Origin of the sequence: Shewanella decolorationis S12 (assembly GCF_000485795.1) — a bacterium.
Lineage (GTDB): Bacteria > Pseudomonadota > Gammaproteobacteria > Enterobacterales > Shewanellaceae > Shewanella > Shewanella decolorationis.
The window spans coordinates 519045-980417 of the sequence record NZ_AXZL01000076.1; the positions used below are offsets into that span (position 1 = coordinate 519045).

The following is a 461373-nucleotide window of genomic DNA, read 5'->3' on the forward strand; positions in this document are numbered from 1 at the left end:
GGCCACCAGCCGTTGATAACCGTATTCCCCTAAGGTCACCCCAACTTGGCGATAAGCGAGTTCATCGGCGAGCTGAATTTGCGCCGCACCCGCGCCGGAAAAGTCCGCCACTTCAGGATAATAAGCTCCTTTGGCATAACGGATTTCCCCCAACAGCTCGGGGATTAAAAAGTTAAGATCCGTATAACCTTGGCCATGGCCGTGGGTCCGCATATTGACCGGCATACCTTCGACACGGGTATTAAAATCTGTGCCATGGTCTAAGTTAAAGCCACGCAGAAAATACTGATTCGCCTTACCCGAACCACTGTGCTGAGTGACGATCATCCCGGGGACAAACTCGAGGATCTCCCCTGTGCGCAGCAGCGGGCGACTCTCGATTTCAGCCGCCCCCACTATCCCTTCCGACGCCGAAGTGCTATGGCCTAAGGTATTAATTTGCCTGCCACGCACTTCTAAACGCTCGATTTTATCCAGATCATCGGCCAGTGCTGTGGCCGATAAGCCGCAAAGTGGCAATAAACATACGCTGGTTAAATAGGCTTTAGCTGACCGTGTTTTTAAAATGTGTTGTTTTAGTTTCATTGAGTGTTTCCCGAGTCAACGAGTTGATGACGCGGATTTAACACTGTCTTCACAGCATAAAAGCAGATCTAGCTCAAACTCTAGTGAGGAAAAATTCGCCAACGACATTTATCTATCGAATTTATGTGCTGAGTCGCACATTTTTACTGGCAAAAGGACAATTTGTCCGCCACCAGATCACATTTTATTGCCGATATTGAGTATTTTCACAGATGAAATAACAAGGGAGAATAAAGCTAAGCCAATAAATTAGGATGGCTATACTCTATATAACCTGAACTCACTATGCGTACGACAGAGCGCCTTGATTGCGCAAAACTCTGCGCATCAGTCAGAAAATTTTTCATTTCCAAAAAATTATCTATAGCATTGATTTAGATTGTTAAATTTAGATTTTTCGACACTAGGGCGTGTTATATATTCCATATTAAAGGGAGTGAGTATGCCGCTTAGGAACCTTGCCAGTATATCCAATATGTTAATTGGAATTATCTTTTGCTTAAGCGCCCAAGCGAGTGAAACCACACCGTCACCAACAGGGACAACTGTAACGGATAAGCCCATATTTACTATGGCGTTTTATGAGGATCCTGAACATAGCTTTTACTTTAAATGGGCCGAACTCATTTATAGCCATGCGTTAGAGCAACTGGGTTATCAATTTAGTTATGAACTCGTACCCGCAATTCGAGCCAGCAAAATGCTGGAGTCGGGTAAAGTCGATGGCGAACCCGGTAGAGTGTTCAACTATGGCGATAAAGTACAACATGTGATTAGGGTTGAAGAACCCATTATCGAAACACATTTAATCGCCTTTAGTAATAATCCCAATATCAAGCTTACTGATTGGCAATCACTAACCGCAGCAGACTATAAGGTTGAATATTACCGAGGCATATTTCGAGTAGAACAAATCCTTACAGCGCTTATCCCAGAAGCGCGACTTAGTGAATCATCTTCACCCATTAACTCATTTCGAAAATTACTTCACGGCCGGATTGATATCTACATCGATTCAGAAATAAGTTCGCAACTCCTTCAGCAAACTCCTGAGTTTAAAGATGGCCTGATAAAACCGATAGCGACCTTGGAGGCAGTCACAAGCTATGGTTATTTAAACGAGCGCCATAGCCAACTGGCTATAAACCTTGCTGCACAACTCAAAAAAATGAAGCAGCAGGGTTTATTTGAACTTTACAAGCAACAAGCGCAAGCCAGTATTAGCAGTAAGCAAAACAAATAATCACACACCACGAATCACGCCACGATTTAAGCCTCTAGCTTGCGATTAACTTACGCCACCTCAACAGATCACGAATACATTCGTAGCTAGGGAATAATGCGGTAACCAACAGGGCATGACTTAACCATTTATCTAACTGTTGCACTGTAAAAAGACCATTTAAGTCAGATCCTTGAACCTGTAACAATGGCGAGTTAAAGGCCAGAAAAACAAGAAATAACGCATAGGCTAGATTAATCCCCATATTCGTTAGCAATAATGTTTCCGTCCACACCTGACGGCGCAGTTGCCAAAAACTATTCAAAATAGACAGCAAAATAATGGGGCTAAACCATTGCAGCAATTGCTGCACATTAACACTGAAGATAACTGAACGTGCCGCTAGTTGCTCGGCACTCATCCAGACACTACTCCAAATTACCATGAGTAAAAAAAGATAAGTCGCTAGATCAGAAAATACGTCACTAAAGCGGATATGCTGCCAAGAAGGCGCCACTTTGGGCAGTTGTTGCGGTTGCCAGTCTTTACTACAGCCAGCGGAAATTGATTTTCCCTGAATTGAAAAACTCCAAAATGACAACACAATTACCGTAAATGCAAAGCAAGCATCACCGATAAAACCATGGACAATATGCAGCAAAAATCCCAATAAACTCCCTTCACTCGCCCCAAGCCATTGGGTCGCACCGCCAATCACCTGCAATACAAATAAGACGCCCAGTACCATATACAAGGTGTACTTAAACAAAGAGATATCTTCATTAGCCACTATGGGGCTTGGTGGCACAAATTGCCAAGCGACCTGTGCCGGATGTCCCATTTGCTTTAACACTGCGGCGATTTGTGATTCCGACAGCTCACCCTGTTCAGCAAGGGCATCCAATTGATCACAGATATTGGCTTTGAGTTCACGACTAATTTCCTGACGTTTATCTTCGGGCAATTCCCGTTGCACAGCGGCAATATAACGGTCAACTAATTCCATATCAGTTTTCCTCTGTATTCTCATCGGTAACCTGCCCTAGCAAAAATGCCAAGGCACCATTAAGTTGCTGCCATTCTTCGGTCAGTTGGCTAAGTAACTCAGCCCCCGATGATGACAATTGATAGTAACGGCGTTCGCGCCCTTCAGCCTGTCGCCACTCACTGTCTAACAATCCCTGTTCGGCTAAACGGCGCACTAAGGGATAAAGCGTCCCCTCATCAATATCGATACCGCCGTCCTGCAACTGTTTGCGGAGCGAATAGCCGTAATGGGGTTGTTTTAATAATCCCAGTACCGCCAACACTAATACGCCACGGCGTAACTCGAGCCGCATTTTGACTAGCTGTGAACTTGTCATGATCAATTCCTATGATTAACACTGTGCCACACATACTATGCGGCACACAGTAAATGCTATGCGACACACAGTAATATGGCAAGTCTTTAGCGCAAAATTTAGTCAAAACGGTTTGGAGACTTATTTTTCAAATCAAATAAACCACAAGGTACTAAAGCCATCGCCCGCATAAAGCAAAGTGCATCAATCACGGGACAGCTAAGATACAAATTGCCAAAAAGCTTTAACTTGAGTAACTTAGCTGGCAGCCTTTTATGCAAGTAAATCCAATTAGGCGCAGAATCAACTTATAAGGGAATAATCAATGCTCATGGAGAGAGGGATATTAGTTCGCTGGAACGATGAAAAGGGCTTTGGCTTTATTCAGCCAGATCAAAGCGGTGCTCGTGATGTGTTTATCCATATCTCAGTGCTTAAGAAGATGGCGCGAAAACCGAAAGTCGGCGATAGCATTTTATACCAAACTGAAGTCCAAAATGACGGCAAAATTAAAGCTGTAATCGCTTCAATAGAGGGCGTTGCGGTACAGGCAGCCCCCCCCACATCAGCAGCCGCAAGCCAAACGCCGCAGGTCAATCGAGGCAATAAAAGCACCAACAACACTCAGTCATCATTCAACCGTTTGATTTCACTTTTATTACTTGTTGCACTCGCAGGATTTGGCTATAAGGAATTTCAACAACGGCAAGAAACTATTGTTGAGGAAAAACCAGCCGCTTATTCCGAAGTACAATCTCCAAGAACAGTCGAACCTCAATTTCACTGTGAAGCAGGTAAAACCCATTGCAGCCATATGCGCTCCTGTGCCGAAGCGACCTTTTACATTCAAAATTGTCCCAACACGCAAATGGATGGTGATGGCGATGGTATCCCCTGCGAGCGCCAATGGTGTAGCTAATCCATTTTGTAACGAGGTAAAGCAAAAATGATAAATAAGCTTGCGCACTGGGTAGGTCATCTTCGCGGAAGACAGATAACAGGGTTAATCGTATTAGGCGTAATCATACTGACGGTGAGCCTATTTTTTATAGGAACATTTCTCGGCAGCAGTGCCGTAAAATGGGGATTAATTCCGTGATATTCTGTCTGTAAAAGCCCCAATAGATAGGATTACCCATGCCTAATGCCATTATCCACAGCATTGAAACGCCCGAGCAACTGGATGCCATACTAAAGCAATATCCAGCGGTATTACTCTTATTCGGTGCGCCAAGTTGTGGCGTGTGTCAGGCGCTTAAACCGCAAATCGCCACTTTGCTAGCCAAGGATTTCCCGAGGATGCAGCTCGCCTATATCGATTGTGAGGCGCAAGTCGAGCTTGCCGCGAGATACCAGGTTTTTAGTCTGCCCGTTGTAGAAACAATATTTTATGGCAAAAGCTTTGCGCGCTTTTCGAAGGTGTTTTCCCTTGGCGATCTCAAAGGAGCGATTGCCCGCCCCTATGAATTACTGAATGCAGAATAACTGTCACCAAGTAATAAAGAATCCTACTGAAAAGCCAGCGATCACATCTGTGTACAGCCTTTTCTAAAAGGTCAAAACATTGGATAAAACATGGACACCCTGGATAAAACATGGACACCCAACCTTAAACCCAAAACATGGACACCCAACCTTAATAGCGAGGTAGCTAACCTCCGACTATGCTTTGGTTAAGCATTAAACATGGAGGTTTGTATGCCGCGCCCTCGCAGAACCCAGATAAGCCTTGAAGACACGCCCTATTACCATTGCTGTAGCCGCGTGGTTCGGCGGGCATTTTTATGTGGTGATGACAGTTACTCGGGTAAAAACTATGACCATCGCCGTGGTTGGGTAGAGTCATTATTGTTTGAACTTGCAGCTGTTTTTGCTATTGATGTGGCCGCGTTTGCGGTGATGTCGAATCATCTGCATCTGGTGCTGCGAGTCGATATCGAGACGGCAAATCGTTGGACTGACCGCGAAGTGCTTGAGCAATGGCATAAGTTGTTTAAAGGCGATGAATTAACGCATAAATTCGTGAAAGGTGAGTTGGTTGAAGCTCATCAGGTCAACAGATTAAAGCATTCAATTGCCCTTTATCGTAGTCGTTTGTGTGATATTTCATGGTTTATGCGCTGTCTGAATGAACCGATTGCAAGGCAAGCAAATCAAGAGGATAACTGTACAGGTCATTTCTGGGAGGGGCGATTCAAATCGCAAGCCCTACTCGATGAAGCTGCGGTATTAGCCTGTATGACTTACGTCGATTTAAATCCGATTAGAGCGCAACTTGCTGATACACCAGAACAATCCGACCATACCAGTATTCAACTGCGTATTCGGGCCGCATTAAAAGGTGAGCAGCCAAGCAATCTCCTGCCTTTTATTGGTAGCGAGTGCGACAACCAACCCAATGGCATTGCGTTTTCATTAAAAGATTACCTTCAGTTGGTGGATGATACGGGCCGAATTATTCGCAATGATAAACGTGGATACATCAGTGAAAATAGCGCCAAGATACTGACAAGATTAAATATTCCCCATGACAATTGGCTCAAGCTGACTACCGAATTTGGTAAGTTATTTCATGGCCCTGTAGGCACTCTGCAAGAACTGACCGATTATTGCGAACATCTCGAAAAGCGACGACGGCACTTTGCATCAAGCTGCCAGCACTTGCGCTGCAACTGACAACGACTTATATCACTTCAAATGCCCCATCCAGAACCACTATGGGCCAATTTACCTCGTCTGAAATACCCCATTTTTAAAGGAATTAGCGCAATTTATTGTCTTACATGCAGTCCCTACGACGTTGATGACTCCCACTCAAATCATTTTAGCTCGTACAAGTTGTAGACAAACCTAAAGTGCATTATGTTGTTGATTTAAAATGGGTGGCCAGATTTAAGTAAAATCAAGGTTAGCGGAGCACTTAGTCAAAAATGGTGTATAACACATCGCCCTGCGGGCTGGACGCGCTAACGCGCCGCTGCTTGACGTTAGCCCATAGAAATTTTCATCCGAAAATGACGAGTTAGAGTTAATAACCTAACTCATTTATGTCCATTTCCTTTTCACCTAAACAAATTACGCGCAATAAAAAACCAGCACTTGGCTGGTTTTTTATTAGGAGCTAGTTCTAAGCAAATGTTATTGCACACGCTCTACATGCGCGCCCAACCCTTGGAACTTCTGCTCGATATGCTCATAGCCGCGATCTAAGTGATAGATGCGATCGACAATGGTTTTACCATCGGCGACTAAGCCTGCAATCACCAAGCTTGCCGACGCACGTAAATCGGTCGCCATTACCTGTGCACCACTCAAAGACTCAATGCCTTGAATAATACAGGTATTGCCTTCAAGCTCCATGTTCGCGCCCATACGGATAAGTTCTGGCACGTGCATAAAGCGGTTTTCGAAGATGGTTTCGGTAATGGTCGCCGTGCCCTGGGCTAATACGTTGAGCACGCAGAACTGCGCCTGCATATCGGTTGGAAAACCTGGGTATGGTGCCGTCTTGATATTTACCGCTTTTGGACGCTTACCTTCCATATCGAGCTCAATCCAATCTTCACCTGTAGTGATCTTGGCGCCCGCATCTTCAAGTTTCGCGATAACAGACTCTAACGAAGCAGGATCGGCCTTTAAGCAACGGATACGACCACGGGTCACAGCGGCAGCAACAAGGAAGGAACCGGTTTCGATACGGTCAGGCATCACGCGGTACTCACAGCCCTGTAGACGCTCAACGCCTTGAATACGCAGAGTAGCACTGCCAACACCTGTGATCTTTGCGCCCATGGCAATCAAACAGTTCGCCAAGTCAATCACTTCTGGTTCACGGGCCGCGTTTTCAATCACGGTTTCGCCATCGGCAAGTGCCGCGGCCATCAATAGGTTTTCGGTCGCGCCTACGCTCACCATGTCCATAAAAATATGGGCACCCTTTAAGCGACCATCGACACGGGCCTTGATATAACCTTCTTTCACTTCAATCTTGGCACCCATCATTTCGAGGCCATGTAAGTGAAGATTTACTGGACGGGCACCAATGGCACAGCCTCCGGGCAATGACACATCTGCGGTGCCATAACGGGCTAATAACGGCCCAAGGATCAGAATCGAGGCACGCATGGTCTTAACTAAATCGTAAGGTGCACAGAACTCGTTAAGGTTCTTGGTCGAAATACGGATTTGACCATTGCCTAATTCATCCACATCGGCGCCTAGGCAGCGCAGCAATTTGCAGCTGGTGCTCACATCGCGCAAATTGGGGACATTCGACACAATAAAATCAGTCTCGGCTAACACGCCTGCCATTAGAATCGGCAGCGCAGCGTTTTTAGCGCCGGAAATAATCACATCACCAGCAAGCGGAGGGCTTGCTTGAATCGCTAATTTATCCACTTTTCCTCACTACTAGCTGTTGAAAATTTTCTCGCGTTTCCATTGGGTAGGCGTGAAAGTTTTAATCGTTAATGCATGTAACTCACCGCTGGCGATATAGCTCATCAGGGGTGCATAAATGGCTTGTTGTTGTTTTACGCGGCTCATACCGTCAAAACATTCACCCACGGCAATCACTTTGTAGTGGCTGCCATCGGAGCTGGCGTGCACTTCATCAAGTGCTAACGCGTCACGTAAAATCTGTTCTATTAAACTGCATTCCATGAAATTCGTTACCTTTTCAATTCGCTTCTTCGGTGAAGAAGGACTGTAAATCATATAAGTCGATTAATTTTTTTAGCTGATCCGATGCTGAGCACAACTGCAGTGGCGTACCGTGCTGACGCACTAACGCCAGCAAAAATGCCACGCCAGCACTGTCACTGTACTCCAGCTCAGTGAGCGACAACATTTGGGTATCTTGGCTTAACAAGCTTTGCCTTTGCGGCCAAAGTGCGACCACTTGCTCCTGTGATAAACGCCCTTTGAGGTGGCAAATTTTACCCTGTTGCACAAATTCAACCACGGCGCTTATTTCCCTGCTTTAGGCTTTTTAGTCACTTTGTCTTTGGTGCGCTCTTCCAGCATCTTAATCACGGCATCAATCCCCTGCTGGCGGATAAGATTCGAGATCTCAGATTGCTTAGAGGACAGCAAGCTCACGCCTTCGGCAACTAAGTCAAACGCCTTCCAAGAGTCATCCTTAAGGCGACGCACTTTAAACAACAGCTTAATCGGCGGACGACCCGCTTCGATAATCTGTACGTTGACATCGACAATCTTCTCATTGCTGAAATCACTACCGGGAGAAAACTCCACTTTTTGGTTAGTGTATTCGGTAAACGCTTGGGCGTAGGTTGAGATCAAGTAACCTTCGAAGGCATCGACAAAACGATTGCGCTGATCTTCAGTCGACTCTTTTAAATACTGGCCTAACACTTTGTAAGAGGCGTATTTATAGTCGATATAAGGCATCAACTCTTCGCGCACGATCACTTTTAAATGATCCGCATCGGCGTCGATCAAGGCTTTATCTTGATGAAAGCGGTCGAAGGTTTTGTTGGCAACGGATTTCACCATGGCGTACGGGTCCATAGTGTTAATCGGTGCATCATCCGCCAGTGCGGTCGTTGCGGTAAATATCCATACTAACGGCAGTAAAAAGCGCGATAAGCGTTTAAACATAGCGGTAACCCCTATTTATCCTTTGAACCCATACTATATAAGAACTGACCAATCAGATCTTCTAACACTAATGCGGAGCGAGTATCGTCAATCTTGTCACCATCTTTGAGCATACTCACGTCATCATCGACAAAGCCCGGTGTTAATCCGAGGAACTGCTCACCGAGTAAACCTGAAGTTAAAATAGCTAAGCTACTGGTTTCAGGGAATTTATCGAAACGCTTGTCCATCACAATCGTCACCACAGCCACCAGTTTGACTGGGTCTAAATCTATCTTACTCACGCGACCAACCACTACGCCGCCGACCTTGACCGGAGAGCGTACCTTTAAGCCACCGATATTGGTGAAGTTGGCGGTGAGGGTATAGCTGCTGTCGCTGGTCTGCACTTCGATATTAGCGACTTTAAACACCAACACCAAAAAGGCCGCTAAGCCCGTTAAGAGAAACATACCCACTAATAATTCAATTTTTCGTGTCAACATGCTCAGTTACCACTCTGTTAATCCGTCTATCTGTATCCTTGGCGCTGCAATCCGTTAGCGGCCAAACATCAGGGCTGTTAGTAAAAAGTCCAATGCCAGTACGGCGAGGCTCGATTGCACCACGGTTGAAGTGGTTGCACGGCTGATCCCTTCCGGATTCGGCACCACTTGATAGCCGCGGTATAAGGCAATCCAAGTCACCACCACGGCAAAAACGCCGCTCTTAATCAGGCAGTTCACTATGTCTTGGCGCCATTCGACCGAGGCTTGCAGAATCGACCAGAAGGCCCCGCCATCGATGCCTTTCCATTCCACACCCACTAAATGACCACCATAAATGCCTACCGCAGTAAACATCAGCGCCAATAACGGCATGCTGATCACCCCCGCCCAAAAGCGTGGCGCAATGATTTGCCTGAGCGGGTCAATCGCCATCATCTCTAAGCTGGATAACTGCTCGGTACTCTTCATCAGACCGATTTCGGCGGTCAGCGCCGAGCCTGCGCGACCAGCAAATAATAATGCTGTGACCACAGGACCGAGTTCACGCAATAAGCTTAAGGCCACCATGGGACCTAAGCTCTCCTCGGTACCGAAACCGACTAAGATGTTGTAGCCCTGCAGCGCCAACACCATGCCGATAAACAGGCCCGAGACCACAATAATGACCATAGATTGTACGCCGACCACATAGATTTGGCGCACTAATAATGGAAAACCTTTACGCACCCGAGGCCAGCGAAAAATCGCGCCCCAGAGCATCAGGCCCGCACGGCCAAAACCGAGCACTAACTCGATAGCGCTGCGGCCGAGGTCGGCAATACTGTCAAATAACTTCACTTGCCAACTCCTTTTGCCAACAATTCTTGCTGATAATCCTTTGCCGGATAGTGGAACGGCACAGGGCCGTCGGGCGCCCCTTGAATAAACTGTTTGAGCTGCGGATTATCCGCATGCTTTAACTCCTCAGGCGTGCCATGGGCAATAACTTTTTTATCTGCAACCACATACACATAATCTGCAATCCCGAGCACTTCATCCACATCGTGGGACACCACAACCGAGGTTAAATTAAGAGCATCGGAAAGTTCGCGGATAAGCTTAACCAGCACGCCCATAGAAATAGGGTCTTGTCCGGCAAAGGGTTCATCGTACATGACCATTTCTGGTTCAAGGGCTATAGCCCGAGCTAAGGCAGCGCGGCGCTGCATCCCACCGGATAACTCGCTGGGCATCATTTGCGCGGCGCCCCGTAGACCAACGGCCTCAAGTTTCATCAGCACGATAGTCCGAATAATCTCTTCGGGCAGGCCTGAATGTTCACGCAGCGCAAAGGCAACGTTATCGAAGACGTTAATATCGGTGAATAATGCGCCACTTTGAAACAACATACTCATGCGCTTGCGCAGTTCGAATAATTCGCTACGGCTCGCGGCATGCACATCCTGTCCATCGAACAACACTTGGCCGCTATCGGGCGTCAATTGGCCACCGATAAGCTTAAGCAAAGTGGTTTTACCTATACCACTGGGGCCCATAATGGCGGTGACTTTGCCCCGGGGGATAGACAGGCTAATATCTTCATATATGACACGCTGGCCACGGCTGAAGCCCAAATGACGGATCTCAACCAACGGCGTTTGTTCTTGAGTCATGCTTGATTCCGATATTTGAAAAGAGGTGGCCTACGCTTCCTGCCCAGACCAATCGAAGAGCCGCAAATTGTACGTAATTGCGCTTTAACCTACAACAGAATCGACACTATCGTCCTGCGATACTTTCAATTTGCCTCATTTCCAGCGAGAATGCGCCCTAAGTTTTCGCTCTGTGAAGATAAAGTGTTACTTAATGTTTTCATCCTTGTTGATAAATCAGCAAGATTGTTTAGCTAAGGCTAATAAGTTAAGCGAAATCACACTGAACTAGGCAAGATAACTTAGTTCAAAAGACGTATTGAATGTCAAACTGGTTATCATGGCGACCATAACCATAAAAGTGGCAGCGCTAAAACAACCAAGACGATGATTTTGCTCAAGACATTCAATCGCTAAACAGGTTATTCTGCCCTATTGCCTCAAACCTGATTGGCAAGGGCAAACAATAAGACGCTACTCCGGTAAGAAGCCGTTAATTTTATCATCTTTATCGCGTACCAAATTGTGCTATTCCAATCCCAGACGGGGCGACAAAGACAATGCAAGAAGAGAGATAGACATGGTAGACCAATCACAATTGCGCCAGTGGGGCTGTAAAGTTATCGATATAGAAAAATCGGCCCTCGACAATCTATATCAATATGTCGATTCCGTTGAATTCGCCCAAGCCTGCGAGTTAATTCTCAACTGCACCGGCAAAGTGATAGTGATGGGGATGGGAAAATCCGGCCACATTGGCAATAAAATCTCAGCCACCCTCGCCAGCACAGGTACACCTGCATTTTTTGTGCATCCTGGCGAAGCCAGTCATGGTGACCTAGGTGTGCTCTCGGATAATGATATTATTCTTGCCATTTCAAACTCGGGTGAGTCGAGCGAAATCCTCGCGCTGATGCCGGTTATCCAACGTAAAGCCATCCCAGTAATTGCCATGACGGGCAAACCTGAGTCCACCATGGCACGTTTGGCCAAAATTCATTTATGCATTGAAGTACCAGAAGAAGCCTGTCCGCTCGGACTTGCGCCAACTTCCAGCACCACGGCAACCTTAGTGATGGGAGATGCGATGGCGATTGCGTTGCTGCAAGCTAAAGGCTTTACTCGAGACGATTTCGCTATGTCCCATCCGGGCGGCGCCTTAGGCCGTAAGCTACTGCTAAAAGTCAGCAACGTGATGCACAGCGGCGATGATTTACCTTTGGTAAAACACGATATCTGCATCACCGATGCCCTGTACGAGATCTCCAAAAAGGGCCTTGGCATGACCGCGGTGATCGATGAACAAAACAAACTTGTGGGTATCTTTACCGACGGCGACCTGCGCCGCGTTATCGACGCCCAAGTCAACCTGCGCACCACGCCAATTGCCGATGTGATGACGCGAAACTGTGTCACAATTACTGAAAACGTCCTAGCGGCGCAGGCGTTGCAAGTGATGGATTCCAAAAATATCAACGGCCTGATAGTGATAGATAAAGACAATCATCCTGTCGGCGCGCTCAATATGCTCGATATGGTTAAAGCGGGAGTCATTTAATGCCACAGCAAGGATTTTACGGCCCTATCAGCGACGATGTTTGGCAAAGAGCGCAAAAAATTAAACTGCTAATCTGCGACGTGGACGGAGTGTTTTCCGACGGCCGCATTTATTTGAGCAACTCAGGGGAAGAGCTCAAAGCCTTCCACACCCGCGATGGCTATGGCGTTCGTTCATTATTGACCAGTGGGTTTAATCTGGCGGTCATCACTGGCCGTCAGTCTAAAATTGTTGAAAACCGCATGACGGCTCTGGGTGTGACCCATATTTATCAGGGCGTGGATAATAAATTCGTCCCCTATGAAGAGCTGCTGTCGCTCTACAATGTTACCCCAGAAGAAGTCGCCTATATCGGTGATGATATTGTCGACCTACCGGTAATGAATGTGGTCGGCCTTGCCGTCTGTGTTGCCGATGGTCATCCCTATGTCCGTCAACACGCCCATTTTGTGACTCACTTAAATGGTGGACATGGCGCACTCAGGGAACTCACGGATCTGCTGTTGCTGAGCCAAAATAAGTTCACTTCCGCCCATGGGATGAGCATATGAGTCGTGTGACCCTCGCCATTATCGCCTTTTTTGGTACTGCGCTGGTGCTATATTGGCAAGTGCAGCAAAAACGTGGTGGCGATACGGATGAAAGCTTGAACGTCAGTGATAGACCCGATTACATTATCGAAGATCTGCGTAGTATTGAGTTTAATGAGCAAGGGCAAGTTAACAGTCGCGTCACGGCAAAGCACATGGAGCACTATGAGCTGAAAAACCAGACCGACTTTACTCAGCCTGTCTATCTTGTCTATCCCGACCAAGGTAAAGCAAAATGGCAGATCCGAGCCGACCAAGGTCGACTCAACAAAGATACCGGCAAGGTTGTATTAGAAAATAATGTTATTATCGATGCCATCAGCCCTGGTGAACCCATACAGACATTGTCCACCAGTTTTTTAGAACTCGATCTCAACACTATGATAATGACCTCTGACCGCATCATTTACGTCACAGGGAAAGATTTTAATATTCAAGGGCAAGGCCTTTATGCCGACCTTAACGCGCAGGAAGTGCAATTGACCAGTCAGGTAGTAGGAACCTATGAAGCAAAATAACATATTACTTGTCGGCCTAATGCTAATCACTAGCATGAGCGCCTTCGCCAAGGTCGGTGACTTACAGCAAGAAGTAAAAATCAAAGCCGTCAGCCAAACTGCGGACATTAAAAATAACCAGATCATTTTCTTCGGTCCGGTAGAAGTAACCCAGGGCTCGATAAAAATTAATGCAAATCAACTACGTGCGTTTTCTGCCGAAGGGGAAAACAGCAAGATTTTAGTCGCAACGGGGAATCCTGCGACTTACAGCCAAATTCTGGATGATGGACGCCCTGCTTCAGCGAGTGCCAAAGAAATTCGCTATGAAATGGCGACTCGTACCTTAACCTTAACGGGTTCAGCGACCCTAGACCAAGCGGGTAGCCAAGTCACGGGTAACCTCATCCGTTACGATATTATTCAGCAAAAACTGATCGCGGAGAGCACGGGTAGCGGTGATGATCGCGTGATTACCATTATTAAACCTGACAACTATCAGGAAGAACTCAAGAATCAGCCCGCAGACAAACCTGTGAAAAAACAGGATCCTAAATGACCCAAATTACCTTAAAAGCACAGAATCTCGCTAAGAGTTATAAGAGTCGTCAGGTTGTGAAAGATGTCAGCCTGACGGTCAAAACGGGTCAAGTCGTCGGCTTACTCGGCCCAAACGGCGCGGGTAAAACCACCACCTTTTATATGGTCGTGGGCTTAGTCAAAAGCGATAAAGGCCATATCTTTATCGATAACGATGATTTAACTGCCGATCCCATGCATCTGCGCGCTCGCAAAGGCATTGGTTACCTACCACAGGAAGCCAGTATCTTTCGTAAGCTGACCGTGCACGACAATATCATGGCGGTACTGCAAACCCGCAAAGAGCTCAATCGCGACCAGCGCGAAGAAGAGCTGGAACATCTGCTCGAAGAGTTCCATATCACCCATATTCGCGATAGCCAAGGCATGTCGTTATCGGGCGGTGAACGTCGCCGCGTCGAAATTGCCCGCGCCTTAGCGGCCAATCCTAAGTTTATTCTGCTCGATGAACCCTTCGCCGGTGTCGACCCGATTTCGGTTATCGATATCAAGAAAATCATCGAACAACTCAAGAGCCGAGGCCTTGGGGTACTGATCACAGACCACAATGTGCGTGAGACCTTAGACGTCTGTGAACATGCTTACATTGTCAGTCACGGAAACCTGATAGCCGAAGGAACTCCCGCAGAGATCTTAGACAATCAGCAAGTTAGGGCTGTGTACTTAGGTGAACAATTCAGGCTATAGTTACTAAAACAGAGCCAATTAGCCTTGAATTTTGGCTTATAAGCACCATCAATATGATAACAAGCGGCCTAAATTCAAAATAATAACGTAGGGATCAGCGGTAACATGAAAGCGTCACTCCAGCTCAAACTGGGTCAACAGTTAACCATGACGCCACAACTCCAACAGGCCATTCGTCTGTTGCAACTGTCGTCATTGGAACTGCAGCAAGAGATCCAGCAAGCCTTAGACTCTAATCCTCTTCTCGAGCTGGAAGAGGAGCAATTCGACGCGCCTAGCGAACGTAATCAAGATATCGCCGATACCGACTTTAGCGAAACGACGGCTCAGCCACAGGAACAAGACAATTCCACCGTGGACATTGCCGAGTCGCTGACCAAAGAATCCTTGCCCGAAGAACTGCCCATGGACACCACTTGGGATGAAGTCTTTACCGCATCGCCAAACTCAGGTTCAGGCGCCAGCCGTGAAGATGACATGCCCTTCCAAGGGGAAACCAGTGAAGGCCTGTACGAACATTTAGAATGGCAGAAAAACCTCACGCCCTTCTCTGAAACCGATTTAGCCATCGCCACCGCGATTATTGATGCCATCGACGATCAAGGTTATCTCACTCAAAGTACTGAAGATATCCTCGAAGCCATGGGCAATCCTGAGATAGAACTGGATGAAGTCGAAGCCGTACTCAAGCGTATTCAACACTTCGATCCCGTCGGTGTCGCCGCAAGGGATTTAAGCGAATGTCTGCTTATCCAACTCTCCCACTTTTCACCGGATACTCCACACCTCGAAAACGCCCGCATGCTGATCAAAGATCATTTAGATCTGATCGCTGCCCGCGATTTTAGGTTGTTGATGCGTAAGACCAAACTCAAAGAGGACGAGTTAAGGGACAGCATAGCGCTGATCCAAACCTTAAACCCTCGCCCAGGCTTACTCATCACTCCTGTTGATGAAGAATATGTCATCCCCGATGTGTCGGTGTCGAAGAAAAATGGCCGCTGGGTGGTCGAGTTAAATCCTGACTGCATGCCAAAAATCAATGTTAATCAGCAATATGCAGCCATGGCGCGTAGCTCAAAAAATCAAGCAGATAGCCAATTTATTCGTGGTCATTTGCAAGAAGCCAAGTGGTTTATCAAAAGCCTTGAAAGCCGTAACGAAACGCTGCTCAAGGTGGCAAACTGCATAGTGCAATATCAACAGGGTTTCTTCGAATACGGTGAAGAAGCCATGAAACCTATGGTCCTAAACGATATCGCTGAAGCGGTAGAGATGCATGAGTCCACCATTTCACGGGTGACCACACAAAAATACATGCATACCCCAAAAGGACTTTTTGAACTAAAATATTTCTTCTCAAGCCACGTCGGGACTGATGATGGCGGTGAGTGCTCATCCACGGCAATCAGAGCCTTCATTAAGAAACTGGTTGCAGCGGAAAACCAGAAAAAACCATTAAGCGACAGCAAGATGGCACAACTTCTGGCAGAACAGGGAATTAACGTTGCGCGCAGAACCATTGCGAAGTACAGAGAAGCGATGCTTATTCCCCCTTCCAATCAGCGTAAAAGTTTATAGCCTAAAGTGGAAATCGGAGGACGTTTATATGCAAATAAACCTGAGTGGACACCATATCGAGATTACTGAATCGTTACGGGCTTATGTTGAGGAAAAGTTTTCAAAACTTGAACGTCATTTCGAACAGATCAATAATGTGCACGTTGTGCTCAATGTTGAGAAAATGCAACAAATTGCCGAAGCGAGAATCAACCTCACCGGTGGTGAAGTCTTCGCGACTTCAGAGCATGCAGATATGTATGCTGCCATAGACGTCCTGATCGACAAGCTTGATCGTCAGGTTATTAAACACAAAGAGAAGTTAACAAAACACTAGCAATGGAACTTCGTACCATACTGCGGCCGGAATGCACGACCTGCGCCACTCCGGGCAGTAAGAAAAAGGTACTGGAACTTATCAGCGACTTAGCCGCTGCCCAGTACCCCACCCTCTCATCTCAAGAGATCTTCGAAAGCCTTGTGGCGCGCGAAAAGATGGGGAGCACAGGTATAGGTAACGGCATCGCCATTCCACATGGTCGATTAACCGATATAACACAACCCATAGCCATATTGGTGAAATGTGAGGAGCCGATAGCCTTTGATGCTATCGATAAACAACCTGTCGACATTTTATTTGCGCTGCTAGTGCCTGCTGACCAATGTCAACAGCACTTAAGCACTTTGTCCTGCATGGCTGAAAAGCTCAGTGACAAACAAATATTGAAGCAATTGCGCAAGACGCATGATGAAACGGAACTCTATCAGGTAATCACTGGATGAAACTGGTCATAGTGTCAGGGCGCTCAGGCTCGGGCAAATCGGTCGCACTAAGAGTGCTTGAAGATCTCGGCTACTATTGTGTCGATAATCTTCCTTTGCCGCTGATTGGCAGCTTACTCGAACAGCTAAAGGGCAGTAACGATCTCGTCGCCATCAGCGTTGACGTGCGTAACCTGCCGGAGCAAGACAAGGTACTCGTCAAACAGCTTGCCAGCCTGCCTGCGGGCACTGAACTTACTAGCTTCTTCTTAAACTCCAGCGATAAAGTGCTACTCAAACGCTACAGCGAGACTCGGCGCTTACATCCCTTATCTAAGAGCCGTGTTTCTCTGCAAGAAGCCATTAAGCTTGAAGGCAAATTGCTCGAGCCCCTGTCTCAGCAGATGGATCACTACATAGATACCTCGAATCTGAATATCTATGAACTCAGCGACCAAGTACGGCAAATCCTGCTTGGCAGTGTCGATAAGGAACTGGTGATTAACTTTGAGTCCTTCGGTTTTAAACATGGTATGCCAACCGAAGCCGACTTTATGTTTGATGTGCGCTTTTTACCCAATCCCCATTGGGAACTCGAACTGCGTCCACTAACCGGCCTAGATGAACCCGTGGCGGAATTTTTAAATCGCCAGCCACTGGTCAATAAGTTCATCTGGCAAATCGAGAATTTACTCGAGACTTGGTTGCCCCACTTAGAGCGTAATAACCGCAGCTATCTGACCATCGCCATCGGCTGTACTGGCGGTCAACACAGATCGGTTTATGTGGCCGAACAACTGGCTAAACGCTTTAGCAACGGTAAACACAAAGTGAATGCCCGCCACCGAGAGTTAAGCCATGCCAAAGCTTGAGCGCCAAGTCACCATCTGCAATAAGCTTGGTTTACATGCCCGCGCCGCGACAAAACTCGTGGTGTTGGCCTCAGAGTTTGATGCCAGCATTACGCTGATCCAAGGTGAAAAACAGGCCTCTGCCGCCAGTGTGTTAGGACTCCTTATGCTTGAAACTGGCATGGGTAAAACCATTACCCTGATTGCCGAAGGTCCGGATGCGGAGCCCGCACTCAATGCCATTTGCGCGCTTATCGACGCTAAGTTCGACGAAGCCTGTTAATCGTATCCACATCTCATCTCGATGCTCCCTGCCGTTATTCAGTACCCTGTTTGGTTTTGGTTTCAGCACCTTATACCAGTTAAACACATTTGTGACTCGACGCCCTCCCGTGCGCTCAATTACAATATACCGCTGCGCTTTGGCTTAAGTCCTCAATAGCTAAACGCCCGCCTATCCACCGTCGCCACCTTGGAGGAAACATGCCTGTAGAAGCCTCAGACAGCTTACAAGTCGAACAACGTCTCGACCAACTGAGCCATGCCCTCAATAGCGGTATGTTTGTGCATGTCAGGCAAATGCTGCAAAACATGGCGGCGTCGGATATCGCATTGATTTTAGAGTCCTCGCCCCCTAAGGCGCGGCAAGTGCTATGGCAACTTGTCGATCAAGATCAGCTCGGGGATATTCTCGATGAGCTCAGTGAAGAGCTAAAAGATCCGCTGATCAGTGCCATGAGCCCTGAGCGGGTCGCCAAGGCCACCGCCAGTATGGATACGGACGATCTCGCTTATATCCTGCGAAGCCTACCTGATGCAGTGTATAAGCAAGTATTGCAGTCCATGAGCCTGCAAAACCGCCAGCGGGTCGAGCAAGCGCTCTCCTACCCCGATGAAACCGCGGGCAGCCTAATGAACACAGATACTGTGACCTTAAGGCCCGATGTGAATATCGATGTGGTACTGCGTTATTTGCGCCAACGGGGCAACCTGCCCGACACCACGGACACCTTATACGTGGTGGATAAGCACGATCGCGTGCTCGGCGGGGTCAAACTTACGGATCTGCTCACCTGCGATCCCAATACTCATATCAGCAGCATTATCGATACCGATATCGAGAGTATTCCCGTGGGCATGTCCGACAGTGAAGTGGCGCAGCTGTTCGAGCGCCATGACTGGGTATCCGCGCCCGTGGTCGATAGCGAGGGCAAATTACTCGGGCGTATCACCATCGATGACGTGGTGGATGTTATCCGTGAGGACGCCGAGCACTCCATGATGGGGATGGCGGGGATGGACGATGATGAAGACACCTTCGCCCCTGTAGTGAAGAGTACTTTCCGCCGCTCACTCTGGCTGACGATTAACCTGTTTGCCGCCCTGCTGGCAGCCTCTGTCAGCAATATGTTTGAAGGCACAATCGAGCAATTTGCTACGATTGCGATTTTAATGACGATTGTCCCGAGCATGGGCGGGGTCGCGGGCAATCAAACCTTAGCTCTTGTTATCCGCGGGATTGCCTTGGGTCATATTGGCCAGAGCAATGCTCGCTGGCTGATAGGCAAAGAACTCGCCATTGGCTTTTTAAATGGCCTGATGTGGTCGATTTTGGTGTTTATCGCGGTATTAGTTTGGAAAGACGATATGGCGCTTGCCAGCCTGATTGGCGGCGCAATGCTCATCAATATGACAGTTGCAGGGCTAGCTGGCGCCAGTATTCCGCTGATCTTAAAGCGCTTAAAAGTGGATCCTGCGTTAGCGGGCGGCATGGTGCTCACCACAGTCACCGATGTGATTGGTCTGTTTGCCTTCCTAGGATTAGCGACCCTGTATTTAATGCACTAGGGCGTATTGACGTTTCAGGGTTATTTTTGCAGCAATGTGGCTGGCTTTTATGCAAGGCAACGTCCGTGCAGTGTAGTTATTCTACATAAACGGACGATAACGCAGCAGAAACGCCAGCCAAATGCTGCCCGAAGGGTTCGTCTGGCAAGCTCTTGCTCTGACTTTCTGTCATAAGAACCGCTCGTCATTTGAGTAGAATAACGACACATCATTCCTCGTTTCGCGAGCATGTACTTGCCAGAACGAACAAATCTAATCTCGAAACGTCAACACGCCCTAGCACTCAACCTGCTAAAACGAACAACAAAAATGGCGCCATAGGGCACCATTTTAATGAGTCAATTAGCACTATTTTTTAGGCGGCTGAAAACCATAACCCGTTAAAATCGCTTGTCCCTCAGGGGATAAAATAAACTCGGCCAGAGGTGCAGCTGCACTATTGGCATCCTTTAACACCAATAGGCCATAGTCGGCACCGACCGCTAACTCTGGCGGTAAATCGACAATCTTAAGACTTGGCACTTCTTTTTGTGCCAGCACCGCATTGGTGCAATAGGTTAAGAATACGTCTGCCTGCTTATTTTCCATCACCCAAGCATAGGGATTACGATCCTTGGGCGGTTTAGCACTATCAGGCCCACCCGTTAGCTGCAAGGCTTTGGTTTCTAATGTGGTTTTTGCATTAGCTTTTAAGGCCTCGGCTTTCGCAAACACTGCCCAAGCATAATCCCCCGCGGGATCGGCTTTTGGTGTTGACGTTCCGAGCTTTGTTTGCGGCGCGAGCAGGGTATCTAATAAATTCGCGCTAGTGAGTGGTACATCCGCTTGAGCAATGGCACAGAGCTGGTTACGGGCAAACATTTGCACCTCTTGACCCGCTCCCGCATCGACTAACGCCTGCGGGTGTTTCATATTCGCCGAAGCGAAGATATCAACCTGCTCACCCTCTTGGATCCGCTTGAGTAATAAGCCCGAAGGCGCATATTGCGCCGCGACTTTGGCGTCGGATTTCGCTTGGTAAGCGGCAATAATATCGTTCATCGCCGCCTTTAAACTGCCAGCGGCCCTGAGTTCAATTGGTGCAGTCGCCTCAGTGCTCATTGGTGCGCCTTGTGCTATTCCCCCCATCAATGTCGACCCTAAACTGATTGCTAACACTAAACCTTGTTTTGCCATGCTGTACTCTCCATTCACACAGAAATCTCCTAGTGCATACAAGACGGCAAAACCTTTAGCGGATCAAGTATTAACGCAGTCCGATAAATGCAAATCGGGGCGATTGTGGCCAAGATCACTTAAGTCTTTTAGATGAATGGACAAATTGTCCCCTAAATGTAAATTGTTCCCTAATGCAAAGAATCACCAAATGCAGAATGTAAAAAGTCGCCCGTAGGCGACTCTATATTCTCTGACGCATTATTAACCCGTAGGAGTTAACACAATTTCCACTCGGCGGTTTTGCGCGCGACCTGCGGCATTTGCATTCGATGCGATAGGACTCGCCTCACCCATGCCCTTAGATTTAACCCGAGCAGAAGCGACACCTTTACTCATCAAATAGTTACTCACTTCACTGGCACGCACTTGTGATAAACGTAGGTTGTAAGCATCTGAGCCGCTGCTGTCGGTATAACCTAATACATTCAGTTGGGTCTTGCTGTATTCCTTGGCCACCAGCGCCACTGAGTTCAATACGCGCTTAGCGCCATCGCTCAGCTCAGTTTGGTCGACACCAAAGGTCACTTCGTTTGGCATATTGAGAATAATATTGTCACCGTTGCGGGTTACACTCACGCCTGTTGAAGCTAGTTGTTGACGCAGTTTGGTTTCTTGCACATCCATGTAATAGCCAATCCCACCACCTACGGCGGCACCAGAGGCTGCACCAATTAAAGCACCTTTACCGCGGTCACTCTTACTTGATGACGCAACCCCAACAGCCGCTCCGGCAACCGCACCAATTAAGGCGCCAGTCGTCGCTTTCGCCGTTTGTTGTTCGTTGGTATAGGGATTGACAGTCGTACAGCCCGAAGCAATCAGGGCACTGGTAACCACGACAATCGCCAGCTTTGACGCCGGCAGAGATTTAATCAGAGAAGGCTTCATCATTTATGACCTCATAACATGATTGATGATGGTATTTGCCCGCCAAAAGGCAAAGGGCGTGGCAAGTCGCCAAAAGACACCATAAAAACCGCAGTATATAAACATTCTCTGTTGAGACAATCTTTAATCGCTTTATCGCTCAGTTTATGACTGATTCAATCGAAAGCAACACTAAACAGAAACATCTCAAGCTCATCTGCATAACATTTAGAGTAAAAGCACTGAAATAGTGCAAGCTGCACCGTTTCTGACATGGCTTTGAAAAAACACCGTTTGAAACATTTAAATAAGATTATGATTTTAAATGAAAATGTAAATTTCAAAAAATTGGCACAGTTCTTACATACTAATAAATAGGTAGAAGAGCAAAGGCGCTCAAGCGCAATTCACTCCACACCTTAAGTAAGCTGTTCAACATCAATGGACGTTAATCTAAATGCCCCTAATGAGGCATATTAATCGAAGCACAATCCCAAACGGATTGAGGAGGAAGAGATGAAACATCTGATGAAACTCATTAGTCATTGTCACCATGAATGGTTGTCCCTGCGCCACCTAGGACATAGCCAGTGGGATATAGAGCAGCGCCACTAATCAACAAGGAAAACACCAAAAGAACTAGCAAATAGACTGAACATTGAGTAAGAGGGACAGCCCATGGGAATCGCCAATCATAGTCTTAAACCTGACGTTATTTTTGAAGTGAAAGTTAAAGGCAGATTACTCTCTGACGTTGCTCGCCAGTATGGACTTTCTGCTAAGTCGGTTTACCAATGGGTAAGGGAAAGTGAGCAGCAGCCACAGCAGCGTGAATGCGCGTTAATGAGTGAAATCGCTCAGCTCCAAAAACGCATTAAGCAGCTTAATAATGAATTACGCACTATAGGTTGAGCTAACAACTTCTAGTGCAGTTATCGACAAGGCCGGACTCCAATTCATACAGGCTTGAGGTCTGCAAGCGGTATGATAGATGTGCTAAAAATAAAAATAACAGCGCCCTTTTATGTCCGGCCTTGTCATCCAATTAATTGAATTAGCGTAAAAGTTTAGACAGAGTCGGATGGGTATCTATTATCGCTCCCCAACGACCTAAGATATAAATCGTACACATAACAATAATAACTGTGCTGTTTACTATCCGACTCTGTCAACTCTCTCCCCGTAGGCGAAATCAAGGGAGAAAACGATAGGTTTTGGCAAGGCTTAAGAGGGAGTTGTCTCCCCCAAAGATCAAATATGTGAATTGTGCTCCCCCAAGTCACGAACATATTACCCTCTTGGGTCTTGTCCTTTTATTCATGGATCAATGAGGATCCAGCGCTAAGATAGCGCGCCACGGATGGCTTAAACACTTAAGGTTTCGGCAAGGCTCAAGGGAGTAATCTCCCCCAAAGATTTAATATGTTGATGATGTTCTGTGCTCCATCAACATATTTATCCCTTTGGTCTTGTCCTTTTATTCAGAGGTTCAATGCAAGGAGGGGGAAGGATCCCCATGCCAAGGATGGTAATACCAGATACTAAAATCTGTGTATTAATAAGTTGAACAATAAAACAGGCGCTTAAAAAGCGCCTGTTTTATTAAATAGATAAACTAATAGCCTTCATTAGCTTCTTGAAGTCGCAGCTTACGTTCCTGGGCCTCATCGTATGCGGCTTGGATTTCATCTAATACAGCATTCACATCGGCATCGACTAATACTTCGGTGAATTTGCCCGTTAATTGCGTATCAGGCTTTAATTGACCCGCCTCAAACAACGCCCACATTTCTTTGGCATATTGGGTCTTAAGTAGCTCAGGGGCATACTGGCCATAGTATTGCGTCATGTTATTTACATCACGCTCAAGCATCCATTTCGCATGATTGTTAGCTGCGGCATCAACGGCTTGGGGCAAATCGATAATCACCGGGCCATTCGCATCTACTAGGACATTAAACTCGGATAAGTCTCCATGGACTAAACCAGCGCAAAGCATGCGTTTAACATAGGTCATCACTAACCCATGGTCGTGTATGGCTTGCTCAGCACTAAAGCTCACATCATTCAGACGGGGCGCGACATGACCTTCGCTGTCAGTCACTAGTTCCATTAGCAATACGCCATCGAAACAACCAAATGGCGTAGGCACTCTGACACCTGCATGGGCTAAACGAAACAGCGCATCGACCTCGGCACTCTGCCAAGCTTCTTCCATCTGTTCACGGCCGAATTTGGAGCCTTTCTCCATCGCCCTAGCACGACGGCTATTACGGACTTTACGTCCCTCTTGGTAAACTACAGCTTGCTTAAAACTGCGTTTTTCCGCTTCCTTATATACCTTGGCGCAGCGAATATCCTCACCACAGCGTACCACGTACACTGTAGCCTCTTTACCGCTCATTAATTGACTGATGACTTCGTCAACCAGTCCTTCATCAACCAGTGGTTGGATTCGTTTAGGAGTTTTCATACCGACCTTATACCTTAGTTAGGCGTAAGATGGAATGCGCCGGGCAAATCTTCATATAAAAGCAGCCTTATAAAGAGGATAGATAAAAATATACCGTTAAAGATACCTGACTTCAGTAAAAACTAAAGCACCACAACTAGGAACACAATAGCAAAACTTAGCAGGATTTAAAGTCAGTAAAGCTGCTGAAAAATATCCCCAATTGCCTGTACCTTACCTTAATGAGCGTTTCAAATAACTTATTAGGCAAGAGACTGAAATCCAATGTGATTTATACGAAGAGTGCAATCACGCTGCCAACGGTTGCAGCGGCTTTCAACAATTGTCCCGCCTTAAAGTAACCTTGACTACTATCCTGGTGTGAACTTTTGGATTCACAAAAAGTGTCATGGGCGTTTGGCTCAGCCAAACCTAGTGCACCATGGGCGAAAGATTGCAGGGCACCGACCTTAGTTGAGGCATTGGTATCGCTGGACGCTGGGGAGTCTGTCGCCATTTTCAGTTCTGCTTTCACCTCTTTAGATGACAAAAAAGTGGCCGCAGAGTGTGGCACAGGTGTTTTTGTCGCTAAGAGCGATCTATCTGATGGAGGGAGCGAAGCCAACATATGGATTTCCGACACAGGAGATTTATGAGTAAAACTAACATTAACTCAATGCGTTAGCATCATGATATCAAGCAAGTTGTGACTCAGATAGAAAAGCCAGCCCGCGTATTGTGCAAGATAACCGTATTGCTGGCGAAATATAGCACTAGCTCTCCTATGCCCTAAGCTTTATGCTGAGGCCACTTTGACGACAGTTTTAGAAAATCACATGCGTTATCTTAATTTTGCTTTGGCACTTACCGCGCTCTCTCTTACCCAATGTACTAGCCTCTCACTCGAAGAATGTCGTGATAACGACTGGTATGCCACGGGTTTAGCCGACGGTAATAGAGGCGTAACGGCAACTCAACTCAATCAATATCAGCAGGACTGCCGGGAGTTTAACCTAAGAGTCGATGCGGCACAGTGGCAGCAGGGATATCAGCAAGGGCTCATCAGCTACTGTTTGCCCGAAAATGGCTACCGTGTAGGCTTAGCAGGCGAAAGTTACTATGGCGTTTGTAGCAACAATCAGTTTGTTGAGCGTTATAACCAAGGACATGAGCAATATCTGGTGAATAAGCGTCTGGCTGAAATTGCCGATCGCTTAAATGCCATCGATAGCGAGATTAGTAGCATCAACAACAAGCTAAACAATCTCACCGATAAAGCAGAGCTACTGAAGCAAAAGAACATCTTATTGAACGAGAAAAACCATCTCCTCGACGAGAGACGCAGACTACGTCAAGAGGATATTCGCTTTGAATTTAGGTTTTAATCGTTAAAAACATAGGTCAAAGAATAATAAGCCATCCACTATTTAGGGATGGCTTTATTGCACACTTTAGCATTGATAAAGTTGATTTTATTGGTGACTTTAACCTTTTTTACCTTAGGTACGCGAAGAAAAAAAACATAGTAAAGTAAGCTTGCTGACGTCCAAGCAATCGCCAAACTCCATAGATCATGGCTCAAGAAGTGAGCGCCGCGAAGCTCCTGCGCAAAACCAAATACCGCGCCCAAGGTTATACCAAAGATAAGCCCTGCGTAGGCATATTTTGGGCGATACTCTTTCAACCAATAATAACTAGCAATCCAAGCAAAGCCGCCGCTAGAATGCCCGCCAGGGAAACACTGACCAAACTCGGCGCCCTCTGGCAAACGAGCAAATAGGGATGAGTGCATCATACGACCACCAAACTCAATCACATCCCATGGACAGGTCATATGAGTCAAGCTTTTGCCAATTCGAACTAACACAACACTCGCTAGTACACTGCAAAACAGATAAATAAAGCCTTTACGATATGGACGCAGTTTATCGAGACGAAAACTTAAGCCAATACAGCTTACAACAACCACCGCGAGCAAAATAACCAGATTTCGCCCAGTGACATGCAGCAGATCCTCTGTCAACCAATGGCCACGCAAAGGCCAAGAATCGACACCACCCTGCCAGTGAAATAAAAAGTTAGCGAAACGCATGTCGGCATGGGTTAGTTCGAGCCAAAAAATAATCACCGCAAACACTAACCAAGGTACCAGCAAATGTCCCTTTGCAAAGCTTAAAAATGTCGTCCTAACATTGCTTTTCATATTGTGATGCACTTAGTTGTCCACTACTCAGCTATACCCGCCCTCAGAGTACTGGCTAATTCTTATCAAAAACTTAAGAAATCCATGGGAATATACAACATATATTTTACATATCAAAACACTTCAGGCTGTGATTAACACCCCACATAGAGATAAAAAGACTATAGTCAATAAATAGTATCGAGCTTTATGGATGAACCGCTATGCCCTACCACTTCGCACTCCAACAGGATCAAAAAGAGCGGTTGTACGCCGACTTAGGTATTGATGCAAACAAGATAATGGTGCCGCCAAACATGCTTGAAAATTGGCAACAAACCTTAGATTTAATATCGGAGATCGTTGATACCCCAGCCGTACTCATTATGCGGGTTCATCCTACGGAAATTGAAGTTTTTGCCTCAAGCCATAGCCAAGGAAACCCCTACAAACCTCAAGATAGAGAACATTTGGGGCATGGGCTTTACTGCGAAACCGTGATGAAAGAGTGCCGGGAGCTCCATATTCCTAACGCATTAAAGGATGCAAATTGGGATAAAAATCCCGATATAAAACTGGGGATGATAGCCTACTGTGGCCTGCCACTGCATTGGCCCGATAACACGACTTTCGGCACTATTTGTATGCTAGACAATAAAGAACGCAACTACAGCCAACAGTTCCGCAGTCTGCTGGCAAGGTTTCAGAATGCTATCGAAACTAATCTAATTACTTTATACCAACAGGCAAAATTACAGCTACATAACCAGCAACTCGAAGTAAAAGTGCAACAACGAACCCACGAATTAGCTGAATTGAGTGCCAAATTAATTCGCGAAATCGAAACCCGCACCAACACTGAAAGCTCACTTGAGTATCATAAGAGCTACGATCCGCTGACGGGATTACCTAACAGACCCAATTTGATTAATACTCTGGCGAACATGCTAGAAGACATTAATCGCAAGCAAAAAATATCTGTCTTTTATGTTGGCTTACGGAATTTTAAATCGATCAACGACAGCTACGGCTATTTAATTGGTGACAAAATTCTCGCAACCTTAGGTCAGCGCTTACAACATAGCACCTCAAATGACACCTTTATTGCCCGTATTGCTGGAGCAGAATTTGTTTTAGTGCAAGCCAATAATTCCTCTCATACAGAGACGCATAAGTTTATCGAGCAAATCATAAATTGCTGCCACTCCCCATTTGGGATTGCAAATCTTATCATAAGCTTACATTGCTCAATTGGTATTGCCCAAGCGCCTAACGATGGAATTGATGCCGCCCAACTTCTACAAAAAGCGGGAGCGGCCATGACAATCAGCAAAGCAGAAGGACTCAGTTACAGTTTTTTTGATCAACAAACACAAAGCATACTTAATGAGCGCTACCAAATTGAATCCTACTTAGTCGATGCGCTTAAAAAGCATGAACTCAGCCTCCACTACCAACCGATTATCGAACTCAACACCCGCCAAGTTATAGGTGCAGAAGCCCTATTACGCTGGTATAACCCAGTGCTAGGTCAAGTGGCACCAGATCAATTTATTGCATTAGCCGAACGTAATGGCCAAATCATTGAAATTGGCAACTATGTTCTGCACTCAGCCCTAAAGCAAACTGCTTATTGGTGCCAGATATTGCAACAAGACTTTAAAATCGCCATTAATATCTCTCCAGTGCAAATGCGTAATCCTCGCTTTGGTGAACATATCGCCGAGCTTTTGACCCTATATCAATTACCCGCAACCGCTCTTGAGCTAGAGATTACAGAGGGAATGCTGCTACAGGATGAGCACATAGCCCATCATGCGATTTCGCAACTACAGGAACTGGGGGTTCATATTTCACTCGATGACTTCGGTACCGGTTACTCTTCACTGAGTTATCTGCAAAAGTATTCCTTCGATACTTTGAAAATCGATCGCTGTTTTATCAGCAAACTCGAACATAGCGAGCAAGCACGAGAGCTCACTAAAGCTATGATTGCGATAGGGAAAAAACTTAAACTAAAAGTCATTGCAGAAGGCGTTGAAAATACCTTTCAGGACACATTTATTTGCAATGATGACTGTAATTACGGACAAGGCTATCTCTATGGCAAACCCGTTACGCCAGAACAGTTTGAACATGACTTTATTCGACGTCAGTCAACGCCATTTTATAAAACTGAGCCAAATTAATAGCCGTTATACGCACGAGTACAGTAATAATACCAATCACATTAAACATCCAATTAATTCAAAGCATTAGCCTTGCATAAAGCCCGTTAACTCCCGCTGAATGAACAAATATTTAATACGATTGGTATAAAAAGCCCCCGTAACCTGAGTTACGGGGGCTTTGCTATGAGGGGTTAGCTCATATTCAAGAATATTTACTTATAAGTTGCTTCGCGTTTTTTCGCTTCAGCATCCCACTTAGGTAATGTGTCTTTCTTGAATGCTTCTTTCTCTGCATTCATCTTGTCCATATCCATACCTAGTGCAGCTTGAGCTTTCGCTTTGGTAGAGATATCTGGGATAGCAACTGGATCTGTTAAACCTTTTTTCGCTAACAATTGTGCCAACTTAACTCGAGCATCGGCCGCTTTATTAACTGACGTACCCAACACTCGTAGCGCTTCTTCAGGAGCGTGAGCCGCAACACCGTGCGAAGCAATGGCGAAGTCCCAGCGCCATTGAGCGTGGCGGATATCCGTTAGGATTGGCTTCATCTCGGCTTCAGTAGCCCCTAATTCCCATGCTTTAGCGGCTTCGAAGTGCGCCTTCACTAATTGTTCTTCCGCTTTAAGTTTCATTTCTTTAACTTTAGCTTTGCGCTCATTAGTGACACCCACTAAGAATTCTTTCGTTTGGCTATGGCAAGTTGCACAGGTTTCTTCGAAACGATCGAATGGGTTACCGACTTTATGGTCAGTGAACTTCTTACCTTCTGGGCTAGTCACTTTAGGCATATGACAGTCAACACAACTGACATTATTTTTACCATGAATACCCATCTTCCAAGTTTCATAACCTGGGTGTTGTGCTTTTAACATTGGCGTTTTAGACAGTGCATGAGTCCAATCAGAGAACTCAATACCATCATAGTAAACTTCCATTTGCTCAACGGTTACGCCCATATCCCAAGGGAATTTTACGAAGTTCTTTCTGTCTTCTTTCTTCTCGAAATAGTATTCAACGTGACACTGAGCGCAAACCATTGATTGCTTGTCTTTCTTGGATGCTTTATCAAATGGAGTGCCAATAGCCTCCATAGCACGATCAACATAAGGACGAGAAATACGTAATTTTGGGGTGCCTTTTTCATGGCAATCGCCACAGCCAATAGTATTGGTCACTTCTGGACCACCTTTGGCCCATTTACCTTTGAAGTACCCGTCTTCACCTTGCTCTTCGATTAAGCGAGGTACGTCTGGGCTCTTACAGCTCCAACAGGCCATTGGCATTGGGCCGTCTTCAGCATTGGCTGGAGCGCCTGTACGCAGAGTATTACGCACATCAGTCACGGCATACATATGGCCGCGAGGTGCGTTGTAATCTTTAGCAAAACCATAACCCGCCCACAGAATAACCATATTAGGATCCTGTGCTAACGCATCAACTAGCTCTTCACTCTTTGCAGTGTCATGCCAGCTATTATATTGATTTTTAAATTTATCTTTATAAACTTCATTGCGAGGCTCAGTTTTATCACTCGCCATCGCACTCGCCGCCATGAAGCTCGCGGCAACCAATGCACTCAGTGCAAAGGACTTACCTGTCATCTTCTTCATCATCTCATCTCCGTGTTGCATTATTTTAATAAATCACGACATCTCCAGCGCCAAAGTTAGTGGCTTAACCCCTCCAAAGACATACCCCTTAGGAGGTATCTGGAGCGAAGTTTGCGCTAGATCAAAATGTAATAGTGTTGTTGTTCACACTTTTATGTTTTTGTTAATGTAGTACATTATTTTCTAATGTAAAACACGACTAAAGTGCTATTAAATCAACGGCCATATATTAGGTAATGGACATATGAAACGAGGCAGCCTTACCTCAAAAATTTTGGGTTTAATGTTAGTACTGATTTTACTTTCCAGCAGCCTAGCCATCTTCGCAATCATCAATTTGTCTTACAGTTTAGGCGATGCAAAGGCCATCAACGCCTCGGGTTCACTGCGGATGCAAAGTTACCGGCTGATGTTTTATGCCAATTCCGGCAGTGACGCCGCCCAAGAGAAAATTACCGAGTTTGAAAATACCTTGCATTCCGAGGCATTGCAACCCTCCACGGGTTGGCTTAGCCCGAAAAAGATCGCCGAACAGTATCAACTCGTTATCGATAAATGGCTGGTGATGAAGTACTACATTGAGCAGGAAAACTCCCGCGATTACGCCGCCTCGCTTAAAGACTTTGTCGATACCATTGATTTGTTGGTGTTAGAAATGGAGCACCACGCTGCCTTTAAGCTGCGCCTACTCGCCGCGAGTCAGATTTTTGGACTCGGACTGATGCTCGCCATCGCCTTTTTAGCGGTACGTTTTACCAAGCGAAAAGTCGTAGTGCCCTTGCAGCAGTTAATGGAATCGGCCAACACCATTTCAAAGGGTAACTTCGAGATAGAAATGCCCGAGACCGAATATATTGAACTCACCGCCCTAACCCATGCGCTGCAAAAAACCGCCCGCGAGCTCGCGACCCTGTATGGCAACTTAGAATCTCAAGTCGCCGAGAAGACTCTTGCGCTCACCAGAGCAAACAATGAACTCGCCTTTTTATACGATAACCTTTTGACTCTTAATGCGAAAAAATTGGACTACAAGGCGCTCAAGGCCGCGTTGAATAAGTTAAAGGATTATGAGTCTATCGACTATTTAAGGCTGATTATTCAGTACCCAGAGCAGGAACTCGAAGTCGTCGAAGCCGATGGTGGCTGGCCGGAAGATGCCCAGCACAGCACCCGTTTCCCACTGCAATTTGAACAGGCTGACTTAGGTTACTTAGAACTGATTTCGGCGCAGGATACCAATACGCCGCTGTTTAAAAACTTCGCCATCATGCTCACTCGCTCCATCGTTATCCATAACGCCACCGAGCAGCGACAACAACTGGCCTTGATGGAGGAGCGCGGAGTAATTGCTAGGGAATTGCACGACTCCCTCGGCCAAGTACTGTCATTCCTCAAAATCCAAATTAGTTTGCTACGCAAAAACTTAGACCATAGTTGCCGCAGCCCCGCGGTAGAGAGTCAACTGACGGAAATCAATGAAGGCGTCAGTACAGCCTACGTACAGCTCAGGGAGTTATTATCCACTTTCAGATTAACCATTAAGGAACCGAATCTGAAGAACGCGATGGAAGCCATGCTCGAGCAACTCAGGGCCAATACCGATATCAAGATCCATCTCGATTACAAACTTTCGCCCCAATGGCTCGAGGCGAAGCAGCATATTCACATTCTGCAGATCACCCGTGAGGCCACACTCAACGCCATCAAGCATGCCAATGCCAGCCTGATCAATATTCGCTGTTATAAAGATGACAATGGCATGGTCAATATCAGTGTGAGCGATAACGGCATAGGAATTGGTTATCTTAAGGAGCGAGATCAACACTTTGGCATAGGGATCATGCACGAGCGCGCCAGTAAATTAGCGGGCACTGTTGTATTTAGCAGTAATGATACGCACACTAATAGCAAGGGAATTGCAGAACAAGATCAACAAATCCCTGGCACTCCCTCAGAGTCCAATAACGCATCACATTTGTCACAGGGAACCAAAGTCACTTTAGTTTTCCCTTCCCAACAGGAGCCTACACATGGGTAAGCCTTATTCTGTCCTCGTGGTCGATGACCATCCTCTCCTTCGCAAAGGGATCTGCCAACTGATCGCCTCCGATCCGGATTTTAGTCTCTTCGGTGAAGTCGGCGGTGGCTTGGATGCCTTAAGCGCCGTCGCCACCGATGAGCCCGATATTGTACTGCTCGATCTGAATATGAAGGGAATGACAGGACTCGATACCCTCAACGCTATGCGACAAGAAGGCGTTACCTCACGGATAGTGATCCTCACCGTGTCGGATGCCAAACAAGATGTGATCCGACTACTGCGTGCGGGCGCCGACGGATACTTGCTGAAAGATACCGAGCCGGATCTGCTGCTCGATAAGCTCAAAAATGCCATGTTGGGCCACAGAGTGATCAGCGATGAGGTTGAAGAATATCTGTACGAGCTTAAAAATGCCGCCGATGAGCAGGAATGGATTTCAAGCCTCACGCCAAGGGAGCTACAGATCCTGCAACAGCTGGCAGAAGGGTTAAGCAACCGGATGATTTCAGAGCACTTACATATCAGTGAAGGCACGGTAAAAGTGCATGTTAAAAACCTGCTGCGTAAGGCCAATGCCAAGTCGAGAACCGAAATGGCGGTAAGGTATTTGAACAACTGATACAGAAACCTCCTGATACCAAGCGAAGATAAAAATAAAGGCAATCAATCGATTGCCTTTATTAACTACCGAAATTGAAAGCAGAGCTACCGCCCCGTTTGCACAAATTGATACCAACTTAACAGGGCTTCCTCTAAATCCTCTAAGCCACAATAGGCTTCCGATTCCGCATCGTAGAGGGACATCGATTCCTCGAGTTCAAACTCTTGCTCAAATCCTAAAGCATTGGCATAAATGCGCGCCTGTTCTTCATCCAGATCCAGGGTGAGATCGCCGCCGATTAACCGCCAAGAATCACGCTTACCTGCCTGAATTTCTTTGATAATATCGAGCACCTGTTGAATTTTGGCTAACTCTGGCCCCAACTCCTCAGTAAACCATTGGCCCAGCACTTCATGGTCCATACTAAAGCTGGCTAAATAAGTGCCCGTCAAACTGTTACGCCGAAATTCGTATTCCATTTTATCTTCTCAATGCATTACCACTTAAGGCTAATTTTAATCTATTTCATCGTAACTTGCTTGGCCAGCAATTTAGCCTCACCAAGGGCTGCGATTGTCAGCACAAAGCTCGCCTAGGCTTCATTTTCACAACGAAATCAGTTAGCTTGAAGCCATGATTTAGCAAGAGATGGAATGCGTAATGCACGATGGATTTATCTACAGCTTAGTGCTTAGCGGCGCGCGCGCGGGGTCAACCTTAACCCCAGAAGAACTTGAAACCTGGGATCCTACAGATGGACTGATCTGGATACACCTTCGTTATCGCCACAAAAAAGCCCGCCACTGGGTGCTAAACAGCGGCTTGAATAAAGTCGAAAGCGACGCCCTGCTCGCCCAGGATACTCGCCCGCGGGCCGTACTGGCTGGCGAAGGCGTCTTGCTGGCCCTGCGCGGGGTAAACTTAAACCCCAATTCAGCGCCAGAAGACATGGTCGCAGTGCGTATTTACGCGGATAAACAACGAATTATCTCAACCTGCGATCGCGAGCTGCTCTCAGTCAAAGATGTTGCCGAACTCATTATGGAAGGCGCAGGCCCCACCACCACGGGAGACTTTATCGTCGCCGTATGTGAAAGGCTCACCACCCGCAAAGTGGATTTTATCGACACACTCGAAGAACAACTGTCTGACTTAGAAGAACAAGTTGTTTCAGGTAATGTGAAAGATTTACGCACAGATATCGCCGAGCTACGTAGGCAAACCGTGGCGCTGCGCCGCTATTTAGGGCCACAAAAAGAAGCATTCGCTAAGATGCTGTCCGATCAGTTTGTGCTATTTAACGAGCCCGAAAGACTCAAAATGCGCGAAACCACGGACAAACTTATTCGCACTATTGAAGACTTAGACGCCCTGCGTGATAGGGCCAATGTGACCCAAGAAGAGTTACTCAGTCAGCAATCTGAGCAATTAAACAAGCGCTTGTATTTCTTATCCTTAGTCTCGGCCATTTTCTTGCCGCTGGGCTTTTTAACCGGCTTGCTTGGGGTGAATATTGGTGGCATTCCCGGTGCGGATAATACCTGGGCCTTTGCGACCTTCTGCGGCATTCTTATCTCGCTGGTCGCCCTGCAAATGGCGCTCTTCTATCGCTTTAAGTGGTTGTAGACTGTAATAAAAAACGCCAATATCATGATTGGCGTTTAGTTTTACCCATTGCCGTTACTGTGGCAATTCAAACAGATTCGTCATGACTTTATAAAGCTCAGTGCCTTGATGCACTGACGCCGAGGCAAAATGGAGTATGGGCACACAATCCTGCGGCAAGCTCAGCGCCGTCAGCTCCCGCTCGCTGCCATATAAGTCAAGGCGCAGCAGATTGACTAAGGTCTCACCCGTCGCAAGCGGCTCTCCCACGGGCGCCACATATTCCACCAACCCCGCCATAGGCGCATGGTACTTTTTGTAATCCTTAAGATAACAGCCAAAACGCGGCATCTTTGCGGGCGCCACTCGCTCGGCGATCACCCCACGATGGCTCAAATAGGCCAAAATGCCCTTGGCATCGACTAAAGCATCCTCAAGGCAAATGCGTTCTTGGCTCGCCAGTTCCAAGGTAAAGGCCGAAACGGCAATCTCGAGATCCCTCCCCTGCGCTTTCGCCACTTCACTCAATTGCCACCAAGGGCAAAATGCCGCTTCATCCATAGCCCCGCCAAAACTATTGGGGATCACTAAGGTATAAGGAATCGAGAAAAACTGCGCCGCAGCAATATCATATTCTGGGCAATACAAATGTTTACAGGATTTAGGCCCGGTATGCAGATCCAATACTATATCCGCCTCGTGTGCCATGGCCTGCAGATTAACCGCTAATCTGTGACCCGTCGTCACGCCCCACTCGTTGCGTAAACGCTGCTGACACGCCTCGACTAAGGTGCTGCGGTAAGCTTGGATAAGTGCGCTATCGCTAAGCTCGGCATGCTCACGGTACCAAGCGGGTAAATCAATCGAGTGATTTAAGTACTCACGGTTCCAGTTTGCCCCTGTGATAGGGTCAAAACGCCCCAGCGTAAACTCGCCACTCTTTTGATTGATCCCCAGCGGATTTGCCAAGGGCACTAAGGTGATTTCCCCTAAGATATCGCAGCGTTCGAGCTGCTTCATCAACTGGAAAATCACCGCATTGCCCTGCACCTCGGCGCCGTGAACATTGGCCTGAATATACACTTTAGGGCCTGCGACTTGGCCACTTGGCTTAAAGTGGTAAATAGGCAGGGTGAGTGCTTGCCCTGCGGCAAGCTCCCCAATGGTTAAAGACGATGCAGTCGGTTGCATATTACACGCCTTCGAACAGGTTTTCGTGCAGCGCCTTAACCACTTTCGCCGCTTCAGATTCGGCTACCAATACGCACAAGTTATGCGGGCTGGCGCCTTGGCAGATCATGCGCACATTGTGGGGCTCAAGTACTTCAAACACTCGGCGGCAAATGCCCGCGGTGGTGGCAATGCGGTTACCGATAATCGCCACCAGTGCTAAACCATCTTCAACACGCACGCGGCAATGCTGTGATAATTCCTGCAACAGCGCTTCGCTCAACAGCCCTTGGCCGCTCGAATCAGAGCCGGTTTTATCTAGGGTGAGCGATACGTTAACTTCGGAAGTGGTGATCAAGTCCACACTGATCTTATGTCTTGCCAGTGTGGCAAAGGTTTCCGCCAAGAAGCCCTGTGCATGCAACATTTGCAGGCTGTGTAAATTGAGTAGCGTTTGGTCGCGGCGCAGCGCAACCGCGCGAAACACGGGCGCATCTTCAACCTGATGACGGATCCACGTGCCGCCCTTTTCAGGCTCCTTACTTGAGCCGACAAACACTTGAATTTGTTGGCGCACCGCAGGCAGAATCGTCGCAGGATGCAGCACTTTAGCACCAAAAGTCGCCATTTCGGCGGCTTCGTTAAAACTGATTTCGGCTATAGGATGGGCGTTTGGCGCAAGGCGCGGATCGGTCGTGTAAATCCCAGCCACATCGGTCCAAATCTCAACCGCAGAGGCTTTTAAGGCTTCGGCTAACAGTGCCGCAGAATAGTCACTACCGCCACGGCCAAGCGTAGTGGTTTGTCCGGCTTCATCTGAACCAATAAAACCTTGAGTCACAATCACTTGTTCAGATAACAGCGGCAGTAAATGCTCACGAGAGAGAGAGGCAATTTGCTCAACCTGTGGCTCGGCGCGGCCAAAATGGCTGTCGGTTCGCAGCACACGGCGCACATCAAAGGCACTCGAGTTAGCGCCTTTTTCCCGCAATACCGCCGCAAATAATGCCGACGAACACTGCTCGCCAAGGGACAATAACTCATCCATGGTGGCCTTGCTGCGCTGGGATGCTAGCGCTTCGCTCAATACCGCCATACGGCTTAATAGCTTATCCAATGCCGCGGCTACATCGTTGGGGCGACCGAGTTTATCTAAAATTGCGTATTGAATTTGCGCGATTTGCTTTAAGCGCTGTAAACGACCATCGTCGTTCATCGACTCTTGGGTGAGCTCAACCAAAAGGTTAGTCACGCCACTGGAGGCACTAACCACCACTAAACGGCAATCGGGATTGCCCAGTACGATATCGGCGCAGCGATTCATTGCACCGTAATCGGCGACTGAGGTACCACCAAATTTTGCGACAACAAGAGACATTATCGTACCTCCGCAGAAGCAGAAGACACGGCACAAACAAGGATAAGATATTGATTAACTAACATGATTACGCTCCGAACTAACTTCGTTCGAAGAGCCTGGTGCTCAATGATACGCACCCCAATAGAAGGGAAACAGCAATCGTCACCAGAAGCTCTCCACCAATTACAGGTGACAATCGTTAGGATTCAGCCTAAGCGACCGACATAAACATGCAGCAACCACATCTATGCCTCGGCGTTAATCTCCCTCATCAATCATCGCTGGAGTTTGTGCTCCTCTGACTGACTACCTAGTTAACGCTCCTCTTCTGTTCCTTTCCGCCGGAAAGGGACGAAAAAAGTAGCAATAAACCCCTAATGAAGTCAATGCTAATTTCACACACTATATACAAATTCAATAAACGCTTTTAAAAACAATGGGAATTTAAGATGAGTAGCTAAAGCAGACAAGTCAGAAGCTGTAGCACTGAGATGGCGTAAATAACAAAATAACCAACTGAGCCTTACCCTGAGGCAAAGCTTAGTTGGAGAGTCGAAACCGCGCTGACGAGATTAAGTCGTTAAATCGGGCAGTTCGTAAACTAAGCGAACATAGTCGTTAAATCTGCCTAAACACACCTCGGTATGTCCGGTTAAGGTGCAAGGCACTAAACTCACCTCGCCCTTTTCAACCATGTAGATGGCATATTGATTAAACTTTTTCCCTAGCTGCAGCGCCATATTTCTATCCACAAACACCGCCCAGCTCTTTTCCATATGGGATAAATCTGGCGATGCGCCCACCATTGCACGATAGGGGCTACCGATTAATTCAATATCACGGAGGAGTTGGCGGTCGAGTAAACGGTTTTGGCTGGGACTAAGGAGGGTTGAAGCGGGATTATGGGCGGTTATTACGGCAAAGGAGAAATCACAGGATAATGCTTGAGTAAGCAAAAACAACGGCGATTGATAATGCTGCCACAAATCTTGAGTCATGTTGTCCATTGGTAGTCTAGTCGAAAAATGAACCCGCGCTAGTGTAGCAGAGCGCCTCAAAAATCCAAAGAGGCGTGAACTGGCTCACAAGAATTAGAAATACATTAGTTATACTAATCAATGACTAAAGTAAATATCATGGTAAATCAGGCCCTCAACCAGAAATTTGTTAACATTTCATTTGTTAACAAATGCCTAAAACGAGTACAATGTCGCCATTGGCTAGTTAAGCAGATAACATTAAGTTTGCTTAATCTTGACAAGGGTTTGTTAGATTCATCTGCGAAATCACCTTAAGCTAGCCAGACATCTTTTAAAATGTGTTCTACATTTGAGTTAGCATTTAAACATTTTAAAAAAAACAATAGTTAAGGAACTATTTATAACTATTGCTTATCGAAGTTGATACTAGTTACGTTTTAACGTATTACACTTTAAACGTGCACTTTATATACATCCTGACGTGTCGCCGTAAAGATCTTTCCTTTGAAGCACAGAGCAGTTAGAGGAAGTATCAACATTTTATGAATATAAGGATCCGATGTAAGTGGTTCTTATGGTTAGAATAAAATTGGTTAAAATTTAGGTAATTAATATGCAAAATCCGCACATTCTGATCGTTGAAGATGAAGCCGTTACCCGTAACACGCTGAGAAGTATTTTCGAGGCAGAAGGGTATGTGGTCACTGAGGCCAATGATGGCGCAGAAATGCATAAGGCTATGCAGGAAAACAAAATTAACCTAGTGGTTATGGACATTAACCTACCAGGTAAAAACGGTCTGTTGTTGGCACGTGAATTACGTGAAATCAACAACATCGGTCTGATCTTCCTGACAGGCCGTGACAACGAAGTCGACAAAATCCTTGGACTTGAAATTGGCGCGGACGATTATATTACCAAGCCGTTCAACCCACGTGAATTGACGATTCGTGCTCGCAACCTTCTGACTCGTGTGAATAGCGCTGGTAACGAAGTCGAAGAAAAGAGCTCTGTCGAGTACTACCGTTTCAACGATTGGAGCCTAGAGATCAATAGCCGTTCTCTGGTGAGCCCACAGGGTGAATCTTACAAACTGCCACGTAGCGAATTCCGCGCTATGCTGCACTTTGTTGAAAACCCAGGCAAAATCTTAACTCGTGCCGATCTACTGATGAAGATGACTGGCCGTGAGTTAAAGCCACACGACCGTACTGTTGACGTGACTATCCGTCGTATCCGTAAGCACTTCGAAAGCTTGCCAGATACGCCAGAAATCATCGCGACTATCCACGGTGAAGGCTACCGTTTCTGCGGTAACTTAGAAGACTAATCTTCTAAGTCCGTTTGAATAATAAAAAACCAGATCCTCGGATCTGGTTTTTTTATCTCTGCAATATGGCAAACCCTCTGCCCCGCTTTATCACCCCGCCAAACTTGACTAGCTAAAATTGAATAGCCAAGCGTAAATAGCCATCGCAGACTTTAAGCGCAGCGATTGGAATGGAGCACTTACTCACGACCAAGCGCTATCCACAGCCTTAACTCAGGTGCTCGCTAAGGTGGTAGCTAAGGTATTAGCCAAATACCGAGTATAAAAAAAGAGTGAGGTGTTAGCCTCACTCTTGGATAACTGCATGCGCTAGATTAACGGCATACGCTTGGTTAAACAGCGCTCTACTGTGAGTTATTTGCCGCTTTTAAGCTGTCTATCGAGGAAATCCGCCAGCGAGCGATATAAGTGATTACGCACTTTCTCACCGCGCATCGAATGCTTAGAGCCGGGATAATCAATCATCTGGAACAGTTTGCCTTCGTCCTGCAGCGCCTTATACACGCGAGTGCTGTTTTCAAACAACACGTTATCGTCGGCCATGCCGTGGTACATCAATAGCCCCGACTGATAGTTTTTCACATAGGGGAACACGCTACTGGCTTCGTAACCTTGTTCATTATTCGCGGGATGGGCGAGATAACGCTCGGTGTAGTGAGTATCATACAAGCGCCAATCGGTAACTGGCGCGCCCGAAATCGCCGCCTTAAAGTAATCCGGCGCCTTAAATAGACTCATCAAGGCCATATAACCGCCGTAACTGTGGCCATAAATCGCCACATTATTGCTATCGACAAAGGGCAAGCTGCGCAGATAATCGACGCCAACCTTTTGGTCGTTCACTTCCGCTTCGCCCAAGTGACGGTAAATCACCTGTTCGAACTGAGTGCCTCTGTGGGCACTGCCGCGGTTATCCAGTTGAAATACCACATAACCTTGCTGCACTAAGTATTGGGTAAAGTAATCCTGCTCACTCCAACTATTAGTCACCAATTGCGCATGTGGGCCGCCATAAACGCGCACCACCACGGGGTACTTTTTGCTCGCATCGAAGGGCACAGGTTTAAAGAGGCGCGTTTGCAGGACTTGTCCATCTTCCGCCTTGAGTTCTTTAAACTCAGGCAATTGCCACAGACCAGCATAGTCATACAGAGGATGACCAACTTTGACTTGGTTCTGCTCCACCCACGCCAGATGTTGGCCCTTATCACCGTGCAAACTGATCTGAGGCGGCTGGGATAAACTATTGAAATAATCCAGATACACGCTTTGACTATCGGCAAATACCGGATTGTGCATCCCCGCCTCGCTGCTCACGCGCTCAACCTTGCCACCCGCTAAAGGTACACGGTAGAGGTGTTTTTCGATTGGGGTATCTTTACGGCCAGTGAAATACACCCAACCTGCGGTTTCATCGATATATTCCAGCTCATCGACCGCCCAATTGCCCTTGGTCAATTGGGTCTTCAGCTTACCTTTTAGGTCAAACAAATACAGATGATTAAAGCCGTCGCGCTCCGAGGCCCAAATAAAGGCCGATTGTTGCTTTAAGAAGTGCAGGTCATTGTTAAGATTCACCCAAGCATCGCTACGCTCTTTAACTAAGGTTTTCGGCTTGGTCAGCGCATCGAGCGCCACCAGTTGCAGGTCTAATTTTTGTTGATCGCGGCTCTGCCACTGGAAGGATAAATGCTTGCTATCGGGCAACCAATCGACGCGAGGCAGGTAAATATCCTTATTTTTATCATCGCTTAAGGTCACCCAATTGATGGCTTTATTACTTAACGTCACCACGCCCAGTTGGATCTCGACATTGTTTTTACCCGCCGCCGGATAACGCTGCTCGGTAAGCTTAATGCCATCGGCGTAGATTTCATTGCGGGTGACTAACTCAACGCCAGACTCATCGATACGGGTAAAGGCGATGGCCGACTCATCGGGAGCCCACCAGTAACCCGTCATGCGATCCATTTCTTCCTGGGCGACAAATTCTGCCATGGCATTTTTAATCGCGCCGCCACCATCTGTGGTCATGGCCTCAAGCTTTTTAGTTGCTAAATTGAGCACATACAGATTTTGGTCCCGCACGAAAGATACAAAGTTGCCCTTGGGCGATAGGCGAGCATCGGTGGCAAAGCCCTCGCCAATCGGCAGTAAGCTAACGCTGTTATCCGCCAAGGAGAAGTAATACAAATTACCCGAGGCAGGGATCAACAGCGCCTTGCTATCGTCGGCCCAGAAATATTCCATAATGCCTTCGCCATAAATACGTTGGCGCTCGCGGCGGGCCTTTTCTTCATCGGACAGTTCATTGCTCGCCAGCTTATCGGCATTTAGCAATAGGCTAGATTCGCCCGTTTTCACGTCCATCTGCCAGAGATCGTAAAAGTTCTGGTTGTCTTTACGCCCCGCAAGGTAGGTCACCCTCTGGCCATCGGGGGATAACTTTAATCCACGGGGACTGGTGCCCGCCAAGGCAGGCGACGCATTCATGCGCTCGATAGTCAGCGGCGTTGTGCCGCCCTCAAGCGCATAGGCGGGGGTCAATATCGCGCTAGAAACCATGGCCAGTTGACTCGCTATCAGTAGGGATGAGGCGCCCAATGTCACCGAGCGCAGGGAAGAAGCTAACCCATTTTTAGTCATTATTATTCCTTGGAAGCATATTCGCCTTTAGGTGGCGATTAAATAACTGCCGCCATTGTGCCAGAGGCAAAGCCTAAATAAAAAGCGCAGGCAATATACAGATACAAATTAGCAGGCAAACTCCTTAAATTAGCTCAATTTTCAAGATAACCAACATCGCCTTGCGATAACAGATAACGGTAACAACCTAAATTGCGTAAAACCCACAGCAACATCGCTGAAATTGTCGACTAACTGAGTTATTATTCGCGGCAAATAATGAAATTGACCTCAATGTTGAACCCCTAAAGGACCTAACATGCAGACTCTTGCCCAGCACTTAACCTCAAAGGCAGTGAACGAATCCCTCGCGCAACTGATTTTGACCTTAGCCGACACCTCCAAAGCCATCAGCCATGCCGTGCGCCACGGTGCCTTAGCTGGCGTGTTAGGCGCGACCGAACAGGAAAACGTGCAAGGTGAAACCCAGAAAAAACTGGATATCATCACCAACGATATGCTCAAAGATGCATTAAAAGCCGACGGTACAGTGCGCGGCTTAGCCTCAGAGGAAGAAGATCATGTGGTTGAAGTCAGCGCCAATGGTCAATATCTGGTGTGTTTCGACCCTTTAGATGGTTCATCGAATATCGATATCAACTCGCTGGTCGGCACCATTTTCTCTGTCCTGCCCGCCCCTGCTGGCGAGCTGACTGAAACGAGCTTTTTACAATCTGGCCGCAATCAGTTAGCCGCAGGTTATGTGCTCTACGGCCCATCAACCATGCTCGCGCTCACCACAGGCCAAGGCGTGCAACTCTTTACCTTGCACCCAGAAACCAACGAATTTTTACTGACCAACGCGGCCATGAGCATCAGCCCAGACACCCAAGAGTTCGCCATTAACATGTCGAACCAACGTTTTTGGGAAGCGCCAATGCAGACCTATATCGCCGATTTACTGCTAGGCAAAATTGGCCCGCGCGAAAAATCCTTCAACATGCGCTGGATTGCCGCCATGGTGGGTGACGTGCACCGCGTACTTTCTCGCGGCGGTATCTTTACTTACCCAACCGACAATAAAGATCCGAAAAAGCCATACAAGCTGCGTTTAATGTACGAAGCCAACCCAATGGCCCTTTTAGTCGAGCAAGCTGGCGGTAAAGCCTCTACCGGTTATGAAACCATTCTGGATATTCAACCAACGCAAATTCACCAACGCGTTGCTGTTATCCTCGGTAGCGCCAATGAAGTGGACGCTTGCCTAAGCTACCATGGTTTGGACTATAGCGAAGAACCCAATCTGGACTAAGCCGAATCGCTTACATCTTGATTTCTATGATAAAAGCCACTGACCACAGTGGCTTTTTTGTTGTCGCGGAATGCGACAATTTGAGTTTTGATGCGGCTTTACCGCCGGAGTCATTGCGGCCTAACGGCCGAGGTGAATCAAGATCGTGGGGCTTCACCCTCAATCAATTGTGATGATTTGTTTGGTGTATCACTAACAAAGTTATCGCTGTGAATCGCGATTAGAAATTGCGGCCTTACGGCCGAGATGAATCAAAGTCGTGGGTCTTCAACCCACACCCGACCAAGAGGGGATCAACAGCAATTCCCTCTTGGATCTCCCTTGCCGCCCCTAGCGAAGTTACATGCATTAGAGACTGGCCTTGGTCTTATGGATAAATTGCTATCGCTTCCGAAGGATGCGTCCCTGCACCTGCGAAAGCTAGCCGGTCATCCATGACCGGACTCACGCAATTTATTCCAACGCCCCGCGGCAACTTCGCAGGGGAAGGTGAACTGCTGGTGTATTGGTGTTGGCTGCGGTTAACTGAAAAAGATATACATGTTTCATCTTTGAAGAACATTAACACAAAAGTTTAATAGATGGATGTAATTGATTATGCGATACTTTAGGTAACGTAGAAAACTCTAACTGGATTAATGAATGTCTTCAGCAGCAACTGTACCTTCAACAGCTACGCCTACTAAACAACAGGTATTGTTGAAAGGATTAGAAAGCACAGGTGAGCAATCTTTTGCTCGTGTAGTCGGAGCGAATTACGGCTTCCGCATTTCTAATCGCTGGGAGAAAACTGCTGTTAATATTGACGAAGATATAAAGTCAACGAATAGCAAGTACCAAAATTGTACAGTTGATAATTTAGAGAACCTGGTTGATAGAGTCATTATATCGGCTAATCATCATTACACTATTTACAAAGTTTCACAGAAAGATGCAATCCAAATCAGGCAGGAATTGTCAGCCTTAGTTGGACAACCTGTTAACAATATCTTTGCTCAAACTTACCCCGCTTTAGTCGATTTTAACTCCGTTAATCCTGCCGCAGGGGAGTACCTTTGTAAAGTAGCTGATATGGGAGATGGAATTGCTTGTATCTTTGCGTCTATAGTAAAAGAATCGCTACCAGGGTATCGAACTATGACTGCTGGAGTGATTACCTCACAGTACTTTCATACTGTCTTTGTACCTTACGCTGCCGATAGAATCGAGGTTCGGATAACAGATAATGCTCCAACAAGGTACCATGAGAAACACGCTACAGCGATCAAAATTGAATTCCAAAATATTATTGGTCAAAAAGGAGTTCACTACCCAACCACACAAGTGAATTTCTTTAAATGTATTGAATCTTATTTTAATGATCCAACTTCAGGTCGAATAGCGCATGCAATTTTGACTACAGGTCAAGATAGTAAAGATGCGGAATTGAAAAGCTTACGAAGTAAAGATTACTGTGCCAGAACGCAGCAAGTTGTTGATAAAAAGAACAACTTCAACTACGTTTGCCGGGCTATTTTACTTAGAAAGCCCTACACAGGAATCAGTACTGGTGAGATGGATATCAGCTTTTTTCCTCACAAAAACACATGGGAAGCAAATTTTTGCTGGTGCGTACAAGTAAAAAAACCGCAAACAAGTGCAGCTTTGAATTTAATCATTACTGATGCTATAGCGAGAAGCTAATAATGAGTATTGAAAGTAGGATTAAGGAATATTCGGCTAGACTCGATCGGTTGGCCGAGAGGCTAAAAGATGAGGATTCATCTAATGTCAATATATACAGAAATTTCTTAACTTTTGTTTCTGATAATCCAGATCATACTTACTATCCAATAACTAAGTTACTTACTGCAGCCAAGTGTAAAGATGCCAATCAAGCTCTAGATGTGGCAAATTATTTCTCAGTGGGTAGAAATGCACTACTAAACGTTACATTTTGCTATTTTGATTTCGATGGCACTGATATCAGAATTGATAGAGAGTGCTTTATTGATAGCCTCAATAACAATACTCCACCTGTTGAAGATGAGACTGGTTATCCAATAGATAACTTCGAGCCATCGCGACTAGGTTTTTATTGTAACTTGATTAGCGAGTAAGTTGTGACGTGAATAAAACCGATCAAGAGTTGTTTGAAGTTTTAATATCAACGCCAGAAGGTAAAAAGAAGCTTCAACAAATAGCGAAATCTTGTGAAAATCATTATAACGCTTTCATAGATGTCCTATATGCTAGACTGGATACTATCTTTAAAAAGCTAGAAGATTCAAGGGATAAGCATTTTTCACATGATGAAGATTCAATAACCGGAGTTATTGCTGGGCGGCTTGAAGAAGCCGGATATATTGCTACAGAACAAACAAAGAAAAATGGTGCTGTAGATTTAACTGTTCAGCTAGGTGATCATAAGTGGATTGCTGAAGCTAAGATAGCTTACTCAAACAGTAAAATATTAGAGGGATTGTTACAACTACTAACTCGTTATGTCACAAGAGACGAGCACGCTGGATTACTGGTTTATATCAAAAAAAACAATAGTAAAATGGTGTTAGAAGATTGGAAACGTTATTTAGAAGGTTGTGATGGTCTGAAATCGTACATAGCAAATAAAAATCCTGAAGTTAAAGATGATCTAGAGTGCATTCTTAACAATGTGGAAACTACCGATATTAATAATTTCTCTTTTAATTCTAAACATAATCTTGTCTGTGGTTCTTCAATTAAAGTCCAACATTTTTGTGCTGATCTTTATTTTAACCCTGCAGACATTAGTGGTAACAGCAGTAAAAAACAAAGAAAAGACAATGCTATTAATAATTTAGCGAATTTATATTTTGAGCATTTAGATTCAAATAATAGTTTCGATAGTAATAAGTGTATTGAGTTTTTAGAGAGATTGTTTAGAGATTTAGACCCCGACGATATAAGTCTAGACGAATAGGCTCCACGAAATATGGGACAGGCACAACTCTTTTGGGATTTAGAGCCAACACCGATATAACAGAAGTTCACCATCCCCTGCGAAGTTGCCGCGGGGCGTTGGAATAAATTGCGTGAGTCCGGACATGGATGTCCGGCTAGCTTTCGTAGGTACAGGGACGTTGCCTTCGGAAGCGATAGCAATTTATCCATAAGACCAAGGCCAGTCTCTAATGCATGTAACTTCGCTAGGGACGCCGGGGGATTTCCAAAAGGGGAACAGGCGTTTTTCCCCTTTTGGTCGGGTGTGGGTTGAAGACCCACGACTTTGATTCACCTCGGCCGTTAGGCCGCAATCATTCACATACCCACAGCGATAATCTTGCCAATTCAAACGCTAAACAAACCAGCATTATTATCGGGTGTGGGGTGAAGCCCCACGACTTTGATTTACCTCGGCCGTAAGGCCGCAATCACTAAACTTCTACATAAGGTATGGGTTAAAGCCCCACGACTTTGACTTACCTCGGCCGTAAGGCCGCAAGACTAACTTGCAACACAAAGATTTTGCTGAATCTTCCAACGACGTTCCATGAGTGGAATCGAAAAACCATAACACACCACTACAATCAAAGGTTGAAGCTGAAAGCTCAACTCAGGCCATAACATAAAGGCTGCCACGCAAGCCACAGTGCGCACAATCGCATGCACAATGGCCACCTTTTGCGCCGCTAACACGCCGAAAACCAACCACATTAATCCTGTTTGTACAGCAAGGGCGAAGGGCAAGGCTAAATAGTTTTCCATAAAAAAGGGAATACTGATGCTAAAGGTTAAAAAACTCATCCCCATCGCAGCCAAAAACACAGTCTCAAACCAATTACGATCAGCGCTTTTCTTGAAGGAGATATTCTCACCGGTGAGACGTGAGACTCCCATAGCAAGATAGACAATAGAACCCGTGCCGATAAATGTTGCCATCACCATTTGCGATGCTGGCAAAATAAAACTCAAGATAAACAATAGCGTCCATACAATCATGCCTGATACAGGCATAGCTAAAGCACGTTTTTGGCGGTATTCGATAAGTTGTTGATCCAGTGATTGATGTTGCATGATTAAGCCTCCTTGTTGGTATGGCTTAAGTATCCCTGCATCCGCTAAATCACGGCAGTGTGAGTTGTCAGCAATTACGGATGACAAATGTCATCGGTGGGAATTAACAATGGAACAATCGCTGATAAGCCCAGATTGGAACATTGCAATATGCCAGTGGTATTACCCCTCAATATCACCAAGGCGAAGCGCAATACGAATCGCCTCTGCTGTGGTCGCTACGCCCAGTTTTATCCGAATATTGCGTAGATGGTTTTCAATTGTTCTTGTCGAAAGGCCGAGTGCAAGGGCGATATCGCCTTGTCGTTTACCTAATGCAGTCCATGACAGCACTTGCTTTTCACGTTTTGAGAGCGTTTGAGTTTGCGGTTCTTGAGCCTCTAATAGACGACGAGCGGCGGCAAAAGCAGCGCTAGACAACAGAGTTAGCTCGAGGCGAGCCTTGGCGGAGCTGTCGATGGATTTGCCGCCAAGGCTCATTGCGCCCTCTAGGCCAAGGGGACCAAAGAAGGGAATTTGTAAGCCGTGTATACCCGCCCCTTTTGGTGTTTTAACGATATGATATTCTTCGTCTTTACCATCAATGGCCTTGGTCCAAAAAAAGGGTTGGGCAGTTTCCAAGATATGGTGAGTCACGGGGCACTGACGGATATAACTGGTAGCATCGACGGTTTTGCCATTGTCAAACCAATCGCCTTCAATCCAATAAATACGCTCTATGATGCCATCGAGACTCGAATAGGCTGAGAACAGGACAATTCTATCGTAACCATAAAGGTGAGCCCGCTGTCTAAGCCCTTGTTGAATAGCTGAAAAATGGCGACAAGTTTCAAATTCTAATAACAAGCGGGTTATATCATCAGCGGGCATCTTGTTTTACCCTTTTTCAACAGAATTGAGTAAGACCTTGGCCGCGAGTTGGCCTAGGGAGTTACCAGCCAAAGGACTATCTCCTGTCAGTAACTTACGATCCTGATGAGCTTGCCCTGAAATCCCTTCATTAAGGATTTCAAACCCAATGGCTTTAAGCTTTTCGCCAAACTTCCAAGTGAGGTGTCCTGGCATATAACCAATATCTGGTGTTTGGGCATCCATAGCATCAGGGAAAGCAACAATTTGGTAGCCCGCAAACAAAGGGTCATCGCCAACAGCAAGAAATGCAGCAGGCCCATGGCACAATGAAATGATAAATTTATCTTGCTCCATTGCCCATTTGATTACCGCTTTCATATCTTCACTCTCAGGCAAACCGATAAGCGCTCCATGGCCACCAGGTATAAATACCCCTATATAATCAGAGTCTTCACTAAGGGCATTTTGTACAACGTCGGCTAATTTAAGCGGCTGCCTAAAAGATGAGTGATATTTTTGGTATAAACCTTTGACCTCTTCATCCTCCGATGGCATAGCCCACCATTCAAATTTAACGGGATTACCTGACAGGGTGGCTATATCAAATGAAAAGCCTGCTTTATCAAGATGGTACATAGGAAGTAATGTTTCAACAGGATGATTACCAGTTGAGAAAAACGTCCCATTATCCGTCAATAAATAGCGCTCATCGGCGCCAACAAGCAGAATTTTCCAGCGCCCGCCTTTGTACGGGTTGGGGTAATCTGCACCACTGAGATCAGATTTCGCTGCCGTAAATTGACTTAATGAATAAGGTGAAGGGAAAAAAGCATTATCTTCTGCGGGGTCAAGGGTGGGACGCTTATCGTCATGCACTGCCGTCATAGTCATTTCCTCAGCTATGTTAAATTAGGTTTCCATTATAGAGACTGATGTTAAATGCAAAATAAGGGATTTCCCCTAAAAATACAGAATATTTATAACAGTTCATCCACTTCTATAGCATGTCAGACTAAATCAATAGATTTATTTCCTTATTTTCAACATATCTCTATGTTCATCCTACAATGATTCACTTGAAAAATATTTTACTAGCCATATCTTTTAGCTACATTTTTCAGCATCGAATTGTCTGGCATTCGACTAAAAGCTGGAAAATTATTGCGTCCAACTCACGCTATATACTGTGGCGCATAGCACAGCGTTAACTCAGTATGTTATTGTTTTGGCTTCATTGATTTGATTTTTACGCTTTAACCACTAAGGGTTTACTCCATATGGAACAAATATTTGAAAAGCTCATGTATGCATCACGCTGGATTATGGCGCCCATCTACTTGGGGCTCAGCCTAGTGCTATTGGGCTTAGGCATTAAATTCTTCCAAGAAATCTTCCATATTCTGCCGATCATTTTTGAAATGAGTGAAGTGGATTTAGTGCTGGTCACCCTGTCCTTGATTGATATCACCCTTGTCGGTGGCTTGATTGTGATGGTGATGTTTTCTGGCTATGAGAATTTTGTCTCACAGCTAGATGTGGGCGAAGACAGTGAGAAGCTCAGCTGGCTGGGTAAATTAGATTCAGGCTCACTCAAAAACAAAGTGGCTGCCTCGATTGTGGCGATTTCGTCTATCCACCTGCTAAAAATCTTTATGGATGTGAAGAATATCGATAACGACAAAATCATGTGGTACTTGCTGATCCATATCACCTTTGTGTTATCGGCCTTTGCTATGGGCTACTTGGATAAGCTGACACGCAAATAATCAATAAAAAAGCCACTGTAATCAGTGGCTTTTTTATTCTGTTGCTTAAGACTCGCTATCAACCAACTCGACTTGATGGGCCTTTTCGGTTTGATCGACTATGGTCAATACCGCGGTATCGCCAACTACGTTGCAGGAGGTCAGCACCATGTCGATGATGCGATCCAGCGCGGCCACAATCGCAAAGGCTTCAATCGGCAGACCCATTTGATGGATTAACACCCCAATCATCACCATGCCGCCACCAGGCACACCACCCGCGCCAACAGATAACAAAAAGATACTAAACAGTAGCGATGGCAGTTGCTCGCTGGTGATTGGCATTCCGAAGGCATTGGCAACAAAGAAAATTGCAATCGTGATATAAATCGCCACACCGCCCATATTCATGGTCGCCCCAAGCGGCACACCAAAGCCTGCGACGGCGCGATTCACCCCGAGCTTTTCCGTTAGGGTGCGCATGGTTACAGGAATGGTGGCATTAGAGCTAGCGGTAGACAGGGAAAACAGTACTTGCTCTTGGGTTTTCTCGCGAAAGCGCTTGGCCGAAATCGGTGTGAAGAACCCCACCGCCAGCGGATAGACCACAAAAATCCACAGTAATAACAGCGCCAGAATGATCACGACATATTCGAGCACACTCATAAATACCGCCGCATCTAAGGTGGCGCCTAACTTAAACATCAGCGCAAACACCCCATAAGGCGCAAGGCTCATCACCACAGAAATCAGTTTCATCATGATTTTATTGGCGGTTTGAAAACCTTGTACCGCGCCAGCTACATGCTCGCCGAGGGATTTAATCACCCCGCCCAGCATCAGTGCCATAAAGATCACTTGCAGCATATTGCCCGACATAAAAGCCGCCACCGGGTTACGAGGCACTATATCAATTAGCAGCGCCATTAAGCTGGGGAGTTCGGTCGCGGTAATGGCCACACCATCTGTGCTGCTCATATCGACGCCTTTACCTGGGTCGAGCAGTAATACGACTAATAGGGCGGTAGAGATAGCGACCAGGGTATTAACGATGTAAAAGCCGAAGGTTTTGCCGCCAAGGCGGCCAAAGCTTTTTAAGTCCTGCAGCTCACATACGCCGCAAACGATACTGACAAATACCAGAGGCACGACCAACATCATGATCATATTGACGAACATAGTGCCGACGCCGCCAGCCAGTTCGACTAAATTGCCAGAAAAGAAGCCAATATCGTTTAGAAAATATTGCACTAAGGTGCCAAGAATAAGTCCCGCAAACAGACCGATAAAGATCCGTGTCGAAAGTGATTTAATCATGCTTATGGTTTCCCCAAGTAGCTCATCTTTTATTCTTCATCTTCCTTGATGAGCAAAATCGCCATTCCCTTTTCGCTTCAGGCGGGGATAGTGAAACATGCTGGCAGTAAATTCAATGAATAAATTTACTTATTTCATTTTCAATTAAGCCAAACCCATCACAAAAATTTTGTATTTAACTGATTTTTATTAAAAATAAAATTATCGATTAATAATCACCCAGTTAAATCACAAGTTGAAAAATCAAAATTTAAACAGTATTTAAACCAAATAAACACAATTAATCGATTAAGCCTGAATAAAGCTAGATTTAAAATCCAAATAAACATTTTAATTAGAATTAAAAACTACAAATCGTGATATTTACAGAGAGATGGGGAAGGATAACGACTAACAATATGCCAGTAGCACTAGCTCGAGCCGATGCGCCAGCAGGTGCTGCTGTTTAATGCTAATACGTTGCTGAGTTAACCAAAGGCTTAATGGCCGCCAATTTTTTAAATCGGCTGACTGTAAATATTTAGCCTGAGGCGCTTGCTTGGCAAAGTCATCAGCGGAATTAATTTGTGGGATAGCGAGTAACTCGTTGGGCGCAAAAAGCGCTAACTGCGGCACAATACAATGGGTCATGCCCGTTAAGGTATGGGCAATTTGCAACCCTGCGGGGTCAAGATCGGTAAAGGCAATAATCGGCATTTTACCTACCATCGCCTGTAAAAACTGTCGCACACCAATGGGTGAATGGTGGCCGCTACCACGGTAAATCACCATAACGCGGCTAAGTTCGGCAGGTAGGCGCGCTTGAGTGATGGCATCGAATATATCTAGGTTTTCAACCACTAAGATGGCGTTAACATTAAGATCATGGCAAAGCTGCTCTGCTTCATCTAAGGGGATACGTAACGAAGAACGCGCAGACATCCCCACGGGAGATGACTCAAACCCGAGATACTTCAACAAAACATACTCGGCTTCGGGGCGAATACTCGCCAGCTTTTCATTCTGGCTTTGGGCGGACATGGCAATACGGTCTAGATTAAAATCCAGCGCCTGTAAATCGACGCCCTCTTTTGCCAACACGCCCTGGCGCAGCAACTCAAAATCCCGCGGCGCAAAACACAAATATTTTTCTGCACCATCCAGCTCGCCCACTTCTAACTCGCGGTAAATCGTTCGCCAATTCGGGGTGAGTTTCACCCTTGGAGAGCGGTTAAGATAAACGCCCTCCAAGAGTTGCAACTGCTGCCGACCTAGGCGAGCCATAATTCCACATCACGGATAATAAAGTTACCGCTGTAGATCGGATGGGGTTCGCCTAAGGGTTCTAACTCGAAATAGGCTTTATGCTCATCGGGTAAGCCGTCGTAGCCGCCAATCACTTGATAAATCCAGCTTTCAGCATCCCATGGCAGGGCTTTTTCGGCTAAGTAGTCGAGCGCCGACTGACGTAAGCCAGACTCAATCACATCAACAAAATAGGCATCTACGGCTTGCTTGAGTGGATTATCAGGAATATCAAAGTCTTCACTCTGAGTAAGCGACACGCTCACATCCTGCTCACGCACTGTTTCTATCACGCCCTGACGGCTAATCGCCTTGATATGGGCGACGATGTTCATCAGCTCAAACTCTTGGCTGGCGTTATGCACATCCACAGACGCTGGGGCCAACAGCACTTCGGCGCGATTGAAAAGGCTTGGGATTTCCTTGTGCGACACATGGTCTGCAGGGCGATAATCAGGATGCAAATCTGTGTACAGTAACCAGCCCTTAAGCAAGCGAGTACGACCACGAATTTGCCTAAAGCGCCCGAGAAGTTCCAGCAACCTACCCTGCACCACACTGAGTTCCTGGGCGCAGTCGCTCATGGTCTCCTGCAAGGTCGTGACCAGCAACTTACGCAACTCACGGATATCACCGGCGATTTCACCTAATTCGCTAAACTGGAACATCTCCAAACCATTGAGCAATTCAGACACTTGGCTCTGGGCGAGTTCGTTTTCACGGATCTTAGCGTTAATGGTGCCGACATAACCGAACTCGTTGTTGATCCGCCCCCACAACACGCGGATGGAGTAGCGCAAACTGTCGGCAAAGCTATACACATGCTCACTTAAATCAGACAGATACGCCTCGGCGGCGCTGTAGTCTGAGCTGTGGCGCGCCTCTTTATAGTGGTCGGCCAAGGTCTTAATGGTGGCGAGCGCCGAGCCGACGTTGGAGTCGATTTGGCGATTGCGCTCATCACTTAAGCCCTCTTCGAGCAAGGCACGCACCGAGCGTTTAAGGCGCAGCTCTTGGTCTGGCTCTGGGCGCCATAAAATCCCCGCCTGCTTGAGTTTTTCAACCACGGCGGGATCATGGCTCTCTTCCTTGAGCGAACCGGCCAGATAGGCATCCATAATGATGTCAGCATGGCGACCTAACTGTTTGAGCAGCTTCACCCCAGCCTGATGTAAGTTACTGCTCATCACGGCCTCCTTGGTTGATGCTATGCGTTATTGTCCAAGGCATCATAGTAAATCCCGCTGCGTCGCCGTTTCCGCCTGCGCTTCAAGGCTTAGGCCTTCGGTCTCGTCGATAAAGCGGATCACTTCGTACAGGTAATCCAGCTTGCCGGTGGCGATATAAATTTGTTTTTCAACGTTAGGGCGCACCAGATAACCAAGCTCCACTAAGCGTTTGAACACTAACTTAATTTGCGCATCACTATTGGTACTGGTTGAGCCGAATAAGCGGTATTGGCTGAGTTTGGCCAACTGCTCACGAAACGCGGGCGTATCTTCAATTCGGCTTTGCAGCTCTGTTAATCGCACTGGCGCGCCTTCGCTTAAGGGAGCATCTTGGCCGCTGGCTTCCTGCACTAATACCAGCCACTCCACCATGGGGATAAGTGCCTGACAAATATCCTTAAACTGCGATGAAATCACCTTGCGCTCGCTCTCGCCTAACTGCAAATAACCGCAGAAAAACACATCCCCCTCGGCGGCCGAAGCCACGGTGCGATTGATTTGATTAAGATAAGCCTCGACCCGCTCGCGGGTACTGTGATTTTTTAATGCGCGCCAGCCATCTTCATTGGTGGTGCGGCAAATAAACTCACCTTTTAGCAAGAGTTCGATAATGGCGCCCGTGCCGACTAATACGGTTTGGTTTGACTCATTCATGGCACTCATTAGATGGCCTCCTTGCTCAGGCGTTTACTCAACAAATCGGCAATCGGATTGGCTTTGGGCTTCACCACCTGCAACTTCTTGGTTTGTTTATTAATAATGTAACGGTTCTCGAACAGGTTCAGCACTTCTGACTCTGGGTTCGGGAAGGCGCCTAACACGCTGATATTGTTGTTACCACAGGCATCGAAAATCTTCTTCACGTTGGTATGGTGCAGCGTACCCAGCTCGTCGATCGGCCAGTGAATGGTCACATCGGCACGGCCACGTAGCAAGCGCGTGAATGCCAACAGGAACTTACATAAAATCAGGTAAGCCATACCGTGGCTCGAGGATTCGTTCAGCTGTCTGTCGGTGCGGATAATCAGGTCGCTATTGCCCTCTTTGAGGCGCAACTCGATTTCCAGCAACTTAGCAATACCGCCGGTTAAGGCCGCGCGGCCAATAATGTCTAAGGCGCGGCGCATACTGTTGGTGTATTCCTCATCGGGCAGACCATTAAAGCCGTCGGCCTTCCATTGTTTGAAGGCTTTAACGAATTGCTCAAGCTCAGGCCAAAACTCTAATTCGCTGATCTTAGAGCGAATGCGGACCGCAGATTCCGATACGCCATCGAGGAATAACTCTTCGCCCACTTCGCGGGTAATACGCGCACTCTGGGAGGCGATTCGACGATCGATATCGGCAAGTACATCGTAGAAGGCGGTTAAATCGACCCCGAAGATCCGTCCCTGTTCACGCAGCGCCATAATCGATTGCGGCACCATCACATTGAGTAACTGTTCTAGCTGCGGCACAAGCTTGCGGTAATCCAACAGGCGAATACCTTTGTCGTTGATAAAGCTCGACTCTTCACGGGCGCGCTCCCAAGTCTCGGCTAAACCTGAGCCTGACTTGCTGGCAATCACAGAGTCGAAATGCTCCACATATTGCTTAACCGAGCCCATCAAATAATCGCGTTTTAGCAGTAAATCTTCGCCCTGACGCAGGCGCTCACCAAGGCTACCCTGGGCCTCTTCATTGTTGGCGGGCAATTTCAGCTCGGCCAACTTACGCATCACGGCGCGCAGTTTAGTTAAGTTTTCAGAGGCTTCAATCTGCGCCGCATCCGAGGCCTTACGCTCGGTCTCGAGTTGTTGGCGGCGGGTCTTCACTTCTTGAGTCTTGGCTTTAAGCTGCTGATCGATTTCCGAGGCGGCGCGTTTCACGTCGCTTAACTGGGTTTGCAGCTTGGGCTTACGGATAAGCCAAGTGTGTTGATACCAATCGTCGAAGCGCAATACTTCGCTGCGACGCTGCTCGGCGCGGCTGATTTTGGTTTCAAGCTCACGGATTTGTTGCTTGAGTTTAAGGATATTGTCCTCATCCACACCACGGGATTTAAGCTCGTTTTTGTACCAGGTTTCACAGGCTTTTTGCTCGGCCTTAGCGCTTTCGCGGCGGGCGTCGATAGTCGCCTTGATTTGCCCGAGTTGATTGTCGAGCGCGCCAATGACTTCCTGCCAGTAGGCTTGTTTTTCCATCCGCGCTTCGAGCGCCTGCTCCTTTTGCTCTTCGAGCCAGAGCTGATGCTGATGCTTAAGCTGCTTTAGCTCGCCATCGAGCTGAGTTAAGCGCTGCTGGGCAAAGGCTTTACGCTCGGCCAGCGCCTTGTTGATCTTGTCCTGCTCACTGCGTTTTTCATCGAACAGACGACGTAAATCATCGCGGCTATTTTTGTAAGCCGTGCGGGCAAAGGTGAGTTCACGACTGAGTTTATCCAGCTCAACGTTAATCGCCACCAGCAGAGATTCGGCCTCGGCCTGTAATTCCTGCGCGCTTTGCAGAGCCTCTTCGGCCTTGCTTAAACGAATACGCAGTTCCTGCTCTGAGGCGGCATATTCAGGCACATCGATGGCTTTAAGATCTAAATGCACCCCAAACACAGTGTCGCTCTCGCCCGTGACCGTTGGGTGTAAATCGGTGCGGTGCAACAACTCGGGGGCAATCACTTTACCCAGACTCTGCTCCCAACCTTGGGCTTCCTTACGCAGGAATTCGAGCAAGGTATGGGACTGCGGGAACAGCATATGGTGCAGTTCATCGAGCGCGGTTTGGCGCTCGTTAACCCGCAGGCTGGCGATACGCAGCGCTTCGTTAGCTTGGTCGCGTTTGGCGCGCAGCTTACGCTCATCGCTAGTTAAGCGTTCCACCTTAGCGTTACAGCTTTCTTGCTCTTCGTCGGCGCGGTGAATCCGCTCGTCGAAAATCGCAAGGCTTAACTTTTCTTCCTCGGTGTAGGTCACACCATCGACACGTAATTTAAGCTCGGCGGCATTGAGTTTGAATTGATATTCCTGCTCGCTAAAGCTTGCCTTGCCCGCATCCATTTGGCTGCGCCATTGGGCTTCGAGGGCATCGAGATCGGCTCTTGCCACTTCACGCTGTTTGTCGCGCGCTTCGCGTTGCTTGTCTTGGTCCGCGTGTAAGCCTTCGAGCTCGCGGTTTAACTGCTCGCCAATTTTGCTGCGGCGGGCATTGTAAGCCGCTTCAATATCTTGGTGTTTTTCGGTTTGTAACTTATGGCGCTCGCTTAAGTTTTCCATGTCCGCGCGCCAGTTTGGCAGCATGTCCAAGTCAGCCTTAGCTTGCTCAATATTGGCATCTAAAAAGGCGCCGTGCTGATCTTCAATGGCATCTAACTCATACTCGCACTTAGCCACATCGCCCTTGGCGGCGGATAGGTCGAGGTTTAACTCATCACGCACTTCTTTCCATTCGTCATCCAACATTCGAAGCTTTAAATTCAGCTCCTTAGACAAGGTTTGTTGGATCTCTAACCGATCGGCCTCTAAGGTTTCGTCATTGCGATAGCCACGGGACAGGCTCGAGAGACGCATCTCGGCGCTGAGCAGTTGGTTAAATTCCTGCTCGAGCTTTTCAAACTCGGGACGAATGACTTCAAAGCCTTGGATTAACTGGCTCTCGCGGATCCACGCCTCGACGCGTTGCGGATTGAGGCGTGAGCTAGGTGGATTTACCCCGTCTTCTTCCAAAATGGCGGCGATCATCGATTTGACCGTTTCCATTTTGCCTTCTTTGGAGTGCACCGCCTTGGCGAGTTTTTCGATATGGCGCAGTGAATGCTCACCTTCACACAGGGCAAATTGGCGCGCATAGGCTCGCAGTTCGCTACGGTTGCTGCCCGTGCTTAACAAAGTGCGATCGTTTTGAATAATCGCGCGATATTCGCGGGTGTTGAGCAAGTTGGTGGTGGCTACGCCCTGGCGTTTTAAATCCCGGCCGAGTTCTGCCATGGTGTGGCAGAGAATAGTGTCACCATTTTGCGATTTAATATAATCGCTTAACTCAAAACCTTTGGCGATAAAGCGGTAGTTCACCCCTTTACCATCACCCGCCGATGCCAGCACGGCTTGATAGAGCAAGCCATCGGCCTTTTGGTATTCGTAAATGATGTAGCTTGAATCGTGTGGCAAGTACCAACGCTCGAAACTATCGCGGGTTGAAGGCACCACGCGGCTAGGATATTCGCCATAAAATACCGGCACTAAACGTTGCAGAGTGGTTTTACCCGAGGCGTTAGTACCACAAATATTGGTATGGCCATTGAGGGCGAGTTCCACAACGCCCGGAAGGTGCGTATCAATCAGCACAATACGAATCAAGCTTGGCATTTCATTCCTTATCCAAACGGGAGCACCTTATGCACAAAGCGAACGATAAGGTCATCCAAAAGCGGCCTAAGACTTCATAAATCAGCGTTAAAAGTCTTGGCCTTAAAAGTTAGCCCCTAAAATAAGGCAATCGTCGAGCCTTGGCAATTAAGCACCTAGGGCTGAATGCGTTAGCTCACATCAAACGGCCAAGGATACGCCAATTCGCGCGAACAAGGGCGGTTTTATGTGGGGGCAAGGCGATCGGCAATCCGGCCGTAGATTAATATCATCTCGGCGAGCGAGCCGACCTGCATGCCTTTCATTAAGTTCGCACGGTGAATTTCGACCGTACGCATAGCGATGCACAGCGTATCGGCAATCTCCTGATTCTTATAGCCTTTGGCGATAAGGGTAAGGATTTCCCGCTCCCGCGGTGTGAGAGTCTGATAAGTCTGAAGATATTGATTATCTTGATAATGCGCCTTGGCATGCTCTAGCGCTTTAACGACTGCGTCGGCCAACTTGGCACCATCGGCGGGCTTTTGGAAAAAATCCACCGCCCCGAGTTTTAGCGCCTCCACCGCCATGGGCACATCGCCATGGCCAGTCAAATAAATCACAGCCAACGGACTATTGTGCTGCACTAATTGCGCATGTAATTGCGGCCCACTTAAGCCCGGCATACGCACATCGACTAAGGCGCAGCCAGGCTGGCTTAAGTCGATGGCGGCAAAAAACGCCTCGGCGCTATCAAAGTCGCGGATATTCAGGCCATAGCTTTCGAGCATAAACCGCAGCGAGCGGCGCACCGACTCATCATCATCGATTAAATACACGGGCAATGCGTGGCTCATGCTGGTGCTCCATCAAACTTACGGGGTAAGGATACCTGCGCTTGGCAGCCGCCACTTAAAGCGGTTTCTAGGCTAAAGCGGCCGCCATGACTCTCGGCGATATCACGGCAAATCACCAGCCCTAGCCCTAAGCCCTCAGACTTAGTCGAATAAAAGGCCTGCATCAGCAGATTGGCATCCTCAGTTAAACCTGTGCCATTGTCTGTGACCGTGAGCAGTAGCTTGTGTTCTTGGTAACGCAGGTCGATATCAATCGTGGGCTGATAGGGTTTCGACGCATCGACCTCGCTCTGCTGGCGTTGCACACAGGCATCGGCGGCGTTTTTCAAAAGGTTGAGCAATAGTTGCTGCATGCCCACTTCATCTAAAGGCAATTGATAGGCTTCGCCGCTCACATTGGTCGAAAGCTGGATATGGTGCTGCTCCAGTTCATAGGCGAGCAGCGGCGCAGTATCGTTCACTAACTGATGTAAATACAGAAGCTGCTTAGACACAGGCCGCTTTTTCAATAAATTACGTAAACGGCTGATAATACTGTCGGCGCGGCTGACTTCTTGCTGGATTAAAGTCAGCACGGATTGTAATTCTTCAGGACTCGTCCCTCGTTGTAAACGTACCTCGGCGCCATGGCAATAATGGCCAATCGCCGCCAAAGGTTGATTGAGTTCATGGGAGAGGCTCGCCCCTAACTCCCCCGCAATCGCAATCCGCTGGGCATGCTCCAACAGGGCGCGGTTTTCACTGAGTTGTCTCTGGGTGTTTATCAACTCACGGCCGCGGCGACTAAAACGATATTCTAGCCAGAAATGGTACACATTGAGCAATACCAATATGGTTAACACAAACCATGCCCAATGTTGATGCAGTTTTACCCATTGCCACGCCCGCTGCCACCAAGGCGTTTGCAGGGGATGCATATCGAGATCTTTAAGGAGTTGATCTATCGCCAGTTGGCTAACGGCCGTGGTCCAACCCGCAGATTCAGCGGCTTTAGCGGCGGGACTGTCCTCGGGTAGGGCAAACAGGGCTTGAGTCACCTGTTTTGCGAGCGATTGAGTCGCACGGTTGGTTTTAGCCATAGACCAGTTGGGGTATAACCGACTCGACACTTGGCAATGAAACCCCGCTGGCGCCTGATTATCGAGCACCCGATAATTTTGCAGCTTGATCAAACCTTCAGCCTGCATTTGCTCAAGCTGACATACAGGCACGACCGCTGCATCTAAACTTGGGGATTTATCGCTTGGCTTATCTGCCGCACCGAGCTGATAAATAAGGTTATCGAGTGGAAAGCCTAAGGGAATAATCTCCCCCACAAAATCAGGTAAATCTATGCCCTTAAGCTGTGCCTCATAAACTAAAGTAAGATAACCACCAAAGGCATTTTTGGAGACAATTCCAAGGCGCTTGCCCTTAAGATCCTGTAAGGTCTGATAGGGTGAATCGGCTCTGACCACCAGCGCAGACCCCACTTGCATCGCGGCGCCATTATTGATTGGGCTTCGTAGGGTGGCGAGCCAAGACAGGGAAAATTGCCGCGCCAACATCACCGACTGCCCAGGGTTAGTGATAACAAAGTCCAACGCTTCGGTTTCAACGCCTTTGGCTAATTCTTCAATGCTTAAAGGATGCAATCTAAAGTAACTATTAGGTATTTGCGACTCAAGCCAGCCCATCAAAGGCTGCCAACGATTGACTGTGCTCTTATAGCCCCGAATGGCCAATACGCCTACATCGACCACTTGATAACCCGCCTCGGAAGACAAAGTCGCAAGACTGTCGCTAACCAAAGCGTTATTTGCATCGAGGGCGGCTAAGGTAAGGGATGTTGATGATTCTGTGGTGGACTCTTGCCTCCCAAGCACGTTAACTGCGGCAGGATTCACGCCCGTGCTTGACATGGCAGCAGGGCTACACACTAATAATATCAATAAGATGATAAGCGTATTACTAGGCCATCGCGCAGCACAAAAGCCAACGCTCATCGCTGTTTGGAGTATGTAAAATAACGTCCTGTACAATACTTCGTCCCCATAACTTACAAAAAACAATCACAGCAGAATGCGCTATTGTAGCGAATATTTGTTGCGCTAGATCAAACCCTCTGCCGCTATGTGGAAAACCACTATAGTTATCCCCCCTTCACTTTACCAGAATGCCCTTAAACCCAGCCCTTAGTCTCAGCCGCTGATATCTACGGGCATGAAGTGAGCTTTCTGTAAGAGTGAAGGAAATCCCTATGGACAAGAGTAAACGTCAGTTTCTCGGCAAAATGGCCAGTGTGAGTGTCGGCGCCGCGCTCATTCCCGTCGTGCAAGTGCAAGCCCAACAGGCACAAACTGCAGCTACGGGCAAACGCTACGGCATGGTGATTGACCTGCGCCGCTGTGTTGGCTGTCAGGCCTGTACCGTGGCGTGTACCTTCGAAAACCTGCCGCCCTTGGGGCAATTTCGTACCACAGTGCAGCAATACGAAGTGTCGCAACAGGATGCAGCCACGCCGCCCGCATTCTTGATGTTGCCAAGACTATGTAATCACTGTGAAAACCCGCCTTGCATCCCGATTTGCCCCACGGGTGCTACCTTCCAACGCCCAGATGGCATTGTGGTCGTCAACAACGAATGGTGCGTCGGCTGCGGATATTGTGTGCAGGCTTGCCCCTATGATGCGCGCTTTATCAACCATGAGACCAACACCGCCGATAAATGCACCTTCTGCGCTCACAGGCTCGAAGCTGGACTCTTACCCGCCTGTGTCGAAACCTGCGTCGGCGAAGCGAGGGTGATTGGCGATCTAAACGATCCTCACAGCCACATCAGCCAACTACTCAAAGCGAATCAAGCGGATATCAAGGTGCTCAAGCCCGATGCCAATACGGGACCTAGAGTGTTTTACATCGGCATGAACAGCGCCTTTGAAGATCGCATCAACGGCCAAGCCCCCGTTCGCACCCTACTGACAGACACTGGCGAGGAGATCCACCATGGTCATTAAAGAAATCTTTACTCCAGATATCGCCATCACTTGGCTGCCATGGGCGGTGCAATACTTCTTTTTAATGGGTTTGGCCTACGCCAGTGTGTGGGTGGCGACCATTCATTTATGTAGTGCAAAACAAACCGATGCCAGACTGCTCAAGCTCTGCGCCTGCTTGATGCTCACAGCAGGTATAGTCGCGCCGATTGCGCTGCTTGCTGACCTACATCAACCGCTACGGGCATGGCATTTCTATGCCCAAATCAGGCCGTATTCGTGGATGTGGTACGGCGCCTTTTTACTGCCGATATTTTCGGGCACGAGTCTAGTGTTTGCTTGGTTGTTACTGCGGCCTTACCTACCTCAGGCGCACTCTTCTCTTACAAGTTCGGCTGAAGAAGCGGATTGGTTGAGCCGCATCGGTCAATGGCTCAGATTCGGTAATTGGAGCAGCGATAAATGGCTAAAACCCATTGCGCTCATCGCCACTTTGAGTGCGTGCTCGATTGCGCTTTACACCGGAATGGAGACCATGGCGATCAAAGCGCGGCCACTTTGGCATACCTATTGGTTGCCGCCATTGATGGCAACCAGTGCCCTGCTTGCCGCCTGCGGCACCCTAGCCGTGCTTAATCGCATTTTGCACGGTTATCAAGCCAGCACCCAAGACAGGTTACTGCAATGGGTCAGGGCAAGCTTTGGCCTCTTCGCCCTGTGTCTTATCGGCTGGGCCTTATTCGATAACGGCTCGGCGCACGAAGCCGCGTTGTTATTAGACACCAGCCCAAGCTGGCAACTGGCCGCCATTTGGGTCTTAGTCACCCTCGCTTTGCTGGCATTGGTATTAGCAGTGCGCCGCCTCCCCTCGGTATTGATGTTAGTCGTCAGTTTAACGGCGGTACATCTGGCATGGGGATTTCGCTGGATTGTACTTATCCAAGCGCAAACCGACCCTAAATACGGTGCGGGCACTTACTTCTATCAACTGCCATGGGGGCCAGAGGGCCTATTAGGCATCGCTGGCACCTTCGGCCTCTGGCTCGCACTGATGGTGTTAGTGTCTGAATTTATTCGCCATCAACCACGCTCAGCCCAACAGACCTTGTGAGCCTCATCGCTTTAATTAAGAGCATTGGCATTAAGAAAAGTTACCGCATTAAGGAGTCCGTAATGGATAAGAGTAAACGTCGTTTTATCAAAGGCGCAGCTGTGACGGGTGGCGTGGGATTATTTGCCGCAGGTTACAGCCATACCTTAGCGCAAATGGGCAAAGGTGTGGTAAATGGCAGTTCGGGCAAGACCACCCAAGATCCCATCCATGGCAATTCGCTAGCCCCTGAATATAAAGTAGATTTAACCTCAGGCCAGTTGATTGGCAACGATGAGCAACGCATCGCCAATACCATGTGTCTCGGCTGCTGGACCAAATGCGGCGTGCGCGCCCGTATCGATAATAAGACAGATAAGATCCTCCGCATCAGCGGCAATCCCTATCATCCACTCTCGGCGCGGGAACATATCGACTTCGATACCCGGATCAAAACCGCCTTAGTCGGCTTAAGTGCCTATCAGGAGCAGGGCTTACAGGGGCGCTCAACCGCCTGCGCCCGTGGCAATGCCATGTTGGAACAATTAGATAGCCCCTATCGCGTCACCCAATGTCTTAAACGGGTCGGGCCGCGCGGCAGTGGTCAATGGCAAAGCATCAGTTTCGAGCAACTGCTGACTGAGGTCGTCGATGGCGGTGACTTATTTGGTGAGGGACATGTCGAAGGCTTAAGGGCAATTCGCGATATCAGTACGCCACTCGATGCCAATAATCCTGAATATGGCCCCAAGGCAAACCAGCTCTTAGTGTCAAACGCCTCGGATGAAGGCCGAGATGTCATTATTAAACGCTTTACCTTCAATAGTTTCGGTACACGAAATTTTGCCAACCACGGCGCCTATTGCGGCTTTACCTATCGCGCTGGGGCGGGTGCCCTGCTCGACGATTTAAAGAAATACGCTCACCTTAAACCCGATTGGGACAATAGCGAGTTTTTGCTGTTTATCGGTACCTCGCCGCAGCAGTCGGGCAACCCTTTTAAACGCCAAGCGCGGCAATTGGCCAACGCTCGGGTCGATGGGCGAGAATTCAGCTATGTGGTGGTGTCGCCCATGCTGCCTAACACCTCGAACCAGCCCTGCGCGGGTAACAATACTTGGCTGCCCATTCGCCCCGCAACCGACTCAGCCCTCGCCATGGGCATGCTGCGCTGGATTATCGATAACCAGCGCTACGCCAGTGCGTTTTTAACCGCGCCCAATGCCGAGGCGGCGAAAGCAGCTGGCTACCGAGGCTTTAGTAATGCCAGCTTCTTAATCATCAGCACGCCAAATCACCCCAGATACGGCCAATATTTGTATGCCAGCGATCTCGGCCTGCCCTTCGAAGGCAAAGCCTATGGCGAGCAGGATTCTCCACTGGTTGTCGATGCCGCTACTGGGCAGATCCTACCAGCCAGACAATGCGCCAAGGCACAACTTGAGGTTGAGCAAAGCGTGAATACGCCAAAGGGCGAGCTGAGCGTGAAATCCAGTTTTCAGCTGCTCAGTGAAGCCGCGCGCAGCGTCGAGATGGCCGACTACGCCAAGGAGTGCGATATTAGCGAGGCGCAAATTGCGGCCCTCGCCCACAAGTTTACTAGCCATGGCACTAAGGCGGCGGTGATTTCCCACGGCGGCACCATGAGTGCTAACGGTTTTTACAGCGCATGGGCGATCATGATGCTTAACGCCATGATAGGTAACCTAAATCTTAAGGGCGGCGCGATAGCTAAGGGCGGTACTTTCCCCGCCTTTGGTGCGGGTCCAAGGTACAATTTGCAGGACTTTGACGGCATGGTCGAACCTAAGGGCGTATTCCTTTCCCGCTCTAAGTTCCCCTACGAAAAAACCTCTGAGTACCGCCGTAAAATCGAGGCAGGAGAGTCGCCCTATCCGTCGAAGGAGCCTTGGTTCCCCATCTCATCGCCCCTGCTGGGCGAACATTTAACCGCGGCGGTGCATGGTTATCCCTATCGACTCAAGGCGTGGATCAACCATATGGGTAACCCGATTTATGGTCAGGCAGGACTCGGCGAAGCCATTGGTGAACAATTAAAAGATCCCAAAGTATTGCCGCTATTTATCAGCATCGACAGCTTTATCAATGAGACCTCGGCGCTGTCGGACTACATAGTCCCCGACACCTTAACCTATGAATCTTGGGGCTGGAGCGCCGCATGGCATGGCACGCTCACCAAAGAGGCTACCGGGCGCTGGCCGATTGTCGAGCCGAGGGTAGCCAAAACCGCTGACGGCGATGTGATTTGTATGGAATCTTTCCTTAGCCAAGTGGCGATAAAACTCAATCTGCCCGGCTTTGGTGACAATGCGGTCAAGGCCGCCGATGGCAGTCTGCATCCTCTTAGCCGCGCGGCTGACTTTTCGCTCTATGGCGCGGCAAACGTGGCCTACCTAGGTAAACCCGTTGCCGATATCAATGCCGAGGATATCTACTTCAGTGGGGTTGGGCGCATTCAAGCGGAACTGAATGCCAGACTCAAACCCGAAGAAGTCAAAAAAGTCAGTTACTTATTTGCCCGTGGCGGCCGCTTTGAAAATATCAGTGCAGGCCGTGACGAAGCGGGTAACCCCAGCAAGGTTTGGCCAAAACCCTTAATGCTGTGGAACCCAGAGGTGGGCAGTCGGCGCAACAGTTTAAGTGGTGAATATATGAGTGGCTGTCCACGGCGTTATCACCCTGCACTCGCCAACGGCACGCCCTTAGAGCAAGCATTCGATAAGTCACAATGGCCGCTGCTGATCAGCAGTTATAAGTCGCACACCATGAGTTCGATGAGCATAGGTTCGGACCGTTTACGCCAAGTGCACCCCAATAATCCGGTGCGCATCAATGAGCAAACTGCCACCCGTTTTGGCATTAAAACCGGAGATACGGTTAAGATCAGCACGCCTAATGGCAGTGTGGTGGCTTTAGTGGAATGTGTGGCGGGCGTGCATCCCGACTGCATTGCCATCGAGCACGGCTATGGCCATAAGGAACTCGGTGCACGGGATATAGTTATCGATGATAAGAAGATCGCTGCCAATCCGCTGATCCTCGTCGGAGTCAATATGAACGACTTAAATCTGTTCGACCCAAGCCGCCATGGTCGCTACCCTTTGGTGGACTGGGCCAGCGGCGCATCGGCGCGGCAAGGACTGCCCGCCAAAATCGAAAAAATAGGTTAACTCACACCCCGTAACTCAGGGACCAAGGAGTAAGGTAACAAGGAGGTTACCTTAGTATCCCACTTCATTTGCTTACTTTTTGCAGGATAAGTGATCTTACTGAACGGTTTTTTAGTATTGAGCTTGCTCAAGAAATGATGCACAAATCCAGCAGCAACTTAAATCACAGCTATATTTAACACTATAATGTGACACATATTCTTGCGCCTTAAAAAACATCGCCGTTTCTGAGTTTGCCAAACTCATTAGGAGTACTTTAGTGTTTAATTCTTCATTACGTAAAAGCCTCGAGCTAAGTGAAACTAAACGCAGGGAAGCGCAAGCCACAATTGACTCGATAAAAGACTGTATTGCCACCATCGAATTCTCGCCAGAAGGGCTTATAATCGATGCTAACTCAATATTTTTAAAAGAAATTGGTTATTCTTTGCAAGAGATTGTTGGCAAACACCATAGATTATTCTGTTCCCCCGAATTAGCCAATTCACCCAGCTACCAACAGTTTTGGACAAGCCTAAAATCAGGCCAACCCAAAGAAGGTAATTTTCAACGGTTCCGGAAAGATGGCGAAGAAGTCTGGTTAAGGGCAACTTATTTTCCGATCAAGATGGACGGCAAAGTCATCAAAATTATGAAAATTGCCTCAGACATTACCCAAGATAAACACAAACTCGATGATCAAGCAGCGATTTTTACAGCCTTAGATCGCGCTCAAGCCGTCATTGAATTTAAACCCGATGGCACTATTTTGCAGGCTAATCCAAAGTTCTTAAAAACCATGGGTTATCAAGCATCACAAATTGTCGGCAAGCACCATCGGATGTTTTGTTTCGATACCTTTTATCAGCAAAATCCGCGCTTTTGGGACGAACTCAAACAAGGTAATATCAAAAAGGCCTATTCGAGCGTAAAAATGCCTATGGGGATTCTGTATGGCTAGAGGCCGTATATAACCCTGTGGTGAATGAAAATGGCAAAGTGATAAAAGTCATTAAATTTGCAAGCAATATCACCAAAAGGATCGAACAAAATAAAGCGGTGCGTGAAGCTGCGGATATTGCATTAGAAACCTCGCAACTCACGGTAGAGCAAGCTATTGAAGGCGTGAAGTTACTCGATGCAACCGTAAATACTTCAAATGCAATCGCCGAGCAAACGGTAAAGACCACAAAATCCATCAATCAACTTAATGAGCAATCCCAAAGTATTCAAGCAATTGTAGCGACGATTAGCGCTATTGCAGACCAAACCAATCTATTAGCGCTCAATGCTGCAATTGAAGCTGCCCGCGCAGGAGAACAAGGTCGAGGTTTTGCCGTGGTGGCCGATGAGGTACGTCAGCTTGCCGCAAGAACCAGTAAATCCACCAGTGAAATTGCAGCGGTCGTCGACAAAAACAGCCAACTTACTGCAAGTGCCACCAGCATGATGAACGAGGTAGAGCGAATTGCCGAGCAAGGTAAACAACAACTCGTTGAAGTGACCGCTGTGATGGGGAATATTCGTACTGGCGCAGAAAATGTGGCAAATACCGTGTCCCAACTGTCGATTGATGAGCAGCATAGTTAGCATTAAAACGCCTTGGTTTGGGATCAAGTTCAAGCCTTATCCCAAACCACTCTTTATCCCAAATTATCTCGCCCTAGAGACCTGAGCGATAAAGCGGGCCTCAGACTCAATTAAAACTCGGTTTTGCGCCCTTCGTAAGCGGCACACATCTGCTGCATTTGCGCCTCTTCGTAGGGGCGCAGGCCGCTCATGACCAAGGTTTTAATTCCGGTACCGACTAAGGTATCGCCGCTATGCAGTTCAAAGTGCAGCGTCACATCACCGCGCTTGCCATCAATCTTAAGCTCCTGTTGTACAAGCGATAACTTCACTTCCACAAAGTCGAGACTGGTTAAATCGAATGACATGCTCTCGTAGATCACTAAGGGACGCTCGGGGTTAATCATCACTTGATGCTGCTTCATCAAAGGCATCAAAATATCGATAAAATTATGCCCAGAAAATGCCACATAGTTGCGAATAAAGGATTCGGTTTGTGCGTCGCAGCGGCTAATGTCACCTTGACGGCTCACCTGTAAATAAGTTTTTTCACGGTTATCACAAATAGCAAAACTGTCGCTGACTTGCTCCGGAAATTGTAACTCCACGCCATCACCAACCATGCCAGCAAAGGTAAACTTCATATTCTGGCTTAAACCGTATTGGGTTAAGACGAGGGCAAACAGCAAGTCACCGGGCACACAAAAACGCTTTGCACCGACATCGTGAATAGGATTGAAATCTTGGGCGATTTTCTTGGCGAAGTCACTGGCTTGTTGTGCAGAAACAGAAATGGATTGATTTTGCTTTGAAAAATACGGCGATAGAAACATATTAACTCGATCTTTAATGGCTCAATATTGGGCTAATAACATAATTGTCACGAGTCTACCTCAGTTTTGGTATTTCACTCACCCGATGACTTATACCAATCGTATTAAATATCTGTTCATTCAGCGGGAGTTAAACAGGCTTTAGACAAGGCGAAGGCTTGAAGGCATAGTGGCGCTCTGTCGAAAGCCTTAAACGCAGTATTAAGCAACTAGATACAAGCTATAGTCATGGCACTCAGCCGCACCATGACCATTATTTAGGACTAGACTCGCTTAAATTCGCGCTTTAATTGAAAACTCTCGTCGGTCACCAGTTGTTCTAACACTTCAACCCGCTCGCGTAATTTATCAAGCTCAATGCGTAACAGTTGGTTTTCGGCCTGAAGCTTATTACTGACGGAATTGCCGCGCTCGCGGATCTTCATAATCGCGACTGTATATCCGCCCACAATGGCAAAAATAGGGATAAGTAATGCAAGCGTTGCTGTGTTCATAATGCGTCCTTTTGCAATCGTTCTATTGGGTTCCAGTATGTGCAACATAACCTAAATGCACCAGTGACAAAAGTCATGATATCCACCCACATTTATTCCTTGTCGAAGCTATCCACCACAATCGCCCCCATAGAAGCGGGCATACTAATCACGATAATCCGTTTGATTGAAGTCATAGTGTCGTCAATTAAGGGCAATTTATCGATACACAAGAGCACTAAACTGACGACACAAGCACTTATCAAATAGGCAACGATAATCCGAAAAATAAATACCGGTAGGCGGTGACGAATATCCTGTTGAAACACACTCTGATAAGTAAACACCCCAAGGAACAGCAACGACAAACCCAATAACATCAGTAAATTCAGCAGTGGCAAGGTTTCTCCGAGTTGCCATGCCTCTTCAGAAAATCCAATGGGCACCGCGAGCGCAAAGGCTCCAACACATACTTGGATCGCATCTTCGGTATTAAAACGATAGGTCTCAAATTGAAAAGCCATAGATTAATCTCCCTGTCTTGCCTATGGCTTGAATAAGCCTGTTATCGAGTTATCCCTGTTAACTTAGCTACAGGCGGCGCTCTTCAAGGGATTTGAGTCTTTCCTTCGCTTGAGCGGCATAATCATTTGAAAAACGTTCAGCCAATACGAGACTTTGCTGGTACAGGATTTGTGCACGCTTAGGGTCGGCCTCGCCGCCCTCTCCAGCATCGAGTAAACTGGCTAATTGAAAATAAGCCTTACCAAGCACATCCTGTTGAATACCTTGTTTTTCACCTTGAGAGGCAACCTTATCAAGCCAATAACGAGCTCTTAGGGGGTTGCGCTGCGCCGGTTTCAATAAGATATCGGCATATTCTGCGGCAGCATACAAATCCCGCTTGGCGGCAATCTCCCAAAACTCTTGGCTTTGTTCAAAATCCTCGAGCAAATAATAGTAATCACTGGCAGCGCTAAGGGCCAAAGCGGGATCAGCCTGCACACTCAAACGATAATTGGCTAATGCCGCCGTTGCATTATAGTAGGGCGACCAAGGCAATACTTGATAGAGAGCCATCATCCCCATGGCCTCGGGGACACCTTGATTAACTAATACATTTAATTGTTCCCACGCCTTAACTTCCGCGCTTTTTGCTTCGGCTGTATTCAATTTACCACGCAGGATAACCTCAAGTGGTTGACGAATAAGCTCCAGTTTAGCTTCCATATTTCCAAGCCTTGCCGCGCGTTGTAGCCAATAGCGGCTCTGCTCCACCTCGCCCGCATAGGCTGCCTGTGATTGCATCCACTGAATAGCAATCAAGTCATCGCCCTCGGCCGCCTCTCGGTAGAATTTACGCGCTTTTTCTTCATCCTTCGCCAGTGCATAACCTGCCCAATAGATTTGTGCTAACAATCGCTTATCTTCGGCCTTGGTGCTCGCACTTAAGGTATTGAGCATAGATTCAGGCTTACCATAGGCATAGAGTCGCGCATCCCCGCGTGGATAACGATATTCAGTGCCGTCGGGGTAATGCACCGAGATATGGTCAGGCTGACGCCACACATTCACTTGATAGTCGGGCAAAATTTCGGGATTAAACTCCACCCTCAATACAGCATCTTTATCGAAACGCACCATTTGCGTTGCCGTGCTCGACCATAAACTGCTGGTCGACTGTAAATTACTCTTAAGTTGCACCTCAAAGGCGCTATCTGTTTTGGGGCTGTAGATGACCACAGGGTAATAAACGGGATTAAGGCTAAGCGGTAACGCCGAAACCAGATTAGTATCTTCTTCGCTGCCAGCAAGCACAGGCTCGATGGTCAGTTCCTGGCTCAAATAAAATCCATCGTGGGGCGAGGCTTTGGCCGCCGGTTTACTGGGTGTTAATGGCGGTGACGTCTGTAAATAGTCATCTTTTAATGACTTAACCTTTTGCCATATTGGATGACTAGGCACCAAGGTAAGGTCGAGGACTAAATCCTCCAATTGCCAATCGCAATCTCCGCCCCCTTGCAGGGCTAACACAAGGGAGAATGGTTTAACGACAGCGCCACTTTCAAGTGATTGGCGTAATACCGAACTTTTATTCAGCGTGGCGCGATAGGGATTGGCAATATCGCCATTCGGGAAACGTATTTCTTTACGGGTACATACAGAGGAAGTGTAGTAACCCACAAGTTCTAGTTGGGTATAAGCGGGTAAAGTCCCACTAATCTCGAAACGCTGCGCATTTTTAGGTGGTGTGGTTTGGTCAACAGGTTGTTCAGGCTGCCAAAGGTTATCCCAAAATCCCGCCCAAACGGGTGCAGAGAAAAACGAGCTTACGCAGAGGCTAAGCCAAACCAGTTTTGAAATCGAACTCATAATGCCAGCTCTCCATTGCTGATGAGATTGAGTCGCTCTTGATTAAATATCTCTACATCGGTTTTCACCAATGGAACCACCCCTCGAGTTTACTCATACCATATGCGCTAACTTAACACAGCGCAGTTAATGTTTTCGCGATATCACTAAACCGTGGACGGCAGGATAATTCCGGCTGCATGCAGAGTGCTTTTAACTGTCGCAGTTGAGCGCGCAGCGCTTCATCATTGGCACCAGCAAAGGGTAATAAGTCATCAATCAAACAGCCTAGGGCCCGCACCTCTATGGCCTGCATGGCATTACGCTCCGATGTAGATAATTTTGCTAAGTTTGAAGCGGCGCCAAAGTCACCGAATAATAGTGACATTTGCTGATTAATCATCATATTGTGCGCATAAACATCCCCATGACTGATATGTTGGGCGTGCATATGCGCTAGGGTGTCAGCCAATTGCAAAGCTATTTTAGTAATATCTTTCAGGCTGAACTTGGTCCCCGCCTTAAAGGTGTCGCGGGTACAGGTTTCAAGGGAAGGCGGTAAACCTAAGTTATAAAATCCTTGGGGAATTAGCGACATCACTAGCCCTAGCTGATCCTGTTGGCTGATATGCGCTAATACCTTGATAAGATTGGGATGCTCGCCCGTGGTTAAACAACAATCCAATTCATCGGCAGGGTAACCGTCACTGGTCACCTCCCCTTTAAATAGCTTCACTGCAATATGTTCGCTCCCCGTGGCAGCCACCATTGCGGAATTTAACCAACGCCCTTGGTAAATAATACCGGAGGCACCTTCACCTAATTTGTCTCCGAGTTCGATGTCCGCTAGTGTCACATTGGGCACACTGGCCACATCGGCATGGGGATCGACCAGCGTATGACTAAAGGGATTGCCCGCAAACGCCAGCCAAGTAAGTTTGGGTAGCTTAAACAACCAACTCGGCAACGCGGCTAAGGCATTTGCCGATAAACGCACTAACTCTAAGTTATGGCATTGGGCCATGGATGCTGGCAGCGAAGTTAAGCGATTGCCCGCTAAGGCTAATTTTTGCAAACGCTGCAACTGCCCCATACACTCCGGCAAGGCGGTGATTTGGTTATCCGTTAAGATCAACCAGCGAGTGTGCAAGGGCAATGACGCCTCAGGTACCGAATGAATTTGATTCGCCTTAAAGCCTATCATCTCCAGTTTCGGACACTGGCCTAACACCTCTGGCAGCACTTCAAAGCGGTTATTCGAAGCAAACAAAATCTTCAAATGGGCTAAGCGAGGTAAATCGTCGGGCAGTGAACTGAGCTGGTTATTGGATAAGTCGAGGATCTCGAGCGTATCGGCTAAATCGAAGATCTCCCGCGGAAACTCGGTTAAGTTTTCAACCAATTGTAAACGAGTAATCCCTTTTAATTGTCCCGCTTTTAACTGCGCTAACGTCTGCACTCTGTAACCCACTACGATGAAAAATCGCCGCTATGTTAGCCTATTTAGGCGTAAATCTAAATGTGACCTAGGCGGTCAAATTTCCAGCAAAGCTATTCAGAAATACGAAAACAGATTAGCATGTGCCAAATCATGGAACATCAAGTCATCAAAGATTACAGGATAATCATGCGGAAAACCTTTCGCCAACCCAGTGCATTAGCTGCGCTCGTGGTCGCCATCTTGACAGCTCAGCTAAGCGGCTGCGCAACCACTTCGGCGCAAACTTCACCAACGGAATACGCTGCAGCCTTGCCTGAAGCCGAAGGCAATAGTGAAGATACAGCACAACCTCAGCATGTTGAAACGAACATTATCGACGAGCGCTACACCGATGTGTGGGAGAAAATCCAACACGCGCGCACTATTGATGTACATGACGATGCCGAAGTACGCAAACAACGTAACTTTTTCGATGATAAGCAAAAGTTTATGACTCAGGTGACCCAGCGCGCCGAGCCTTTTTTATACTATATAGTCAGCCAGCTCGAAGCCCGTAATATGCCGCTTGAACTGGCACTCCTGCCAATTGTAGAGAGTGGTTATAACCCGCTTGCCCAGGCAAATGGCCCCGCTGGACTATGGCAAATGATCCCTGCCACGGGACGAAACTTTGGCCTAACTATCAACTCAGCCTACGATGGCCGTAAAGATGCACTCGCCTCAACCGATGCCGTACTCGACTACCTACAACACTTGCACGACACCTTAGGTAACGACTGGATCAACGCGGTTGCAGGCTATAACAGTGGCGAGCTAGTGATCAAAGCCGCTATCGATAGAAACAAAGCTAAGGGCAAACCCACGGATTTTTGGTCGCTGAATATTCCAGCTCGCCAAGTACAAACCGTGCCTAAGTGGCTCGCCTTTATTCAAATTATCCGCGCGCCTAGCCATTACAATCTCAAGGTGATGCCGATTGCCAACCGTCCATTTTTGGAGCGTTTACCCGCACCCAATGGCGTTGAAATAAGCCAAATCGCCAATGCAGCAGGGCTTACTAAAGCGGAGTTTAAAACCTATAACCCAGGTTATCGCCAAAGCGTGATCCCCAGTAAAGGCAAATACCAAATCGCCCTGCCGATTGAAAACATTGGTCAGTATCAAGAGAATCAGCATAAGCTGTACGCGCAAAAACGTTACGACAGCCAGAGCTATATTGTGAAATCCGGCGATAGCCTAGGCACAATTGCCGCGAAATTTGACATTTCAGTCAAAGAGTTAAAGCAGGTAAACAACCTCAGCTCCGATAGAATTAAAATCGGCCAAGAGTTAACCCTGTTAACGCCAATGAACAGCGAAGATAACGCCTTGACCGAAACGCCAAAACAGAGCAAAGCTCAAACAACGTCTCAATCGGCAAAGACTAAAGCCAGCAGTAAAACCGCAGATAAGCCAGCGGCGAAAGCCAGCACTTACAAGGTGAAGTCCGGTGACTCGTTAGATAAAATCGCGCGTAAAAACAAAGTGAAACTCGCGGATTTAATGAAGTGGAACCAGCTGAATGCCAAGAGCATTATTAAGCCTGGCCAAGAGCTAAAACTGTCGGAATAACGCCGCATAATACGAAAAAGCACTACCAAGGTAGTGCTTTTTTATTGCCCAATCTATTGACTGCTTATTGCCCAGTCTAAGCGATTAGAGCTTAACGAGGTTATAGCCAAAGCTGGTTGAAGCGTCCTTATTCAGCACCATAGTGACATTATCTTCGTTATTAAAATCCATCATCTCTGAAGCATAAACCACGGTTTTTGTGCCATTTTCTACCGCGATCACCTTGATGGAATACTCACCTTTGGGCACCACTAACGACTGCGGCGCCGTTGGATTAACCGCACTGATCTTATAGCTTGCAGTTTCAATAGTGTCGTTCGCTTTTAAGAAGTACAACGTCAGGTTACTCTTGTCGGCAAAACTGACGATATCAAACTTAAAGCTGTATGGGCTTGGTGTTTGCGTTTGCTTCATCTCCATCGCCTTAACTTGGCTACCCTGATCAGTAGTTTGCTCGTAGATAAAGATGGTTTTGATATCGTCCTGATTAAGGGTGATCAACACATTGTCGAGCAATTTGGCTTGGCTCGTATGGTCAAATACGCTCACGCCAAAATCATTAAACTCCGCGCCTTGATAAGCAGTCACGCCAAAGGGAGCCACATTGCTAAATAGAGCTTCTTGCTTGTTGCTCACGACTTTAACATCGACATTGTGCGTTGCTAAACCATTGAATACTCTAAAATCAACACTGCTTTCTAGGGCGACATGGTTTCGCACATTGGTGGTCGAATCGACGCTGTCTAAACTGATTTTAGCCGCTGATGCGCCAAAGCTTTCCCTTAAAATCAACTTATAGGGTACCTTGGTCTTAAAGTTAATGCTTGCCGTGGTGTAGCTCACATTAGTCGTTCCCGCAGGGGCGAGGTAAACCTTGTAATCCCCAGTATCCAAAATCTGCGGTGTTGAGACTTCACCATAGGAAACACTGCCTAGCATCACAGCATCGGCAAAGCCTTTATCCGCCTTGGCAATATACGCATCGTACGCTGGCGCATTGGTTGCGGTGTGAGCAATCAATAACTGCATTTTACTCTTGTCCGCTTCGGCGTTTTGCTTATCTAACTCAGTGCGGGAGTAATTGATATTCAGCAGCGAGGGTGAGGCAAAATCACCATGCAAGACAAAGAAATGGTCGGTTGCTGTTTTTAAATCGATATTCTCTTTGTAGATCGAAATATCCTTATTCGACGCATCTTTCCCCATCACCTCGACGGCACTGACACCAGTTGTTGAAGTGAACCTTGGCATCGCATCGGCGTAACTCACACTCTCATAGGTTTTATCGCCAATCTTCAGTGCAGTAGCCGTACTCCCTACAGAAGCATTGTAAAATTGTACATAGGTATCGGTCTTCGAGGTGTCTTCATCCTTGTTGTTATCAGAGCCACCACAAGCGGTCACGCCCAAACAGGCGAAAGTCAAAACCGCGAATCCTTTTAGTTTGTTATTAAGCATCGTATCCCTCATTAGCAGACAAAAAATTCAGTTCAATCTGCGCAGTTATACAATGACAACAATGGCAATTTCCACCGAAAAACAAACAAAAAAACCCTCAAAACCAAACATCTAACAAACATTTCAGTAACAAAGTAAATTCTGATACAAATCACATTTTTTAGGCACTTAATTGATACAAATGCAGTTAAGGATACTTTTATTTACAGCTCAAAATACTGCCGTTGAAAAATGTAGGGGCTTCTCCTCAGTTTTTGATCGTGCTTACAAATGGTGTCAACCTTGTCCGACCTATGCGATTAGGTTACTCTCGCATCGCCAATTAAGTCTTGGGGATGGATAGGGTTTGCAAGGGATTCTTAACTACTACAAACAGTGTTTTCAACACGATAGTGCTGAAATTAACCTCTGGGCTAGCCATAAGCTGGCGGAGCAAGATCAACTCTTACTTCAACATGAAGATGAATTTAGTAGTGGCTTTCTACCGCGCCTACCAGTGCCATTTACTCCCGCGAGTACATTACTAGCACGTAGTGCTTTATACCTGCGTGAAAAAGTGCTCTTGCACTGTTGTCTGTTTTTCTGCGGCAGTATCGAGCTTAATGGCGAAAAACGTAAAGTCGTCACCCCACTCCTTTATCGCGAATGCCAATTGCAGGCCGATGGCGATAACATTTACCTCGAATCCAATAAAAGCTTTTCTGGCGGCGGGCCATTTACCATTAATGAAGCCCTGTTAGAAAAATTAGTCGTTGAAGGACACAGTCTAAGCCAAGAGTTACGCGACAATCCTACGGATGTCAGTGGTTGGATAGCTTGGCTACGAGCAGGCCAAGCCGAGGTTGATACCAGCCATTTATTGCATTTCCCCAAACTTATCGATGAGACGGAATTTATTCAGCTTAGTCGTAAACGCGGACAGTTTTTGGTCAGCCGTAGCCAAATCATTTTGGCAGAACGTTCCCTCGCCAGCCGCGGCATTTTGCATGAGTTAGACAAGCTTATCACAGCCCCCTCACTCTCAGCGCCACTACACGCGCTGTTTGGGCAGGCACCCACGCAAGATTCTGTTAGTCACAATGTTGATACCCAAGAGGATTACCTTCCTGGGTTATTAAGCCGCGCGCAAATTCAAGTCTTAAAGGTGGCGGCTAATCATACTTTGGGGCAAATCTCAGGCCCTCCGGGAACAGGCAAGAGTTACACCATAGCCACAGTGGCGGCGGAGCAGGTATTAAGGGGCAAATCTGTCCTCATCGTCGCTCACACAGATGTTGCCGTTGATGTGATTGCCGATAAGTTGCAGCAACAGTTCCAACTTGGTAGCAGCCTTATCCGAGCAGGCTCGCCGCAGTTTATTAAAATCCTTAAAAACCAAATCGATGAGATCCTCCACGGCCAACACCCCGCGGTTGACCAAGAGGTGACGGATATTGTGCTACGCCTTGCAAAACAACAGCTAGCTAATGTCACCCGTGAGCAGGCCAATATGGAAACGGATTTTATACGCCACTGCCAGCACGCAATACGTCGCGGCCAAAAACTCGCGACACTAGAGCAAAAGCAATCCCGCTGGCGACTTGGGTTTTATCAATGGTTTAACCGCTCGGGTATCAAACAATTTGCCCAGCAATGGACTGTGCTCGATAAATTAACAGCCCTCATCGAGCAAAAAGAAAACTTAAGCCTCAAATACCTTCAACTGGCAACGTCCTATCGTTTGAATCAATTACTCAAACATAAACGCAGTACTTTGGTGAGCTTTGCCGGAGCGCTACGGGCAAGGCAGTCTGCCAAACAGCTCGACGGTTTCTACAAGACGGATTTTGATGCCTTAAAACAAACCTTTCCCATTTGGTTATCTAGCCTTGCCAGCTTACATAAAGTGCTGCCCATGGAGCAGCAAATGTTTGATTTAGTGATTATTGATGAAGCCACCCAAGCCAATATTGCTGCATGTTTACCGGCCTTACAGCGGGCAAAAGCGGCACTGGTGGTGGGCGACAGCAAACAGCTGCGCCATTTCTCGTTTTTATCCCGCGCAAAGCAAACCCAAATCCAAACGCAACTCGGACTTGCTGCTGATTGCCGCGGCCTAATGAGCTACCGTGATGCCAGTATGCTCGACTTAGTATCGCAATCCCTTGCGAGCCAATCCCAAGTGGTATTTTTAAATGAGCATTTTAGGAGTAAACCTGAGCTTATCCAATTTAGTAATCAGCAGTTTTATCAAGGCATGCTGAAGATTATGCAGCACAGACCCTGCACAAGCTCTGGGCACTTACACCAAGTCCATGTGACTGGCAGCCGTGATAGCAAGGGCATTAACGCCATAGAAGCGGAGGCATTAATTCAAAAGTTAGCTCAACTGATTGATGAACAAGAGGATGCATTAGTGCCCGCCAGTATTGGGGTACTCTCCTGCTTTCGCAATCAGACGGCGTATTTATCCCAACAAATTCTCGCACGCTTTAACGCACAACAACTCGAGCGTCACCAATTACGGGTTGCAACACCCTTTGGATTTCAAGGTGAGGAACGCGATATTATGCTGCTGTCGTTTAGCATTACGGCCAACGACAGCCGCGCCGCCGTGTATTTAAATCGCGAAGATATGTTCAATGTCGCCATCACCCGTGCTAAACAAATGCAGTGGCTATTTTTATCGGTACAAGCGCACGAGCTTCCGAAAAATAATTTACTGGCAACTTACTTAGCATCGGCGGGCCAATTTCAAGCGGCACACAATTATGTCGACTCCCTCGATAGCTTCGGCCAGTCGGTGGCACAGGCGATTGAAGCAAAAGGCATAACAGTCTGGCGCGCCTATCATATGGCGGGGCTAGAACTGGATATTCTGTGCCGCTATGGTAACCAATATTTAGCAATAGATTTAATCGGTTACCCAGGACCTTGGGCGGACTTTTTCGATATTGAACTGTATAAACTGTTACAGCGCGCGGGGATTAAACTTATCCCCGTCAGCTACGGGCTATGGTGCCAACAGCAAGAATTGTGCATCCAATATATTTGCCAGCAATTGGGTACTCCCCAGCTACGCTATACAAACAAACCTTGAATGCATAAGCAGTTTCCAATCCTGTTTTACACTACACGCCCTGGTAACAAGCTTTCCTTATAAAGCACTCAAGTGAATTACCCCCTATAAAATGAATATCATAAGGGGTAGGTCTTCAGATAAATGGCGACTTAATCCTTCACTGCGCGGAAACGGGTGCAGGTATGGTTTCGATGGTTAAACGCTTATCATCTTTGAGGTATTTCTGCGCCAATTGGCTTAACTCGGTGGGGGTGATCTGCTGTACCAGCGCCAATCGTTGGTTAAAGCCCGCAAAACGCTCCGGCTGGCTTTGGGCGGTTGAGGCCAAATCTAACCAAAAGTTATTACTTTGCGGCGCCATCTGCATCCACTCCAGCACCGGCTGGCGGGCGCGATTGAGTAAATCCTCACTGATCCCAGAAGGCGTTTTGACTTGCTTAACTGCGACGGCGTAATACTTAGCCACTTCAGGCAACATAGCCTTAGTTGTCACGCTAAATAAGCCAAGATAACCATAACCCGTTGGGTTTAAGTCACTGTATGAAAATGCTGAGGGTGAATAACTCGCACCGGCTTTTTCGCGCACATTTTCAGTGAGTAGGATGTTTAGTACCTGCTCGAGCAAACCTAAACCCACCAGCTCACGGGGATTGCTCATATCCGTCGTCGGCCATACCTGCGCGAGCGCCGCCATATCGACTTGACCATAATGGGTCAGGCTCATTTGTGCCGGCACTTTGGGAAACACAGGTACGATAGTCTGCCCCTTAGGGATCGGCTGTCGCGCAATGGCCCCTAAGGTTTGTGCAACCTCGGCAATCGCTTTGTCTTCATCAAAATCACCAACAATCGCCAGCTCAATCACCCCCTGCTGAACGGCAGAATGGAAGCTAGGCGCAAGTTCAGCAAACTGCCGCTTGAGGATTTCATCAGGATTACCGTAGCCATAACGTTTGTCGCCATTATGGGCAATACGGGCAAACTGATTCGAAAACTCCAGTTGCGGATTGCTATGAATGCTCTGCTGCTCGGCAATCACTTGCTCACGGAATAACTGCTCGGCTTGCTTATCCATCCCTGGGTCAACAAGATAAGCCGTTAGCACGCCTAATTGGGTGCGTAGTTCGGCAGCATTGGTGCTGATCTCGCCGCCAAAACTCTGTTCACGCAAACTCAAGCCCACCGAGATATCTTGCCCAGCAAAAATATCCTGCAAACTGTCCCAATCGTGCAGCCCTAAACCGCCCTGCACAAAGGCGCTATTAAACAGGTAAGACAAACCATCTAGCTCAGGGAATGGCACCTCGCCAAAACCGATATTGAGACTTACCAGTGTCATCCCCTGATTAAAGGGGGTGGGTTTTACATTGAGGCGCACACCGTTAGCAAACTCTAGCTTACGGATCCCAGTTGCGGCATCGCGCTGATCGGCAACAATCTGCCCCGGCTCACCAAATTGACTATAGGCAAACTCGGCAATGCTCTTGGTTTCGGGCACTGTCACTACTTGCTTTTGGCTTGCGTTGTAGGCGGCTAAGAGTTGTTTTTCAATATTTTCAATGGGTTTGTTATTGGTTAGATACAGATAAGGCGTACCTTCCCAAGCCTGTTTAAACAGCTGTTGCAGTTTTTGCGGCGTGATACTCGGCATTAATTTTTCAAACAGCGCCAATTGCCATGCGGGTTCCACAGGCACACGTCGGCTCGCCACCGTATTCACTAGGCTTTCGGCAATATTGACGCTGTGGATGGTATTACTGCCAGCGGCACTGAGCTGATAGCCCTTGTGCATCCGCTTAAGTTGTTGGTCAATTTCCTGTTGGCTAAAACCAAATTCCAGCGCCTGACGCAGGGTTTGCTCTAATAGTCCAAGTCCTTGCTGCCAGTTGTTTTCCTGCGTCCCCAAGGTCATTTGCGTGCCATAGGCAATATCGTATTGTGGGCCGATTTGTAAGCTTACGCCGTATAAGCCTTGGCTGTGCAGCAACTGTGATTCTAGGCGGCGATACAAAATACCATGGGCAACCTCTAATAAAATCTCCTGCTCACGCAGCGCAATCGTATCTGGTTTAGGGGTTTGCGGTTTTAACAGCCCGAGGGAAACTGAGGTTTGCAGGCTTGGGTCAAAAAATGCCGCCGCCTCAACAGCGGTTTTAGCCTGCACCGTACCTATGGATTGGGCCTTCACCCCAGCAGCCTGAGGCGCGGCTTGCCAGTCGGTAAATTGCTGTTTGATCTTGTGCTCGATACGACCGACATCAATATCCCCCACCACTATTAAGGTGGTCCGGGATGGCGTATAAAAACGCTGATAGAGGGACAATAACTTGTCACGATTAGCATTTTGAATGCTCGTCGCCTCTCCCACGGGAAAGCGCTGCGACAGCAAGGTTTGCGGCATTAAAAAGGCTAACTGATGGCGATAGTTTTCTAAATCAGCGCTACTGCGCTCACGCAGTTCAGACAAGACCACCGCCTTTTCACGCTCGATAAGGGCGGGATCAAGTAACAGATTACTGGCGATTTCACGCATTAAAAACAAAGCGGTATCGACTTTATCCTGGCTATTGCTCGGTAAATTAAACTGATAAACCGTTTGCTGAAATTCAGTCACCGCATTGGTATCAGCCCCAAAACTTAAACCTAAGCGCTGTAAGGTCGGGATCATCTCCCCCGCTGCAAGTCCGGTAGAGCCATTAAATGCCATATGCTCTAAAAAATGCACCAGTCCTTGTTCGGCATCCGTTTCCATCACAGATCCCACATCCACCCGCATACGGACGATAACCGCCTGTTCAGGAGTTTTGTTGTTCACCAAGAGGTAGTGCAGCCCATTAGCTAGGGTGCCTGTGTGTACTCGCGGACTTAAGGGTAAATCGGCCGACTCAGGCCACAGTGGCGCTTCAACCGCCCTTAAGGGGAAGGCCACGCTGATAAATAGCAGCCATAGCCACAGGTGTTTAAACTGGATTCGCTTGAAATTATTCATAAAAATTCATTTTCTCCCTGAAATTTGCTTGATACACCAGAGAAAATGCTTACCTCAATACTGATAAATTGACTTTTACTATAGCCGCTAAAAAGCTTTAAGTCACAAAATCAATACCTTACACCGTACCAAAAGCAATTATCACTTTGATATTTAGCAAAATATCTTTAGAAATAATTTCATCAAAATCTCGACCCAAATGCCTAGTCCAACGGCAAACACTCCACGCCCCGCAGCGACTGACACAAGTGATAGCGAGCTTGGTTCACTAGGATATAGCCCAACTTTTCCTGTAAAGAAAATATCGATGGTTCAATCACTTTACTGGCGTCAATCACTAAGGAATGGATCGCCAAAAAGCGGTGTTGCCCATAGGTGCGATGGCTTATCTGCGATCGAGTAAAATCCACACAGGCATAACGATTAAGCACTTGCATCCCATAAAACTGCCGATTGATATTCCCCTGTGCATCACAAATTTCGGCGGGAATAAATTGAACCGCTTGACCTATAACATCTCGAAATTGCTCAACAAATGCTGCGCTCACCAGCTCAGGTCCAAGGGTGGGTAAAATGTCGTATTGCGTTATCTCATCATCAAGAAAATCTACTTCATAGTAAAAGGTGCCAACGCCATTCGAGGGTTGAGTCAAGGCATCAGCATAAGACTGTACATTTCGCTCGCCATACACAAAATATACATCTCGATGGTAAAAACTCTGCAACTTATAAAATCGTTCCATCTTTACATCCTGTAAATCCAGCTAAATCAAGTATATTGCCCTTAAAAAGTGAGGCAAAAACAAAGCCCCGTAAACGGGGCTGTGTTTTTGAATCTCAAATTGATTCTAAAGTAAATTAGAACGGGATATCGTCGTCCCAACCATCATCCAAATCTGGGGTGAAGTTTTGTTGTGGTTGTGGCGCTGGACGTTGTGCAGGTGCCGCTGGCGCTTGATACGCTGGTGCAGCAGGCTTAGGCGCATAACCACCTTGCTGTGGCTGAGCATGTTGCTGCGCATGGGATTGCTGCTGGCCATAGCTTTGCTGAGCAGGCTGCTGATTGTAGCCAGATTGTGGCTGCGGTGCAGGTGCTTGGTAACTTTGCTGTGCGGGCGCGTATTGATTTTGCGCTGGCGCAGTTTGAGCCGGAGCCGCTTGGTAACCCGCGTTTTGTTGCATGCCACCCATAGGAGCACCTTGGCCTTGACCTTGGTTGCGGCCACCTAACATTTGCATGCTACCGCTTTGGTCGATAACCACTTCAGTGCTGTAACGATCTTGACCGCTTTGGTCTTTCCACTTACGGGTTTGCAGTTTACCTTCGAGGTAAACCTGTGAACCTTTACGCAGATACTCACCCGTAATTTCAGCCAACTTGCCAAACAGAACCACACGGTGCCATTCAGTACGCTCTTGCTGTTGACCTTGTTGGTCTTTCCACGATTCGCTGGTCGCTACTGTGATGTTAGCGACTGCGTTACCGTTTGGCATGTAACGTACTTCTGGATCTTGTCCCAAATTGCCAACCAAAATTACCTTGTTAACACCACGACTGGCCATTGAAATCTCCTGCGATTCTTTAAATAATCTATTAATTCAGTATGTTGTTTATAATTGTTGCCGCAAGGGAAAATCCGCTTCCCTAAAACTCGCTGCAATAACACATATTATTGAGCAGAGCCTAACACAGCTCGGGCTTCTCTTAAATCGAAATGCTCGTCAACTTTGAGATAAGCAACTTTCTCGTCTAACACCACAATCGCTTCGACCACACCCATCAATTGTGACAGCTGCGACGCCATATCCCGCGCTTGGGCCTTATCTTTTACGGCAGCCTCTAAGGTATAACTCTTAAGCAGCACAGGATTTTTCATCCCTAGGGTCAATAATAACCAAACGCCCATCAATACCAGCGCGACGATAAACACGCCCACGGCGCCGACTAATTGGAACGCACCGCCACCGAGCATACCGCCACAGAAGGCGCCTAAGAATTGGCTGGTCGAATAGACGCCCATGGCCGAGCCTTTTTCACCCACGGGGCAGAATTTCGCAATCAAACTCGGCAACGACGCCTCAAGGTAGTTAAAGCCGGTAAAAAACAGCAGCACGGCCACGCTCAATACCCAGAGGTTGTTGGCAAAAATCGCCATGGCCGCAAGGGCAAACATCATGATCACTAAGGCAATTTGGAACATCGCCTTAGTATTCTTACGCTTCACCCCGATGATGATTAACGGTACCATCAAGAAGAATGCCCCCACAAACGCGGGGAAATACAACATCCAATGTTTTTCTTTTACCAGACCCGCATCGACTAAATCGAGCGGCAAGGCGACAAACACCGCGGTTAACACTAAGTGCAGAATAAAGATCCCCGCATCGAGTCGAAACAGCTGTGGATCGGTCAACATACGCTTGAGCTTGGCGGGCGCCGCTAAGGTATCGCCCTTAGGTGCATGGGAAATCGGATTCGGCACTAATAGCTGCACAATCAACATGCCAAGTACTGCAAGGCCTGCGGTTAGCAGGAATAAACCCGATAAGCCTAAATGTTGCGCAACAATCGGGCCGACGAGTAACGACAGGGCAAAGGAGCCGCCGATACACATGCCGATAATGGCCATCACCTTAGTGCGCTGTTCATCTCGGGTTAAATCCGCCGCTAAGGCCAACACGGCGGCAGCAATCGCCCCCATCCCTTGCACGGCGCGGCCAAATACCACGCCGTAAATGGTATCGGCATTGGCGGCAATTAAGCTGCCGATGGCGAACAATACCAATCCAGCGAGGATGACAGGTTTACGACCATACTTGTCGGATAAAATCCCCATAGGGATCTGCAAAACGGCCTGAGTCAAGCCATAGGCACCAATGGCAATCCCCACCCAAAGGGGAGAAAAACCTTCTAAATGCTGACCATAGAGTGCAAAGACGGGCATGATCATAAACAAGCCCATCATACGTAAACCAAATACGCTGGCTAAAGAAAACGCGACTTTTTTCTCGGTTCCTGAAAGTCCGTTGTTACCCATGATTTTGCCCTGGATTGAAGTCTTTTAGGGGGCGCATGTTAACACACCCAAAAGCGTTTGCTCAAAAGGAAAAACCGCCCACACCGAGAGTGTAAAACAGTGAATTTTGCCCCGCGCCAATGCGGATGCTCGCACCTTAGCGTACGCTTAGGCCTTTATTTTTAAGGCTTATCTAAAAGACCATTGGCTACAAATAGTTAACTCGATGCTTACAGAACTTGGCTAAGTTCAAAGTCGTTATACGGATTAATCTTAGTTAATCCGCTAACTGCATCACCTTTTATCAGCAATGCCAGCCCCACAACCGCGCCCAATCGGCATGTCAGCAAGATCACAGAATCGACTAAACTCGGCCGCCGAACTGTGCGATACTTAGGCTCATTTTTTTAAGCATAAGACTTGAGCGATAGATGGATAAGATTGAAATACGCGGCGCACGGACCCACAATCTCAAAAATATCAACCTGACTATCCCAAGGGATAAGTTAATCGTTATCACAGGGTTATCGGGTTCAGGCAAATCTTCCCTAGCATTTGATACCTTATATGCCGAAGGCCAACGACGTTACGTTGAGTCTCTTTCTGCCTATGCCCGCCAATTCTTAAGCTTGATGGAAAAGCCCGATGTAGACCATATCGAAGGCTTAAGCCCGGCGATTTCCATCGAACAAAAATCGACGTCCCATAACCCGCGCTCCACCGTCGGGACGATTACCGAAATTTACGACTATCTGCGTCTGTTGTTTGCCCGTGTGGGCGAACCACGCTGCCCAACTCACGGCCAACCGCTTGCGGCGCAAACCGTGAGTCAGATGGTCGATAAAGTGTTAGAAATGCCCGAAGACAGCCGCTTAATGCTGCTGGCACCCGTGGTCAACGGTCGTAAGGGTGAGCACGTAAAATTGCTCGAAGGCTTATCCGCGCAGGGCTATATCCGCGCCCGTATCGACGGCGAAGTCTGCGACTTAACCGATCCCCCCGCACTCGATTTACACGTTAAGCACACCATCGAAGTGGTGGTCGACCGCTTTAAAGTCCGCAGCGATATTCAGCAGCGTCTCGCAGAATCCTTTGAAACCGCGCTCGAACTCTCCGGCGGGATTGCCGTGGTCGCCAGCATGGATGAAGGCGCTACTGAAGAATTAATCTTCTCGGCAAATTTTGCCTGTCCGCACTGCGGTTATTCGATGGCCGAACTTGAGCCACGGATTTTCTCCTTTAACAACCCGGCGGGCGCTTGCCCAACCTGTGATGGTTTAGGGGTGCAACAATTTTTCGACCCCGACAGAGTGATCACTAATCCTGAGTTATCACTTGCGGGCGGCGCGATTCGTGGCTGGGATAGACGTAACTTCTATTACTTCCAGATGCTGAGTTCGCTCGCCGACCACTATAAGTTCGATGTCGAAGTTCCCTTCGAACAGCTGTCGGATAAGGTGAGAAAAATCGTCCTCTACGGCTCAGGCAAAGACAGTATCGCCTTTAAATACATCAACGACCGTGGCGATGTGGTGGTGCGTAATCACCCCTTCGAAGGCATCTTAAATAATATGGACCGGCGCTACCGCGAGACCGAAAGCAACGCGGTGCGCGAAGAATTAGCCAAGTTTATCAACACTCAAGCCTGCCAAAGCTGTGGCGGCTCGCGCCTGCGTGAAGAAGCCCGTAACGTGTTTATTGGCGATCTTAACCTGCCCAAACTCACCGTTTGGTCGATAGGTGAAGCCCTCGAATACTTTGACAAACTCGAGTTCAGCGGCCAAAAGGCACAGATAGCCGAGAAGGTATTGAAGGAAGTACGCGATCGCTTAGGCTTCCTCGTTAATGTCGGCCTCAACTATTTAAGTCTGTCGCGTTCGGCCGAAACCCTCTCAGGCGGTGAAGCGCAGCGTATTCGCCTCGCCAGCCAAATCGGCGCAGGGCTCGTCGGTGTGATGTATGTGCTCGATGAGCCTTCTATCGGCTTGCATCAACGGGATAACGAGCGGTTATTGCAGACCTTAATCCACCTGCGGGATTTAGGTAACACAGTGATTGTGGTGGAGCATGATGAAGATGCGATTCGTATCGCCGATCATATTATCGATATCGGCCCCGGCGCTGGTGTACACGGCGGCGAAGTGATTTGCGACGGCCCGATTGAGAAAATTGTCGCCTGCGACGAGTCTGTCACTGGCCAATATATTTCGGGCAAACGCAACATCCATATCAGCACCCCACGTACGCCTTACGATCCAAAACAAGTGATTGAACTTTATGGCGCCCGTGGCAATAACCTGCGCAATGTGGATTTAACTATCCCTGTGGGATTATTCACCTGCGTGACCGGAGTATCGGGCTCAGGCAAATCGACCCTGATTAACGACACCTTCTTTAGAATTGCCCATAAGCAACTCAACGGTGCCACAGTCGATGAGCCCGCGCCCTACGATCGCATCGTCGGCATGGAGCAATGCGACAAAGTGGTCGATATCGACCAAAGCCCGATTGGCCGTACTCCGCGCTCTAACCCCGCCACTTATACTGGCATCTTTACGCCTATCAGGGAGATTTTTGCCTCAACGCAGGAATCCCGTACCCGTGGTTATCAGGTGGGCCGTTTCTCCTTTAACGTGAAAGGCGGTCGCTGTGAGGCCTGTCAGGGCGATGGCTTAATTAAGGTCGAAATGCACTTCCTGCCCGATGTGTATGTGCCCTGCGACGCCTGTAAGGGTAAACGCTATAACCGCGAAACCTTAGAGGTGCGCTACAAGGGTAAGAACATCCACGAAGTGCTGCAAATGACAGTGGAAGATGCGCGAGAGTTTTTCGATGCCGTGCCAGCCATTGCCCGTAAACTGCAAACCCTGATGGATGTAGGTTTGTCCTACGTGCGTTTAGGTCAGAGCGCGACCACGCTGTCGGGCGGTGAAGCCCAGCGGGTGAAACTCGCGAAGGAACTCTCTAAGCGCGATACGGGTAAAACCTTGTATATTCTGGATGAACCGACAACGGGCTTGCACTTTGCCGATATCCAATTGCTGCTCGATGTACTGCATCGCCTCAAATCCCACGGTAATACTATCGTGGTGATTGAGCATAACTTGGATGTGATTAAAACCGCAGACTGGATTATCGACTTAGGCCCAGAAGGCGGCGGTGGTGGCGGTACTATCCTAGCAACTGGTACGCCAGAAGACGTGGCGCAGCATCCAACCTCCCATACCGCGCGCTTCTTAAAGCCGCTGCTGGAACGGGATGCTAAGCTAGCCAAGCAGTCATAGCGATAAGATTAACAGCGCCTTGAGCATCACCAAGGCGCTGTGATTACACCCTATTGCTGTATAGAACCATTCCAGTCAGGCCATTCGCCGTTATCAATCAAGGAGAACATTTTGCCAACGCATCGCCCGAGTTTGACGAGCTTAAGTCGCGCTAATGTATTGCTGATTGCCTGCTTGGGGTTAACGCTTGTGGCGCTGGTTATCGCCGCTGTCGATCCGCTTATCGGTCAACCCACACGTTTACAAGTGACAGTGTTAGATAGCTCAGCCAATAGTAGCCTGCTCGCCTTGCCCGATGGCCGGATCACCACCTTAGATCAAGGCGGCCTCACCAAAAACGCTCAAGTCACTATTTGCTCACGAACCCATTTGGTCTCTGGCTTGGAGCACTTTAATTTGAGCCGTCATCAGGAGGCGACACTCTCCCCCGAGATCAGCGTCTTAGACTGATTCAGCATTACGGCCAATGCAGCCAAGCTAATTCCCTGTTAAGCTTAGGATTGATCATCCTATTGCCGACCTTAAGGATAGCCATGGGCAATTTGGCGCACCCATCCACAGCAATCACTCGCCCCCAGTCTCAGCGCATAGGCTTGAGCTTATTGCGCTTGTCTATCCTTAGCCTATGTTTAGGCATTACAGCCTGCGCCAATCAACCCGCCGAATACACTTGTTCACCTGAGGCGATTCGATTGAATTGGACCGAACCAGAAGCTCTTAAGCAAACAGTAGCAATACTCAGCGCCGCAGAATTAATGGGGCGTAAAACCCAAACGCTAGGTGCCGCCAAGACACGCGATTATCTGCACAGCCAGTATCAACAACTTGGGCTTACCCCTTGGGGAGAGACTTTCGAGGTGCCCTTCGAATATGCCACGCTTTTTAGCCAAGAGACGGGAAGCAATATGGTGGCGTTAATCCCCGCACGCCAACCCACTCATCGATGGCGCATTGTGGTGGCTCACTACGATCATCTCGGCATGAGTGGCAGCAAGATTTACCACGGCGCCGATGATAACGCCTCAGGTGTTGCCGCCCTGTTGGCTCTGGCCGCCCACTGGCAAGCGCAGCTAAGCGCCGCCCCCGATTCGCTGCCCAACATTAACTTAATGTTTGTCGCCACCGATGCCGAAGAGCCGGGGCTGTTTGGCAGTACGGCCCTCGTCGAGCAAATCAAACAACGCATGCCCGAGGCGCAATTTGAACTGATGCTCAATCTCGATATGATTGGCCACCCGAGTCGTCCCTACACTATTTACCTCGAAGGCAGCCGCAACTTTTATCAGTTTCCACAATTTAGGCCCATGCTAAACGCGAATAACCACCTCTGCATTAAGTTGAGTCATCCCAAACCCGTGGGACGAAGTATCCAAAGTACCGACTGGCTGAGAGCCTCGGATCATTATCCTTTCCATAAAGCTAAGATCCCTTGGCTCTACTTTGGCGTCCCCACTCATCCGCAATACCATACCCCCGAAGATACTCCCGACACTTTGGACTATGTGTTTCTCGCGGCGGTGACGGAATCCGCCTTCGAAATCCTACGACTCAATGGCGACTTTTTGAAAAATTAATCGAAGTGGCGCGTTTCTTGCTCAGTTTTGGCAAAAAAATCCACGCAAAACCCTGTATTTATCCGAGAGTCACTTGGTAAAGCGGCTAAAATGCTGCTATAATCTGGCGTTTTCGGTGCGGGAAATCGACACGGGGTTGATTTTCTGTCTGTGAAACTTAAGCGCCAATCCGGGCGCATCCACAAGGCTACAACCCAATGTCATCCAGTGAAAGAACTTTCCGTGAACTCGGCTTGTCCGAGAATTTGTTGCGTGCTCTTGACGAGCTAGGTTACGAAAACCCAACGCCAATCCAATCAGCCAGTATCGACCCATTAATGGCTGGCAAAGATATTTTAGGTCAGGCACAAACAGGTACAGGTAAAACTGGCGCCTTCGCCCTGCCTCTGCTCAACAAAGTGACCAGCCAAGCTGTTCCACAAATTTTAGTATTAGCGCCAACCCGCGAATTAGCGGTGCAAGTAGCAGAAGCTTTCAGCAGCTACGCGAAATTTATGAAAGGGTTCCATGTACTGCCAATCTATGGCGGTCAGAGCATGCATCAGCAATTAAACGCCCTGAAGCGTGGCCCACAGGTTATCGTGGGTACCCCGGGCCGTGTTATGGACCATATGCGCCGTGGCACCTTAAAGCTGGAAACACTGCAAGCGCTGGTACTCGACGAAGCCGACGAAATGTTAAAAATGGGCTTTATCGACGATATCGAATGGATTCTGGAACACACACCAGAGCAGCGCCAACTGGCACTGTTCTCGGCCACTATGCCAGAACAAATCAAGCGTGTTGCTAACAAGCACTTAAAAGATGCGACTAACATCAGCATCGCTGCGAGCCACACTACTGTTGACTCTATCGAGCAACGTTTCGTGCAAGTGTCTCAGCACAACAAGTTAGAAGCCTTAGTACGCGTATTAGAAGTTGAAAATACCGAAGGTATCATCATCTTCGTTCGTACCCGTAACTCATGCGTTGAATTAGCAGAAAAACTCGAAGCCCGCGGCTACGCTTCATCACCACTGCACGGTGATATGAACCAGCAAGCCCGTGAGCGTGCGGTTGAACAGCTGAAAAGCGGCAAGCTAGACATTCTGATCGCAACCGACGTTGCGGCCCGTGGTCTGGACGTTGAGCGTATCGGCCACGTAGTAAACTACGATATCCCTTACGATACTGAAGCTTACGTACACCGTATCGGTCGTACTGGCCGTGCTGGCCGTACGGGTATGGCGATTCTGTTCGTGACCAGCCGTGAAATGCGTATGCTGCGCACCATCGAGCGCGCAACGAACAGCCGTATTTCACCAATGAAAGTGCCTAGCCCAGAGACAGTTGCAGAACGTCGTCTGTCTCGCTTAGGTGAGCAGTTAGCGCAAACCATGACACAAGATCTGGACTTTATGCGCGAAGCCGTTGCCCAGTTATGTCAACAACTGGAAGTGGATACCGATCTGCTGGCCGCTGCCCTGCTGCACCAAGTACAGCAGGAGCGTCCACTGCAATTACCCGCGATTCAAGAACGTACTCGCGATGAGCGCAGTGAACGTGGTGCTGAACGTGGCGAGCGCGGTGAACGTCGTAGCCGTGAATCGCGTCCAATGCCAGCAAGCTTAGGCTCAGCAGAAGCCTTAAAAGATAACCCAGATCTGAAGATGTGCCGTTATGTTATCGACGTGGGTCGTGACAATGGTGTGGGTGTGGGCAACATCGTTGGCGCTATTGCAAACGAAGCGAACATCGACAGCCGTTACATTGGTGCCATCCAGTTATACGATGCAGTGACTACCGTTGACCTGCCAGACGGCATGCCAAAAGAAGTGCTGCAGCACCTGAAGAAAGTGCGCGTATGTGGCAAGCCACTGAACATCCGTGAAGCTGGTGATCAGGTATTCGTAGATTCAGGCCGTGGCGCACGTAGCGACCGTCGTCCACGTGGTGATCGTCCAATGGGCGAGCGTAAACCACGTTCAGCCTCTGGTGACAAGCCGTTTGCTGATCGCAAACCACGCTCTGACAAGCCAGCAGGCGAGCGTAGACCACGTAAACCACGCGAAGAGTAATCGCCAAACCTAAGTCGTTAGGTTAAGCAGATTTAAACAAACGCATTAAAAAAGGAGCCTAGGCTCCTTTTTTGTTATCTTAAAATAGCTCCCGCTCAAACTTCACTGGCCAGTTGATATTTCGAGCAGGTATAGTCAATAGCAGGATGCCTAACTCAAGGACTCTAAATGGATTTTTTAGCGCTGATCATTTACCCATTTATCTCATCACTGCCCGAGCTAGCTAAGTCATGCAGTGAAGATAAAACCTTATTAATCATGGTACTTGTCGGTTGTACTCTGTTTGCAGGCTTTATTGGATTGTTAGTCGCCATGGCAAATTAACTTGCACTTAGGCTGACATGTCTATTAGTGTCGCCTTAGTCTTTGGCAACACAATTAGTGTATTTCGATGAAAAAAGCCCTTACCGCAGGCCTGTTATCCGCTTTTATCGCCCCCGGCAGCGGCCATTTTTACCTTAAACATAAACGTTCGGCGCTGGTGTTTTTCAGCTTAGCTGTCATCAGCCTGATGCTGCTCCTCATGCAAATCTATCAAGTGGCACAAGTGATCGCCTTAGAGATCCAAAATGGCACCTTACCCTTAGATGTCGGCGTGATATCCGCCGAAATCACCCAACAAACCCAAACCACCATGGCCAATGCCAATGAACTGCTCTATGGCTTTTTGCTCTGCTGGTTAGTGGCATTGCTCGACAGTATTCGGCTTGGGCTTAAGCAAGATAAGCAAGGTAAGCTGGACACACAAAGCAACCGCTAAATATCTTCTGACTCTTAGCAAGGCCGTAGCGATAAAAGCAACGTTGATATTGACCGAACATTTTTAATCAATTGAAATATTGGATATTAACCTTTAACGGCTGCGGTAATAACACCATAAACAGTCAAGATGGATGACGATATGTTAGACAATGAAGAACACAATTTTATCCTGAGTGAAGTATCGCAACCCGTGATTGCCATTGCCCGCGAGGTTAATTTTGCCGAGCGCTATGCCTCCATGTTGGCACGCTTCCCTAAGCTCCCTGGCGATTTTAATCCTAAGGTACCGACGGAGCGTCAACAAGAACTGGTTGCCCAGTTCCCTTACCCGATCCGCTTTTTCAAAAGTGAGGGGGGATATTACAAGCTAAATGCGAAAAAGTTCGCCTACCCGCATATGAGGCTTATGATGGAGATGCAGCAGTGGGTAGTGTTTAACTTTGACCTATGGCGTGAAGATAAGCGCATCGGTGGTGGCTCCTATCAACAGATTGCCGTGGCGGAGCGGTTAGCACGAGGTGAAGAGATTGACTGGGATAACGACTGGCGTACACAAAACCAGCCATGGTGCTATAGCGAAGATCAATTACAGACGGTGCTAACAGAAAGTTTTGCACTATTTGATGACCTTTGTAAGCAATTACCTAAATAGTCACTTGAATTAATTGAGATATAGGCGGCTAAACAGGTTAACCGCCAAGGTATAAATTATTTGGGCCATGCCTTAATCAAGCTGTGGTAGCAAGAGACCAGTAAATCCGCCGCTTGGGCATAGTCGGGCACCTCTTCTGGGCAGTAGAGGGCGCAGCGACTACCGGCATTTTGCGCGGTTTGCAGATCGAATAGATAATCCCCCACATACAAGATATCCGCCGGATTCAACTGCCATTGCTCGCAAATCAAGTGGATCCCCTGCGGGTGAGGTTTAGGCTCGGCATCGTAACGGGTCAGCACTAAAGGGATATCGATACCGAGTTTTTCGATGGTGATTTTGGCCGCCTCGGGCATATTGCGGGTCAAAATCGCTAGCGGCAGTTGCCGCATCTTTAAAAACGCAATCAGCGCCTGCGCGCCTTCAATCCAGCTCGCCTGACGCGAACTTTCCAGTTCGTAGTCATGGACAATTTCCAGCGCCTGCATCTTGGCCATTGTTGTCTCAAGGCTATGGATATGCTCGAGAATATCGGTACCCGATCCAATACCTAATGCCGCCCTTAAGCCTTTAAAATCGGGGTTTGAATGGGCAAGCGTACCGTCGAGGTCGAAAATCACCCCGCGGATCTGTTCAAGTTGCATATCGGTCAGGCGTGTAATCACTCGGGTACCTATTCAGTGGTCTGTGAAGCGGGTTGCAAACGTCGTGCACGGCGCTGGCGATACATGGGCAGTAACTGCACCACCATCACTGACACAATAATCACACCTATGCCGAATAGCGATAGCGCATCTAATTTATCGGCCTTAAATACTTCTGGCCACCAACCGATACTGACCACTAATGCCGTGGCGCTAAAGCTAAATACCGGCGTTAACGCCAGCATGGCGCTGACCTGTGCCGTCGGCCAGTACTTCATAGATTGCCCGAAGCAACCGTAGGCAATCAAGGTATTGGCGGCGCAAAACAGCGCCACTTGCCAGTCGAAGCTATCCATTTGTGCAAACTGACTAAAATCGCTAAAGGGCGCCATCGCAAAGATCCCTAAGGCGTAGATGACTAAGAGTACGTTGGCGGGGGACAAACGGTTCAAGAGTGACTTTTGCAGCAACGCATAGGTAGTCCATGACAATGCGGAAAACTGCACTATCATCACTCCAAGCCAGATCTCATGGTTATCGGTGGCGGAAAAATCTAAATAGGGATGGAAAAACATCAACATCCCTAAAGCTAAGCTGGCAAAACAACTGAGCTGCACCGCATTCAAGCGTTCTTTAAAAAACAATACGCCGCCAAAGGCGAGGAAAAATGGCGAGGTTTGAAAATTAAGCTGCGCGGCCCCCGGTGCCAGATAGTCGAGGGAATACACGAATGACACATAGTTAAGCATTAAAAACAGTCCGGCGAGGATAAGCCTGAGCCAAACCTTGGCATCGAGCGCCACAAACTGCTTTAAACTGCCCGCGCTCCACTGCACCAAAATACTGACGATGAGCGCCACTAAAAAACGGAACCAAGTCAACGTCACAGGATCGATAAAACTCCCCGACAGCTTAAGCGCTATGGGCAACATACCCCAAAACAGCACGGCGACAGAAATAAACAACAATCCTAATTGAGCATGATTAGTTGCCAAGGATCCAGAGTGGCTTTGATTCACGGAAAAGTCCCAGTAGTACCGCAGAAAGGAACGCCATTCTGGCACCGCGGGGCGCTAAGATCTAGCCTAAAAAGCGATTAACTTTTCAGCCGGATTGGGTAGTTAAGCTGACACTAAATCAATCTTGACTGGCGATAAATGCAGAGCATTTCAAGATAAGTTTTATCAAGCCTTTAGCAGCACAAAAAGGTATATTGAGCGCAATTTCTCTTTTAGCTCAGATTGGATTTGCAGAGTCGAGTTATGCCTTATGCGCTCAGCGATTGCGGCATAAATGACTCTGCACAAGTCCTTTAAAATAAGTTAGTTAGGATTAAAAATGTCACAGACAGACGCTAAAGCACAGCTTGAGTGCATTAACGCAGCAGCACAAGAACTCGCCCAGCGACGCGCCAAAGGTGAAGCGGGTGCGCTGTTGCAAGAAGCGCTAAGACCGAAAGATTTCCCCCACGCATTTGCCATCCAGCAAACCATTGCGCAGCAGTTTAGCGTCCAAGGCAACCCGATTTCTGGGTGGAAGTGCCTACTCCCAACCGCCGAAAAAACCGTGGTAGCGCCTATCTATCAACATGATGTGTATATCGAAACCACCGAGTGTCCACTTTATCCTTCGAGCAAAGGGCTTGCCCGTGTCGAACCCGAGCTCGCCTTTGAAATTGGCAGCGATTTACCACCACGAGCCACGCCTTATTCAGAAGCCGAGATCGACGCCGCCCTAGGTAAAACGCGCCTCGCCTTAGAACTGATCAAAAGTCGTTATCAAAACCCAGGCGAAGCTAACCACTTCGATGCCCTCGCCGATGGCTTAGTCAATCAAGGCTTGTGGTTAGGGCCAGAAATCTCAACCTCGGCTGAAACAGGCCATTTCGCCCTGAGTGTTGAAATCGCCACTGGCGGACAGCAAGCAAGTGAGACGCTGCAAAAAGCCGCCGTTCATCCCAACGGTTTCCCTAAAGCAGGGCTTTATTGGTTGGTCAACTTCTTATCAGCCCAAGGGATTGGCTTAACCCGAGGACAATATGTGATCACAGGCTCCTATGCGGGGGTATTAGATCTGCCGCTCAATCAGCACTGCCAATTCCACTACGGCGAGTTAGGCCAGTTTGGTTTACAGTTCGTAGCTAAATAAGTCACGCACTAAAGAGTACCAAGCCAATCGGCAAAGTCAGAAGGTAGGCAAATGCTTACCTTCCTAATCCCCTACTGACCAACTGCGCGAAAACAAGCTTGTATCAAGAGTGAAACATTTGTACTATCCGATAGAACTAAATATAAGGATATACAAGATGTTAGACGGAAAAATATTGCCTTTAGCCAGTCTATTTGCTTTAGCCTTAAGTACTTCGTTACCCATAAATGCCTCGGAAAACACATTTTCCCAAGCCTACAGTGACTACCAAACCGCACTCAAACAAGGTGATAACGCCCAAATAGAAGCCAGCGCCAAAAGAGCCTTCGAACTGGGAGAAGCTCAATATGCGAAGGACAGTGTCGACTTAGCTAACCTCGCCATGAACTGGGCTGGTGCAATAGAGAAGCAAGTCGCCCCTTACCCATTTGCAGAAAAGAATTTGCCACAAACAGCGAAGGCGAATGAGTTATATCAACTCGCTCTCACAAATTATAAAGTTCATTATGGTAAAGAAGCGCTTGAGCTTATCGATCCCTTACTTGGTGCAGCACAAACCGCCGTCGAAGCCAAAGATGCGAAAAATGATTTGCTTGATGCAATCACAATTGCTGAAAAATCCGATAACAAGAAACTGATCGCCGATGTAAAAATGGCCGCTTTTAACCGCTTATCCAATACTGAGCTATACACAAGAAGCGTAAGAAGCTATGCCTTCGAGGCCTACGAAACTTACAAAGAAATCCTGCCCGAAAATGCCCTCGACAGAGTCAAAGCTACCTATGTAGTTGGTGCAGTTGAATATGCAGAAAAGCATGATGACAAGGCGATTCCATTACTATTAGAGGTGGTTAAGCAGTTTGAAGCCCTTAACTATACTCACCCTTATGCGTTAAGTTCTCATGCTTATCTAGTCGAACTTTATGAGCGCCAAGGAAAACGCGAAGAATCTACTGCTCACTGTATTGCTATCGGTAAAATGCGCCCTTGGGCCGATGCACAGGAACAGCAACCGCTGTTTCGCACTACGCCTAAATACCCTGCATCCTATGTCCAAAAACGTAAAAGCGGCTGGGTTCAACTTAAATTTACCGTGGATGAACATGGCTTTGTGAAAAATCCTGAAATCTTAGCCTCTAAGGGTGGCGCTTTATTTGAAAAAGAAAGCATCGAAGCCTTAAATAAATGGCGTTACGCACCCAAGTTTGAAAATGGTAAAGCCGTAGAAGCACAAAGTAGCGTGCAACTGGATTACACCATCAATTAATAACCCGCTATTTCACCTCATATCCCAGCCCATCGCCTAATCCCGATGGGCTGTTTTTATCTTCTGAAGCAGAAACTGTTAGCTCGCGCTTTATCCGGCTTAAACAAGTCTCACAAATACAAGCCGTCGCAGGCTGCGATAATAGTTGTGCTAACTTATCAGCACTCTGCCCCGCTGCATCGCCTGTCGATAATTCTGCGGCCAAATCGCCAGATAGCAATTGAGTCAACTTCGGAAACGCCTGCTTAGTACACCAACAGTCACTGATATCTGCGCCAAGAGTCATTACACACTGATTCGCCCCTTGGCATAAAGGGCACAGCTGCGCGGTATCGAACTGAGGTTCGGGTAAATGCATGGGCACGGTAATCCTTATGGCATCGGAGTGATAACGCGGAGATAATAATGTTTTTTTGCAACTCAAGCTGGGGTGATTTACACCAAGGTTAGACTTTATAGCTTTTCAAACTACGTTTGAATGCTTTAGTTGAAAAGTCGTAGGGCTTTACCCACACCCGATAATAATGCTGGTTTATTTAGCGTTTGAATTGGCAAGGTTATCGCTGTAAGTATGTGAATCATTGCGGCCTTACGGCCGAGATAAGTCAAAGTCGTGGGTCTTCAACCCCTGATTTTTAATAAAGAGTCGACCAAAAGGGGATCAACTGCAATCCCCTCTTGCCTCTTTGTAAACAAGAGTCCTTGCCGAACAACGTCCATGTCTAACTGCCAGTTCGCCATCCTAGGCTCTCATTCGTACCACTGCTTCGCAATACTCACCCTAGCGAAGTTACATGCATTGGTTAGTGGTCTCATACTCCAATAAAAATTGCCTAACGGCTCAGATGGGACACCCATATCCCCCCGAGCCTGCGCCATCATCCATGATGTCGCCACGGCCCCACACAACAACTAAGAGCAAACAGCGTATTTCGACAACTTCGCAGGGGGATAGCGAACTCCTGTCGCATTGGTGTTGTTTGCGAGTCATTTAAAGCAACCTGAATAATGCCTACGATCCCCCTTTAGAAAATTAACAATGGGGCTCGTTTAAAATCCAAGAGATAACTTTTCCTTGGCAACGCAGCACTATTGCCGCTGTTCATCATATGCTGTACGCTAAGTTAAATTTTGATTAATAAACAATAGTTAAGATGTTACTTAATCAATGCCTATTTAGTGTTAACGATAAATTAGTTAATTAAAATGGCGATAAAATGAGTCAGGGAAGATCCGCTCGACAAAGCGAACAAGGCAAGGACAAGCATTCTACACCTCTCCTTAAAGATGCTCCCCTCAGTACCAATTGTGATTCAGTTTAAGGTTTCACCAACCACAAGCTGATAGCTTTATTATTGTTTTTCTTAAAATTTATTGTCTGTATTTGCTGTCTGGTAGCAAGTGCCATGGGCGGTAGCGTGCTTAAATCCTAAGATAAAGCCACCATAACAAGGCTTACGCCCAATCCCCAAAAAAATTTGTGAAGGAACATAAATGCAAGATGTCATGGTCAATCTTTATGATTGCAAACATTGTTCAGGAACAGGAACTTGTTCCAATGGAAAGAATAACAGTTCGTGTGAACGCTGTGCAAAACTCAATGAATTACCAATTTGGCGAAGACGGAATCAATTTGGATTGATATGTGGTTCTTGCGGTGGAATAGGAAAAGCCGAACCTCTAACTGAACGAATGAATAAGAGGACTGCACCCATTTTAGCAATCATGCTAGTGATGATCTTACTCACAATCATCAGCCTAGCCGCCCTTTTTGAAAACAAGTACTTCACCGAACTTCTTGCTTTTTCAAGTGCAATAATTGGCTCCATCTGCGGGTACTACTTCTCATCCTTAAAAACGGGTAAAGCATAAGCATATTCGTTAAAAAATGCATAATAAAGAAAAATAAAGATGTTTATTGATGCCGATAATGCGCCAACCAAGAGGTTTAATGCGAAAAATAAACAATAATAGGCTCGTTAAATCTTCTACAAAAGATAAAAAATCAATTGATAATAAAATATTATTTTACTTATAAAAATCACCTAATAAAGAACATATATTACATATGAAAAAATAACCATTAAACAAAGGTTAATAGATAAATTAAGAACATTAAACTTAAGAACAAAACCTAAAAAAAACAAAATAAACAAACCTAATAAAAATAACTTTGATGGCTGGCTAAATGTAAACCAGTGGATTGATAAAGAAAAAATAAATGGATTAAATGTTTACGAATATAAACACAGAAATAAAAGAAGAAAAGGAGTAATCGCAGTAAAACTTCCATCTGAAATGGATTTTTCTAAAAATTATGAAACCACAGTACAAACACTTACAGCAATAAGAAAACTAACTGATTTATTAGATAAAGCTAAGTCACAAAAATCTATATTGCCATCAAGGGCATACAAGATTGGCAGTGTCAACTTTGATTCGCTAACCAAAATATCCACATCTGCCGCACTAGTTTTAACATCTGAAATATCAAAATGGAACAATCTATCAGGAGACAAATTAAGACCTTCCGTTAGCAAATGGTCTGAAAACATTTATTTACAATTCCAGCAACTAGGTTTTTTTGATCTTTTTAAAATAAAACCAACCGCAGACTATCTACCTCAGAAAAGCCTACAAAACAATATAGACTTCGTAAGGTATATCAAAGGTTGCTGCGACAACTCAGAAGAGTCAAAAAGAAAGAAAAAACAATTAAAAGAAGAAATAAAAAACATCGTTGGAAAATCTGTTCCAAAATGGACATTTCTCCATAGTGGTTTAACTGAAGCAGTTACAAACGTAATACATCACGCTTATCCAGAAAATAATGAATATACAGATAAATCATGGTATCTTACTGGTTCATTCAATCGAAAAACAAAAGAAATGAAAATAGCATTTTTCGATCAAGGGATAGGAATACCAAATTCTTTACCTGCATCTGGTTTATGGGAAAATATTATCAGTTACTTTTCTAAATTTAAAATAGGCATAGCAGAGCAGAAAAGAGATGAGGTATTATTAAAAGCCGCCGTATCAATCGACAGAACCAGCACAAATAAAAATGACCGGGGAAAAGGGTTACAAGACCTAATTGAATTCATCAAAGTATTTGGCTCCGGTTATATATCAATTCTAAGTTACTCTGGACTATATAAATATGAGATTAAAGATGGTTTAGAAAAGATAAAAACTGAGAGGCTAGAACGACCGATCTATGGTACACTAATCATCTGGAGTGTAGTTCTTAACGAGGATTTAGAATGAAAACACCAATATTGTTCATCGGAGACAGCTTTTCAGACGACCCTGCTGGCCGATACTATACTGACGGTGATGGTTCTGGAGAAGAGTTTAGAGAGGAAGTGTTAAGACCATTACTTTCAGAACTTAATAATTTAGAAATTAATATAGATAAAAATGTTGAAGGGTACGGTTCTTCATTTTTAGTAGAGGCTTTTGGCGGCCTAATTAAGCATGGATACTTTCAAAATGATGAACTAAGTAAAAAAATAAAAATATCATATAGCAATATAGATTATAAATTTTACAAAAACAAAATACAAAGCTATATTAACGAAGCTAAGTATAACTCAGAAAAATATATTTCAACAAAAAGTGAAGCTCAAAAAAAAGGCGTATTCAAAGGAATAATTGACAAAAGTTTTATACAGGAAACTCTAAATGAGGCAAACGGAAAATATAAGCAACCCCATGATAGATAAACACCAAGTTTATGTGGAAAACAATATTTACAAATGCAATTTAGAATCATTAACCACTCTAATTAGAAATAATGAATCTCTGATAAGTGAGCATAATAACAATCTTTCCAATACCAACAGTATCCTTCTAGAAATTGATAATACTTTATCATCAATACCAAATGGCTCTTACCCTCTAACAATTACATCCGGTATTTTAAGCGCGATTGTTGCTGCTGGCGTAGCATTCTTTTTAAACTATTTATTCTGGAGAAAAATTAGAAATCATAATAGAATTAGTCATTTTGCACAACTATCTATAGAATTACTAGACTTATTCGAATTTAACTCCACAAATTATTGGTTACTCAACTGTAACAAAAACAATCAATTAAAAGTTAAAAATTTAGAAACACAAATAAAATCTAACTTTACTGTATTAAGAGTAAGTTTAACTGAATTTTAAAAAAGAGTCCCTAGTAAGTTTAAAAATGATAAGGATTTAGTTATTCAGTTTATAAATGAAATCTATGATAAAGCAACTGGTGATAGTTTCGAATCAGCAAATAGAAAGTCAGAACCCAGGCGTTCACAAAACATTTCAAGTTCCTGTTCAAAAATGAAAGCACTACTTATTAGATATTCACAAGTATCGAATGTTTAAGTACTCTCAATACGAAAAAACTAACAGTTAGCACCTAATAAATTTAACTTCGTTAGTAAACTTAGTAATACAAAGATGGGACATATATGGTCACCTCGAGTTTAGCAAGGTCAATGTCCTACTTTGTTCAAGCTACACTGAGAAAAAAGGACAGGCATAACTCTTTTGAGTTTAACGAAAGATGGGACCGTCAAACCACCTGCAAAAGTATACGATGTTACACTTTTGGCAACTATTTCAGTGCTTAAATCCAAAAAGTGTAGGTAAGTACACCTAACTTGAAAAACGTCGCTTCCCCAAATTACCAATCCAAAAACAAAACCCCGACTCAGTTACCCGAGTCGGGGTTTTTATTTTTCTCTTACAACTATTTGGGTTTTAAGCGATTAAGCTAAAGACCACAGATGCTTTTGCTAATCTAGCGCAGGAAAAATCGTTTTAGAGCAAGGCTTTTTGTTGCGACGTGTAGTGTTTTTCTACACGAGTAACAAAGTAACGCAGCTATAAACGATTTTAACCAGCTAGGATCACATCATGCCGCCCATTCCACCCATACCACCCATTCCGCCCATATCTGGCGCATCAGCTTTTGGCAGCTCAGCTACCATAGCTTCGGTGGTGATCATCAGACCTGCGATAGACGCTGCGAATTGCAGTGCGCTACGGGTCACTTTAGTTGGGTCAAGGATACCCATTTCTAACATGTCACCGTAGGTGTCGTTGCCCGCGTTGTAACCGTAGTTACCGCTGCCGTTTTTAACGTTATTCGCTACAACAGAGGCTTCTTCGCCTGCGTTGGTCGCGATTTGACGCAGTGGTGCTTCCATTGCGCGTAGCGCGATAACCACACCGTGTTTTTGGTCTTCGTTAGCCACTTCAACGTCAGCAATCTTAGAAGCAACACGTACCAGAGCAACACCACCGCCAGGTACCACGCCTTCTTCAACAGCAGCACGGGTTGCGTGCAGTGCGTCTTCTACGCGGGCCTTTTTCTCTTTCATTTCAACTTCGGTCGCAGCACCAACTTTGATTACCGCAACACCGCCAGCGAGTTTAGCCATACGCTCTTGCAGTTTTTCTTTGTCGTAGTCTGAAGTTGATTCTTCGATTTGTTGCTTGATTTGGCTTACGCGCGCTTCGATTTGCGCTTGCTCACCGTTACCATCGATGATGGTGGTGTTGTCTTTAGTGATCACAACACGCTTAGCAGTACCTAAGTCTTCTAAGGTTGCTTTTTCAAGCTCTAAACCGATTTCTTCAGCGATTACAGTACCGCCAGTTAAAATCGCCACGTCTTGCAGCATTGCCTTGCGGCGGTCACCAAAGCCTGGTGCTTTAACCGCAGCCACTTTCACGATACCGCGCATGTTGTTCACAACTAAGGTTGCTAAGGCTTCGCCTTCAACGTCTTCGGCAACGATCAGTAATGGCTTACCGGTTTTTGCCAGACCTTCAAGGATTGGTAACAGTTCGCGGATGTTAGAGATTTTCTTGTCTACTAACAGTACGAATGGATGATCTAATTCAACGCTGCCAGTTTCTGGCTTGTTGATGAAGTATGGAGACAGGTAGCCACGGTCGAACTGCATACCTTCTACTACGTCCAGTTCGTTTTCCAGTGCTTGACCTTCTTCAACGGTGATCACGCCTTCTTTACCGACTTTTTCCATTGCAGTGGCAATGATTTGGCCGATTGACTCGTCAGAGTTAGCAGAAATAGTACCTACTTGAGCGATAGCTTTTGAGTCGGCGCAATCTTGAGAAAGGTTTTTCAACTCGATAACGGCTGCAGCAACGGCTTTATCGATACCGCGCTTTAAGTCCATTGGGTTCATACCCGCCGCAACGGCTTTTAAGCCTTCAGTCACAATGGCTTGTGCTAGAACGGTTGCAGTTGTGGTACCGTCACCTGCGGCGTCGTTGGCTTTAGAAGCAACTTCTTTCACCATTTGCGCGCCCATGTTTTCGAACTTGTCTTCTAATTCGATTTCTTTTGCAACAGACACACCGTCTTTAGTGATCAGTGGCGAGCCAAAGCTCTTGTCTAATACCACGTTACGGCCTTTAGGGCCTAGGGTCACTTTTACTGCGTTAGCCAGAATGTTTACACCAGCCAGCATTTTTACGCGTGCGTCATTACCAAATACAACTTCTTTAGCTGCCATAATTGAGTATCCTTTAAATTTTGATGATTAATTGGAATGTCGAATTGATGTCGTGGATTAACCTACGATAGCCATCAGGTCAGCTTCCGACAGGATCAAGACTTCTTGACCGTCGATTTTTTCTTTCTTAACACCGTAACCTTCATTGAAGATCACTACATCACCCACTTTCACATCCAGAGGTCTTACAGTGCCGTTTTCTAAAATACGGCCATTACCTACTGCAAGGACTTCCCCGCGAGTCGATTTTTCGGCGGCGCTGCCAGTTAACACAATGCCACCCGCTGAAGTTGATTCAACTTCTAAACGCTTAACGATTACGCGGTCATGTAATGGACGAATATTCATCTATGAACTCTCCTAATGATTTAATGCCCAACAATCGAGGCGATTTTGTGATGAAAAAGAGGAGGCATTTCCAGCTTCCCCTTTGATGTCTGTGATATGGGGTTACCCCTTGCCAGATCCAAGTGCCTTTACAAAAAAAAATTCAAATTTTTGATGTCGGTTTTTTCAAGCGGGCACAATCCTGCTAGAATTCGGCCTCCGCTCGCAAACAAGGCACTATTTTCCCCATGAAAGACAGACACGGGCTGCTTAGCGCGCCAATTGGTCGTGTACTGCTCAACATGAGCCTCCCCAACTTGATTGGCATTATGACCATTCTAGGTTTTAGCCTCGCTGACACTTTTTTTATCAGCCAGTTAGGGACAGAAGCCTTAGCGGCGATCAGTTTTACCTTTCCGGTGACTTTGATTATTTCCAGCATTGCCATTGGCGTGGGTGCAGGGGTATCGACCAATCTTGGACGACTGATTGGTTCAGGTAACGCACCACAGGCAAAGGTGTTTTTACACGATGCGTTGCTGCTGACCTTTATCCTTATCGCCAGCTTATCTGCCCTTGGTAGTATTTTTATTGAACCACTGTTTAGCTTGCTTGGCGCCAATGACTCCAGTTTGCCGCTCATTCATGACTATATGATGTATTGGTATGTGGGCGCGCCGCTGTTGGTGCTACTGATGGTGGGCAACCAAGGCTTACGTTCGACGGGGGATACTCGCTCCCCGGCGATGATTATGTCGTTGGCGGCGATCATTAACTTAATCCTCGACCCTTTATTAATCTTCGGTATTGGGCCTTTTCCGCGTTTAGAGATCCAAGGCGCAGCGATTGCCACCCTGTTCTCTTGGCTGGTTGCGTTGTCACTCTCGGGTTATTTGCTGATTATTAAGCGGCGGATGCTTGAGCGGGCGGTATTTGATATCGATAGAATGCGCGCCAACTGGAGTAAACTCGCCCATATCGCCCAACCCGCAGCCCTGATGAATTTAATTAATCCACTCGCCAATGCGGTGATTATGGCGATGCTGGCGCATATCGACCACAGTGCCGTCGCAGCCTTTGGTGCGGGCACGCGTTTAGAGTCGGTGCTGTTAATTGTGGTAATGGCGCTCTCGTCGAGCCTGATGCCGTTTATCGCGCAAAACCTCGGTGCAGGCCAACCCCAAAGGGCGAAACAGGCGCTGCTGTTATCGCTTAAATTTATCTTTGTATTCCAAACCTTACTCTATATTCCACTGGCATTTCTCGCCCAGCCACTCGCGAGTTTATTCAGTACCGATCCGCAGGTGCTAGAGTGGTTAAGTTTTTATATTCTGGTGCTGCCCTGCGCCTATGGCCCGCTCGGCATAGTGATTATCTTTGCCACGGCGCTTAATGCGTACCACAGACCCATGAGCTCGTTAGTGATTAACCTGTGCCGCTTAGTGCTATTGATGTTGCCGCTGGCGGCGCTGGGGTCTTATATTGATGGGGTGAAAGGCTTGCTGCTCGCGCTCCCCATCACTAACCTCTTGATGGGGATTGCCTGTTATTACTTAGCGCAGCGGATTTGCGAGCCGACCAAGGTCACGACCGCCGACGCTATTTAGGTTGTGCTTTTTAAGCTAAAACGCACATCATTAGGCGGGAATGGCTCTTCCGATGCTTTACAAACTCGGCGCACATTTTGAGTGCTAAGATTGGTTGGAATACCATTCGGAGCCAGCTCTTGCATAATAAAGTCGATAAAGCGTCTACAGGCCAAACTTACATAACGTCTTGATGGATAAGCCAAATAGCATTCTCCTGGGTGGGACTCTATCTCGGGTAGTAGGGTAATTAACTGCCCAGAAGCAAGGTAATCCGCCACCACTTCTGCGGGCGCATAGACGATCCCGCGTCCTTGCAAGGCAAATTCTACCGCGACCTCGACACTGTTAGAGCAAAAATTGCCTCTCACTCTCACTTCCTGTTCGGCACCAATCCACAACTCATTAAAGATCTTGCCATTTGAGAGTCGAAATAAGGACACATTATGGGATTCAATTTCTTTTGGTGTTGTTGGAGTACCGTATTGCGCTAAGTAGTCGGGGCTGGCATAAAAACGCAAATCCGTGGTGAAGATAGGCCGCACGACTAGATCTAAGGTATCTAGTGCAGGTTCCACCACGAAGGCTACGTCGAGATTATTCTTAACCATATCAACGGATTCTGCACTACTGATCACTTCTACCGTCAGTTTTGGATGTAAATCCATAAAGCGGAAAATGGCGTGCATCAGTACATTCATGCTGTGGATAGGAAACATTTGAATGCGGAGATGGCCACTGATCTCAGCATCTTCGTTAGTCATCTCAAACAGGGTTTCGTCGAGCTGCGCCAAAATGTTTTGCGATCTATGGTAAAAATGGCTTCCCGCTGAGGTCAGCGTCATCGAGCGACTCTGGCGGTGGAATAGCTTGATATTCAGTTCATCTTCCAACGCCTGTAAACGGCGGCTCACGGTCGATTTAGGTAAGTTAAGCAAATCAGCAGCTTCGATCAAACTACCAGTTTCGGCTATGCGGTGAAATAACGCTAAGTCCTCTGTCTTCATTTTTAACTTAATTTCAATCTCATTATGTGGGACTCATAATCCCAAAGTATCCCGTTTATTGCAACAAATTTAGCTGTTATCTTCGCGTCCCTAAAATGCTGATAAATTGTTATCGAGGACTCCCTGACCATGAAATCATATCGACTGCTTCCCCTAGCGGCTTTATTGCCAGCCGTTCTCACAGCTTGCACTCCAGCGGAAAGCTCGGTACAGGCGAGTGCCATTCGTCCAGTAAAACTCTTTGAAGTTGAGCAACTCGAAGGGGGAAATTTAAGGACGTTTCCGGCGCGCGTCAGTGCTAATAGCCGCGCTGAATTATCCTTTAGAATTTCCGGCGAACTGACGGATCTCGCATTAGTGGAAGGACAACAGATCCGTCAAGGTAGCCTGTTGGCTAAACTCGATGACAGGGATGCCTATAACAATTTAATGACCCGCGAAGCGGATCATGAACTCTTAGAGGCGGATTTTCAGCGTAAAACCGAACTCCTCAAACGCAAATTAATCTCTCAAGCTGAGTTTGATAGCGCCCAAGCGCAACTTAAATCGGCCAAAGCCGCCTTAGCCGCCGCCCGTGACCAGCTAAGTTATACCAAGCTTATCGCTCCCTTTAGTGGCACTGTGGCCAAACGTTTAGTGGATAATCACCAAATCGTACAGGCCAACCAAGGGATTTTAACGCTGCAAAACAACAGTTTGCTTGATGTCAGCATTCAAGTCCCCGAAGCGATGGCGGCGAGCCTAAACAACTATATTCAGCAGCAAAACTTTACCGCTAAGGTACGTTTTAGCGCATTAGCAGGCATGGAGTTTGATGCGAAATTCAAAGAATATTCGACCCAAGTGACCCCAGGCACTCAGGCCTATGAAGTGGTATTTTCATTACCGCAACCTAGAGATATTCAATTACTTCCTGGCATGAGCGCTGAGTTAACCCTCGCCTTGGTAAAAACACCAGATCAAACCGCGTCGGCCATAGTGCCAGTCACAGCTATCGACAAACGCGATCAGGATGGACGAGTTCAAGTCTGGGTCTATCAAGCGCAATCGGGCGAAGTGAAACCCACAGCTGTGACTTTAGGCCGAGTCACCACCGAAGGTATCGAAGTCTTAGGCGGCATCAACAAGGGCGACTTAATTGTCAGCGCAGGAGTATCCCAATTATCCGACGGGATGAAAGTGAAGCCACTACGCTGGCAGCGCGGAGTGTAATTCATGAATATTGCTGAGTATTCCATCCGCCACAAAGTGATTAGCTGGATGTTTGTGTTACTGCTGCTCGTGGGCGGTGGTGTGAGTTTTACTGGTCTTGGGCAATTAGAATTTCCCGAATTTACCATTAAAGAAGCGCTTGTAATCACCGCCTATCCAGGCGCATCGCCAGAGCAAGTGGAAGAAGAAGTCACCCTTCCCCTCGAAGATTCACTGCAGCAGCTCGATGCGGTTAAGCACGTGACCTCAATCAACAGTGCGGGCCTGTCGCAGATCCAAATAGAGATTAAAGAAACCTACGATAAAACCAGCCTGCCACAGGTGTGGGATGAGGTGCGTCGTAAGGTTAACGACACCGCAGGACAACTGCCTCCCGGCACTAGCACGCCCAAGGTCTATGACGACTTTGGCGATGTGTACGGCATTTTGTTTAATCTCTCAGGGCCTGACTATAGCAACCGCGAATTAAGCAACTATGCCGACTATTTGCGCCGCGAACTGGTACTGGTGCCAGGGGTCAAAAAAGTCTCTGTAGCGGGCAGCGTAACCGAGCAGGTTGTGATTGAAATATCACAACAAAAACTCTCGGCACTAGGGTTAGATCAAAGCTATATCTACGGTCTGATTAACAATCAGAACGTGGTTTCTAATGCGGGCAGTTTAGTGGTTGGCGATAATCGGATCCGCATTCATCCCACGGGCGAATTTAGCAGCGTGCAGGATCTTGCGCGTCTAATCGTCAGTCCACCAGGCAGCACCGAGCTTATCTATCTTGGCGACATTGCTCATATAGAAAAAGATTACGATGAAACCCCAGATGTGCTCTATCACAACCGTGGCGAAGCCGCCCTCTCCCTGGGGATTTCGTTTTCGAGTGGCGTCAACGTGGTCGAAGTAGGTAAAAGTGTTAGCGAGCGCCTTGCCGAGCTGGAGTCACAACGCCCAATTGGGATGAACTTAGATACGGTTTATAACCAAAGTCTGGCGGTCGATGACACTGTAAATGGTTTTTTGATCAATCTATTAGAATCAATCGCCATCGTTATTGCCGTGCTATTGCTGTTTATGGGCTTGCGCTCAGGCTTTTTAATGGGGTTAATCCTGCTGCTTACCATTCTCGGTACTTTTATTGTGATGAAAGTGCTAGGTATTGAGCTGCAACTAATCTCTCTTGGCGCTCTGATTATTGCACTTGGTATGTTGGTCGATAACGCCATTGTGGTAACGGAAGGCATTTTGATTGGCCTGCGCCGGGGTAAGACTCGCCTCGAAGCCGCTAAACAAATTGTGTCGCAAACCCAGTGGCCACTGCTTGGCGCCACAGTAATTGCGATTATCGCCTTCGCGCCGATTGGTTTGTCGCAAAATGCCGCAGGGGAGTTTTGTCGCTCGCTGTTCCAAGTGTTGATGATTTCCTTATTTATCAGTTGGATTACTGCGATAACCCTAACGCCTTTCTTCTGCCATTTGCTGTTTAAAGATGCCCCCGCAGATGAGGAGGAGCAGGATCCTTACAAAGGCTGGTTCTTCAGCGTATACCGCGCGAGCTTAACCTTTGCCCTGCGTTTTAGAATAGCCAGTATTCTCCTGGTCGGCGCCATGCTTGTTAGTGCAGTGATTGGTTTTGGCCATATCAAAAATGTGTTCTTCCCTGCGTCAAACACGCCCATCTTCTTTGTCGATATTTGGATGCCAGAAGGCACGGATATCAAAGGCACAGAACGCTTCGCCGCCGATATTGAGCAGCTGCTACTCAAGCAAGCCGAAGAGCAACACAGCGGCCTTAAACACTTAACCACAGTCATTGGCCAAGGTGCGCAGCGTTTCGTCCTGCCCTATCAACCGGAAAAAGGCTACCCCGCCTTTGCACAGCTAATTGTTGAAATGGAGGATTTAGCATCCTTAAAAGTCTATATGCCAGAGTTAGAAGCACTATTAAATCAGCGATTCCCACAGGCGCAATATCGATTAAAAAACATGGAAAACGGCCCGTCTCCGGCCGCGAAGATCGAGGCGCGCTTCTACGGCGATGATCCTGAAGTGCTGCGTGCATTAGGCGCGCAGGCCGAAGCTATCTTCCATGCTGAGCCGAGTATGGATGGCGTTCGCCATGATTGGCGCAACCAAGTGCCGTTAATTCGTCCACAGCTGCAAAATGCGCAGGCGAGGGAAACCGGGATCAGCAAGCAGGATCTGGATAATGCGCTGTTAATTAACTTTAGCGGCAAACAGATTGGCCTTTACCGCGAAACCAGCCATTTACTGCCCATCGTTGCCCGTGCCCCCGCCGAAGAGCGATTGCAGGCGGACAGCCTGTGGAAACTGCAAATCTGGAGTAGCGAGCACAGCACCTTTGTGCCAGCCACCCAAGTGGTCAGTAGCTTCGATACTCAATGGGAAAATCCCTTGGTAAAACGTCGTGACCGGATGCGGATGTTAGCGGTACTGGCCGATCCAAAACTAGGCAGCGATGAAACGGCCGATTCTGTACTACGCAAAGTCAAAGCTAAGGTCGAGGCTATTAGCCTACCCGCAGGTTACCACCTCGAATGGGGCGGTGAGTATGAGACCGCTGGCGAAGCACAAACCGCGGTATTTAGCTCGATTCCACTGGGCTACTTGGCGATGTTTTTAATCACAGTGTTCCTGTTTAACTCGGTACGCCAACCCTTAGTGATTTGGTTTACCGTGCCACTGGCCTTGATTGGAGTCTCGGCGGGATTACTGATTTTCGACGCGCCCTTTAGCTTTATGGCACTGCTGGGGCTGCTGAGTCTATCGGGCATGGTGATTAAAAACGGCATTGTGTTAGTCGATCAAATCAACCTAGAACTCGACGAAGGCAAGCCGGCCTATATCGCCTTAGTCGATTCGAGCGTCAGCCGTGTCCGCCCAGTGATGATGGCGGCGATCACCACCATGCTCGGAATGATCCCGTTGATCCCCGACGCCTTTTTCGGCTCGATGGCGATCACTATCATCTTTGGTTTAGGTTTTGCGTCGCTGTTAACCCTTATCGTACTGCCAGTGATGTACAGCTTGGCCTTCAATATCAAACCGAATGCAGTGGCGAGCGAGCAGCACTAGCCCGCCACTCCCCCTAAACGCTTCCCGGCGTGGCCGATCGATGCTGTTTATTATCATCGATTGGCCTTTTCATTTTGGGGCGTTCAAGAATAGCGGCTACCCCCGATAACTTGAGGCTTTACACTGAGGAAAGAGGGTGAAGCAGAAAAGCGGATTACGCCTTTGGATCTTTGGGTTGTTCGTCTTTATCCGCTAATTGATGGCTCTCGGGACGTTTATCGCTAGGATCGACTTTATGTTCAAAGTCGCCTTCGTACACATTGCCATCGGCATGTTTATCTTGCTCGAAGGGATGCTGTCCAAATGGATTCGATTGTGAGCCAGAATGCGGTCCAAATGGGCCCGCACCAAAACCGCCGTGCATACCACCCCGCAAACCCGATACCACCCTCAGCTGCATACGTTTAAACACTAAGGCTGCAATCGGGCGACGCGTTAAGGGAGTGAGTAACAGTAGGCCAATAAAATCAGTCACAAAGCCTGGGATAACCAGCAATACCCCCGCCATGGCCAACATCATGCCTTCGACAATTTCCTGCCCCGGCGCCTCGCCTCGCGTGAGTTTTTGCTGTACTTGCATAAGCGTGCTCAGCCCTTGGCTGCGCACTAAAGAAACGCCGACGATGGCGGTAAATAGTACTAGGCCTATGGTTGTCCAAGTGCCGAGCACTTCGCCCACGCGGATCAACACCGACAGTTCGACAACTGGGATCAGCACAAATAATAAAAACAGGATAAAAAACATACCGACCTCAGATTTATCTCACTTCTTTGAAAACTAAATGGGGGCTATCCGGTCATAATTCAAGTCATTTGGCAGGAGCAGTCTGTAAAGGAGTGAAACTTCTGATATTTAGCTCACCCTTTTGTGACCAGCTTAATGTATGAGACCATAAAAGCACGTAAAGTAGCTTAGCCTAATAGGCTTAAGCGAAGTTTAAGATTGTTAAGGGACGATACCTCACGCCATGCAAGCCCAGTATTTAGTCGTCAGCACTAGTTGCCCTGATGAAGCTCAAGCAAAGCGCATTGCCCACGCCTTAGTGGAAGCACGCATTGCCGCTTGCGTGCATATCTCGGCGCCGATTATCTCAGTGTATGCATGGGAAGGGAAAATCTGTGAGGAGCAAGAAATTAGCTTACACATTAAATGTTTACAAAGCCGCTATGCCGAGTTAGAACAGCTTGTGCTTCAACTCCACCCTTATCAAGTGCCTGAAATTATTGCCGTACCCGTCACTCACGGGCTACCAGCCTATTTAGATTGGATAAAAGATAACACTCAGCCATGAAAAAACTACTTAGCTTTATCTTCACCGCCTTACTGCTGCTTACGCCCTTAACTCAAAGTAGCAATGTTTTCGCTAATAGCTTCGGTTTTCTAAAAAGTGAGCCAGAGTTAATGCCCGTTGATCAAGCCTTTGCCTTTGATTTTAAGCAGGAAGGCAATAAGGTTACCCTCAATTGGGTGATTGCCGACGGCTACTACATGTATCGGGATAAGCTTAAGTTTAGTGTCAATGGCGCCGAACTTGGCACCATAGATCTGCCAAAGGGCAAGCCTCATAACGACGAATATTTCGGTGAGCAAGAGGTTTACTACACCTATATCGATATTCCGGTAGGCCTGAAACAAGCCAATGACAACGGCACCTTAACCGTAACCTTTATGGGCTGCGCCGAGGGTAAGCTCTGTTATCCACCGACCAAGCGCGATGTCGCCCTAAAAGCCGTCGCGGCCAATGATGGACAAATCACCTCTAGCACAGACAACGCTAATACAGAGTCTGCAGCCACTGCTGACGCTAATCAAGCCGACATCGCCCCCGCTAAGCCTATCACTCAGCAAGATAGCCTAAGCCAGATGCTGTCTAACGACAGTTTACTCTGGACCTTAGTGATCTTCTTCGGCCTTGGTATTGGTCTGGCGCTCACGCCCTGCGTCTTCCCTATGTATCCGATTTTATCGGGCATTATTGTCGGACAAGGGCAAAAACTGTCGACCGCCAAAGCCTTTACCCTGTCGATGGCCTATGTGCAGGGTATGGCGATCACATACTCGATTTTAGGTCTAGTGGTTGCCTCCGCGGGGATGAAATATCAAGCGGCACTGCAACATCCCGCTGTGCTCGTCTTTTTAGCTATCCTGTTCTTTGTACTCAGTTTATCTATGTTTGGCTTGTACGATCTCAAACTGCCTTCAAGCTGGCAGGAGAAGATGAACTCAATTTCAAACAATCAAAAGGGCGGCAATTTAGTTGGCGTGTTTTTGATGGGGGTGATCTCGGGATTAGTGGCCTCGCCTTGTACTACGGCACCACTGTCTGGCGCCTTAGTCTATGTGGCGCAAACCGGTGATTTGGTTCAAGGCTTCCTTGCGCTTTATGTACTGAGCATGGGCATGGGTGTGCCGCTACTTATTATTGGCACCTCGGGTGGTAAGTTACTGCCACGCGCTGGCGCTTGGATGAACATCATTAAAACCGTGTTTGGCTTCCTGCTGATTGCGGTATCGATTGTGATGCTTGGCCGTATTTGGACGGGTGTGGTTTCCGATGTACTTTGGTCACTGTGGGGCATCAGCTTCACTGGTTATCTGATGCACCAAAACAAACTCAGCGCCTTTAACTGGAAACAAACCGTGCGCTCAGTGCTGCTCACACTCACGCTGCTGGCAAGCTTTTCCTATGGCTTCCAAGCTGTCATGGGTCACTTTGGTTTTACTCATAGTCCGGTTGCGACTACGACAACAGCTGAGCAAGCCCATGGCTTTAAACGGATTAAATCCATTGAAGATTTAGACCGTGAAATTGCCGCGGCGACCGCTGCAGGTAAACCTGTAATGCTGGATCTCTACGCCGATTGGTGTGTTGCCTGTAAAGAGTTTGAGGCCATCACCTTTAAGGACGCCGACGTGTTAACGCGAATGAACAAGATAGTGTTACTACAGGCCGACGTGACTAAGAGTGATGCCGTGGATGTGGCACTGCTTGAGAAATACAACGTGCTGGGCCTGCCGACGCTGCTGATGTTTAACGAGCAAGGCGAGCAAAGGGAAGATTTAAGGGTAACGGGCTTTATGGGGCCGAAGGAATTTGCCGCCCACTTAGATCACTTAGTGAAATAATCTCAGCCACAACGCTAATTTATCACTACGCCGTTTTAGCGTAAAACCAACAAAAAGCGGACTTTTTTCATTAAAAGTCCGCTTTTTTATCGCGCTGTCATCGATTTCTTATACAATCCTTGTTTAACGTGGACTTTTAAGATTGGAGCATCATGGAACCAGCCATCCTCATTATCACCCTTGTTTGCGGCATGCTTGTTAGCCGTATAGGACTTCCTCCTCTCATCGGCTACTTAGTGGCAGGCTTTGTACTCTTTGTTTTAGGTATCGAAAAAGAAAGTCTGCCATTGTTGCAAGAGCTTGCAAATCTGGGGGTTACTCTCTTACTGTTTGCTATTGGCCTAAAACTCGATATTCGTAGCCTATTTAAGGCCGAAGTATGGGCGGGATCGAGTGTGCATTTAATGCTATCGATTTTAGTCTTTGTGCCAATTCTTAAAATATTAGGTTTAATTGGCTTAACCCAACTCACCAGTCTTGGGATTGAGCAATTAACCTTATTGGCGTTTGCATTAAGTTTCTCCAGTACCGTTTTTGCGGTAAAAGTATTGGAAGATAAAGGGGATATGCAATCCCTTTACGGCCGAGTAGCTATTGGTATCCTGATTATGCAGGATATTTTTGCCGTACTCTTTTTAACTATTTCTAAGGGCGATGTGCCTTCGGTATGGGCATTTGCACTATTGTTATTGCCACTGGCAAAACCGCTGATTTATAAAGCCTTTGACCGTGTTGGTCACGGTGAATTATTAGTGCTATTCGGATTAGTTATGGCACTGGTTGTCGGTGCTTGGTTATTTGAATCCGTTGGTCTTAAACCGGATCTCGGCGCGCTTATCATAGGGATTTTACTCGCGGGGCATAAAAAGGCCTCTGAGCTGGCTAAATCCTTGTTCTATTTTAAAGAACTCTTTCTTGTCGCCTTCTTCTTAACCATTGGTCTTAATGGCCTACCTACTGTATCGGATATTGTATTGGCCGCGCTCTTGGTTCTGTTAGTGCCATTAAAAATCCTGTTATTCGTCTATATTCTGACACGATTTAAGCTGCGCTCCCGTACCTCGATGTTGGGTTCGTTTAACCTTGGTAACTTTTCTGAATTTGGTCTTATTGTGGCTGCCGTTGCCACTAGCAAGGGTTGGTTGCCTTCACAATGGCTGGTGATTATCGCCGTAGCCCTAAGTTTTAGCTTTTTATTAGCCGCACCTCTCAATGCGGCAGTGGGCAATATCTATCAAAGATACCAACAACGTCTGATAAAGCTTGAAAAACGACCACTGCATCCGGAGGACAGACCGATTGCCATTGGTAATCCGCGCTTCTTGATTTTAGGTATGGGCCGCATTGGTAGTGGAGCCTACGATGAGCTGCGCGCACGCTTCGATGGTGAAATCCTTGGCATTGAACACAAGCAGGATTTGGTCGATTTACATCGGGCAAATGGCCGTAACGTGGTACAAGGTGACGCCTCGGATACTGACTTTTGGGAAAAGCTAGATAAAGCGCCAAACCTTGAGTTAGTGCTGCTAGCCATGCCACACCATGCGGGGAATTTATTCGCCGTCGAACAACTTAAAAAACTGAATTATCAAGGAAAACTGAGCGCCATCGTGCAATACGGCGATGATGCAGCTTCTCTGAGAAGCTCTGGCGTACACAGTGTATATAACTTGTACGAAGCCGCAGGTGCGGGTTTTGTTGACCATGTTGTCCATGAACTGTTGCCCGACTCTGAAACTAAGGCCGATACCGAAGCGCAAGAAGGGGCTCAAAAACAGGCATAGAGTCTCTCGTACAAAATGACCAAGTTGGATGGGTTTAATTAAGCAAATACGCATTTTTTGCCATGAATTAAACTCATCCTATTTTGTTATAAATTGGCTCAGGAAATAGTCAATCTATAGCCAAAATCACCTCTTATTTAAATCATAAAAATCAAACAATTAATTCAACTTATTATCGCCCGACTTAGGCTTTAATAATCACTATCGTTTTTCCCTAACAAGACTATCGTCTTTGCCATAGAAAATCTCAGTTACATCGCCGACTTAGTCGTGATATAAATCGAAGACAAGAACGAAATTAGCTCAGCTTTTTTGGAAGTCTTTTAAGCATGTCGAACCCTGCGCAGCGCGCCACTAAGTTATTTGTCCAAACCTTTGGCACTAAAGCCGATGATTTATATCAAGCCCCAGGTCGAGTAAATCTGATCGGTGAATACACGGATTACAATGACGGTTTTGTTTTACCCGCGGCCATTAATTTTCATACCGTTATCGCCGTTAAACGCCGTGAAGATAATAAGTTTCGCGCCGTTGCCGATGCCTTTCCGGGCCAAATAAAGGAATGGAGCTTCGGCAAAGATACCGAAATTCATCCTGAAGATGGTTGGGTGAATTACTTAAAAGGCCTAACCGTCGCCATGGCCAACACTGGGCTTATCGCCAAAGGGTTAGACTTAGCAGTCGTGGGCGATGTACCGCTAGCAGCGGGTCTATCCTCCTCCGGCGCCTTAGTTGTGGCATTTGGCACCGCCATTAGCGACAGTAGCCAACTGCACCTCTCACCTATGGCGGTGGCACAGCTCGCTCAACGTGGTGAATATCGATATGTTTCATCGGCTTGCAGCATTATGGATCATATGGTTTGTGCCATGGGCGAGCCGGATCATGCCCTGCTTATCGACTGTCTGGATCTTGATAGCGAACAGATTGCGATCCCTGAAAACCTCAGCCTGATCATTATTGATGCCCATATTGAGAAACAACGTTTAGCAGCAATCAATGAGTTGCGACGTGAAGAATGCGCTCAAGCTGCCGAGTATTTTGGCCTCGACGCCCTGCGCCACCTCGATCTGCGTCAACTTGAAAGTGCCAAGGATAAATTGGATGAAACTCTGTATCGCCGCGCTAAACATGTCGTCACCGAGAACAAACGTACTCAGAGTGCAGCACGGGCACTAGAGCAAAATAATCTATCTAAATTCAGCCAATTAATGGCACAGTCCCATCAATCGTTACGGGATGATTTTGAGGTAACGCTTCCTGAGTTCGACACTCTGGTGGATATAGTAAGCCAAGTGATTGGAGAGCGTGGTGGCATTCGCATGACCGATGGCTGCGTGGTTGCCTTAGTGGATCATGAGCTAACCGATGCGGTAGTTTCTGCGGTCGAACAGGCCTTTTTTGAGCAAACAGGGATAGATGCAACTGTTTATCTCTGTTCAGCGAGTGCTGGCGCGGGGCGAATCGATAGCTAGTCAGTCAATTACGCTCAATCCATTTATCCAGACCAATACCATACGAATTCAGCCATGAATCAGTGGTATTTGTTATTTTTAAGAGGCAAAATCAAAAGGTTAAATCACATAGAGGGAAGCTAAATGGTGCGTTTTAGTGTATTAGATCCTTGGACAGATCCCCGCGGCGGCGAAATTGAACGAGTGCGGATAGACAATGGCATCATCGCCTTAGAAGTGCTCAGTTTAGGTGGCATTATTCGCTCACTTTGGACGCCGGATAGACAGGGAGAGCGCGCCAATATCGTGCTTGGCTGCGACAGTGCCGAAGATTATTTAACCCAAAACGCTCACCTAGGTGCTATCGCTGGACGTTTTGCCAATCGTATTGCCATGGGCAAGCTGCAATATCAAGGACAAGAGTATCAACTGGATATCAATCAGGCCAGTAACTGTTTGCACGGTGGCCGAGAGGGTTTTAATCGAAAAAACTGGCACTTAGGTCAGCTTCCCGACGGTGTGCGTTTGTCTCTAGTCAGCCCAAATGGCGACATGGGGTTCCCTGGCAACTGCACAGTTCAACTTGACTATCGCCTTGCCGCTAATAACCTCTATGTGGAAATTCTCGCCTCTGTAGATAAACCTTGCCCTGTTAGTCTCACGCAACATTCCTATTTCAATCTTGATGGTCAGCCCAACAACCACCAGCATCGTATGCAAATTGATGCTACACGCTATCTCACCATGAATGAGGTCGGTATCCCTACGGGCATTGCTGAGGTTAAAGACAGTATTTTTGATTTAACTCAAGGTGTTACCCTAGGAGACAAACTCAAAGACCCGGCGCTGGCCAGTACCCAAGGCTACGATCATTGCTATCTGATGGACAACCCCGATAATTCGCTGCGTCGTTTTGGTTGTTTAAGTAGCCCAGTGAGTGGTCGCGCCATGACGGTTTTTACCAATCAGCCTGGTGTACAACTTTACTGTGCTAACTTTTTAGCAGGAACCGTGGGGCGAAACCATCAAAGTTTGAACCAATATCAAGGTGTATGTATTGAACCACAAATGCTACCCGACTCGCCGAATCAAGCTCTACTTGGAGAGGATGCGTGGTTAGTACCAGGTATAATTTATCATCACATTAGCCGCTATCAATTTGATATTGAAGGCTAAAAATAAACGTATTAGGGAAAAAATTGTAGAGAAAAGGAAGGAAAAGCTGGTAAGGAATAAAGTGGATTATTCCTTACCCTGACCGAATTTGCCCTAGGCAAACTCAGTGTTAATCGTCGAAATCATCGCCCCAATCTTCATCAAAATCGGCGCCAATGGCATCGGTTTCGATTTCAGGCTCAACATCGGCCTTAGCCTTACGTACGGGGCCAGAATCCTTCACATTGTTCAGGTCAATACGGGCTTGATGCTTGCTCATAAATTGAGCACGAGCTGCTTTCCATGCGCCGCTAAACTTAGCCTCTGCAGCTTTTAACGCAGCATCATCTAAATCATGTAGGTTTACTTTAACTATGTCTTCTACATACTCAACAATGGCATCACGGTCGGTATTATAGAGGTAGATTCGTCCAGGGGAAGCCTCTGGCAGCTGGTTGTCATGGACGACAATCGCGTTGCCCTTCGATGTTCTCAGCTCACCATACCAAACCTGTTTCTTTGCTGTGTTATACATATATGCCAATACCCTTAAATCAACACATACACTATGAGTTTTTTAGTCTGAATAAGCGAAGCGTCGCTTGCTTTGATCCACGAATAGCGCCGGAAAGTCTCTGACGTTTTCAACTGGGTATTTTTACAGAATATTTCCGATAATCAATGCCTCATACCATGAAATTTTCACTTATTACGCATTAATTTCGGCCAAAGTCTCTAAAATATTTTGTCATTAACGACTTTAGTCTAAAAAAACATCACAGCAAGTTTTAATTCGGCGACTCGCCTCCATCAAAGGATTGAGGCGAGCGCATTTATGCATATGTTACTCAGTGAGATCACAAGGTTAATACCACTTTGCCTCTATGTTCACCCGACTGCATAAGCGCATGGGCCTTAGGTGCATCGTTCAATGGGTACGTTGCAAAAATATGCGGCACAATTTGCTGGCTATCGAGCAAAGGCCAAACACGTTCATGTAATTGCCTTGCGATTTCAGCTTTAGCTTCAACCGTTTGAGGTCTGAGAGTTGAGCCTGTCCAAACAATTCGCTTCGCCATCAACTGAAGAATATTGACCTCTGCCTTGCCGCTACGTTGGGTCGACACAGACACCATACGGCCATCAAGCGCTAATGCTTGAAGATTCAAGTTGATAAAGTCACCACCTGCAATATCAAACACCACATTAACGCCTTTACCTTGGGTAAAGGCCATGACTTCTTCGACAAAATTCTGGGTGTTGTAATTGACTACAAGGTGGGCACCTAATCCAGCGCAATAGTCGCGCTTTGCGTCCTGCCCCGTGGTTGTAATCACTGTTGCACCTAAATGCTTAGCAAGGGAAATCGCCGTACTGCCAATACCGCCTGAGCCGCCGTGGATCAATACCGTTTCGCCCGCTTTTAGTCCCGCGCGCATAAAGAGGTTGCCCCAAACGGTAAAAAAGGTTTCAGGCAGCGCTGCTGCTTGCACCATCGAAAATCCCTTGGGAATGGGCAAACAATGAGCTGCATAGGTCAAGGTGTATTCCCCATAGCCCCCTCCGGGAACTAAAGCACAGACTTTATCCCCCAATTGCCATTGGGTTACTCCCTCACCTAAGGCGCAAATCTCACCAGCCACTTCCAGCCCTAAAATTAACGATGCTCCGGGGGGTGGCGGATAGACTCCCGCCCTTTGCTTAAGATCCGGCCCATTCACCCCAGCCGCACTTACACGGATAAGAACTTGTCCAGCACCAACAACCGGTATGGGTGAACGGGAAAGTTGCATTACCTCAGGTGCACCGGGCTGTTCAATATGAATATGGGCATAATCTTTTGGTAAATCTGACATAGCTAACTCCTTGTACAACTTTTGGATTTCAGGCTCATATCGGCACTACGCAGGTTCAAACCTATTAACAGGTAAATGCTCTTGCTGACAGTTAACGAGTCAACAAAGGGAAGCCTGCAACCAAGTTCAAGCGAAGCAACATTAAAACAATTGCGCTCTAGATTACCAATCTTTATTGGTCACATGACCATTCAACTTGAAAAACACAATAAAAACAGATTGATGCACTCAATGTAAAATATTTGTAAATTTTTAACGATTTATATTGGATATTTTATGCAATTTACACCATGATATTTCGGCGCTAACTGAATTAGATAAGCGTTAAATTCAGTTAGACCAATGAGGTCCGAGGTTAATTGCTGTAATACATCGGATAACGCCCAAGGAAGATCTGCTTTGCAGATAAAATAATGATGGAAACACCATGAAACAGACGCTACTTTTCGCGGCTATTAGCTTAGCCATTGCAACACCTTCGTTCGCCCATAACCATTTAGTATCAGACCAACACGCTGCAATCCCCAGTACTTTAGCACCAATAGCTTCGCCGTCAGCGCCACTCAATTTTGATGCCAGCCATCGGCCGTTATTACCCAGTAACAGCTTGATAGCCTCCCCTAACGAGCCGACACACTCTGAGTACCTCGATGCACATTCTGCACAACAGCAGGCGTTGCTCGAGAACTCTCCGAGATCAAAAGTCAGCCGCTTTGCCGCCAATGCCGACTGTAGTAACTTTGTTGGTAAATCGGGCCAAGCCCTGTTAGATGAGCTAACGCAGTCCACGCCACAGTGTGTCGGTAAGCTATTTAATCTCAAGGGAAGTGACGCAAGCAGCGTATTTAGTGAAGCGAATGTATCCACAGTTGCTAATGCGATTGCGGCCAAGGCGCCCCAATACACTGGCGTGGATAACCAAGGCATTGAGTCACATATTTACTTTGTGCGCGCCGCGCTTTATGTGCAGTTTTATAATCCTAGCGACGTACCCGCCTACAGCAGCGCGGTAAAAAACAATTTAAAATCAGCGCTTAATGCTCTCTTTGCCAATAACGCCATTTGGACACTCTCCGATGCCAATGCCAGCGTGCTCAAAGAAGCACTGATCCTGATTGATTCCGCTGAACTGGGGGCTGATTTTAACTTTGTCACCCTCAAAGTGCTTAATGACTACAACAGCACATGGCAAGCCAGCTTTGCGCTGAATGCGGCCGCCAATACCGTGTTTACCACCTTATTCCGCGCCCAGTGGAATACTGACATGCAGGCACTGTTTGCCCGAGATCATGCCATTTTAGATGCGCTCAACCAGTTCCAACTTAACCATAGGGACTTACTCGGCACCAATGCTGAATATGTTTTAGTCAATGCTGTCAGAGAGTTATCTAGACTGTACTACATTGATGCCATGCGCCCCAAAGTGACCCAATTGGTCAAAAATATCTTAAATAGCACCAGCAAAAATGATCCCAGTAAAGTGCTGTGGTTTGCAGCTGCCGAGATGGCAGATTACTACGATCGCAGCAACTGCAATGCTTATCAGATCTGCGGTTTCAAGGCGCAATTGGCCGCCGATAGCTTACCGTTTAATTGGAAATGCTCCGACAGTCTCAAGATCCGCGCCCAAGATCTTTACCAAGATCAAGCAAAATGGGCATGCGGAGTATTAAATCAGCAAGAAAGCCATTTCCACACGATACTCGAAACGGGAATGCAGGCGGTCGCACAGGATAACAATGATGATTTAGAGCTGGTGATTTTTGGCAGCTCGTCAGAATATCAATCCCTTGCCAACAGCATTTTTGGGATCAATACCAACAATGGCGGCATGTATTTAGAAGGCTCTCCCGCAGGACTTAAAGACCAAGCGCGCTTTATTGCCTATGAGGCCGAATGGCGTCGCCCAGATTTTCATGTGTGGAACTTACAGCATGAATACGTGCATTACCTTGATGGTCGCTACAACCTGTTTGGCGACTTCAGCCGCAGCGTATCCGCCAACACAATTTGGTGGATTGAAGGATTAGCGGAATATATTTCATACCGAGATGCCAACCCCGCTGCCATCGCCATGGGTGAAACGGGCGAGTATATGCTCTCAACCATCTTTAAAAACACCTATGACTCTGGCCAAGACCGCATCTACCGTTGGGGTTACCTCGCCGTACGCTTCATGTTTGAAAATCACCGCGATGATGTTCGCCAGATCTTAACCTTCCTGCGTAATAACCAATATGCTGAATATCAAGCATTTATGGATTCCATTGGCACCCGCTATGACAACGAATGGCGCGGCTGGCTCACCAGTGGTTTAAGCACCGCCAACAACGGTATTGTCGATAAAGGCCCAAGTGATGAACAGGCTAATGCCAGTGGTCGCGAAGGCAACTGGGAAGGCCCGACTGGTACCATCAGCAAGGATTACTCACCCTGTCAAGTCAGTAACGAAGCATACCGCTACAGCGAGTCTGCCAGCCTCAGTCTTGAGGTTCCCATGGAGTGTATTGACGCCAAACAGGGCCGAGCCAGCTTTAGCTTTGCCAATACTGACCGCTCGGCTCAGGATATTTGGATCAAAATTGGCGGTGGTTGGGGTGATGCCGACATTTATTACGATTCAAGGGGATGGGCAAGTGCTGAAAAAAATCAGGGCTATGGCATCGGCAATGGTAATTACCAAGTGATCAAAGTGAGCCTAAACCCGAATGAGTATTGGCACTATATCACCCTAGAAGGGGATTTTGGTGGTGTTGATATGCTGGTGAGTACCACTGAGTTAGTTGCCGATACCGATCCCGACTTAGGTGATGGCGGCGATACTGGTGGTGAAGTACCCAGCAATTGCGGTGCCGCAACCATCAATTACGGCAAGCTAACCCTCGGAAAAGATGAATGTATTAGCGGCGGCCGTAATAGCTTTTATTTCTGGGTCGATGCTGACAACAGCCAATTTAGTGTCAGCACAAGCGGGGGAACAGGCGATGCCAATATTTACTTTAATGCCAATACTTGGGCAAGCGCGAGCAATGCCCAAGCCAGCAGTGTAAATCCAGGCAACAAAGAGTCCTTTAGCTTTACGGCAAACCGTGGCTGGCGATATATCACTGTTGATACCACGAGTGAATTTAGTGGCGTGACCTTCAACCTTAAAGCCGGTGGTGGCAGTAGCGTTCCTAATCAAATTGCCAATGCCTGTGCGACTAAATCACCCGTGAGCTATACCCAACTCACGCCGGGTGATGCCGTCTGTAGTGCCAATGGCCGTAATGACTATTACCTGTGGGTTCCCGAAGGAACAAGCCAATTAGAAGTACGCTCGGCCCACGGAACTGGAGATGTCAGCCTTTACTCGGGTCGCAGCTGGGCCAATGCCCAGCAATATGAAGCCGCCTCAACAAACGCTGGCAGCACTACGGAGTAAATCAAGGTCAATAATCCCAGTGCTGGCTGGTATTACATTACGCTCCAAAGTGAAGGCCAGAGTGCAGGTGTAGCCCTTCAGGTAGATTTACGTTAATCAGCCGCGCTATTGCGGTATAAGCTAAAGCAAAAATCCCTGCTAAGCAGGGATTTTTATTATTTCAATCGGTTAGCACACTAAAACAGCTTTAGCATTGCCTCAAACTCACGCGCTTGTAGTGGTCAATTGTTTGATAAACCAGCCATTGTTAACCGCGATTAAAAGTAGAGGGTAATCTGACACAGAATGATGAATGGTCTCAGCAGCACGATTAAGGATGGGTGTCCAGATTTGCTCTCCGAAGGCGCGCATTGCAACGCCTTGTTAGGCTTTGGCTTATTCAATATAACTTAAAAATTCGTCAAATGTACTAGCTATACGAATAACTTCTTCAGTATTTGAATTACATGAATCAATACATACTACCGCGCTAGTTTGCTGTTCAATTGCAAGCAACTCACCGCCGCCGTTGCCACCGAAAATGAAATACCCAGAAAAAGCCTTAGATGCATCAGATTCAAAATAGCTTAGAGCGTCTTGAATAGAGTCCAGTACAAAGTATAAAGGCTGAACCCTTAGCGATGCCTCGCCACCGTTGGAGAAACGAAGCAAATTTATGTACGCCTCTGGGAGTTCAAAGTTTATTGCGCTCTGCAATTGGTTAATTTCAGAGTCGTCAGCGCCTTTGCTTTTATACCATTCTATATTTTCATGAAACATTATATTTATGCACCAGCCTAACGCCCGCAGCATGCGCGGCTTTGTAGTGAAGGCGAAGCCACAACGGAAAAGCCGTCGCCGCGCCAGCCTTTGTTAACTGTGACTGGCAACCAGCTTGGTGCATTCATCGATAATTTCCGTAACGCAGTTTTCTGCTTTGATGCCTATGTTCTCATGGTCGTATTGTTCGTGTGCAAGAAGACCAAATGCTGCCAGCTCAGTTGGCCAATCAAGATCACGGTTGATTTCTCCGAGCTTGGCACAACCAAGGTTAGAATCAATATCACCCGCCAATATTTTCTTAGCGATGCTCACCGCATCAGCTAGCATTTTGATTTTCTCGGTTTCTTCCATAGTTTGCTTTTACAGTTAAACGTTTGAGCTCAGGCCGCGGCCCGTAAGGGCCGTCGCGCCTGCTGTGAATTGTTAGCTGACATACCCACCATTCTTAAGCCACAACTTTGCAGTATAAATCTAGCCACCCATTTTAAATCAACAACATAATGTACTTTAGGTTTATCTACAACTTGTCCGAGTTAAATGACCCCGCTTAGGGATAAGAATATGAGCCATAATCGCCAAGCAGCCCTATATTTTATCCCTGCGTTCGAAGGGAGAGACTAGATAAGATTGTTAGCTTTCGCAGGTTCCAAATAATCAAACAAGCTGTTCCTTTGCTCTTTATTTAAAGCGTAGTAACTAAACTCTATATGTTCGCCGTTAGCCTCTAATAGTTGTATTTGCTTTGGATACTGCGAGGTAACTTTATAGCCACAATATGAAGCTTTATTTATCTTTTGGACTTCATCATAGGTCGAAACAAGAATGTTCTGGTCGTCTATTGTGATTGAAAATGAATCAATTTTTGATTTGCCAGTGTTGAAGAGGAGTAACCATAGGGGAATTAAAATATTCACCGCTAGAAAAACAATAAACATCAGTAAAAAAGTATATTGATCACTTTTTGAACCAACTATGGTGAGTAATCCTAATTGTGGGAGGAGTAATGTCAACGCAGTCTTATAGAGCCTGTCGAGAATGCTCTGCAAATTTGTTTGTTTTAAATCCATTTACACATACCAGAAGCTAACGTCTTATTCTTGCATTTGCGCGTTTATCCCGTGGAAACACAGGAAACGCGCACAGTTAACTATTTTTTGAAAATAAGCGTTTAGATTGGTGTTGAAATGCAGTTTAATGCGTCGATAGGTCAGCTTATTGACTCAATCAACGCAACCTGCTTAAGTGCGATACAACACCTTCACCACATGCCAACCAAACTTGGTTTTAACGAGATGTGGCACCAGTAGCTCACCGGAAAAAGCGACTTTATCGAACTGCGGCACCATTTGCCCACGTTTGAATTCACCGAGATCGCCGCCCTTTTTCGCCGACGGGCATGAGGAATAGCGCTTGGCTAACGCGCCAAAATTCGCGCCTTTATTTAATTGCTTAATAATATCTTCCGCCTGCTCTTTGTGTTTAACAAGGATATGCACTGCGGCTGCGGTTTTAAACATCTTGTACTCTCTTTATCAAAAACAGCGGTGCAATTAAGTAACACCGCCGTTATCGCTTTACCTATTAAGAATAAGTGTTACTGACCTAAAATCTTCTGCCACCACTGCAACGGCTCGCCGCAGTTTTTAGCTGGATTATAAGTGCCTCTCAGGGCGGGTAATGCCTCAGTATTACTGCATCCCGCTTCCTTGGCTTCGCCCGTATCTCGGTCAAAATAGCCTTGGATCACACCCGATGGCGGAATAGAACGCAGCCCAATGGGTGGTCGCTCCTTCAAGAAGGCTTGGTATACCGCCATCGCCCCGCTGCTGCCATAAAGACTGGTTTTACCGTTATCGTCGCGACCGACCCAAATCGCCGCCACGTTACGCTCATCAAAACCGGCGAACCAAGAATCGCGGCTATCGTTACTGGTACCAGTTTTACCCGCCAGCGCCACACCAGGGAAGGCATTTCCTAAGCGCGTTGCTGTACCCGAGCGCACCACTTGCTGCATGGCATATTGCACCAAAAAGTCAGTATCAGGCGTAATCGCTTGCTCCTTGGCTGAACGCGTTACGGGCAAAGGCTGATTATCACTATCGAGCACAGCGGTGACTGTGGTGAGTTTACGATAAGCGCCGCTATCGGCGAGGGTTTGATAAACCTGCGCCACCATTAAGGGTGAGCCATTCACCGCGCCCAGTAGCATAGACGGGTACTCGTTAAGTGGTTCTTCCCAACCCGATTTGGCCAGCGTGGTTGCCACCGCATCGACTCCAACGGCAATCCCGAGGTTGACCGTCGGCACGTTCATCGATTTTTTCAGCGCCGTTAATAACGAGACCTGGCCGCTAAACTTCTTATCAAAGTTCTGCGGTGACCAGGTTTTGCCCTGTTCATTCTTTAGGGTAATCGGCTGATCTTTGAGTGGCGATGCCAAGGTAAATTTACTATTCGGCGCCAAGGCGGTCGCATACACAAATGGCTTGATAAGCGAGCCTATGGGCCTGCGGATCTCTACCGCGCGGTTATAGCCGTCAAAGCCCGGCGTCTTATCACCCACCATGGCCGCGATACCGCCAGTGTATTTGTCGGTGACCACCATACCTATCTGCAACGACTTATTGCCCTTATCTAAGCTCTTAAAGGTTTGAGTCACGGCGATTTCGGCGGCCTCCTGCGCCATAGGATCAAGAGTGGTGTAAATCTTCACCCCAGATTGCTTTAATAATGCATCGCCGTAGCGCTCGTTAAGCTCTTGTTTAACCAAGGCATAAAACGCAGGTAATTTTTGATGCACAGGCTTATTGGCATTACGCAAACCTAAGGGCGATTCCACTGCAACCTTATATTGCGCGGTAGTCAGCTCACCCGACTCCATCAATAACCGCAGCACTAAATCGCGGCGCTCTAAGCTGCGCTCAGGGTAACGCCATGGGTTGTAGTAAGATGGCCCCTTAATCGCCGCTACTAAAAAGGCTTGTTGCGCCGTGGTTAACTCACCGATGGGACGACCAAAATAGAATTGCGAAGCCAGCCCCATCCCATGCACGGCGCGGGATTTATCTTGCCCCATATACACTTCGTTAAGGTAAGCTTCGAGAATTTCTTCCTTGCTGTAGCGAAAATCGATAATCACCGCCATTAAGGCTTCGCGAACTTTACGCAGCAATGAGCGCTCGCTCGAAAGGAAAAAGTTTTTCGCCAACTGCTGGGTCAGTGTCGAGCCGCCCTGTACGGTACGACCCGCGCTGATGTTCACAAAGGCGGCACGCAGAATAGCAAACGGATTCACCCCGTGGTGCTCGTAAAAACTGCGGTCTTCCACCAGCAATAGCGCCTGCACAATATGTTTGGGCATATCTTCGGTAGAGACAAAGAGCCTATCTTCGCCGTCACCGGTGATCATGCGGTCGAGCAATACAGGTTCTAAATGGAAAACCGCCAACTGGCGCTTATCTTCCATGCGCGCAATAGAGCTGACGCCTTCACTATCGAAGGTGATCATCACTCGCTGCTCAGGCTGATCACCTTCAGGATGCAAAAAGGGACGACGCCATAATTCGATTTTGGTGCTCGATGCAGAGAACTCACCTACCTCGCGGGGATTGGCGACTTTGCGATAACCAAGTAGCTTTAACTCGGCCATCAACTGCGGATGACTCACGGCAGCGCCTGGGTATAACGCCATGGAGCGGCTAAATACTTGTGCGGGTAAGTGCCATTTTTGCCCCTCAAACTTACGGGCGATAATTTGGTCGAGGTAAATACCGTAGAAGGTCACAACGGCGAGGCCGATTAAGGCGAGCTTCCAAGTGAGCGACCAAATGTGCCCAAACAGGCCACGGCTGCGCTGCGCTTTCGCTTTTTTTGTCGTCTTAGTTGTCATATCTACTTCATCATTTATGCGTTAACGGCATCAGTCACAGGCACAACACAAGGTTGTAAATCAAAGCAGTCTAAAGGCTATGACTGAGATAAACCTAAGGTTTTCTTCTTGGTAAATTTTGTGGGCTGGGTATTGGCAGGGTCGTCCGGCCACAGGTGTTTAGGATAACGCCCACGCATTTCTTTTTTCACGTCCATATAGGGCCCTTGCCAAAAACTGGCGAGATCTGCCGTCAGAGCCAAGGGGCGCTGCGCCGGTGACAGCAGCTCCATCGTCACCTTCAGCTTACCTTGGGCTAATAGCGGGCTGTCAGCCATACCAAAGGTTTCCTGCAAGCGAACCCGCAGTAAGGCGCGACCCGAGGTCTCATACACTATGGGCGCAAAGGTGCCCGTGGCTAAAGGCCATGAGGTCGGCAACAGTGCATCGAGCGCCTGCTGCTGCGACCAACTCAATTGATTCATCACTAAACTAAAGCAATCGAGTTTTTGTAATTGCGGCAGATTATTCACATTTTCGAGGTAAGGCGCCAGCCATGTTTCAAGGTTTGCCAGCAGCGTGGTGTCGCTCATATCCGGCCAATCGCCATTCGGATCTAACTCACGCGCTAACTTTAACCTCGCTTGAAACTGCGCTAAGTTATCGTGCCAATTGAGGATTTGTAACCCCTGCTGGCGAATGTAACTCAGCAATGCCGCCACAATTTGCGCTCGATTGGGGTTAGCAATCGTCTCGGATTTCAGCAATATCTGCCCGACTTTCATTTGACGTTCAGCCACCGCGCGGCCTTTAGTTTCATCCCAGCCACATTGGTCATGGCGCTCCACCAGCTCGGCCAATTCCTTATCGAACAGACTTGGCGATAATGGACTGGCGAGATAAATCCGCCCGGCATTCTTACCTTCGGTTTCTTGAAAATCCGCCACCACCAGCCAAGGCGTTTGCGCTAAAGCATCTTCGCCGCTAAGCACCACACCCGTTCCATTGGCCAATTGATAACCCTCAACGCCACGGGATTTGGCAATCCGGTCGGGATAAGCCAGCGCCAACAGCAAACCAACATCCTGATGATGGGCATGGGAGGCGATGGCCACTAAATCGGCCTGAGAGAATTGCTTATCTAGCGCCAGCTTTTTAAGCCATTGTTTGGCCTGCTGCCCCGCACTGCCTTGGGTGGCAAAGTGCAGATAATTCATAATATCGGCGCCTTTGCGCGGTAATCCCCGCGCCTCTAAAATCCCCGCCAGTAAACAGGCTAAGGCAGCCAGTTGATGTTCATCGCGAAATTTGGCCACCAATAACATATGGGCAAGGCGCGGATGACACCCCAACTCATAGGCCACTTTGCCATGCAAAGTCAGCTTGTTTTGTGCATCGACCATACCTAAACGCTGAAGCAGTTGCCAAGCTAATGCCTCATTTACCGTCGGCGGCGCAGTCAATAACAGTAAGTCGCTGAAGGATTTCGCGCCCCAGTAGGCACAGTCATGGGCCATGGCGACTAAATCAGCTTGGCTGATTTCGGGCTCATCGGCCTTGAGCAGACGTTGATGCTCTTCTTGGCCCCATAATCGGATACACTCGCCCGCCGCCAAACGCCCCGCACGGCCAGCACGCTGGGTAGCCGAGGCTTGGCTGATACGCTTAAGGCTTAAGCGCGTGACCCCAGTTTTAGGGTTAAAACTCGCTTGGCGTTTATAACCGCTGTCGATAACTAGGCCAATACCCTCGATAGTCAGGCTCGACTCGGCCACGTTGGTGGAGAGCACAATTTTGCGCCTGCTGCTGTCGGCCTTTATCGCCCTATCCTGTTCCTGTGCCGATAGCTCGCCATAGAGTGGGCACACCGCCACTCGGCTGCTATCGAGGCGCTCTTCCAGATACTGCGCCACTCTAAGAATTTCAGCCTTACCCGGTAAAAACACCAGAATATCCTGCGGACCGTTATGACTTAGTGATGTTGCGGCATCGAGCACAACGCGGCTAAGATGGTCGAGCCAATGCTGCTGTCCGGCAACCGGGCGATAGCGAATGTCGACAGGGAAACTGCGCCCTTCACTCTGTAGCAGTGCGGCATCGGGCATCAACTCGGCTAATGTTAGGCCAGATAAGGTTGCCGACATGGCGAGGATTTTTAAGTCATCCCGCAGTGAGCTTTGCACTTCGAGAGCGAGGGCTAAACCAAGATCTGTGGTCAAATGCCGCTCGTGGTTCTCATCAAAAATGATCATCTCAATGCCTTTTAATTCAGGATCTTGCTGGATCATGCGAGTTAAAATCCCTTCGGTAACGATCTCAAGCCGAGTCTCACCACTCACCTTTGACTCGCCACGCACGCGATAACCTACCTCTTGCCCCACCGTCTGTTGCCGACAACTGGCGATAAATTGCGCCACACTGCGGGCGGCTACACGCCTAGGTTCCAGCATTAAAATCCGCCCAGAAATCTCAGGCCAATCCAGCATGGCTAAGGGCAATGCGGTCGATTTACCCGCGCCTGTGGGTGCCTCGAGGATAACTTGCGCATGTTTCGCAAAGGCATCGCGCAGGGATGGCAATAAGGAATGAATGGGTAGATTGTTCAATGCAACAGTATCAACAGGGGAAAAATGATGGGGCAGTTTAACATAGGCCTTAGGCAGTGTCCCTCCCGCGGCCTTAGCTTTGATACGTGGCTGTTTTGTTTGGCATTGCCTTGCTAAAAATAGCATCGCCCCGACAGCAAGGCTCTCGGGGCGCCAATAGTACAAATAAGCCGAGTTAGAACTGATAGGTCAGCTTAGCCCAGAGATTACGCCCCGGCTCGTTGACCCTAAACATGGTCTCACTACCCGGCAGATCGTTACCCGTGCCCGCCTTACTCACATGTTCAGCGTAGGTTGCATCAAACAGGTTTTCGACACCAAAGATAAAGGATAAATCCTTGCTGTATGACCAAGATGCATTCAGTGCCAGCGTACCAAAGCCGCTACTTGGGCCTAAATCTTGGCCCACGATGTTGCCATGGCCTAAGGTGTAACGGTCTTGCGCGGCCACCACACGCCACTGCGCCGCCATTGTCCAAGCTTGCCATTGATAGTTAACGGTTAATCTGGCCTCTAACGGTGATATTTGCCCAAGCGCGACCTTGTCCGTATCGTTTTCACCATGGGTATAACTCACCGTGAGTTGGCTCGACCACTGCTCATTAAGCGCATAGTCTAGGCTTGCTTCGCCACCGAATAAGCTGGCATCGATATTACGCGCTACTGTGGTATTGCTGGTCGAATCAATCAGAATATAGTCATTAATCTCACCATAGAAGAGTGAAACTGAAGCCTCCACAGGCCCCTGATAAATCCAGCCTATATCAAATTGATTGGTCGTTTCAGCTTTAAGATCAAAGGCTTTTTGTGCGGGATTATCGGCACTGGCCTTCATGATCTCCCAATAATCCGGCATGCGCTGCGCCGAGCCAAAGCCTGCATAATATTGGTGAGCATCGAGTTGATATTCATAACGCACATAACCGCTGTAGAGGGTATCCTCCCGCTCACCCTGCTGGGCGATTAACAATTCGCCATCCCAGCGATCGACCCTCAATCCAGCGTGCAAGCTACTATTGCCTAAACCTTGGTTATCAAAGCCATAGCGGGATTCGGCAAACAGCGCGTAGTTTTTATAGCGCATATCTTCCTTAAACGGCTTATTGAGTAAGTCGTCTAAACCAACATCGCCGGGCGCCATACTGCGGCCATCATGCGCGCTAGACATATAATCCAGCCCCAGTGTTAATTCGAGGGCATCGAGCGGGGTCAAATCAAACCAAAGATGACCACCGTCGGTCATCCGGCGCACATTCGAGCCAGAATTCACCCCTTCATCAAATCGGTCCATTATATGGTCGTTTTTGTTACTAAAGGCCTGTAACTCGACTGCGGTCAGCCAGCTCGACTCAAACTCATGTTGGATCAGTAACGCCGCATCACGGTTATCAATTTGGCGAGCCTTATTTAATCTGTCGGCATACTCTGCCTCACCGCTCGACTCTCCGTAGGTTAACTCCACCACAGTGCGCTCTGTTGGCGTCCAACCCAGGGCAAGATTGGCGTTTTGACGGTCATAACTGGATTGCACCTTATTGCCATTGCCATCCTGATAATGATCACTACTCGATTGATTAATATCAAAATCTAGGTAGTAATTCTTATCGCCTGCATTCAACTCCACCATGGCATCTCGTCTATCGAAACTGCCAGCCGTCGCACTGGCACGCCCTTCAAGATCCGCTTGATTAAAACGATGGCGGTTTTTCTCAAACAGAATTGTGCCCGCGGTGCCGACGGGGCCATATTTCACCGTCTGCGGGCCTTTAATTACCGTTATCTGATCGTAGGTTTCGGGATAAATATAATTGGTGGGCGGATCCATACGTCCACCGCAGGCGCCATACACATGCTGACCATCATCGACTATGTTTAGACGCGAACCGCCCAGCCCCCTAAACATAGGATCGCCACCTGAGCCGCCTTTGCGCGTGATGTTAAATCCGGGGATCGAACGTAAAAATCCCGAACCATCATAGGCAGGCAATGGCAAACGGTTCTGTTTAGGATCGCTCACTAAGTGTACGGGTTGACGCATTACATCGGCGGTAACTAGCAGATAATCTTTACATTTTTGGTTTTCACCACAATCGGCCGCCTCAGCAGACCAAGCCAGTTGAGGCGCAGCAGTGCCCAAAACACCCGCTAAAATAACGGCTAATTTGATAGGTTGATACAGCATGACATTCCCCTACATATTGTTTTTAATGATTTTTGTGGGGGTATTGTTGTTACTGGCGAAGGAAGCGCAATCAAAACTCGGCTGGGCGCGACAATCTGTCGCAGCCCAAATTGCGGCGGGTCACAATCGGATTAATATTGATAAATTAATCACTTACATTTTAAGAATTGCAAATAATGAAAAACATCCACACTTAAACAAGCCAAGGATCCGCTAATCCCGAGGTTAATGATAGGAGTGGTGCAGGTTTGTTGATGGCATAACCTTGGGCATAGTCCACGCCTAAGCTTTTTAATTTCAAACCAATTTCTGCCGATTCGACAAACTCCGCCACGACATCGAACCCCATATCTTGTCCGAGCTGACAAATGGCTTTAATAATGGCTTGGTCGGCCTCATCCTCACACAGGTTAATCACAAACTGGCCGTCGATTTTGACATAGTCCACGTTTAAGCGTTTAAGATAGGCAAAGCTTGAGAATCCCGCCCCAAAGTCATCCAGCGCGAGTTGGCAGTTTAATGGCCTCAGCACTTCAATCAATTTAGTAGCTTGATCTAATTGGCTAACCGCGGCGGTTTCGGTAATTTCGATGCAAAGTTTATCCACCAGCTCAGGTTCGGTCATCAGCCGCATTTCAAGCCAATTCATAAACTCGCTGTCCCCCAATGAGGTCGCCGATAGATTAACCGACACAAGCCCCAGTTGCTGCCATGTTGCTAAATGGCTACTTCCCCATTTAAGTAGATTATCAATTACCCACAGGTCCACCTTTGCCGCTAAGTTATAACGCTCGGCAGCTGGCAAAAAAATCGCAGGTGAAACAATAGTGCCATTGGGTTGCACCATGCGCAGTAACACCTCTAGATGTAACCCAGACTGCTGTTTATTTAATGGTGCAATACTTTGAAAATAAAGCTCAAATTGATTGAGTGCAAGCGCACTAACAATATCGACTGATGCCATCATCTCGGTATAGAGACGAGTCATTTTAGGATCTTTAGCACTATATAAATGCCAACCATTACGCCCTTTATCCTTCGCGAGGCGACAAGCGGCATCGGCATGACTCATCACTGTATAAATATCTGAGGCTGACTTATCGAGTTTAGCGATTCCCATACTCACGCTGACATTATGACAACGGTTTTCCCAAATAAACTCATGGGTCGCTAACTGAGTGCAGATCCGTTTAGCGATATGCTGCGCCGAATCCACATTGCAATAATGCATTAAAATCCCAAACTCATCACCGCCGAGACGGGCAACAATATCGCCCTTACGTACCAGTTGTTTAAGACGTAATGCCAACTGGCACAATAGCTTATCACCCGCTTGATGGCCGCTTATATTGTTAATCACCTGGAATTGATCGACATCGATAAAGGCAACACAGGTGGGCATATCGTCCTTGGCGTGCAACAGATTTTCGAGCAATGCCTCAAAATGCAGCCGATTGGGTAACCCCGTAAGGGCGTCATAATTAGCATGGAAAGACAGTTCATCGGCCAGGCGATATTTTTCGCTGACATCCTCCGCGATCATCACTAAGGTGTCTTTATCGCCGTGAATTTGGCTAAAACTGAGCCTCAACCAAACTAATTGATGGAGCGATTTCAATGGTAACTCGCACCAGGCTTGCCCTAATACGCCCTCACGCACCATATGCAGTGTATCGGTTAACATGGCATGTTCTTCTTCACGCACCATATCGAATAAATCATAACCATGTTGTGCTGGAAGGGTTTGCAACGCCACTTTATTGAGCATGGTCAGTTGATTCTGTTTATCGAGTAAGGCGCAGGCTAAGGGCAGTTGATTAAAGACTTCACGGTATTTATTTTCACTCGCTAACATATCGTGGGCGATGCGCGTTAACTCCATAGCAGAGCCAATCATCACAGCTGCATGTTGAAACTCTTGAATAAACGCCTCACTCCATTCACAACACTCAGAGCAATTGACGGCACCAAGGGCAATACGGGTTTCGCCAAACACCACTGGAGGTAACACGAGTAAACTTTTAACATCCCAATCCCTTAATAACGCTCGCTCCGCCTGAGCCTCCGGCGGCAATGTATTCACATCGGAAAGATTCAACAGCTTTGGATTTCTAACCAGAGATCGAAAAAATGGCATACGCGCAAGCGGCCAAACACGCGTTTGCTGGCCTTGACTAAATTGCGGTTTTAAGTAGAGATTACGGGTACGCAGATGATCCAGGGATAAGCTCCCCGTCAGAACAAACACACCGTCGCAGTGAAGTTGAAGCGTAATCGCCTCTAATGCTCGGTCAACATTTTGCTCTAGGGTTTCTAGTGGCGTTTCACTAAAAATCGTCACTAATGCCTGTTGAAGGGGATTTGCTAAACCATCTGACATGAAAAAAGATTTCCTTACCTACAATTCCATTTAAGGTAGTATTTCTCCACTTCCAGCGGAGAAACTCACGTAATCGAAAGCCTATAGCCAACCACCCCAGTAGTACTTTCTGCATTACCAAACAAAAGCATAGCTTATGTTTGGCATTTGAGCAGGCGAAGGAGATAAAGAGTGTTACAACGTCTGTTTCTTGGATTTGCTCCCACCAGCATACAAAGGCAACAACTGCTACTGTTGCAACAAAGCTTGGCATTACAGATAGCGCCGAATGCCAAACCTGTGACTCGCACTAATTTGCACTTAACCCTCGCCTTTTTAGGGCTAGCCAATCCGACTCAAGTTGCACTGTTGCTCGACGGCGTCGATAAGCTAGCTAAACCCCAATTTAGCGTCACCTTGGATAGTATCGCCATATGGCCTAAAGCGCAGGTTTGTTGTTTAAAGGGCGATAACATCAGTCCTGAGTTAGCCCTCTTGGCATCTCAAGCACAGGATTTAGCCCAGCAATTACAGTTGCATCGGAGTGAGCATCCATTTCGGCCCCATATCAGCTTATTTAGAAAGGCAAAGCCGTCAGGCATCTTGGTCAGTGAGCTAACGCTTAAGGAGCTGGTACAGCAGAAAGTCATCCAAGCTTCGATGCTTGAACTCACGCTCGTCCCCGAGCAGCTGCATTTGTATCTTTCCGCCAGTGGTAATCACGGGGTGGAGTATCAAATCTTACATTCTTGGCCGCTCGCATAAGCCTAATCCGCTCACGCGAATAAACATTGCACCAGAAGCAATCCGTAAAAATAATCTGTAAAAACAATCAGCCCGAGCATGGCTCGGGCTGATAGGAAGGTGAGAACGCCGACGGAGTTAATCGAGTAAACGCAAAGTCTCACGGTAGGCGCGCTTTTGTTCATAGCTGTGCAGGCGCTGCTGAAACTCGTCGGTCTTAGTAGCTTCAGCCGTCATCTTTAAAGCGGCTATCGCTTTTTGCTGGGTCGATACCGCGGCACCAAAATCACCGACTTCGGCATAGGCAGCCGCTAAGTTATCGAGGTTGGTGGGGTCGTTCTCATTCACTTTAAGCAGCTTAAGAGATAACTCGAGCGCTTTATTACCATCGCGATATTCGGCCTCAGGGCAAGTTGCGAGAATCCACGCCACATTGCCAAGGGCAATATCATCCCCAACACGAGTAAATTGCTCTACGGCTTTACCGCAGTTACGCGCAATGCCATCGCCACCCGAGGCATAAATAAAGCCTAAACGAAATTGCGCCCAGCGATTACCGCGCTCACCCATGTCCTTATACCAACGTTCGGCCACGGCTAAGTCACGCTTCACTAACTGCCCTTCAAAGGAGAGATCCGCTAAGGTTTGCTGCGCCTTTTCGTGTTGCTGCTCAGCGGCAAGGGTCATCCAATGTAATCCGGTTGGCACTTCTTGCTGTACATAACGTCCAGAGAGAAACATGAGTCCTAGTAAAAATTGTGCGTCGGCATCGCCCTGCTCCGCCTGAACTTGAATATGCACAAATTTACTCGCCGCAACTTCACTAGCTGGCTGTGGAATAGAAAATGCGTGCGCGGCAGCACTCATCCCTAGGGATAGAGTGAATCCTGCGCCTAAAACCCATTGCCTGTATTTCACCTTGTACCTCTTTCAAAAAACAACCGCGTCTTCAAGTTAGCCTGAATTATTCCCATAAGTCGAGCCTAAATCGGCATAATCGAACCCATATTAAATAGAAATAGCCATAAAGCCCCTCAATAATTCCACTTCCCCTATTTATTCGTCGATATTGAGGTTATTTTCTTCACAAAAACCCTTAAATGCGTTTATAAGATGTGATTAACTCTACAGAGTTAAGTGAATCCAGTGAGTTTGGCACCGATTTAGTTGACTAATATCACTAAAGTAGCAAAATAAGCTCTAATTTTAGGTGGTTAATTGCATTTATTCACTCATTCTAAACTAAGAGGTGTATCAAGTTTTTATGAGTGTAATTGACGTAAAATGCTTATTTAGAATATTCTTACTTTCGTTTTAATCAATCGAGGAACATCGACATGGCTCTGATTGGTAAGCCAAAACCGGACCCAACTTTGGAATGGTTTTTATCACACTGTCACATTCATAAGTATCCCGCTAAAAGCACCTTGATCCATGCTGGTGAAGACTCAGATACCCTTTATTACATCGTAAAAGGTTCTGTAGCGGTATTGATTAAAGATGAAGAAGGTAAGGAGATGATCCTTTCTTATCTTAATCAAGGCGACTTTATCGGTGAGTTAGGATTGTTCGAAGAACAAGCTGAACGTACTGCTTGGGTTCGCGCAAAACAAGCATGTGAAATTGCTGAAATCTCTTATAAGAAGTTCAAGCAATTAATCCAAGTTAACCCCGAAATTCTGATGAAGCTATCGGCTCAAATGGCGTATCGCCTACAAAGCACTAGCCAGAAAGTGGGTAATTTAGCGTTCCTCGATGTGGCGGGCCGTATTGCCCAAACATTGTTGCACTTAGCTAAGCAACCCGATGCCATGACTCACCCTGACGGCATGCAAATTAAGATCACTCGCCAAGAAATTGGTCAGATCGTCGGTTGCTCCCGCGAAACTGTGGGTCGTATCTTAAAGATGCTTGAAGAGCAGAATTTGATCCAAGCACACGGTAAAACCATTGTGGTATATGGTACCCGTTAAGATAGACTTCAGCTTGATTTAAGCCTGTTTCATTAAAGTGGCCTAGCATAAAATCTAGGCCATTTTTTATTGGGGAGCATAAATGAAACGGCTGTTATTTATCGGTTTTTTCAGTCTGTTTACGCTGGTGCATCCAACAATAATTCACGCCGAACCGATTGAATTAGAACATTATCAAGCCAAGGCTTTAGTCAACTCTGGACAAATTTTATCACTCAATGGCACCCTTGCTGTGGTGAATCAATTCTGCCAAGGCGAACTAATTGACGCGCATCTCTATCAAGAAGATCATAAATGGCGCTATGATTTACAAATCAAAGTGCAACGCGGCCAAATAGTGAATCTGAGTATTGATGCCACCAATGGTCAACTTGAACACTCCACCGCACTACCGAGCGAATGTCGAAAACATGAAACTGCTACTCGTTGAAGATAACCCTATGTTGGTCTCCGAACTGGAGAAGCAACTCAAACAGGCTGGCTACGTTACCGATATTACTGACAAAGCGCTTGAAGCCGATTACCTAGTAAAAGAAACCCAATACGATTGCGTGATTTTAGATATTGGCCTTCCCGACGGTAATGGACTGGAATTACTCGAAGGCTGGCGTAATCAAGGTATTAGCACACCGGTTATTATGCTTACCGCTCGCAGCCAATGGCATGAAAAGGTCGAAGGCTTTAATGCCGGCGCCGATGATTATTTAGGTAAACCCTTCCATGCACAGGAACTACTCGCGCGTATCCAAGCGCTTATTCACCGTGCACACGGTCGGTTAAATAATCCAAGTAAACAGTTGAGCTATGGTGGCGTCACCTTAGATGAGGCGGAGCAGACAGTCAGCGTTGGCGAGCACTTGTATGAATTGACCGCAATGGAGTTCAGGCTGTTAAAGATCTTCCTCATGTCGCCTAAGAAGCTGTTATCCAAGGCACAACTGACGGACAAGCTCTATCAGTTTGACGATGAGAAAGAGAGTAACGTAGTTGAAGTTTACGTGACTCACCTACGTAAGAAACTCGGTAAAACCGCGATTGAAACCCGCCGCGGCCAAGGTTATATCTTCCACGGCCTGACTGCATGATCTCCATTCGCACTAAGCTCAGTTTATGGTTAACGGGCTTATTGGTGTTAGGCACAGTGATTGGACTCATATTGTTTGAGTCCATGCTGCGCCAAGCGTTTCACGACTCCATTATCAACCGCTTAGAAGAAGATCTTGAGCACATCATGTTGGCGACCCATATCAATAATGGGGAGATCCATATCGATCAGAGCCAACTGTCAAGCTTCTATCGCCCTGCCTATTCGGGCCGTTATTTCCAGCTCAACCTGCCCAATGAAGTGATCCGCTCCCGCTCCCTGTGGGACATGCAGCTCGATATCGAACCTTTAGCGCCAAACCAGACCCGCGTATGGCAGGCAAAAGGTCCGAAAAACAATGATATGCAGCTATTATCCCTAGGACTTAACTCCAGCAGCGCCAATGTCACCGCGACACTTACAGTAGCGCAGGATTTGAGTATCGGCCGACGCGTGTTTAGTGAGGTCTATGGCACTAAGCTTGGGATTAACCTCGCCATGTTGGTGGCCATGATCGCGGGGATCTTCTTGATCCTGCGTCAATCCTTTAAACCGGTAAAACAGATCCAACATGCACTCTCCCGCCTACAAGAAGGCGAGATTAACGCCTTAGAGCTGAATAACATTCCGCCTGAAGTGCAACCGCTGGCGAAGACCTACAACGAATTATTGGAATACACCGCCAAGCAAATTGAGCGTAGTCGCAACAACTTAGGCAACTTAAGCCATGGGCTGAAAACCCCGCTGGCGGTGATGCAACAACAAGTTGAAGCCTTAGGGCTGAAAGATCCCGATACCGCCATGGCGCTGCAACAGCAGCTCGACGCTATCCATAAAATGGTCGAGCGTAAACTTGCAGCGGCGCGGATCACCGGCGATATGTTACCTGCCGCACAGTTAGTGGTACCGAGGGATCTTCACAGCCTCGCCAATACCCTCAACAAAGTGCATAGAAGTAAAAACATCAACTGCGACTTTGAGCTTGATCCTAGTATCCAGCGCCTGCCCATCCATAGGGAAGATGGTATGGAGCTCTTAGGAAATCTGCTCGATAACGCCTTTAAATGGGCGGGCAGCCAAGTCACAGTAAAACTATGGAAGGAACAAAACAAACTCTGCCTCAGCATAGATGATGATGGCCCTGGCGTTGCCGACGACGAACTCGATAAACTCACCCAAAGGGGCACGCGCCTCGATGAATCTGTGATGGGTCATGGCCTAGGGTTATCGATAGTAAAAGAAATTGCCGAGCAATATGGCATTGAGCTTAAATTTAAGCACAGCAGCCACTTATCTGGCCTCAGCATTGAGCTGGTATTTAGTTAAGCGTGCTTAGCGAACAAGTGTTAAGCTATGTGCTCTAAGTGCTACCAATAAAAACGCCATCGAACGATGGCGTTTTTGTTTGAGATGAGTCAGCAAATCGCCTTAATTCATTAGGCCTTTTTCGCGTTGGTGCTCTCAAAAATCTTATCGGCTGATGCAGCCACAAACCCAGTGTACAGCTCGCCATTCGCCTTGGGATAACGCAGGGCAAATTCATAGAAGCAGCTTGGGATCTCAACCGTTGCATCGCTAAATGCCACTGCGATTTTATCGGCCATGGTCGATGATTGTTCCAGTAACACCTCTGGCGAACCTTTGATCTCGCCACCTGAACTATTGAGCACAAAGCCCGCTTGCTTAAGCGCATTGTTCACAGACTCTAATGTCTCGAAGCCCTCGAGGTGATTGATAGAGACTGTAAAATGGTTGGCACGGTAGCCAAAGGCCGCAACCCAAGCCGCATATTCGCTCTCTTCGAGCAGCGTCTCATAGGTCTTAGCATCCAGCGTCCAATGGCGACCCGAATAGATAAAGTTATCCGCTTTAGTCGCCTCTTCATCCACTTGGGCAATCAAACCTTGGATAGTGCTTTGCAGCGATGGGCTAAATTCTTCCACCAATAACTCAGAAATAAACACCTTTGGCTGAGTCGCATCTGGGTGCTCAAAATGCTTAGCCACCAGTTTTTTCTGTTCAAACTTATAGTCACCACAAGCCACATAACCTAAAGAGGTAAAGTGCTCGGCCAATACGGCTAAATTCACCTTAGCGATGTTAAAAGTACGCAGGGCGATATGGTCGTTGATAATCGGCTTACCGTGTCCGAGTAGCTCGTGCACCTTGGCCGCAGATGGGGTCATTTGAATATAGTCTTGCCAGAGAGCGGCAAATAACGCATTGATATCTGTGTGCATAAAAAACTCCTTTTATTGTGCTGCGACTATAGTGCGTATTGTTTTGCCGCTCGCACTCAATGTAACGACCCTAGCCACTTGCTGCACAACGGCGCTCAGTAGCAGCCCAAGTAACGTTACTGCTTGCTATGAAAAAGGAAGAACCTAGGTTCTTCCTCAATGATGTCACTCTAAACTTAACCCTGGGCTTAAGCTTGCGGGTAAACTCACCGCATCCGCCTCAACGGAGGCAACAGGGTAAGCACAATAGTCGGCGGCATAAAATGCACTCGCCCTGTGGTTACCCGAAGCGCCTACGCCGCCAAAGGGGGCTGCGCCAGAAGCACCAGTGATCTGCTTGTTCCAATTCACAATACCCGCACGAATGCGGGCGAGGAAATACTCATAATCATCACGGCTATCGGCCAAGATCCCCGCGGATAAGCCATAACGGGTTTGGTTAGCCAGCTTAATCGCTTGGTCAAAATCGCTGTAGCGTACTAATTGCAGCAGTGGTCCGAAGTATTCTTCATCGGGTAACTCGCTCACCGCAGTCACATCGATAAGCCCGGGTGAGACTAAGCCTGTTCCCGCTTGCAGGTGAGTGAGTTCAACCAGTGAGACACCGCCTAAGTTCTGTAGGTTAGCCTGCGCCGCAACCATACCTTTCGCCGCAGCTTCGGAAATCATTGAGCCCATAAATGGCTGTGGCTGCGCGTTCCAAGGACCGACTTTAATCTGCTTCACCGCTTCAACCAACTTGGCCACTAAAGCATCGCCCTGCTCGCCTTGCTCAACATAGAGCCTGCGGGCGCAGGTACAACGCTGGCCAGATGAAATATAGGCCGATTGCAGAATATCGTGCACAGCCGCTTTAATATCGGCGACACCTTTAATAATCAGCGGGTTATTACCGCCCATTTCTAAGGCGAGGATCTTACCCGGATGACCCGCATATTGTTGATGCAACAGGTGACCAGTGCGAGAGCTGCCGGTAAAGAACAGGCCGTCGAGTTGTGGGTGCGACGCCAGCGCCTTACCCGTATCGACTTCGCCTTGCACTAAGTTGATAACACCCGCGGGCAGACCCGCCTTTTCCCAAAGAGAGACCATCAACTCGGCCACTTTTGGGGTTAACTCTGAGGGCTTAAACACCACGGTATTGCCCGCGAGCAGCGCTGGCACTATATGACCATTGGGTAAATGCCCAGGGAAGTTATAAGGCCCAAACACAGCAACCACACCGTGTGGCTTATGGCGCAATACCGCGCGCCCTGCTGGCGTATCATTGGCCTCAGTGCCGGTGCGCTTATTATAAGCCGTTGCCGACAGGCCAATCTTACCAATCATGGCAGCGACTTCTGTCGCCGTTTCCCATTGAGGTTTACCAGTTTCCTGAGCAATCGTTTCGGCTAATTCGGCTTTATTCGCTTCGAGTTGGCTGCGATAGGCTTCGACAATCTTTAGACGCGCATCAAAACCTAACATAAACCAATCGAACTGAGCTTCACGGGCAGCATCGACGGCGGCATTGACTTGATCAGCAGTCGCCGTTTGGCCACGCCAAATGATTTCGCCATTTGCTGGGTTGCTAGAGGTCACATCATGACCCTTGCCAGTTTGCCACTGGCCTTTAATAAAATGTGTCATTTGCTATTCCTACATTGCCAAAATACGGATTTGATCGCCTTTTGCGAGTAACAAACCCTCGGCGAGTTCTGGGCTTATTACCACCTGCTCGGTTTTGTCATCGACAGCAAGACAAGCGGAGGTCGCACGGTAATTGGCTAATTGAGTGTTAGAGACAATAAATTGCTTATCGGATTCAGGCATTTCACCAATATCCACGGTCAGCAGACGGCTCTCACGCACGGCGCGGATATCTGTGAGACGGCATTCCACCGTTGGACCACCATCGAAAATATCCACATAACCACGGCATCTAAAGCCTTCGGCCTGAAGCAGACTCAAGGCTGGACGGGTATTGGTGTGCACTTCGCCTATCACTTTTTGTGCTTCTTCTGGCAGCAGGCAAACGTACACGGGGTTGCGGGGCATCATCTCCGCCATAAAGGCTTTTTTGCCTAGACCCGACAGGTAATCGGCCTGAACAAAATCAATACCTAAAAAGTTTTTTTGCAGCCAACCATAGAAGGGGGAATGACCATCGGCATCGCTCACACCACGCATTTCGGCAATCACAGTCTCGCCAAAACGCTTTGCATGTTGAGCTAAAAACAGAAAACGGCTGCGGGATAACATGCGGCCATTATTCCCCTTACGATAAGGCTCCCGTAAAAACAGGGTACAAAGCTCGGCGGCGCCAGTGTAATCGTGGCACAGAGTTAAGGTTTCGACCTCGTTGCGAACTTCGATTTGCTCAGAATGATAAACCTCTGTCCCGAGGCGATAGTGGTAGAAGGCATCCTCCATACCCACTGCGGCTTCAATGGCACAAGTACCAACCACTTCGCGGGTCGCGGTATCCTCGAGTACCATCAAATAGCCTTCATCGAAGGGCTTATCAACCACCTTAACGAATGAGGCTTCTGCACGGGCAATTTTATGCCTAAGCAAATCGGCATTGACTGGCAATGAGGTAAAGCCATGGCCAGACTCTTCGGCGATTTGATATAGAGATTCAAAATCGCCTGCCTTAATAGGACGTATGATTAACATCTTAGTGTCTCCTCACTTAAGCTTGCTGTGCATCAAGGCGCCTATCTTAAAAAAGACAGGATAGATACACGCAAGTATTCCCTGACAAAAAAGGAGTGCGAATAAAATTCAGCACTCCTTTGGTCGCTTAGGCAGCAGCGATGCTCGCCACAGCACGCTCAAAACGTGCTAGGCCCTCTGCAATATCTGCCTCAGGGATCACCAGTGAAGGAGCAAAACGTACCACATTAGCACCCGCCATCAGGCTCATTAAGCCTTCAGCAACAGACGCTACTAAAAAGTCACGTGAACGACCTTGGTACTGTTCATTAAGGACCGCCCCTAACAGCAAGCCTTTACCGCGAATTTCAGAGAAAACATGATATTTTTCATTAATTTTGTTCAGACCATCGCGTAATAACTGCTCGCGATGTTTCACACCGTTCAATACTTCCGGTGTGTTAACCACATCTAATACCGCGTTGCCGATAGCGCAAGCTAATGGGTTACCACCGTAGGTTGAACCGTGAGTACCGACTTTCAAGTGCTCCGCAATTTCTGCGGTCGTCAGCATAGCTGCGATCGGGAAACCACCGCCCAGCGCTTTAGCCGTGGTCAGAATATCCGGCACTATGTCGGTGCCCATGTAAGCATATAGTTCACCCGTACGGCCAACACCGGTTTGTACTTCGTCGAAAATCACCAGTGCATTGTGTTTATTAGCCAGTTCACGCACCGCTTTGAGGAACGCAGGATCAGCGTTAATAATACCGCCCTCGCCTTGCAGCGGCTCTAGCATGATGGCGCAGGTTTTATCCGATACGGCCGCTTCTAATGCAGCAACATCGTTATAAGGTAAGTGGGTGATGCTTTGTGGTTTTGGACCAAAACCATCTGAATAGGCTGCTTGACCGCCAACGCTTACGGTGAAGAAAGTACGGCCGTGGAAGGCTTTATCGAAGGCGATAATTTCATCTTTCTCTGCGCCGAATTTTTCTAAGGCATAACGACGGGCCAATTTCAGTGCCGCTTCGTTCGCTTCGGCGCCTGAGTTGGCAAAATACACACGCTCAGCAAACGTACTGTTAACCAACTTAGTTGCAAGCTCAAGCGCTGGCTCGTTGGTCATCACGTTAGACAGGTGCCATAATTTTTCGCCTTGCGTTTTTAAGGCATTCACTAAGGCGGGATGACAGTGACCTAAGCAATTTACCGCGATACCGCCGGCAAAATCGATAAACTCGTTACCCTCTTGATCCCATACTCGGCTTCCTTCGCCACGTACAGGGATCACGGCAGCAGGCGCATAGTTAGGCACCATAACCGCATCAAACTGGGCACGATTCAACTTCATATCAACGCTCATTCTTCTTCATCCTTTGTTTAAATGTAACGACCTCGGGAGCCGTCTGAGTCCCCAACGTATCTTTATCTTGAGTTAGTGATACAGGGTATGCTTGTGTCTATTAATAGCCATTATTAGCGAAATTGTGATCAAAATACCAGTTTTTCACAAACAACATTCGCCGTGCTTTGGGTCAAAGTGCATAAAGATTGTAGTTTAAGAACTATACAAGCGTTTACGCCAGAGGCCTTTAGCATATTTAGTCAGAAAAAAAGTTATTTACCCCTATTTTTGCTAGCTATTCACTGAATATGAATAACTACACAATTTTAACGAATCAGCTGTGAAAGCACAAAATCTGCAATTTGCTCCCTCGCCTCAAGCGCTTCTGGCAACAGATGGAACAGAGGAAAAACATGGGGCATGTTGTGATAAAAACGCGATTCGATCGCGCCACCACAGGCCTTAATTTGCATAACCAGTCGTTCTGAGTCCTGTAAAAGTAACTCGCGCGTACCAGCAATCACTAAGAGTGGCGGCAAGTCAGCCAAGTTCCCCTGTAAAGGTGAAACCCGTTCAGACATAGGATTCGCCCCTGCAAGATACGCTCCACGCAGCCGCAATAGCGACTCAATGGTAAAGAACGGATCATCGGCGCCTAAAATCAGCTCAGTATCGCCCGTAATGGCTAAATCAAGCGCGGGTGACAACAACACACAGGCTTTAGGCATGGGCAGATGGCGCTTTTTAAGTTCGAGCAACAGACTTAAGGCTAAATTGCCGCCGGCAGAATCGCCCATTAGCACCAGATTATCGTTGCCTTTCAACTCAATTAAATGCAGGTAAGCCTCGACCACATCGTCACAGGGCGCGGGATACGGATGTTCCGGTGCTAAACGATAATCCGGGATAAACGTGTCTAGGCGACAACGTTCGCTGATATCGGCCACCAGTCTTGCATGGGCATGGGGAGTCTTAAAACAGAATCCGCCGCCGCGAATGTAAAATAGATTGCCCAAACGCGGCGTGTCATTGAGCAGCAAATAATGCAGTAGTGTGGAATGTTGTAAGGGAATTGAGGCAGTAACGAGTTTTTCAGGCCATGGCAACCAGCGCTTATCTAGCTCTAATAAACGTTGCCGAACTTGGCTTAGAGGGAGTTTGGCTTTACCTCGGCTGATCGATGGCCGTGCCACATAGGATAAAATAGTATTTAATACAGAAGCTTGCCAGCTTGGCATTTTCCGTCCTCCACATCAGTGCCGCAATTAGACACCGATGGGAACGGCGTGCAGATTACAGCAGATCCAACTTCCGATAATTCTGTGCTTTTAGGCGCAGTACTTCCTGCTCGCTGAGCTCGTAATAATCGAACATTAAGCGTTTTTCCTGCGGCTCGATTTGGCGCATCTCTTCAAGCAACAGCACCTTAGCATAACAATTCGCCCGTGCCACTAATGCGGCCGGCATAGAGAGTTCGCGGTAAGTTAAAGTTTGGTCCAACTCTTTAAGCAATTGAGTTAATGGACTCTGCTCAAACTTAAGTAACTCTAATAGTTGCCAATTAAGCTTATGTCCATGGGCTAACACTTGCTCAAAAACCACTTTAGCAGGGAATTCGGTGGCAATAACAGCATCATACACTTCTTTATCGCGACTCGAGCTTGCCTCACGGATCCAATTGCCCCACGTTTTATCAAATAAACGCGCGCTGAGACTCAGCACGACCGAGGTGCCTAACTGATTCAATAATGCACCACTATAAACTAAGGCCGAGTCAGTATTATGAAGCTGCGCTAACGCATTCGCGGCTATTCCGCTCACAATGCTATAGCGCCATAGCTTACGGGTGGTCCAGAGTAACTTAGCATTGCCACTGGGCAGCCAATTACGCAGGCAAAAATAAGGAATAATGGTGCGCAGGTTTTCTATACCAATATAATTCATCACTAATTTGATATCGGTGACGCGTACGTCGGAACTTTGCGGGCGGCGCGCCCGAAATGCAGGACTATTAACCATATTGGTTAAATCGCGACACAACCAGCTTAAATTACTGATTAAAGGTCTTAACCGCGTCGCATCTAGGTTTTTTGCCAGCAACAGCTCGAGCAACAGGAGCTGTGACTCGTTAATATCCGACTTTGCCAGCACTAACTCTGGGGATGCCAGTTGATGCTCAATGGCATTATTGACCGTTTCGGTGAGTTGCTTTGAGATGGCCTCAAAAACTTCACGGGCCTGAATTTGTTTGAGAAGTCGCGACAGAATCGCCTCTCGCTCGACATCGAGTTTATTGGCATCGGCCTCAAGCTCTCGGTCTAAATCATCCAATAGAGTAGGACTGGCTTTTTGTTTACCGAGAATAAGTTGCTGATAGAGTCTATGTTCTATCTCTAAAACCTTGCCAGGTCTAACACCACCCGCTACCGATATCGCCACAGTTTATCTTTCCTATTTCGCCCGTGCTAAGTGGCGCGCATACGCTAAAATCGTTAAAAACATGACAATTTCAGCATATAGGTTACCTCTTGGCAATAAGCAACAGGTCACAATCTCACAACATTAATGCAGGGCTTGCGCCCGTAAATTATGCTCAAGAAAAAGGCCTCGATATGAGGCCTTAATAGTTTCGCGAAATTTACTTAAGCTCTTGTTCAAACAGCTTATAAATACGGCGATATTCGTCCAACCAACTCGATGGCTGACGGAAACCATGGGGCTCAACTGGATAAATTGCGGTTTCGAACATAGGTTTTTCCAGCTCGATAAGGTGCTGCACCATACGCACGCTATCTTGGAAGAACACGTTGTCATCCATCACGCCACTCATGATAAGTAGCGGCTTAGTCAAACCTTGGGCATGCTCGATAGGCGAGCTACGCTCGTAGGCGATAGGATCAACATCCGGTGTATTTAAAATGTTGGAGGTGTATGGCGCGTTGTAATGTGCCCAATCCGCCACAGGGCGCAATGCTGCGCCTGCTTGGAATAACTCAGGCTCAGTAAATAAGGACATAAAGGTTAAGAAGCCGCCGTAAGAACCACCATAAGTACCGACACGCTTAATATCCACGTTGGCATTTTGGCCCATCCAAGTCACGCCGTCTTTTAAGTCTTCGACTTCTGGGTGACCCATGTTGCGATAAATCGCCGTGCGCCAGTCGCGGCCATAACCTTTAGAGCCACGGTAATCCATGTCCATCACCACATAACCCTGCTGGGTCAGTAGGTTGTGGAACATAAACTCACGGAAGTAACCACTGAAACCATAATCGGCATTCTGTAAGTAGCCCGCACCATGGTTAAAGATAACCGCGGGATATTTTTCGGCGCGCGATTTATCAAAGCCCTGGGGCAAATAAACCCGCGCATACACTTGGCCTGCTCCATGGTTAGAAGGGACGGCAACCACTTCGGGCGCTTGCCATGGATATTGCTTAAAGGCATCGCTGGTGTATGACGTGAGCTGTTTTAACTCACCGCCAATCGGCTGAACATACAGCTCATTCGGCGCTGTACGGCGAGAGGCATTGAGCAGCAACTTAGTGCCATCGGGGCTTAAGCTGTAATCTAAGTTACCGTCCCACTGGGTTAATTGCTCATTTTTGCCCGAGGCAATATTCACACGGTGAACGTTGTAAATGCCAGGGTGGCTTTGGTTAGCCTTGTAGTAGATGTAGTTTGCATCGGGCGACAGGGTGATGTCACTTACCACAAACTTACCTTGAGTCAAGGCGCGGGGCTTTTCGCCACGGGGTTTGATATAAAGCTGGGAATAACCTGTCTCTTCAGAGAGATAATACAGAGTGTCTGTTCCTGGTAACCAGCCAAATTGGTTATAGTCGTAGTTCACCCAAGCATCATCATGGAGGCGATGCTCGGTGATAAACTTGCCCTTTGCCAGATCGACACTGGCAATCCAGCGGTCTTTGTTATCGGTCGCTTCGACCATCACCGCCAGTTTGTCCTCAGACTCATGCCATTGAATCGCGCTTTGAGTCCAGCCCCAATCCTGCATCAGCTGGATTTTACGAGGTGCCTTAGTACTTTGATACGACTCACCTTTTGCCTTGGCGTTTTCACTCTTCACCTTAGCTAAAACGTCCTCATCGAAGCCTGTTAGGCCTTCGATAGTCACATCAATCTGTTTATGCTCATTTAGATCGAGCACCACAAAGCGTTGCCCCGGAGGCGTATCTTCTGCAACACGGGCACGTACTGGCACAGGATCGATATAGCCTTCGCTACCGAGGTAGTTTGGCATGATGTCGTGTTCACTGCTGCCGGTGTAATTTTTATCGGTTAAGGCCACAAACAGATAGCGACCGTCTGGTGACAAACTCAGCTCAGACACCACCTCAGCATCACCGAGATACCAAGTGTTAGCGGCGAGGGTCGGATCGCTCTTTTGCAGTTCGTTCTTAAACTGTTCTTTGGCTTTAGCATTTTCTTGCTGCAACGCCACATACTGAATGAGTCTGTGCTGCTGTTTGGCTAGGTAGCTGCTCGGCTCTTTCACGCCCTCAGGCGCTTTAGCCATTTTGATTTCAGCCAACTGCTCGACTAATCCACTGTCTTGATGGATTTGGAAAACATTATCCCCTTGCCAATAGGCAATATCGCCATTGTTAAGGTAACGCAGACCACTGATCGCCGTTCGCTGGCGGGTAAGCTGAGTGATTTTGCCAGAGCTTAAATGCTTAACAAAAATATTGCCTTGATAGAGATACGCCTTGTTGGCCTTAGCACTGTTTAACACACCAAACTGTTGGTCCGCCGCGTGTAGCTTATCGATAGCCAGTTCAACGGCGCGGCTGTCATTAATGCCCTGCTGATAGTAATTCCGTAGCGGCGATGCGCTAGGTTGGCGGGCAAAGAAAACGCTCTGGCTGTCATCGCTCCAGTAGGCTTCCTTAGCGAAAATCCCCATCCAATCGGGGTTCGCCATAATTTGATTCAGCGTAAGCGGTTGTGAAACTTGGGGAGGCTGAGCTAAAGGGACTTGATAAGCCTGTGGTGTGGTCGCGGGAGTCGCCGTTTCAGTTGAGGTGGCGGCGCAACTCGTCAATACCGCAACGGCTAACGCACTTAAACCCAAATTTCGCATTACGCTGTTCATTCGTCCTTCCTTTTATTGTTATCGCAGCCCTAGCAACACTCTGGAGTAGACTCCAAGGCGAGTGGGCAAGCGTCGTTTTGCGGCAGTTATATCACACTTGGGCGACATATTTGCTTAAAAGGAGGAGAAATCTTGTAACAAAGCTTAGGGCGTGTTGACGTTTCGAGATTGAATTTTGTTCGTTCTGGCAAGCTCATGCTCGGGAAACGAGGAATGAAGTGTCGTTATTCGACTCAAATGACGAGCTGCTCTTATGACCGGAAGTAAGCTCAAGGGCTTGCCAGACGAACCCTTCGGGCAGCATTTGGCGGACGTTTCTGCCGCGTTATCGTCCGTTTATGTAGAATAACTACACTACACGGACTTTGCCTTGCATAAACGCCCACCAAATTGCTGCAAAAACACCCCTGAAACGTCAACACGCCCTAGAGCTGAATAGATCTTTTGGATTTAATCTAAGCCTATTGCGACAAGAAATTTGCCAGCAATTCATGACCTTGCTCGGTCAAAATTGACTCGGGGTGAAATTGCACGCCAAAAAGTGGCAGCTGCTTATGGCTCATGGCCATGATTTCGCGCCCGTGGGTTGGGTCGTCAAACCAAGCGTCCAGCACAAATTCCTCAGGGACAGCATCGACCAGCAGTGAATGGTAGCGGGTTACGGTTAATGGCTGATTTAAGCCTTTAAACAGGCGCTCGCCAGTATGAGTAATCGCACTGACTTTGCCATGCATGACTCGCTGCGCTCGCACAACCCTAGCACCAAACACCTGCGCCATGGCTTGATGCCCTAAACACACACCGAGGATAGGTAAACGATCGGCAAAATGCTCAATCGCCGCGAGGGAAATCCCCGCCTCATTGGGCGAACAGGGGCCTGGAGATATGACTAAATGGCTCGGTGCCAGAGCCTCGATTTCCGCTAAGCTGATTTCATCATTGCGTTTAACCACGATCTCTTGCCCTAACTGCTGAAAATACTGCACTAAGTTAAAGGTGAAAGAGTCGTAATTGTCGATCATTAGCAACATACAAAATCCATTGGCTCAAATGGTAAGTCGATGCATTCCACGGCTGAAATGCGGCGCAAATGCTACCACAGGCCTTTGCGCGGATTAAACCTTTATCCAATAAAAAAGCCAGTCAACAGACTGGCTTTCAAGAGTATAGAACAGGGCGCAATTAACCTATTTAACTAAGGTTAAATGGCTGCGACGCTTAGGAGGCTCATCCGTTGGTTCGGTTGGCTTCTCGTTTGTCTCGATAACTGACAAGGTCGATTCAGCTTCCTCTTCGACCAAGTATGCATCTTCAATATCGAAGACAGTCCCTGCGCCATTTTCACGGGCGTAAATGGCCACAATCGAGGCCATTGGCAATAATACCTGTTGAGGTACACCACCGAAACGCGCATTGAACTCCACAAATTCATTACCAATTTGCAAATTGCCCACCGCGCTGGCCGCGATATTTAATACGATCTGGCCATCCTTCACGTACTGCTGTGGTACTTGGGTGCCTTTCACAAAGGCATCCACGACAACGTGAGGCGTTAATTGGTTGTCCATCAACCAATCGTAGTAAGCCCTGAGTAAATAAGGACGATTTGGAGTCAACGCTTTCATTACATTCCCATGCGCATTTCGCGTTCAGCTTCAGTCAACGAAGCTTTAAATGATTCACGCTCGAAAATACGTGTCATGTAGGCTTTGATGTCTTTCGCTACGCGGCTGTCTAACTCGATACCTAATACAGGTAAACGCCATAATAATGGGCCGAGGTAGCAATCCGCTAAACCGAATTCTTCGCTCATAAAGTAAGGCATTTCACCAAATACAGGTGCGATTGAAAGTAAACTTTCAGTCAGTTCTTTACGGGCCGCTTCAGCGCGATCGCCTTTGCGAATACGGTCAACGAGTGAGTACCAGTCAGTATCGATACGGTGCATCATCAAACGGCTTTGGCCGCGAGATACTGGGTAAACAGGCATCAAAGGTGGATGAGGGAAACGCTCATCCAAGTATTCCATGATGATACGTGATTCATACAGAACGAGTTCACGATCTAACAAGGTTGGCACTGAGTTATAAGGATTTACTTCAAGTAAATCTTCAGGCATTTCATTAGGGTCGACCTGTAAAACATCAACAGTAACCCCTTTCTCAGCTAACACGATACGCACTTGATGGCTATACAGATCATCAGCACCTGAAAACAGTGTCATGACAGAGCGTTTGTTGGCAGCAACAGCCATTGATACCCTCCAGAGTCGAAATAAAACAAAAGTAAACGAGGGGCAAAGCCCCCCGTTTACACTATGCGGATACTATATTTTACCCGTTATTGGTGCCTAGTGTACATCTTTCCAGTACTCTTTCTTCAAGAGGTAGGCCACAATAAAGAAGATAAACAGGAATCCAAGTACCCACCAACCTAAAGCTTGACGCTCTAACTTAACAGGTTCAGCCGAATAGACTAAGAAGCCAGTGATATCACGTACTGCTTGGTCGTACTCTTCTGCATTTAACTTACCACCAGAGACCACAATAGTGCCATCTTCTTGCTTAACAGGTGTGCCTTGCAGTTCTTCAAGAACGTGTGGCATACCCACTGATGGGAAGACAGTGTTGTTCACGCCGAATGGACGGCTTGGGTCTTTGTAGAAGCCCTTGAGGTATGAATACACCCAATCTTCGCCACGAACACGTGCGACTAAGGTTAAGTCTGGTGGTGTTGCACCGAACCACTTAGCTGCATCTTTGTGTGGAATCGCGTTTTGCATCAGCTCACCGATTTTGGCGTCGGTAAACATGTACTTGCTACGCATATCATCGGCTGAAATACCGATATCGTTCGCCACACGCTCATAGCGTTGATACTGAGTGCTGTGACAACCAGAGCAATAGTGTTGGAACATGTCCAGACCACGCTCTAAAGAAGCCTTATCATGCAGATCAACATTGGCTTTTTCTAAATGTACATTGTGTCCACTCGCGGCCATCGCCAGCGTCGGTATCAATGTAACTAATGCAATCAGTAATTTTTTCATTAGTGTGTCAACCTCGCTGGAACAGGCTTAGTTTTCTCATTTTTGCTGTATAACCACAGTAATAAGAAGTAGCCGAAATACGTCACAGTGAAGATACGTGCAACAATAGTCAGCTCTGGTGTTGCAGGTACAGCGCCTAAGTAACCTAAGACGATGAACGATACAGCGAACTGAGCGATGTTCAACTTGTGCAGCGTGCTGCGGTAACGAATTGACTTCACTTTACAACGGTCTAACCAAGGCAATACGAACAGCACTGCAATCGACAGACCCATCATTACCACACCGCCCAATTTATCGGGAACAGCACGTAAGATGGCGTAGAACGGAGTGAAGTACCATACAGGCGCAATGTGCTCTGGTGTCTTCATTGGGTTAGCCGCTTCAAAGTTTGGCTTCTCAAGGAAGTAACCGCCGCCTTCAGGGATGAAGAACAGTACGTAACAGAACACGATCAGGAAGCCCGCAACACCCATAATGTCTTTAACTGTGTAGTATGGGTGGAATGGAATACCATCGACTGGCCAGCCATTCTCGTCTTTGTTCTTCTTGATTTCGATACCGTCTGGGTTGTTTGAACCCACTTCGTGCAGAGCGATTAAGTGCAAGAACACTAAAACCACTAACACTAATGGCAGTGCGATAACGTGCAGAGCGAAGAAACGGTTCAGTGTCGCACCAGAGATCACGTAGTCACCACGGATCCACAGGGTTAAGTCATCACCGATAACAGGGATAGCACCGAACAGAGAAATAATTACCTGCGCGCCCCAGTAAGACATTTGTCCCCATGGCAGCAAGTAACCCATAAATGCTTCAGCCATCAGCACGAGGAAAATCAACATACCGAATAGCCACAGCAGTTCTCTAGGCTTTTGATATGAACCGTAAATCAGACCACGGAACATATGTAAGTAAATCACCACGAAGAATGCAGACGCACCAGTTGAGTGCATATAACGCAATAACCAGCCGTACTCTACGTCACGCATGATGTATTCAACAGAGGCGAACGCACCTTCTGCTGTTGGTACATAGTTCATGGTCAACCAGATACCCGTCAGTAATTGGTTAACCAATACCAACATGGCTAATGAACCGAAGAAGTACCAGAAGTTAAAGTTAGTTGGCGTCGCATACTGACCCACGTGACGGTTATAAGTCGCCGTCATTGGGATACGCGCATCGATCCAATTAATTAAATTCTTAACCATTACGCCACTCCTTTATCTACACCGATGATAACGGTGCCATCATCAACGTATTGATGTGGAGGGATAACTAGGTTCAATGGAGCTGGAACGCCTTGGAATACGCGGCCCGCCATATCGAACTTAGAACCATGACATGGACAGAAGAAACCAGAAGTCACGCCTTGAACTTGCTCACCAAATGAATCTGGTAAATAAGTTGGTGAACATCCTAGGTGGGTACAAATACCGACGGCAATAAAATACTCTGGCTTAATAGAACGCAGAGGATTTGTTGCATATTCAGGTTGTTGCATTTCTGCAGACGCTGGATCTCTTAGCTTATCGTCGTGTGTTGGCAGTTCATTAATCACTGCTTCTGTGCGACGGACAACCCATACAGGTTTTCCACGCCATTCAACACGGATCAGCTGACCTGGCTCAATTTTACTGATATTTACTTCTACCGGCGCACCTGCAGCTTTCGCCTTGGCACTCGGATTCCATGACTTGATGAAAGGAACCGCTACAGCGACGGCACCAGCACCACCTACTACGGCGGTTGCGGCTGTCAGGAATCTGCGACGTCCGGTATCGACTGGCGCATTGCTCATCCACTTATCTCCCAGAGGGTGTTGGAATTTTTGTTTTTCAAAGACTTTCTGCCCCCTAGTTATCACCATGGGCAAAAATCGAAGTTTGAAGCGGGGCTCATTATAGCTAAAAATTAGAAGCAGATCATAGTGAAAACACTCAACTAAGTTAGGGAGATTGCGTGTTTTTTAAAAAATGGACAAAAAAAGCACAACAATTAAGCGATTTTAATCGTTTTGATATACTTTTTGAGCAAACGGACTGTGAGGTCGGCATAATCCATGCATCGCTAATATAACTCCAGCTCCCATTTTGTCACTTTACATTTTCCAGCAGATAAAAAAAATGGGCCCTGTTGTCAGGACCCATTTCAACACACTATTGATTGCTTACTTCTTAGGTGAAGTGCTCTTCATATATTTGAAAAACTCGCTATCTGGTTCTAATACCATGACGTCAGAGTTACCAGAGAAACTCGCACGGTAAGCATCTAAGCTACGTAAGAAGCTGAAAAACTCAGGATCTTTACTGTAAGCATCAGAATAAATCTTCGCGGCTTGCGCATCACCTTCACCGCGGATGGTTAAGGCTTTACGCTCGGCTTCGGCAATCTTCACAGTCACGTTGGCATCAATGGTTGCACGGATAATTTCAGACTGCTCTTTACCCTGTGCTCTATGCTCTTTAGCAACCGCTTGACGCTCGGCACGCATACGTTGGTAAATACTGTTACTTACGTTTGCGGGTAGGTTGATTTGCTTCACACGCACGTCAACCACTTCAATACCTAAGTCTTTTGCACTTTCAGAGGCGTTTTCTAACGCATCATTTTGCAGCTCATCGCGTTTACCAGAAACAATTTCCTTGATAGTGCGGCGACCAAACTCGGTACGTAAATCGTTGTTGATCTTACGTTGTAGTAAGGTCTCAGCATTCGACTTAATACCACCGTTAGTGGAGAGGTAGTATTTTTCGAAGTCGAAAATACGCCACTTCACATAGGAATCGACCATCAAATCTTTTTTCTCAGAGGTGACGAAACGATCCGCTGCACCATCTAAGGTTTGGATACGCGCATCGAGTAACTTCACCTTATCGATAACAGGCACTTTAAAGTGTATGCCTGGGCCGAAAACGCGTGTCACTGGTTTGCCGTCAACTTTATCTTTTACGATTTCACCGAAACGCGCCACAATCGCACGCTCGCCTTCATTAACGACCATCACAGATGACAAACCTATGCCTAATACGATGGCAATCAGAACAATACTTAATCTACCCATGGATTACTCCCTCCCTTGGCGAGCACGGTCCTCGCGAGAAGGGCGTCCACTCAAAGGCTCACCAATGCGAGTCGTTGACATAGATGAAGAATTGACGTTCTGCTGAGCCTTATGCTCAACCTCTGGCGTAGTCACAGGCTTCTCTTTCATTAACTTGTCTAAAGGCAAATACATTAAATTGCCATTGTTCTTCGCGTCGATCAGTACCTTGTTGGTATCTGTCATCACCTGCTGCATTGCATCGAGATACAAACGCTTACGGGTCACTTCAGGTGCCGCTTGGTACTCAGGCAACAGTAACTCGAAACGAGCCACTTTACCGCGAGCTTCAAGAATTTCACGCTCTTTATAGGCATTCGCTTGTTGCGCCATACGCTCAACTTCACCGCGCGCTTTAGGCTCAACTTCACGGGCATAAGCTTCGGCTTCACGGATAAAGCGTTGTTCGTCTTCTTGCGCCGCAATCGCATCGTCGAAAGCATCTTTCACTTCTTCAGGAGGACGCGCTGGCAAAAAGTTAACGTCAACAATGGCTAAGCCTAATTTGTACGGCTCAATGATGCGCTCGAGTTCTTTCCAAGTATCGCGACGAATCGCATCACGACCCGTAGTCAGAATATCGTCCATCTTGTTGTGGCCGATAACATAACGCAGCGCACTGTCTGTGGCTTCACGTAAGCTGGCATTCGCATCAACGGCACTGAACAGATAAGAGTACGCATCTAAAATGCGATACTGTACGTCCAACTCGACCTTCACGACGTTTTCATCTGAGGTCAACATGCTGCCAGAAGCAGGAATGGAGCGAACAGACTGCACATCAACGGGATAAATCTGGTCGATAAACGTAGCCTTCCAATGCAGACCAGGTCCTACCTCACCAATATGCTGACCAAAACGCAGCGCAACCCCACGCTCAGCTTCTTTAATGGTGTAAAAACCCGAGAGTCCCCAAACAACAAAAGCGATGGCAAGAATGATGATTAAGCTGAACGAACTAAAGCTCTGGCCTGATGAGCCATTGCCTTTGCCGCCAAAGCGTTTTGAAAGATTACGAAAAACCTCATCAAGGTCTGGTGGTCCTTTGTCGTTACCACCTTTATTTCCCCAAGGATCATTACCCTTGTTACCGGGCTCGTTCCAAGCCATTTAGCACTCCATAAGTGGATGAAATAAATTAGATTATTAACAAACAGCCTTTTCTGTCGACGGATCGAAGATAAAGGTTTCTAACTCACCCTGACTCTGTTTAGCTAATCGGCGCCAATCGGCATCCGATAAACGAACAGACAAAATACAGTTCCCCAGATCGTCGTACTCTTTCTGCTGTATCGCATCCAGTCGATAAAACTGGCCAAGATAATGTCCAGCAGTTGCCGGAATCTTAAGTGTAAACTCATGAATAACTTCACCAATCAACTCGGTGATCGCCTTCAGGAGCAGATCAAATCCCAAACGTTTTTGTGCCGAAAGCCAGACGCGCACAGGCTTACCGTGTTCATCGTATTCGATGCGCGGCGTGACATCCTCAAGCAGGTCGATTTTATTACAGACGACCAACTGCATCACCTCGGCAGCATCGATATCTTCAAGCACGTTTTGTACCTGCTCGAAGTTATCCGCCATATTTTCATCAGCACAATCAACAATATGCAGCAATAAATCCGCTTGACGCGTTTCCTGCAATGTTGCCTTGAACGCGGCAACCAGATCGTGTGGTAAATGGCGAATAAAACCTACAGTGTCAGCTAAAATCACGGCACCGTCGGGCAGATCTAACTTTCTCAATGTGGGGTCGAGTGTGGCAAATAGCTGGTCGGCTGCATAAACATCAGATGAGGTTAAGGCATTAAACAGCGTTGACTTGCCCGCGTTGGTATAACCCACTAATGAGACTGTTGGCATGTCACTACGCTTACGGGCGCGGCGACTCTGCTCACGTTGTTTATCAACACGCTCTAAGCGTTTATTGATATTTTTAATACGGCCCCTGAGCAAACGTCTATCGGTTTCGAGCTGGGTTTCACCCGGGCCACGTAAACCGATACCGCCTTTTTGGCGCTCAAGGTGAGTCCAACCACGCACAAGACGCGTCGACATGTGGCGCAATTGCGCTAGCTCCACCTGTAACTTACCTTCATGGGTCCGAGCACGTTGAGCGAAAATATCCAAGATCAGCGTGGTTCGGTCCAATACACGACACTGACACACCTGTTCAAGGTTTCGCTCTTGAGCAGGACTCAAGGCGTGATTGAAAATAACCACATTCGCCTCGGTCGCAGCCACTAATGCAGCTAACTCCTCGGCTTTACCAGAACCAATAAAAAACTTACGGTCTGGTGAGCGTCGACTTCCAGTAATGACCCCGACTGAGCGTGCTCCAGCTGACTCGACTAATAGCTGTAACTCGACTAAGTCTTCCCGGCGTTCCTCATCGGAAAAGTCGATATGGACAAGAACCGCTGTTTCTCCCGCCTCATAACGATCAAACAAGAAGCAAACTCCTCAATTAAAACTTATTCGCCACTTGGCATATCGTCTTGCGCGCCATAACCGCCCTGGGCATTTTGATGGCCAGCAACGTTAAATGGACGAGCAGGTACTACGGTAGAAATAGCGTGTTTGTAAACCATTTGGCTCACTGTGTTTTTCAACAGAATGACAAACTGATCAAACGACTCTACCTGTCCTTGGAGTTTAATGCCGTTTACCAAGTAAATTGATACAGGAACGCGCTCGCGGCGTAGTGCGTTCAAAAATGGGTCTTGTAAAGATTGCCCCTTAGCCATTTTATTATTTCCTTTTTAATTTATATAAAAATAAATCGTTATCAGTGAAGTTTTTTGTTTAGTTTTAGTATTATACAGCAAGGGCTAATAAGCTAGCGGCATTGACGCATAAGTGTAACTAAATTCCCCTCAGCACCACTTTCAAGCCAATTCAACTCTGGCCAACTACGTAACCATGTTAATTGACGCTTAGCTAATTGCCTAGTAGCGGCAACGGCTTTTTCGACCATAGTATCATAGTCAAATTCACCATCGAGATACTGCCAACATTGTCGATATCCCACGCAACGCATTGAGGGCAAATCTAAATGTAGGTCACCTCTCGCTTTCAGCTGGGCGACTTCATCAATAAAACCTTGCTCTAACATTATCCGAAAACGCTGCCCGATTAACTCATGCAGCACTTTGCGCTCACGGGGCGCAATGGCAAATTGCACCACATCGTAGGGTAAAGGAGCCGACTTGGTTTGAGTTAACTCGGTCAGACTCTTACCGCTTATTCTATATACTTCTATCGCTCTTGAAAGCCTTTGTGGATCATTAGGATGAATTCTTTCTGCCGATACGGGATCTATCTCCCTTAATTGCTCGTGCAATGCTTCCCATCCGTTTGCGTCCGCTTCGGCTTGAATATCGGCCCGAATCGCTTCATCGGCACTCGGTAACGGCGATAATCCTTCTAAAAGCGCCTTAAAGTACATCATGGTCCCACCCACTAATACCGGGGTCTTGCCCATGCTAATAATCTGTTCAATCTCGCGCAGCGCATCGGTCCTAAAATCGGCGGCGGAGTAGCTCTCTACCGGATCGCGGATGTCGATCAGTCGATGCGGACCTCGCGCTAATTCCTCGGCAGAGGGCTTAGCACTGCCAATGTCCATGCCACGATAGATCAATGCTGAATCAACCGAGATAATCTCGCAATTATGCTTTTCGGCTAATTCGAGTGCTAAAGCGGTTTTTCCGGAGGCCGTTGGTCCCATCAAAAAAACCACTTTTGGCTGTAATTCTTTATTCAATTGCTTGCTCTTCTAGCCACGATTGCCAAGGTAAGGATACTGCTTTATTGGCAATTTGCTGTCTTTTCTCTTCAGTTAACTGGCAATAGGCCGCCCAAATATCCGGTGCCGAGGTAAATCCAGTCAAACTCTGCTCTGCCAGCCACACAGCCAATGCATTAGGTGCTGGCGCTTCAAAACGTAGCGATTGCAACCACTCGGGGATCACCTTCGCTAACTGGCTATCCCTGAGATATGGGGGCACTTTTTTAATTATCAACTGCTGATAGCGAATTGTTAGCTCTAATCCTAATTGCCGGATAAGTGTTTCATGTTCTTCGAGTAATGCCGGCCAATCGGTATCGGCGGCAATCGATACTGGCATCAATAAGGGCTGACCTATCAAGCCGGTTGCCAGCTTTGTTTCTATCTCATGGCTACGGGTCGCTAACGCCACAGATTGAATCGGCAATAGACTCAAGTTTTGCCCTTGCGCCAACACCCAATATTGACCATTGAGTATGGCGGGCATTGCAAGCACGGGTTGATACGGCTTGTCCTGCACGCTGTAGGATGGCGTCTGCAATAATTCGCCGTAACTGGCGATAGCCGCCTTAGAAGGAAGCTCGGCTCGTGCTCGACTTTCCCCTGCCGAACCACTGCGTGACTCCCGCGGAACGGCCATACTGCCGTAGGCATTGCTTTGCACGCCAGAATACGGACGCGCGCTGGCATTATCCCGAGTACGCTCACCTAGCGGCGAATCGACCCGGCTTTCCCATGACATCTCGGCACGAGAAGTATCCGCACGTGAAGCTTCATCCCAAGTTGAATAAGTTTTAGATTCAGGCGATTGCAGCTCGAAGGCAAGATACTCAGTTTGTGTCTGCGTCCCAGATTCAGAGAGAGAAATCTCATCCTTAACCTGTGGCGAACTCGACTCAAAAGGACGCTCAAGACCCAGCTCACCCGCTTCTTCAAGCGCCGATTGCAGTGCTTGCAGAATATAATCATGCACATAGCGGCTCTGATGAAAGCGCACTTCGTGTTTCGCCGGATGCACGTTCACATCCACCTGATGGGGATCGATATCCAGCATCAACACATAACCAGGCTGTTCGACCTCGGCTTTTTGGGCAAATGCTTGGCGCACCGCATGATTGACTAAACGGTCGCGCACTAAGCGGCCATTCACATAAAAATAATGGGTGTCGGTTAACACCGTTGACCAAGGCGACTGTAAATAACCACTTAAACGCAGGTCATCATGTTGGCATTCGACCCGCAACGCCTCATCGGCAAATTGGCGTCCAGCAACCTGAGTCAATCGCTGCAAATACTGCGGCTCATTCATCGCCGGACGATAGTTACGTACGGTTTTACCATTGTGAGTCAAGGTAAAGTGGATATCCCCGCGCACTAATGCAATCCGTTTTAGCCATTCATCGATATGGGTAAATTCGGTTTTATCGCTTTTAAGAAAACGTCTGCGGGCGGGCGTATTAAAAAACAGATCGACAACTTCGATAGTTGAACCAACAGGATGCGCGGCCGGCATGACTTTAACCGCCATATCGACGCCTTCGGCATAAGCCTGCCACGCTTCCGTTTGCTCGGCCGTTCGCGAGGTCAAGGTTAAGCGGGATACCGAACTGATACTCGCCAATGCCTCACCACGAAAACCAAAACTAAGAATCGCTTCAAGGTCGTCAAGGGAATGCAATTTCGAGGTAGCATGGCGCGATAAAGCCAAGGCCAGCTCATCCTTTGGGATCCCCGAACCATTGTCGCGGATCTTAATCAGCTTGCTGCCGCCCTTATCGATTTCGATATCGATACGCGTCGCCCCAGCATCTAGGCTGTTCTCGACAAGTTCCTTCACCACGGAAGCTGGCCGTTCGACCACTTCACCAGCGGCGATTTGGTTGGCTAATTGCGGCGGAAGGATCTGGATCCCCATAGACTTCATCCTATTAACTCTCAGGAATAATGAGTGTTTGCCCGAGTTGAACCACATCCGTCTTCATACCATTGGCGCGCTTAATGCTTGCCATAGGCACTTGATAACGCTGAGCAATCGCCGAAAGTGACTCACCGCGGCTCACCTTGTGTTTAATATTTCCCGAGGAATATTTCGGGCTCGAGCTAGCCGTTGTACCACCGCTATTACGCTTCGCGAGCAAGGTATCTGCCGGCGGGTTATTGTGGAAATAACGGCTAACGCCCTTATGGATGGCGGTTGCGATACTTTCCTGATGGCGGCTGCTATTAAGTAATCTTTCTTCCTTCGGATTCGAGATAAATCCTGTCTCCACCAAAATGGAAGGAATATCGGGGGATTTTAATACCGCAAGGCTCGCAGACTCAGGGCGACTCTTATGCAACTCAGTGACCGCTCCTAAATCCTTAAGAATATCCCCAGCAACAGAGTGGCCTATGGCCATGGAACTGTTCATGGACATGTCGAGCAGAGTCATTGCAAGGTACTGTTCATTATCAGTATTTTGGATAATTTCCCCGGCACCACCCAAAAGTTCTGAGTGTTTCTCCTTTTGCTCTAACCAACGACCAATTTCACTGTTAGCCCGACGCATCGACAGAACCCACACTGATGCGCCTCTGGGGTTGGGCGAGGTAAAGGCATCGGCATGGATAGAAATCAGTAAATCAGCCTTACTGTTACGGGCGAGCTCAGAGCGCTTGTTCAAATTCACAAAGTAATCGCCGGTACGGATCATCACAGCGCGCATACCCGGCGTATCGTTGATCTTACTGGCCACTCTTTTGGCTATCTCCAGCGCTACTTTTTTCTCGTAAACACCTGAAGGGCCAATAGAACCAGGATCATCACCACCGTGGCCCGCATCAATGGCCACCACAATATCACGGGAGGATTGCGCCGATTGAGTAACCGTTTTAACGGGAGTCGAACTCACCACCGCTGTCGCTGTCGTTAAGGTTTTATCCTCGAGATCCACCACCAGACGATTGCCATAGGGCGCCGTCACCGGTAGGGAAAATAGGTTGGCATTTAATGGCTTAACCAAATCGATCACCAAACGTAAATCACCTTTAGTAGGTGATTTGCTGACGCGAACCCCCTTAACCAATTTGCTGTTGTTATCGATATTTTTCAGGCTCAGTTTTGTCGACGCCTTTTTAAGGTCGACCACTAAACGATTGGGTCCATCGAGGGAAAAATAAGTGTAATTAGGCGCTTCGCTCAAATCGAACACCACACGGGTCGACTCGGGAGCAGCCCAAATACGCACGCCCTCAAGCTGGTTAGCCGCGTGGGCTGCTACAGCAAAAAAAGCGCACAGAAAAAGAGTAATAGTCTGAAAGTAATGCTTATTTTTAGTCATCTTTGTTTTTATTTTATTGCGGCTAATAGCTTTTTACCTGATTCTGTTAAGGCTCGAATTTGGATTTCACGTCCTTGGTTAACATAATTTAAATGCAAGTGAATATCGGCATCGGGCAAGAGTCCATGACCTTTGTCGGGCCATTCCACAATGCACAGACTGCTATCGGTAAAGTAATCACGGATCCCCATGAACTCGAGTTCTTCAGGATCGTTTAAACGATACAAATCAAAATGATAAACTTCGACACCGTCTAGCTCATAAGGTTCAACTAAAGTGTAGGTTGGGCTCTTTACCGCTCCTTTATGCCCTAATCCTTGGATTAACCCGCGGCTCAGAGTGGTTTTACCCGCCCCTAAATCCCCCGTCAAATACAGAGTCAAAGGCGCTTGAATATGGCGGGCCAATTTTTGCCCAACCGCAATAGTCTCGTCTTCGTTATTTAATTGAAAGGTTAACTCTGTCATTTCCGCTTTTATCACTGCTGTTATGGATGGAGGAGGCAACTTAAGCGCGGGAATGTCCTGCGCTTAAGTTTTACAGCGCCTAGAGTAAATCACTATTTACTAATTGGCGAATAAAAGGCATCAAATCGCTGGCTAACATGCCCCGCTCACCCTGCACTGCAGCCAAATCGGCCGCGCAGCCATGAACGACAACCCCAACAACGGTCGCCTGCATGTTATCCATTCCTTGAGCCATCAGTGCGCCTATAATACCAGATAACACATCGCCGCACCCACCACTCGCAAGCCCCGGATTTCCAACAGGTGCAACGACCATCTGTTTTCCATCAAAAATGACTGTGCCCGCGCCTTTGAGCAGCACCACGCCACCATATTTTTGCTGCAGAGCACGCACGGCAGCGAATCTATCCTGCTCAATGTCGGCGACACTGCACCCCAAAAGCCGCGCAGCTTCCCCAGGATGGGGCGTGAGCACCCAGTTAGTTTGCCTGCGCGGTTCTTGACTCAATAGATTTAGAGCATCGGCATCGAGCACACAGGGTTTATCGCTTAAGCCCGCGGCTTTAAACAAGTTATAACCCCAATCGTGTTTTCCTAACCCCGGACCAAGCACCACCACCTGCGCCCAACCTAGGCGCAGATAGACTTCCATATCAACCAGTTCACAACCCCAAAACATCAATTCGGGGCGTGAGACGTTTACTGTCAGTTGATGTTCAGGCCTGCTGATCACAGTCACCAATCCGGCACCCGCACGTAAGCAGGCTTCACTGGCGAGGCGAATGGCTCCAGCCATACCAAAATCACCACCGATCAGCGTTACCTTGCCCGATTGCCCCTTGTGGCTGTCCCGTGCTCTTGCGGCAAAATGGCTTTTTAACATTTCACCGCCGACTCGCATTGCACTCTCAGCATCGAAGAAAGGCGTTAATCCCAGATCGGCAAAAGCCAAATGGCCGCAGTGGTGCCTCGCCTTGCTGGTCAAAAGTCCCTGTTTTAATCCACCAAAGCATAGAGTGACATCCGCCATCACGGCGATATGAGCAGCAACGCCAGTGTCGGCAACAATTCCCGAGGGCAGATCTAAACTCAGTACCCAAGCTTCACTCTGATTGATCGCACGAATTAGTGCGGCTAATTCCTCACGCACAGCGCCCTGTACGCCTGTGCCCAGCAGACCATCGATAATGATTGGTGCCTGCAGTATTGCTTCGATATTGGGGGAATCAATAACACCGCCTAGGTTTAGATAGGCAGAAAGTGCTTGCTCGAACTCTGCAGAGCCTTGGGTTTTGAGCAAATAAACCTTGACCTGATGCCCTGCTTCTAAGGCTAGGCGCGCGCAAACGAGCGCATCGGCGCCATTATTGCCGCTACCCGCCAATACCAGTAAAGGCATTCCTTCAAGCTGAGGATGCCGTTCACTATGTTGAGTAAAGCACTCGAATGCCGCCCGACCTGCACGTTCAACTAATTGATATAAAGTGGTTTCACCTTCTGAAACAGCAAGCAATTCAGCGGCTCTCACCTGCTGCTGCGTATAAAGCGCCATGGGTAAACTCGATAAATCTTGTGCCATAGAGGATCTCCTGCGCGACAACTAATCAAAAGGACTGCTCACCGGATACGCCACATTATCGGTGAGAACTAAGTATTGAATGGTTAAATCAACCAATGAGATCAAGAAAATAACAAAAACCGCGCCGTAAAATTATGACGTAAATCAGTTGCCATGCAAAAAGCGTCCAAAGTGAATAATACTCATCCGGCAAAAACAACAAAGCCAGCATTGCGCTGGCTTTGAGAGGTCATTCGGCATCGAATTAGATATCGTCCATCCGAATCGTGCTATGTACCAGACGTTGCTGCTGGGTTTTCTCTACCCGAATCAGGCCCTCAAGTGCGGTACGGGCATCTTCGGCTGTGGTTGAGTTAACGGTTTTCTCTAATAAGCCAATCAGTCGATTTTCTAAATCGAGGTGCAAATTCAGCACATCATCTTCAGTCATATTGGCAGGCAACATAGTGTCTTGGCAGCGCTTAGTAAAGTCTTCAAATACAAAGTCTTTATACCAAGTATCTAATACTCTAACGGGCGCCTCATCCATATAATCACGCAATTTTTCAGCCACATGTTTTTGATGAGACTCAAAATACTCCAGCATCATCTTCACGCGGGCAGAATCGGCCTGATTGTTCAGTCGGCCATAGAGTTGCGCCATATCTAAGCGGCAGTTCGCCACATACTCAAGTAAATCACGTAATTGTTGAATACGCATACAATGCACTCCAGTGTTAAGCCAACTACTTGGCGCTATTAACTTTGTCTGGATTCATTATGTAAGTAAAAGCGTTACGAATATTTGAACAAGGTCATAATTTAACTTTCGCAACGCCATCTAATTTAGGAAATCTTGAAGAAACAAGGCGCAGATCACGCATTAACCTTGCTGTTTTATTTTTTACAAAATAGTAAACATCATCAACTACAGCCGCAGAGCAGGCAAATCCTGCCTGCTCTTAACCGCATTAGCATTAAAAATAACCGCGAAAACAAAGATTAATAAATTAAAGTGATGAAAGTGCTAAGAAAGTGCTTGGAACAATCAAGAACGGAACAAACATGCCAAGCATACAAAAGAGCAAAGTAGCACTACGTAAGTTGTGATATATAAGTTTGAAATGGAGAAGATTTAATGGAGAGGCTTACGAGAAAAATTGGAGCGACATATCGGGTTCGAACCGATGACCTATACCTTGGCAAGGTATCGCTCTACCAACTGAGCTAATGTCGCATAATTTTGTATTTAATGACTTGGTGAATCACTAAATTTGTATTTGGAGCGACATATCGGGTTCGAACCGATGACCTATACCTTGGCAAGGTATCGCTCTACCAACTGAGCTAATGTCGCATTTACGTTTTAAGACTGTAACCGTCTGAAATTGGAGCGACATATCGGGTTCGAACCGATGACCTATACCTTGGCAAGGTATCGCTCTACCAACTGAGCTAATGTCGCATAATTATCGCTGTCACATCCGCTTTCAACATTCACAAAGGTATCGTCTATTAACCTTTATCAACTGAGCTAATGTCACATAATTTTGTATTTAATGACTTGGTGAATCACTAAATTTGTATTTGGAGCGACATATCGGGTTCGAACCGATGACCTATACCTTGGCAAGGTATCGCTCTACCAACTGAGCTAATGTCGCCTTTTGTATCGCTGCCACATTTGCCTTCAACATTCACAAAGGTATCGTCTCCTAACCTTTATCAACTGTGCTAATGTCGCCTTTACTTATTTGACTAGACAACCATGCCCGCATCAAAAAGTTGAGGCCGCATTATATGAAAAATTTATGCGGCTGCAACCCCTTCTTGCAGATTTATCTGCTGATCGGTCAAATTTTAAATACTTTGCTGCGGTAATACTGTAATTCCGCGATCGACTCTTGGATATCTTGCAGCGCTTGGTGGGTATTTTGCTTTTTGAAACCCGCCATGGTTTCTGGGCTCCAACGCTTCACTAACTCTTTTACCGTGCTCACGTCGAGATTGCGGTAATGGAAGTAGTCCTCCAGTTCACGCATATAACGATTTAAGAAGCGACGGTCCTGACCCACGCTGTTACCACACATGGGCGAGGCGCCCTTAGGCACATATTGCTCTAAAAATGCGATGGTTTGTGCAACCGCTTGTGCTTCATTCACTTGGCTGGCACGCACTCTATCGATTAGACCCGATTCACCGTGGTGTTTTTGGTTCCAATCATCCATGGCCGCCAGTACTTCATCCGATTGATGAATCGCAATCACAGGTCCCTGACCGATAATATTGAGTTCCTGGTCTGTTACTAAGGTAGCAATTTCAATGACTCTATCAACATCGGGTTCTAACCCTGTCATTTCGAGATCGATCCAAATGAGATTATTCGCGTCCGCCGCCATAATTGCGCCTTATCATGTCAGTTAGCCTAAATTCAGGCTTTTTTATTCAAGAGCGTGTATCATACTGCTTTTTTCAGACACAAAAAATCATCTAATTGACGAAGACAAATCAGTGAGTAAAAAGAAACCCCTAAGCCAAGGCCAATTACGCCGTATGCGCGCCAATCACGAGAAACGCCTCAATCGTGACAATGGTGATAAAAATGCGCCTGAGTTACAGGATAGCTCACTCGGCCCAGAACAGAGCGGAACCGTGATCTCCCGCTTTGGCCAACATGCCGATATTGAAACCGAAGATGGCCAAATCGTGCGCTGCAACATTCGCCGCACCATTAAAAGCTTAGTCACCGGCGATAAAGTGATTGTACGCCTCGCCATTGAAACCCAAGCCAACAGTGGCATTGCCGGCATTGTAGAAGCAGTACACCCAAGACGTTCTTCCCTCTCGCGCCCCGACCTATACGATGGCGTGAAAATTATCGCTTCGAATATCGACCAAATTTTGATTGTGTCTTCGGTATTGCCTAGCTTTACCACCCAGATTATCGACCGCTATTTAGTGGCAGCCGAAGACACGGATATTCCGCCGATCATCATTTTGAATAAAATCGATCTGCTAACACCAGAAGAAGCCCCCGCCATTGAAGCCGCCTTAAAGCGCTACGAAGCCATAGGTTATCCCGTATACAAGGTCAGCAGTAAGTTAGGCGAAGGCTTAGATACCATTAAAGCCCTGCTGAAAGATAAAGTGAGCGTATTTGCTGGCCAGTCCGGTGTCGGTAAATCTTCACTGGTCAATGCCTTACTGCCCGAAGCCGAGTTACTGGTGGGCGATGTCTCCGACAACTCAGGGCTGGGGCAACACACTACCACGACCGCTAAGTTGCTGCATTTACACAGCGGTGGTGATTTAATTGATTCCCCCGGTGTGCGCGAATTTGCCCTCTGGCACTTACCCGCCCAACGTGTCGGTTGGTGTTTTATCGAATTTAGAGACTTTTTAGGTGGCTGCAAATTCCGCGATTGTAAGCATGGAGATGACCCGGGCTGCGCCTTAAAAGCCGCCGTCGATGCGGGTAAAATTAGCGAAGATCGCTTTAATAACTACCATCGTATTATCGCAAGCCTTGATGAGCAGCGTCACGCACGGCATTTTCGTGCCCAAAGCGATGAATAACTAACGCCATCGTTTCGCATAAAATTAACGTAAAACAAGTCTTAACCTAAGTTGAGCAACATAAAGGAAAGGAACATAAATTGGATAAAGTTAAAATTGCGCTGCAGTACATGCTGCCAAAGCACCTGTTATCTCGCTTAGTCGGTAAACTTGCCGCTTCCGAAGCTGGCGCATTAACGACTGCCGCGATTAAATGGTTTATCAAGCAATATAAAATCGATATGAGCGAAGCGGCTCAGAGCGAACCCGAAGCCTATAAAAGCTTCAACGACTTTTTTACCCGTGCACTTAAGCCCGGTATTCGCCCAATTAATACTGCGGCCAACATCATGGTGCATCCGGTTGATGGTGCCGTTAGCCAACTCGGTCCCATCAAGGATGGTCGTATTTTCCAAGCTAAAGGCCATCACTATTCTTCACTCACCCTACTGGGCGACCAAGCCGAAGATGCCAAACGCTTCGAAGGTGGGGATTTTGCGACCATTTATCTGGCTCCAAAGGATTATCACCGCATCCATATGCCGATTAAGGGCACACTGTCGAAAATGACCTATGTGCCGGGCGAGTTATTTTCCGTTAACCCCTTAACGGCACGCCATGTGCCAGGCCTGTTTGCTCGCAACGAGCGTGTCGTAGCGATTTTTGAAACCGAGCTTGGCCCACTAGCCATGGTGTTAGTGGGTGCGACCATTGTGGCCAGTATCGAAACCGTGTGGGCTGGTACTATTACGCCGCCAACAGGCAAACAAGTCTTCACATGGGAATACCCAACGGTAGGTCCAGACGCCATTACCTTAGATAAAGGCGAAGAAATGGGTCGCTTCAAGCTTGGCAGTACCGTCGTCATGCTGTTTGCTAAAGATGCTATCGACACCTTCGCCGAAGGTGTTGAGCCTGAAGCAGTAACGCGTATGGGTCAAGCCTTTGCTAATCTGAAAAATCAGGCGTCAGCCGACTAACTACGGCTACCCAATTGAGCCAGACCGCTAAACCTTCGGGATTAATCGAATTACACTTAGCTGTGCTGATGTTTGGCGGCACAGCTTTGTTTTCCAAGTTAATCCCCTTAAGCGCTCTCGATATCACCTTCCTACGATGTGTTGTCGCGGCCTTGGTGTTGGCGTTACTCATCAAATTCCGCGGTAAATATTTAAGCCTTGCCAGCAAACAGGATTATCTGGTTGCTATCGGCTTAGGTGTGATAGTCAGCTTGCACTGGGTTACCTACTTCGCCGCGATGCAACTCTCATCGGTTGCCATCGGCATGATTGCCTTCTTCACTTATCCTGTGATGACAGTCATTGCCGAGCCGTTATTAACAGGCAATAAAATCAAGCTGATGGATATTATCAGTGGTGTTTTAGTGCTGATAGGCGTGGTGCTATTGATCCCCGAAGCCAATCTTGGCAACGATACAACCCTAGGGATTGCGGTCGGGATTGTCTCGGCGATGTTATTTACCGCCCGCAACCTGCTGCAAAAACGATATTTTTCCCAATATAGCGGCCCCCACACCATGTTTTACCAGACCTTAGTGGCGGCAGTGTTTCTTATGCCTTGGCATCAAACCGAGTTACAGACTATCTCCCTCGAGACTTGGGGCTTGATAGTGCTGCTAGGAGTGGTGTTTACCGCCGCGCCCCATGCCTTATTCACCTCGGCATTACGCCATTTAAGCGCTAAAACCGTGGGGTTAGTCTCCTGCCTACAACCCTTCTACGGAGCCATGTTGGCATTAGTGATCTTAGGCGAAGCGCTGAATCTCAACACCCTGATAGGCGGAACCATCATAGTCGCCACCGCCATCTTCGAAACCCATCAATCCCACCAGTCACAACGGCGAAAAAAGAACGCTTGAAACATACCAATCTTGGCCCAATTTGGCTAAGATGAGTGCGTCTTTCGCCCCTAATTGCTTTTGCTTATATGCCACGTATTTTATTGTTCGTTATTGCTTTTTTGTCTTTTTCTCTCCATGCCAATTCGCCCTTGCAATTGGACAAGCGCCTTGGCCTAAACAACCAAAATCAGCAACAAAATATTAGCATTGACGATCAAATTGCAGAGCTTAAAAACAACATCGACAGACTGGCGGCGAATGCGAGCAGTTTTCAGCAGGCTCAGCTCGATTTTGAAAAAAACAAAAAAATCATCGACCAAGGCTTAAAGGAAGCAGCTAAGCCCTTAAAGCTAGATAAAGCGACAGATCTCAACCAGCAAGCCTCGATGGCTTATTTACGGCTGTCGGAATTAAAAGAGAGCGAAACCGCCCTCGGTAATCAAGTCAGCGAACTGTTACAGCGCCACAATCTGCTGCCCTCTGTCATCGCCAACGCTAGGCAGAATGTGCTGCAAAATAAAAAAACGGAATTGGCGCCTATCGATACGCCAGCGGGTGAATTACAGCAAACGCAACGGGTTTTCTTCGAGCAAAGCCTCGCTACCAATGAGGCCGAGCTTGCCAGTAGCCAAAAGCGCATCGAACTCACCCAGCTGCAGTTACAGTTGGTGCGCCAACAATTAAGTCAACAGGAAGCCTTTATTGAAACTATCAATAAGGCGATGAATAAACAGCGTCAGCAACAAACCGATGCAACCTTGGCGAAAAATTTAGTCGATACCGCCAAGGTTGTGGATCCAGTGACCCGTAATATCGCCGATACCAATCAGATCTACGGCCAAAAACTGCAAACCTTAACTTTGCAAATCAATAACGTGGTTGAGCAGCAAGAACAGGCCGAGCTGCAATATCAATCCCAAGCCAAGCAACTCGCAAATATCCAAGAGCAAATCACTTGGGTCAAAATGAACTCCGCCTTTGGCGAGCGTTTTTTGCAGATGCTGCAATCTCTGCCTAAGCCGCCAAACCACGAGAAACTGCAAACGCTGATCGCCGATGCTCGCCTCGATAGATATCACCTCGAGCAACAACAGGCACTTAACGAGCAAGAGTTAGAGCAAACCAACCTCTACAACGAGGGGCAGATTAAACTGCTGCGCTCACAACAAGCGCTACTAACACAGTTGATGCAGAGTTACGATCAATATTTAAGTGAACTCGGCAAACTTAAAGTAAATTATCAGCAACTTAGCCAGCAACATCTTATATTAAAGAATACCCTCAACGAGCATCTGTTTTGGGTCCCGAATGCTGCGAGCATTAACAAGCTTTGGCTCACTGACGTTCAACGCAGCGCTTTGTGGTTAGTACAAGAGGCGCAGTGGGGACAATTGAGTAAAGCCTGGCAGGAGCAAAATGACTATTGGTCATGGTGGATCATTCTGTTAGTGCTCTGTTTAGTGATCCAAGATTTAATAAAACCTAAATTCAATCGGTTACTGGGTCACTATGCCACTTATGTTGGCAACGTGACTCAGGATAAATTTATCTACACCTTCAAATCCTTAGTCCTGAGCCTTGGTTATGCCCTGATCAAACCGCTCCCCATAGTGGCGGCGGGATGGATTTTCTATCAATCCGAACGCAACTTTGTGCAGGCCGTCGGCATGGGGATTTTAGCGATAGGATTAGTTTACCTATTGTATCGATTGATATTTATCCTCGCCCTCGACAAAGGGGTCTTGGTTGGCCACTTTAAGCGGCCCTCAAAACTGATTCAGGCAGGCCAGCTCAGGCTCAAACACTTTGTGTTTATCGCCAGCCCCCTGCTCGGCATTATGGGTTTTACCGAAATACTCGATGCCTCGCTTATCCGCAATAGCATTGGCCGTGGCGCATTTATCTGTTTTTGTTTGGTGTTATTCTTGTTATACAAGGATATCTTGGTGCTAAGCCGCCAGAATAGCGACACCCAGAAAGACGGCAAAAACAAACGCCTTATCCAAAAAATGCTCTGGGCATTGTTGATAGCTGTTCCGCTGCTCAGTGCTGGGCTCGCCTTTAAAGGCTACTATTTCACCGCCTTCCAAATGCTGTTGCAGTTGCAACTCTCCATCATATTGGGATTAAGCTTCCTGCTGCTTTATCAATTGATTAAACGCTGGATGTTGATTGAGCGCCGTCGCATTGCCTTCGACCGCGCGAAAGCGAAACGGGCTGAGCGTTTAGCACAGCGGGAAAAGGGCGAGACTCACCACAGCTCCAATGATGGCCTCGATACCTACGAAGAACCCGTAGTCGATCTTGAAACCATTTCGAGTCAATCCCTCGGGTTAGTGCGCTCCCTATTGCTATTGGCGTTTTTAGCCAGCTTGATTGGCCTGTGGACGCAAACCCATACGGCGCTATTTTCCTTTTTGGATGGCATTACCCTCTGGACGACAAATACCAGCATCAATGGTGTCGAGCAACAGCTACCCATTACCATGAAATCGCTGTTATTGGGCTTAATTATTGTTGGCTTCTCGCTGATGATCGCCACCAATTTACCCGGTCTGCTCGAACTAATGATCCTACAACGGCTCGATTTAACACCCGGCACCGGCTTTGCCATCACCACAGTAAGCCGTTATTTAGTGGTGTTTTTAGGCCTGTTGATTGGTTTTTCAAATCTCGGGATGGAATGGTCAAAACTACAATGGTTGATTGCAGCGCTGTCACTGGGTCTAGGTTTTGGTTTGCAGGAGATTTTTGCCAACTTTATCTCGGGCCTGATTATTCTGTTCGAAAAACCAGTGCGTATTGGCGATACAGTGACAATCCGCGACTTAACAGGAACCGTGAGTAAAATCCAGATCCGCGCCACCACTATTATCGACTGGGACAGAAAGGAAATTATCATTCCGAACAAGGCCTTTATTACCGAACAATTGATTAACTGGTCGCTGTCAGATCCTATTACCCGTGTGATTGTTTATGTGTCGGTTGCCCGCGACTCGGATCCTGCCAAAGTGGAAGCAACGCTTTATCAAGCTGTTCAAGAATGTGAAAATGCGCTGCCTAATCCAGAGCCAGAAGTGTGGTTTGCGGGCTTTGGTAAACATACCCAAGACTATGAAGTACGGGCCTACGCCAAAGATATGTCGGCACGCTGGCCGCTACGCCACGATCTGCATAAACGCATTACCCGTAAGCTTAAAGAAAACAATTTAGAACTCGCCTATCCGCAAATGGAAATCCATCTTAAAAATGGCCAAACTCGCGATCAGGTCGGCATTATCCGCAGTTAATAGGACGAAAATTAGATGCTTATTTTTGCTCACCGTGGTGCCAGCGGTTATGTGGCAGAAAATACCTTAGCCGCGATGGCCAAAGCGATTGAATTAGGTGCCAAAGCCATTGAGTTGGATGTGCATAATGTCGACGGTGAGCTAGTGGTATTTCACGACCGCAGACTCGACAGTAAAAGCTCGGGCCAGGGCATCATCCATCTGGTCAACAAAGGATATCTGGACACAGTCACAGTCAAAGGCAAGCCCATTCCCACGCTCTGGCAAGTGCTCGAACTGGTTGCTGGCCGCGCGACAATCAATATCGAACTGAAAGGGGTGAATACGGTAGCCCCGCTACTCGCGCTTTATCCTAAGGCGATTGCCGAACTGGGGTTCAGCACGGAGCAATTGCTGATTTCATCCTTCAATCACCCTTATTTACAGCAAGTCAAACAGGCGTTGCCACAGGCATTAGTGGCGCCCTTACTTGCCAGTATTCCCCTCGATGGTGCTGCGGTCGTGAGCGAGCTAAACGCCTATTCCCTGCATTTAGATGTGAGTTTTATCAGCAAGGCCTTAGTGGATGATGCCCACCATAGAGGCGCTAAAGTGTATGTTTACACCGTCGATCATAGCGATGATATCCATGCCCTTCAGCAGTTGGGTGTCGATGGGATCTTTAGCAATTTCCCCGACCGCGCCATGCAGGCGCTGTTGCAACCCACCAACACGGATTACTGCGACTACTTCGAATAATCCCTTGGCGCGGATTTAGCAGTTTAGGCTTGGCTATTTCGCTGCGCCCAATAGCCGATAAAGATGAACATGGCGACGATTAGCAAGAACATCCAATGGGATGGCATGGCAACGATTTGCCTTGCCACCCAAGGCGTAGCTTTGACGATCAGCAGTCCGTAGCCAAAGGCATTCACAATAATAAAAACAAAGGTTCGCAGAATAAACGAATGGCCAAGTAAATGCCGTCTGAGGATACGATTCACATCGGCTGAAAATACTAAAATCAAACACACGACCATGGCCGTGGCGATATCGAAGGACCAAGGACGAAGCATATTTCCTAAATGGCCAATAATGGCGACTAACTGATCAAACATAATCACTCAACCTAAAATGGCGCTGCAAAATCAAAACAACTACAGCAGCATATTGAAAAATAAAGACAACCAAGCATAAAGGGAGACGACATGGGGCACAAGTTACTCTTACTGACCAAGGCGAATGAGCAGTATCGCCAGCTTATTGAGGCGCAGCAGTTGCCAGGGCTTGAGTTGCTAGATGATAATCCCGCGAATATTGCAGAGGCTAACATTTGGCTTGCCGAACCTAAGCTTGCCGCGCCGCTGCTGCCCCATGCCAAACAGCTAAAATGGTTACAATCCAGTTTTGCAGGCATTGATGCCCTGATGAGCTCAAGAGCAAGAAAAGATTATCAACTCACTAACATTAAAGGTATTTTCGGCCCCTTGATGAGTGAGTATCTGTTTGGTTATCTGCTCGCCCAGATGCGAGGACACCAGTACTACCAAGCGCAGCAGCGGCAAAAATCTTGGCAAGTGCAAAGTGCGGCGCGCAGCAGCTTACAAGGGATGCGATTATTACTCCTAGGCACAGGCTCCATCGCCAAACATGTGGCCAAAACCGCCAAGCACTTTGGCATGCATGTTACAGGGATAAACCGTAGCGGCCGAGAGGTCGACGGCTTTGATCTGATCCAGCCGCTCTCGCAGCTCGCGCCATGCTTAAGCCAAAGCGATGTAGTGACCAATTTACTGCCCAGCACCCCAGACACACGTTTGCTGCTAAATGCAGACATGCTCGCCACCCTCAAAGCCGATGCAATTTTAGTGAATGTGGGCCGTGGTGATGTGCTCGACCTCGATGCCCTCAATACCCAGCTGATTGCGCGTCCTGTGCAGCAGGCCATTCTCGATGTGTTCACGCAGGAGCCTCTCCCTGCGAGTCATCCAATTTGGGAAAGACCCAACGCCATCATCACGCCCCATATCTCGGCGCCGAGTCATCCAGAGCAAATCGTGCGTATTTTTAGCGACAACTATCGCCGCTATATTGTAGCTGAGCCGCTGCAAAATCAGGTGGATTTTACTCAGGGTTACTAGTTGGGATGAATAGTTAAAGATAACGAATCACTACAGTCACTCAGGCAAAAACAAAAGGCAATCAGAGTGCTGATTGCCTTTCGATTAAGCCACTCTCTAATTGAGCCGCTAACTAATTAAGCCACTATCTAATTAAGTCACTCACGATTGCGACAAAGGTTAGACTTTAAAACTGCGCTTTAAAAACTGTCCGACTAGTACAGTATGGGAGTCCATTTCGCTAATCACTTCGTCATTGAGACCGACCATTTCACAGCCGAGTTGGTGGCTGGAATGGGTAAACTGCGACACATTTACCACACTACGATTCATCTCATTCGCGACACTCGACTGCTCTTCTACGGCACTGGCGATATGGTGGTTCATATCAGTGATCGTTGTAATCGCCTCACGGATAGTACGCAGTGCCGCTCCAGCTAAATCCGCTGTAGTAATACATTCGCCAGCAGCATCCACGCCCTCTTGCATACTGCGCACCGCCTTATGAGTACCTTGTTGTAACAGGTTAATCATTGTGTGGATTTCCTTTGTTGCATCATGGGTACGTTTCGCAAGCGCCCGCACCTCATCGGCAACCACAGCAAAACCGCGTCCTTGCTCACCCGCCCGCGCCGCTTCAATCGCAGCATTGAGTGCTAATAAATTCGTCTGCTCAGCAATCCCTTGAATAACATCCAGTACAGTGCCTATATCTCGGCTATGACCTTCTAGCTCAGTGATCACCTGCGAGGTTTCCTGTAATTGCTGCGCCATGGCTTGAATCGATTGAATAGTGCTGACAACGGTTTTATCGCCGTTGATTGTCTGCTCGGACGCCATTTGAGATGCACTCGCCGCATCGGCGCAATTTGAGGACATATCCCCAAGGGTTGCTGTCATCTGTTGCATGGCCGTGGCGACCTGTTCAATCTCAGCAAGTTGGGACTGACTGGTACTTTGAATTTCCTCACCTTTAGCCGCAGACACTTTAGCTTCTTTTGTCACCTTATCACAGGAATCTCGAGCACGACCTAACACGGATTTAAGCTCTGAATTTTGCATTTGCAGTGCCAGATCAATCGCCCCCAAATCATCGGATTGACCCGTATAGATATGTGCCATCAAAGGGTTATCGTAGATTTTCTTCGCCTTAGCAACCAGCGCCCGATAGCGGCCTAAAATCAGATTGCCGCCGATAAAAAGCGCGAGAGCACTGATGGCTAGCGCCACAAATCCCACCGCCCCTATCTGCAACGCCAAATACAACATGGGCAGCAACGCTATTAAGGCCAGTAGGGCCAACTTAGTTGGCATATCAAAATTGCGTTTTAATGCTTTTACTTGGCCACTTTTATTTAACTCGGCGTAGGCCGCTTCAGCCCTGTTAACCTGATCTCTGCTCGGTTTGGTTCGCACCGATTGAAACTCAGCCACTTGACCATTAATGACAATAGGTGAGACATAGGCGTCAACCCAGTAATGGTCACCATTGGCGCAGCGATTTTTGACTATGCCTTTCCAAGGCTCACCTTTGCGAATAGTTTTCCAAAGATCTTCAAACGCTTGGGGAGGCATATCGGGGTGACGCACCATATTGTGGGGCTGACCTAACATGGCATTAAGGTCATACCCGGCAACGGTACAAAAGGATTGATTAGCGTAGGTTATATGACTTTTAGTATCAGTTGTTGAAAGCAAAATCCAATCAGCTGGATAGTCATTTTCGCGTTGTGTAACAGGTAAATTTGTTCTCATGATAACCCTTGGACCTAATGTGAATATTCTATTCAATCATCCATGAGTTATCCCTCCTTGATACCAATCCAATCATCCGTGTTAACACACTTTTCCAACCCCTGAGCAGAGATCATAGTTTAAAAAATGTGCAATGAGTAACAAATCGGATTATTGGTAAAACAAAACCATCAACAATATTGTATTTGATAAGCGTTTTCATTTAGAATTAGATTAATTCGTTTTGGAGTCGAAAAAATGTACGTTTGTCTCTGCCATGCCATCACAGATACGCAAATCAAAAACGCTGTAAGTCAGGGCGACTCTAGCCTTGCTGACGTTAAAAAGCGTTTAGGCGTTGCCGATCAATGCGGTAAGTGCGCCAGAATGGCCGTACAAATTATCCAAAACCAACTCGAAATCGAGCCTAATTACTACGAAGTGGCTTAACTTAGAGCAACCGCGCTTTTCCTTTAAAGCCTTACTTTTGTGCCAATACTCTCCTACTTTCAGACATACACATCATTAAGGTCTACTACCTAATACCAAGCTTAAAAACTGATTTTGCCCTAATCTAATGATCTCTTAATGACACATCCCACTCAGCCCAAAAGCATAAATGCTTTGAGCTCAATGGGATGCAATCTGATTATCTGCGCCTTAATAGATAAGCCGCTTCATTCAGCCAAGGAACTTCTTTCTTAACAAACCTTGGGTTGTCCGCAAGCACGTCCTGACAATCCAATAGTTGGATGTCAAAATCGTCACTTAAATGCGTCTCCACCCAAGTTGGTGACACCGCAAAAGGCGGCCCACTTAAGGCTTCCTGCGGATAATCGAGTGTCACTAATAAACCTACGCTGCCTTGGGGCAATAACTGCGCTAATTGCTTGGCGTATTGCGCCCGCATGCTCTCAGGCCAAGCAATCAAGGCGGCGCGATCATAAAAACCACTCACCTTGGCCGTAATAGACGGAGGCAAAGTGAAGATATCCCCTTGATATAAACTGACTTGCTCTGTCTGATAATGCTGATGCTCACCCATCGCGCTTTGCTGCATAGGTAATTGGTTCTCTTCGAAAAACTGCTGCACAGCGAGCTCATTTAACTCACAACCAATCACTTGATGCCCCTGCTCGGCTAAAAAGCACATATCTAAAGATTTGCCACACAGGGGAACAAAGACTTGGGCCTCAGGGGGCAATGCCAAGGTATGCCAATACTTTACGAGAAAGGGATTGATGTCTTGCTGGTGAAAACCAATCAGCTGTTGCTGCCACTTCTCATGCCAAAAACCGGGTTCCATAGGTATATCTCAAATGACTAAAGTTATCCTTACTCTAATGGCATTCATGGGTGGATGTAAAATCTCAGATACTGCATATTAATTTCGCTCTACAGACTCGCAAGAGCCTCTTGTACTTTGCGTAACCAAACGCAATTGTCACACTGGCATTGGCGGCGCGACAAATGGTGTGGGCTTAAGGAAGAGTCAATAAAGTCGACGGCAATCAGCAACTGCTGCTTAAGCTCGGCGACGGATTTTTGCTCGACAGCCACCAGCTCATCGTTCTGGTTCATCCAAATACATTCCATGCCCTGGTGGCAAGTGAGACACTGCTCATCGCGATCATTAAAAAATACCGCATGTGGACAATGGGTCACCTCCATTGACTGCAAAATTCGCTTACGCGGAAACTCTAACAACTCGATCAATAAAGCCTTATCTGGGGCGGGCATATGCCCTCCTTTCATCCACTTCGTCCACGGGAAATTTAACAAACATGTATCCCATCCAATGGGCTTAAGATTACCTAGACTCCATACGATTTAACTTGATATAAATCAAAGTCAGCGACGAAATGATGGGATAGGTAAGCTCTAAAATCACAAGGTTATCGCAGGCAACATCACTCAAGCATCCAACGCCAATTTGCTTATCTGCCTCGCTTACTGTTTAAATAACCAAAACAAGGAGTCGCGCATTGCAAACACCCCAACTACAACACTTTTACATTTCCGAAGAGCAATCCATTTACTTGCTCAAAGCCAACGATGCCCGTAAGCACAAGGCGTGGATCCGTTTATGTAAACAACAGTTAAGTAAGTTGGGTTATCGCGACATTGAGTTTATCGGTAAGGGGGCATACGGCTTTGTGTTTGCGGGAATTAATCAGGCCGACGAAGCCCATGTATTTAAATTCTCAAGAATTAATCTGCCGCAGCATATTCAAGACCGCTTAGAAGAAGAAGCCTTTATGCTGTCTTTGCTCAAACACCCCAACATTCCGGGGGCGATCAAATTTGAGCGGGTTGGTAAACAAGGGATCTTAGTGATGGAGCGCGCAAAGGGCGAAGATCTCGAGCAGCTTTGCCGCCGCTTAGGCGCCCTGCCCCCCGCCATGGTAATGAGCATCGCCCGCCAACTGGCCGATATTCTCTACTATTTGCGCACGGGCAAACCCTTAGTGCATGGCGATATTAAGCCTTCAAACCTTGTCTATGATATTGAAAGTCAGCACTTATCCCTTATCGACTGGGGTTCTGCCGTATTTGCGCAACGGGATGAACATAACAAGGCAGTTGAAGACAATGTGATGACGCTGATGTCGAGCGATCAGCAACACACCAATGCCCGCATGGGAGATGTGTATTTTATCGGTGAAGAGCAGCTAAATGGCGCGCTCTCCAGCCCGCGTTTCGACGAACAAGGCGTGGCAGCGACCTTGTATGCCTTGGCCTCTGGACAGGCGAGTCGCTTCGGCGCACAGGTCATCCCGCCCACCAGCATAGGCTTACCCATGGAGTTGGCGCGCACCTTGGAAGGCATGCTTAGTAGCGATGCCGTGCAGCGCAATCTGGCGGGGGATTATTTTCTCAAAAGTATGCGCCACAGCCATAGATTGCATTTACCTGAATTGCCAAAAGCTGAACTGATGGGCGAAATCCCCGTCTGGGTGCAATCCCGCGAAAAAGATGTCGAAACTGTCAGTTACAGCTCGCGCAAATCCTTTTTAAAGGAACATAACGCCCAGGATCCCATCGCTAAGATGGATGACATCCAGCTCGAAAAATACTATCGCAACTTCTTAGCCGGTATGGGGGATACCGAAAAGGGCTTTATCGCCGCCGTGGGTCGCCTAGGTCAATATCCCATAGTGGGCGGCCTTGCCATCCATTGGCAAGAAACCGGCGTGTTTATCGACTCCAACCTCGCCATTTACGATGCTAAACAAAAGAGTGCGCTCATCATCGCCGTCAATAATATGGTGACGCTCGCGCGGGGAATTAAGCGTATCGGGGTGTTTAAGGCCTGCTTCTTTAACGCTAGGGATACGCTGCATATCGAGCGCGAAAACACCAGCGAACCCTTTGTCGCCAGCGCTGATTTGCAACTGCCCTTCGAGGTAGGTGATGTGCCGACCCTCGAAGATAAATCACGGCTGCACTCTTACTTTGAAGACGGTAAGGATCCGGATGAAAACCTCGAATTACCAAGTGAAATCATGGAGGAATTGGCGCGTATCAACCAGATCCACCACACGGGCTGCATCATTTTTGAGGCCCTGCCGAATCACTTAAAGATCCACAGCTACTTAAAACTACTCAACCCGCGTAAACAGGCGGCGTTTCGCGCCAGCCTCGACCGCATTCTGCATTATGTGGGTAAAATTCAAGGTCATGGGGTGTCTGGCTTTATGAAACTGCCCTATAAAAATACTCGCCGCTTTACCCATATTGAGCGTAAAACCGAACATTTTTATCCTAGAAACCCAAAAGAAATAGGCGCATAACGAATCCCCTCGTTAGCGCCTATGATGCTGAAAACCAACACTTAGATTGGTGAACCCGGCGGCAATCTCAAGGGTTTAGGAATGAGTTTGCTGTTGGCGTCAGTCAGCCCTGCACTCAGTCCCTGTTGCAACCAAGCATAGTGGGAGGCTACCTTGGCATTCGCGCGATTAGCTTTGGCTTTAAGCTGTTTCATCAGGAATTGGGCGCGTTCGTTAATAGTCGCCTTCACCTCTGCCGAGGTTTGCGGATCATGATAGGCAGACAAGAGTTCATCAATCACCACCGCATTCACCCGCATCCACACACCTTCAATCAGAGCGAGCTTATCTTCTTGATAAAGAGTCGCGGCAAATAGCTTATTGAGTAAGGTTTCGACCGAGAGCTGCTCATTATCCGCCATCACCCCTTGGCTGACGCGATTTAAGCGCAGTGGCATCAACATCTGGCCCACGGTATGGCGCGCTAACACTTCCGCCATGCCGAGGGGATCGCTCACCACTCCAAGCCCTGATTCGAATGACTCCCGCGTCGCTTGATAATTACCCGCTTTAGGCACCAGCGTATCGAGCAAGGTTTGCGGAACCGTTAAGCTGGCGGCATCTAAGGTGCTGAGCAGTGCATCGAGGGCCGATAATTGTAACTGCGGCGCGATATAGCTCCAGCGAGCGCCCTCGCCGACGGAGAGATAGTTGTAGTCTGTGCCGCCAATAAACTTACTGACCGCATCGATTTGGTAACGGCTAAGTAAATAGATAGGCACAAAGGCATCGGCTAATTCACCCAGTGGCTCGCCCGGTAACAGGGCTGTGCTGCTAAAACCTTCAATCGCCTTAGCGCGAATACGATTCAAATCCAGTAGCTGCGCGATAGGATCGTCACCGCTATCCCACAGGCTGGCATAGGCTTGACTGGCATCCTTCTGGCGCGAATCTGCTTCGCCAATATAGCGCAGCCCTTTGCGGGCCACTTCGGCCAGCAACTGATTTTGCAGCGCCTGCTGAGCGGTGGCATCGCCTTCATCGCTATAGCCGTACGCGATAGCAAAGTTATCCCATGGCCCGACACCTACGCCATAGGGTGCTGATATATCGATGTCATTACCTTTCAGCAGGATCTTAGGATGGGGATAATCCATCACAGAGGCATCCTGATTAGTCGAGGCGGCAAAGTTATGGTCTAAGCCTAAGGTATGGCCGACCTCATGGGCGGCGAGTTGCCGAATACGCGCTAAGGCTAAGTCGTTGGCGGCTTGCTCGGCGGCGCTTCTATCACGCCAACCTGCGGTTAACCCTTTGGCAATCAAGTAATCTTGGCGCACCCGCAAGCTACCTAAGGTCACTTGGCCTTTGATGATTTCACCGGTGCGCGGATCGGTTAGCGCCGCGCCGTAGGACCAGCCCCGCGTGGCGCGGTGTACCCACTGGATCATGTTGTAGCGAATATCCTGCGGATCGGCATCGGGCGGCAAGAGTTCAACCTTAAAGCCGTTGATAAATCCCGCTTGGGTGAAGGCCGTTTCCCACCAGCGAGCACCATCGAGCAGCGCCGAGCGGATAGGCTCAGGCACGCCAGGGTCGAGGTAATAGGTGATAGGCTTTACTACTTCGCTGGGCGCTGGGCCAGGATTCACCTTTTGCAGGCGGTGGCGCAAAATAAACCGCTGCACCAGTGGCGCCGAAAACGGCGTGGCATAGTCGCGATACTCATCGGATAAATAGCCGCTCATGGGATGATAGGCGCGAGCTTGATAGCCCTCCTCGGGCAATTCGACAAAGGAATAGCGCATCCGCACCGACATTAAAGTGCCATCGGGCGTGACCCTCGCCACTTGCTCACCCGCAGCATCGGCTTTAAAGGTAAGCTGCACATCCACATCGCTATTCTTTTCAAAGGATTTCACCCCGGCGGGTAAAATCGCCGAGCGGGTTAAATCGAGGCGATAACTCCCCTGCCCAGTATGTTGCAGTACGCTGGCAACGCCGTGTAAATCATTGAGCACCAGCTCGCTAATCGCCACCATATCTGGCTTACCGTCGAGCAATTTGCCCTGCCACAATACCGAATCGGCAAAGGCTTCATTCACTGCTCGTTTTTCGGCGGCATCTTGGGTATTGGCGCGATACTGAGTGTTTAGCTGCTTAAGCTGGATATAGGGACCTTGACGCTCAAACTGCACCATGCGGGTTTGGCCTAATTGACCACGGTCGAGGCCGATATCGTTAGAGCCGACCCCTTCAGGCAGGCTAGTCACCAAGAGAAAGGGTTGATTTAAGCGGCTCACCTCGAGGTATAACTCGCCCTCGCTTGACTCATAGTAAAGATTAAGAAATCCCTTAGCAGCTTGGCTCTGCTTAACGACTTTAGTGCTCGGTAAATTCGCAGCAACGCTGAGTGTGGGTAAACCTAAGAGTAGGATGGCGAGGGCTAGGCTATGGGGTTTCATCTTTCCTCCTGATTGGGCTGTCTACGTGGTCATGTTACACAAAATCTAAACCACGCGGGGCCATCATTGGCCCCGGGCAAACGATTAATGATGATTATTCTTGTGTTTTATCCAATGCGATAAGGTTTCAAACAGTTCCGTTAGCACTATCGGCTTAGTAATATGGGCATTCATCCCCGCCGCGAGACTCTTTTCCCGATCGCCCGACATCGCATGGGCTGTCATGGCGATAATAGGTAGCACATCGGCGCTAAAGCGTTCACGCAGTGCCCGCGCCGCGGTTAAACCATCCATCACTGGCATTTGAATATCCATTAATACCGCATCAAAGGGGCGCGAGTCGATAATATCGAGGGCAATTTGACCATTCCCCGCCACCACGACTTCGTATCCCGCGCTCTTTAACAGCTCGGTCGCCACCTGTTGGTTGATAAAGTTATCTTCCACCAAGAGCACCAGGCCAGTATGTTCGCCCTCTTCTGCAGGCACTTCATCAATAGGCTGCACCACATTGAGCCTTGGCTCATCGGCAAAGGCGGCAATGATCTCATCGAACAGGCTCGAAGCCTTAAAGGGTTTTTGCAGCACGGCAAACACATTGGCAGTTTCGACTTCGTGCTGTAAAGGCTCAGCCGCATAGGCGGTCATCATGATAATAATGGGTCGTTTCGCGATACGGCCTTCGGCCACCATGGTATCGATGGCGGTGATCACATCGCCGCCATCCATCTCTGGCATCATCCAGTCGAGCAACAATAAATCGATAGGATCCCGCGACAACTTATACAGCGCCTCGGCGCCGCTGGCGGCCGTATCCACCTCGAAGTGGAAATCACGCATCAGCGCCGAGTATATTTGCAGCGCCGTCGGGTTATCGTCCACCACAAGTGTGCGTAAATTATTGAGTTTTTCAGGTACCACTAAGGGCTCAACCTTGGCTTCTTCGGCAATTTCGAAGCTGATGGTAAAGCTGAAGGTACTGCCAACGCCTAACTCACTCTGCACCTGCATCTTGCCGCCCATCATGGAGACCAAATGCTTACTGATCGATAAACCTAATCCCGTGCCACCGTACTTACGGGTCGTCGAACCATCAGCCTGGGCAAAGGCATCAAACAGCTTTTCCTGCTGATCTTTACTGATCCCAATACCCGTATCCCGCACCCAGAATTTTAAGGTAATCCGATGGTCGCGCTCGCCCACATCTTCGCAGCCCAATTCAATCTCACCGGATTGGGTAAACTTCACTGCGTTCGATAACAGGTTGATCAGCACTTGGCCTAGACGCAGCGGGTCGCCCTTAAGAATGAGGCCTGCCGTCACTGGCGCATACAGTAATAACTCAACGCCTTGCTCCTGCGCCTTAAGCGCGTTGAGATCGAGGGCATGGTCGAGCACTTTATCCAGTGGGAACGGTACCCGCTCCAACTCTAACTTACCGGCCTCAATCTTAGAGAAGTCGAGAATATCGTTAATAATCCGCAGTAATGACTGCGCCGAGAAACCAGCTTTTTCGAGGTAATCCTTCTGCTGCGCCGTCAGCGAGGTGCGCTGCGCTAACTGCAACATACCGATAATGGCGTTCATTGGCGTGCGGATTTCATGGCTCATATTCGCCAAGAATTCACTCTTATACAGGTTCGCCAGTTCCGCGTCCTGCTTCGCTTCAAGCAGCGCCACTTCGTTACTCTTATGGCGCGTGATGTCCTTATGGGTACCGACCATACGCTTAGGCTGACCATCGGCGGTAAATTCCACCACCCGACCGCGGGAAAGCACCCAGTGATAACTGCCATTTTTGCCTAAAATCCTAAACTCGATCTCATAGGCATCGACGGGATTTTGCAGATACTGATTACGGTACTCTTCAACTCGAATTCTATCGTCGGGGTGCGTCAGCTGATCGATTGCCGATACTAACGCAGGGAATTCATTGGGTTTATAGCCCAGCATCGAATAGTAGGATGGGTTGCAAATAATATGCTCCGAATCCAGATACCAGTCCCACAGACCGTCTTCCACCGCGTCCATCGCTAAATGGTAACGCTCCTCCGACAGGCGTAACTGCTCGGCGGACTCGTACTCACGCGTCACGTCGCGCCACACGGCAATCAAGCCTTGTAGCTCGCCACGGCGGTTATAGAAAGGCAGTTTCAGGGTATCGAGCAATACAGGTTTGCCCGCTAACTCGACCTTCTCTTGATAACGCAGCGGGGTGCGATCTTTTAAGATCTGCTCATCCTCGGCGCGAATACGAATGCCCATTTCTGGCGAGGTTAAATCCTCCGACGACAGACCGATCATCTCGCTTTCGGTGTAGCCCAGCATACGCTCGGCGGCCTTGTTACAGCCGAGGTAATTGCCCTCTTTATCTTTAAAGACAATGGCTTCTGGGATGGAGTCGAGTAAGGAGCGCAACAACGCATACTCACGCTCGCGGCGTTCGGTCGCATCTTTTAACCGCTCGGTACGGCGCGCAACCAGTTTGTCGAGTCGCTTATTCTGCTCGGCCAAATGATGGGTGTATTGCTTGTTTTCCTCAAAGATACGGCTCACCAGCAGGAACCAAGGCTCCCACCCCGGAGTGATTTTTTCTGGCGGTTTACGCGGCTCTTGGGAGCAGCCCTCTAAGTGCGATAACAGCCGCGATGCGGGGCTCACGAAGGAGCGGCGCGTTTGCCAGTGCACTATGGTCACCAGCACCGACAGGGCGATCACTACTAGGATAAAGGTCAGCTGCAGTTTTTCGACCGAATCTTGGAACAGATCGTCTTCATTTTGCAGATACAACAAGCGCCACGGCGCGTTATGCAGCGCGACCGAGTGAATATAGTAACCGTTACGAATGATGCCTTCGTGGGCATCGAATAATTCGGACTCGGGGAGCGAATGCAGCTCAGACGGAATGCGCTGACTGATGTGGTATACACGATTGATATCGGAGCCATCGAAGTCACTGTGGGACAAAATATTGTTCTGCTGATCGAGCAGGATCACAGTCCCTGGCATCTTGAAGTACACTCGAATTTGCCGCGCCAATGAGGCCAAGGTCATATCGAGGTTAATTGACCCCATAAACTCATCATCGAGATAAACGGGCACACCTAAGGTGGTCAGCAAGCCTTTGCCCGTCGAATCGACGTAGGCCTCACTCCAAAACACACTGCGCTGCGGGTTCATCGCCGGGGTGGCGTATTGGAATTGTTTCTTATTGAGCAGCTCGTCCCTAAAACGCTGGTCACCATTGGTCCAAGGGAAGTAGGACATCATCCGTTGGCGCGATAAATAATAAATCGCCGAGGCTTTAGGTGCGGCTTCTTTGGCGACAGGGAAAGACAGTGACAATTCGAACAGCATTTCCAGCTCTTGGTAGAACTTATCGCTGCGACCATCGAGGGAACCCGCGCCCGTGATCCGCCCCATGTTGGTAAAGGGCTTACCGCCCTTGGCGTAGTTAGGCTCTAAGGTAAAATACTGACCACTTTCGTTAAATTTGCCGTATTGCGGTAAACGTTCTTTACGCACCAACTCACCTAAGCGCAGGTGATCCACGGCCACATCCCGCAGACTCTTCACCGCGCGGATGCTCGACTCCAACAGCAAGTCAATTTGCAATACGTGACGCTCGACCTGCTCTTCACGCTGATCCATCTGCTGAGTTTTTTGGCGATCGAAAAACATCCATGCCGTCAGCAACGACAGGACAATCACGCCGATATAAGTATAAAAAACAGCACGGTTATAATTCTTTTGGATCGGCGATTTTAGCTGGAGATCCGGCTCACTCGATTTCATCCACTACCCTTGATTGCAGCGCTTGATTTTAGCCATCGGTGGCAAAAGTGACTGAGTTCATTTATGGCTTCATATATTAGCAGGAAGAAACCCCGAGTCGCATCAAATAATTGCCGTACGAAGGCTGTCAAAGTCTATGATTAGTTAATTGAAAAACATAGAAATGCGTAAAAACAAAGGTCCCACGAGTGAGACCTTTCGTAACAATAAAGTAAATAGTTAGAGATGTTCTTCGGCGTATTCGGCCAAGCGTGAACGCACCACCCCATTCAAGTACAGGTTAGCGCTGCCTTCAAAGTCTTTAAAACGTTCCACTATGTAGGTTAACCCCGAGGTCACTGCGGTGAGATAATTCGAATCGATCTGCGCTAAGTTACCGCAACAAATCAATTTTGTGCCTTCACCCATCCGAGTGATCATGGTTTTGATCTGCGATGCCGTCAGGTTTTGACATTCATCCAAGAGCACGATGGAGTTTTGGATCGAGCGGCCGCGCATAAAGTTGATCGACTTAAATTGGATATTCGCCTTCTCCATGATGTAGTTCAAACTGCCGGTGGGATTCACATCATTCTTATGCAGCACTTCTAAGGTATCAGTAATCGCCGCGAGCCATGGCATCATCTTCTCTTCTTCGGTGCCAGGTAAAAAACCTATCGATTCAGCAATTTCCGGCGTATTACGAGTCACAATCACCTTATCGTAGCGATTGCGCTCCACCACCAGCTCAAGTGCCGCCGCCATTGCCAGTAAGGTTTTACCGCAACCCGCTGGCCCAGTTAAGATCACCAGATCAATATCGGGATCGAGCAGCGCCTGCAACGCCATACCTTGGTAAACATTCTTGGGTTTTACGCCCCAAGCCTCGAGGTTTTTTAAGCGTTCGCGGCCCAGATCTAAAATATGCAGATGGGTATCGCTACGCTCAGTGACGCGGCCACAAAAATCAGATTCGGTATCAATCAGATACTGGTTAATGTAGAAGGGTTCGTTGTCTAAATCTTTCAGTGGGACTTCGTGAATCGTATGTCGACCGTGGCGCTCGGTGGATACCTTGTTTAAGTGCTCCCAGAAATTTCCTTCGAATTGATAAAAGCCCTTGCTGAGGAAACGAATATCATCGATCAGCTGGTCGGTCCGATAATCCTCAACCAATAGAATACCCGCGCCCTTGGCCTTAAGACGCATATTGATATCTTTAGTGACTAACACCACAGTACGTGGATGGTGGAGGTTTTGCAGGTGCAAAGCGGTGTTGATAATGCGGTTATCGTTGCCATCCCCCGGCAGGGCGCCTAGGGTAAAATCGACAAGATGGTCAGGGAAAATAGACAGCGCCCCTATCGCATCGGCATGCCCTTCTCGACTCGGTAAAGGGACACCATTAATGATTTGTTCCGGTGTTGTATCACCGCCTAGGGTATCTTCCAGCGCCCGTATGGCGACCCTAGCATCCCGACTCACATCACTCTTTCGATCTTTAATCTGGTCTAGCTCTTCTAGCACTGTCATCGGAATGACCACATCGTGCTCTTTAAACGAATAGATCGCCAAAGGTTCATGTAGTAACACATTGGTATCCAGTACAAACAACTTTCTGTCGTCTTGTTCCATGGCGCCTCCAGAGTGCTCGATTGTTTTTATGCTACATCTCTTTCCCGGTGAGTGGATATGGCTCCTATGTCAGTTGGCGAAGTAAAGAATGATCTTAAAGTTCAAGCCTCTACTTAATAAAGACGGCTAGCGGCTTAAACTAATATTGGCACCATTCTCTCTGAATGCCAACCGAACGAACCTGTGTTTAAGTCGGTGACTCGAGGGCAGTGTAGGTCCCTCGATATGACAGTAGCATGACAAATCATCGAACGACTATAGAGAATTTTCTTCACTGTTCAATTTGTAATCTAGTGTGTGGGGAATTAGGCTCTAACGGGTGAGAGGGCGATTCAAATATCCCTAGTATTGATATAACATACGCGCCCTTTGTTAGAGTCCGCCCAGAGATGAGAATTTAAGATGCCGTTTGCCTTAGGACAACGTTGGATAAGTGATACCGAGTCAGAGCTTGGTTTAGGAACAGTCGTACAAGTTGAAGGCCGTATGGTCACAGTGTTATTCCCTGCGACTGGTGAGAACCGCATGTTCTCGCGCAACGAAGCCCCTCTGACCCGTGTCATATACAACCCTGGCGATACGGTTGAAAGCCATGAAGGCTGGAGCCTCGCGGTTGAAGAACTCACCGAAAAAGACGGCCTCGTCGTCTACCACGGTATCCACAGCGAAACGGGCGAAAAAGCCAGCCTGCGTGAGACTCTGTTAAACCACAATATTCGCTTTAACAAACCGCAGGATCGCCTGTTTGCCAGTCAGATTGACCGCCTCGACCGTTTCGGCATTCGTTATCAATGCCAGTTACTGCGTCATCAATTGGCTACCTCAGATTTACTCGGCTTACAAGGTCCACGCGTCGGTCTTATCCCCCACCAGATGTGGATTGCCCATGAAGTGGGTCGCCGTTATGCGCCGCGTGTATTGCTGGCCGACGAAGTGGGTTTAGGTAAAACCATCGAAGCGGGTCTGATTATCCATCAACAACTGCTCACTGGCCGCGCCGAACGGGTGTTGATTATTGTGCCGGATACCCTGCGTCATCAGTGGTTAGTGGAAATGCTACGCCGCTTTAACCTGCGCTTCTCAGTCTTTGATGAAGACCGTTGTGTCGAGGCCTTTGCCGACCATGACAATCCTTTCTACACCGAGCAGTTAGTGATTTGTTCCCTCGAATTACTGCGTAAAAAGAAACGTCTCGACCAAGCACTCGATGCCGACTGGGATTTGCTGGTCGTCGACGAAGCCCACCACTTGGAGTGGACCGAAGAAGCCCCGAGCCGTGCCTACCAAGTGGTTGAAGCATTAAGCGAAGTAGTGCCTGGCGTATTGTTGTTAACGGCAACGCCGGATCAACTTGGCCATGAGAGCCACTTTGCGCGCCTGCGCCTACTCGACCCGGATCGTTTCTACGACTACGATGCCTTCCTCGCCGAAGAAAACAGCTACAAAGATGTCGCCGTTGCCGCCGAAGCCTTAGCGGGCGACGCAAAATTATCCGATGCTGCCATCAACAGCCTCACCGAATTACTCAGCGAGAAAGACATAGCGCCGAGCATTCGGTTAATTCAAGCCGAAGATATCGATAGCGAACTGCAACAAGCGGCCCGCAGCGAATTGCTTCAAGAGTTGCTCGATCGCCACGGCACTGGCCGCGTGCTTTATCGCAACAGTCGCGCCTCGGTAAAAGGCTTCCCGAAACGTATTTTCAACGCCTATCCCCATGCAATGCCTGAGCAGTATCTCACTGCTGCCCGTGTGAATGAGATGATGGGTGGCCGTAAGACCTTAGAAGCGAAAGCAGCACAAGCCCTAAGTCCTGAAAAACTCTACCAAGAATTTGAAGATAACAGCGCCAGTTGGTGGAAATTCGATCCTCGCGTGGATTGGTTAATCGAGTTTTTAAAGTCGCACCGCAGCAAGAAAGTGCTGATCATCGCCAGTGGCGCCGATACCGCCCTGAGCTTAGAAGAAGCCCTGCGTACCCGTGAAGGCATTCAAGCCACAGTCTTCCACGAAGGCATGTCGATCATCGAGCGCGACAAAGCAGGAGCCTACTTCGCCCAAGAAGAAGGCGGCGCCCAAGCGTTGATCTGTTCTGAAATCGGTTCTGAAGGGCGTAACTTCCAGTTCGCCAGCCACTTAGTGCTGTTCGATCTGCCATTAAACCCAGATTTATTAGAACAACGTATCGGCCGTTTAGACCGTATTGGTCAAAAGAACGATATCCAAATTCACCTGCCCTATCTGCAAGATACGGCGCAGGAGCGTCTGCTCAACTGGTATCATCAAGGCCTGAATGCCTTCGAACTGACCTGTCCAAGTGGCCATGTGCTGTACAGTGAATTTGCCGAAGATCTGTTAAACGTTCTCGTCGGCGGTGATGAAGATGAGCTAACCAATCTGCTCAACCACACCCAAAGCCGTTACAAAGAACTGAAACACGCTATGGAGCAAGGCCGCGATAAGCTACTGGAAATCAACTCCCACGGCGGCGATAAGGCCAAGGCGATTGTCGAGCGCTTAGCCCAAAGCGATCAGGACACTAAGCTGATTGGTTCGGTGATCCGCTTGTGGGACATTATCGGTGTCGATCAAGAAGATAAAGGTGAAAACTCTATCATTCTGCGCCCAAGCGAACATATGATGTTCCCAACCTATCCGGGCCTGCATGAAGATGGTGTGACGGTCACCTTCGACCGTGATACCGCGCTGTCCCGTGACGATATCGCCCTGATCACCCAAGAGCACCCATTAGTGCAAACAGGCTTAGATCTGATCACAGGCTCTGACACAGGTACGACGAGCGTCGCGATTTTGAAAAACAAAGCCTTACCCGCAGGCACCCTGTTCTTAGAACTGATTTATATGGCGGATGCTTCGGCGCCTAAATCGAGCCAGTTATACCGTTATCTGCCACCAACGCCTATCCGCGTACTGCTGGATAAAAACGGTAACGATTTGTCCGCTAAGGTGGATTACACTAGCTTTGACAAACAGTTAAGCGCGGTTAACCGCCATATTGGCAGCAAGTTAGTCACAGCTTCACAACCGATTCTGCATCCGTTATTTGCTAAGGGTGAAGAATATGCCCAAGCCGCGGTGAACGAGTTAGTGGCACAGGCACGTGAGAAAATGACCAGCCAACTGACGAGCGAATTAGACCGTTTAGAATCCTTGAAAGCGGTTAACCCGAATATCCGTGAGGAAGAGTTAGAGTACCTGCGTAATCAAATGCAGGAACTGAGCACTTACCTCGATGCCAGCCAGCTACAGCTCGATGCGATCCGTATGGTATTGGTGAGCCATGTCTAATCCGCAATGACGGTAAGCCAGAGCCGCCTCATGCTCACTTAAGCGAATATGTAAACGCCCAGCCAATTGCAGGGCGTTTTTATTTTTTATTTCCGACTTTACAATAAGTATGGCTATGGACTGGGTCAAGGCACTGCCATGCCCGGTCGCCGTCACGACCTCAAGCAAAAATTGCTTCTGCTACGCCGCTTCAGGTTATACTCTAGCTAATTGAATTTATGAGACTACACAGGTGGTTATCAATTCTATGGCGCGTATTATTCCCTCGGTATTGGGCCTAGCCTTAGCTCTCGCCTGTGCGAGCTTACTCGCCGCCGATCCCAGTAGCCAAACTCCCGAGCCTAGCGCCGAAGCTGCTCAGTCTAAATCTAACGCTCCCGCTAAAAGAGCGAGCAGCTATTTACCCGCGAGCGAGATCAAGCAAATCACCATAGATGACCAACCACTTGAACTCTTAGTCCGCTCGTGGGAAGGCCGAAAAAAACTCGGTGCAGCCATTATTTTACCCGCCACTAATGGCACCGCCGATGCGCCCGGATTAATGGCCTTTGTCCGACGTAATATCAATGCTGCTGGTTGGGCGAGCTTAAGCCTCACACCGCCAACAGAACCACCAAGTCCCAATTTTGCCACTCCAGCAACCGAAGTGACCTCTGCGGGGGCAGCACAGCTCAGTAGTCCGTCGAATAAACCGAGTCAAAAGGTAAAGCCAGAAGAAAGCAATAAGCACCTGCTTGAACAAGAAGACTTTTTAGTCAAAAGCATGTCACAGCTCGACAGCATTGGCACCGACTTCCCCGGTAAACGAGTGTTGATCACTGCAGATCAAAGTGCGGGATTGTTGATAAGCCTATTAAGCCAAAACAAAATTGCCGATCCAGATGTATTGATTGTCATCAATCCCTACAGCGAAGATGAGACACGTAATCAAGCCATCGCCGAAAAGCTGGCCAAGCTCACTATGCCGATACTCGATATTCAATCACCCGATGGCCATCCTGCATCGATAGAAACAGCTGCACAACGCAAAACTCTCGCGGTGACCTTAGAAGCGCCGAATTATCGGCAAACGACATTGGCGTTAAATCTGGATAACGAGAGTGCATGGCAGAATTGTTTAACGGCCATTAGAGGATTCGCCGCCCGCATGAGCGGCGCCTATTAAGGTGTGAGCCTTATAAACCTAAGCTATCCATTGCCACGGCTTTCTAACCAACTAACTTACACCCGCTACCAACCCGATTGGCGATCTTGATAGGCTTTATTGGGATCCTTTAGCTGACGAGTCGCCGCAATCGCACGATTTTTTCCGAGTAACAGTCTGACTTGGCTCCACGACTCACGGCATAACAGTGCACGAATCGACGCAGTCCAACTTCGGTTGATGCTCAACTTAATCGCCGCGGCGGCATCGGGGGAGGTATTGAGAAGCTCTTGGGCCAATTGCTGCGCGCTTAACATTGGGTTATCACTTAACTGAGTCACTAATCCCAAGTTTTTAGCTTCTTCACCCGATAAGACTTTGGCCGTAAGGCTGAGTAACATCGCCTGATCCTTAGGCATAATTTGCCTGAGCGTCACTAAGCCAGCCATATCCGGCACTAGCCCCCATTTGGCTTCCATAATAGATAACTTACTGTCAGGACTCGCAATTCTAAAATCAGCACCTAATGCGATTTGCATGCCACCGCCATAACAGCAACCTTCCAACACCGCGATTACGGGCACGGGTAAACGTTGCCAGCCAAGGGAAACTCTCTGTGCCAAGTTGGCATTACCTGGCAACCATTTAAACAACAACTTAAATGCTTGCATCGGTGCTGACATCACACTCTTTACGTCCAGCCCCGAACTAAAATGGCCGCCAGCGCCCGATAAAATCACCAGTCGAACGCGTGTGTCTGTTTTAATGCTTTTAATCGCTTTGTCCAGTTCGCTAAACATCAAATAATTAATTGCATTATATTTTTCTGGGCGATTGAGCCTGACATATGCAATGCCATTCTCAACCGATACTTGTACACAAGGCTCCGTCATGAAATATCCTGTTACTGGTCAGTCCAGAATAAATGTTAACACAATTGGCATGATCAACCAAAGGATGTAACATAAGGCTAAATTTTGACTTAAGTCAAAATATTGTCAGCCGTCATTAAGTATTAGTGACTGATTATGTTAGGCTGGAGTCTAATCCTAATAATTTCATGATTATGAAGCTGTTAGATTTAGATACGCGTCAGATTAATTCCTGCATTCCTTTAGGAAATTGCATTACTGGCAACTCAGCTTATCTAAGGTATCTGTATCAATCTTTGCACGTGAGAGATACCTTGGGCCTCATTCGATGGATTAAGCATATTAGTATTCGCAAAGTAGGCGTATTTTTTGTGAATAATGAAGAATGGAATTTTACTTATCTATCCCAAATTTTAACCGCCATTTGCTCTTAGAATTTATGGAAAGATGAATAAAATTACTCATTAAAATCTATATGTTACCTATAGATGATATAAATAAAACTTGCCCGAAGGACGTAATTCGTCACTCAAACATTCAGAATTAGTGTTATCTTCAATAAATGGGCAAATAAGGATCTGTAGTCAGTATGACAATATCTGTACTCATCTGTGACGATTCCGCCATGGCGCGCAAACAAATGGCACGCACCCTACCTAAAGAGTGGGATGTGGAGATTACCTATGCCACTAATGGTGCCGAAGGCTTAGATGCCATTCGCGCTGGTAAAGGCGAAGTGGTATTCCTCGATCTCAATATGCCGGTAATGGATGGTTATGAAGTACTGCAAACCGTCCAGCAAAACGATCTCCCCGCGCTGATTATTGTGGTTTCTGGGGATATACAGATCAAAGCCCATGAAAGGGTTAAAGCTTTAGGCGCATTGGATTTTATTCAAAAGCCCGTCAGTGCCGATGCCATCAGCAATATTCTGCAGGAATATGGCATTCTCACCCTAACACAAAAAGATCAGGCGGAAGACACGCCGATGATCAAAGTCGATATGCGTGACGCCTGCCAAGAGATCGCCAACGTCGCCATGGGGCGCGCCGCCGATCTGTTAGCCAAATTGCTCGATGTTTTTGTGCTATTACCAATCCCGAATGTGAATGTGCTTGAGGTCAGCGAACTGACGATGGCACTCAAGGCCACAGAGGAAAGCTCCACGGTCTCAGCCCTCTGCCAAGGATTTATTGGAGCCGGTGTGGCGGGTGAAGCCTTATTGCTATTCCATGATTCAAGCTTCCAAGATATGGCTAAACTCATGGGCGTCGCCAACCCTGAGGATAAAAATACCGAAATTGAAGTGTTGATCGATACTGGTAACGTACTTATTGGTGCCTTCCTTAATGGTATCTCGGAGCAATTGGATATGAAGTTCAGCCAAGCGCATCCTGTGGTGTTAGGCCGCCATTGCACAGTGAACGACCTTATCCATGATAATTCTGAAAAATGGCACAGAACATTAGCTATGGAAATTAACTATCGTATTGAAAATCATAATATTCAGTGCGACTTACTGTTGTTATTTACTGAAGATTCAATACCGACACTGAGCTACAAACTCGGTTATTTACTCGATTAATCAGTTGGACTTTACCTTATGTCAAACGATCAAAGCGCAATGAACGAACTCCATTGGCTTATCGATATGGTACAAACCATAGAAGTGGGTCTAGTGGTATTAGATCGCGATTACAATATCCAACTGTGGAACGGTTTTATGGAAAACCATAGTGGCGTATCGCCCAATTCCATAAAAGGTCAAAACTTATTTACTCGTTTCCCTGAATTGCCCGCGGCTTGGTTAAAGCAAAAGATGGAATCGGTTTTTATGCTTAAAAATCGAGCCTTTATCAGTTGGGAGCAAAGACCTTACGTCTTTCAGTTTAAAAACTATCGCCCGATTACTGGCCGTGCCGATTTTATGTACCAAAATGTGACCCTGTTACCTCTGGCATCATTAACGGGAAAAATCACCCATATCAGCGTGATTATTTATGATGTTACCGATATCGCGGTCAACAAACTGCAGCTCAAGGCCGCCAACGAACAGTTAGAACGCCTTAGTCAAACAGATGGTCTGACACAGCTCCATAACCGCCGCCATTGGCAACAATGTTTGGAACATGAGTTTGATCTCTATGCCCGCTACTCAGGCATGGCAAGTTTGGTCATGATAGACATTGACCACTTTAAAAATATTAATGATACCTATGGCCATCTAGCCGGTGATAAGGTTATCCAACATATCGCCCATCTTCTGAGTCATTCATTGCGGGAAACCGACTGTGTCGGTCGCTATGGCGGCGAAGAGTTTGCCGTAGTCATGCCCAATACCAGTGGCACCGATGCCCTCAACTTTACCGAGCGTTTGAGGGAAAAGATCGCTGAATCCACCGTAGTGTATGAGGGGCTGAAGATTAAAGTGACTGTCAGCCTTGGCGTATGTGAAATAGGCAAACATATTACGAGTAGTTCAAGTTGGATTTCCTGCTCAGACAAAGCGTTATACGAAGCCAAACAGAAGGGGCGTAACTGTAGCGTCCTGCACACCGCACAAACAACAGGTTACTAAAACCAAAAAGCCCATCGTTGATGGGCTTTTTGTTACTCAAATCTCAATGGTCGAGAATTAGTGCGGGAAACCGTCATCTTCTTCGTCGTCACCTTCTTCATCATCGATATCGTCGCCAACGAAGTAAGTGCCCCAGCCGTCGTAATCCACTTTTTGTTTAGCGGCGAGTTGCAGTAACTGCTCGGTCGCTTTATCCAGTAATGCCACTTCCAGCTTGTGGTAAGCAATAGCATCAAAACAGAAAATCACTGAGCCATCTTCCAACTCCATCTCTTCAGCATCATTGACTTCAAAACCGAGTTTGAATGCATCAACGGCGGCTTTTTCTAAGCGGTCGAAGTTGCTAGATGAGAAATGATGCTCAATGGTGTATTCAGCATCTGGCTCTGAGCCATCGTCAAGCAGGGCTTGCACTATGTCACGATTCTCGGCAAGTTGGGCTTTTAATTGACTTTCAATAGACATGGATTTGTCTCCGTTAAGGTAAAACTGGCTCAAATTGGCGCTATTATACGTCATCACCTTCGAGAGTTTTACCCATTAATGCTGCCGCTTCACGATTTATCTCGTTAAATTTGGCCGACATAGTCTCATACACTTGGGCAGAAAAGGCCTTAACATCGGCTTTGTCTAACCCTTCGGTTGGGATAGGCGCCATCATCTCAATGATGACAACCCCGTTATCCCAACGGTTTAAATTAATATGGCTCTGGCAAGAGGCGAGCACTGGCACTATTGGCACCCCTGCGGCAAGCGCAGTATGGAATGCGCCCGCTTTAAAGGGGAGCAGGCCGCGGCCACGTGAGCGGGTACCCTCGGGGAAAATCCACACAGATAAACGGTTCTGTTTAATCTTTTCAGCGGTTTTGGCCATGGTATCGAAGGCACTGTTACGATTTTTTCTATCGATCAGAATATTGCCCGATAACCAGTAGATCTGCCCAAATAGCGGGATCCACACTAAGCTCTTTTTGCCTAAACTGACGGTACTTTTGGGCACAGCTTTAGTATGAGTGAACAAATCGAAGTTATTTTGATGATTCCCTAAAAAAATGTAGGGACCATCCTGCACCTCTTTATGCCGACGCACTATGACTTTGAGCCCTAGAATAGGGGCGACGGATGAGAAGATCTTGGCGAACATATGTACATTGTCACGGTGACGAGGTCTCAACAAACAAACCAAACCACCAAAAATAAACGCGAGTAACAATGACACAGCCAACAACACAGATCTGACGATTAACAGCACGACATGCTCCAAGGGTGAAAGTGGCGACAGTATAGCCACCCAGCCCAAGGGACTCAATATAATGTTTACATCTGTAAGCTGAGTTGCTAACAATCCAAACAAAAGCCCATCGGCACACGCGCAATCATGCACGCCGATGGGCTTTTAAATCAATATCTAAGCTTAAAAAGCTAAGCTAAAAACCTAGTTTGCGACCTGGCGCACTGCCGCGATTTTACTTAAGCCTAAACGGAATACTAAAGCACTTATGGCTAAGGTAGCGACAATCGCCGCACCGCTCGGTAAGTCCAACGTAGCCGATAGCACCAGCCCCAGCAAGTAACCCGTAAGGCCGACCAGATAGGCATAAAACAAGCCGTTTTTACCTTGATACTTGTTAAGGGCAAGTGCAGGTAAAATAAGGGTGCTAAACACTAAATAGACCCCAACCAGCTCTACCGACAAGGTGATCACCAACGCAAATAGCAGATAGAATCCCGCACCGTTTAAGATCTGTGGCCGCAAGAATATCACCGCTAACACAGCCGCATACACCACTGTCGGTAACACTAATTGCGACCAACTCACCCAAAGGATCTGGCCCGACATCAATTGCTTCAACAACTCTGCCCCGTGGGGATCGTTTGCCAGCAATAGCATGGCCGCCACCGCCGACAACACGTAAAAGCAACCTATCATCGCCTCTAGCTCGCCCGCCATACGCTTGGATAACCAAGCGATAAATCCCGCCCCCGCAAGGGCGAATAAGGCTGGCATCCACACATTAGAAAATGGTATATCCTCTAATCTGTGGTCCATATGTGCCACAATCGCCCCCAACGCGGCGACTTGTGCAATAGCTAAATCGATAAAGATAATCCCACGCTTAAGCACTTGTTTACCAAGTACAATATGCGTTGAGAGCACTAAGATCCCCGCCGCCAGTGCTGGCAGCAGGATCGACATCAGTTCCAGATCCAGCATAGGCTTATTTCACCCCGTTTAAGAGGGAAATTGCACTGTCGTAGAGGCTAAAGAGATCTTGGCTGGCATCGTTACCACCAACTGACATTGGCAGCATGACAACTGGCAGATTAGCCTTTTCGCCCAACCAGTTAGCACCGCGCTCATCCTGATAGGACGCCACAACCACCGCCAAAATATCCTTCTGCTCGGCGCGGCTAAGCAGACTCGCTAAATGACCGCTAGTCGGTGCCAAACCGGGTTTAGGCTCAAGATCAGCGACTTGTTCTATGCCTAACCAGTTAAACAGGTATCTAAAACTGGTGTGGTAAGCGATGACTTTTTTGCCTTTTAACGCTTTGGCTTGTTCTTCCCAGCGAGGAATAGCCGCCTGCCAACGTGAACTAAAGTCCGCTAGGGCCTTTTGATAATTCGCCGCCTCACTTGGATGCAGCTGACTCATCTTGGCACTCAGTGCATTCGCGACAGTGAGCAGACGATTGGGATCGAAGTGAATATGCGGATTACCCTGTGCATGCACATCGCCCATGCTGCGGTCGACACTCGCTAATTTATCTAAGGTATCGATCTGATCGGCGGCGAAAAACAGCCCCTGATCGGTAGAGCGAACCTTAGCGTTAGCCGACTTCATTTGCAGCATTGGTAGCCAACCGATTTCTAAATCGGCGCCCGCACAGACTACTAGATCCGCTTGGCGCATTTTGGCGATCAAACTCGGACGCGCCTGCACTTGATGTGGATCCTGCAGGGCCGTGGTTGCCGAATAAATGTTGGCATTTGGAGCCAGCTCTTTTGCCAGTGCGGCATATTCGGGTTCACAGGCAAACACATTCAGCTCAGCGTGGGCAAAGCCTGAACAAGCGATAGACAGGGCCGCTGCGGCCGCTTTAACAAAATTAGAATTGATGCGCACCGTGAGCCCCCAGAGACATAATGTATTGAATAGTGAAAACATTGTCGTCTTCGATTCCATCGAAGTTAGTTCCCTTCTGATTGGTGTATTGGAAACGTACCGTGGAGAAATGGCTCGAATGCCACGCCAGACTCACCTCAGATTCCTTTAACTTCTGTCCATGGAAATGATCGCCATGGAGCTCTTGAGTATCCACCTCACCGTAACGCACACCCGCAGACCAGCTAGGCGTGAATTGATACACGCTGCTCAGATACCAACCTTGATGATAGTCCTTGCTCGGCGCGTCCTCAGGATGCAGGTCGCTCGGTACAAAGTCCGTCACGCGGTAATACTCACCGCTCAGGGTCAGGTTTTGGTATTTATAGTTGCCATTTGGCGCCCATTTATACACAAAATCAGCCCCATAGGTATTTTTGCCTGTGTAAGATGCCGCATGGCTGTGATCATGGCCTTCCTCGGCCGCTTCATCTTCGTGCTCGTCACCCTCTTCATGGGCTGTAACTTGACCATTTTCGTTACGCAGGTAGCTCAATCCCGCCTGCCATGAACTGTTATCACCAATATCACCACCGATCTTGGTGTAGAAGGTGTAAACACCCACGTTTTTAAACTCACGCTCACCGTGTTCATCGGCAGCGCGCATGCTATCGCCTTTAAAGGCTTCTGCACCTATGGTCCAATACAGATCCGTTGGCGCCACAAAGTTTAAGCGCACACCGTCATCAAAATAATGGCCGCCGAAAAATGCGCGATAAGCAATCGGGCGATCAGTGAATGAGTCAGTATGTAAATGCTGGTTATTTAAATAGCCGATATCCGAGAGGAAACGTCCGCCACGGATTGAGAAACCCGCTGGCATCGCCATGGTTTGGATAAAGGCTTCTTCGAGATTGAGTTCAGTTTCACCGTCGTGCATCTCAACAACGGCGGTCACTTTGCCATAGAACATGTCGTCAATATTGGCGCTCATGGCCAGCTCAGTTTCACCTAAACCAAAGCCTTCGGCGGTTTCAGCCAATGGACGTTCAGCCGTTTGGTAGTAGCCATTGAGTACTGCGCTAATCGCTGGATTGGTTAAACTTGAGTCAGCGGCAAATAATGTCGGCGATGCAAATGCGCATGCCAAGGCCACCAAAGAAATTCGGTTGTTCAAAACAGTCATGATATCTCCAAAATACAACTAGCACTCGATGACCCAGAAAAGTCACCAAGAAATACAATAAGTTAAAATGTAAAAGTTGATTTAACGGAGAGCTGGCGGCGCGCGGCTGTGGTAAACACTGACGTGTTTAGAGAAGGTAATGGGTAAGACAAACTCACAAACATCGAATCGCTGTACCGCTAAATGGAGCTTAAGCGGCTGGGTGAGCAGAATTTTATTCAGCTGATGTTGATGAAAGCACAAAGTACAGTGCGTCTTTGCCCCATCATCAAGGTGAGTCACGCTATGGGCTGAGGCAACAAAAGACAGCAATACCAATACGGCAGCAAGCCATATCGAAATTGTGCGTCTTATGTGACTGTGCAGTCTCACTCAGTCGTCCCCATAGTAAAAAAGTGGCTCAAGTTTAAGTCAGGCGGCTAGCAAGTTGCAATAAGGTAATCGCCCTGCAATGCGTTACAAGATATTTACCATTGCAACTTTAGGGTGAAAAACGTACAACAAAAAACTGACTCAGGTTGGCAAAAAGAGTTATTTAAGATTAGCTTAAGTCAGTAAAACTATGATGTGCTCGGTGTGATACCCGCTCAATCTAGAATCCATTCAATCCAGCAAAAGGCAACCAAAATGCTAGCATTTTTTCGTGAAAACTTAGGATTAATCTTAGGGATAGTGATTTTCGGCGCAGTGATTTTGGGTGGTATTTATTACGTAGAACACTCATTAGAGAGTCAAGAACAGGTTGTTCAATAGCCAAGCTCTAGTCTAAACCAAGTTGAGCCTGTGCGATAACACCTGCGCAGCTCGACTCGGTTAATCCAATCCCCTCACCTCTAGCGATACTTTTGCCGTTGATCGCTATCGTCTTCTTTTTTAGGTGCCTCAATGGTTTGCAATTGATCCATAAAATGGCTCACCAGCAGCAACATCACACAGAAGATCATCACAGGGATCAAAAAATGCCGCGTCGAGGCATCGAAGTAGCAGTATAAGCCTGTAGCTAAGCTCGCATAAAAGCCAAAAAGTTTTAGCTTCAATAACTTAGGGTTGTGCCCCAGCCACGCTGAACAATGGGGGCATTGCACTTGAGCGTGAAAGCCTTTGCCACGCTGTTGGGTAATTTGAGCAATTTTAATCGACTGATGGCAATGGGAGCACAACATTTACGGTACATTCCTAACTATGGGGCGCTAAGTCTACCAGATCCTCATCCCATTAAGTCGAACTAATTAGCACTCTTGCAGCAAGACTTCCCGCAATAGCTTAATGCTGCAAACCCGCGCACAACTTTCGTACTCTAGCAACAATTTATGCTGTTGCGATTTTACAGTGTTAAACGCACCTTCTATGATGTAGCTACCTATTTTTATTGAAGATAACGCCTATGCGCCGCTCACTCATATTAATACTTGCCCTAAGCTTTCCCCTGCTATTGAGTACCGAGGTTTTCGCGACGGATGCAGAACCGGTCGCCGCCACGCAAACCGCGCCAATCCCTAATGAAACTCAAGTTGAGCTCACAACATTACAAGCAGCCATTAAAGAAGATATTGCGCGCTTAGCTCAATCCCAAGGTGAATTGCGTACCATTGTTGAATACCGTATTCAGAATAAGACCTTACAGCTACGCAATAAGATTAAAGCGCTGTTAGAAGACGGCACCTACGATAAAACTTTTATGCTGTCGATAGTGCATGAGCAGCTGAAATTTAATATCAAAATCAATGAGTACTTTAATGATATCGTCACTAAGTTGTCCCACAAGCTCGGCACGACGGATGATGAAGCGACTCTACTCGAGATCTCACATCGCGAGCTCGATAAGGACAATAACTACAAACAACGACTCGAGACCTTAAACTGGCTCAGCCAAATGGGTGAAGATGTGGCAGCGCAAAAAACCGAGCTGACCCAAATCCTCTTAAGTCGCGCCGATAACTTCGATAGCTTTGTTACCTTCACTCAGCAACAGTTACAAAATGCAGTCAACGCCGCCACTAATGCGGGTAAAGACGTGACCGCAGCGCAAACCAGTCGCGTTATGCAGCTGAAGGATAGATTGGCGCTCAACAGTCAAAGCCTTAGCATAGATATCGACTTACTCGATGCGCTAGAGCAAAATACTGCCTCACTGAAAAAGACCTTGTTCAGTATCTCAGGCGATATTACTCAAGATGTGCTGAGTATCGATGTAGCCTCAAGCCTCGTTGAGCAATGGCTCAATACCGCCAAAGAACAGGCCATTAACCATGGTCCTACTTTAGTCTTTAAGTTATTTATCTTCTGTCTGATCCTGTTTGTCGCAAGCCTTGCAGGCAAACTGGCGAAGAAGATTGTCCGTAATACTGTCAGTAACTCTAAGTTAAATTTCAGTAAGTTACTGCAAGACTTCTTTACCTCGCTCTCGGGCAAAGCGGTCTTTACTATCGGCGTGCTGATTGCCCTCTCTCAACTTGGCATAGAGTTAGGCCCGTTATTGGCAGGCTTTGGTATCGCCGGTGTGATTATCGGTTTCGCCCTGCAGGATTCACTCTCGAACTTTGCCTCGGGCATGATGATTTTGATCTATCGCCCCTACGATGTGGGCGATCTGATTAACGCCGCAGGTGTTACGGGGCGTGTAAGCCATATGAGCCTTGTCTCCACTACAATTAAAACGTTAGATAACCAAAGGCTTATCATTCCAAACAATAAGATTTGGGGCGATACCATTAACAATATTACTGCCGAGCATCAACGCCGCGTCGACATGACCTTCGGTATTGGTTATGGCGACAATATTGAGCATGCCGAAGCCGTGCTTAAGTCGATTGTTGAGGCGCATCCTAAGGTGCAAAAAATCCCTGCACCAACCATTAAGCTGCATGTGTTAGGGGAATCCTCGGTCGACTTTATCGTCCGTCCTTGGGCCAAACCCGAAGATTATTGGGATGTGTATTGGGATATTACCCGCGAAGTGAAAATGCGCTTCGATGCCGAGGGCATTAGCATTCCTTTCCCGCAGCGCGATGTGCATATTTACCAAACCAATAAATAACGCTTCGCCAACACGAAAACTAAACAAGAGGCGCAATCCTAGATTGCGCCTTTTTCATTATATTCAAACTGTTAATTATATTAACCTAAACCAGTAATCTCGCCATCAGCGCCGATATCAATCTTTAAATAGCCGGGAACTAATCCAAGCCCAGGCATAGTCATCACATTCCCCACCAGCGCGGTAATAAATCCTGCCCCCGCATTTAACACTAACTCGCGCACAGGCACGGTAAAACCTTGCGGCACGCCTTTAAGTTGAGGGTCATGGCTAATGGATAAGGGGGTTTTCGCCATACAGACAGGTAAATGGGCGTAACCAAGGGCACTGAGTTCCTGTAATTGCAGCTTAGCCGTCTCAGAAAAACTTACCCCTGCAGCGCCATAACCGACCTCGGCCAAGGTGGATAATTTCGCCTCAAGCGCCATTTCATCGGGATATAGTAGGGTAAACTCGCTTGGCTGCTCACAGGCGCGCATGACGGTTTTCGCCAAGGCCAACGCCCCCGCCTCTCCTTGGCTAAACGCCTCGCTAAGCTCGCAGCCAAAGGCAGCAGTGCCCACAACGGCCTCAATCAACCAGTTAAGCTCTGCCTGTGTATCGGTTGCAAAGCGATTGATGGCCACCACAACGGGAATGCCGTAACGCGCCACATTATTGATATGCCAGTTTAAGTTGGCAAATCCCGCCTCGAGACGGGCCTGGTCGGGCGCATTGATATCTGTATCCGAAGTTAAGCCGCTATTGGCCTTCAGTGCTTTTAAGGTGGTGACTAACACTGCGGCACTCGGGGTTAACCCCGACTGGCGCGCCTTGATATTACAAAACTTCTCAAACCCCATATCGGAGCCAAAACCGCCTTCCGTCACTACAAAATCGGCCAGTTTTAGGGCGATATCGTCGGCAATCACCGACGAGTTACCGTGGGCGATATTGGCAAAGGGCCCTGCGTGGATAAGACAAGGCGCACCGTTTAAGGTCTGCATTAAGGTAGGTTTTACCGCATCCGCCATGATCGCCGTCATCGCGCCGGCAACTCCAAGGTCTTCCGCGCTAATAGCCGCACCTTGGCGATTCACAGCTAGTACTAGCTTGCCAATACGCGTGCGCATGTCTGCTAGATTACGGCTGAGCGCCAAAATCGCCATTAACTCGGAGGCGGCGGTAATATCAAAGCCAGAGGTGTAAGCGGGGCCATTATTTTCACCTAGCCCGACTTCAATCTCACGTAAACAGCGATCGTTATGATCGACCACTCGGTGCCAACGGATGCCGTTAGGCGCTATATCTAAGTAACTCAGCCCAGACTGCAGCTCAAATTCGACCTTGCCTAACCGCGTTTCATGGTACAGCCGAGAGGCTATCGCTGCCGCGCCAAGATTATGGGCGCTGCTGACGGCATGTATGTCTCCTGTTAAATGCAGATTCAGCTCCTGCATGGGCACCACTTGGGCGCAACCGCCACCAGCGGCTCCGCCTTTCACCCCAAATACTGGGCCCATACTGGGCTGGCGAATACAGGCGCACACCTTGTTACCTAGCGCTTTGAGGGATTGGGTTAAACCAATGGTGGTAACGGTTTTGCCTTCGCCGTGGGGCGTTGGCGTCACGGCGGTGACAATGATCAGTTTGCCCTGTTGCTGCTCGGCTAAACGCTGCTGCACACGTAAATCTACCTTGGCTTTAGTCGTGCCAAATAGCTGCATCTCATCGGGCAATAACCCAAATTCGGCGCCAAGCGCGGCAATATCTTTTAGGTGCGCGCGGCGCGAAATATCCATATCGGTTAGCATGGGGTCATCTCTCCCTTGAGTACCTTGCTCTCTAGACAAGGAATACAAAATAGGTATGCAAAATCGGTTGGTATCAGCAACGACTGATTGAATATGGCGGATATTAGGTGATTAGCTTTAAGATATATAGCCATCGAAAGGGTTAATGAGCGATTCCTTAATCTGCATCAAATAAATCGACTCGGGTCCTTTCCCCTACAAAATACAGATTCCCAAAAGAGAAACAACATGAGCGGATCCCCTTTTAGTTTTTCAGAGTTTGTTGCTGGCTTTTGGCGAATGCACAGTTGGCAAATGTCACCCTCCGAGCGGCTTAACCTGATAGAACAATACCTAGACCTAGGTGTGACCACTATGGATCACGCCGATATTTATGGCCAATACCAGTGCGAAACCCTGTTCGGCGAGGCGTTAGCGCTAAAACCCGCCTTAAGACAGCAGATGCAATTGGTGAGCAAATGCGGCATTAAGCCCGCCTTCGATTGTCGTCCCGAGCGCTATGTAAACCATTACGACACCTCCAAGGCGCATGTTATTGCCAGTGTTGAGCAATCACTAAAGCAGCTGAAAACCGATTATTTAGATCTGCTGCTGATCCACAGACCCGATCCTTTGATGGACGCCGATCAAGTGGCCGACGCCTTTGCTGACTTAAAACAGGCGGGCAAAGTACAACACTTTGGGGTATCTAACTTCACCAACGCGCAGTTTTCATTATTGCAGTCGAGATTAACTGACCCCTTAGTCACCAATCAAATCGAAATCTCACCGCTGGCAATGGCGAGTATGCACGATGGTACTCTCGATTTATGTCAGGAGCGGCGCATTCGGCCTATGGCTTGGTCCTGTTTGGGCGGCGGCAAGATCTTTGATAATAGCCATCCACAGGCCATTCGCCTGCAACAAACCTTAGCGAACATCGCCGATGAGATTGGCGCCCAAGATATCAGCCAAGTGATTTATGCCTGGGTGCAGATGTTACCGAGTCGGCCCGTGCCGATTATCGGCAGTGGCAATATCGCGAGGATAAAAACGGCGGTGGCCTCGCAGTCACTCACCCTAGACAGACAGCAATGGTTTAGTATCTGGCAAGCATCAACCGGACACAGCGTGCCTTAGCACTGCAAACAACACCAACAAAAACGGCGCCTTAGGCGCCGTTTTCATCATGCTTAAAGCTGCACTTCACCACTAAGATGCGGTCTGCGACCTTTACTATCACGTAGCTCAAATACCCACTTGTCTTGTGATTTTTCGTAACCAAATCCTACTTCGGCGGGCATCAGTAACGGCAACTTAAATGCCACATCGACCACGAAGGGACGCTCACCAATCTCAGGCATTAATTCTGCTAAGCAGCGCGCCTTAGACCACATACCGTGGGCCAACACACGGTCAAAACCAAAACGTTTCGACAGCACGGGATGCAGGTGGATCAGGTTATAGTCGCCTGATGCTTTGGCATAACGGCGGCCTAAATCTTCACTCAACTCCCAAGATTGGGGCGAGTCCCAAGCCATCCCGAGCGCCTTAGGTGGACGAACGCGGCGGCCAGCGGTCTCGATACGATAGAGGTAAGTCGACAGCGATTCCCAAACTAGCTCTTCGCCCACAAAAACCTTAGAGACAAATTCAAACTCTAAGCCTGAATCGGTTTCACGACTGGTGGTTAAGGCGCATTCGAGGGAGAACACTTCATCAACTGTCGTCGGACGATAGACTTGAATACGGTTCTTTAAATGGATCATCCCCAGCAGCGGGAAGGTAATACCATCGTGGGTAAAAATCACCGCGTGCAGGCGAAATGCCATCACATACAAATAGGTTGGCGGTAATATTTTACCGTTGAAATCAAAGCCACACACTTGGGCATATTGGCTAACTTTGGCCTCGGACACTTGCACATTGGGCGCCGACACCTTGATATAAGGCAAGGGCTGTTGATCCCAACCGGGTTTACGACCAAAGAAAATCTTGCGATAAAGAGAAAACAGCGAGGGCATCGCGTTCAATTCAACACAATATGCATTATTCAAGTCTGAGTACCTTTTAATTAACTATCCCTACGCACAAATAACCAGAAATACCCCGTACAGATGCATAACATCTGAAAAATCAAAAAGCTCACGAGTGTAAAACAGGCAAAACTGTGTCTAAAAAGGGCTGATGCTGACTCACCGAATGGACAATTATACCCAAACAACCTGAAGATGAGGATTCAGCGGGAATGTAACGCTCTTTAGGCAAGGCGGTTATTTGCAGACCTAGTGGTCTAAGTCAAAAATAACCAACACAGCATAAAGAGCGTTAAAACCCGCCGAGACGGAGCGCCTAGGGCACTCCACTTCGGTGTTGCATCAATTCACAAGGTGCTCGACATTCTTTCATTGATGCGCCTTGAATTGAAGCCCCCTAGACGCTCTGAAACTCATATCTTCAGGTCGCTTGGGTATATTAGAGTCAGGTTTATCGAAAACGGCGTGATTATACCCCAGGGGATAGAGTTCTGGATATCCCCAACTTTACTGTGATTTTTTATCTCATTAAAAATCAATATATTATAAAGTCATTGTCCTGTATGACTTTGCCTTATCCACACTGCGAGTGCGAAAAGATTACGCCTGTGCCACACTATTGCCCCCAGTCTTTAACTTAGTTAACCCGTGCAAGATAAGAATTTCGATAAACTCGCGCAAAAGTTCGCGAAGAACATTTACGGCACCCCTAAAGGTGAAATCCGTGCAGCCGTGTTATGGCGCGATCTCGCTCCCGCCTTGGCGCAATTTGGCGATAAAAAACTGCGGATTTTAGATGCGGGCGGCGGTTTTGGTTATTTCAGCCAAAAGCTGGCACGTCTGGGCCATGAAGTGGTGTTGTGTGATATTTCCGCCGAAATGCTCGCCCAAGCGAAAACACAAATCGATGCCAGCAACGCGCCATTGGCTATCCGTTTGGTGCACGCGCCAATTCAAGCCCTCTCCGTCAAGGAACATGGCAGATTCGATCTCATCCTCTGCCATGCCGTAGTCGAATGGCTGGCCGATGCGAAAACCACCATGGAAGGCTTGCTAACCATGCTTAAGCCCAATGGGCTGTTTTCGCTGATGTTTTACAATAAAGAGGCAATGCGCTTCCATGCGTTAGTGTCGGGTAATTTCGACTATGTTGCCGCCGATCTTAAGGTGAAGAAGAAGGTGCGCCTCACGCCGACGCACCCGCTTTATATTCATGATGTCAAACAATGGTTTGCCGAATGGAATATGGATCTGCTGCGCGAGTCGGGCGTGCGAGTCATTCACGACTATTTGAAAAAACACCAGCCCGCGGATTTTGACTATCAAAAGCTGCTGACGATGGAGCTCGAATATTCCCAACGCGAGCCCTATATTTCGCTCGGTCGTTATGTGCATTTTCTGGGGCAAAGCGCCGCAACTCTAGATGCATCCCACTAATGTCGCGAAACAATAAAGGACGCCAAAGCGTCCTTTATTGTTTCATCACCATATGATTCGACCCTAGTTCTGTTCACTAAGTGTATTCAACCCCAGTGCATTCAAATCCAGAATCCCCCCAATCATCCGTCATATAGCTATATCAGTCACATTGCTCACGCCAACAGGCGATTACGGTGGCGCCCTTCTGTTTAAGTAACTGCACCACGCTTTTATCACCCACCACATGGCCTGCGCCTACCACCACAAATAGCGGTTCGCTGGCGGCTTCTGCGGTCATTAACCTCATCATGCCATCGGCCATGACTTTATTGCGCTGCCAGAGAATTTTATCCAGCATCAGGGTGTCGCCCTCCCCTCCAAGCTGCTCCTGCATCAAAGTATCCAACGCAGTTTCATCACCGGAGCGCCACGCCTCAACCAGTGAGAGTAGTTCGGCATCAGAGGCATTAATGGCTTCGCGCACCATAGACCACTGGGCCTGGCTATCGAAGGAGGCCAGCAATTGGAACTGCGACTCAGCCGTCTCGAGCTGATACACAGGCTTACCGACACGGCCAAGCAACTGCATATCGACACCATAGTCGGTGCTAAAACCTAAGCCATTGTAACGTAATAGATTAAGTTGAGATGCCTGCAACCAAGGCGCAAAGGCTTGAATCGACTGGCATAGGCTGGCCTTGTCTTCACAATAGTGGCGCATCACCTCTATCGTTTGTTTATCTCGGCTCTGCCAATCGAGCCCCTGTGCGTGAGTCGCCATACCATACTTTTGCAATAGGGCACGGCTGTCGATTTTATTGGTATCGATTTCAACCACCAATCCCTTGGACTTGGCAAATGCCGCTTCCACTTGCGCTGGCATAGGATAAAAATCGGCACGGCCAATATGAATCGAACCCAACAGGTAAGCGGATTTCCCCTGCCATTGCACCTGATAAAACGGCGGTTTATCCGTCTGTGCCGCCCAACTCGACGCACTGGTAAACATTGCGACGCCGCACAGTGCCAGTAATAGTCGCCACCGACTTGTTGCCATATCCTTTGCCCCTTATAATTCCTGCAAATTTTGCAATGAGACGCTGTTATGCCACACACTAAGGTTATAGAGCAACTGAAAGAAAATCTTCAAATCGCCTATCGCCAAGCCATAGACGCTGACGCTAAGTTAGATGAATTGAAAAAAGCGGGCCATGGGAAATTCACCAGCATCTTCACCGCCGAACAAGGCTTTATCGTGTCGAGCAACCGCTTTTTGCCCTATGTGCAAGAATTGGTGGACGACCTCACTAAGCTGCAACAACAGAGCAGCCTAGATCCAGCCGCACTGGAAACCTTAGTGCGCCAACTGGCCACCCTTCTCAAAACCCTGCACGCCTTCAAAAAGCAAAGCTAATTCAATAAACGCTGAAATATCATCAATTTCAGCGTTTGCTCTCATTTCCTGTACACGGACTTTTGGCAAACAAAATTGTCATCATTTTGTCATTTCTAAGTCATAGACTCCGCAAACATTGTCGTGGGGGCTGAAGTAATGACGAGTTTAGATCTGGCAAAAGAGCTTGATAAGATAATCGCAAAGGGGGCTATCAGCCCGCTTTTTCAGCCTATTTTCAATATCTTGGAACACAAGATCCACGGATTTGAAGCGCTCAGCCGTGGGCCTGAGCACAGCCCGCTGTACTCACCCATTCCGCTGTTTAAAACCGCGGAACATCAGGGCAAACTGAGCGAACTCGAGACACTCTGCCGCCGCATTTCGCTGGAGCAATTCAAACTGCGCCAGTTCCAAGGCCGTTTGTTTATTAATATTTCCCCTAAGGCCCTGCTCGATCCCACCCATCCTAAGGGTATGACGCTGCAACTGTTACAGCAGCTTGGGATCTCACCTTCACAGGTGGTGATTGAGTTATCGGAGCAATATCCCGCCGAAGATATCGACTTACTGAAATCTTGCCTGAATCACTATCGCAGCCAAGGCTTTATGACCGCTATCGATGATTTGGGTGCGGGCTATTCGGGTTTACGGCTCTGGTCTGAGTTATCGCCCGACTATGTAAAAATCGATCGCCACTTTATTCACCAAATCGATTCGACTCCAGTTAAGCAAGAATTTGTGCGCTCGATTGTCGAACTGTGTCAAAGCCTCACCTGCAAAGTGATTGCCGAAGGGATTGAAACCCAAGAGGAACTCGCCGTACTCAAACAGCTAGGCATAGTTTATTGCCAAGGCTATTTACTCGGACGCCCGGAGGCACTGCCGAGCCGCGCGATGAAAGCGACCTTAGTGCCGAATAATACTCAAGTTCAGCCCAGATACAGTGAATCCGCCGAAAGCCTCTGCACCAGCGCCATTACAGTGGTGCCGACACTCAAGCTTAAGCACCTAAGCGATACTTTTAGCTCACAACCCGCCTTACAGGCCGTGGTTGTGGTGCAAGATCAACTGCCGCTGGGGATTATTAGCAGAGCGACTTTGTTGGAGCTTTTTAGCACGCCCTATGGTCGAGCATTGCATGAAAACCACGCCGTCAGTGAAGTGATGGACCCGCAAGTGTTGCAGATTGAAGCCAACGAGCCCCTGTCGATTGTGAGTCAATTACTGACCTCGGAGAGCGCCAATACCGTCGCCCAGCAATTTATCATTCTGCGTCGGGGCAAATTGCTTGGCATCGGCCACACCAAAGATTTGCTACAGCGGATCACCGAGCACAGGATCAAGATGGCAAGGCATGCCAATCCGTTAACGGATTTACCCGGTAATGTGCCTATTCAGGAAGAACTCAAACGCCTCCGAAACCAACAAAAGCCCTTCTACTTGGCCTATTTTGATCTTTGTCAGTTCAAGCCCTATAACGATATTTACGGTTTCTGCCGCGGCGATGAGGTGATTTGCGAGGTCGCCAATCTGTTAGTGAAGTATAAAACTGACAACTGTTTTATCGGCCATGTCGGTGGCGATGACTTTGTGGTGATCAGCACCTGTGAGCAACTCATCGAGCGCTGCCAACGCATATTGACGGAGTTTGAGGCCAACAAGTCGCTCTTTTATAGTGCAGAGCATTGGCAAGCCCAAGAAATGCTCGCCGATGACAGGCAAGGACAAGCCTGTTATCACAAGTTAATCAGCCTGTGTGTCGGCGTCCTTACTCCCGCCCATACCTATAACTGCAATGAACATAGCTTATCGACCTTAAGTGCCAAGGCAAAAAAACAGGCAAAATCCGCGAGTAACGGATTTTGCCTGTTAGAAGAGAGAGACATGAGCCCCCAAGCATTGAGTGCCTAGGCTGGTTTTATCAGACTAGAGTTTCGGTGCAACGGTCTTTTTTAACCAATCACTTAGCATTTTGGTCTCATAGTTAAATGGTTTGTCATTTAACGGCTGAATACCCGTCATAAAGCCCATATCGGAGAGCTTTTCATCCCCGGCGATGATCACTTTGTCATTTTCAAGCACTTGATAACTAAAGGTCATGCGTGGTGGATAAAGCTCTTTGATCACCCGTAAATCATCGGCGGTTGCCCCAAAGGTTGGACGCATATCGCCGGCGAGGTCTACATCGGTCACCGTCATCTCTAATTTTTGATTCGGTTTTAAAACCTTTGCCGCTTCTTTATTGATATTCGCGGTTAAGGTATCAAATAAACGCTGTTCATAACGGGATTGGATCTCGCCGGACGACTTAATGTCACGGAAATCCTTTGGATTTTGCCAAACAATCTTAACAACCCCATCTTCTGTCACGGGGTCGGTTTTCGCCTCGTCTGCGGCCCATACAGCACTGCAACTCAACACACTGGCGAGTAATAGGAACTGAACTTTCATATTTGCCTCCTAGGCCTCATTGTTTCTGCCATATACCGTACAAAATCTAACCTGAACTTCAGCTTAATGCAAAATGCTATTCATCACAGCCTTGATTGAGTAAGCTTTTGTATAGATTAGTAAATATTATATATTATGCCGGATAAACTCGTATCTTTTTGTATCCAATACCTAATAAGAGATAAAGTTATTAATTTGTGATTTTTTAACGCGCATATTACGTAAAAAAGTATTATTCTTCGCACACTCGATTATGACCACGAATTAAAAATGAAATTCCCCGTTGTACCAGTGTTTGTATTAATCCTGTTTACTTGTTTTGCCAGCGCGATTTGGTTTATCTCCTCAGGGGAGAAGGACACGCGCCCTGAAAATTGGTCGTCCTTCATCTATACCCATGGTTACGATTCAGGTAAATATAAGAAAACAGATAATTTTGACAGTTATGAAACCTGTCGAGACTTCGCCAAAGAGCAGTCATCTTTTTACGATAATGTGCCTTGGGAGTGCGGTCTAAAGTGTGGATTTGACTCCCGTAAACAGGGATTTCAATGCCAAGAGATGCGAAACGAGCAGTAAGATAGCGGTTCAGCCAAGGTTCAAGATCCCTCCAGTATGCTTAATTTCTCAGCAATACCTTTGGTTTTGTTTGTCATGGATGCACTGTATAAAGCCAAACGACGATTTAAAGACTAACCGATTATCGGTAATTTAAATTTGGAGTTTATCTATGAAACTAACAACCACAAATCTGCAGCAACCTATGATGGCAAAGTTTGCCTTACTGACACTGCTCACCCTAGGCACACTCATCAGTTTACCTAGCCATGCCACCACGCTCAGTGCTGCGCAGCAGCAAGTGGTGAAATCGCACTTTAACAAGCTTGCACGGTCACAACAGCAGGCAGAAGATCGTATGACTGAACAGCTCGACCAAGAATTTAGCCGTCAATTAGCGGAGCAAGAGCATCAACTGATGCGCGAAACTTGCCCTCGCTACGGAATGACCTTCGATGTGAGTAGCAATGCCTGCTTACGCTCGTAAGCCAAATTAAAACGGAAAACGCGCGCTAAGCTCAGGATATTGCTGCTTTAAATCTTTGGGCTTAGTGCTAAATTTTTTACCTGCTGGCGTCGCCTTACCCGACGGAATAAAAGGCAACTCCTTACCCGTTCTGTCTTCAAATAGTTGACCCGCGATCAAGTCGTAATCTTCGATGAAAGGATAGGCGTAGCCGTCTTTCTCGGGCCATGCTGATAACTGCGCCAAAGTATCGGGATTGGCAATCACCGCCTCGTAACGCGCCTGCCCAAGTGAAATCAGAAACGCGCGAAATTCAGCAAAGGCATAATCGGAATCACAGCCAGTGATGATATAAGCCGCTCCCCATACCGACCATAAATAGCTTCGACGCATCTGCTGGCCAAACAATTTATCGAAGGCTTTTAGCTCATCGTCACTCAGCGCTGCTAACTTTTGCTTTAATGCCTGCACTAAAGATTCCTGGGATTGCGCTGGCTCACTGCGGGTCACTAAGTCCCAAAATTCTATTTCTGTCATCACTTAACCTAATATTGAATGCTCAAGCACAGGCGTATTCTACATGATAATACGGTTATGCTGGACTCAGTTCGGGGCTTTTCCTACACTTGCTCCACTAAAAATAACCCATAAACCCAAGCCAATGCCTAAACGCCTTATTTTATTAATTGCCCTTTATACCCTTTTTGCCATTATCGCCCTGCTACGTGCGGTTGCCACGGGTTCATTCGATCTCTTTAGCTTAGGCGTTTTGCCCGTATTATTTGGCATACTGACGCAAGCACCTTGGTCTAGCTTAGTGCTGAAAATTTATATTGGATTACAAACCTTAGGCCTGTCAGCACTAGGGGTTACTGCCATTATCGCCTATCAAATTACCCCGCAGGACGTCAAAGTGGTGATTGAAGGCCACAATATCCCTATGCTCCCCTTAGTGATAAGCATCATTTCCCTGTTAATGATTCAATATTGGATAGCCTTCTCTCGAATAACGAGAGATTATTTAACTGCAAAAACAAATAGCTAAACGAATATGTTGCGAAGAAGTTATTTCTCACCTAAGTTAACACCTCTCTAAAAAGACCAGATTATTTGTAACTATGACTCATTTATCGCCCAGCGAATTATCGATGCTTATTGTGGAGCCATCGGAAACCCAGCGCCGAATCATTATCAAGCGCTTACAGCAAGAAGGCATTATTAGCATCGAAAGTGCTGCCAATATCGCAGAAGCCAAGACAGTTATTGCTCGGCATAAGCCGGATCTCATCGCCAGTGCAATGTATTTTGAAGATGGCACCGCAACAGAGTTTTTAAGTTACTTAAGAGCCAATAGTGAATATAAAGACATTCAATTTATGTTGGTTTCGAGCGAGTGCCGTCGTGAGCAGTTAGAGATTTTCCGTCAATCAGGAGTGGTGGCAATCCTTCCCAAGCCTTTTAACGCAGAACACTTAGGCAAGGCACTAAATGCAACGATCGATCTGCTCAGTCACGATGAACTCGATTTAAGCCACTTCGATGTCCACGACGTGCGTGTGCTGGTGGTCGATGACAGCCGCATGGCACGTAATGTCATCAAGCGTACTATTGGTAACCTAGGGATTAAGCAGATTACTGAAGCAGAAGATGGCGCCCAAGCAATTGAGTTGATGCGTAACAATATGTTTGATCTGATCATTACCGATTACAATATGCCAAGCGTCGATGGTCTGGCGCTCACTCAGTTTATCCGTAGCGAAAGCCAACAATCCCATGTACCTATCTTAATGGTGTCTTCCGAGGCCAACGATGCTCACTTAAGCAACGTATCTCAGGCAGGTGTGAATGCATTATGCGATAAACCCTTCGAGCCCAAATTAGTCAAACAACTCTTATATCAATTGCTCGAAGAATAAAACCTAAGTCACGAATGGAGAAAATAGCCTCCAATTTTGTTACTTAGATGACACAAGCCCGTAGCAAAAGGCTTTCCAACGACTAAACCTTGTGGCATGTTAGGCACGCTGACTTAATAAATCTACGGAAAGAAGAGACAATAAAAATGAACAAAACAGAACTTATCGCCAAGATTGCAGAAAATGCCGATATCACAAAAGCTGAAGCAACACGTGCATTGAAATCTTTCGAAGCAGCGATTACTGAATCAATGAAAAACGGTGACAAAATTTCTATCGTTGGATTTGGCTCTTTTGAAACCACGACTCGTGCAGCTCGTACAGGACGTAACCCTCAAACGGGTAAAGAAATTCAGATTGCTGAAGCGATTGTACCCAAGTTTAAAGCGGGTAAAACCCTGCGTGATAGCGTGAATTAATTTGCTCGATATTCGTTATATAAAACACCTTCTTCGTGAGGTGTTTTTTTTACCTCATTCAAAACACAAAAGCTGATTTTTTGCACAAACACGGTGCGCACACTGCTCTATATTTGAGCATTTAAAAACATTTTATTAACATATTTTTTTTAATACACTGTTTTTAAAGCATTTAAAATAATGGCATGTGATTAGCAATTCCCTTATCAGAAAAAACCATGATGCACCAATGTCACTCGCTCCTAGGTGGCATGAGTGAATCAATAAATAAGTCAATCGAGGGGATGAGAATGAGAAAATCACTGTGCAGCGTTTTGGCATTATCAACGGGATTATTACTAACCACCAATGCCTTTGCGGCGGTATCAGGCAATATTGGTGGCACCTCTAACTATCTATGGCGCGGAGTGACTCAAACCAAAGATGCGGTCGCAATCCAAGGAGGCCTAGATTATAGCCATGATTCCGGATTCTATGCTGGCACTTGGGCATCAAATGTCGACTTTGGGGATGATACCAGTTATGAATTAGACCTCTATGCTGGTTATGGCGGCAATATTACCGAAGATCTCAGCTACGATTTTGGCTACCTTTACTACGCCTACCCCGATGCTGAAGGCAGCATCGATTTTGGTGAACTGCATGGCGCCATCACTTGGAAATGGTTTGAACTCAGCTATTCCCATGTAATCAATGCGGGTGATGATGTAGCTGCTGATCCATTAGATGATAAAGATATGAGTTATCTTGCCGCCACAGCATCCTTCCCATTAACCGACAAACTCAGCCTGTCACTGCACTACGGCTATTCCAGCGGGGATGTGGTTGAGTCCTGGTTTGGTGAAGATAACTACGCAGATTACAACGTTACCCTGAGTGCTGACACCAGTATAGGAACTGTCTCATTTATGGTGTCGGATACGGATCTCAATGGTGAGGATGCCAAAGTCGTCCTTGGCTACTCCTACGGTTTTGATTTATAAAATTTAACACTAAAAAACGCCGCGATAATCGCGGCGTTTTTTGTTAGGCAATCACGGCACGATTCGATTTACGCGCAGATACCATCTTCTCGATATATTCCACAATTGGTTCGGTGACCGAAATCCCAGTGGTCTGCTCTATCCCTTCATTCCCTGGAGCCGAATTGACTTCAAGGATCAACGGACCACGATTAGAACGTAAAATATCGACGCCTGCGACCACCAATCCCATGGCTTTAACAGCGGCGACCGCCATTTTGCGCTCTGCTGGCGTAATTTTAACTTTTTCCCCAGAGCCACCTAAATGCAAATTGGAACGAAAATCCCCTTCGGGGCCCTGACGCTTCATCGAAGCAACCACTTTGTCACCCACAACAAAACAGCGAATATCGCTGCCGTTGGATTCCTTAATATATTCCTGCACCATGATGTTAGCTTTCAGCCCTAAAAAGGCTTCAATCACACTCTCGGCAGCGGTTTTTGTTTCGGCTAACACCACGCCAATCCCCTGCGTGCCTTCCAGTAACTTAATCACTAAAGGCGCGCCACCCACCATGTTAATCAAATCGGGAATATCATTAGGTTTATTCGCAAACCCTGTGATAGGCATGCCAATACCCTTGCGGGAAAGTAATTGTAGCGCCCGTAACTTATCCCGCGAGCGCGCGATTGAAATCGAATCGTTAGCGGCAAATACCCCCATCATTTCAAATTGGCGCACAACAGCACAACCGTAAAAAGTCACACTGGCGTGAATACGAGGAATAACCGCATCGAAACCAGTCAGCTCTTGACCTTGATAATGAATGCTCGGTTTGATGGAGTTGATATTCATGTAGCAATTCAAGGTATTAATAACCACGGCTTCATGTCCACGACCCTCACAGGCCGCAACTAAACGTCGAGTGGAATACAACTCTGGGAACTGGGATAAAATACCTATTTTCATTGCCAAATGACCAAATTAAACACTGTAGATTGAAGTTCTGAGCGAGTTGCATCAGAAAGGGGCGCAGATATTTGTCTATGGCTCAGTGTAAAGCAAGAAAATATTCACCACCAGACGAAAACCTAAGCCTTAACCAAACGTAAGATAATGTTCACAATTTGGCTTCATTATTTAGGCAGCAATGGGGTGATGTACTTTGCCTCAAACTCACTTGCTTCTACAGGACGAGAAAAGAGGTAGCCTTGCAATAAGTTGCAATGCCTCACTGTGCAAAATTCTGCTTGCTCAAGGGTTTCAATTCCTTCGGCAACAGAAGTAACGTTAAAACCATAGGCAAAGTTAAGGAGTGCAGTAAGCAAACGAGTGTCCTTTTCGTCCTTATCGTAGGAAGCAATAAAGCTCTTATCGATTTTTAACACACTGATTGGAAATAGCTTTATATGTTCGAGGGATGAAAAACCCGTGCCAAAGTCATCCAACGCAAATCTCACTCCCAGTTGCGCAATTTTATCAAGGATTTTGGCGTGTTCATGGGGCTCTTCAATCAAACAATTTTCGGTAATTTCTAACTCCAGTGCATTTGGGGCTAAGCCAGTTTGCTCAAGCACATGGGCAATTTTTTCATACAAATCGATATGCCCAATTTGAGAGGCTGATAGATTTACGGCAATAGTAAAACTGTGTCCTAAAGGGGCTAATTGACTGAGCCAGAGCTGCGCCTGCCGACAAGCTTCCAGTAATACCCAATCCCCGATTTCCTCCATCAAACCAATTTCTTCAGCGATGGGCAGAAATTGATCCGGTGAAATCAAACCATCTTGCGGATGCAACCAGCGGATCAACGCCTCCATCCCCACCATTTGATGAGTTTTAGCATCCACTTGTACCTGATAATAAACTTTTAGCTCGTTCTGTCTTAAAGCAATCCGCAGACTGGATTCAATATGATTTCGATAGCGAACTTCTTTATCTAATGCCTCGGAATAAAACTGGATCTGATTACGGCCCATTTTTTTGGCACGGTACATGGCAATATCGGCGCATTTCATCAACTCAGAGCTATCGGATGCGGCCTCGTTGTAAAAGGCCACTCCAATGCTGGCACCAATCATGACATCGTTATCACCAAGGCAAAACACTTCTTCAAATGCTTTAAGTAGCCGATTAGCCACTATCATAGGGAAATATTTATAGTCATTATCTGTCACAAGCACGACAAATTCGTCGCCCCCTAAACGGGCAATAACATCACCATCACGTAAAACGGCACTGAGTCTCGATGCCACCTTCACGAGTAAAATATCTCCAGTCTGATGGCCTAAAGTATCATTAATTGCTTTAAAATCATCCAGATCGAGTAATATCACCGCTAAAAAATCATTGCTACGTTTTGCCCTTGCAATGGCGCGGTTTAAACATAATTCAAAACCATAACGGTTCATTAATTTAGTCAGAGAATCGTGTTCAGCTAACTCTTTGAGTTTTTGATGGCTATTTCTTAAAGCCAATGCCATGGATGCGCGCTGCTTAGCGTAGCGAATTGAACGGCTTAAGATTCTTGAATTGACTTCATCTTTCAGTAAAAAATCCTGCGCACCTAACTCTATGCAACGTTGAGCCAACTTTTCATCTTCGTAACGACTCAGCATCACCACAACGGTTTGTTCTTGAGTCATTGAATTGAGTTTGATCAGTACTTCCAATCCATTAGCATCTGGCAATAGATAATCGAGTAATATGCCGTCAAAGTGGCGTTCTAAAGCCAAGTTTAGGCCGTCAAAAGCGCAATTAGCCTCAATGACATTAAATGCTAATTTTGACTGTCTTAATGCGCGAATGATGGCTGTTCTATCGACTTCATCATCATCGATCAGTAGTAAATCCATAGATAGATCCTATACGCTTGGAAGCTCCACGATCCGCCAGTAGCCTTCTAACATATTAAAAATGTTATGGAAGCCATCTTTGATATCGGTTTTCACCATATAACCAGCAACATGGTGGCTATATGCCTTCATCCGATCTTCATCTGTGCTTGAAGTTGTCAGCATAAATACAACCGATGAAGACAAGGTCGGGTCAGAACGAATATGTTCGAGAAACTCAAATCCATTCATTCGGGGCATATTAAGATCGAGTAAGATTAGATAAGAACCTTTTATGGCATCTGAATGAGTTAAAATCGTTAGCGCCTCTAGCCCATCCCTTGCTCGCACTAAAGGATTTAGCAGTCGCAGTTGCTTCATCGCCCTCTGAACGGCCATATAATCCACATCATCATCATCCACTAATAGAATGGTGACCTGTTTATAGTCATGACTATTGCTCATATCCCCTCCTTGTTGACTATGCGCATCGGCCAACTAAACCGGAAACAACATCCTCGCCCTTCTGATTCTAGTCGAATTTTCCCACCAAGGCTTTCTACCGTCTTTTTAACGAGTGATAAGCCTAAACCACTCCCCTCAACCTCATCTCTAGGCCTGAGCGTTTGGAACATTTCAAAAACCTTCCCATGAAAATTGCCTGAAATGCCAGGGCCATCATCAATGACACTAAACAAATACGACGATTTTTGGGCTTCACAGACTATTTTGAGAACTCCACAGCCCCTATCATGGTGCTTAATAGCATTACTCATTAAATTTCTAACTACCAACTCAAGCAACGTTTTAACCGTCGCAAATTGTGGAAAATCTCCTTCAAGCACTAGCTCAAATCCCTGTGGGGGAGCGACTAATGCGAACATATCTTCAATAAGCTGTCGCGAATCGACCTGAACGATTTCAGTATCGACTCTGCCTATCCGAGAAAACATGAGTAAACCGTCCAGTAACAGCACCATTCTTTGGATACGGCTTTGAATTAACCCTAAATATTTCTGGACGTTTTCGTTTGTGTTATCGGCAAGATCTTCATTCAACCAGTTCGTCAATTGTTCAATTCCCCTAAGGGGAGATTTCAAGTCGTGGGAGGCAATATAAGCAAACCTGTCTAGCTCCTGGTTAATCCGTTCTAACTCAGCCGTATGTTCAATTTGCTGCGCTTCAATTCTTTTACGTTCTGAAACATTATTAATTGTCGCTAATATATAAATCCCGTTACTGAAATGAATGGGAGTTAAACCAACTTCAACTGCTAGCAAAGTGCCATCCTTGCAACAACCAAAAAGCTCATCACGCATCGACATATTCTTCGCGATGGGATGAACCATATAGCGGGCTAAATGCTGTTGATGAATCCCTCTGCTGGACTCGGGTAACAGCATATTAATTGAGCGACCAAGTAGCTCCTCTCGTGCATAGCCAAACAGACTCTCTGCATGGGTATTAACCAATGTAATAGCGCCAGTTCTATCCACCATAAAAAGCGCGCTCGGCGAAGCCTCAATCACTAAGCGAAAGCGTTTTTCATTAGCAATTAATTCTGCCGCTAATAACGACTCTTGATAGCGATTACGAGCCATACTGATAACGGCATAAAATAGAGCCAGCACAAATGCGCTACCAATTACCTGCAACCAAATACTCTGTGTTTGCTCAGTGCTTGAAATAAAGCGTGATTCAGAGGAAATATCCAGCCGCCAAGTACGCCCTTCCATGGTTTCTAGTTGGGATTGATAAAAAACGTCCTTCGATGAGGGAAGGTTTTTGTGGGAACTGAACATCAGATTGGCATGACTTGCCTCGGAACTATCATAAATGGCAAGTTTTAGACCGGAAAATCTTTTCCCCATAATCCCTTGCATTAAGTCGTCCATACGAAAAGGAGCATAAACGACCCCTAAGGCCTGCTTCACACGTTCAGCTTCAGTCGTAGGTTGGCCATGATACAAAGGAAGATACATAAGAATGCCAGCTTGGGTATCATCAGGGGTTTCTTGCACTAAGGTGACTTTACCAGAGACTTGAGGTAAACCCGTTGATATAGCATGTAAAATAGCGGTTCGACGAGTTGATTCCGAACACATATCAAAACCAAACGCTCGCTGATTTCGCCAGTCAAAAGGTTCCAAATATTTAATAACACAATAGAGTTCACGATGACCGACAGGAGTTACTTTAAAGTCGCTGAAGCCTTCTTGCTGAACTGCCGAGGTAAAAGCATTTAAGGTGTCTGGCGTTACAAATTGAGCAAAACCTAAACCTTGAATGCCGGGATAGTAGTCAGACAAGCGTGCGTTAGAAACATAGGTTTGCCATTCATGCCGAGTAACACCGTTAGATGCCAAGAACAACCCTGCACCGCCACGCAATACTTGCTCATAGGCAGTCATTCTGCGACTCACTGCCTCGGTTAAATCCTGTACATTATTCTTGAATCGCTCCTCTCCCCTATCCCGTAAATATTCCTCTAGAACATACCAAGAAATACCCATAAAGATGATTGCCGCGACAAACATTAGCCAGCTTGAACGGAGCACACTGATAAAAAAACTTTTTGGAGGGTCGAAAGACGCTAGCGCACGATCCATGTCCATGTTGGCTTCCCTAGCACAGTCACATTTGTGTTATCTCCCCCAAGTGTTGTTCGACTTTTAAGCAAATTCAAGTCTATCCGACTATTTAAGTAGGAATTAACTTAAATACAAAAATAAAGAGTTATAGGTAAAATCACCTAATTCAGTAAAAAATGAAATAACTGAGTTACCCTTCCAAAACCCACAAAACGGAAGGATTTGCCCCTGAGATGACGGGAAGAAAATTTTACGTTGACTCGCAAAATTTTTTGCTTTTCTGCCACACTCTTTTTAGATAGAAAGGCGTTAGGAACAACATGAGGAATTCGTTATGGCTCATATTACTGAAGTCGTGCCCAACGATACTGAAATTGAGGCAATGACCACCCCTAGAAACAGCAAAGCAGCCGAGGCAATGCAACATAAGCGCGAAATTAAGAAGCGCTTAGAAGATTACCTCGAACGCGCCGAGTTAAGACGTGCATTAGGAGATGACGACTTTTTCTAAGCTGCCCGTTCCCTTAAGGCGTTAGGTGACTCAAACCAGACGTTTTTCTAAAAGCCTCACCCAGCTCCTTGGGGCTGGGTGTACAATTCACTATTCTTTTGATACTACTTTTTACCGCTCTTATAGGCCTGAGTTTTGATCAGCAGCCATTCCGCTTTTGCCCCGAGATACACATAAGCCCCTAACCCGACTAATAACCCTACCACGGCCAACATCATCCAAATCGCTGGCTCGATATATTGTTTCTCGCCCAGTGACGCCTTAAACATGGTCAATAAGGCCTCAATCGAAATGGCGATCAAAATCGTTGAAACAAAGCGAGTGATGGTTCGGCGGGTGGAGCTGTGACGAAAAATATCTTTATGCATTAACACTTCTTCCTCGAGAATGGTTTTTCCAAGGTCGAAGATCGCTAACGCTAGAGTCATAAAGATTATGATCCCAAAGGGTTGCAATGGATCTTGCCCGACATGATCCACCACAAATAACCCATAAATATCCCTAAGCGCCGTCCAAAGTAGCACCATCACCAGCACAAAAAGCCCTGCGACTATCAAGCCATACACGGCTTTAAAGGCTGGCGTTACTCGCCGACGAGCACTGTCGCCCATCATAAACTCAATCATTCGCGTCAAATCCACATCGACGACCAGATAACCCAGCTTTTGCTCCTGCTGCACAATCGCTAAGGAGGCTGATAAACATAAGTTCCCGCTGGCATTGGATAAATAGGGGCGAGTGATATTGACGCCATCTGACTCATCCCGATTAGTAAAATAGGGCCGCTGACTGCGGTCGCGATTACCGCCAAGGGGCACTAACTTGATCTGCTGATCGACCACTGTGATATTTTGGCTTATTTGCACTCCTTGGGTATCGAGCAAATACATCAGCTCGACAAAGGGGTAACTGCCCGCAATACCTTTCATGGCCTTGATATCGACTTTAGGTTGGTGAAATAAGTCCGCATCGGCAATACCCGTTAAAATGGACTCCATCAGCTCATGCACTGTGGCCTCGTATTCGTGATAACGCTCAATCACACTCAAATAGCTCATTGCAGCCATAACTCTCTCCCATCGACGTTATCCCATTGCTCAAACACGCAAAGCAGCTTTGATGCCAGCAAAATAAGTTAATGTTTAACAGTGGGTTATGAGATTAGGTTAACGCTATATCGCGCTAAAATAAGCCGCGTTGCACCAAAATGATTCATTAAATCGATAGTGTTCAAGGTATTTAATCGACAATATTCAATTGCTTGGGGGAAGAAACCTATAAATACAGCGGCTTTACCGCTATGATTAAGCTAATTTTTATCGTCCAAGTCGCACAGGATTACGGGAATGTCAGAGTCGTTAGCCCAGTATCAAGAAGATTTACGTCGCCTTTCCGATGAGCTTATCCGCATCCAAACGCCGATTAAAATTTTAGATGCCATCAAATGGCCACGGGAAATGGAAGAGCGCTTTCTCTCCAGTAAAGGCACGGTTCTGCCAGCGATTAGCCAAGATTTTTATCAAAAAATTGCCTTGCCCTTCGATCCCGTTAAAACCCAAGCAGAGCTGCTCACGCTAAAACAAGAAATCCACCGCCGTTTAGGTAAAAAAGATAAGCTGGGTAAGATCTTAATTGCTAACGTCGACCAATATCGCTTAGTTGTCGATATGCTGGGTCATCGAGGAACCCCTGTCTTTGGTCAGCTTAGCCAAGAACTCTACGGCAGCGCCAGCCACAGATTACACGGCGATCGCCACACCCTGCGCCAATTGGGCGATAAACTCAGTTATATCTTCTCCCTGCCCGCCGCGCGGCATATGAATAAACACCACCCTAAAATCATAAGTGCCCCCGAAGCCGTGAATGTACTGAGCCAGCGATTGGAAAAGTACTTCCACAGTGATGATATGCGGGTGCGGTTGAGTGACGGGATTGTGTCTGACGCCGCAGTGGGTGGCGATACGGTCAAACTCAACAGCAAAGCCATGTTCAGCGAGTCAGATCTCAATGTGTACGAAGTTCATGAAGGTTGGGTGCATGTAGGCACCACGCTCAATGGTCGAGCTCAACCCCATGCGACTTGGCTCAGTGTCGGTTCTCCCCGCGTAGCAGCCACCCAAGAAGGGCTTGCCGTCTTACTCGAAATGCTCACCCTAAGTTCTAACCCAGGCCGCGCCCGCCGTATTAGCGACCGTGTCGCTGCGGTAGATATGGCGGAAAATGGGGCAAACTTTATTGAAGTATTTAACTATTTCAGAGAGTTAAATCTTAGCGCTAAGGATAGTTATCGAGTCACACAAAGGGTGTTTCGTGGCGGCATGGTCGAAGGCGGCAGCTTTTTTACCAAAGATATTTCCTATGTGCGTGGTTATGTCGAAAACATCAACTTTATCCGCAGCGCCATCACATCGGGTTTACCCGAACTGATCCCTATGCTGTTTTTAGGCAAACTCGCCATTGAGGACATCCCCGTGCTCTATCAAGCTTGCCAAGAAGGAATTCTGACGCCACCTAAGTATTTGCCGCCGATGTTCGACAACTTCAGCGGCTTGTATGCTTGGTTTGGTTTCGCCTCAGGATTAGCAGGAATCGATCTGAAAGGGGTGCAACGTCACTTCACCCGCTTATTTAAAGACGTGCCCAGTATCGACCCAAGCCTCGAGTTACTCGACGACACTGAATTTGATAATAACTCGGACTAACGCTGTAATGTGGCCCTCTGCACTCAAGAGCCGTGGGCTATCACTTAAGCTGTCACCCAAACTAATTTGGGTAAGGCATTTAAATCCAACATATCGCCACGGGTGGCGATGGCCAGCGCTTTAGGTTTGGTTTTCGAGTCTTGATTCATCACAGCGACTAATCCCTGCTGGGCTTCGGGTTCGCCGTGAACAAGCACCAAAGGCGGCTGCGCTTCAAAATGTCGATACCAACGTAATAACTCCGCCTGATCCGCATGGGCTGATAAGCCACCGACAGTGTGTAATTTAGCGGCAACTTTGATGCTATTACCATGGATAGTGAGTTCCTCGGCGCCATCGACTAAGGCGCGTCCCGGCGTACCAAGTGCTTGATAGCCGCAGATAATCACATCACATTCTGGGCGCCATAGATTGTGCTCTAAATGACTACGGATACGGCCACCGTTACACATGCCGCTGCCCGCAATAATGATCAACCCTTTGTGCACATCGTTAAGGGCGATAGACTCTTCAGTCGATTGGATAAATTCTACATTCGACAATAACGGATGTTGCCCCGGATGCTGGCGCGTAAAGCGCTTAAAATCATCGTCCATTAAGGGATAATTATTGACATACACCCGCGTCGCCTCAATCGCCATAGGGCTATCAAGGCAGACTTTCCAGCGGGAGAGATCCCACTCTTTGGCATACAAATGAAATAGATACAAAAGCTCCTGCGCACGCCCCACTGAGAAAGCCGGCAACAGAATATTGCCGTGGCTCTCGGTCACCGCCTTGGCGAAAATCGCCTTTAACTCGGCCAGAGTATCGGTCCAACTGCGGTGGAAACGATTACCGTAGGTGCTTTCCATTAGCACCAAATCGGCGGTGTCGACTAAGGTGGGATTACGTAATATCGGCATGCCAGCACGGCCAAGATCGCCACTAAATACCAGTTTTTTCTGCGCTTTCCCCTCACCTAACCAAAGTTCCACCAGTGCCGAGCCTAAAATATGCCCCGCATCCGATAAGCAAATATCCACATGGGGGAGCACTCGGGTGACTTGGCCATATTCCAGCGACACAAACTGAGTAATGGCCTGCTCCGCATCTTCTACAGTAAATAGCGGTTCTAAAGGCTCCAACTCATGCTTTGCACGCTTTTTATTGGTTCTTTCGGTATCGCGCACCTGCAGCATGGCAGCATCTTTTAGCATGATGGCACACAGCTCAGCCGTCGCTTTGTGGGTAAAAATCGGCCCGGTATAGCCCGCCTTAACCAACAGAGGTAAGCGGCCCGAATGATCAATATGGGCGTGACTCAAGACAACAGCTGCAATCGCTTTTGGGTCGAAACTAAAAGGCTCGTGATTACGTAACTCATCGGCCTTACCGCCTTGAATGAGGCCGCAATCGAGCAGCATTTGCTTACCTGCCACTGTGAGTAAGTGGCACGAGCCAGTCACTTCCTCGGTCGCGCCCAAAAACTGCAATGTCATCTGCATAGCTTGCCTCCAGCATGTTTATCTCTTTTAAAGATAGACTATGCCCTTATTCCTAAAAGAAAAAGGAATAATTGGTAAAGCATGATCAAAGCCAACTTTCGATGTAAAACCTTGGGGATCAATAACCTAACAGTGGGTACAACTGGCCCTGACGAACCGCTTTATCGGCTTGTGTCAGCGTCCCATCCCGCTGCCATTGTTCGAGTTGTTTTTGCAATATGGGTTGCACTTCGGCGGCCGTCATGCCGGCATGAATATCTGCACTGTAGAGCAGTTTCAGCAAAATATAATCCAGCCCAGTGAGTAAATCCTGCGGTGTTTTATCGTTAAAAATGGAAGGAAATACTTTAACCGAATCATTGGGTAAGCCCAGCACTTGGGTGATTTCTTCCACCACGCAGGCCACCAATTTGCCATGCATTTGCGCTTGGTCGACCGGGATAACCACCCAAGCACGCTCAATTTCATTCTTGGAGTTAAGCACAAATTTTCCCATACAAACGGAGCCATGAATATTACTGGCCGCACTTGCCCCCATAAGACGCATCACCACATCGGCCCATTGGGATTGACGGGTAAAGACTAAATGTAAGTTGGCCTCTTCGAGCGAATCCACCTTGGCAATACTGTGGCCGGTGATTTGTGCCAGATGACTTAAATGCATCTGCACCAATTGTGTATGCAACCCAGTATCGCCCACTTGATGCTCGACAAAGACGCGCACGGGCTGACGCCATTTCCGTACCCGATGTTTAACTTTATCGTATTCATTTTTAAGGGCTATCTCATCAAAGGCTTGGATAATGTAGGCAGGATCTTTCCAATCTCGAATGGGCTTTGGGGCGAGATTGGGTGTCTCAGCTAATGCGGAATTTGATGCAGGTGTAACTGATGCTAAGAGCGGCGAAACAGCGAATAGCGAAGCCATGCAGACAAGGCAAATGGTTCTAACACTCGGTAAAGACTTTCGCCAGCTCAACATCTTGCTATCCTTTGAGTTGTCGAGGCAGCTTGATAGAGATCAGTGCCGTTATTGCAATAAAGGTCGTCGAAATCCATAAGCAGGCCACCAGTCCATAACTCTGATACACCCAGCCCGAAAGCACGGTTCCCACTAAACGCCCCATGGCATTAGCCATATAGTAGAACCCAACATCGAGGGATACCGCCTCTTCACTGGCGTAACTCACAATTAAATAACTGTGCAGTGACGAGTTAATCGCAAACAGTCCGCCAAATAACATCAGCCCCAAGATCAGACTGAGCTGTGGTGAGAAATCCAGATACAAACTGAGTGCAATTAACGCGGGAATAAAAGCTAATAAGGTCGACCAAACTAAGGCGGTATAACCATCGGGGATACGCTGCGAAGTGTTAGCTTCCAATCGACTCGCACCGGTGATCTTCGGAGCTAAGGTTTGCACTATGCCGTACCCTATCACCCAGAGCGCCAAAAAGCCGCCCACGGCCCAATGGTCCCAGCCCCATTGGCTCGCCAGATACACGGGCAAAGCCACCACAAACCACACATCCCTTGCGGCAAACAAAAACAGGCGCGCCGCCGAGAGAATATTCACGCTGCGGCTCTTAGAAAAAATCTCGGTAAACTTAGGTTTGTTCTTCGCTTTCCCCAGATCTTTTTTCAGCAAGACCAGACTCATTAACCACACTAGCGCAAGCACGGCCATCATGGCGGCAATCGCCATATTGAAACCCAATCCCGCCAGCAAGGCACCACCGAGGAAAAATCCCGCTCCTTTAAGGGCATTTTTAGACCCGGTTAGCATAGCAACCCAATGGTAAAGCCGACCCTGCTCGCCCTTTGGAACCAACAATTTAATCGCGCTTTTTGCGCTCATCTTATTGAGATCTTTAGCAATGCCGGAAAGCGCCTGCGCCGCCATCACCCAGGGCACGCCCGCGAGCCACAGCGGTAAACTGGCCGCTGGCACCAATAACATCCCTAATGCCAACACCTGCATACCAAGGCCTAGATTCATGGTACGATTAAGCCCCAAGCGAGCGCCGAGATAACCGCCCACCAGATTGGTCACGACACCAAAAATCTCATAGAACAAGAACAACATCGCAATCGCGAATGGCGTATAACCGAGATCGTGAAAATGCAGCACCACCAACATCCGCAGCGCACCATCGGTTAAGGTAAAACTCCAATAATTGAAGGTGATCAGCAAATATTGCCGCACACCAGCGGGCAATTGCATCAGTTGCTCAAATAGCTTGGCAGCAGGCACAGTGCTCTCCTAACGCGGCAAATCAAGCTGGCCGACTAAGCGGGCAAGCTCTGCCGTACGGTTGGCATATCCCCACTCATTGTCGTACCACACGTAAAGTTTTAGCTGAGTCCCATTCACCACCATGGTCGAAAGCGCATCGACAATGCTCGAACGGGGATCGGTTTTATAATCAACCGACACTAAAGGCCGCTCCTCATAACCTAAAATGCCCTTGAGTTCGCCTTCGGCGGCGCTTTGTAGCAGCGCATTCACTTCCGCTTCGGTCACGTTGCGCTCAAGCTCAAAAACACAGTCGGTGAGGGATGCGTTAGCGAGCGGCACCCTTACGGCATGGCCATTCAACTTGCCCTTAAGCTCTGGGAAAATATGGGTAATTGCCGTCGCACTGCCCGTGGTGGTGGGGATTAAACTTAACCCACAGGCGCGGGCTCGGCGCAGATCCTTATGCGGTGCATCCAGAATCGTCTGGGTGTTGGTAATATCATGGATAGTGGTCATAGAGCCGTGCTTGATGCCAATCTGCTCATGGATCACTTTCACCACAGGCGCAAGACAGTTGGTAGTGCAGGAAGCCGCGGTCACAATTGGATGAATAGCTGGGTCGTATAACTGATGATTCACTCCCATCACCACATTTAACACACCTTCCTCTTTGACTGGCGCCGTCACCACCACCCGCTTCACACCTTGATCTAAATAGGCTTGTAGTAAGGCTTTGGTTTTCATCACCCCTGAGGCTTCAATCACCACATCGCATCCCGACCAATCGGTCTCGGCAATCGTCTTATTGCGTGTGGTGCGAATGGTTTTCTCTTGGATTTGAATACCATCCTGATTCGCCGTGACCGGATAAAGCCAGCGACCGTGAACTGAATCGAACTCAAGCAAATGGGCCAAGGTAGCCGCATCCCCTGCGGGATCGTTGATCTGCACAAACTCTACATCATCCCATTCCCACGCCGCGCGCAGAGCCAAACGTCCCATGCGCCCAAATCCATTAATCCCGATTTTAATTGCCATGATTTATAACTACCCAGTTAACTTACAATTTGTTGATTTTAAATATCATTTATTTCAAAAACAGATTAAGTCGTAAACCAATGGCGGGTGCGATTGGCAAAGTACACTAAAGACAACATCACTGGCACTTCGACCAACACGCCCACCACGGTCGCCAACGCGGCCCCCGAATGTAAACCAAAGAGCGAAATCGCCACGGCCACGGCTAATTCAAAGAAGTTAGAAGAACCGATCATGCTCGCGGGCGCGGCAATCGCATGGGTCAGTTTGAGCTTTAACGCCAGCCAGTAGGTCAAGATAAAGATGCCATAGCTCTGGATAATCAAAGGAATAGCTATGAGTAGAATATTTTGTGGCTGTGTCACTATGGTCTTGGCCTGAAAACCAAATAACAGCACAACCGTCGCGAGTAGCCCTATCACAGACCAAGGTTTGAGTTTAGCTAATAGCTGCGGCACCGCGCTGGCACCATGCCTTGCCTCGAGGCGCTTTCGAGTTAACACGCCTGCGACTAAGGGCAATAAGACATACAACACCACAGATAGCAGCAGGGTTTCCCATGGCACTTGAATATCACTCACCCCCAGCAACAATGCAGAGAGCGGCGCAAATAAAAACACCATAATGATATCGTTAACAGAGACTTGCACTAAGGTGTAGTTAGGGTCACCTTTAGTAAGTTGGCTCCAGACAAACACCATGGCGGTGCAAGGGGCGACCCCAAGGAGAATCATCCCCGCGATATATTCACCCGCCGTTTGCGGGTCGACCCAAGGGGCAAACACCCATTTGAAGAACAACCAACCGAGCAAGGCCATGGTGAAGGGTTTAATTAGCCAGTTAATAGTGAGTGTCAGCAACAACCCCTTGGGGTTTTTACCGACATGTTTAACCGCTGAAAAGTCAATCTGCACCATCATGGGATAGATCATCACCCAGATGAATAACGCAATAATCAAATTCACATGGGCCAACTCGACAGCCGCGATAGCGGAAAATGCCTCTGGCACCAGATTCCCAAGCGTGACTCCAGCAAGAATACTCAAGCCAACCCAGACACTTAAATAACGTTCAAAGCTCCCCATAACGACCTCAACTTATCTCATATCGAATCCATTTCTTTACTTAACAGCAAGCTTTCGCACGTTCGGGACGAGCTCCCATGCTGCACAGGTTCTGCATACTCTCAGCTAAAAACGGACTATTAGCCTCACAACTTTGCGCCAACACTTGCTGGCACCAAGGCGCAAGTTCAGCATTAATCCGATAAAACACCCATTGACCTTGGCGCCTATCGACTAAGATCCCTGCTTTTTTTAACTGTGCTAAATGCCTCGAGATCTTAGGTTGGATCTCCGACAGCGCGGCCATTAATTCACAGACGCACAGCTCCCCTTCCCGCTGGATCAGCAGTAAACATTTCAGCCGAGTCTCATCGGCAAGGGCTTTAAAAAAAGTGACGGGGTGCATTGAGCGCTTCCAAAATAGCCATTAAAACATATGTGGAATTATATATATGAAAAAACGTATGTGTATAGTTGTTTTTTTACCCATCTGTTTTTGGCTTAAAAACTGACAACTTAACCGAAGAAGATTGGGTGTATAACGAGGGGGAAATCGACTTAAGGGGCCAGCAAAAGTGGAACTCCTTAGATTTAAGGCCACCAAACAAGTAAAAAGAAATGCCAGTTAAGGTTAACTGGCATTTTGTGTCGAGAAGCTTTAAATCCGCTTGATACAACTCAACTGCTATGGCGTGACTAGGTCAAACCTAGGATGACATCCTACACAGTAGTTTTCTGATTTTTGGTGAATATGATGACATTTTGCGCAATCCGTTTCAGTCGCAAAATGACGATTTTTGTGGGGGTTAGTCGGTTTCACGTTTTCGGTTTTTAGCGCTAATTTTTCAGTATTATGGCACTGTACGCATTTCAGCATAGTTACAGCTTGACGAGCCTCAGTACCATGGCAACTGTTACATTTGATTCCTTTTGCAGCATGGGTTTGATCGAGTAAAACATTATCTTTTGCTATCGCATTTGCTGCGAAAATGCCCAGAACAAGGGCAAAAATAATTGTGAGATTCTTCATTTTAAATTCCATCATTCATGTCACTGGATGCCATTAAAAAGCAGCCACTATTGATAATTTGGCGCTTAAAGTTTCGCGACGTATTTGCCTGCTAAATAACCAAAGGTATAGCAACGTCCCAGAGACAAGCCGAATACCGTTAATGGGTAATCAACACCACCGTAGAAGCCTGCACCTAAGTTACCCACAATGAAGAGGCCCGGAATTTCTTTACCATCTGCATCAAGCACTTGATGATTCTCGTTAACCAAAATACCGGAACATAAGGTTGAAATTCTCATGCGACGGTGAATGCCATAAAATGGTGGCTTAAGCACCGGAACCATTTTGCTCGCTGGTTTACCAAAATCTTCGTCTTTACCTTTCTTACACAATTCGTTGTAACGATTTACGCTTGCAACAAAGGTTTTTGGATCGCACTCTAGCTTCACAGCCAATTCTTCTAAGGTATTTGCTGAGTAGGTATTTGTTAATGAAGGATATACACCCTTTTTCTCACCGGGCACTTCAGGCATATAGTCCTTTAGCTCTTCAGGTGAATAAAGGTGACCTGGCCAATCCTTCGCTTGTGTCATGTAATCAGAATCAAAAACCTGAGAGTAATGGCCAGCGTTATACTCATCTTTGAGGTAGTTATTCATTAATGACATCTCAACCGTTTCATTAACGAAACGCTCGCCTTTACGATTAACGGCTAAGAATGGCATGTCACACATTGAAGCGGGACCAGCATCAAAATCGTGTAGCATTTTGGTATGGCCAACAGGTTCGATAACGCCACCGGCCCAATAGGCCATAGCAAAACCATCACCAGTACGATCCATTTGTTTACGTTCGAAGTTTTTCAGATCTGGAATAAAGAAGTCACACATTGCCTTGTTATTTTGGTAATCACCAGAAGACAGAATGACGCCTTTCTTCGCCATAAATTTGTGATATTTACCATCACGAGTTTGAGCAATAACACCTACAACTTTGCCTGACTCGTCTTGGATCAATTGTTGTGCTGGCGTGTTGAAGAAAAATTTAACACCCGCCTTTTCGGCAGTTTTAGCGAGAGCACGGATACCGTCACCAGTAGTGTAGGGTTTAGGTCCGCAGAAGGACGTAACAAAATTTAAACGATCACCTTGGTCTGCAATACCGCGAATACCGTGCTGTACTTTAGTGCCTTGGTCGACAACCTGGCCGCCACTTTGCTTCATACGATCAATCACCCAAGTGACCGCTTCGCCTGAGTTGTAAGCCCATTGTCTTAATAAGCCAGGATGAGAACGGTGGGCGTTATCGGCCATTAAACGGCTAACAAGTGCCTCAATTGCAGACTTGTCACTGGTCTTAAGATCGATACCAGACCCAGTGTTACCCTGTGAAACTGGTATTGGTTGTTTTTGCAAACACGCAACTGTAGCACCATTTTCTCTGGCAGAAAGTGCAGCTGGGACACCCGAAGCTCCGGCACCAACAACGACCACATCAAATGTTTGAGTTGTTGCTATGTCCTTATCCGCAATAGATTTAGGTTTAGGTAAAAAACTTAAGGTTGCACCACCAATCTCGCCATATGCCCCCTCTGCCTGCAAAGGTGCCGCGCTAGCAGACCCCATGCCTAACGTCGCAAAAGCTAATCCACCACTGCCCATTGCTGCTCGGGTGAGAAAACTTCTTCGAGATATACCGTTTTGAAGAACACTCGCTGTGTATTGGTCAATTTCTTTTGATTTGTTGCTCATTTGATACTCCTTTGCCAGCATTGTGAGCACCATCACACTCACAATGGTGCTGGGTTATTCGTGCCCAGATTTTTACGTGTTTAGAATCTAAAACTGTTGCGTTGACTTGAACGAAACACAACCAACGGACAATTAAATGTATGACATATGACGATACTAAAAAAGAGGTATTCAATGCATATTTGCAGTGCTTCACAAATATTCAATTTATGGAATATCAGCCCTATTTTATGAACAGCCAACTATTTAATTTAAATTAGCAATATTTAATAAAAGTTTTATTATAACAAATGACTACTAATTAGATTTAAAACAAAAATGGGCATACCTAATCATCATGGTATACCCTTAGAAAAGTTGCAGGGGAGCAAAATTTATCGCTAATGACCTAACATAAATTTATAGTTAATATAAAATCTAACATCATTAAAGTTTTCACCTTGATCAAAATCGATATTAGCGTATCGAGCTTTTAATCCTAAACCAGAAAGAGCACCAGAGAACTTATAACTAATTGAATAGTTCATCTCACTAAAATCACTCCCCTTATCTTCTGGTACATCATATTGTCCATAATATGCATAAGCTTCTAATCCATTGATACCTAGCTTTTCAAAATCATATGCCAGTTTCAATGCATTAACCTCTTCATTCCCCCGTGCTGATTGATAAACTTGCTGGATAACGACTTTTTCATCACCCCATGGTGTAAGCACAGTATCATCACCTGTCTTAGCGTATAAATAGGTAATATCAGCACCGACAAATTTAGCCCCTAGGTGAAAACCATATTGGTAAGTGTCTAATGGGCCACCCGTTTCTTCACCTGTTGATTTCTGAGTTAAATAAGAAGGAGTAAAATAAACGTTCGCCGCACCGAGGTCAGTAGATAGCTTAATCTTTGCATATGATTGATTAAAAACATCTTCCATCCTGTAATGCCAAAGACTAACCTCAGTTTTTACCCGTTCAATTGGTAACTGGTACTTAGCACCAAGTGCATACACTGGATTATCTGCAACATTAGCGACAATACCCGCTCTGGCCAATTCACTTTGTACCGCATCTTTTACAGATACAAAACTATTATCGGACCATCCCATTGAATCCGTAATATATAATGCTGAAAGGGTAAGATTATTTACGCTGTTATTTTCAACAGTAAATCCACGAAACGTTCTTGGAATAGCTCGAATATCGTGAGGGTTCATCATAGGAGTTCTTAATTCTTGAGCCCCAACTTTAAATTTAGTACTCCACCATTCGCCCTGAACAAAATATTCTTGTAATCGATTAACGTTATCGTGGCCACCATTAGCATCTCGAGCAACTAAACCATAAACACTATCAGAGTCGTTAACCCAAATAGGGTTAGCAGATGCAAAACTAGTCCCAAAACTAATCCCACTTACTTTCGCTGTATTATAATAGAACAGCCCACCTAATGAAGTGTCATGTTTTTTATTTGTCGCACCATCAAAATCACGCGTAAAATCAAATAATCGCAATTCACCTTTAACTGTTCCTTCGCTAAACATTTTATCAATTGTTGTATCTGCAAACGCAGATACAGAAAGCGCAGATAGCACAAAAAAAGACAAGCTTTTAATTTTCATCATCATCTTCCTGTTATGAGTTGATATGTTGAACATACCTATGCTGGTTAAGAAATAGACTCAAAACCACCTTGGACAAATGTATGACGTATAACTTTTGTTAACAATAAAGATTGATTAAATATGAGAAACTAGTTGCGAAATTTATCTAGATGTTACTTTGATCAACAAAAGTGAATATTTTTTAATCACTAATATAGGAAAAGCGAGAGTACATTTTCTGCCTCAAAAGTGCTTTTAATGTTAAGATGACCTCACTAAGTATTTTGAGGGCAAACTAGTGCATAACTTCAAGCCAATTAAGCAGATAAAAGCATCTAGTGAAGTAGGACAACAGCTAAAAAACGCTATTTTAGGTGGTGATTATAAAGCAGGTGATAAACTGCCATCTGAACGCGAGCTCATTGAGTTATTTCAAGTGAGTAGAACCGTTGTCAGAGAAGCAATTAAAAGCCTTGAGGCTGGCGGATTAGTCGAAATTCGTCAAGGTGCAACTGGCGGTGCATTTGTTAAACATCTGACATTTGAACGTTTAAGTGACGCTTGTCATGATATGTTTATGATGGGAAAACTGTCACTTCCTGAGTTATGCCAAGCGCGTATTTTGATTGAGCCTAAAGTCACTCGGATGGCCGCTAAAAATTGCACACCAACGCAGGCAATAGCGCTACACGAAGCTTTACGACACGAGAATGATTCGCACGCTTATCCGGATACTGTCGCTTTACGCTCCGAAGTACATTATTTATTAGCTGAAATGTCTGGAAACCGTTTTTTAGAAGCCATAGTCAAGTCGCTGTTAATTTTACTTAAAAATCAAACCATAAAGTATGAGCCGCCGACGGATGAAATCCATCCTTTAGGCTTACACGATGCGATAGTGCAAGCCGTAATCGAAAAAGACGAGGCCAAAGCTGAAGCTGCCATGCTAGCGCATTTAGAAGATTTTAACCGTCGTTTAAAAGAAATCGAACTGAGATATATCAAGCGGCAAAATAACGCTTAATGCTAAATATCAAAGGTAAGTCCAGTAACTAGGGCGTGTTGACGTTTCAGGGTTATTTTTGCAGTAATTTGGCTGATATTTATGTAAGTCAAAGCCCGTATATTGTGGTTAACAACTGGCTGTTAACACAGTAAAAATACCTACTATACGCCGTCCAAATGGACCGTTTGGTAAGCCGGAGCTCTTAGTTTATGTCATAAGAGCCTCGGTCATTTAAGTAGACTCACAACGCGTCGTGACTCGTTTGATAAACGCGAACATGCCAAAGCGAACAAAGCCTAATCTTCAACTTACACTCAATCGATTTATAATCCCCGCTGCCATTCCTGCCTTAAGGGAATGCTGCGCGGCGCGTGAATTGCCTGCTCGACCTGTGCCAGCAATTTGGCCTTGTCCTTACCTAGTACTCCTTTTAAAACAAGATAGTTAGAGGCATGGTCGGAGCGAAAAATCGTTTGCTCCAGCTCCAAATGGCTAAGCAGGGTTTGCATTTCTTGGAATAATCCTAATTGGTCCGGTAACTGAAACTGGCCATCAAACACTGCATCCATCCGCTCTGTACCGAGCGGCAAAGTAACCACCAAAGTGGATAAATAATCGGGCTGGGCAGCATTCATCAACTTGGCCGAGTTGATGGCATGTTGCTGCGATAACGCCACGCCACCTAAGCCATTGAGGATCATGACAGAAGACTTCATCCCCGCCGCGCGAATTTTTTGTAATGCCGCCAGCGATGACTCGAAAGTTTCGCCCTTTTTAATCTTGGCCAGCACTTCGTTATCACCACTTTCGCAGCCAACGTACAGCAGACTTAAGCCTAACTCCCTCAGCCGAGCGAGCTGCTCAGGGGTTTTATTATTCAAGTTACGCGGCAAACAATAACTACTGATCCGCGTAACCTGCGGCAAGTGGCGCTGGATTAACTCGCAAATCGCCTCTAACCGAGCAAAGGGTAAGCTCATTGCATCACCATCAGCCAAAAACACCCGCGATACAGGCATACCAGTTTGGGCAATCGCGAGAATATCTTTTTCAATCTTATCGAGTTTTTGTGCTCTAAAGGCTTTTTGCGGCTGAGTGTACATATCGCAAAAACTGCACTGATTCCAACTACAACCGTTAGTCACTTGCAGTATTAGCGACTTCCATTCTGATGGCGGTCTAAATACAGGTTCAATGTAATTAAGTAACACTACAAACTCCTGTTAAGTAAGATAAATTAAGCGATGACTTGATGGTAAGTTTCCACATGGAAAGACTCGACTAGCTCGGGCATCACCTGATGGAAATAATGCTGAATGGCATCCTTAGCGCAGTGCTCATCGAACGCGGCGATATCGACAAACTTCTCCACAAATGTCACGCGGCGCGATTCATCACGGCTGACGTTGAGCTCATAACGGATGCAGCCCGCTTCGCGGCGCGTATCGGGGATCAGCGAAGCAAGCGCCGCAATCAAGGCCTCGGTTTTACCTTCTTTCGCTAAAAAGCTCGCGACGCAAACGAGTTGTTGTTGATTAATTTTATAATCCGTAACTGTAGTCATTTGATTTTCTTAATAAGAGTAAATTCAGCTAGTTAAAACCAGATCACTGAGGCTGGTAGCGCATATCAATATGGGGAATACCATCTTCCAAATACATTTCAGAGCACGCGCTAAACCCGAGTTTTTGATAGAAGCTTTTCAGATAATCCTGAGCACCAATTTGGATCCCCGCAGCAGGCCAAGTGCTGAGCGCCGATTCAATCGCCCTTTGCATCAACGGCATTGCCAATCCTTTACCTCGTCCCGCAGGAGACACAACGACTCGGCCAATGCTTGCCTCGGGATAACTCAGCCCAGGGGGTAAGATGCGGGCATAGGTGAGTAACTCGCCCGCTGGCGATAAGCCGAATAAATGCTGGGTTTCAGGGTGTCTATCTTTATCGTCAAGCTCTGGATAAGCACAGGCTTGCTCGACCACAAACACATCGACTCTCAGTTTGAGAATCTCATACAAAGTGTTAGCAGTTAATTGATTAAATTTAAGATTTTGCCACTCGACTGAATCTGGTATCGACATAAAAAAGCTCTGCGTACAACCGGAAAAGAGCTCGAGTCTATCACAGGTCTACACATAAAAAAGCGCCTTAATCCTGGGGGAATTAAGGCGCAGGGGTTACGCATTGCGAAAACGAAATAAGTCAGTCTTATTCGACAACCGCATCGTGGGCGACTGGCCCTTGTGGTTTACGGATAAGCAGCACAGCCACCACGGCAATTAATAACAGGGCGCCCATAATAAAAAACACATCGTTATAGGCTTGAATATAGGCCTGCTGACTCATGGTTTGCCCTAATAGCGCCTTGGCCTGCATGGAGGCGGTATAGGGATCCGAGCCGCCCTGTTGCAACATGTTGGCGCTCTGATTCAAATAATCCTGCGCCTGTGTGCTGACCGCTGGCAGAGACTCCTTCACATGGGCCAAATGACTACGGGCCAAGTTATCGGTTAAGGTCGCCACCAGCGCGATACCAAAGGCGCCGCCTAAGTTACGCATCACGTTCAGCACGGTCGAAGCCGAAGGATTCTCATGGGGCTTTAAATGGGCCGTCGCCAACATGCCAATGGGCACTAAGATAAAGGGCTGGCCTAAGGCGCGCACCACCTGGGAGGCGATCATCTGCGGCCCGGCGTAATCGGCGGTCATTTGGCTATTCATGTAATAACTGAGGGCAAACATAAAAAAGCCGAAGGCGGCTAAATAACGCCCGTCGAAACGTTGCATTAACCGCGGCACTAATGGCAATACCAAGAGCTGCGGGAAACCCATCCACATAATGACTTCGCCGATTTCCAGCGGTGTGTAATCATGCACTTGGGACAAATAAAGTGGGATCAAATAGATAGCACCAAAGAGTGCCATCCCCAGCAAAAAGTAAGCTATGGTCGAAAGCACAAAATCGCGTTTACCGAGCAGGCGTAAATTCACTAAAGGATCTTTACGTTTAAGCTGGATCCACACAAACAACACTAAATTCACCGCGGCAATAATGGCGAGATTGCGGATTAAATCCGAGCCAAACCAATCCTTGCGGTTGCCTTCCTCAAGCACTACTTCGAGGCAGCCCATGCCTAGCGCCATGGTGACAATGCCCGCTAAGTCGGCATTTTTCAGTTTGTCCCACACCACAGGGCGCTTTTCGAGGCCGTAGGCCAGCATCGCCATTACCAGCAATCCGGGCGGCACGTTGATATAAAACAGGTAATGCCAGCTAAAATGCTCAGTTAACCAACCACCTAGGGTTGGGCCAATCGAGGGTGCAAACGTCGCCGTCACCCCGAAGAGCGCCATCCCTATGGCACGTTTATTCTCGGGTAAAAATTCTAAGATCAACCGAAAGGCTAGCGGGATCAGCGCGCCACCAAAGAAGCCCTGCAACGCCCGAAAGGCGATCATGGCCTCGAGGTTCCACGAAATCGAACACAGGATAGAAGCAAAGATAAAGGCAGCGGTGGTCCACAGCAGATAACGCCTGACCGAAAGCCCAGTGCTTAACCAACCCGAGAGCGGGATCGCAATCATCTCGGCAACCAGATAAGCCGTTGAAATCCAACTGCCTTCCTCCAGCGTTGCGCCGAGGCTGCCTTGGATTTCCTTCATCGAGGCATTGGTGATTTGAATATCGAGGATCGCCATAAAGGCGCCAATCAAACCACCGAAAACGGCAATCCACGAACGGCGACTACCGCGCTCATATTCGCTCGGTGTAGCCCCCGCGGCGATAGCCTCAGATGCCGCAGCAATTGTGCTCATGTTAACGACCTACTTAGCGACCGACGTTAGCAGCGATGGCTGTCGTCGGATGCGACGCAGTGTCGACCTTGACCACAGCACTTAACCCGGGGACGACACGCGCCTCTTCTAAGAGATCTAAACGGATCCGCACAGGGATACGTTGGACGATTTTCGTGAAGTTACCCGTGGCATTTTCGGCGGGCAGCAGACTAAATTTGGCTCCGGACGCCGGTGACAGACTATCGATAACACCTGTAAAGGTTTTGTCGGGAAACGCATCGAGACTGACCTGCACCGACTGTCCAGGTTGCATATGTTGGATTTGGGTTTCTTTAAAGTTCGCCGTGATCCACACAGCCCCATCCGGAACCAAACTGTAGAGTGCCTGGCCGGGTTGCACATATTGCCCCACCATAGCGCCGCGTTTACCAATCACCCCAGAGAAAGGCGCGGTCACGCGGGTATCATTAAGCTGAATTTTAGCCAGCTCCAATGCCGCATTCGACTGTTCAACCACAGAACCAGCCTGATTCAGCTGGGCATTAAATACGGCGAGCTCACGCTCTTTAGCCACTAACAGTGCCTTGGCTTCATCGAGACGCGCGGCAGCAGAATCAAAACCGGCTTGTAATTGGTCGACATCGTCCTGTGAGCTGTAGTTACTGACTTTTAACTTTTTAGCTCGGCTTAACTGTTGCTCGGCACGGATTTTATCGGCCTGCGCCGCGACCACGCCCGCACTCGCTTGACTGATCAACGCGTGCTGCAATTCCACCTTAGCAGCTAAGGTTTGCAGATCGGCCTTAGCACTGGCGAGTGACGCCTCGGCTTGGCTGACTTTGGCGCTAAACTGATTATCTTCAAGTTGCGCCAATAACTCGCCCTTGCGCACATGCTGGTTATCGGTCACATCGGATAGCACCACATAACCCGGTACTTTCACGCTCACATGGGAAATATCGGCCTCAACATAGGCGTTATCAGTGGTTTCGATAAAACGAACCTGCGTCCACCAGTAATAACCGCCACCCGCAACGGCGGCGAGCAATAGTGGAACGGCGATGATGAGTTTACTTTTGGACATGAATGACTCCTTGATTAGTGAGTGCTAGTGTACTACTGTCTCATCACGTTTATTAGATAGTTAAAAATCAACCCACTGTTTCACAGGTGTAACAATCATGGATCTCAATCGCGTGCAGATATTTGCCCAAGTCGTCGAGCAAGGCAGCTTCACCGGCGCCGCTAAGGCCCTTGGTTTAACTAAGGCCACTGTCAGCCGCAAGATTGCCGAACTTGAGGCAGATACTGGTACCCAATTGTTATTCCGAACGACCCGCGCCCTCAAACTCACCGAGGCGGGATCAAGCTACTACAATCGGATCAATAAGATCTTGAGCGATCTACAGAGCGCCGAAAATCAACTCAGCGCCCACCAGCAATTGATTAAAGGCAACCTAAAAATAGTGTGCCCCATCGAATTAGGCCAATTATTCCTCGGGCCTATCTTCGCCCAGTTTTTAACCCTTTATCCCGATATCACCATCGAGGCTGAGCTCACTAACCGTAAGGTGGATGTGATAGAAGAAGGTATCGATTTGTTATTCCAAATCGCTGACTCGAGCGACTCCCGCCTACAGAGTTATTCATTAGTTAACGCCTATAAATCCTTGATGGCCAGCCCCAAGTATTTAGCCGAGCATGGCACACCCAAAGTGCCGCAGGACTTAGCCAAGCATAAAGCGATTCGTTTACAGTCGGCCCATATTGAAGGCGCATGGAAGCTGTTTGATGGTCAGTCTTGGGTGGTGATTGAACCGGTAACACAACTCACGGTAAACAATGTCACCATTGCCCGCGAAGCCGCTATTGCAGGGCTTGGCATTACGGCCGTACCTTCAATTATTGCCCAAGAGGCGGTAGAGAAAGGTTATTTAGTGCGACTCCTCGATGATTACCCTATGGTGCAAACCAAAGTGGTGCTCAGTTACCCCAAGCGTGCTTATTTGCCGCGAAAATATCGAGTGTTTATCGAATTTATCTATTCTGCCCTGTTTAAACGCTGGGGCTCACAGGTATTAGAAGTGCCAGAATTTATTGGTCAACAAGAACAAAGCAACTCACGCCAACTTAACAATTGTAACTTTGACAAGTAGAAATAAAGCCGCGAAGGAGAAATCCTGAATACCAGAATTGCCTTAATCCTTAAGCCCCTATAAGCTTGGCAAGGTAACAGGCAGCAAAAGACCCTTAGGTTTTCCTGATACAGTTAACACAATAAAATTTAACATTTCATTTTTAATTTAGGAGGAAACCTTATGAGCTTAATTAAAGAGTTCAAGGCTTTTGCGTCCCGTGGCAATGTGATCGATATGGCGGTGGGTATTATTATCGGTGCCGCTTTTGGCAAGATAGTCTCATCCTTTGTCGCCGATATCATTATGCCGCCAATTGGGATCATCTTAGGTGGCGTGAATTTCAGCGATCTGAGCGTTGTGTTGCTCGCAGCCCAGGGCGATGCGCCAGCGGTGGTGATTGCTTACGGTAAATTCATTCAAACTATTATCGACTTTACCATTATCGCCTTCGCGATTTTTATGGGCTTAAAAGCCATTAATAGCCTAAAACGCAAACAGGAAGAAGCGCCTAAAGCCCCACCAGCACCAACCAAAGATCAAGAATTACTATCAGAGATCCGCGATCTGCTTAAAGCGCAGCAAGAAAAATAAGCTAATGCCATTTTTATCTGATTGATTACAATAAAAAACCCATCGGCAGCGATGGGTTTTGTTTTGGGATTATGCGCTTAGGTTATTCAGCTGCATCAATTAAGGTTTCACTATAGTCTTGCACTACTTCAGCGACACGGATCCGATAAGCGTTAAACAAGCAAGGCATAATCCCAGTTTGCTCAGCAATGCTATGGGCCATTTGATTGCGCCATTGGGTGATAGAGGCCATATCTTCCCAAAACGATAGACTTAGCACCTTGCCATCGTCGGTTAAGCTCTGAAACCGTTCGATCGAAATTAATCCCTGACGCCCTTCTAAATATTGGCGCATTTCAGCGGCTACGTGCAGATATTCTTCCTTTCCTTCTTTCGTGGGAACGACTTCAAAAATGACTGCGATCATACTCTCTCCAGAGATACTTATCCTTAATACCAGCGCTAAGCCTAGCCTATATCGCACACTATAGCTCGCTGATTTTTAAACTTTAACGTTAAGCCTTGGCACAAAATCGCGCCAAGGCTTAACGGCCAACTAGTCAGGCAATTTATCGTGACGATATAACCAGCGATATAAGGTCGGTAATACTAATAGGGTCAGCGCAGTAGAGCTAAACAGCCCGCCGATAATCACCACCGCCAATGGCTTTTGGATTTCACTGCCCACACCCGATGACACTAAGATGGGGATCAAACCCAAGGCCGAGGTCAAGGCCGTCATCAGTACGGGGCGTAAACGGCCAACCGTGCCTTCATAAACCGAGTCATACAGCGACTCTCCGCTCTGTCTGCGCTGGTTAATCGAGTCCACTAACACCACGCCATTGAGCACCGCTACCCCAAACAGCGTGATAAAACCAATGGAGCTCGGCACCGACAGATAAGTGCCGCTGACAAACAGCGCCACGATACCGCCAATTAATGCCAGAGGAACGTTCGCCATAATCAACAAAACCTGCTTCACCGCGCCAAAGGAGAAGTACAACAGCAAGGCAATCAAGGCGATAGAGACTGGCACCACCAACATCAGCTTTTGCTGTGCTCTTTGCTGGTTCTCATACTGACCGCCGACAATCACAGTATATCCCGCGGGCAAATCGGCCTGAGGCACCAACGCATAGATATCTTTGACCACAGATCCCATGTCCCGCCCCGCCACGTTGGCTTGCACCACCACACGGCGCTGCACATCGTCACGGCGAATATTCGGCGGCGCCATTTCTACCTCAACGCTGGCGACTTCACCTAAACGCACTGTGGCGCCATTACTACCGCTAAGGAGTAAATCCTGAATCACATCCGGGCTGCTGCGATACTCGGCAGCGAGGCGCAAATTAATGTCGTATCTGGCATTACCGTCGATCACCTGTCCAGCACTCGCGCCACCAATCCCTTGGCTCACCAGCGACATCACTTGGTCGACGCTGATACCATAGCGGGCAAGCTGTGAACGATCTGGCCGCACCACCAGCTGCGCCTCACCACTCACCTGTTCGAGGGACACATCCACAGCACCGGGGATTTTCGCCACCAGATCGGTGAGCACTTGGCCTTTTTCAGACAACACGGCTAAATCAGGACCAAAAAGCTTAATCGCCAACTGTGCCTTTACCCCAGAGAGCAGCTCATCGACTCGCGTCGCAATCGGTTGTGAGAAGGTCAACAGCAGTCCAGGGAAAACACTCAGTTTTTCCTCCATCAGCCGTTGCAGCTCCAAACGCGAGCTAGCCGATTGCCATTCTTCGATGGGTTTAAGGCCGATATAGACTTCGATATTGCTGACGGGTTCAGGATCGCCGCCTAATTCGGGCGCACCGATACGGCTCAAGGCATATTCCACCTCGGGAAATTCCAGCAGCATGGCCTCAAGCTTTGGCGCCACATCTAAGGAAGTGCCAAGGCTCGCAGTCGGTGCCAGCGTCACCCTAAGGTTAATCGTGCCTTCCTCTAGCTCGGGCACAAACTCGGTACCCAGCCTTGGCAGCAATACGATACTCATTGCAAACATCAGCAGCGCGCTGATCATCACCAACTTTGGCCTAGCAAGGGTTGCACTCAGCAGGTTGCGATATGCCGAGTCCAAAGGGGCTAAGACGACGCTCTCCTTCAGCACAACGCCACGCTTAAACAGATAAACCGCCAGTGCCGGTACGGCAATCAAGGCCACCAGTAAAGCTGAAATCATCGCCAAAATAATGCTGACCGCCATCGGCTGGAACAGTTTGCCCTCAACCCCTTCCAGCGCAAATAGCGGCGCAAACACCACAATGATGATGGCGGTCGCGAAGAAGATCGGACTGCAAACCTCTTTCGCCGCCAGCATAATGCGCACAGCCATGCTGTTGTCCGCTTCAACGGCGCGGATACTACCATCCTCATCGCCATGGTATGGGTCGGCTTCGCCATCAGCGCGCGCCCTCGCCTGGGCTAAATGGCGGCGATCTGGCTGAGTTAAATGTTTGAAAATATTCTCAACCATCACCACAGAACCATCGACCAACATACCAATGGCCACCGCTAACCCACCAAGGGACATCAAGTTGGCAGACAGGCCATAGTAGGACATAACCATCAGCGCCAAACCAATGGATACGGGGATAGACAACAGCACCAACAGGGTGGCGCGGATATTCACGAGGAACAGCGCCAAGATCACCACGATAAACACAAAGGCCATTAATAGCGCATCGCGCACTGTGGTAACGGCCTTATCCACTAAGTCCGCTTGGTCGTAAAACACCTCGAAGGACACGCCCTTGGGTAGCGCCTGCTCAATCAGATTAATCCGCGCATCGATATCATCAATCGTCGCCTTAGTGTTGGCGCCCATGCGCTTAAGCACCACGCCCGCGACTACTTCCCCCAAGTTTTGCGCCTGACCCGCCTCATCGCGGCGCGTCATAGTCACGGCCCCAACACGGATCTCACTGCCAAAATCGACCTGAGCAATGTCGCCCACTCGCACTGGCGTGCCACGCACTTCAGTCAGCGGAATTTGGGCAATTGCGGCAAGCCCTGCTTCACCCGCGGGTAACATGCCATAACCTCGCACCACCAATTGCTCCTGGCCTTGATCCATAAACCAGCCACCAGCATTGCGGTTATTGCTCTCAAGCGCCTCGCTCACCTGCGCCATCGACAAACCATAGGCTCGTAACTTGTTAGGGTCGACCTGCACTTGATACTGGCGCACCTCGCCGCCAAAGGATAAAACATCGGTCACGCCGCCCACGGGCATCATGATCAGTTTGACGAGGTAATCGTTAAGGCTTCGCAGCTCGGCGGCATTAATACCCGAGCTAGGGTCGGCCCGCAGAATGTACTGATAAATCTGCCCTAAGCCTGAAGTGTTAGGGCCAATTTCTGGCACCCCCACCCCACTTGGGATCATCTCCCGCGCCGCCTGTAACTGCTCAAACACTTGCTGGCGAGCAAAGTAAATATCCGTACCCTCGGCAAATACCACGGTCACGATGGACAAGCCTGTACGCGACAATGAGCGCACCTCAGTCACCGCCGGCAAGGCATACATGGCCGATTCGACCGGATAACTGATAAGCTTCTCCACCTCTTCGGCGGCCAAACCCTCGGCCGCAGTATTGATGGTCACCTGTACGTTGGTCACATCGGGAAAGGCATCCAGATTCAATTTAGGCAACATGGCGACACTGGTGGCCACCACAGCAAGCAGTGCCAGCACTACTAATAGCCGATTTTTAATCGCGGCTTCGATTGCTTTTTGCAACATATAAATTCCTCGCGCATTCGCCCTAGGCCTTTAAAAAGGCGTAAAATAGGGCTTGAGAAGGTTCGACTAAGCGGCATTAGTGGGCATGAATATCAAAGCCAGTTTTAGCCTGCTCCGACGCTAAGAAAAATGCGCCTCCCACTACCACTTTTAGTTGTGCCTGTCGTGCCTTATCCAACTTGTCGCCGCGCACTAGGCTTAAGCCACGCTGACGCTGCACCAGCTCCACCTCAATGGCTTCGAAACCATCCTCGTCTTGAATAAAGATCTGCCAATCACCATCCCCACTGCGGGTAAGCGCCGCATCGGGCAAGACGATTCCAGAAGAGAAGCCTGATGATAAGTCGCTGCCTTTAGGCGCATCGGCAAAATACAGCTCGGCAAATTGCCCCGCGTGCAGCACATGCTCTGGGTTTGGCATGCTGACTAAAATCTGCTCGGTGCGGGTTACGCTATCCAGCTCATGGGAACGGCCGATAATCTTGCCCGCCAGCGTTTTATCCCCCACTTGCACCAACGCCGGGCCACCGACATTCACATTAGCCGCCTGTGCTGGGGTTAATTGCGCTTCCACCCAAAGGTGCGACTCATCGGTCAATTGCATTAATGGCGTACCAGCGGTGAACACTTGGCCTAGCATGGCGATATCCTGCTGCACTCGGCCATCGATAGGTGCCAACAGTTGATAACTTCCGATAGCTTCAGGGGTCGACTCTAAAGTACGAATTTGTTCAGGGGTCATTTTGATCGCCTCTAAAATCGCTCGCTTCAGTTCGGCATCAACCTGCGCCTGCATTCTGCGGCTCACGCTCACCGCGCCCTCACTCATCCGGCGCACTCGGCTCCATTCTGCGGCCGCATTAATATATTCCGCCTGCGCCTTGGCAACTTCTGCGCCGCCTAAGGTCAGTAAGGGCTCACCTTTTTTCACCTCTTGACCGGGCACCACATGGCGCGCCTGCACCCGCACATCCAGCTGCGGTGCTAAGGTCGCGGTTCTATCACGGTCAACCACTAGAGTGGCGGTCGCCATAGTATCGAGGTTGAGATTGCTAAAACTTAAGCTATCGCTGCTCAAGGGCAACAGGCGCACGCCTGCCAGCTCCAACTGCGCAGGCGTAAAAGTAAGTGCCTGCTCACCATGGTCGTCTTCAGTCGCTGAAGCACTTTTTTCTGCCTTATTGGTGACCTTTTCAGCTCCGTGATCATAGCCTTCACCCGCGAAGCTCGGCGTCAGGGTTAAGGAGGACAGCATCAAGGCCAACACTAAACGGGAAGGAGTAAATAAAGACCTTAAGCCCGCAGTAGACACTGTGCCCAACGTTTGGAAAGACGATTTTTGAGTAAATGAATTCATAGTATTACCTCACGATTACTTTGCTGGCACGGCATGTGTGGAAGAAGTGGACCTTGATTTGCCGACGGATGTGTCGGCTAAGGTGTCAATCATGGGCAGCAGCTGACCGCTGTCCCCCATCCAAGTTAACCAACTCTGATAAATTGCCGTTTCGAGGTTTAAACCGACCAAATAACTGGCCGCGAGCTGACGTCGACTCTGCAAATACTCGCTGGTACTCACATCACCCGAACGCCACTGCTCACTTAAGGATTTAGCTGCTTTACTCCCCGAGGCAGCAACTCGCTCGCGCCAATCTTGGTAGCGCGCCAGTAAACGGGGTAAGGCATTGGTAAATTGTGCCTGTTTGGCCGTAAGCACTCGCTCACGGGCTAAGTAGTTCTGCTCCGCGATTGCGATACCCTTGTCGGCAACCGCCTGTAACTCACTGTAGTTATTCCGCACCTGCAAAGGGATGGCCACGCCGACGCCAAACTTGTTGTCATCGCCTTCCTTTTCAACACCGAGGTTGATGGTGGGATCGGCCGCCGTGTCCGCCTTAACCTTCATGGCATTGGCCTTGGCCAACAACACCTGTTGATGTGCACTGGTCAATGCGGGTAAATCCACTTTCGGGTTCATTTGCGTCACCCATTGACCAATCTCGGGGATAAACTCTCTAAATCCCAGCTTATCGACGCCGAGTAATTCGATGACTTTGCCATCGGCCACTAACGCCGCTTGCTCGGCCAGCGCATAGTCGGCGGTATTACTCGCCAGTTCGAGCTTTAGCAGTTGCAACTCAACATCGGATAAATCCCCCGCCGCAAAGCGCTGCTCGGCAATATTGAGCTGTGCCTGTGTAAACCTTAATTGCTGCTCGGCAAAGGTCAGCGCCTTATTGCTCTGCGCCTGCTCGGCCAGCGCCAATAGCCGCTCGGCCAGCATCTGACTGCGCTCTAGCTGTATATCCGCTAACAGGATTTGTGCCTCGAGCTGGGCAAGGCGGGTCGCTACGCCGCGCTTATCGCCCCAATCTAGGGTTTGACTCAGCCCTAGGCTGTAGGTATCTGTGTCGGCGTTTTGATAATTGAGTCCAAGATCAGGGTTATAGATGGCGCGATCCGCCGCCGCAATGGCGAGCTCAGCCTGTTGCTGCCGAGCAATTTGCGCCTGCACTTCGGGTAACTGATTAATTTTCTTGAGTAACTCTGGCATCCACTGCTTGAGGGAAGCTTGAGTTTCTTCGGTTAATAGCTCGCCTTGCGCTAATAAAGTGCCTTCAGCATTTAGCTCGCTCACTTCAAGGCTTGAGGTTGCTGCAACAGCAGAGTGAACCTGTCCGCCAACGAGCACGAGTGTGCTAAATAGGCCAAACAAGGTCTGGGCGATAATGGTTTTCTTCATCGCAATTCCTAACAATATCTAAATAGGACTGGCCCCACGCAAGAGACGTGTGGATACCAATCGAATGCCCCCCAAAAGCGTAAAATGTCGAATAAGCTCAAAGCGCTAGCGCGAGCCATGGCCGTTTAGACCAGTTATCGATGCGTTGGGGATAAATTAAGGGCTTATGGCTGCGCACAATAACGAAGCGATAAGCAGATATTGAAGGTTAAGCGATGGGAGGGCGGTACTTAGGTAATTGATCAGGTGGGAAATAGGCTAAATCCGTTGGTACATAAGCCGATTCAAACGCGATAGCCGTTTGGCTCTCGGTATGGGATAACAACGCCACATGACCGCCGTGACATTGGCAATCAAGGCAAAGGTCAAAATCTTGAATTTCAGTGGTTTGCACTAAGTGTGAATGGCCACTCACGCTCGCCGTTGCTATACCCGACTTAAGTGCCGTTTCGCCAAACGCCTCGGCACTGAATCCGAGTGTCTGCTCGTTAGGACACACACAATCCACACATTGGGCCAAGGTGGTCACGGGAGCACTAAATTGGAGATGGGGATGATTTTCGGCTTCTTCGGCGCCATTGCCCGCATGTAACTGATGGGCACCCAAATTCGCGCCCGCAAATTGCAGCACGATAATGGCTATCAGTAGGGTCACCATTCGGCTAAAGAATGGTTTAGCGGTCGAAATCAAATATCACCTTGGGACGATTTAGTCTTAATTCAGCAAAAGCTTGCGCAAACATCAGACAGGGATTTTAAGCATAAGTTCACAGCTTGCAACTTAAAATAAGCTAAGCTGTGACACTATTCGCTTGAAAAACTTACTTAAACACGCAGTGTTTGGCGTAATCGGCCGCTTCGTTAGCCGTCCAATCACCTTTAGGTTTTTCCTTCATTTGCTTACACCAAGCATCACTACCTACCTCTGGCGCACAGGCACTTAAGCCTGCGGTAAAGGCCAACACTAGGGCGATAGCGCCTAATTTAGCGGTCGGTTTGATAGTCATAGTTTTCAACAAAAACATATTTAATTCCCTATAAGTTATACCCACCATGGGCCATTAAAAAGTTGAACGTTTAGCGATCCACGCAATGGCTTTGGCTTTCTGCTCCAAGGGGAACCAAGCGACTTCGCCCTGCATAAAGGGGCCGAGTAAGCGCACAGCATTACCCACCCAATCTGGGCCGCCAACAAATACTAAAGCTTCAAAATTAGGGAGTTGGACTTCACCACTGCCCGTTAGCGACTCAAATTCCCAACCTTCGAGTAAGACATCCGCCTCGATATACAGGCAAACTTGTCCCCAATCCTTGCGGTAACTCTTAATGGCCGGCTGTAAGCGGGTACGATAATCGGTTGAAGAGAGTCGACCACTGGCGAAAAGACTGATAACACCCTTAGCAATATCGGGGATTTGGCATAACATAAAGGCACTCCGAAACGAGAACACTATTTTGCAACGGGCAGCCACGCTTGCCCTGCAAGAATGCGCCCGATGATAACAAATCTATTGAAAAGCCATAAGCAGTTATTGCTCGCTTCTCAAAGCAATTGGACAAACCACTAAGTCTGCCATGATAAAAATCTCAAACCGTGTGGAACTTCCGGAAAATGAAATCGAGTGGCAATTTATCCGCTCCAGCGGCGCTGGCGGGCAGAATGTCAATAAAGTCTCCACCGCCGCCCAATTGATTTTTGATATCAGACACTCGTCATTACCCGAGTTTTATCAGCAGCGCCTGCTGCAAAAAGCCGATCATCGCATCACCGCCAGCGGCAAAATCATCATCAAATGTCAGGCGAGCCGCAGCCAAGAGGCGAATCGGCAAACCGCCTTGGAGCAATTTATCGCCCTAGTAGCCAGCGTGGCCGAAGTGCCCAAAAAACGTATACCGACACGTGCAACTAAAAGCAGCCAAACCAAACGCTTAGATGCGAAAAAACAACGTGGCGCCACTAAGGCCATGCGACAGATTAAGTTTGATTAACCCCGCCGACAGAGTGGTGACATTCATAATGCAAAATCCGCCCGAACAGGTTAAGTTAATGGCATTCAACCCGTTAAGGCATGTCGTAAAAGGAAAGCGTAATGAATCATAAAGTTCTGCTCATCAATGGCCCCAATTTGAATCTCCTTGGCCGCCGCGAGCCCAGTGTTTACGGTCATCAAACCTTAGCCGATATCGTTGCCCTGTTAACTGAACAAGCACAGGCGGCAGGCGTACAACTTGAGCATATTCAATCGAATGCCGAATTTGAGCTGATCAACGCTATCCATGCCACCGATGCGCAGATGATTATTATCAATCCCGCTGCCTTTACCCACACCAGTGTTGCCCTGCGTGACGCACTACTTGGGGTGGATATTCCCTTTTACGAAGTGCATTTATCCAATGTTCATGCCCGCGAGCCCTTCCGCCACCATTCCTATTTGTCCGATAAGGCCATTGGAGTGATTTGTGGTTTCGGCGCCCAAGGCTATGAGTTTGCCCTCTCGGCGGCGATTAAAAGATTAAAGGCATAAACGCGATTAGCGTGAGTATAGGGAGCCACAAGCCATGGCGGTTGACCTTCGAAAGATCAAAAAACTGATTGAATTAGTGCAGGAATCTGGGATTGCAGAGCTGTCGATTACCGAAGGGGAAGAGTCTATTCGCATCACCCGCTACAGCCCGCATACCTCAAGCACACATGAGAGCGCGCACAATCCTCCGCCTTCCACTGCATCAAGCCCAAAGCTGGCGAAAGCCCGTGACGCACTGCCCATGATTGAAGGTTTTGTGCAGCTATCGCCCATGGTCGGTACCTTCCATACCTCACAAGGCCAAACCGAGGCGCCGCTAGTGCGTGTGGGTCAAAGAGTGGCGCGCGGCGACACGCTTTGTATTATCGAAGCCATGCGGATGCAAAATCCCATCGAGGCCGAGCGTGACGGCATAGTTGGCGCCATTTGGGTGAAAGACGGGGACGATGTCGCCTTCGACCAGCCGCTATTCACTCTGATCGAAACCTAGACTTCGAAATAGAATTTAGAGGTAAAGATGATACTGATTACTGGCGCAAGCAGTGGCTTAGGCGCGGCATTAGCGGCCCTGTATGCCAAGGATAACCAAGCACTTACACTGACGGGGCGCGATGCCAATCGCCTGCATACCGTGGCCAATGCCCTCAGCCCATTTTCGACCCAAAGCATCAGCGCCATTAGTGCCGATTTAGCGGACGATGCGAGTGTCGAAGCGTTATTCGATGGACTCACTGATGCCCCCAACACGGTTATTCACTGCGCTGGCAGTGGTTACTTTGGCGCGCTGGAAACCCAAGGCACGAGTGAAATCCAAGCGCTGCTGAATAACAATGTCACTTCAACCATTCTGTTGGTACGTGAATTAGTGAAACGCTATAAACAGCAAGCAGTTAAGGTCGTGATCGTGATGTCCACCGCCGCCCTCGCCGCCAAAGCGGGTGAATCGACCTACTGCGCCGCCAAGTGGGCGGTGCGTGGCTTTATCGAATCGGTGCGTTTGGAGCTCAAGCAAAGTCCGATGAAGTTGATTGCGGTTTATCCCGGCGGTATGGATACCGGCTTTTGGCCGAGCAGTGGTAAGAGTCTAGACACCTCAAGCTTTATGTCCGCCGATGAGGCCGCTGGCATGCTAAAACAAGCGCTGCTCGCTACTGAGCATGGCTATATCGCCGATATCACCATTCAACGGGGTTAATGGATTAAGACGACGAGTTAACGATAAACACATGGGCGGCCAAGGTACAAATTGCCTTGGCCGCCCATTCTTTTGAATCAATCCCTTAGTCGATGCAATTAGCGGTGCACAGTGCACTGCTTCGGCGGCTCTCCCTATGGGTTAACCACCACATAACTAAACCGCCAAGGGATAAAAGTGCTGCGGCATAGCCAGTCGCGGCAATACCTTGGCCAGATAAGATCACTAAGCTGCCCACCCAAGGGCCAATGGCATTAGCAAGGTTAAAGGCACATTGTACTAAAGCGCCGGTCATGGCCTGCCCATCGGGAGCCACATCCATTAATCGCGCCTGTACTATGGTTGCCAAACCAATCCCCGAACCCACAAAGAATACTATCGGCATTAATGCCCAGTAAGATCCCGTCAAACTCGGATACAGCGCCAACACTAAGGTACTTAACACCAACGACCAAAATGCCGCCGCCAGCGCCGACTTATCCGCCGCCCAGCCACAGACTAAGGTGCCTAAGGTGGCGCCAATCCCAAAGACCGCCATCATCACCGGGATTTTAAAAGGCTCGACTTGGGTGACTTGGATCAGTGTTTCGGCCAGATAGGTATACACACAGAAAATCCCACCAAAACCGATAGCCGCAATGCCGAGCGTGAGCCAAACTTCGCGGTTCTTCAGGGTTTGCAGCTCTTTTTTCGGACTGGCATTTTGCGGTACGGCGACATTCGGCGCGAGAAAATACAGCATCACGGCAGTAACGGCGGCAATAATCGCCACTATACCGATACCAGAGCGCCAACCGACGGTTTGCCCCATCCAAGTCGCAAAGGGCACGCCAACGATAGTGGCTAAGGTTAAGCCGATAATCACCCGAGAAACCGCTCGAGCCTTCATTTCGGGAGGCACTAAGGATGCCGCCAGTAACATAGCGACACCAAAATATGCACCATGGGGCAAGCCACTTAAAAAGCGGAAAAAGACTAACCAATTCAAGCTGGGCGCCAAGGCACTTAAACCATTGGCAACCGCCATCATGGCGGCCAAGGCAATTAACAGCGTGCGCCGCTTAATCCTCACTCCCAGCACCATAATGATGGGCGATCCCACCACCACCCCAAGGGCATAGGCGCTGATGGCATAACTCACATGGGCGACATCGACACTTAAATCGCTGGCGATATAAGGCACTAAGGTCATGGCGGCAAATTCTGTAGTGCCTAGGGCAAAAGTGCCTAATGCCAAGGCTAACAACACCCAAAGCGCGCTGCTTTGAGCTGGGGGTTGAGCGTTGGGTTGAACTGCTTGCAAACGATTTCTCCGCTATTCTGTAAAACGACAACTGGCTAAGAAAAAAATAGGAGCCCACTTGGGGCTCCAGTTATAGAAGCGTTGATAAAAATGGATTACTTAACTAACTGTTCTTGATAGGTTTGACTATTCCAATCGAAGGCATAAAGCGTGCCTTGCCACTCATATAAGGTACGGCCATCCTGCTGCACTATTCTGGCATTGCTCGGCAGACTCGACACACTACGTGCCGGCCGTGCACGGGGAACATTGGCAATTTGCTCCGCTGAGACGGTTGATGCGCTCGCCGTCGATGCACCAGTCTGTGATATCACAGTCGCGCTATTTGGCATATTCGACACCATACGGCCTTCGCTGGGCGAATATTGCATACTGGTGGTAACACGCACAGGCGCAGAAATAGCCACTGGCGTATCATCATAGGCCATAGGAATCGACAAACCTATGCCCGAATAGGGGGAGTTCCAATAGCGCGAGCTATTCCAACGCCAGTCATCATTCCATATCCCATCATTCCAGCCATAGCCAAGGTTCCAGCCCGTCGCTAAACCAACCCCTAAACCCAATCCCCAAGGATAATAAGGGCGGTAATAGGGACGATAGTGGCGGTGGCTATCCCCATGTTTATGGTGATTATTGTAGTGATTGTCGTGGCGACCATGACTCTCGCTATGGCGATCATTACCACGATCGCGCGCCGCCGCCAGATTCGGCACGGCTAAGGTGCAAATCAATAAGGCACCCAGTAAAGACAAGGCAAAGCCTGTTTTATGCCAAAGCTCAGCCGGCTTAGGTAAGCAAACTGATTGAAGTTGAAGATTTTTATCTTTAACAAGGCATGGAGAGAGTGTCATATAAACCTCGAAATACCGGGCACGGGTCAAATAAACATCGACCTAGGACAAGCATTTTACGCTTCCAAAGCTTGAAGATCACTGAATAGGTTAACCCTAAAACAGAAAAATGCTATAGTGCGCGCCACACGGATTTCCACTGCAGAGGCTATTTCCACATGAGTTTTAAGGATTTACGCAGCTTTATCGATCATCTGGAAGCCAATGGCGAACTCAAACGCATTAGCTACCCCGTTGATCCTCATTTAGAAATGACAGAGATCGCCGATCGCGTTCTACGCGCCAAAGGCCCTGCACTCCTATTCGAAAATCCAACCAATCATTCAATGCCAGTGCTGGCCAACCTCTTTGGTACCCCCAAACGTGTCGCTATGGCGCTGGGCAAAGACGACCCGTTAGCACTGCGCGATGTGGGTGAGCTGCTGGCGTTTTTAAAAGAACCTGAGCCACCACGCGGCTTTAAAGACGCGATTTCAAAAATCCCCATGTTCAAGCAAGCCTTGAATATGCCGCCTAAGACAGTGCGTAATCCCGCCTGCCAACAAGTGGTTAAAACCGGTGATGAGGTCGATTTAACTCAGTTGCCAATTCAGCATTGCTGGCCGGGCGATGTCGCGCCGCTGGTCACTTGGGGCTTAACCATTACTAAAGGGCCGCGTAAGAGTCGCCAAAACCTTGGGATCTACCGTCAGCAGTTACTCGGCAAGAATAAACTCATTATGCGCTGGCTATCCCACCGTGGTGGCGCGCTTGATTTTGCCGATTTTAAAGAGCAATTCCCCGGCGAGCGTTACCCAGTGGTGGTTGCCTTAGGCTCTGATCCTGTGACCATTTTAGGCGCAGTCACCCCAGTGCCCGATGCCATGAGCGAATACGCCTTCGCAGGATTACTGCGCGGTGAGCGCACCGAAGTCTGCAAAGCTTTAAGCTGTGATTTAGAAGTGCCCGCCAGCAGCGAGATCATCCTCGAAGGCTATATCGACCCCGACGAAATGGCCGAAGAAGGTCCCTACGGCGACCACACGGGTTACTACAATGAGACGGATAAATTCCCCGTCTTTACCGTGACCCATATTACCCACCGTAAGGATCCGATTTACCACAGCACCTATACTGGCCGTCCACCGGATGAACCCGCCATGTTAGGTGTGGCACTCAACGAAGTGTTTGTGCCGATTCTTCGCAAGCAATATCCTGAAATTATTGATTTTTACCTGCCTCCTGAAGGTTGCTCCTATCGGATGGCGGTGATCTCGATTCGCAAACAATACCCCGGCCATGCGAAACGGGTGATGATGGGCGCTTGGTCCTTCCTGCGCCAATTTATGTACACCAAGTTTATTGTGGTGGTCGACGACGATGTCAATTGTCGCGACTGGAACGATGTGATTTGGGCCATAACCACACGTATGGACCCTAAACGCGATACCGTGATGATCGATAACACCCCTATCGATTACCTCGACTTTGCCTCTCCCGTGGCGGGCCTCGGCTCCAAAATGGGTCTCGATGCCACTAATAAGTGGGAAGGCGAAACCAACCGCGAATGGGGCACACCGATTGTGATGGATCCTAAGGTCAAGCAAAAGATCGACTCAATCTGGGATGAGTTAGGCATAGACGACAGCCCAACCCTATAATTCAGCTTAAGCACGACGTACCCACTTAAGCCAAAAGAATTGGCCGCGAATGGCCCTAATGCGACACCTCTAACAAGATAAAAAAGGTGCAAAGGAAGTTTGATGAAAACCATACGTTGTAAGATAGAGAAAGTAACCCCCTTTAATGACGCCGTGTATCAGGTGTGGTTAAAGCCCGATACCCCCTTGGAGTTTCAAGCGGGACAATACCTGTGTGTTGTGATGGGTGAAAAAGATAAACGTCCCTTCTCTATCGCGTCCGCCCCTAATGCCGAAGTGATTGAGCTTCATATTGGTGCGGCCGTCAGCGAAAGCTATCCAATGCAAGTGGTTGAAAGATTGCGTAATAGCACGCATATCGATATCGAAGCGCCAGGTGGCGACGCTCATCTACGCCATGAGAGTATTCGCCCTCGCCTGTTAATCGCCGGTGGCACAGGCTTCTCTTACATTAAGAGTATTGTCGAGCAACAAATCGCCCTTGGCCAACAGGTCGAAACCACTCTCTACTGGGGTTGCCGAACCCAAGATGCCATGTACTACGAAAGCATCGCCCGCCAATGGCACGACGCCCACCCTTGGTTACACTTTGTGCCCGTGGTGGAAGAAGCCCCAGCCAACTGGCAAGGTAAAACCGCCAATCTACTCGCCCAAATCAAGCAAGATTTTATTAGCCTCAATGGCTATGACATCTATATCGCAGGTCGTTTCGATATGGTCGGCGCCGCCCGCGAAATCTTCCGCGAAATGGGTGTCGATGAAGCCCATCTCTACGGCGATGCCTTCGCATTTATCAAATAACGCGTTGATTTGTAGCTTGGCTGATTAACCTTTGCCAACCTAGACTCAAACAATAAACCCCAGTTTTCACTGGGGTTTTGTTTTATACGTCATGCCGTATTTCACATTTTGTGGATACACCCACTCAGTAAATCTGCTTATCCAAAGGTTATTTTTGCTTAAGCAAAAGATTAAAGTCGTGGGTCTTCAACCCACACCCGACCAAGAGGGGATCAACAGCAATCCCCTCTTGGATCTCCCTTGCCGCCCCTAGCGAAGTTACATGCATTAGAGACTGGCCTTGGTCTTATGGATAAATTGCTATCGCTTCCGATGGTACATCCTGTACCCCGAAAGCTAGCCGGTCATCCCTGACCGGACTCACGTAATTTATTCCAACGCCCCGCGGCAACTTCGCAGGGGATCTGTGTTATCTGTAGCTAACGTGTTAAAAATTTAAATTTAATCATGCTGTTATTAGTATTTACAGCTTTTCAATTCCATTAAATGAAGCGGCTAATTGTTGGAGCTCACCAGTTTCATGCAGCCACAAATACACAGAGTCCAAAATCCGGCCTGATTCTTTGATAAAAACCATTTGGTCACCTAATCCATTGCCCGCAATCGCGACCGCATTATCGGGGAAATGGCCAAATCCTTTGCACGACTCAGTTTCATAAAGGATATGATTACAAGTGCGGGAAATTCGTTTTCTATCTGAAGTATCTTTAATCGGGTACAACTCCCAATCATATTCTGCCGTAGCAGCCTCGCCGCCATTATCTAATTTCATTGCTTCACGGTACTCACGAGGCAGTATCGCCCCCAAGTCTTGTTCCGTTAGCGCCAACTGTTCTTCCGATAATTCAAAAGGCACCTGTATCTCCTTAGCTATCTCACTATCCTGAAATCGATCTCTCAAGTAAAAACAATAACCTAATGCAAGGGATTTGGCTTTCATTAAAATCAAAGTCAACGTCGTGGGTTTTCAACCCCTGATTTTTAATCAAGAGTCGGCCAAGACGTCCTAGCAAAGTGATGTGCATGAGTTAGTGGCTTAGCGCTTATTCGAAAAGCGTGTTGCCTGCCCTATCTTTTGCAGCGGCAACTCAGAGGAGATTAGTGCCCACAGTAACCTTTATTTGCTCTCAATCATGGAACCTTTAAGAGTGAAAAAGCGGCCATAGTCGGACGGTCACTTCCATGCCAGCGTTTAATCTTTCCATCCCTGACGAAATCTTAATTCTATTTTTTACAACCACACATCAAATGATATTAACCATAGCTGACTAAATAAAATGTCATGTTACTACTCACTCCAGTGATATTATCCCCTTATAAAACATCATTATAATTCTATGCTCGTTTAAGGATTGAAACAAAATGAAGAAGTACCTTGTTGCTTTACTCGCCTGTATTGCCGCGCTATTTTGGTTTACCCAAAAAAACTCTAACAGCTCATCGCATTCCAATGACATGATAAAAACAGCCCAGACCTCAACCTCATCATCCGTAACACTTGAGAAAGACTTCGCCCACAAAAAACTGAAGGCTCCTAACAACTACTATAATTGTCAGCAGCTTATCGCATCAGAAAAAGAAACACGTAGAAATTGGGCTAAAAAGCAAGAGTGGGATCAATGGTTAGACAAGGGGTATTCTATCGATGATATTACGTTGGCTATAGATCACTTTTTAAATTCTAATTTCGCGGCTAGTTGGCGGGCAAAGCAGCTCAAAAAAAACTCAAAACTTAATCAGCAGAATCAAAGTTTAGCCGAACAAGTAAAGGCCTTAGTACCGGATCTACCCTCGTTTGTACGAATCGAGAGAAGCATACCTCAATCTCAAATAGAAAATATTGCCACGCTCAATCAAGCTGACGCACTCGCACTCATTAAAGAAACGAAGCTCAGCATCGATGATGTTGACTGGTTGCTAAAACAAGATTCACTTAGCCAGCAATTATTACTGCAAGCAATTGAAAAAATTGATAATACTGATGAGCTTATAGGGTTCGGAATCCAAGAGAATGAAACTCTACACCTTATCGATACCGCAGCCTACTATGGCAGAGATCAAATCGTAACCACTCTGCTAGAAAAGAACAGTGTTCTCAGTGATGATGCATACCTAGGCACAACCATGGATTATGCCCTAGCTCGTCTGGATTACTATTTCCAAATAAATACCCCATTAGAAGATGACTTAATTGTACGCCAAGTCAAAATAATTAAAGCGCTTCAGGGACTAAATAGCACTGCCAACTTTAGCATTCAGTCAGATCAAAAAGCTGTAGGTTTCTTTCCTCGCCATATTTACAGCTTCGATTCACAACAAATGACAAATTTACAGCAAATGTATGGCCTCACGCTCACCGATATAGCCCCTAAAAAAGTATTAACTTTTAATCCTAACTCCCCTTTATTAAAAGAACTTAACGCTAATTTTGCACAACTAGATGCAAACAGTGCTACACCTGAAGCAGTTGCAGATTGCCAGTCATTCGTTCACAAAATAGATTCTCAATGGCAGCCACGTAGTCTTTCTTACTTTAGCGATAAACTAACCAAAGAGGGCAAGGAAGTCACAGCCACCAATCTCCATCAAATTGATCCAGCATTAGCTGATTGCTTTAACTACCAACAAAGGCAACCTCTCTCCAGACGGCAAAGTGGCGATAACAACTTAGACAGCGCTATATATAGGCTTGCGGCTCAGAATAAAATTAATGAAGCCATTAAAATGGTCGAAAACGCGCAGTTAGAAGAGGATGTAAATCGTGAATTTTTCTATCAACTATTAGGTTATAGCCCAGAGTATTTCACGGAGTTACAACTCAGCAAATTACGTCAAGAAACACTCGACTACGATACCTTGTATCGCATGGCTAATACTAAAACAATTTCCCTTATGACCGAAGGTTTGGATATCGACAAACTAGATCATTCGGGTACAAGTTGGCTCGACATTGCGATAATGAAGCGCGATCTTCCACTGCTCAATTATTTGGTTAATCAACATATTAGCTACCCATATAGGGAAAGCGGACGAGACCCACTGTATCTGTTATTGGAGACTAACCATTACAAGTTTAACCCTGAGCATCTATTGGATTACTTATCCTTACTAATGGTACTTGAACCTAAGATATATCCTGAGCATCAACGTTTAATGTCATTGATACGTTTGAAGTTCCCTGAGTTATACACTCAAATTATTAACCAATTCCCAACGTTAATCGCAAAGGAGGACACCCCTCTACCACCTGCTGTTTGCCTCAACTATTAAGGTTGTACAACAGATAAAAGTAAGAATGGAGACGCCCGCAATTCTTCTGATTTTTCAGGGATAACTAACAACACAAAAAATCAAGGAGTTCACCTTCCCCTTCGAAGTTGTTTAAATACGCAGATAGCTCTTAGTTGTTTGGGTGGGGCTGTAGCAACATCATGGATGATGGCGCAGGCTCAGGGGTATATGGATGTCCCATCTGAGCCGTTAGGCAATTTTTATTGGAGTATGAGACCACTAACCAATGCATGTAACTTCGCTAGAGGCGTCTTGGCTGATGTGAAAACAATAGGCAAGGAGGATAGGATGAGCAGTCCTCCTTGGTCGACTCCTTATAAAAATCAGGGGGTGAAGCCCCACGACTTTGACTTTGATTTTGAATAAAAAACTCAAACGAAGTTTGAGTACCACCACCTACACTTGTGGTCTATGTAGATCGAAACGCAGATCTTCGGAGATCCCATAGTAGGCGGATGGGCCGCCGGCGCGCAGCACGGGTTCGGCGAGGGCGGTTTGATACACACCATCATTATTAAGTAAATGCTTGGCGATATGCACGGCAACGACCTCACCTAAGACGAGCCAAGTATCAATCTTATCCCCATTGGCGGCAGTTAATTGAATACATTGAGAAAGCTTACATTCAAAGTTTACCGGGCTTTCGGCCACCAGCTCGGCTTGAACGATAGTGCCAGCCTTGGGGGTGAGTCCGGCAAAGGCAAACTCGTCCTCCCCGCGGGGCAACATGGCGGAAGTTTGATTCATTTTCTCGGCAAGGCTGCGGGTGGTGAGATTCCAGACAAATTCGCCGGTGTCGACGATATTGGCGACACTGTCCTTCCAGCCCGTACTGGCAAAGCCGATAATAGGAGGTTTGTAATTGAAACAATTGAAAAAACTATAGGGTGCGAGATTGCGTTGCCCCTGGGCACTGCGCGAGGAGATCCAGCCTATGGGTCTGGGGGCGACAATCGCATTTAAGGGGTCGTGCGATAGTCCATGTCCCTTGCTCGGCTCATAAAAATAGCGTTCAGTAGTCATCTTCTTCCCTTGTCGATTTGTGCCTAATAAAGCATAGCATCCACTAATGCTATTCATATTACCCCGTGAACAGGCCGAATAAACACCCTAAATAAACAGTAAATTCAACTTGTTCAGACTATTCTGCTAGAGTGTTGCAGATTAAGCATGGATAAGGCTCGTCAGTCGGGCAAAGGAGTGGTAAATGAATCCGATAAATGCAATCTGGAAACGTTGGTTATTGGCCCTAGTGTTAGCGGTCACTGGTTGTGCCAGCGTCGCCCAGGTGGATTTCGATAATCTTTACGGTAAAAGCTCGCCGCAAAATCGCGCAGGTAATCAGCTTAATCCTAGTGAACTCACTTCACAAACAAAGACTTACCACTCAGCAGTTGAACCTATCATCAATGGTCGCTGTGTGGTTTGCCATGCCTGTTATGATGCGCCCTGCCAACTCAAAATGACCTCCAGCGAGGGCATTGAACGGGGTGCCAATAAGGAAAAAGTCTATCAGGGCACCCGCTTGATGGCGGCAACACCGAATCGGTTATTTGTCGATGCCCATACGCCTGAAGCATGGCGCGAACGCGGTTTTTATCCCGTGCTTAATGAGCGCGCCCAACCCCCGCAGGCCAATACCCAGGCCTCAGTGCTGGCGCGGATGCTAACGCTAAAACAGGCCCATCCCCTGCCGGACACTAAACTCCTCGATAAGAGTTTCGACTTTAGCCTCGATCGGGTTCAGCAGTGCGCCAGTATTGAGGAAATGGACAAATACGAGCAATACCAGCCGCTTGCCGGTATGCCCTACGGCTTGCCTGCGCTCAATCAGCAGGAACATAAGGTATTAATACACTGGCTCGAACAGGGCGCAGTGTTGCCGACGCCAGCTGCGCTTAGCGCCGAGTTCAACGACGAAATCGCTCGCTGGGAGCAGTTTTTAAATGCCGACAGCCTCAAGGCGCAACTGAGTGCCCGCTATATTTACGAGCACTTGTTTGCCTTCCACCTGTATTTTGAGTCGTTAACCGCGCCCAATGCCCCTGCGATTTACTTTGAGTTAGTGCGCTCACGCACGCCGCCGGGCAAACCTATTGATCTTATTGCCAGCCGCCGCCCCTTCGACGATCCGCAAGTGTCGCGGGTGTATTACCGCTTTCAGCCCTATCGCGCCACAATCGTCGATAAAACCCATATTCCCTACGCCTTAAATAACACTGTGCTGCAAAACTGGCAGCAGTGGTTTATCGAAGCCAAGTACCAAGTCAGCTCGCTGCCCAGCTATAAACCGAGCGTTGCGGCCAATCCCTTCGAGGCCTTTATTCAACTGCCCGCTGGCTCGCGCTATCGCTTTATGCTCACCCGCGCCCAAGACACCATTATGGGCTTTATCAAGGGGCCAGTTTGCCGTGGTCAGGTCGCCCTCAATGTGATCAACGATAGATTTTGGGTTTACTTTGTCACCCCAGAATATATGGACGATAGCGACTTTACCGATTTCTATCAGGGCCAAATCGAGAACCTACGCATGCCCGCCGAGGAAGAAAGCACCGCCCTTGCCGTGACCTGGGTGAAATACGCCGCCAAACAGGGCGATTATATGCGAGCGAGAAATCAGTTTTTAAATCAAAAATTTAAAAATGGCCGACACCTCACTATCGATGGTTTATGGGACGGAGAAGGCAGTAATGATAATGCCAGCCTGACGGTGTTTAGGCATTTCGATAATGCCACTGTGGTCAAAGGGTTAGTGGGAGAATCCCCAAAAACGGCTTGGGTGATCGACTATGCCCTACTAGAGCGTATTCACTACCTCTTGGTCGCAGGTTTCGATGTGTATGGCAACTATGGCCACCAGCTACTCACCCGCCTGTATATGGATTTTTTACGCATGGAGGGCGAGTCTAACTTCTTGACCTTGTTACCCCAAGAGGAGCGCCGTAAGCAGTTTAAGGATTGGTATCAAGATGCGGGCACCCAGCTGACCGCCTTTATCGCGGGGGATATTAATACCTTCAATCAACCCACGGGCGTGCTCTACTACACGGACGATCTTAAGGCCGAACTCTACCAAAAACTGGCCGCTAAGGTCGGCGAGGTTCAGCCCCAACGCTATCAAATCGCACTCAGTCAGTTACAACCCAATAGCAAGGCATTGTTGCAGGCGCTAGGCAGAGTCAAAGGTACGCAAGCGACTCTTTTGCCCGAGCTGACGATGATTATGATTGAGCCTGAAAAAACGGGCAAAGCGGAAATCTTTACCTTAGTGCGTAACAGTGCCCATCGGAATATTTCGAGCCTATTCAATGAGGAAAGCAATCGCGAGCCCGCTAAGGATGATGTCACGCTAGTGCGCGGGCTTTTGGGCAGTTATCCCGAAGCCTTCTGGCATATTAAGGAGCAGGACTTAGCCAAAGTCGTAGCTAAGGTCGAAGGCATGCAAACCGAAAAAGACTACGAGGCGTTATTGGATTTGGCGGCGGTGCGCCGTACCGATCCGCGTTTCTGGGCCTTTAGTGACAAACTCAACCAAGCCTTTTTCGACAGTCATCCGATTGAAAGCGGTTGGCTGGACTACAATCGACTGCAAAATCGCTAACAAAAAAGGGAACCCTAGGGTTCCCTTTGTTTTTAGCACCTTAAACTTACCAGATCTTCACGCGGTCCTCAGGGGCTAAGTAGAGCTTGTCGCCGGGCTTCACATCGAACGCAGTATACCAAGCGTCTAAGTTACGCACGGTCAGCGCACGGTACATGCCAGGGGCATGGCCATCGGTCGCCACGCGGGCACGCAGGGCTTCGTCACGCATCTTAGTCGCCCACGTTTGCGCGAAGCCGATAAAGAAGCGTTGGTCGCCGGTAAAGCCATCGATAACCGGTGCAGGTTTACCGTTAAGCGAGGCATGGTAGGCATCGAGTGCGGCCGCTAAGCCCGCCACGTCGGCAATGTTCTCACCTAAGGTCAGCTTGCCGTTTACATGCAGATCTGGGAATGGCGCATAGGTATCAAACTGTTTCGCCAATGCCTCACCCTGCTTAGCAAACTGAGCAAAGTCCGCTGGCGTCCACCAGTTACGCATAGCGCCAGTCGAGTCGAACGCCGCACCATTGTTATCGAAGCTATGGCTGATCTCATGGCCAATCACAGCGCCAATCGCACCGTAGTTATAGGCGGCATCGGCCTTAGCATCGAAGAATGGGGGCTGCAAAATCCCCGCAGGGAAGTTAAGCGCGTTCTGCACCGGCAGGTTAACCGCGTTAACCACTTGCGGCGTCATCCACCACTCGCCCTTATCCATAGGTTTACCGATTTTGGCGAGTTGATGGGCGTATTCCACCTTTTCACCATTGATAGCATTGGCATAGGCATTGGTTGGCGATACCGCATAGGCATCGTAATTGCGCCATTTATCGGGGTAACCTACACCCACGGCGATGGTCGCGACCTTAGCTAGGGCTTCCTGCTTGGTTGAAGGGTCCATCCACTCGAGTTTTTCGACACGCTTGCCAAAGGCAGTCACGATATTGTCGACCATAGCGCTGACTTCGGCCTTGGCCGATGCCGGGAAATAATGCTCGGCATAGGCGCGGCCCACGGCATCACCTAGGTATTCATCCAAGGCACTCAATGCGCGTTTATCACGGCTGCGCTGCTCAGGGGTGCCTGACAGCTTAGTGCCGTTAAAGGCAAAAGAGGCGTTATCGATAGCCGATGGCAATACATCGGCGTGGCTGTTGATATGGTGGAACACCAACCAGTCTTTCCACGCATCCAGCGGCTCAGAGGCCACCAGCGCCGAGAGATTGGTAATAGCACTGGCGTGATAGGCGGCAAATCTGTCTTGCTTGCCAAGCTGGGCGGCATCTAAAAAGGCAGTCCAGTCGATACCTGGGGCTTTAGCGTCGAAGTCGGCACGGCTCCACACACCCGATGCCTTAGTGAAATCTTCACTGTCTTCACGGCTGGCGTGGGCGCTAGCAATTTTATGTTCGAGGGCAAAAATGCGATCGGCACGGGCCGCTGCATCACTGATACCCGCATCGGTCAGCAGTGTTTCGATATAGGCACGGTAAGCGGTGCGGATCTCGACCATTTTAGGGTCGTCCGACAGATAGTATTCGCGCTCGGGTAAACCTAAACCGCCTTGCAGAATATAAGGCAGCACTTCACCCGGCGTCGCCAGACCTTGAGTCACGAAAATACCGAAGAGGTTTTCGGTGAAAAAGTCGGTAGCATTGAGAGGGTCCACATCGGCACGCAGGTTAGCACCAAGCGCCGCCGATAAGGCTTGTTTATCCGCAATGGCTTGATAACGGGCTAAATCGGCTTCCATTGGCTTCATGCCCGCCGCATCGATTGCCGCAGTGTTAGTGTACGCCTTGTAGAAATCGGCAATGCGCGCATCATCGCTGCCAGCGGCGTGTTCGGCCTTAACTAAGTCGGCTATCAGGCTGGTTTTATGCTTTTCCGTCTCTTGGAAAGCCACTAAAAATGCGCCAGTGCTTGAACGATCGGCGGGGATCTCTGTGGTTTTCATCCACTCGCCATTGGCGTAGGTATAAAAATCATCGCCGGGTTTAACCTTGGGCGACATGGCCGCGAGGTTAATGCCGATTGGCGTGGCGGGTTGGCTGGCAGCTGGTGCTGCGCTGGTTTGTACTTTTGCAGCATTATCGCTGGCGGCAGCGGCGGTTTCCTTGGCGTTATCACCACAGGCAGTTAACCCTGTCAGTACTGTCGTCGACAGTAATATGGCTGGGATCAGGCGGTCCGACATATGAGACTCCTTCCGTTGTTATTCTTGTATTTTTGGTATTTTGGCTATTTGAATGCTTTCCAGCATGGCGAGGCAGTGTAACTGGCGATATGGTGGGATGTAAAAGAAACTCACACTTTATGATAGAAAGTTAATGCAAAGTCTTTAATACACTCTATCTCTTGGCAAGCGGATGCTTCTAGCAAAAAGCAAAACAGCCGATGGTTATCGGCTGTTTAGATGGTTTTGTGATTAAAGCTTAACTTGAGTGTACTGAGTCCACGCCAGCAACTGCCCCATTTGCGGGACGATCCAAACGGCAGTGTCCTTATTTTGATAAACCCGATAATAGAACAGATCTTCATCGCGAATATCGTGTTTGCGAATCGCACGGTAAAACTGCATGGCCGAATGGCTCACCTCATCGGGTTTAGTCAGTTCCTTTTGCGACACTTTGACATGAAATACATCCACATTCAGATCATCAATTTGCGTTTGATACTGCTCAAATTCGCCTCGGATTGTGTACTTAATTGGTGTGGTTAAACAGTCCTGGTCGGTAATGCAGGAGGTAGAGTAAAACTTACCCCGATTTTGCCCCTCGTACACCAGTGACATGCTCAGATCCGTGCGAACCAGCAACTCACCCGCTACAGGGAAGTAAATATCCGCGTGGTAGTTGTGCTCTAGCAGCTCACCCACGCCTTTATCATCAACGGGTAACACTACCCGATTGTAGCGAATACGCTCCTCCATCTTTTTACTGAGCGGAATAAATTCCGCCATGCTGAGCCCTGCGGGTTTAGCATCGATAGCAGTGATGTTGATTATGCCCTTGCCAGTACAATCCTTGGCATCGAGCGACGGGCAAGTTGAAATAGAGTAGTTTTTGCCATCCGTTGAAGCAAAGGCACTGAAATAAGGTAAGCCACTGATATGGTTACCTTCTGGTGCTAAATGTTTTTGCCACCATGAGGGATGTAAATGTTCCTCATCGTCGATATACAGCACCTGCGCCGTCCCCAAAGTACCGCCAATATTGAGGCTGATATATTTATCGGCATTCCATTTGGCGACCCGTTTAACCACGGCATGGTGATCGCTCCAGTACCAAATCAAGGTGAGGATCACCCCCAACATGATAATGCCCGCCACCTTGGTCCAGGCAGAGACGCCGACAATCGCATCGCGGATCGCATCGGCATCGTTAATCGCCAACATCTTCACATGGGACTGTTCGGACACATGCAACTGATAACCCCGGCGCGCCACTGTTTTAAGCTGCACTTCGGTATAGGGTTCTAATTTTTTGCGTAAGGTGCTGACGCACTGAGTTAACGAGGTGGGTGCGACCACGCGTTCAGGCCAGCCAACTTGCAGCAATTCTTCCTTGGTAAAAATCGCATTCGGGGAAGATAACAGCAATACGAGTACGGCGGTTTCTGAAAAAGTCAGGCCGATATGGGTTCCATGAACAAGGTCAACAAGCTCTTTGGCCTGCTCATCTAACATTAGATATGAAGTGATTTTATGCATGTTAAGCGCCCAAAACTAAGCCAAAACAATAGACTATGATTGCGCTAACAACGGGCAAACACAGTGAAACTCAGCTTCACCCGAGAGCAACCGTGATTCCTGGCTACCAAATCAAGATGGCTTATTTTACCTTTTAACAACATAAAATACTGTGACTCTACACTCAGTTTACTTATTGTTTTTAAAGCGTAAATCTAAACTAATGCAGCAAAAACTAAACCTCTTGCCGTGAAAAAATCCAGCTAGCCAGCAACCCTAAAAGCCCTATCCATGTTGCCAGCATGGCGTACATCAGCACAGGCCCCATTCCCGTTTGAGCAATCAGGGCGAGACTGCTCTTCGCCGATAGGCTATCGGCGGGATTAGCAAGCAAATTTAAGGCACGGAAAAGATCGGTAGGATTAATTAAAATCAATAGGTTAAATAGCTGGCGATTGAATACTTCAGCCAAACTCACCAGCGCCGTGAGCAGCACTAAGTCATAAACCAAGACCAGCACAAACCACAGTAGCAGTAATACGCCTAGGGCTTTGGCCTTTTCACGCACACTCAAACTCACGCAATAGCCCAAAAGCACAAACACCAGCGACAGCAAAATCCCGCTGAAAATCAAGTGGATAAATCCGATGATTAAGGCGTGTCTGGCGTGTTCTTCAACAAAGGCCAGCAGTAATAGCACCGTCGTTCCAAATCCCATTACACAGGCAGTAATCATCACATAGGCATGGCCGAGTAATTTGCCGCACACCAAGTGCCAACGAGCCAAGGGATAAGTGAGTAACAACAACAGAGTGCCCGACTCGCGCTCGCCAACAAAACTGTCGTAGCTAAGTAAAATCGCCCCCAAGGGCAAGATAAATACCGCCAGCGTAACTAAGCCTGAGAAGATTTGTGCGCTCTCGAGCAATACCACAGTGCCCGACACGGCGCTGCCCATAAAACTCACACACAGGGACAAAATCAATAAAATCCCCGCCATCAAGCCCAACCAACGGTTGCGTAAATTGTCCTTAAACTCTTTCATAGCAACGGCTTGAATGAGTGTCAGCGCCCGTGGGGGACAATATTGAGCACAGCCTTGCTCGATGATTATCTGACTCATGCCACTAACTCCCTTTGATCTTGCTCTTCTCCAACAGCCGAGCACACAGCTGACGCATTAGGGCGATTCAGCCCTGCCATAAAATGATGGAAAATATCCTGCAAGCTCGCTGGCGCAATGGAAAACTCATGGATTTTAAGAAGATGCAATTGTTCGATAACCTTAGCCTTAAGCGCATCGGGCACACTAAAGCACACCCTATTAGCACTTGAGTGGTTCTGCAGTGAGGCAAATAGCGGCAGACTGATAAGCTGCTGATATTGCCAAGGCGAAACGCGATGTAACTCAAGCTGGCTTGGCAGCGCGCTTATTGCCCTAAGCTGTGATAAATCACCTGCGGCGAGCAGCCGACCTTGGCCTAAGATCAGCGCGCTATCCATTTGATCTTGCACTAATCCTAACTCGTGGGTACTGATAATAATCGCGCAGCCCTGCGCCTTCAATTGCGCCATTTTCTGATATAAAAATGCCGATGCGAGCGGGTCTAACCCCACAGTCGGTTCATCCAGCAACAACACCTTAGGATCGGCCAATACCGCCTGAGCTAATCCCAAACGTTGGCGCATGCCCTTGGAAAAGGTGCTTAGGCGTTTATCCTTGGCCGCCATTAGGCCGAATTCTTCCAGCAAAATGGATACTCGCTTGGGGGCGACACCCTTAAGTCTGGCAAAATAGCTTAAGATCTCCTGCGCCGTCATATTGTCATAAAAGCTCACGTTTTCAGGCAAATAGCCTAATGACAGGTTAGCGTTGGGTCGCTTGGTATGCAGCGATTGCCCCTGCACAAATAGCTCGCCATGGCTTGGGGAGACAAGCCCCAAGATCATTTTAATCAAGGTCGATTTACCCGCACCATTGTGGCCAAGTAGTGCTAAGGTTTGGCCTGTATGAAGTTCAAAATTAAGATCCGTGAGTGCCTCAAACTTTGCATAACGCTTACAAAGCCCAATGGCCTTAACCGCCACTTGCCCTTGTGATGAAGCCTCGTTTGTCATCAAGGTTAGCGCCTGTTTATGCCTTGCATCATTGCTAAAATGGCTCATTGCCCATCTCCCTCGGTTTTCCATCCCATTAAGGGAAAGCTGTCACTCACACCGCTTACGCCAGTTGGCTGAAACTGCCGCTCCACCCAACGCAGCAGCAAAACCACAGGGCTTTCCATCAGCAGTTTCGCCTCGGGATAGAGCCAAAAGAGTTTGTCCAAACTGTCGTTGGGCCGATGGGCGATATCCCCGACACCATCGCCATTAGTGTCCCAGCCCTGATATTCGGACCAGTAATTGCCCTGCCCCTGATAACTCCACTCGAGTTGCGCCTCGCCAACGTATTTGACTTGGGTTTGATTGGCTAGAATACGATTATGCCAAAGGCGGTTTGCTTCGCCGCCCATCGCCATGCTAATCCCAGTATCGCTATGGCTAAACTCGTTCGCCTCGATGCGATTATTCTGCGCAGCGTAGATAAAAATACCCTTGCCCTCGTTGCCAAGCTCCACCGAACCTTGGGGATTGACCACCTCTGTCGCGATATTTGCCTGAATATGGGCATCATTAGTGATATTGAGCAGAATGCCAAAGTCCCGCGCTTGACTGACCTTGTTGTGGTGTAAAAAGATGTTCTGTGAGTTCATCAAGGCATAACCGCCATCGACGCTAATCGCTTGATTGTTTGAGGCTTCATCGCCTCTGGTGTACATGTAATGAATGCCGTATTGCAGCTTAGCGAATTGATTATGGTGGATTTGGCTATCTGTCACCGACTCGAGATACACACCATCGCGGACAAAAATAAAATGGTTAGCTTGCACTTGGGGTGCGCTCACATGCTTGAGGAATACACCGTCACCCCGATCCAACACATAAATGGCGCCATTACCGCTAATGCTGTTTTCCATAATGCTGGGCGCACTAAGCTGCTCGCCATAGATACCAAAGCCATCCCCCACCAGCCGATTGCCCTTGATGAGCACCTCGTCAGCACCCGGTTGCAGCAAAATACCGGCATTGTGGTAATAAAGATCCCGCCCCCAGTGACGGATATTCAGCCCTTCAACAATGACCTTGGGCGCCGCAATCGTTAAGGCGCTACCTTGACGCAGGGCATCTAAGGTTGCCCCCGCTTCGCCCTTAAGATGAATCGCGTGGCTGACAGTAAAATTGCCTTCGTAAACGGCGGTGGCGAGCACAATAGTGTCGCCATCCTGCGCCCGCGTGAGGGCTTGGGTCAAAGCCGCAGAGTCTGTGACCCTAAACTCCTGCGCTAGCCCAACAAGGGATAAACTACAGAGCCAACCAAGCAGCAAGCAGCGCCACATACCAATCGCCTACTTATCGCCAGCCAGTAATTCGAGGGTGATCTCATCAAAACGGAGCACGCGGCCACCGTATTCCTGAGCAAAGGCCTCGGCGGCGGCTTTCGTGCTAAAAGGTGCAACTGCTGGCCCCATCACGGCTTTTTTACTGGTGCCGTAGACATAAAACGCGCTGGCGGCATCGATAAAGGCGCCATCGTCTGGTTGATCCCAGTCGGTCGATGCGGCGTCATGCACCATCATGTAATCAATTTGTCTTTTGTTTTCAGGCTGTAGGGCAAAGTTAAACATATCGCGACTGGAGCAAAACTTTGGCACCATTTTCTCGGCCTTCAAATGCACTTGTCCCTTAGGCCCTGGGTATTTAGTGATCACCATGCCGCAAAGATGGCAACGGTCATGCTCGTGGATCATCTCGGCTTTATGTTGATGATCCGTGGCTTCACTCTTGTTGCAACCCAATAACAAAGGAGCGAGTAGTAGCAAACTTAAGTACTTTTTCATCCTGTTATTCCTTCTAAAAAATATCAACACCTCGCCAAGGCACCTTGCAGGGACAGACCTCTTGTGACGAGGGTTGATACAAAAATGGTTCATCGCTTCAGGCCTTTGGCCTTAGCTTTGGGTTAAATTGCGTAGTTTTGACCCGCCAACAGAATGAAGAGTCGCAAACACATCATGCCTACTACCGCGCACATACCCGACATATAAAACGCTTTGGCCGAATGGCTAAAATGCTTACCCGTGGCGAAGTTAAGGAGCAGTGGTGCACCAAAACCGATACCGACCACACCAATCCAGAATACGCTTGCCCAGATCCCTTCTTGGAAGGCGGCAAAGGCAAACTGGCCTCCGGCATTGCCAGTTAACAGCGCGGTGGCGATCATGAAAATAAACAGGGCTTCGGCGAACATAATCGGCCACTCGGCGCCGTGTAGGATCTTCATCTCACCGCTGTGCAAAGGTTCTTTAAACAACCATACCGCCAGCATTTTGGCTGAAGCGCCGCCCGCTGAAAGCCCTGAGGCAATAAACAGCGCAGGCAATACCGAGGTGTTGATCAGCGGGAAGCGGATCAGGGCGGAGATTAAGAAACCGGTGTAAGCACATACGGATAACGCCAGTAATAACACCAGTGCTTCCATCGGGCGTCTAAAGCCCTTCAACTTAGTGATGATGGGGCCGAGGAACTGCAACTGTGGGATGGCCATCAGCTCTTTTTCAAGGGCGAGTAGCGCGACCACAGCCACTAACGGGATATACACCGACAGGGCAATCACACCAATCGACATCACAGAATTTAAGTTATAGAACACCAAAATTCGCCAGAAGAATAAGGGGTTAGTCAAGTCGAGCACCAGACATAACATCCCTAAGCTAATGGTGACAAAGGACAGCAGGGTCGCCGCCTTTAAGAAGGCGGTATTTTCAACCTGACCTAAGTAGAACCGCAGTGCCAGCGCAATGGTTAACGCACCGCCGGAGATGCCGGCGAAGAACAAGTACACCGCAATTGGCCAAGGCCAAGCGACGCCTTGGGAGAGGCCTAGGGTAAATTCCATACTGGTATCCATATTTACACTCCCAGTTTGACGATTGGTATGTAACGTAAGCTCGGCTCAGTGCCAAACTGTGGCTTAATGCGCACTGAGTCTTTTACCGCTAAGAGTTTGCTTACGTAGGATTGAGGATCGTTGGCATCACCGAAGATCAGCGCATCGTATTTACAGCTCTGCACACAGGCGGGTAATTCGCCCTTGGCTAACTTGCTGTTCAAACAGAAATCGCAGTTATCGGCCACATCCGTATCGCTGTTGATGTAGCGGGCGTTGTAAGGACAAGCCCCAATACAGTATTTACAGCCGGCGCATTTGCTCGCATCCATTGTCACAATGCCCGTTTTCGCGTCGCGGTGCGCCGCGCCAGTCGGACAAACTGTGACACAGGGGGCGTTCTTGCATTGCTGGCAGGAAACCCGCACAAACTTACGTTCACAGTCACAGCTCATCTTGCCGCAATGTGGACAAGGCTGACCTTCGACACGGCCACTCTGCTGCTCGAGCAATACCCGTGACTTGCCTTCAGGTAAATGGTTGGCTTGATTACAGGCGGTTTTACAGTCGCCACAGCCGACACACTTGTTTTGGTCAAAGACCATGACGTAATGGGGCTTATGGGCGCCGTCAGACTCTTCTTTGACCGAACACCCGGCTAAAGGCGTTAACATCAAAGAGCACATGCCAGCGCTTTTAAGGAACCTCCGTCTCTCTATATTTTCACTCACAACATCCTCCATCTATCGGTTTTATACCGACGTTTTTATTTATATCGTTATCGTTCCAACATGCCTGAAAATGGCTAGCGACTTGATTAATATCCACTTTCATTCAATTTGCTTTCAGCCTTGCCGATGGCGTTTAACAGGGCCTCACGATTAATCTCTGCCCTTGGCTGCGCCAGTAATGCTTGCCAATGGTCTATCGCCTCTTGGTAGCGCCCATGGAGATAGGCGTCGTTGGCCTGTAGCATCCGCGTCTGTGGCTCAAAGGGCGCAAGCGCAAGCGTCTGTGCAATCAGTGCTTGGGTCTCTGCGGTCATTTGCCGACCATCGCGGTAATAGAGGGCATTGGCCTTAGCGCCGAGCACCTCTGCATCCTCCCCCACCAACACAAGCAGTTTGTCTAGGGTTTGCACCGCATCGGCATATAAGCCACCGGCGCTGTAAGCCTCGGCAAGCGCCAGTAATGCCAACGGGTTTTGCGGTTGTTCATCCACGAGGCGCAGAGCTTTGGTGATGTCGGCAGCCACTAAATAGTCAATGTTTTCATTGAGTTTGCCTGTATCCCAATCCTGATAACGCCCCGTTTGGCTATAGATGGCGAGCGTGAGCAATAGCAGCAAACCACTGCTCAATGCGGGCACAAGGTAGGAGACTTGAGGGAGCCTCTCCACCGATTGCAGCAGGTTTAAACGCGCGTGTTGCCAGAAAATCCAGGCCACAAATCCGCTTAACAGCAGTGCTATGGTGAATCCTAAACTTGCCATGCTTTACCTCAACGCTCGCCTATCCAAGTTCATCACTCACTGAACCTAAGCCAATGTTTAGCCCTTAGTGGGCTGGCATCATGCCCATCATGCGGGCTTCTTTTTTCTCACTGGGCTTTTCGATATTTTTCAACTCAATTTCAAAGATCAAAGTTGATTGCGGTGGAATTTCACCTACAAATTCATTGCCATAAGCTAAGTTTGCAGGGATGACAAAACGGTATTTCGAGCCCATAGGCATGAGTTTTAAGCCCTCTTCCCAACCCGGGATCACGCTCATCAGGGCAAAACGTGTGGGTTCTTTACGGCCGACGGTATTTTCAAACTCAGTGCCATCGATAAGCTTGCCGACATACTCGACAGTGACCACATCTTCAGGGTTGGGTTTATTGCCGGAGCCTTGGGTTAACACTTCATATTGCAGGCCTGACTCGGTGACGGTTACGCCTGATTTCTTCTTATTTTCAGCAAGATAGGCTTCACCTGCCTTAGTGTTTTCTGCGGCGAGCTTCTCGGCGTTAGCCTTTCTCACTTGATTTAGCTCTTCGGCGCGTTGGTTTAGATAGGTCAGCACTTCTTCATCGGTTAATTGCTGCTGTTTTTTCAAGGCATCGACAAAGCCCTGCACCACTAAGTCCACATTCACCTCTGCGCCCAGTTCCACTTGGTTATAAACCTGGCCAGAAATGTAATTACCCACTGAGGCGCCAATGCTGTAAGAGGCTTTATCTGCATCGGTTTTAAGGCTTGGGGCAGCAAAGCTCGTCATAGAGACAAACAAAGCTGCGCAGGTCGCCACTGTGAGGGTTTTTGGGATAAAAGAAGTTGGCATAGATATTTTCATTTTATGTTCTCTACAATTTAGCCCTTGGGCTTTAGTGCTTTAGCCGAAAACGTATGGGATAACCCATAACCGATTAATAATATTTATTTGATTACTATGGTTTTTCTGTTGCTCTACCCGACATGCGCCAACCGAAGATGCCATCGGCCATATGTCGCACACCTGTGTAACCTAGCTTCATGGTTTCCCGTGCGGCCATGTTGCTGGCGGTGCAAAGACGGTTAGCGCAATAGAACACCATCACAGCGTCTTTATTCTTTGGCAGTAGCTCTCGCCAATTTTGCACATTGAAAAAAACCGCTCCGGGGATAAAACCTTCCGCCCAAATTTCCAGCGTGTTTACATCGAAAAAATACACCCCAGGTTGACCGACTAAGGTTTCGGCTTCCCGCATGGAGATCGGATTCAACTGAATTTCGTTATAGGGCGCCTCGGAGATCTCAGAGCCACCACCAGCCGCGACGGGTAAACTCATGCCACCTAGGCCCAGTACCAGTAAGCCGCCTAACAGGCTGTGTCGAATCGCTTTATTCATCATTTGGCCTCGTATAGCCCCCGACACTCGCGTACCGGGGACAAGTTAGACTCGAGTCGAACTACATTTTCTGTGCGCTCAAACCGTTGGCATCAATAATGGCTTGGGCTTGAGTGACATAGGTCAAGGCAGCATCGAGACGTTTCAGTGAGTAACGTGGACCATGGACACCCCATGAACCGTCAGCCTTGATCAGGCGGACAACGTCTTGGGCTTTGTCAGTCAACATCAACACTTGAGTCTTGTCTTCTACCGACAGCTTGGTGACTTCTAACAGCTTGTCGATACGGGCAAGGGCTTGTTCTACTTGAGCAAAAGTATCCTTAACGGGTTTTTGCCACTTTTGAACTTCGCCGTAGATTTCCATCTGGTCTTCGAAGTGCAGACCAACTTCTAGCTCGGATTGGAACTGGCTATGACAACCTTTGTTTTCAGTTACGTCGTGGTCAGAGGCCGACGTACGGGCACAGGTCCACATCAGGTCGAGGTAGTTGTAGCCGTTCTCGTCTTTCGCCACAGTCCAGCCCTTAGTGGTCGCATCGCGAGACTTGCCTTCTGGTGGGTTAAGGGTCTTACGCAGTGGGTCGACATCAATCTTCCACATGTGTGACTTACGAACGTTGTCGAAGCCCGCCATATCTGGGAATTGGATGGCAGTGAAGTTTTCACAGCTTCCCATGTTTGGCATATGACAGCTTTGGCAAGTTTGGTTGCTGTGGGTGTTGGTGTTCTTGGCGATCTCGGCTTGGGCCGTGTGACAGTCAGTACACTGTTTGATGATTTTTGGCTTAGTAGTACCAGATTTCCAATCACCATCAGTCACTTCGTGTGGATCGTGACAGGTTGAACAACGCATACCTTTGTCATAGTGTGCAGAGGCAAACATTTGCGAACCTTCAGTACCACAGGATGGGCAAGAAGACTTCATCTTCACGTTGAAGGCGTATTCCAGCTTTTCTTGACCCTGTGGCGTTTCAGCTAACTCTTCAACAAAGTTGAAGCGTTGGTGACAACGTTCACAGTTAGATGGCATGCCGCCACCGATACCGCCGTCTAAGTGACCACCGGCGCCATGGCACTCTTCACAGGTAATCCCTTTGGCAATAGTGTGCTTTTGCAGCTCTTTCGGGTTACCTAAGGCCGCGAAGAATTCATCCTTCGTTTGGAAGTCAAACTTAAAGGTGTGGCACATTTCGCAGTAGGAGCTAGCAGGTTGGAACAGGAATTCCTTCTCATACTTAGCGCCGTATGAACTCATGCCCCATTGGTGTGAACCGCTGGTACCAAAGTCTTCCATTTTGACGGGGAAGCTTGGGATGGCTTTATTGATTTTTGCCGCCATTTCAGGGGTTAACCACTCAGCCCAACCGCGGGAGAATTGGTTACCACCGGCGACCATAGTCCCAGTGCCGTCCTTCAACAGACCATCTTTAACATGGTAAGTACCGCGCACTAAGTAAGCGTCGATAAAGCCATACTTGGTACGTGGTGTACCGACAGTGGCGTAGATAGCATCTGGCGTAATACCCGATGGCAAAATCGAGGTATCCTTAGTGCTATACATGGTTTTCTTCAGGTCGTTATCGACCTCAGGATGCTCGCCAGGGAAACGAATCGTCTTAGAGTGGCGTGAACGTCTCCACTTCTCGTATTGAGGGCCATGACACTCACCGCATTTTTCTGGGCCAACAAACTTGTTAGGGAAATCTAAAATCGATTTCGCCCCTAAACGATATTGCAACGCCTTTGGACGTTGACCATCGTTGTAGGAACTGTAACGCACCGCGGTGCCATCTGTAGGGTTCACTTCTTTACTGTGTTTGCTGTAAGCAACACTGTCACCACCGTGTAAATATTCTTCACCACGGTCACTGACTTTATAAGTGCCCTTTAATCGACCTTCTGCGTTATATTTAAAAACTGGGTGATTTTCAAATAGAAAATCAAACAATTCTTGCTCTTGAACAATATAATCCTGCAATGTTTTCACACCGCGGGATTTTTCCATTAAATTTTCATTTAAATTGGGGTTAGCCAAAATATCTTGAGTATAGTGGGATTGCTGCTTATTCCCCACGCCAGGCACCACTTTACCCTCCGACTTAGCATCGGAGGCGACTGTGGTAACGCTTACGGCAGAACCTAAACAAAATAGCACGCTTAATGCTACTTTGGATTTCCATCGCTTCATCATTCACTCCTAATTTATCATTAGTTTTATATTTTCCACTGAACCTAACTGTTCACTGAACGACATAAACAATTGACCAGTGACTGCATGATGAATGAGAGAAAAAGCAAAAAATCTGCGCTAGAGCACATTAATTTTCGCTTCAGAAATCAATAGAGCTAAAAACATTTAATGTGAATAAAATCAACAATATAACGATTATATTTTAGTGATTTTTTAGATTTTAAATCCGTTTTTTTAGTTCTAAAAAAACCTAAAAATCGGTTTGATTTTTCAAAAACCACCAAAGACATGAATGACCATTTTAATACCGAGGCAGATCACATTCCTTTTGAAAATACTCAGTTACCCTGCGAGCAAATCGTTGATTGGTTAAAGACTCAATGTCCAACTTACCAAGGAAACAATAAATAAGTGAGTAGCGATTAACCGCTAAATAACTTTAAACCATCATTAGTCTCAGTGTTTATGAGATGCGATAAATAATGCTATACAGGAAATATTAATGATAAATATGACTCCAGAAATCGGGCACATATTGCTGATCATGAGTACTGTATTGGCACTCTTTTCAGCTTTATTTCACTTAGTAGGAATAAGTAAGCACCATCTTTATTTGATTAATTGGGGAAGCAGTTTTTTTAATGCGCTTTTTTTTACCCTACTAAGTGCACTGCTTAGCTTAATTTATTGTTTTGTGGTCGATGACTTTTCGGTTGCCTATGTGGCGAACCATTCCAATAGCCAGCTTGCCCTCGGCTATAAAATTGCCGCAGTGTGGGGCAGCCATGAAGGCTCGATGCTTTTTTGGGTGTTAGCCATCGCGTTATGGGGTGCCATTATCAATTGGCGCCAAGCAGGTAAACTCGTCGGCTTAGATAGTGCTGATATGCGGACAGATAAAGCCTATTTTGCGCGACTGCTGGCGATTCTCGCTCTCGTTATCCTTGGCTTTAATCTGTTTTTACTCTTTACCTCCAATCCTTTTGCCCGTTTGCTGCCCAACATCCCCATTGAGGGGCGCGACCTCAATCCGATATTGCAAGACATTGGCTTAATACTGCACCCGCCTATGCTGTTTTTAGGCTATGTCGGACTCACAGTTTGCTTTGCTGCGGCGCTAGCATCCCTGCTGGGAGGCGCATTATTGCATCGCCACCTCGAATACTTGCGGCCTTGGGTATTATTGGCGTGGATATTCCTCACCGGCGGAAATGCCTTTGGCTCCTGGTGGGCCTATAACGAGCTGGGCTGGGGCGGTTGGTGGTTTTGGGATCCCGTTGAAAATGCTTCTTTTATTCCTTGGTTGGTTGCCACCGCGCTAGTGCACTCCCTAGTGCTGACAAGAAAGACCCAAGGCTTTGCCCTCACCACGCTATTTTTGTGCATCTTGGCATTTTCGCTGAGCTTATTAGGCAGCTTTTTGGTGCGCTCCGGCATAGTGCAATCGGTACATGCCTTCGCGGCAGATCCCACCAGAGGCATGTCAATCCTCTGTTTATTGGTGCTTTTTGTCGGTGCTGCACTATTAATCTTTGCAATCAAAGCGCCAGCGTTGAAACGGGAAGTCAGCCATAACCTATTGAGCAAAGAGACACTGTTACTCCTTGGAGCCATTGTATTAGTGGTTGCAGCCTTTTCCGTTCTGCTGGGCACCTTTTATCCCCTGCTGTACGAGCTGCTAGGCTTAGGCACGCTGTCGGTCGGCGCCCCCTATTTCAATACCATGTTTGTTCCATTGACCTTTATCGCAGTGATCTTAATGGGCATCGCGCCGTTAATCGCTTGGAAGGCGTCAACTCGCAAGCCACTCAAGGTATTAGCCTTGCCCTCTGTCGCCATTGTGATTATCGCGGCGCTGATGACTTATCAGACCCAAACCGATGGTGCCTTATTCCTATTCCTTGGCTGCACCAGCGCGCTGTTTTTGCTCTGCAGCCTTGGGATGAGTGTATGTACGAAATCCCAAGCATTGACGCCTCCCAAGCCCGTCAAGCCTTCAGCGTCAAAACGCGCAAAATTAGCCATGCTAGTCGGTCATTTGGGCGTAGCAGTCACCATTATCGGCGCAACCTCAGTGTCGTTTTTTGAGCAGGAAGCCCTGCTGCGTATGGGACCAGGCCAAGGTAAACCGCTTGCCGATTATGTGCTGGTGTACGAAAGCACAGAACCAGTAGAAACCTCAAGTTTTAGAGCAATCCAAGCCAATATCAGTATCCGCGATGCCAAGCAGGATGATCTTGTGCTGGGTTACCTCAATCCGCAACGGCAAACCTTTAATAGTAATGGCATGGAAGTATCCCATGCGGGCATAGACCACGGTTTTTGGCGGGATCTCTATGTCTCTATGGGGCTACAACTAAGCGACACCGAATACCTGATCCGCATTAGTTATAAACCCTTAGCCACATGGATCTGGCTGGGCGCCTTATTGATGATGCTTGCGGGCGCTATTGCCGCATGGCCAATCAAACAACCTCATAGAGTCGCACAAACAAAGGCATTGAATGTAACCAACTCACCAAGGGAGACAATGTCGTTATGAACCCACTGTTTCGCTCGCCCTATTTGAGCCTATTGTTTTGGTTGCTATCACTGAGTCTCTGCTTTGGCGGCGCAACTTTTCTCGCCACCGCACAGGAAGGCCCCAGTATGGGCCCATCCTATCAACAACAGGCAATAGCCATCAGTAAAGAACTGCGTTGTCCAATGGCAACCAATCAAACCTTATTTGAATCACAGGCGCCAATCGCCCATGAGCTTAAAGGGCAAATCTTTTCACTGTTGGAACAAGGCTATAAGCGGGACGAGATCCTCGATTTTATGGTGCAGCGCTACGGCGAGAAAATCCGTTATCAGCCCGAATTTAAGCCCGCCACACTAGCACTCTGGCTCGGCCCTATCGTACTACTGATCGTTGGATTGGGCTTAGGGCTGGCACTAATAAAACGCAGACCATAGTGTTTAGAACATAGTCCCGATTACTCAGTTTGAATAGAAGGATAAACCCATGAAATCTTACACCACCAAGCTCACTCTCCTTTGCACCGCATGGCTGCTGAGCTGCACCGTTCAGGCCCATTCTCTTCAAAATAAGTTGTACGAGACAGGTGAACCCATCCCTAAACCCAGAGTTATGACAGGCTTTATCGAGATGCAGCATGCCCGCGGCGTGCCTGAAGTCCCGTTTGTAGATGAAGCCGGGCAAACACACACCCTAAAGCAATACCAAGGTAAATTGACCTTAGTAAACCTTTGGGCAACCTGGTGCACGCCCTGCTTACGGAAAATCCCCGAGCTGCAAAAACTTCAACAACATTTTGCCGATAAGAATATCGCCATAGTGCCCATCTCGATTGATGAAGAAGTAAAAGAGGTGCGACCTTTTCTTAATCAGCATGGCTTTAGCAACTACAGCACTTGGCTCGACCCTGACAAAAACATCGAGCAGATTATCCCTGCTAACGTTGTCCCCGCTACTTATGCTTTTGATGCAAAAGGTAATCTTGTCGGCTTTGTCCGTGGCTATCTTGATTGGACAGACAAAGATGTCGCCCCCTATTTAGATAAACTTATCGCTAAATACGCCCAGTGATTTCGCTGGGCACTCATTAGCGCTGCACGAAAGGGCTAAGTTGGTTTTGACTTAGCTAATGCATGAATCAAATCTCCGTTCGGTACCCACCCTACTCTTTGCCGAAGCCCGCTGCCCCCCCATTTGGCAGCGGGTATTTTTAGCTTATCGCCAGCGCGCTTTGTATTCTGCGCCACCTTTCTTTAGAATTGCCGCTGTTATCCATTAATCGATTTTGCAAATCGATTCGTAAAACCCATTGATAAAATCTAAGGCTTCCCGATGAAACTCACTTGTTTAACTCAACCTATTTATGACCACTTATACCGTGATATCAGTGAGTTTCGCAGCACCTTCGACCTCGCCGTCAACGATGCTAGCTCCTTGGATGAAAAGGCCGATACGCTTCATACTTCGCTGATTATTGAGGAATTAACCGAACTTGCCGAAGCCGATAGCCGTATCGAGCAGGCCGATGCCATTGTCGATTCAGTGTATGTATTAATGGGGCGCCTAGTGCATTTAGGCGCGGCCAAAATGAGTGACCGCCTAGAGATCAGCTACCTTATCGACTTACTGCTGTGTGTGGCTAAAAACCGTGAAATCGACTTTATCGCCTGCTGGGATGAAGTGCATTCGAGCAACATGAGCAAAGTGTGCCGCAATGAGCAGGAACTGGCAGAGACTATCGCCTTCTATGCCGAGCAAGGCGTTGAAATCGTTGGCAGCAAAAAGGGCGAGTTTATTATCGCTAAATGCGCTAAGGATGTGGAAATGGCGGGTAAAGTCGTGCGCCAAGGCAAGGTATTAAAGTCGGTGTACTATCGCCCGGCGGATTTAACGCAGCTAGTAAAAGCGTAAAATTACAAGCCTAGGCTGCACAGCATGTAGAAACAGCAAGCAGCCTAGGCACCTTCCTTAGTCCGACGTGTCTTGCTCGGCATCCTTGCGGTATTCCAAAATATCCCCCGGCTGACAGGCTAAGTATTCACAGATACTCGCCAAGGTATCAAAACGCACCCCTTTGACTTTGCCCCGCTTAAGCAAGGACAAGTTAGCCTCGGTAATGCCCACCGCTTTGGCCAGCTCCTTAGAACTCACCTTTCGCATCGCCATCATGACGTCTAAATTAACGATAATATTCAAAATCAAACAAACTCTTTGTTTTCCGCCTCATAATCGCGGGCGGCTTTAAGCAAATACACGATCAGCAACATCAATAAAATCGTGGTGATATTGCCAAAATCGAGCACTAATTCGATGCGACCATCCTCAAAAAATGACTGATGATAGTAGCCTACGCCTAAGTTTTGTAGCATTTCAAACACTAAGGCGGCCGCTTTCAGCCAAACGAGCCACAAGTAACATTTCATGCTCTCATCACTGAAAAACAACCCCCGTTGATAGCAGGATAACAGCCGTTGCAGCCAATAAACACCAACTAAAAATGAGATAAATAAAGGGGTTAGCATAGCGAGTAATAGGTTTCGGCTAGCGTTCGGCAAGTTCCACAGTTCGAGGAACTGGGAATTACTGGTATTGAAGCGGATCTCATCATAGGCCCAATAGCTATAAAGCAGATGGGCGATAATCGCCACCGCAGATAACAGCACCAGCCAGCGACAAAAACCGCTGATTTTTATCAATTTTTCAAAATTTTGATTCATCCACTCACCCAAACATCATCCCAAGCCGTTCATAGCGAACGAGCACCAGTATAATCCTTCGACAAAAAATATTACAAAGAAATATAATTTTATTGTTTCACGATAATTAATTTTCGTATTAGCATAATGTCAACTTTCATAAACTAAGGTTACGACAATGCAAAAATTTCCATTTACGAGTCAGTTATGCAGTGTTGCCATTGCCGCCGCACTGCTGCTGACGGGTTGCACTACGGCGGATGTTCGCAACGAACAGCCTCAAGTTGCCGCGACGCAGCAAACCGAAGCACCGTTAATTCCTATCGAAAACTTCTTTAACGAGCAGAGCATTCACCATCTGAAAATGTCAGACGATGGCAAGTGGCTCGCCTTTGTAAAGGAGTATCAAGGGGCCAGCAATATCTATCTGATGGCGGATAAGAGCGACCTCGCCAGCGCCACGCCACTGACCACATCGGTAGAACCCATCCGCGCCTTTGAATGGTCTGCCCAGGGTAATGATTTATTCTTTATGAAGGACAAAGGCGGTAATGAGAACACCCAGATTTACAAGCTGAGCTTTGAAGAACACGCGGGCAAAATCACCGCCAAAGAGCAGCGCTTAACCCATAAGGACGATGTGCAATACAGCGTGCTCGAGCAGGTAAAAGACAATCCTGATTTGCTGGTTGTTCAAGCCAACCACGACGATTCGAGCCGCATGGATATTTATCTGCTCAATATCAACGATGGCAAGTTAACCCCAATCCTGAAGAACGAGCTGAGCTTTACTCAGGTGAAGTTTAATAAGCAGGGTCAACCTGTGATTGCCAGCAGCAGTAATCTCGATAACACCAATGCCTTGTATGTGTTGATCGACGGCAACTGGCGCAAGATCATCCAAAGCGCCAAGGGCGAGAGCATCGATATTCTTAAAGTGAACGATGATAAGAAGCTCGCCTATATCAGCGCCAATATCGGTGATCGCGATAAGCAGGAATTGCTGAAAGTCGATCTGATGACGGGTAAATATGAAACCATTCACAGGGATCCCGACAACGAGGCCGACGTATTTGGGGTACAGTTTAGCGATGCGGGCGAGCCCTTAGCGGTTGGTTACTATGGTGGACGTTTACGGGTTTACCCCTTAGATGCCGAGTTTGCTCGCCATTGGGATGTGATTAATCGTCATTTTAATCAAGATGTTGAAATCACAATTAGCGAGATGAACGAGAAAACCAATCTGTGGCAAATCCATGTCGCCAGCGACAGAGCCGCAGGCGCGGACTATCAATACAATGCCGCCACAGGGGACATCCATCTGTTAGTGGACATTCCGGCCAGTATTCCTGCGGATCAACTCTCGCCACGCCAATCTATCGTGTATACCGCGCGGGATGGGGTGAAAATCCAAGCCTATTTAACACTACCTAAAGGTAAACAGACTCAGCTACCGACCATTATCCTGCCCCATGGCGGCCCTTGGGCACGGGATTTTTGGACACTCGACTCGGGTTATTTCCACGCGATTGCCCAGTTTTATGCCAACCGTGGTTATGCCGTGTTGCAACCTAACTTCCGCGCCTCGACGGGGTTCGGTAAAAAATTCTTAAACCTAGGCAACCGTAACTGGGGCATTGGCAGCATGCAGCACGATCTCACCGATGGTGCCAATTACTTAGTCGAACAAGGTATTGCCGATAAACAACGTTTAGGGATCTTCGGCGCCTCCTACGGTGGTTATGCGGCACTGTCAGGCGCGACCTTTACACCTGACTTGTACCATGCGGTGATCGCCTATGTGGGGCCATCGAGCCTAGTGACACTAATGAATTCCTTCCCCGACTACTGGCGCCCCTATTTAGGCCAATGGTTTGAGTCGGTTGGCGATCCGCAAATTGCCGAGCAGAAGCAGGATATGGAAAAACGCTCGCCAATTAACTATGTCGATAATATCAAGGCGCCATTGATGCTGATCCAAGGGGCGAACGATCCACGCGTCACCCAAATAGAATCGGACAATATCGCCAAGAAAATGTATCAAAAGTCTTTGCCCGTTAAGTACATACTGGCAAAAGATGAAGGACATGGCTTTAGTAAGCGAGCCAACAAGCTGGCCTCGATTGTCGCCACTGAGCAGTTTTTTGCAGAGCATTTAGGCGGCCGTGTCGATACGAATGTGAACCCCGACATTCTAAAACACTTAGACAGCCTTAACGTCGATATCAGTAAGCTCTAAACTTTTGCCGCCTTTACCAAGGAAGGGAAAGGCGGCAAACTAGCCTAGATTTTATACATAAGCTCACCTTCAACTCTCAAGATAGAGAGTGCAGGATAACGAGCAGAAAACCGCAATAATTCATATATTTCATTTAGTTAGGGATAAAGAATGAATCCAGCAAAAGTGGTACGTGCCAAGGTCAAACAATTAACGGATTTACCCAATATTGGTAAAGCGAGCGCGGCGGATTTACGTCTGCTCGGCATAGAGACGCCAGTACAATTGCTAGGGCAAAATCCCTACCAGATGTATCGCACTCTGTGTGACAAAACCGGCCAAAGACACGATCCCTGCATGCTGGATGTGTTTATATCCGTCACCCGCTTTATGGCGGGTGATGACCCTAAACCTTGGTGGTATTACACCGAAGAGCGCAAACAGACATACGGCCAGCTTTAATCTAGGTGCTTTGTCTCTTGGTATGCTGCTCTCAAAGCCTCTGGCGAATCCGATTCAGTTCTGGGCTCATCCCTTAACCACTCGCGCCAGATAGCAATCAGCAACGCCATCAATACTGGGCCAACAAACAGGCCAACGAATCCCATGGTTTTCACCCCGCCAATCAGCCCGAAGAAAGTCGGCAGGAAAGGTAATTTGATTGGCCCGCCCACCAGATTAGGTCTTAGGGTTTTATCGACAATAAACAGCTCGACACTGCCCCAGAGGAATAAGCCGATCCCCGCCGTCATATCGCCGGTGCCAACTAAATACAGTGAGATCAAGGTGAACATGGTTGGCGCGCCGCCGGGCACTAAGGCCATAAACGCGGTCAACACTCCAAAGGCCACGGCCGAAGGTACGCCAGCAATCCAGTAAGCAATCCCCAACACTATGCCCTCGCCGATGGCGATAAGCGTCATGCCGATAACGGTTGAACTCACAGTCGCAGGCACCACACGGGAGAATCGATGCCAGCGGGCAGGAAGAATGCGCTCGCCAACTATATCGAGCTGTTTGGCGACCGACTCGCCATCTTTATATAAGAAAAACAAGGTGATCAGCATAAACAGCAGGGTCAACAACAGACCTAAGGTATTCCAGCCCAATTGCAGTACCCAGCGGGAAATACCACTCAGATTCTGACCGCTAATCGCGCTAACTATTTTGCCCAGCTCATGGGGTTCACCGATAAACTGCTGCCATTGCAGGGTAAGCCACTCGCCAATCCAAGGTAAATCCTTAATCCACAGCGGCACGGGAGCGCCATGCTGGTTGGCATACACTAGCCACTCCACCCAGGCTTTAATTTCTTGTAAAGCATAGGAAAATACAAAAATCAGCGGCGTGATAAGCCCAACAATAATCAAGACTAACGCGATGGTGGCAGACAGCGCCGAGCGACCACCGCATTTAACCATTAATTTTTGGTACAACGGCCAACTGGAGAAGCAGACGATCAGAGCGGCCAAGGCGGGAACTAAAAAATCGATAAAAAAGAAAACACCAGCACACAGCAATAAAATCAATAGGGTGCGACCTACCGCAGCATTACTGATAATCTGTGCCATCCACATACTCCCGCAATAGAATCCAACAACAAGGTGGAAAACTTGGCAGAGTGCCAAGCAACAACCAGCCTTTGGGTGTTCCCCATTCTGTGAGCCAGTTTATTGCGCAGTGCTTTCCATGGGCAACGACATTTAACTAAAGCGTGAGTAGTGTATCAGTGCTGCTGGCATCCCCAAAGGCCTTCGAATGTCTCGAAGGCCAAATGGTTGAATCCCTATGGCGAGGCCTTGAGCCTTGGAGGTAAACAGTAAATGCTAACTTTGCACCTGTAACTTCAAACATTAACCCATTAAGCCTAAAGCCAATTGCCGCGTTAGCTCGGCTGCGGGAATGTTTTGGCAACCACTGGCATTTTGACCGCACCATAGCGGGCTAAAATCTCCAAATCCTTGTCGCTCCGCCGCCGCTCTTAAGCCTGCAACCGCCGAGGATGCCAAGGGGAAGTCTGGCACAGACTCATTTATCGGCCCCATCTCGGCCATAAAGCGGTTCACTATGCCGCGGGCGGGTCGACCAGAAAATAAGTTCGTCAGCGCCGTATGCTGCGCGGCGTCGCTTTGCAGCGCCTCACGATGAATGCTGCTGGTGTTGCACTCAGGGCAGAGTAAATAGGCCGTCCCCACCTGAACCGCCGAAGCGCCCATTACCATGGCAGCGCGCACTGTGGCTACATCGACAATCCCGCCAGCGGCAATCACCGGAATATCCACAGCCGCAATCACCTGCGGTAATAGACTAAAAGTGCCGAGCTGCTCGGTTAAATCCTCGGATAAAAAGTGTCCTCTGTGCCCTCCAGCCTCTAAACCTTGGGCAATAATCGCATCGGCGCCGCGGGCTTCGAGCCAGAGCGCCTCCTCGACTGTGGTCGCCGTAGAGATAACTTTTGAACCCCAGGACTTAATTTCTAGCAGTAGCGTCTCATCGGGCAAACCAAAATGAAAACTCACCACCTCAGGCTTAAATTTGGCTAACACCTCAGCCTGCGCCTTGCTGTAGGGTGTGCGCTGGGCGCCAGCAGGCTGCGCATTTGGGTCGAGATTAAATTCCGCAAAATAGGGGGCTAACTATTCGAGCCAAGCCGCTTGCTTGGCCGCCTGCGGTAAAGGCTCGCTATGACAGAAAAAGTTCACATTGATAGGTTTAGTGGTATTGCCGCGGATTTCGGTTAACTCAGCTTCAAGCGCTTCGAGGGATAACATGGCGCAGGGCAAAGAACCCAATCCGCCCGCCTGCGATACTTCAATCGCCAGTGCACTGCCCTGCACGCCCGCCATCGGCGCTTGAATAATTGGAAATTGGATCCCAAACAATTGTGTTAGTCGGCACGGCATACTTCACCTCCATTGAATAAATCCTGTAGCGACTCGTGCTTGCTTTGCTTACAGCTAATGCGGCGATAAGCGACCGAGCCAAGTGCGAGATGTTACAATCTACCAGAAAAATGCATCCCAATTACAGCATTTAACCAAGCAGCAAAACTTGGCAGTGTTAAGCAGATGATAAATTGTCATCATTTAATGGATATTTCAGCCTAATTAAAAACAAAAATAATATCCTCAAAATTGAAATTACATTTGTATCAAGATAAAAAGCAGTTACCGATAATTTATAAAAAATCCCGTGATACTCGCCGCATTCACCAATTAAAAAACTATTTAGGAATATTTAAATCACTTATGATTCGGCCCCATTTTTTGGAGGCTATATGCTATTAAAAACCCGTCTATTTTCGACAAAAATAATCAACCAACTTATTATCTGCTTACTACTGATGTTTACCACGTCAGTTGCCTATGCAAAAAATGATGATAAGGACAATGAGATCACCTTAGGCCGCACCCTATTACTCGGAATTGGCGACCACCCAGCAATCATCCCACTTATCATTTGCCGCCAAGCCAAACACATTAGAATCAAAGCTGAAAGAGATGTGAGTATCGATCGTGTTGTAGTCACCTATGGGGATGATAAAACTCGCACCGTCCGCTTTGATACTGAGCTAGGAAAGGATGAGCACAGCGAATGGAAATCACTCGGTGCCCGTCGCTGCGTAAAAAAAATTGAAGTGTATGGTAATTCCGACCGCAGTAAAGCGGGCATTAAAGTATTAGGTCGTAAGTAAGACTTACCTATTTAATTATTCCATCTTTATTCAATTGTGGAATTGGGCATATATCAATGAATTTTCGTACAATATTATTGTTATTACTCGGTATTAATTTGACCGCATGTGTGACTTTTCCAACCGAGGAGTCGGCACAGGTTAAAATATTATGGGAAAACTCTGTCGCCATCGAAAACTGTACCTATAAAGGCACAGTTATTGGCTCGCAGGGGCATTTTTATGATTATTGGCTGCACAGTGATAGGGATATGGTATGGGGCACTCTCAACGAGCTACGCATCAAAGGCCATGCGCTCGGTGCCGATACGGTTTATCTCTATCAACCGTTTAAGTTTTTAGGCTCAGTGACCATGATGGGTAATGCTTACCAATGTGCTGAGGCTCATGCTTCTGAGGCCCAAGCTTCTGAGGATAAGGCCTCTAAAACTCTAGATTCGGCGAGTCTGCCGTCGCAGATAAAGACCGCATCGAGTCAATGAGTTGAGCGTTGAGCGTTGAGCGTTGAGCAGACTTTCAATGAGTTTTGAGCGGCTATCAATGAGTTTTGAGCGGCTATCAGGCGGCACGCCTGATAGCTCTCATACAAACGGAGAGGAAAACTTAGAACAGGTAATCGGCGCCTAAGCTAACAAACAGTGCTAATCCCGCCCAGTTATTGTTAAGGAAGGCTTTAAAGCAAGGGGCTCTTTCGCGGCCAAAAATCAGCATTTGCTGGTAAGTGCTAAAGCCTACGAAGGTGAGTAATCCCAAACCATAAACCAAGCCACGGTCGGCGCTCCAACCCGCGGCGATAAAACACAGCAGCGCGGCAAGTTGGAATAATCCAATGATTTGGCGGTCGTATTTGCCAAAAAGAATGGCGGTCGATTTGATACCAATTTTTAAATCATCATCCCTATCGACCATGGCGTACATGGTGTCGTAGGCCACAGTCCAGAACCAATTGGCGGCAAATAACCACCAAGCTTCGATGGGCACTTCACCGGTTTGCGCCGCATAGGCCATGGGGATCGACCAACTCCACACCACACCCAAAAACATCTGCGGCATGTTCGTTACCCGCTTAGTAAAGGGGTAGATAATGGTGAGGATAATACCGACAACAGATAGCTTAACCACTAAACCATTGAGCAGTAAAACTAAACCAAAAGCAGCTAAGCCTAAGATCACAAACAGCAATAGCGCTTCTTTGGTGCTGATTTCGCCACTGGCGAGGGGACGGGATTTAGTGCGTTCAACGTGGGAGTCGAGGTCGCGGTCGGCATAGTCGTTAATAATGCAGCCACAGGCGCGCATGATCACTACACCGATAATAAAGATAATCAACACTTTAATATCAGGCATTCCACCCGCTGCGAGTACCAGCGCCATTAAACAGGGCCAGAGCAATAACAGGGTGCCGATAGGACGGTCGAGTCGAGTCAGGCGGGAATACACGTCCCACTTCTGCTTTAGATTCATTAACTAGCTACTCCCTAACCTAATTTTTTATCTCGGTTGCTAGGGTAAGCATCATATACCCTAGCCCCCTTTTAAGCGAATTTGCGCAGGCTTAAACTGTCACAAAATCATGACATTCATGCCAATCAACGCGCCTCTAAACGCGCGTAGGCGACCACCAGCCATTTACTGCCAAAATCGCTAAAATTCACCTGTACCCGCGCCTGTGCGCCACTGCCTTCAAAGTTAGTCACTTTGCCGTCACCAAACTTGGGATGATGCACTCTTTGCCCAACGCTAAAGCCAGTATCGTTGGCGACCGCTGACTTTTGCGCACTGAAGCGATTATTCGCCATCGGTGTCGACACCTGCGCCTTTAAGCGAATTTCGTCCACATATTGCGGCGGAATTTCCTTAATAAAGCGCGATGGACGGGCATAATCTTCGCGGCCATAAATACGGCGGGATTCGGCATAGGTGATATAGAGTTTTTCCATCGCGCGGGTCATGCCCACGTAACAGAGACGGCGTTCCTCATCGAGTCTATCGCCCTCTTCGAGTGCCATCTTACTCGGGAAAATCCCCTCCTCGACGCCCGCCATAAACACCATAGTAAACTCCAGCCCCTTGGCCGAGTGCAGTGTCATTAACTGCACCGCATCGGTAAAGGCGTCGGCCTGACCTTCACCCGCCTCTAAGGCCGCATGGGATAAGAAGGCGTTAAGCTCGCCCATATCCTCAAGCTCTTCTGGCATTTCGAAGGTGCGCGCCGCGGTGACGAGTTCCTCTAAGTTTTCGATACGGGCGTGGGCCTTCTCGCCTTTTTCCGCCTCATACATGGCCTTAAGGCCAGAGGCTTGGATCACTGTGTCCGTCATCCGGTACAGCGCCATATCTTGGGTTTCTTCCTGCAGGGTGACGATAAGATCCATAAAACCACGTACCGCAGAGGCGGCGCGGCCGGCCAGCACTTTTTCATCCAGCAGGCGTAAACAGGCCTGCCATAACGTAAGCTCTTGCTGACGCGCGGTAGTACGTAAAATATCTAAGGTTCTGTCGCCAATGCCGCGGGGCGGCGTATTAACCACGCGCTCGAAGGCGGCATCGTCATTTTTATTGCTGATAAGACGCATATAGCCCATAGCGTCTTTAATCTCTTGGCGTTCGAAGAAGCGCAGGCCACCGTAAATACGATAGGCTAACCCTTTGTGTAATAAGGCTTCTTCGAGCACGCGCGACTGGGCATTCGAGCGATAGAGAATCGCGCAATCACTTAAATTGCCGCCTTTTTCGTACCAATCATTGATCCGGCCAACAATAAAGCGCGCCTCGTCCATTTCGTTAAAGGCACAGTAGAGGGAAATCGGCTCACCATCGGCTTCGTCGGTCCACAGCTCTTTGCCTAAACGCTCGGGGTTATTGGCGATCAGGGCGTTCGACGCCTTCAAAATATTGCCCTTGGAGCGGTAGTTTTGCTCGAGGCGAATCGTGGTCGCCGTCGGGAAATCCCGCAGGAAGCGGTGTAGGTTTTCAACCTGAGCGCCGCGCCAACCGTAAATGGATTGGTCGTCGTCCCCCACGATCATCACGTTAGCCGTTTGGCCGGCCAGCACTCTAATCCACGCATATTGAATGGCGTTAGTATCTTGGAATTCGTCCACCAGAATATGCTTAAAACGCTCCTGATAGTGCGCCAGCAGATGCGGTTTATTGAGCCATAACTCATGGGCGCGCAGTAGGATTTCGGCAAAGTCGACTAAACCTGCGCGGTCGCAAGATTCTTGATAAACCTGATAAATCTTCAGCAGGTTTTGCTCAATCGGGAAACCGCCCGCATCGATATGCTTGGGCCGAAGACCTTGGTCTTTCTTGCCATTGATATAGGCCTGCGCCTGACGGGGAGGATATTGTTTTTCATCCAGATTCAAACTTTTCAGGATGCGTTTCAGCAAGCGCACCTGATCGTCCGAATCAAGAATTTGGAAGCTCTGCGGTAGTCCCGCATCTTGGAAGTGAGTGCGTAACAGACGATGCGCCAGCCCGTGGAAGGTACCAATCCACATCCGCCCCATATTGGTACCCGCGACTTTTTCTACCCGCTCACGCATCTCGGCCGCGGCTTTATTGGTAAACGTCACGGCTAAAATTGAGTAAGGGCTCTGCTGTTCGACCTGCATTAACCACGCGATACGGTGAGTTAATACTCGCGTTTTACCACTGCCTGCGCCCGCAAGCACTAACATGCTGGATTGCGGTGCCGCGACAGCCTCGCGCTGTTTATCATTCAGGCCGTCTAGTAAAGAAGATACGTCCATTCTCGCCTCCAAAAAATCGAGGGGGCAGTATAACAGAAGAAGCGCCCAAGGCATGCCACGAGTTTGAGCTCAATCACAGACAATTCATTTGACTCAAGGGCCAAGTTTGGCTTGAATTGGTTGATACAATTCATTAACAACTAAAGTATGACTCGATGCCAAGGGACCTGAATGCATTATTGTTTTAACGCTTTTGTGTTGGATACCCAGAACCGAACCTTGTTCTGCAACAACCAAAGGCTCCACTGCGACGAACGCGCCATCCTGCTACTCGCACAGTTGATCGACGCCTATCCCGCCCATTGCGATCAGGCCTGCTTGCTCGAACACATTTGGCCCAATACCGTGGTGAGCAGTTGGTCGGTCGCAAGATTAATCTCGGATACCCGTAAACTATTCGAGTCAGCGGGCCTTAAGGTACCCATCATTCAAACCTTGCATGGCCGAGGGTATCGGCTCTCCCCCGATATCGCCGCCATTATTCGCTCCGATGCCGTCGCCAACAGTTTTGCCGCTCAAGACCACTCGCTCGCAATAACAGATAACGCCACCAGCGCAGCCAACTCGAATACACTTCAACCTGCGCAAAAAAAGCCCTATTTCACCCTGCCAGGATTAGTCTTGATTAGTATCTTGTCGAGCGCAGTGCTTGCCCTACTCTTTTATAACCAAATCGAACGCAGCGGCCCATTAGTGTTGGCCGAGCCGCAAAACGTAAAAGCACGCATATTGTGGGTCGATGATCACCCAGAAAATAATCAGGCCGAGCGCCAGTTTTTAGAGCAAAAAAAGATTGGGGTTTACACCACCAAAACCAGCAGCGATGCACTCACACTGCTCAGTTTATATAGCTACGATGCCATTATTACCGATATGGGCCGAGGCTCAGATCCCCTCGCTGGTCTTAAACTGATGCAGGCTATCCGCGAGCGCGGCATCAACACGCCCATTTACCTCTATACCATCATGCCCTCCGAGGCGCTAAGACAAAAAGCCCAGGAACATGGCGCGCAGGATATAGCCGTCGAAGCCGAAGACTTATATCAACACTTGATGCCGCTTATCCGTTATGCCGATGAAGGCGTGGAGTAAAGCCGCGATCAATCCCAGCAAATCTCACTTCAATCTATTGATATTATTCACTTTCAAAAACATTCAATAAGTTTCAAAGACAAAATCCCTCCCGAGGATTTATATCTTGTTCAGGGTTCAGCCACTGATCCCTTCTGCATATTGCTTGCGCTCATGCCCCAAACGATAACCGACGACCATCCCACCATGGGATAGCGAATCGTTGCTGATATTTACTCAGTAGCCTAAAAGGAATTTACATAATGAAGCCAATCTATCGACTCACTGTTCCCATTCTCTTAGGTCTCACGCTCGGCGCCTGTGGCGGCAGTGATGATGACGATGAGGACCCTAGCCCCATTGAACCCCAGCAGTTTGCCATTAAAGGGACAGTAAAAGGGCTGACCAACAGCCTAAAACTCACCCTACAAACCAATGGCCAGACAGTAGAAACCCTTTCTGTTCAAAGTGATGGCACAGATAAAGCCTTTGCATTTTCAAATATGCAGAATGAAGGCGTTAGCTTTGCCATTACCGTTAATACGCAGCCAACGGCACAAACCTGTACCGTCGCCAATGGCAGCGGCACCTTAAGCCAGAGCAATGCCGAAACCGCCCTCGTCACCTGTGAAACCAATGCCAATGCTGAATTAACCGGGATCTTTAGGGACAGCCCAGTCGCTGGGATCCATTATCAAACCGACAGCCAAACCGATGGCACCACCAGCGATATCGGCGAGTTTCAATACTTACAGGGGGAACAGGTCACCTTTTCGGTCGGCGCGATTCAATTTCCCAGTACAGTTGCCGCGCCACTCGTCACACCCACCGAAGTTGCAGCGGGCAATGAGGTTACAAAGGTGAATATCCTGCAATTACTGCAAACCTTAGATCAGGATTGTGATGTTGAAAATGGCATTCAAATCAAGACCTCACACCATGATCTGCTCGCCAATACTGTGCTCGATATCAGCAGTGCCGATTTTGATAGCCAACTCAACACCGCCTTTGCCAACCTCGGCTCGGGTTTGAGTCTGATCAGTGAAGCCCAGGCCCTTAACCATTTCGATACTTCCAATCGTAATCTGCTGCTAGGTAGCTGGCTGCTGTCGGAGGGAGAAGGCCAAAGCAACATACTGACCTTTATCGACCATAGCCGTTATATATTGATCCACGAGCATGCGGGTGATGGCGATCAGGGCGCAGCCTCGGTCGAATATGGAAATTACACTTGGGACAGTGTCACGGGTAGTTTCAGTGTGAGTCTCATCGCTCAATCCGATGGTTCCGGCGGCCTGTACGATGAAAGCAGTGTCGTTAACAAGGCGATGGTAAGCCTCAATACCCTCACACTGAGCCTCACCGACAATGGTTCGTCAAGCATCACACTCACGCGTATTGAAGATGCTAGCGATGCGTTAATCGGCACTTGGCATGTGTACGATCCCGAAACCGATAACGACAGCTTTGTGACTTTCCTGCCCAATCAAGCCTATGCCATTGTGCATACAGCCAATTCCGACAGCTATGAGGGACAATCACCCCAAGCGCAATCGGGGGAGTTTGGTCATTACGTTAAAGATGCCAGTGGCTATAAGTTTACCGCCAGTGTCGAGTCCGACGGCCCTAATGGTCTCTATGATGCACAGTCAGCCGACGCCCATCAGTTTTCATCCATCAGCACCAGCCAATGGGGCGAGATGATGGCGACTGAAAATGGCCCAGATGGCGGTACTTTCACCTTAGATAAGGTCGGCAGTTTTGTGACTGAGTTAGTCGATAAGCCTTCTGCCGCCGCAGGTACCAGCCTTGGACGCATCACCTCGGTGCGGGATATCGAAGGCTTTAACTACGACGCCACAGTCAATCGCCTGCTGCAATTTGACTTAACCTTTGCCACGGACACGCAAAACCGCTGCACCACAGAGTTCGCCAATGGCCAATGCGGCGCGCGTTACAACATGCTGGTGCAGAATGTATCCGAGAATGATATGGGGGATGTGATTGGCGAAATCAGCCTGAACGAAGTCACTAGCAATGCCCAAGTAAACAGCGATTTTTATATGACGACCGCTGGCACACTGCACTTTGCCTTTAGTGGCAGTCAGACGATGACCATCAGCCCCTTGTTAGGCAAATCTTGCCAAGGTAATCAACGCGCTTTAGTGAGCTTAACCGATACCAGCAGTAACCAATCGCTTTGGTTAGTCGAGCTAACCCCAGCCGTCCTATAGCTAACGCTATCTTCCCTTTGCCGGGCTATGTTCTTCCATAGTCCGGCATTTTTTATGCTAAAAACCATTAAGTCCAGCGAACACGGCTATTGCCTATCGAACCGCGCGAAATGGAGCAATATATAACCCGATTTATTTCAAAGCATGTTCAATAAGGATTAAGCACTTTCATTCCAGTGACACGCAGCAAGCACATCCCTGTGTGCTCGACCGTGACATCCATGTCACGGACGGTCACTTTCATGACAGTGCTTAATCCAATTAACCTTTGTGTATCTCTCAAGCCAGTAAATCATCAAGGCAAAAAACTATTTTCGACGCTATGTAACTTAATCCTGAATCATTGGGACACCAAAGCAAAAGCTGGAATATTTATAGTAAATAGCATGTCAGAACATTGTTCTGGGCCATACATAGCTAGCTTTTTTTAGAGACTAAGTGACTTTTCGCTACTTGCATGCAAAAAGAAAGCGCATTATGTTCCTGCTTTATCTTGGTTGACTGATTTATTGGCTGAAGAAGGTGAGGAAGTGGAAAAAGATCCATGGGAAAATAATACAGTAACGAATAAAAACAAACTTTGGTTTTACGTACTTTTAGGAATGTTAGTTTTATATGTTATTTCTGGTAATAAAACTCCTGACCAATCTAAAACAAACAGTACCCAAATCCAAAAGAAGGAAGTTATCAATAGCGAACCTCCTCAATACTTAATTACTCAATGTAGGGATAATATTAGTTCCGCGACCCTATATAAAAAAGAAAGGCTTAACTATATAGGCTCTGATGCAGGTAACGTTGTAATTGTGTACCTAAATGATTTTGGTAAAGCATTCAAGTTTCGGTGCATTGGTAATAATATTCAACTTTATGCTGAAGGCAGTCGTTCTTGGATATCAATGTAGTTTCCGAAGGGTTAAATCTTTAATGCTTTTAGCGACCAACAGACAACTCAACAATCAAAGGAATACGCCATCCCCTCGGAGTTGCCGCAGGGCAAATAGACAAATTGCGTGAGTCTCGCCATGGATGGCGAGCTAGCTTTCGCAGGTGCAGGGACGCATCCTTCGGAAGCGATAGCAAATTTGGCTATGAGCACAAGGGGCTTTCAACTCCGTTGGGGCGTCATGGAGCATCCAAGGAGGATAGGACGAGCAGTCCTCCTTGGTAGGGGGTGGGGTGAAGCCCCACGACTTTGATTTGGATTTAGGTTTTATTTTTATTAAAGAAATCAAACAGGATTAGGGCTGTCCCCCTCCAACAAGCAGAAACTGGAGATCCGCAACTCTTCAATGCTTTAAGTCCCCCAAAACAACCCAACAGTCAGTGGAATACACCATCCCTCGGAATTGCAGCATGGATAATTGAGTAATTGTGTAAGTCTTCCCATATATGGCAAGCTAGCTTTCGGCTATAAAACTCAAACAATTTAGGGGACTGTTGCATATTTAGACTGGCATAAGAACCCTTACAAACTCGCACCGTGCGTTTGCTTTAAACGTTAGATTACTGAGGCACTATGGAAGACAAATTTGCCCGCATAGAAATTGATGGATGGGAACTCAATGATGGGGAGGCCATTCATCATCAGCATTCAGACACTTTCTGGATTCCTTCCTTTGAGGCTAGGAACAACCTTAAAACAGGACAATTGGTAAAGCTCATCTTCCAGATAGTTACTGAGAATGACGCTGGCGTGGAAGAGGTAAATGTAGAGCGCATGTGGGTTATCGTTAAAGGCCGCATCGATTACATTTATAGGGGGCAACTTGATAATGACCCATACTGCACGGAAGAAATACGATCTGGTATGGAAGTATGGTTTCAGCCAAAGCACGTAATAGATATTTACGAACAACAGTAATCTAACAATGCCACCATCCGCTAAGCTGCTAATTTTTATTAAAAATTATTAAGATTGCTTTTGTTAAGTTCGGAGATATGGTGGTGCTTAAAGCCCTCAGAAAATGACGCAAAATGCTTGGCTTGAGTTATGTATAAATGGAGAACTAAGTGAGTCAATCAGCAGCGCAAGCAACAGCATTTTTTAGGGAAGTATCTGAAAAAGGCGTAGTTTGGACAATTAAAGATGAAAATGGTTTTCCAGCTCCGCTCGGTGAAAACGGTATTCGCGCTATGCCATTTTGGTCATCAAAAAATCGTGTTCTAGAAATTATCAAGAATGTTCCTGCCTACAAGGACTTTCAACCCGTCGAAATCAAACTAACCGTGTTCAAAGAGCGATGGCTAGCTGGTCTTACAAAAGACAAATTTAATGTAGGTGTAAATTGGTCAGGTAAATGTGCAACGGGCTATGACTTAAATCCTGCTGATGTATCAAAGAACATTGAATATTATGAATATTAATAGGGCATTGAAGACACTTCATTTAAAGGATTGCGCGTGAGCAAGGCATGGTCGTTCTCGTGCATCCATGCACTTAACGACATTCAGGCATCCTGCCTATCAGATGCCGAGATAGCATTAGTCGAATCAGGGACTAGCGTCTGACGCGATAGCATAAGAACGCTAAATGCCCAAGGGGCCTTCAACTCCGTTAGGGGCGTCTTGGCTGATGTGAAGACAATAGGCAAGGAGGATAGGACGAGCAGTCCTCCTTAGTCGACTCTTGATTAAAAATCAGGGGGTGAAGCCCACGACTTTGCTTACTGGCAAAGCCTTAAAACTTTGCACTCACGACAACACCGTTGAAATTAAGACAATCTCTAACTCTTTGCTGCTGAACCGCGCTAAGGGTGTCGACATCATGGAAGGCAAACTCTGAGTGTTCATGGCTTAAGCGAATCACCGCATCGGCAGATGCAAACTCACAACGAAAGATAAAAGCTTGGGATTGATAGGCGCTGTGATAATACACGCCGCTTAGGTAGTGGACGTTCACCGCCAGCCCCAGCTCCTCTTGGCATTCACGCAGCAGCGCTTCGTGAATCGTTTCGCCGGGCTCTAAGGCGCCGCCGGGTAAGCCCCAGGCGCAATTGCCGTAATTTGCCTTAAGGAGTAACACTTGGCCCGCATCGTTAATGATTACTGCATGGCTACTGAGCCGAAACCTATCTTCAAATGCCATGTATCATCCCACGCTAAGGCTGTGTATCACTAGTTGCGATTAAAGGTATTACAGCTGGCAAGCTTGCCTGAGGCAAAACCCGTCTTAAACCATTTTACCCTGTCCGCCGAACTACCATGGGTAAAGGCTTCGGGTTGCACCGCTCGGCCAGCGAGTTTTTGCAGGCGGTCACCCCCCACGGCACTTGCTGCGGCAATACCTTCTTCTATATCTCCGGCTTCGAGCAGATTGAGCTGCCTGTCGACATAATGCCCCCACACGCCAGCATAACAGTCGGCTTGCAATTCAAGGGCAACACTCAGTTGATTGGCCTGCGCCTTGCCAGCGGCTTGCTGCGCCTGACGCACTTTAGTGCTGGTACCGAGTAGGTTCTGCACATGGTGGCCCACCTCATGGGCAATCACATAGGCAAAGGCGAAATCCCCAGGCGCTCCGAGTTTTTTCAGCTCCTCGAGAAAACTCAAATCGATATAAACTTTGCTATCCGCAGGGCAATAGAAAGGCCCTGATTGCGCCTGTCCCATACCGCATCCCGTTGAGGTCATATTGCGATAAAGCACCAGTTTGGGCTCGACATATCGCCCCTGCAGCAATTGATTCCAAACAGTTTCAGTCGTACCGAGAATCGCCGCCACAAACTGGGCATTTTCATCTTGAGCCGCGGTATTGCTGGCCGATTGTGACTGGCTAAACCCCGCTTGATTGCTCGGGTCTAGGGATAATCCACCAGTAAAATATTGAAACGCAAAATATAGTCCGCCCAACAGCAGTATCACTCGGCCGATTTTGGTACGAAGTAGAAAAGGCAGCAAGCGTAGCAGGAGCGCACTGGGCACACCCGCGGACGCCATCTGTTGGTCACGTCTGTCTTCAATATTGGAGCTGCGGTCACTGTCACGCCAACGCATTGGATTTCCTAGGCTATGGGTATGGGAACTAGATTTCAGTTTAGCCGTTATTTAGGATCATTCTGCTCGGCGGGCGCCGCTTTTAACGAGCGTAAAAACAGCCCGAGCCCACCAAAGGCTAACACTAAAATCACAATCAAATCGAAGGCTGACATGGCCCTAAAGTGAAACTGAATTGAGCTGATCACCCCAACAATTAAGGCAATCAATGAGCCTAAGGTGAGCAGCCAACCTAGCTTGGTCTTGCCATCAAAAAACACCATCACTATCCCAAGAATAAACGGCAGCATCACCATACCTGTGGTGATAGAGAATCCCTGACCAAAGGCATTCATGCGGTAGAGGCCATAGCCCAAGCCAAAACTAGAACTGACCTGTATCGCATTGAATAACAGGTAAAATCCTGCACACATCATAGCAAGACCAATAAAAAATTGGCCAATACCGCCCTGTGTTCCTCCCGCTCCCTTCATACCAATCCTTTCTATTGACGTTGTTGAATCGCTTTATCGACAGCTTCTTTAAGCTGTTGGTCCTCTGCAGCCTTTTTGGCTTTCTCGTGGGCGGCCAACTGTTTATCCGCCTCCGCCACGCAGCGCTGTTTATCTAACATGGGCTCGTAGGGGTCGACATCCGTCCTTGCGGAACAGGCTAACTCGGCGCAGGCAGAGGTCAACAGTGATGCGGACAAGACTAACATAATCAAAGGGGTTTTCATCTTCGGCTCCTCAATAAATGCAACAAAATAGCTACACTTGGCAAGCTAGCATTGGCAAGCTTTACCAGAGCTGTATCGATTATGTGCTCAACAATATTGACAGAAATTGGCTAAAGGCAAACACTGGATGATGATTTTTTATCCACCACGCTCGATGCACTGTGCGTTAATCACAGTGTTAATTAAGACAAGGACTGCGCTTGAATACTCTACTCTTAGGTAAAGGTGAGCAACAGGTTCACTTAAATCTTAAATATGCCAACCGCCACGGACTGATCGCAGGCGCCACTGGCACAGGCAAAACCGTTTCGCTGATGACCCTAGCCGAAGGCTTTTCCCGCCAAGGTGTACCAGTCTTTATTACTGATATTAAAGGCGATATTTCAGGACTCGGCGTAGCGGACACGCCAAACGACAAGCTATTGCAGCGGGCGGCCGACATCGGGATTGAAGATTATCAAACCGAGGCAAATCCTGTTGTGTTCTGGGACTTAGCAGGGATTCAAGGACATCCGCTGCGCACCACAGTGAGTGAAATGGGGCCGACCCTGCTCGGGCGCATTCTCGAACTCAATGACACCCAAAGCAGCATTTTAGACATAGTGTTTCAACTGGCCGACGACCAAGGTTTATTGTTACTCGACCTTGACGATCTGCGCGCCATGCTGAACTTAGTGGCCGATGAGCGTAAAGACATCTCCGCCAAATATGGGCTTATCAGCGCCCAATCCCTTGCCGCGATTCAACGCTCAGTGCTTGGTTTAGAACGCGATGGCGGCAAAGACTTTTTTGGCGAGCCAGCATTACAACTCGAAGACTTGATGCGCACTAACTTGCAAGGGCGCGGCATTATCAACCTATTAGCCGCCAATAAGTTAATCCTGACCCCTAGCCTCTACTCCAGCTTCTTACTCTGGCTGCTATCAGAACTGTTTGAAAACCTGCCCGAAGTCGGCGATCTCGATAAACCCAAGTTAGTCTTCTTTATCGATGAGGCGCACTTATTGTTTGAAGGCTGCCCAGCAAGTTTGCTTAAACGCATAGAGCAGATTATGCGACTTATCCGCTCCAAGGGCGTCGGGGTGTATTTTTGCTCACAGTTTCCCGACGATATTCCCAATGAGATCTTAGGTCAGCTCGGTAATCGCATTCAGCACGCACTAAGGGCATATACCCCAAGGGATCAAAAAGCCGTTAAAACCGCTGCCGAGACCTTTGTGCCCAATCCTAAATTGGTGGTTAGCGAGGTGATCTCACAACTCGCCGTGGGCGAAGCTTTAGTATCGACACTCGCCGAGAAAGGCGTGCCCACTATGGTGGAACGCGCCCTGATTGCGCCGCCTCGCTGTCGTATGGGGCCCGCAAACCCAGAGGAGTTAAGCGCCATTCGTGCCAAGAGCCCCATTGGTGGCAAGTACGATACCTTAATCAACCGAGAGTCCGCCTACGAGCGGCTCAATCAGCGGCACACCGAAGCGGCCAATGGCGCCACTAGCACCAAAACGGCGAGTACGCCCGCCGCCCAAGAGGCAGAACAGGGCTGGTTTAGTGAACTGATTTTTGGCAATAAACGCCGCCAAGGGTTAGCCGAAACCCTCTCCAAACAAGCGGCGCGAACCGTGGGTAATCAACTCGGTAAACAAATATTGCGCGGGCTACTCGGCGGCATACTCGGCAAGTCGACCCGCAGGTAACTAAATCGAGGTAAAACCGTGCGCTAAACCGCATATTTTATATACAGATTCGCACTAGCATTAGCGTGAATTATTCTAAGTAGTGAGTGGATCTTCCTTAGGATTTAGGTGATAAGATTATTTTGCGAGTACAGCTCAGAGAGGCAAATAAATTCAAGTAATTTACCAATAGTTTTAAATAGTTGTGATTTAAAAATGGTGTAATTCGAGTTTAATCGTTTCGCTTTAATCAGGACATCATGGAACAGGTTTTACGCAAATGGCTTACATGACTAGCCTGATGAACAACCACTGAAAGTACATGGAGTTAACTATGAGTAAAGAGCAAAAAAATCGCAAAGAGGCCAAGAAAAAGCCGTTAATGACGATGAAGGAAAAACGTGCCGCAAAACACGCCAAAAACGCGTCTAAAGGTCTCCTCGATAACGTTAAATAATATTGTGGCACTCTTTAGGGTGCGCTCCAATATCAAGATTAAGGGTTAACTGCGGTTAGCCCTTTTTATTGGCTGATTTCTTAGTCAGAGCTATTGGTGATTAAAACAGCAAATAAAAAATCAGTGATAGCATTTAAAATCAAACTGTTACGTAGAAAAAACCCTTAACTAGAAAAGTCACCTAGACTAAAGCAATATCCCTATTGCTTGAGCCTTTTGTTAAGGTTTTAGTTACCTAGATCGACCAGAACCATAATCGCAGCTAAGTTACCGATTTATAAGCTTATTCCATTTTAGCCATCACAGCACCCGACGCTCGCTAGCCCTAGTGGAATATTGACGATAAGCCTCATAAATCACGATTTAGGCTGCATATAAACTCGTGTCAAAGCCTGTATTTTGAGCAGATTTGGGTATATAAGTAGTGATACTAAAGTAGCAATCAAACAGTCCGATTTACCTTGCCCTATATAACACAATAAAAAATAAGGATATTTCAGCATGAAAATCAACAAACGTTTTATCGCCGTTGGCACAGCATTAACACTCTCGCTCAGCGCAGCCTCAATGGCGGCGGCACCTGCCTTTATCAATATCTTAACTGGCGGCACCAGTGGCGTGTATTACCCCATTGGTGTGGCACTGTCGCAGCTCTATGGCTCAGGCATTGAAGGCGCTAAAACCTCAGTGCAAGCCACTAAAGCCTCGGTTGAAAACCTCAACTTGCTGCAAGCGGGTCGTGGTGAATTGGCCTTAGCCTTAGGCGACTCGGTGGCAGCAGCCTATCAAGGCGATGCTGATGCGGGCTTTAAAAAGCCATTAGATAAGGTGCGCGTGCTCGCTGCCGCTTACCCTAACTACATTCAAATTGTGGCCAATAAGGAATCTGGCATCAAAACCTTAGCCGATTTGAAAGGCAAACGTATTTCTGTCGGTGCGCCTAAGTCAGGTACTGAACTCAACGCCCGCGCAATTTTTAAAGCCGCGGGTTTAAGCTACGAAGACATGGGCAAAGTGGAGTTTTTACCCTATGCCGAATCGGTCGAGCTGATTAAAAACCGTCAGTTAGACGCGACATTACAATCCTCTGGCTTAGGGATGGCGGCAATCCGCGATTTAGCTGCGACTATGCCAATCAACTTTGTTGAAGTCCCAGAAGATGTCATTATCAAAATCAATAACCCCGCCTATCAACATGGAGTGATCCCAGCAGCCACCTACGAAGGCCAAACCGCCGATGTCTCTACGGTTGCGATTCAAAACCTCTTTGTGACTCAAGCGGGTGTATCTGACGATTTAGCCTATCAGATGACTAAATTAATGTTTGAGCACTTAGATCGTCTCGGTAATGCGCACTCAGCGGCGAAAGCCATTCAATTAGACAAGGCAACCAAAAACCTGCCTGCGCCGCTGCACCCAGGTGCTGAGCGTTATTTCAAAGAAGTTGGCGCACTCTAAGGGTGTAACCTCAATCTGTGCGACCCTTTCCAACTAAGCACTTGGGTGATAGCGTCACTCAAGTGCTGCGTCGCCCTCTGTAGTCTAATGCTGTGAGGCATAAATATGAGCGATTCAGAACAAGGCCTAGGTGCAAGCACCAGTGACTGGCCCAAGGCGCTGTTTTATACGGCACTTATTTTCTCGACTTTCCAAATCATTACCGCCGCATTTCACCCCGTATCGACCCAAGTGCTGCGGGCAACCCACGTTGGCTTTTTACTTTTAGTCGTTTTTTTAAGTTATCCCGCCGTGGGTAAAGCTCGCCCTTGGCAACCCTTAGCTTGGCTGCTTGGCCTTGCGGGCATGGCAACGGCCGCCTATCAATGGATTTTTGAGGCCGACCTGATCCAACGTTCCGGTGAGCTTACAGATGCCGATATGGTGATTGGCGTAGTGTTGATTGTCTTAGTGTTTGAAGCCGCGCGGCGAGTGATGGGCTGGGCACTGCCAATTATCTGCTGTATTTTCTTGGCCTATGGCTTATTCGGCCAATATCTCCCCGGTGACTTAATGCACCGCGGATATGGCGTTGACCAAATTATCAACCAGTTATCCTTTGGTACCGAGGGGCTTTATGGCACACCAACCTATGTGTCGGCCACCTATATCTTCCTGTTTATCTTGTTTGGTGCCTTTTTAGAACAAGCAGGCATGATCCGTTTGTTTACCGATTTTGCGATGGGCTTATTCGGCCATAAGCTCGGCGGCCCTGCGAAAGTGGCCGTGGTCTCCTCGGCGATGATGGGCACAATCACAGGTTCTGGTGTCGCCAACGTGGTGACCACAGGGCAATTTACCATCCCCTTGATGAAACGCTTTGGCTATCGCTCCGCCTTTGCCGGCGGTGTGGAGGCCACCTCCAGTATGGGCAGCCAAATCATGCCGCCCATTATGGGCGCTGTGGCATTTATCATGGCCGAAACCATTAACGTGCCGTTTATTGAAATCGCCAAAGCAGCCTTGCTACCAGCGTTACTGTATTTTTGCTCCGTTTTTTGGATGGTGCATTTAGAAGCTAAACGCGCCAATCTTTGTGGCTTACCTAAAGATCAATGTCCCGATCCTTGGGCGGCGGTTAAAGAGCGCTGGTATCTGCTTATTCCATTGTTTATTTTGGTTTACTTGCTGTTTTCCGGTAGAACACCGCTGTTCTCTGGCATGGTAGGTTTAGCCCTGACTTCGATTGTGATATTAGGTTCAGCCATTGTTCTACGCCTGCCTTCTAATGCCTTACGTTTTGCCTTTTGGATTGCCCTTGGGGTACTGTGCGCGGGCTTCTTCCAGATGGGGATTGGCGTGGTATTTGGGGTCATTGCCATACTTGTTGCCATTTGTTGGTTTATCAAAGGTGGTAAAGATACTCTGACCATTTGCTTACATGCATTGGTTGAAGGTGCGCGCCATGCCGTACCTGTTGGGATTGCTTGCGCCTTAGTGGGAGTGATCATCGGTATTGTCTCGCTCACGGGGATTGCCTCTACTTTTGCCAGCTATATTCTCGCTGTGGGGCAGGATAACCTGTTCTTATCCCTAGTATTAACCATGCTCACCTGTCTGGTATTAGGTATGGGAATACCCACCATCCCTAACTACATTATTACCAGCTCGATTGCCGCACCCGCCCTGCTGGACTTAGGTGTACCGCTGATCGTCTCCCATATGTTTGTGTTTTACTTCGGGATTATGGCCGACTTAACACCTCCCGTTGCCTTAGCCTGTTTTGCGGCCGCGCCAATCGCAAAGGAATCGGGGCTTAAGATCAGTCTGTGGGCGATTCGCATCGCTATCGCTGGCTTTGTGATCCCCTTTATGGCGGTTTACGATCCAGCACTCATGCTGCAAAGCGATAGCTGGTTGGCAACGGGTTTTGTAATGTTAAAAGCGACTGTGGGCATTGGTATCTGGGGCGTGATCTTCACCGGTTTCTTACTGCAAAAGCTCTATTGGTGGGAACGTGTTATCGGCTTCCTCGCCGGAGCCAGTTTAATCCTTGCGACACCGCTCAGTGATGAAATCGGTTTTGGACTGGCGCTACTCTTTATCGTGCAGCACAGCCTAAGAGCGCGCAAACTGAAACGTCTTGCGGAGCAGGGGTAAGGTTTTGAGCATATGCAAAGGTAAGGCAATAAGATGCTAGGTCTATGTTTAGGCCTAGCAGGCACACTGTGGGCACAAGTGCCCACAGAGCAATTCACCCTAGCGTGGAACCACAGCATAGAAAAAATCCGCTGGGAAGAAGACTATCGAGTCACTACTCAAGGATTACGCCTCACAGAAGCCAGAGTCAAAGGCACGGGCGCGGGAATGGAAATCCCCGATGACGCAGTGTTTAGCAATGGCAGTTGGCATTATCAACCTAAGCTGCCAACACTGCCCAAGCTAACCTTGGGCCGAACGCCCGAGGCGGGCGACTATGACTTATGTTTTGCCAACAATAAAGGTGAAGCAAGCTGTTATCCACTGGCGCACTGGATTGGCAAACCTGAAAAACGGCAGGCAAAAGTAGAAGTTTGGGGATGCGAGCTGACAGGCATTCCCCAAAATCCGGATTAGTCGCGCGTTAGCACTTCTAGCAATTCAATCTCAAAGGTAAGGTCCGAATTCGGCTTGATATGGGCACCGACTTGGCGCTCGCCGTAGGCTAAATGCGCGGGGACGAATAACTTACGTTTACCGCCAACCTTCATACCCATCAATCCTTGATCCCAGCCTTTAATCACACGGCCAGTACCTATCACGCATTGAAATGCCTGACCACGGTCATAGGAGGAATCGAACTGAGTACCATCCTGCAAAAAACCACGGTATTGAGTGGTGATCAACGCGCCTTTTACGGCCTCTTTTCCTTCGCCGATAACCAGATCGACAACTTCTAATTCAGTCATTTAATTAATCTCTTCGCCGTCACTTACATTCAAGTGATTTATCAAAGCGCCTATTCTAACATCGCCGGCCGAGCTTGTCGGTGCAGCTCATCCATTTTGTGGCGCAGGTTTAGATACGCCTTTACCTCCCTTTAAATTTGCCGCAGCGCCCCCATATCTACAACATGCATTAAGCTAAGGAGCCATTCCATGATTATCGCCTGCCCCCACTGTGACACCTTGAACCGCGTGCCCCAAGAGCGGTTAACTGAGCAGCCGACCTGCGGCAAATGTAAACAGAATCTGTTTGCGGCGGCGCCCATTGAGCTCACGAGCGCCAATTTTATTAATCATGCCCACAAGTCAGAGTTACCCTTGGTGGTCGATTTTTGGGCCAGCTGGTGCGGCCCCTGTAAAAGCTTTGCGCCTACCTTTTCGGCGGCAGCAAAAGCGTGGGAACCACAATTTCGCTTCGGCAAGATTAATACCGAGGAACAGCAGGCACTGGCGGCGCAATTTGGGATCCGCTCTATCCCTACGCTGATGATTTTCAAACAGGGGCATGTTATCGCCCAGCAAGCGGGCGCCTTACCCAAGTCGGCACTCGACCAATGGCTGCAAAGTTATTGTTAAAGTCTTTCGCCCATAAAAATACCCAGCTTTGCTGGGTATTTTATTTGAATGGTTCAGAGGCGATTACACTTCCCAGAAGGTGTGGGCAATAATGCCCAGCACTATCATGCTGAGGAAGTTAACTATCATGCCCACTCGCACCATTTCCGACTGCTTGATATGGCCAGAGCCATAAACAATCGCATTAGGCGGCGTCGCCACTGGCAACATAAAGGCGCAGGAAGCCGCAATACCAATCAGCACGGAGAGCATCACTGGTGATACCCCTAATGCTTCGGCAATCGCCGCAAATACAGGCACTAACAGCGCCGCGCTCGCGGTGTTACTGGCAAACTCGGTCAGCATCACCACAAAGGCGATCACAGCAAACACGAACAGCGACATATGAGTGCTACCAAAAATATCCGTCATCCAATGCGCGAGGAACACGCTGGTACCAGTGCTTTTGAGCACGGCACTCAAGGTTAAACCGCCACCGAAGAGGATCAATACGCCCCAATCTGTGGTCGATTCAATCTTCTTCCAACCCACAAGTCCTAAACCCGCCAACAGCACGACCGCACCGAGTGCAACAACGGTATCAAATTGTGTAATTCCGCCGAGCGCTTTTGCCAGTGGCACACTGAAAATCCAACAACAAACGGTCGCAAGGAAGATAACTAAGGTTAGTTTGCCTTGGAAGGTCAGCTTTTGATCTTCAACCGCCAACTCGCACTTGGCCGATAAATCCGGCTTAAAGTACCAGTAGAGCGCCAAAAGCATCATAGGTAATAACAAAATGACAGTAGGAATACCGAACTTTAGCCAATCGCTAAAACTCAGCCCCACCTGTGCCGCGGCAATCGCATTTGGCGGACTGCCCACTAAAGTACCAATGCCGCCGATGTTCGCGGAATAAGCGATTCCAAGCAGTAAGAATACATAAGTGCTGTGGTACAGCTTGCGATCGAGCTGCTGCAAAATCCCCAGCGCGAGCGGCAACATCATCGCCGTGGTGGCAGTGTTACTGATCCACATAGACAACAGCGCCGTTACTCCAAACAGCATTAAACAAGCAATGCTGAGTTTACCTTTGGAGGCCAGCAGGAGTTTTTGCGCGATCAAAGTATCGATCTTTTGATGGTGCAGCGCCGCGGCAAGAACAAAGCCACCGAAAAACAAATAGATAATCGGATTGGCAAAGTTACTCATGGCTTCTTTGGTTTCAAATACACCAAAGAATACCGCCAAAATAGGCACTAAAATCGCTGTGATACTGATGTGAATCGCTTCGGTTAACCACAAAATAGCGGCGAACACTAAAATAGCCAGACCCGTATTGACCCCTTGGTCGAAGGGTAAACCTAAATACAGCGCGAATAGCAGCAGAATATCCGCGACTAAGATCAGCATTTTTTTCTTTTCAAGCCCTGCATTTGCAGGTGCATTATTGGGTGGAACCGAGCTTGATTGTACTAAAGACATGGTGACGACCTTCATACCATTATTTTTTTAGGCAAATTTAGGGCATAGATCACACGAGTCAAAGCAGTTTATTTTGTTATTTTTCTACTAGACAACCACAAATTCTGTCGACAAAAAGCACAAAAACATCCTTTTAGCGATAAAAATCACCTATTTTTGATCTAAACCGATGAACAAAACTTTCAAACGGATAAATTTATCGCAAAAGCTTGATAAGGCTGTAACTTAATAAATGTTTAAAACTGTGACACGGATCAAACTCTACATTTTAGACAAGTGACAACAGCTTAATTTAAACTTAAAAACCATAGAAATATCATGCTAATAAATGCGGTATATTGAAGTTAATTCCACTATAGTTTGTTTTTCTATCGCTAAAAATGGTCATTCGTACCAATCAGCTTCAAACCAGCAACATTTACACCTCATTATCTCTATGAATAATAAACACAAATATTATTCACCATCTCAGTCAATCTAACTCACTTTACCCTGCACAGGATCCGGCCTAAAGTCGCGCCCGTCATCTCGCCTTCTGTTTATTTTTTACCTGTTTTGGTACCGCCAGTGGAAAATATCGCGTTAACGCCATCGACTCAAAAGCCAGGGCTGTTTGTTCCTGTTGCAGGCTTAAGCCTATTTGCCCTCGCCTCGGGCTATTTGATGAGTTTGATCCCGCTCTCCCTCAGTTACTTTGAGCTCAGCCTCGATCTCGCGCCATGGCTCGCGAGTATTTTCTACCTCGGCTTATTACTGGGCGCACCTTGTATCGCACCAATCGTGACTCGCATCGGCCACAGTAAAGCCTTTATTCTGTTTCTGAATATCTTACTGTGCAGCGTTGTGGTGATGGTTTTGCTGCCACAGAGCAGCGTTTGGTTAGCCGCCCGTTTGGTCGCAGGCCTCGCCGTGGCGGGGATTTTTGTGGTTGTCGAATCTTGGTTGCTAATGGCCGATACCCAAAAACAGCGGGCCAAACGCTTAGGACTTTATATGACCGCCCTCTACGGCGGCACGGCGATAGGACAACTCGCGGTCGATTATTTAGGTACCACGGGCAACCTCCCCTATTTAGTGGTGATAGGTTTACTGGCCGCCGCCAGTTTGCCAGCGTTATTAGTCAAACGGGGTCAGCCGCAGTCGAACGAGCAACACTCGATTGCTCTGTCAGATCTTAAAAACCTAAGTAAACCCGCCGTGGTCGGTTGTTTAGTCTCGGGATTATTACTTGGCCCTATTTATGGCCTATTGCCTGTGTATGTGTCGCAGGACATGGGATTTGCCGAGCAGACGGGGCAATTTATGGCGTTAATCATTATGGGCGGCATGATAGTTCAGCCCTTGGTGAGCTATTTATCTCCACGCTTCCAGAAGAGTGCCTTAATGGCCGCCTTCTGCTTAATTGGCGCGGCAGCACTCTTTTTACTGACGCAAAAGTCACTTGTTGGACTCTGGTTAGGTTTTGTGTTGCTGGGCGCCTGCGCTTTTGCCCTCTACCCCATCGCCATCAGCCTAGCCTGCGATCATCTGCCCAGCAGCCAAATAGTCTCTGCAACCCAGGTTATGTTGCTCAGTTATTCCGTGGGTTCGGTTATCGGCCCTGTCGCCGCCAGTCGCTTTAATCATATCGAACATGGCTTGCTACTCTACTTAGCCGCAAGCTTTGTGCTGACTTTTGGTTATCTTGGTGCACACTTACTGCTACGGAGCAAACCACGCTTACCGACAGCAAAAGCATAGTGCTGGTTGACCGAGTGAAAAAAAATGGGCGCCGATAAGAGCGCCCATTTTGTTAGGAAGTTTGTTGCGTTAACGCTGCTACAGGCGCTGCACTGGGGATAGCCCAGACACTGTCCTGCGGGCCGTTGAACACCCGCTGACGCGTGAGTCGATATCCATAATAGAACACACAGCTAAAGCCGAGTGCCACCAAGTCGACTCCAAGCGTTGCCGCAGAATGGGGCGCCCATAAACCTAAACTCGGCACTAACAGCCCAATCACAGAAGTAATAGGCATGGCAAAAGTAACCAAGGCGCACAGGGGTAAAATCAGCAGTGCAGCCCGAGCTGCGCCGCGCCAGAAGGCGTAGGCCACTAAAACGGTAAACACCAGATAATACAGCCACAGGTAAATGTGATTAATATTACTCACATGGGCGTATAACCACTTGCCCAGCAGCATACTCACCGCCAGGGCGGCAACCGAACCTAAGCAAATCCCTACTGTGGCGCTCGCCATTAAACGGCAGGCACGGGTTTGTTCAGTCGCTTGTTTTTTACGGCGCTTTTCCAGCCACAGCAAATTACCACTATAAAATAAAAAGGCGCCGCTCAAACCTAAGAAGAAATACACCCAGCGCCCAAGATCGCCCCCGTAACTGCCAAAGTGCAACCCAAAGAATACCGCGACCGTTCTGCCCCAAATCCCCTTGTCACTTTGGTCAATAGTGCTATTGGATACCTTAAGGCTGTAGGGATGCAGATATAAGTAATCAGTGACAGGCCCGCGCATAAAACCATTGGGGTTATATAAGCCTAGGCGCAAGGTCGCACGGGGATTATCCAAGTTCATAAAGGTCATTTCATGCACTTGATACTCGGGCGCCAACTCCTGCACTTTAGCCAGTACCGTTGTGATCTGAGGTAAATCGGCGAGTGTATAAGGCGTTCTGTCGGGCGCTGGCTGGGCAAACAATGGCTTTTCACCATAAACCACCTGTTTAAGCCCATCATAAAGCTGGTCATGGAAGGCGAACACAATCACGGTCAGGCTGATCACTATATGAAATGGCAAACTAGTAATGCCGACTAAGTTGTGGGCATCGAGCCAGAAACGGCTCTCGCCCTTATCTTTACGCAGGGCAAAAAAGCTTTTGGTTAAAGTGGGCAATAAAAAAATCACCCCAGAAACAAGTGCTAAGAAGTATAGAAAGGCTGCAACACCCAGCACATAGACACCCGCTTGATCGTGGCCGACCTCACCGGCAATCCCCGCAGTACGGTGTAATTGGTCAATCAGCTCAGCCAACTCGCTTGGCGTACTGAGTTGGGTGACTAATTGCCCCTGCTCGTCGAGGCTAGCATGCCAAAGCTGATTACTCATGCTGAGTTCACGCTCAGAGCCCTGCTGATACCAAGTCATCGGCGACTGATGCTCATCATTCAAATGCAAACTAAAGCCGTTTTTCGCTTTACCATCCTGCGCTAACGCCTGCGACACTAACTCATCGAGCCTATCGCTTGAGACTTGCGGTAAAGTCACAGAGGGCGGCATTGACCAAGCGTCAATCGCCCCCTTAAACATAGTGAGCGAACCAGCATAAAAGCCGATAAACAATACGATTCCGGCGATGATCCCAGTCCAAATATGGATTGACTGATACACCCGTAACACATCACTGCGAACTTTCATCCCTTATCACCTAAAGGTATATAAAACTATATAAGTCAAAATATTAAACAGGCCCAAATAGCCGATTGCTCTAAGTCCGGTTTTAAACAGAAAGCTAAAACTTAATATCAGCAACCAAATGGGTGTAATCATCCACATGTTGAATTGCACCTTAGTGTCGGCATCGATTCCACCCGGGCCAAACCAAGCAAATAATCCCACTAGGCCCAAGGCTAAGGTGAAGCCTAAAATCAATCCCGCCAGTGACTTAGTCCACCAGTCTGGCTGTAATTTGTCGTTTTCCGCTAAACGCGCCATGGCTTATTTCCGCCCGATAAGTGAGATAAAAGGCACTAAACCCGAGAGCAGCATCAAAAGAGCTATCCAGATAAAAATTGCCGCGCCTAGGGTAAATAGACTGAGCCAGCCGATAAGGCTAGCGACAGTCATGCCGTAGGCGAGTAAACGCCAAGGCCGCTTAGGAAGGGAGCTTGCCAATAGTTTTTGCTGCTTGTTGGTCAAATAAAATAATAAGCAGGCTACAAGCGTCGACAACAAAAAGACGAGTTTCAACACGGGATCGTATCCTCTCACCACAAAGTGTTAACTGTCATATTCTTGGGCATCTATCACAACGACTCAATAACGCAATGAAAGCCATAGAAAAACTCAGTAAATTTATGGGACTCTATCCATGATGAGAATAATTCGCAATAAGATTTACACTGTAAGCATAGGTTATGGCAGTTCAGTCACAGTTCTACAACTCAGACACCTACTTGTTGCCTGCCGTTAACCATTAATATACATTTTGCAACAACCGTTTCGTCTCGATATAAATAGTCATCAACACGATCCGCGCTTACTCCAAGCCCATCACAATGTCACCAGCAAAGGAAGCTACATGATTAAAAATGAACTCAACCTGCCAAGTTCCTTTGGCCTGTCTAAAATCATTCCTTTAGTGATTTTACTCATCCTATTTATCTCACTCTTTGGCAGTTGGTACACGGTTGACCAAGGTGAACGCGGGGTTATTCTGCGTAACGGTAAAATCATTGGCACCGCCGAGCCAGGGTTAGGTTTTAAAATGCCTCTGTTTGATACAGTCGTAAAAATCTCAACCCAAACCCACACCACCAGCTACAGCTCATTGCAGGCCTATAGCCGCGATCAGCAACCTGCAACACTCAATGCCTCGGTAACCTTTAACGTACCGCCGGATCGTGTCGAAGAGGTCTATGCCAACTTTAAGAGTATCGATGCCATGGTGGCTCGCCTACTCGACCGCCAAGTACCAACGCAAGTTGAGAACATTTTTGGTAAATACACTGCAATTTCGGTTGTGCAGGAGCGGATCAAATTCGGTATCGATGTGACAAATGCCATCACCCAATCTGTGAAAGGGCCAATCGAGATCACCTCTGTACAAATTGAAAACATCGACTTCTCTAACGCCTATGAAAAGTCTGTTGAAGACAGAATGCGCGCCGAGGTTGAAGTACAGACCCAACTGCAAAACCTAGAGAAAGAAAGAGTCAGTGCCCAAATCGCCGTGACTCAAGCGCAGGCGGAAGCCGACTCGCAACTGGCGCGCGCTAAGGCTGAAGCTGAAAGTATCCGCATCAAAGGGGATGCTGAAGCCTCTGCCATTAAGAGCCGCGCCGAGGCGCTGGCACAAAATCAAAACCTTGTCGAACTGACTAAGGCAGAGAAATGGGACGGCAAGCTGCCAACTACCGTCTTACCAACAGGCACCCTGCCGTTTATCGATGCGAAAAAAGGCAACTAACCTTAGGTTTAACCCGACAATAAAAAATCCCAGTGTTAACCCTAACACTGGGATTTTTCGTTATTCGATGACTTAGGGTGAGATAAATTAAGAACAGCAATCGCTGCGGCGTAACCAACTACGAGGGATTTTCTCAAACACCACTTTCGCCATCAACAACGCCAGTACGATACCAGAGGTGGCGACTAACCACTCGGGTAACATTTGGTGCTGCTCGCCAATCTGCGGCATGACCTCAAAACCAAAGGAGGCGACCAGATAATTCACCAAAGCGCCGGCAACTAAGGCCACCCCTAGCACACCGCCAAGATAGCCATAGAGCGCACGCTTACCTAACTCCTTAGTCACTACGCCTAAGGTGGCGATATTAGTCGCAGGGCCTGCCATCATAAACACCAACACAGCGCCGGGTGACACGCCTGCGAGTAACAAGCCCGCCGCAATCGGTGTCGAAGCCGTGGCGCAAATGTACATAGGCACAGACACAAGCACCATCACCAGCATGGCCAGCAATCCATCGCCCCACTTAGCTAAAAAGTCAGCAGGAACATAGGTTTGTACTAATGCTGCGAAGAATAAGCCCACCAGCAGCCAGAGGGTCGTATCGCGCACCAGATCCGTCGCCGCATATTTAAGCCCAAGTCCGATACGCGTAATCACAGACTCTGACTTAAGCTCGGTCGCCATATCCTGCGTAGACGCGCAGCAGCTGTCACCTTGAGGCTTGTCAGCAACCTGCGAGCTTGTGCTGCAGCAGGCGCCTTTCTTCACCACCACGATTTTTTCGGGCGCGGCGGTTTGAGTACCACTACATGAACCCGCGCTTTCACTCTTAACAGGATTCACCTTTGCCACAGCCCCAAACGTTTGACCAGCCATCACACTAGAAGAAGCCGCCATTAAGCTCGGCTTAGCCATCGGCGTCATTTTGATTTTCGACTCAGTTGATGGCGCTTTCGCGTTATCACTACAACAGGAAGACTTAACCGGCGTCATCATGGGCGCCTTGGTAGATGAGCAGCAGCTTTGCACCGCTTCGGCTTTTACCATCGCAGGTTGCGCCGAAGATTTAGAAGCGCAGCATGCAGCAACAGGAGCACTGCTATCTAACGCCTTATCTGATTGAGATAGAGTTTCAGCCTTACCCATAGGTTTGCCATCGTCATCATCACGTCCCACTAAAAGGCCCGCGACAATAGCGCTAGTGATCGCCGCAATCGGCCGCACTATCGCCATAAACGGGCCGAGTAAGACATAGGAAACGGTCACAGAGTCGACCCCAGTCTCAGGGGTTGAAACCAAAAAAGAGGTGGTTGCCGCTTTCGATGCGCCTGAGCGGCGTAGCCCAACGGCGGCAGGGATCACGCCGCAGGAACACAGCGGTAAAGGCGCGCCTAATAATGCCGCTTTAACCACGGTTTTAAAGCCATGTCCGCCGAGCTGTTTTTGCATCCACGCCATAGGCACAAACACTTTAAGTAAGCCCGCCAGAATCAAGCCGAGCAATAGCCAAGGGGCGGAATCTAAAAACAGATCGATAAAATTCTTCAATAACATAATTAATTCCCTGACTTATCTAGGGTTGTGGTGCAATCTGTGGCGCCATGGTCATGCTCAACGCGTACTCTTTCGGTACTCGACTCCAACGCCTCTAAAATCGAGCAATGTTCGGCGCTACGCGGTCCGCCGCAGCAGGCATCCGACAGACTCTGTAAGCTGGTTTGAAAATGCAATAACTCGGCAATTTTAGCTTGCACCTGCGCCAGCTTGAGATCGACCATGCCCTTAACATCGGCACAGGCCCAGTTGGATTTGTCGAGGTCGATAGACAACAACTCACTGATTTCACTCAAGGTAAAACCCACCGCCTTCGCCCGCAGAATAAAACGCAGCCGCGCCGCGTCGGCATCGGTATAGACCCGATAGCCAGAGTCGGTACGGCTCGAAGGCGAAAGCAGGCCGTGTTTCTCATAGAATCTGAGGGTGTCGGCCTTAACCTCGCATAAATCGGCTAACTCACCAATTCGGTACATAGTTAATCCTTTGCAGTTTTACTCGAACCATCTCAAGCAACACTGACAATCAATATGATGAAGCGAGTATAAACCTTAGAGCCTACTCCAAGGTCAAGGGCTATTTTGAAATTTACACCTCGCCCAAAAATCATTCCACTTTGTTCTGATATCAATATTGTGAAATCGCGCAGAAAAAACACCCGTAAATCCAGTTTTACGGTAGAATACGCGCGCCTGACGCTGGGACAAAAAATATAAGTAGGACCAAGGGGCTTTTGGAAAGCAGAATCCGATAGAAGTTGTTCTGTTTTCCGAAAGATCCTTGAAACTAAAATAACTGGACCCTGTACCCAAATGACTGTTGCAAATAATGCCAGACCCATTCGTCGCGCGCTGTTAAGCGTTTCAGATAAAACCGGAATTCTCGAATTCGCCAAAGCATTACACGCCCAAGGCGTTGAACTGCTGTCAACGGGCGGCACCGCTCGCTTGTTAGCGGATAACGGCGTGCCTGTTATCGAAGTATCTGACTATACAGGACACCCTGAGATCATGGATGGTCGCGTTAAGACCCTGCACCCTAAAGTGCATGGTGGCATTTTGGCGCGTCGCGGTCTTGATGAAAATGTCATGGCTGCCAACAACATCAATGCAATCGATCTGGTTGCGGTTAACCTCTACCCCTTTGCCGATACCGTTGCTAAAGCAGGTTGCACCCTAGAAGATGCGATTGAAAACATCGACATCGGTGGCCCGACTATGGTGCGCGCTGCGGCGAAAAACCATAAAGACGTGACTATCGTGGTAAATGCGGCCGACTATAACCGCGTATTAGCCGAAATGGCCGCCAACAATGGCAGCACGACTCACGCGACCCGTTTCGATTTAGCGATTGCCGCCTTCGAACACACTGCCGGTTACGATGGCATGATCGCCAACTACTTCGGCACTATGGTGCCTGCACACAGCACTGACGAGTGCTTCGAAGACTCTAAGTTTCCACGCACCTTCAACACTCAATTAGTGAAGAAACAAGATCTGCGTTACGGTGAAAACAGCCACCAAACTGCGGCCTTCTATGTCGACACTAAAATCGATGAAGCCTCAGTCGCAACAGCAGTTCAACTGCAAGGTAAGGCACTGTCTTACAACAACATCGCCGATACCGATGCCGCCCTTGAGTGCGTAAAAGAGTTCAGCGAGCCAGCCTGCGTTATCGTTAAACACGCTAACCCATGTGGTGTTGCACTGGGTAAAGACTTACTCGATGCCTATAACCGCGCCTACCAAACTGACCCAACTTCAGCCTTCGGCGGCATTATCGCCTTCAACGGCGAGTTAGATGCAGCAACGGCTAGCGCTATCGTTGAGCGCCAATTCGTTGAAGTGATTATTGCACCTGTCGTCAGCCAAGGCGCCCGCGATGTAGTGGCCAAGAAAACCAACGTGCGTCTGTTAGAGTGTGGTCAATGGGATACTAAGACTAAGACCTTAGACTATAAACGCGTGAACGGTGGCCTGCTGGTGCAAGACCGCGACCAAGGCATGGTTGGCTTAGATGACATTAAAGTTGTGACTAAACGTCAACCGACCGAGAGCGAGCTGAAGGACTTAATGTTCTGCTGGAAAGTGGCTAAGTTCGTTAAATCTAACGCGATTGTTTACGCTAAAGACGGCATGACCATCGGTGTTGGCGCAGGCCAAATGAGCCGTGTCTACAGCGCGAAGATAGCGGGTATCAAGGCCGCCGATGAAGGCCTAGAAGTGGTTAACTCTGTGATGGCGTCCGATGCCTTCTTCCCATTCCGCGACGGTATCGATGCCGCAGCGGCGGCGGGCATCAGCTGCATCATCCAGCCAGGTGGCTCAATGCGCGATGCTGAAATCATCGCCGCGGCCGATGAGCACGGCATGGCCATGGTGATGACTGGCATGCGCCACTTCCGTCACTAATGCCGCCTACAGCCAGCACGCCATGTGCTGGCTGTTTCGTTTATCACACTCAGTGAACATAAGTATCTAACCACAAGAATTTAAAACTCAAAGGGATGACTTAACATGAAAGTATTAGTTATTGGTGGCGGCGGCCGCGAACATGCCCTAGCTTGGAAAGCGGCACAATCACCTCAGGTCGAACTGGTTTATGTTGCACCGGGTAACGCGGGCACGGCTCTCGAACCAAAGCTTGAAAACTTAAATATCAGTGCAACTGACATTCCTGCCCTGCTCGATTTTGCTAAAACCAATCAGATCGAACTCACCATCGTTGGCCCGGAAGCGCCGCTGGTATTAGGTGTGGTCGATGCCTTTAACGCTGCGGGTCTACCTATTTTTGGCCCAACCAAAGCGGCTGCACAGTTAGAAGGTTCTAAGGCGTTCACTAAGGACTTTTTAGCGCGCCACAATATTCCTACCGCGGGTTATAAAAACTGTACCGAAATCCAAGACGCTAAAGCCTTCGTGCGTGAACTGACGGGCAAGACGGGTTACCCAGTGGTGATCAAGGCCGACGGTTTAGCCGCAGGTAAAGGCGTGATCATCGCCCAAGATCAAGCCGAAGCGGATGCAGCCATCGAAGATATGCTCGCGGGCAATAAGTTTGGTGATGCCGGTTCTCGCGTGGTTATCGAGGAATTCTTAAAAGGCGAAGAAGCCAGCTTTATCGTTATGGTCGATGGTAAAAATATCCTCGCGATGGCGACCAGCCAAGACCATAAAGCCCGTGATAACGCCGACCACGGCCCAAACACTGGCGGAATGGGTGCTTACTCTCCTGCTCCTGTGGTCACTCAAAGCGTTCATGATTGGACAATCGCTAATGTTATTCGCCCAACGGTGGATGGCATGGCGGCTGAAGGCAATGTATACACTGGCTTCCTGTATGCGGGTCTGATGATTGCACCAGACGGCAGCGCCAAAGTGCTGGAATACAACTGCCGCTTTGGCGATCCAGAAACCCAACCTATTATGATGCGCTTAAAGTCTGATCTGGTTGAGCTGTGTCTAGCCGCAACCCGTGGCGAGCTGGATAAAGTTACTGCCGAGTACGATGCTCGCGCCGCAGTCGGTGTCGTGTTAGCCGCTGGCGGTTACCCAGATGAGTATCGCAAAGGCGATGTGATTGATGGCCTAAGCCTAGGTAATCACGATGCCAAAGTCTTCCACGCGGGTACTGAGATGAAAGACGGCCATGTGGTCACCAACGGTGGCCGCGTGTTATGCGCCACAGCATTAGGTAACACAGTCACCGCAGCACAAAAAGCCGCGTATCAACTGGTTGATGAAATCCACTGGGATGATGTGTACTTCCGTACCGATATTGGCTATCGCGCCATCGCCCGTGAACAACAGTGCTAAAGGTTAAATCATTCAAAAGAACCGGCTACCTGCCGGTTTTTTTATGCCTTAAAATTGACGATCGTCAATTTTAAATTTATGATTTTTATAGTTTTTATTTAAAAAAACTTCTACTGTAGTCCACATTATTCCTATACAATGCTACATAAATGTTAATTATCAATAATGCTAAGGACTCGCTATGGAGATTAGACTCATTTCTGCCGCCATCGCTTTGATACTCACAGGTTGCGGCGGTGGCTCAGAGGATGCTGGCGGTACAACGCCTCCACCAGTCCAACCTCCCTCGGTCAGTCAATATACCGCCAGCACAAGCTCGGTCATTGGCGGAAAGCTCAGTCCCACTAGCCAAAAGGTCGATTCGGGTAAAAGCGCCAGTTTTATTGTTCAAGCCGATAATGGCTTTGTACTAGATAGTATTAGCGGCTGTGGCGGCACGCTAACAGAACTGACTTACACTACGGCGGCGATAAGTGCCGATTGCACTATCACCCCAAGCTTTATCAGCAATGCTGAAAATGCCATTCGCCATCAAGACCATACCCTTGCCAGCGCCAATGAGCTGATTGATTTCAGCACTGCCGAACTTGCGAAGGTGGACGCTGCACGTAAGACGCAAATCACCCAGCTCTATCAAGGTGTAGGTAGCAGCATTAGCTGGCATCCGACCCACGACTCCATTACCTTTTCGAGCTTTATGCCGGAAAACACATTTACCTTACTGCCATCGAATGTGGATGGCAGCGGCGCTAGTGCCGTACGTGGTTTAGTGATGGCGGGCGAACAACAAGGCCAGCGTTATGCCGCCATGGGTGGCAACCTGTTTGCGGTTAATAATTCAGATGAGAGTGATAAGCTACTGAAAAACCTTATCGGATGGCTAACCAAAGGCGGCGATCAGCAGGATGGCCTCAACATAGTCACGGCACAAATGCCGAGCCGTACCGACAGCTGGTATTTCCCCCATAACGAAGGGATCCGCACTTGGCTAAGCAAGTACTATCCCAATACTCACAGCATCAATGCCGCCAATAGCTGTGATTACAGCGCCCTCGCCAGCTGTATCGATACCTTAAAGCCCGATTTAATTGTTATCAGTGATATTGACCGAGATGGCCTAGGGTATGCGGGCATTCAAGCGGCCATCGCTAAAGCCAAAGCCGCAGGAATTCCGCTGCTGGTCTCAAACTACTGGCGTAATCAAAGCCCTATGCTCTCGCCACTCTATCTTGAGATGGGGCTCTCTACCGCTGGTAACTATTGGTCCAAACTCAACGCTGATAATCTGAGTGTGAGCACTATTCTGGCGGAAGATAAAGCACTAACAGATGTAGAAAAACTACTTGCCAACCTGCGGGAACAACGCTTCGATACGCAAGTACTCAATGACTGCGGCGGCAACTATTTAAGCTGTAACAGTAGCGCCTTTGTCGAGGCCTTTAAGGCGGGTGCAGATTGGTATCGTGGCAATGCCGAAACCTTAGATAATAATGGTATAAATGCTTTTAATAGCCCTAATTTCAGCTTGATGAAAGCGGGGTTACTGCTCGCTGACAAGTATCGCAGTGAAATCGATTACCCCATCGCCTACACCGAATCCGCCCAGTGGCAACAAGCCCTATTTGCCGATTGGACTGTCAGCTACGCCCGCGCCCACAACCTCGCCCAACTAGACTTAGGCGAGTATGTCACCGACAGGGCTAATCTGAGCAAGGGCAGCAATGCCCATTACGCCTACCCTGCCACAGTGACGGAACGTAAGACCATCACAGTGCCTTACTCTGGCCAGTGGACAACCACCGGCTGGTACGCCTTACCCGGGCAAACCATCACCCTCAGCCGCTTAGATAACACGAATGCGAATGTCGAAATTAAGCTGAATTATCATAGACGTAATACTAACCGCGCCTATGAGCAAAAGGTTTATCGCGCACCACTAGAGCTCGCTCAGCAACGCCTCAAGCTCGCCAAAGGGCAAAGCATTGAGTTTTCAACCCCCTATGGTGGCCCCATTTACCTCTATATCAGTGGTGGTGAAGGTGCGCTCAGTGTTGATGTACAAGCAAAAAATGTGGCTAAGCACCCCAGTATTATGGATTTTTCCAATCCTGCTGAAATCACGGCCTTTAACGATAAGATCCAAAATACCGAGTTGCCCCATGTGGATCTTCGTACCGATGGCGCCGAGCAGCATTTGCGCCGCGACCGTTTTATGAATGCGATTGGCGGTAAGGTCCCGGATGTCAATGCGTTGCTCAAGAGCATTGTCGAAGATCATATCAACAGTGTGTATACCCTCGCTGGGCTGAAAATCCAAGGTAAGAGCTTAAGTGAGTCTTTACCTGCGGATGTGCTTGCGAGCTGTCAAGCACTGTTTGGCACCGATTGCACCGATGCCAGTTTGCATACCCGCAGCATCATCCAACACGCTAACTATGATCAAAACGCCCACTGCGGCTCGGGTTGTAGCGGTAATCCATGGGATGCGGCTTGGAATATTTCACCCACGGGTTGGGGAGATAACCACGAGCTCGGCCACAATCTGCAAACTAACCGTCTAAACGTGCAATATGCCACTGCCGCCAATAGCGACAATTGGACTGGCTATGGCAGCCGCGCGGGGGAAAACTCCAACAATATCTTCCCCTATGTGGTGCTATGGAAGACCCATTATTTGCGTGATGGTAATACCAACACCATCAATGATGGCCATATGAATCACAAAGATCTCTTCTATGTGTTTATGTCCGATACTGTGGGCACCACGGATACCAGTGGCAAACGCGTGGTCTTCGGCGCCAACTGCAAAGTGCTCGATGCAGGTGAAGACAGATACACAGCCCCTTGGGCCAGCAATGCCTACGCGGTACACAACGGCTATCGCATGGCGTTTTACATCCAAATGGCACTCAAGGCCCATGGCATGACCTTGAGTGACGGCACCACCTTAGCTAATGGTTTTAATATCTTCACCTTGCTGTACCAGCACAGCCGTATTTTCGGTAAATACGCTAATAACGCCAGCGACTGGGAGGCTAACCGTAGCAAACTGGGCTTTGAACTATTCCCATACGAGGGCCATAGCATTTACGGTGGCAAAACGGTGAGAGATATTCCAGGCAATGACTTTATGCTGGTATCACTGAGTAAACTCACAGGCAAAGATTGGCGCAGCCATTTTGATATATTGGGTCTACGTTACTCTAGCCTCGCCGCGGCGCAGGTGACGGCAAACGCCAGCCAAGGTATGGTGCCTATGGGCATGTATGAGCTCGAAACCGATTTACCACCAGCCAACATGAGCCAAGGTTTAAACTTTATCCCGCTGTCACTTAGCGATGGCAGCACATTGTGGAAGGGCACAGGCTCACCTAGCCAATGTGCTAAACCTTAAAACTATAGAGGCTAAGGCATTAGTCTTTAAGAGACTGAAAATTAAGTATAATAAAAATAAACCTCGCCCATGCGAGGTTTATTTTTACCTTAAATCGTGACCTGAATCACAAAAGCTACCAAGTGGATAGCGCACTATTTAACCTCAATAATAAATCAGGGGTTTCTATGGGTTATTCAATCAAAGATATTATTTATCAAGGCGAAAAGTCTGGCGTGCACAATTGGCAAACCCTATCGGGACAGGATTTTTACTGGCATCCAGATTGGTTACACATTGCCGAGGATCTGACTGGCCATAAGGCAACGGCTCACATCCAAGCTGATGGTGATAAAGCAACTCAAACTGAAGCAGAACAAGCCATTGTGAAACATCTTAACAGCGGAAAATAACGCTCAATGTCCTGAAGCTATCGCCTTGCGGGCAATTTTATCGATTAAACCCGGCGTAATTAGCTTTAGCCAGCGCCCGAGTCGGCCACGTAGCGAAGTAATAAGCAGCCGTCCTCGGGTCGCTATCACCGGAAGCATCATGTTGGCGCATTGCTCGGCGGTGATAATTTTAGCTTCCTGCATTGGGGATTTACCAAGGGGCTTACCCTCACCATCGAGGGCTCGCTTATGAATTTGCGAGACAACAAAGTCAGGACAAATCACAGTCACGGCGACATTATCATCCGCCAGCTCAATCCGCAGTGAATCAAAAAAGCCAATAACAGCATGTTTAGAGGCGGCATAGCCACTACGAGTCGGCACCCCTGTTAACCCAGCAACCGACGCGACTACCACAACCTGACCTTGGCTCGACTTTAAATAGGGTAAGGCGGCGTGAGTTAAATACGCTGGGCCTAAATAGTTGACGCGCATGATATCTTCGAGCACAGACAATTGATTGAGCTCGTCGAAACGTGACCACATGGTCATACCCGCGTTATTTACGAGAATATCGAGGCGACCATAGTGCTCAATCGTCGCCTGAATTAAGGCTTCGCATTGGGAGGCGCTACTGACATCGGCGGCAAACACAAAGGGAGTCGGGCCATAGTTTGCAATTTCGAGGGCAAGGGACGCTAAACGTGTTTCATTTCGAGCGCTGAGCACCAGTTGGCAGCCGACCCGCGCCATAGCAACGGCTAGGGCGCGGCCAATACCTTCTGAAGCACCCGTAATAATGACTACTTTCCCCGTCAGTCCATCCATAACGATTCCCTTGTTACCAATATGTTAATTGTGCTCCGAGGTAAATTGGCATAATCATCTTAAAAGCGCAATCCCCTAGGCGCGTTGTGCCACTTGCATATCAAACTGCTGGCAATAACTGGCTAAAGGTTGCGGTCGTCCTATCGCATAACCTTGGGCATAGTTAATACCAATCACTTGTAATCTATCGATAATCTCTTGGTTTTCGACAAATTCGGCAACCGTTTCAATCCCCATCACTCGGCAAACGTCTTGAATAGATTTAACGATGGCATAATCCTTGGCGTTGACCGCGAGATTCTTCACGAAGCAGCCATCAATTTTGACATAATCCACCGGCAGTTCACGCAGATAACCGTAGGACGCAAAGCCACTGCCAAAATCATCCAAAGCAAAGGAAAATCCGAGTTTACGCAATTGCCTTAACATTTCCATGCCGCGCTGACGGTTTTGAATCGCCGTCGTTTCAGTAATTTCAAAGCAAACACATTGGCTCGGGATATCAAAAATATGTTGCTGCTGGGCAATATATTCCACCATGCCTTCGGCGCCGAGACTATTGCCCGAAAGGTTGATTGAAATACAGTGATCCGGCCACAGCTGTGGATTTAACGACAACCATAAAAAGGCTTTACGTATCACCTCTTTATCGATTTCAGGCATCAACTTAAAGCGCTCCGCCGCCGCAATAAACTGCGCTGGCGCTAAAATACGGCCACAGGGCTCTTGGATCCTAAGCAAAATTTCCATCCGTTGCCGCTTCGAACTCGCCCCTAAGCCCCGAATCGGTTGGTAGTAAAGTAAGAGTTCGTTTTCCTCAATCGCTTGCGCGATACGCACCGCCCATTTGGGCGCGTTGCGCTGATAGGTCAGCTCTTTATCCCTATCGTCGTAAAGATGGATTTGGTTTGTTCCCTTAGCCTTAGCGGCAATACAGGCGATATCCGCATCCTTTAATAGCTCCTGCGCATTGATATAAGGCGCTCGCCCAAAGGCGACCCCTATGCTCAACCCCACTTTATAGTGACAATTTTTATCGTGTAGTACTTGCAGCGATACCAGAGCACTTATCTGCTTTAGCAGCTGCACCACAGCTAATGCGGAGCGATCGCAAATCACTAAGCCAAACTCGTCGCCACCTAAGCGCGCTAGTAGCTCTTCAGGCCCAAGACATGACTGAATCGCCCTTGCAACCATGGCCAACATGCGATCTCCCGCTGCATGACCACAGCTATCGTTGATCAACTTAAACTGCTCTAAATCCAGATAACATAAAGCGATTGTCTTAGCTCGACTGGCGAACTGCGGCAACTGCTCTTCAAACGCCTGACGATTTAACAGTCCGGTAATGCCATCAAAATTCGCACGTTGTTGCAGCTGGCGCTTAAGCACTTCTTCTTCAGTAATATCCCGCAGTACCACGACAGTACCTACGATCTCTTTATCATGATTCAACACATTGCTGATGCTACGCTCAATGATCCGCGGTGTAGCCGTTAGTAGTTTGATTTTAGCGACTTGAGGTGTGGTTTCACCAAGGCGAATACAGTGAAAAACGGCTTGATTTAATTGCTCTCCCGCCTTCAACAAAGAGGCGAGACTCTCACCAACAGCATCACTACTTGCAACATCTAGTAAAGACTCTGCCTTGGGATTCATATAAATCACTTTGGCATCGACATCGGTCAGGATCACCGCCTCAGCAATTGACTCAAGGGTAATTTTGCCGCGCTCTTTTTGCTGATAAATGCGTGCGAGCAAACTATTGACTCGATTTGCCAGCACAGATAACTCCTCATTGCCCTCGCTGGTAACAGGCCGATAGACACTTGCCATAGGATCAACAAGTGCCAACTGCTGCATCAAGCTTTTAAAGGGCTGTAACAGGCACGCACGCAACCAAACATAGCCTAAGGCAACAATCACTATCCCCAACAAAATCACCGCAAGTGACACCCAGTCGAGGCTAAGTTTTACATCACGGAAAGGATCATCAGAAAAATCAACTTGAAGATAAATCGGTTGTTGACCAATCAAACTCGGCAGCGCAACCGAACTTGAGTGTGAGGTACTATTGGTTGTTTCAGCATTAGACATACTGACCCGATCCACGAGGGAGGTTTGAGCATATTCGAGCAGATCACGCTCGGTAAGTTGTCGTACTAACAACACATACTCGCCTGGATGTGATGCGACAGCCGTTACCACATATCCTTTATCGCCAATTAAATAGGCGCTTGCAAACTCTGGCTTAGCCTGTGTTGTTATCGCCTTAGCGATTTCCTGCCGATTAGCTTCTGCAATGGGTTGCTCGTTTTGAAAAACATTTTGCAAATGCCCATCTCGCAGAATAAACCAGCTTAAATTGCCAGACATTGAACTTTCAAGCCACGAGGATTCGAGAGATTTTAACTGCTCGCTATCGAGATGGGATAATGGTGAGGCGTAGATATTTGTGAGAAAACCTAGACGATCAACATCGATTCGAAACTGCTGCTGGATATTCGCCAGCTCACGCTGCACATTATCTTGACGTAATAATTCGACCCTATGGTCAAACCAAACACCGAGGCAATAGGAGACAAGCACAACCGCGGGCAGACAAAACCCCGCAATAAAAACCAATATTTTGTTGCCTATGCGCATCTTATACCACGGCTTACGTAATTAAATTATCAAATGGCTTTATGTAATCCCTTATAGCGCCATGCAACATATCTCATTTGCAAATAGTATTAAATATCACTTTGCTTTATCCGTTGCTAAAGTAAGCAATAGCATGCATTTATTTGTTTAAAACACCTTTGATTTAGCGCAGCTATTCGATAAAAAAGTTTTAAAAAGTTAGATGTTAATCAATATCCTATGCTTTAAACCTGCTGGTGAATGTCTTGTTATTCCACATATGCTGATTAGCCTTTGCGATATAAGGCTGTGTGACCTTGACCTTAATCAATGACGATCAGCTAAGGAGACACTGCAATAAAAAACGGACCCTAAGGTCCGTTTCTGCTTCAATATCGATTACTTATGGTACTGCTTAGATTGAGCATGAACCGCCTTGATAAAGGCACCTGCATGCTCTGGGTCAACGTGCTGATGGATACCATGGCCTAAGTTAAACACATGGCCAGAGCCTTCACCGTATCCCGCCAGAATTTGGCTCACTTCTTCTTCAATGCGCGGAATTGGCGCGTACAGCATAGAAGGATCCATATTACCTTGTAGTGCCACTTTATGGCCTACACGGCGACGGGCGTCGGCAATATCGACTGTCCAGTCTAAACCTAAAGCGTCACAACCCGTTTCAGCCATAGCTTCTAACCATAAACCACCCCCCTTGGTGAATAAGGTCACAGGCACTTGGCGACCATCGGCAAAACGAGTCAAACCATCAACAATCTTCTGCATATAACGCAGTGAGAATTCACGGTAAGCCGTGTGCGATAATGCACCACCCCATGAGTCGAAGATCATCAGTGATTGAGCGCCGTTAGCAACCTGCGCATTCAGGTATAAAGTCACTGAATCCGCTAATTTGTCGAGTAGCATATGCAGTGCTGCTGGCTCTGCGTAGGCCATCTTCTTAATTTTTTCGAAGGTTTTGCTTGAGCCACCTTCAACCATGTAAGTCGCAAGTGTCCAAGGCGAGCCAGAGAAACCAATCAATGGCACCTGGCCGTTTAATTCGCGGCGAATGGTGCTAACCGCTTTCATCACATAACCCAGCTCATCTTCTGGATCGGGAACCGCTAATTTTTTGATGGCATCGATAGTGTCTGTTGGGCGTTCAAAACGTGGGCCTTCGCCCGCCTCAAAATACAGACCTAACCCCATGGCATCGGGAACAGTCAGAATATCGGAAAACAGAATCGCCGCATCCAGCTCGTAACGACGCAGTGGCTGTAGCGTCACTTCACAGGCCAATTCATGGTTTTTGCATAAAGACATGAAGTCACCCGCTTGAGCGCGAGTCGCTTTGTATTCAGGAAGATAACGGCCAGCTTGACGCATCATCCATACCGGAGTCATATCAACAGGCTGTTTTAGTAGGGCGCGTAAATAACGATCATTCTTTAATTCTGCCATTTGGCTTGATTCCTAGACTTATTGAGATCCGCTGGGGCGGTAGTTTAGCATTTACGCGAATAATGTAACCAATATGAGCTAATTAATGTGAGCTAATCCCCATCATTGCTGTCCATTTAAGCACTTATCCTTAAAATGCTACCCAGATAACATACTGTTTACTAATCAAACTCGAAGTCACACTAAGACAGAAAAAAGTTGCGCTGGTTTCCTGCCTTTGGTATAAAAAGTTTGCGCTAGCAAGAACAATCAAGAAGCTCGTCGCATCGAGCCTGCCATATACATTACTCGCCCAACGATAGGTTTCTATCGTTGGGCTTTTTATTTCCGCATTTTTTTATACAAAACAGCTGGTTTGTCCATCTATCTATTCTCGCAAATCCCGATAAAAAGGGTTGATCGAATAGCTATTTCTCCCCTACATTAGAGTCATGTCCTAGCACTAAAATGGAATGCATCATGCTGAGAGAACTCGAAAAAGCAGAACAAAAGTGGGGCGGTTCAAATAAGCTTATAGATCAATGGCTAGAAAATCGTCGTAAACTTCTTGTGCATTACTGCCAAATTGCAGGGCTTCCTCCTTACACGAATGCTGAAAAATCTCTTCCTTCATTTGACCACGTAAAATCCTTCTGCGACCTATTAGTGGATTACGTCTCCGAAGGCCATTTTGAGGTTTACGATCAAGTGATTAATGCCTGTGAAAAATTTGGAGCATCTTGTAAAGCGACAATTCAACAGGTATTACCTCAAATTACCCCGACAACCCATGCGGCATTAGACTTTAATGATAAGTACGCCGAAGCGCTGGATGACCAAGTGTTATACCAGCTCGATAAGGATCTCTCCGAACTGGCCCACACCATGGAAACCCGTTTCGAGTTAGAAGATAAACTGCTTGAGGTATTACATAGCAAATATTCTGAGCATGCAGCCCAACAAGCGTAATTCATGCGAACAGTTATCCGCAGCGATTCGCGCCATTGCTAGTCGAAGACAAACTGGGAGATAAGCCGCAATCCATGTAATGGCGTTTTAAGATTGGTAGCGACCTCTTAACCAAACGCTTAGCTTAGCAATAGCATCCACAAAAAAAGCCAGCTTTCGCTGGCTTTTTCATTATCATATCAATCGATTATACAGCTGATTGAAAGATCACTTGTGATGCTTTCTTAGTGTAAGAATCGATTTGATCGAAGTTCAAGTAACGGTAAGTGTCAGCTGCAGTTGCATCTAACTCTTTCGCGTATTCTTGGTATTCTTCAACCGTAGGCAGACGACCTAACAGTGCTGCCACTGCCGCTAATTCCGCAGACGCTAAGTATACGTTTGCACCTGTACCTAAACGGTTCGGGAAGTTACGGGTAGAAGTCGATACTACAGTTGCACCTTCAGCCACACGTGCTTGGTTACCCATACACAGTGAACAGCCTGGGATCTCGATACGCGCACCAACGCGACCAAAAATACCGTAGTAGCCTTCCTCGGTCAGTTGGTCTTTGTCCATCTTAGTCGGTGGTGCAATCCAAAGACGTGTTGGCAGCGTCTTAGCGAACTTGTCTAACATCTTACCGGTCGCACGGAAGTGACCGATGTTAGTCATACAAGAACCCACGAACACTTCGTCAATCTTAGTTTGCGCAACAGATGACAGTAATACAGCATCATCAGGATCGTTAGGCGCACACAGGATTGGCTCTTTGATCTCGTTCAGATCGATTTCGATCACTGCTGCGTACTCAGCATCCTTGTCAGCACTCATCAGCTCAGGATTCGCTAACCACTCTTCCATGCCTTTGATACGACGCTCTATCGTGCGACGGTCACCGTAACCTTCAGCGATCATCCACTTCAGCATAGTGATGTTAGAGTTCAGGTACTCGATGATTGGCTCTTTGTCTAACTTGATAGTACAACCCGCTGCAGAGCGTTCTGCTGAGGCGTCAGACAGTTCAAATGCCTGTTCTACTTTCAGGGTTTCTAAGCCTTCGATTTCCAGTACGCGACCAGAGAAGATGTTGATCTTACCTTTCTTCTCAACAGTCAGCAGACCCATTTCAATCGCTTTTAATGGGATAGCATGTACTAGATCACGTAGGGTGATACCAGGTTGCATCTTGCCCTTGAAGCGCACTAATACAGATTCTGGCATGTCCAGAGGCATCACACCGGTCGCAGCAGCGAAGGCAACAAGACCAGAACCCGCAGGGAATGAAATACCGATTGGGAAACGCGTATGTGAGTCACCACCAGTACCTACTGTGTCTGGTAATAACATACGGTTTAACCAAGAGTGGATAACGCCGTCACCTGGGCGCAGAGACACACCGCCACGGTTCATGATGAAATCTGGCAGCGTGTGGTGAGTGTTAACGTCAACTGGTTTTGGATAAGCGGCAGTGTGGCAGAATGACTGCATAGTCAAATCGGCACTGAAGCCTAAACAGGCTAAGTCTTTCAGCTCGTCACGGGTCATAGGACCGGTAGTGTCCTGTGAACCTACAGAAGTCATCTTAGGCTCACAGTATTGACCTGGACGTACGCCAGCAACACCACAGGCTTTACCGACCATCTTCTGTGCAAGGGTATAACCTTTGCCATTATCAGCGATGTCCTGTGGACGTACGAATACGTCAGACGCTGGTAAACCTAATACCGCACGTGCTTTGTCAGTTAAACCACGACCGATGATCAGTGGAATACGACCACCTGCACGCACTTCGTCTAACAGTACGTCGGTTTTCAGGCTGAACTCAGAAATCACTTCATCTGAGCCATGACGCTTTACAACACCAGCGTATGGGTAAATGTCGATCACATCGCCCATTTCCATTTTGCTGACGTCGAGTTCGATTGGTAGTGCGCCCGCATCTTCCATAGTGTTGAAGAAAATCGGCGCAATTTTGCCACCTAAGCAGAAACCACCAGCACGTTTGTTAGGTACGAATGGGATATCATCGCCCATGAACCACAGTACTGAGTTAGTCGCAGATTTACGTGATGAACCAGTACCTACAACGTCACCCACGTAAACTAATGGGAAACCTTTGGTTTTCAGTTCTTCTAATTTCTTGATTGGACCTACGCTGCCAGGTACATCTGGCTCGATACCATCACGTGCGTTTTTCAGCATAGCTAAGGCGTGCAATGGGATATCTGGACGTGACCAAGCATCGGGTGCTGGTGACAGGTCGTCGGTGTTGGTTTCACCAGAGACTTTGAATACGGTCAGGGTGACTTTGTCCGCTAATTTTGGACGGCTTAAGTACCAGTCTGCATTTGCCCACGCTTCAACCACTTGTTTAGCATAGACGTTACCGGCTTCCATTTTCTCAACCACATCGTGGAAAGAGTCAAACATCAGCAAAGTGTGAGATAAGGCTTTAGCAGCTAAAGGCGCCAGAGCGGGGTTATCTAACTGAGCGATCAGCGGCTCGATGTTATAGCCACCTTGCATAGTGCCTAATAACTCAGTCGCACGTTCGGCAGATAGTATGGGTGAAGTTGCAGTGCCTTTAGCAACCGCATCTAAGAACGCGGCTTTTACATAGGCGGCTTCGTCAACACCGGGGGGAATTCGATTTTCGAGCAGGTCAAGAATAACAGCTTCTTCACCAGCGGGGGGATTTTGAACCAATTTAACCAGTTCAGCCACTTGATGTGCATCTAATGGCTTAGGGACTACGCCCTCTGCAGCACGTTCTGCGACGTGTTTACGATATGCTTCTAGCACGGCAACATTCCTCTTTGTTTGGCGCTCTAACAACGAAACTGCACGTCTTCTCAATTGAAGCTGACAGTCCGACATGATCGACCCGTATTTCCGGCCAGCAGTATACTACAGCTTTGCAAAAGTATGAATCAGGTCACACTCGGCAAAAGACGAAATAAGGGCTAAATCCGGAGGTGCAACTCAACTTACGGCAACAATAAAACAATGGAAATTAGACAATAGTTTGAAAACAGATAAAAAACCATAATTGACAAATAGTTAACATACGTTCATCAATTTAAAATCGAACGATTATTTTTTTGGACATCAATTCCTTTCCACCAAAAATATTTCTCAACTTTGTGTGTTTAGGCTTTGAAGATGACGGGCTTAAACTTACACTCAAGCTCGAATGACCCATTTCCCATCCCTTGGAGTAGTAATGACATCCCTTAGTATTCAAGCTGTTATCTTTGATATGGATGGTGTGTTAATCGATTCAGAACCCCTTTGGCAACGGGTTGAGTATGAAGTCTTATCGGCACTTGGCGTGCCCGTCACTATCGAAACGATTCAACAAACCACAGGTTTACGTATCGACCAATGTGTCGACTATTGGTATCACAAAGCACCTTGGGCCGATTACGACAATGCCAAGGTCAGCACCGCCATCGTCGATAAAGTCGCAGAGGAAATCCTGCGAACGGGCGAAGCCATGCAAGGCGTTCAACAAGCCATTGATTACTGCCAAGCTAAAGGCTTAAAGATAGGCCTAGCCACCTCTTCTTTTTACACCATTATCGAAGCCGTACTCAGTAAACTCGGCCTAAGCGATAAGTTTATGGCGGTACAATCCGCCGAAGGTCTCACCTATGGCAAACCCCATCCCGAGGTGTACTTAAATTGCGCCGCCGCGTTAGGAGTCGACCCGCGTTATTGCCTCGCGATTGAAGACTCTTTCAATGGTCTTATCGCCGCCCGCGCTGCCAATATGCAGACCGTCGCCATTCCCGCACCGGAGCAACGCGGGCAGGCCAAATGGGTTGTCGCCCATCACCAAGCCGACAGCTTGTTAGATTTACCGGCTATCTTGGGCTAATCACAGCAACAATTGACGCAAATAAAAAAGCCAGACATCCGTCTGGCTTTTTCATTTTCATCCTATGGATTACCAGATTTTTACGCGCTCTTCTGGTTTTAAGTACATCTTATCGCTCTCTTTCAGCTCAAAAGCTTTGTAGAAAGCTTCAATATTGCGCGGTGTCCCCATCGCGCGGTAATGGCTGGGTGAATGAGGGTCAGTCAACAGACGACGACCTAACTCTTCATCACGGTAATTACGACGCCATACCTGTGACCAACCGACGAAGAAACGCTGCTCGCCCGTTAAGCCATCGAGCACGGGAGCAGGTTTACCGTTTAAGCTCATCATATAGGCGCGAGCAGCTACTGTTAACCCACCTAAGTCACCGATGTTTTCGCCTAAGGTTAAATCACCGTTCACAAACTTACCGGGCAACGCTTCATAGCCAGAATACTGCGCCGACAGTTGCTTACCGCGTTTTTGGAACTCTTCACGGTCTTTATCAGACCACCAATCACGCAGGTTGCCGTCGCCATCGTACTTAGCACCTTGGTCGTCGAAACCATGGCTGATTTCGTGGCCAATTACCGCACCGATACCACCGTAGTTAACCGCATCATCGGCTTCCATATTGAAGAATGGCGGTTGCAGAATCGCCGCAGGGAATACGATTTCATTGCCAACAGGGCTGTAATAAGCGTTCACCGTTTGTGGTGTCATATGCCACTCGGTACGATCGATTGGCTTACCTAACTTGTTGATCATGTCTTGATATTCGAAGTTGGCATAACGCATATAGTTACCCACCAGCTCATCAGGCTTGATCTCTAACGCTGTGTAGTCTTTCCACTTGTCTGGATAACCAATCTTGTAGGTAAACTTAGACAGTTTTTCTTGAGCCGCGACTTTCGTTTCAGGCGTCATCCACTCGAGTTCGTTGATGCTGACTTCAAAAGCTTTGATCAAGTTTTTGATCATGGTTTCCATGCGGGCTTTTGCTTCTGGTTTGAAATATTGCTTAACGTACTCCTCACCGACTAACTCACCAATCACTTGGTCGGCGCCATCTACCGCCTTTTTCCAACGTGGTTGTTGTTCTTCAATACCCATTAAGGTTTTGCCTTTAAAGGCAAAGTTAAGGTCAACGAAGTTTTTGCTTAACAGCTCAGCATAGCTATCCACTAAGTGGAACGTTAAGTAATCCTGCCAAGCTGAAACGGGGAAGGCATCAAAATTAGCGCCTAACTTTTCTAAGTATGATGGCTGACGCACGATGACTTCAGTCACTTTATCGCCAAGGCCCGCACTGGTCGCAAAGGCATTGATATCAAACTTGCCAGTGAGTTTTTGCAGCTCGGCACGGCTCAGTTTGTTGTAAGACTTGTTAGCATCGCGAGATTCAACGCGGCTCCACTGGCTCTTAGCGATCATCATCTCGATGTCGGCTACGTTTTTCGCGGCACGTTTTGCATTTTTATAGCCTGCTTCAGTCAGAATATCAGTCACATATTTCGCCATTGCTTGGCGATTAGCGACAAACTTAGCGTCATCTTTTAAGTAGTAATCGCGGTCTGGCAAGGTTAAGCCCGACTGGCTTAAATACACTGCATATTGGGTAGAATTTTTCGCGTCGTTATTGACGTAAAAACCAAAGGGAATGCCTGAGCCGCTGGTCAGTAATTTACCCATCACAGCGGGTAATTCGCCGTGGGTTTTCACCGCCGCGATATCCGCCATCAAAGGATTGAGCGGCGTCACACCTAAGGTTTCGAGCAAATCGGTATTCATAAAGCTGGCGTTAAAGTCACCGATTTTTTGATTATTAGAGCCAGGAGCAGCATCTTTTTGCGCTGCGGCGGCATCGATGATTTTTTTCAACGCATCTTGGCTTTGATCGTACAGCACAGAGAATGCACCGTAGTTAGACTTGTCGGCAGGGATAGGCGTATTCGCTAACCATTTACCGTTCACGCTGTAATAAAAATCGTCTTGATGGCGAACTGAGGCATCAAAGTTTTGTAATTCAATGCCAGAAACCGCGGCGACTTCAGTTTTAGGCTCGCTGCTGCAAGCGGCTAAACCTAGGCTCAGGGCAATCCCCAGCGCCAGTGTGCTAATCTTCTTCATTGTTTTCCCCAGCTTCCGTTGAGAGTGTTGTTATTTTTTCCTGCAAAACCTTAGCATTTTGCCTAGTTTGGCTGTAGCAAGATTTTGTAAAAGGTTATGACACTTAGTGATATTTGCGCAAACCAGTATAAACGCGATTTTTAGATTATGCGGGAATAGTGTTCAGCAGGAAAAACGAAGGGCATAACCTTAGTTATGCCCTTCGATCGATTTAGAAGGCTTTACCGACAAATAAATACAAGGATTTATCACCCATATCTGTAATACCAAAGCCCAGTGCTGCCGGCCCCATAGAAGTATCTGTACCTATGTAAAGGCTAGAAGCATAGATAAGGTCTGAGAGGGATACCTCTGAGCGTTCATACCATACATTTCCCGCCTCTAAACTTAGCCCTAAATAGAGTGGGTAATCTCTCATACCTAATAAGGCATCTCGGCCCAGATCATACTGATAGACAAAGGCGCCAAAGAGCTTATGCGCCCCTGTGAGCGAGTCCTTGTGATAACCAGAAAGGTTTAAGAAACCGCCCAAATCGGACAAGTGTAACGTATTAAGTCCGTCATTATTATTTGTCGCAAGCGACGCTTTACCCACAAAGGCATGATTGCCAACGCTGAGCGCGCCTTTCCAATCGGCTTCAACCTGAACACTAAATTCGTTTTTATTGTTATCAACGACATCGTCAAAATCTTCATTACGCACATACACATTTAAGGTGATGCGGTTACCCGAAGTCGGGAAACTAATACTGTCTAAGCTGTCATAACCAACCCTCAAGTAAGCACCGTAGGAGTTAAAATCAAAATCCTTCAGCAACCAGGCATCATTGACGATAACGCCTTTCTCCCCCACTAAACCAAATTCAATAAACCCTTGCAAGACATAGTTATAACCAATTCCTAATTCAATAGTGTGGGTTTTCTTGTCAAAGACAAAAACACGGTTATTGTTATCGTAGAGATCCCAATTATGAACATCGAATTGATATCGGGCTCGACTATAAAACTCTTGATCTCTATCTAGCGGTTGATAAAACTCGGTTGCAAATAGCTTTTCGAACCCTAGCTTGACCTCATTACGCCACTCTCCACCGTTAAAAGTTAGGTCAGTCATGGTGTAAGCCATATCAAAACTAATCGCCGAGTCGGAACTAAAATCATCTTCCCAATTAAACCCGAGTTGGAAATAATTCGGCCCCCAAGATTTAGCACGGGTGGTCACAGTAAGTACTCGACCTTCCTCACCTTCCACAAACTCAGCATCCACACGCTCAAATTTGTTTAAGGCATAAATCCGTTTTAACGCATCGTTTAACTCATCCTTAGTCACGGCTTGGCCTGCCTCAAGGTTCAAGGTTTCCTTCAATAGGTTAAGGCTAACCTTAGACTGGTTATCGAATACGATTTCTTTAATGGGATGGGCCACATTTGCAATTAAAAGCTTACCCTTGGCCTTCTTAGCCTCGACATAGGCGGCATATTCTTCGGCACTGACACTCATGTTTTGCAATTTATCTAACTGCCCATTCGCAGCTTCTTTTCCTAGCGTTAGCGCCAAAGGCATGATGGTAAAATCTGTGGTACTTAAAGCATCAATGGCGGGACGAATTAGTACGTCTTTATCGGTTAGTAATTGTTTTTGCTTTTCGGTACTGGCATTGGTCAAAAAATTTGATAACTGGTCGAGCACCGCTATCGTGCTATCGAGCTTATCTTTTTTTACCAAGGGTGAACCGATATCCACAGCAATGATGATATCCGCGCCCATGGCCTTAACCACATCCACGGGCATGTTGTTGGCAATACCACCATCGACTAACAACTTGCCATCAATCTGAGTGGGTTGTAGTGCGCCGGGTACTGTTGCAGAGGCCTGCATGGCTTTGACTAAACTGCCATGGTTAATCACAACGGGTAAACTAGTTTCTAAATCCGTCGCAACCGCACGATAGGGTATAGCTAAAGTATCAAAATCACCAAATTGTTGAACTAAATCAGTTGACTGGCGCAATAACTGCGACATAGTTTGCCCGCGTAACAAACCGCTCGGCGCCCTAACCTCACCCTCGGTATAACCGATATTAAGGGGAATATTGTAGCGATCACGTAACTGCTTATCTCGATAACTCAATACATTACGCGGGATGGTATCCGAATAGCCACTATCCCAATCGACCCCCATCATAATGGCTTCGACTTCACTAGCGCTGTAGCCCAAAGAATACATGCCAGCAACATAGGCACCTATGCTGGTGCCTGCGATGTAGTCCACGGGAATATGATGTTCCTCTAGAATTTTAAGCACGCCCACATGGGCAGCACCTTTAGCACCGCCACCGCTTAACACTAGCCCCACTTTTGGCCGTTCGGCCGCATACAAAGGAGTTAGCAACACACATAAAATTAGAGTAGCTAGTATTTGGCGCATCATAATGAGTACTTTTTATGGGATCAAAATTTCGAGTTAATATTAACAAATTTATCTATTTAACCGTCAGTCATATTTTATCTGAACCGATGAGTTAAGAATTAAACAACGCATTAATACTTAATTCGATATCAGGTAAATGCAACAAACCAAAAATGGCTGCGCAAACTTGCTTGCAAAATTATTGCGCTATTGAGGTGTTAGCATTCAGTATCAAGATTGCAATGAAGCCTGCGGGCACTGTTGCTGCAAATATTTCTCAAAATCGCTGACAGGCATAGGCTTAGCAAAATAATAGCCTTGGATAATATAACAACCACGGCTAAAGATTTGCTCAAGTTGCTCAACCGTTTCTACGCCTTCAGCCACAACGGTTAGTTTCAAGTTACGCGCTAACTCAATAATACTGCTCACAATCGCCTGATCAGCAGCATTTGAAGCGATATCAATTAAAAATGAACGGTCAATTTTAAGCGTATCCACTTCAAAATTTCGTAAATAAGCCAAAGAAGAGTAACCCGTACCAAAGTCATCAATCGCGACTTCAATCCCTAGGTCATCAAGTTGTTTTAAATGGGTCTTAGCCACTTGCAACTCTTTCATTAATACCCCTTCAGTGATTTCCAAGCACAAAGAGGCAGCAGGCATCCCAGTATCGCTGAGTATCTTCTTTACACCGTCAATAAAATCAGGTTGACGGAAATGCACAGCCGAAATATTAACCGACAACTTAAAGGGCTGAGTCATTGCTTTAGCCCATCTTGCCCCATCCAAACATGCCGTTCGCAAAACCCAACGGTCAATATCCACAACCAAACCACAAGCCTCAGCAACTTTAATAAAAATATCGGGGCGCACAAATCCATCGACAGGATGCCGCCAGCGAATGAGTGCTTCCATTCCGATAAATTTATCTCCACGCAAAATATCAATTTGTGGTTGATAATGGAGCTCGAACTCTTCTCGCTCGATAGCTTTACGCAAATCAGCTTCTAAACGTAGGTGATATAAGGCTTGGGCATTACGTTCTGAAGAATAATATTTAAAGTTTCCTCGCCCTTCTTCTTTGGCGTGATACATGGCTAAATCGGCATTTTTGATAAAGGCTTCTGGCTGTATTGCATCATCGGGCCATATGCTAATCCCAATACTGGTAGAAATATAAAACTCCCTACCAAACAATCTAAAAGGCGCCACAATTTGCGCTAAGAGTTGTTCTGCTAAGTGATTGATATCATCTAACTCTTTCACATTTTTTAATAAAATAACAAACTCATCACCACCAAAGCGACAAAGCAAATGCTCACTGCCGATACAGGATTGCAATCGATTTGAAGCCTCGACCAGAAGCGCATCCCCCATACTATGACCATAGGAGTCATTCACATGCTTAAACCGGTCAAGATCGAGAAACAGTAACGCTAACTTTTGACCATGCTGTTGTGCAGTCTGTATCGCCTGCGTTAACCGATTTGAGAATAAAGATCGATTAGGTAGCCCAGTTAATACATCATAATTGGCTAGTCGACGAAGGTCAGCCTCAGTACGTTTTCTGTCTGTAATATCTGAGAATACAACAACATAATGAAGTGCATTTTCATTCACTGACTGCATCACTGACACGTTAAGCCATACAGGACACACCAATCCATTTTGCCCAACAAGTTCACGCTCTCCAGTCCATGAGCTATCTTGGCCAAGTAAGTGCGCCACTTCCGTTGACAGTCCGTCCTTCATTTGCACAAATTGCGAAAACGATAAGCCTACTAGGCTCTTTTGTTCAGAACCTAAGATGTGCTGCGCAGCATGATTTGCGACACGGATGTTTTCATTCACATCTAAAATCAATACACCTTCCGATGTGTTTTCAAATGCTTGAGCTAATAGACTGACCTCATCCTCAAGCTGACGCTGCAAAGTAATATCGCTGTAAATACCGGCTACTCGCTCAATTACCTTGGTTTGCTTATTCCGCTGTACGGGACGACCACGGACCCTCAACCAACCCCAATTACCATCACGACGCTGGTAGCGATATTCGGCCTCAAACCGATCAATCTCACCTGCCAGCATACTGTTCCACTGTGCCAGCGCCTTATCCCTATCCTCAGAATGAACGGGGAGCTCCTCAAGGGAAACGACTATCTCATTGGCATGGCTACCCAGCACTGAGCCGCGATTATCAAGGTAAAAACTCTGGGTATCTCTATGCCATTCCCACAGGTCGGAGTCGCTACCACGAAGCGATTGGCGTAAACGGTCATCACTCTCGGTTAATGCCTGATTCATTGTCATGAAAGTGCGTACTTGACGCTGACGATACCAAGCTAAACTCAGCGCAATAATCGAAAACACTAATAATAATAGACCTTTAAACCCTTGAGTCAGCCACCAGTGCTGCTCAACATAGAAAGGAAAAGTAAAGGGCTTATCTGACCAGATTCCATTGACTTGGCTTAACACCTCAAGTACATATTCTCCCGCTGCTAAGCCTGCGAGGTTTACCTGCGACTCACCTTGGAGCAACACGTAGTTATCTTCCTCCCCTTGATATCTGAGTCGATATTTAAATTGTATTGGCGAATCATCAAGGTAATCGAGGTTAGTGATCTGCAGGCTTACCATATTGGCACCGGGCTTAATCACCATCAACGGTTTAGGTAGCAACGAGACTTGGGTATTGTTGTCGTAATAAACCGATACCGACTCCAACATCACATGATCATCGGCAATACGGTTGACCATCTTGTCCACATCAAGGTTCATCACCCCTTCAGGAGTACCAATATACAGACCTGAAACGGCAGAATAGAAATAGGCGCCTTCATTCATTTCATTAGAAATCAGGCCATCAAGTTGGTTAAACATTGAGATTTGCCCAGTCGCTCTATCTTGACGGATTAGCGAATCGGCACAGGCAACGACATTGGCATTGGTTGTTTTTTGGATAAAAAATACTGAACTACAATTTACTTGCCATTGTGAACTTAACGAAACCAGTTTGCCGCCGTGGAGATTTAATTCGAATAAGCCCCTTTCATAGGAGCCAAACCACATCACTCCAGGAGATATTTCTTCAATATGACTAATCGGTGGCTCAGAGCTCAAGCCGCTGAAAAATCCCCTCTTATCGTGGAATAGGTTTTGCTCATCAATAAAACCAAACACTCGTCTTCCGCCTAACCATAACTTGCCATCGGAAGCTCGATACAAAGTACGAATAGTAGGTCGCTTGGGTTCTGGTGAGTCCCCCGTCGATCCATCAATATTAAAAGGCTGTGGCTCAAACAGCCCTTGCTCCCAAAAATAGAGACCCGTTCCTGTCGCGATCCAAAATCGTCCCTTTAATTTGGGATCAACATAGGTGCTATAAATGAGCTTATTTTTAAACTCTTCACTCCCATGGGCCCACTGTGAAAAACTCATTCCTTTTAGGGTTAATTTATCGACAACAAATAACCCACTGGTGGTCGAAACTAATAAATAATGCTCGATAAACTGACTGATCCCATAAATACTCTCATGGGCTTTCAACCCGTCTATCTCAACGGTCACCGCTTTCTGGTTATTTTTCCCCACAAAACTAAGATTTGAAGCACCAAACCATAACCCTTCATCACTTGCAAACACAGACCACACCATAGGATCGGGTAGCCCATAGGGGGGTTCGCTTGTGTAGGTATCGAGAATAAAATCCGGCTGCGAAGCCAGCAATGCCAAGCCATCACCAGAGCCGCCCACCCACATTAAGCCAGCATTATCAAATAAGATGGCCTTCAATGTTTCCATATTGGCTTGCGTCTTAAGCTCTTGTTGATAATTTTCAATCTGATGGGTATCTGGAGACCACTTTAATAAACCTGCCCGACTCGAAAACCAAATCTCACCATTATGGCCCTCAACCATAGCGGTACTCCAATCGGGTAATTCAGGAACAGGAAAAATCTGTAAGGTTTTTGGTTCTAATCGGTAAATCCCTCGACTGGTTGCAATCCAAATACGCTGTTTTGAATCCTCAAGCATATCCAGAATACTTCCCATAGGTTCAGTCCATTGGTAATCAACGACTTTTTCCCCGGCACTGTTGAGGAGTAACAATTGAAATTGACCCGCAACAAGAAACTGACCATCAGGCATGCTCAATAACTTGCGCCAGGGTAGATCGCGATTAACGGGTAACTGACTCACTAAAGTTAAGGTTAAGGTTGAGGGGGATAAGTCGTAAATCTGGCCGTTATCAATCAACAAGCGCCATTCTTGGGCATTTTTACGAGCAGCAGAAATTAACACTCCACCAGGGAAATGAGGGAATAAATTAGGTGACCCCATCTGGGTAAATTGATTTTTTGCGATGTCATAAAGATAGGTTGCGGCATTGGTACTGACTAACAGCATATCGCGATCGATATTGACAACTGTTGTCAAAAACTCATCTGCAAGGCGTAACTCAGAACCCGTTTTATCAATTCGCCTCACTTTAGAATTACTAACCCGATATAAACCTTGCTCGGTTGCTGCCCATATAAAACCATGGTCATCGAGTGTGAGCGCGCGAATACTGGTCGCTTCAAGTCCGTCCCTGTCGGAAAAAACCCGTTGTACAAAACTACCCGCCCAAGCCGAATGAAGACCTGAACAAAAAACCAATATTGATGCCAAAAGGAAGTGGATTATTATTTTTTTCATTTGACGACTTACTTAACACCATAGTTTTACTGTAGCAGTTCAACAGTCTGAATACACCCGCACATTCACATTAACTTTACATTTTTACTTAGGCAATAAAAAAGCGCCCTAAAGGCGCTTTTACGAATATAAGTCTCAACTTATTTCAGGACGAGACAAAGGTTAAATTACTTTTTCTTTGCCTTTGGGTTTGGCAGATCAGTAATAGAACCTTCGTAGATTTCAGCCGCTAGACCTACTGACTCGTGCAGCGTTGGGTGAGCGTGAATGGTTAATGCTAAATCTTCAGCATCACAACCCATTTCGATTGCTAGGCCGATTTCGCCTAACAGTTCGCCACCGTTCACACCCACGATAGCACCACCGATTACGCGGTGAGTGTCTTTATCGAAAATCAGCTTAGTCATACCTTCGCTGCAATCAGAAGCGATAGCACGGCCAGAGGCAGCCCATGGGAAAGTCGCGGTTTCGTAAGCAATACCTTGCTCTTTCGCTTCTTTCTCAGTCAGACCAACCCAGGCCACTTCAGGGTCTGTGTAAGCGATTGATGGGATGACTTTTGGATCGAAGTAGTGCTTCATGCCAGCGATCACTTCGGCCGCTACGTGGCCTTCGTGCACGCCTTTGTGAGCCAACATTGGTTGACCAACGATGTCACCGATAGCGTAGATGTGCGGTACGTTTGTACGTAATTGCTTGTCTACGTTGATGAAACCACGCTCGTCGATCTTAACGCCTGCTTTTTCAGCGTCGATCAGCTTGCCATTTGGCGTACGACCGATAGCCACTAACACTGCATCGTAACGTACTGGCTCAGTTGGTGCGCTCTTACCTTCCATCGAAACGTAGATACCGTCTTCACGGGCTTCAACCGCAGTGACTTTGGTTTCGAGGATCAGGTTGAATTTCTTCTTGATTTGCTTAGTGAATACGCGAACAACGTCTTTGTCAGCCGCAGGGATCACTTGGTCGAACATTTCAACCACGTCGATTTCACTGCCTAAAGATGAATACACAGTACCCATTTCTAAACCGATGATACCGCCGCCCATAACCAGCAGTTTGCCAGGAACTTCTTTCAGTTCTAATGCGTCAGTCGAATCCCAAATACGTGGGTCTTCATGGGGAATGAATGGCAGTTTGATTGGGCGAGAACCCGCAGCGATAATCGCTTGGTCAAACTTAACAACGGTCACAGTACCGTCTTCAGCAGTCACTTCTAAGCTGTTAGGGCCAGTAAATTTACCGAAGCCATTAACAACGTTTACTTTACGCATTTTAGACATGCCGCCTAAGCCACCAGTCAACTGGCTGATCACTTTTTGCTTGAAGCTGCGTAACTTGTCTAAATCGATTGTTGGCTCGCCGAACACAACACCGTGTGCAGCAACGGCTTTGGCTTCTTCGATAACTTTAGCAACGTGTAACAGGGCTTTAGATGGGATACAACCCACGTTCAGACACACGCCACCTAAAGTGCTAAAACGTTCAACGATAACGGTTTCCAGACCTAAGTCAGCCGCACGGAAGGCAGCAGAATATCCAGCAGGACCTGCACCTAATACCACTACCTGAGTTTTGATTTCGTTACTCATGTTTTCCTCTAATTCTCATTCAATCCGTTGGAGGAGAGTAATCCTGCCAACCGAAAATGCGCCAGCGCGTAAGGTGGGCGCATTTTAACCTGTGTTTGATACTGATCACAATAAACAAAAGGCCACTCAAGTTGAGCAGCCTTATTTGTTTACAGAATCAAAGTACGAATATCGGACAGAATTCCTGACAGGGTCACACTAAAGCGTGCAGCCATAGCACCATCGATCACTCGGTGATCGTATGATAACGACAGTGGCAACATCAATTTAGGCTCGAATTCTTTACCATTCCACTTAGGCTTAATTTCAGATTTAGACACACCTAAAATCGCCACGTCTGGGTAGTTAACGATTGGGGTAAATGCAGTACCACCAATGCCACCTAGGCTTGAAATAGTGAAGCAGCTACCCTGCATATCGGCAGATTTGAGCTTACCATCGCGGGCGCGGATAGAAATATCGGCCAGCTCACGAGATAACTCGATGATGCCTTTCTTATCCACATCACGTACCACAGGTACCACTAGACCGTTTGGCGTATCCACCGCCACACCGATGTGGTAGTACTTCTTCTGGATCAGTGATTCACCGTCGCTGCTTAAGCTTGAGTTGAACACTGGGAACTGTTGCAGCGTTTTCGCCACAGCTTTCATCATAAAGACCAGCGGAGTGATCTTATAATCGGCTTTCTTCTTCGCCGCCGCGTCGTTCTGCTGCTTACGGAACTCTTCCATTTCGGTGATATCAGCTTCATCGAACTGAGTCACGTGAGGAATAGTTACCCAGTTACGGTGTAGGTTTGGACCAGAGATCTTCTGGATACGGCTTAATGGAATTTCTTCCACTTCACCAAACTTGCTGAAATCCACTTTCGGTGCAGCAATCACTTGCAGACCACCACCGTTACCCGCTGCAACTGAAGTTGCTGCTGTCGCCTTAGGACGAGACAGTTCGTACTTCACATACGCCTGCACGTCTTCCTTCATGATGCGACCTTTACGGCCAGAACCTGTCACTTGAGTGAGGTCCACACCAAATTCACGGGCCAAACGACGAACCGCTGGAGACGCATGAACCACACCGGTTGCCACTGGCGCACCCGCACTTGGGTGATGTGGAACCGGTGGACGGCTCGGCGCGGCTGCAACAGGTGCTGGTGCCGCTTCTTGGGCGACAGGTGCAGAAACTGGCGCTGCGGCTTGAGCTACTGACGCTGGCGCACTGCCAGCACTTGCTGTTGCAACGGAAGTAGTCTCAATCGTCGCAATCACGCTACCTTGAGAAACCTTGTCACCCACTTTAACGGTTAACGACAACAGTTTACCGGCGAATGGCGCAGGCACTTCCATGGTCGCTTTATCGGTTTCTAACGTGATCAAACCTTGGTCAGCAGTGATCATATCACCCACAGACACTAGCACTTCGATCACATCGACATTGCTGGCATCACCAATATCTGGCACTTGGATTTCTTTAACGGCAACCACTGGTGCAGCAGCTACTGGAGCAACAGCCGCCGCAGGTGCCGCTTGAGCGACAGGAGCTGATGCTGCTGGCGCGCTTGCTTGTGGAGCAGCGGCAGCAGGAGCTGCGCCACCCACTTCGAGCATGATCACTAATGAGCCTTGGGAAACCTTGTCACCCACAGCCACTTTCACTTCTTTTACCACACCCGCGAATGGCGATGGTACGTCCATAGTCGCTTTGTCGGTTTCAAGCGTGATAAGGCCAGCGTCAACCTCAATCTTATCGCCAGCGGCAACTAAGACTTCGATAACAGACACATCGGTGTCACCACCGATATCCGGCACAGTGACTTCAACCACTTGGGTTGCGCCCGTCGCTGTCGCGGCAGCCACAGGGGCTGGAGCCGCTTGTACTGGAGCAGGTGCTGCTGGGGCTGGCGCAGGAGCGGCAGCTTGAGCAACTGGCGCAGCAGCTTGAGCAGAAGCACCCGTTGCTTGTATCAACGCAATTAAGGTGCCTTCACTGACTTTGTCACCAACAGCCACTTTCAACTCGGCTAACACACCCGCGAAAGGCGCAGGAATGTCCATGGTCGCCTTATCGCTTTCAACGGTCAGAATCGACTCTTCAGCCGCTAAGGTATCGCCCACAGCAGCACAAATCTCAATGACTTGCACTTCATCGCCGCCGATATCAGGAACAAAAACTTCTTTTAATTCAGCCATTTTTATTGCCTCTTACGCGTACTGTGGATTGATCTTGTCTGCGTCGATGCCGTATTCCTTGATGGCATTCGCTAACACATCAACAGGCAGCTCTTTACGATCAACCAGAGATTTCAGTGCCGCGATAACGATGAACTTAGCGTCCACTTCGAAGTGGTGACGCAGGTTGTCACGGCTGTCTGAACGACCGAAACCGTCAGTACCTAACACTTTGTAATCAGTTGGCATAAATGCACGTAACTGCTCGCCATAGATCTTCATGTAGTCAGTCGCTGCGATTGCCGGAGCATCACTGGAGATCACTTGGCTGATATACGCTTGTTTTGGCGTTTCAGTTGGGTGCAGCATGTTCCAACGCTCAACCGCTTGACCATCGCGAGTCAGTTCGTTGAAGCTGGTGACGCTGAATACGTCGGCAGTGATGCCGAAGTCTTTTGCCAGTGCTTGAGCCGCTTTGCGGGTTTGCTCAAGAATGGTGCCACAGCTCATTAACTGAACTTTGCCTTTACCCGAACCGCTAACCGTTTCCAACTTGTAGATACCTTTAACGATACCTTCCTCGGCACCTTCTGGCATTTCAGGCTGAATATAGTTTTCGTTCATTGTGGTCAGGTAGTAGAAGATATCTTCTTGGCTCTCGCCGTACATACGACGGATACCATCTTGAACGATAACCGCAATTTCATAACCGTAAGTTGGATCGTAGGTAATACAGTTAGGAATAGTGTTCGCCAGTACGTGGCTGTGACCATCCTGATGCTGTAGACCTTCACCGTTCAGCGTTGTACGGCCTGAAGTACCACCGACTAAGAAGCCGCGTGCACGCATATCACCCGCTGCCCAAGCCATGTCACCAATACGTTGGAAACCGAACATTGAGTAGTAGATGTAGAATGGGATCATTGGCACATCGTTCACTGAGTAGCTGGTCGCAGCCGCAACCCAAGATGACATAGCACCTAATTCGTTAATACCTTCCTGCAGCACTTGACCGGTTTTATCTTCACGATAGTAAGCCACTTGGTCAGAGTCTTGCGGGACGTATTTTTGGCCTTCGTGAGCATAAATACCCACTTGACGGAACAGACCTTCCATACCGAAGGTACGCGCTTCGTCAGGAATAATTGGCACGATGTTTTTGCCAATCTTTTTGTCTTTTAACAGTGCAGTCAGTACGCGAACAAACGCCATGGTCGATGAAATTTCACGGCCGTTAGAACCCTGCAGAATCGAGTCGAAAATCTTCAGTGAAGGAATTTCCAGCTCTTCGCTGAACTTCTGACGACGTTGTGGCACGCTGCCATGCAGCTCGGCACGACGGCTCATCATGTACTTCACTTCTTCCGAATCTGGACCTGGGTGGTAGAACGGCAGATCTTCTAATTGATCGTCAGGGATCGGGATATTGAAACGATCGCGGAAGTAACGGATAGACTCGATACCCATTTTCTTCACGTTGTGGGCGATGTTCTTACCTTCACCCGCATCACCGAGGCCGTAACCTTTAACGGTTTTCGCTAGGATCACCGTTGGGCGACCTTTAGTCTTACGCGCATGGTCTAATGCCGCGTACACTTTAACTGGGTCATGACCACCACGGTTTAAGCGCCAAATGTCATCATCTGACATGTTCGCTACCATTTCGGCGGTTTCTGGGTATTTGCCGAAGAAGTGTTCGCGAGTATAAGCGCCACCTTTGGCTTTACAGTTTTGGTATTCACCGTCAACGGTTTCTTCCATTAACTGCAATAACTTACCGCTGGTATCACGGGCCAATAATGGATCCCAGTAACGACCCCAAATCACTTTCACGACTTCCCAGCCAGCGCCGCGGAATTCACCTTCCAGTTCTTGGATGATCTTACCGTTACCGCGTACTGGGCCGTCCAGACGTTGCAGGTTACAGTTGATGATAAAGACTAAGTTATCTAATTCTTCACGGGCAGCTAAACCAATCGCACCTAAGGCTTCTGGCTCGTCACACTCACCGTCACCTAAGAAGCAGTAAACGGTTTGCTCAGAACAATCTTTCAGACCACGGTCAGTCAGATATTTCAGGAAGCGGGCCTGATAAATCGCTTGGATAGGACCTAAGCCCATAGAAACCGTTGGGAATTGCCAGTAGTCAGGCATCAACTTAGGGTGCGGATAAGAAGACAGGCCTTTGCCATCCACTTCTTGACGGAAGTTCGCCAGTTGATCTTCCGTTAAACGACCTTCCAAGAATGAACGCGCATAGATACCTGGGGCAATATGACCTTGGAAATACACTAAGTCGCCGCCGTCTTTCTCGTTTGGCGCACGGAAGAAGTGGTTGAAGCATACGTCATAAATGGTTGCGCTCGACGCGAAACTCGAAATATGGCCGCCTAACTCTAAATCTTTCTTAGAACCACGTAGCACCATAGCTAAGGCGTTCCAACGGATGATAGCGCGAATGCGACGTTCCATCTCTTGGTTGCCTGGCATGTGCGGCTCTTGACCCGCAGGAATGGTGTTCAAATAGGCCGTGGTCGCAGTGTAAGGCAAGTGCGTGCCATTGCGACGGGCTTTATCGATCAGTTTCTCTAATAAGAAATGGGCGCGTTCAGGGCCTTCCTGTTCTAATACAGCTTGCAGGGCGTCAACCCATTCCTGAGTCTCTAACGGATCTAAGTCTTGTAGCATATCTTCAGACATGACACTGTCCTTCTCTATATACATGATGATGAATGGTGTTTGCGGCATATTCCGCTTTAGCGAGTGCTAAAGTCGGGAACTTAAGCGCCACTCTTTAAACGGCGCAAACTTCGCTGCAACCGGCTATCTTCTTCCCGCACAGATAACATCACCTCTTCGATGTAACTTAAGTGTTCATTCGAGGCTTCTCTGGCGGCTTCAGGATCACGACGAACGATAGCAGCGAGCAGAGCACGTCTGTGATCGTTGGCCATAGTGGAGGCTTCTTCGCGGCGGCTTAAAAGCTCCAAGTTTTGCGCCACATTCTTATGCAGCACAGGGGTTAAACTGAGTACGAGATGCAACATAGCCACATTGTGTGACGCTTCAGCTACTGCGCGGTAAAAACGCACAATGGCAGCGGCTTGTTGTTCGATATTGGTGGCGGCTTCCACCTCAAGGATCATACGCTTGATATTTTGCATATCGGCGTCTGTGCCACGCAACGCGGCAAAATAGGCCATCATGCCTTCGGTCGCATGACGGAACTCCAGCAAGTCGTATTGGCTTTCTGGATCGGCAGTCATTAATTCAACGATAGGATCGGCAAGACTCTGCCAGAGTTGTTCTTTGACATAAGTGCCACCGCCTTGACGGCGCATTAATAGCCCTTTCGCCTCAAGCTTTTGAATGGCTTCACGCAAGGAAGGGCGAGACACTTCAAACTGGATGGCCAGTTCGCGCTCCGGCGGTAATTTCTGACCCGGCTGTAAACTGCCTTCGAGGATCATCTGCTCGAGTTGCGCCATGATCACATCAGAAATTTTTGGCTGATTAATTTTACTATAGGCCATTTGGCGCTCAGCTCCGTTGTAAATTGGTCTTACCAATTTTTATGAGTGAGCGCACTTTATCAAATCATACTTTTGATGTCTAGATTGAAAATCGACCTTAAAAGGTGATCCCATCCAAAACCGCTCACGATGAGAGAGCATAGCCTAAAAAACTCATCATGGGGTCAGACCATTAAACCACAGCAAGTGCAGGTGCTAGATTCTAGAAGCCGCGCAGTGTCCTTTTTATTAACTCACCAACCCAAAAATGGTCAACAGCGATAGCACAGCAACCATCAGCGTAAAGTTGCGTTTACTTAAGACTAATAATGCTAAGGTCGATTGTACACAAACTGGTGCACTAGACTCCTCTGGCAGCGGCTGCGCCGCTAAAGCGGTTTCTGTCACCACTCGTCTGGCACTCGCATGGATATTTAAGGCATGGTCACGCCAAGCCGAGAGCCCTTCGCTAAACTGACCGCTGAGCGCATAGCCAAAGGAAAATATCCGACTCGGGATCCAATCCATAACAAACATAATATCTTCAATCAGCGGTAAATTAAGCGACTTACGCACATTCTCTTCGGCATAAAAGCGGGCGGTGCAATATAAGACCGCGCCGACTGGGCCTAGGAAGATAAAACATAATGCCACTGCGCCGTAATAACGATAGTTAATCCAAGCAACACTCTGCCCGACCTTAGCGCCTAAGTCTTTTTCAGACACCGCATCCAAACACTCACTGCAATCTAGTTCGGCGGCATAGTGGTAACAGGCTTGCACATCGGAGCGACACGCCGCCTGCATATACTTTTTGAAGCTATCGCGCTGTTTTTGATGATTAAAGCAAATAATTGCCACTACCACCCACAGGGCAAGGGTTAATAAACCCCAAAACATGCCAGACGCAACCCACCCCAAAACATGCACGACCAAAGCCGGTAACAAGAGTGCGAGCAACATGTTAGTACTAGTAAGAGAAGCTTTATCACCAAAAAAGGTCGATTGATAGGATTGCAGCACGCGATCGCATTGCCAAGAGGCAGGAAGAAACTTCAATCGTTCTACGAGAATGGCGACCAATAATGAAAATAATGCCATCGGTAATACTCCTTGTAAAAAAGCTGGACGGACTAGAAAAAGCAGCGCGGGCTTCGCCCTTCTAGGCCCTAGGTCCTAGGTTCTAGGTTATAGAGCCACGAAGTGGCGTCCTAGAGCTGTGATTTTGCTGCGTCCTAGCAGTTGCGCAGCGACCTCCTAGATACTAAAAGTCGCGCAGCGCCGCTAAATATCTTTGCCAGTCAAAGCTTGGGCCTGGGTCAGTCTTCCGCATTGGCGCAATATCGCAATGTCCCACAATCCGCTCTGCGGTTAACGCAGGATATTGTGCCAATAAAGCTTGGGTCAATGCGGTAAGTTGCTGATATTGGGCGGCAGTATAGGGCTCAGTATCCGTACCTTCAAGTTCAATACCAATAGAGAAATCATTACAATTTTCCCTTTCGCCATAACGGGATACACCCGCGTGCCAAGCTCTATCTTCACAACTCACATACTGCACACATTCGCCATCGCGGCGAATTAAAAAATGTGCTGACACCTGCAGCCCAGCTAAATCGGCGAAACTTTCATCGGCACTGGTATCTAAACACCCTTGAAATAATTGATCAATATAAGGCAGCCCAAAGCATCCCGCGGGCAAACTAATATTGTGGATCACCAACAGGCTGATCTCTCCAAAGGGCCGACGGTTAAAATGTGGTGATTCACAGCGCCGCGCCGAGGTAAACCATCCGGCATCAAAGTCCATATTTCCCCCTTAAATACCGCAATAACTGCACTACTCTAACAGTATTAAGTGACTGAATATATGCAATTCAATGACAAGCCAGAAATAACCTGCCACAAACAAAAACGCCATTTTTCGGCACGATAATATTACTCGGCCAAATCCGTGTGACTTTTTATCACCCGCACGAGGTGGTAATCTTAGCCCTAAATGCAAGCAAGCAATTTCAAGCAAGCCATCTGTGGCATGCAAGAATGCAAGGACCCAATCATGCTAGAGAACGATATTCGCCACGCCGTAAAAACCGCCCTCAATGAAGACCTTGGTGGAACCGAGATCAACGAGCACAGCAAAGCCATTGCCTACGGCGATATTACCGCCCAACTTATTCCCGCTGATAAATATGCTGAAGCAACCTTAATCACCCGTGAAGAAGGCGTTTTTTGCGGAAAAGCTTGGGCCGAACAAGTCTTTAATCAATTAGGTGGCGAAGTTGCCCTGCACTGGCATGTTGATGATGGCGATCTCGTGCTGCCAAACCAAGTGTTATGTGAATTATCAGGCCCTGCCCGCACCCTGCTGACGGGCGAGCGCACGGCAATGAACTTTATTCAGACCTTGTCAGGAGTGGCAACGCTGACAAAACACTATGTCGATAAGTTAGCGGGCACTCACACACGCCTGCTCGATACTCGCAAAACCATCCCAGGACTCCGCACGGCTCAAAAATACGCAGTGACCTGTGGCGGTGGTAAAAACCATCGAATCGGTCTGTTTGATGCCTTCTTAATTAAAGAAAACCACATAATGGCCTGTGGTGGCATACGCCAAGCAGTGGGTGCAGCGCGCAGTTTACATCCGAATAAACCCGTAGAAGTCGAAGTCGAATCGCTAGAAGAACTGGCATTAGCGCTAGATTCAGGCACAGATATTATTATGTTAGATAACTTTGATATCACCATGATGGTTGAGGCTGTTGAGCTGAATAATCAATACAAGGCTAAAGGCAGCGGTGCAAAACTCGAAGTCTCAGGCAATGTCACCTTAGATACCTTGGCAGAATTTGCCAAAACTGGGGTTGACTATATCTCCGTTGGCGCCCTCACCAAGCATGTTCGCGCCTTAGACCTATCAATGCGATTGAAAGGTTAAAAAGAAGATTCTAGGCTCTAGGGAATAGTTCCTAGGGCCTAGAATCTAGAATCTAGAATGAGCTTGCCAGCGTCCTAGCCATTGCGCAGCAACGCCCTAGAATCTAGCTCCTCGCCCTTTACAGCATAACCCCACTAAATACGCAGATTAAAAACAGGTATAACTTGCGTCGATGTTTTGACTCTGTGTTAATTGCGTCAACTTAACTAACATTGTCAATACTTTGTTAGAACGCAATACGTTTTAGCATCAAGTTTTTAGACAAAATAATCATTTAATTAATACTTTATGCGTAAAAGTAGTTTCAATTTACTTAACTTTGTACTAACTTTTACCACAGGCGAGATGGCCGTTTCGGCCTTCCTTATCAAAATGAGCTCAAAGTGAATTGTCGCTAGCCAAAAAACCAGCAATTCATTCAAGGCAATTAAGATAAGCAGCCGAAACGAACACAATCGATAAATGACACTTTGCACTGTATTGGAGTTAAAAATGAAAGGTATCAAAATGAATAAGAATGCTCAGGGTTTTACCTTGATCGAATTAATGATTGTAGTAGCCATTATCGGTATTTTGGCTGCTGTGGCATTGCCAGCATACAAAGACTACGTCACGTCAGCCCAGGGCGGAGCTGCAATGAAAGGTATTAGTGCTTTTGCCCAAAAAATTCAAACTTGTAATACAACTGGAGTTGGCTGTACGGGTATACAAGCTGAAGTAGCAAAAAACAAAAAAATGACTGCTTTGGATGAGGAGCCATCACAAGGTACAGGCGTTACCTTGGTCTGGACAGAACCCAAGTGCACCCTTACTGCGACATTTGATGGAAATGGTGGTGTATCATACGCAATGACAGGTTCCGAGGAATCAATCTGTAAAAAAGGCGCAGGTATCGGCAGTTAATATCACAAATCTTTCTAAAGCCCCTTTCTGGGGCTTTTTTATTTTTATCCATTTATTATCCCGGTTAACCATAATCGTGGATAGAGTTGCTGATTTAGCACGGTATCACCAAGGCTCACGATTAATAGTGCAGCACAGGTTATCACTGCTGCCATTAATACCACTTTCCAAGGTAACGCTATCACTCGCGGTTCATATTGGCGGCAATTAAGTGCCAATAATGCCACCAATAATGCTTGGGATAATGGCATTACAATTACCCCATCAAACATGGCATAAATCCATAGTGCGAACAGGGCAAATGCCAACACTATATCAGTAGTGTCCTTCTCTATGCCTATATGTGAGCCTGTTTCGAGGCTACTTTGTGAGTTTTTAGCCAAATGCTCACTCAGGTTTTCCCCTACTTTTTCCCCTAATAAGGTAAGCCGCTTTAATTTTGACCATAATGTTATTAGCGACCAACTCGTAGCCAAGATAAACGCAACCACACCAAACTCATATAAAAACTGCATGAGGGCATTATGCGGGTGAGCATTAGGTAAAGGTCTTGCATCTGCCCAAGCAAAACTCATTGGCCCGTAACCTAAGCCAATACGTTCAGGGATCGCCTGCAAAATATAAATCCACATATCAATACGGCCTGAGCTATTGGTTCTTAGTTGCCAGATTTGGCTATCAAAAATAAACAGTGGAATAATAATGATAAGCACCAGCCATAAAAGCGTGCCGAAAGCCACCGCCTTTAAAATAGGGCGAATAAACCCTTTACGCAGATCGGTAGATAAAAAGCGATATACCACAACAGCCGCCACTACCAGCGCTAATACTGCGCCGCGAGCCTCCGATTGCAGCAGGATTAACCACAACATACCAAAAACCAACATGGCTGCCCGTTTATATTTTTTAAGTGGTTCGATATAAAAAGACAAACACAACAGCGGCAGCAGCATAACTTGCAACTGGTTGAAAAACCTTACATTCATAAAGCCAGCCACTAAAGAATGCACATCGGGCCGATTGTTATCAAGAGCATGAAATAGCAGCAGCAAAAAAAACTTAACTGCAATACAAATCGAGAAAAATAATGCAAATCCAAAAAAATATTGCAGCGCAGCAGTTCTGCCTATATCCGCAATCAATACACCAATGACGTAAAACAAACAGAGCAATAATAAAAAATTGGCTAATTCAACGAATGACCAAAATGGATGTAGGCTAAAAAGAGTTGATAACAAACCGAGTATAAATAGGCTTGCCACCACCCACAGTGTAAAAGACGATGGGACGATTATTAGAATACTCGGTCGCCACAAAAGGCCAACCGCTGAACACACGATAAATAGGACAACCAGTATTCGCTTAAGATCATAAGCATTATCCACCCCCAGATAACCAGTGATATAACCAGATAATACCGACCCAAGAAAAAATAGCGTGAAGAAAGTGAGCAGGATAATCCGGCTAACAATCGGGATTGATTTCAATATTTGCATCCTTAATTGAGCATACCATCATGCATTTATCCCCGATGGTGAGCGTTAGATTTTATCGCCAAATGACCGATTATTTGCGCGTTCTAGTCAAGTAAATCGAAGCGACTTGAAGATAAGGCATTGTTATTTATCGACCATTAATCCACAGTACAGTTTATGGTAAAACATTGCTACTTTTGAAAGCGGTATATAAATTCGCATCCTTATGATGATACTCATTTTTTTGTGATTATTTGAGCTTTTTTATATATGACAAATAACCTTTTTGCCGCTATGATGGAAAAACTAATGGAGATAGGAGTTTTTCATGCCATCCGCTGGCCTTCACCTGGGATTATCCACCCTTTTCATCCGTAAAGGTCTGCTTAATGAAGAGCAGATGGCAAGTGCCATCACTAAATCCCGCCAAAACAAACAAACCTTAGTCACTACCTTAGTGCAGACCAAGCTAGTGTCGGCCCGCAGCATTGCCGAGCTTTGCTATGAGGAATATGGCACCCCGCTGCTGGATTTAGCCGAATTTGATATTAGTGCCATTCCCGAAGAGTTTCTTAACAAAAAACTGATTGAAAAACATCGCTGTTTACCACTATTTAAGCGCGGCAATCGCCTATATATCGCCACCTCCGATCCCACCAATATTGCCGCCCTTGAGGAATTCCAATTTAGTGCTGGGTTGCATGCCGAAGCGATTTTGGTGGAAGAAGATAAGCTCGCTAAAGCCCTTGAAAAGGTACTCGAAGAAGATATTACTGGCCTTGATTTAAGTGGCATGGATGAAGCAGCACTTGCCGGTATCGAGGTTACCGACACCGATAAACGCCAAGAAGAAAACGCTGGCGAAGCCAGTGATGATGCGCCTATTGTTATTTATATCAACAAGATATTAACTGACGCCATTCGTAAGGGTGCTTCAGACTTACATTTTGAGCCCTATGAAAAACGCTACCGTATCCGTTTTCGTATCGATGGTATTTTGCATGAGGTCTCAGAACCGCCCATTAGCTTGGCTGGGCGACTCTCGGCACGCTTAAAGGTAATGTCGAAGCTGGATATTGCCGAGCGCCGCGTTCCCCAAGATGGCCGGATTAAAATGAAGCTATCCCGCACTAAGTCGATTGACTTTCGGGTAAGTACATTGCCGACCCTGTGGGGCGAGAAGATTGTAATGCGGATATTAGATTCTTCTTCCGCCCAGCTTGGTATCGAAAAACTCGGTTACGAACCCGATCAAGAAAAGCTTTACCTTGAGATGCTAGCCAAACCCCAGGGCATGATATTAGTGACAGGCCCAACGGGGTCGGGTAAAACCGTTTCGCTCTACACAGGCTTAAATATCCTCAATACCGCCGAGCGTAATATTTCCACCGCCGAAGATCCGGTGGAAATTAACCTTGAGGGGGTAAACCAAGTCCATATTAATTTAAAAGCGGGTTTAACCTTCGCCTCAGCACTACGTTCGTTTTTGCGTCAAGACCCCGATGTGGTGATGGTCGGGGAAATCCGTGACCTTGAAACCGCCGAAATTGCCATTAAAGCCGCGCAAACTGGTCACTTAGTATTATCGACCCTGCATACTAACTCAGCGGCAGAAACGCTCACCCGTTTAATTAATATGGGCGTACCCGGCTATAATATTGCCAGCTCAGTTAATTTAATTATTGCTCAGCGCCTTGCACGGCGGCTTTGCCCAGAATGCAAACAACCCGAACAGATACCCGAACATGAACTACAACGCTTAGGCTTTACCGATGAGCAAATCGCTCAAGGGTTTACCACCTATAAGCCTGTGGGTTGTGAACATTGTTCTGGTGGCTATAAAGGACGGGTAGGTATTTACGAAGTGATGAAGATGTCAGATGAAATTGCCCGTACTATTATGGAAGGGGGCAATTCATTGCAGATAGCAGATCAAGCCAAGGCTCAAGGCATGCGCGACCTGCGACAGTCAGGGCTGCTAAAGGTCGTCCAAGGTGTTACCAGTATTGCCGAAGTCAATCGGGTTACGAGCTTTGGTTAATAGGCAATTTGAGAACACTTAACAGCGATAAAAAGTAGCGTGAACGGCACGCGGCGCGCTCTAAAACCAACAGGGATAATTTATGGCTACGGCAACCACAGTAAAAAAGCCTCGCCCAAAAAAGATTGAGCAAAAAAGCCAACCTAAAATTTATACCTTTGAATGGAAAGGTGTTAACCGCGACGGCCAAAAAACCAGTGGCGAACTGAGGGGGGCCTCTGCTGCTGAGGTTCGTAGCAAGTTAAAATCTCAAGGGGTAAATCCTAAAACCGTTCGCAAACAATCGGCCGCCTTATTTAAATTAGGAGATGCCAAAATTACCCCTATGGATATTGCTATGGTGACTCGGCAAATTGCCACCATGCTTGCCGCTGGGGTGCCATTAGTGACTACCATTGAATTACTGGGTCGCGGCCATGAAAAAGCAAAAATGCGTGAGCTGTTAGCGACAATTCTATCGGAGATCCAGTCAGGTATTCCGTTATCTGATGCTTTGCGTCCCCACCGACGTTATTTTGATGATCTTTATGTCGATTTAGTGGCGGCGGGTGAACATTCAGGCTCACTCGATGTAGTGTTTGATCGTATTGCGACCTACCGTGAAAAATCTGAAGCATTAAAATCCAAGATTAAAAAAGCCATGTTTTATCCGGCAGCAGTAGTAATAGTCGCTATTTTAGTAACGGCACTATTATTACTGTTTGTGGTACCACAATTTGAAGATATTTTTAAGGGCTTTGGTGCCGAGCTACCAGCATTTACCCAATTGGTGTTGCATATCTCCCGCGGTTTACAATCCTCTTGGTATATCTTTTTGGGCGCGATTGTGGCTGGTGTGTTTTTATTTGTGAGGGCTCATAGGAACTCGCAAATCGTGAGAGACAGAGTCGACGAAGCCATCTTAAAAATTCCTGCTATCGGGCCAATTTTACATAAAGGCGCTATGGCACGTTTTGCCCGCACTTTAGCGACCACCTTTGCAGCGGGTGTACCCTTAATTGACGGCTTAGAATCCGCCGCTGGGGCATCGGGCAATGCGGTATACCGTAAGGCTATCTTAAAAATCCGCCAGGAAGTAATGGCCGGGATGCAAATGAACGTGGCTATGCGTACGACCGGATTATTCCCCGATATGTTGATCCAAATGGTGATGATTGGCGAAGAATCTGGCTCGCTCGATAATATGCTCAATAAGGTTTCAACCATCTATGAAATGCAAGTAGACGACGCTGTCGATGGTTTATCCAGCTTAATTGAACCTATTATGATGGTGGTGATTGGTACTGTTGTTGGTGGCCTTATTGTCGCTATGTATTTACCTATCTTCCAAATGGGTAAAGTGGTTGGCGGTTAGAAGGCTGCAATAAGCGCAGCCGCTAGCAAAAGCGGGCTGCAGCCTTTTAGATTCTAGAGCAGCGAAGCGTCCTCGACGCCTAAAATCCGTTTTACATTGAACAATATAATTAAGTAAAAATAATGACTGAATTTTTCACTTTATTGGGTCACACCTTTGACCAAGCACCATGGCTTTTTATCTTATTAAGTTTTGTGTTTGCAGCCACTATTGGTAGCTTTTTAAATGTGGTTATTCACCGTTTTCCGGTGATGATGAAGCGCGAATGGCAACAGGATTGTAATCAGTATCTGCAGGAATATCATGCAGATGTCATCAAACAAGTGGGTTTAGAAAAGCTTAACAAGCCTATAGATAACTATCCTGAAAAATACAATCTAGTGGTACCTGGCTCTGCCTGCCCTAAATGTAAAACCGCCATCAAGCCTTGGCATAATTTACCCATCTTAGGTTGGTTAATGTTGAGGGGAAAATGCGCTGCCTGTAATGCGCCAATCTCCTCACGCTACCCGATTGTTGAGCTAATAACAGGGTTACTCGTTGCAACACTTGCTTGGCATTTTGGGCCAAGCTGGCAATTTATTTTTGCTGCAATATTAACCTTTGTATTAATTGCATTAACGGGTATCGATCTGGATGAAATGCTACTTCCAGACCAAATGACCCTTCCACTGTTATGGCTAGGATTACTGATTAACCTCAACCATACCTTTACCAATCCAACCGATGCCATTATCGGTGCTGCTGTTGGCTATTTAAGTTTATGGTCGATTTTTTGGTTGTTTAAGCTGTTAACGGGTAAAGAAGGCATGGGTTATGGCGATTTTAAACTGCTTGCCGTATTTGGTGCTTGGCTCGGTTGGCAAATGCTGCCGCTGGTGATTTTACTCTCTTCTTTAGTCGGCGCGGTTGTCGGTATCAGTCTAATAATTAGCAAGCGTAATCAGCTTGCTAATCCAATCCCCTTTGGGCCTTATATTGCCGCAGCAGGTTGGATCGCCCTAATATGGGGACAACCTATAGTGGATTGGTATCTAAGCACGTTATAGAACAGGCTTCGGCCTTATAGGTCCTAGCAGAACGTCCTTCTTCGCTTTTAAGAGAGTTTTATGTCCAAGTTTGTCGTAGGTCTAACGGGTGGCATTGGTAGCGGTAAAACTACCGTTGCTAATCTATTTGCCGAAGAAGGTGTCGATTTAGTCGATGCCGATGTTGTTGCTCGCGAAGTGGTAGCGCCTAACTCCCAAGGATTAAAAGCAATCATTGATCACTTTGGCGCAGAAATATTAACCGCAACTGGTGAGCTTGACCGAGCACAATTGCGGCAACGGGTATTTAGCGATGAACAACAGCGTCAATGGTTGAACCAATTACTTCACCCAATGATCCGCCAAGAAATGCTTTCTCAAGTCAAAAATGCGACCTCTGACTATGTAATTATGGTTGTCCCCTTGCTATTTGAGAACGGGTTAGATAGGTTAGTCAATCGGACTTTAGTGGTGGATATTTCGCCGGAGTTGCAAATCAGCCGTACCGTAAAGCGGGATAATGTCGATGCAACTCAAGTAAATAACATCATTAATAGTCAATGTAGTCGCAGTGAAAAGCTCGCCAGAGCCGACGACGTAATTGATAATCAGGGAGAGATATCAACACTAAAACAAGAGGTGCAAGCATTGCACCAGCGCTATTTACAATTATCCGGTAATCACGACGCCCATGACTGACTTAGTTTATGAACAGCCTTTAAATGAGAAAATCCGTAGCTACTTGCGGCTCGAATATCTCAATAAACAGCTCAGTAATAATCTAAATCACGACCACCAGCATAGATGTTTCTACCCTCTTTTTTCCCTGTGCGAATTATCGGAGCGTTGCGACTATCGCAGTGAAGTCCTTAAAGATATCGAGCGCAATCTACTGCAACTAAGCAAATGGCAAGAGCTCGACCATGTCGATAGCGAACAGATTGAGTTTTACATTCAAGCATTAATGCAAGCCAGAGAGCCGCTACAACGTCCCGAGCGCTGTGGTAGCCAACTCAAACAAGACCGCTTTCTTTCTGCCCTGCGACAGCGTTTTGGTATGCCGGGCGCCTGTTGCAACTTCGACCTTCCCCAGCTGCATTTTTGGCTCGCCAAACCTTGGGAAGAAAGGCAGCAAGACTATAAAGCGTGGATCAGCCATTTTGATCCTTTACTCAATCCCATCACGCTTTTGCTTCAGTTAACTCGCAGTACCGCCCATTTCGATAACGCCACCGCCCATGCCGGTTTTTACCAAGGTGATAGCGCTCAAGCACTCTCGCTAGTACGAGTCAAAGTCGATGCCGCGCACGGCTGCTACCCCACCATCAGTGGTCATCGCAATCGCTACGCCATCCACTTTGTGCAATTCGACCAACAGCGCCACTCTGACCGCAGCATCGAATTCCTACTAGCGACCTGTGCTTGAAGCCTTTACACTAACGACCTCTAAGCTGCTGCCGAGTTAAAGCCGCATAATTGCGATACTCAGCGATTCCCTTGTTATTTCAGTCGACTGCTAAGGAGAAGTCTATTATGCCGTTAACCGTCAACTGTCCAATTTGTAAAACCCCAGTAGAATGGGTCCCTCAATCGGAATTCAAACCCTTTTGTAGCGAGCGCTGCAAGATGATTGACCTCGGTGATTGGGCCTCCGAAAAACACGCTATTCCGGTCAAATCTGAGTTTGACCTCGATGCGTTAGATGAACTCGGTTACGACGAAGAAAGCTTTTTCAAAGAGTAATACTCAATAATCAGTCTTTTATAAGCAGAATTTTATGACAAAACGCATTCATGTTGCCGTCGGCATCATCCTCAACCCTAATGGGCAAATCCTACTCGCTAAGCGCCCCGAACATTTACATCAAGGCGGTAAGTGGGAATTTCCAGGAGGCAAGGTCGAACAGGGCGAAACCGTCACCCAAGCCTTAATTCGTGAGTTAAAAGAGGAAGTAGCGCTCATCGTCAGCGCAAGCGAGCCTTTTATGGCGCTAAGCTACGATTATCCAGATAAACAAGTATTACTCGATATTCATACTGTTACTGAGTTTACAGGAGAGGCGCAAGGGCTTGAAGGGCAACAGATTGCTTGGGTCGATAAGCATGAGCTAAGTCGTTACGACTTCCCCGACGCCAATAAACCTATCCTCGCCAAGTTATTGGAGCAATAGCTAACTTTTTGCGGGCAGAAGCAAGTTTTACATTAGCGATACGTGATCTGGCTTGCAGCAAACTCATTGGCAACTTTTAGAAAACGAAAATTAGTGTTTGAATGCAAACTCATTATTCTTCTTCGATTTCGAGGGCATATCATGCACAATAACGTTAAAGCATTACTCGCCACGACCGCGTTATTTTTTAGTTGTCAGACACTAGCAAATGGCGGCTGTGGCTTTGAAGAGCAACAACAGGGCTTGATTGCCACCTGCAGCGAGGAGAAACAAGAAGTGATTTTAACCGGTGTCGTTGAAGCGCAACATTTAGTAAAAGATCTTAATGAGTTTGCAGAGGGTTACAAGAGCTATCAGGTAGATACCGCGTCCTTAGCACCTCTGAAAAAGATCACTGAGCCAACCGAAATCGTCGTCATCATCGGCACTTGGTGCCCAGACTGCCACCGCGAAACGCCACGTTTTATTCGCATTATAGAAGAAGTGGCTAACCCTAATATCAAAGTGACTTATATCGGGGTTGATCGCAGCAAGCAAGATCCAGAAGGACTGGCGGCAAAATACGACTTCAAACGTATTCCCACCTTTATCGTACTACAACAGGGTAAAGAAATTGGCCGCATCGTTGAGCGTCCAACCGTTTCGCTCGAAAAAGATTTAGTCGAAATCTTAAAGTAACCCAATCCATTAAAAGTTAAAGGCCGTCAAGTGTGCACTTGACGGCCTTTATCTTTTTAAAATGGGTTTGAGAGTTAAATCGCTTCTTCTAAAATCCGCTGCGCCAGCATCACTAACACTCCCTCACGCAGTGCACCGCCCGATAGTGCCAACTGCTCAATTCCTAAGAGTTCAAAGAGTGCGAGTAAAATCGCAACTCCAGCGGCAAATGTCGGTGCACGTTCGGTACTTAAGCCGATAATCCCAACAAGACTCGCATCTTCCTCGGCAAGGATTTCTGCTTTAAGCTGTGTCAGAACAGCTAAGGTAATGATTTCAGACTGCTTACGGTGCATTAACACTTCAACCACAGATTGCACCGCACCAGAAGCCCCCACCACACAGTGCCATCCTAAGTCTTTTAACCTTTGCCTATGTTCACCTAAGACTTCCAACACTTCTTGTTTGGCATCGTCAAAGTCGAGCTCTTGCAAAGGCGCATTGTTAAAGAAGCGGCGGTTAAAGGTCACGCTGCCCATAGGCAGACTGGTCTTAAACTGAACTTGGTGACCATCACCAATAATAAACTCGGTACTGGCGCCACCAATATCGATCACTAAGCGTCGCCCTTGGCCGCAAGTGGTCGCCACCATACCTTGATAAATCAGCTCGGCCTCACGCATGCCTGAGATAATCTCAATTGGATGACCTAAAATCGGAATCGCCTTCTGATTAAATTCATCGGCATTATTGATGGTACGCAGCGTCGCAGTGGCAATCACAGCGACATGATTAGGATGGATTTTATGCAGCGCTAACATTTGAGCAAACATCGCGAGGCAATCTAAGCCTCGCTGCATCACTTCTGCGGTTAAATGGCCGTCTTCGCCAATGCCTTCGGCTAACCTTACTTTACGTTTGTATTTGGCAATAATGTGTGGCTGACCGCCTTTTGTCTTAGCGATCAGCATATTAAAGCTATTAGAGCCTAAAGTAATGGCGGCATAAGCGGGTGTTGGCATTTAAGGCTGTCTACGCGTCCTGTCATGGCGAGGTGGACGTCCACCACTACGATGGGCACCTTGTGGGCGCCCAGCACCAGAGCGCTCACGTAAATTGCGTGCACCCGCGGGATGTTTGCGATGAATTTTAACCGGCGGCGGAATATCATCCAGCAGCGCATCACGGTCATAATTACTCACGGGAATGGAGTGATTGATATAGCTTTCAATCGCAGGCAGATTCAGTGCGTATTCTTCACAGGCAAAACTGACAGAGACACCTTTGTTACCCGCACGCCCAGTACGACCAATACGGTGGACGTAATCTTCACAATCATCAGGTAAATCATAATTGTAGACGTGGGAAACATCGGAAATATGCAGCCCGCGCGCGGCAACGTCGGTCGCGACCAGAATATCTAATTGGCCTTGGGTAAATTGCTCAAGAATACGAATACGTTTCTTCTGCGGCACATCACCCGTCAGCAAACCGACGCGATGACCATCCCCTTCAAGCCAAGACCATAGGTTTTCACAGCTATGCTTAGTGTTTGAAAAAACAATGGCTTTCTCTGGCCAATCTTCTTCAATCAGCGTCAGCAGCAAACGCATTTTGTCTTCTTGGGAAGGATAGAAAATTTCTTCTTTGATGTTCTTGGAGGTTTTTTCTTCGGGGGCAATTTCGACTTTCACAGGATCATTCATATGATCGTAGGCGAGTTCTTGAACTTTCATCGAAAGTGTCGCCGAAAACAGCATATTCAGACGCTGATCGGCACTAGGCATACGTCGGAAGAGGAAACGGATATCCTTGATAAAACCGAGGTCAAACATACGGTCGGCTTCATCTAACACCACGGCTTGAATCGCATTTAAGCTAATAATGCCCTGACGCACATAATCGATAATACGCCCAGTCGTTCCGATTAAGATATCAACACCTTGGTCGAGCACTTTACGTTGAATATCATAGCTTTCACCGCCATAGACAATACCGACTTTTAAGTGGCTGTGTTTGGCAAGGAGAATTGCGTCTTTGGCGATTTGAATCGCCAGCTCACGGGTTGGAGCCATAATGATGGCGCGCGGCTGATTTAACTGACGGTTCTCAGGGACTGGTGTCGACAATAAATGGTTAAATGTGGCAACCAAAAACGCCATAGTCTTACCTGTGCCCGTTTGGGCTTGGCCGGCGATATCTTTTGATTGAAGTAATACGGGTAATGATAACGCCTGAATTGGCGTACAAAATTCGAAGCCGTTCTCGGCAAGTGCCTGTTTAACCTCTGGATGTAGAGGAAGGTCGGCAAATTTTTGATTAGATAAATGTGTTTGGCTCATAGCGCAAGCATACCATTTGGGGTTGCAATAAGATACTCGATCGTTTGAAATAGCCACATTGTAAAAAGGTAACTTGAAAAGCTATTTTTCAGCCCCAATATACATGGTAAGCCATTAACAAACCAGCAATGGCAACCAAACTGGAGAACATCATGAGCGATAAAATTATATACCTGAGCGACGACAGCTTCGAAAACGACGTATTAAAAGCCGATTTACCAGTATTGGTAGACTTTTGGGCTGAATGGTGTGGTCCATGTAAAATGATCGCGCCAATCCTTGACGACGTTGCCGAAGAGTACGCAGGTCGTGTGACTATCGCTAAATTAAACGTTGACCAAAACAATGTTTCTCCAGCGAAATATGGCGTTCGTGGTATCCCAACTCTATTGCTGTTCAAGAACGGTGAATTAGCGGCGACTAAAGTTGGTGCACTGTCTAAAACTCAATTAAAAGAGTTCATCGACGCACAAATCTAATTTGTTGTCGCTATGAGTGACCTCCGGCACACGCTTTAATTAATTGTGCCGGAATACCCCTAAATTTCTGGACGCCCCGCTTTGTTAGTGCTACTTTAATAACCAGATTCTTTCTAACTAAACCACTTCTCGCTCGTCAATCACTATCCTGAATCACAAACTTTACTGATTGATCGCGGTAAGCTTTGTCGCGTAACACAAGATCCCCAACATGAACTTAACTGAATTAAAAGACACGCCGATATCCGACCTAGTTTCGCTAGCCGAAAATATGAAACTCGAAAATATGGCCCGTGCTCGCAAGCAGGACATTATTTTCTCTATTCTTAAAGCCCACGCCAAAAGTGGTGAAGACATTTTCGGTGGCGGTGTATTAGAAATACTCCAAGATGGATTCGGTTTCTTACGTAGTGCAGATGGATCTTACTTAGCTGGCCCTGATGATATTTACGTATCACCAAGCCAAATTCGCCGCTTTAACATGCGAACGGGCGATACCATTTTTGGCAAGATTCGCCCACCAAAAGAAGGTGAACGTTATTTTGCCCTGCTAAAAGTTAACGAAGTTAACTTCGATAAGCCCGAAAACTCTCGCAACAAAATCCTCTTTGAAAACTTAACCCCACTCCACGCAGAAGAACGTATGCGTATGGAGCGTGGTAATGGCTCTACTGAAGACATCACTGCCCGTATTCTGGATTTATGCTCACCTATCGGTAAGGGTCAACGTGGTCTGATCGTCGCGCCACCAAAAGCGGGTAAAACCTTATTGCTGCAAAACATTGCTCAGTCAATCACCTACAATAACCCTGAAGTGGTGTTGATGGTACTGCTGATCGATGAACGTCCAGAAGAAGTGACCGAGATGCAACGCTTAGTTCAAGGCGAAGTAATTGCATCGACCTTCGACGAGCCTGCCAGCCGTCACGTACAAGTGGCAGAAATGGTTATTGAAAAAGCCAAACGTTTAGTTGAGCACAAGAAAGACGTTGTGATCCTACTCGACTCTATCACTCGCTTAGCGCGTGCTTACAACACTGTTATCCCATCATCGGGCAAAGTGTTAACCGGTGGTGTGGACGCAAACGCCCTGCACCGTCCTAAGCGCTTCTTCGGTGCGGCTCGTAACATCGAAAACGGCGGCAGCTTAACCATTATTGCTACCGCCCTGGTTGATACTGGCTCGAAAATGGACGAAGTGATTTACGAAGAGTTCAAAGGTACTGGTAACCAAGAACTGCATCTATCACGCAAGGCCGCTGAAAAACGCGTGTTCCCAGCGATTGACTTCAACCGCAGTGGTACTCGTCGCGAAGAAAAACTGACGACACCTGATGAGCTGCAAAAGATGTGGATCCTGCGTAAGATCTTAAATCCAATGGATGAAGTCAGCGCAATGGAGTTCCTGATCGATAAGCTAGCAATGACTAAGACCAACGAAGAATTCTTCACCGCGATGAAACGCGCTAAGTCTTAAGCCATACAAGTTTATATGAATAATAAGGCCGCTCAGTGAGCGGCCTTTCGTTTATGTATTGACCATGTTTATGCATTACAAAGCCGCGGCTGCGGCTCACTCGATTCAAGTGACTTAGTCAAGCACAGGTAAATAACTGAGCACCAACTGATCTCGACTTAGCTGTCTATCAATAATCTCACCTACGGTGCCATTATTTAACTTAATAGCAAGCGTAGCTTCCCCTACTTGTGCCTTAAAGGTTTCCATCTCTTTAATCCGGTTAATCAACGCCAGTGCTAAGGTGTTTTCGGCTGTTGCTGCGTACACTCGACCATTTACCGTCACTTCCGCTTGCGTGGCTAATGCAGGGCCTGCGAGATGAATACCAACATATTCACGCCATACCCTAGCTTTTTGCTCACCTTGATAATCGCTGTCTACGGATGCAAGCACCACTTGGCGTAATATCATCTGCAATAAATTACTCTTACCTTTTGGTTGGCCGTTAACTGTATCAAATTGGAAGTAACGTGATACTGAACGGTCGTAATTAGGCAATGGCTCAATACTTTGTTGCGCAAAATCAGTGTAATAAGGCAGATAGCTATCGAGCTTACCACTCACGCTACAGCTTTCGGTAAAGAGTGGCGTATTACCACGAGTCAGCCCTGGACCCTCACCCATAGTCATCTTACATAGCATGTCTTGGAATAACGGACCCACATTAGGCAAATCAACCAAGGCTTTATAGCCGCGGCTTGACGTGCTACGAGGGGTAGTGCGTGATACTAAGGCTCTCACGGCTAATAATTTATCTGGCCACACACCCAATACATCGCGCTCATTCACATAGGGATGGTTAGGTGAAGATGCTGGCGTTTTAATACCGTTGAGTAAGCGACCCGAAAAGCTGACATCCGCCGTTAATAAATCCTGATATTTAGGATTTATTTGTGACTTAATGATCAACTCTTTTAAGGCTTCTGGAGAATCAGAGAACTGACTTATCACTTCACCTGGTTCAAACTTTGCCTTCATATCGCCGCTTTTAAAACGATATTGTTCAAGTACTTTGGCAAAATTGTACTGTTGTCTTAGGGCTACGCTGCCATCGGCTTGTTTGTATGTCACATCGAGGGTTGCATCATTTTCTCCCGCCAGCTTGAGGAAGAAATCGGCCGCCTGATTCATCGCCCGCTGATTCGCGCAATACCAAGCATCACTTCCTGTGGCCGCCAATCGTTCGCACTCACCAGCAAAAAAGTTCTCTGATAAACCAAACAATTGTTCTAAAAAGCTCACATCTTCAATGAATTGACGTATTTCATCAAACTGCGCTTTACGATTGATGGTGTAACTTAGGCTATGATCTTCAAACAAAGATTGACGATTATGGCGTAGGTTCATGGTCTCGTAGCTATCGAAGTACTTTTCGATATAAAACTGACCAATATCATCTAAGTTTTTACCCGCGTCACCGCGATTACAGTTGCTGTTCAGAGACACGTGCTCATCGGTACAGAACGAATACTGACGTAGGCTGTTGTTTTGCTCTATGTTATAAAGCGCGCCAAATCGGGTCTCACCGTTCACCACACCTTTAGCGAGTTCATCACGACGCTTAGCATCTTCCGCTTTGAGTGATACGAATTCATTGGTTTTTGATTCTACTTCACGGGCATAGCCAAAACGTAACGCAGCTAAGTCATAGGGTTCAAACGTGGTCGCAAATCGGTTCACGTTGTAATCCATTTGGCTCGAAAACTCGGCGTTAACAGTAATGTCAGGGTAACCTGCCTCACTGAAGGCTGCTTTTAATTCAGCCAGTTGTGCTTGGCTAAAGGTATTGTCGTGGTCGCGGCTCCCTGCAAAGTTATGCCTTAAACCAAAAGTATGCCCTAACTCATGGGTCAAGGTACCAGCAAATGCTTGTGCAGCAAGCGCTGTGGTTAATGAGTCTTGTAAACTTAGTGGCAAATCTTCAAATGCCGCTAACTTACCGCCCACTTTGCCATCAACCCACATTTCGGCTTTTTTCCAGTCAATTTCATGACCTTTGATACCGCGAGGTAATTCACGAGCGCTGCCACCCGTAGCAAATACGGTATCGACATGCATCATTGAGTTTTCAGACCAAAATGCTTTTGTTTTTTCATCAAAATCCGCCAAGGCATCGAAGCTATTATCCTTGGGCGTTAATGGCATCGATTGAGGTGCTGCGATAAGTTGCTGAGTCGGTTGCTCAAATGCGGCCGCCTCAACAGGTACGGTACCTAGGCTTACATCAGGTTGAGCCAAACGAGCAGCATATGGCTCACCCGTTTGCGATGTCACTGAATTCGCGTCCAATTTGCCTCTGTTATAATCTAAACGCACTTGGCGATAGTAACGAACGGCGCCTTGTTTTAGATTCGAGCTGTATTGATTGACTCGCGCACTCACAATTTCGCCCGTGAGCGGGTTTGCCGCTGATGGGCCGTAACCCGCTAAACCATTATCCAGTGGTTCATCGAATAATGTGATGTTGCTATAACGTAGATCGCCATGGCGTTTATCATGGGCTTGTTCAAGTTTTATCTGTGGAAAACCGGTTTTATACAACTTGTTTTGAATGTTTATTGCCGTCACGGACTCAATGGCTGCATCCAAAAAGGGTTTATTTTTCGCATCGTAGAAATTATTACTCAGGTAATAAGTCAGTTCCGATTTGGCCGGATTAAAGCGATTCAAGTAAGTGCGCACATACCCATCAACGCCCTCTGAGTCCGTCTCATCGCGATAGGTATGGGAGGAGGTAAAGAAGCCAAATGTCCCCTTTTCGTTTTCAGCATAGGGTATTGCTTCATAGTCTTTACTGGCTAACTGATCCACCGCCACAATCGAAATAAACTCGGTGGTCGTAAAGGATAAGTTGTCGAGGTTGCCACCGTAAAATTGGTTAAAGCAACTTGGAGAAGCTTGATAAGTATGCTCAATTTCAAAGTTGACCACCCCTTTGGCTAAATCCATTTCATAGCCTTTTTGACCATTAGAGGTAACCAAACGGGGGGCTTCGGTTTCAGTCACACACTCACCGAAGGTAATAATGTCATTAATGTCCAACTCAGCAATTTTAGCTTTCGCAAAGTCAGGAACAAAGTAGCGCTTATCCTGCCATGTTAAATTAGCATCGGTGTTAACTTGCTCTACGTTAATGCACTCGCGCCATTTGTCTTCAGTACATTTAAAGTCGATATATTCACCAGGAATGGTTAACACTGGGGCTTGGTTATACTCATTAGGATAACGGCTGTCATGGCCTAATCCGATATTATCCCGGTCAATTTGACGCACTTGGATGCCATTCTCTGTTTTGTGCAAGGTCACCAGCTTAGGATCACCTTGGGTAAAACCTCGCACCTCGGCGGCATAACGCGGAGCCTTACCTACGCTGCGAATATAAAGATATTGCCGCTCAGTGGCTTTATCGATGTCGGCAGTGGTGACTTGCTTTTCATCTTTGGGGAGTTCTTTATAAGGCTCATCACCAGCACCACACCCTACAAGGGTTAGTGCGCTGGTGATCGCCAGACATACCATGGACTTCTTCATAGATTCCTCTTAACGACTGTTTTTATAGATATTTAGTGATTGACAAATAAAAGGTTGAACTCTTTTTGTCATAAATCTCAAATCCCTGAGATGTCCCCACTTCTGGGTTGTAAAAACGACCACTATTGTTATGACCAACAGCCAATACCCAGTCAGGCTTAAACGACCAACCGAGTTCTTGGGCGAAGGTAAATTGATCGTCGAGTCGGCGACCGTAATAGTTTTTGGAAATTCGATAACGACCACTCACGTCCAAATACCAATTGGCCGTAATTTGCCAATAAGCATCGAGTAATCCATCGAGTTGCTGTTCAACCAACACACGCTCACCTGCGGTTTTGTATTGGTAAGCGTTGTAGCGATAGCGCGGTGAAAAATAAAAACTTAGGTTATCTAGCGGGCTCCAAAATAAGTACCCAGCAATACGCGGTGCATATTGCAACCTATCCAGTTTTGATTCGCGTTCTGCAGGCAAATACACACCTAAACTGCCTTTTAATGAGACGGTATCGCTCAAGGCATACAGTGGCGTGCGGTACTCCAGTAGAGGGTCATAAAAACTGGACTCCTTGCCGTGCAAGGTTTGCTTTTCGCCCCCTAGGGTAAATAGCACATTGCCCCAATTTGCCTTGTAATCAATCCGGCTATCGATGTTGTAGGCTTGATAGGCGTAATAACTATCCGAGTCATAAATGTTTCGGGTAAACCCAACATTAACGTAGCCAGACCATTTTGCGGCTTGTGCATCCGTGGCTAACTCAAATTCATTGACGGCCAATACTTGACCGACAAATGAGAAACTGGCCAGCATCACCTGCAAGCAGAAAAGCACTGACCATTTATTTCGCCGACGAGAAATCGACGAATAATATTGATTATTCGTTGGTTGCATAATAAAACCTTGATTTATATTTTGATAAAAATATTGATAATGAGCATTCGCTCTATTTAACGCTAGGAAGTACTTGCTTTAATAGACTTTATCCAATTAAGTAACACTGAATAACCGTTTTCTACTTTAGCAAAATAAATACGTATGAATATGGTTAATAATAAATAAGCAAAACAAAATAAAACAAAAAAAGACGCTCCCCCCAATATGTTCTCAATATCCGTTTGAGTTACCTCAGTCCAAAAGTGAGCGCCATATTCACTAACTCTGATAACAGATGGGAGGCCAAGAGGTTCACAGTCAAAAATCTTAGCCGAACTTATTGATAAGTAATTATTTTCAAAAGCACAAACATTAGACTTAGCGACAAAACTTACAGGTAAAATCAGCCATAACATTCCGAATACGAGTAATGCAGCTACCGTGATACATAAACGTCTTGGTATTCTGGAATAATTATTTTCAGCCAAATTTGATAACATTTTCGTCAATACGTCATACTTTAAATAATCTCCACTGCGATATCGCAATAAAAGATACAAACCGATACATTTATTGCATCATAGGCACTAACAAAAAATCATTTCAACTGAAGCAAGAGCCAACTCATATTAAATTAAAATAAATATGATTTAGCTCAGAAAAATTTAGTGAAATTAAACATAAAAAACACAACAGGAAACAGCAAAAGCCACATTCAAAAACAATTTAAAAATATTTATTTAAAAATAAATAACAACATGCAGTACGATTATTTACATATACCACCATAATGTAATCGTTTAACGGTACTTTAAGTGGATTGATGAGCGGCTAACTGCGTTTGCAGCTCTTTACAGCGCTGGCGTAACATTTCACGAAGCAACAGCACTACGGGCGTGACGTGCTCACGCCCAGGGCACACTAAGTACAAATTGACCACCTCACCGCGATATTCAGGCAGCAAAGGCACAAGACGCCCCGCCATAATATCCTCAGCGAGATCTAAGCTCGACTTAAACACTAAGCCCTTACCAGCCACCGCCCAACGCCGAGCAATTTCCGCGTCGTTAGCGCTGCGATTCCCTGTAACGCGAATTTTAAACTCCTGACCATCACGCACAAATTGCCATTGGTCGTGCGTTCTCTCATCTAATTTATAAAATAAGCAATTATGTTGTGTTAGCTGCTCTAAGGTTTCGGGCTTGCCGTGCTTGGCAAGATATTCAGGCGAAGCACAAAGCACTCTATCTGCTGTAAAAATCGGGAAGGCGACCTGATTAGAATCCTGCGGCTTACCGTAACGCACCGCTACATCAATTTTATCGTGGTAAAAGCTGCTGATATTGTCGCCCAAATGCAAACGTACTTGCAGCTGCGGAAAATCTAGGAGGAAGTCATCGAGCCAAGGGACGAACAAGTTACGCCCGAAGTCAGATGAAACCGACAGACTTAAGGTGCCAGAGACTTTACCTTTATCGCTGGCGATCGCCTGCTCTCCGAGGGCGAGATCACTTAAAGCGCGGCGACAATGGATAAGATAGCGCTCACCTTGAGCGGTTAATCTCAGGCTTCGGGTCGTGCGCACAAATAGGCTAGTATCAAGTTGTTTTTCGAGGCGTTTAATTGCAGCACTCGCAGATGCGGCTGAGAGTTCCATCTCGGCTGCCGCCGCAGAAATGCTGCCACAATCGGCAACGCGAACAAATAATGCGAGATCATTGAGCAGCATAATTATCAAATTTCCTTTGAAAAAATTACAAACATTCCCCCGTTTATCTAAGAATTAATATTTCACACAATGGCACTCAATGACAAGTGACTGACACGAATCGCCAGCGAGGAATAAATATGAGAGCCATAGGTTACCAAAGAGCAAGCGCGGTCAATGCGCACAATGCATTAGAAAACATCACACTAACTGAACCTACACCCAAAGGATTTGATCTATTAGTCGAAGTTAAAGCCATATCGGTTAACCCGGTTGACACCAAGATCCGCGCATCCAGCTCTGCAACCGCAGGGGAATATAAAATCCTCGGTTGGGATGCAGTTGGAGTTGTTAAAGCCGTGGGTGACAAGGTGAGTCTGTTTAAAGTAGGTGATGAGGTCTGGTACGCCGGCGATATCAGCCGCAGCGGTAGCTATGCCGAATATCAGTTAGTTGATGAGCGCATTGTGGGCCATAAACCGCAAACCTTAACTTATGCCCAGGCTGCGGCGCTCCCCCTAACCAGTATAACGGCTTGGGAATTGCTGTTTGACCGTTTAGGTCTACCGCAGGACAGCTCAGCCACGGATGCACGCATTCTGATTATCGGTGCCGCTGGCGGCGTAGGTTCTATCATCACTCAACTTGCGGTCAAGCTGACGGGTGCCGAGGTGATTGGCACTGCATCACGGCCAGAATCCGCAACTTGGGTTAAAAACTTGGGTGCAGATGCAGTCATAAATCACAACAAGCCACTCTCGGAAGAACTAGCGCAGTTGGATATTGCCGACGTTACCCATGTGATTAGCCTGACTCAAACCGATAAGCACTTTGACGAAATCGTAAAAGTGCTTAGACCGCAAGGAAAACTGGCGCTGATTGACGATCCAGTCGGTCCTTTAGATGTGATGAAGCTTAAACGTAAAAGCCTGTCGCTGCATTGGGAGCTTATGTTTACCCGCAGCCTATATCAAACTGAGGATATGATTGCCCAGCACCATTTGCTCAACCGTATCGCCGAGCTGATTGATACAGGCGCAGTAAAAAGTACTTTTGGTGAGCATTACGGTACGATCAATGCGCAAAATTTACTTAAAGCCCATGCACAAATTGAGTCGGGTAAAGCGATTGGTAAAATTGTACTTGAGGGATTTAGCCAATGAAAATCACGGTTTTTGCGCAAATCCAAGCGCATCCAGGCCAAACTGATGCGCTGTTTAACTTGCTCAAACAGTTAGTGAGGGATACCCACACAGAGGCTGGTTGTTTTGAGTATACGCTGCATCACTCTTTAGATAATGCAAATCACTTCTGGATGTATGAAGTGTGGCAATCTCAAGCAGCCTTGGATGCACATATGACAAGTCCACACTTTAATGCTTTTGTAACCGCATCAGAAGAACTCGTTAAGCAGGTTGACATTCATAAAACCTATGCCTGTTAACGACCAAAAGTAAAGCGCCTAAAAAGGCGCTTTACTTTTTTGAATCAAACAGCTAACAGAATTACACTAAGGTCATCGCCATTTTGCGGCGCAGATAGGCAATCTGCTGCATATGGGGCAAGTCTTTCGGACAGTTGTCTTGGCAGCCAAGTAAAGTCATACAGCCAAATACCCCGTCCTGATTACCAATCACATGGTAAAAATCTTCAGCCGTACGGGCATCGCGACTATCGAGTTCAAAGCGGGCGATTTTCATCATCCCCACAGCACCGACAAAGGTTTCACGCATTTGCTTGGTCGCACAGGCAGACACACAAACCCCACACTCGACGCAGCGCTCTAACTCATAGAGCCGCGCCGCTTCCTCCGGCGCCATCGGCTCCTCGAGGCGGTGGATACTGATATCATTCGCCTTTGGGTGTAACCACAGCTTTAAACGCTCGGCGAGTTCGCGCATAAACTTACCCGTGTTAACCGATAAATCACCAATCAATTCAAAGCCCGGCAACGGCATCAGAGTGATTTCGCCATTAGGGTATTTGGCGGTTAGGGTGCGGCATGCCAAAGTAGGGAAGCCGTTGATCACCATGGCGCAGCTACCGCAAATCCCAGCACGACAGACAAAGTCAAACTGCAACGACGTATCCTGCTCTTCTCTAAGCTTGTTGAGGGCAATAAATACCGTCATCCCCGGCGTTTCGGTGAGATGATAACGCACCATCTTCGGCTTATCGTTTGGCTCCTGCGGATCATAACGAAAAATATTAAAGGTTAACTGGCGACCTTGGCTCATTATGATTTTTCTCCTAGCGCATTGGCGGATGGTCTTTGTAAGGTATCGCTTAAACGTTCATTTTTAGCTTGTAGGCTCGGTGGCAACTCAAAGGGCATCAGCGCCGCTTGGCGTTGATAACGATCGGCATTGTCGCCCAGTTCTGCCAAAATCTCGGCAATTTGTTGCTCGCGTTTGGCGGTATCGGGGTGAGCAATGGCATTGTCGATACCATAACCCCGGTATCCCGGCGGCAACTCCATCTTCATCACATCTAGCGGCTCGTAGCTTAATACGGGTTCTAACGCATTGGCGTCGGGCCAACTGGCGAGAGTACGGTTGAGCCAGTCTCTGTCATTACGCTGCGGATAATCTTCACGGGCGTGGGCCCCACGGCTTTCGGTACGCGCGGCAGCGCCGCAAGCAACGGTCAGCGCGACTTTGAGCATGCGCTTCACCCTTAACGCTTCTACCAGCTCTGGGTTGGCGTGGCGTTTCTTGCACTTAATCCCGAGCTTGCGTGAGCGCTCAAGCAGGGCTTTTAGCTCATTCACCGCTTTATCAAGCTCTGGGCCATTACGGAAAATCCCCACGTAGTCCATCATAATCCGCTGCATTTCGCGCTTAAGTTCGAAGGGGCTTTCGTGGCCTTCACCATCGACTAAGGTATCGATTTCAGTCTGTACCTGCCGCATAAACTTTTCGGCAAGCTGAGTGTCGATTTCAAGGCTATTATTTTCACAAAAATCAGCCACATACTTGCCGATTATCATGCCGCCAACTACGGTTTCGGCGAGCGAGTTACCGCCCAAGCGGTTAAAACCATGCATATCCCAACAGGCTGCTTCGCCCACGCTGAATAAGCCCTTAAGCTGCGGACTCTCGCCCGTTGCCTTAGTGCGGATCCCGCCCATGGAGTAATGCTGTGTCGGGCGCACGGGGATCCAATCCTTAGCCGGGTCGATCCCAAGGAAGTTCTCGCAAATCTCCTGCACTTCACGCAGGTTGGTTTCGATATGTTTGCGCCCAAGTAGGGTGATATCGAGCCATAAATGCGGGCCATAGGGGCTATCGACGCCCTTACCTTTACGCATATGCTCGGTCATGCGGCGAGACACCACGTCCCGCGACGCTAGCTCTTTCTTCTCTGGCTCATAGTCCGGCATAAAACGATAACCGTCTTTATCCCGCAGCAAGCCACCGTCACCGCGGCAACCTTCTGTGGTTAAAATCCCCACGGGCACAATTGCCGTGGGGTGGAATTGCACCGCTTCCATATTACCAAGGGTCGCTACCCCCGTTTCGAGTGCCAGCGCCTGACCTATCCCCTCGCAGATAATCGCGTTAGTTGAGACTTCATAAATCCGGCCATAGCCACCGGTAGCGATGGTGGTCGATTTCGCGACGTAGGCTCGCAATTCCCCCGTGATTAAACAACGGGCAATCACCCCGTGACAGCGTTGACCGTCGTGGATAATCGACAGCGCTTCGACGCGTTCATGGACGGGAATATCCATCGAAATAGCTTTATTATCCATAGCATAGAGTAAAGAGTGGCCTGTACCGTCAGCGGTGTAGCAGGTGCGCCACTTTTTAGTGCCGCCAAAGTCGCGGGCATTGATCAGACCGTGGGCTTCTTCGGCTTCCTGCAACGTGACTTTTTGGGCGTTAACAATCACTTCCCTAGGCCCTGCACTCACGCGCGACCAAGGCACGCCCCAGTTGGCTAATTCACGTACCGCCTTGGGCGCACAATGGGCAAACATCCTAGCGACTTCTTGATCGCAGCCCCAGTCCGAACCTTTCACCGTATCTTGAAAGTGCACGTCTTCATCATCGCCCATGCCTTTAACTGCGTTGCCAAGGCTTGCCTGCATCCCCCCTTGCGCTGCGGCGGAGTGAGAACGTTTAGCAGGAATAAGCGATAACACTAAGGTATCCAGCCCACGCTCTTTAGAGGCAATGGCCACCCTCAGGCCTGCCAATCCGGCACCAACCACTAATGAATCGGTATAAATCAGTTTCACGCCTGCTCCTTAACGGGTACTGCTGTTATTGTTTTAGGACAACACTCTTTTGTTATATTTCGCTAACTCGCGTGGGGTAAAAATGCCAATAAGGAGGCAATCCCTACAGTGACAAACGCGATGCTCACAATGGTTTTGATCTTACGTAAACGGCTGCGACTATTGAGATCCCGCGCCGCGCCCCATTTTAGTGCCACGCGGTAAATCCCGATGGCAGCATGTAACTCAACCGTCAGTAATAGTGGCAGATACACCATCCACACACCTTGGTTCCAAATCCGCTCAGCGCTACCCTGCGGGCCAATGGTTTCAGGCGCCGAGCCGATAAGCCACAGATGCACCGGCAGCAATAACAGGATCACTACGCCCGTAATAGCCTGCCAACGCCAGAGGCGAGTATCGCTGTGATTGATCACTTGCATCTGTTGTTGCAGCGCCCTTTGCTGGCGCAAACTCATGGGTAACTTTTGCAGCGCCACAATCACATGCACCAGTGCTAAGGCGGCAATACCGACGGCAATACAAGTCACCACCCAAGGATAGCCATGGCCATCACTGGAGAGAAAACTCAGCTCCATAGTGCGAGCCACCCAGTTCATGGCATCGCCACCCAACAAAATGGACGACACCAACACTAAGTGAGTCCACAAAAACACCGCCAGAATGACACCCGACAAACTCTGGCTTAAATCCAGCCACGCACTCCATTTTTTTATACTTAGTTTGATTGCCATTACTTTCGCCTCGCGCCACAGGCTCCGTGAGCCCTGCTCATTAAGTTGTCCTCGAAAATTAATATCGCTCACAAATCCAACAACAAACCTGAGTTAGATCAACTAGGAGGCGAATAATTAATCGAATGCTTAAATATTAGCAGCGAAACAAAATCCTACTGCGCCCAATTCCTCATGGGATAACGCAGCAGTATTGGGTTTCAATCAATGGGGCACGTAGGGCTGCACGGGCACACTTAGCTCGCTACCGATAAACATATAGGAAACTAAGCTCGCGCTACCTAGGCATAACAAGTAGATAATCAATACCTTAGCAAGTTTGCGTAGGCCGGAGCGCTGGGTCGTAATGCCCCACTTCACTGCCACTCGGTATAAGCCAATCATGGCGTGGATAACCACTGCCGGTAGCAACAAGGCATAGAGCAACCAAGCGTTATCGTGATAGACACGCTCAGCCGATAAATGTGGGCCAATTTCAGGATTTAAGATCATGGTAAAGAGGTGCACTGGTACGAGGAAAAACAAAATAAAACCCGTGATTAACTGCCAAAACCACGCATGGGTATCGCGATGTTTAATGCCACCTAAATGTGAGCGCAACGCTCGCCACTGCCCAAGCTGCGCCGGAAATCGTCTAAGGGCAACGGCGGCATGTAAAATCACCACCAACAGCATAAATACTGAGAAGACTTTAGTGACAATCGGAAAGCCATGGCCACTACTGCTAAACATGCCACCTTCGAGCAACTGCACCATATGGTAAAAGGCCTCTTTGCCCAGCAGAATGCTCGACTCAAAATGCATATGTAACAATAGAAAGCATCCCAGCATAATACCAGTCGCGCTCTGTAGTCTGTCGGCCTTAGCCGACCAAGGGTGACCTATCCCCTGTATTTTCACGCTAGTGTGAACGCGCGTTACGCTTGTCATTTTGCTTTTACCCTTTAATGGTTTGTTGACGCCTCTTTGCAAACTACACCATAGCAGCAACAAAATACGCGGCTGAGTGTCACAGATTTAAAGCGTGAGGCAACTCACGGGATAAGCGTCAACTCTTAGAAGACGATCACAAAAAAGTTGTAAAAACCAAACAAAGGTAAAACCAATTAACCATTATATTTCATGGCTTTATATTAAAAATCGAAACGAGCGGTTCGATTTTGCGTACAACCCAAAGATGACAAGCTAACCCCTTGTCCAAGCTGAGATAAAGCTCAATTTCTACCGTAAATTCCCCTAATTGTTAGCGCGAATTTCTCAACACACCAAAACACAGTTACTGGTGTTAAATTGCCACCTAATTCTGCAAATTAGCGCGGTTTGGGTATACAATAGCGCGATATTTTTTAAACCTAGCCACAGGATTTTACCCATGCCTTGGATCCAACTTCGCATTAACACCAACAGTGATGATGCTGAAACCATCAGCGACTTACTTATGGAAGAAGGCGCCGTTTCTATTACCTTTGAAGATGGTAAAGACACCCCGATTTTTGAGCCTAAACTGGGCGAAACCCCTCTGTGGCAAGATACCGTAGTAGTTGCCCTATTCGAGGCTGACACGGATTTAGCACCGACTATTGAGATGCTGAAAACCCTGCCGTTTTTAGGTGAAAGCTTCAGCCACAAAATCGAGCAAATTGAAGACAAAGACTGGGTTCGCGAGTGGATGGATAACTACCACCCAATCCAATTCGGTAAACGCCTATGGATTTGCCCAAGCTGGCGTGAAGTCCCCGATCCAAGCGCAGTAAACGTGATCTTAGATCCGGGTCTGGCCTTCGGCACTGGTACCCACCCCACAACGGCGTTGTGTTTAGAGTGGTTAGATAGCTTAGATCTCAGCAACGAAGAAGTGATCGACTTTGGCTGCGGCTCAGGCATTCTCGCCGTCGCGGCGCTAAAACTGGGCGCGAAAAAGGTCACAGGTATCGATATCGACTATCAAGCCATCGAAGCCTCTAAAGCCAATGCCGAACGTAATGATGTTGCCGACCAATTGGCACTTTATCTGCCAGAAGATCAACCCGCCGATCTTAAGGCCGATGTGTTAGTTGCCAATATTCTCGCAGGCCCACTGCGTGAACTTGCCCCCCTTATCGCCGAGCGCGTCAAATCTGGCGGTAAATTAGCCCTTTCTGGACTACTGAAAGAGCAAGCGCAAGAAATCTCTGACTTCTATAGCCAATGGTTCGACATGGACGAAGCGGCTCACAAAGAAGATTGGAGCCGCTTGACAGGTAAGCGCAAATAACGCTAAAGGGTGGCGCAACATGCGCCACCACTGGCTTAGGCTTATTTTGTCGATGACTTCTCAAGGCTAAAAAGTCAAGAAAAAAAATTGCTCCTAGGTCATTTATTGACCTTTTCACGGCCAATAAAAAGGGCTACTATAGCGCCCCTTTGAAGAGCTAAGGTGAAACAGTAAATGCAGATTGGACCCTATCAACTGAAGAATCAGCTGATCGTGGCACCAATGGCAGGTGTCACCGATCAAGCTTTCCGCAATCTCTGTCTTCGTTATGGCGCAGCCTTAGCGGTGTCGGAGATGCTTTCATCGAATCCTGAAGTTTGGGACACAGATAAAAGCCGCCAGCGTATGACGCATTCCGGCGAGGAAGGTATTCGCTCAGTGCAAATTGCAGGTGCAGATCCAGAGTTAATGGCGCAGGCCGCCCAGTTCAACGTCGAACAAGGTGCCCACATCATTGATATCAACATGGGATGCCCAGCAAAAAAAGTGAATAAAAAGCTGGCAGGTTCTGCCCTAATGCAAAATCCACCCTTAGTGAAAGAAATTTTACAAGCCGTGGTTGCCGCAGTAGAGGTACCTGTCACGTTAAAGATTCGCACAGGCTGGGAGCCTGAACACAGGAACGGTGTTCAAATCGCCCAGATTGCTGAGGATTGTGGTATCGCCTCGCTCGCCGTTCACGGCCGCACGAGACAATGCATGTACAGAGGCAACGCCGAGTACGACACCATCAAGGCAATTAAACAGAATGTCTCGATTCCTGTTGTCGCAAACGGGGATATCGACAGTCCGGAGAAAGCCCGCTTCGTGCTGGACTATACCGGTGTCGATGCTCTGATGATAGGACGGGGGGCTCAAGGACGGCCTTGGATTTTCAGAGAAATCCAGCACTACTTGGATACGGGTAATAAGCTAGCGCCCATTGAGGTGGCTGAACAGCGTCAAGTGATGCTGGAACACCTCACCAAACTTTATGATTTGTATGGTGAATATAAGGGTATCCGCTTCGCCAGAAAACATATTGGGTGGTACCTAGACCAAGAGGATCAGCGCCAATTCCGGGCTGACTTTAATCAGCTGGAAACCGCTGCAGAACAGTATTCCCTGGTGGAATATTATTTTGATGAATTAGTAAAGAATTAATAAAGAGCAGAATAGAATGTTTGATCAGACAACTAACACAGAAGTTCACCAGCTTACCGTTGGCAAAATCGAAACCGCAAACGGCACTATCAAGCCCCAGTTATTACGTGACGCTGTTAAGCGTGCCGTAACTAACTTCTTCGCACAGTTGGACGGTCAGGAAGCACAAGAAGTGTATGAAATGGTGCTAAGTGAAGTTGAAGCACCTCTGCTTGACATCATCATGCAACACACTCGCGGCAACCAAACCCGCGCAGCAAACATGCTAGGTATCAACCGCGGTACTCTGCGTAAGAAATTAAAGAAATACGGCATGAACTAAGATTTTCTCTTAGGCTGTTGTAAGAAAACGGGTTTTTTCTCACGAAAAAGCCCGTTTTTGCTTATATGTACCCCCATATGTACCCCCGTTGTTTGATTGCCTCTGCGTTTTATCCTCACAAACTCACCCCTAAAAGATTTCATGGAAAAATTTTTAGTTGTCGTGAATGCGGCCTTTTTACTAAAACGCCCTAAAATTTCGCTTTTACTTGCGCCGCCCTCAACATTCATTTCCGCGCACTCAAGCGCTATGAATACGAGGAGAAACGAATGACAAACGTCAATTTAGCAATGATGGACACAGATGTTGCCAGTGAGCTTGTGTTCGACCGTATAGTTAAGGAAAAAGAGCGTCGTCTCATTACTTCGATAAGTAGGGCCGAGGCCTTTCAACTCGAACGCAAAGGCATGTATCCAAGACGCAGAAGGATCTCAAATCGTTCAGTAGGATGGTTGCTTTCCGAGCTACTTCATTGGGTCAAATCAAGAGAGGCCGTTAACTCAAATAACCAAATTGAAGGCGCGAAATAATGCCGAGCGATCGCGTTAATCAGTCAATTGAATTTGATATCAACCCGTTGATAGGCATCACTGACATGTGCGCAGCATTGCAAAAGAGTCGCGCCACTGTCCATAGATGGGTTAAAACGCAAAAGCTTATCGCGCCAGTCTATCGTAATAGGCGCACCCTCGGCTGGTGCCCGAATGAATTCAAACGCTGGCAGTTAAGCCAAGACAACGCCCCAAAACACTAACGCCTCTATGCACGCTGGTGGCCAAAACCACCAGCGAATAGGTATTAATTTTTAACCGCAAACAATGCCCTCAACGCCAAGATTCGAAATCAAACACTAAAATCCCCGAAAATTTAATTTTTAGTTGCATCTTAAGCAAACTCCTCGACGCAAGCGGCAAAAACCCTTTGAAGCCTAGGAGAGACGAATGAATACATCCTTCTTTACACCTGAATCTGAGCCCAATGAGATTGTCATCAATGAACAACAACGCCAATTCATTACATCGGTAAGTCGAGCGCACGCCTTTCAATTGGAGCGACTTGGGCAATTCCCTCAGCGCATCAAGCTAAATGCGAATACTAACGTTTGGAAGCTCAGCGAAATCGTCGCATGGGTGCGCGCCTGCCCCGTGGTAGAGCTCAAGCAAATGGAGGGCAATCAATGACTCAATCAACTGTGGCTAACGCCCTACGCCAAAAGAAACCAAGACCATGCGAGTACATCGCATTAACTCATACCGTTGAGTCTGTTCTTACCTGCGCGCAAATCGCCGCTCGACTCGGTCGAAATACCAAAACCGTGAGGCGCTGGCTGCAACGGGGCGAGGATGCACCTAGAGCCTTTAAAGACCAAAACCAATGGATGGTAAGGCTATCAGATTATCAGCATTGGGAACGTCAAGCTAAGCGATAGCTCTAGCCGAGGATACAAGGGCAATACGTTGCCCTTTCCTTAAAGTTGAAGTGAGACAACTTGGGCTGTTCTAGCGGGTTGTCGAACTGAATAAATCGAAATTAGTACGCTGAAAACCAGATGACACAAGGCTTACAGCCTGAGCGGTTACGATTTTGCACTAGGTAATTAAATATTATTATGACTCAAGCTTTTGTTAAGAAACCTGCTTTAGCTATTTCAACGAATACAAAGCCTACGATATTGCCCAGTATCGCACCAACGGTAGACGTCGTAATAGAAGGCCGCGTATGGAAAATTATGTCATTTCCCTCAGGGATTAATCGACCATTGCTTAACAAGCTATACGGTGTTCTCAGCGCTTTCCTGTCGTGGCATTCTAAGGCTTATATGATCCGCTTCGATATCTCGCTATATGACTCCTTACCCCACAATCATAAAATCAGTAAATTCAGAAGTATTGTCGTTAAGTCGCTGGAATCATATTACCAATCGACCGTAGTTTTCGGCTGGGTAAGAGAACAAAACAGCTCTGACGACAAATGCCATTATCACTGCTTTGTATTACTCAATGGCCATAAAGCCAATAGCACGAATACTACCTTCAACATTGTGCAGCACGCCTTGGCCTTAGTTGTAGATATCAACGCCCATTTCCCCGAAAACTGCGACTATGAGATTCAACGTAATTCGCTTGCATCCTTTCAAAAAGCGCTATTCAGGCTTAGTTATTTAGCTAAAAATGACTCAAAAAATGGCAAGCCAAGCCGCGCCAAAAGTTTTTCCATAAGCCACATCGAGCATAAACGATAAAATGGCCGACTTTCAGTCTCCCCCCTCGTTTACTCAACTCATCGTAACTTTGCTACAAATAATGTTAAAAAAAGGTTAACCGTTGTTCTGCATTTTAGATATTTAGATTTTTAATGCACAAGCCGGATCAAACACCCTAGGTAAAAAATCTATTTTTCAAATAATTAAGCTTTAGACATTTCTAAAAACTGATCAAAAAATTCGTCGCATAGTCCTGTGATCACTTTTTTGTGATCACTCAAGCCAGCCAATTCCGAAGCATATATATGGGGATTGTAATGAAAGCGACTTTCAGTCGGGAACAAAATGCAGGTTAGAACGCATGTCACAACACAGTATTTTCTGCTAAGTGCAATCCGCTCCATAACAGAGCGGCATTTTAGGAAATGTTAAATCAGTAGAGAGCATATTTAAGCCGACATCAATGGCCCCAAAACTAAGAATAACGCATTAGCAGCAATGGCATACACCGATACGCTTAACCGTGTATTGCGATACGTAACGCGCTCTCATATCGCCATTCAAGGTGCATAAAACTGAAGACAGACAATTACGGTTTAAAATCCTGACATAAACGTATCGACAAAGCGTTTAAATTTATCCGTGATAATGGGTAGCACCCGCTTGCGCTGCAATAAGGTCGGCTTAGTCTCTAAGGCGTCGGCAAAGTCCTCTCGCAGCGGCATTTCATCACTTAACTCATAACGCGCCACCAGCTTGAGTAGGCGCTCTTGGTTGAGCAGCTGCTCTTGAGCAAGCGCTTCTAACGCGAGACGCTTTTCCTTTTCCCAGAAAAATTCAAATTCTTCCTCTACGTCGCCGCCCGCTGGTATGCCGTCTAGGTGGTCATTGATAAACTTCTCGATCAATGCTTTTTTGCTCAAGAGGGTTGGATCAGCCGCTACAAGGTTGGCGATAACTTGGCGTTTTTTAATTTTGCCTTCGTCGCTATCCTCATCATGAAGGTCGCGCAATAGCTGCAAAATATAGGCGACATTGACCTCATCGCGGTGCAATAGCTCCAATTCAAAATCAACATCGTCTAAAACTGACACTTTTTCTTTGGTTGAACTCTCGCGGATCTGGCGGCTTAAGTCAGCATACTTACTGGTAAAATCTTGAAAGGTTTGCTCATCCATGCCCGTCTCGGCCATATCAAAATCGGCAAAGTTGCTTAGCATGTTCTTAAGCTGTAATAGCTTCCTAAATTGCAATACAAACAGCTTTTGTGCGTCTTCGTCGGGCAAGGTATCAACATCATCCACGGTTGGCGTAATCGCCAATAGCGCGGCATGGGCCTTGTTAAAATCAGCAAGTAACTCGTTGTAGGATGGGGTCTCGATGTCTTCTTTAGGCTGTTTATTAGAAAACAGCGTAAACGCCTCGTCGGCGGCTTTTTTAAGGTTTCTAAAGCAAACGATATTACCGTGGGACTTTGTCTCGTCTAACAATCGATTGGTGCGCGAGAATGCTTGAATAAGGCCATGCTGCTTAAGACTTTTATCTACATACAAGGTATTGAGCTTGGGCGCGTCAAAACCCGTTAAGAACATATTGACCACCAGCAAGATATCGATTTCTTTCGCCTTTACCCGTTTGGCAATGTTCTTGTAGTAATCGTAAAACAGCTTAGTGTCGGAGGTGTTATAGCTAGAGCCAAACATGGCATTGTAGTCGGCAATAAAGCCCTCTAATTTATCGCGGCTATGCAGTTTGTTCGCTTGCCCTTCATTGAGGTACTTAGCGGCGACCTCACGCACCTCATCCACATCGCTACCGCCGAGTTCGTATTCCTCTTCTTCGTTGGCCTCATAGCTAAAAATGGTTGCAATTTTAAGGTTATGCTTACCCTCAGCCTTTTTCTTAGCGAACAATTCATAATATTGAATGAGTTCAGGCACGCCCGACACGCACAGCATCGCATTGTAAGCGCGGCTATGGGTCTTACGATTGTGATTCGCAATAATGTAATCGGTAATCTTCTCTAAGCGCGCTGGCGAGCTTAAAAGCTCCTTGGTGTCGATGTCTTCAACTTCAATATCGAGATTATTATTCGAGCCGTCTTTGTACTGGTAACGCCCGACATACTCGATAGCGAACTTAAGCACGTTTTGGTCACGAATCGCATCAACAATCACATAGGTGTGCAAACACTCGCCAAATAAATCCTTGGTCGTCTTTTTGATTGATCTCTTAGTAACGGCATTTTTAGTAAATATCGGCGTCCCCGTGAATCCAAATAGCTGAGCCGCTTTAAAGAATTGAGTAATGTTTAAGTGGGTGTCGCCAAACTGGCTGCGATGGCATTCATCAAAAATAAACACAATTCGCTTGTGTTTCAATGCGGCCATTTCATCAAGATAGCGCTTTTTCGTCACCACATTGTTGAGTTTTTGCAGCGTTGTAACCACCAGCTTAGTATTACGATTGAGGTTTTCCTTTTGCCCCTTACGCGGCGTCACAGCCTTATCCAGTAGCTGGTGGAACAGCACCTTAGTATTGTCGGTGCTATCAACACAGCCTTTCGAGAAGGCGTTAAACTCAAGGGCGGTTTGATAATCTAGGTCTTTTCGATCCACCACAAACACGACTTTGTCGACTTCGCTTAATGACGTAATAATTTGCGCCGCTTTAAACGAGGTCAGCGTCTTACCTGAGCCCGTAGTATGCCAAATATAGCCATTAGGATAGCGCTGCTCATCTTGGGGCTCTGTAGATTCTTGTACCTGCTTAACAATCGCCTCAACCGCATAAAACTGATATGGGCGCAGCACCATCAAGCACTTTTCCGTCTCGTTCAATACGATGTATTTACACAGCATGGCCGTAAGATGGGCGGGCTGTAAAAATGCACTCGCAAACTCAGGCAACTTAGCGATACGCCGATTATTAACATCGGTCCAATCAAAAGTCTGCTTAGCGGATAACTCACTGTTATTGGCAAAATACTGCGTATTCACCCCATTAGATATCACAAACAGCTGCACATAATTAAATAACGCGTGATTAGCATGATAGGAGTGCTTTTGGTAACGCTTAACTTGATTAAACGCCTGCTTAAGCTCAAGCCCTCGGCGCTTCAACTCTATTTGCACTAAGGGTAAACCGTTAACCAAAATCGTCACGTCGTAGCGATTAAGGTAAACACCTTTAACGGTAATTTGCTGAGCGACTTGAAAATGGTTCCGATGAGGCTTTCCCGCCTCAGGGGCATCACACAGCAAGGTCAAATGACAGCTATCGCCGTTATCAAGGCTGACATCCAGCTGGTCGCGCAGCATCTTAGCCTTGCTAAAAATATTACCGCCCTCAAGCTTACCCAACACCTGTGTAAACTCGCGATCAGACAACACTATGCCATTCACCCGCTCAAGCTGCTTTTTCAGGTTCGCCAGTAGCGCGGCATTATCTGGCAGGCTCACAACCTCAAAGCCTTGCGTGCTGAGCTGTTTGATTAGATTGTTTTCAAGTTGCTGTTCTGATTGGTAATCCATAGCGTCGTATTGCCTTCCTTAGCGGTGTTAGTTCTGTTGTGTATTATTTTTAGTGGTATAGCCCTGCTCTGGGTGGTTAGGCACTGTCGGGTAGGCTAAATATAATTGCTGCCGTTTTACCATTTCTCTTAGATAATTTTTTCTAAGCGTGTCCGGCTTCATCGTGAGTAAAAGGGCAATGTCGGCAAGCTTTAGACAACGCGGCTCCGCAGCTTGGCAAAGTTCAACAATCACTTGCTCAATCGCCGCCTTGGTTCTTTTGCGTTCAGATAGCGCGAGGAGCGGTTGGGTGATTTGCTTTAAATTTGCCCATAAATCTTGAGCCTGCTTATCGAAAGCTGCCTCATGAGCCGGAGCTAAGTCCGGACCACTATTCCCCATGTCCGGAGCTAGGTCCGGACCTCTATTGTCGATATCCGGAGTCAAGTCCGGACCTCTATTGTCGATATCCACAGCGAGATCATTATTGCCGTCGGTGTCGCTATATTCAGCGTCAGTAACAAGCGCAGTCGAATCCGCCGTAAATAGCGAAAGCTGCACGTCTGTAGGCGATGCTACAAAGCTAATGCTTTTGCCTGCATTATTATCAGGCGCAGGCACCTCAATGCCTTTTAAATGATAAATCTTGCTTTTGTGTTGACCAGATGACTCTAAATAGCCGCCAGAAACCAGCTGGCTTAATGCAATAGTCACTTCACGAGTGTGTTCAGAGGTCAGCGAGCAAATACGCTCATGGTTAAACCACGCCTCTGTCATCGCGGTGATTAATATCGTACGTTTAAGCTGGCTTAATTGATTAAAGCCCGCACCAAATCGTGCCACCAGCCGCTGAATTAGCTCATCTGAGGCAATATTCACCATGCGCAATTCGAGCAAGGTCTGGCCTAACACATCATTTTCATACAGGTGCGGTATCTGCCAGTCTTGCCGCTTACAATTGCGGTAGATGTTAGGTACGCCTGAGCCCGCTTTTTCACTTAAGCCGATGTTTAAAAACATTTGATGAATAGCAGGGTTGCGGCATTGGCTATTGCCGCCTGCAATGGCTTCTTGTATTGGCACGCGCATTAACCCTTGATTACGAAAGCCAATAAAATCCGGATGTTTCTCTATCAAAATATTGCCATCAGCCGTGTAATCGGCATGGGCAAGGGTATTGACTAAGGCTTCGCGAATGGCCTCATGGGCGGGAGTGTGGTCAATACGCTGATCGCCCACAAGGCCAAAAGGCACCTTGAGATCTGCCGTCAGCTTGCGATACACCTTACGATAAAAGTCAAAGGCATTACCCGACCATGAGCCATCGGTATAAATGCGGTCAACCCAGCGTTCGTTGTGCCCGTCTTGTTCGCGGTAATCTAACGCGTAGGAGGGCAAGGCATCTTGCAGCGCCTGCCATGTACCAAACATCACAATGCCCGCTAACGTGAGCCCTTGCTTACCCGTAACCCTGTCTTTGCGCCACGCCCGTATCGACTCCAAAAACTTAAGGTCGTTGTAGGTCAAAAACACATGATCCGGTTTTGCCGCCACAAACATCTGCCGATATACCCGTAGGCTTTCAGCATCGATATCCTCTAAGCCGAAATGCTCAAAAATCCGGTTATCACGCACTTCCTCTTGCTCGGCTAACATGCGCTGGATGGCAAGCTGTTGGCACTTTTGGTCGGTCTCATAACGGCGCACATAAGTGCCATTAAGGGGATTGCCATTAATAAATACGGGGCGGCTTTCACGGGGAGCGCGCGGCACCTGAATGGCAATCACGGTTTTGCCCTCAAGTGTTGCTAAGCGCACATCGGTCTCACTCAGCAGGTTAACACTGACTTTTTGCGGATTATTGACTATATCCCACAGGTTTTTAAGTAAGGGCGCTGGTTGCGCGATGCCTTCAACGCTGAACTGACCTTTTTTTTCTTTCACCCCCAATAAAATCAGCCCGCCACGGGTGTTGGCAAAGGCGCTATAGCTTTCCCACATATCATGGGGCAGTGCACCTTGACCATCTCGACCACTGGCAAGCTTGCATTCAAGCTCAACGCTCTCTTGCTGCGTGGCGATATCAATTTCTTGGAGTTGACTATTTTCGGTCATTCAGCCTTTATCCTTAAATGCGCCCTAGACAAACATCTGCTGCAATAAGCCTTTTTTAAATTGCTTGGTTTGCTCAATTTGCTCGGCTACGGCCGTGATTTTGTTATCTAAGGCTTGCAAAAACTGAGCGATTTTTTGTTGTTCGGCCAAGCAAGGATAAGGGCAAGGCAATGCCATTAAATCAGCGCTAGATATATTCATACGATCATGCCTTGCACCAAAGTTAGCTACAGAGTTCATATAGCGATACCATGTAGAGCCCTTAAAAAAGTACTCAATAAAATCTAGATTCACGTTGTTCTTAAAACGAAATACCGAGTACAACGGGGACATGACGCCTTTTTTTACATGATTTCGACCGATAGGACCAACGGGGGCATGTTCAGATATACGCGGGTTATAAACAAAATCGTCAATATTAACCACATAGTAATTATCAGTATTATCAGCGTTGGCTATATCCTTATCAAAATAATCCTGTTGCGCGATAATTCCGTACTTAGCCGAGTTAGTTAAAGCATCTTTGACCAGCCGCCCTTTGTTTTTTTCGGTACATTTAGAAGCCAATACATTTAACGGTCTCTCTTCCCATTCAGGAAACGCATTGCCGTCCTTGTCTTTAAAGCGCAGCCGCTGACTAAACAGCTGCTGCATTACACCTTTTTTGTACTCGTTAAGCAGGCGATGCTTTTCCGTAAGCTGGCTAATTTTGCTATCGACAGAGGTCAGGAAGTCAGCGATTTTTTGTTGTTCCTTATCTGACTTTGGGATGTGCAATGGCAGTTTTAATAAGTCTTTTGTATAAATAGCAGCAACGGATGTTGTGCCACTCGCAATACTCTTAAATTTCTTTATTTGTAAAGGAGAGTTTAATAAATAATTGAAATAATAGTTATTTCTAAACTCCAATCTTAATAAATTTGAGTTGAAGTATGCGACAGGCAACTCACATTTCCAGATAGCGACTTTCCCCACAAGTGACAACGTATTCCTTGTATTAAAAAAAAGATCGCCATGTTTCATCAAATCGTCGGCATCAATGATTTCACTTACAGGTATATATTCAACTTTATCGACATTCATGCACGAACGGCCTAAGTTGCCCATCTTTATTAAGGGGAAGCCTGTAGGGATATTTGTATTGGAATAATTTCCGCCTAATTTGTAACTTAACAATTGACTACTAAGCCTAACGCTTTCGTAACCCTCAGATTGAAACTCTATAAAACGAAGTATTGGATATTTTTGACTCATTCCTTCACCTCAAACGGCGAATCAATGCCTAATTCCTGACAGAAGGCCGCAATGGTGTTATCGGTTGCCAGCATCGCCAGCTCACATTCCACCAGCTGTTTAGCCACTTGGGCTAAATCGATTGCGTCTTCTTCCTCAAAGGTATCGACATAGCGTGGGATATTAAGGTTATAGTCGTTATCCTTAAGCTCGGCGGGGCTGGCAACATGGGCAAATTTAGCAATCGATTCACGCTTGGCGACGGCGTCCAAAATGCGCTCTAAATCCTCTTCACGGATCACGTTGTTATTAGTGCCTTTTTCAAAGTATTGGCTGGCATCAATAAATAGCACATTGTCATCGGCTTGGCGGTGTTTGTTAAATACCAGTACACAGGTGGGGATGGCGGTGCCAAAAAAGATATTGGCAGGCAAGCCAATCACCATATCGAGGTAATTTTTATCTTTAATCAGGTGCTGGCGGATATGGCCTTCGGCCGCGCCGCGAAACAGCACGCCATGGGGCAAGACCACCGCCATGGTGCCAGTGTCGTTAAGCTGGTGGAGCATATGCAGTACGAAGGCAAAATCGGCCTTAGATTGCGGCGCAAGCTTGCCATAGTCGGCAAAACGGTCGTTATTAAGGTGCAAGGGACTGGCAGACCAGCTCGCCGAAAACGGCGGGTTAGCCACCACGGCATCAAAACGCAAATCCAAATGCTGCGGCGCTTCTAAGGTGTCGTCGTTTTGAATATCGAAGCGGCTATAGTGCACGTCATGCATAATCATATTCATGCGGGCAAGGTTATAGGTACTTGGGTTTTTCTCTTGGCCGAAAAATTTAAGGTCGGAATTATTAGCTTCTTTAGCGACCCGAAGCAGCAAGGAGCCGGAGCCACAGGTAGGGTCGTATACGCTTTTAAGATTTGCGTTATTTTGGGTCGCTAACTTGGCAAGCAATTTAGACACCATTTGCGGGGTGTAAAACTCCCCCGCCTTTTTACCCGCGCCACTGGCAAACATACCAATCAGGTATTCGTAGGCATCACCAAGGATGTCGATTTCGGTGTGTTCAAGGTGAAAGTCGATATTATCTAAATGCGCTAACACCTGCGCGATCAGCTTATTACGCGCATCAGGGGTTTTGCCGAGCTTATTTGAAGTTAAATCGAGCTCATCAAACAGGCCATTAAAGTCATCGGCGCTGTCTGCGCCCATGGTGCTTTGCTCGATATGGTTAAGCACATTAGTCAAATCGCTAAGAATAAACTGGCCGTTTTCGCCTCGCTCGGCAAGCACATGAAACAGCTCGGATGGCTTAAAGAAATAGCCGAGTTTATCGAGGGTCTCTTCTTTAATGTCGTCTAACGTCTCTTTGCCGCCAGCGCTGGTCTCATCAATATCAGCAAAGTGCAAGCCGTCTTGCTCAAGGAGATGATCAGCATAACGATTAAGTTTGTCAGACAGGTATTTGTAGAAAATCAGCCCTAAGATGTAATCACGAAAATCGTCAGCCGACATGTTACCGCGTAGGGTATTAGCGATGTTCCATAGCTGCTTTTTCAGCTCTTGTTGATGTAGTTCGACCATGATGACTCAGTATAAAAATGGGGTGTTATGCACCGATAATGGCATCGATTATACACAATACTCCTTAGCGTATTCAGTGCGAGATCAAAAAGATACTTAGCGCTTAACGGTATAGATAAGCTGACGTTATAAAGAGGGCATCAATCCTCCTTACTACGTCAACAATCAATATCAATTTAAATGCGGCTAAAAACAGAATTGACGCGCGATAATGGAAATAAGGTGTAGATGACTAAGTTCGGATTACGTCGCTCTGACGCATTGTTAGCCTGCTTTAGTGGGGGTTAATGAAGAGCACTTTCTCAGCAGGGTTTGCAAAGAGCTCCAAGCCACGCCCCTATATTCAGTGACATGACTTTTGCGGGTAATACGTGTTGCGACTATAGATAGCCATAACACCCCTAAGGTATAACCCAATAGCAGCTCTACGATGTAAGGCGTAACACCAAGAGTGTTAACTTAGTGGTGAAGGTTTAATACAGTCAGGTAATGAGCACGGAACCATAAGCTAAATATACGCTAACCAGCCAAACTGATGATATCGAGGCTTTCGGCTCATTAATACACGATTCCTTGTTCGCGCTCTTTTTGCATATCAGCTTTCATTGCGCGCAACTGCGCATCGGTCAAGGGAATAGCGGCATCCTCAACCATGGCATCATAATTTTCATCAGGGGTAACTTCGTAGCCCATACTTCGCAAAAGCCCAATCATCTTGGGTATCGAGCATATAACCGCATCCCCGCCCTCATGGGAAATATGCCCGCACAGCATGAATCCATCAAGAATATGTGAAAGAGTGCGGATACACTCAGGGGGGACCGAGTCGAATTCATACGGGGCGTCGATCTCCTTCTCATAAGAGCGGCGCATACCTCGAGGCTCAGCCACCAGCAAAAACACATCAACCTCGCCATCAACTAACAGCCTTACTGTTGTCATCTAAACCTCCAATCCGTTGTTTGGGTGCCAATTATCTGAGCCAATCAATACAATGCTCCCTTTTTGTTATTTCGCAATAGGTTAGCTCGGTTTAATTTGTGAACGCCCCAAGCAAAGCGCATAATCGTTAGCGACGGGTTAATCCATGGCAACGTATATGAATATTGCGCGTGTAAGGCAGCTGGTGGCTGAATTAGAAACCGAAATTCCATTTATCATTGGTATTCGAAGCAAACAGGATTATTTAGCGGCTCTGAACTTAGTCGACGATTTAATTGGCGACCTAGAGACTAATGGGTTGTTGCTCGACTTACTCGTCTTGAGGATTAGCGAGTACGAAGCACAAAGCGACGAATTCAAAGATTTTAACGATACGGTGAATAACACCGATAAAGGCGCAGCAGTATTGCGTGTTTTAATGACTCAGCACGGCCTAAATAATAGCGATTTTCAAGACGAAATCGGCGATGCTGCAACTGTATCCATGATAGTCAATGACAAGATGCAATTGAGCCTTACCCATATCCAAAAGTTAGCCGCGCGTTTTAATGTCCCCCGTGCGCTTTTCATTTAAAAAGCTAACACCCCATATCAAGGGCTGCTCGTTGTCATATAGCTATAGGATGATTGGCGACTCTACGTTTTTAAGCTTAAATCACTAAGGAATGACTATGTTATATCCAGTGGCCATCGAAACTGGCGACAACGAACACGCCTACGGGGTTACCTTTCCCGATTTACCCAACTGCTTTTCAGCTGGCGACACGCTAGACGAAGCGCTTAACAACGCCCATGAGGCCGCTAAAATGTTTCTCGAAGATTTGGCCGAACGCCAAATACCACCGCCACAGGCAAGCCAACTAGAGGCGCTAAAAAGGGCACCTGAATACCATGGCTGGTCATGGGCGATTATTGACGTAATCATTGAGCCGTATTGAGGTTCGCTGTAAACGCTACATACGCGAACGCATGGAGATCATGCTTAATGACCCTGTCGCTTCCAGTAAAGGGATTTACCAGACTGCTATGTTGCGGAACCAAACAACGTCTATAACATCGGGCCAGCCTAACCCGCCCTTTTCGCGTTAATAGACACGACGTTGTCAGCGGGATTAATCAGTAAATCTAACCAATCGCACCACATATCGAGTGCAGCTTGTTTTTCTGGTAAGTATTGGCTGCGGTTATAAATAGCCATAACACCACCAAGGGTATGCCCTAATAGCTGTTCGACCACATAGGGGGCAACGCCTAAATCGTTAAGCTTGGTTGCGAAGGTTCGCCGCAAATCGTGTAATGACCAACATTCATTTTGCTTTAGTTTTTGATGAAATTTACTGCCAGAAGCACTGACCGTTTCACCACTTTTAAGCTCCCCTAAAAGGTAACCCGTATGGCCGTGGCGTTTATAAAGTAAATCAAGCAACGGCCTTACTTTAGCAGGTATGGGTCTGATGATGATCTTATCAGTTTTGCTATGGGCTTTTGGCACTGTCCAAATGCCGCGTTCTAAGTCCCATTCATCAAAGGTTGATAGCCGTAACTCCTGTGTACGGGCACCAAAAATGATTAAAAACTGACACAGATAGCGCATATATAAACTGCCTTGCCGCTCACGAATTGCACTTAATAAATCGTGTAACTCAACATCGGTTAACACCCTATCTTTTTTCCCCTGTTTCTTGCCTACGTCACTGGCGATCAAATCATCAAGCACATGACTCACAGCATACCGCCTAACTCGGCAATACCTCAGCGCCTGTTTCGCATTTTGTAGAATTTGGCCTGATGCTACAGGGGCTGGCTTCTGCTTGCCCTTAATGCCTTTACGGATACGGTCAAAACACTCAATCCAATGGCGGGTTTCCGTTTGTTCTAATGGAAAATGACCGATGTAGGGGTATAGATGAAGTTCAAACTGCTTAAGGCACTTATCTACGTTGACACGATTCTCGCGGGCGTATTCATCTATCCAGTAGTTAAGCGCTTGCCTAACAGTAACGGGAGCTAATGATTTTTCTCGCCCCATAGAACGCTTAATTTTGGGATCATGTCCTTCAGCGAGCCATGTGCGGCATTCCTCTGCGATATCCCGCGCCTTGCTGAGCGATAGGTCAGGATAGCTGCCTAAGTCCATTCGCTTATTTCGACCTTGAATTTTATAGCGGTACTGAAAGCGGATTTTACCTTCTTTAGACACTCGTACGCCAAGACCTCTTCCATCAGAAAGCTCTAGCGGTTTAGGTTGAGATTTACCGTTTAAGGCGCGCAGACTGGTTTCGTATAACATGGCATTTTTCACTCAATAAAGGCAGAAAAAGGGTCAAATCCATGTACCCCCATATGTACCCCCATGTCACCATAGGAACCAATACGCATCAATACCAACCAAGACACTAAAATCCTCTTAGCTGTTGATAACTAATAAAAACTTATGTGAAACAGAGACATGTGAAAACCACTGAAAACACCTAAATGCAATCTACGGCATGAACTAATCTTTTCGATTAAGTGATTGTTAGGAAAGGGGTTAACCTGCAAGGGTTAGCCCCTTTTCGCATTATATGTACAACAATATGTACCCCATTAAAGCCCCAGCATCTGTTGTAGCTCTCGATGGGAGCTCACTTGATAATGTGGGGTGATCCCTTCAGGCGCGGCATGGCCATGGACGTTATACCAGCAAGTGTGGAATCCCGCATTGATGCCGCCTTGAATGTCTGAATGAGGGTTATCACCTACCATTAATACTTGCTCACGCGCTGGGTGCCCCATCAACTCAAGTGCATGCTCAAAAATACCCACATCGGGTTTTGCGACACCCACTTTTTCTGAAATCACCAAAATATCAAAATGATGCTGCAAACCTGTACGCTCTAAACGCACTGTCTGCAACTCGGTAAAGCCATTGGTGATAATCCCCATTTTGGCTTTTCCTTGCAGCGCGGCCAGCAATTCACGGGCGCCGGGCAAGGGTGCACAAATCTCTGCCATAGCCGATAAAAACGCACTGTTTAAGGTTTGTGGGGTCACAGTAAGCTTTGCCGCCCAAGGCTCAAAGCGGATGGTTTGTAGTTCGGCGGCGCTGATCTTGCCATCCTGATAAGCAACCCACAGCGGTTTATTTACCCTTTGGTATTCCTCAAAATCGACCTGAGTAAAACTGACACCAAAGCCTGAAAACATCAGCTTCAACCCTTCGAATGCGTCGAAATAAAAGAGGGTTTCATCGGCATCGAAAAGCACCCAAGAGTAAGGTGCGGCCGAAGAATTAGCCTGGCTTGAGAACGACATAACACTCCTAATAACAAAAAATCAAATACTAAGCATGAAAAACTCTGCGACAAATCCCAAAATGATCAACACAACAGCCAATCGCAACCTAGGCTAAGTTCTCGCGTATTGTAGATGACTAAGCAAACCGCTCGACACAAGATGATGAGATTGGAGGGCGATTAACGCCATATCACAATGAGCAATTCGCGTGCTTTACCTGCGGCGTAGGTTGTTTCACCCGATTAAGGAACACGACACCCGCTAACATCAAACATACTCCAACGAGCGACGCCCAATGAATGCCGTTGGCACTCGATATTATATCCAGCATAACACCTGTCAGCATCTGCCCACATATCACCAGCAAAGTACAACGCATCACTCCTAACGATGGCAATGCCCAACTATTTAGCACGACAAATAAAGCACCAATGACTCCACCAAGATACAAATACACGGGCGGCTGCCCCTGTAGCTGATTTGTGCCACTCTCTAGGCAGATTATCCATGCACTCAAGACTACAAAGCCCACAATATGATTACAGCAAGATGCGATTAACGCATGGCTATGTTTTGCCAAGGCACCATTAAAGGTTCGGCTTAAGGCAATCAAACCGCCATTAAGCAGTGCGATAAGTACCATCAATTCCATTCAATTTCCCCTGATACGCCAGCTAGTGTGAATAAATCACCAACATGGCTCCCAACAAAATCATCACCATAGCAATGACTTCTGTGAATCGAATGCGCTGCTTAACGACACCAAAATAACCACAGCAGTCGAATATACAGCTCAAGATTAACTGCCCCACAAGCATTAATGCTAAGGTGCCAGCCAAGGCTAATTCACTGTTGACTGTGACAGCGGCCAACACAACCGTCGCAGCCCCAGGAACGCCACCTAAATACACCCACCAAGGTAACAGAGATCGACTCGCATCGGCATTCAAAGTCGACTTGGCTTCCTTACACACCAGCCTTTTTCTCAGTAAAAACAGCATTAACAATACTGTTATTGCCCCAATACCATGAGCCATCCAAGATGCCAAAAGCGGTGAGCTATACATAGCAAGCTGGCTATTGAGTTTAATCATTAATGCCAGTAAAACGCCGGAGCAGAGCGCCACAAAGGACATAAATAAGGTCAGTTTATTTGACGTTTGCATCAAAACAGTCCATCCATTTTTGTTGCAAAATAGTCTACACTGATAGTTTAGGCCTTATAATCCACCGTAATAGAAACCTATTGTTGAGCTTTAGCTAACAATTAATGTTAGTGATTTCCGCTTTAAGCGAGATGCGAGATGCGAGATGCGAGATGCGAGAAGCAAGTGAGGCTCTAAATCCCCTCATACTCAATTTAAAGTGATAGAAACAAGCGACCTACAGCCGAGCCTCGGCTGTTACAGCATCGTTTTATAAAGGAAGCCCTACATGGAACATTTTTCCGCCCTGCCCATTTTCGTCACTGTGGTCGAATGCGGTAGTTTTTCTGCGGCGGGACAAAAGCTTGGACTGAGTAAATCAGCCATCAGCAAACGAATCACCCTGTTGGAGCAACACTTAGGGATTCAACTATTACAACGCACCACCCGCAGTTTGAGCCTAACCGACGCTGGCGCGCGCTATTTCGAGTACATTCGCCCGGCGGTACAGCTCACCCAAGAAGGATTAGATGCCATCTGTGAATTGCAGCAAACACCTAAAGGCAATTTGCGAATTTCCGTGCCTATGGTGTTTGGCCGCTTGTATATTGCACCTTTAATCGCTGAATTTTTAAAACGTTACCCCGATATTCAGCTGCAAATGCAAATGGATGACAAGACCACAGATTTAATCGCAGGCGGCTTCGATTTAGCTATCCGTATCGGCGAACTACCCGACTCCAGCCTTATCGCCCGCAAAATAGCCCCTTGTTTGAGCGTGATTTGCGCGTCCCCAACATATCTAGCGCAGCACGGTTTACCCATGACTCCTAGCGAGTTAACTCAGCACAACTGCTTGTTTTACAGTTATTTTCAAGATGGTGTGGAATGGAGTTTCCACAGTCCCGATGGCGTACAACGTGTTCAACCCAAAGGCAACTATCAGGTCAATAATAGTGATGCTATCCACCAAGCCTGTCTCGATGGCCTTGGCATCGCCAACCTGCCGCGCTTTATCGTAGAGTCCGATCTACAGGCTGGGCGTTTACAAACGATACTGACTGACTTTCCACTCCCCGAACACGGAATTTATGCTGTGTATCCACAGCGAAAATACCTCCCAACCAAAGTGACGGTATTGATTGAGTTTTTGATGGAATTCTTAGCAAAGCAGCTTGGTGCAATATAACATACTGATATTTAATTAAAAGAAGCGAAGATACCAATTGTAAGTATGCGCTTATTCAACTGCTAATTTTCCCCCATTCAAGGCTCACACTGAAGTTGACGCGATACGAGGGCTGCACAGCGGAAAATGGTATCGATAAGCAGGCCCTCTGCGCCATGGATGGCGCGGTGGAGCCCTCATGGAAGAGTTTACGGCGTGCCTGCGGGCGATACCATTTTGTGGCCACTGTTGAGCCTTAAAGCTCAGCACTCACTACCTCCCACTCGGCAATAAATACCTCGTACTTCGGCCGCCGGCGTCAGCTTTCACTAAAAAGCCTTGCTCGACCATTTGCGCAAGGTGACGGGTGGCGGTGGCGCGGCTCACCTTAGCGACCTTTTGATATTGACCACTATTCATCCCTAATTCAAAATCGCCATCTAACATCCGATTGAGCACTTTGGCTTGCTCCTGACTCAATAGGGATTGATCGAGATTTTGCCAATACTGCATTTTCCGAAGAGTCTTGTTCACCTCTCCCATCGCATTGAGTAAGCAATCATTAAGGGTTTCAAAAAACCATACTAACCAAGGAGTAATATCGACATTACCACTTTGAGTGGACTCTAAAATGTCATAGTAGGCTTGGCGACGGGCCAGAAGACTGACCGACATAGCATAAAAACGAATTGAGCGTTTTTCCGCTTGCGCCAAAGCTAAATCGGTCAATAAACGCGTGATGCGCCCATTACCATCATCAAGCGGATGCAGAGTCACAAACCAAAGGTGAGTTATCGCCGCACGGATAAGCGGATCTAAGCCAGGTTCTTGCCGTGAAGCATTAAACCATTCAATAAACTGTGAGAGTTCAGCGTCCAAAGTCGCTCGAGAGGGGGCCTCAAAATGCACCCTTGGTTTATCAATCCGGCCTGAGACAACTTGCATAGGCGTATCGCCACGTAGCACTCCACCAATAACGGGGTTAAACAGCGTATAACCTTGGGGAAATAACTGTTTATGCCAACCTAATATCCGCTCAAGGGTTAACTCTGTATCTAAATTTTTTAAGGCATCGAGCATAATGTCGGCCAAACCATCGGTTTGTGCAGTGGTCGGATACGGTTTGTCTTCGGACACGCCGAGTTTTTTAGCCAAGGATGAGCGCACCGAAGCCGCATTGAGCTTTTCACCTTCAATGGCACTGGAGTGGATAATGTTAGCGAGTAAGGTGTCGATTGCCGCCGCTGAGGTTAACAGGCTGTCGTCGTGACTTAGCATTTGCTTGCCGAGCAGTTGGCCCTGATTGAAATATACCTGGCGTAGCAGGGCATCAACTCTGCTGATATTCCAATGAAATTTAGGCCAATCGGCTTGCTGCCAAATCCACATATCCTACCCCATGAGTCAAATAACAAGCCTATTCTACTCACACAATGAGTCAATTAACAAATCTATTCACCTCATATAATGAGGCGAATAATATCAACTATCGCCTCATCTTGCCCAACTGCTTCTAGTATAAAGGGATTTATGCTGTTGATTGCCTCAACAAAGCAATACCGACGTAACGCCAGCTTTGCGCTGCCAAAACCGACTCACTGCGATATACTGCCAACGTTGATAAAACACTAATGCTAAACCCAATTTACACCCCCATCGCGACCACGCTGACAAGAATGCTGAGCCCAATCCATGCCTGATAACCCAACTATTGCCACCCTTCCCGATTCTCAAGGGCATAACCATAGTGAAGATGTGCAGATCAATCAGATACAGTGCGATTCGACTAAACCCAATGACATCAGGCCAAATTTACTCGCGCCAAATGCAACCAAGCCAAGCGCAATCGAGCCAAATGCAATTAAGCATGAATCTGTGATTGCCGAGCAAAAACAGAAGGTTATTTTTATCGGCTTGCCCCGTACAGGGACGACGAGCGTGAGTGTGGCGCTATTAGAACAAGGCTTAAAAGTGGCGCATATGGCGTTTACCAAAGAAGCCTTTATGCAAGCTGATGCGATTTCCGATGCACCTTGTTTTAGTGATTTCAAGCAGTTAGATAAACTTTTCCCAGAAGCCAAGTTTGTTTATATTGACCGCGAGTTAGAGTCTTGGGTGCCGTCGATGCAGATGTTACTCAGCCGAATGCTGCCACATTTGGACGCCAAAACCGGCCGATTCCACCCAATCATGAAGCGCAGCTTTCGCCATAGCTTTGGCGTAGGTGTAGTCGAAAATCCGCAGGATGAACAACATCTTATCGATTGTTATCAACGCCATAAAACAGAGGTATTGGACTACTTTGCGGGTAGGCATGACTTCCTCAGTATCGATGTCAGCCGCCAAGGCGCCCTCGGCCAGTTATTAGCATTTATGGGATTAGCCAGCGCCGAAAATCAGCAGAACTTTCCTAAGCTGAATGTCGGCCGCAATGTCGCCAGTTGGGATGAATATAAACATCCCAATAAGATCAGCGCCAATGCCTCTGGGCCAGACAAACGTAAGTTCTTTGATTATAAAATCTAGGGCCTAGATTCTAGATTAATCATTATTTTTCCGACGCTTAACCACAGTTAACCAGTCGAGACTCACGCCCGAGATTGCATTAAAGCCGCGGATACGGAAGATAAGTTGCAGTAACTGCGGCCTTGGCCTGACTTTAGGTTCTACCGAGCGCGGAATAAACCACAGTGTCACAAATGCGCGCAATATGGTCGATACTAAAAACACCACAAAAATCGGGCTACTGAGCCAGATATTCCAGCCCGACCAGACTAAAAAGTCCGCCGCATGGGAGGCAATCGTGCCACCAACCATCGCCCCCACAAACACCAATCCCGCGCTGAGTGACGCCTGCAGCGCCGCATAGGTGGCAAAGTCACTGCGAAAGGGACGAATATCATAAAGATAATTGGCGGTGCTTAGGGTAAAGCCGCTCCACGCGAGGCCCGAAAATGCCTGAATGAGAAGAATATACAGATAGTTATCCGAGAACAGCCACAGTAGCGGCAAGCTTGGGATCATGCAACTGGTAATAATCATCACCAAACGATTGCCAAATTGATCGCTAAATCGCCCCCAAAATTTCAACGTCACAAACTGAGTCGCTATCGAGGCCACGCTCGCGAGCACAAATTCGATATAGCTAAAGTGCAGGTCTTCTAGCATATACACGGCGAAAAACGGCGCCGATATGGCGACCATCGCCTGCATACTGGCTACAAACAAGCTGTATTGGCGAAAGGTTTTATCCTTCCATGCGCCGCGAAAATTGCGAATGGTTTGGATAAACACGCCGCGCTGCTTGGCCTCGCGCGGATCCGGGTCGTGCATTTGCAATAACAACCAAGCCGAGACAAAACGCCCCATGGCCGCTATCGAAAACAGTAAAGTAAAGCCTAACCAGGCCATTTGCAGCGAATCGGTAAAGGTAAGAATCCCACCGCCAATAAAGAATACGCTTAAGGATGCGCCCATGGTTAAGCGGGTGCGCGCCGCAAAAAAGGCGCCGCGGCGACGCTCGGGCACGATAGACCCCATCCAAGCACGCCAATGGGGTTGGATAAGATTAATAAAACCGTGATACCCGACGGCAAGCGCGATAAATATCCACACTGCATGATCGGGGCGAAAGGCCGCTAACCCGCCCATCGCCAATACCACAACCGCCTGCAAAGCAGCGCAGCAAACGATAAACCCGCGACGGGAAAAATGGCTCGCTAGCCATACCGAAACCAACTGCGACATCGCCCCGAAGAGCTGCGGTAAACCAGTAACAAAGCCCATTTGTGCAAGACTGGCACCGAGAAAAATTGCGTAAGCATTGAAAAAGTTATCACTCGTCGCCGTCATCATCGACGAAGCCACGGCTTCCTGCTGCGAGCGGCGCAGAGTGCATCTTAACCAGAGATTTCTAGCGCTACGGCGCGAACACGTTAATGCAGTGGGAGCTTCTAGGGTGCCCATTACAAGCCAAATCCATATGAGACTGAGGGGTTTTGATGTTGCAATTATGTCGTATATAAGTAAAAAACAAAACGCCCCAAATGGGGCGTTTGCTAACAGAAAGCAGACTAGAAACAGGCTTTAAGTTCAGCCTCTTGGTCGAGCAGGCTTTGATACAAGGTAAACTGATTCGCCGCTCTATCCAGATTATGGCCCTCACGGTGCACATGGAAATACACGTCACCATTCAGATAGTCCGTTAAAAAACGCACGCCAATCATCAAGCAAATCACTCGTGCCCCGAGCCAAAGGCTACGTTTTTCGACTTCAGTTAACACTTCGCCCAGCTCACTTAAATAACCACGGCAAATGGCGGCAAAGATGGATTGGCGCACTTTAACATTATCAAGGGCGGTCGAATCTTCGGCTTCAGGCGAGCAGAAGGTACGCACCATATCGCCAAAGTCATACATCAAATGCCCTTTCATGCAGGTATCGAGGTCGATGATCGCCATGCTCGACATATCGCGCTTATCAAACAGCATATTGTTGATTTTAGTGTCGTTATGGCAAATACGCAGCGGGAGCTGTGGCGATATTTCAGCTAGCTCATCCAATAAACTCTGCTGTGACAGTGCATAATCAACCCATTGACGGCACGACTCTAAACGTTTGGCTTTATCCTGCTGTACCGCTTGGCGCAGCATTTCCATCCGCCCAGGCAAGTGATGAAACTGCGGGATCACATCTTCAAGCTCGGTGGCGTCAAAATCACTTAATGCACAGGCAAAGTGACCAAAAGCCTTGGCGGCCATTTCAGCTTCGGCTTCAGACTTCACCACTTCGATACTTAAACTATGGGGTAAATAACTGATTGCACGCCAAAATCCCTGCTCACCTAAGTCGATGGCAAGTTCACCCTCTTGGGTAAGACAAGGGCTAACCACTTGCAGACCATATTGCTGTTGTAATGCCTTAGCACACAAATGATGGCTAATTTTATCGGCATTACTCACCAATGCCTGCGGCGTCTTAAATACTTGGGTATTAATACGTTGCAGCACTAACTCACCCGTAGGCCAACGCACTAATAAGGTGTCGTTAATATGACCATTCCCTAACGCTGAGATTTTTGCTTCGTCGGCTTCAATTCCAAAATGAGGCAACACTGACTGCCTGATGAGTTTAATCACTCAATAACTCCATTAATTTTTGCTTTACCCAGACAGTATCCTGTGGATAGGTCACACCGAGCCAAGGTTCGCTGGCCACATCAACAAACACGGGCACACCTTGCTCAATTCCCGCCTGAACCACGGCGGGCAAATAGCATTCAGATTTAGGCAATTGGCCTTGTTGTTCGATAAATACCGTTAATTCACGTTTAATAACATCAAATATGCTTGGCGAGAAGCCCCAGCAAGTCATTGAGACCAGCGACTGTGAAGGAAGCGGTGCCAACCCCTCTGGGCCTTCGCCGATAAAACCATGATCTTGGGCTTGAATATTCAACCATTCAGCGACTGAGCGCAGTTGCCCCTGCTCCACTTGGCATAAGCCACGATTCACGCCACCGTGCTCAGATAACGTCAGCTCGATGGGATAAGCCACCATCATCCAATCGTTAGGTCTGGCGGTTAATCCCTTCGCGAGTGAGGCAAAGGCGCTATCACCGTAAAAATCATCGGCATTGATCACCGCCATTGGCCCATTGACACGATCACGGGCACACCAGAGCGCATGTGCAGTCCCCCAGGGCTTTAAACGATGGCTCACATCTGCAAGTTGTGCTTCGGCTGGCAAATCGGTGAGCGACTGATAACAAAAGTGATACTCAAAGTCCGCCGGTAAAAACTGCGTCAAAATCCCTGTAAGTTGCGCCTCAAGCTCTGGGCGGATCACTAATACCGCGCGCTGAAATCCACTGCGGATCGCCGACTGTATCGATAACACCAACATGGGTTCGCCCGCAGGACCGAGGGAGGCTAATTGCTTATCACCGCCAAAACGACTACCAAGCCCTGCCGCCATAATGACTAAGGTCAAATCTGTATTCATGTGGGATTGAGTTTTCAGTTCGTATTAATGATATTTTCCCGAACCTCGCCACAATAGGCTATGCGAGCGCATTTAAAACAAGATTGGAGAAAAAGAGGAGCAAAAGTGTAATCTACCCCCCTAATCCTGACTAGAATTTTATCGGTTTAACGTGCCAAATAATTACCAAAGGTGCGATTAGGTTCTAAAACCGCTTGGCTGCCCTTGAGGCTGAACTTATAACCACACAAACCAATACTGCCGCGGCGGGCTAAATCGGTAATGATATTAGCGGTATCGAGCGGCGTGAAACGCGCCTCTGTTGCCGAATCGGCAAGCAAGTCGACGCTGATAGTGCGATACTCAGTACCATTATTAAACACCAGTGCACTACAAGTCTTATCCCCTTTCGCCGTAGCAATAGACCACAGGTTTTGCGGCTTACCACGTTCGCCTAACCAGCGAATAATTAACACATCTTGCTCTAACGCCACCGAAAAACCATCGGGCATATCTAAGGTCACACGATCGCTTGCGGCAATAGGTGCCGAAGGCACGACAGGAACAGCCTCCTCAGCCTGTGACTCATCGCTATTGGGCCATAATCCCCACACTAACAGCACTAACAATACCGCCCCCACACCGCCGCCGATGGGCAGCCAATAACGGCGCTCAAGCTTAGGTAAAGAAGGCAACTTAATAAAACGTCGATAGGGAGCAAAAAACTCGGCAACACCCCTAAACAGCTCAGTCATCGAGCCTGACTCTTTCGCCTCGGCGCGGCGACGACGCACTTCTTCGGCATGCTCAGTATCGTTAAAGGCCGCGGTATCTTCATCGGGGTCGAAACGCCACACTGGCTCATCACTGTGCTCGGCAGGGTCGAGCGGTGCCCGCTTAAACTCCGCGCCCTGTAAATCAACTTGGGCTAAATCCACATCGGCGATGTCGATACGAGTTTGTTCGACTCGGCTCTGATTGGCAGGACGAAAATCGGCGTGCCCCTCGAGTAATGCATCTTGCACAACAAAGTCAGCTGGATTTTGCGTCATTTTCGTTAACGCATCGAAGCGCAGTTCATCTTGGCGCAAAGCATCCAACTCGGCATCAGCCATTGGAGCAGCGCTTGCAGGTTCAGTATGGGAATAGACTTCGGTCTCTGTCGATACCGGAATATCCGGCGCAGCATGGGAGACGGTAGCATTCTGTGCAGCGGCCGCCTTTGGTGTTAATACGGGCTCGACTCGGCGACGGGGAACGGCCTGCGAGGTTGGGATATCTAATGCCGGACCATAATAGCCCAAACGGTATTCCACTAACGTGGGAGAGGTAAAGCGTGTGCCCCAAAAGGTCGCACCAGCGCCTAAAACCAGCCCTAGAATGGCGACTATGGGCGGTACTGCCACTATATACAATGCTAGTAAAATCAATAGCGGCAGGACAAACACTGCAACCAACACCTTAGGCTTAGCCGCATCATTTAAGCGGCGCAGCGCCGTAAGGGCGAGCAAAGGTAAGCCCACTAGCGCTAAAAGATACATTAAAAAGTTCGGCCCAAACGCGGCGACAGCCAGTGAAATGCCCAAATACACACCAACACTGATGGCCACAAAGCGGGGACGGGAATCACGCCCATGAAGGCAGAAAAGAGATTTTAACAGCACGACCCTTCCTTTATAGTGAAATTATCCTAGCGCACACGACTCTCAATGTCGTATAGGCACGAGCGTAACGAATTTAGCCGCAATTGTCAGTGCAATAAGGCGTTAGACGGATAAAAATGCCGATAATATCCATCTAAAACTAAATCAGGCTTAAATCCTCGATAGCGCCGATGCAGATGTGTAGAGATTTTAAACAAGTAAGCTCACGCTAGCATTTAATGGCAAAAATCGTCAGAGGGAATACGTATTGCCCACAAAAACGCCAATAGTGCGCAATTGTTAGCTAGCGTTTTTAAGGTCAAAATCTGTATAATGCTCGGCTTTCTGGGCCCTTCTTGCGTTAACCAACTGGATATTTTGCTCATGACCGCACGCGGAAATTTATTTATTGTGTCAGCCCCGAGTGGTGCTGGTAAATCCTCGCTGATTTCGGCGCTGCTGAAAGACAAACCCGCCGATATGCAGGTTTCAGTGTCGCACACTACCCGTGCGCCTCGCCCCGGTGAAGTGAATGGTCAACACTACCATTTTGTTAATGTTGAAGAATTTAAAGCACTGATCGCGCAAAATGCCTTTTTCGAGTGGGCCGAAGTCTTCGGTAACTACTATGGCACGTCGCGCCACGTGATTGAGCACACTTTGACTCAAGGTATCGATGTCTTCCTCGATATCGACTGGCAAGGTGCCCAGCAGGTTAAAGCATTAATGCCTGAGGCCGTGGGCGTGTTTATTCTACCGCCCTCAAGGGATGAGCTAGAACGACGTCTCACTGGCCGTGGCCAAGACAGTGCTGATGTGATCGCTAGCCGTATGGCACAGGCGGTTTCTGAAATGTCGCACTATAAAGAATATGATTTTATTATTGTCAATGACGATTTTGACACAGCACTGGCGGATCTGCGGGCGATCATTCGCAGCCAACGCTTAACGGGTGCTAGTCAGATCCACGCGCAAAATGATATGCTTAACGATCTGTTGGCAGGCTAACTGCCTTAGTGTACAATTTTGCGTCATTTTTTCCCCTAGATAAACTGGAGTTTCAACACATGGCTCGCGTAACTGTAGAAGACGCCGTAGAACAAATCGGCAACCGTTTTGATATGATCCTGGTTGCGGCGCGTCGTGCTCGCCAAATCGCCGTGCAGGGTAAAGACCCTATGGTTGAAGAGATGAACGACAAGCCAACGGTTATCGCCCTGCGTGAAATCGAACTAGGTTTAGTGAATGCTCACACTTTAGATGCTGATGAGCGTCAAACCGTGCGTGAGCGTGAAGCAGCAGAAATCGCAGCTGTTGCCGCCATCGCTGAAGGCCGTTCACTATAAGTCTAATTGAGTCACACCTGTTTGGGTAAAGGAGAGCTGCCACTTGTATCTGTTTGAAGGTCTAAAGGAGTCTGCTTCCGGTTACTTAGAACCTGAACAGGTAGAATTGCTCAAGCAGGCGTACCAAGTTGCGCGTGATGCCCATGAAGGGCAAATGCGCACCAGCGGCGAACCTTATATTACCCATCCGGTTGCGGTCGCCCGCATCCTCGCCGAAATGCGTCTCGACCATGAGACGCTGATGGCGGCATTGCTGCATGACACCATCGAAGATACCTATGTCACCAAAGAGGATTTGGCCGAACAATTTGGCGAATCCGTGGCAGAGCTGGTTGAAGGGGTGTCTAAGCTCGACAAGCTTAAATTTCGCGATAAAAAAGAAGCTCAAGCAGAAAACTTTCGCAAAATGATGATGGCGATGACGCAGGATATCCGCGTTATTCTCATCAAGCTTGCCGACCGCACCCACAACATGCGCACCTTAGGCGCCTTGCGTCCTGACAAACGCCGTCGTATTGCCCGTGAAACCTTAGAGATTTACGCGCCGATTGCCAACCGACTCGGTATTCACAATATCAAGACCGAGTTAGAGGATTTAGGTTTCCAAGCCTATTATCCGATGCGCTATCGGGTGTTAAAGGAAGTGGTTAAAGCTGCCCGTGGCAACCGTAAAGAACTGATTCAAGGCATTGAAGCTGCGGTACTCACCCGCCTAAACGATGCGGGCATTAAAGGCAAAGTGAAAGGCCGCGAGAAAAACCTCTACTCCATCTATAACAAGATGCAGAGCAAGGAACTGCAGTTCCAAGAGGTGATGGATATCTACGCCTTTCGCGTCATCGTCGACTCCATCGATACTTGCTACCGCGTGCTCGGTGCCATGCACGGCTTGTATAAACCGCGTCCGGGTCGCTTTAAAGATTATATCGCTATCCCCAAAGCCAACGGCTATCAGTCGCTACATACCTCGTTATTCGGCCCACACGGCGTGCCCGTCGAGATCCAAATTCGTACCGAAGATATGGATCAAATGGCCGACAAAGGGGTTGCTGCCCACTGGGCTTACAAAGGCGGCGCCGATGGCCAAGGCACCACCACGCAAGTGCGTGCCCGCAAGTGGATGCAAAGCTTGCTGGAATTACAACAGAGCGCCAGCACCTCCTTCGAATTCGTGGAGAACGTCAAAACCGAACTCTTCCCCGAAGAGATTTACGTCTTTACCCCCGAAGGTCGCATTTTAGAATTACCGGTTAACGCCACCGCCGTCGACTTTGCCTATGAAGTCCACACCGATGTGGGTAATACCTGTGTCGGCGCACGCGTTAACCGCCAAGCTTATCCGTTAAGCCAGCCATTAATCTCCGGCCAAACCGTTGAGATCATTACCGCCAAAGGCGCGCGCCCGAATGCCGCTTGGCTTAACTTTGTAGTGACGGGTAAAGCCCGCGCTAAAATCCGCCAAGTGCTTAAGAGCCTAAAAGCGGACGATGCTATCGCCCTTGGCCGCCGCTTGCTTAACCATGCGCTGGGTAAAACCAAGCTCGATAGCATTCCAGCAGAGCAGATTGATAAAGTCGTGCGCGATACCAAGCACGCCAATTTAAATTCCTTACTCGCCGATATCGGCCTTGGCAATGCCATGAGCATAGTCATCGCCCAACGTTTGATTGGCGATAATTTAGAGAATCAAGAGAGCCGCGATTCTCACCTGATGCCAATCCGTGGCGCCGAAGGCATGTTAGTAACCTTCGCTAACTGCTGTCGCCCCATCCCTGGTGATGCGGTGATTGCCCACGTGAGCCAAGGTAAAGGCTTAGTCGTCCACATGGAAAACTGCGCTAACATTCGCGGTTACCAAGGCGAACCCGATAAATACATTCCCGTACAGTGGGACAATGTTGAAGGCGTCGAGTATCAAGCTAATCTGCGGGTTGAAATTGTTAACCACCAAGGCGCGCTGGCGAAGATCACCTCAATTATCGCCGCCGAAGGCTCGAACATTCACAACCTTAGCACCGAAGAGCGTGATGGCCGCGTTTACTTGATTAACCTGCGGATTTCGGTGAAGGATAGGATCCATTTAGCTAACGTGATGCGCCGTATCCGGGTACTGCCCGAGGTGTTGCGTACATCCCGTAATCGTTGATCATTACTTTAGAGAGAGCGTCATGGCAGAAAAAATCATTATCGCGACCGAAAACGCCCCAGCGGCAATTGGCACTTATTCTCAAGCGGTTAAAGTCGGCAATACCGTATATTTATCCGGCCAAATCCCACTGGTGCCAAGCACAATGCAAATCGTGAGCGATGATTTTGAGGCGCAGGTAGTGCAAGTGTTTGAAAACTTAACCGCCGTGTGTACCGCTGCTGGCGGCACAATCAACGATATCGTTAAGCTCAATATCTTCCTCACCGATTTAAGCCACTTCGCGAAAGTGAACGAAATCATGAGCCGTTACTTCAGCCAACCTTACCCTGCTCGCGCCGCTATCGGTGTGAAGCAACTGCCTAAGGATGCGCAAGTCGAAATGGACGGCGTGATGGAGCTGTAAGCTTCCACCGGTTTTAAGAGGCGCTTAGGCGCCTTTTTTATTGCCTAATGCGCCCGCGGCTCCTGCTCTGACCTGTGATTAAGTTCATTTTCATTTCATACTCAAACGATAGGCTAGTCCGCCAATTTTAAGATTTTACAATCTTGCAAACTATTTGCGCGGCCTCACAAAACTCGCCATACTGGGCACCTATGTTGGGGTAAAAATAACAATAAAGAACAGGGAATTGCCTATGGATAAAGTGATTAAGACGCCAATTGAAATGCTGACACACTGGGCGAATACACGTGGGGATGAGATTTACTTGCGCCAGCCCATCAAGGGTCAATACCTTGATTTCACGTGGAATGAAGTGCAAGAAAAAGTCCAGCAACTCGCGGGTGCACTGCGCCATTTAGGCCTAGAACCGGGCGATAAGATTGCCGTTCTCTCTAAAAACTGTGCCGAATGGTTTATTACCGACCTTGCCCTGATGCACGGCGGCTATATCAGCGTTCCCATCTACCCAACTGCTAATACAGATACTATCCGCTATGTGTTGCAACATAGCGGTGCCAAAGCGATTTTCCTCGGCAAGCTCGACCACTGGGCCGATCAAGAAGCCGGCGTAGGCGGCGAATTACTTCGCCTTGCCATGCCCTATGAGACCATGCCGGCTCAATATCAATGGGAACAACTGCTCAAGATGGGCAACCCTTTGATTGAAGCACCGTTACCAGAGCTTGATCAGATCATGACGCTGATTTATACCTCTGGCTCAACGGGTCACCCCAAAGGGGCGATTCAGACGTTTGCCAGCTATGGCTGGACTTGCCAAGCGGTTGTGCGCGATTTACGTACCAATGGCAACGACAGATTATTGTCCTACTTACCGTTAGCGCATATTACCGAGCGTGTAGCGATCGAAGGCTCGTCTTTCTATTCCGGCAGTACCGTAGCCTTCGTCGAAAGCTTAGACTCCTTCGTTGCCGATGTGCAGCGTGCTAAACCAACGGTGTTTTTCTCGGTTCCGCGGCTGTGGAGCCTGTTCCAAAAGAACATTATCGACAAGATTGGTGTTGGCAAACTCAATCTATTGCTTAAGATCCCGCTGATTAGCAGCCTAGTAAAACACAAGATCCACAAAGGGTTAGGGCTCAACCATTGCCGCTTACTCGGCTCTGGCTCGGCGCCTATTCCGCCTTCACTCATTCATTGGTACCACAGCATTGGCTTGGATATTTGTGAAGCCTGGGGCATGACGGAAAACTGTGCTTACTCCATCATTAACTACCCCTTTGATGTGCGCAAAATCGGTACTGTGGGTAAACCCGTGCAGGATTGCCAAATCCGTCAAGGTGAAGATGGCGAACTGCTACTGAAGAGTCCTGGCCTGATGACAGCCTATTATCTGCAACCCGAAGCGACAGCGGCGGCCTTCGATCCCGATGGTTTCTTCCATACTGGCGATCTCTGTGCCATCGATGCCGATGGTTGTGTAACTATCACCGGCCGGGTCAAGGACAACTTTAAAACCGCCAAGGGTAAATACGTCGCCCCAGTGCCCATTGAACGTAAGCTCGCACAGGATCCCCATGTGGAGCTGATTTGCGTCATTGGTTCAGGCCTGCCGCATCCAGTCGCGTTAGTGCAACTTTCTGAAGGTGCCAACCTACAAGCCCGTGAGGAAGTTCGTGCATCTTTAAAAGCGACACTCGACAGTGTGAATCCACATTTAGAATCCCATGAGCATGTGGATGCGATTGTGGTTGTGAGCGAGCCTTGGACCATTGAAAACGATGTGTTAACCCCGACACTGAAGATCAAACGTCATGTGCTCGAGAAGGCATTTAGCGAGCGTGTCGACGGTATTCGCGGTGCACAAGTACGCTGGGAAGATGAGTTATCTGCAAAATAACCCATCGAATCCTTAAGTAATGACACTCACTTTTAAAGCACATCTTGGCGGTGTGCTTTTTTATGACATATTCTGTCAAAGTAGTTGAAAAACACGTATCATGTACGCCAGTCAGCGTAAGTTGATACAACTGAAAACTATTCACTCAATTAGGTTTAACAGAGTCTAAAATGCTCATTGCACTTTCAATTATCGGCGGCTTTATCATTTTAACCTTAGGCGCAGAAGCCCTAGTCCGTGGCGCGAGCTCGATCGCCCTACGTCTTGGCATCACGCCCCTCATCATCGGCTTAACCATTGTTGCTTTCGGTACTAGCGCGCCTGAACTTGCGGTGAGCGTAAAGTCGGCACTGGCAGGCAATAGCGGCATTGCGCTCGGTAACGTGATTGGCTCGAACATCGCCAACATTGGTTTGATTTTGGCGATTACCGCGCTTATTCGCCCGATTCAAGTACAATCACAAATGGTGAGACGGGATATCCCCTTGATGATCCTCGCTTCTATGCTGTTTTGGGGATTGTTATTGGACGGCGAACTCAGCCTGATTGACGGGGTGATTTTATTATCCCTGCTTGTTGGCTACCTAGTATTCAGCTATTTCAGCTCGAAAAACTCCACCGATGCCGATGGCGAAATCATCGAAGAAGGTCCTAAAAATCCGTTGCTCTCTGTCGCCTTTATTATTGTGGGCATCAGCATGTTAGTCGGTGGCGGGATTTTATTTGTGAATGGCGCTGTCGATTTAGCTAAAGTGTTTGGCGTGAGTGAAGTCATTATCGGCTTAACCATTGTCGCTATCGGCACCAGTATGCCAGAGTTAGTGACCTCGGTTTTAGCGGCGCTTAAAGGTGAAAGCGATATCGCTATCGGTAACGTGGTTGGCTCTAACCTATTCAACATTTTAGGTATTTTAGGTGTAACTGCGATTGTGCACCCAGTGTCAGCCCTAGGTTTCCAATCCTTCGACTTTATCGTGATGCTCGCCTTAGCCGTGGTGATTTTACCCTTCGCTTGGTCAGGCCTGCGTATCGGTCGCCGTGAAGGTGCCACGCTGCTTATCGCTTACTTAGGCTATATGGTTTACCTCGTAAACCAAGCCAGCGCCCAAGCGGTCGTTTAATACGTTACGCCTCATCTTACAGAACACCGGAGCCTCTCCGGTGTTTTGCTTTTAGGCTTAATACATGACATTTGTCATGCCCAATTGATGACCTTTGTGCCTGCACTCTGGCCAAGGTATTTCTGATAATGAAGCCGTTCCCAAGCAATGGGTTATCACTTCAATAAGGAAATACCATGAAAACACTTTTACTGTTATCAAGCCTTACTCTCGCCTGCTCGCCAGCGTTCGCGGCTTCGAACTCAAGCCCCAATATCGCTGAAGTAGACAAAGCAGCAAGCACCTTGAATATCGAAAAATTGCAACAGCTCAGCACTGCCACTCAAGATTACGAGGCGGCTTATGCCAACTACCGCTTAGCCATCAGCGCTAATGTGATGGGACAAAAAACAATTGCAGAGAATGCCTTGGCATCGGCTCAAGCGAGCTTAGAAACCTTAACCAACAGTCAAGCCGATGCCGAATCCCTCGCGCTATTATCATCCGTGTATGGCATGCAAATCGCCTTGGATAACAGTAAAGGCGCCGAGCTTGGGATCAAATCCGCCAATGCCATTGCTCAGGCCGAGCAGCTTGCGCCGCTTAATCCGCGGGTCGCATTAGTAAAAGCGATTGCCGCCTATAATACGCCCGCCATGTTTGGGGGCAGCATGCAGCATGCAAAGACCCTGGCCAGCAATGCGATTGAGCGATTTAATCAACCTTGCGAGGACATTTGCTGGGGTGAGGCAGAGGCTTACACTTGGCGCGGACTCGCAAAACAGGAGTTAGGTGACGCCCAAGGGGCGATCGAAGATTGGCAGCAGGCGCTGCAAGTGGAAAAAGATTATGGTTGGGCTAAGTTTTTACTTCAACAAAATCAGCAAATAAGTGCAAAATAACCCCAGAACAGGCAAAAGGATTGGCCAATGCTTGAGGCCAATCCTACTCTCAGCAGCCGCAAAATGGATCTTAGGCGAACCGATATGACAAATAACCCACTACAACTTGAACGAAAGCTCGCATCGGTGTACTTAATAAACCTCGCGTTTTATCTGATCCCACTGTTTATTACGCCTTATCCTAGCTGGCAAATTATCTTAATTTTAGCAGTGCTGGTTCCCTTTATTTACTGCTATTTTTGGACCTATCGCTGTAATTTCCGCAGCGCTCATCGGCCTATTATCGGCATGTTAGTACTTGCTATAGCTATTACCCCCATTAATCCAGGTTCTATCTCACTCTTTACCTTTGCCAGTTTCTTTATTGGTTTCTTTTATTCCTTTAGAGTCAGCCTGTTATGCTGGTTCGGAATGCTAGTTACACTGTTCTTGCTCAACTATGTTAGTCAATTCAATAGCTACTATTTTCCAATGTACGGCTCCGCCTTGGTATTAGGGATTGGCATGCTCGGTAAGGCAGAGCGAAGACGTTACCAACATAGATTGAAGGAGCGACAAAGCGCCAAAGAGATCAGCACGTTAGCCACAATTGTTGAACGAGAACGTATCGCCAGAGACTTACACGATATTATGGGGCACAGTCTGTCATCGATTGCCCTAAAGGCTGAATTGGCCGAAAAACTACTGGCGAAACAAGAATATCAACTTGCAACGACCCAACTACAAGAGTTAGGACAAATCGCGCGGGAAAGCTTGAGTCAAATAAGGCATACCGTCTCAGAATATAAACATAAAGGCTTAGCGAGTTGCATCACCCAGCTATGTAATTCACTCAGGGACAAAGGCATCTATGTTGAGTTAATCGGTGAGTTACCAAAACTGCCCGCCAGAACAGAAAGCCAACTTGTGCTGATTTTAACTGAACTCGTGAATAATATTTTGCGCCATAGCAACGCGAGCCAATGCAGCATTCAATTTAGTGAACAGGCAAATACCCTTAATGTCGAGGTTAAAGATAATGCCTTAGCAAGGCCCTTTGTAGAAGGAAATGGGCTTACAGGCATCCGTGAGCGTCTCGATAGCCTCGGAGGCCATTTAAGCTATAATCTTGAGCAGGGATACGCCTTTAGCGTCAGTTTACCTTTGCAGGGAGCAACAGATTAATGAAGATCCTCTTAGCTGAAGATCAAGCCATGGTGCGCGGCGCGCTCGCAGCACTATTAACCCTCGCTGGCGGTTTTACCATCACTCAAGCCAGCAATGGCGATGAAGCATTAAGCCTCCTCAAACAGCAGCATTTTGATCTATTACTCACGGATATCGAAATGCCGGGACGGACTGGCTTAGAGCTAGCTGCTTGGCTAAAGGAGCAACATAGCCAAACTAAAGTGGTGGTGATCACGACTTTTGGCCGCGCAGGTTACATCAAACGCGCCATTGAAGCGGGCGTGGGTGGTTTTTTACTGAAGGATGCGCCCTCGGAAACCTTAGTCAACGCCATCCAACAGGTGATCGCGGGTAAGCGGGTTATCGATCCTGAGCTTGCAATCATGGCGATTGGCGATGTCGACCCCCTCAACGATAAAGAGCGCCGCGCCCTACGTTTTGCCAGTGAAGGCAAATCCACCGCCGAGATAGCCGAGATGCTGTTTATTGCCGAAGGCACGGTACGTAACTATCTATCCGAAGCCATTGCCAAACTCAATGCGAGCAACCGAATCGATGCCGCCCGCATCGCCAAGCAAAAAGGTTGGTTATAGCCAACCTTTCAAAACGCTAATAATCATAAATGCAATAAATGCGCTCGAATTGACCCGATGCGAGATCGTCTCGGTGGATAATAAAATTCAACTGCATAGAGTGCTCACTATAGACGACTTTAAGCAGCACCAGATAATCTTCGGCATTGCCGCCTAACTCAGCCGCGGCGTGGAGCTCGGGGGCTTTATAGCGGCTATCGCCATGGCCATTAATGCTGGCAATACCATTGTAATACGGCAGCGGCTGCTCGGGGACGAGCAATGCCTGCAAGTTAGATGACTGCCAGTCGGTATTAGCCCATTGCGATTGAGTGAGAATCTGACCAGGGATAAACCCGTGCTCATTCAATTGTATCAGCTCATAGCCCTTGAGCTGATCTTGCCACTCTGGAGCCAATTCATCATCCACAACCGCTAGGGCATCCAGCACCATGGCTTGTTGCGGTTCTGGTAGCGCTTGTAAACGTGCCTTGGCTAACCTTACTAAATGCGGGTTGTCACTATTAATCATGTCAGGGGCTATCATCTTAATGCTGGCAATCCCCTGAAGTTGATAAGCCGCCTCATACTCATAGTTTCCACATACCGCATCGTCGAATTTAGGTTCAGCAATCGCTTTCCCAGAGTTCAGTTGCTGATCTTCAGCGACATAATAGACATGGCCGCGAAGCATTTCTGAGAATCGCCAGCGCTCCAAAAAGAATAACAATCGCCCTTCTCGGGGCAAGTAGGATTGTAATGCCTTCAGTTCGCTACAATTGATCTGCGCGATAAATTGCATGGGTACACGAAAGGCCTGCGCCGCCTCGTCCCAGTCCCAAAGATGCGCCTCATCTGTCTCCCAATCGTCCTGCCAGTCCTCCCGCCAATGCTCATTAATAAACTCGCGGGTATGGCCAAAGCTCTCAACATAGCCATCCAACATCTCCTCCCTTCCGACCAAAGTCACCGGATACTCCATGCCGACAGGCAAATCCGGCAATCCACCCAGTCGGCTGTTACCTAACTGGGCATAGTCCTCGATTGCGCAGGGATAGAGATCGACACTACTTCGAATAAATGCCGAAAGCGTATGGGCAAGATGCGGGTCTTTAAACTGCGCCAGCTTTTGCTCGAGCAACTGCTGACGAATAGGGGAATTTTCTGCTAACAACATATCCATATTTACCTCACTGCTCCAATATTGGCTTTTTATCATTTCTATCAAATATTTGCTATCGCTTAACAGCTCAGATTGCCAAGGCTGTCACGCTAACACTAGAGCCTGAGTCACATCTTGCGGCGCTGGCGGACAGCGATCCTGTGAATTGAAAACCCTTAGGCGAATTACTGCTACACTCAAATTCAGCGCAAAAAGATCAACAAAAGGATTTGTTTATGGCGATAGCCTGTGTACATACCCGAGCCAGTTGCGGTGTTGAAGCTCCAGAAGTCACGGTTGAAGTCCATCTTAGTAATGGCCTGCCCGCCTTTAATCTGGTGGGCTTGCCCGAAGCCTCGGTCAAAGAAGCGCGCGAGCGCGTGCGCAGCGCCTTGATCAATGCAGGGTTTGAATTCCCTATGCGGCGGATAACAGTCAATCTCGCGCCGGCGGACTTGCCTAAACAAGGTGGCCGTTACGATTTGCCCATCGCCATAGGTATTCTGGCGGCTTCGGAGCAAATCCCCGCCAGTAGCCTTAAAAACACCGAATTTGTTGGTGAACTCGCGCTCTCGGGGCAAATACGCCATTGCCAAGGGTTACTGCCCGCCATCATTGCGGCTAAACGTCATAATAATCAGTTAATTCTTCCCTTAGAGAATCGCCACGATGCCGAGCTTGTGGGCTATCACAGCGTCTATTTTGCTTCCCATCTGCAAAGCTTAGCCGCGTTTCTCCACGGACAAGCGCCACTGCCTATGCTCGAGCAACAGCTCGAATGGATTAGCGACGAGGCGCCAACCACCCAGCCTTGTCTGAGCGATGTCATAGGCCAGTATCAAGCTAAACAGGCCCTCGAAATCGCCGCGGCCGGAAACCATAACCTATTGATGCTCGGCCCGCCGGGCACAGGTAAAACCATGTTAGCGAGCCGAATTATGGCACTATTGCCCATACTCAATTACGAAGAAGCCTTAGAGGTCGCCGCCATTCATTCGGTGGCGGGCATAAATATCAAACCGCAGGATTTTTTGAAGCGGCCATTTCGTGCGCCGCACCATACCAGTTCGTCCATCTCCTTGGTCGGCGGAGGCAGCATTCCTAAACCGGGGGAAATATCCCTCGCCCATCGCGGCGTGTTGTTTTTGGATGAAGTCGCCGAGTTCCCCCGTAAGGTGCTCGATTGTCTGCGTGAACCCATGGAAACGGGCGAAGTAGTGATCTCCCGCGCCGCCGCTAAGTTAACCTTTTTAAGTCGCTTTCAGTTGATCGCCGCCATGAATCCCAGTCCCAGCGGTGATATTGATGGCCCCAATCGCGCTACGCCCGATCAGGTTCAGCGTTATCTCGCTAGACTCTCAGGACCCTTTTTAGATAGATTCGACCTCACCATCGAAGTCCCCAAACTCCCCGCGGGCACACTCACACAACCAACAACGACCGGCGAAACCAGTGATGAAATCGCCAAACGCGTCAAACGCGCCCGCGATATTCAACTCGCTAGGGCAGGCGTGCTCAACAGTGAACTCTCGGGAAAACAGCTCAAGCAATTCGGCGGCCTTAGCGACGCCGATTTAGGCTTTTTAGAGCAGAGTGTCGTTAAGCTCGGGTTATCCGTTCGCAGTTTCCATCGAATTCAACGTGTTGCCCGCACCATTGCCGATTTGGAACAAACCCCCAATACCGAACGGCGCCACCTCGCCCAAGCCTTAGGTTATCGCGCCATGGACAAGCTGTTAGCTCGCTTGTCCCAGCAGTATTAATGCTCGACATGTTATACCAATCGTATTAACAAATGCCCCGACCAGCTGCCGTAAGATTGAGCCAAACGCCGACACCGAGTAACATAGGCCTCCAATTTTTATCAGGAGGTACTAATGGGGACGCTGTTTTCACAATTAAAAGGCTGCATAGCCTTCTTAGGTTATGTCGTGAATACCTTGTTTTGGGTTGTACCTATTATGCTGGGCAGCCTGATAAAGCTTATTCCTCTGCCGCCACTGAGAACGGCCATCAGCTACTTTCTCGACTTTTGCGCAAGTGCTTGGATCAGCGTCAATGGCGTGATTGAGCGTGTACTGCACCCAGTCGACGTCGAACTCACGGGTGACACCCAATTCTCAACCAAAGAATGGTATATGGTGATTGCTAACCATCAATCTTGGGTGGATATTTTAATCCTGCAACGGGTGTTTAACCGCCGCATTCCCTTCCTGAAGTTCTTCCTCAAACAGGAACTGATTTATGTGCCAGTGTTAGGACTCGCGTGGTGGGCATTGGACTTTCCCTTTATGCGCCGCTATAGCACGGCACAGCTGAAGAAAAATCCAAAGCTCAAGGGCAAAGATATTGAAATTACACGTAAAGCCTGCGCGAAATTTAAGACAAAACCCGTCAGCGTAATGAACTTTGTCGAGGGCACACGCTTTACCAAGGCTAAACACAAAAAGCAAAACTCACAGTTCCAACATCTGTTAAAACCCAAAGCGGGTGGCATGGCCTTCGCGCTATCGGCGATGGGAGAACAGATCCACAAGTTAGTGGATGTTGCGATTTACTACCCTGGCCCTGTCCCAAGCTTTTGGGACTACCTGACAGGCAAGCTGCCAAAGGTTAAAGTACACATCAAAGTGAGCGATATTGCGCCGGACATGCGTGGTGACTACGTGAATGATCGTGATTTCAAAATCAGCTTCCAAGAACAATTGAATGAACTTTGGCTCGCTAAAGATCAAGTGATCAGCCAATTGGCTGGTCAAGCGGACCAAGAAGTAAGGTAAAACCTCTATGTTGAATTTCCTTCCCGGCCCAGTGCTGTTTATTCTCAGTCTGAGCCTGCTGATCATTAATACCGCTCTTTGGGGAACCTTAGTTTGCCTCGGTGGTTTAGTGAAAATGTTGATGCCAGCTCAAGGTGCACGTAATGCCGTAACCGGACTGATGAACCGTTTTATGTGGGCATGGGCGAGTTGCAATGGTGGCATTTTATATTTGATAGCCAAAATCGAGTGGGATGTCCAAGGCCTTGAAGGGTTGGATAAAAACGGCTGGTACTTGTTAATCAGTAACCACCTCAGTGGCTTTGATATTGCTGCGCAGACCTATCTGCTGCGTAACCACATACCTATGCTGAAGTTCTTTCTCAAGAAAGAGCTGATCTATGTCCCCATTATGGGCCTAGGTTGCTGGGCGCTCGACATGCCCTTTATGGACAGAACCAGCCCTGCAAAACTCAAGAAAAATCCAAAGCTTAAGGGTAAAGATTTAGCCACCACTCGCCGCGCCTGTGAGAAGTTTAAAAATATGCCCACCTCGATCATTAACTATGTTGAGGGCAGCCGCTTTACCGAAGACAAGCGCCAGCGTCAGGATTCACCTTACCGCCATTTACTCCGTCCCAAGGCGGGCGGTATTGCCTTTACCCTGTCGGCCATGGGCGAGCAATTTACCAATCTGTTGGATGTGACCTTAGTGTACCCCGATGCACCGGATGATGTATTATTCGGCGTGATGAACGGCAAAGTGCGTAAGATAGTGGTGCGAGTTCGCGCCTTACCAGTACCGCAGGTCGATGCGACTCGCTACTTTGCCGAATCCGAGTACCGCGTCGAGTTTCAACGTTGGTTAAACCAAATTTGGGCCGAGAAAGACGAGCAAATCGATGCGCTATTACTGCAACATCGACAGCTAACTGACAGTGCCACCAGCACCCACACACAGCTTCACTAATACAGATTTACGAATACAGCTTCACTGACGTAAAGTGAGTCGATAGCGGGTTAGGCTTACCTAGCCCGCTGATTCCGCCTCAAGCTGTACCAGCCTCGTTGCCACTTGCGCTAATTCGGTTTCATTAAACACGCTCACACCCGCCGCCTGTAGTAATTCCGCCGTTATTCCCTGTCCTGCGATTAAACGTTTACTGAAAGTGCCATCATAAATATGTTGATTACCACAGGAAGGACTACGCGCCTTTAAAATCGCAATTTTGATACCTTGATCCTGAGCCAGAGCAAGCGCCTTTTGTGCCCCCAACTGAAAGGCCGCAGTCACATCCTCTCCCTGCGCCGTTAGCACTACCTCACCAACACGTTCAGCCGCAGGCCTTGGTGTGGGTAATCCGCCCGCGCATTCGGGACAAAACGCCACTATGCGGCCTTCTCGCTGCCATCGCTGTATCCACTCATCTTGCAGCAGATTATGACCGCCGTCATAACGTACCGCCTGCCCGAGTAAACAACTGCTAATGAGGATTTTCTCCATCCTGTCCCCCTAATACCTTAACCCCCTGTACCTAACCCCTGTGTGCCTTAACTCTGTGAGTACCGACCAATGCCTTCTCAGCATTGTACTCAATAAGTCGCAATGGGGTAAAAGCTGCGTTTTATCGCACTATCAGCTCACACGCCAAACGCCAAATTGTCGACAATTATCATTTTAAAAATAGAGAAGATAAAATAATCAAAATCAATAAAATTATAAAATAATAATAAAATACAACAATCAACACAATTTAAATCAGATATATAGACTTACGTCTAAGTAAACATATTGTTGACAATAACCTTTGGCGGGACTATTTTTTACCCATTGTCGACAATCCAGCAATCAACGAGTGATGCGCAGTATGTTGAAGCAAGAGACCATATTCCCAACAGATGACACCCCAAGCTCAGTGGCTCATGCCGCGACGAGCCCAACGAATAAGGTGAAATCCCTCGCCAGCGAAAAATCGTCGACCACCTTAGCCGATCAAATTTTGGTGCAAATACAAACCAGCATCATCAAGGGCGAACTGCCTGCGGGCAGTAAGATCAACGAGCAAGCCCTTGCCGAAAAATATGGCATCAGCCGCGGCCCAACCCGCGAAGCACTGCAAACCTTAGAAAGACAACGTCTCGTTGTCCGCGCGCCCCATGTAGGTGCCCGTGTTGCTCAACTGACTGTGAGCGAGTTAAACGATTTATATCAATTACGTAGCGTGCTAGAAGGTATGGCCTGCGAACTCGCCGCTAGCCGCATTACCCCAGAACAGCTTGCGAAGTTGCAAGACCTGCTCGCCGTGCAAGAAACCGCGCTGGCTAATGGCGATACCTATTTCCAAGAGGAAGGCGATGTCGACTTCCACTATCAAATCATCCAAGCCAGCGGCAATAAGCATCTGCAAGAAACCTTAATTGGCGGGCTCTACCATCTGCTGCGGATGTATCGCTATCAGTGCACCAATAAGAATCGACCAGTAAAAGCCATTGCCGAACATAGACGTATCGTCGAGGCCATCGCCCAGCGTGATGGTGAACTCGCCAGCCTGTTGATGCGTCGCCATATAGAGCAAGGCCGTAAAAATACCGAATTACGCTTGATTGAATTACAAGCTAACGCCGCCGCGAAAGAAACCTTAGCCAATATCAGCTAAGTCGCAGCCCATAAGCATCGAATACTGAACACTCAGTACCCTAAATAGGATAAGGACAAGACCATGACCCAAAGCGCAGGATTACGTTTTCGCCAAGCTCTTGCTAACTCAAAACCGCTGCAAATCGTCGGCACCACCAATGCCTATTTCGCCCTGATGGCGGAGCAAACGGGTTTCCAAGCCCTGTATCTGTCGGGCGCAGGTGTAGCGAACGCCTCTTACGGTTTACCGGATTTAGGCATGACCTCGATGAACGACGTGCTGATCGATGCCGGTCGTATCACCTCGGCAACCAAACTGCCACTGCTGGTCGATATTGACACAGGTTGGGGCGGCGCCTTCAACATCGCCCGCACCATTAAAGAATTTGAGAAAATCGGTGTTGCCGCGGTGCACATGGAAGACCAAGTATCGCAAAAACGTTGTGGCCACAGACCCAACAAAGCAGTCGTCAGCACAGAGGAAATGGTTGACCGTATCAAGGCCGCCGTCGATGCCCGCACCGATCCTAACTTTGTGATCATGGCGCGTACCGATGCGGTTGCCGTTGAAGGTGTAGAAGCGGGTATCGAACGTGCAAAAGCCTATATCGCCGCGGGTGCCGACATGATTTTCGCCGAAGCCTTAACTGAACTCGACCAATATCGTCACTTCAAAGCCCAAGTTAACGCGCCAATCCTGGCGAACATGACCGAATTTGGCCAAACCCAATTGTTCAATAAAGAAGAACTTGCCGAAGCGGGCGCCGACATGGTGCTTTACCCACTCGGTACTTTCCGCGCAGCTAACCAAGCCGCACTGAAAGTGATGCAAGCGCTGATGAATGATGGTCATCAACGCAATGTCTTAGACACTATGCAGACCCGAGCGGATCTGTATAAGTACTTGGGCTACCACGCCTTTGAAGACAAGTTAGATCAATTGTTTAGCCAAGATAAGTAAAAGATAAGTACAGACCATGGACGTCAGTAGAAGCTTTGGCTTCGCGTTGTTACTGATACCCAGATGCGCGAGCCGCGACCTCACATAACGGCTCATGCATCACCGACACGCTGCAACCCTACATAAGGCTAAAACTCTGTATTTAGTCAACATTTATGCAGCTTTAACCAAAAAGGTAGACGGCTAATATTGAGCCTGTCTGCAATAACCATAGCGTTAACGGAAGGGAAGAATTATGTCAGACGCAAAAAAATTAAGTGGTGCTGGATTACGTGGCCAGAGCGCGGGTGAGACTGCACTAAGTACTGTAGGTGTATCGGGTAGCGGCCTGACCTACCGCGGTTACGATGTAAAAGATCTGGCCGAAAACGCCACCTTCGAAGAAGTCGCCTACCTGATCCTTTACGGTGAGCTGCCAACCACAGCACAACTCGAGGCCTATAAGACCAAACTTAAGGGCATGCGCGGCCTGCCACAGGCATTAAAAGAAGTGTTAGAGCGCATCCCTGCCGATGCTCATCCAATGGATGTGATGCGTACTGGTTGCTCTATGCTGGGTAACCTCGAAGCCGAGCACAACTTTAGCGAGCAAAGCCAAATTGCCGACCGTTTACTGGCGGCTTTCCCATCGATCATTTGCTACTGGTATCGCTTTAGCCACGATGGCGTACGCATCGATACAGAAACCGATGACAATCAAATCGGCGCCCATTTCTTACACCTGCTGCACGGCAAAGCCCCATCGGCGCTGCACGCTAAAGTAATGGACGTTTCGTTAATTCTGTATGCAGAGCATGAGTTTAACGCTTCAACCTTTACCGCCCGTGTGTGTGCATCGACCCTGTCGGACATGCATTCTTGCGTAACTGGCGCAATCGGTTCACTACGTGGCCCACTGCATGGCGGCGCCAACGAAGCGGCGATGGAACTCATTCAAGATATGAAAGACGAAGCCGATGCCCGCGATGTGCTCATGGGTAAACTCGAGCGCAAAGAAAAGATTATGGGCTTTGGTCACGCCATCTACCGAGATTCAGATCCTCGTAACGCCATCATCAAAGAATGGTCAGAAAAACTGGCCGCAGATTATGGCGATGATCGCCTCTACCGCGTATCGGTCGCCTGTGAAGCCCTGATGTGGGAACAGAAAAAACTCTTCTGTAACGCCGACTTCTTCCACGCCAGTGCTTACCACTTCATGGGCATTCCAACCAAGCTGTTTACCCCGATCTTCGTTTGTTCACGGGTAACGGGTTGGGCAGCACATGTGATGGAGCAGCGTTCAAACAACCGCATTATTCGTCCAAGTGCCGACTATGTGGGTGTATCACCACGCAAAGTGGTACCCATTGCCAACCGTTAAGCAAAACTGACCACACTTAGCGCGAGACTTCACTCAAGGTGCGTCTCGCGCCGACTTCATTTTCCGAAATGGATGATGTTATGAGCACTGTTATGAACACCCAATATCGCAAGCCTTTACCCGGCACAGCACTCGACTATTTCGATACCCGCGAAGCCATTGAAGCCATTGCCCCCGGCGCCTATGCGAAATTGCCTTACACCTCGCGCGTGTTAGCGGAAAACTTAGTGCGTCGCTGCGAGCCGCAGGCGCTTACAGACTCGCTAAAACAAATTATTGAATCAAAACAGGAACTAGATTTCCCATGGTTCCCGGCCCGCGTGGTGTGCCACGATATTTTGGGGCAAACCGCGCTGGTAGACCTTGCAGGTCTGCGTGATGCGATTGCTGCTAAGGGAGGCGATCCGGCGCAGGTTAACCCTGTGGTCCCGACCCAGCTGATTGTCGACCACTCACTGGCTGTGGAATTCGGTGGTTTCGATAAAGATGCCTTCGCCAAAAACCGCGCCATCGAAGACAGGCGCAACGAAGACAGATTTCACTTTATCAACTGGACGCAAAAAGCCTTTAAAAACATTGATGTGATCCCACAGGGTAACGGCATCATGCACCAAATCAACCTGGAGCGTATGTCACCCGTGGTGCATGCTCGCGATGGCGTGGCATTCCCCGATACCTTAGTGGGCACCGACAGTCACACGCCACACGTGGATGCGCTGGGCGTCATCGCTATCGGTGTGGGTGGACTTGAGGCCGAAAGCGTGATGCTGGGCCGCGCCTCCTATATGCGTCTACCCGACATTATCGGCGTTGAGCTAACAGGCAAGCCTCAGCCAGGCATTACCGCCACCGATATCGTATTAGCCTTGACCGAATTCCTGCGTAAGGAAAAAGTGGTTTCTTCTTATTTAGAGTTCTTCGGCGAAGGTGCTGAGGCTTTAACCCTTGGCGATCGTGCGACTATCTCTAACATGACGCCAGAATTTGGCGCCACCGCCGCCATGTTCTATATCGACCAACAAACGCTAGACTACCTAACCCTCACGGGTCGTAGCGATGAGCAAGTTAAATTGGTTGAGACCTATGCCAAGACCACAGGTTTGTGGAGCGATGATCTCAAGCAGGCCGAGTACCCACGTACCCTGCATTTTGATCTATCATCGGTAGTGCGTACCATTGCTGGCCCATCGAATCCCCATGCTCGCGTTCCGACTTCAGAGTTGGCCGCGCGCGGCATCAGCGGCGTGGTTGAAAACGAGCCAGGCTTAATGCCAGATGGTGCCGTGATTATTGCGGCTATTACCAGTTGCACCAACACCAGTAACCCACGTAACGTAATTGCGGCGGGCCTGCTGGCACGTAACGCCAATGCCAAAGGCTTAAGCCGTAAACCTTGGGTGAAAACCTCACTCGCCCCCGGCTCTAAGGCGGTACAACTCTATTTAGAAGAAGCCAACTTGCTGCCAGAGCTAGAGTCATTAGGCTTCGGTATTGTCGGTTTTGCCTGCACCACCTGTAACGGTATGAGCGGCGCACTCGACCCAGTGATTCAGCAGGAAGTGATCGACCGCGATCTTTACGCCACCGCCGTATTATCCGGTAACCGTAACTTCGACGGCCGTATTCACCCTTACGCTAAGCAAGCCTTCCTCGCATCACCGCCATTAGTCGTCGCCTATGCAATCGCAGGGACGATTCGCTTCGATATCGAGAAGGATGTACTCGGTCAAGATAAAGACGGCAAGCCAGTGCGCTTAATCGATATTTGGCCAACGGATGCCGAAATCGATGCTGTGATTGCGGCAAGCGTGAAGCCAGAGCAGTTCCGCAAAGTCTACGAGCCGATGTTCGACCTGAGCGTCGACTATAGCGATAAGGTCAGCCCACTGTACGACTGGCGTCCACAATCAACCTATATCCGCCGCCCACCCTACTGGGAAGGTGCATTAGCGGGCGAGCGCACCCTCAAGGGCATGCGTCCACTCGCGGTATTAGGCGACAACATCACCACCGACCATTTATCGCCATCAAACGCGATTATGATGGACAGCGCGGCGGGCGAATACCTGCACAAGATGGGCCTGCCAGAGGAAGACTTTAACTCCTACGCGACCCACAGGGGCGACCACTTAACCGCCCAGCGCGCGACCTTCGCCAACCCTAAACTCAAAAACGAGATGGCAATTGTCGATGGCAAGGTGAAGCAAGGCTCACTGGCGCGTATCGAGCCAGAAGGCATAGTCACCCGCATGTGGGAAGCCATTGAAACCTATATGGATCGCAAACAACCGCTGATTATTATTGCCGGCGCTGACTATGGTCAGGGTTCATCCCGTGACTGGGCGGCAAAAGGTGTGCGTTTAGCGGGTGTTGAGGCGATTGTCGCCGAAGGTTTCGAGCGTATTCACCGCACAAACTTAGTCGGTATGGGCGTGTTGCCGCTGGAGTTCAAAGCGGGCGAGAATCGCGCGACCTATGGCATCGATGGCACCGAGGTGTTTGATGTTGTTGGTGATATCGCGCCACGTGCAGACTTGACCGTTATCATCACCCGTAAAAACGGTGAGCATGTCGAAGTGCCTGTGACCTGTCGTTTAGATACCGCTGAAGAAGTGTCTATCTACTCTGCTGGCGGCGTACTGCAACGGTTTGCGCAGGATTTTTTAGAGTCAAATCTGAAGTAAGATTCGCGCTAAAAGGCGGCAATGCCGACAAGCTTGCCGCCTATATCGACACGAACCTTTTCGCTATTCCCCTTGGAGTTAATAGCATGAGTAATAAACTTTTCCCGCCCCAGATTAAAGTGGCTGCAACCTATATGCGTGGTGGCACTAGCAAAGGGGTATTTTTCCGTCTGCATGATTTACCCGAAGCAGCCCAAGTACCCGGCCCAGCCCGTGATGCACTACTGCTGCGCGTCATTGGCAGCCCCGACCCCTATGGTAAACAAATTGATGGTATGGGCGGCGCAACTTCAAGCACCAGCAAGACGGTTATTCTGTCTAAAAGCAGCCAAGCCGACCACGATGTCGACTATCTGTTCGGCCAAGTGTCTATCGACAAACCCTTTGTGGATTGGAGCGGTAACTGCGGCAACTTAACCGCCGCCGTCGGCGCCTTTGCCATCAGCAATGGTCTGATTGATGCTGATCGTATTCCGCAAAACGGTATCTGCACCGTGCGCATTTGGCAGGCCAATATTGGTAAAACCATTATTGCCCACGTGCCAATTACCGATGGCATGGTGCAAGAGACCGGTGATTTTGAGCTCGATGGCGTGACCTTCCCCGCCGCCGAAGTACAGATCGAATTTATGAATCCCGCCGCTGACGAAGACGGCGATGGTGGCAGCATGTTCCCAACGGGTAATTTAGTAGATGTACTCGAAGTACCGGGTATTGGCAGCTTTAATGCCACCATGATTAACGCGGGTATTCCAACCATCTTTATCAATGCTGAGGATCTGGGTTACACGGGCACTGAACTGCAAGACGATATCAACAGCGATAACGCGGCTCTTGCCAAATTTGAAACCATCCGTGCTTACGGCGCTCTACATATGGGACTGATAAAGCATGTTGATGAGGCCGCATCACGCCAACATACCCCAAAAATCGCCTTTGTTGCTAAACCGAAGAGCTATGTGTCATCCAGCGGTAAAACCGTAGCGGCAGAGGAAATCGATCTTCTGGTTCGCGCCCTTTCCATGGGCAAATTGCACCATGCGATGATGGGCACAGCCGCCGTAGCCATTGGCACCGCGGCGGCGATTCCCGGCACTTTAGTGAATCTCGCGGCAGGCGGTGGTGAGAAGGAGGCAGTACGTTTTGGCCACCCTTCAGGCACCCTTCGCGTTGGCGCGCAGGCCATGCAAGTAAACGGCGAATGGACTGTCGTCAAAGCCATTATGAGCCGTAGCGCCCGCGTCCTAATGGAAGGCTTTGTGCGCGTACCTTCGGCTTAAGCCAAGAAAAGAGTTCAACCAAAGACCTTGCTTCACCCCCTTCCGGCAAGGTCTTTTTTTATTATCCCCTGTAGCAACCAATATGTTGGCATTCGGTAAAAAATGCTAAACTTGGATTGTTTACTGCTGATAATGATAAAAATCCAATGAGCGGCATAAACTTGTAAATAAAGTATTCATTACTTTTATTTTGCAATTTAGTTCGCGCCTGCTTTTGACTCGCGCGATTGACCCAAAGTAACTAATGCCTCCCAACTTTGGGATCACTGGGTTTTATAGGGGTAGTTTTGAGTCAACCAATCCTAAGACTAATCTTAAGTGTGCTCTGCATCCTGAATTTTTTTGCGGTGCCCCCATCAGGCTTGGCATTACCATTAAATTCGGCCAACACTCAGCTAAAATTCGAACATATCCGCAGTGAGGAAGGGTTAAACCAAAACACTATCACTAGCCTGTTTATGGACAGCGCGGGCATGCTTTGGATTGGCACTCAAGATGGACTCCACAGTTATAATGGCTATAACTTTAATCTGTTTATCCACTCGCCTAATGATCCTAAAAGCATTTCAGAAAGCTATGTATCAGATATTATTCAAGATGCTGATGGCTATCTTTGGGTAGGTACCTTTAGCCAAGGGATTAATCGATTAGATTTAAAAACTGGTACGTTTGAGCGCTTTGGTACAGAACAGGGTCTGACAGACCCAAGAGTCACTAAACTCAATATTGTGGGTAATACCCTTTGGATTGGTACTCAAGGAGGATTATTTTCACTCTCGACCAAAACCAAGCGTCTTACACAGGTTTCATTAGGGACTAGCATAGAACCTTACATTACCAGCCTTGCTAACGTTGATAACACCTACTTACTCGCGGGCACTAAGGCAAGTGGTACTTTTGCAGTCAGCGCCAACACAATTACCCGACTCAATGTGCCTCAGGACCAGATCGCATATCAAATCAAAGCCAACTCAACTCGCGCCATTACCTTAGCTCTAGGTAATCAACTCTGGCATTATGATCTGGCGACTCAACATGGAAAAATGCTTTGGCAAGCAGAAAAGAATATTCCGTATATCAAAGATTTTATTCATACACCCCAAGGACAATTCTGGGTTGTAGGCCCTGGAGCAGGGTTAATTCAATTAGAGCGAGCCGCTGATCACTTTGTCGCTTCATACCATAAGTACGATATGAAGCGCACAAACAGTATTAGTGAAAATAATATCCTGTGCCTGCTTGAAGATACCTTCGGTAACCTATGGCTTGGTGCGAGCTATTCAGGTTTGAATAAGATCAATACCCGCCGGCAATATTTTCAGCATTTATTTGAATATACAAATGAATTACCTCAGCAGAGTAATAATATTCGCACCATATACCGGAGCCAAGATCAGGCATTATGGATAGGTACTGAAGGCGCTGGACTTAAACGACTTGCTTTGAATAGTACAAAATACGAGCATTTCACTTCGGAGTTTGCCAAGGCGCTAGGACAAGAAACTCAAAACATTAATCTAATTTTGCGTTCGATTATTCAAGACCATCAGGGCACGCTGTGGTTTGCGAGTAATTATGGATTAGGGCGTTTAAGTAAAAATGGTGATTTCAGCCTGATACGGGTTTCCAATGATCTGGACGCCACCTCCGAAGCTAACTATATCCGCAGCTTAGAGCTAGATAACCAAAACAGACTGTGGGTGGCTACATCCCACGCGCTGTATCGAAAGTCACCTGATAAAGATGAATTTACGCCAGTTCCACTTACTGGGATTGAGAATTTTCATCCAATGCAAAATCTATTACTTATCCTGAGATCCAATCAAAATACTCTGTGGATAGGTTCGCTCAACGGTCTAGTTAAACTTGATATGACTACGGGAGTTGGCGAGGTTTTTTACCACGACCCGCATGATAAAAAAAGCATTATAAACAATCGTATTAGGGATATTTTAGTATCGACTGATGGGAATGTTTGGTTTGCAACCCATGGAGGTATTAGCAAGCTGTCAGCACAGGACTCCTCTCCCGTTTTCCATGATTACACCCGCGCTCAGGGCTTACCCAGCGACACTATTTACGCCCTACTGGAAGATAGTGAGCATCATATCTGGTTTAGTAGTAACGCTGGTATAGGCAAGCTAAATCCCATTAATGGCAAAATCATCAACTTTAATGAACAGGAAGGCCTGCAGGCATTGGAGTTTAACGGTGGTGTAAAACTTAAAGACAGCGATGGTGATCTCTGGTTTGGTGGCATTAACGGCATCAATCGTTTTAATCCAGAAACACTGCCAGATCAAAGGGTCGACGCAAAAGTCGCGCTCACTGCCTATAAAATCGCGGGAGAAAAACACACCATCCTCGATCTTAGTCATCCACCACAAATAGTGATGAACTACGCAGATCAATTGGTTAGCTTTGAGGTGACATCCCTCGACTTTAGTTACACAGGAAAAAATCGCTTTAGCTATTTCCTCGAAGGATTTGATAACCAAAGGCACGATTTGCCTACAGGTAATGAAATTACTTTTACCAATATCGATCCAGGCCATTACGTACTGCATGTTAGGCATTCGCTAGAATACAATCGCGAAGGTAATTATGCTCTCCTTGTCGATTTAACGGTTAATGCCCCGTTTTATAGAACTCAATTTGCCTATGCACTTTATATTCTGCTGACATTAGGTCTGCTAGGATGGACAATTAAGTGGCGCAAGCAAAAACGCCAGCAACAACATGAATTTGAAACCAGCATTCGCGCCTCCGAAGAACGGCTTAAACTCGCACTTTGGGCCTCTGGTGATGGCATGTGGGATTGGAATATCCAAGAGCAGCAAGTATATCGAACCCATACTGATATTCCGGTACCCCAGTGGAATCGACATAATCTGCTGCACGATAATGCCCACCCTGAAGACAGAGAAAGATTTAGGCAAATCTTGACCGAACACTTACAAGGCCGGACGCCCTTTTTTGAAGTGGAATATCGTATCGAGCATTCACCGGGCAACTGGGTTTGGATCCTTGAGCGCGGCAAAGTGGTAGAAAAAAATAGCCATGAACAGCCCATTCGGATGACGGGCACTACCCGTAATATCACTTCGCGTAAGTTGATCGAGAACGAGCTAGTGCTCTCTTCTCAAGTGCTTAACAGCATGAACGAAGCGGTTGTCGTGGCAGGTTTAGACTATCGTATCCGCTCGGTAAACCCAGCCTTTAGCGCCATTACCGGATATTCGGAGCGGCAAATCAGTGATAAATATTTAATTCACTTAGCCTACAGCAGGCAGCAGCGAGATCTGTTCAACAGTATTGAGCAGCAGTTACTACGAAATAAACATTGGGCGGGTGAAATTTGGATCCGTAACAAGTCACGTAAGGCGATTCTAGTGTGGCTTGAGATCAACCAAGTGATCGATGTCAAAGGGGAAACAAGCCACTTTGTGGCGGTGTTTACCGATATCACAGAGCGTAAAAAGGCCGAAGAGGATTTACGCTTCCTCGCCAGCTTCGACACCCTGACTGGACTGCCGAATCGCACCTTGTTCCAAGACAGGCTCAACCACGCCATATCTCAAGCCCATAGGTCGAATAATATCGTCGCTCTGTTGTTTTTAGACCTCGACCGCTTTAAACATATTAATGACTCTATGGGGCACCATATTGGCGATCTGCTCCTCAAAGCCGTGGCCCACAGGCTGCAAAGTGCCGTTCGCGAAGGGGATACAGTTGCCCGCTTAGGTGGCGATGAATTTACCATTATTCTAGAAGGCGTGGCGAAAACCAAAGCAGCAACACTGATCTCCGAGAAAGTGCTTAAGGCCTTTCAGGCACCCTTCTTGCTCGACGATAAATCACTGACCATTTCGACCTCAATTGGTATCAGCCTGTATCCCAACGACGCGACAGATGTGGACTCGCTGATCAAGTTTGCCGACACCGCCATGTATCATGCTAAGGCGCTCGGGCGAAATAACTTTCAGTTTTACACCAATAAACTCAATGAGATGGCAACACGCCATGTGCAACTCGAAGCGGGGCTTAAGCAGGCTATTTCTCGCAATGAGTTAAGTTTGGTGTATCAACCCAAGTTTTGTTTGCGAAATGGCTCTCTCACAGGCCTTGAGGCACTGCTACGCTGGCATCATTCTGAGTTAGGCCCGATCTCACCCGCCGAGTTTATTCCGCTCGCAGAGGAAACAGGCATCATTAATCAGATTGGCCATTGGGTGATCAACCACGCCTGTCAACAGCTTGCGGAGTGGAATGAACAGGGCTTTAGCGGTCTTAGTATGGCGGTTAACCTTTCGGCACGGCAGTTAAAAGCCGATATTATCTCGACCATCGAAGTCGCCCTCGCGGTATCTGGCCTGCCCGCCAAGGCCCTCGAGCTGGAATTAACCGAGTCGATGATCATGGGTAATCCGCAGGAATCGGTAAATATCCTTTCTAAACTCAAGGCATTAGGTTTAACCATCGCTGTGGATGATTTCGGTACTGGTTACTCAAGCTTGAGTTACCTAAAACGTTTCCCCATCGATACCCTAAAGATTGACCGTGAGTTTGTGCGCGACATTACCAACGACCCCGATGATGCGGCAATAACAAGCGCGATTATTGCGCTCGCCCATAGCCTAGAATTGAATGTAGTTGCCGAAGGGGTTGAAACCCAAGAACAGCTGAACTTCTTAGCGCTGCAAGGTTGCGATCAAGTACAGGGCTTCCTGCTGAGTAAACCGCTCAGTGCCCAAGATTGCTTAGCGCTGTTGCAACAACGGATAAAATAAAACCAGATAAAAAATAAGGCTCCATAATGGAGCCTTATCGTATTGATATCAGAAGATTATGGCGCTACACGCTCAACACGTTTCACCCAGCCATCAGGGCCTTGGATATGGCCTTTTTGGATATTGGTATATAGCTTGTAGATGCGCTGAATATGCTCACCCACCTCGCCGTTGCCCACGGTCACCACTCGGCCATCTTCAAAAATATAGGAACCGACAGCAGACACTACGGCTGCCGTACCAAAACCACCCGCTTCGATAATCTCACCGGATTCGATATCGGCGATAAATTTATCGAGCATAACAGTCTCTTGGCGCACTTCGCAGCCGAGTAACTCACCCAGCTCCATAATGGATTGCGAGGTAATAGATTTTAAGATGGTATCGGTGAAGGTTGGAATAATCACTGTGCCGTCTTTCAGAATGTGGAAGTGGTTCATGGCGCCCGCTTCTTCAATCTGTTGGTTGTTCGCATCTAAATACAGCACCTGTGATGCACCAAACTGCGCGGCAGCTTTACCGGCACGCAATGAGGCAGCATAGTTGCCCGCCGCCTTCGATGCACCAGTTCCACCCGATACAGCACGGTGATAGGTTTTACTGATCAGCAAACGGATACCTTTGTTCACTCCGGCAGCATAGTAAGCACCACTAGGGCTTAACACTACGCAGAAAGTGTAACGAGAACTTGGGCTTACAGACAGACGGTCTTCGGTCGCAAAAATAAAGGGGCGAATGTATAAACAGGCACCTTCTTGCATCGGGAACCAGAGACGATCCACATCGATCAAGGCGTTGATCGCATCGATTTGCATCTGCTCATCGATATTAGGAATACAGACAATATCCGCAGAACGATTCATACGCTCGGCGTTTTTATTGATACGGAAAGTGTAAATTTCGCCATCTTCATGCATAAAGGCCTTGGCGCCTTCGAAGATTGACTGACCATAATGCAGGGCCATTGCACCCGGTGCCATTTCAAACGGACCGTAGGGCACAATACGTGGATCGCGCCATTCACCATCGCGATAATCCATTAAAAACATATGATCGGTTCTGAGGCTACCGAAGCCCACATTTCCTTCGGGCTTGAATTGCTCAGTACGGCGTTCGGACGCAGGTTTTAAATCGTATTTTATTTCCATCGCATACCACCTTGATTACTGAACAAGCAGACTAGGTAGCGGCAGGAATAAAGTCAATAGGTGAGATTCATCTAAAAGTCTTAGCTGATAAAATAACCTGTTAGAAAGATGTCTTAACAACTTGCCGTTAGGGTAAATCGCCTCATTCACCTCCCTTATTGACTTTGGATTTCGTCATGCGGTGCCTCAAGCCAGCCGCCCACGGCTTGTATGGGTTCTTCATTTAGCGTTAACCAGGCCACCCACGCCAAACGGGGCGCGTTAAGCGCTGATGCGGGAATGGCATCGAGGGATTGGGTAAAGTGCAGCGCGGGCTCAGTTGCGCCCGCAAACACAGCCGTCGCGGGCAAAGATTGCAAACTCAGCACTACAAAGTCATGGGGTAATTGTTTATGGCGATTCTCGCCGCGTTTTATCTCAGTCGTAAAACCTGAACCGACCAAGGCCAAGTGCAAACGCGCTCGATGTAAGTCTTTATCCTGCGCCCAACTGGGCTGCGGTGCAAAACTCGCCTCAAGTTGCTGATTGGTGATGCGCACCTTAAGCACCCCGACCTCAGGCTGAGGCATAGCAAATATCCCGTTTAACTCACCCGAGAACCAACCACGCCATTCCTTAGCATTAATCACAAACTGTGGCGTATACACTTGCCGCGTATGCTTTTGGTTTAAATGCTGATATTGGCGCTCACTGAAAGCCCTTTGGCCAAAAATATCCTTCCATCCTAGGTAATCCCAATAGGTCACATGAAAGGCTAATGGAAAATATTTCTGCCATAGGTCGGTCTTATTAAACTGCTCAGCTAACCAAGCTTCGGCGGGCGGGCAACTACTGCAACCCTGTGACGTATAATGTTCGATAATATAAGGGCGAGTCACGGCACTCTGCGCTTGAAAAGGCGCCAACGACTGAGCAAGCCCAGGTTGCAACAGCTGCCAGAACAAAATACTCACTAATAGGATGCGTTTCATTATTTATCCTCTCTTATACCAATCGTATTAAATATCTGTTCATTCAGCGGGAGTTAAACGGGCTTTAGACAAGGCGAAGGCTTGAAGGCATAGTGGCGCTCTGTCGAAAGCCTTAAACGCAGTATAAAGCCCGTTCAACACCGCCCTTCGGGAGCCTCACAGGCATCTCACTCCGGTGTTACATTGACTTAAAAGGGAATAACCATTTCTTCGTCAATGCGCCTTGGATTGAGATGCCAGAGAGGCTCTGAACTGATTAGATATTTAATGTGATTCGTATAATTTGCAAATTCATGCGACTGGGTCTGGTTTATCTTTTTAACGATACTTTTTGGGATGCCATGGTGGAGGAAATATTACTTTTGCGTAGCGCGGTAATGGTCGAAGTTTTCAATATAGTCTTCGAGATTGGCGTCGATCATCTCTTTATAGCGCTCGATATAGTAATCCATCATTTCCTGTTTTTTGGCCTGCATTTGCTCTTTGGTTTCAAAGCTGGTGGAACCAAACCAAGCGTTGTAGCGGGCGACGGCCCACATAAAAGAAGCGCTGACCTCACCGGTTTGGATCTCGGTGTTTTGGTTTTGCTGGTTCGCGAGCTTAATCATCTCAGTGGCACGTTCGTAAAAGGCTTGTTGGTTATCTGACATCAGCAATTCCTATGGTTGGGTTAAGTAAAAAGAGCATGTGTTGTATCACTCTTTTGGCTGTTGCCAATAACCCTAAGGCATTTTGTGGTTGATGGACAGTCGTGCGCTTCACAGAATCCGTTGATATCACACCAAAAGGCGGCGCCGAAATGAAATATGAGATAGGCGTAACATTTTTCACCGCTTTGTCGAGCGCCTTTGCCGCAGATGATTGTTGCTACGCTAGTCAGCTTGATATGACCATTTAGAGCGCGCTCTAGTTAGCGGCAAAGCTCCACATCGCTTGGATAAGGCCATTAGAGACTTCAAAGACCACCATGACTTCAAAGGGCTCGTTGCGTATGCCGCAGATCCGTTCCTGATCGACGATCTTATACCAATCGTATTAAATATCTGTTCATTCAGCGGGAGTTAAACGGGCTTTAGACAAGGCGAAGGCTTGAAGGCAGAGTGGCGCTCTGTCGAAAGCCTTAAACGCAGTATAAAGCCCGTTCAACCCCGCCCTGCGGGAGCCTCACAAGCATCTCACTCCCGTGTTACATTGACTTAAAAGGGAATAACCATTTCTGCGTCAATGCGCCTTGGATTGAGATGCCTGTGAGGCTCTGAACTGATTAGATATTTAATGTGATTGGTATTATTGCCGACCACCATACGATTGAGGATCTCGGCGTGCAGATGCGGCAAGTTAAAACGTTCATTCTGATAGAAATCACTAAAGGCAGCCTTGCCTCGCATCACGGGCTCTGTGGCGGGGGGCGATAAATACACACATCGTCGCTAAAGAGCGCCACAAAGCTTGCAAGGTCGCGTTGGTTATAGGCAACTAACTGGGCTTGCACTAAGGCTTCGGCTGTTTGTTCTGCTATCTGGGGTATTTGCTGGCTCAAGCTATCTTCCTTCAAAATCGGTGCTGAATCTGACAAGAGACGTTAACCCGTCAAGGTTAACGAGAAAGGGCTTTCAACGCTTATTATCGTTATCTCAGCCTGCTTTCCCGCTATCGCGATTAATGATGAATTAAAATTTATTATTCCAATAGCTTAAGCTGCGTTTGCCCCCAAGGTGTGGCAAAGGGCATGGCTTCTTGTGGGGTTAAGGTAAATTCCTGCTCACAACCATCGCCACGGGGCATTTCCCAAAACTTAATCCCATTCGCCTCGAGGGTGAGCTGAAAATCCCCAGAGCCGTCGGCACTTGGGCATTCAGCATCTGGTGCCGCATTGGCGAACAACTTTTCTTTAAGTACAGGCGGGAGCTGATAACTCATGCTTTCTGGTAAGTTTTGCGAGGGTTTATCGGCGATAAACCACTGCCACGGATGGAAAGGTTTGCCATCGGCGAGGGAGAAGCTAACAAACTCTTGGCTGATCCCATTGGCGCCAAAACCCGCCGCCCAGCGGTATAAACGCACGCTGAGCCAATGCTGATTGAGGAAAATCGGTTCTGCATAGGTTTCATCGGCCACAAAATGGCCCATTTGAGACAACATTCTGCGGCGCGTATCAAAGGTTTGTGCCAGCTGCGCATCATCGGTGAGTTTTTTCTCAAGCCACTGATTAATGGCGGGAATACCTTTTTGTGGACCGTTAAATTCGATACCGACTTCTGTGCCATAGGTCAGCGGACGGTATTCAATGGTTTGAAAAACTTGCCATTTTCCGCGGCTCAGTGAAGGTTTGGTTTCAAGTGGCAGATTGTAGGCATCGGCGCTGCAGTCATCCTGGTTGTCGGGGCTGAGTTGGCGCTCAAGCTTTATGGGTAAGGATTTGCCTGAATTGTCTTTAAACCAATGGCCGCTGAGTTGCTGCGCCGTCGCGCTATCAAACTGCCAGTTTCCGGTGTTGTTTTCTTCTTCCCAAATACCGTTTTGCAGCTCGAGCTGTATTGGGGTTAGGTAGCGTTGATAGTAGTAACTGCCGCTGCCGTATTGGTTAAAGCAGACTCTAATACTGCTTTTACCCAGCGTTCCTTGCCAGACTCCTGAGAGTTCATCGGCGGCAAGAGTGCTAAAAGGTAGCGTAGTGGCAAGCAATAGGCTTGAGGACAGCAGCGTTAGTAACGTCCGTGTATTCATGTTTTTCTCTTAAAAGATAATCGCTTATGGTTTTACATGTCGGTTATAAAAAAGTCGCCCTAAGGCGACTCTTAACGGTTTAAGCTTGATAAACGGCAGGTTTAGATAGCCGTTTATCGCGTCAAAAGGCCTGTTTATTCGACCTGCCAATCGATTTGTTCACCGGCGCGAATTGGCACCACATTGTTGTCGCCAAGTGGGTAACTGACTGGCACATCCCAAGATTTTTTCACTAGGGTGATGGTATCGCTGTTGCGGGGCAGATTGTAAAAATCTGGGCCGTTGAAGCTGGCAAAGGCTTCTAATTTATCCAGCGCATTGACCGATTCAAAGGCTTCTGCGTACAGCTCAATGGCCGCATGGGCAGTATAAGAACCCGCGCAGCCACAGGCGGCTTCTTTACGATCTTTAGCGTGTGGCGCAGAGTCGGTACCGAGGAAGAACTTCTTATTGCCACTGGCCGCGGCACCTAACAGCGCTTGCTGGTGGGTATTGCGCTTTAAAATCGGCAGGCAATAGAAGTGCGGACGAATACCGCCAGCCAACATATGGTTGCGGTTATAGAGCAAGTGGTGCGCGGTGATCGTGGCGGCCACGTTGTCAGACGCTTGAGTCACAAAATCAACTGCATCCTTAGTGGTGATATGTTCGAGAACGATTTTAAGCTTAGGGAAATCGGCCACGATCTTGCTGAGGATATTCTCAATAAATACCCGCTCGCGGTCGAAAATATCAATCGATGAATCAGTCACTTCACCATGCACTAGGAACAACATGCCCACTTCCTGCATTGCTTCGAGGGCGGGGTAGATGTTCTTCAAATCAGTCACACCAGAATCCGAGTTGGTGGTCGCGCCTGCTGGATAGAGTTTCGCGGCAACGATTTTGCCCGAGGCCTTGGCTTTACGGATTTCTTCTGGGCTGGTTTTGTCGGTGAGATACAACACCATTAAGGGTTCAAATTGCGAGCCAGCTGGCACTTGCGCCTTGATACGATCGTAATAAGCCAATGCGGTTTCGGTATCGATAGCGGGAGGAACCAGGTTTGGCATGACGATAGCGCGGCCCATATAGCGGCTGATATCGCGAACCGTGTCTTTTAATTGTGCGCCGTCTCTTAGGTGAATGTGCCAGTCGTCAGGACGAGTAATAGTGAGTGTTGTCATAGGGCGATTCATCTTGTTGAATATTTTTGCTGCGAGGGTGGCAGGATCTTATGTGGCAAGGATTTAGCTGTAAAGGGAAACTCAGACAATTCGCTAAGAAAAGTGTTAACACATGTTGAGTGCCCACTGTCAGTCTTTCACTTAGCTTTACCTACCCATCTGGAGCGGACACTTTCTCGAAAATCTGCGGACACTTTTTAATAAAGCCCTCTGTGTCCGCGGACACTTTTATCTTGAATTTCACTTAACTTTATGAAAATAAATATTTTAATGGAATTGGCATAGGCGTTGCTATTACTGGTTATCGATTTTTAATAGTGTCCGTAGCGATGGGCCTATCCAGCCCTACGACAGGGAAGCGAGAAACGCCATGATTAAAGATACCAGCGGCCAAGATAAAGTCCTTGTTCCATCGACCGCCAAACGCCTCAAGTTGCCTCTGATGATTGGCGGCTGCACCTTACTGGTTAGCGCCCTAGTGTGGGCCAGTTTTGGTAGCGATAAAGTTAGCCAGTCCATCAGCCGTAGCGAGCTCACTACCGCCACTTTATATGTTGGAACGCTCACTCGAGATGTGGCCACTACGGGCAAAATTGTTGCCGCCAATGCACCGATTCTCTACAGCACCGAAGAAGGCACAGTAACGCTATTGAGCAACCCCGGTGATAGCGTTAGCAAGGGGGATGTAGTCGCAAAGCTGGAGAGTCCAAGATTAACCAATCAATTAGAGCAGGCGAAATCGCTATTGGCGGGATTAGAGAGCGCCCTTGAGCGTGCCAAGCTGGACGCCAGACGTAACCAATTACAAGTCAATCAAACCTTAGATATGGCCAAGGTGGATTTGGAAGCGGCCGAGCGTGAACGTCGTCGTGGCGAATTGCTTATTCAAAGCCAACTTATTGGTCAGATCGACTATGAGAAAGGTAAGGACGATCTGCATAAGGCTAAGTTGAAATTTGAGCATGCTTTGCAGGACGCTGCATTAACAAAAGATACCTTGAGCTTCGAAGTCAAAAATAAAGCCCTCGAAGTGGAACGCCAACAGTTAGCAGTGCGTGAGCTTGAGCGTCAGGTTGAGGCTTTAAATATCAAAGCTCCCGTTGGTGGCATTATTGGTAACTGGTTGACCGAGCAAAAAACGCGTCTAAGTGCCAATCAGCCCATCCTGACCGTGGTCGATTTAAGTGCCTATGAGGCCGAGTTAGCTGTGCCTGAATCCTACGCCGACGAGTTAGGACTCGGAATGGAGGTCGAACTGAGCTTCGGTGAAGTCAAACTCATGGGCAAGTTATCCTCTATTTCCCCCGAAGTGCGTAACCGTGAAGTGACTGCCAGAGTGCAATTTGCCCAGAGCGAAAGCTTGAAGCTGCGCCAAAACCAACGTATCTCCGCCAGAGTCTTGCTCGAACACAGGACGAATGTGTTGATGGTTAAACGCGGCGCCTTTATGACCAGCGGTGGTGGCGATGAGGTGTATCAAGTCGAAGGCGATATTGCTACTCGCCGCGACATTAAGCTTGGCAGCACCAGCATGAGTCAGGTGGAAGTGATCGAAGGCGGTAAAGCGGGTGACGAATGGGTGATCTCCAGTGTTGAGCCCTTCAACCATGCCGAACAGGTCAAAATGCATTGATGACCGATAGTCAAAAATTACTTATTAATCAAATTGATGTAATTAACGCCGCTCTGGCTAAAAAGTCTGCGGCTAAGGTGTACAAGGAGTTCATTATGCGTACTAAAAGCGTCGATCTTGGTCTGTTGATGTCATCCAAATTGTTTGGTGTTCTGGCTTTAGCCCTACTGGTGGTGGCAGTGGAGCTGGGCATAGGTGAGGCTAATAGCTGGTTTTTCCTCGGTTTGAATATTTTGGAATGGACGAATCCCCTAGAAGAAGCGCGCCAGGTGGGTGATGTCTCGATGGAAAGTGTGAGCTTTATATTCGCCTGTCTCAATGGGTTGTTCGATGCCTTGAGTGGGGTTGTGATGGGCCGTTTTGCGGGGTAATGGATTTGGCTTTGCGTCAGCCGTTACCACTTAAAGATAAAGAAATACTGGCGCGTTTTATAAGCCGTTTGCGCGTAAAGATAAAAATTAATCAAGGAAATTAAAATGTTATCAATGAAGAATATCAGCAAGGTTTTTAAAACGGACTTAGTGGAAACCCATGCGCTGCGGGATTTCAACCTTGAGGTGAACGAGGGCGAGTTTGTGGCGGTTACGGGTCCTTCGGGCTCAGGCAAAACCACCTTCTTAAATATCGCTGGCTTGCTTGAAGGCTTCACCCATGGGGATTATTTTTTAGATGGAATTAATGTCTCCAACCTCAGTGATAACAAGAGTGCCGCCGTACGTAACGAGAAAATTGGCTTTATCTTCCAAGGCTTTAACTTAATCCCCGATCTTAACCTCGCGGAAAACATTGAAGTACCGCTACGCTACCGTGGTTTTAGTGCCAAGGAGCGTAAACGCCGTGTGGAGCAAGCGTTAGAACAAGTGGGCTTAGGCGCGCGGATGAAGCATTTGCCGACCCAATTATCCGGCGGTCAGCAGCAAAGGGTCGCGATTGCTCGCGCTTTAGCCGGGGAACCCCGTTTTCTGCTCGCCGACGAACCAACGGGTAACCTCGACAGCCTGATGGCGCGCCAAGTGATGGAGTTATTAGAGAATATTAATCAGTCTGGCACCACGATCATCATGGTGACCCACGATCCTGAACTGGCTCGTCGAGCTCAGCGCAATATCCAAATTGTCGATGGTCAAGTCTGCGATTTTACCATGTATCAACCCAATGCGGCCCGCAGCGCAAGCCATAGCAGTGTCGATAAATTGGTTGCTAACGCCCAAGGCTAGGAGCGGTTATGTTCTTCTATTACTTAGATTTAGCTTGGCGTAGCATCAAAAAAACGCCCATGTTGTCGGCATTGATGATCATGGCGATTTCTATCGGCATTGGCATCACCATCACCACTCTTAACATCTACAAAATGATGTCCACTAACCCTGCGGGAGAGAAGTCTGGCAAATTGTTTGCGGTGCAACTGTGGAGCCAAGGGCCAGATGCCTGGGACCGCTTCGATCCACAGATCACCTATCAAGATGGTTTTAACTTACTTAAGAGCGATATTCCACGTTTGCAAACGCCAATGTTCCGCACGGGCGGCGCGGTGCAAACCGAAGATCCTGCGTTTTTACCCGTGCTGCAATCTCGAGTGCGGGTGACCAATAACGACTTTTTTCCAATGTTTGGCCTCGAGTTTCAATATGGTCAGGCGTGGGATGACAGTGTCGATCAGGATGCTCGCTACGAAGTGGTGCTCACCGATGAGCTGAATAAGACCCTGTTTGCGGGCAAAAATAGCGTGGGTAAAACGATTTATTTCAATGCTAAGCCCTATCAAGTGGTTGGAGTGCTCAAGCCTTGGGCACCGAGTCCAAACTATTACGATCTTAACAATGGCGCTTTTGGCAATGTGGATACCTTGTTTGTGCCCTACAGCTTAGCGCCGATTGAGGAATATGGTAGTTGGGGGAATACCAACGGCTGGAACTATGAAAGCATCAACAACTATGCACAGCGTTTAACCTCCGAAAAGCATTGGACGCAGTTTTGGGTGCAACTGGATACGCCTGAGCAAGTGGCAGAGTACCGTCAGTGGGTGGGCCAATATATTGAACAACAAAAGAAATTAGGCCGCTTTGGCTCACCTAAGGCCGATGTGCAGTTGTCCGATGTTGACCAATGGTTAGCCATTAATAAAGTGGTGCCAGAGGATAACAAGGTGCTGGTGGGCCTCAGTGTACTCTTCTTGATTGTCTGTTTAGTCAATATGTTAGGGTTGTTGCTGTCGAAGTTTTTACGTCGCGCTCCCGAAATTGGCGTGCGCCGCGCCATCGGCGCTAGCCAAGGGCAGATCTTTGCCCAGCATATGGTGGAAGTGTCTTTGATGGGATTATTCGGCGGTTTACTCGGCTTGGCTTGGGCTTGGGGCTCATTGATGCTACTGACCAAGAAGTTTGACTTGGAGTCGTCTTTAACTCACCTCGATACCAGTATGTGGTTGATAGCACCAATGATCGCGATTTTGGCGGCTGTGGTGGCTGGTATCTACCCCGCGTGGCGTGTGTGTACGACTAACCCAAGTGTTTATCTCAAGAGCCAATAATCGGGGGCAATATGTTACATATCAAACCTATTTTAAGCAGTTTATTACGCAGTAAAAGCGGCCCCTTGTTACTGTTGTTACAGATGATTTTATCTGTGGCTATCGTGGCAAATGCTAGCTTTATTATCGCCGAGCGCCTGAATTTAATGGCCCGTGAGTCGGGAATTGTTGAAAGCGAAGTATTTGATTTCAGTATTTATCATTTTGATAAATCGACAGATTTAGTCGCGCAGGATAAACGGGATCTGGAACTCCTGCGGGCTATTCCTGGGGTGATTGATGTTGCGCCCACCTCAATGGCTCCCCTTAGCGGTGGTGGTTGGTCGAGTAACTTTACGCTGGGGCCTGAGGAGCGCGCTAAATCTACGCCCAATACGGGCATGTATATGAGTGATGAGCATTTTATCAACTCCCTAGGACTGAAGTTAGTCGAAGGACGTAACTTCTATCCCCAGGAGATCACCACAGAGTTGCTGGAGGATGGTGGCAAGATGATTGTCACTAAAGCCTTTGTTGATAAAGTGTGGCCGAATGAGTCAGCCCTTGGCAAGAGCGTGTATATGGGTACGCAGCACTATGTGGTGATTGGGGTGGTTGAACGCTTACAAACGGCATGGGTTGATAACAGTAATCTTGAGTTTAGTTCCGTATTGTCGGTGAATTATCCCGCTGACTATAAACGCTATTTAGTAAGAGCTAAGCCGAGCGATATCGCGCGCTTAAAAGGAGTCATTCCCGAGCTGCTGCACAAGGAATATCCAAGCAGAGTGGTTGAAGACTTTACGACTATTGCTGAGCGACGCATCGAGGCGTACCGTGACCATGAGTTAATGGCAACTGTACTGACCATGATGGTGGTGTTACTGCTGTTGATCACATCCCTTGGGGTGACAGGCATGGTGATGTTTAATATCCAGCGCCGCACTAAGCAAATCGGCACTCGCCGCGCATTAGGGGCGAAAAAACGGGATATTATCAGCTACTTCCTCGTCGAGAACTATTTGCTCTGCTTGCTCGGCGGCGGCATTGGAGTGCTGTTAGCGATTCAGCTCGGCCAGCAATTGATGAGCCTCTATAGCCTGCCGATGCTGGAGATAATCTATCCATTGTTAACTGTGGTGGGACTGTTTGCGGTAACCACCCTTGCGGTGTACTTACCTGCTCGCAAGGCCGCTAAGATTTCTCCAGCGACAGCTACCCGCAGTGTTTAAATAAGTTGAAGGGCATTAAGTGTGATAACAGTAGGATGTTATTGCACTTTTTGTTACTTTAAGGTTAATAGTTTTACTCAGGACGCACATGCTCACATGGACACTATTTTGATTGTTGACGATAACCATGCCATCTGCCAAGCCTTAGGCTTAATGTTGGAGATCAATGGTTACCAAGTGTTGACTTGTCATACGCCCGAAGATGCCCTTAGCCTAATGGCAACCCAAGATGTTGATTTGGTTATCCAAGACATGAACTTCACCCGCGATACCACCTCGGGGGAAGAGGGAAAACAGTTATTTTATGCGCTACGTGAGCGTCAGTCTGATCTACCAATCATCCTGATGACGGCCTGGACCCAGTTAGAAACGGCGGTCGAGTTAGTGAAAGCGGGCGCCGCCGATTATATGGGTAAACCGTGGGATGATGCTAAGTTACTCAACAGTATCACTAATTTAATTGCGCTACATAAACTTGCCCGTGCAAACCAACAACTCGAACGGGTGAACTCTCAGCGCCAAGTGGCGATCGCCGATGCGGATCTCTGCGGAATCGTGTTTGGCAGTGGCGCCATGCAGCGCTGTATCGACTTAGCCTTGCAACTGGCGCGTTCCGATGTGTCAGTATTGATCACCGGCCCCAACGGTGCGGGTAAAGACAAACTTGCCGATATAATCCACGCTAATTCCCCCTTAAAAAACAAACCTTTTATCAAGGTGAATGTGGGCGCTTTGCCGATGGAGTTGCTCGAAGCCGAACTCTTTGGTGCCGAGGCGGGAGCTTTTACCGGCGCCAATAAGGCGCGCATTGGTCGCTTTGAGGCGGCCGATGGCGGCACGCTGTTTTTGGATGAAATTGGTAATTTACCCCTGTCTGGCCAAGTGAAATTATTGCGGGTATTGCAAACCGGGGAGTTTGAGCGCTTAGGCAGCCATAAAACCTTAAAGGTGAAGGTGAGAGTGATCAGTGCGACTAACGCCGACCTTGCCCAAGATATTGTCGAGGGGCGTTTCCGTGAGGACTTATTCTACCGCTTGAATGTGATTGAATTGGCATTACCGCCGCTGAATCAACGTGTTGATGATATCTTACCTTTAGTGAAACATTTTGTAGGCGAGAGCTTTAGCCTGAGTAAACCTGCGCAGCAAGCCCTATTACAGCACCGCTGGCCGGGCAATGTGCGGGAGTTGGAAAACGCTTGCAAACGTGCGGCGCTGTTGGCCCAAAGCCGAGTGTTAACCGAAGCCGATTTTGGTTTGCCCCCTGTCCATGGAAATCATTCCTGTGCAATAAGCACTACGACATTTGGGCGAAACCTGACCGAAATGACACCGATTGAACCGCAGGTGAAAAGTTTGCCTCATGCCGAGCCTGCTCAATCGGACTCTAGCGACGCTATGGATGTTAGCCGTGAGCAGATTGAAATGGCCCTAAGGCAGCACAAGGGCGTGATTGCGCGCGTGGCTAAATCCCTAGGCTTGAGTCGACAGGCCTTGTATCGCCGCATGGATAAGTTTGGTCTAGAAAAATAACCATAGCATGATAAACACTGAGCATTAGGCGGAATTTTAGGTGCAACTGCGAACAAAATTAATCATTTATTCAACCGTTTGTTGCGCCTTAGGTGTGCTCTTGACCTTAGGTGTTGTGAGCTATCGTCCGTCTATCTCGCCCGTTGAAGTCGCTGAGCCCATCAAGATCCCCGATATCACTATACCGCCCTTCGATATAGATAAGCTGCAAGAGACTGTCGAGGCAGCGATAAAAAATAACGAGCAATTACAACAAACTCTGCCATTGCAGGAGCGTTTAAGGGCGGAACAGATTAAGCATGAGCTGCAAAAGTTGGAGCAACTTAAGCAAGAACAGCTGCAAATAAAGCTCTATAAACTCGAGCGGCTTAAAGACGGGCTCTTTAGTCCTTCAGTCCATCCTGAGGTGCCACCCATAGCGCCACCCGCTGAATCTATCTCGCTGCCTAAGTTGAAGTTAGAACACGAGGCTGTGTCCACACCGCCAATTACTCAATGGCTATTCATATTACTGTTTGCCTGCGGAATCTGTGCCTTAGGTGTGGCTTGGTTTACCCGCCATTTAGCTCGCAGTCTCAATGCCTTAGAGGTTGGTTTTCTCAACTTTAATGACAATGACTTTAGCGTCAGCATTCCTGCAAATGGTGAGGGGCAGTTGAAAGCATTGGCTGAGTTATTCAATGATTCGGCGGCTAAGCTGCGCCAAGAGCGGCAATACATTTACCAGCGCGAATTGCTATTGGATAAGGTGATTCAAAGCTCTCCGAATGTGATGCTGCTGTTTAACGACCACCAAAAACTCATGTATGCCAACGATGCGGCGCGGCATCTTTTTCATATCAAAGGCAAGATGGAAGGATTGAGCCTCGACGAGTTGCTGCAAGACTTACCCGAAGCACTTGCCTTGGCCCTTAAGCAAGAAAAGAGCGGCCTGTTTACCATGGGTGAGGATGATACTGAGACTTGGTATCTGAGTCGTGGCCAGTTTTTACTGAATAACCAGCAGCATAACTTAATTTTGCTCAAGCAGATGACTCGAGAGCTCAATCGTCAGGAAGTGGCGGTATGGAAGAAGGTGATCCGCATTATCAGCCATGAGCTAAATAATTCCGTTGCGCCAATCGCCTCCATGGTGAACTCGGGGCGTTTACTGACGAAAGATCTCGATAATCCTAAGCTTAAGCTGATATTTGACACCATAGAGAGTCGCACGAATCACTTAAGTCAGTTTATTTTCAATTATGCGCGCTTTGCTAAACTGCCTTTACCACAGCGACGTGAGGTGCCATGGCAGCAGCTTGTCGAGCATTTAACCCAGCATTATCCTTTTACCTTAGCCAATGAGTTGCCCGCTGAAATGGGTTATTTCGACCAAGGGCAAATGGAACAAGTCCTGCTGAATTTACTGAAAAATGCCCATGAATCAGGTTCTAATCCCGATGAGGTCACGCTATCGATTCGCTTTCAAACGCTGGTGGATGGAGCGGGCTTTAGTATCAAAATCGAGGACCGCGGCAGCGGTATGTCCGAGGAAGTGTTAGAGCAAGCCCTATTGCCCTTTTACTCAACTAAACAATCGGGTACAGGCTTGGGCTTACCACTTTGCCGCGAAATCATTGAGGCCCACGAAGGCAGTATTAGCATGCATAATCGCAGCGACGGCGGGCTATCAGTACAACTCTGGTTACCGCAATAATCTGCGTTTAAGAGTGTATCAAGAGTTTTCATTACTCATTCTAACGTATTACCCAAATGGGCTATTTTGCGGTTTTTACCTTAGCTTTTTGGGCTAATTTAGGTCTCCGTCTAATGACTAGCGATCTTCAATCCTGTTAACCTTTCTTTAATGAAAATAAGCGTAAAATGTTACATGCACAACATGGCGTAGTATGCGTTTACGCTAAAGCAGCATCTTAAGGTAAGGAGGGACCTGTGAAATCGTTAATTCAGCGGTTGTTGTTCAGTTTCTTGTGTCCATTCTTGTTTATAAGCGCTCCCGGCGCGTTAGCCGATGATGATATTGAAATCAGTGGGCTTGTGATAGATAGAACCTTAACGCGTTTTGGTAAGGATTTTGGTTTTTACTACTCAAGTTATTGGCGCGAATTGCCGTTTACTCAAGGGTTTAACGTGACCTTGTATGAAACTGTATTTCCACAGGCGGGGACAGTTTTGAATTTAGAAGTGAATGGTACTCGTATTTATACCACGCACTTTGGTCGTCGGGCGAACCCGATTAAGGAGAGCGCAGAGCAGGCCATTTTGTTGACGATTGATTACTTAGCTCAAGTTAGGGCTAATGCGATTACGGGTGATTTTTCAGGAACATCGGACGATTTGTAGGATAACAATAATGACATTCAGGACGTTACTTTCTCTTGCTGTGCTTTGCATAGCTCACACTAGCCAAGCAACCGAATTAATCTATACCCCCGTCAACCCAAGCTTTGGGGGCAATCCAGCGAATGGCTCCTTTTTACTCAATAAAGCGCAGGCTCAAAACGATAATAAAGCCAGCTCTACTGAGAAGGACTTTGTTACTCGTTTTAAGGAATCATTGGAACGTAACATCATTAACTCCATCACCCGCGGCGTTGCCGATGGTGAGATCACCGATGGGGTGTACGATACGGGCGATTTTCGTATCGAAGTCGCTTCTACTGGCACCGGGGTGATGTTGACCATCACTAACATTGAAACTGGTGAAGTGACTGTGATTGAAATGCCAACTTTTGGAGGCGGAAACTAATGGCACGTTCCATCCTTATCGCTTCTATGCTGCTGAGTATGTCCGCCTGTAGCTTGATCCCAAAGCCTGACTTAAATATAACTCCTGCTCAAGTTAATCCGATGAGTGAGGTGATGAAGGAACTACAGAGTCAGCCTGGGCCTAAGTTTCCTATTCCGGTAGCTGTCTATTCGTTTCGCGACCAAACAGGCCAGTATAAGCCTCAGGCGAACGTGAGTTCCTTCTCCACGGCGGTCACACAAGGGGCGACATCGATGCTGATGCAAACCTTGATCGACTCTAAATGGTTTACGCCCGTTGAACGTGAAGGCCTACAAAATTTATTAACTGAGCGCAAAATCAGCAATAAACAAAATGGCTCAAAGGGCGATGATATCCCCGTGTTATCGACGGCGAGATTGCTATTAGAAGGCGGCATTATCAGTTACGAGACTAACACCAGCACAGGCGGTACAGGGGTTGAATATTATGGTATCGGCGCCTCGGAAATGTACCGTGAGGATCTGGTCACTATCTATCTGCGTGCTGTTGATGTTCACACAGGCAAAGTGATGATGTCTGTATCTACAAGTAAAAGGGTACTTTCACAGGAAATGCGTGCAGGCCTGTTCCGTTATACCAGTTTGAATCGTTTGGCCGAAGCCGAAGTCGGTTTTACGACTAACGAACCCGTGCAATTTTGCGTGTTGCAGGCTATCGAACTCGCGGTCGCCGAGTTGATCGATAAGGGCATTAAGCAAGGCTATTGGAGTCAGGCACAAGTGGCACAGCCCGCTGAAAAACAGCAGGAGTTGAGCCAAGGCTAATTCCTTTTGCGATAATAAGCACCGAGCCAGATACGTATCTGGCTCGTTTTTTTGTTTAATTAATCGGCCTGTAATGCCTTCCAAAACAGCGCAAAGCTGGCATCTCGGTAATGTTTATCTTTGCCTAATTCTGGATTATCGATAAAAAAGCGCGTGGCGGCCAAGTATTGCCCGTGACAGTTTTCAAGCATTAAATCAACGGGATAGTGTGCAATCAATCCCATCAGTTGTCCTTGTTTTATCAATTGCGCGATAAACCCTAAGATACTGTTCATCGCCTGCTCGCGAATATGCAGAGCGATCTGCGGCGACATAGAATACTGCTGAAAAAACAACTGTTTGACTGGATTTTCAATCGACCAATCGATCGCACTCTGCCAAAGCGTTTCGGCATTGTGTTTTAGATCTTGCCCCTCGCCGACCTTTAATAACAAGGCATCGGCGAATTCTTGCTTGATGGTAAGAAAAAGGCTTTCCATCAGTGCTTCCTTGGTCGGAAAATGATGGAACAGGGTGCCCGTGGCGACGCCCGCCTGTTTGGCGATCGATGCGGTCGAGGTGCCATGAAACCCTTGGTCGACAAATAGGCGTAAGGCGGTTTCCAAAATGGCCTGACGTTTATCCGTTATGGGTTTAGTGTCTGTATCTGTTGGTAATAAGCTCGGCATAACCACTCCTAAGCGCTTGTATTAGCGTAAAAACAGCTTCATCAACATGCGTTGGATAAAAGTGCCATAGGGAGGATGGACAAACTTACCCGTGTTGAAGCGACCTCGACTAAGTACGGTTTTGGCGTGGCTAAAGGTCAGGAATCCTTCCTTGCCGTGGTAATGCCCCATACCCGATGGACCGATTCCGCCAAAGGGGGCATCATCGGCCGCCACATGGAACACGGTTTCGTTGATGCATACACCGCCGGAATGGGTTTGTTTGAGGATTTTTTGTTGGCTCGCTTCATCAAAGCTCATCACATACAGGGCTAAGGGGCGGGCGCGATGGTTCACGTAGCTAATGGCTTCATCTAAGCTATCGTAACCAATCACAGGCAGTAGTGGGCCGAAGATTTCTTCTTGCATCAATAGCATATCTTCAGTGGTGTCGGTAATGAGCTGAGTGGCGAGTTTACGATGCTGGCTATCAATAGCATCATTCGATGCGGAGATGACCTTAGCGCCTTTAGCCTTGGCATCCTCAAGCACGGTTAGCAAACGCTCAAACTGACGGGCATTAATAATGCTGCCGTAATCTTTGTTGTGACTAATCGCGCCGTACATGGCTTGGAATTTCGTCTGATAGGCTTGGATAAATTCTGCCACTTTCGCCTTAGGGCAAAGCACATAGTCAGGTGCTACGCAGATTTGTCCTGCATTCAAACATTTACCATAAATCATTCGTTCTACTGCTATCTCAAGTGGCATATCGGGGGCGATAATCACTGGCGACTTACCGCCCAGTTCGAGAGTCACAGGCGTAAGATTATTGGCGGCGGCGCGCATTACATGGCGGCCGACAGTGGTTGATCCGGTAAACAGTAGATGATCGAAGGGTAGGGCTGAAAACTGCGCCGCGACATCGGCTTCCCCTTCGACCACGGCAACATGGGATTCCTCAAACACTTCGGCGAGCAATTGCTTGATGACGCTGTTGGTCGCGGGGGTAAATTCCGAAAGTTTGAGCATGGCGTGATTGCCTGCTGCAATGGCCGTGACTAATGGTCCGATGGAGAGCATGACGGGGAAGTTCCAAGGTACGATTATCCCAATCACCCCGAGCGGCTGATAATGCACTTTTACTTGGGCGGGGGCGAGTAGGATGCCCGCATGACGGCGGCTTGGCTTGAGCCATTTCTTCAGGTTTTTCAGGCTGTAATTAATGTTATTGACCACGGGCATAATGTCGGAAATCAAGCTGTCGTCGACCGATCTGTGGCCATAATCCTGTGATAGAGCCTCGACGAGCGGCTGTTGGAATTTCAGTAAGGCGGCTTTAAGGCGGATTAAGCGTTCTTTACGGATGGCGTAATCGGGATTGGGGGCTGCCAAGTAACTTGCACGTTGGCGCTGGAGTAACTCGGTGAGTGGCGAGATTTTTGTTAGGTCTGTTGCCATATTCATAGTGATCCCTCGGGTGCAAGCCTTAAACTTTGGAAGTGATTTGTGGTGTAAAAAACAAACCGACTGATTAGTCGGTTTATCCTAGCTAACTGTGTGAGCATTCGCAAGTGTTCTGGTGTATTTTTGAGCAAGATCACGGCCCTGAGAAGGTATAAATTTTACACTCAAAAGGTAGTTTGTTAGACAAGGAGTGAGTATGACTTTGTTAAAGCATGGAATTTCTGTTGGCATTGAGCGTTATGGTGAGGATGATTTTTTTGTCGCCTTTAAAGCCATTGGTACCTTAACTCATCAAGATTATGAGGTGATGGTACCTGTGCTCGAAGCCGCGTTAGCTGGGGTGAAAGATCCCGATATTTATGCCTTAGTCGATGTGACTGAGCTTGAAGGTTGGGAACTTCAAGCCGCTTGGGACGATCTAAAACTAGGGGTTAAGCATGTTCGCCACTTTGAGCGGATTGCCATTGTCGGCAAAACGACGCTACAGGAGGTGATGGCAAAGTTGGCAAACTGGTTTACTCCGGCCGAGGTTAAGTTTTTTGTCGATAAACTGGATGCCATTACTTGGCTCAAAGATGAACTTAGCGATGACTAGCCATTAAGGAGAACAGATTATGCGTTCAGGTCAAATACTCTGGCCCACAGATTTTTCGGAAACTGCGGCCCATGCGCTACGTTATGCCATCGAAATGGCAAATTTATACCATGTTGGGCTAAAGATTTTACATGTTGTAGAGCAACCAATCGGTGACGAGAACTACATGATCCTAGCGATCACGCCCGAGGAACTCGCTAAGAGTATGGAAGAAGCCGCTGCAACCAAAATGCAGGCTTTACTTGAGGGCCTCAAAACCGAATTACCTATTACCACCCTGATTCGCCGTGGCGATCCCGTCGATCAAATTCTGGAAGAGGCGAATGGTAAGGATGTGGGTATGGTGGTGATTGCTAGTCATGGTAGAACTGGACTCTCGCACTTTTTACACACCAATGTCGCTGAAGCTGTCGCCAATGGCGCTAAATGTCCTGTATTAGTGGTTAAATAGCGAGTAAAACGCTTAGAAGAGGGCGCTTAGGCGCCCTTTGTTTTTGATTGCTAAAGCATAATTAATTTTGTGGCCTAGCTGTTTGTCCCAAATTACTGCGATAAAATACAGATTATCAGCAATGCCATTTGCCCCTATATTGGGCACAACAACCTAAGTGATGGATAAGATTATGCGTACTCAAGAAGTGTTATGCCCAACCGATTTTTCGGCAACTGCCGCCCATGCGCTAAAGTATGCGGTTGAAATGGCAAATCTTTATCAAGTAGATATCCGTTTGCTACATGTGGTCAGCCCTGCTAGAAGTGCTCACTTTTATGGTGTGGCAGTGGAGACTCCCGCGTCATTAGAGCAAAAGCTGGCCGAATTTGTTGCGGAGAAAATGCAAAGTCTACAGCAGGATATGCAGCAGGGATTGAAGTCTGGTCTGAGTATCAAATGCATTGTTCGCCACGGTGAGGCGAGTGAGGAAATTCTTGCTGAAGCCGCTGATGTGGGGATGGTGGTCATTGCCAGCCATGGCAGCAGTGGGTTAATGGATTTTTTAAAGCCTCATGTAAGTCAAGATGTTGTTAGGTTAGCTAAATGCCCGGTATTAGTTGTTAAGAGCTTACCACCTATAAAGGATCTTTCTTGAGTATTGACTGATCTACAACGCTGCTTGAGGCTTCAGCCTCTCCCTCAAGGGACATTAATCGCCGATACTTTTCTTGCAATGCGCTGAGTGTCCCGTCTTCACTTATTTGTTTTAAGCCAAGGTTAAAGTCATCTCGGATTTGCTCACTCAGAAAAGCAAATTTGTATTCCGTCGGTTGAAAAATACGATGACATATAGCCACTTGCTTCGCTTCTACTTCGGTTAATTTGCCCTCAATAAGCGCCTGCCTTAGATAGTAGGAGAATATATTTTTATCCATAACCACGACATCGGCTCTGTGTTTCATCAGCATATACACCTGCTGAATCTGACGAGCTTGCTCTTGATAGCTTGGATTGGATTTGATCATTTGGCTAAATTCATCGCCTAACAAGCTTGAGGCACGTTGAAAAGCAACGATCTTTTTATCAGCTAAATCTTTAATATTATTAATGTTAAAGTGGTTTTTCTCTAAGCTGATAGCGCAATTTTGATACCGAATTGCCACATTAGAGTAAAACACTTTATCGACCATACCTTCCTTAACGTTGATTATGCCATCGAGTTTTCCTTCTTTTAATTCATGGAAGGTTCGCGCTAGGGGTAAATACTCAATATTGGCTGTATGACCTTTTACAGCAAGTGCTTGATATAGAAGTTCAAGTTCTAATCCGCTATTTGATTCTTGGATAACATAAGGAGGGATAGAGAGGCTGACGCCGATTTTAAGTTCTTCTGCGGCTGAAAATTGGGGATTCAATAACGCAATCATTCCTATCAATTGATAGCGAATGGGGGTTATTTTGGAGAAGCTGCAATAACGATTAGCTTGTTTCATCACTGTATAACCTTCACCATCCGCCATCTGATTATATCGCTGGTCATTCCTTGACCTCATGCAATAAGTGTAGTTTGCCAATCGATTATTTTAGGGATTTTATTTAAATAAATGCTCGTTCATTGCTAAAAAGATGACCCAGGTTGGCTTAAAAAGGCGATCTCTTCTGCGGTAGATTCTCTGCCTAATATCTTGTTTCTATGTGGGTAACGACCAAATCTGTCGATAATCTCCTTGTGCCTCAGTTCAAATGCTAAATTGGCGATGGCCGCTTCTCGGTTGAACAATTTCACTGCAACTTGGTGAATAAGCGGCGACTCGCTATGCATGTAGGGCATAAATAAAAAGGGCACTTGTTTTGGCTTAAGTGCTTGGTCAACCTGCTGGGCGACGGCCTCTTGGGCAAGGACGAGGGCGATGGCATCGGCCTCAAACGCGGCGGGCGTATCGCGATAAATATTTCGGGAGAATTGATCCAGCACTATGATTTCGGCTAACCGACCTTGAGGTGTAACGCGCCAATCGGCAAGTTCACCCCGTTTGGCTTGTTTTAATAAGTCTTCAAAGCGGAACTGAATTAAGGCATCAAATTCAGGGTCTTTTATCCACCAAGACTTAGGTGAGATTTCCTCAAACCAGAAATGTAGCACTTGCTCAGCGGTAATCATTTGGCTCATTACTTGCTCCCATCAATTGACTCCTTTTAGAAATAACAGCGATGGGGGGATAAACACAAGTCAATGGAGTAAATTTGTCCACTATTGGCGGGTGTAGCCCCGTAAACCCTGCCTAATAATTTGTACTGAGGCTATTTCTTATTCACTGAATATCAAGTAGTTTTATAGACTCTTGATCAATTTTTGGATCCTTCCTCTATGCCCCTAGAAGCCGCAGCCACTCAATCGATGTCGAAACAGCATAAGGCATTTTTGCGTAAGTTATATTTAGCGCATTTAATGGATGATGATCGGCATAACCTTTTATCGCTCAATAAGTTAACTGGAATGCCGCGGCGCACGTTGCAGGATTCTATCGTCGCATTTGAAGATATAGGGATTCGAGTCGAGTTTGTGCAGGACGGCAGCCGTAACAATGCGGGTTATTATCGTATCGTCACCTGGGGGCCAATCAGCAGCGCTTGGGTTGATACCCATGTCGATGAAATTGCTGCAATCATTGGTGTTAATGCCTCGAGTGAAGCGTTGGTGTGAAAGAGCGCGGATTTTGGTTCGACACTGAGCCTCAGTTAAATCAGCGAGCCGTTTTACCCCCCTTAGAGCAGGATATCACCGCCGATGTTGCCATTATCGGTGCGGGGTATTCCGGGCTTTGGACGGCTTATTATCTAAAGCAATACCAGCCAAATCTGTCTGTGGTTATCCTTGAGGCCGAACGCATTGGCCAAGGTGCATCCGGCCGCAATGGTGGTTGGTTGATGGGCAGTTTCAGTGGTGATGTCGCCTATCTTAATCGGCTTCAAGGCGAGCAGCGCCTTACCGCTAAAGCCATTATTCAAGCAACCATTTCTGAAGTTGCTGAAGTTTGCGCAAAGCATCATATCGACTGTGATTTACACCATGGCGGTAACTTGCGGGTGGCGGCGCGTTATCCCGAGCAACTCGCCAATATTAAAGCCGAACTGGCGCAGTGGCGCGTAGATGGCTTTGGTGAAGAAGATATACGTTGGCTGGATAAGCTCGAGCTCGATAAGCAAGTGTCTATGGCCGAGGGCCAAGCGGCACTTTTTACCCCCCATTGCGCGCGAATACATCCGGCGAAACTCGTCTGCGGTTTGGCTGACCTAGTGCAAGGCTTAGGGGTGAAGATCTACGAGCACACGCCTGTAAATCACATGGCGCATCTTAGCGATGCACAAACCCAATTACAGACGCCGCAAGGAAATGTTCGTGCGGCGATTGTGGTGCCCGCAGTGGAAGGTTATCTACGTCAGCTCAGTGGACTTGGGCGATTCACCTTACCCGTGCAGAGCTTACTTATCGCCACCGAGCCGTTAACGGACACCACATGGGATGCAATTGGCTTAGCCAATCGCGCGACCTTTAGTGATGCTAGCCGTATAGTGACTTATGGCCAGCGTAGCGCTGATAATCGGCTGATATTTGGTGCCCGTGGCGGCTATGGCTTTGGCGCGAAAATACGCACCGAATTTGGTTTTGACCCTAAACTTTTTAATGGGAAATTTCCTGTAAATCAAAGCCCACCTCAGTGTGCTTTCGAGGGCGAATTTGGCTTTCGTTATCAATTATTGTTGGCGTTATTTCCTCAACTTAAGGGCGTACAAATTACCCATGGTTGGGGCGGTACTTTAGCCTTGGCGAGGCGCTTCGCTCCCCATGCCATTTTTGATAAGAGTCTCGGTTTAGGCCTGATTGGCGGCTATGGCGGGGAAGGTGTCGGGGCGGCAAACCTATTTGCCCGCACGCTGGTGGACTTGATATTAGGGCGTGATACACAGCTTGCGACCATGCCTTGGGCGTTTAATGCTCCAGTTCAACAGGTATTAGGACCCTGGGAGCGCGAGCCTTTGCCGTGGCTCGCTTACCATGGCATGAACAAGATTTTTACCTGGGAAGATAGGCTCTACAGTCAGCCAAAGAGTGCGGCTTGGCAAAAATGCTTAGCTAAGCGGCTTGCGAATCGATTAGAAGGTTTAATGAGTTAATCCGTCAGTTAATCAGCCTATTACCGATTCATCTTTTCATACAAGATAACTACTTTGATGATCCGAATATGTTAACCGAACAGTTTTTTCTACAGGGCCGCCTTAAGCTTGAAACCATTCCCCATGAAATGCGCATGTCCCATTGGGTGTATGCGCCTCGATTAACCGACATGCAAAGTGGGCAAGTGCTGCTCGACCTTGTCGGTCAATGCTGGGATTGTCAGTTTGCGATTGAGCGGGACAATACGTTCTGTCTAACACTCGATGGCTACCCCGACAGAGCCAACTGGTTTGAGTTGGCCTTTTTGCCCGAGACAGGGCGAGTCCAGCTAAAGGCTAGCAATATCAATGCTAAGGCGCTTACTGCGCAAACATTTCTGCCGCAGGAGCTTGCCAGCTACCTTGATACCTTACGCGTTAATCCCCTTCGTTAAAGAAAGATATAGGCTCCAAAGCCAAGCCAGCTAAGGAGTAACAGGACGATTGCAGCCCAAGCGATAGGAGTAAATTGAGTCTGCGGCAGCGAAAAATCTTCGCCGTCATCCATCTCGTCGGCTGCGTTCGCTTGTTGGTTTCTTGCCCTGAGTTGTTGTTTTCTCAGTTTATCGCGCTCACGTGCCTTGGCTTTTTGGCGTTTTTTGTATTCGGCAATGCCTTTTTCAATCCCTTGCGCGATAAGTTTGGTCTGTTCCTTCGTTTGCCCGGGTTTTTGCGTGGCTTTGGCAATACTTAAGGCGTCTTGCTGCGTTTCTGTGGAAATAGTGTTTTTCATCTGCTCAATGTACTGGCGATATCGATTGGCCCGATTATACCCTCAACTTTAAGTGAAAAAGCTTTGCGAGTTTGATTTTGGATCAAAAAATCAATGGGTAACCGCCCTGTGGTGCAGGAATAAACTCAGGTTCATAATCCCACACCTGTCGAATTATCTCGGCCGATAAAGCTTCCTTTGCCGAGCCTTCACTGACGATTTCCCCTTGCTTGAGGACGATAACCCTGTCGCTGTAACGGGCGGCCTGATTGAGATCGTGT

395 protein-coding genes, 4 tRNA genes, 4 pseudogenes and 1 riboswitch (2 of these 404 running past the window's edge) are annotated in these 461373 nt (G+C 47.7%); of the genes and pseudogenes, 185 read left to right on the forward strand and 218 right to left on the reverse strand.

Features of this window, described 5'->3' with window-relative positions; genetic code table 11:
* Positions 1-585 carry the 5' end (the start) of a TonB-dependent receptor gene (locus SHD_RS19280; RefSeq protein ID WP_023268667.1) on the reverse strand. 1497 nt of this gene lie to the left of the window's left edge, so the window shows 585 of its 2082 coding nt (coding positions 1-585); the start codon lies at positions 583-585; the stop codon falls past the left edge of the window.
* A gap of 442 nt (positions 586-1027) precedes the next feature.
* On the opposite strand from SHD_RS19280, the gene SHD_RS19285 reads away from it, so the two are divergent.
* Positions 1028-1828: a type 2 periplasmic-binding domain-containing protein gene (locus SHD_RS19285; protein WP_039978741.1), complete on the forward strand. Its 801-nt coding sequence runs from the start codon at positions 1028-1030 to the stop codon at positions 1826-1828.
* Between the two features lie 34 nt (positions 1829-1862).
* On the opposite strand, the gene SHD_RS19290 is transcribed toward SHD_RS19285, so the two are convergent.
* The gene (locus SHD_RS19290) at positions 1863-2813 is read right to left on the reverse strand and encodes an HAAS signaling domain-containing protein (protein WP_023268669.1); all 951 of its coding nucleotides are present in this window, start codon (positions 2811-2813) and stop codon (positions 1863-1865) included.
* A gap of 1 nt (position 2814) precedes the next feature.
* On the reverse strand, positions 2815-3171 hold the full coding sequence (locus SHD_RS19295; RefSeq protein ID WP_039978743.1) for a PadR family transcriptional regulator: 357 nt from the start codon (positions 3169-3171) through the stop codon (positions 2815-2817).
* A gap of 304 nt (positions 3172-3475) precedes the next feature.
* Here SHD_RS19295 and SHD_RS19300 point away from each other — a divergent pair, with 304 nt between their 5' ends.
* The 3 genes from SHD_RS19300 to SHD_RS19310 all read left to right on the forward strand — a co-directional run bounded on the left by SHD_RS19300 (position 3476) and on the right by SHD_RS19310 (position 5826).
* Positions 3476-4069: an excalibur calcium-binding domain-containing protein gene (locus SHD_RS19300; protein ID WP_023268671.1), complete on the forward strand. Its 594-nt coding sequence runs from the start codon at positions 3476-3478 to the stop codon at positions 4067-4069.
* A gap of 218 nt (positions 4070-4287) precedes the next feature.
* Entirely contained in the window at positions 4288-4635 is a 348-nt protein-coding gene (locus tag SHD_RS19305; protein WP_023268672.1) for a thioredoxin family protein, read from the forward strand.
* A 213-nt stretch (positions 4636-4848) separates the two neighbouring features.
* Positions 4849-5826: a hypothetical protein gene (locus SHD_RS19310; RefSeq protein ID WP_039978745.1), complete on the forward strand. Its 978-nt coding sequence runs from the start codon at positions 4849-4851 to the stop codon at positions 5824-5826.
* A 462-nt stretch (positions 5827-6288) separates the two neighbouring features.
* Here the strand turns inward: SHD_RS19310 and murA are convergent, their stop codons facing one another.
* Genes murA through mlaF form a run of 7 tightly spaced genes read right to left on the reverse strand, consistent with a single transcriptional unit; the run spans position 6289 to position 10912 of the window.
* Positions 6289-7548, reverse strand: coding sequence for a UDP-N-acetylglucosamine 1-carboxyvinyltransferase (gene murA, locus SHD_RS19315; protein ID WP_011621482.1), 1260 nt, complete (start codon positions 7546-7548; stop codon positions 6289-6291).
* 12 nt (positions 7549-7560) lie between these two features.
* The gene (locus tag SHD_RS19320; protein ID WP_011621481.1) at positions 7561-7812 is read right to left on the reverse strand and encodes a BolA family protein; all 252 of its coding nucleotides are present in this window, start codon (positions 7810-7812) and stop codon (positions 7561-7563) included.
* A gap of 16 nt (positions 7813-7828) precedes the next feature.
* A complete protein-coding gene (locus SHD_RS19325) occupies positions 7829-8113 on the reverse strand; it encodes an STAS domain-containing protein (RefSeq protein ID WP_011715854.1) in 285 nt (94 codons plus the stop codon).
* Positions 8114-8118: 5 nt separating this feature from the next.
* A complete protein-coding gene (locus SHD_RS19330; protein WP_023268674.1) occupies positions 8119-8772 on the reverse strand; it encodes an MlaC/ttg2D family ABC transporter substrate-binding protein in 654 nt (217 codons plus the stop codon).
* Positions 8773-8783: 11 nt separating this feature from the next.
* Positions 8784-9257, reverse strand: coding sequence for an outer membrane lipid asymmetry maintenance protein MlaD (gene mlaD / locus SHD_RS19335; protein ID WP_011715852.1), 474 nt, complete (start codon positions 9255-9257; stop codon positions 8784-8786).
* A 54-nt stretch (positions 9258-9311) separates the two neighbouring features.
* Complete coding sequence (gene mlaE / locus SHD_RS19340; protein ID WP_023268675.1) at positions 9312-10097, reverse strand: lipid asymmetry maintenance ABC transporter permease subunit MlaE; 786 nt, start codon at positions 10095-10097, stop codon at positions 9312-9314.
* A complete protein-coding gene (mlaF, locus tag SHD_RS19345; RefSeq protein ID WP_023268676.1) occupies positions 10094-10912 on the reverse strand; it encodes a phospholipid ABC transporter ATP-binding protein MlaF in 819 nt (272 codons plus the stop codon). Before mlaF ends, mlaE begins: the two co-directional genes overlap by 4 nt.
* A 559-nt stretch (positions 10913-11471) precedes the next feature.
* Between mlaF and SHD_RS19350 the strand changes: the two genes are divergently transcribed.
* The 11 genes from SHD_RS19350 (at position 11472) to mgtE (ending at position 19844) form a co-directional block, all read left to right on the forward strand.
* Entirely contained in the window at positions 11472-12449 is a 978-nt protein-coding gene (locus SHD_RS19350; RefSeq protein WP_023268677.1) for a KpsF/GutQ family sugar-phosphate isomerase, read from the forward strand.
* Complete coding sequence (kdsC, locus tag SHD_RS19355; protein ID WP_023268678.1) at positions 12449-13000, forward strand: 3-deoxy-manno-octulosonate-8-phosphatase KdsC; 552 nt, start codon at positions 12449-12451, stop codon at positions 12998-13000. The genes SHD_RS19350 and kdsC overlap by 1 nt, the downstream gene beginning before the upstream one ends.
* Positions 12997-13557 (forward strand): LPS export ABC transporter periplasmic protein LptC, encoded by a 561-nt coding sequence (gene lptC / locus SHD_RS19360; protein WP_023268679.1) that lies wholly within the window; start codon positions 12997-12999, stop codon positions 13555-13557. Before kdsC ends, lptC begins: the two co-directional genes overlap by 4 nt.
* The gene (gene lptA / locus SHD_RS19365) at positions 13544-14095 is read left to right on the forward strand and encodes a lipopolysaccharide transport periplasmic protein LptA (RefSeq protein WP_023268680.1); all 552 of its coding nucleotides are present in this window, start codon (positions 13544-13546) and stop codon (positions 14093-14095) included. The genes lptC and lptA overlap by 14 nt, the downstream gene beginning before the upstream one ends.
* Complete coding sequence (gene lptB, locus SHD_RS19370; RefSeq protein WP_023268681.1) at positions 14092-14823, forward strand: LPS export ABC transporter ATP-binding protein; 732 nt, start codon at positions 14092-14094, stop codon at positions 14821-14823. The genes lptA and lptB overlap by 4 nt, the downstream gene beginning before the upstream one ends.
* Before the next feature lie 105 nt (positions 14824-14928).
* Complete coding sequence (locus SHD_RS19375; protein ID WP_023268682.1) at positions 14929-16404, forward strand: RNA polymerase factor sigma-54; 1476 nt, start codon at positions 14929-14931, stop codon at positions 16402-16404.
* A 28-nt stretch (positions 16405-16432) separates the two neighbouring features.
* Positions 16433-16720: a ribosome hibernation promoting factor gene (hpf, locus tag SHD_RS19380; protein WP_007650503.1), complete on the forward strand. Its 288-nt coding sequence runs from the start codon at positions 16433-16435 to the stop codon at positions 16718-16720.
* A gap of 2 nt (positions 16721-16722) precedes the next feature.
* The gene (ptsN, locus tag SHD_RS19385) at positions 16723-17166 is read left to right on the forward strand and encodes a PTS IIA-like nitrogen regulatory protein PtsN (protein ID WP_011621469.1); all 444 of its coding nucleotides are present in this window, start codon (positions 16723-16725) and stop codon (positions 17164-17166) included.
* On the forward strand, positions 17163-18017 hold the full coding sequence (gene rapZ / locus SHD_RS19390) for an RNase adapter RapZ (protein ID WP_023268683.1): 855 nt from the start codon (positions 17163-17165) through the stop codon (positions 18015-18017). Before ptsN ends, rapZ begins: the two co-directional genes overlap by 4 nt.
* Positions 18004-18279 (forward strand): HPr family phosphocarrier protein, encoded by a 276-nt coding sequence (locus SHD_RS19395; RefSeq protein WP_011627201.1) that lies wholly within the window; start codon positions 18004-18006, stop codon positions 18277-18279. Before rapZ ends, SHD_RS19395 begins: the two co-directional genes overlap by 14 nt.
* A 200-nt stretch (positions 18280-18479) precedes the next feature.
* Positions 18480-19844, forward strand: coding sequence for a magnesium transporter (gene mgtE / locus SHD_RS19400; RefSeq protein WP_023268684.1), 1365 nt, complete (start codon positions 18480-18482; stop codon positions 19842-19844).
* Positions 19845-20192: 348 nt separating this feature from the next.
* Here the strand turns inward: mgtE and SHD_RS19405 are convergent, their stop codons facing one another.
* Positions 20193-21020 carry a molybdate ABC transporter substrate-binding protein gene (locus SHD_RS19405; protein ID WP_023268685.1) on the reverse strand — a complete coding sequence of 276 codons (828 nt, stop codon included), beginning with the start codon at positions 21018-21020 and terminating at the stop codon, positions 20193-20195.
* A gap of 243 nt (positions 21021-21263) precedes the next feature.
* Positions 21264-21953, reverse strand: coding sequence for an OmpA family protein (locus SHD_RS19410; RefSeq protein WP_023268686.1), 690 nt, complete (start codon positions 21951-21953; stop codon positions 21264-21266).
* A gap of 654 nt (positions 21954-22607) precedes the next feature.
* Here SHD_RS19410 and SHD_RS19415 point away from each other — a divergent pair.
* Positions 22608-22841: a transposase gene (locus SHD_RS19415; RefSeq protein WP_023268687.1), complete on the forward strand. Its 234-nt coding sequence runs from the start codon at positions 22608-22610 to the stop codon at positions 22839-22841.
* A 703-nt stretch (positions 22842-23544) separates the two neighbouring features.
* Here the strand turns inward: SHD_RS19415 and SHD_RS19420 are convergent.
* Entirely contained in the window at positions 23545-24402 is an 858-nt protein-coding gene (locus SHD_RS19420) for a PA4780 family RIO1-like protein kinase (protein WP_023268688.1), read from the reverse strand.
* A gap of 271 nt (positions 24403-24673) precedes the next feature.
* Positions 24674-24898 (reverse strand): hypothetical protein, encoded by a 225-nt coding sequence (locus SHD_RS19425; RefSeq protein ID WP_167330624.1) that lies wholly within the window; start codon positions 24896-24898, stop codon positions 24674-24676.
* Positions 24899-25217: 319 nt separating this feature from the next.
* Here SHD_RS19425 and SHD_RS19430 point away from each other — a divergent pair, with 319 nt between their 5' ends.
* A complete protein-coding gene (locus tag SHD_RS19430; RefSeq protein WP_023268690.1) occupies positions 25218-25766 on the forward strand; it encodes a DUF2799 domain-containing protein in 549 nt (182 codons plus the stop codon).
* Between the two features lie 38 nt (positions 25767-25804).
* Here the strand turns inward: SHD_RS19430 and SHD_RS19435 are convergent, their stop codons facing one another.
* Positions 25805-26584 (reverse strand): phosphatase PAP2 family protein, encoded by a 780-nt coding sequence (locus SHD_RS19435; protein WP_023268691.1) that lies wholly within the window; start codon positions 26582-26584, stop codon positions 25805-25807.
* Between the two features lie 203 nt (positions 26585-26787).
* Here SHD_RS19435 and SHD_RS19440 point away from each other — a divergent pair, with 203 nt between their 5' ends.
* Positions 26788-28752: a bifunctional diguanylate cyclase/phosphodiesterase gene (locus SHD_RS19440; RefSeq protein ID WP_023268692.1), complete on the forward strand. Its 1965-nt coding sequence runs from the start codon at positions 26788-26790 to the stop codon at positions 28750-28752.
* Between the two features lie 194 nt (positions 28753-28946).
* Here the strand turns inward: SHD_RS19440 and nrfA are convergent, their stop codons facing one another.
* Entirely contained in the window at positions 28947-30350 is a 1404-nt protein-coding gene (gene nrfA, locus SHD_RS19445; RefSeq protein ID WP_039978751.1) for an ammonia-forming nitrite reductase cytochrome c552 subunit, read from the reverse strand.
* 241 nt (positions 30351-30591) lie between these two features.
* Here nrfA and narQ point away from each other — a divergent pair, with 241 nt between their 5' ends.
* Both narQ and SHD_RS19455 read left to right on the forward strand, forming a co-directional pair.
* Complete coding sequence (gene narQ / locus SHD_RS19450; RefSeq protein ID WP_023268694.1) at positions 30592-32385, forward strand: nitrate/nitrite two-component system sensor histidine kinase NarQ; 1794 nt, start codon at positions 30592-30594, stop codon at positions 32383-32385.
* Entirely contained in the window at positions 32378-33007 is a 630-nt protein-coding gene (locus SHD_RS19455; protein WP_011621455.1) for a response regulator, read from the forward strand. The genes narQ and SHD_RS19455 overlap by 8 nt, the downstream gene beginning before the upstream one ends.
* An 86-nt stretch (positions 33008-33093) precedes the next feature.
* On the opposite strand, the gene SHD_RS19460 is transcribed toward SHD_RS19455, so the two are convergent.
* Positions 33094-33468, reverse strand: a complete 375-nt coding sequence (locus SHD_RS19460; protein WP_023268695.1) for a YacL family protein — start codon at positions 33466-33468, stop codon at positions 33094-33096.
* A 181-nt stretch (positions 33469-33649) separates the two neighbouring features.
* Between SHD_RS19460 and SHD_RS19465 the strand changes: the two genes are divergently transcribed.
* The gene (locus tag SHD_RS19465; RefSeq protein WP_023268696.1) at positions 33650-34615 is read left to right on the forward strand and encodes a zinc transporter ZntB; all 966 of its coding nucleotides are present in this window, start codon (positions 33650-33652) and stop codon (positions 34613-34615) included.
* Between the two features lie 54 nt (positions 34616-34669).
* Here the strand turns inward: SHD_RS19465 and SHD_RS19470 are convergent, their stop codons facing one another.
* From SHD_RS19470 to SHD_RS19480, 3 genes are all read right to left on the reverse strand, one after another.
* The gene (locus SHD_RS19470; protein ID WP_023268697.1) at positions 34670-35785 is read right to left on the reverse strand and encodes a succinylglutamate desuccinylase/aspartoacylase family protein; all 1116 of its coding nucleotides are present in this window, start codon (positions 35783-35785) and stop codon (positions 34670-34672) included.
* Position 35786: 1 nt separating this feature from the next.
* Positions 35787-37142 (reverse strand): lysine-sensitive aspartokinase 3, encoded by a 1356-nt coding sequence (gene lysC / locus SHD_RS19475; RefSeq protein WP_023268698.1) that lies wholly within the window; start codon positions 37140-37142, stop codon positions 35787-35789.
* Positions 37143-37285: 143 nt separating this feature from the next.
* A riboswitch (Lysine riboswitch) is annotated at positions 37286-37460 on the reverse strand.
* A 236-nt stretch (positions 37461-37696) separates the two neighbouring features.
* Positions 37697-38131 carry a DUF3293 domain-containing protein gene (locus SHD_RS19480; protein ID WP_023268699.1) on the reverse strand — a complete coding sequence of 145 codons (435 nt, stop codon included), beginning with the start codon at positions 38129-38131 and terminating at the stop codon, positions 37697-37699.
* A 586-nt stretch (positions 38132-38717) separates the two neighbouring features.
* On the opposite strand from SHD_RS19480, the gene arcA reads away from it, so the two are divergent.
* Positions 38718-39434, forward strand: coding sequence for a two-component system response regulator ArcA (arcA, locus tag SHD_RS19485; protein WP_007644695.1), 717 nt, complete (start codon positions 38718-38720; stop codon positions 39432-39434).
* A gap of 354 nt (positions 39435-39788) precedes the next feature.
* Here the strand turns inward: arcA and SHD_RS19490 are convergent, their stop codons facing one another.
* The gene (locus SHD_RS19490; RefSeq protein ID WP_023268700.1) at positions 39789-42080 is read right to left on the reverse strand and encodes a S9 family peptidase; all 2292 of its coding nucleotides are present in this window, start codon (positions 42078-42080) and stop codon (positions 39789-39791) included.
* 298 nt (positions 42081-42378) lie between these two features.
* On the opposite strand from SHD_RS19490, the gene SHD_RS19495 reads away from it, so the two are divergent.
* The 4 genes from SHD_RS19495 to SHD_RS21465 all read left to right on the forward strand — a co-directional run bounded on the left by SHD_RS19495 (position 42379) and on the right by SHD_RS21465 (position 46312).
* Entirely contained in the window at positions 42379-43371 is a 993-nt protein-coding gene (locus SHD_RS19495; RefSeq protein ID WP_023268701.1) for a class 1 fructose-bisphosphatase, read from the forward strand.
* A 642-nt stretch (positions 43372-44013) separates the two neighbouring features.
* Positions 44014-45054 (forward strand): hypothetical protein, encoded by a 1041-nt coding sequence (locus tag SHD_RS19500; protein WP_023268702.1) that lies wholly within the window; start codon positions 44014-44016, stop codon positions 45052-45054.
* A gap of 2 nt (positions 45055-45056) precedes the next feature.
* Positions 45057-45470, forward strand: a complete 414-nt coding sequence (locus SHD_RS19505) for a hypothetical protein (protein WP_023268703.1) — start codon at positions 45057-45059, stop codon at positions 45468-45470.
* Positions 45471-45478: 8 nt separating this feature from the next.
* Positions 45479-46312 (forward strand): hypothetical protein, encoded by an 834-nt coding sequence (locus SHD_RS21465; protein ID WP_023268704.1) that lies wholly within the window; start codon positions 45479-45481, stop codon positions 46310-46312.
* Positions 46313-46836: 524 nt separating this feature from the next.
* On the opposite strand, the gene SHD_RS19515 is transcribed toward SHD_RS21465, so the two are convergent.
* From SHD_RS19515 to hchA, 3 genes are all read right to left on the reverse strand, one after another.
* Positions 46837-47406: a DUF7010 family protein gene (locus SHD_RS19515; RefSeq protein ID WP_023268705.1), complete on the reverse strand. Its 570-nt coding sequence runs from the start codon at positions 47404-47406 to the stop codon at positions 46837-46839.
* 162 nt (positions 47407-47568) lie between these two features.
* Complete coding sequence (locus SHD_RS19520; RefSeq protein ID WP_023268706.1) at positions 47569-48276, reverse strand: PA1136 family autoinducer-binding transcriptional regulator; 708 nt, start codon at positions 48274-48276, stop codon at positions 47569-47571.
* Positions 48277-48282: 6 nt separating this feature from the next.
* The gene (gene hchA, locus SHD_RS19525) at positions 48283-49143 is read right to left on the reverse strand and encodes a glyoxalase III HchA (RefSeq protein WP_023268707.1); all 861 of its coding nucleotides are present in this window, start codon (positions 49141-49143) and stop codon (positions 48283-48285) included.
* Positions 49144-49535: 392 nt separating this feature from the next.
* Here hchA and SHD_RS19530 point away from each other — a divergent pair, with 392 nt between their 5' ends.
* Positions 49536-50024 carry a TIGR00645 family protein gene (locus SHD_RS19530; protein WP_023268708.1) on the forward strand — a complete coding sequence of 163 codons (489 nt, stop codon included), beginning with the start codon at positions 49536-49538 and terminating at the stop codon, positions 50022-50024.
* Positions 50025-50069: 45 nt separating this feature from the next.
* Here the strand turns inward: SHD_RS19530 and SHD_RS19535 are convergent, their stop codons facing one another.
* The 7 genes from SHD_RS19535 to SHD_RS19565 all read right to left on the reverse strand — a co-directional run bounded on the left by SHD_RS19535 (position 50070) and on the right by SHD_RS19565 (position 60988).
* Positions 50070-51320 (reverse strand): dicarboxylate/amino acid:cation symporter, encoded by a 1251-nt coding sequence (locus tag SHD_RS19535; RefSeq protein WP_023268709.1) that lies wholly within the window; start codon positions 51318-51320, stop codon positions 50070-50072.
* A gap of 390 nt (positions 51321-51710) precedes the next feature.
* A complete protein-coding gene (locus SHD_RS19540) occupies positions 51711-52583 on the reverse strand; it encodes a DUF7281 domain-containing protein (protein WP_023268710.1) in 873 nt (290 codons plus the stop codon).
* Positions 52571-53791 (reverse strand): hypothetical protein, encoded by a 1221-nt coding sequence (locus SHD_RS19545; protein ID WP_023268711.1) that lies wholly within the window; start codon positions 53789-53791, stop codon positions 52571-52573. The genes SHD_RS19540 and SHD_RS19545 overlap by 13 nt, the downstream gene beginning before the upstream one ends.
* 42 nt (positions 53792-53833) lie before the next feature.
* Positions 53834-54487, reverse strand: coding sequence for a condensin complex protein MksE (locus SHD_RS19550; RefSeq protein ID WP_039978974.1), 654 nt, complete (start codon positions 54485-54487; stop codon positions 53834-53836).
* An 8-nt stretch (positions 54488-54495) separates the two neighbouring features.
* Positions 54496-58167, reverse strand: coding sequence for an ATP-binding protein (locus SHD_RS19555; RefSeq protein WP_023268713.1), 3672 nt, complete (start codon positions 58165-58167; stop codon positions 54496-54498).
* Between the two features lie 224 nt (positions 58168-58391).
* Positions 58392-59003 (reverse strand): response regulator transcription factor, encoded by a 612-nt coding sequence (locus tag SHD_RS19560; RefSeq protein ID WP_023268714.1) that lies wholly within the window; start codon positions 59001-59003, stop codon positions 58392-58394.
* Positions 59000-60988, reverse strand: coding sequence for a sensor histidine kinase (locus SHD_RS19565; RefSeq protein ID WP_052031086.1), 1989 nt, complete (start codon positions 60986-60988; stop codon positions 59000-59002). Before SHD_RS19565 ends, SHD_RS19560 begins: the two co-directional genes overlap by 4 nt.
* 254 nt (positions 60989-61242) lie before the next feature.
* Between SHD_RS19565 and dsrO the strand changes: the two genes are divergently transcribed.
* From dsrO to SHD_RS22405, 4 genes and pseudogenes are all read left to right on the forward strand, one after another.
* Positions 61243-61998 carry a sulfate reduction electron transfer complex DsrMKJOP subunit DsrO gene (gene dsrO / locus SHD_RS19570; RefSeq protein ID WP_023268716.1) on the forward strand — a complete coding sequence of 252 codons (756 nt, stop codon included), beginning with the start codon at positions 61243-61245 and terminating at the stop codon, positions 61996-61998.
* Positions 61988-63088 carry an NrfD/PsrC family molybdoenzyme membrane anchor subunit gene (nrfD, locus tag SHD_RS19575; protein WP_023268717.1) on the forward strand — a complete coding sequence of 367 codons (1101 nt, stop codon included), beginning with the start codon at positions 61988-61990 and terminating at the stop codon, positions 63086-63088. Before dsrO ends, nrfD (SHD_RS19575) begins: the two co-directional genes overlap by 11 nt.
* A 62-nt stretch (positions 63089-63150) precedes the next feature.
* On the forward strand, positions 63151-66258 hold the full coding sequence (locus SHD_RS19580; protein WP_039978761.1) for a tetrathionate reductase subunit A: 3108 nt from the start codon (positions 63151-63153) through the stop codon (positions 66256-66258).
* A gap of 259 nt (positions 66259-66517) precedes the next feature.
* A pseudogene (locus SHD_RS22405) lies at positions 66518-67827 on the forward strand (methyl-accepting chemotaxis protein).
* A gap of 110 nt (positions 67828-67937) precedes the next feature.
* Here the strand turns inward: SHD_RS22405 and SHD_RS19590 are convergent.
* From SHD_RS19590 to SHD_RS19610, 5 genes are all read right to left on the reverse strand, one after another.
* On the reverse strand, positions 67938-68639 hold the full coding sequence (locus SHD_RS19590) for a DUF3581 domain-containing protein (RefSeq protein ID WP_023268721.1): 702 nt from the start codon (positions 68637-68639) through the stop codon (positions 67938-67940).
* 263 nt (positions 68640-68902) lie between these two features.
* Positions 68903-69133: a hypothetical protein gene (locus tag SHD_RS19595; protein WP_039978763.1), complete on the reverse strand. Its 231-nt coding sequence runs from the start codon at positions 69131-69133 to the stop codon at positions 68903-68905.
* A gap of 92 nt (positions 69134-69225) precedes the next feature.
* The gene (locus tag SHD_RS19600; protein ID WP_023268723.1) at positions 69226-69636 is read right to left on the reverse strand and encodes a DUF2391 family protein; all 411 of its coding nucleotides are present in this window, start codon (positions 69634-69636) and stop codon (positions 69226-69228) included.
* 67 nt (positions 69637-69703) lie between these two features.
* The gene (locus SHD_RS19605; RefSeq protein ID WP_023268724.1) at positions 69704-71485 is read right to left on the reverse strand and encodes an SEL1-like repeat protein; all 1782 of its coding nucleotides are present in this window, start codon (positions 71483-71485) and stop codon (positions 69704-69706) included.
* A gap of 112 nt (positions 71486-71597) precedes the next feature.
* Positions 71598-72923 (reverse strand): leucine-rich repeat-containing protein kinase family protein, encoded by a 1326-nt coding sequence (locus SHD_RS19610; RefSeq protein ID WP_023268725.1) that lies wholly within the window; start codon positions 72921-72923, stop codon positions 71598-71600.
* Positions 72924-73091: 168 nt separating this feature from the next.
* On the opposite strand from SHD_RS19610, the gene SHD_RS19615 reads away from it, so the two are divergent.
* Positions 73092-74516: a LysM peptidoglycan-binding domain-containing protein gene (locus SHD_RS19615; protein WP_039978765.1), complete on the forward strand. Its 1425-nt coding sequence runs from the start codon at positions 73092-73094 to the stop codon at positions 74514-74516.
* Positions 74517-74600: 84 nt separating this feature from the next.
* Here SHD_RS19615 and SHD_RS19620 read toward each other — a convergent pair whose 3' ends face one another.
* Entirely contained in the window at positions 74601-75974 is a 1374-nt protein-coding gene (locus tag SHD_RS19620) for a DUF4397 domain-containing protein (protein ID WP_023268727.1), read from the reverse strand.
* A gap of 346 nt (positions 75975-76320) precedes the next feature.
* On the opposite strand from SHD_RS19620, the gene SHD_RS19625 reads away from it, so the two are divergent.
* Positions 76321-79053, forward strand: coding sequence for a DEAD/DEAH box helicase (locus SHD_RS19625; RefSeq protein WP_023268728.1), 2733 nt, complete (start codon positions 76321-76323; stop codon positions 79051-79053).
* Between the two features lie 139 nt (positions 79054-79192).
* On the opposite strand, the gene SHD_RS19630 is transcribed toward SHD_RS19625, so the two are convergent.
* From SHD_RS19630 to SHD_RS19645, 4 genes are all read right to left on the reverse strand, one after another.
* Positions 79193-82024, reverse strand: a complete 2832-nt coding sequence (locus tag SHD_RS19630; RefSeq protein WP_023268729.1) for a M16 family metallopeptidase — start codon at positions 82022-82024, stop codon at positions 79193-79195.
* A gap of 203 nt (positions 82025-82227) precedes the next feature.
* Positions 82228-82767 carry an imm11 family protein gene (locus SHD_RS19635; RefSeq protein WP_023268730.1) on the reverse strand — a complete coding sequence of 180 codons (540 nt, stop codon included), beginning with the start codon at positions 82765-82767 and terminating at the stop codon, positions 82228-82230.
* 115 nt (positions 82768-82882) lie between these two features.
* A complete protein-coding gene (gene ssb, locus SHD_RS19640) occupies positions 82883-83587 on the reverse strand; it encodes a single-stranded DNA-binding protein (protein WP_023268731.1) in 705 nt (234 codons plus the stop codon).
* 107 nt (positions 83588-83694) lie between these two features.
* Positions 83695-85062: an MFS transporter gene (locus SHD_RS19645; RefSeq protein WP_023268732.1), complete on the reverse strand. Its 1368-nt coding sequence runs from the start codon at positions 85060-85062 to the stop codon at positions 83695-83697.
* 410 nt (positions 85063-85472) lie between these two features.
* Between SHD_RS19645 and uvrA the strand changes: the two genes are divergently transcribed.
* The 7 genes from uvrA (at position 85473) to SHD_RS19675 (ending at position 93370) form a co-directional block, all read left to right on the forward strand.
* Positions 85473-88325: an excinuclease ABC subunit UvrA gene (gene uvrA / locus SHD_RS19650; RefSeq protein WP_023268733.1), complete on the forward strand. Its 2853-nt coding sequence runs from the start codon at positions 85473-85475 to the stop codon at positions 88323-88325.
* A 111-nt stretch (positions 88326-88436) separates the two neighbouring features.
* Positions 88437-88775 (forward strand): hypothetical protein, encoded by a 339-nt coding sequence (locus tag SHD_RS19655; protein ID WP_161629221.1) that lies wholly within the window; start codon positions 88437-88439, stop codon positions 88773-88775.
* A gap of 83 nt (positions 88776-88858) precedes the next feature.
* Positions 88859-89899, forward strand: coding sequence for a M28 family peptidase (locus SHD_RS19660; RefSeq protein ID WP_023268735.1), 1041 nt, complete (start codon positions 88859-88861; stop codon positions 89897-89899).
* Between the two features lie 197 nt (positions 89900-90096).
* Entirely contained in the window at positions 90097-91956 is a 1860-nt protein-coding gene (locus SHD_RS19665; protein WP_011718375.1) for a DEAD/DEAH box helicase, read from the forward strand.
* Between the two features lie 168 nt (positions 91957-92124).
* Positions 92125-92280, forward strand: a complete 156-nt coding sequence (locus SHD_RS21970) for a hypothetical protein (RefSeq protein WP_023268736.1) — start codon at positions 92125-92127, stop codon at positions 92278-92280.
* A 67-nt stretch (positions 92281-92347) separates the two neighbouring features.
* Positions 92348-92716, forward strand: a complete 369-nt coding sequence (locus SHD_RS19670) for a membrane protein (RefSeq protein ID WP_023268737.1) — start codon at positions 92348-92350, stop codon at positions 92714-92716.
* Between the two features lie 141 nt (positions 92717-92857).
* The gene (locus SHD_RS19675) at positions 92858-93370 is read left to right on the forward strand and encodes a hypothetical protein (protein WP_039978769.1); all 513 of its coding nucleotides are present in this window, start codon (positions 92858-92860) and stop codon (positions 93368-93370) included.
* A gap of 56 nt (positions 93371-93426) precedes the next feature.
* Here SHD_RS19675 and SHD_RS19680 read toward each other — a convergent pair whose 3' ends face one another.
* Positions 93427-94035: an HAD family hydrolase gene (locus tag SHD_RS19680; RefSeq protein WP_023268739.1), complete on the reverse strand. Its 609-nt coding sequence runs from the start codon at positions 94033-94035 to the stop codon at positions 93427-93429.
* An 8-nt stretch (positions 94036-94043) separates the two neighbouring features.
* The gene (locus SHD_RS19685) at positions 94044-95033 is read right to left on the reverse strand and encodes a DMT family transporter (protein ID WP_023268740.1); all 990 of its coding nucleotides are present in this window, start codon (positions 95031-95033) and stop codon (positions 94044-94046) included.
* Positions 95034-95352: 319 nt separating this feature from the next.
* On the opposite strand from SHD_RS19685, the gene SHD_RS19690 reads away from it, so the two are divergent.
* Together SHD_RS19690 and SHD_RS19695 are read left to right on the forward strand one after the other, a co-directional pair.
* Entirely contained in the window at positions 95353-96162 is an 810-nt protein-coding gene (locus SHD_RS19690; protein ID WP_023268741.1) for a hydratase decarboxylase, read from the forward strand.
* Between the two features lie 157 nt (positions 96163-96319).
* Positions 96320-97429: an energy transducer TonB gene (locus SHD_RS19695; RefSeq protein WP_023268742.1), complete on the forward strand. Its 1110-nt coding sequence runs from the start codon at positions 96320-96322 to the stop codon at positions 97427-97429.
* A gap of 7 nt (positions 97430-97436) precedes the next feature.
* Here SHD_RS19695 and SHD_RS19700 read toward each other — a convergent pair whose 3' ends face one another.
* The gene (locus SHD_RS19700; protein WP_084294921.1) at positions 97437-97793 is read right to left on the reverse strand and encodes a cysteine-rich CWC family protein; all 357 of its coding nucleotides are present in this window, start codon (positions 97791-97793) and stop codon (positions 97437-97439) included.
* 1130 nt (positions 97794-98923) lie between these two features.
* Here SHD_RS19700 and SHD_RS22150 point away from each other — a divergent pair.
* The 4 genes from SHD_RS22150 to SHD_RS21900 all read left to right on the forward strand — a co-directional run bounded on the left by SHD_RS22150 (position 98924) and on the right by SHD_RS21900 (position 101602).
* Positions 98924-99301: a molecular chaperone DnaJ gene (locus tag SHD_RS22150; RefSeq protein ID WP_084294922.1), complete on the forward strand. Its 378-nt coding sequence runs from the start codon at positions 98924-98926 to the stop codon at positions 99299-99301.
* Positions 99302-99727: 426 nt separating this feature from the next.
* A complete protein-coding gene (locus SHD_RS19710) occupies positions 99728-100699 on the forward strand; it encodes an ATP-binding protein (RefSeq protein WP_023268746.1) in 972 nt (323 codons plus the stop codon).
* The gene (locus tag SHD_RS19715) at positions 100696-101157 is read left to right on the forward strand and encodes an STAS-like domain-containing protein (protein ID WP_023268747.1); all 462 of its coding nucleotides are present in this window, start codon (positions 100696-100698) and stop codon (positions 101155-101157) included. The genes SHD_RS19710 and SHD_RS19715 overlap by 4 nt, the downstream gene beginning before the upstream one ends.
* Positions 101117-101602: a hypothetical protein gene (locus tag SHD_RS21900; RefSeq protein WP_152526564.1), complete on the forward strand. Its 486-nt coding sequence runs from the start codon at positions 101117-101119 to the stop codon at positions 101600-101602. Before SHD_RS19715 ends, SHD_RS21900 begins: the two co-directional genes overlap by 41 nt.
* Before the next feature lie 725 nt (positions 101603-102327).
* Here the strand turns inward: SHD_RS21900 and groL are convergent.
* Both groL and SHD_RS19725 read right to left on the reverse strand, forming a co-directional pair.
* Entirely contained in the window at positions 102328-103965 is a 1638-nt protein-coding gene (groL, locus tag SHD_RS19720) for a chaperonin GroEL (RefSeq protein ID WP_023268749.1), read from the reverse strand.
* Positions 103966-104022: 57 nt separating this feature from the next.
* Positions 104023-104313, reverse strand: coding sequence for a co-chaperone GroES (locus tag SHD_RS19725; protein WP_011071021.1), 291 nt, complete (start codon positions 104311-104313; stop codon positions 104023-104025).
* A gap of 227 nt (positions 104314-104540) precedes the next feature.
* Here SHD_RS19725 and SHD_RS19730 point away from each other — a divergent pair, with 227 nt between their 5' ends.
* Positions 104541-105899, forward strand: a complete 1359-nt coding sequence (locus SHD_RS19730; RefSeq protein WP_023268750.1) for an MATE family efflux transporter — start codon at positions 104541-104543, stop codon at positions 105897-105899.
* On the opposite strand, the gene SHD_RS19735 is transcribed toward SHD_RS19730, so the two are convergent.
* A complete protein-coding gene (locus SHD_RS19735; protein WP_023268751.1) occupies positions 105896-106885 on the reverse strand; it encodes a LysR family transcriptional regulator in 990 nt (329 codons plus the stop codon). The genes SHD_RS19730 and SHD_RS19735 overlap by 4 nt on opposite strands.
* Positions 106886-107014: 129 nt before the next feature.
* Between SHD_RS19735 and SHD_RS19740 the strand changes: the two genes are divergently transcribed.
* Together SHD_RS19740 and SHD_RS19745 are read left to right on the forward strand one after the other, a co-directional pair.
* Entirely contained in the window at positions 107015-108097 is a 1083-nt protein-coding gene (locus SHD_RS19740; RefSeq protein ID WP_023268753.1) for an efflux RND transporter periplasmic adaptor subunit, read from the forward strand.
* A 3-nt stretch (positions 108098-108100) separates the two neighbouring features.
* Positions 108101-111184: an efflux RND transporter permease subunit gene (locus SHD_RS19745; RefSeq protein WP_023268754.1), complete on the forward strand. Its 3084-nt coding sequence runs from the start codon at positions 108101-108103 to the stop codon at positions 111182-111184.
* Positions 111185-111338: 154 nt separating this feature from the next.
* Here the strand turns inward: SHD_RS19745 and SHD_RS19750 are convergent, their stop codons facing one another.
* Positions 111339-111929, reverse strand: a complete 591-nt coding sequence (locus tag SHD_RS19750; protein ID WP_023268755.1) for an FxsA family protein — start codon at positions 111927-111929, stop codon at positions 111339-111341.
* 223 nt (positions 111930-112152) lie between these two features.
* Between SHD_RS19750 and cutA the strand changes: the two genes are divergently transcribed.
* The 5 genes from cutA (at position 112153) to SHD_RS19775 (ending at position 118725) form a co-directional block, all read left to right on the forward strand.
* Complete coding sequence (gene cutA / locus SHD_RS19755; RefSeq protein WP_023268756.1) at positions 112153-112476, forward strand: divalent-cation tolerance protein CutA; 324 nt, start codon at positions 112153-112155, stop codon at positions 112474-112476.
* Positions 112473-114311, forward strand: a complete 1839-nt coding sequence (locus tag SHD_RS19760) for a protein-disulfide reductase DsbD (protein WP_023268757.1) — start codon at positions 112473-112475, stop codon at positions 114309-114311. The genes cutA and SHD_RS19760 overlap by 4 nt, the downstream gene beginning before the upstream one ends.
* A gap of 152 nt (positions 114312-114463) precedes the next feature.
* The gene (locus SHD_RS19765; protein ID WP_023268758.1) at positions 114464-116095 is read left to right on the forward strand and encodes a cation:proton antiporter family protein; all 1632 of its coding nucleotides are present in this window, start codon (positions 114464-114466) and stop codon (positions 116093-116095) included.
* Between the two features lie 329 nt (positions 116096-116424).
* A complete protein-coding gene (galK, locus tag SHD_RS19770; protein ID WP_023268759.1) occupies positions 116425-117570 on the forward strand; it encodes a galactokinase in 1146 nt (381 codons plus the stop codon).
* Between the two features lie 123 nt (positions 117571-117693).
* On the forward strand, positions 117694-118725 hold the full coding sequence (locus SHD_RS19775; RefSeq protein ID WP_023268760.1) for an aldose epimerase family protein: 1032 nt from the start codon (positions 117694-117696) through the stop codon (positions 118723-118725).
* A 109-nt stretch (positions 118726-118834) separates the two neighbouring features.
* Here SHD_RS19775 and SHD_RS19780 read toward each other — a convergent pair whose 3' ends face one another.
* Positions 118835-119239 (reverse strand): hypothetical protein, encoded by a 405-nt coding sequence (locus SHD_RS19780; RefSeq protein ID WP_023268761.1) that lies wholly within the window; start codon positions 119237-119239, stop codon positions 118835-118837.
* A 322-nt stretch (positions 119240-119561) separates the two neighbouring features.
* Positions 119562-120560, reverse strand: coding sequence for an NAD(P)H-quinone oxidoreductase (locus SHD_RS19785; RefSeq protein ID WP_023268762.1), 999 nt, complete (start codon positions 120558-120560; stop codon positions 119562-119564).
* Between the two features lie 427 nt (positions 120561-120987).
* Here SHD_RS19785 and SHD_RS19790 point away from each other — a divergent pair.
* Positions 120988-124080: pseudogene (locus tag SHD_RS19790) on the forward strand (M9 family metallopeptidase).
* 279 nt (positions 124081-124359) lie between these two features.
* On the opposite strand, the gene SHD_RS19795 reads toward SHD_RS19790, so the two are convergent.
* From SHD_RS19795 to SHD_RS19835, 8 genes are all read right to left on the reverse strand, one after another.
* Complete coding sequence (locus SHD_RS19795) at positions 124360-124743, reverse strand: SMI1/KNR4 family protein (RefSeq protein ID WP_023268764.1); 384 nt, start codon at positions 124741-124743, stop codon at positions 124360-124362.
* 93 nt (positions 124744-124836) lie between these two features.
* Positions 124837-125097: a hypothetical protein gene (locus tag SHD_RS19800; RefSeq protein WP_023268765.1), complete on the reverse strand. Its 261-nt coding sequence runs from the start codon at positions 125095-125097 to the stop codon at positions 124837-124839.
* A gap of 266 nt (positions 125098-125363) precedes the next feature.
* On the reverse strand, positions 125364-125813 hold the full coding sequence (locus SHD_RS19805) for a hypothetical protein (RefSeq protein ID WP_023268766.1): 450 nt from the start codon (positions 125811-125813) through the stop codon (positions 125364-125366).
* A gap of 171 nt (positions 125814-125984) precedes the next feature.
* Positions 125985-126263, reverse strand: a complete 279-nt coding sequence (locus SHD_RS19810; protein WP_023268767.1) for a peptidylprolyl isomerase — start codon at positions 126261-126263, stop codon at positions 125985-125987.
* Positions 126264-126340: 77 nt separating this feature from the next.
* Positions 126341-128635 carry a penicillin-binding protein 1B gene (mrcB, locus tag SHD_RS19815; protein WP_023268768.1) on the reverse strand — a complete coding sequence of 765 codons (2295 nt, stop codon included), beginning with the start codon at positions 128633-128635 and terminating at the stop codon, positions 126341-126343.
* Between the two features lie 77 nt (positions 128636-128712).
* A complete protein-coding gene (gene hrpB, locus SHD_RS19820; RefSeq protein ID WP_039978980.1) occupies positions 128713-131220 on the reverse strand; it encodes an ATP-dependent helicase HrpB in 2508 nt (835 codons plus the stop codon).
* A 175-nt stretch (positions 131221-131395) separates the two neighbouring features.
* Positions 131396-133402, reverse strand: coding sequence for a TonB-dependent copper receptor (locus SHD_RS19825; RefSeq protein ID WP_023268770.1), 2007 nt, complete (start codon positions 133400-133402; stop codon positions 131396-131398).
* A gap of 193 nt (positions 133403-133595) precedes the next feature.
* On the reverse strand, positions 133596-135782 hold the full coding sequence (locus tag SHD_RS19835) for a putative bifunctional diguanylate cyclase/phosphodiesterase (RefSeq protein WP_023268772.1): 2187 nt from the start codon (positions 135780-135782) through the stop codon (positions 133596-133598).
* Positions 135783-135953: 171 nt separating this feature from the next.
* On the opposite strand from SHD_RS19835, the gene thpR reads away from it, so the two are divergent.
* The gene (gene thpR, locus SHD_RS19840) at positions 135954-136526 is read left to right on the forward strand and encodes an RNA 2',3'-cyclic phosphodiesterase (RefSeq protein ID WP_023268773.1); all 573 of its coding nucleotides are present in this window, start codon (positions 135954-135956) and stop codon (positions 136524-136526) included.
* Positions 136527-136643: 117 nt separating this feature from the next.
* Here the strand turns inward: thpR and SHD_RS19845 are convergent, their stop codons facing one another.
* Entirely contained in the window at positions 136644-137423 is a 780-nt protein-coding gene (locus SHD_RS19845; RefSeq protein WP_039978780.1) for a tetratricopeptide repeat protein, read from the reverse strand.
* Between the two features lie 419 nt (positions 137424-137842).
* Here SHD_RS19845 and crp point away from each other — a divergent pair, with 419 nt between their 5' ends.
* From crp to SHD_RS19865, 4 genes are all read left to right on the forward strand, one after another.
* Positions 137843-138478: a cAMP-activated global transcriptional regulator CRP gene (crp, locus tag SHD_RS19850; RefSeq protein ID WP_011070954.1), complete on the forward strand. Its 636-nt coding sequence runs from the start codon at positions 137843-137845 to the stop codon at positions 138476-138478.
* An 82-nt stretch (positions 138479-138560) separates the two neighbouring features.
* The gene (locus SHD_RS19855) at positions 138561-138908 is read left to right on the forward strand and encodes a PepSY domain-containing protein (RefSeq protein ID WP_023268775.1); all 348 of its coding nucleotides are present in this window, start codon (positions 138561-138563) and stop codon (positions 138906-138908) included.
* Positions 138889-139563 (forward strand): response regulator transcription factor, encoded by a 675-nt coding sequence (locus SHD_RS19860; RefSeq protein WP_011715803.1) that lies wholly within the window; start codon positions 138889-138891, stop codon positions 139561-139563. Before SHD_RS19855 ends, SHD_RS19860 begins: the two co-directional genes overlap by 20 nt.
* Entirely contained in the window at positions 139560-140888 is a 1329-nt protein-coding gene (locus tag SHD_RS19865; RefSeq protein ID WP_023268776.1) for an ATP-binding protein, read from the forward strand. The genes SHD_RS19860 and SHD_RS19865 overlap by 4 nt, the downstream gene beginning before the upstream one ends.
* A 110-nt stretch (positions 140889-140998) precedes the next feature.
* Here SHD_RS19865 and SHD_RS19870 read toward each other — a convergent pair whose 3' ends face one another.
* The 28 genes from SHD_RS19870 to orn all read right to left on the reverse strand — a co-directional run bounded on the left by SHD_RS19870 (position 140999) and on the right by orn (position 168598).
* Positions 140999-141802 carry a DUF1338 domain-containing protein gene (locus SHD_RS19870; protein WP_023268777.1) on the reverse strand — a complete coding sequence of 268 codons (804 nt, stop codon included), beginning with the start codon at positions 141800-141802 and terminating at the stop codon, positions 140999-141001.
* A 165-nt stretch (positions 141803-141967) separates the two neighbouring features.
* Positions 141968-143431, reverse strand: a complete 1464-nt coding sequence (gene astD / locus SHD_RS19875) for a succinylglutamate-semialdehyde dehydrogenase (protein WP_023268778.1) — start codon at positions 143429-143431, stop codon at positions 141968-141970.
* Positions 143432-143440: 9 nt separating this feature from the next.
* Entirely contained in the window at positions 143441-144460 is a 1020-nt protein-coding gene (gene astA / locus SHD_RS19880; RefSeq protein ID WP_023268779.1) for an arginine N-succinyltransferase, read from the reverse strand.
* 127 nt (positions 144461-144587) lie between these two features.
* On the reverse strand, positions 144588-145805 hold the full coding sequence (locus SHD_RS19885) for an aspartate aminotransferase family protein (RefSeq protein WP_023268780.1): 1218 nt from the start codon (positions 145803-145805) through the stop codon (positions 144588-144590).
* A gap of 308 nt (positions 145806-146113) precedes the next feature.
* On the reverse strand, positions 146114-147025 hold the full coding sequence (locus tag SHD_RS19890) for an alpha/beta hydrolase (RefSeq protein ID WP_023268781.1): 912 nt from the start codon (positions 147023-147025) through the stop codon (positions 146114-146116).
* A 55-nt stretch (positions 147026-147080) separates the two neighbouring features.
* A complete protein-coding gene (locus tag SHD_RS19895) occupies positions 147081-148226 on the reverse strand; it encodes an HDOD domain-containing protein (protein ID WP_023268782.1) in 1146 nt (381 codons plus the stop codon).
* 199 nt (positions 148227-148425) lie between these two features.
* Positions 148426-150906, reverse strand: coding sequence for a S9 family peptidase (locus SHD_RS19900; RefSeq protein WP_039978785.1), 2481 nt, complete (start codon positions 150904-150906; stop codon positions 148426-148428).
* Between the two features lie 461 nt (positions 150907-151367).
* Entirely contained in the window at positions 151368-151937 is a 570-nt protein-coding gene (locus tag SHD_RS19905; protein ID WP_039978788.1) for an anthranilate synthase component II, read from the reverse strand.
* Positions 151938-152093: 156 nt separating this feature from the next.
* A complete protein-coding gene (locus tag SHD_RS19910) occupies positions 152094-152531 on the reverse strand; it encodes a ClpXP protease specificity-enhancing factor (RefSeq protein WP_011715796.1) in 438 nt (145 codons plus the stop codon).
* Positions 152531-153160, reverse strand: coding sequence for a stringent starvation protein SspA (sspA, locus tag SHD_RS19915; RefSeq protein WP_011715795.1), 630 nt, complete (start codon positions 153158-153160; stop codon positions 152531-152533). The genes SHD_RS19910 and sspA overlap by 1 nt, the downstream gene beginning before the upstream one ends.
* A 96-nt stretch (positions 153161-153256) precedes the next feature.
* Positions 153257-153955: a cytochrome c1 gene (locus SHD_RS19920; RefSeq protein WP_011715794.1), complete on the reverse strand. Its 699-nt coding sequence runs from the start codon at positions 153953-153955 to the stop codon at positions 153257-153259.
* Positions 153955-155169, reverse strand: a complete 1215-nt coding sequence (locus SHD_RS19925; protein WP_011715793.1) for a cytochrome b — start codon at positions 155167-155169, stop codon at positions 153955-153957. Before SHD_RS19925 ends, SHD_RS19920 begins: the two co-directional genes overlap by 1 nt.
* Positions 155169-155759, reverse strand: coding sequence for a ubiquinol-cytochrome c reductase iron-sulfur subunit (petA, locus tag SHD_RS19930; protein WP_011715792.1), 591 nt, complete (start codon positions 155757-155759; stop codon positions 155169-155171). Before petA ends, SHD_RS19925 begins: the two co-directional genes overlap by 1 nt.
* 369 nt (positions 155760-156128) lie before the next feature.
* Positions 156129-157022, reverse strand: a complete 894-nt coding sequence (gene hflC, locus SHD_RS19935) for a protease modulator HflC (protein ID WP_023268786.1) — start codon at positions 157020-157022, stop codon at positions 156129-156131.
* A 3-nt stretch (positions 157023-157025) separates the two neighbouring features.
* Complete coding sequence (hflK, locus tag SHD_RS19940) at positions 157026-158171, reverse strand: FtsH protease activity modulator HflK (protein WP_011715790.1); 1146 nt, start codon at positions 158169-158171, stop codon at positions 157026-157028.
* A 36-nt stretch (positions 158172-158207) separates the two neighbouring features.
* Entirely contained in the window at positions 158208-159515 is a 1308-nt protein-coding gene (gene hflX, locus SHD_RS19945) for a ribosome rescue GTPase HflX (protein ID WP_011715789.1), read from the reverse strand.
* 23 nt (positions 159516-159538) lie between these two features.
* Positions 159539-159811 (reverse strand): RNA chaperone Hfq, encoded by a 273-nt coding sequence (gene hfq, locus SHD_RS19950; RefSeq protein WP_011070934.1) that lies wholly within the window; start codon positions 159809-159811, stop codon positions 159539-159541.
* A 92-nt stretch (positions 159812-159903) separates the two neighbouring features.
* The gene (gene miaA / locus SHD_RS19955; RefSeq protein ID WP_023268787.1) at positions 159904-160830 is read right to left on the reverse strand and encodes a tRNA (adenosine(37)-N6)-dimethylallyltransferase MiaA; all 927 of its coding nucleotides are present in this window, start codon (positions 160828-160830) and stop codon (positions 159904-159906) included.
* On the reverse strand, positions 160823-162769 hold the full coding sequence (gene mutL / locus SHD_RS19960; protein ID WP_039978791.1) for a DNA mismatch repair endonuclease MutL: 1947 nt from the start codon (positions 162767-162769) through the stop codon (positions 160823-160825). Before mutL ends, miaA begins: the two co-directional genes overlap by 8 nt.
* 13 nt (positions 162770-162782) lie before the next feature.
* Complete coding sequence (locus SHD_RS19965; protein WP_023268789.1) at positions 162783-164174, reverse strand: N-acetylmuramoyl-L-alanine amidase; 1392 nt, start codon at positions 164172-164174, stop codon at positions 162783-162785.
* An 8-nt stretch (positions 164175-164182) separates the two neighbouring features.
* Entirely contained in the window at positions 164183-164641 is a 459-nt protein-coding gene (gene tsaE, locus SHD_RS19970; RefSeq protein WP_011621395.1) for a tRNA (adenosine(37)-N6)-threonylcarbamoyltransferase complex ATPase subunit type 1 TsaE, read from the reverse strand.
* Positions 164642-164720: 79 nt separating this feature from the next.
* Positions 164721-166220, reverse strand: a complete 1500-nt coding sequence (locus SHD_RS19975; protein WP_023268791.1) for a bifunctional ADP-dependent NAD(P)H-hydrate dehydratase/NAD(P)H-hydrate epimerase — start codon at positions 166218-166220, stop codon at positions 164721-164723.
* 244 nt (positions 166221-166464) lie between these two features.
* Positions 166465-166920 carry a ferritin family protein gene (locus SHD_RS19980; RefSeq protein WP_011621393.1) on the reverse strand — a complete coding sequence of 152 codons (456 nt, stop codon included), beginning with the start codon at positions 166918-166920 and terminating at the stop codon, positions 166465-166467.
* 440 nt (positions 166921-167360) lie between these two features.
* A tRNA-Gly gene (locus SHD_RS19985) sits at positions 167361-167436 on the reverse strand.
* Positions 167437-167480: 44 nt separating this feature from the next.
* Positions 167481-167556, reverse strand: a tRNA-Gly gene (locus tag SHD_RS19990).
* Between the two features lie 32 nt (positions 167557-167588).
* A tRNA-Gly gene (locus SHD_RS19995) sits at positions 167589-167664 on the reverse strand.
* A 123-nt stretch (positions 167665-167787) separates the two neighbouring features.
* Positions 167788-167863: transfer RNA gene (locus tag SHD_RS20000), tRNA-Gly, on the reverse strand.
* A gap of 189 nt (positions 167864-168052) precedes the next feature.
* Complete coding sequence (gene orn, locus SHD_RS20005) at positions 168053-168598, reverse strand: oligoribonuclease (protein ID WP_011621392.1); 546 nt, start codon at positions 168596-168598, stop codon at positions 168053-168055.
* Positions 168599-168710: 112 nt separating this feature from the next.
* Between orn and rsgA the strand changes: the two genes are divergently transcribed.
* From rsgA to SHD_RS20030, 5 genes are all read left to right on the forward strand, one after another.
* The gene (gene rsgA, locus SHD_RS20010) at positions 168711-169775 is read left to right on the forward strand and encodes a small ribosomal subunit biogenesis GTPase RsgA (protein ID WP_039978794.1); all 1065 of its coding nucleotides are present in this window, start codon (positions 168711-168713) and stop codon (positions 169773-169775) included.
* A gap of 80 nt (positions 169776-169855) precedes the next feature.
* Complete coding sequence (gene asd / locus SHD_RS20015) at positions 169856-170734, forward strand: archaetidylserine decarboxylase (RefSeq protein ID WP_011627258.1); 879 nt, start codon at positions 169856-169858, stop codon at positions 170732-170734.
* 14 nt (positions 170735-170748) lie between these two features.
* Entirely contained in the window at positions 170749-171633 is an 885-nt protein-coding gene (locus SHD_RS20020; protein WP_023268794.1) for a DMT family transporter, read from the forward strand.
* Positions 171634-171701: 68 nt separating this feature from the next.
* Positions 171702-174905 carry a mechanosensitive ion channel domain-containing protein gene (locus SHD_RS20025; protein ID WP_039978981.1) on the forward strand — a complete coding sequence of 1068 codons (3204 nt, stop codon included), beginning with the start codon at positions 171702-171704 and terminating at the stop codon, positions 174903-174905.
* Positions 174906-174920: 15 nt separating this feature from the next.
* Entirely contained in the window at positions 174921-175643 is a 723-nt protein-coding gene (locus SHD_RS20030) for a glycerophosphodiester phosphodiesterase (protein WP_023268796.1), read from the forward strand.
* Positions 175644-175666: 23 nt separating this feature from the next.
* Here SHD_RS20030 and SHD_RS20035 read toward each other — a convergent pair whose 3' ends face one another.
* The gene (locus SHD_RS20035; RefSeq protein ID WP_011621386.1) at positions 175667-176002 is read right to left on the reverse strand and encodes a DUF3392 domain-containing protein; all 336 of its coding nucleotides are present in this window, start codon (positions 176000-176002) and stop codon (positions 175667-175669) included.
* A gap of 90 nt (positions 176003-176092) precedes the next feature.
* On the opposite strand from SHD_RS20035, the gene SHD_RS20040 reads away from it, so the two are divergent.
* Positions 176093-177025 (forward strand): D-2-hydroxyacid dehydrogenase, encoded by a 933-nt coding sequence (locus tag SHD_RS20040; protein WP_023268797.1) that lies wholly within the window; start codon positions 176093-176095, stop codon positions 177023-177025.
* A 159-nt stretch (positions 177026-177184) separates the two neighbouring features.
* On the opposite strand, the gene SHD_RS20045 is transcribed toward SHD_RS20040, so the two are convergent.
* Positions 177185-178759: a methyl-accepting chemotaxis protein gene (locus SHD_RS20045; protein WP_023268798.1), complete on the reverse strand. Its 1575-nt coding sequence runs from the start codon at positions 178757-178759 to the stop codon at positions 177185-177187.
* A gap of 237 nt (positions 178760-178996) precedes the next feature.
* Here SHD_RS20045 and SHD_RS20050 point away from each other — a divergent pair, with 237 nt between their 5' ends.
* Positions 178997-179188, forward strand: a complete 192-nt coding sequence (locus tag SHD_RS20050) for a bacterioferritin-associated ferredoxin (protein ID WP_011715776.1) — start codon at positions 178997-178999, stop codon at positions 179186-179188.
* Between the two features lie 199 nt (positions 179189-179387).
* On the opposite strand, the gene SHD_RS20055 is transcribed toward SHD_RS20050, so the two are convergent.
* Positions 179388-180044 (reverse strand): thiopurine S-methyltransferase, encoded by a 657-nt coding sequence (locus SHD_RS20055; RefSeq protein WP_023268799.1) that lies wholly within the window; start codon positions 180042-180044, stop codon positions 179388-179390.
* Between the two features lie 89 nt (positions 180045-180133).
* On the reverse strand, positions 180134-180478 hold the full coding sequence (locus tag SHD_RS20060) for a hypothetical protein (protein ID WP_039978797.1): 345 nt from the start codon (positions 180476-180478) through the stop codon (positions 180134-180136).
* A 245-nt stretch (positions 180479-180723) separates the two neighbouring features.
* Here SHD_RS20060 and SHD_RS20065 point away from each other — a divergent pair, with 245 nt between their 5' ends.
* A complete protein-coding gene (locus SHD_RS20065; RefSeq protein ID WP_023268801.1) occupies positions 180724-182532 on the forward strand; it encodes a protein kinase domain-containing protein in 1809 nt (602 codons plus the stop codon).
* Between the two features lie 41 nt (positions 182533-182573).
* Here SHD_RS20065 and SHD_RS20070 read toward each other — a convergent pair whose 3' ends face one another.
* The 3 genes from SHD_RS20070 to SHD_RS20080 all read right to left on the reverse strand — a co-directional run bounded on the left by SHD_RS20070 (position 182574) and on the right by SHD_RS20080 (position 190385).
* Complete coding sequence (locus tag SHD_RS20070) at positions 182574-184976, reverse strand: zinc-dependent metalloprotease (RefSeq protein WP_023268802.1); 2403 nt, start codon at positions 184974-184976, stop codon at positions 182574-182576.
* 84 nt (positions 184977-185060) lie between these two features.
* Positions 185061-188771: a response regulator gene (locus tag SHD_RS20075; RefSeq protein ID WP_023268803.1), complete on the reverse strand. Its 3711-nt coding sequence runs from the start codon at positions 188769-188771 to the stop codon at positions 185061-185063.
* 219 nt (positions 188772-188990) lie between these two features.
* Positions 188991-190385 carry a PhoH family protein gene (locus tag SHD_RS20080; RefSeq protein ID WP_023268804.1) on the reverse strand — a complete coding sequence of 465 codons (1395 nt, stop codon included), beginning with the start codon at positions 190383-190385 and terminating at the stop codon, positions 188991-188993.
* A 402-nt stretch (positions 190386-190787) separates the two neighbouring features.
* On the opposite strand from SHD_RS20080, the gene rapA reads away from it, so the two are divergent.
* Together rapA and SHD_RS20090 are read left to right on the forward strand one after the other, a co-directional pair.
* On the forward strand, positions 190788-193694 hold the full coding sequence (rapA, locus tag SHD_RS20085; RefSeq protein WP_023268805.1) for an RNA polymerase-associated protein RapA: 2907 nt from the start codon (positions 190788-190790) through the stop codon (positions 193692-193694).
* Positions 193695-193941: 247 nt separating this feature from the next.
* Positions 193942-194859 (forward strand): DUF3530 family protein, encoded by a 918-nt coding sequence (locus SHD_RS20090; RefSeq protein ID WP_023268806.1) that lies wholly within the window; start codon positions 193942-193944, stop codon positions 194857-194859.
* Between the two features lie 65 nt (positions 194860-194924).
* Here SHD_RS20090 and SHD_RS20095 read toward each other — a convergent pair whose 3' ends face one another.
* A complete protein-coding gene (locus SHD_RS20095) occupies positions 194925-195731 on the reverse strand; it encodes a crotonase/enoyl-CoA hydratase family protein (protein WP_023268807.1) in 807 nt (268 codons plus the stop codon).
* Between the two features lie 568 nt (positions 195732-196299).
* Between SHD_RS20095 and SHD_RS20100 the strand changes: the two genes are divergently transcribed.
* Together SHD_RS20100 and SHD_RS20105 are read left to right on the forward strand one after the other, a co-directional pair.
* The gene (locus tag SHD_RS20100; RefSeq protein WP_023268808.1) at positions 196300-197295 is read left to right on the forward strand and encodes a response regulator; all 996 of its coding nucleotides are present in this window, start codon (positions 196300-196302) and stop codon (positions 197293-197295) included.
* An 18-nt stretch (positions 197296-197313) separates the two neighbouring features.
* The gene (locus tag SHD_RS20105) at positions 197314-198288 is read left to right on the forward strand and encodes a GGDEF domain-containing protein (protein ID WP_023268809.1); all 975 of its coding nucleotides are present in this window, start codon (positions 197314-197316) and stop codon (positions 198286-198288) included.
* A gap of 57 nt (positions 198289-198345) precedes the next feature.
* On the opposite strand, the gene rraB is transcribed toward SHD_RS20105, so the two are convergent.
* The 6 genes from rraB to SHD_RS20135 all read right to left on the reverse strand — a co-directional run bounded on the left by rraB (position 198346) and on the right by SHD_RS20135 (position 202953).
* A complete protein-coding gene (gene rraB / locus SHD_RS20110; protein ID WP_011715766.1) occupies positions 198346-198753 on the reverse strand; it encodes a ribonuclease E inhibitor RraB in 408 nt (135 codons plus the stop codon).
* Between the two features lie 43 nt (positions 198754-198796).
* Complete coding sequence (locus SHD_RS20115) at positions 198797-199540, reverse strand: 1-acylglycerol-3-phosphate O-acyltransferase (protein WP_039978801.1); 744 nt, start codon at positions 199538-199540, stop codon at positions 198797-198799.
* A gap of 183 nt (positions 199541-199723) precedes the next feature.
* Positions 199724-200503 carry a metal ABC transporter permease gene (locus tag SHD_RS20120; RefSeq protein WP_023268812.1) on the reverse strand — a complete coding sequence of 260 codons (780 nt, stop codon included), beginning with the start codon at positions 200501-200503 and terminating at the stop codon, positions 199724-199726.
* A gap of 4 nt (positions 200504-200507) precedes the next feature.
* The gene (locus tag SHD_RS20125) at positions 200508-201416 is read right to left on the reverse strand and encodes a metal ABC transporter solute-binding protein, Zn/Mn family (RefSeq protein WP_023268813.1); all 909 of its coding nucleotides are present in this window, start codon (positions 201414-201416) and stop codon (positions 200508-200510) included.
* A complete protein-coding gene (locus SHD_RS20130) occupies positions 201400-202581 on the reverse strand; it encodes a porin family protein (RefSeq protein ID WP_023268814.1) in 1182 nt (393 codons plus the stop codon). Before SHD_RS20130 ends, SHD_RS20125 begins: the two co-directional genes overlap by 17 nt.
* A gap of 81 nt (positions 202582-202662) precedes the next feature.
* Positions 202663-202953: a hypothetical protein gene (locus SHD_RS20135; RefSeq protein ID WP_039978803.1), complete on the reverse strand. Its 291-nt coding sequence runs from the start codon at positions 202951-202953 to the stop codon at positions 202663-202665.
* 255 nt (positions 202954-203208) lie between these two features.
* Between SHD_RS20135 and SHD_RS22375 the strand changes: the two genes are divergently transcribed.
* A complete protein-coding gene (locus SHD_RS22375) occupies positions 203209-203334 on the forward strand; it encodes a hypothetical protein (RefSeq protein ID WP_011627280.1) in 126 nt (41 codons plus the stop codon).
* A gap of 80 nt (positions 203335-203414) precedes the next feature.
* Here SHD_RS22375 and SHD_RS20145 read toward each other — a convergent pair whose 3' ends face one another.
* Positions 203415-203744, reverse strand: coding sequence for a hypothetical protein (locus SHD_RS20145; protein ID WP_023268816.1), 330 nt, complete (start codon positions 203742-203744; stop codon positions 203415-203417).
* Positions 203745-203965: 221 nt separating this feature from the next.
* Between SHD_RS20145 and SHD_RS20150 the strand changes: the two genes are divergently transcribed.
* The gene (locus SHD_RS20150) at positions 203966-205618 is read left to right on the forward strand and encodes a mechanosensitive ion channel family protein (RefSeq protein ID WP_023268817.1); all 1653 of its coding nucleotides are present in this window, start codon (positions 203966-203968) and stop codon (positions 205616-205618) included.
* Between the two features lie 80 nt (positions 205619-205698).
* Here SHD_RS20150 and SHD_RS20155 read toward each other — a convergent pair whose 3' ends face one another.
* Entirely contained in the window at positions 205699-207411 is a 1713-nt protein-coding gene (locus SHD_RS20155; protein ID WP_023268818.1) for a formate--tetrahydrofolate ligase, read from the reverse strand.
* Positions 207412-207639: 228 nt separating this feature from the next.
* On the opposite strand from SHD_RS20155, the gene SHD_RS20160 reads away from it, so the two are divergent.
* A complete protein-coding gene (locus SHD_RS20160; RefSeq protein WP_023268819.1) occupies positions 207640-208530 on the forward strand; it encodes an aldo/keto reductase in 891 nt (296 codons plus the stop codon).
* A gap of 53 nt (positions 208531-208583) precedes the next feature.
* Here the strand turns inward: SHD_RS20160 and SHD_RS20165 are convergent, their stop codons facing one another.
* Entirely contained in the window at positions 208584-209414 is an 831-nt protein-coding gene (locus tag SHD_RS20165; protein WP_023268820.1) for a MaoC/PaaZ C-terminal domain-containing protein, read from the reverse strand.
* Between the two features lie 660 nt (positions 209415-210074).
* Between SHD_RS20165 and SHD_RS20170 the strand changes: the two genes are divergently transcribed.
* Complete coding sequence (locus tag SHD_RS20170; RefSeq protein WP_023268821.1) at positions 210075-210863, forward strand: methyltransferase domain-containing protein; 789 nt, start codon at positions 210075-210077, stop codon at positions 210861-210863.
* A gap of 142 nt (positions 210864-211005) precedes the next feature.
* Here SHD_RS20170 and SHD_RS20175 read toward each other — a convergent pair whose 3' ends face one another.
* Positions 211006-211902: a TraB/GumN family protein gene (locus SHD_RS20175; protein ID WP_039978808.1), complete on the reverse strand. Its 897-nt coding sequence runs from the start codon at positions 211900-211902 to the stop codon at positions 211006-211008.
* A 48-nt stretch (positions 211903-211950) separates the two neighbouring features.
* Between SHD_RS20175 and SHD_RS20180 the strand changes: the two genes are divergently transcribed.
* Together SHD_RS20180 and SHD_RS20185 are read left to right on the forward strand one after the other, a co-directional pair.
* Positions 211951-212259 (forward strand): hypothetical protein, encoded by a 309-nt coding sequence (locus SHD_RS20180; RefSeq protein ID WP_011715755.1) that lies wholly within the window; start codon positions 211951-211953, stop codon positions 212257-212259.
* Between the two features lie 138 nt (positions 212260-212397).
* Positions 212398-214152: a GGDEF domain-containing protein gene (locus SHD_RS20185; protein ID WP_023268823.1), complete on the forward strand. Its 1755-nt coding sequence runs from the start codon at positions 212398-212400 to the stop codon at positions 214150-214152.
* 15 nt (positions 214153-214167) lie between these two features.
* On the opposite strand, the gene SHD_RS20190 is transcribed toward SHD_RS20185, so the two are convergent.
* Positions 214168-214692, reverse strand: coding sequence for a DUF3016 domain-containing protein (locus SHD_RS20190; RefSeq protein WP_023268824.1), 525 nt, complete (start codon positions 214690-214692; stop codon positions 214168-214170).
* A gap of 270 nt (positions 214693-214962) precedes the next feature.
* Between SHD_RS20190 and SHD_RS20195 the strand changes: the two genes are divergently transcribed.
* Positions 214963-215271 (forward strand): hypothetical protein, encoded by a 309-nt coding sequence (locus SHD_RS20195; RefSeq protein ID WP_023268825.1) that lies wholly within the window; start codon positions 214963-214965, stop codon positions 215269-215271.
* Between the two features lie 151 nt (positions 215272-215422).
* On the forward strand, positions 215423-215737 hold the full coding sequence (locus SHD_RS20200; RefSeq protein ID WP_023268826.1) for a hypothetical protein: 315 nt from the start codon (positions 215423-215425) through the stop codon (positions 215735-215737).
* 6 nt (positions 215738-215743) lie between these two features.
* On the opposite strand, the gene SHD_RS20205 is transcribed toward SHD_RS20200, so the two are convergent.
* A complete protein-coding gene (locus SHD_RS20205) occupies positions 215744-216253 on the reverse strand; it encodes a DUF4240 domain-containing protein (protein ID WP_023268827.1) in 510 nt (169 codons plus the stop codon).
* Positions 216254-216377: 124 nt separating this feature from the next.
* Between SHD_RS20205 and SHD_RS20210 the strand changes: the two genes are divergently transcribed.
* From SHD_RS20210 to SHD_RS20225, 4 genes are all read left to right on the forward strand, one after another.
* Positions 216378-216761 (forward strand): hypothetical protein, encoded by a 384-nt coding sequence (locus SHD_RS20210; RefSeq protein ID WP_023268828.1) that lies wholly within the window; start codon positions 216378-216380, stop codon positions 216759-216761.
* Positions 216762-216834: 73 nt separating this feature from the next.
* A complete protein-coding gene (locus tag SHD_RS20215; RefSeq protein WP_023268829.1) occupies positions 216835-217632 on the forward strand; it encodes a response regulator in 798 nt (265 codons plus the stop codon).
* Between the two features lie 146 nt (positions 217633-217778).
* Positions 217779-218051: an HU family DNA-binding protein gene (locus SHD_RS20220; RefSeq protein ID WP_023268830.1), complete on the forward strand. Its 273-nt coding sequence runs from the start codon at positions 217779-217781 to the stop codon at positions 218049-218051.
* A gap of 290 nt (positions 218052-218341) precedes the next feature.
* Positions 218342-219034: a TorF family putative porin gene (locus tag SHD_RS20225; protein ID WP_039978813.1), complete on the forward strand. Its 693-nt coding sequence runs from the start codon at positions 218342-218344 to the stop codon at positions 219032-219034.
* A 43-nt stretch (positions 219035-219077) separates the two neighbouring features.
* Here the strand turns inward: SHD_RS20225 and rimK are convergent, their stop codons facing one another.
* The 4 genes from rimK to SHD_RS20245 all read right to left on the reverse strand — a co-directional run bounded on the left by rimK (position 219078) and on the right by SHD_RS20245 (position 224463).
* Positions 219078-219983: a 30S ribosomal protein S6--L-glutamate ligase gene (rimK, locus tag SHD_RS20230; RefSeq protein ID WP_023268832.1), complete on the reverse strand. Its 906-nt coding sequence runs from the start codon at positions 219981-219983 to the stop codon at positions 219078-219080.
* Between the two features lie 167 nt (positions 219984-220150).
* A complete protein-coding gene (locus tag SHD_RS20235) occupies positions 220151-221869 on the reverse strand; it encodes a putative bifunctional diguanylate cyclase/phosphodiesterase (protein ID WP_023268833.1) in 1719 nt (572 codons plus the stop codon).
* Between the two features lie 9 nt (positions 221870-221878).
* Positions 221879-222313: a response regulator gene (locus tag SHD_RS20240; protein WP_023268834.1), complete on the reverse strand. Its 435-nt coding sequence runs from the start codon at positions 222311-222313 to the stop codon at positions 221879-221881.
* A complete protein-coding gene (locus SHD_RS20245; protein WP_023268835.1) occupies positions 222310-224463 on the reverse strand; it encodes a CHASE domain-containing sensor histidine kinase in 2154 nt (717 codons plus the stop codon). Before SHD_RS20245 ends, SHD_RS20240 begins: the two co-directional genes overlap by 4 nt.
* A 310-nt stretch (positions 224464-224773) precedes the next feature.
* Here SHD_RS20245 and SHD_RS22085 point away from each other — a divergent pair, with 310 nt between their 5' ends.
* Positions 224774-224950, forward strand: a complete 177-nt coding sequence (locus tag SHD_RS22085; protein WP_011621344.1) for a PA3496 family putative envelope integrity protein — start codon at positions 224774-224776, stop codon at positions 224948-224950.
* A 104-nt stretch (positions 224951-225054) separates the two neighbouring features.
* Here the strand turns inward: SHD_RS22085 and SHD_RS20255 are convergent, their stop codons facing one another.
* Positions 225055-226017 (reverse strand): PDC sensor domain-containing protein, encoded by a 963-nt coding sequence (locus SHD_RS20255; RefSeq protein ID WP_023268836.1) that lies wholly within the window; start codon positions 226015-226017, stop codon positions 225055-225057.
* Positions 226018-226296: 279 nt separating this feature from the next.
* Between SHD_RS20255 and SHD_RS20260 the strand changes: the two genes are divergently transcribed.
* Positions 226297-227652, forward strand: coding sequence for a flavohemoglobin expression-modulating QEGLA motif protein (locus tag SHD_RS20260; protein ID WP_023268837.1), 1356 nt, complete (start codon positions 226297-226299; stop codon positions 227650-227652).
* A 44-nt stretch (positions 227653-227696) separates the two neighbouring features.
* Here SHD_RS20260 and SHD_RS20265 read toward each other — a convergent pair whose 3' ends face one another.
* The 9 genes from SHD_RS20265 to SHD_RS20305 all read right to left on the reverse strand — a co-directional run bounded on the left by SHD_RS20265 (position 227697) and on the right by SHD_RS20305 (position 237860).
* Positions 227697-229139, reverse strand: coding sequence for an MBL fold metallo-hydrolase RNA specificity domain-containing protein (locus SHD_RS20265; protein WP_023268838.1), 1443 nt, complete (start codon positions 229137-229139; stop codon positions 227697-227699).
* Positions 229140-229257: 118 nt separating this feature from the next.
* Positions 229258-230121 (reverse strand): DUF2927 domain-containing protein, encoded by an 864-nt coding sequence (locus SHD_RS20270; RefSeq protein ID WP_039978817.1) that lies wholly within the window; start codon positions 230119-230121, stop codon positions 229258-229260.
* A gap of 4 nt (positions 230122-230125) precedes the next feature.
* Positions 230126-231394, reverse strand: coding sequence for an organoarsenical effux MFS transporter ArsJ (gene arsJ, locus SHD_RS20275; RefSeq protein WP_023268840.1), 1269 nt, complete (start codon positions 231392-231394; stop codon positions 230126-230128).
* A gap of 9 nt (positions 231395-231403) precedes the next feature.
* Positions 231404-232417: an ArsJ-associated glyceraldehyde-3-phosphate dehydrogenase gene (locus SHD_RS20280; RefSeq protein WP_023268841.1), complete on the reverse strand. Its 1014-nt coding sequence runs from the start codon at positions 232415-232417 to the stop codon at positions 231404-231406.
* Between the two features lie 65 nt (positions 232418-232482).
* Positions 232483-233502 (reverse strand): ACR3 family arsenite efflux transporter, encoded by a 1020-nt coding sequence (gene arsB / locus SHD_RS20285; protein ID WP_023268842.1) that lies wholly within the window; start codon positions 233500-233502, stop codon positions 232483-232485.
* A 40-nt stretch (positions 233503-233542) separates the two neighbouring features.
* Positions 233543-233887 carry a metalloregulator ArsR/SmtB family transcription factor gene (locus SHD_RS20290; protein WP_023268843.1) on the reverse strand — a complete coding sequence of 115 codons (345 nt, stop codon included), beginning with the start codon at positions 233885-233887 and terminating at the stop codon, positions 233543-233545.
* A 279-nt stretch (positions 233888-234166) separates the two neighbouring features.
* Positions 234167-234511, reverse strand: coding sequence for a cytochrome c3 family protein (locus SHD_RS20295; protein ID WP_039978818.1), 345 nt, complete (start codon positions 234509-234511; stop codon positions 234167-234169).
* A 65-nt stretch (positions 234512-234576) separates the two neighbouring features.
* Complete coding sequence (locus tag SHD_RS20300; protein ID WP_039978820.1) at positions 234577-236244, reverse strand: FAD-dependent oxidoreductase; 1668 nt, start codon at positions 236242-236244, stop codon at positions 234577-234579.
* Positions 236245-236624: 380 nt separating this feature from the next.
* Positions 236625-237860: an OprD family outer membrane porin gene (locus tag SHD_RS20305; RefSeq protein ID WP_235056987.1), complete on the reverse strand. Its 1236-nt coding sequence runs from the start codon at positions 237858-237860 to the stop codon at positions 236625-236627.
* Between the two features lie 280 nt (positions 237861-238140).
* On the opposite strand from SHD_RS20305, the gene SHD_RS20310 reads away from it, so the two are divergent.
* Positions 238141-238866 carry a FadR/GntR family transcriptional regulator gene (locus SHD_RS20310; RefSeq protein WP_023268847.1) on the forward strand — a complete coding sequence of 242 codons (726 nt, stop codon included), beginning with the start codon at positions 238141-238143 and terminating at the stop codon, positions 238864-238866.
* A 305-nt stretch (positions 238867-239171) separates the two neighbouring features.
* Here SHD_RS20310 and SHD_RS20315 read toward each other — a convergent pair whose 3' ends face one another.
* The 5 genes from SHD_RS20315 to SHD_RS20335 all read right to left on the reverse strand — a co-directional run bounded on the left by SHD_RS20315 (position 239172) and on the right by SHD_RS20335 (position 243730).
* On the reverse strand, positions 239172-240059 hold the full coding sequence (locus SHD_RS20315; RefSeq protein ID WP_039978823.1) for a radical SAM protein: 888 nt from the start codon (positions 240057-240059) through the stop codon (positions 239172-239174).
* Positions 240060-240085: 26 nt separating this feature from the next.
* The gene (locus SHD_RS20320; protein WP_023268849.1) at positions 240086-240412 is read right to left on the reverse strand and encodes a putative quinol monooxygenase; all 327 of its coding nucleotides are present in this window, start codon (positions 240410-240412) and stop codon (positions 240086-240088) included.
* 43 nt (positions 240413-240455) lie between these two features.
* Positions 240456-240929 carry a GNAT family N-acetyltransferase gene (locus SHD_RS20325; protein ID WP_023268850.1) on the reverse strand — a complete coding sequence of 158 codons (474 nt, stop codon included), beginning with the start codon at positions 240927-240929 and terminating at the stop codon, positions 240456-240458.
* A 127-nt stretch (positions 240930-241056) separates the two neighbouring features.
* Entirely contained in the window at positions 241057-242664 is a 1608-nt protein-coding gene (locus SHD_RS20330; protein WP_023268851.1) for a DHA2 family efflux MFS transporter permease subunit, read from the reverse strand.
* Positions 242665-242677: 13 nt separating this feature from the next.
* Positions 242678-243730 (reverse strand): HlyD family secretion protein, encoded by a 1053-nt coding sequence (locus SHD_RS20335; RefSeq protein WP_023268852.1) that lies wholly within the window; start codon positions 243728-243730, stop codon positions 242678-242680.
* Positions 243731-243827: 97 nt separating this feature from the next.
* Between SHD_RS20335 and SHD_RS20340 the strand changes: the two genes are divergently transcribed.
* Positions 243828-244802 (forward strand): LysR family transcriptional regulator, encoded by a 975-nt coding sequence (locus SHD_RS20340; protein ID WP_023268853.1) that lies wholly within the window; start codon positions 243828-243830, stop codon positions 244800-244802.
* 162 nt (positions 244803-244964) lie between these two features.
* Positions 244965-245375, forward strand: coding sequence for a large-conductance mechanosensitive channel protein MscL (gene mscL / locus SHD_RS20345; protein ID WP_023268854.1), 411 nt, complete (start codon positions 244965-244967; stop codon positions 245373-245375).
* An 82-nt stretch (positions 245376-245457) separates the two neighbouring features.
* Here the strand turns inward: mscL and SHD_RS20350 are convergent, their stop codons facing one another.
* The 7 genes from SHD_RS20350 to SHD_RS20380 all read right to left on the reverse strand — a co-directional run bounded on the left by SHD_RS20350 (position 245458) and on the right by SHD_RS20380 (position 253293).
* The gene (locus tag SHD_RS20350) at positions 245458-245781 is read right to left on the reverse strand and encodes an antibiotic biosynthesis monooxygenase family protein (protein ID WP_023268855.1); all 324 of its coding nucleotides are present in this window, start codon (positions 245779-245781) and stop codon (positions 245458-245460) included.
* A 129-nt stretch (positions 245782-245910) separates the two neighbouring features.
* Complete coding sequence (locus tag SHD_RS20355; protein WP_023268856.1) at positions 245911-249123, reverse strand: efflux RND transporter permease subunit; 3213 nt, start codon at positions 249121-249123, stop codon at positions 245911-245913.
* A gap of 76 nt (positions 249124-249199) precedes the next feature.
* Complete coding sequence (locus tag SHD_RS20360) at positions 249200-250480, reverse strand: efflux RND transporter periplasmic adaptor subunit (RefSeq protein ID WP_023268857.1); 1281 nt, start codon at positions 250478-250480, stop codon at positions 249200-249202.
* Between the two features lie 15 nt (positions 250481-250495).
* The gene (locus tag SHD_RS20365) at positions 250496-251866 is read right to left on the reverse strand and encodes a TolC family protein (protein WP_023268858.1); all 1371 of its coding nucleotides are present in this window, start codon (positions 251864-251866) and stop codon (positions 250496-250498) included.
* Between the two features lie 208 nt (positions 251867-252074).
* A complete protein-coding gene (locus SHD_RS20370) occupies positions 252075-252524 on the reverse strand; it encodes a hypothetical protein (protein WP_023268859.1) in 450 nt (149 codons plus the stop codon).
* A gap of 163 nt (positions 252525-252687) precedes the next feature.
* Positions 252688-252891: a DUF3012 domain-containing protein gene (locus SHD_RS20375; RefSeq protein ID WP_023268860.1), complete on the reverse strand. Its 204-nt coding sequence runs from the start codon at positions 252889-252891 to the stop codon at positions 252688-252690.
* A 36-nt stretch (positions 252892-252927) separates the two neighbouring features.
* The gene (locus SHD_RS20380; RefSeq protein ID WP_023268861.1) at positions 252928-253293 is read right to left on the reverse strand and encodes a SpoIIAA family protein; all 366 of its coding nucleotides are present in this window, start codon (positions 253291-253293) and stop codon (positions 252928-252930) included.
* A gap of 148 nt (positions 253294-253441) precedes the next feature.
* On the opposite strand from SHD_RS20380, the gene arfB reads away from it, so the two are divergent.
* The 4 genes from arfB (at position 253442) to SHD_RS20400 (ending at position 255586) form a co-directional block, all read left to right on the forward strand.
* Positions 253442-253855, forward strand: a complete 414-nt coding sequence (gene arfB, locus SHD_RS20385; RefSeq protein WP_023268862.1) for an alternative ribosome rescue aminoacyl-tRNA hydrolase ArfB — start codon at positions 253442-253444, stop codon at positions 253853-253855.
* A 101-nt stretch (positions 253856-253956) separates the two neighbouring features.
* Positions 253957-254391, forward strand: a complete 435-nt coding sequence (aroQ, locus tag SHD_RS20390; protein ID WP_023268863.1) for a type II 3-dehydroquinate dehydratase — start codon at positions 253957-253959, stop codon at positions 254389-254391.
* 34 nt (positions 254392-254425) lie between these two features.
* On the forward strand, positions 254426-254881 hold the full coding sequence (gene accB / locus SHD_RS20395; protein WP_023268864.1) for an acetyl-CoA carboxylase biotin carboxyl carrier protein: 456 nt from the start codon (positions 254426-254428) through the stop codon (positions 254879-254881).
* A 27-nt stretch (positions 254882-254908) separates the two neighbouring features.
* Positions 254909-255586 carry an SDR family NAD(P)-dependent oxidoreductase gene (locus SHD_RS20400; RefSeq protein ID WP_023268865.1) on the forward strand — a complete coding sequence of 226 codons (678 nt, stop codon included), beginning with the start codon at positions 254909-254911 and terminating at the stop codon, positions 255584-255586.
* 85 nt (positions 255587-255671) lie between these two features.
* Here the strand turns inward: SHD_RS20400 and SHD_RS20405 are convergent, their stop codons facing one another.
* Together SHD_RS20405 and SHD_RS20410 are read right to left on the reverse strand one after the other, a co-directional pair.
* Positions 255672-256889, reverse strand: coding sequence for an MFS transporter (locus SHD_RS20405; RefSeq protein ID WP_023268866.1), 1218 nt, complete (start codon positions 256887-256889; stop codon positions 255672-255674).
* Between the two features lie 95 nt (positions 256890-256984).
* Positions 256985-257743: a hypothetical protein gene (locus SHD_RS20410; RefSeq protein ID WP_023268867.1), complete on the reverse strand. Its 759-nt coding sequence runs from the start codon at positions 257741-257743 to the stop codon at positions 256985-256987.
* A 158-nt stretch (positions 257744-257901) separates the two neighbouring features.
* Between SHD_RS20410 and ubiD the strand changes: the two genes are divergently transcribed.
* Together ubiD and fre are read left to right on the forward strand one after the other, a co-directional pair.
* Positions 257902-259383, forward strand: coding sequence for a 4-hydroxy-3-polyprenylbenzoate decarboxylase (gene ubiD, locus SHD_RS20415; RefSeq protein WP_023268868.1), 1482 nt, complete (start codon positions 257902-257904; stop codon positions 259381-259383).
* A 102-nt stretch (positions 259384-259485) separates the two neighbouring features.
* Complete coding sequence (fre, locus tag SHD_RS20420; RefSeq protein ID WP_023268869.1) at positions 259486-260184, forward strand: NAD(P)H-flavin reductase; 699 nt, start codon at positions 259486-259488, stop codon at positions 260182-260184.
* Between the two features lie 463 nt (positions 260185-260647).
* On the opposite strand, the gene SHD_RS20425 is transcribed toward fre, so the two are convergent.
* Positions 260648-261040: an SMI1/KNR4 family protein gene (locus SHD_RS20425; protein ID WP_039978826.1), complete on the reverse strand. Its 393-nt coding sequence runs from the start codon at positions 261038-261040 to the stop codon at positions 260648-260650.
* Positions 261041-261546: 506 nt separating this feature from the next.
* Here SHD_RS20425 and SHD_RS20430 point away from each other — a divergent pair.
* A complete protein-coding gene (locus SHD_RS20430; RefSeq protein ID WP_023268871.1) occupies positions 261547-263454 on the forward strand; it encodes a hypothetical protein in 1908 nt (635 codons plus the stop codon).
* Between the two features lie 417 nt (positions 263455-263871).
* Here SHD_RS20430 and SHD_RS20440 read toward each other — a convergent pair whose 3' ends face one another.
* Positions 263872-264498 carry a flavin reductase family protein gene (locus SHD_RS20440; RefSeq protein WP_039978831.1) on the reverse strand — a complete coding sequence of 209 codons (627 nt, stop codon included), beginning with the start codon at positions 264496-264498 and terminating at the stop codon, positions 263872-263874.
* 184 nt (positions 264499-264682) lie between these two features.
* Here SHD_RS20440 and SHD_RS20445 point away from each other — a divergent pair, with 184 nt between their 5' ends.
* Positions 264683-267076 (forward strand): fatty acid cis/trans isomerase, encoded by a 2394-nt coding sequence (locus tag SHD_RS20445; RefSeq protein WP_023268873.1) that lies wholly within the window; start codon positions 264683-264685, stop codon positions 267074-267076.
* A gap of 46 nt (positions 267077-267122) precedes the next feature.
* Here the strand turns inward: SHD_RS20445 and SHD_RS20450 are convergent, their stop codons facing one another.
* The 12 genes from SHD_RS20450 to sirA form a co-directional block, all read right to left on the reverse strand.
* Positions 267123-269255: a M13 family metallopeptidase gene (locus tag SHD_RS20450; RefSeq protein ID WP_023268874.1), complete on the reverse strand. Its 2133-nt coding sequence runs from the start codon at positions 269253-269255 to the stop codon at positions 267123-267125.
* A gap of 231 nt (positions 269256-269486) precedes the next feature.
* A complete protein-coding gene (locus SHD_RS20455) occupies positions 269487-270770 on the reverse strand; it encodes a winged helix-turn-helix domain-containing protein (protein WP_039978835.1) in 1284 nt (427 codons plus the stop codon).
* 214 nt (positions 270771-270984) lie between these two features.
* Positions 270985-271872, reverse strand: a complete 888-nt coding sequence (locus SHD_RS20460) for an ABC transporter permease (protein ID WP_023268876.1) — start codon at positions 271870-271872, stop codon at positions 270985-270987.
* Positions 271869-272915 carry an ABC transporter ATP-binding protein gene (locus SHD_RS20465; RefSeq protein ID WP_023268877.1) on the reverse strand — a complete coding sequence of 349 codons (1047 nt, stop codon included), beginning with the start codon at positions 272913-272915 and terminating at the stop codon, positions 271869-271871. The genes SHD_RS20460 and SHD_RS20465 overlap by 4 nt, the downstream gene beginning before the upstream one ends.
* Positions 272912-274186 carry a nitrous oxide reductase family maturation protein NosD gene (gene nosD, locus SHD_RS20470; protein WP_023268878.1) on the reverse strand — a complete coding sequence of 425 codons (1275 nt, stop codon included), beginning with the start codon at positions 274184-274186 and terminating at the stop codon, positions 272912-272914. Before nosD ends, SHD_RS20465 begins: the two co-directional genes overlap by 4 nt.
* 9 nt (positions 274187-274195) lie before the next feature.
* Entirely contained in the window at positions 274196-274687 is a 492-nt protein-coding gene (locus SHD_RS20475) for a nitrous oxide reductase accessory protein NosL (RefSeq protein WP_023268879.1), read from the reverse strand.
* Positions 274688-274809: 122 nt separating this feature from the next.
* Positions 274810-275757 carry an NrfD/PsrC family molybdoenzyme membrane anchor subunit gene (nrfD, locus tag SHD_RS20480; RefSeq protein ID WP_011715701.1) on the reverse strand — a complete coding sequence of 316 codons (948 nt, stop codon included), beginning with the start codon at positions 275755-275757 and terminating at the stop codon, positions 274810-274812.
* A gap of 2 nt (positions 275758-275759) precedes the next feature.
* Positions 275760-276467 carry a 4Fe-4S dicluster domain-containing protein gene (locus tag SHD_RS20485; RefSeq protein WP_011621294.1) on the reverse strand — a complete coding sequence of 236 codons (708 nt, stop codon included), beginning with the start codon at positions 276465-276467 and terminating at the stop codon, positions 275760-275762.
* Positions 276468-276553: 86 nt separating this feature from the next.
* Positions 276554-277228: a tetratricopeptide repeat protein gene (locus tag SHD_RS20490; protein ID WP_023268881.1), complete on the reverse strand. Its 675-nt coding sequence runs from the start codon at positions 277226-277228 to the stop codon at positions 276554-276556.
* A gap of 64 nt (positions 277229-277292) precedes the next feature.
* Positions 277293-278072, reverse strand: coding sequence for an FKBP-type peptidyl-prolyl cis-trans isomerase (locus tag SHD_RS20495; protein WP_023268882.1), 780 nt, complete (start codon positions 278070-278072; stop codon positions 277293-277295).
* A gap of 94 nt (positions 278073-278166) precedes the next feature.
* Positions 278167-278610 carry a rhodanese-like domain-containing protein gene (locus SHD_RS20500; RefSeq protein ID WP_023268883.1) on the reverse strand — a complete coding sequence of 148 codons (444 nt, stop codon included), beginning with the start codon at positions 278608-278610 and terminating at the stop codon, positions 278167-278169.
* Positions 278611-278668: 58 nt separating this feature from the next.
* A complete protein-coding gene (gene sirA / locus SHD_RS20505; RefSeq protein ID WP_039978842.1) occupies positions 278669-280798 on the reverse strand; it encodes a dissimilatory sulfite reductase SirA in 2130 nt (709 codons plus the stop codon).
* 505 nt (positions 280799-281303) lie between these two features.
* Between sirA and SHD_RS20510 the strand changes: the two genes are divergently transcribed.
* From SHD_RS20510 to SHD_RS20525, 4 genes are all read left to right on the forward strand, one after another.
* Positions 281304-283343 (forward strand): heme lyase CcmF/NrfE family subunit, encoded by a 2040-nt coding sequence (locus SHD_RS20510; RefSeq protein ID WP_052031093.1) that lies wholly within the window; start codon positions 281304-281306, stop codon positions 283341-283343.
* On the forward strand, positions 283340-283759 hold the full coding sequence (locus SHD_RS20515; RefSeq protein ID WP_023268887.1) for a cytochrome c-type biogenesis protein: 420 nt from the start codon (positions 283340-283342) through the stop codon (positions 283757-283759). Before SHD_RS20510 ends, SHD_RS20515 begins: the two co-directional genes overlap by 4 nt.
* Before the next feature lie 49 nt (positions 283760-283808).
* On the forward strand, positions 283809-284393 hold the full coding sequence (locus SHD_RS20520; protein WP_023268888.1) for a TlpA family protein disulfide reductase: 585 nt from the start codon (positions 283809-283811) through the stop codon (positions 284391-284393).
* A 261-nt stretch (positions 284394-284654) separates the two neighbouring features.
* Positions 284655-285233, forward strand: a complete 579-nt coding sequence (locus SHD_RS20525) for a nucleoside triphosphate pyrophosphohydrolase family protein (RefSeq protein WP_023268889.1) — start codon at positions 284655-284657, stop codon at positions 285231-285233.
* A 57-nt stretch (positions 285234-285290) separates the two neighbouring features.
* On the opposite strand, the gene SHD_RS20530 is transcribed toward SHD_RS20525, so the two are convergent.
* Positions 285291-285518 (reverse strand): helix-turn-helix domain-containing protein, encoded by a 228-nt coding sequence (locus tag SHD_RS20530; RefSeq protein WP_039978987.1) that lies wholly within the window; start codon positions 285516-285518, stop codon positions 285291-285293.
* A gap of 2 nt (positions 285519-285520) precedes the next feature.
* Entirely contained in the window at positions 285521-286039 is a 519-nt protein-coding gene (locus SHD_RS20535; protein WP_023268890.1) for a DUF2975 domain-containing protein, read from the reverse strand.
* Between the two features lie 157 nt (positions 286040-286196).
* Here SHD_RS20535 and SHD_RS20540 point away from each other — a divergent pair, with 157 nt between their 5' ends.
* Positions 286197-288257 carry a S9 family peptidase gene (locus SHD_RS20540; RefSeq protein WP_023268891.1) on the forward strand — a complete coding sequence of 687 codons (2061 nt, stop codon included), beginning with the start codon at positions 286197-286199 and terminating at the stop codon, positions 288255-288257.
* Positions 288258-288407: 150 nt separating this feature from the next.
* Positions 288408-288698: a helix-hairpin-helix domain-containing protein gene (locus SHD_RS20545; protein WP_023268892.1), complete on the forward strand. Its 291-nt coding sequence runs from the start codon at positions 288408-288410 to the stop codon at positions 288696-288698.
* Here the strand turns inward: SHD_RS20545 and SHD_RS20550 are convergent.
* Together SHD_RS20550 and SHD_RS20555 are read right to left on the reverse strand one after the other, a co-directional pair.
* Positions 288695-289807 carry an AI-2E family transporter gene (locus tag SHD_RS20550; RefSeq protein WP_039978848.1) on the reverse strand — a complete coding sequence of 371 codons (1113 nt, stop codon included), beginning with the start codon at positions 289805-289807 and terminating at the stop codon, positions 288695-288697. The two genes, SHD_RS20545 and SHD_RS20550, sit on opposite strands and share 4 nt — an antisense overlap.
* A 282-nt stretch (positions 289808-290089) precedes the next feature.
* A pseudogene (locus tag SHD_RS20555) lies at positions 290090-291139 on the reverse strand (NAD(P)H-dependent flavin oxidoreductase).
* Positions 291140-291513: 374 nt separating this feature from the next.
* Here SHD_RS20555 and SHD_RS20560 point away from each other — a divergent pair.
* Positions 291514-291930 (forward strand): DUF2541 family protein, encoded by a 417-nt coding sequence (locus SHD_RS20560; protein WP_023268896.1) that lies wholly within the window; start codon positions 291514-291516, stop codon positions 291928-291930.
* Between the two features lie 56 nt (positions 291931-291986).
* Positions 291987-292412: a DUF4156 domain-containing protein gene (locus SHD_RS20565; RefSeq protein ID WP_023268897.1), complete on the forward strand. Its 426-nt coding sequence runs from the start codon at positions 291987-291989 to the stop codon at positions 292410-292412.
* Positions 292413-292533: 121 nt separating this feature from the next.
* Here SHD_RS20565 and ubiA read toward each other — a convergent pair whose 3' ends face one another.
* Both ubiA and uvrD read right to left on the reverse strand, forming a co-directional pair.
* A complete protein-coding gene (gene ubiA / locus SHD_RS20570) occupies positions 292534-293394 on the reverse strand; it encodes a 4-hydroxybenzoate octaprenyltransferase (protein ID WP_023268898.1) in 861 nt (286 codons plus the stop codon).
* A 125-nt stretch (positions 293395-293519) separates the two neighbouring features.
* Positions 293520-295688 (reverse strand): DNA helicase II, encoded by a 2169-nt coding sequence (gene uvrD, locus SHD_RS20575; protein ID WP_023268899.1) that lies wholly within the window; start codon positions 295686-295688, stop codon positions 293520-293522.
* A 171-nt stretch (positions 295689-295859) separates the two neighbouring features.
* Between uvrD and SHD_RS20580 the strand changes: the two genes are divergently transcribed.
* The 5 genes from SHD_RS20580 (at position 295860) to SHD_RS20600 (ending at position 301360) form a co-directional block, all read left to right on the forward strand.
* Positions 295860-296780 carry a response regulator gene (locus SHD_RS20580; RefSeq protein ID WP_023268900.1) on the forward strand — a complete coding sequence of 307 codons (921 nt, stop codon included), beginning with the start codon at positions 295860-295862 and terminating at the stop codon, positions 296778-296780.
* A gap of 242 nt (positions 296781-297022) precedes the next feature.
* The gene (locus SHD_RS20585; protein WP_023268901.1) at positions 297023-298993 is read left to right on the forward strand and encodes a hypothetical protein; all 1971 of its coding nucleotides are present in this window, start codon (positions 297023-297025) and stop codon (positions 298991-298993) included.
* Positions 298994-299523: 530 nt separating this feature from the next.
* Complete coding sequence (locus SHD_RS20590) at positions 299524-299898, forward strand: hypothetical protein (RefSeq protein WP_152526565.1); 375 nt, start codon at positions 299524-299526, stop codon at positions 299896-299898.
* Positions 299899-300512: 614 nt separating this feature from the next.
* Positions 300513-300857, forward strand: a complete 345-nt coding sequence (locus tag SHD_RS20595) for a hypothetical protein (RefSeq protein WP_023268903.1) — start codon at positions 300513-300515, stop codon at positions 300855-300857.
* A 149-nt stretch (positions 300858-301006) separates the two neighbouring features.
* Positions 301007-301360: a DUF2750 domain-containing protein gene (locus SHD_RS20600; RefSeq protein ID WP_023268904.1), complete on the forward strand. Its 354-nt coding sequence runs from the start codon at positions 301007-301009 to the stop codon at positions 301358-301360.
* A 313-nt stretch (positions 301361-301673) separates the two neighbouring features.
* Here SHD_RS20600 and SHD_RS20605 read toward each other — a convergent pair whose 3' ends face one another.
* From SHD_RS20605 to SHD_RS20620, 4 genes are read right to left on the reverse strand one after another with little or no spacing between them, the layout of a single operon-like run.
* Entirely contained in the window at positions 301674-302081 is a 408-nt protein-coding gene (locus SHD_RS20605; protein ID WP_023268905.1) for an NUDIX hydrolase, read from the reverse strand.
* Between the two features lie 29 nt (positions 302082-302110).
* Positions 302111-302989, reverse strand: coding sequence for a KPN_02809 family neutral zinc metallopeptidase (ypfJ, locus tag SHD_RS20610; protein ID WP_023268906.1), 879 nt, complete (start codon positions 302987-302989; stop codon positions 302111-302113).
* A gap of 47 nt (positions 302990-303036) precedes the next feature.
* Positions 303037-303462 carry a hypothetical protein gene (locus tag SHD_RS20615; RefSeq protein ID WP_023268907.1) on the reverse strand — a complete coding sequence of 142 codons (426 nt, stop codon included), beginning with the start codon at positions 303460-303462 and terminating at the stop codon, positions 303037-303039.
* 11 nt (positions 303463-303473) lie between these two features.
* Complete coding sequence (locus SHD_RS20620; RefSeq protein WP_011621266.1) at positions 303474-303707, reverse strand: hypothetical protein; 234 nt, start codon at positions 303705-303707, stop codon at positions 303474-303476.
* Between the two features lie 200 nt (positions 303708-303907).
* Here SHD_RS20620 and SHD_RS20625 point away from each other — a divergent pair, with 200 nt between their 5' ends.
* From SHD_RS20625 to SHD_RS20645, 5 genes are all read left to right on the forward strand, one after another.
* On the forward strand, positions 303908-305401 hold the full coding sequence (locus SHD_RS20625) for a helicase HerA-like domain-containing protein (RefSeq protein WP_023268908.1): 1494 nt from the start codon (positions 303908-303910) through the stop codon (positions 305399-305401).
* A gap of 313 nt (positions 305402-305714) precedes the next feature.
* Positions 305715-305837 (forward strand): hypothetical protein, encoded by a 123-nt coding sequence (locus SHD_RS22380; RefSeq protein ID WP_039978852.1) that lies wholly within the window; start codon positions 305715-305717, stop codon positions 305835-305837.
* Positions 305838-306338: 501 nt separating this feature from the next.
* Positions 306339-307295: a TAXI family TRAP transporter solute-binding subunit gene (locus tag SHD_RS20635; protein WP_023268910.1), complete on the forward strand. Its 957-nt coding sequence runs from the start codon at positions 306339-306341 to the stop codon at positions 307293-307295.
* A gap of 105 nt (positions 307296-307400) precedes the next feature.
* On the forward strand, positions 307401-309434 hold the full coding sequence (locus SHD_RS20640) for a TRAP transporter permease (protein WP_023268911.1): 2034 nt from the start codon (positions 307401-307403) through the stop codon (positions 309432-309434).
* A 33-nt stretch (positions 309435-309467) separates the two neighbouring features.
* Positions 309468-309890, forward strand: coding sequence for a DUF1850 domain-containing protein (locus SHD_RS20645; RefSeq protein ID WP_023268912.1), 423 nt, complete (start codon positions 309468-309470; stop codon positions 309888-309890).
* On the opposite strand, the gene SHD_RS20650 is transcribed toward SHD_RS20645, so the two are convergent.
* The gene (locus tag SHD_RS20650) at positions 309887-310222 is read right to left on the reverse strand and encodes an FKBP-type peptidyl-prolyl cis-trans isomerase (protein WP_023268913.1); all 336 of its coding nucleotides are present in this window, start codon (positions 310220-310222) and stop codon (positions 309887-309889) included. The genes SHD_RS20645 and SHD_RS20650 overlap by 4 nt on opposite strands.
* A 189-nt stretch (positions 310223-310411) precedes the next feature.
* On the opposite strand from SHD_RS20650, the gene trxC reads away from it, so the two are divergent.
* A complete protein-coding gene (gene trxC / locus SHD_RS20655) occupies positions 310412-310834 on the forward strand; it encodes a thioredoxin TrxC (protein ID WP_023268914.1) in 423 nt (140 codons plus the stop codon).
* 63 nt (positions 310835-310897) lie between these two features.
* Here trxC and SHD_RS20660 read toward each other — a convergent pair whose 3' ends face one another.
* Entirely contained in the window at positions 310898-312298 is a 1401-nt protein-coding gene (locus SHD_RS20660; RefSeq protein WP_039978854.1) for a DASS family sodium-coupled anion symporter, read from the reverse strand.
* A gap of 567 nt (positions 312299-312865) precedes the next feature.
* Here SHD_RS20660 and SHD_RS20665 point away from each other — a divergent pair.
* A complete protein-coding gene (locus SHD_RS20665; RefSeq protein WP_023268916.1) occupies positions 312866-314038 on the forward strand; it encodes an MFS transporter in 1173 nt (390 codons plus the stop codon).
* Between the two features lie 52 nt (positions 314039-314090).
* On the opposite strand, the gene SHD_RS20670 is transcribed toward SHD_RS20665, so the two are convergent.
* Genes SHD_RS20670 through SHD_RS20680 form a run of 3 tightly spaced genes read right to left on the reverse strand, consistent with a single transcriptional unit; the run spans position 314091 to position 316265 of the window.
* Entirely contained in the window at positions 314091-315710 is a 1620-nt protein-coding gene (locus SHD_RS20670; protein WP_023268917.1) for a PepSY-associated TM helix domain-containing protein, read from the reverse strand.
* Positions 315711-315716: 6 nt separating this feature from the next.
* Positions 315717-316007, reverse strand: coding sequence for a hypothetical protein (locus tag SHD_RS20675; protein WP_023268918.1), 291 nt, complete (start codon positions 316005-316007; stop codon positions 315717-315719).
* A 3-nt stretch (positions 316008-316010) separates the two neighbouring features.
* Complete coding sequence (locus SHD_RS20680; protein WP_023268919.1) at positions 316011-316265, reverse strand: hypothetical protein; 255 nt, start codon at positions 316263-316265, stop codon at positions 316011-316013.
* A gap of 328 nt (positions 316266-316593) precedes the next feature.
* On the opposite strand from SHD_RS20680, the gene SHD_RS20685 reads away from it, so the two are divergent.
* Positions 316594-317481 (forward strand): prohibitin family protein, encoded by an 888-nt coding sequence (locus SHD_RS20685; RefSeq protein ID WP_039978856.1) that lies wholly within the window; start codon positions 316594-316596, stop codon positions 317479-317481.
* Between the two features lie 87 nt (positions 317482-317568).
* Here SHD_RS20685 and SHD_RS20690 read toward each other — a convergent pair whose 3' ends face one another.
* Complete coding sequence (locus SHD_RS20690; protein WP_023268921.1) at positions 317569-319038, reverse strand: permease; 1470 nt, start codon at positions 319036-319038, stop codon at positions 317569-317571.
* A gap of 2 nt (positions 319039-319040) precedes the next feature.
* Positions 319041-319514, reverse strand: a complete 474-nt coding sequence (gene zntR / locus SHD_RS20695) for a Zn(2+)-responsive transcriptional regulator (RefSeq protein ID WP_023268922.1) — start codon at positions 319512-319514, stop codon at positions 319041-319043.
* A gap of 336 nt (positions 319515-319850) precedes the next feature.
* Between zntR and purH the strand changes: the two genes are divergently transcribed.
* The 4 genes from purH (at position 319851) to SHD_RS20715 (ending at position 326639) form a co-directional block, all read left to right on the forward strand.
* Positions 319851-321449 (forward strand): bifunctional phosphoribosylaminoimidazolecarboxamide formyltransferase/IMP cyclohydrolase, encoded by a 1599-nt coding sequence (gene purH / locus SHD_RS20700; RefSeq protein ID WP_023268923.1) that lies wholly within the window; start codon positions 319851-319853, stop codon positions 321447-321449.
* A gap of 105 nt (positions 321450-321554) precedes the next feature.
* Positions 321555-322853 carry a phosphoribosylamine--glycine ligase gene (purD, locus tag SHD_RS20705; RefSeq protein ID WP_023268924.1) on the forward strand — a complete coding sequence of 433 codons (1299 nt, stop codon included), beginning with the start codon at positions 321555-321557 and terminating at the stop codon, positions 322851-322853.
* Positions 322854-323034: 181 nt separating this feature from the next.
* Positions 323035-326247 (forward strand): ImpA family metalloprotease, encoded by a 3213-nt coding sequence (locus tag SHD_RS20710; protein WP_023268925.1) that lies wholly within the window; start codon positions 323035-323037, stop codon positions 326245-326247.
* 167 nt (positions 326248-326414) lie between these two features.
* Positions 326415-326639 carry a hypothetical protein gene (locus SHD_RS20715; protein ID WP_039978858.1) on the forward strand — a complete coding sequence of 75 codons (225 nt, stop codon included), beginning with the start codon at positions 326415-326417 and terminating at the stop codon, positions 326637-326639.
* A gap of 3 nt (positions 326640-326642) precedes the next feature.
* On the opposite strand, the gene SHD_RS20720 is transcribed toward SHD_RS20715, so the two are convergent.
* The 3 genes from SHD_RS20720 to hemE form a co-directional block, all read right to left on the reverse strand.
* On the reverse strand, positions 326643-327446 hold the full coding sequence (locus SHD_RS20720) for an SDR family oxidoreductase (protein ID WP_023268927.1): 804 nt from the start codon (positions 327444-327446) through the stop codon (positions 326643-326645).
* A gap of 75 nt (positions 327447-327521) precedes the next feature.
* Complete coding sequence (locus SHD_RS20725; RefSeq protein WP_023268928.1) at positions 327522-330092, reverse strand: putative bifunctional diguanylate cyclase/phosphodiesterase; 2571 nt, start codon at positions 330090-330092, stop codon at positions 327522-327524.
* 378 nt (positions 330093-330470) lie between these two features.
* Positions 330471-331535: a uroporphyrinogen decarboxylase gene (hemE, locus tag SHD_RS20730; RefSeq protein WP_023268929.1), complete on the reverse strand. Its 1065-nt coding sequence runs from the start codon at positions 331533-331535 to the stop codon at positions 330471-330473.
* Between the two features lie 459 nt (positions 331536-331994).
* On the opposite strand from hemE, the gene rsd reads away from it, so the two are divergent.
* Positions 331995-332483, forward strand: coding sequence for a sigma D regulator (gene rsd / locus SHD_RS20735; RefSeq protein WP_084294926.1), 489 nt, complete (start codon positions 331995-331997; stop codon positions 332481-332483).
* Positions 332484-332670: 187 nt separating this feature from the next.
* Here rsd and acnB read toward each other — a convergent pair whose 3' ends face one another.
* Positions 332671-335268 (reverse strand): bifunctional aconitate hydratase 2/2-methylisocitrate dehydratase, encoded by a 2598-nt coding sequence (gene acnB, locus SHD_RS20740; protein WP_039978860.1) that lies wholly within the window; start codon positions 335266-335268, stop codon positions 332671-332673.
* A 421-nt stretch (positions 335269-335689) separates the two neighbouring features.
* On the opposite strand from acnB, the gene hxpB reads away from it, so the two are divergent.
* On the forward strand, positions 335690-336346 hold the full coding sequence (gene hxpB / locus SHD_RS20745; protein ID WP_011715645.1) for a hexitol phosphatase HxpB: 657 nt from the start codon (positions 335690-335692) through the stop codon (positions 336344-336346).
* A 69-nt stretch (positions 336347-336415) separates the two neighbouring features.
* Here the strand turns inward: hxpB and SHD_RS20750 are convergent, their stop codons facing one another.
* From SHD_RS20750 to ampD, 9 genes are all read right to left on the reverse strand, one after another.
* Entirely contained in the window at positions 336416-338458 is a 2043-nt protein-coding gene (locus SHD_RS20750; protein ID WP_023268932.1) for a M13 family metallopeptidase, read from the reverse strand.
* Positions 338459-338669: 211 nt separating this feature from the next.
* A complete protein-coding gene (locus tag SHD_RS20755; RefSeq protein ID WP_023268933.1) occupies positions 338670-340889 on the reverse strand; it encodes a patatin-like phospholipase family protein in 2220 nt (739 codons plus the stop codon).
* Between the two features lie 210 nt (positions 340890-341099).
* Entirely contained in the window at positions 341100-345572 is a 4473-nt protein-coding gene (locus SHD_RS20760) for an EAL domain-containing protein (RefSeq protein WP_023268934.1), read from the reverse strand.
* A 167-nt stretch (positions 345573-345739) separates the two neighbouring features.
* Positions 345740-347167, reverse strand: a complete 1428-nt coding sequence (gene lpdA / locus SHD_RS20765) for a dihydrolipoyl dehydrogenase (protein ID WP_011715641.1) — start codon at positions 347165-347167, stop codon at positions 345740-345742.
* Between the two features lie 149 nt (positions 347168-347316).
* Complete coding sequence (gene aceF / locus SHD_RS20770; RefSeq protein WP_023268935.1) at positions 347317-349359, reverse strand: dihydrolipoyllysine-residue acetyltransferase; 2043 nt, start codon at positions 349357-349359, stop codon at positions 347317-347319.
* A gap of 12 nt (positions 349360-349371) precedes the next feature.
* On the reverse strand, positions 349372-352038 hold the full coding sequence (gene aceE / locus SHD_RS20775; protein WP_039978863.1) for a pyruvate dehydrogenase (acetyl-transferring), homodimeric type: 2667 nt from the start codon (positions 352036-352038) through the stop codon (positions 349372-349374).
* A gap of 80 nt (positions 352039-352118) precedes the next feature.
* Positions 352119-352871, reverse strand: coding sequence for a pyruvate dehydrogenase complex transcriptional repressor PdhR (gene pdhR / locus SHD_RS20780; protein ID WP_011070781.1), 753 nt, complete (start codon positions 352869-352871; stop codon positions 352119-352121).
* Positions 352872-353099: 228 nt separating this feature from the next.
* Positions 353100-353951: a beta-lactamase regulator AmpE gene (gene ampE / locus SHD_RS20785; RefSeq protein WP_023268937.1), complete on the reverse strand. Its 852-nt coding sequence runs from the start codon at positions 353949-353951 to the stop codon at positions 353100-353102.
* Between the two features lie 163 nt (positions 353952-354114).
* The gene (gene ampD / locus SHD_RS20790; RefSeq protein ID WP_023268938.1) at positions 354115-354660 is read right to left on the reverse strand and encodes a 1,6-anhydro-N-acetylmuramyl-L-alanine amidase AmpD; all 546 of its coding nucleotides are present in this window, start codon (positions 354658-354660) and stop codon (positions 354115-354117) included.
* Between the two features lie 249 nt (positions 354661-354909).
* On the opposite strand from ampD, the gene nadC reads away from it, so the two are divergent.
* Both nadC and SHD_RS20800 read left to right on the forward strand, forming a co-directional pair.
* A complete protein-coding gene (nadC, locus tag SHD_RS20795; RefSeq protein WP_039978989.1) occupies positions 354910-355791 on the forward strand; it encodes a carboxylating nicotinate-nucleotide diphosphorylase in 882 nt (293 codons plus the stop codon).
* 492 nt (positions 355792-356283) lie between these two features.
* Entirely contained in the window at positions 356284-356694 is a 411-nt protein-coding gene (locus tag SHD_RS20800; RefSeq protein WP_039978865.1) for a pilin, read from the forward strand.
* Between the two features lie 44 nt (positions 356695-356738).
* On the opposite strand, the gene SHD_RS21980 is transcribed toward SHD_RS20800, so the two are convergent.
* Positions 356739-357680, reverse strand: coding sequence for an O-antigen ligase family protein (locus tag SHD_RS21980; RefSeq protein ID WP_161629222.1), 942 nt, complete (start codon positions 357678-357680; stop codon positions 356739-356741).
* Between the two features lie 817 nt (positions 357681-358497).
* On the opposite strand from SHD_RS21980, the gene pilB reads away from it, so the two are divergent.
* The 8 genes from pilB (at position 358498) to SHD_RS20845 (ending at position 365440) form a co-directional block, all read left to right on the forward strand.
* Entirely contained in the window at positions 358498-360210 is a 1713-nt protein-coding gene (gene pilB, locus SHD_RS20810) for a type IV-A pilus assembly ATPase PilB (protein ID WP_023268942.1), read from the forward strand.
* An 82-nt stretch (positions 360211-360292) separates the two neighbouring features.
* Positions 360293-361564 carry a type II secretion system F family protein gene (locus SHD_RS20815; protein ID WP_023268943.1) on the forward strand — a complete coding sequence of 424 codons (1272 nt, stop codon included), beginning with the start codon at positions 360293-360295 and terminating at the stop codon, positions 361562-361564.
* A gap of 122 nt (positions 361565-361686) precedes the next feature.
* Positions 361687-362613 carry a prepilin peptidase gene (locus tag SHD_RS20820; RefSeq protein WP_023268944.1) on the forward strand — a complete coding sequence of 309 codons (927 nt, stop codon included), beginning with the start codon at positions 361687-361689 and terminating at the stop codon, positions 362611-362613.
* Positions 362614-362673: 60 nt separating this feature from the next.
* Positions 362674-363291: a dephospho-CoA kinase gene (gene coaE / locus SHD_RS20825; protein WP_023268945.1), complete on the forward strand. Its 618-nt coding sequence runs from the start codon at positions 362674-362676 to the stop codon at positions 363289-363291.
* Positions 363284-364018, forward strand: a complete 735-nt coding sequence (gene zapD / locus SHD_RS20830) for a cell division protein ZapD (RefSeq protein WP_023268946.1) — start codon at positions 363284-363286, stop codon at positions 364016-364018. The genes coaE and zapD overlap by 8 nt, the downstream gene beginning before the upstream one ends.
* Positions 364019-364125: 107 nt before the next feature.
* On the forward strand, positions 364126-364335 hold the full coding sequence (gene yacG / locus SHD_RS20835) for a DNA gyrase inhibitor YacG (protein WP_011621218.1): 210 nt from the start codon (positions 364126-364128) through the stop codon (positions 364333-364335).
* A gap of 34 nt (positions 364336-364369) precedes the next feature.
* Positions 364370-364762 (forward strand): 8-oxo-dGTP diphosphatase MutT, encoded by a 393-nt coding sequence (gene mutT, locus SHD_RS20840; RefSeq protein WP_023268948.1) that lies wholly within the window; start codon positions 364370-364372, stop codon positions 364760-364762.
* A 141-nt stretch (positions 364763-364903) separates the two neighbouring features.
* Positions 364904-365440, forward strand: coding sequence for a thioredoxin family protein (locus SHD_RS20845; RefSeq protein WP_039978867.1), 537 nt, complete (start codon positions 364904-364906; stop codon positions 365438-365440).
* A 74-nt stretch (positions 365441-365514) separates the two neighbouring features.
* Here the strand turns inward: SHD_RS20845 and SHD_RS20850 are convergent, their stop codons facing one another.
* The gene (locus SHD_RS20850; protein WP_023268950.1) at positions 365515-366441 is read right to left on the reverse strand and encodes a Ppx/GppA phosphatase family protein; all 927 of its coding nucleotides are present in this window, start codon (positions 366439-366441) and stop codon (positions 365515-365517) included.
* Positions 366442-367761 carry an ATP-dependent RNA helicase RhlB gene (gene rhlB, locus SHD_RS20855; RefSeq protein WP_023268951.1) on the reverse strand — a complete coding sequence of 440 codons (1320 nt, stop codon included), beginning with the start codon at positions 367759-367761 and terminating at the stop codon, positions 366442-366444. It abuts the gene before it with no gap.
* A gap of 152 nt (positions 367762-367913) precedes the next feature.
* Here rhlB and trxA point away from each other — a divergent pair, with 152 nt between their 5' ends.
* A complete protein-coding gene (gene trxA / locus SHD_RS20860; protein WP_011070766.1) occupies positions 367914-368240 on the forward strand; it encodes a thioredoxin TrxA in 327 nt (108 codons plus the stop codon).
* 211 nt (positions 368241-368451) lie between these two features.
* Positions 368452-369717, forward strand: a complete 1266-nt coding sequence (gene rho, locus SHD_RS20865) for a transcription termination factor Rho (protein WP_011621213.1) — start codon at positions 368452-368454, stop codon at positions 369715-369717.
* A gap of 114 nt (positions 369718-369831) precedes the next feature.
* Here the strand turns inward: rho and SHD_RS20870 are convergent, their stop codons facing one another.
* The 4 genes from SHD_RS20870 to SHD_RS20880 all read right to left on the reverse strand — a co-directional run bounded on the left by SHD_RS20870 (position 369832) and on the right by SHD_RS20880 (position 375893).
* A complete protein-coding gene (locus tag SHD_RS20870; protein WP_023268953.1) occupies positions 369832-373290 on the reverse strand; it encodes a zinc-dependent metalloprotease in 3459 nt (1152 codons plus the stop codon).
* A gap of 22 nt (positions 373291-373312) precedes the next feature.
* On the reverse strand, positions 373313-374182 hold the full coding sequence (locus SHD_RS20875; protein ID WP_023268954.1) for an outer membrane receptor protein: 870 nt from the start codon (positions 374180-374182) through the stop codon (positions 373313-373315).
* 62 nt (positions 374183-374244) lie between these two features.
* Complete coding sequence (locus tag SHD_RS21910; protein WP_152526566.1) at positions 374245-374652, reverse strand: hypothetical protein; 408 nt, start codon at positions 374650-374652, stop codon at positions 374245-374247.
* A gap of 323 nt (positions 374653-374975) precedes the next feature.
* Positions 374976-375893, reverse strand: coding sequence for a LysR family transcriptional regulator (locus SHD_RS20880; RefSeq protein ID WP_023268956.1), 918 nt, complete (start codon positions 375891-375893; stop codon positions 374976-374978).
* A gap of 119 nt (positions 375894-376012) precedes the next feature.
* Between SHD_RS20880 and SHD_RS20885 the strand changes: the two genes are divergently transcribed.
* Both SHD_RS20885 and SHD_RS20890 read left to right on the forward strand, forming a co-directional pair.
* A complete protein-coding gene (locus SHD_RS20885) occupies positions 376013-377035 on the forward strand; it encodes a zinc-binding alcohol dehydrogenase family protein (protein ID WP_023268957.1) in 1023 nt (340 codons plus the stop codon).
* Positions 377032-377316 carry a putative quinol monooxygenase gene (locus SHD_RS20890; protein WP_023268958.1) on the forward strand — a complete coding sequence of 95 codons (285 nt, stop codon included), beginning with the start codon at positions 377032-377034 and terminating at the stop codon, positions 377314-377316. The genes SHD_RS20885 and SHD_RS20890 overlap by 4 nt, the downstream gene beginning before the upstream one ends.
* Before the next feature lie 61 nt (positions 377317-377377).
* Here SHD_RS20890 and SHD_RS20895 read toward each other — a convergent pair whose 3' ends face one another.
* The 4 genes from SHD_RS20895 to SHD_RS20910 form a co-directional block, all read right to left on the reverse strand.
* Entirely contained in the window at positions 377378-378109 is a 732-nt protein-coding gene (locus SHD_RS20895) for a fumarate reductase iron-sulfur subunit (protein ID WP_023268959.1), read from the reverse strand.
* Positions 378109-380115: a fumarate reductase flavoprotein subunit gene (locus SHD_RS20900; RefSeq protein ID WP_023268960.1), complete on the reverse strand. Its 2007-nt coding sequence runs from the start codon at positions 380113-380115 to the stop codon at positions 378109-378111. The genes SHD_RS20895 and SHD_RS20900 overlap by 1 nt, the downstream gene beginning before the upstream one ends.
* Before the next feature lie 62 nt (positions 380116-380177).
* Positions 380178-380849 carry a fumarate reductase cytochrome b subunit gene (locus SHD_RS20905; RefSeq protein WP_011627397.1) on the reverse strand — a complete coding sequence of 224 codons (672 nt, stop codon included), beginning with the start codon at positions 380847-380849 and terminating at the stop codon, positions 380178-380180.
* 204 nt (positions 380850-381053) lie between these two features.
* On the reverse strand, positions 381054-381779 hold the full coding sequence (locus SHD_RS20910) for a fumarate reductase cytochrome b subunit (RefSeq protein WP_039978870.1): 726 nt from the start codon (positions 381777-381779) through the stop codon (positions 381054-381056).
* A 442-nt stretch (positions 381780-382221) separates the two neighbouring features.
* Here SHD_RS20910 and prmA point away from each other — a divergent pair, with 442 nt between their 5' ends.
* From prmA to SHD_RS20955, 8 genes are all read left to right on the forward strand, one after another.
* Positions 382222-383103, forward strand: coding sequence for a 50S ribosomal protein L11 methyltransferase (gene prmA / locus SHD_RS20915; RefSeq protein WP_023268963.1), 882 nt, complete (start codon positions 382222-382224; stop codon positions 383101-383103).
* A 174-nt stretch (positions 383104-383277) separates the two neighbouring features.
* Positions 383278-384246: a tRNA dihydrouridine synthase DusB gene (gene dusB, locus SHD_RS20920; protein WP_023268964.1), complete on the forward strand. Its 969-nt coding sequence runs from the start codon at positions 383278-383280 to the stop codon at positions 384244-384246.
* 16 nt (positions 384247-384262) lie between these two features.
* Entirely contained in the window at positions 384263-384568 is a 306-nt protein-coding gene (fis, locus tag SHD_RS20925) for a DNA-binding transcriptional regulator Fis (RefSeq protein ID WP_006083371.1), read from the forward strand.
* Positions 384569-384837: 269 nt separating this feature from the next.
* The gene (locus SHD_RS20935) at positions 384838-385098 is read left to right on the forward strand and encodes an AlpA family phage regulatory protein (protein ID WP_023268966.1); all 261 of its coding nucleotides are present in this window, start codon (positions 384838-384840) and stop codon (positions 385096-385098) included.
* Positions 385098-385322, forward strand: a complete 225-nt coding sequence (locus SHD_RS20940; protein WP_023268967.1) for a helix-turn-helix transcriptional regulator — start codon at positions 385098-385100, stop codon at positions 385320-385322. The genes SHD_RS20935 and SHD_RS20940 overlap by 1 nt, the downstream gene beginning before the upstream one ends.
* A gap of 187 nt (positions 385323-385509) precedes the next feature.
* On the forward strand, positions 385510-385749 hold the full coding sequence (locus SHD_RS20945; RefSeq protein ID WP_023268968.1) for an AlpA family phage regulatory protein: 240 nt from the start codon (positions 385510-385512) through the stop codon (positions 385747-385749).
* A complete protein-coding gene (locus SHD_RS20950) occupies positions 385746-385997 on the forward strand; it encodes a helix-turn-helix domain-containing protein (protein WP_039978879.1) in 252 nt (83 codons plus the stop codon). The genes SHD_RS20945 and SHD_RS20950 overlap by 4 nt, the downstream gene beginning before the upstream one ends.
* 180 nt (positions 385998-386177) lie before the next feature.
* On the forward strand, positions 386178-386810 hold the full coding sequence (locus SHD_RS20955) for a YagK/YfjJ domain-containing protein (RefSeq protein ID WP_023268969.1): 633 nt from the start codon (positions 386178-386180) through the stop codon (positions 386808-386810).
* A gap of 557 nt (positions 386811-387367) precedes the next feature.
* Here SHD_RS20955 and SHD_RS20960 read toward each other — a convergent pair.
* The 5 genes from SHD_RS20960 to SHD_RS20980 all read right to left on the reverse strand — a co-directional run bounded on the left by SHD_RS20960 (position 387368) and on the right by SHD_RS20980 (position 396162).
* Positions 387368-390304, reverse strand: a complete 2937-nt coding sequence (locus SHD_RS20960) for a type I restriction endonuclease subunit R (RefSeq protein ID WP_023268970.1) — start codon at positions 390302-390304, stop codon at positions 387368-387370.
* A 27-nt stretch (positions 390305-390331) separates the two neighbouring features.
* Entirely contained in the window at positions 390332-392398 is a 2067-nt protein-coding gene (locus SHD_RS20965) for an RNA-binding domain-containing protein (RefSeq protein ID WP_023268971.1), read from the reverse strand.
* 24 nt (positions 392399-392422) lie between these two features.
* Positions 392423-393652 carry a restriction endonuclease subunit S gene (locus SHD_RS20970; protein WP_023268972.1) on the reverse strand — a complete coding sequence of 410 codons (1230 nt, stop codon included), beginning with the start codon at positions 393650-393652 and terminating at the stop codon, positions 392423-392425.
* Positions 393649-395220: a type I restriction-modification system subunit M gene (locus tag SHD_RS20975; RefSeq protein WP_023268973.1), complete on the reverse strand. Its 1572-nt coding sequence runs from the start codon at positions 395218-395220 to the stop codon at positions 393649-393651. The genes SHD_RS20970 and SHD_RS20975 overlap by 4 nt, the downstream gene beginning before the upstream one ends.
* Positions 395221-395778: 558 nt before the next feature.
* Positions 395779-396162 carry a hypothetical protein gene (locus SHD_RS20980; RefSeq protein WP_023268974.1) on the reverse strand — a complete coding sequence of 128 codons (384 nt, stop codon included), beginning with the start codon at positions 396160-396162 and terminating at the stop codon, positions 395779-395781.
* Positions 396163-396319: 157 nt separating this feature from the next.
* Between SHD_RS20980 and SHD_RS20985 the strand changes: the two genes are divergently transcribed.
* Together SHD_RS20985 and SHD_RS20990 are read left to right on the forward strand one after the other, a co-directional pair.
* Positions 396320-396736: a helix-turn-helix domain-containing protein gene (locus SHD_RS20985; protein ID WP_039978883.1), complete on the forward strand. Its 417-nt coding sequence runs from the start codon at positions 396320-396322 to the stop codon at positions 396734-396736.
* Between the two features lie 97 nt (positions 396737-396833).
* Positions 396834-397100: a type II toxin-antitoxin system HicB family antitoxin gene (locus SHD_RS20990; RefSeq protein WP_023268976.1), complete on the forward strand. Its 267-nt coding sequence runs from the start codon at positions 396834-396836 to the stop codon at positions 397098-397100.
* 128 nt (positions 397101-397228) lie between these two features.
* Here SHD_RS20990 and SHD_RS20995 read toward each other — a convergent pair whose 3' ends face one another.
* The 4 genes from SHD_RS20995 to SHD_RS21010 form a co-directional block, all read right to left on the reverse strand.
* The gene (locus SHD_RS20995) at positions 397229-398452 is read right to left on the reverse strand and encodes a tyrosine-type recombinase/integrase (RefSeq protein ID WP_023268977.1); all 1224 of its coding nucleotides are present in this window, start codon (positions 398450-398452) and stop codon (positions 397229-397231) included.
* A 296-nt stretch (positions 398453-398748) separates the two neighbouring features.
* On the reverse strand, positions 398749-399456 hold the full coding sequence (yjjG, locus tag SHD_RS21000) for a pyrimidine 5'-nucleotidase (protein ID WP_023268978.1): 708 nt from the start codon (positions 399454-399456) through the stop codon (positions 398749-398751).
* Between the two features lie 172 nt (positions 399457-399628).
* On the reverse strand, positions 399629-400090 hold the full coding sequence (locus tag SHD_RS21005) for a DMT family transporter (protein WP_023268979.1): 462 nt from the start codon (positions 400088-400090) through the stop codon (positions 399629-399631).
* A gap of 22 nt (positions 400091-400112) precedes the next feature.
* A complete protein-coding gene (locus SHD_RS21010) occupies positions 400113-400604 on the reverse strand; it encodes a DMT family transporter (RefSeq protein ID WP_023268980.1) in 492 nt (163 codons plus the stop codon).
* Positions 400605-400872: 268 nt separating this feature from the next.
* Here SHD_RS21010 and SHD_RS21015 point away from each other — a divergent pair, with 268 nt between their 5' ends.
* Positions 400873-401772: a LysR family transcriptional regulator gene (locus SHD_RS21015; protein ID WP_023268981.1), complete on the forward strand. Its 900-nt coding sequence runs from the start codon at positions 400873-400875 to the stop codon at positions 401770-401772.
* 252 nt (positions 401773-402024) lie between these two features.
* On the opposite strand, the gene SHD_RS21020 is transcribed toward SHD_RS21015, so the two are convergent.
* Complete coding sequence (locus SHD_RS21020; RefSeq protein ID WP_023268982.1) at positions 402025-403140, reverse strand: Fic family protein; 1116 nt, start codon at positions 403138-403140, stop codon at positions 402025-402027.
* Between the two features lie 303 nt (positions 403141-403443).
* Between SHD_RS21020 and SHD_RS21025 the strand changes: the two genes are divergently transcribed.
* Positions 403444-404277: a sulfotransferase family protein gene (locus SHD_RS21025; protein WP_023268983.1), complete on the forward strand. Its 834-nt coding sequence runs from the start codon at positions 403444-403446 to the stop codon at positions 404275-404277.
* A gap of 15 nt (positions 404278-404292) precedes the next feature.
* On the opposite strand, the gene SHD_RS21030 is transcribed toward SHD_RS21025, so the two are convergent.
* The 4 genes from SHD_RS21030 to SHD_RS21045 form a co-directional block, all read right to left on the reverse strand.
* A complete protein-coding gene (locus SHD_RS21030) occupies positions 404293-405717 on the reverse strand; it encodes an MFS transporter (RefSeq protein WP_023268984.1) in 1425 nt (474 codons plus the stop codon).
* Positions 405718-405824: 107 nt separating this feature from the next.
* Positions 405825-406889: an aminoglycoside phosphotransferase family protein gene (locus SHD_RS21035; RefSeq protein ID WP_023268985.1), complete on the reverse strand. Its 1065-nt coding sequence runs from the start codon at positions 406887-406889 to the stop codon at positions 405825-405827.
* Entirely contained in the window at positions 406882-407754 is an 873-nt protein-coding gene (locus SHD_RS21040) for a nucleotidyltransferase family protein (RefSeq protein ID WP_023268986.1), read from the reverse strand. Before SHD_RS21040 ends, SHD_RS21035 begins: the two co-directional genes overlap by 8 nt.
* Before the next feature lie 146 nt (positions 407755-407900).
* The gene (locus tag SHD_RS21045) at positions 407901-409397 is read right to left on the reverse strand and encodes a hypothetical protein (protein ID WP_039978886.1); all 1497 of its coding nucleotides are present in this window, start codon (positions 409395-409397) and stop codon (positions 407901-407903) included.
* 363 nt (positions 409398-409760) lie between these two features.
* On the opposite strand from SHD_RS21045, the gene gmk reads away from it, so the two are divergent.
* The 9 genes from gmk to SHD_RS21090 all read left to right on the forward strand — a co-directional run bounded on the left by gmk (position 409761) and on the right by SHD_RS21090 (position 418933).
* Positions 409761-410384 (forward strand): guanylate kinase, encoded by a 624-nt coding sequence (gene gmk / locus SHD_RS21050; protein ID WP_039978996.1) that lies wholly within the window; start codon positions 409761-409763, stop codon positions 410382-410384.
* A 59-nt stretch (positions 410385-410443) separates the two neighbouring features.
* Entirely contained in the window at positions 410444-410722 is a 279-nt protein-coding gene (gene rpoZ / locus SHD_RS21055) for a DNA-directed RNA polymerase subunit omega (protein ID WP_007651394.1), read from the forward strand.
* Between the two features lie 43 nt (positions 410723-410765).
* Positions 410766-412868, forward strand: a complete 2103-nt coding sequence (gene spoT / locus SHD_RS21060; RefSeq protein ID WP_023268989.1) for a bifunctional GTP diphosphokinase/guanosine-3',5'-bis pyrophosphate 3'-pyrophosphohydrolase — start codon at positions 410766-410768, stop codon at positions 412866-412868.
* A gap of 22 nt (positions 412869-412890) precedes the next feature.
* On the forward strand, positions 412891-413274 hold the full coding sequence (locus SHD_RS21065) for a RidA family protein (protein ID WP_011624341.1): 384 nt from the start codon (positions 412891-412893) through the stop codon (positions 413272-413274).
* Positions 413275-413506: 232 nt separating this feature from the next.
* Complete coding sequence (locus SHD_RS21070; protein WP_039978890.1) at positions 413507-415171, forward strand: AMP-binding protein; 1665 nt, start codon at positions 413507-413509, stop codon at positions 415169-415171.
* 170 nt (positions 415172-415341) lie between these two features.
* A complete protein-coding gene (locus SHD_RS21075; protein ID WP_023268991.1) occupies positions 415342-416292 on the forward strand; it encodes a calcium/sodium antiporter in 951 nt (316 codons plus the stop codon).
* A 176-nt stretch (positions 416293-416468) separates the two neighbouring features.
* The gene (locus SHD_RS21080) at positions 416469-417173 is read left to right on the forward strand and encodes a tetratricopeptide repeat protein (protein ID WP_023268992.1); all 705 of its coding nucleotides are present in this window, start codon (positions 416469-416471) and stop codon (positions 417171-417173) included.
* An 84-nt stretch (positions 417174-417257) separates the two neighbouring features.
* Positions 417258-418337, forward strand: a complete 1080-nt coding sequence (locus SHD_RS21085; RefSeq protein WP_039978998.1) for a sensor histidine kinase — start codon at positions 417258-417260, stop codon at positions 418335-418337.
* Entirely contained in the window at positions 418337-418933 is a 597-nt protein-coding gene (locus tag SHD_RS21090) for a response regulator transcription factor (RefSeq protein ID WP_023268994.1), read from the forward strand. Before SHD_RS21085 ends, SHD_RS21090 begins: the two co-directional genes overlap by 1 nt.
* Before the next feature lie 16 nt (positions 418934-418949).
* On the opposite strand, the gene SHD_RS21095 is transcribed toward SHD_RS21090, so the two are convergent.
* Entirely contained in the window at positions 418950-420095 is a 1146-nt protein-coding gene (locus SHD_RS21095) for a DUF1963 domain-containing protein (RefSeq protein ID WP_039978892.1), read from the reverse strand.
* Positions 420096-420310: 215 nt separating this feature from the next.
* Here SHD_RS21095 and SHD_RS21100 point away from each other — a divergent pair, with 215 nt between their 5' ends.
* The 3 genes from SHD_RS21100 (at position 420311) to SHD_RS21110 (ending at position 423803) form a co-directional block, all read left to right on the forward strand.
* On the forward strand, positions 420311-421837 hold the full coding sequence (locus SHD_RS21100; protein ID WP_023268996.1) for a YifB family Mg chelatase-like AAA ATPase: 1527 nt from the start codon (positions 420311-420313) through the stop codon (positions 421835-421837).
* A 114-nt stretch (positions 421838-421951) separates the two neighbouring features.
* Positions 421952-422854: an acyltransferase gene (locus tag SHD_RS21105; protein ID WP_023268997.1), complete on the forward strand. Its 903-nt coding sequence runs from the start codon at positions 421952-421954 to the stop codon at positions 422852-422854.
* A 7-nt stretch (positions 422855-422861) separates the two neighbouring features.
* A complete protein-coding gene (locus tag SHD_RS21110; protein ID WP_023268998.1) occupies positions 422862-423803 on the forward strand; it encodes an acyltransferase in 942 nt (313 codons plus the stop codon).
* Between the two features lie 60 nt (positions 423804-423863).
* On the opposite strand, the gene SHD_RS21115 is transcribed toward SHD_RS21110, so the two are convergent.
* Positions 423864-424337 (reverse strand): 2-thiouracil desulfurase family protein, encoded by a 474-nt coding sequence (locus SHD_RS21115; protein WP_023268999.1) that lies wholly within the window; start codon positions 424335-424337, stop codon positions 423864-423866.
* A gap of 364 nt (positions 424338-424701) precedes the next feature.
* On the opposite strand from SHD_RS21115, the gene SHD_RS21120 reads away from it, so the two are divergent.
* The 6 genes from SHD_RS21120 (at position 424702) to SHD_RS21145 (ending at position 436549) form a co-directional block, all read left to right on the forward strand.
* The gene (locus SHD_RS21120) at positions 424702-425490 is read left to right on the forward strand and encodes a GntR family transcriptional regulator (protein ID WP_023269000.1); all 789 of its coding nucleotides are present in this window, start codon (positions 424702-424704) and stop codon (positions 425488-425490) included.
* 63 nt (positions 425491-425553) lie between these two features.
* Complete coding sequence (prpB, locus tag SHD_RS21125) at positions 425554-426432, forward strand: methylisocitrate lyase (RefSeq protein WP_023269001.1); 879 nt, start codon at positions 425554-425556, stop codon at positions 426430-426432.
* 235 nt (positions 426433-426667) lie between these two features.
* The gene (gene prpC / locus SHD_RS21130) at positions 426668-427795 is read left to right on the forward strand and encodes a bifunctional 2-methylcitrate synthase/citrate synthase (protein ID WP_023269002.1); all 1128 of its coding nucleotides are present in this window, start codon (positions 426668-426670) and stop codon (positions 427793-427795) included.
* Between the two features lie 80 nt (positions 427796-427875).
* Positions 427876-430479, forward strand: a complete 2604-nt coding sequence (gene acnD / locus SHD_RS21135; protein WP_039978896.1) for a Fe/S-dependent 2-methylisocitrate dehydratase AcnD — start codon at positions 427876-427878, stop codon at positions 430477-430479.
* An 86-nt stretch (positions 430480-430565) separates the two neighbouring features.
* Complete coding sequence (prpF, locus tag SHD_RS21140) at positions 430566-431759, forward strand: 2-methylaconitate cis-trans isomerase PrpF (RefSeq protein ID WP_023269004.1); 1194 nt, start codon at positions 430566-430568, stop codon at positions 431757-431759.
* 287 nt (positions 431760-432046) lie between these two features.
* Positions 432047-436549, forward strand: coding sequence for an EAL domain-containing protein (locus tag SHD_RS21145; RefSeq protein WP_235056989.1), 4503 nt, complete (start codon positions 432047-432049; stop codon positions 436547-436549).
* Positions 436550-436605: 56 nt separating this feature from the next.
* Here the strand turns inward: SHD_RS21145 and SHD_RS21150 are convergent, their stop codons facing one another.
* The 3 genes from SHD_RS21150 to SHD_RS21160 all read right to left on the reverse strand — a co-directional run bounded on the left by SHD_RS21150 (position 436606) and on the right by SHD_RS21160 (position 439318).
* Positions 436606-437697 (reverse strand): branched-chain amino acid aminotransferase, encoded by a 1092-nt coding sequence (locus SHD_RS21150; protein WP_023269006.1) that lies wholly within the window; start codon positions 437695-437697, stop codon positions 436606-436608.
* A gap of 155 nt (positions 437698-437852) precedes the next feature.
* Positions 437853-438668, reverse strand: coding sequence for a DUF1223 domain-containing protein (locus SHD_RS21155; RefSeq protein WP_023269007.1), 816 nt, complete (start codon positions 438666-438668; stop codon positions 437853-437855).
* A 356-nt stretch (positions 438669-439024) separates the two neighbouring features.
* Positions 439025-439318 carry a DUF3144 domain-containing protein gene (locus SHD_RS21160; RefSeq protein WP_023269008.1) on the reverse strand — a complete coding sequence of 98 codons (294 nt, stop codon included), beginning with the start codon at positions 439316-439318 and terminating at the stop codon, positions 439025-439027.
* Positions 439319-439419: 101 nt separating this feature from the next.
* Here SHD_RS21160 and SHD_RS21985 point away from each other — a divergent pair, with 101 nt between their 5' ends.
* On the forward strand, positions 439420-439566 hold the full coding sequence (locus SHD_RS21985; protein ID WP_023269009.1) for a hypothetical protein: 147 nt from the start codon (positions 439420-439422) through the stop codon (positions 439564-439566).
* 391 nt (positions 439567-439957) lie between these two features.
* On the opposite strand, the pseudogene SHD_RS22410 reads toward SHD_RS21985, so the two are convergent.
* The 3 genes and pseudogenes from SHD_RS22410 to pyrC all read right to left on the reverse strand — a co-directional run.
* Positions 439958-440196, reverse strand: a pseudogene (locus tag SHD_RS22410) (nuclear transport factor 2 family protein); the annotation flags it as partial.
* Between the two features lie 152 nt (positions 440197-440348).
* On the reverse strand, positions 440349-441395 hold the full coding sequence (locus tag SHD_RS21170) for a hypothetical protein (protein ID WP_023269012.1): 1047 nt from the start codon (positions 441393-441395) through the stop codon (positions 440349-440351).
* A gap of 134 nt (positions 441396-441529) precedes the next feature.
* Complete coding sequence (gene pyrC / locus SHD_RS21175) at positions 441530-442561, reverse strand: dihydroorotase (RefSeq protein WP_023269013.1); 1032 nt, start codon at positions 442559-442561, stop codon at positions 441530-441532.
* Positions 442562-442931: 370 nt separating this feature from the next.
* On the opposite strand from pyrC, the gene SHD_RS21180 reads away from it, so the two are divergent.
* The 10 genes from SHD_RS21180 to SHD_RS21225 all read left to right on the forward strand — a co-directional run bounded on the left by SHD_RS21180 (position 442932) and on the right by SHD_RS21225 (position 453023).
* Positions 442932-444194, forward strand: a complete 1263-nt coding sequence (locus SHD_RS21180) for an efflux RND transporter periplasmic adaptor subunit (RefSeq protein ID WP_023269014.1) — start codon at positions 442932-442934, stop codon at positions 444192-444194.
* Positions 444195-444289: 95 nt separating this feature from the next.
* Complete coding sequence (locus SHD_RS21185) at positions 444290-444565, forward strand: hypothetical protein (RefSeq protein ID WP_039979002.1); 276 nt, start codon at positions 444290-444292, stop codon at positions 444563-444565.
* A gap of 105 nt (positions 444566-444670) precedes the next feature.
* The gene (locus SHD_RS21190) at positions 444671-445411 is read left to right on the forward strand and encodes an ABC transporter ATP-binding protein (protein ID WP_023269017.1); all 741 of its coding nucleotides are present in this window, start codon (positions 444671-444673) and stop codon (positions 445409-445411) included.
* 8 nt (positions 445412-445419) lie between these two features.
* Entirely contained in the window at positions 445420-446724 is a 1305-nt protein-coding gene (locus tag SHD_RS21195) for an ABC transporter permease (RefSeq protein ID WP_023269018.1), read from the forward strand.
* A gap of 11 nt (positions 446725-446735) precedes the next feature.
* Entirely contained in the window at positions 446736-447935 is a 1200-nt protein-coding gene (locus SHD_RS21200; protein WP_023269019.1) for an ABC transporter permease, read from the forward strand.
* Between the two features lie 96 nt (positions 447936-448031).
* On the forward strand, positions 448032-449468 hold the full coding sequence (locus SHD_RS21205; RefSeq protein WP_023269020.1) for a sigma-54-dependent transcriptional regulator: 1437 nt from the start codon (positions 448032-448034) through the stop codon (positions 449466-449468).
* A 40-nt stretch (positions 449469-449508) separates the two neighbouring features.
* Complete coding sequence (locus SHD_RS21210; protein WP_023269021.1) at positions 449509-451164, forward strand: sensor histidine kinase; 1656 nt, start codon at positions 449509-449511, stop codon at positions 451162-451164.
* A 236-nt stretch (positions 451165-451400) separates the two neighbouring features.
* A complete protein-coding gene (locus SHD_RS21215; protein ID WP_039978899.1) occupies positions 451401-451811 on the forward strand; it encodes a curli production assembly/transport protein CsgE in 411 nt (136 codons plus the stop codon).
* A 10-nt stretch (positions 451812-451821) separates the two neighbouring features.
* Entirely contained in the window at positions 451822-452217 is a 396-nt protein-coding gene (locus SHD_RS21220; RefSeq protein ID WP_023269023.1) for a curli assembly protein CsgF, read from the forward strand.
* Entirely contained in the window at positions 452217-453023 is an 807-nt protein-coding gene (locus tag SHD_RS21225) for a CsgG/HfaB family protein (protein ID WP_023269024.1), read from the forward strand. Before SHD_RS21220 ends, SHD_RS21225 begins: the two co-directional genes overlap by 1 nt.
* Before the next feature lie 59 nt (positions 453024-453082).
* Here SHD_RS21225 and SHD_RS21230 read toward each other — a convergent pair whose 3' ends face one another.
* On the reverse strand, positions 453083-453691 hold the full coding sequence (locus SHD_RS21230) for a TetR/AcrR family transcriptional regulator (protein ID WP_023269025.1): 609 nt from the start codon (positions 453689-453691) through the stop codon (positions 453083-453085).
* Positions 453692-453712: 21 nt separating this feature from the next.
* Positions 453713-455137: a coniferyl aldehyde dehydrogenase gene (locus tag SHD_RS21235; protein WP_023269026.1), complete on the reverse strand. Its 1425-nt coding sequence runs from the start codon at positions 455135-455137 to the stop codon at positions 453713-453715.
* Positions 455138-455333: 196 nt separating this feature from the next.
* On the opposite strand from SHD_RS21235, the gene SHD_RS21240 reads away from it, so the two are divergent.
* From SHD_RS21240 to SHD_RS21250, 3 genes are all read left to right on the forward strand, one after another.
* On the forward strand, positions 455334-455732 hold the full coding sequence (locus tag SHD_RS21240) for a SpoIIAA family protein (RefSeq protein ID WP_023269027.1): 399 nt from the start codon (positions 455334-455336) through the stop codon (positions 455730-455732).
* 19 nt (positions 455733-455751) lie between these two features.
* Positions 455752-456183 (forward strand): universal stress protein, encoded by a 432-nt coding sequence (locus SHD_RS21245; RefSeq protein ID WP_023269028.1) that lies wholly within the window; start codon positions 455752-455754, stop codon positions 456181-456183.
* 172 nt (positions 456184-456355) lie between these two features.
* Positions 456356-456820: a universal stress protein gene (locus SHD_RS21250; RefSeq protein ID WP_039978902.1), complete on the forward strand. Its 465-nt coding sequence runs from the start codon at positions 456356-456358 to the stop codon at positions 456818-456820.
* On the opposite strand, the gene SHD_RS21255 is transcribed toward SHD_RS21250, so the two are convergent.
* Both SHD_RS21255 and SHD_RS21260 read right to left on the reverse strand, forming a co-directional pair.
* Positions 456801-457658, reverse strand: a complete 858-nt coding sequence (locus tag SHD_RS21255) for a substrate-binding periplasmic protein (protein ID WP_039979003.1) — start codon at positions 457656-457658, stop codon at positions 456801-456803. The two genes, SHD_RS21250 and SHD_RS21255, sit on opposite strands and share 20 nt — an antisense overlap.
* Positions 457659-457783: 125 nt before the next feature.
* Positions 457784-458335 carry a DUF924 family protein gene (locus SHD_RS21260; RefSeq protein WP_023269031.1) on the reverse strand — a complete coding sequence of 184 codons (552 nt, stop codon included), beginning with the start codon at positions 458333-458335 and terminating at the stop codon, positions 457784-457786.
* Positions 458336-458533: 198 nt separating this feature from the next.
* Here SHD_RS21260 and SHD_RS21265 point away from each other — a divergent pair, with 198 nt between their 5' ends.
* The 3 genes from SHD_RS21265 (at position 458534) to SHD_RS21275 (ending at position 460775) form a co-directional block, all read left to right on the forward strand.
* Positions 458534-458869 carry a winged helix-turn-helix domain-containing protein gene (locus tag SHD_RS21265; RefSeq protein ID WP_023269032.1) on the forward strand — a complete coding sequence of 112 codons (336 nt, stop codon included), beginning with the start codon at positions 458534-458536 and terminating at the stop codon, positions 458867-458869.
* On the forward strand, positions 458866-460341 hold the full coding sequence (locus tag SHD_RS21270) for an NAD(P)/FAD-dependent oxidoreductase (RefSeq protein ID WP_023269033.1): 1476 nt from the start codon (positions 458866-458868) through the stop codon (positions 460339-460341). The genes SHD_RS21265 and SHD_RS21270 overlap by 4 nt, the downstream gene beginning before the upstream one ends.
* Before the next feature lie 68 nt (positions 460342-460409).
* Positions 460410-460775, forward strand: a complete 366-nt coding sequence (locus SHD_RS21275) for a hypothetical protein (RefSeq protein WP_023269034.1) — start codon at positions 460410-460412, stop codon at positions 460773-460775.
* Here SHD_RS21275 and SHD_RS21280 read toward each other — a convergent pair.
* Positions 460772-461113, reverse strand: a complete 342-nt coding sequence (locus SHD_RS21280) for a DUF2956 domain-containing protein (protein WP_023269035.1) — start codon at positions 461111-461113, stop codon at positions 460772-460774. The two genes, SHD_RS21275 and SHD_RS21280, sit on opposite strands and share 4 nt — an antisense overlap.
* An 82-nt stretch (positions 461114-461195) precedes the next feature.
* Positions 461196-461373: the end of a heme ABC transporter ATP-binding protein gene (locus SHD_RS21285; RefSeq protein WP_023269036.1), read on the reverse strand. 641 nt of this gene lie beyond the right edge of the window; the window shows 178 of its 819 coding nt (coding positions 642-819); the start codon falls outside the window, past its right edge; it ends in the stop codon at positions 461196-461198.

Bases quoted from the DNA above. Each gene is read 5' to 3' on its own strand.
- SHD_RS19285 (WP_039978741.1), top strand. From the start codon at position 1,028: ATGCCGCTTAGGAACCTTGCCAGTATATCCAATATGTTAATTGGAATT.
- SHD_RS19290 (WP_023268669.1), bottom strand. From the start codon at position 2,813: ATGGAATTAGTTGACCGTTATATTGCCGCTGTGCAACGGGAATTGCCC.
- SHD_RS19295 (WP_039978743.1), bottom strand. From the start codon at position 3,171: ATGACAAGTTCACAGCTAGTCAAAATGCGGCTCGAGTTACGCCGTGGC.
- SHD_RS19300 (WP_023268671.1), top strand. From the start codon at position 3,476: ATGCTCATGGAGAGAGGGATATTAGTTCGCTGGAACGATGAAAAGGGC.
- SHD_RS19305 (WP_023268672.1), top strand. From the start codon at position 4,288: ATGCCTAATGCCATTATCCACAGCATTGAAACGCCCGAGCAACTGGAT.
- SHD_RS19310 (WP_039978745.1), top strand. From the start codon at position 4,849: ATGCCGCGCCCTCGCAGAACCCAGATAAGCCTTGAAGACACGCCCTAT.
- SHD_RS19320 (WP_011621481.1), bottom strand. From the start codon at position 7,812: ATGGAATGCAGTTTAATAGAACAGATTTTACGTGACGCGTTAGCACTT.
- SHD_RS19330 (WP_023268674.1), bottom strand. From the start codon at position 8,772: ATGTTTAAACGCTTATCGCGCTTTTTACTGCCGTTAGTATGGATATTT.
- mlaD (WP_011715852.1), bottom strand. From the start codon at position 9,257: ATGTTGACACGAAAAATTGAATTATTAGTGGGTATGTTTCTCTTAACG.
- mlaF (WP_023268676.1), bottom strand. From the start codon at position 10,912: ATGACTCAAGAACAAACGCCGTTGGTTGAGATCCGTCATTTGGGCTTC.
- SHD_RS19350 (WP_023268677.1), top strand. From the start codon at position 11,472: ATGGTAGACCAATCACAATTGCGCCAGTGGGGCTGTAAAGTTATCGAT.
- kdsC (WP_023268678.1), top strand. From the start codon at position 12,449: ATGCCACAGCAAGGATTTTACGGCCCTATCAGCGACGATGTTTGGCAA.
- lptC (WP_023268679.1), top strand. From the start codon at position 12,997: ATGAGTCGTGTGACCCTCGCCATTATCGCCTTTTTTGGTACTGCGCTG.
- lptA (WP_023268680.1), top strand. From the start codon at position 13,544: ATGAAGCAAAATAACATATTACTTGTCGGCCTAATGCTAATCACTAGC.
- lptB (WP_023268681.1), top strand. From the start codon at position 14,092: ATGACCCAAATTACCTTAAAAGCACAGAATCTCGCTAAGAGTTATAAG.
- SHD_RS19375 (WP_023268682.1), top strand. From the start codon at position 14,929: ATGAAAGCGTCACTCCAGCTCAAACTGGGTCAACAGTTAACCATGACG.
- hpf (WP_007650503.1), top strand. From the start codon at position 16,433: ATGCAAATAAACCTGAGTGGACACCATATCGAGATTACTGAATCGTTA.
- ptsN (WP_011621469.1), top strand. From the start codon at position 16,723: ATGGAACTTCGTACCATACTGCGGCCGGAATGCACGACCTGCGCCACT.
- rapZ (WP_023268683.1), top strand. From the start codon at position 17,163: ATGAAACTGGTCATAGTGTCAGGGCGCTCAGGCTCGGGCAAATCGGTC.
- SHD_RS19395 (WP_011627201.1), top strand. From the start codon at position 18,004: ATGCCAAAGCTTGAGCGCCAAGTCACCATCTGCAATAAGCTTGGTTTA.
- mgtE (WP_023268684.1), top strand. From the start codon at position 18,480: ATGCCTGTAGAAGCCTCAGACAGCTTACAAGTCGAACAACGTCTCGAC.
- SHD_RS19405 (WP_023268685.1), bottom strand. From the start codon at position 21,020: ATGGCAAAACAAGGTTTAGTGTTAGCAATCAGTTTAGGGTCGACATTG.
- SHD_RS19410 (WP_023268686.1), bottom strand. From the start codon at position 21,953: ATGATGAAGCCTTCTCTGATTAAATCTCTGCCGGCGTCAAAGCTGGCG.
- SHD_RS19415 (WP_023268687.1), top strand. From the start codon at position 22,608: ATGGGAATCGCCAATCATAGTCTTAAACCTGACGTTATTTTTGAAGTG.
- SHD_RS19420 (WP_023268688.1), bottom strand. From the start codon at position 24,402: ATGAAAACTCCTAAACGAATCCAACCACTGGTTGATGAAGGACTGGTT.
- SHD_RS19425 (WP_167330624.1), bottom strand. From the start codon at position 24,898: ATGGCGACAGACTCCCCAGCGTCCAGCGATACCAATGCCTCAACTAAG.
- SHD_RS19430 (WP_023268690.1), top strand. From the start codon at position 25,218: ATGCGTTATCTTAATTTTGCTTTGGCACTTACCGCGCTCTCTCTTACC.
- SHD_RS19435 (WP_023268691.1), bottom strand. From the start codon at position 26,584: ATGAAAAGCAATGTTAGGACGACATTTTTAAGCTTTGCAAAGGGACAT.
- SHD_RS19440 (WP_023268692.1), top strand. From the start codon at position 26,788: ATGCCCTACCACTTCGCACTCCAACAGGATCAAAAAGAGCGGTTGTAC.
- nrfA (WP_039978751.1), bottom strand. From the start codon at position 30,350: ATGATGAAGAAGATGACAGGTAAGTCCTTTGCACTGAGTGCATTGGTT.
- narQ (WP_023268694.1), top strand. From the start codon at position 30,592: ATGAAACGAGGCAGCCTTACCTCAAAAATTTTGGGTTTAATGTTAGTA.
- SHD_RS19455 (WP_011621455.1), top strand. From the start codon at position 32,378: ATGGGTAAGCCTTATTCTGTCCTCGTGGTCGATGACCATCCTCTCCTT.
- SHD_RS19460 (WP_023268695.1), bottom strand. From the start codon at position 33,468: ATGGAATACGAATTTCGGCGTAACAGTTTGACGGGCACTTATTTAGCC.
- SHD_RS19465 (WP_023268696.1), top strand. From the start codon at position 33,650: ATGCACGATGGATTTATCTACAGCTTAGTGCTTAGCGGCGCGCGCGCG.
- SHD_RS19470 (WP_023268697.1), bottom strand. From the start codon at position 35,785: ATGCAACCGACTGCATCGTCTTTAACCATTGGGGAGCTTGCCGCAGGG.
- lysC (WP_023268698.1), bottom strand. From the start codon at position 37,142: ATGTCTCTTGTTGTCGCAAAATTTGGTGGTACCTCAGTCGCCGATTAC.
- SHD_RS19480 (WP_023268699.1), bottom strand. From the start codon at position 38,131: ATGGACAACATGACTCAAGATTTGTGGCAGCATTATCAATCGCCGTTG.
- arcA (WP_007644695.1), top strand. From the start codon at position 38,718: ATGCAAAATCCGCACATTCTGATCGTTGAAGATGAAGCCGTTACCCGT.
- SHD_RS19490 (WP_023268700.1), bottom strand. From the start codon at position 42,080: ATGACTAAAAATGGGTTAGCTTCTTCCCTGCGCTCGGTGACATTGGGC.
- SHD_RS19495 (WP_023268701.1), top strand. From the start codon at position 42,379: ATGCAGACTCTTGCCCAGCACTTAACCTCAAAGGCAGTGAACGAATCC.
- SHD_RS19500 (WP_023268702.1), top strand. From the start codon at position 44,014: ATGTCTTCAGCAGCAACTGTACCTTCAACAGCTACGCCTACTAAACAA.
- SHD_RS19505 (WP_023268703.1), top strand. From the start codon at position 45,057: ATGAGTATTGAAAGTAGGATTAAGGAATATTCGGCTAGACTCGATCGG.
- SHD_RS19515 (WP_023268705.1), bottom strand. From the start codon at position 47,406: ATGCAACATCAATCACTGGATCAACAACTTATCGAATACCGCCAAAAA.
- SHD_RS19520 (WP_023268706.1), bottom strand. From the start codon at position 48,276: ATGCCCGCTGATGATATAACCCGCTTGTTATTAGAATTTGAAACTTGT.
- hchA (WP_023268707.1), bottom strand. From the start codon at position 49,143: ATGACGGCAGTGCATGACGATAAGCGTCCCACCCTTGACCCCGCAGAA.
- SHD_RS19530 (WP_023268708.1), top strand. From the start codon at position 49,536: ATGGAACAAATATTTGAAAAGCTCATGTATGCATCACGCTGGATTATG.
- SHD_RS19535 (WP_023268709.1), bottom strand. From the start codon at position 51,320: ATGATTAAATCACTTTCGACACGGATCTTTATCGGTCTGTTTGCGGGA.
- SHD_RS19540 (WP_023268710.1), bottom strand. From the start codon at position 52,583: ATGGCTCGCCTAGGTCGGCAGCAGTTGCAACTCTTGGAGGGCGTTTAT.
- SHD_RS19545 (WP_023268711.1), bottom strand. From the start codon at position 53,791: ATGAGCAGTAACTTACATCAGGCTGGGGTGAAGCTGCTCAAACAGTTA.
- SHD_RS19550 (WP_039978974.1), bottom strand. From the start codon at position 54,487: ATGAATGAGTCAAACCAAACCGTATTAGTCGGCACGGGCGCCATTATC.
- SHD_RS19555 (WP_023268713.1), bottom strand. From the start codon at position 58,167: ATGCCAAGCTTGATTCGTATTGTGCTGATTGATACGCACCTTCCGGGC.
- SHD_RS19560 (WP_023268714.1), bottom strand. From the start codon at position 59,003: ATGAGCCACGCATTGCCCGTGTATTTAATCGATGATGATGAGTCGGTG.
- SHD_RS19565 (WP_052031086.1), bottom strand. From the start codon at position 60,988: ATGAGCGTTGGCTTTTGTGCTGCGCGATGGCCTAGTAATACGCTTATC.
- dsrO (WP_023268716.1), top strand. From the start codon at position 61,243: ATGGACAAGAGTAAACGTCAGTTTCTCGGCAAAATGGCCAGTGTGAGT.
- nrfD (WP_023268717.1), top strand. From the start codon at position 61,988: ATGGTCATTAAAGAAATCTTTACTCCAGATATCGCCATCACTTGGCTG.
- SHD_RS19580 (WP_039978761.1), top strand. From the start codon at position 63,151: ATGGATAAGAGTAAACGTCGTTTTATCAAAGGCGCAGCTGTGACGGGT.
- SHD_RS19590 (WP_023268721.1), bottom strand. From the start codon at position 68,639: ATGTTTCTATCGCCGTATTTTTCAAAGCAAAATCAATCCATTTCTGTT.
- SHD_RS19595 (WP_039978763.1), bottom strand. From the start codon at position 69,133: ATGAACACAGCAACGCTTGCATTACTTATCCCTATTTTTGCCATTGTG.
- SHD_RS19600 (WP_023268723.1), bottom strand. From the start codon at position 69,636: ATGGCTTTTCAATTTGAGACCTATCGTTTTAATACCGAAGATGCGATC.
- SHD_RS19605 (WP_023268724.1), bottom strand. From the start codon at position 71,485: ATGAGTTCGATTTCAAAACTGGTTTGGCTTAGCCTCTGCGTAAGCTCG.
- SHD_RS19615 (WP_039978765.1), top strand. From the start codon at position 73,092: ATGCGGAAAACCTTTCGCCAACCCAGTGCATTAGCTGCGCTCGTGGTC.
- SHD_RS19620 (WP_023268727.1), bottom strand. From the start codon at position 75,974: ATGCTTAATAACAAACTAAAAGGATTCGCGGTTTTGACTTTCGCCTGT.
- SHD_RS19630 (WP_023268729.1), bottom strand. From the start codon at position 82,024: ATGAATAATTTCAAGCGAATCCAGTTTAAACACCTGTGGCTATGGCTG.
- SHD_RS19635 (WP_023268730.1), bottom strand. From the start codon at position 82,767: ATGGAACGATTTTATAAGTTGCAGAGTTTTTACCATCGAGATGTATAT.
- ssb (WP_023268731.1), bottom strand. From the start codon at position 83,587: ATGGCCAGTCGTGGTGTTAACAAGGTAATTTTGGTTGGCAATTTGGGA.
- SHD_RS19645 (WP_023268732.1), bottom strand. From the start codon at position 85,062: ATGGGTAACAACGGACTTTCAGGAACCGAGAAAAAAGTCGCGTTTTCT.
- uvrA (WP_023268733.1), top strand. From the start codon at position 85,473: ATGGATAAGATTGAAATACGCGGCGCACGGACCCACAATCTCAAAAAT.
- SHD_RS19660 (WP_023268735.1), top strand. From the start codon at position 88,859: ATGGGCAATTTGGCGCACCCATCCACAGCAATCACTCGCCCCCAGTCT.
- SHD_RS19665 (WP_011718375.1), top strand. From the start codon at position 90,097: ATGTCATCCAGTGAAAGAACTTTCCGTGAACTCGGCTTGTCCGAGAAT.
- SHD_RS21970 (WP_023268736.1), top strand. From the start codon at position 92,125: ATGGATTTTTTAGCGCTGATCATTTACCCATTTATCTCATCACTGCCC.
- SHD_RS19670 (WP_023268737.1), top strand. From the start codon at position 92,348: ATGAAAAAAGCCCTTACCGCAGGCCTGTTATCCGCTTTTATCGCCCCC.
- SHD_RS19675 (WP_039978769.1), top strand. From the start codon at position 92,858: ATGTTAGACAATGAAGAACACAATTTTATCCTGAGTGAAGTATCGCAA.
- SHD_RS19690 (WP_023268741.1), top strand. From the start codon at position 95,353: ATGTCACAGACAGACGCTAAAGCACAGCTTGAGTGCATTAACGCAGCA.
- SHD_RS19695 (WP_023268742.1), top strand. From the start codon at position 96,320: ATGTTAGACGGAAAAATATTGCCTTTAGCCAGTCTATTTGCTTTAGCC.
- SHD_RS22150 (WP_084294922.1), top strand. From the start codon at position 98,924: ATGCAAGATGTCATGGTCAATCTTTATGATTGCAAACATTGTTCAGGA.
- SHD_RS19710 (WP_023268746.1), top strand. From the start codon at position 99,728: ATGGATTTTTCTAAAAATTATGAAACCACAGTACAAACACTTACAGCA.
- SHD_RS19715 (WP_023268747.1), top strand. From the start codon at position 100,696: ATGAAAACACCAATATTGTTCATCGGAGACAGCTTTTCAGACGACCCT.
- SHD_RS21900 (WP_152526564.1), top strand. From the start codon at position 101,117: ATGAGGCAAACGGAAAATATAAGCAACCCCATGATAGATAAACACCAA.
- groL (WP_023268749.1), bottom strand. From the start codon at position 103,965: ATGGCAGCTAAAGAAGTTGTATTTGGTAATGACGCACGCGTAAAAATG.
- SHD_RS19725 (WP_011071021.1), bottom strand. From the start codon at position 104,313: ATGAATATTCGTCCATTACATGACCGCGTAATCGTTAAGCGTTTAGAA.
- SHD_RS19730 (WP_023268750.1), top strand. From the start codon at position 104,541: ATGAAAGACAGACACGGGCTGCTTAGCGCGCCAATTGGTCGTGTACTG.
- SHD_RS19735 (WP_023268751.1), bottom strand. From the start codon at position 106,885: ATGAAGACAGAGGACTTAGCGTTATTTCACCGCATAGCCGAAACTGGT.
- SHD_RS19740 (WP_023268753.1), top strand. From the start codon at position 107,015: ATGAAATCATATCGACTGCTTCCCCTAGCGGCTTTATTGCCAGCCGTT.
- SHD_RS19745 (WP_023268754.1), top strand. From the start codon at position 108,101: ATGAATATTGCTGAGTATTCCATCCGCCACAAAGTGATTAGCTGGATG.
- SHD_RS19750 (WP_023268755.1), bottom strand. From the start codon at position 111,929: ATGTTTTTTATCCTGTTTTTATTATTTGTGCTGATCCCAGTTGTCGAA.
- cutA (WP_023268756.1), top strand. From the start codon at position 112,153: ATGCAAGCCCAGTATTTAGTCGTCAGCACTAGTTGCCCTGATGAAGCT.
- SHD_RS19760 (WP_023268757.1), top strand. From the start codon at position 112,473: ATGAAAAAACTACTTAGCTTTATCTTCACCGCCTTACTGCTGCTTACG.
- SHD_RS19765 (WP_023268758.1), top strand. From the start codon at position 114,464: ATGGAACCAGCCATCCTCATTATCACCCTTGTTTGCGGCATGCTTGTT.
- galK (WP_023268759.1), top strand. From the start codon at position 116,425: ATGTCGAACCCTGCGCAGCGCGCCACTAAGTTATTTGTCCAAACCTTT.
- SHD_RS19775 (WP_023268760.1), top strand. From the start codon at position 117,694: ATGGTGCGTTTTAGTGTATTAGATCCTTGGACAGATCCCCGCGGCGGC.
- SHD_RS19780 (WP_023268761.1), bottom strand. From the start codon at position 119,239: ATGTATAACACAGCAAAGAAACAGGTTTGGTATGGTGAGCTGAGAACA.
- SHD_RS19785 (WP_023268762.1), bottom strand. From the start codon at position 120,560: ATGTCAGATTTACCAAAAGATTATGCCCATATTCATATTGAACAGCCC.
- SHD_RS19795 (WP_023268764.1), bottom strand. From the start codon at position 124,743: ATGTTTCATGAAAATATAGAATGGTATAAAAGCAAAGGCGCTGACGAC.
- SHD_RS19800 (WP_023268765.1), bottom strand. From the start codon at position 125,097: ATGGAAGAAACCGAGAAAATCAAAATGCTAGCTGATGCGGTGAGCATC.
- SHD_RS19805 (WP_023268766.1), bottom strand. From the start codon at position 125,813: ATGGATTTAAAACAAACAAATTTGCAGAGCATTCTCGACAGGCTCTAT.
- SHD_RS19810 (WP_023268767.1), bottom strand. From the start codon at position 126,263: ATGTTTAAAACCGCAGCCGCAGTGCATATCCTTGTTAAACACAAAGAG.
- mrcB (WP_023268768.1), bottom strand. From the start codon at position 128,635: ATGACAACTAAGACGACAAAAAAAGCGAAAGCGCAGCGCAGCCGTGGC.
- SHD_RS19825 (WP_023268770.1), bottom strand. From the start codon at position 133,402: ATGCTGTATCAACCTATCAAATTAGCCGTTATTTTAGCGGGTGTTTTG.
- SHD_RS19835 (WP_023268772.1), bottom strand. From the start codon at position 135,782: ATGTCAGATGGTTTAGCAAATCCCCTTCAACAGGCATTAGTGACGATT.
- crp (WP_011070954.1), top strand. From the start codon at position 137,843: ATGGCTCTGATTGGTAAGCCAAAACCGGACCCAACTTTGGAATGGTTT.
- SHD_RS19855 (WP_023268775.1), top strand. From the start codon at position 138,561: ATGAAACGGCTGTTATTTATCGGTTTTTTCAGTCTGTTTACGCTGGTG.
- SHD_RS19860 (WP_011715803.1), top strand. From the start codon at position 138,889: ATGAAACTGCTACTCGTTGAAGATAACCCTATGTTGGTCTCCGAACTG.
- SHD_RS19865 (WP_023268776.1), top strand. From the start codon at position 139,560: ATGATCTCCATTCGCACTAAGCTCAGTTTATGGTTAACGGGCTTATTG.
- SHD_RS19870 (WP_023268777.1), bottom strand. From the start codon at position 141,802: ATGCACACAGATATCAATGCGTTATTTGCCGCTCTCTGGCAAGACTAT.
- astD (WP_023268778.1), bottom strand. From the start codon at position 143,431: ATGACACATTTTATTAAAGGCCAGTGGCAAACTGGCAAGGGTCATGAT.
- astA (WP_023268779.1), bottom strand. From the start codon at position 144,460: ATGTTAATCATACGTCCTATTAAGGCAGGCGATTTTGAATCTCTATAT.
- SHD_RS19885 (WP_023268780.1), bottom strand. From the start codon at position 145,805: ATGAGCGTTGATATGAAGTTGAATCGTGCCCAGTTTGATGCGGTTATG.
- SHD_RS19890 (WP_023268781.1), bottom strand. From the start codon at position 147,025: ATGCCAAGCTGGCAAGCTTCTGTATTAAATACTATTTTATCCTATGTG.
- SHD_RS19900 (WP_039978785.1), bottom strand. From the start codon at position 150,906: ATGAACAGCGTAATGCGAAATTTGGGTTTAAGTGCGTTAGCCGTTGCG.
- SHD_RS19905 (WP_039978788.1), bottom strand. From the start codon at position 151,937: ATGTTGCTAATGATCGACAATTACGACTCTTTCACCTTTAACTTAGTG.
- SHD_RS19910 (WP_011715796.1), bottom strand. From the start codon at position 152,531: ATGAAAGCGTTGACTCCAAATCGTCCTTATTTACTCAGGGCTTACTAC.
- sspA (WP_011715795.1), bottom strand. From the start codon at position 153,160: ATGGCTGTTGCTGCCAACAAACGCTCTGTCATGACACTGTTTTCAGGT.
- SHD_RS19920 (WP_011715794.1), bottom strand. From the start codon at position 153,955: ATGAAAAAATTACTGATTGCATTAGTTACATTGATACCGACGCTGGCG.
- SHD_RS19925 (WP_011715793.1), bottom strand. From the start codon at position 155,169: ATGGTTAAGAATTTAATTAATTGGATCGATGCGCGTATCCCAATGACG.
- petA (WP_011715792.1), bottom strand. From the start codon at position 155,759: ATGAGCAATGCGCCAGTCGATACCGGACGTCGCAGATTCCTGACAGCC.
- hflC (WP_023268786.1), bottom strand. From the start codon at position 157,022: ATGGGTAGATTAAGTATTGTTCTGATTGCCATCGTATTAGGCATAGGT.
- hflK (WP_011715790.1), bottom strand. From the start codon at position 158,171: ATGGCTTGGAACGAGCCCGGTAACAAGGGTAATGATCCTTGGGGAAAT.
- hfq (WP_011070934.1), bottom strand. From the start codon at position 159,811: ATGGCTAAGGGGCAATCTTTACAAGACCCATTTTTGAACGCACTACGC.
- mutL (WP_039978791.1), bottom strand. From the start codon at position 162,769: ATGGGGATCCAGATCCTTCCGCCGCAATTAGCCAACCAAATCGCCGCT.
- SHD_RS19965 (WP_023268789.1), bottom strand. From the start codon at position 164,174: ATGACTAAAAATAAGCATTACTTTCAGACTATTACTCTTTTTCTGTGC.
- tsaE (WP_011621395.1), bottom strand. From the start codon at position 164,641: ATGACAGAGTTAACCTTTCAATTAAATAACGAAGACGAGACTATTGCG.
- SHD_RS19975 (WP_023268791.1), bottom strand. From the start codon at position 166,220: ATGGCACAAGATTTATCGAGTTTACCCATGGCGCTTTATACGCAGCAG.
- SHD_RS19980 (WP_011621393.1), bottom strand. From the start codon at position 166,920: ATGCGTATTCAACAATTACGTGATTTACTTGAGTATGTGGCGAACTGC.
- orn (WP_011621392.1), bottom strand. From the start codon at position 168,598: ATGGCGGCGGACGCGAATAATCTCATTTGGATCGATCTCGAAATGACA.
- SHD_RS20025 (WP_039978981.1), top strand. From the start codon at position 171,702: ATGCCACGTATTTTATTGTTCGTTATTGCTTTTTTGTCTTTTTCTCTC.
- SHD_RS20030 (WP_023268796.1), top strand. From the start codon at position 174,921: ATGCTTATTTTTGCTCACCGTGGTGCCAGCGGTTATGTGGCAGAAAAT.
- SHD_RS20035 (WP_011621386.1), bottom strand. From the start codon at position 176,002: ATGTTTGATCAGTTAGTCGCCATTATTGGCCATTTAGGAAATATGCTT.
- SHD_RS20040 (WP_023268797.1), top strand. From the start codon at position 176,093: ATGGGGCACAAGTTACTCTTACTGACCAAGGCGAATGAGCAGTATCGC.
- SHD_RS20045 (WP_023268798.1), bottom strand. From the start codon at position 178,759: ATGAGAACAAATTTACCTGTTACACAACGCGAAAATGACTATCCAGCT.
- SHD_RS20050 (WP_011715776.1), top strand. From the start codon at position 178,997: ATGTACGTTTGTCTCTGCCATGCCATCACAGATACGCAAATCAAAAAC.
- SHD_RS20055 (WP_023268799.1), bottom strand. From the start codon at position 180,044: ATGGAACCCGGTTTTTGGCATGAGAAGTGGCAGCAACAGCTGATTGGT.
- SHD_RS20060 (WP_039978797.1), bottom strand. From the start codon at position 180,478: ATGCCCGCCCCAGATAAGGCTTTATTGATCGAGTTGTTAGAGTTTCCG.
- SHD_RS20070 (WP_023268802.1), bottom strand. From the start codon at position 184,976: ATGAAACCCCATAGCCTAGCCCTCGCCATCCTACTCTTAGGTTTACCC.
- SHD_RS20075 (WP_023268803.1), bottom strand. From the start codon at position 188,771: ATGAAATCGAGTGAGCCGGATCTCCAGCTAAAATCGCCGATCCAAAAG.
- SHD_RS20080 (WP_023268804.1), bottom strand. From the start codon at position 190,385: ATGGAACAAGACGACAGAAAGTTGTTTGTACTGGATACCAATGTGTTA.
- rapA (WP_023268805.1), top strand. From the start codon at position 190,788: ATGCCGTTTGCCTTAGGACAACGTTGGATAAGTGATACCGAGTCAGAG.
- SHD_RS20090 (WP_023268806.1), top strand. From the start codon at position 193,942: ATGGCGCGTATTATTCCCTCGGTATTGGGCCTAGCCTTAGCTCTCGCC.
- SHD_RS20095 (WP_023268807.1), bottom strand. From the start codon at position 195,731: ATGACGGAGCCTTGTGTACAAGTATCGGTTGAGAATGGCATTGCATAT.
- SHD_RS20100 (WP_023268808.1), top strand. From the start codon at position 196,300: ATGACAATATCTGTACTCATCTGTGACGATTCCGCCATGGCGCGCAAA.
- SHD_RS20105 (WP_023268809.1), top strand. From the start codon at position 197,314: ATGTCAAACGATCAAAGCGCAATGAACGAACTCCATTGGCTTATCGAT.
- rraB (WP_011715766.1), bottom strand. From the start codon at position 198,753: ATGTCTATTGAAAGTCAATTAAAAGCCCAACTTGCCGAGAATCGTGAC.
- SHD_RS20120 (WP_023268812.1), bottom strand. From the start codon at position 200,503: ATGCTGGATCTGGAACTGATGTCGATCCTGCTGCCAGCACTGGCGGCG.
- SHD_RS20130 (WP_023268814.1), bottom strand. From the start codon at position 202,581: ATGACTGTTTTGAACAACCGAATTTCTTTGGTGGCCTTGGCATGCGCA.
- SHD_RS22375 (WP_011627280.1), top strand. From the start codon at position 203,209: ATGCTAGCATTTTTTCGTGAAAACTTAGGATTAATCTTAGGGATAGTG.
- SHD_RS20145 (WP_023268816.1), bottom strand. From the start codon at position 203,744: ATGTTGTGCTCCCATTGCCATCAGTCGATTAAAATTGCTCAAATTACC.
- SHD_RS20150 (WP_023268817.1), top strand. From the start codon at position 203,966: ATGCGCCGCTCACTCATATTAATACTTGCCCTAAGCTTTCCCCTGCTA.
- SHD_RS20155 (WP_023268818.1), bottom strand. From the start codon at position 207,411: ATGCTAACCGATATGGATATTTCGCGCCGCGCGCACCTAAAAGATATT.
- SHD_RS20160 (WP_023268819.1), top strand. From the start codon at position 207,640: ATGAGCGGATCCCCTTTTAGTTTTTCAGAGTTTGTTGCTGGCTTTTGG.
- SHD_RS20165 (WP_023268820.1), bottom strand. From the start codon at position 209,414: ATGCCCTCGCTGTTTTCTCTTTATCGCAAGATTTTCTTTGGTCGTAAA.
- SHD_RS20175 (WP_039978808.1), bottom strand. From the start codon at position 211,902: ATGGCAACAAGTCGGTGGCGACTATTACTGGCACTGTGCGGCGTCGCA.
- SHD_RS20180 (WP_011715755.1), top strand. From the start codon at position 211,951: ATGCCACACACTAAGGTTATAGAGCAACTGAAAGAAAATCTTCAAATC.
- SHD_RS20185 (WP_023268823.1), top strand. From the start codon at position 212,398: ATGACGAGTTTAGATCTGGCAAAAGAGCTTGATAAGATAATCGCAAAG.
- SHD_RS20190 (WP_023268824.1), bottom strand. From the start codon at position 214,692: ATGAAAGTTCAGTTCCTATTACTCGCCAGTGTGTTGAGTTGCAGTGCT.
- SHD_RS20195 (WP_023268825.1), top strand. From the start codon at position 214,963: ATGAAATTCCCCGTTGTACCAGTGTTTGTATTAATCCTGTTTACTTGT.
- SHD_RS20200 (WP_023268826.1), top strand. From the start codon at position 215,423: ATGAAACTAACAACCACAAATCTGCAGCAACCTATGATGGCAAAGTTT.
- SHD_RS20205 (WP_023268827.1), bottom strand. From the start codon at position 216,253: ATGACAGAAATAGAATTTTGGGACTTAGTGACCCGCAGTGAGCCAGCG.
- SHD_RS20210 (WP_023268828.1), top strand. From the start codon at position 216,378: ATGCCTAAACGCCTTATTTTATTAATTGCCCTTTATACCCTTTTTGCC.
- SHD_RS20215 (WP_023268829.1), top strand. From the start codon at position 216,835: ATGACTCATTTATCGCCCAGCGAATTATCGATGCTTATTGTGGAGCCA.
- SHD_RS20220 (WP_023268830.1), top strand. From the start codon at position 217,779: ATGAACAAAACAGAACTTATCGCCAAGATTGCAGAAAATGCCGATATC.
- SHD_RS20225 (WP_039978813.1), top strand. From the start codon at position 218,342: ATGAGAAAATCACTGTGCAGCGTTTTGGCATTATCAACGGGATTATTA.
- rimK (WP_023268832.1), bottom strand. From the start codon at position 219,983: ATGAAAATAGGTATTTTATCCCAGTTCCCAGAGTTGTATTCCACTCGA.
- SHD_RS20235 (WP_023268833.1), bottom strand. From the start codon at position 221,869: ATGGATTTACTACTGATCGATGATGATGAAGTCGATAGAACAGCCATC.
- SHD_RS20240 (WP_023268834.1), bottom strand. From the start codon at position 222,313: ATGAGCAATAGTCATGACTATAAACAGGTCACCATTCTATTAGTGGAT.
- SHD_RS20245 (WP_023268835.1), bottom strand. From the start codon at position 224,463: ATGGACATGGATCGTGCGCTAGCGTCTTTCGACCCTCCAAAAAGTTTT.
- SHD_RS22085 (WP_011621344.1), top strand. From the start codon at position 224,774: ATGGCTCATATTACTGAAGTCGTGCCCAACGATACTGAAATTGAGGCA.
- SHD_RS20255 (WP_023268836.1), bottom strand. From the start codon at position 226,017: ATGGCTGCAATGAGCTATTTGAGTGTGATTGAGCGTTATCACGAATAC.
- SHD_RS20260 (WP_023268837.1), top strand. From the start codon at position 226,297: ATGTCAGAGTCGTTAGCCCAGTATCAAGAAGATTTACGTCGCCTTTCC.
- SHD_RS20265 (WP_023268838.1), bottom strand. From the start codon at position 229,139: ATGCAGATGACATTGCAGTTTTTGGGCGCGACCGAGGAAGTGACTGGC.
- SHD_RS20270 (WP_039978817.1), bottom strand. From the start codon at position 230,121: ATGTTGAGCTGGCGAAAGTCTTTACCGAGTGTTAGAACCATTTGCCTT.
- SHD_RS20280 (WP_023268841.1), bottom strand. From the start codon at position 232,417: ATGGCAATTAAAATCGGGATTAATGGATTTGGGCGCATGGGACGTTTG.
- arsB (WP_023268842.1), bottom strand. From the start codon at position 233,502: ATGGGGAGCTTTGAACGTTATTTAAGTGTCTGGGTTGGCTTGAGTATT.
- SHD_RS20290 (WP_023268843.1), bottom strand. From the start codon at position 233,887: ATGCACCCCGTCACTTTTTTTAAAGCCCTTGCCGATGAGACTCGGCTG.
- SHD_RS20295 (WP_039978818.1), bottom strand. From the start codon at position 234,511: ATGAAGAATCTCACAATTATTTTTGCCCTTGTTCTGGGCATTTTCGCA.
- SHD_RS20300 (WP_039978820.1), bottom strand. From the start codon at position 236,244: ATGAGCAACAAATCAAAAGAAATTGACCAATACACAGCGAGTGTTCTT.
- SHD_RS20305 (WP_235056987.1), bottom strand. From the start codon at position 237,860: ATGAAAATTAAAAGCTTGTCTTTTTTTGTGCTATCTGCGCTTTCTGTA.
- SHD_RS20320 (WP_023268849.1), bottom strand. From the start codon at position 240,412: ATGACTACAGTTACGGATTATAAAATTAATCAACAACAACTCGTTTGC.
- SHD_RS20325 (WP_023268850.1), bottom strand. From the start codon at position 240,929: ATGTCGATACCAGATTCAGTCGAGTGGCAAAATCTTAAATTTAATCAA.
- SHD_RS20330 (WP_023268851.1), bottom strand. From the start codon at position 242,664: ATGAGCACAATTGCTGCGGCATCTGAGGCTATCGCCGCGGGGGCTACA.
- SHD_RS20335 (WP_023268852.1), bottom strand. From the start codon at position 243,730: ATGTCCAAAAGTAAACTCATCATCGCCGTTCCACTATTGCTCGCCGCC.
- SHD_RS20340 (WP_023268853.1), top strand. From the start codon at position 243,828: ATGGATCTCAATCGCGTGCAGATATTTGCCCAAGTCGTCGAGCAAGGC.
- mscL (WP_023268854.1), top strand. From the start codon at position 244,965: ATGAGCTTAATTAAAGAGTTCAAGGCTTTTGCGTCCCGTGGCAATGTG.
- SHD_RS20350 (WP_023268855.1), bottom strand. From the start codon at position 245,781: ATGATCGCAGTCATTTTTGAAGTCGTTCCCACGAAAGAAGGAAAGGAA.
- SHD_RS20355 (WP_023268856.1), bottom strand. From the start codon at position 249,123: ATGTTGCAAAAAGCAATCGAAGCCGCGATTAAAAATCGGCTATTAGTA.
- SHD_RS20360 (WP_023268857.1), bottom strand. From the start codon at position 250,480: ATGAATTCATTTACTCAAAAATCGTCTTTCCAAACGTTGGGCACAGTG.
- SHD_RS20365 (WP_023268858.1), bottom strand. From the start codon at position 251,866: ATGAAGAAAACCATTATCGCCCAGACCTTGTTTGGCCTATTTAGCACA.
- SHD_RS20370 (WP_023268859.1), bottom strand. From the start codon at position 252,524: ATGGTGACCCTACTGATAGCCATTATCGTGCTGCAATTTGCGGGCGCG.
- SHD_RS20375 (WP_023268860.1), bottom strand. From the start codon at position 252,891: ATGTTTTTGTTGAAAACTATGACTATCAAACCGACCGCTAAATTAGGC.
- SHD_RS20380 (WP_023268861.1), bottom strand. From the start codon at position 253,293: ATGTTATGCCAAATCCCCGATATTGCTAAGGGTGTTATCAGTCTTTTC.
- arfB (WP_023268862.1), top strand. From the start codon at position 253,442: ATGATAAAAATCTCAAACCGTGTGGAACTTCCGGAAAATGAAATCGAG.
- aroQ (WP_023268863.1), top strand. From the start codon at position 253,957: ATGAATCATAAAGTTCTGCTCATCAATGGCCCCAATTTGAATCTCCTT.
- accB (WP_023268864.1), top strand. From the start codon at position 254,426: ATGGCGGTTGACCTTCGAAAGATCAAAAAACTGATTGAATTAGTGCAG.
- SHD_RS20400 (WP_023268865.1), top strand. From the start codon at position 254,909: ATGATACTGATTACTGGCGCAAGCAGTGGCTTAGGCGCGGCATTAGCG.
- SHD_RS20410 (WP_023268867.1), bottom strand. From the start codon at position 257,743: ATGACACTCTCTCCATGCCTTGTTAAAGATAAAAATCTTCAACTTCAA.
- ubiD (WP_023268868.1), top strand. From the start codon at position 257,902: ATGAGTTTTAAGGATTTACGCAGCTTTATCGATCATCTGGAAGCCAAT.
- fre (WP_023268869.1), top strand. From the start codon at position 259,486: ATGAAAACCATACGTTGTAAGATAGAGAAAGTAACCCCCTTTAATGAC.
- SHD_RS20430 (WP_023268871.1), top strand. From the start codon at position 261,547: ATGAAGAAGTACCTTGTTGCTTTACTCGCCTGTATTGCCGCGCTATTT.
- SHD_RS20440 (WP_039978831.1), bottom strand. From the start codon at position 264,498: ATGACTACTGAACGCTATTTTTATGAGCCGAGCAAGGGACATGGACTA.
- SHD_RS20445 (WP_023268873.1), top strand. From the start codon at position 264,683: ATGAATCCGATAAATGCAATCTGGAAACGTTGGTTATTGGCCCTAGTG.
- SHD_RS20450 (WP_023268874.1), bottom strand. From the start codon at position 269,255: ATGTCGGACCGCCTGATCCCAGCCATATTACTGTCGACGACAGTACTG.
- SHD_RS20455 (WP_039978835.1), bottom strand. From the start codon at position 270,770: ATGCATAAAATCACTTCATATCTAATGTTAGATGAGCAGGCCAAAGAG.
- SHD_RS20460 (WP_023268876.1), bottom strand. From the start codon at position 271,872: ATGAGTCAGATAATCATCGAGCAAGGCTGTGCTCAATATTGTCCCCCA.
- SHD_RS20465 (WP_023268877.1), bottom strand. From the start codon at position 272,915: ATGAGCCATTTTAGCAATGATGCAAGGCATAAACAGGCGCTAACCTTG.
- nosD (WP_023268878.1), bottom strand. From the start codon at position 274,186: ATGTGGCGCTGCTTGCTGCTTGGTTGGCTCTGTAGTTTATCCCTTGTT.
- SHD_RS20475 (WP_023268879.1), bottom strand. From the start codon at position 274,687: ATGAAAAAGTACTTAAGTTTGCTACTACTCGCTCCTTTGTTATTGGGT.
- nrfD (WP_011715701.1), bottom strand. From the start codon at position 275,757: ATGGATACCAGTATGGAATTTACCCTAGGCCTCTCCCAAGGCGTCGCT.
- SHD_RS20490 (WP_023268881.1), bottom strand. From the start codon at position 277,228: ATGGCAAGTTTAGGATTCACCATAGCACTGCTGTTAAGCGGATTTGTG.
- SHD_RS20495 (WP_023268882.1), bottom strand. From the start codon at position 278,072: ATGAAAATATCTATGCCAACTTCTTTTATCCCAAAAACCCTCACAGTG.
- SHD_RS20500 (WP_023268883.1), bottom strand. From the start codon at position 278,610: ATGATGAATAAAGCGATTCGACACAGCCTGTTAGGCGGCTTACTGGTA.
- sirA (WP_039978842.1), bottom strand. From the start codon at position 280,798: ATGAAGCGATGGAAATCCAAAGTAGCATTAAGCGTGCTATTTTGTTTA.
- SHD_RS20510 (WP_052031093.1), top strand. From the start codon at position 281,304: ATGATAAATATGACTCCAGAAATCGGGCACATATTGCTGATCATGAGT.
- SHD_RS20515 (WP_023268887.1), top strand. From the start codon at position 283,340: ATGAACCCACTGTTTCGCTCGCCCTATTTGAGCCTATTGTTTTGGTTG.
- SHD_RS20520 (WP_023268888.1), top strand. From the start codon at position 283,809: ATGAAATCTTACACCACCAAGCTCACTCTCCTTTGCACCGCATGGCTG.
- SHD_RS20525 (WP_023268889.1), top strand. From the start codon at position 284,655: ATGAAACTCACTTGTTTAACTCAACCTATTTATGACCACTTATACCGT.
- SHD_RS20535 (WP_023268890.1), bottom strand. From the start codon at position 286,039: ATGAATCAAAATTTTGAAAAATTGATAAAAATCAGCGGTTTTTGTCGC.
- SHD_RS20540 (WP_023268891.1), top strand. From the start codon at position 286,197: ATGCAAAAATTTCCATTTACGAGTCAGTTATGCAGTGTTGCCATTGCC.
- SHD_RS20545 (WP_023268892.1), top strand. From the start codon at position 288,408: ATGAATCCAGCAAAAGTGGTACGTGCCAAGGTCAAACAATTAACGGAT.
- SHD_RS20550 (WP_039978848.1), bottom strand. From the start codon at position 289,807: ATGGCACAGATTATCAGTAATGCTGCGGTAGGTCGCACCCTATTGATT.
- SHD_RS20560 (WP_023268896.1), top strand. From the start codon at position 291,514: ATGCTATTAAAAACCCGTCTATTTTCGACAAAAATAATCAACCAACTT.
- SHD_RS20565 (WP_023268897.1), top strand. From the start codon at position 291,987: ATGAATTTTCGTACAATATTATTGTTATTACTCGGTATTAATTTGACC.
- ubiA (WP_023268898.1), bottom strand. From the start codon at position 293,394: ATGAATCTAAAGCAGAAGTGGGACGTGTATTCCCGCCTGACTCGACTC.
- uvrD (WP_023268899.1), bottom strand. From the start codon at position 295,688: ATGGACGTATCTTCTTTACTAGACGGCCTGAATGATAAACAGCGCGAG.
- SHD_RS20580 (WP_023268900.1), top strand. From the start codon at position 295,860: ATGCATTATTGTTTTAACGCTTTTGTGTTGGATACCCAGAACCGAACC.
- SHD_RS20585 (WP_023268901.1), top strand. From the start codon at position 297,023: ATGAAGCCAATCTATCGACTCACTGTTCCCATTCTCTTAGGTCTCACG.
- SHD_RS20595 (WP_023268903.1), top strand. From the start codon at position 300,513: ATGGAAGACAAATTTGCCCGCATAGAAATTGATGGATGGGAACTCAAT.
- SHD_RS20605 (WP_023268905.1), bottom strand. From the start codon at position 302,081: ATGGCATTTGAAGATAGGTTTCGGCTCAGTAGCCATGCAGTAATCATT.
- ypfJ (WP_023268906.1), bottom strand. From the start codon at position 302,989: ATGCGTTGGCGTGACAGTGACCGCAGCTCCAATATTGAAGACAGACGT.
- SHD_RS20615 (WP_023268907.1), bottom strand. From the start codon at position 303,462: ATGAAGGGAGCGGGAGGAACACAGGGCGGTATTGGCCAATTTTTTATT.
- SHD_RS20620 (WP_011621266.1), bottom strand. From the start codon at position 303,707: ATGAAAACCCCTTTGATTATGTTAGTCTTGTCCGCATCACTGTTGACC.
- SHD_RS22380 (WP_039978852.1), top strand. From the start codon at position 305,715: ATGAGTAAAGAGCAAAAAAATCGCAAAGAGGCCAAGAAAAAGCCGTTA.
- SHD_RS20635 (WP_023268910.1), top strand. From the start codon at position 306,339: ATGAAAATCAACAAACGTTTTATCGCCGTTGGCACAGCATTAACACTC.
- SHD_RS20640 (WP_023268911.1), top strand. From the start codon at position 307,401: ATGAGCGATTCAGAACAAGGCCTAGGTGCAAGCACCAGTGACTGGCCC.
- SHD_RS20645 (WP_023268912.1), top strand. From the start codon at position 309,468: ATGCTAGGTCTATGTTTAGGCCTAGCAGGCACACTGTGGGCACAAGTG.
- SHD_RS20650 (WP_023268913.1), bottom strand. From the start codon at position 310,222: ATGACTGAATTAGAAGTTGTCGATCTGGTTATCGGCGAAGGAAAAGAG.
- trxC (WP_023268914.1), top strand. From the start codon at position 310,412: ATGATTATCGCCTGCCCCCACTGTGACACCTTGAACCGCGTGCCCCAA.
- SHD_RS20660 (WP_039978854.1), bottom strand. From the start codon at position 312,298: ATGTCTTTAGTACAATCAAGCTCGGTTCCACCCAATAATGCACCTGCA.
- SHD_RS20670 (WP_023268917.1), bottom strand. From the start codon at position 315,710: ATGAAAGTTCGCAGTGATGTGTTACGGGTGTATCAGTCAATCCATATT.
- SHD_RS20675 (WP_023268918.1), bottom strand. From the start codon at position 316,007: ATGGCGCGTTTAGCGGAAAACGACAAATTACAGCCAGACTGGTGGACT.
- SHD_RS20685 (WP_039978856.1), top strand. From the start codon at position 316,594: ATGATTAAAAATGAACTCAACCTGCCAAGTTCCTTTGGCCTGTCTAAA.
- SHD_RS20690 (WP_023268921.1), bottom strand. From the start codon at position 319,038: ATGTTATTGAAGAATTTTATCGATCTGTTTTTAGATTCCGCCCCTTGG.
- zntR (WP_023268922.1), bottom strand. From the start codon at position 319,514: ATGTACCGAATTGGTGAGTTAGCCGATTTATGCGAGGTTAAGGCCGAC.
- purH (WP_023268923.1), top strand. From the start codon at position 319,851: ATGACTGTTGCAAATAATGCCAGACCCATTCGTCGCGCGCTGTTAAGC.
- purD (WP_023268924.1), top strand. From the start codon at position 321,555: ATGAAAGTATTAGTTATTGGTGGCGGCGGCCGCGAACATGCCCTAGCT.
- SHD_RS20710 (WP_023268925.1), top strand. From the start codon at position 323,035: ATGGAGATTAGACTCATTTCTGCCGCCATCGCTTTGATACTCACAGGT.
- SHD_RS20715 (WP_039978858.1), top strand. From the start codon at position 326,415: ATGGGTTATTCAATCAAAGATATTATTTATCAAGGCGAAAAGTCTGGC.
- SHD_RS20720 (WP_023268927.1), bottom strand. From the start codon at position 327,446: ATGGATGGACTGACGGGGAAAGTAGTCATTATTACGGGTGCTTCAGAA.
- SHD_RS20725 (WP_023268928.1), bottom strand. From the start codon at position 330,092: ATGCGCATAGGCAACAAAATATTGGTTTTTATTGCGGGGTTTTGTCTG.
- hemE (WP_023268929.1), bottom strand. From the start codon at position 331,535: ATGGCAGAATTAAAGAATGATCGTTATTTACGCGCCCTACTAAAACAG.
- rsd (WP_084294926.1), top strand. From the start codon at position 331,995: ATGCTGAGAGAACTCGAAAAAGCAGAACAAAAGTGGGGCGGTTCAAAT.
- hxpB (WP_011715645.1), top strand. From the start codon at position 335,690: ATGACATCCCTTAGTATTCAAGCTGTTATCTTTGATATGGATGGTGTG.
- SHD_RS20750 (WP_023268932.1), bottom strand. From the start codon at position 338,458: ATGAAGAAGATTAGCACACTGGCGCTGGGGATTGCCCTGAGCCTAGGT.
- SHD_RS20755 (WP_023268933.1), bottom strand. From the start codon at position 340,889: ATGATGCGCCAAATACTAGCTACTCTAATTTTATGTGTGTTGCTAACT.
- SHD_RS20760 (WP_023268934.1), bottom strand. From the start codon at position 345,572: ATGAAAAAAATAATAATCCACTTCCTTTTGGCATCAATATTGGTTTTT.
- lpdA (WP_011715641.1), bottom strand. From the start codon at position 347,167: ATGAGTAACGAAATCAAAACTCAGGTAGTGGTATTAGGTGCAGGTCCT.
- aceF (WP_023268935.1), bottom strand. From the start codon at position 349,359: ATGGCTGAATTAAAAGAAGTTTTTGTTCCTGATATCGGCGGCGATGAA.
- aceE (WP_039978863.1), bottom strand. From the start codon at position 352,038: ATGTCTGAAGATATGCTACAAGACTTAGATCCGTTAGAGACTCAGGAA.
- pdhR (WP_011070781.1), bottom strand. From the start codon at position 352,871: ATGGCCTATAGTAAAATTAATCAGCCAAAAATTTCTGATGTGATCATG.
- ampE (WP_023268937.1), bottom strand. From the start codon at position 353,951: ATGGCATTATTTTCATTATTGGTCGCCATTCTCGTAGAACGATTGAAG.
- ampD (WP_023268938.1), bottom strand. From the start codon at position 354,660: ATGGACTTTGATGCCGGATGGTTTACCTCGGCGCGGCGCTGTGAATCA.
- nadC (WP_039978989.1), top strand. From the start codon at position 354,910: ATGCTAGAGAACGATATTCGCCACGCCGTAAAAACCGCCCTCAATGAA.
- SHD_RS20800 (WP_039978865.1), top strand. From the start codon at position 356,284: ATGAAAGGTATCAAAATGAATAAGAATGCTCAGGGTTTTACCTTGATC.
- SHD_RS21980 (WP_161629222.1), bottom strand. From the start codon at position 357,680: ATGAATGTAAGGTTTTTCAACCAGTTGCAAGTTATGCTGCTGCCGCTG.
- pilB (WP_023268942.1), top strand. From the start codon at position 358,498: ATGCCATCCGCTGGCCTTCACCTGGGATTATCCACCCTTTTCATCCGT.
- SHD_RS20815 (WP_023268943.1), top strand. From the start codon at position 360,293: ATGGCTACGGCAACCACAGTAAAAAAGCCTCGCCCAAAAAAGATTGAG.
- SHD_RS20820 (WP_023268944.1), top strand. From the start codon at position 361,687: ATGACTGAATTTTTCACTTTATTGGGTCACACCTTTGACCAAGCACCA.
- coaE (WP_023268945.1), top strand. From the start codon at position 362,674: ATGTCCAAGTTTGTCGTAGGTCTAACGGGTGGCATTGGTAGCGGTAAA.
- zapD (WP_023268946.1), top strand. From the start codon at position 363,284: ATGACTGACTTAGTTTATGAACAGCCTTTAAATGAGAAAATCCGTAGC.
- yacG (WP_011621218.1), top strand. From the start codon at position 364,126: ATGCCGTTAACCGTCAACTGTCCAATTTGTAAAACCCCAGTAGAATGG.
- mutT (WP_023268948.1), top strand. From the start codon at position 364,370: ATGACAAAACGCATTCATGTTGCCGTCGGCATCATCCTCAACCCTAAT.
- SHD_RS20845 (WP_039978867.1), top strand. From the start codon at position 364,904: ATGCACAATAACGTTAAAGCATTACTCGCCACGACCGCGTTATTTTTT.
- SHD_RS20850 (WP_023268950.1), bottom strand. From the start codon at position 366,441: ATGCCAACACCCGCTTATGCCGCCATTACTTTAGGCTCTAATAGCTTT.
- rhlB (WP_023268951.1), bottom strand. From the start codon at position 367,761: ATGAGCCAAACACATTTATCTAATCAAAAATTTGCCGACCTTCCTCTA.
- trxA (WP_011070766.1), top strand. From the start codon at position 367,914: ATGAGCGATAAAATTATATACCTGAGCGACGACAGCTTCGAAAACGAC.
- rho (WP_011621213.1), top strand. From the start codon at position 368,452: ATGAACTTAACTGAATTAAAAGACACGCCGATATCCGACCTAGTTTCG.
- SHD_RS20870 (WP_023268953.1), bottom strand. From the start codon at position 373,290: ATGAAGAAGTCCATGGTATGTCTGGCGATCACCAGCGCACTAACCCTT.
- SHD_RS20875 (WP_023268954.1), bottom strand. From the start codon at position 374,182: ATGCAACCAACGAATAATCAATATTATTCGTCGATTTCTCGTCGGCGA.
- SHD_RS20880 (WP_023268956.1), bottom strand. From the start codon at position 375,893: ATGCTGCTCAATGATCTCGCATTATTTGTTCGCGTTGCCGATTGTGGC.
- SHD_RS20885 (WP_023268957.1), top strand. From the start codon at position 376,013: ATGAGAGCCATAGGTTACCAAAGAGCAAGCGCGGTCAATGCGCACAAT.
- SHD_RS20890 (WP_023268958.1), top strand. From the start codon at position 377,032: ATGAAAATCACGGTTTTTGCGCAAATCCAAGCGCATCCAGGCCAAACT.
- SHD_RS20895 (WP_023268959.1), bottom strand. From the start codon at position 378,109: ATGAGCCAAGGTCGCCAGTTAACCTTTAATATTTTTCGTTATGATCCG.
- SHD_RS20905 (WP_011627397.1), bottom strand. From the start codon at position 380,849: ATGGCAATCAAACTAAGTATAAAAAAATGGAGTGCGTGGCTGGATTTA.
- SHD_RS20910 (WP_039978870.1), bottom strand. From the start codon at position 381,779: ATGACAAGCGTAACGCGCGTTCACACTAGCGTGAAAATACAGGGGATA.
- prmA (WP_023268963.1), top strand. From the start codon at position 382,222: ATGCCTTGGATCCAACTTCGCATTAACACCAACAGTGATGATGCTGAA.
- dusB (WP_023268964.1), top strand. From the start codon at position 383,278: ATGCAGATTGGACCCTATCAACTGAAGAATCAGCTGATCGTGGCACCA.
- fis (WP_006083371.1), top strand. From the start codon at position 384,263: ATGTTTGATCAGACAACTAACACAGAAGTTCACCAGCTTACCGTTGGC.
- SHD_RS20935 (WP_023268966.1), top strand. From the start codon at position 384,838: ATGACAAACGTCAATTTAGCAATGATGGACACAGATGTTGCCAGTGAG.
- SHD_RS20940 (WP_023268967.1), top strand. From the start codon at position 385,098: ATGCCGAGCGATCGCGTTAATCAGTCAATTGAATTTGATATCAACCCG.
- SHD_RS20945 (WP_023268968.1), top strand. From the start codon at position 385,510: ATGAATACATCCTTCTTTACACCTGAATCTGAGCCCAATGAGATTGTC.
- SHD_RS20950 (WP_039978879.1), top strand. From the start codon at position 385,746: ATGACTCAATCAACTGTGGCTAACGCCCTACGCCAAAAGAAACCAAGA.
- SHD_RS20955 (WP_023268969.1), top strand. From the start codon at position 386,178: ATGACTCAAGCTTTTGTTAAGAAACCTGCTTTAGCTATTTCAACGAAT.
- SHD_RS20960 (WP_023268970.1), bottom strand. From the start codon at position 390,304: ATGGATTACCAATCAGAACAGCAACTTGAAAACAATCTAATCAAACAG.
- SHD_RS20965 (WP_023268971.1), bottom strand. From the start codon at position 392,398: ATGACCGAAAATAGTCAACTCCAAGAAATTGATATCGCCACGCAGCAA.
- SHD_RS20970 (WP_023268972.1), bottom strand. From the start codon at position 393,652: ATGAGTCAAAAATATCCAATACTTCGTTTTATAGAGTTTCAATCTGAG.
- SHD_RS20975 (WP_023268973.1), bottom strand. From the start codon at position 395,220: ATGGTCGAACTACATCAACAAGAGCTGAAAAAGCAGCTATGGAACATC.
- SHD_RS20980 (WP_023268974.1), bottom strand. From the start codon at position 396,162: ATGACAACAGTAAGGCTGTTAGTTGATGGCGAGGTTGATGTGTTTTTG.
- SHD_RS20985 (WP_039978883.1), top strand. From the start codon at position 396,320: ATGAATATTGCGCGTGTAAGGCAGCTGGTGGCTGAATTAGAAACCGAA.
- SHD_RS20990 (WP_023268976.1), top strand. From the start codon at position 396,834: ATGTTATATCCAGTGGCCATCGAAACTGGCGACAACGAACACGCCTAC.
- SHD_RS20995 (WP_023268977.1), bottom strand. From the start codon at position 398,452: ATGTTATACGAAACCAGTCTGCGCGCCTTAAACGGTAAATCTCAACCT.
- yjjG (WP_023268978.1), bottom strand. From the start codon at position 399,456: ATGTCGTTCTCAAGCCAGGCTAATTCTTCGGCCGCACCTTACTCTTGG.
- SHD_RS21005 (WP_023268979.1), bottom strand. From the start codon at position 400,090: ATGGAATTGATGGTACTTATCGCACTGCTTAATGGCGGTTTGATTGCC.
- SHD_RS21010 (WP_023268980.1), bottom strand. From the start codon at position 400,604: ATGCAAACGTCAAATAAACTGACCTTATTTATGTCCTTTGTGGCGCTC.
- SHD_RS21015 (WP_023268981.1), top strand. From the start codon at position 400,873: ATGGAACATTTTTCCGCCCTGCCCATTTTCGTCACTGTGGTCGAATGC.
- SHD_RS21020 (WP_023268982.1), bottom strand. From the start codon at position 403,140: ATGTGGATTTGGCAGCAAGCCGATTGGCCTAAATTTCATTGGAATATC.
- SHD_RS21025 (WP_023268983.1), top strand. From the start codon at position 403,444: ATGCCTGATAACCCAACTATTGCCACCCTTCCCGATTCTCAAGGGCAT.
- SHD_RS21030 (WP_023268984.1), bottom strand. From the start codon at position 405,717: ATGGGCACCCTAGAAGCTCCCACTGCATTAACGTGTTCGCGCCGTAGC.
- SHD_RS21040 (WP_023268986.1), bottom strand. From the start codon at position 407,754: ATGAATACAGATTTGACCTTAGTCATTATGGCGGCAGGGCTTGGTAGT.
- gmk (WP_039978996.1), top strand. From the start codon at position 409,761: ATGACCGCACGCGGAAATTTATTTATTGTGTCAGCCCCGAGTGGTGCT.
- rpoZ (WP_007651394.1), top strand. From the start codon at position 410,444: ATGGCTCGCGTAACTGTAGAAGACGCCGTAGAACAAATCGGCAACCGT.
- SHD_RS21065 (WP_011624341.1), top strand. From the start codon at position 412,891: ATGGCAGAAAAAATCATTATCGCGACCGAAAACGCCCCAGCGGCAATT.
- SHD_RS21070 (WP_039978890.1), top strand. From the start codon at position 413,507: ATGGATAAAGTGATTAAGACGCCAATTGAAATGCTGACACACTGGGCG.
- SHD_RS21075 (WP_023268991.1), top strand. From the start codon at position 415,342: ATGCTCATTGCACTTTCAATTATCGGCGGCTTTATCATTTTAACCTTA.
- SHD_RS21080 (WP_023268992.1), top strand. From the start codon at position 416,469: ATGAAAACACTTTTACTGTTATCAAGCCTTACTCTCGCCTGCTCGCCA.
- SHD_RS21085 (WP_039978998.1), top strand. From the start codon at position 417,258: ATGACAAATAACCCACTACAACTTGAACGAAAGCTCGCATCGGTGTAC.
- SHD_RS21090 (WP_023268994.1), top strand. From the start codon at position 418,337: ATGAAGATCCTCTTAGCTGAAGATCAAGCCATGGTGCGCGGCGCGCTC.
- SHD_RS21095 (WP_039978892.1), bottom strand. From the start codon at position 420,095: ATGGATATGTTGTTAGCAGAAAATTCCCCTATTCGTCAGCAGTTGCTC.
- SHD_RS21100 (WP_023268996.1), top strand. From the start codon at position 420,311: ATGGCGATAGCCTGTGTACATACCCGAGCCAGTTGCGGTGTTGAAGCT.
- SHD_RS21105 (WP_023268997.1), top strand. From the start codon at position 421,952: ATGGGGACGCTGTTTTCACAATTAAAAGGCTGCATAGCCTTCTTAGGT.
- SHD_RS21110 (WP_023268998.1), top strand. From the start codon at position 422,862: ATGTTGAATTTCCTTCCCGGCCCAGTGCTGTTTATTCTCAGTCTGAGC.
- SHD_RS21115 (WP_023268999.1), bottom strand. From the start codon at position 424,337: ATGGAGAAAATCCTCATTAGCAGTTGTTTACTCGGGCAGGCGGTACGT.
- SHD_RS21120 (WP_023269000.1), top strand. From the start codon at position 424,702: ATGTTGAAGCAAGAGACCATATTCCCAACAGATGACACCCCAAGCTCA.
- prpB (WP_023269001.1), top strand. From the start codon at position 425,554: ATGACCCAAAGCGCAGGATTACGTTTTCGCCAAGCTCTTGCTAACTCA.
- prpC (WP_023269002.1), top strand. From the start codon at position 426,668: ATGTCAGACGCAAAAAAATTAAGTGGTGCTGGATTACGTGGCCAGAGC.
- acnD (WP_039978896.1), top strand. From the start codon at position 427,876: ATGAGCACTGTTATGAACACCCAATATCGCAAGCCTTTACCCGGCACA.
- prpF (WP_023269004.1), top strand. From the start codon at position 430,566: ATGAGTAATAAACTTTTCCCGCCCCAGATTAAAGTGGCTGCAACCTAT.
- SHD_RS21150 (WP_023269006.1), bottom strand. From the start codon at position 437,697: ATGGAAATAAAATACGATTTAAAACCTGCGTCCGAACGCCGTACTGAG.
- SHD_RS21155 (WP_023269007.1), bottom strand. From the start codon at position 438,668: ATGAAACGCATCCTATTAGTGAGTATTTTGTTCTGGCAGCTGTTGCAA.
- SHD_RS21160 (WP_023269008.1), bottom strand. From the start codon at position 439,318: ATGTCAGATAACCAACAAGCCTTTTACGAACGTGCCACTGAGATGATT.
- SHD_RS21170 (WP_023269012.1), bottom strand. From the start codon at position 441,395: ATGAATACACGGACGTTACTAACGCTGCTGTCCTCAAGCCTATTGCTT.
- pyrC (WP_023269013.1), bottom strand. From the start codon at position 442,561: ATGACAACACTCACTATTACTCGTCCTGACGACTGGCACATTCACCTA.
- SHD_RS21180 (WP_023269014.1), top strand. From the start codon at position 442,932: ATGATTAAAGATACCAGCGGCCAAGATAAAGTCCTTGTTCCATCGACC.
- SHD_RS21185 (WP_039979002.1), top strand. From the start codon at position 444,290: ATGCGTACTAAAAGCGTCGATCTTGGTCTGTTGATGTCATCCAAATTG.
- SHD_RS21190 (WP_023269017.1), top strand. From the start codon at position 444,671: ATGTTATCAATGAAGAATATCAGCAAGGTTTTTAAAACGGACTTAGTG.
- SHD_RS21195 (WP_023269018.1), top strand. From the start codon at position 445,420: ATGTTCTTCTATTACTTAGATTTAGCTTGGCGTAGCATCAAAAAAACG.
- SHD_RS21200 (WP_023269019.1), top strand. From the start codon at position 446,736: ATGTTACATATCAAACCTATTTTAAGCAGTTTATTACGCAGTAAAAGC.
- SHD_RS21205 (WP_023269020.1), top strand. From the start codon at position 448,032: ATGGACACTATTTTGATTGTTGACGATAACCATGCCATCTGCCAAGCC.
- SHD_RS21220 (WP_023269023.1), top strand. From the start codon at position 451,822: ATGACATTCAGGACGTTACTTTCTCTTGCTGTGCTTTGCATAGCTCAC.
- SHD_RS21225 (WP_023269024.1), top strand. From the start codon at position 452,217: ATGGCACGTTCCATCCTTATCGCTTCTATGCTGCTGAGTATGTCCGCC.
- SHD_RS21230 (WP_023269025.1), bottom strand. From the start codon at position 453,691: ATGCCGAGCTTATTACCAACAGATACAGACACTAAACCCATAACGGAT.
- SHD_RS21235 (WP_023269026.1), bottom strand. From the start codon at position 455,137: ATGAATATGGCAACAGACCTAACAAAAATCTCGCCACTCACCGAGTTA.
- SHD_RS21240 (WP_023269027.1), top strand. From the start codon at position 455,334: ATGACTTTGTTAAAGCATGGAATTTCTGTTGGCATTGAGCGTTATGGT.
- SHD_RS21245 (WP_023269028.1), top strand. From the start codon at position 455,752: ATGCGTTCAGGTCAAATACTCTGGCCCACAGATTTTTCGGAAACTGCG.
- SHD_RS21250 (WP_039978902.1), top strand. From the start codon at position 456,356: ATGCGTACTCAAGAAGTGTTATGCCCAACCGATTTTTCGGCAACTGCC.
- SHD_RS21255 (WP_039979003.1), bottom strand. From the start codon at position 457,658: ATGAAACAAGCTAATCGTTATTGCAGCTTCTCCAAAATAACCCCCATT.
- SHD_RS21260 (WP_023269031.1), bottom strand. From the start codon at position 458,335: ATGAGCCAAATGATTACCGCTGAGCAAGTGCTACATTTCTGGTTTGAG.
- SHD_RS21265 (WP_023269032.1), top strand. From the start codon at position 458,534: ATGCCCCTAGAAGCCGCAGCCACTCAATCGATGTCGAAACAGCATAAG.
- SHD_RS21275 (WP_023269034.1), top strand. From the start codon at position 460,410: ATGTTAACCGAACAGTTTTTTCTACAGGGCCGCCTTAAGCTTGAAACC.
- SHD_RS21280 (WP_023269035.1), bottom strand. From the start codon at position 461,113: ATGAAAAACACTATTTCCACAGAAACGCAGCAAGACGCCTTAAGTATT.